The organism is Psychrobacter sp. M4 (assembly GCF_055699795.1).
In genome coordinates this window covers 1,211,104-1,672,476 of the sequence record NZ_CM146740.1, presented here as the reverse complement: position 1 = coordinate 1,672,476, position 461,373 = coordinate 1,211,104, and the positions used below count along the sequence as shown (strand labels likewise).

The 461,373-nt window shown below is 43.0% G+C and carries 358 protein-coding genes, 2 other RNA genes, 2 pseudogenes and 1 riboswitch (2 of these 363 cut by a window edge); of the genes and pseudogenes, 179 read left to right on the top strand and 183 right to left on the bottom strand.

Annotated elements, in window-relative coordinates; genetic code table 11:
* Both ppc and ACR63N_RS06915 read left to right on the top strand, forming a co-directional pair.
* Positions 1-2,010: the 3' portion of a phosphoenolpyruvate carboxylase gene (gene ppc, locus ACR63N_RS06920; RefSeq protein WP_472782660.1), read on the top strand. Its footprint begins 771 nt before the window's first position; 2,010 of the gene's 2,781 nt are visible here — the last part of the coding sequence; its start codon lies beyond the left edge, outside the window; the stop codon is at positions 2,008-2,010.
* A gap of 472 nt (positions 2,011-2,482) precedes the next feature.
* Positions 2,483-2,878, top strand: coding sequence for an ACT domain-containing protein (locus ACR63N_RS06915; protein ID WP_367105943.1), 396 nt, complete (start codon positions 2,483-2,485; stop codon positions 2,876-2,878).
* A 120-nt stretch (positions 2,879-2,998) separates the two neighbouring features.
* Here ACR63N_RS06915 and ACR63N_RS06910 read toward each other — a convergent pair whose 3' ends face one another.
* Together ACR63N_RS06910 and ACR63N_RS06905 are read right to left on the bottom strand one after the other, a co-directional pair.
* Positions 2,999-4,048 (bottom strand): zinc-binding alcohol dehydrogenase family protein, encoded by a 1,050-nt coding sequence (locus tag ACR63N_RS06910; protein WP_367106193.1) that lies wholly within the window; start codon positions 4,046-4,048, stop codon positions 2,999-3,001.
* 103 nt (positions 4,049-4,151) lie between these two features.
* On the bottom strand, positions 4,152-5,000 hold the full coding sequence (locus ACR63N_RS06905; protein WP_367105944.1) for an SDR family NAD(P)-dependent oxidoreductase: 849 nt from the start codon (positions 4,998-5,000) through the stop codon (positions 4,152-4,154).
* 279 nt (positions 5,001-5,279) lie between these two features.
* On the opposite strand from ACR63N_RS06905, the gene ACR63N_RS06900 reads away from it, so the two are divergent.
* The 6 genes from ACR63N_RS06900 to ACR63N_RS06875 all read left to right on the top strand — a co-directional run bounded on the left by ACR63N_RS06900 (position 5,280) and on the right by ACR63N_RS06875 (position 9,103).
* Entirely contained in the window at positions 5,280-5,642 is a 363-nt protein-coding gene (locus ACR63N_RS06900) for a LysR family transcriptional regulator (RefSeq protein WP_367105945.1), read from the top strand.
* The gene (locus tag ACR63N_RS06895) at positions 5,621-6,181 is read left to right on the top strand and encodes a substrate binding domain-containing protein (RefSeq protein WP_472782659.1); all 561 of its coding nucleotides are present in this window, start codon (positions 5,621-5,623) and stop codon (positions 6,179-6,181) included. Before ACR63N_RS06900 ends, ACR63N_RS06895 begins: the two co-directional genes overlap by 22 nt.
* A gap of 62 nt (positions 6,182-6,243) precedes the next feature.
* Positions 6,244-6,708 (top strand): MarR family winged helix-turn-helix transcriptional regulator, encoded by a 465-nt coding sequence (locus ACR63N_RS06890; RefSeq protein ID WP_367105947.1) that lies wholly within the window; start codon positions 6,244-6,246, stop codon positions 6,706-6,708.
* Positions 6,709-6,725: 17 nt separating this feature from the next.
* A complete protein-coding gene (locus ACR63N_RS06885) occupies positions 6,726-7,532 on the top strand; it encodes a siderophore-interacting protein (protein ID WP_367105948.1) in 807 nt (268 codons plus the stop codon).
* Positions 7,533-7,813: 281 nt separating this feature from the next.
* Positions 7,814-8,368: a carboxymuconolactone decarboxylase family protein gene (locus ACR63N_RS06880; protein WP_472782658.1), complete on the top strand. Its 555-nt coding sequence runs from the start codon at positions 7,814-7,816 to the stop codon at positions 8,366-8,368.
* Between the two features lie 66 nt (positions 8,369-8,434).
* Entirely contained in the window at positions 8,435-9,103 is a 669-nt protein-coding gene (locus tag ACR63N_RS06875) for a DsbA family oxidoreductase (RefSeq protein ID WP_472782657.1), read from the top strand.
* Between the two features lie 100 nt (positions 9,104-9,203).
* Here ACR63N_RS06875 and ACR63N_RS06870 read toward each other — a convergent pair whose 3' ends face one another.
* Complete coding sequence (locus tag ACR63N_RS06870; RefSeq protein ID WP_472782656.1) at positions 9,204-9,812, bottom strand: TetR/AcrR family transcriptional regulator; 609 nt, start codon at positions 9,810-9,812, stop codon at positions 9,204-9,206.
* Between the two features lie 161 nt (positions 9,813-9,973).
* Here ACR63N_RS06870 and ACR63N_RS06865 point away from each other — a divergent pair, with 161 nt between their 5' ends.
* On the top strand, positions 9,974-10,669 hold the full coding sequence (locus tag ACR63N_RS06865; protein ID WP_472782655.1) for a haloacid dehalogenase type II: 696 nt from the start codon (positions 9,974-9,976) through the stop codon (positions 10,667-10,669).
* Between the two features lie 122 nt (positions 10,670-10,791).
* On the top strand, positions 10,792-11,331 hold the full coding sequence (locus tag ACR63N_RS06860; protein WP_472782654.1) for a peroxiredoxin-like family protein: 540 nt from the start codon (positions 10,792-10,794) through the stop codon (positions 11,329-11,331).
* Between the two features lie 322 nt (positions 11,332-11,653).
* Here ACR63N_RS06860 and ACR63N_RS06855 read toward each other — a convergent pair whose 3' ends face one another.
* The gene (locus tag ACR63N_RS06855) at positions 11,654-20,872 is read right to left on the bottom strand and encodes a ribosomal protein L7/L12 (RefSeq protein ID WP_472782653.1); all 9,219 of its coding nucleotides are present in this window, start codon (positions 20,870-20,872) and stop codon (positions 11,654-11,656) included.
* Positions 20,873-20,950: 78 nt separating this feature from the next.
* Entirely contained in the window at positions 20,951-28,048 is a 7,098-nt protein-coding gene (locus ACR63N_RS06850; RefSeq protein ID WP_472782652.1) for a SpvB/TcaC N-terminal domain-containing protein, read from the bottom strand.
* A 614-nt stretch (positions 28,049-28,662) separates the two neighbouring features.
* Here ACR63N_RS06850 and ACR63N_RS06845 point away from each other — a divergent pair.
* From ACR63N_RS06845 to ACR63N_RS06810, 8 genes are all read left to right on the top strand, one after another.
* Positions 28,663-29,655: a phosphotransferase family protein gene (locus ACR63N_RS06845; RefSeq protein WP_472782651.1), complete on the top strand. Its 993-nt coding sequence runs from the start codon at positions 28,663-28,665 to the stop codon at positions 29,653-29,655.
* Positions 29,652-29,993, top strand: a complete 342-nt coding sequence (locus tag ACR63N_RS06840; protein WP_472782650.1) for a hypothetical protein — start codon at positions 29,652-29,654, stop codon at positions 29,991-29,993. The genes ACR63N_RS06845 and ACR63N_RS06840 overlap by 4 nt, the downstream gene beginning before the upstream one ends.
* On the top strand, positions 29,986-30,696 hold the full coding sequence (locus ACR63N_RS06835; RefSeq protein ID WP_472782649.1) for a histidine phosphatase family protein: 711 nt from the start codon (positions 29,986-29,988) through the stop codon (positions 30,694-30,696). Before ACR63N_RS06840 ends, ACR63N_RS06835 begins: the two co-directional genes overlap by 8 nt.
* A gap of 4 nt (positions 30,697-30,700) precedes the next feature.
* On the top strand, positions 30,701-31,861 hold the full coding sequence (locus ACR63N_RS06830; RefSeq protein ID WP_472782648.1) for an acyl-CoA dehydrogenase family protein: 1,161 nt from the start codon (positions 30,701-30,703) through the stop codon (positions 31,859-31,861).
* Between the two features lie 10 nt (positions 31,862-31,871).
* Positions 31,872-32,639 (top strand): SDR family NAD(P)-dependent oxidoreductase, encoded by a 768-nt coding sequence (locus tag ACR63N_RS06825; RefSeq protein ID WP_472782647.1) that lies wholly within the window; start codon positions 31,872-31,874, stop codon positions 32,637-32,639.
* A gap of 23 nt (positions 32,640-32,662) precedes the next feature.
* Positions 32,663-34,567: a sigma 54-interacting transcriptional regulator gene (locus ACR63N_RS06820; protein WP_472782646.1), complete on the top strand. Its 1,905-nt coding sequence runs from the start codon at positions 32,663-32,665 to the stop codon at positions 34,565-34,567.
* Between the two features lie 115 nt (positions 34,568-34,682).
* Positions 34,683-36,314, top strand: a complete 1,632-nt coding sequence (locus ACR63N_RS06815) for an AMP-binding protein (protein ID WP_472782645.1) — start codon at positions 34,683-34,685, stop codon at positions 36,312-36,314.
* Positions 36,315-36,466: 152 nt separating this feature from the next.
* Positions 36,467-37,807 carry a short-chain fatty acid transporter gene (locus tag ACR63N_RS06810; RefSeq protein ID WP_472782644.1) on the top strand — a complete coding sequence of 447 codons (1,341 nt, stop codon included), beginning with the start codon at positions 36,467-36,469 and terminating at the stop codon, positions 37,805-37,807.
* A 200-nt stretch (positions 37,808-38,007) separates the two neighbouring features.
* Here the strand turns inward: ACR63N_RS06810 and ACR63N_RS06805 are convergent, their stop codons facing one another.
* Both ACR63N_RS06805 and ACR63N_RS06800 read right to left on the bottom strand, forming a co-directional pair.
* Positions 38,008-39,147 (bottom strand): M14 family metallopeptidase, encoded by a 1,140-nt coding sequence (locus ACR63N_RS06805; protein WP_472782643.1) that lies wholly within the window; start codon positions 39,145-39,147, stop codon positions 38,008-38,010.
* 114 nt (positions 39,148-39,261) lie between these two features.
* The gene (locus tag ACR63N_RS06800) at positions 39,262-40,668 is read right to left on the bottom strand and encodes an aminotransferase-like domain-containing protein (protein ID WP_367111797.1); all 1,407 of its coding nucleotides are present in this window, start codon (positions 40,666-40,668) and stop codon (positions 39,262-39,264) included.
* 194 nt (positions 40,669-40,862) lie between these two features.
* Between ACR63N_RS06800 and ACR63N_RS06795 the strand changes: the two genes are divergently transcribed.
* Both ACR63N_RS06795 and ACR63N_RS06790 read left to right on the top strand, forming a co-directional pair.
* A complete protein-coding gene (locus tag ACR63N_RS06795) occupies positions 40,863-41,537 on the top strand; it encodes a LysE family translocator (protein WP_472782642.1) in 675 nt (224 codons plus the stop codon).
* Positions 41,538-41,604: 67 nt separating this feature from the next.
* Complete coding sequence (locus ACR63N_RS06790; protein WP_367103221.1) at positions 41,605-42,573, top strand: EamA family transporter; 969 nt, start codon at positions 41,605-41,607, stop codon at positions 42,571-42,573.
* A 42-nt stretch (positions 42,574-42,615) separates the two neighbouring features.
* On the opposite strand, the gene ACR63N_RS06785 is transcribed toward ACR63N_RS06790, so the two are convergent.
* Positions 42,616-43,017 carry a DUF6559 family protein gene (locus tag ACR63N_RS06785; RefSeq protein ID WP_367108753.1) on the bottom strand — a complete coding sequence of 134 codons (402 nt, stop codon included), beginning with the start codon at positions 43,015-43,017 and terminating at the stop codon, positions 42,616-42,618.
* A 710-nt stretch (positions 43,018-43,727) separates the two neighbouring features.
* Between ACR63N_RS06785 and ACR63N_RS06780 the strand changes: the two genes are divergently transcribed.
* The 7 genes from ACR63N_RS06780 (at position 43,728) to ACR63N_RS06750 (ending at position 50,455) form a co-directional block, all read left to right on the top strand.
* On the top strand, positions 43,728-45,197 hold the full coding sequence (locus ACR63N_RS06780) for an aldehyde dehydrogenase family protein (RefSeq protein ID WP_472782641.1): 1,470 nt from the start codon (positions 43,728-43,730) through the stop codon (positions 45,195-45,197).
* 101 nt (positions 45,198-45,298) lie between these two features.
* On the top strand, positions 45,299-46,909 hold the full coding sequence (gene mdlC / locus ACR63N_RS06775; RefSeq protein ID WP_472782640.1) for a benzoylformate decarboxylase: 1,611 nt from the start codon (positions 45,299-45,301) through the stop codon (positions 46,907-46,909).
* A 68-nt stretch (positions 46,910-46,977) separates the two neighbouring features.
* Positions 46,978-47,373, top strand: a complete 396-nt coding sequence (locus tag ACR63N_RS06770) for a MarC family protein (protein WP_367103223.1) — start codon at positions 46,978-46,980, stop codon at positions 47,371-47,373.
* Positions 47,336-47,452, top strand: a complete 117-nt coding sequence (locus tag ACR63N_RS06765; RefSeq protein WP_472782639.1) for a hypothetical protein — start codon at positions 47,336-47,338, stop codon at positions 47,450-47,452. Before ACR63N_RS06770 ends, ACR63N_RS06765 begins: the two co-directional genes overlap by 38 nt.
* A gap of 494 nt (positions 47,453-47,946) precedes the next feature.
* Positions 47,947-48,990 (top strand): cupin domain-containing protein, encoded by a 1,044-nt coding sequence (locus ACR63N_RS06760; RefSeq protein WP_367103224.1) that lies wholly within the window; start codon positions 47,947-47,949, stop codon positions 48,988-48,990.
* A gap of 76 nt (positions 48,991-49,066) precedes the next feature.
* Positions 49,067-49,705, top strand: a complete 639-nt coding sequence (gene maiA / locus ACR63N_RS06755) for a maleylacetoacetate isomerase (protein ID WP_367103773.1) — start codon at positions 49,067-49,069, stop codon at positions 49,703-49,705.
* 45 nt (positions 49,706-49,750) lie between these two features.
* Positions 49,751-50,455, top strand: a complete 705-nt coding sequence (locus tag ACR63N_RS06750; protein WP_367103225.1) for a fumarylacetoacetate hydrolase family protein — start codon at positions 49,751-49,753, stop codon at positions 50,453-50,455.
* Between the two features lie 95 nt (positions 50,456-50,550).
* Here the strand turns inward: ACR63N_RS06750 and ACR63N_RS06745 are convergent, their stop codons facing one another.
* Positions 50,551-51,408, bottom strand: a complete 858-nt coding sequence (locus ACR63N_RS06745; RefSeq protein ID WP_367103226.1) for an IclR family transcriptional regulator — start codon at positions 51,406-51,408, stop codon at positions 50,551-50,553.
* A gap of 347 nt (positions 51,409-51,755) precedes the next feature.
* On the opposite strand from ACR63N_RS06745, the gene ACR63N_RS06740 reads away from it, so the two are divergent.
* Positions 51,756-52,790: a TRAP transporter substrate-binding protein gene (locus ACR63N_RS06740; protein ID WP_472782638.1), complete on the top strand. Its 1,035-nt coding sequence runs from the start codon at positions 51,756-51,758 to the stop codon at positions 52,788-52,790.
* Positions 52,791-52,810: 20 nt separating this feature from the next.
* On the opposite strand, the gene ACR63N_RS06735 is transcribed toward ACR63N_RS06740, so the two are convergent.
* Entirely contained in the window at positions 52,811-54,010 is a 1,200-nt protein-coding gene (locus tag ACR63N_RS06735; protein ID WP_367103228.1) for an iron-containing alcohol dehydrogenase, read from the bottom strand.
* Positions 54,011-54,228: 218 nt separating this feature from the next.
* On the opposite strand from ACR63N_RS06735, the gene ACR63N_RS06730 reads away from it, so the two are divergent.
* Positions 54,229-54,885 (top strand): hypothetical protein, encoded by a 657-nt coding sequence (locus ACR63N_RS06730; protein ID WP_367103229.1) that lies wholly within the window; start codon positions 54,229-54,231, stop codon positions 54,883-54,885.
* 166 nt (positions 54,886-55,051) lie between these two features.
* Here the strand turns inward: ACR63N_RS06730 and ACR63N_RS06725 are convergent, their stop codons facing one another.
* Entirely contained in the window at positions 55,052-56,209 is a 1,158-nt protein-coding gene (locus ACR63N_RS06725) for an NAD(P)-dependent alcohol dehydrogenase (protein ID WP_472782637.1), read from the bottom strand.
* Positions 56,210-56,454: 245 nt separating this feature from the next.
* On the opposite strand from ACR63N_RS06725, the gene ggt reads away from it, so the two are divergent.
* The 4 genes from ggt (at position 56,455) to glcF (ending at position 62,264) form a co-directional block, all read left to right on the top strand.
* Positions 56,455-58,422, top strand: a complete 1,968-nt coding sequence (ggt, locus tag ACR63N_RS06720) for a gamma-glutamyltransferase (protein ID WP_472782636.1) — start codon at positions 56,455-56,457, stop codon at positions 58,420-58,422.
* Between the two features lie 61 nt (positions 58,423-58,483).
* Positions 58,484-59,965, top strand: coding sequence for an FAD-linked oxidase C-terminal domain-containing protein (locus ACR63N_RS06715; protein ID WP_472782635.1), 1,482 nt, complete (start codon positions 58,484-58,486; stop codon positions 59,963-59,965).
* A complete protein-coding gene (gene glcE / locus ACR63N_RS06710) occupies positions 59,962-61,020 on the top strand; it encodes a glycolate oxidase subunit GlcE (RefSeq protein ID WP_472782634.1) in 1,059 nt (352 codons plus the stop codon). Before ACR63N_RS06715 ends, glcE begins: the two co-directional genes overlap by 4 nt.
* Before the next feature lie 32 nt (positions 61,021-61,052).
* Positions 61,053-62,264 (top strand): glycolate oxidase subunit GlcF, encoded by a 1,212-nt coding sequence (glcF, locus tag ACR63N_RS06705; protein WP_367103234.1) that lies wholly within the window; start codon positions 61,053-61,055, stop codon positions 62,262-62,264.
* A 33-nt stretch (positions 62,265-62,297) separates the two neighbouring features.
* On the opposite strand, the gene ACR63N_RS06700 is transcribed toward glcF, so the two are convergent.
* The gene (locus tag ACR63N_RS06700; protein ID WP_472782633.1) at positions 62,298-63,098 is read right to left on the bottom strand and encodes an AraC family transcriptional regulator; all 801 of its coding nucleotides are present in this window, start codon (positions 63,096-63,098) and stop codon (positions 62,298-62,300) included.
* A 400-nt stretch (positions 63,099-63,498) separates the two neighbouring features.
* Between ACR63N_RS06700 and ACR63N_RS06695 the strand changes: the two genes are divergently transcribed.
* The 10 genes from ACR63N_RS06695 (at position 63,499) to ACR63N_RS06650 (ending at position 77,032) form a co-directional block, all read left to right on the top strand.
* Positions 63,499-64,482: a proline racemase family protein gene (locus tag ACR63N_RS06695; protein ID WP_472782632.1), complete on the top strand. Its 984-nt coding sequence runs from the start codon at positions 63,499-63,501 to the stop codon at positions 64,480-64,482.
* Between the two features lie 81 nt (positions 64,483-64,563).
* Entirely contained in the window at positions 64,564-65,823 is a 1,260-nt protein-coding gene (locus tag ACR63N_RS06690; RefSeq protein WP_472782631.1) for an NAD(P)/FAD-dependent oxidoreductase, read from the top strand.
* A gap of 74 nt (positions 65,824-65,897) precedes the next feature.
* The gene (gene dapA, locus ACR63N_RS06685) at positions 65,898-66,779 is read left to right on the top strand and encodes a 4-hydroxy-tetrahydrodipicolinate synthase (RefSeq protein ID WP_472782630.1); all 882 of its coding nucleotides are present in this window, start codon (positions 65,898-65,900) and stop codon (positions 66,777-66,779) included.
* Positions 66,780-66,839: 60 nt separating this feature from the next.
* Complete coding sequence (locus ACR63N_RS06680) at positions 66,840-68,354, top strand: aldehyde dehydrogenase (protein WP_472782629.1); 1,515 nt, start codon at positions 66,840-66,842, stop codon at positions 68,352-68,354.
* Positions 68,355-68,484: 130 nt separating this feature from the next.
* The gene (locus tag ACR63N_RS06675; protein ID WP_367110242.1) at positions 68,485-69,933 is read left to right on the top strand and encodes an alanine/glycine:cation symporter family protein; all 1,449 of its coding nucleotides are present in this window, start codon (positions 68,485-68,487) and stop codon (positions 69,931-69,933) included.
* Positions 69,934-70,229: 296 nt separating this feature from the next.
* On the top strand, positions 70,230-73,928 hold the full coding sequence (dnaE, locus tag ACR63N_RS06670) for a DNA polymerase III subunit alpha (RefSeq protein ID WP_472782628.1): 3,699 nt from the start codon (positions 70,230-70,232) through the stop codon (positions 73,926-73,928).
* Positions 73,929-74,023: 95 nt separating this feature from the next.
* Positions 74,024-74,413: an Hpt domain-containing protein gene (locus ACR63N_RS06665; protein WP_367103242.1), complete on the top strand. Its 390-nt coding sequence runs from the start codon at positions 74,024-74,026 to the stop codon at positions 74,411-74,413.
* Between the two features lie 2 nt (positions 74,414-74,415).
* Complete coding sequence (locus ACR63N_RS06660; protein ID WP_472782627.1) at positions 74,416-75,315, top strand: RNA methyltransferase; 900 nt, start codon at positions 74,416-74,418, stop codon at positions 75,313-75,315.
* Between the two features lie 254 nt (positions 75,316-75,569).
* The gene (gene cysE, locus ACR63N_RS06655) at positions 75,570-76,484 is read left to right on the top strand and encodes a serine O-acetyltransferase (protein ID WP_472782626.1); all 915 of its coding nucleotides are present in this window, start codon (positions 75,570-75,572) and stop codon (positions 76,482-76,484) included.
* 110 nt (positions 76,485-76,594) lie between these two features.
* On the top strand, positions 76,595-77,032 hold the full coding sequence (locus ACR63N_RS06650) for a PACE efflux transporter (protein WP_367105982.1): 438 nt from the start codon (positions 76,595-76,597) through the stop codon (positions 77,030-77,032).
* Positions 77,033-77,075: 43 nt separating this feature from the next.
* Here ACR63N_RS06650 and ACR63N_RS06645 read toward each other — a convergent pair whose 3' ends face one another.
* Positions 77,076-77,615 carry a DUF924 family protein gene (locus tag ACR63N_RS06645; protein ID WP_367105983.1) on the bottom strand — a complete coding sequence of 180 codons (540 nt, stop codon included), beginning with the start codon at positions 77,613-77,615 and terminating at the stop codon, positions 77,076-77,078.
* 199 nt (positions 77,616-77,814) lie between these two features.
* Here ACR63N_RS06645 and ACR63N_RS06640 point away from each other — a divergent pair, with 199 nt between their 5' ends.
* Both ACR63N_RS06640 and ACR63N_RS06635 read left to right on the top strand, forming a co-directional pair.
* Positions 77,815-78,549: a glucose 1-dehydrogenase gene (locus ACR63N_RS06640; RefSeq protein WP_367105984.1), complete on the top strand. Its 735-nt coding sequence runs from the start codon at positions 77,815-77,817 to the stop codon at positions 78,547-78,549.
* Positions 78,550-79,042: 493 nt separating this feature from the next.
* Positions 79,043-79,414, top strand: coding sequence for a hypothetical protein (locus ACR63N_RS06635; RefSeq protein ID WP_367103247.1), 372 nt, complete (start codon positions 79,043-79,045; stop codon positions 79,412-79,414).
* Between the two features lie 174 nt (positions 79,415-79,588).
* Here ACR63N_RS06635 and ACR63N_RS06630 read toward each other — a convergent pair whose 3' ends face one another.
* From ACR63N_RS06630 to pheA, 6 genes are all read right to left on the bottom strand, one after another.
* Positions 79,589-80,131 (bottom strand): 2-amino-4-hydroxy-6-hydroxymethyldihydropteridine diphosphokinase, encoded by a 543-nt coding sequence (locus tag ACR63N_RS06630; RefSeq protein ID WP_472782625.1) that lies wholly within the window; start codon positions 80,129-80,131, stop codon positions 79,589-79,591.
* Positions 80,132-80,346: 215 nt separating this feature from the next.
* Complete coding sequence (gene folB / locus ACR63N_RS06625) at positions 80,347-80,712, bottom strand: dihydroneopterin aldolase (protein ID WP_367103249.1); 366 nt, start codon at positions 80,710-80,712, stop codon at positions 80,347-80,349.
* Between the two features lie 62 nt (positions 80,713-80,774).
* On the bottom strand, positions 80,775-81,725 hold the full coding sequence (gene rarD / locus ACR63N_RS06620; RefSeq protein ID WP_367103250.1) for an EamA family transporter RarD: 951 nt from the start codon (positions 81,723-81,725) through the stop codon (positions 80,775-80,777).
* A 143-nt stretch (positions 81,726-81,868) separates the two neighbouring features.
* Complete coding sequence (locus tag ACR63N_RS06615; protein ID WP_472782624.1) at positions 81,869-84,280, bottom strand: bifunctional prephenate dehydrogenase/3-phosphoshikimate 1-carboxyvinyltransferase; 2,412 nt, start codon at positions 84,278-84,280, stop codon at positions 81,869-81,871.
* Positions 84,281-84,310: 30 nt separating this feature from the next.
* On the bottom strand, positions 84,311-85,444 hold the full coding sequence (gene hisC / locus ACR63N_RS06610) for a histidinol-phosphate transaminase (protein WP_472782623.1): 1,134 nt from the start codon (positions 85,442-85,444) through the stop codon (positions 84,311-84,313).
* A 102-nt stretch (positions 85,445-85,546) separates the two neighbouring features.
* Entirely contained in the window at positions 85,547-86,728 is a 1,182-nt protein-coding gene (pheA, locus tag ACR63N_RS06605) for a prephenate dehydratase (RefSeq protein WP_367103251.1), read from the bottom strand.
* Between the two features lie 266 nt (positions 86,729-86,994).
* Here pheA and ACR63N_RS06600 point away from each other — a divergent pair, with 266 nt between their 5' ends.
* Positions 86,995-87,936 (top strand): transaldolase, encoded by a 942-nt coding sequence (locus ACR63N_RS06600; RefSeq protein WP_367103252.1) that lies wholly within the window; start codon positions 86,995-86,997, stop codon positions 87,934-87,936.
* 101 nt (positions 87,937-88,037) lie between these two features.
* Here the strand turns inward: ACR63N_RS06600 and copM are convergent, their stop codons facing one another.
* Positions 88,038-88,799, bottom strand: coding sequence for a CopM family metallochaperone (gene copM / locus ACR63N_RS06595; protein ID WP_367103253.1), 762 nt, complete (start codon positions 88,797-88,799; stop codon positions 88,038-88,040).
* A 93-nt stretch (positions 88,800-88,892) separates the two neighbouring features.
* A complete protein-coding gene (locus ACR63N_RS06590; RefSeq protein WP_367106198.1) occupies positions 88,893-89,405 on the bottom strand; it encodes an adenine phosphoribosyltransferase in 513 nt (170 codons plus the stop codon).
* Positions 89,406-89,770: 365 nt separating this feature from the next.
* On the opposite strand from ACR63N_RS06590, the gene ACR63N_RS06585 reads away from it, so the two are divergent.
* Positions 89,771-89,935, top strand: a complete 165-nt coding sequence (locus ACR63N_RS06585; RefSeq protein WP_367103254.1) for a rubredoxin — start codon at positions 89,771-89,773, stop codon at positions 89,933-89,935.
* A 28-nt stretch (positions 89,936-89,963) separates the two neighbouring features.
* Positions 89,964-91,058, top strand: coding sequence for an alpha/beta fold hydrolase (locus ACR63N_RS06580; RefSeq protein ID WP_367103255.1), 1,095 nt, complete (start codon positions 89,964-89,966; stop codon positions 91,056-91,058).
* Between the two features lie 77 nt (positions 91,059-91,135).
* Here ACR63N_RS06580 and ACR63N_RS06575 read toward each other — a convergent pair whose 3' ends face one another.
* A complete protein-coding gene (locus tag ACR63N_RS06575) occupies positions 91,136-92,191 on the bottom strand; it encodes a WG repeat-containing protein (protein WP_472782622.1) in 1,056 nt (351 codons plus the stop codon).
* Positions 92,192-92,469: 278 nt separating this feature from the next.
* Between ACR63N_RS06575 and ACR63N_RS06570 the strand changes: the two genes are divergently transcribed.
* Positions 92,470-93,402: a DMT family transporter gene (locus ACR63N_RS06570; RefSeq protein WP_472782621.1), complete on the top strand. Its 933-nt coding sequence runs from the start codon at positions 92,470-92,472 to the stop codon at positions 93,400-93,402.
* Positions 93,403-93,488: 86 nt separating this feature from the next.
* Here ACR63N_RS06570 and ACR63N_RS06565 read toward each other — a convergent pair whose 3' ends face one another.
* Positions 93,489-94,886, bottom strand: coding sequence for a solute carrier family 23 protein (locus tag ACR63N_RS06565; RefSeq protein WP_472782620.1), 1,398 nt, complete (start codon positions 94,884-94,886; stop codon positions 93,489-93,491).
* Between the two features lie 334 nt (positions 94,887-95,220).
* Here ACR63N_RS06565 and ACR63N_RS06560 point away from each other — a divergent pair, with 334 nt between their 5' ends.
* The gene (locus tag ACR63N_RS06560) at positions 95,221-96,654 is read left to right on the top strand and encodes an L-serine ammonia-lyase (protein WP_472782619.1); all 1,434 of its coding nucleotides are present in this window, start codon (positions 95,221-95,223) and stop codon (positions 96,652-96,654) included.
* A 154-nt stretch (positions 96,655-96,808) separates the two neighbouring features.
* On the opposite strand, the gene ACR63N_RS06555 is transcribed toward ACR63N_RS06560, so the two are convergent.
* The 3 genes from ACR63N_RS06555 to xthA form a co-directional block, all read right to left on the bottom strand.
* Positions 96,809-97,207, bottom strand: a complete 399-nt coding sequence (locus ACR63N_RS06555; protein ID WP_367103260.1) for a DUF4377 domain-containing protein — start codon at positions 97,205-97,207, stop codon at positions 96,809-96,811.
* A gap of 262 nt (positions 97,208-97,469) precedes the next feature.
* On the bottom strand, positions 97,470-98,693 hold the full coding sequence (gene argJ, locus ACR63N_RS06550) for a bifunctional glutamate N-acetyltransferase/amino-acid acetyltransferase ArgJ (protein ID WP_472782618.1): 1,224 nt from the start codon (positions 98,691-98,693) through the stop codon (positions 97,470-97,472).
* A 117-nt stretch (positions 98,694-98,810) separates the two neighbouring features.
* The gene (gene xthA, locus ACR63N_RS06545; protein ID WP_367105989.1) at positions 98,811-99,632 is read right to left on the bottom strand and encodes an exodeoxyribonuclease III; all 822 of its coding nucleotides are present in this window, start codon (positions 99,630-99,632) and stop codon (positions 98,811-98,813) included.
* Between the two features lie 204 nt (positions 99,633-99,836).
* Between xthA and ACR63N_RS06540 the strand changes: the two genes are divergently transcribed.
* Positions 99,837-100,412 carry a hotdog domain-containing protein gene (locus ACR63N_RS06540; RefSeq protein ID WP_472782617.1) on the top strand — a complete coding sequence of 192 codons (576 nt, stop codon included), beginning with the start codon at positions 99,837-99,839 and terminating at the stop codon, positions 100,410-100,412.
* A gap of 486 nt (positions 100,413-100,898) precedes the next feature.
* The gene (locus ACR63N_RS06535; protein ID WP_472782616.1) at positions 100,899-102,590 is read left to right on the top strand and encodes an AMP-binding protein; all 1,692 of its coding nucleotides are present in this window, start codon (positions 100,899-100,901) and stop codon (positions 102,588-102,590) included.
* A gap of 126 nt (positions 102,591-102,716) precedes the next feature.
* Here ACR63N_RS06535 and ACR63N_RS06530 read toward each other — a convergent pair whose 3' ends face one another.
* From ACR63N_RS06530 to sohB, 5 genes are all read right to left on the bottom strand, one after another.
* Positions 102,717-103,418, bottom strand: a complete 702-nt coding sequence (locus ACR63N_RS06530; protein WP_472782722.1) for an SDR family oxidoreductase — start codon at positions 103,416-103,418, stop codon at positions 102,717-102,719.
* A gap of 380 nt (positions 103,419-103,798) precedes the next feature.
* Positions 103,799-104,551: a histidine phosphatase family protein gene (locus tag ACR63N_RS06525; RefSeq protein ID WP_472782615.1), complete on the bottom strand. Its 753-nt coding sequence runs from the start codon at positions 104,549-104,551 to the stop codon at positions 103,799-103,801.
* A 27-nt stretch (positions 104,552-104,578) separates the two neighbouring features.
* Positions 104,579-105,841, bottom strand: coding sequence for a phosphotransferase family protein (locus tag ACR63N_RS06520; RefSeq protein WP_472782614.1), 1,263 nt, complete (start codon positions 105,839-105,841; stop codon positions 104,579-104,581).
* Between the two features lie 81 nt (positions 105,842-105,922).
* Positions 105,923-107,173, bottom strand: coding sequence for an acyl-CoA dehydrogenase family protein (locus ACR63N_RS06515; RefSeq protein WP_367103778.1), 1,251 nt, complete (start codon positions 107,171-107,173; stop codon positions 105,923-105,925).
* A 215-nt stretch (positions 107,174-107,388) separates the two neighbouring features.
* Positions 107,389-108,351, bottom strand: a complete 963-nt coding sequence (gene sohB / locus ACR63N_RS06510; RefSeq protein WP_367103268.1) for a protease SohB — start codon at positions 108,349-108,351, stop codon at positions 107,389-107,391.
* Between the two features lie 392 nt (positions 108,352-108,743).
* On the opposite strand from sohB, the gene aspS reads away from it, so the two are divergent.
* The 6 genes from aspS (at position 108,744) to ACR63N_RS06480 (ending at position 115,940) form a co-directional block, all read left to right on the top strand.
* Complete coding sequence (aspS, locus tag ACR63N_RS06505) at positions 108,744-110,588, top strand: aspartate--tRNA ligase (protein WP_367105994.1); 1,845 nt, start codon at positions 108,744-108,746, stop codon at positions 110,586-110,588.
* A gap of 88 nt (positions 110,589-110,676) precedes the next feature.
* Entirely contained in the window at positions 110,677-111,627 is a 951-nt protein-coding gene (locus tag ACR63N_RS06500; RefSeq protein ID WP_367103270.1) for a lysophospholipid acyltransferase family protein, read from the top strand.
* 105 nt (positions 111,628-111,732) lie between these two features.
* Positions 111,733-112,533, top strand: a complete 801-nt coding sequence (locus tag ACR63N_RS06495; protein ID WP_367103271.1) for a glycosyltransferase — start codon at positions 111,733-111,735, stop codon at positions 112,531-112,533.
* Between the two features lie 15 nt (positions 112,534-112,548).
* Entirely contained in the window at positions 112,549-113,574 is a 1,026-nt protein-coding gene (locus tag ACR63N_RS06490) for a capsular polysaccharide biosynthesis protein (protein ID WP_367103272.1), read from the top strand.
* A 64-nt stretch (positions 113,575-113,638) separates the two neighbouring features.
* Entirely contained in the window at positions 113,639-114,649 is a 1,011-nt protein-coding gene (locus tag ACR63N_RS06485) for an NAD-dependent epimerase (RefSeq protein WP_367103273.1), read from the top strand.
* A gap of 70 nt (positions 114,650-114,719) precedes the next feature.
* Entirely contained in the window at positions 114,720-115,940 is a 1,221-nt protein-coding gene (locus ACR63N_RS06480) for a glycosyltransferase family protein (RefSeq protein WP_367103274.1), read from the top strand.
* 71 nt (positions 115,941-116,011) lie between these two features.
* Here the strand turns inward: ACR63N_RS06480 and murB are convergent, their stop codons facing one another.
* The 6 genes from murB to glnE all read right to left on the bottom strand — a co-directional run bounded on the left by murB (position 116,012) and on the right by glnE (position 124,549).
* Positions 116,012-116,956, bottom strand: coding sequence for a UDP-N-acetylmuramate dehydrogenase (gene murB / locus ACR63N_RS06475; protein WP_367103275.1), 945 nt, complete (start codon positions 116,954-116,956; stop codon positions 116,012-116,014).
* A 6-nt stretch (positions 116,957-116,962) separates the two neighbouring features.
* Complete coding sequence (locus tag ACR63N_RS06470; RefSeq protein ID WP_367103276.1) at positions 116,963-118,225, bottom strand: UDP-N-acetylglucosamine 1-carboxyvinyltransferase; 1,263 nt, start codon at positions 118,223-118,225, stop codon at positions 116,963-116,965.
* Positions 118,226-118,330: 105 nt separating this feature from the next.
* A complete protein-coding gene (locus ACR63N_RS06465) occupies positions 118,331-119,413 on the bottom strand; it encodes a glycosyltransferase (RefSeq protein ID WP_367103277.1) in 1,083 nt (360 codons plus the stop codon).
* A 57-nt stretch (positions 119,414-119,470) separates the two neighbouring features.
* Positions 119,471-120,301, bottom strand: coding sequence for a glycosyl transferase (locus ACR63N_RS06460; protein WP_367103278.1), 831 nt, complete (start codon positions 120,299-120,301; stop codon positions 119,471-119,473).
* A 163-nt stretch (positions 120,302-120,464) separates the two neighbouring features.
* Positions 120,465-121,394: a branched-chain amino acid transaminase gene (locus ACR63N_RS06455; RefSeq protein WP_367103279.1), complete on the bottom strand. Its 930-nt coding sequence runs from the start codon at positions 121,392-121,394 to the stop codon at positions 120,465-120,467.
* A gap of 302 nt (positions 121,395-121,696) precedes the next feature.
* A complete protein-coding gene (gene glnE, locus ACR63N_RS06450) occupies positions 121,697-124,549 on the bottom strand; it encodes a bifunctional [glutamate--ammonia ligase]-adenylyl-L-tyrosine phosphorylase/[glutamate--ammonia-ligase] adenylyltransferase (RefSeq protein WP_472782613.1) in 2,853 nt (950 codons plus the stop codon).
* 261 nt (positions 124,550-124,810) lie between these two features.
* Here glnE and ACR63N_RS06445 point away from each other — a divergent pair, with 261 nt between their 5' ends.
* From ACR63N_RS06445 to ACR63N_RS06415, 7 genes are all read left to right on the top strand, one after another.
* A complete protein-coding gene (locus tag ACR63N_RS06445; RefSeq protein ID WP_472782612.1) occupies positions 124,811-125,479 on the top strand; it encodes an amidohydrolase family protein in 669 nt (222 codons plus the stop codon).
* Between the two features lie 22 nt (positions 125,480-125,501).
* Complete coding sequence (locus ACR63N_RS06440) at positions 125,502-126,110, top strand: amidohydrolase family protein (RefSeq protein ID WP_472782611.1); 609 nt, start codon at positions 125,502-125,504, stop codon at positions 126,108-126,110.
* A 61-nt stretch (positions 126,111-126,171) separates the two neighbouring features.
* Positions 126,172-127,242, top strand: coding sequence for an NADP-dependent oxidoreductase (locus ACR63N_RS06435; RefSeq protein WP_472782610.1), 1,071 nt, complete (start codon positions 126,172-126,174; stop codon positions 127,240-127,242).
* 135 nt (positions 127,243-127,377) lie between these two features.
* Entirely contained in the window at positions 127,378-127,821 is a 444-nt protein-coding gene (tusD, locus tag ACR63N_RS06430) for a sulfurtransferase complex subunit TusD (RefSeq protein WP_472782609.1), read from the top strand.
* Between the two features lie 44 nt (positions 127,822-127,865).
* Positions 127,866-128,189, top strand: coding sequence for a hypothetical protein (locus ACR63N_RS06425; RefSeq protein WP_367108781.1), 324 nt, complete (start codon positions 127,866-127,868; stop codon positions 128,187-128,189).
* A 47-nt stretch (positions 128,190-128,236) separates the two neighbouring features.
* Positions 128,237-128,575, top strand: a complete 339-nt coding sequence (locus ACR63N_RS06420) for a hypothetical protein (protein ID WP_367105999.1) — start codon at positions 128,237-128,239, stop codon at positions 128,573-128,575.
* A gap of 10 nt (positions 128,576-128,585) precedes the next feature.
* Positions 128,586-128,921 (top strand): TusE/DsrC/DsvC family sulfur relay protein, encoded by a 336-nt coding sequence (locus ACR63N_RS06415; protein ID WP_472782608.1) that lies wholly within the window; start codon positions 128,586-128,588, stop codon positions 128,919-128,921.
* Between the two features lie 10 nt (positions 128,922-128,931).
* Here the strand turns inward: ACR63N_RS06415 and ACR63N_RS06410 are convergent, their stop codons facing one another.
* Entirely contained in the window at positions 128,932-129,495 is a 564-nt protein-coding gene (locus ACR63N_RS06410; protein ID WP_472782607.1) for a tRNA (cytidine(34)-2'-O)-methyltransferase, read from the bottom strand.
* Positions 129,496-129,856: 361 nt separating this feature from the next.
* Here ACR63N_RS06410 and ACR63N_RS06405 point away from each other — a divergent pair, with 361 nt between their 5' ends.
* Together ACR63N_RS06405 and ACR63N_RS06400 are read left to right on the top strand one after the other, a co-directional pair.
* Positions 129,857-129,997, top strand: a complete 141-nt coding sequence (locus tag ACR63N_RS06405) for an entericidin A/B family lipoprotein (protein WP_367103287.1) — start codon at positions 129,857-129,859, stop codon at positions 129,995-129,997.
* 35 nt (positions 129,998-130,032) lie between these two features.
* On the top strand, positions 130,033-130,173 hold the full coding sequence (locus ACR63N_RS06400; RefSeq protein WP_367103288.1) for an entericidin A/B family lipoprotein: 141 nt from the start codon (positions 130,033-130,035) through the stop codon (positions 130,171-130,173).
* A 64-nt stretch (positions 130,174-130,237) separates the two neighbouring features.
* On the opposite strand, the gene hemW is transcribed toward ACR63N_RS06400, so the two are convergent.
* Complete coding sequence (gene hemW / locus ACR63N_RS06395; protein WP_367103289.1) at positions 130,238-131,530, bottom strand: radical SAM family heme chaperone HemW; 1,293 nt, start codon at positions 131,528-131,530, stop codon at positions 130,238-130,240.
* 221 nt (positions 131,531-131,751) lie between these two features.
* Here hemW and ACR63N_RS06390 point away from each other — a divergent pair, with 221 nt between their 5' ends.
* The 5 genes from ACR63N_RS06390 to accC all read left to right on the top strand — a co-directional run bounded on the left by ACR63N_RS06390 (position 131,752) and on the right by accC (position 137,301).
* The gene (locus ACR63N_RS06390; protein WP_367103290.1) at positions 131,752-132,246 is read left to right on the top strand and encodes an EVE domain-containing protein; all 495 of its coding nucleotides are present in this window, start codon (positions 131,752-131,754) and stop codon (positions 132,244-132,246) included.
* A 171-nt stretch (positions 132,247-132,417) separates the two neighbouring features.
* On the top strand, positions 132,418-133,629 hold the full coding sequence (locus ACR63N_RS06385) for a nucleotide sugar dehydrogenase (RefSeq protein WP_367103291.1): 1,212 nt from the start codon (positions 132,418-132,420) through the stop codon (positions 133,627-133,629).
* A gap of 163 nt (positions 133,630-133,792) precedes the next feature.
* The gene (locus ACR63N_RS06380) at positions 133,793-135,160 is read left to right on the top strand and encodes an MATE family efflux transporter (RefSeq protein ID WP_367103292.1); all 1,368 of its coding nucleotides are present in this window, start codon (positions 133,793-133,795) and stop codon (positions 135,158-135,160) included.
* Between the two features lie 307 nt (positions 135,161-135,467).
* Positions 135,468-135,896 (top strand): acetyl-CoA carboxylase biotin carboxyl carrier protein, encoded by a 429-nt coding sequence (gene accB / locus ACR63N_RS06375; protein ID WP_367103293.1) that lies wholly within the window; start codon positions 135,468-135,470, stop codon positions 135,894-135,896.
* 43 nt (positions 135,897-135,939) lie between these two features.
* Positions 135,940-137,301 carry an acetyl-CoA carboxylase biotin carboxylase subunit gene (gene accC / locus ACR63N_RS06370; RefSeq protein WP_367103294.1) on the top strand — a complete coding sequence of 454 codons (1,362 nt, stop codon included), beginning with the start codon at positions 135,940-135,942 and terminating at the stop codon, positions 137,299-137,301.
* A gap of 96 nt (positions 137,302-137,397) precedes the next feature.
* Here accC and ACR63N_RS06365 read toward each other — a convergent pair whose 3' ends face one another.
* Entirely contained in the window at positions 137,398-138,036 is a 639-nt protein-coding gene (locus ACR63N_RS06365; RefSeq protein WP_367103295.1) for a hypothetical protein, read from the bottom strand.
* 253 nt (positions 138,037-138,289) lie between these two features.
* Positions 138,290-140,071: a 2-isopropylmalate synthase gene (leuA, locus tag ACR63N_RS06360; protein WP_367103296.1), complete on the bottom strand. Its 1,782-nt coding sequence runs from the start codon at positions 140,069-140,071 to the stop codon at positions 138,290-138,292.
* Between the two features lie 233 nt (positions 140,072-140,304).
* Here leuA and ACR63N_RS06355 point away from each other — a divergent pair, with 233 nt between their 5' ends.
* Entirely contained in the window at positions 140,305-140,793 is a 489-nt protein-coding gene (locus ACR63N_RS06355; protein WP_367103297.1) for an Lrp/AsnC family transcriptional regulator, read from the top strand.
* Positions 140,794-140,823: 30 nt separating this feature from the next.
* Here the strand turns inward: ACR63N_RS06355 and ACR63N_RS06350 are convergent, their stop codons facing one another.
* The 5 genes from ACR63N_RS06350 to ACR63N_RS06330 all read right to left on the bottom strand — a co-directional run bounded on the left by ACR63N_RS06350 (position 140,824) and on the right by ACR63N_RS06330 (position 147,203).
* Positions 140,824-142,086: a YbfB/YjiJ family MFS transporter gene (locus tag ACR63N_RS06350; protein ID WP_472782606.1), complete on the bottom strand. Its 1,263-nt coding sequence runs from the start codon at positions 142,084-142,086 to the stop codon at positions 140,824-140,826.
* A 172-nt stretch (positions 142,087-142,258) separates the two neighbouring features.
* Positions 142,259-143,608 (bottom strand): ABC1 kinase family protein, encoded by a 1,350-nt coding sequence (locus ACR63N_RS06345; RefSeq protein WP_367110274.1) that lies wholly within the window; start codon positions 143,606-143,608, stop codon positions 142,259-142,261.
* 97 nt (positions 143,609-143,705) lie between these two features.
* On the bottom strand, positions 143,706-144,494 hold the full coding sequence (locus tag ACR63N_RS06340) for a HesA/MoeB/ThiF family protein (protein WP_472782605.1): 789 nt from the start codon (positions 144,492-144,494) through the stop codon (positions 143,706-143,708).
* A 13-nt stretch (positions 144,495-144,507) separates the two neighbouring features.
* Positions 144,508-145,515 (bottom strand): peptide chain release factor N(5)-glutamine methyltransferase, encoded by a 1,008-nt coding sequence (gene prmC / locus ACR63N_RS06335; RefSeq protein ID WP_472782604.1) that lies wholly within the window; start codon positions 145,513-145,515, stop codon positions 144,508-144,510.
* Positions 145,516-145,550: 35 nt separating this feature from the next.
* On the bottom strand, positions 145,551-147,203 hold the full coding sequence (locus tag ACR63N_RS06330) for an AmpG family muropeptide MFS transporter (RefSeq protein WP_367106004.1): 1,653 nt from the start codon (positions 147,201-147,203) through the stop codon (positions 145,551-145,553).
* A 528-nt stretch (positions 147,204-147,731) separates the two neighbouring features.
* On the opposite strand from ACR63N_RS06330, the gene katG reads away from it, so the two are divergent.
* From katG to ACR63N_RS06310, 4 genes are all read left to right on the top strand, one after another.
* The gene (katG, locus tag ACR63N_RS06325) at positions 147,732-149,933 is read left to right on the top strand and encodes a catalase/peroxidase HPI (protein WP_367106199.1); all 2,202 of its coding nucleotides are present in this window, start codon (positions 147,732-147,734) and stop codon (positions 149,931-149,933) included.
* 251 nt (positions 149,934-150,184) lie between these two features.
* Complete coding sequence (locus tag ACR63N_RS06320; RefSeq protein ID WP_367103303.1) at positions 150,185-151,114, top strand: LysR substrate-binding domain-containing protein; 930 nt, start codon at positions 150,185-150,187, stop codon at positions 151,112-151,114.
* A gap of 192 nt (positions 151,115-151,306) precedes the next feature.
* Positions 151,307-152,326, top strand: a complete 1,020-nt coding sequence (locus ACR63N_RS06315) for an LLM class flavin-dependent oxidoreductase (RefSeq protein WP_367108785.1) — start codon at positions 151,307-151,309, stop codon at positions 152,324-152,326.
* A 30-nt stretch (positions 152,327-152,356) separates the two neighbouring features.
* Positions 152,357-152,503, top strand: coding sequence for a hypothetical protein (locus ACR63N_RS06310; RefSeq protein ID WP_367103305.1), 147 nt, complete (start codon positions 152,357-152,359; stop codon positions 152,501-152,503).
* A gap of 157 nt (positions 152,504-152,660) precedes the next feature.
* Here the strand turns inward: ACR63N_RS06310 and ACR63N_RS06305 are convergent, their stop codons facing one another.
* The 7 genes from ACR63N_RS06305 to ispF form a co-directional block, all read right to left on the bottom strand.
* Positions 152,661-153,677 (bottom strand): ornithine cyclodeaminase family protein, encoded by a 1,017-nt coding sequence (locus ACR63N_RS06305; protein WP_472782603.1) that lies wholly within the window; start codon positions 153,675-153,677, stop codon positions 152,661-152,663.
* A 150-nt stretch (positions 153,678-153,827) separates the two neighbouring features.
* Entirely contained in the window at positions 153,828-154,037 is a 210-nt protein-coding gene (locus ACR63N_RS06300; protein WP_367103307.1) for a ChaB family protein, read from the bottom strand.
* 196 nt (positions 154,038-154,233) lie between these two features.
* Positions 154,234-155,193, bottom strand: coding sequence for an AEC family transporter (locus ACR63N_RS06295; protein WP_367108787.1), 960 nt, complete (start codon positions 155,191-155,193; stop codon positions 154,234-154,236).
* A gap of 104 nt (positions 155,194-155,297) precedes the next feature.
* Positions 155,298-157,190, bottom strand: coding sequence for a tRNA uridine-5-carboxymethylaminomethyl(34) synthesis enzyme MnmG (mnmG, locus tag ACR63N_RS06290; protein WP_367103309.1), 1,893 nt, complete (start codon positions 157,188-157,190; stop codon positions 155,298-155,300).
* A gap of 84 nt (positions 157,191-157,274) precedes the next feature.
* Positions 157,275-157,886: a hypothetical protein gene (locus ACR63N_RS06285; RefSeq protein WP_472782602.1), complete on the bottom strand. Its 612-nt coding sequence runs from the start codon at positions 157,884-157,886 to the stop codon at positions 157,275-157,277.
* 161 nt (positions 157,887-158,047) lie between these two features.
* Entirely contained in the window at positions 158,048-158,398 is a 351-nt protein-coding gene (gene grxD, locus ACR63N_RS06280; RefSeq protein WP_367103310.1) for a Grx4 family monothiol glutaredoxin, read from the bottom strand.
* A gap of 138 nt (positions 158,399-158,536) precedes the next feature.
* The gene (gene ispF / locus ACR63N_RS06275; RefSeq protein ID WP_367103311.1) at positions 158,537-159,037 is read right to left on the bottom strand and encodes a 2-C-methyl-D-erythritol 2,4-cyclodiphosphate synthase; all 501 of its coding nucleotides are present in this window, start codon (positions 159,035-159,037) and stop codon (positions 158,537-158,539) included.
* Positions 159,038-159,225: 188 nt separating this feature from the next.
* On the opposite strand from ispF, the gene mnmA reads away from it, so the two are divergent.
* On the top strand, positions 159,226-160,446 hold the full coding sequence (gene mnmA, locus ACR63N_RS06270) for a tRNA 2-thiouridine(34) synthase MnmA (RefSeq protein ID WP_367103781.1): 1,221 nt from the start codon (positions 159,226-159,228) through the stop codon (positions 160,444-160,446).
* A gap of 61 nt (positions 160,447-160,507) precedes the next feature.
* Here mnmA and ACR63N_RS06265 read toward each other — a convergent pair whose 3' ends face one another.
* Both ACR63N_RS06265 and ACR63N_RS06260 read right to left on the bottom strand, forming a co-directional pair.
* Positions 160,508-161,356, bottom strand: a complete 849-nt coding sequence (locus ACR63N_RS06265) for a hypothetical protein (RefSeq protein ID WP_472782601.1) — start codon at positions 161,354-161,356, stop codon at positions 160,508-160,510.
* 141 nt (positions 161,357-161,497) lie between these two features.
* Entirely contained in the window at positions 161,498-161,833 is a 336-nt protein-coding gene (locus ACR63N_RS06260; protein ID WP_367103313.1) for a hypothetical protein, read from the bottom strand.
* A 249-nt stretch (positions 161,834-162,082) separates the two neighbouring features.
* Between ACR63N_RS06260 and purB the strand changes: the two genes are divergently transcribed.
* Complete coding sequence (purB, locus tag ACR63N_RS06255) at positions 162,083-163,474, top strand: adenylosuccinate lyase (protein WP_472782600.1); 1,392 nt, start codon at positions 162,083-162,085, stop codon at positions 163,472-163,474.
* Positions 163,475-163,502: 28 nt separating this feature from the next.
* Positions 163,503-164,138 (top strand): DUF2238 domain-containing protein, encoded by a 636-nt coding sequence (locus ACR63N_RS06250; RefSeq protein WP_472782599.1) that lies wholly within the window; start codon positions 163,503-163,505, stop codon positions 164,136-164,138.
* Here the strand turns inward: ACR63N_RS06250 and ACR63N_RS06245 are convergent.
* On the bottom strand, positions 164,135-164,314 hold the full coding sequence (locus tag ACR63N_RS06245) for an NF038104 family lipoprotein (protein WP_367103316.1): 180 nt from the start codon (positions 164,312-164,314) through the stop codon (positions 164,135-164,137). The two genes, ACR63N_RS06250 and ACR63N_RS06245, sit on opposite strands and share 4 nt — an antisense overlap.
* A 230-nt stretch (positions 164,315-164,544) precedes the next feature.
* Here ACR63N_RS06245 and ACR63N_RS06240 point away from each other — a divergent pair, with 230 nt between their 5' ends.
* Entirely contained in the window at positions 164,545-165,717 is a 1,173-nt protein-coding gene (locus ACR63N_RS06240; protein ID WP_472782598.1) for a JmjC domain-containing protein, read from the top strand.
* Positions 165,718-165,831: 114 nt separating this feature from the next.
* Here the strand turns inward: ACR63N_RS06240 and ACR63N_RS06235 are convergent, their stop codons facing one another.
* Complete coding sequence (locus tag ACR63N_RS06235; RefSeq protein WP_472782597.1) at positions 165,832-167,253, bottom strand: SLC13 family permease; 1,422 nt, start codon at positions 167,251-167,253, stop codon at positions 165,832-165,834.
* Between the two features lie 304 nt (positions 167,254-167,557).
* Between ACR63N_RS06235 and ACR63N_RS06230 the strand changes: the two genes are divergently transcribed.
* Positions 167,558-167,722, top strand: coding sequence for a hypothetical protein (locus ACR63N_RS06230; protein ID WP_367103319.1), 165 nt, complete (start codon positions 167,558-167,560; stop codon positions 167,720-167,722).
* 102 nt (positions 167,723-167,824) lie between these two features.
* On the opposite strand, the gene ACR63N_RS06225 is transcribed toward ACR63N_RS06230, so the two are convergent.
* Together ACR63N_RS06225 and ACR63N_RS06220 are read right to left on the bottom strand one after the other, a co-directional pair.
* The gene (locus ACR63N_RS06225) at positions 167,825-168,511 is read right to left on the bottom strand and encodes a YoaK family protein (protein ID WP_367106009.1); all 687 of its coding nucleotides are present in this window, start codon (positions 168,509-168,511) and stop codon (positions 167,825-167,827) included.
* Positions 168,512-168,649: 138 nt separating this feature from the next.
* Positions 168,650-169,459, bottom strand: a complete 810-nt coding sequence (locus ACR63N_RS06220) for an enoyl-ACP reductase FabI (protein WP_367103321.1) — start codon at positions 169,457-169,459, stop codon at positions 168,650-168,652.
* 398 nt (positions 169,460-169,857) lie between these two features.
* Between ACR63N_RS06220 and folE the strand changes: the two genes are divergently transcribed.
* Positions 169,858-170,454: a GTP cyclohydrolase I FolE gene (folE, locus tag ACR63N_RS06215; protein WP_367103322.1), complete on the top strand. Its 597-nt coding sequence runs from the start codon at positions 169,858-169,860 to the stop codon at positions 170,452-170,454.
* A gap of 122 nt (positions 170,455-170,576) precedes the next feature.
* Here the strand turns inward: folE and msrB are convergent, their stop codons facing one another.
* From msrB to ffs, 11 genes are all read right to left on the bottom strand, one after another.
* Positions 170,577-171,833, bottom strand: coding sequence for a peptide-methionine (R)-S-oxide reductase MsrB (gene msrB / locus ACR63N_RS06210; protein WP_367106010.1), 1,257 nt, complete (start codon positions 171,831-171,833; stop codon positions 170,577-170,579).
* 152 nt (positions 171,834-171,985) lie between these two features.
* Positions 171,986-173,299: an iron-containing alcohol dehydrogenase gene (locus tag ACR63N_RS06205; RefSeq protein ID WP_367106011.1), complete on the bottom strand. Its 1,314-nt coding sequence runs from the start codon at positions 173,297-173,299 to the stop codon at positions 171,986-171,988.
* 190 nt (positions 173,300-173,489) lie between these two features.
* Positions 173,490-174,704, bottom strand: coding sequence for a low temperature requirement protein A (locus ACR63N_RS06200; RefSeq protein ID WP_367103325.1), 1,215 nt, complete (start codon positions 174,702-174,704; stop codon positions 173,490-173,492).
* Positions 174,705-174,773: 69 nt separating this feature from the next.
* Positions 174,774-176,441 carry an ABC transporter ATP-binding protein gene (locus ACR63N_RS06195; protein ID WP_367103326.1) on the bottom strand — a complete coding sequence of 556 codons (1,668 nt, stop codon included), beginning with the start codon at positions 176,439-176,441 and terminating at the stop codon, positions 174,774-174,776.
* Position 176,442: 1 nt separating this feature from the next.
* The gene (locus ACR63N_RS06190) at positions 176,443-177,534 is read right to left on the bottom strand and encodes an ABC transporter permease (RefSeq protein ID WP_367103327.1); all 1,092 of its coding nucleotides are present in this window, start codon (positions 177,532-177,534) and stop codon (positions 176,443-176,445) included.
* Positions 177,534-178,604: a microcin C ABC transporter permease YejB gene (gene yejB, locus ACR63N_RS06185; protein ID WP_367103328.1), complete on the bottom strand. Its 1,071-nt coding sequence runs from the start codon at positions 178,602-178,604 to the stop codon at positions 177,534-177,536. The genes ACR63N_RS06190 and yejB overlap by 1 nt, the downstream gene beginning before the upstream one ends.
* 51 nt (positions 178,605-178,655) lie before the next feature.
* Positions 178,656-179,435, bottom strand: a complete 780-nt coding sequence (gene gloB / locus ACR63N_RS06180; RefSeq protein WP_367103329.1) for a hydroxyacylglutathione hydrolase — start codon at positions 179,433-179,435, stop codon at positions 178,656-178,658.
* A gap of 63 nt (positions 179,436-179,498) precedes the next feature.
* Positions 179,499-181,331 (bottom strand): extracellular solute-binding protein, encoded by a 1,833-nt coding sequence (locus tag ACR63N_RS06175; RefSeq protein WP_367106012.1) that lies wholly within the window; start codon positions 181,329-181,331, stop codon positions 179,499-179,501.
* Between the two features lie 235 nt (positions 181,332-181,566).
* Positions 181,567-182,712, bottom strand: coding sequence for a 3-phosphoserine/phosphohydroxythreonine transaminase (gene serC / locus ACR63N_RS06170; RefSeq protein ID WP_472782596.1), 1,146 nt, complete (start codon positions 182,710-182,712; stop codon positions 181,567-181,569).
* Positions 182,713-182,782: 70 nt separating this feature from the next.
* The gene (locus ACR63N_RS06165; protein WP_367103331.1) at positions 182,783-183,574 is read right to left on the bottom strand and encodes a DNA polymerase III subunit psi; all 792 of its coding nucleotides are present in this window, start codon (positions 183,572-183,574) and stop codon (positions 182,783-182,785) included.
* Between the two features lie 242 nt (positions 183,575-183,816).
* Positions 183,817-183,913: signal recognition particle sRNA small type (gene ffs / locus ACR63N_RS06160), an RNA gene on the bottom strand.
* Between the two features lie 141 nt (positions 183,914-184,054).
* Here ffs and ACR63N_RS06155 point away from each other — a divergent pair.
* Complete coding sequence (locus ACR63N_RS06155; RefSeq protein ID WP_367103332.1) at positions 184,055-184,771, top strand: SIMPL domain-containing protein; 717 nt, start codon at positions 184,055-184,057, stop codon at positions 184,769-184,771.
* Between the two features lie 150 nt (positions 184,772-184,921).
* On the opposite strand, the gene icmH is transcribed toward ACR63N_RS06155, so the two are convergent.
* From icmH to ACR63N_RS06135, 4 genes are all read right to left on the bottom strand, one after another.
* Positions 184,922-185,734: a type IVB secretion system protein IcmH/DotU gene (gene icmH / locus ACR63N_RS06150; RefSeq protein ID WP_367103333.1), complete on the bottom strand. Its 813-nt coding sequence runs from the start codon at positions 185,732-185,734 to the stop codon at positions 184,922-184,924.
* Positions 185,735-185,846: 112 nt separating this feature from the next.
* Positions 185,847-187,193, bottom strand: coding sequence for a type VI secretion system baseplate subunit TssK (gene tssK / locus ACR63N_RS06145; RefSeq protein ID WP_367103334.1), 1,347 nt, complete (start codon positions 187,191-187,193; stop codon positions 185,847-185,849).
* 9 nt (positions 187,194-187,202) lie between these two features.
* Positions 187,203-187,958, bottom strand: a complete 756-nt coding sequence (locus tag ACR63N_RS06140; protein ID WP_367106013.1) for a hypothetical protein — start codon at positions 187,956-187,958, stop codon at positions 187,203-187,205.
* Positions 187,959-188,013: 55 nt separating this feature from the next.
* Entirely contained in the window at positions 188,014-189,111 is a 1,098-nt protein-coding gene (locus ACR63N_RS06135; RefSeq protein WP_367103336.1) for a M15 family metallopeptidase, read from the bottom strand.
* Between the two features lie 367 nt (positions 189,112-189,478).
* Here ACR63N_RS06135 and ACR63N_RS06130 point away from each other — a divergent pair, with 367 nt between their 5' ends.
* The 7 genes from ACR63N_RS06130 (at position 189,479) to ACR63N_RS06100 (ending at position 201,862) form a co-directional block, all read left to right on the top strand.
* Positions 189,479-191,104 (top strand): hypothetical protein, encoded by a 1,626-nt coding sequence (locus ACR63N_RS06130; RefSeq protein ID WP_367103337.1) that lies wholly within the window; start codon positions 189,479-189,481, stop codon positions 191,102-191,104.
* An 80-nt stretch (positions 191,105-191,184) separates the two neighbouring features.
* Positions 191,185-195,141, top strand: a complete 3,957-nt coding sequence (tssM, locus tag ACR63N_RS06125) for a type VI secretion system membrane subunit TssM (protein ID WP_367110288.1) — start codon at positions 191,185-191,187, stop codon at positions 195,139-195,141.
* Positions 195,138-196,115 (top strand): type VI secretion system-associated protein TagF, encoded by a 978-nt coding sequence (gene tagF / locus ACR63N_RS06120; RefSeq protein WP_367103339.1) that lies wholly within the window; start codon positions 195,138-195,140, stop codon positions 196,113-196,115. Before tssM ends, tagF begins: the two co-directional genes overlap by 4 nt.
* Positions 196,116-196,163: 48 nt before the next feature.
* A complete protein-coding gene (locus ACR63N_RS06115) occupies positions 196,164-197,003 on the top strand; it encodes an OmpA family protein (RefSeq protein WP_367103340.1) in 840 nt (279 codons plus the stop codon).
* Between the two features lie 21 nt (positions 197,004-197,024).
* Complete coding sequence (locus ACR63N_RS06110; RefSeq protein WP_367106016.1) at positions 197,025-199,661, top strand: DUF2345 domain-containing protein; 2,637 nt, start codon at positions 197,025-197,027, stop codon at positions 199,659-199,661.
* A 9-nt stretch (positions 199,662-199,670) separates the two neighbouring features.
* Positions 199,671-200,657, top strand: coding sequence for a DUF2515 family protein (locus ACR63N_RS06105; protein ID WP_367106017.1), 987 nt, complete (start codon positions 199,671-199,673; stop codon positions 200,655-200,657).
* A gap of 14 nt (positions 200,658-200,671) precedes the next feature.
* Positions 200,672-201,862 carry a hypothetical protein gene (locus tag ACR63N_RS06100; RefSeq protein WP_367103343.1) on the top strand — a complete coding sequence of 397 codons (1,191 nt, stop codon included), beginning with the start codon at positions 200,672-200,674 and terminating at the stop codon, positions 201,860-201,862.
* 247 nt (positions 201,863-202,109) lie between these two features.
* Here ACR63N_RS06100 and tssA read toward each other — a convergent pair whose 3' ends face one another.
* From tssA to ACR63N_RS05980, 24 genes are all read right to left on the bottom strand, one after another.
* Positions 202,110-203,264, bottom strand: a complete 1,155-nt coding sequence (gene tssA, locus ACR63N_RS06095; RefSeq protein WP_367103344.1) for a type VI secretion system protein TssA — start codon at positions 203,262-203,264, stop codon at positions 202,110-202,112.
* Positions 203,264-206,248 carry a type VI secretion system ATPase TssH gene (tssH, locus tag ACR63N_RS06090; protein ID WP_472782595.1) on the bottom strand — a complete coding sequence of 995 codons (2,985 nt, stop codon included), beginning with the start codon at positions 206,246-206,248 and terminating at the stop codon, positions 203,264-203,266. The genes tssA and tssH overlap by 1 nt, the downstream gene beginning before the upstream one ends.
* An 88-nt stretch (positions 206,249-206,336) precedes the next feature.
* Positions 206,337-207,332 carry a type VI secretion system baseplate subunit TssG gene (tssG, locus tag ACR63N_RS06085; protein WP_367103346.1) on the bottom strand — a complete coding sequence of 332 codons (996 nt, stop codon included), beginning with the start codon at positions 207,330-207,332 and terminating at the stop codon, positions 206,337-206,339.
* A complete protein-coding gene (tssF, locus tag ACR63N_RS06080) occupies positions 207,296-209,119 on the bottom strand; it encodes a type VI secretion system baseplate subunit TssF (protein ID WP_472782594.1) in 1,824 nt (607 codons plus the stop codon). Before tssF ends, tssG begins: the two co-directional genes overlap by 37 nt.
* A gap of 66 nt (positions 209,120-209,185) precedes the next feature.
* On the bottom strand, positions 209,186-209,665 hold the full coding sequence (gene tssE / locus ACR63N_RS06075) for a type VI secretion system baseplate subunit TssE (RefSeq protein ID WP_367103348.1): 480 nt from the start codon (positions 209,663-209,665) through the stop codon (positions 209,186-209,188).
* 134 nt (positions 209,666-209,799) lie between these two features.
* Positions 209,800-210,303, bottom strand: a complete 504-nt coding sequence (locus ACR63N_RS06070) for an Hcp family type VI secretion system effector (protein WP_367103349.1) — start codon at positions 210,301-210,303, stop codon at positions 209,800-209,802.
* Between the two features lie 53 nt (positions 210,304-210,356).
* The gene (gene tssC, locus ACR63N_RS06065; protein ID WP_367111753.1) at positions 210,357-211,847 is read right to left on the bottom strand and encodes a type VI secretion system contractile sheath large subunit; all 1,491 of its coding nucleotides are present in this window, start codon (positions 211,845-211,847) and stop codon (positions 210,357-210,359) included.
* A gap of 3 nt (positions 211,848-211,850) precedes the next feature.
* Positions 211,851-212,363, bottom strand: a complete 513-nt coding sequence (gene tssB / locus ACR63N_RS06060) for a type VI secretion system contractile sheath small subunit (protein ID WP_367103351.1) — start codon at positions 212,361-212,363, stop codon at positions 211,851-211,853.
* Positions 212,364-212,406: 43 nt separating this feature from the next.
* On the bottom strand, positions 212,407-213,060 hold the full coding sequence (locus tag ACR63N_RS06055) for a hypothetical protein (RefSeq protein ID WP_367103352.1): 654 nt from the start codon (positions 213,058-213,060) through the stop codon (positions 212,407-212,409).
* A gap of 205 nt (positions 213,061-213,265) precedes the next feature.
* Positions 213,266-213,754, bottom strand: a complete 489-nt coding sequence (locus tag ACR63N_RS06050) for a hypothetical protein (protein WP_472782593.1) — start codon at positions 213,752-213,754, stop codon at positions 213,266-213,268.
* Between the two features lie 751 nt (positions 213,755-214,505).
* Entirely contained in the window at positions 214,506-217,034 is a 2,529-nt protein-coding gene (locus tag ACR63N_RS06045) for a DUF3141 domain-containing protein (protein WP_367103354.1), read from the bottom strand.
* Between the two features lie 244 nt (positions 217,035-217,278).
* Entirely contained in the window at positions 217,279-219,411 is a 2,133-nt protein-coding gene (gene phaC / locus ACR63N_RS06040; RefSeq protein ID WP_367103355.1) for a class I poly(R)-hydroxyalkanoic acid synthase, read from the bottom strand.
* 205 nt (positions 219,412-219,616) lie between these two features.
* Positions 219,617-220,213, bottom strand: coding sequence for a phasin family protein (locus ACR63N_RS06035; RefSeq protein WP_367103356.1), 597 nt, complete (start codon positions 220,211-220,213; stop codon positions 219,617-219,619).
* A gap of 119 nt (positions 220,214-220,332) precedes the next feature.
* The gene (gene phbB, locus ACR63N_RS06030) at positions 220,333-221,088 is read right to left on the bottom strand and encodes an acetoacetyl-CoA reductase (protein ID WP_367103357.1); all 756 of its coding nucleotides are present in this window, start codon (positions 221,086-221,088) and stop codon (positions 220,333-220,335) included.
* Positions 221,089-221,721: 633 nt separating this feature from the next.
* Complete coding sequence (hrpA, locus tag ACR63N_RS06025; protein ID WP_472782592.1) at positions 221,722-226,002, bottom strand: ATP-dependent RNA helicase HrpA; 4,281 nt, start codon at positions 226,000-226,002, stop codon at positions 221,722-221,724.
* Between the two features lie 210 nt (positions 226,003-226,212).
* Entirely contained in the window at positions 226,213-226,530 is a 318-nt protein-coding gene (locus ACR63N_RS06020; RefSeq protein WP_367103359.1) for a hypothetical protein, read from the bottom strand.
* A gap of 1 nt (position 226,531) precedes the next feature.
* Complete coding sequence (locus tag ACR63N_RS06015; protein WP_367103360.1) at positions 226,532-227,131, bottom strand: DUF1543 domain-containing protein; 600 nt, start codon at positions 227,129-227,131, stop codon at positions 226,532-226,534.
* Positions 227,132-227,166: 35 nt separating this feature from the next.
* Positions 227,167-228,630: a guanine deaminase gene (gene guaD / locus ACR63N_RS06010; RefSeq protein WP_472782591.1), complete on the bottom strand. Its 1,464-nt coding sequence runs from the start codon at positions 228,628-228,630 to the stop codon at positions 227,167-227,169.
* A 177-nt stretch (positions 228,631-228,807) separates the two neighbouring features.
* Positions 228,808-229,926 (bottom strand): XdhC family protein, encoded by a 1,119-nt coding sequence (locus ACR63N_RS06005; protein ID WP_472782590.1) that lies wholly within the window; start codon positions 229,924-229,926, stop codon positions 228,808-228,810.
* Between the two features lie 13 nt (positions 229,927-229,939).
* Entirely contained in the window at positions 229,940-232,540 is a 2,601-nt protein-coding gene (gene xdhB / locus ACR63N_RS06000) for a xanthine dehydrogenase molybdopterin binding subunit (RefSeq protein WP_472782589.1), read from the bottom strand.
* Entirely contained in the window at positions 232,537-234,270 is a 1,734-nt protein-coding gene (locus tag ACR63N_RS05995; RefSeq protein ID WP_472782588.1) for a xanthine dehydrogenase small subunit, read from the bottom strand. Before ACR63N_RS05995 ends, xdhB begins: the two co-directional genes overlap by 4 nt.
* A 647-nt stretch (positions 234,271-234,917) precedes the next feature.
* Entirely contained in the window at positions 234,918-235,607 is a 690-nt protein-coding gene (locus tag ACR63N_RS05990) for an aldehyde dehydrogenase family protein (RefSeq protein ID WP_367103365.1), read from the bottom strand.
* A 16-nt stretch (positions 235,608-235,623) separates the two neighbouring features.
* The gene (gene putA, locus ACR63N_RS05985; protein ID WP_367108813.1) at positions 235,624-238,914 is read right to left on the bottom strand and encodes a bifunctional proline dehydrogenase/L-glutamate gamma-semialdehyde dehydrogenase PutA; all 3,291 of its coding nucleotides are present in this window, start codon (positions 238,912-238,914) and stop codon (positions 235,624-235,626) included.
* 552 nt (positions 238,915-239,466) lie between these two features.
* Entirely contained in the window at positions 239,467-240,762 is a 1,296-nt protein-coding gene (locus tag ACR63N_RS05980) for an NCS2 family permease (protein WP_367103367.1), read from the bottom strand.
* A gap of 526 nt (positions 240,763-241,288) precedes the next feature.
* Here ACR63N_RS05980 and tolQ point away from each other — a divergent pair.
* The 4 genes from tolQ (at position 241,289) to ACR63N_RS05960 (ending at position 244,983) form a co-directional block, all read left to right on the top strand.
* Positions 241,289-242,038 (top strand): protein TolQ, encoded by a 750-nt coding sequence (gene tolQ / locus ACR63N_RS05975; protein WP_367103368.1) that lies wholly within the window; start codon positions 241,289-241,291, stop codon positions 242,036-242,038.
* A complete protein-coding gene (gene tolR, locus ACR63N_RS05970) occupies positions 242,035-242,493 on the top strand; it encodes a protein TolR (RefSeq protein ID WP_367103369.1) in 459 nt (152 codons plus the stop codon). The genes tolQ and tolR overlap by 4 nt, the downstream gene beginning before the upstream one ends.
* A gap of 87 nt (positions 242,494-242,580) precedes the next feature.
* On the top strand, positions 242,581-243,561 hold the full coding sequence (locus ACR63N_RS05965; RefSeq protein WP_367108814.1) for a TonB C-terminal domain-containing protein: 981 nt from the start codon (positions 242,581-242,583) through the stop codon (positions 243,559-243,561).
* Between the two features lie 129 nt (positions 243,562-243,690).
* Complete coding sequence (locus tag ACR63N_RS05960) at positions 243,691-244,983, top strand: translocation protein TolB (RefSeq protein WP_367108815.1); 1,293 nt, start codon at positions 243,691-243,693, stop codon at positions 244,981-244,983.
* Between the two features lie 98 nt (positions 244,984-245,081).
* Here the strand turns inward: ACR63N_RS05960 and ACR63N_RS05955 are convergent, their stop codons facing one another.
* The 4 genes from ACR63N_RS05955 to ACR63N_RS05940 form a co-directional block, all read right to left on the bottom strand.
* Positions 245,082-245,729 carry a c-type cytochrome gene (locus ACR63N_RS05955; RefSeq protein ID WP_367103372.1) on the bottom strand — a complete coding sequence of 216 codons (648 nt, stop codon included), beginning with the start codon at positions 245,727-245,729 and terminating at the stop codon, positions 245,082-245,084.
* Positions 245,730-245,764: 35 nt separating this feature from the next.
* Positions 245,765-247,363, bottom strand: coding sequence for an NAD(P)/FAD-dependent oxidoreductase (locus tag ACR63N_RS05950; protein WP_367103373.1), 1,599 nt, complete (start codon positions 247,361-247,363; stop codon positions 245,765-245,767).
* Between the two features lie 150 nt (positions 247,364-247,513).
* On the bottom strand, positions 247,514-248,935 hold the full coding sequence (locus ACR63N_RS05945) for a cytochrome c (protein WP_367106031.1): 1,422 nt from the start codon (positions 248,933-248,935) through the stop codon (positions 247,514-247,516).
* Between the two features lie 984 nt (positions 248,936-249,919).
* Positions 249,920-250,537, bottom strand: a complete 618-nt coding sequence (locus ACR63N_RS05940) for a flavodoxin family protein (RefSeq protein WP_367106032.1) — start codon at positions 250,535-250,537, stop codon at positions 249,920-249,922.
* Positions 250,538-250,929: 392 nt separating this feature from the next.
* Here ACR63N_RS05940 and ACR63N_RS05935 point away from each other — a divergent pair, with 392 nt between their 5' ends.
* Positions 250,930-252,180 (top strand): YeeE/YedE family protein, encoded by a 1,251-nt coding sequence (locus ACR63N_RS05935; RefSeq protein WP_367110336.1) that lies wholly within the window; start codon positions 250,930-250,932, stop codon positions 252,178-252,180.
* A 94-nt stretch (positions 252,181-252,274) separates the two neighbouring features.
* On the opposite strand, the gene ACR63N_RS05930 is transcribed toward ACR63N_RS05935, so the two are convergent.
* Positions 252,275-253,264 carry a purine nucleoside phosphorylase YfiH/LACC1 family protein gene (locus tag ACR63N_RS05930; protein WP_367110298.1) on the bottom strand — a complete coding sequence of 330 codons (990 nt, stop codon included), beginning with the start codon at positions 253,262-253,264 and terminating at the stop codon, positions 252,275-252,277.
* A 14-nt stretch (positions 253,265-253,278) separates the two neighbouring features.
* A complete protein-coding gene (locus ACR63N_RS05925) occupies positions 253,279-254,487 on the bottom strand; it encodes an RluA family pseudouridine synthase (RefSeq protein WP_367106035.1) in 1,209 nt (402 codons plus the stop codon).
* A gap of 597 nt (positions 254,488-255,084) precedes the next feature.
* Between ACR63N_RS05925 and ACR63N_RS05920 the strand changes: the two genes are divergently transcribed.
* The 13 genes from ACR63N_RS05920 to yfaE all read left to right on the top strand — a co-directional run bounded on the left by ACR63N_RS05920 (position 255,085) and on the right by yfaE (position 270,776).
* The gene (locus ACR63N_RS05920; protein WP_367106036.1) at positions 255,085-256,299 is read left to right on the top strand and encodes an outer membrane protein assembly factor BamD; all 1,215 of its coding nucleotides are present in this window, start codon (positions 255,085-255,087) and stop codon (positions 256,297-256,299) included.
* A gap of 168 nt (positions 256,300-256,467) precedes the next feature.
* Positions 256,468-258,573 carry a DNA primase gene (locus ACR63N_RS05915; RefSeq protein ID WP_367110299.1) on the top strand — a complete coding sequence of 702 codons (2,106 nt, stop codon included), beginning with the start codon at positions 256,468-256,470 and terminating at the stop codon, positions 258,571-258,573.
* 418 nt (positions 258,574-258,991) lie between these two features.
* Positions 258,992-260,917, top strand: a complete 1,926-nt coding sequence (gene rpoD / locus ACR63N_RS05910) for an RNA polymerase sigma factor RpoD (protein WP_367103380.1) — start codon at positions 258,992-258,994, stop codon at positions 260,915-260,917.
* Between the two features lie 234 nt (positions 260,918-261,151).
* A riboswitch (TPP riboswitch) is annotated at positions 261,152-261,268 on the top strand.
* A gap of 147 nt (positions 261,269-261,415) precedes the next feature.
* A complete protein-coding gene (gene tenA, locus ACR63N_RS05905; protein WP_367103381.1) occupies positions 261,416-262,063 on the top strand; it encodes a thiaminase II in 648 nt (215 codons plus the stop codon).
* Between the two features lie 59 nt (positions 262,064-262,122).
* Entirely contained in the window at positions 262,123-262,821 is a 699-nt protein-coding gene (locus ACR63N_RS05900) for a class I SAM-dependent DNA methyltransferase (protein ID WP_367103382.1), read from the top strand.
* 211 nt (positions 262,822-263,032) lie between these two features.
* Complete coding sequence (locus ACR63N_RS05895) at positions 263,033-263,413, top strand: YbeD family protein (RefSeq protein WP_367103383.1); 381 nt, start codon at positions 263,033-263,035, stop codon at positions 263,411-263,413.
* Between the two features lie 552 nt (positions 263,414-263,965).
* The gene (gene nrdA / locus ACR63N_RS05890; RefSeq protein ID WP_472782587.1) at positions 263,966-266,242 is read left to right on the top strand and encodes a class 1a ribonucleoside-diphosphate reductase subunit alpha; all 2,277 of its coding nucleotides are present in this window, start codon (positions 263,966-263,968) and stop codon (positions 266,240-266,242) included.
* Between the two features lie 93 nt (positions 266,243-266,335).
* Positions 266,336-267,775 carry a P-loop ATPase, Sll1717 family gene (locus ACR63N_RS05885; RefSeq protein ID WP_472782586.1) on the top strand — a complete coding sequence of 480 codons (1,440 nt, stop codon included), beginning with the start codon at positions 266,336-266,338 and terminating at the stop codon, positions 267,773-267,775.
* Between the two features lie 555 nt (positions 267,776-268,330).
* On the top strand, positions 268,331-268,582 hold the full coding sequence (locus ACR63N_RS05880) for a type II toxin-antitoxin system Phd/YefM family antitoxin (protein ID WP_367103389.1): 252 nt from the start codon (positions 268,331-268,333) through the stop codon (positions 268,580-268,582).
* Positions 268,572-268,859 (top strand): type II toxin-antitoxin system RelE family toxin, encoded by a 288-nt coding sequence (locus tag ACR63N_RS05875; RefSeq protein WP_472782585.1) that lies wholly within the window; start codon positions 268,572-268,574, stop codon positions 268,857-268,859. The genes ACR63N_RS05880 and ACR63N_RS05875 overlap by 11 nt, the downstream gene beginning before the upstream one ends.
* Positions 268,860-268,899: 40 nt before the next feature.
* Positions 268,900-269,250: a hypothetical protein gene (locus ACR63N_RS05870; protein WP_472782584.1), complete on the top strand. Its 351-nt coding sequence runs from the start codon at positions 268,900-268,902 to the stop codon at positions 269,248-269,250.
* Between the two features lie 49 nt (positions 269,251-269,299).
* Entirely contained in the window at positions 269,300-270,433 is a 1,134-nt protein-coding gene (nrdB, locus tag ACR63N_RS05865) for a class Ia ribonucleoside-diphosphate reductase subunit beta (RefSeq protein WP_472782583.1), read from the top strand.
* Positions 270,434-270,509: 76 nt separating this feature from the next.
* Positions 270,510-270,776, top strand: coding sequence for a class I ribonucleotide reductase maintenance protein YfaE (gene yfaE / locus ACR63N_RS05860; RefSeq protein WP_367103393.1), 267 nt, complete (start codon positions 270,510-270,512; stop codon positions 270,774-270,776).
* 75 nt (positions 270,777-270,851) lie between these two features.
* On the opposite strand, the gene ACR63N_RS05855 is transcribed toward yfaE, so the two are convergent.
* Complete coding sequence (locus tag ACR63N_RS05855) at positions 270,852-272,177, bottom strand: S1C family serine protease (protein WP_367103394.1); 1,326 nt, start codon at positions 272,175-272,177, stop codon at positions 270,852-270,854.
* A gap of 298 nt (positions 272,178-272,475) precedes the next feature.
* On the opposite strand from ACR63N_RS05855, the gene ACR63N_RS05850 reads away from it, so the two are divergent.
* Positions 272,476-273,306, top strand: coding sequence for a Nif3-like dinuclear metal center hexameric protein (locus tag ACR63N_RS05850; RefSeq protein ID WP_367103784.1), 831 nt, complete (start codon positions 272,476-272,478; stop codon positions 273,304-273,306).
* Positions 273,307-274,135: 829 nt separating this feature from the next.
* Complete coding sequence (locus ACR63N_RS05845; protein ID WP_367108827.1) at positions 274,136-275,386, top strand: MltF family protein; 1,251 nt, start codon at positions 274,136-274,138, stop codon at positions 275,384-275,386.
* Between the two features lie 137 nt (positions 275,387-275,523).
* Here the strand turns inward: ACR63N_RS05845 and ACR63N_RS05840 are convergent, their stop codons facing one another.
* The 3 genes from ACR63N_RS05840 to ACR63N_RS05830 form a co-directional block, all read right to left on the bottom strand.
* Positions 275,524-278,508, bottom strand: a complete 2,985-nt coding sequence (locus tag ACR63N_RS05840; protein ID WP_472782582.1) for a LysM peptidoglycan-binding domain-containing protein — start codon at positions 278,506-278,508, stop codon at positions 275,524-275,526.
* Between the two features lie 145 nt (positions 278,509-278,653).
* On the bottom strand, positions 278,654-279,148 hold the full coding sequence (locus ACR63N_RS05835; RefSeq protein ID WP_367103397.1) for a hypothetical protein: 495 nt from the start codon (positions 279,146-279,148) through the stop codon (positions 278,654-278,656).
* A 259-nt stretch (positions 279,149-279,407) separates the two neighbouring features.
* Positions 279,408-280,559: a CNNM domain-containing protein gene (locus ACR63N_RS05830; RefSeq protein ID WP_472782721.1), complete on the bottom strand. Its 1,152-nt coding sequence runs from the start codon at positions 280,557-280,559 to the stop codon at positions 279,408-279,410.
* 766 nt (positions 280,560-281,325) lie between these two features.
* On the opposite strand from ACR63N_RS05830, the gene yajC reads away from it, so the two are divergent.
* The 6 genes from yajC to ACR63N_RS05800 all read left to right on the top strand — a co-directional run bounded on the left by yajC (position 281,326) and on the right by ACR63N_RS05800 (position 287,715).
* Entirely contained in the window at positions 281,326-281,658 is a 333-nt protein-coding gene (gene yajC / locus ACR63N_RS05825) for a preprotein translocase subunit YajC (protein WP_367103398.1), read from the top strand.
* A gap of 225 nt (positions 281,659-281,883) precedes the next feature.
* Positions 281,884-283,761, top strand: coding sequence for a protein translocase subunit SecD (gene secD, locus ACR63N_RS05820; protein WP_367108566.1), 1,878 nt, complete (start codon positions 281,884-281,886; stop codon positions 283,759-283,761).
* A gap of 9 nt (positions 283,762-283,770) precedes the next feature.
* Positions 283,771-285,054, top strand: a complete 1,284-nt coding sequence (gene secF / locus ACR63N_RS05815) for a protein translocase subunit SecF (RefSeq protein ID WP_367106047.1) — start codon at positions 283,771-283,773, stop codon at positions 285,052-285,054.
* A gap of 126 nt (positions 285,055-285,180) precedes the next feature.
* A complete protein-coding gene (locus ACR63N_RS05810) occupies positions 285,181-286,581 on the top strand; it encodes an MATE family efflux transporter (RefSeq protein ID WP_472782581.1) in 1,401 nt (466 codons plus the stop codon).
* Between the two features lie 140 nt (positions 286,582-286,721).
* Entirely contained in the window at positions 286,722-287,366 is a 645-nt protein-coding gene (locus ACR63N_RS05805; protein WP_367106203.1) for an AzlC family ABC transporter permease, read from the top strand.
* A complete protein-coding gene (locus ACR63N_RS05800) occupies positions 287,356-287,715 on the top strand; it encodes an AzlD domain-containing protein (RefSeq protein ID WP_367106049.1) in 360 nt (119 codons plus the stop codon). The genes ACR63N_RS05805 and ACR63N_RS05800 overlap by 11 nt, the downstream gene beginning before the upstream one ends.
* A gap of 102 nt (positions 287,716-287,817) precedes the next feature.
* Here ACR63N_RS05800 and purF read toward each other — a convergent pair whose 3' ends face one another.
* From purF to ACR63N_RS05745, 11 genes are all read right to left on the bottom strand, one after another.
* Positions 287,818-289,353 carry an amidophosphoribosyltransferase gene (gene purF / locus ACR63N_RS05795; RefSeq protein ID WP_472782580.1) on the bottom strand — a complete coding sequence of 512 codons (1,536 nt, stop codon included), beginning with the start codon at positions 289,351-289,353 and terminating at the stop codon, positions 287,818-287,820.
* Between the two features lie 182 nt (positions 289,354-289,535).
* Complete coding sequence (locus ACR63N_RS05790; RefSeq protein ID WP_367106051.1) at positions 289,536-290,033, bottom strand: CvpA family protein; 498 nt, start codon at positions 290,031-290,033, stop codon at positions 289,536-289,538.
* Positions 290,034-290,130: 97 nt separating this feature from the next.
* Positions 290,131-291,171 carry a quinone-dependent dihydroorotate dehydrogenase gene (locus ACR63N_RS05785; RefSeq protein ID WP_367106052.1) on the bottom strand — a complete coding sequence of 347 codons (1,041 nt, stop codon included), beginning with the start codon at positions 291,169-291,171 and terminating at the stop codon, positions 290,131-290,133.
* A 158-nt stretch (positions 291,172-291,329) separates the two neighbouring features.
* A complete protein-coding gene (locus ACR63N_RS05780; RefSeq protein ID WP_367103406.1) occupies positions 291,330-291,869 on the bottom strand; it encodes a DUF4870 family protein in 540 nt (179 codons plus the stop codon).
* Between the two features lie 124 nt (positions 291,870-291,993).
* Positions 291,994-292,536: a type II secretion system protein GspM gene (gene gspM, locus ACR63N_RS05775; protein WP_367103407.1), complete on the bottom strand. Its 543-nt coding sequence runs from the start codon at positions 292,534-292,536 to the stop codon at positions 291,994-291,996.
* 114 nt (positions 292,537-292,650) lie between these two features.
* Positions 292,651-293,967 (bottom strand): type II secretion system protein GspL, encoded by a 1,317-nt coding sequence (gene gspL / locus ACR63N_RS05770; protein ID WP_472782579.1) that lies wholly within the window; start codon positions 293,965-293,967, stop codon positions 292,651-292,653.
* Between the two features lie 218 nt (positions 293,968-294,185).
* Positions 294,186-294,644: a phosphohistidine phosphatase SixA gene (gene sixA / locus ACR63N_RS05765; protein WP_367103409.1), complete on the bottom strand. Its 459-nt coding sequence runs from the start codon at positions 294,642-294,644 to the stop codon at positions 294,186-294,188.
* Between the two features lie 32 nt (positions 294,645-294,676).
* Positions 294,677-296,020, bottom strand: a complete 1,344-nt coding sequence (locus tag ACR63N_RS05760; protein ID WP_472782578.1) for an NAD(P)H-dependent glycerol-3-phosphate dehydrogenase — start codon at positions 296,018-296,020, stop codon at positions 294,677-294,679.
* Positions 296,021-296,041: 21 nt separating this feature from the next.
* Positions 296,042-296,692 (bottom strand): nitroreductase family protein, encoded by a 651-nt coding sequence (locus ACR63N_RS05755; RefSeq protein WP_367110310.1) that lies wholly within the window; start codon positions 296,690-296,692, stop codon positions 296,042-296,044.
* Positions 296,693-296,726: 34 nt separating this feature from the next.
* Positions 296,727-297,833, bottom strand: a complete 1,107-nt coding sequence (zapE, locus tag ACR63N_RS05750; protein WP_367103412.1) for a cell division protein ZapE — start codon at positions 297,831-297,833, stop codon at positions 296,727-296,729.
* Positions 297,834-298,111: 278 nt separating this feature from the next.
* Positions 298,112-298,759, bottom strand: a complete 648-nt coding sequence (locus ACR63N_RS05745; protein WP_367106058.1) for an alpha/beta hydrolase — start codon at positions 298,757-298,759, stop codon at positions 298,112-298,114.
* A 323-nt stretch (positions 298,760-299,082) separates the two neighbouring features.
* Here ACR63N_RS05745 and ACR63N_RS05740 point away from each other — a divergent pair, with 323 nt between their 5' ends.
* From ACR63N_RS05740 to xseB, 3 genes are all read left to right on the top strand, one after another.
* Positions 299,083-299,454, top strand: a complete 372-nt coding sequence (locus ACR63N_RS05740) for a hypothetical protein (RefSeq protein WP_367103414.1) — start codon at positions 299,083-299,085, stop codon at positions 299,452-299,454.
* A 189-nt stretch (positions 299,455-299,643) separates the two neighbouring features.
* Positions 299,644-301,188: an exodeoxyribonuclease VII large subunit gene (gene xseA / locus ACR63N_RS05735; RefSeq protein ID WP_367106059.1), complete on the top strand. Its 1,545-nt coding sequence runs from the start codon at positions 299,644-299,646 to the stop codon at positions 301,186-301,188.
* A gap of 57 nt (positions 301,189-301,245) precedes the next feature.
* On the top strand, positions 301,246-301,491 hold the full coding sequence (xseB, locus tag ACR63N_RS05730) for an exodeoxyribonuclease VII small subunit (protein ID WP_367103416.1): 246 nt from the start codon (positions 301,246-301,248) through the stop codon (positions 301,489-301,491).
* A gap of 54 nt (positions 301,492-301,545) precedes the next feature.
* Here xseB and pncB read toward each other — a convergent pair whose 3' ends face one another.
* The 5 genes from pncB to ACR63N_RS05705 all read right to left on the bottom strand — a co-directional run bounded on the left by pncB (position 301,546) and on the right by ACR63N_RS05705 (position 309,546).
* The gene (gene pncB, locus ACR63N_RS05725; RefSeq protein WP_367106060.1) at positions 301,546-302,763 is read right to left on the bottom strand and encodes a nicotinate phosphoribosyltransferase; all 1,218 of its coding nucleotides are present in this window, start codon (positions 302,761-302,763) and stop codon (positions 301,546-301,548) included.
* A gap of 197 nt (positions 302,764-302,960) precedes the next feature.
* Entirely contained in the window at positions 302,961-304,787 is a 1,827-nt protein-coding gene (msrAB, locus tag ACR63N_RS05720) for a bifunctional peptide-methionine (S)-S-oxide reductase MsrA/peptide-methionine (R)-S-oxide reductase MsrB (RefSeq protein WP_367106061.1), read from the bottom strand.
* 170 nt (positions 304,788-304,957) lie between these two features.
* Positions 304,958-305,872, bottom strand: a complete 915-nt coding sequence (locus ACR63N_RS05715; RefSeq protein ID WP_367106062.1) for an ATP-binding cassette domain-containing protein — start codon at positions 305,870-305,872, stop codon at positions 304,958-304,960.
* A gap of 66 nt (positions 305,873-305,938) precedes the next feature.
* Positions 305,939-307,903, bottom strand: coding sequence for a glycine betaine ABC transporter substrate-binding protein (locus ACR63N_RS05710; protein ID WP_472782577.1), 1,965 nt, complete (start codon positions 307,901-307,903; stop codon positions 305,939-305,941).
* Between the two features lie 263 nt (positions 307,904-308,166).
* On the bottom strand, positions 308,167-309,546 hold the full coding sequence (locus ACR63N_RS05705) for a coniferyl aldehyde dehydrogenase (protein WP_367106204.1): 1,380 nt from the start codon (positions 309,544-309,546) through the stop codon (positions 308,167-308,169).
* Positions 309,547-309,933: 387 nt separating this feature from the next.
* On the opposite strand from ACR63N_RS05705, the gene lipB reads away from it, so the two are divergent.
* The 4 genes from lipB to ACR63N_RS05685 all read left to right on the top strand — a co-directional run bounded on the left by lipB (position 309,934) and on the right by ACR63N_RS05685 (position 312,663).
* Entirely contained in the window at positions 309,934-310,893 is a 960-nt protein-coding gene (gene lipB, locus ACR63N_RS05700) for a lipoyl(octanoyl) transferase LipB (protein ID WP_472782576.1), read from the top strand.
* 121 nt (positions 310,894-311,014) lie between these two features.
* Positions 311,015-311,545, top strand: a complete 531-nt coding sequence (locus tag ACR63N_RS05695; RefSeq protein ID WP_367103421.1) for an inorganic diphosphatase — start codon at positions 311,015-311,017, stop codon at positions 311,543-311,545.
* Positions 311,546-311,763: 218 nt separating this feature from the next.
* Positions 311,764-312,231 carry a hypothetical protein gene (locus tag ACR63N_RS05690; RefSeq protein ID WP_367103422.1) on the top strand — a complete coding sequence of 156 codons (468 nt, stop codon included), beginning with the start codon at positions 311,764-311,766 and terminating at the stop codon, positions 312,229-312,231.
* A gap of 39 nt (positions 312,232-312,270) precedes the next feature.
* Positions 312,271-312,663, top strand: coding sequence for a DUF1622 domain-containing protein (locus tag ACR63N_RS05685; RefSeq protein WP_367103423.1), 393 nt, complete (start codon positions 312,271-312,273; stop codon positions 312,661-312,663).
* 39 nt (positions 312,664-312,702) lie between these two features.
* On the opposite strand, the gene dusB is transcribed toward ACR63N_RS05685, so the two are convergent.
* The 3 genes from dusB to ACR63N_RS05670 all read right to left on the bottom strand — a co-directional run bounded on the left by dusB (position 312,703) and on the right by ACR63N_RS05670 (position 316,644).
* On the bottom strand, positions 312,703-313,749 hold the full coding sequence (gene dusB, locus ACR63N_RS05680) for a tRNA dihydrouridine synthase DusB (protein WP_472782575.1): 1,047 nt from the start codon (positions 313,747-313,749) through the stop codon (positions 312,703-312,705).
* 99 nt (positions 313,750-313,848) lie between these two features.
* On the bottom strand, positions 313,849-315,894 hold the full coding sequence (locus ACR63N_RS05675) for a BCCT family transporter (RefSeq protein WP_367103424.1): 2,046 nt from the start codon (positions 315,892-315,894) through the stop codon (positions 313,849-313,851).
* A gap of 312 nt (positions 315,895-316,206) precedes the next feature.
* On the bottom strand, positions 316,207-316,644 hold the full coding sequence (locus ACR63N_RS05670; protein ID WP_367103425.1) for an HIT family protein: 438 nt from the start codon (positions 316,642-316,644) through the stop codon (positions 316,207-316,209).
* A gap of 211 nt (positions 316,645-316,855) precedes the next feature.
* Between ACR63N_RS05670 and ACR63N_RS05665 the strand changes: the two genes are divergently transcribed.
* The 3 genes from ACR63N_RS05665 (at position 316,856) to ACR63N_RS05655 (ending at position 321,210) form a co-directional block, all read left to right on the top strand.
* Positions 316,856-317,611: a hypothetical protein gene (locus ACR63N_RS05665; protein WP_472782574.1), complete on the top strand. Its 756-nt coding sequence runs from the start codon at positions 316,856-316,858 to the stop codon at positions 317,609-317,611.
* Between the two features lie 227 nt (positions 317,612-317,838).
* Positions 317,839-319,749, top strand: coding sequence for a dihydroxy-acid dehydratase (gene ilvD / locus ACR63N_RS05660; RefSeq protein WP_472782573.1), 1,911 nt, complete (start codon positions 317,839-317,841; stop codon positions 319,747-319,749).
* Positions 319,750-320,031: 282 nt separating this feature from the next.
* Positions 320,032-321,210, top strand: a complete 1,179-nt coding sequence (locus ACR63N_RS05655; protein ID WP_472782572.1) for a cation:proton antiporter — start codon at positions 320,032-320,034, stop codon at positions 321,208-321,210.
* A gap of 86 nt (positions 321,211-321,296) precedes the next feature.
* Here ACR63N_RS05655 and ACR63N_RS05650 read toward each other — a convergent pair whose 3' ends face one another.
* Positions 321,297-322,676 carry a serine hydrolase domain-containing protein gene (locus tag ACR63N_RS05650; protein WP_472782571.1) on the bottom strand — a complete coding sequence of 460 codons (1,380 nt, stop codon included), beginning with the start codon at positions 322,674-322,676 and terminating at the stop codon, positions 321,297-321,299.
* A gap of 147 nt (positions 322,677-322,823) precedes the next feature.
* Between ACR63N_RS05650 and ACR63N_RS05645 the strand changes: the two genes are divergently transcribed.
* Complete coding sequence (locus tag ACR63N_RS05645; protein ID WP_472782570.1) at positions 322,824-324,473, top strand: phosphatase PAP2 family protein; 1,650 nt, start codon at positions 322,824-322,826, stop codon at positions 324,471-324,473.
* Positions 324,470-325,357, top strand: coding sequence for a phosphatidate cytidylyltransferase (locus tag ACR63N_RS05640; protein ID WP_472782569.1), 888 nt, complete (start codon positions 324,470-324,472; stop codon positions 325,355-325,357). The genes ACR63N_RS05645 and ACR63N_RS05640 overlap by 4 nt, the downstream gene beginning before the upstream one ends.
* Here ACR63N_RS05640 and ACR63N_RS05635 read toward each other — a convergent pair.
* From ACR63N_RS05635 to ACR63N_RS05590, 10 genes are all read right to left on the bottom strand, one after another.
* The gene (locus tag ACR63N_RS05635; RefSeq protein ID WP_367106067.1) at positions 325,339-326,199 is read right to left on the bottom strand and encodes an SDR family NAD(P)-dependent oxidoreductase; all 861 of its coding nucleotides are present in this window, start codon (positions 326,197-326,199) and stop codon (positions 325,339-325,341) included. The genes ACR63N_RS05640 and ACR63N_RS05635 overlap by 19 nt on opposite strands.
* Positions 326,200-326,223: 24 nt before the next feature.
* Positions 326,224-327,411, bottom strand: a complete 1,188-nt coding sequence (locus ACR63N_RS05630; RefSeq protein WP_367106068.1) for a patatin-like phospholipase family protein — start codon at positions 327,409-327,411, stop codon at positions 326,224-326,226.
* A gap of 38 nt (positions 327,412-327,449) precedes the next feature.
* Positions 327,450-330,194: an alpha/beta fold hydrolase gene (locus tag ACR63N_RS05625; RefSeq protein WP_472782568.1), complete on the bottom strand. Its 2,745-nt coding sequence runs from the start codon at positions 330,192-330,194 to the stop codon at positions 327,450-327,452.
* 112 nt (positions 330,195-330,306) lie between these two features.
* Positions 330,307-331,320 (bottom strand): CobW family GTP-binding protein, encoded by a 1,014-nt coding sequence (locus ACR63N_RS05620; protein WP_367106071.1) that lies wholly within the window; start codon positions 331,318-331,320, stop codon positions 330,307-330,309.
* Complete coding sequence (locus ACR63N_RS05615) at positions 331,317-331,613, bottom strand: hypothetical protein (protein ID WP_367103435.1); 297 nt, start codon at positions 331,611-331,613, stop codon at positions 331,317-331,319. Before ACR63N_RS05615 ends, ACR63N_RS05620 begins: the two co-directional genes overlap by 4 nt.
* Positions 331,614-331,679: 66 nt before the next feature.
* The gene (locus ACR63N_RS05610; protein WP_367103436.1) at positions 331,680-332,585 is read right to left on the bottom strand and encodes a polysaccharide deacetylase family protein; all 906 of its coding nucleotides are present in this window, start codon (positions 332,583-332,585) and stop codon (positions 331,680-331,682) included.
* A 102-nt stretch (positions 332,586-332,687) separates the two neighbouring features.
* A complete protein-coding gene (locus ACR63N_RS05605; protein WP_367103437.1) occupies positions 332,688-334,061 on the bottom strand; it encodes an amidase family protein in 1,374 nt (457 codons plus the stop codon).
* A gap of 205 nt (positions 334,062-334,266) precedes the next feature.
* Positions 334,267-334,782: a protein tyrosine phosphatase family protein gene (locus ACR63N_RS05600; RefSeq protein ID WP_367103438.1), complete on the bottom strand. Its 516-nt coding sequence runs from the start codon at positions 334,780-334,782 to the stop codon at positions 334,267-334,269.
* Between the two features lie 54 nt (positions 334,783-334,836).
* Entirely contained in the window at positions 334,837-335,757 is a 921-nt protein-coding gene (locus ACR63N_RS05595) for a MaoC family dehydratase (protein ID WP_367103439.1), read from the bottom strand.
* 317 nt (positions 335,758-336,074) lie between these two features.
* On the bottom strand, positions 336,075-337,475 hold the full coding sequence (locus ACR63N_RS05590; RefSeq protein ID WP_472782567.1) for a 3-oxoacyl-ACP reductase: 1,401 nt from the start codon (positions 337,473-337,475) through the stop codon (positions 336,075-336,077).
* A 1,133-nt stretch (positions 337,476-338,608) separates the two neighbouring features.
* Between ACR63N_RS05590 and ACR63N_RS05585 the strand changes: the two genes are divergently transcribed.
* Positions 338,609-339,853, top strand: a complete 1,245-nt coding sequence (locus ACR63N_RS05585; protein WP_472782720.1) for an acetyl-CoA C-acetyltransferase — start codon at positions 338,609-338,611, stop codon at positions 339,851-339,853.
* Between the two features lie 250 nt (positions 339,854-340,103).
* Entirely contained in the window at positions 340,104-341,117 is a 1,014-nt protein-coding gene (gene ppk2, locus ACR63N_RS05580; RefSeq protein ID WP_367103442.1) for a polyphosphate kinase 2, read from the top strand.
* Between the two features lie 114 nt (positions 341,118-341,231).
* Here ppk2 and ACR63N_RS05575 read toward each other — a convergent pair whose 3' ends face one another.
* The 10 genes from ACR63N_RS05575 to rsmG all read right to left on the bottom strand — a co-directional run bounded on the left by ACR63N_RS05575 (position 341,232) and on the right by rsmG (position 351,107).
* Positions 341,232-341,579, bottom strand: coding sequence for a PilZ domain-containing protein (locus ACR63N_RS05575; RefSeq protein ID WP_367106077.1), 348 nt, complete (start codon positions 341,577-341,579; stop codon positions 341,232-341,234).
* A gap of 136 nt (positions 341,580-341,715) precedes the next feature.
* Positions 341,716-342,792, bottom strand: coding sequence for a DNA polymerase III subunit delta' (locus ACR63N_RS05570; RefSeq protein WP_367106207.1), 1,077 nt, complete (start codon positions 342,790-342,792; stop codon positions 341,716-341,718).
* Between the two features lie 267 nt (positions 342,793-343,059).
* Positions 343,060-343,890, bottom strand: a complete 831-nt coding sequence (gene kdsB, locus ACR63N_RS05565) for a 3-deoxy-manno-octulosonate cytidylyltransferase (RefSeq protein ID WP_367106078.1) — start codon at positions 343,888-343,890, stop codon at positions 343,060-343,062.
* Positions 343,891-343,959: 69 nt separating this feature from the next.
* Positions 343,960-345,081: a tetraacyldisaccharide 4'-kinase gene (gene lpxK / locus ACR63N_RS05560; protein WP_367103446.1), complete on the bottom strand. Its 1,122-nt coding sequence runs from the start codon at positions 345,079-345,081 to the stop codon at positions 343,960-343,962.
* A gap of 13 nt (positions 345,082-345,094) precedes the next feature.
* Complete coding sequence (gene msbA / locus ACR63N_RS05555; protein ID WP_367103447.1) at positions 345,095-346,873, bottom strand: lipid A export permease/ATP-binding protein MsbA; 1,779 nt, start codon at positions 346,871-346,873, stop codon at positions 345,095-345,097.
* A 155-nt stretch (positions 346,874-347,028) separates the two neighbouring features.
* Positions 347,029-347,460, bottom strand: coding sequence for an ExbD/TolR family protein (locus tag ACR63N_RS05550; RefSeq protein WP_367103448.1), 432 nt, complete (start codon positions 347,458-347,460; stop codon positions 347,029-347,031).
* Between the two features lie 18 nt (positions 347,461-347,478).
* Entirely contained in the window at positions 347,479-348,237 is a 759-nt protein-coding gene (locus ACR63N_RS05545) for a MotA/TolQ/ExbB proton channel family protein (protein ID WP_472782566.1), read from the bottom strand.
* 100 nt (positions 348,238-348,337) lie between these two features.
* Positions 348,338-349,456, bottom strand: coding sequence for a ParB/RepB/Spo0J family partition protein (locus ACR63N_RS05540; RefSeq protein ID WP_472782565.1), 1,119 nt, complete (start codon positions 349,454-349,456; stop codon positions 348,338-348,340).
* Positions 349,457-349,575: 119 nt separating this feature from the next.
* Positions 349,576-350,343: a ParA family protein gene (locus ACR63N_RS05535; protein WP_367106079.1), complete on the bottom strand. Its 768-nt coding sequence runs from the start codon at positions 350,341-350,343 to the stop codon at positions 349,576-349,578.
* A 74-nt stretch (positions 350,344-350,417) separates the two neighbouring features.
* Positions 350,418-351,107: a 16S rRNA (guanine(527)-N(7))-methyltransferase RsmG gene (rsmG, locus tag ACR63N_RS05530; RefSeq protein WP_367108693.1), complete on the bottom strand. Its 690-nt coding sequence runs from the start codon at positions 351,105-351,107 to the stop codon at positions 350,418-350,420.
* Between the two features lie 426 nt (positions 351,108-351,533).
* Between rsmG and ACR63N_RS05525 the strand changes: the two genes are divergently transcribed.
* The 3 genes from ACR63N_RS05525 to ACR63N_RS05515 all read left to right on the top strand — a co-directional run bounded on the left by ACR63N_RS05525 (position 351,534) and on the right by ACR63N_RS05515 (position 356,243).
* Positions 351,534-354,215, top strand: a complete 2,682-nt coding sequence (locus ACR63N_RS05525; RefSeq protein WP_472782564.1) for a Lon protease family protein — start codon at positions 351,534-351,536, stop codon at positions 354,213-354,215.
* Between the two features lie 145 nt (positions 354,216-354,360).
* Positions 354,361-355,497 (top strand): helix-turn-helix transcriptional regulator, encoded by a 1,137-nt coding sequence (locus ACR63N_RS05520; RefSeq protein WP_367103453.1) that lies wholly within the window; start codon positions 354,361-354,363, stop codon positions 355,495-355,497.
* Between the two features lie 83 nt (positions 355,498-355,580).
* Positions 355,581-356,243 carry a TerD family protein gene (locus ACR63N_RS05515; protein ID WP_367111084.1) on the top strand — a complete coding sequence of 221 codons (663 nt, stop codon included), beginning with the start codon at positions 355,581-355,583 and terminating at the stop codon, positions 356,241-356,243.
* Positions 356,244-356,315: 72 nt separating this feature from the next.
* Here the strand turns inward: ACR63N_RS05515 and ACR63N_RS05510 are convergent, their stop codons facing one another.
* On the bottom strand, positions 356,316-357,296 hold the full coding sequence (locus ACR63N_RS05510) for an ion transporter (protein WP_367103455.1): 981 nt from the start codon (positions 357,294-357,296) through the stop codon (positions 356,316-356,318).
* Between the two features lie 691 nt (positions 357,297-357,987).
* Between ACR63N_RS05510 and ACR63N_RS05505 the strand changes: the two genes are divergently transcribed.
* Complete coding sequence (locus tag ACR63N_RS05505) at positions 357,988-358,626, top strand: OmpW/AlkL family protein (RefSeq protein ID WP_367103456.1); 639 nt, start codon at positions 357,988-357,990, stop codon at positions 358,624-358,626.
* Between the two features lie 155 nt (positions 358,627-358,781).
* On the opposite strand, the gene ACR63N_RS05500 is transcribed toward ACR63N_RS05505, so the two are convergent.
* Positions 358,782-360,557 carry a 2-oxo acid dehydrogenase subunit E2 gene (locus ACR63N_RS05500; RefSeq protein ID WP_367111083.1) on the bottom strand — a complete coding sequence of 592 codons (1,776 nt, stop codon included), beginning with the start codon at positions 360,555-360,557 and terminating at the stop codon, positions 358,782-358,784.
* A 45-nt stretch (positions 360,558-360,602) separates the two neighbouring features.
* On the bottom strand, positions 360,603-363,425 hold the full coding sequence (gene aceE, locus ACR63N_RS05495; protein ID WP_367111082.1) for a pyruvate dehydrogenase (acetyl-transferring), homodimeric type: 2,823 nt from the start codon (positions 363,423-363,425) through the stop codon (positions 360,603-360,605).
* Positions 363,426-364,017: 592 nt separating this feature from the next.
* Here aceE and ACR63N_RS05490 point away from each other — a divergent pair.
* The 7 genes from ACR63N_RS05490 (at position 364,018) to ACR63N_RS05460 (ending at position 379,931) form a co-directional block, all read left to right on the top strand.
* Positions 364,018-365,916 carry a hypothetical protein gene (locus ACR63N_RS05490; protein WP_367106085.1) on the top strand — a complete coding sequence of 633 codons (1,899 nt, stop codon included), beginning with the start codon at positions 364,018-364,020 and terminating at the stop codon, positions 365,914-365,916.
* 61 nt (positions 365,917-365,977) lie between these two features.
* Positions 365,978-367,990, top strand: coding sequence for a hypothetical protein (locus tag ACR63N_RS05485; RefSeq protein ID WP_472782563.1), 2,013 nt, complete (start codon positions 365,978-365,980; stop codon positions 367,988-367,990).
* 352 nt (positions 367,991-368,342) lie between these two features.
* Complete coding sequence (locus tag ACR63N_RS05480) at positions 368,343-370,388, top strand: hypothetical protein (protein ID WP_472782562.1); 2,046 nt, start codon at positions 368,343-368,345, stop codon at positions 370,386-370,388.
* 533 nt (positions 370,389-370,921) lie between these two features.
* A complete protein-coding gene (locus tag ACR63N_RS05475; RefSeq protein ID WP_472782561.1) occupies positions 370,922-371,386 on the top strand; it encodes a hypothetical protein in 465 nt (154 codons plus the stop codon).
* A gap of 52 nt (positions 371,387-371,438) precedes the next feature.
* Complete coding sequence (locus ACR63N_RS05470; protein WP_472782560.1) at positions 371,439-373,541, top strand: hypothetical protein; 2,103 nt, start codon at positions 371,439-371,441, stop codon at positions 373,539-373,541.
* 157 nt (positions 373,542-373,698) lie between these two features.
* Positions 373,699-378,984 carry a hypothetical protein gene (locus ACR63N_RS05465; RefSeq protein ID WP_472782559.1) on the top strand — a complete coding sequence of 1,762 codons (5,286 nt, stop codon included), beginning with the start codon at positions 373,699-373,701 and terminating at the stop codon, positions 378,982-378,984.
* A gap of 32 nt (positions 378,985-379,016) precedes the next feature.
* Positions 379,017-379,931: a hypothetical protein gene (locus tag ACR63N_RS05460; RefSeq protein ID WP_472782558.1), complete on the top strand. Its 915-nt coding sequence runs from the start codon at positions 379,017-379,019 to the stop codon at positions 379,929-379,931.
* Between the two features lie 117 nt (positions 379,932-380,048).
* Here the strand turns inward: ACR63N_RS05460 and ACR63N_RS05455 are convergent, their stop codons facing one another.
* From ACR63N_RS05455 to glpK, 4 genes are all read right to left on the bottom strand, one after another.
* Positions 380,049-380,741: a TetR/AcrR family transcriptional regulator gene (locus ACR63N_RS05455; RefSeq protein ID WP_367106091.1), complete on the bottom strand. Its 693-nt coding sequence runs from the start codon at positions 380,739-380,741 to the stop codon at positions 380,049-380,051.
* Between the two features lie 218 nt (positions 380,742-380,959).
* Complete coding sequence (locus tag ACR63N_RS05450) at positions 380,960-381,988, bottom strand: endonuclease/exonuclease/phosphatase family protein (protein ID WP_367103467.1); 1,029 nt, start codon at positions 381,986-381,988, stop codon at positions 380,960-380,962.
* A gap of 307 nt (positions 381,989-382,295) precedes the next feature.
* Positions 382,296-382,847: a hypothetical protein gene (locus tag ACR63N_RS05445; RefSeq protein WP_367106209.1), complete on the bottom strand. Its 552-nt coding sequence runs from the start codon at positions 382,845-382,847 to the stop codon at positions 382,296-382,298.
* Positions 382,848-383,397: 550 nt separating this feature from the next.
* A complete protein-coding gene (gene glpK, locus ACR63N_RS05440) occupies positions 383,398-384,960 on the bottom strand; it encodes a glycerol kinase GlpK (RefSeq protein WP_367106092.1) in 1,563 nt (520 codons plus the stop codon).
* A gap of 278 nt (positions 384,961-385,238) precedes the next feature.
* Here glpK and ACR63N_RS05435 point away from each other — a divergent pair, with 278 nt between their 5' ends.
* The 5 genes from ACR63N_RS05435 (at position 385,239) to ACR63N_RS05415 (ending at position 391,770) form a co-directional block, all read left to right on the top strand.
* The gene (locus tag ACR63N_RS05435) at positions 385,239-386,966 is read left to right on the top strand and encodes a TolC family protein (protein ID WP_367106093.1); all 1,728 of its coding nucleotides are present in this window, start codon (positions 385,239-385,241) and stop codon (positions 386,964-386,966) included.
* A gap of 193 nt (positions 386,967-387,159) precedes the next feature.
* Entirely contained in the window at positions 387,160-388,023 is an 864-nt protein-coding gene (locus tag ACR63N_RS05430; protein WP_367103470.1) for a YihY/virulence factor BrkB family protein, read from the top strand.
* A 79-nt stretch (positions 388,024-388,102) separates the two neighbouring features.
* Entirely contained in the window at positions 388,103-389,284 is a 1,182-nt protein-coding gene (locus ACR63N_RS05425; protein WP_367106094.1) for an HlyD family secretion protein, read from the top strand.
* A gap of 3 nt (positions 389,285-389,287) precedes the next feature.
* Positions 389,288-390,625, top strand: coding sequence for an ABC transporter permease (locus ACR63N_RS05420; protein WP_367106095.1), 1,338 nt, complete (start codon positions 389,288-389,290; stop codon positions 390,623-390,625).
* Positions 390,625-391,770: an ABC transporter permease gene (locus tag ACR63N_RS05415; protein ID WP_367103473.1), complete on the top strand. Its 1,146-nt coding sequence runs from the start codon at positions 390,625-390,627 to the stop codon at positions 391,768-391,770. The genes ACR63N_RS05420 and ACR63N_RS05415 overlap by 1 nt, the downstream gene beginning before the upstream one ends.
* 86 nt (positions 391,771-391,856) lie before the next feature.
* On the opposite strand, the gene sthA is transcribed toward ACR63N_RS05415, so the two are convergent.
* From sthA to ACR63N_RS05400, 3 genes are all read right to left on the bottom strand, one after another.
* Positions 391,857-393,506 (bottom strand): Si-specific NAD(P)(+) transhydrogenase, encoded by a 1,650-nt coding sequence (gene sthA / locus ACR63N_RS05410; protein WP_367103793.1) that lies wholly within the window; start codon positions 393,504-393,506, stop codon positions 391,857-391,859.
* An 85-nt stretch (positions 393,507-393,591) separates the two neighbouring features.
* A complete protein-coding gene (locus ACR63N_RS05405) occupies positions 393,592-393,990 on the bottom strand; it encodes a DUF4377 domain-containing protein (RefSeq protein ID WP_367106096.1) in 399 nt (132 codons plus the stop codon).
* Positions 393,991-394,125: 135 nt separating this feature from the next.
* Positions 394,126-395,022, bottom strand: a complete 897-nt coding sequence (locus ACR63N_RS05400; RefSeq protein ID WP_367103475.1) for a pyruvate, water dikinase regulatory protein — start codon at positions 395,020-395,022, stop codon at positions 394,126-394,128.
* Positions 395,023-395,471: 449 nt separating this feature from the next.
* On the opposite strand from ACR63N_RS05400, the gene ppsA reads away from it, so the two are divergent.
* The 6 genes from ppsA to ACR63N_RS05370 all read left to right on the top strand — a co-directional run bounded on the left by ppsA (position 395,472) and on the right by ACR63N_RS05370 (position 401,983).
* Positions 395,472-397,856, top strand: a complete 2,385-nt coding sequence (gene ppsA / locus ACR63N_RS05395; RefSeq protein ID WP_367106097.1) for a phosphoenolpyruvate synthase — start codon at positions 395,472-395,474, stop codon at positions 397,854-397,856.
* Positions 397,857-398,025: 169 nt separating this feature from the next.
* Positions 398,026-399,027 (top strand): RDD family protein, encoded by a 1,002-nt coding sequence (locus ACR63N_RS05390; RefSeq protein ID WP_367106098.1) that lies wholly within the window; start codon positions 398,026-398,028, stop codon positions 399,025-399,027.
* Between the two features lie 303 nt (positions 399,028-399,330).
* Positions 399,331-399,735: a 30S ribosomal protein S6 gene (gene rpsF / locus ACR63N_RS05385; protein ID WP_367103478.1), complete on the top strand. Its 405-nt coding sequence runs from the start codon at positions 399,331-399,333 to the stop codon at positions 399,733-399,735.
* A 16-nt stretch (positions 399,736-399,751) separates the two neighbouring features.
* Entirely contained in the window at positions 399,752-399,982 is a 231-nt protein-coding gene (gene rpsR, locus ACR63N_RS05380) for a 30S ribosomal protein S18 (protein ID WP_010198808.1), read from the top strand.
* Positions 399,983-400,002: 20 nt separating this feature from the next.
* Positions 400,003-400,515 carry a 50S ribosomal protein L9 gene (rplI, locus tag ACR63N_RS05375; RefSeq protein WP_367106099.1) on the top strand — a complete coding sequence of 171 codons (513 nt, stop codon included), beginning with the start codon at positions 400,003-400,005 and terminating at the stop codon, positions 400,513-400,515.
* Between the two features lie 193 nt (positions 400,516-400,708).
* On the top strand, positions 400,709-401,983 hold the full coding sequence (locus ACR63N_RS05370) for a questin oxidase family protein (RefSeq protein WP_367108610.1): 1,275 nt from the start codon (positions 400,709-400,711) through the stop codon (positions 401,981-401,983).
* A gap of 89 nt (positions 401,984-402,072) precedes the next feature.
* Here ACR63N_RS05370 and ssrA read toward each other — a convergent pair.
* Positions 402,073-402,431: a transfer-messenger RNA gene (gene ssrA / locus ACR63N_RS05365) on the bottom strand.
* Positions 402,432-402,606: 175 nt separating this feature from the next.
* Positions 402,607-403,278 carry an alpha/beta hydrolase gene (locus ACR63N_RS05360; RefSeq protein ID WP_472782557.1) on the bottom strand — a complete coding sequence of 224 codons (672 nt, stop codon included), beginning with the start codon at positions 403,276-403,278 and terminating at the stop codon, positions 402,607-402,609.
* A gap of 212 nt (positions 403,279-403,490) precedes the next feature.
* On the opposite strand from ACR63N_RS05360, the gene ACR63N_RS05355 reads away from it, so the two are divergent.
* From ACR63N_RS05355 to ACR63N_RS05345, 3 genes are all read left to right on the top strand, one after another.
* Positions 403,491-404,264: a winged helix-turn-helix domain-containing protein gene (locus ACR63N_RS05355; protein WP_472782556.1), complete on the top strand. Its 774-nt coding sequence runs from the start codon at positions 403,491-403,493 to the stop codon at positions 404,262-404,264.
* A 57-nt stretch (positions 404,265-404,321) separates the two neighbouring features.
* Positions 404,322-406,115, top strand: a complete 1,794-nt coding sequence (gene creC, locus ACR63N_RS05350) for a two-component system sensor histidine kinase CreC (protein WP_472782555.1) — start codon at positions 404,322-404,324, stop codon at positions 406,113-406,115.
* A 120-nt stretch (positions 406,116-406,235) separates the two neighbouring features.
* Positions 406,236-406,448, top strand: coding sequence for a hypothetical protein (locus ACR63N_RS05345; protein ID WP_367103484.1), 213 nt, complete (start codon positions 406,236-406,238; stop codon positions 406,446-406,448).
* Positions 406,449-406,546: 98 nt separating this feature from the next.
* Here ACR63N_RS05345 and aroC read toward each other — a convergent pair whose 3' ends face one another.
* Entirely contained in the window at positions 406,547-407,650 is a 1,104-nt protein-coding gene (gene aroC, locus ACR63N_RS05340) for a chorismate synthase (RefSeq protein WP_367103485.1), read from the bottom strand.
* Between the two features lie 73 nt (positions 407,651-407,723).
* Positions 407,724-408,884, bottom strand: coding sequence for a 50S ribosomal protein L3 N(5)-glutamine methyltransferase (gene prmB, locus ACR63N_RS05335; protein WP_472782719.1), 1,161 nt, complete (start codon positions 408,882-408,884; stop codon positions 407,724-407,726).
* A 382-nt stretch (positions 408,885-409,266) separates the two neighbouring features.
* Between prmB and ACR63N_RS05330 the strand changes: the two genes are divergently transcribed.
* The gene (locus ACR63N_RS05330) at positions 409,267-410,748 is read left to right on the top strand and encodes a L,D-transpeptidase family protein (RefSeq protein WP_367106103.1); all 1,482 of its coding nucleotides are present in this window, start codon (positions 409,267-409,269) and stop codon (positions 410,746-410,748) included.
* Between the two features lie 195 nt (positions 410,749-410,943).
* On the opposite strand, the gene ACR63N_RS05325 is transcribed toward ACR63N_RS05330, so the two are convergent.
* A complete protein-coding gene (locus ACR63N_RS05325) occupies positions 410,944-411,162 on the bottom strand; it encodes a hypothetical protein (RefSeq protein ID WP_367103488.1) in 219 nt (72 codons plus the stop codon).
* A gap of 423 nt (positions 411,163-411,585) precedes the next feature.
* Here ACR63N_RS05325 and ACR63N_RS05320 point away from each other — a divergent pair, with 423 nt between their 5' ends.
* From ACR63N_RS05320 to ACR63N_RS05300, 5 genes and pseudogenes are all read left to right on the top strand, one after another.
* The gene (locus ACR63N_RS05320; RefSeq protein WP_367111073.1) at positions 411,586-413,265 is read left to right on the top strand and encodes a TIGR00341 family protein; all 1,680 of its coding nucleotides are present in this window, start codon (positions 411,586-411,588) and stop codon (positions 413,263-413,265) included.
* A 165-nt stretch (positions 413,266-413,430) separates the two neighbouring features.
* Entirely contained in the window at positions 413,431-416,103 is a 2,673-nt protein-coding gene (gene alaS / locus ACR63N_RS05315; RefSeq protein ID WP_367106105.1) for an alanine--tRNA ligase, read from the top strand.
* Positions 416,104-416,364: 261 nt separating this feature from the next.
* Positions 416,365-417,651: an aspartate kinase gene (locus ACR63N_RS05310; protein WP_367103491.1), complete on the top strand. Its 1,287-nt coding sequence runs from the start codon at positions 416,365-416,367 to the stop codon at positions 417,649-417,651.
* Between the two features lie 391 nt (positions 417,652-418,042).
* Positions 418,043-418,210: pseudogene (csrA, locus tag ACR63N_RS05305) on the top strand (carbon storage regulator CsrA); the annotation flags it as partial.
* A gap of 105 nt (positions 418,211-418,315) precedes the next feature.
* A complete protein-coding gene (locus ACR63N_RS05300) occupies positions 418,316-418,690 on the top strand; it encodes a HopJ type III effector protein (RefSeq protein ID WP_367103492.1) in 375 nt (124 codons plus the stop codon).
* Positions 418,691-418,777: 87 nt separating this feature from the next.
* Here the strand turns inward: ACR63N_RS05300 and ACR63N_RS05295 are convergent, their stop codons facing one another.
* Both ACR63N_RS05295 and ACR63N_RS05290 read right to left on the bottom strand, forming a co-directional pair.
* Positions 418,778-419,089, bottom strand: coding sequence for a YeaC family protein (locus tag ACR63N_RS05295; protein ID WP_367106106.1), 312 nt, complete (start codon positions 419,087-419,089; stop codon positions 418,778-418,780).
* Between the two features lie 48 nt (positions 419,090-419,137).
* Positions 419,138-420,046 (bottom strand): NAD(+) kinase, encoded by a 909-nt coding sequence (locus ACR63N_RS05290; protein ID WP_472782718.1) that lies wholly within the window; start codon positions 420,044-420,046, stop codon positions 419,138-419,140.
* Positions 420,047-420,501: 455 nt separating this feature from the next.
* Between ACR63N_RS05290 and ACR63N_RS05285 the strand changes: the two genes are divergently transcribed.
* The gene (locus ACR63N_RS05285; RefSeq protein ID WP_472782554.1) at positions 420,502-421,221 is read left to right on the top strand and encodes a Bax inhibitor-1/YccA family protein; all 720 of its coding nucleotides are present in this window, start codon (positions 420,502-420,504) and stop codon (positions 421,219-421,221) included.
* Positions 421,222-421,321: 100 nt separating this feature from the next.
* Here ACR63N_RS05285 and ACR63N_RS05280 read toward each other — a convergent pair whose 3' ends face one another.
* Positions 421,322-424,096: a heavy metal translocating P-type ATPase gene (locus ACR63N_RS05280; RefSeq protein WP_472782553.1), complete on the bottom strand. Its 2,775-nt coding sequence runs from the start codon at positions 424,094-424,096 to the stop codon at positions 421,322-421,324.
* Positions 424,097-424,448: 352 nt separating this feature from the next.
* Here ACR63N_RS05280 and mrcB point away from each other — a divergent pair, with 352 nt between their 5' ends.
* From mrcB to purH, 7 genes and pseudogenes are all read left to right on the top strand, one after another.
* On the top strand, positions 424,449-426,914 hold the full coding sequence (gene mrcB / locus ACR63N_RS05275) for a penicillin-binding protein 1B (RefSeq protein WP_472782552.1): 2,466 nt from the start codon (positions 424,449-424,451) through the stop codon (positions 426,912-426,914).
* A gap of 97 nt (positions 426,915-427,011) precedes the next feature.
* On the top strand, positions 427,012-427,935 hold the full coding sequence (locus ACR63N_RS05270; RefSeq protein WP_472782551.1) for a tetratricopeptide repeat protein: 924 nt from the start codon (positions 427,012-427,014) through the stop codon (positions 427,933-427,935).
* A gap of 87 nt (positions 427,936-428,022) precedes the next feature.
* Positions 428,023-428,949, top strand: coding sequence for a 50S ribosomal protein L11 methyltransferase (gene prmA, locus ACR63N_RS05265; RefSeq protein ID WP_367103499.1), 927 nt, complete (start codon positions 428,023-428,025; stop codon positions 428,947-428,949).
* A 193-nt stretch (positions 428,950-429,142) separates the two neighbouring features.
* Positions 429,143-429,211: pseudogene (locus ACR63N_RS05260) on the top strand (hypothetical protein); the annotation flags it as partial.
* An 84-nt stretch (positions 429,212-429,295) separates the two neighbouring features.
* On the top strand, positions 429,296-430,399 hold the full coding sequence (locus tag ACR63N_RS05255; RefSeq protein ID WP_367103794.1) for a DUF3426 domain-containing protein: 1,104 nt from the start codon (positions 429,296-429,298) through the stop codon (positions 430,397-430,399).
* 333 nt (positions 430,400-430,732) lie between these two features.
* Positions 430,733-430,969: a DNA-binding transcriptional regulator Fis gene (gene fis, locus ACR63N_RS05250; protein ID WP_367103795.1), complete on the top strand. Its 237-nt coding sequence runs from the start codon at positions 430,733-430,735 to the stop codon at positions 430,967-430,969.
* Between the two features lie 338 nt (positions 430,970-431,307).
* On the top strand, positions 431,308-432,888 hold the full coding sequence (gene purH / locus ACR63N_RS05245; RefSeq protein WP_367103500.1) for a bifunctional phosphoribosylaminoimidazolecarboxamide formyltransferase/IMP cyclohydrolase: 1,581 nt from the start codon (positions 431,308-431,310) through the stop codon (positions 432,886-432,888).
* A gap of 119 nt (positions 432,889-433,007) precedes the next feature.
* Here purH and ACR63N_RS05240 read toward each other — a convergent pair whose 3' ends face one another.
* Complete coding sequence (locus ACR63N_RS05240; RefSeq protein WP_367103501.1) at positions 433,008-434,882, bottom strand: SurA N-terminal domain-containing protein; 1,875 nt, start codon at positions 434,880-434,882, stop codon at positions 433,008-433,010.
* A 294-nt stretch (positions 434,883-435,176) separates the two neighbouring features.
* Entirely contained in the window at positions 435,177-435,449 is a 273-nt protein-coding gene (locus tag ACR63N_RS05235; RefSeq protein WP_367103502.1) for an HU family DNA-binding protein, read from the bottom strand.
* A gap of 571 nt (positions 435,450-436,020) precedes the next feature.
* On the opposite strand from ACR63N_RS05235, the gene ACR63N_RS05230 reads away from it, so the two are divergent.
* The 8 genes from ACR63N_RS05230 (at position 436,021) to fdx (ending at position 442,959) form a co-directional block, all read left to right on the top strand.
* Positions 436,021-436,665: a hypothetical protein gene (locus ACR63N_RS05230; protein WP_367109985.1), complete on the top strand. Its 645-nt coding sequence runs from the start codon at positions 436,021-436,023 to the stop codon at positions 436,663-436,665.
* A 413-nt stretch (positions 436,666-437,078) separates the two neighbouring features.
* Positions 437,079-437,576, top strand: a complete 498-nt coding sequence (locus ACR63N_RS05225; protein WP_367103504.1) for an Rrf2 family transcriptional regulator — start codon at positions 437,079-437,081, stop codon at positions 437,574-437,576.
* Positions 437,573-438,793 carry an IscS subfamily cysteine desulfurase gene (locus ACR63N_RS05220; RefSeq protein ID WP_367103505.1) on the top strand — a complete coding sequence of 407 codons (1,221 nt, stop codon included), beginning with the start codon at positions 437,573-437,575 and terminating at the stop codon, positions 438,791-438,793. The genes ACR63N_RS05225 and ACR63N_RS05220 overlap by 4 nt, the downstream gene beginning before the upstream one ends.
* Before the next feature lie 160 nt (positions 438,794-438,953).
* Entirely contained in the window at positions 438,954-439,367 is a 414-nt protein-coding gene (gene iscU, locus ACR63N_RS05215) for a Fe-S cluster assembly scaffold IscU (protein ID WP_367103506.1), read from the top strand.
* 153 nt (positions 439,368-439,520) lie between these two features.
* Positions 439,521-439,841, top strand: coding sequence for an iron-sulfur cluster assembly protein IscA (iscA, locus tag ACR63N_RS05210; RefSeq protein WP_367106111.1), 321 nt, complete (start codon positions 439,521-439,523; stop codon positions 439,839-439,841).
* Between the two features lie 70 nt (positions 439,842-439,911).
* On the top strand, positions 439,912-440,493 hold the full coding sequence (gene hscB, locus ACR63N_RS05205) for a Fe-S protein assembly co-chaperone HscB (RefSeq protein ID WP_367103508.1): 582 nt from the start codon (positions 439,912-439,914) through the stop codon (positions 440,491-440,493).
* A gap of 77 nt (positions 440,494-440,570) precedes the next feature.
* On the top strand, positions 440,571-442,463 hold the full coding sequence (gene hscA / locus ACR63N_RS05200; RefSeq protein WP_472782550.1) for a Fe-S protein assembly chaperone HscA: 1,893 nt from the start codon (positions 440,571-440,573) through the stop codon (positions 442,461-442,463).
* Positions 442,464-442,620: 157 nt separating this feature from the next.
* Positions 442,621-442,959: an ISC system 2Fe-2S type ferredoxin gene (fdx, locus tag ACR63N_RS05195; RefSeq protein ID WP_367106113.1), complete on the top strand. Its 339-nt coding sequence runs from the start codon at positions 442,621-442,623 to the stop codon at positions 442,957-442,959.
* 135 nt (positions 442,960-443,094) lie between these two features.
* Here fdx and ACR63N_RS05190 read toward each other — a convergent pair whose 3' ends face one another.
* The 5 genes from ACR63N_RS05190 to ACR63N_RS05170 all read right to left on the bottom strand — a co-directional run bounded on the left by ACR63N_RS05190 (position 443,095) and on the right by ACR63N_RS05170 (position 450,759).
* Complete coding sequence (locus tag ACR63N_RS05190) at positions 443,095-444,495, bottom strand: adenylate/guanylate cyclase domain-containing protein (RefSeq protein ID WP_472782549.1); 1,401 nt, start codon at positions 444,493-444,495, stop codon at positions 443,095-443,097.
* Positions 444,496-444,798: 303 nt separating this feature from the next.
* Entirely contained in the window at positions 444,799-445,230 is a 432-nt protein-coding gene (locus tag ACR63N_RS05185; protein WP_367103512.1) for an HIT domain-containing protein, read from the bottom strand.
* Positions 445,231-445,396: 166 nt separating this feature from the next.
* Positions 445,397-449,101, bottom strand: a complete 3,705-nt coding sequence (mfd, locus tag ACR63N_RS05180; protein WP_472782548.1) for a transcription-repair coupling factor — start codon at positions 449,099-449,101, stop codon at positions 445,397-445,399.
* Between the two features lie 285 nt (positions 449,102-449,386).
* Complete coding sequence (gene rraA / locus ACR63N_RS05175; RefSeq protein ID WP_367106211.1) at positions 449,387-449,905, bottom strand: ribonuclease E activity regulator RraA; 519 nt, start codon at positions 449,903-449,905, stop codon at positions 449,387-449,389.
* A gap of 152 nt (positions 449,906-450,057) precedes the next feature.
* The gene (locus tag ACR63N_RS05170; RefSeq protein WP_367106116.1) at positions 450,058-450,759 is read right to left on the bottom strand and encodes an NAD-dependent epimerase/dehydratase family protein; all 702 of its coding nucleotides are present in this window, start codon (positions 450,757-450,759) and stop codon (positions 450,058-450,060) included.
* A gap of 457 nt (positions 450,760-451,216) precedes the next feature.
* Between ACR63N_RS05170 and rpsT the strand changes: the two genes are divergently transcribed.
* Positions 451,217-451,483 carry a 30S ribosomal protein S20 gene (rpsT, locus tag ACR63N_RS05165; protein WP_367103515.1) on the top strand — a complete coding sequence of 89 codons (267 nt, stop codon included), beginning with the start codon at positions 451,217-451,219 and terminating at the stop codon, positions 451,481-451,483.
* Between the two features lie 127 nt (positions 451,484-451,610).
* Here rpsT and ACR63N_RS05160 read toward each other — a convergent pair whose 3' ends face one another.
* The 10 genes from ACR63N_RS05160 to ACR63N_RS05115 all read right to left on the bottom strand — a co-directional run.
* A complete protein-coding gene (locus ACR63N_RS05160; RefSeq protein WP_472782547.1) occupies positions 451,611-452,441 on the bottom strand; it encodes a histidine phosphatase family protein in 831 nt (276 codons plus the stop codon).
* A 51-nt stretch (positions 452,442-452,492) separates the two neighbouring features.
* On the bottom strand, positions 452,493-453,290 hold the full coding sequence (locus ACR63N_RS05155) for a metallophosphoesterase (protein WP_367106117.1): 798 nt from the start codon (positions 453,288-453,290) through the stop codon (positions 452,493-452,495).
* Between the two features lie 176 nt (positions 453,291-453,466).
* Positions 453,467-454,177: an orotidine-5'-phosphate decarboxylase gene (gene pyrF / locus ACR63N_RS05150; protein WP_367106118.1), complete on the bottom strand. Its 711-nt coding sequence runs from the start codon at positions 454,175-454,177 to the stop codon at positions 453,467-453,469.
* A gap of 92 nt (positions 454,178-454,269) precedes the next feature.
* Positions 454,270-454,677, bottom strand: a complete 408-nt coding sequence (locus ACR63N_RS05145) for a lipopolysaccharide assembly protein LapA domain-containing protein (RefSeq protein ID WP_367103518.1) — start codon at positions 454,675-454,677, stop codon at positions 454,270-454,272.
* Between the two features lie 106 nt (positions 454,678-454,783).
* Complete coding sequence (locus tag ACR63N_RS05140) at positions 454,784-455,086, bottom strand: integration host factor subunit beta (protein WP_367103519.1); 303 nt, start codon at positions 455,084-455,086, stop codon at positions 454,784-454,786.
* A 319-nt stretch (positions 455,087-455,405) separates the two neighbouring features.
* Positions 455,406-457,097, bottom strand: coding sequence for a 30S ribosomal protein S1 (rpsA, locus tag ACR63N_RS05135; protein ID WP_472782717.1), 1,692 nt, complete (start codon positions 457,095-457,097; stop codon positions 455,406-455,408).
* 256 nt (positions 457,098-457,353) lie between these two features.
* Entirely contained in the window at positions 457,354-458,103 is a 750-nt protein-coding gene (cmk, locus tag ACR63N_RS05130) for a (d)CMP kinase (RefSeq protein ID WP_367103799.1), read from the bottom strand.
* A 128-nt stretch (positions 458,104-458,231) separates the two neighbouring features.
* Positions 458,232-458,840, bottom strand: a complete 609-nt coding sequence (gene tadA, locus ACR63N_RS05125; RefSeq protein WP_367108629.1) for a tRNA adenosine(34) deaminase TadA — start codon at positions 458,838-458,840, stop codon at positions 458,232-458,234.
* A gap of 16 nt (positions 458,841-458,856) precedes the next feature.
* Complete coding sequence (locus ACR63N_RS05120; protein WP_367103521.1) at positions 458,857-459,594, bottom strand: uracil-DNA glycosylase; 738 nt, start codon at positions 459,592-459,594, stop codon at positions 458,857-458,859.
* A 198-nt stretch (positions 459,595-459,792) separates the two neighbouring features.
* A protein-coding gene (locus ACR63N_RS05115; RefSeq protein ID WP_472782546.1) for an AAA family ATPase crosses the window boundary here: on the bottom strand, positions 459,793-461,373 show its 3' portion. Its footprint extends 984 nt past the window's final position; the window shows 1,581 of its 2,565 coding nt (coding positions 985-2,565); the start codon falls outside the window, past its right edge — the gene reads right to left on this strand; it ends in the stop codon at positions 459,793-459,795.

Here is a 461,373-nt window from a genome sequence, read left to right as displayed (position 1 = left end):
GATAGAGATGGCAATCCATTCGTGACTTTTGAGACCACCGAGCTTGCCGTACTAATGCATGCGGATACCGTGCTACGTCACTATCAAGTACTGCTCAAAAAACTGCGCCGCCAGCTCATTCATAGCGATACAATTGTGACGGTGTCAGCTGAGGTCTATGCCAAAATCAAAAGTTATGATGAGCTCGACAGACGAGTCTTTGATTACAATCTCGATGATTATGGCAATGAGCCTTATCGTAGATTACTCTCCTTAATCCTTACTAAAGTTAACGCTACTAATCGCCTTATTCAAAGTAAAGGCAGTGATAGTGACGCTAAAAAAGATGCCTATGCCGACCCACAAGAGTTGTTAGAAGACTTACGCATCATTCGTCAGAGTGTGAATGGCCATGACACTGCTCATAGCGATGGGTTATTGCTCGATATGATTCGTCTGGTAAAAACTTCCGGCTTTCATTTAGCCGCGCTCGATATCCGTCAAGAGTCGTCTTATCATAGTGAGGTGATTGCCGATATTTTTGCCAGTGCCTCTAATCTGCCAGATTATCAAACCTTGAGTGAAAGTGAGCGCCAAGAGTGGCTGACCCGTTTGCTTGCAAAGCCTGGTACACCGCTCATCTATACCGATAACTTGACTGATAAAACACGTGAACAGTTGGCACTGATGAACTCAGTGGCGACATTACGTAAGCTGGTCGGACAAGAGACTTTTGGCAGTTATGTTATTTCGATGACTAATAACGCCAGTCAATTATTGGAAGTACTGCTATTAATGCGGTTTGCAGGCTTGTGCAGGGTTGATGAGGCAGGACAGTTATCCGCTGATTTACCAGTTGCGCCCTTGTTTGAGACGATTGAAGATCTTAAAAATATTGACAAGATATTACCTGCCGTATTGGATAATCCGCTCTATCGAGGACTGCTTCAGCACTCAGATAACACTCAAGAAATCATGCTTGGCTATTCAGATTCATCAAAAGATGGCGGCATCATTACCTCTGCATGGCAGCTTTATAGTGCGCAGCAAACTATCAATCGTATCGCTGAGGAATACGGTATCAAAACGCGCTTGTTCCATGGGCGTGGTGGTTCGGTGAGTCGGGGCGGTGGTTCGACGCATAACGCGATCGCCGCACAACCAGCAGGTACATTGCATGGAGAAATTAAAGTAACTGAGCAAGGCGAAGTACTCTATGCCAAGTATGCCAACACCGATACCGCTGTATTTGAGCTGACCATGGCCATCACTGGTACATTGAAAGCCTGCTCTACCAGATTCGTTGTGCAACCCGCTGAGCTGTCAGATTATGAAGCGCTGTTTGCGCGTTTGGCAGATGCTGGTGAGCAGCGTTATCGTAAACTGACTGATCATACTGAAGGGTTTTATAAATTCTACTCACAGGTGACCCCTGTGCAAGAAATCTCTTTATTAAATATTGGCTCACGTCCAGCGCATCGTAAAAAAGGCTTGCCTAGCAAAACCACTTTACGGGCCATTCCTTGGGTATTTGGTTGGTCATTAGCGCGTTTTACCTTACCTGCTTGGTATGGCGTCGGCAGTGCGTTACAGAGCGTCAAAGAGGAAGAAGAGTTGATGCAGGAGATGAATAATCGCTGGCCATTTTTTAGCGTATTTATTAGTAATATCGAGATGGCTTTTACCAAGTCTGAGATGAATATTGCTCATGCCTATAGTGAGTTATGTGAAGATGAGACTTTGCGCGAACAGATTATGAAAGCGGTCATCGATGAGCACAATCTGACCTATTCTGGTTTAAACTCTTTGCTTAATCAAACGTCTTTATTATCTAATCAGCAAAATCTTGCTGCTTCACTACAATGGCGAAACGCTTATCTAGATCCAATTAACTATATACAAATCGAGTTGTTAAAACGTGCCAGACAAAAAGACGTTGCAGGCGCCGTCGATCATGGTGAGCTTGAGGTTGAGGATCCACTAATCCGTAGTATTAATGCTTTGGCAGCAGGTTTACGCAATACGGGTTAATTACTAAAGTAAACTTACCTCCGATATAGTTGGAACGGTTCAGCTGCTTCAACCAGCACACTCTTTAATCTTAGGGGTGTCATTTCGTGTTTTTATTATCGTATTCTTTCATATTGCTGAGTCTCCGACAATAATTGGGCGGTTCAATGTTTTTTGATAGCTGTCTTAAATGATCTATTAAACTGATTGAATTGACTATCTTGCCTATTGTATCTATCTTATCCTCAAATTTGACATATGAATTAAACTAGCATAAAAATGATTGAATTATTATATATTGTGAAGGTATTTAAAATTATCTAAGCTAGTTTAAAAATATGAATTGGTTTAAAAATAATAATGATATCTGGTATCAATAATTTCTCTACTAGATATAGGAAGTTTGAGGTATCCAACTTTTCTACCCTAATTTATAAAGAAGATTGTTTTTTTGTCGGCATGTTTAGCTTAGAGTACAAATAAGGAAAACTCCATGTCAGGAATCAAAGAATTAGATCAGCTACTTGCTTCGATGAAGCCTGAACTTACTCAAGACAAATTCGTGTTTTGTACGGTTTCAGGAGAGCTGTCTGAATATATAGAGTTAAAGCCGATTGCCACGTTTTTAGAATCAGAGGGCTTAACTTTGGTACTAACCAGGGATCAGGCTGATAAAGCAGGTCTGAAATACGAAAGCATTTTTCGAAAAATAACCTTAATGATTCATTCAAGCCTTGAAGCTGTAGGTTTGACGGCAGCTGTATCAACCGTACTGACCACAAAAGGTATTAGCGCCAATGTGATCGCTGCCTATTACCATGACCATATTTTTGTATCAGCTGAAAAAGCAGAGCAGGCTTTATTAGCCCTAAAAGAGCTCAGTCAATAATACTTAAAAACATAAAACTTCGCCTACAAAACCTGAATCAAGCTTGTCCGAGTAAACTTTGTAGGCAAAGATCAACCTGCTAGAGACTCCACAGTACTAAAAGCCATATAACTTAACGCTTTACACAGGCCAGCCTTCTAATACCACTTTACCATGTGCTTGACGATTCTCTAACATCTGATGCGCACTGCGTAAATGTTCGGCTGTGATAATGCCAAGATTATGAGCAACTGTGGTTTTAATCTCGCCGGCATCAATCAATTTTGCCACAGCATTCAATAAATGGTGCTGTTCAATCATGTCTGGCGTATTAAACATTGAGCGGGCAAACATAAATTCCCAATGTAGGCTTAAGCTTTTGGTTTTAAGCGGTATGACATCTAATGCTGCTGGATCATCAATAAGTCCAAGCTTACCTTGGGGCTTTAAGCATTTAATAATTTCTTCATAATGCTCTTCGGTGTTATTGAGACTCACGACATAGTCTACTTCAGTAATGCCCGTTTTTTGCAGCTCATCAGACAAAGGATTGCGGTGGTTAATGACATGATCCGCGCCCAAATCTTTGAGCCACTGTACACTCTCATCTCTTGAAGCAGTACCAATAATGGTGGCTGTTGTTTGAGATTTTAATAGTTGGGTTAATATTGATCCTACCCCACCCGCTGCGCCAATCACTAATACTGAAACGTCATTAGTATTCTCATCATTACCGTTTTCATCCGTCGAACTATCAGAAACAGGCACTTGCAAGCGGTCAAACAACATCTCCCAAGCAGTGATAGTAGTCAGTGGTAAGGCAGCCGCCTCAGCGAATGATAACGATGTCGGCATGTGTCCAACGATACGCTCATCGACGAGCTGATACTCAGCATTGCTGCCTGAACGAGTCAAATCCCCAGCGTAATAAACGTTATCTCCTACTGAGAACAGACTGACTTCTTCACCGATAGCCGTTACGATACCAGCAGCATCCCAACCAATAACAGCATACTCACCCTCTGGTGCAGGACGCGATGCACGGATTTTATAATCTACTGGATTGACGGATATTGCTTTAACTTCAACCAATATGTCGTGGCCTGAAGCAGTAGGTTTATTAAGAGTGATATCTTGTAGTGCTTGTTCGTTATCGATAGGTAAATTGTCTTGATAGCCAATGGCTTTTATAGTTTGCATCGTTTTTATTCCTGATGATAAATGGATTGAATGTGGTAATGCTTAGAGTAAAATTATTTTTAGGATGACGTTACTGGTGCAGCTTTTGTCGCTATTATGAAATAGACTGCAATACTGTCTGAGTTTGACGTTCAAGCTCTGCAATGGCTTCTTTATTTAGAGCGTCTGCATGCGGTTGTCCGAACGCCCCTCTTGCGTCACCATGGACGCCATCTTTAATATCATTATCAAAATATTTACCAGTATCGTCAGCGAACTCATCTGAGATGGCAAGTTCAGTTAGGATATTTGCCCCTTTATCTGCTGATGACCAATGTTGCCCATAAGCTTCATCAACCATTTTTGTATTCAATAGCGAGCCTGGATTGACAGCGATTACATTGATGTCATCTGCCGCAACTGTGTCGGCTAAATCCATACTCCACATCGTTAGTGCCAGCTTACTTTGAGCGTAGGCATCTTTATCAGCGAGACTGTCTTGTCCTGCAAATGCCTTATATGATATGGGAGCTTGAGCCGCTGAGCTTAGATTTACGATACGAGCTTTATCAGACTTTTTAAGCAGTGGTAATAAGGCGTTGGTTAACTCGTAAGGCGCTAGATAATTGACCACGAAGCGTACGTCCAATCCGTCTTTGGTCGTTGGCGATGCGGTTGTATAAATCCCTGCGTTGTTTATGAGTACATCAAGCTTTGGCAGCTTTTCGTTCACTTCTGCTGCCATCTTGAGTACATCGGTTAGATCAGAAAAATCAGCCACAAACCCGTCGATATTATCTACTGCTGCGTCTGTCGCTACCGCTTTGACTTCTGCAATGACACTGGCAAGTTTGTCGGCATTTCTACCATGCAAGTACACTTGATGCCCAGCTTCTGCCAGTTTTAAAGCCGTCAATTTGCCAATGCCATCAGTGCTGCCAGTAATTAAAATAGTCTTAGTCATGAGCTGTCCTTATTGTTTGAGTTGTTAGTTAAGCTACTGTTTAAATTTTGGATGTGTGTTCTATTTTATCCATCGTAATAGCGCCCATTGTAATGAAAGTGTTGTGATTCAAACAGTGGCTATACCCGAAAACACTTTCAATATTATTTTGAAAGTGGCTGATTTTTAAACGGTCATTTAAGCTATTATTTGTTATATTTAAGACAATAAAATAACCAACCAAGCCATTCTATTTAGTTTTAGATATTCCCATTTTAAATATCTCAACAAGATGAAATCATGAAAAACCTACAAGATTTACGTATTTTTATAGAGACAGCACGGATGGGCAGCTTGTCTGCATGTGCGCGTCATATGGACCTCTCGCCAGCAGTAGTAAGTGCCTCTATTAAACGCTTAGAAAATGATATCGATACCGTATTATTTATTCGCTCGACACGCAAGCTACGCTTAACCAGCAAGGGTGAACAGTTTTTGCAACACTGTAAGGATGCGCTGGGAATTTTGGATAATGCTTATGCGGGACTGCATGATAATAATGCTGAGCTAACCGGTACGATAAGGTTGTCAGCGCCTTCAGATTTAGGGCGCAACTGGGTGCTACCTTGCTTGATACGTTTATGGATACTCATCCTAAAGTGAGTTTGCAGTTGCATGTCTCTGATGGTCATGTGGATTTATATGGACAGCAGATTGACTTGGCACTGCGTTATGGAATCCCGAAAGACTCTTCATTGGTAGCATTGCCCATCGTTTTGGACAATCGTCCCGTGCTTTGTGCCGCGCCAGAATATTTAGCTCAATATGGCGAACCAAAGACACCAAAAGATTTGACTGAGCATAATTGTCTCTGTCTTGGCCACAATGATAAATACTTTAGCGATTGGACGTTTGAGCGAGAAAGTAAGCAAATCAATGTTGCAGTATCGGGCAATCGACGTAGCAAAGATGGTGATGTAGTCAGACGCTGGGCAATATTGGGGCATGGCTTAGCGCTAAAGTCACGGTTAGATGTCGCAGCTGATATAAAAACAGGCCGACTGCTTGAGATTGAGTTAGATGGCTGGCAAGTTGCCCCCTATCCGCTCTATTTGATTTGTCCTGAAAGACGGTTAATTGATCCACTATTTAACGCAGTAAAGGAATATTTAATCGAATGTGTACAGAGTATTTCACATTAAAGGTTGACACTATCAACCTTATTTAATATAGTTGCTAATATCAACTATATTAAGGAGCTTTTATGCTCGAGCCTGACACCTCCCTTAGTGAAACCTTACATCAATTAATGCATACCTATACTAATCTACTGCTCGAAGGCATTCGCCAGCAAAAGCTTGATTTATCCGTGACTCACATTAGAACTCTAAAAGGTGTGTGTCATGATTCAAAGAGTACAGCACACTCTATTGCTCAACGCATGCAGCGTGATAAAGCCCAAATTACGCGGGCGTTGAATGACTTGGTCACAGCAGAACTCATTTTTAAGACAGACAATCCGCTTGATGGTCGTAGTCAACTACTACAGCCCACTACCAAAGGTAAGCAAGCGATGGTCAAGCTTCAGGCAGCAGAGAGATGGGTCGTAGATCAGTTTACTCAAAATGTAGACAGTGATGACCTAGCATTATTTTTGAATATTAGTCGTAATATGATAAAAAGTGCAGCACTCTCTGATGACACAACAGATGGCGCTAGCCGCCACTAAATTAAAGAATAACAGGTATGAACGACCTTACAATCGACACAATCAGTCCAAGACCAGTACGAGAAGTAATGACCGTTACAGATAAACAGATCATTACCCCGCACTACATCCGTATTTATCTATCAGGGCAGCCAGATACCATCGATAACATTGCTACTATGACTGTTGGCGCAAACAATAAAATACTAATACCGAAAGATAAAACCCAACCACTTGATATAGATGACGTTGAAAACCTTACTAAGCGTACCTATACCCACCGCGGCGTAGATGTTGAAAAACAACATATCTGGATTGATTTTGTCGCACATGGTGATGAGGCTCCCGCCTCAAACTGGGTGTCTCATGCTCAAGTTGGTGATGAACTCGCTGTGCTAATGGCACCGAAAAACAAACCGCTCTATCCTGCAGCAGATCACTTTTTATTGGTTGGCGATGCGACTGCTATACCTGTGCTTGGCGCCATACTGGAAAGTTTGCCTGACACCGCTACAGGTCAATGTATCATCGAAGTTCATGATAAAGAAGACCAGCAAGACTTACTAACCTCAGCCAATATCAAGATGATGTGGCTACACAATCCTGATCCTATTCAAGGCAGTCAGTTAGCCAATAGCGTCAAATCCCTTACCCTACCAACGATAGAACAAAGACGTTTTGCTTTTGTTGCTGGTGAGTTCTCATCAGTTAAAGCCATCCGTCACTATTTAAAAAAAGAGCTCGACTGGTCAAAAGATGAGCTATACGCTTTTTCTTATTGGAAATCAGGTATTGCTGAAGACAAATCTGCTAAAGACCGCTTGGCAGAAAAAAATACTGAATAGAAAAGCACTCAATAGAAAGGTACTCAATAGAAAAGTACTGGGTTCATAAGCTAATTGATTCGTCACTTAATTGATTTGTAACTATAATTGAGCAATCACTCATTTAAGTTTGAACGTTCGCTCAAAATCATTTATAGTAGTTGCAGTTGATTTACGTAGGCAAGCATCATCTATAAATTTGAGCAATCGCTCAAATATAATATTATGTCTATAGTAGATTGGGCTAGCTTACTTTAATAACCATTAAATAATTAACTAACAACCATAATAAGGGTTTTTACATGACTGAATTTACTTTACATGACAAACAGAGCGCACCAGCAGATAGCAAAGAGCTGCTTGATATTTCTATCAATGCTTTCGGCATGGTTCCAAATCTACATGCGGTAATGGCCGAAGCACCGGGCTTACTTGAAGGTTATCAACGTCTACATCAATTGTTTTTAGACAGTAGCTTCGATGATGAAGAAGTTACCGTTGTATGGCAAACCATCAACGTTGAGCACGCTTGTCATTACTGCGTGCCTGCGCATACTGGCATTGCCAAAAGTATGAAAGTAGATGACGCGATTACCGAAGCGTTACGTAATGAGACCCCACTACCGACTGATAAGTTAGAAGCGCTACGTGACTTTACGCTTTCTGTCGTCCGTAATCGTGGTAACGTTAATGATGACGCCGTACAAACATTTTTGGATGCAGGCTTCACCAAGCGCCAGATTTTAGAAGTCGTCCTTGCTGCCGCGCAAAAAGTGATGAGTAACTACACCAACCATTTGGCCAACACGCCAATCGATAAGCCTTTCCAAAAGTTCGAATGGCACAAGGCTGACTAATTACCTAGGCTAACACGCAGAAGTTTTGTGAGTTAAAATTATAAACAATAGCTAACGAGAGGTCATATGGAACATTTAAAGCAGTTATCATCAGAGCAGCCACTGCGCATAGATATTGTATCGGACGTGGTCTGCCCTTGGTGTGTCATCGGCTATCGCCAACTGGCACAAGCGCTTGAGCAAACCAATACCAAGCATGAAATTCACTGGCATCCGTTTGAGTTAAATCCTGATATGCCAAGCGAAGGTCAGAACTTGCGTGAGCATATCACTGAGAAGTACGGCTCAAGCAGAGAAGAATCTGATGCTAGCCGTACAAGAATGACTGAGGCTGGTCGCGAGGTTGGCTTTGATTTTAATTTCACCGAAGAGACTCGCACCTATAATACCTTTGATTTGCATCAGCTGCTGCACTGGGCAGATCAGCAAGGTCGCATGCACGACCTAAAGCAAGCCTTGTTCGCCGCTCACTTTACTAATGGTCGTAATATCTCTGATAAAGAAGTGCTGGCAGATATTGCAGCAGAGATTGGGCTAGATCGTAGCGAAGCGGTAGCAGTATTAAAGGATCAGCGCTTTGCAGAAGAAGTACGTCAAGCCCAACAACAGTGGCGTCAGCAAGGTATTCAAAGCGTGCCCTCTGTTATCTTTAACCAAAAACACATGGTTAGTGGTGCACAAGGGGTTGAGAACTTCAAAAGTATCTTGCAGCAATTAGCAGATATGCCGAAATAAAGCTTTAGTCCATAATACGAATAAGTTTCTGTATTGATATAAGCGTTAATATTCATGGTTCTAGCCAAATACTCACAAGGCGCGCTTATTAAGACTACGCTTAGTTAACGGACTCATTATTACGTAAGCTCTCTATCGATAACGCCATGTCCTCTGCCAGCTGATGCACCGTTTGGCTTTCGACATCACGCTGAGCAAAAGCACGCAAACCCATGACCTCTGCCTGCAAGCGACGTGCCAGCCTGTTCGCGTCAAGCGTATCGTCCAGCTCACCTAGACGCTGCGCCTCTATAAAACATTCGGCAAAACGCGCCTCCATGCTAGCCAATAGTTTTTCGACTTTATCTAAGGCTAATTGTTCACGTGCGCCAAGCTCAAGTAAGCTTTTGACCAGCATACAAGCTTGACTAGGCAAGTCTTTATCGCGGATACCGCCAAGCTGGCGTATAAAAGCGGCTAATCCCAATAATGGCGACTGATGATTGGACAGTATACGTTCAAGCTCAGTTAAAGAGGATTGTGCGTAATAATCCAGTGCTTCTTGAAACAAGCCATCTTTACTACCGAATGCGGCATAAATGCTACCTGGACGCATGTCGAGTGCTTTTTCTAAATCTTTTAAAGACGTTGCATGAAAACCCTTTTGCCAAAAAAGCTGTAAAGCTCGTTCTAAAGATTCTTGTCGGTTGTAAAGTGCGGTGCGTGACATGTCTAATCCTAATACTCAGTATGTGCAGAGCTGCTATTAAATACAGCAAAATTTAGAAAATAAAATTAATTTGAGTGATTGCTCAATTTTATCTTGTACAACCTTTCAAGTCTAGTTAAAGTTAGACTGTACTAATAGCAACAACTAAAAAAGGATCTTTTATGTCTTCTAACCAATCACCCTCAATTATCGTCTTTGATGTCAATGAGACGCTACTCGACATTACCACTCTTGAACCATTATTTGCTCGCCTGTTCGGTGACAAGCACATGTTAAGGGAATGGTTTGCTCAATTGGTGCTTTACTCGCAGACCATGACTTTGTCAGGACTTTATACGCCTTTTGGTGAGCTTGGCGTCGGTGCGTTACAGATGACAGCTGATATCCATGAAGTAACGCTGACAGATGACGATATCGATGAGTTAAAAGAGCGCATGAGCAAAATGCCTGCTCATCCTGATGCAATACCAGCCTTGACCAAACTACGTGACGCAGGGTTTCGACTGGTGACGCTGACCAACTCAGCACCCAGCGCCGCCCCTACACCGCTAGAGAAGGCTGGCTTAAGCGCATTTTTTGAGCAGTCTTTTAGCGTTGAGCAGGTTGCAAAGTTCAAACCTGCGCCTGAGACGTATCAGATGGTAGCTAATGAGCTGGCTGTTGAAATGTCAGATTTGTGCCTAGTGGCTTGTCATCTTTGGGATACGATTGGCGCGCAAGCTGCTGGCTGCCAAGGGGCATTTCTCAAGCGTCCTTATAATGCTATGTTGCCCGCCTCCAACGTACCAACACCAGACTTTATGGCCTCAGATCTGGTTACGCTGAGCGATAAGATTATTGACAAGTATCAAAACTAATAGGGACTTACGGCAAATTTATTCGCTAAAAATACTCGTTATTTTACCAAGCGTTAAAACTTAATTTAATCATTAGGTCTTTAACGTAAATCACTTCAACACAAACTTCAAAGGATAGAACTATGCAATCAAATAACCCTCAAAAACTTAAGGCCGGCAGTCAATTCCCTGACATGCAAGTACAAATGCTTGGTGGCGAAATGACAACCTTAGGCAAACCTGAAAACGACCATGATTGGAAATTGGTAGTGGTTTATCGCGGTAAGCATTGCCCGATCTGTACTAAATACCTCAATCAGTTAGAAAAAGTTAAATCCTCATTTGCTGATGCAGGCGTAGATATCCTAGCTATATCAGGCGATAGCAAACAGCAGTTGCAAGAGCATTTAAAAGAGCTAGAGGATATCAACTTCCCGATGGCTTATGGCTTAACCGTTGAGCAGATGAATGAGCTTGGGCTGTATATCTCTAACCCACGTTCAGAAAAAGAGACCGATCATCCTTTTGCAGAGCCTGGGGTATTCATTATTAACGCTAAAGGCGAGATTCAAATCATTGATATCTCAAACGCTCCATTTGCTAGACCTGAGCTTGAAATGCTTGCCAACGGTTTATCATTTATTCGAGAAAATGATTATCCTATTCGTGGTACGCATGGTTAAATATTGTTTTATTTAATATAAAACTTCATGGATACAGGTAGTTAGATGTACACATTTAAAAAATAATATTATTATGAATAAAAGGGGTTTTAGATACCCTTATTGAGATACGTGCTCAACTACCTGACTTAAGATTGACATTTGAAAACGCTCAGAACCTTTGACTCGCATGTGGCTAGCCTACTTAGTATGATTTTGCTTCACATTATCTAATAGCTAACGATAGCGAAAAGGGCGAATTGAGCATGCACTACCTCAACAAAAGCTTAAGGAATGCTAATACTGTATTGCCGCTCCATAGAAAACCTTTTCTGAAGCTATATTACACGAGGTAATTAGGTAGCTCACCCTCACAAGTTAAAACCAGCAAAATATCAATAATTTTCTCATCTTCAAATAGCTGCTTAACAATGGATTCATTAGGAAATTCCAATGTCCATTTCCCTTCTGGTACTCTACCACCTATTGAAATCCAGCCTCCTCCATTACGAATCACTCCATCAGTCGGTAATGCAGCTACACCTCCTGAGGTATTGCCATCTTGGATGAAATCGAGCTTAGCTTTATCGAATTTAGCGGGTAGGTCATCTTCAGCAATAATATACATCAATACATTAGTAATACTTAACTCTTTAACGTTAGAGGGAAAATCAGCCAATGTGGTTTCAAAACTCACGATCATTGGCGTATCAGTCTGTTCTGGGTTATGCAGATCATACCATGCATCGGAGAATTCCTGACGGAAGCTAAAAGCTCTATCGAAGCTAATGTATGGGTCAAGCTCTCGTTGTACTTGTTGCTGGTAGTTTCTATCATGCAAAGCAGTATATTCAACAGTGAATAACACATCAGCAATGGTATTGAAGTCCATTGGGTTGGAGGCTTTTGGTAAGCGGAATTCCCATCTAGTATCCACACCGTTGCCTTCAAAGGGAAATAGCATTTCAGGATTGGGATTTAATTCAAAGACACCTGATGCACCAATAGGGTTGGTAAAGGCTATCGACTCAGGATCACGGCGAATAGCAACAGTCTGGAATACATCGCCTGCTATCACTACGCGAGATATTCCACTAGAAGTCAAGGTAGCACTGATCCCTTGCACAGGAGGAACTAGCGCAACTACTGATACTCTAACTTGTTTGATCAGACGTAGATACTGCCCAGGAAAACGTCGGTCAAAAACTTTACCTGATGTATCAAAATTTAAGATACCCGTTTGTTTAAACTGCTGGAAGGCAAAAGGGTCAATTTGTGATAATGAAAAACTAATACTGAGTTGTTGTTTGCGCTGGTCTGTGGTAAAAGCATATTGATCAAGCTTGGTAATGTCTCTCAATAATCTTGCCGAACCTGTCAGCCCTCGTCTATCAGCCGTAGCAGAGTCACCGCTTGCCGAATCATTACTATCATAATTGGGCAATTCATAATAGTCGTCTTTAATAACACCGAATAAAGGCTCTTGCCTTTCAAATGCCAGCTGTATTTCAGCTAGCTTTGACATAGCAGCCGCCTGCTGCAGATAGTAGCGGAAGATACTCTGTAATACACCGCTCATCCAGTTATAAAGTTCTACATTAGCGAATTTCTCTTGTAAGAAAACAACGGTATCGCTGGCTTGTTCCGACTGAATTTCGGCTATAGCTTGCTCTTGTTCGGTAATCTGAACACGGTCATTGGCTAGTTTAATTTGTTGATTACCTATCTCTAAATCTTGTTCTGCCAGTTGATGCTGTAGTTGGTATTCGCGATTGCGTAGTGCAATACTGATTGATTGTGAAAGTGTGTTTATTTTAAATTGGCTTGTTGCTAGCACGCTTTGGCTAACCGTTTCAGCATATATTGGAATGATAGCCGCAGCAGCTGCTGCTGAGGCAGGGACACCTCCTGTTGCACCACCTGCAGCAGCGGTAACAGCAAGACCAGCTATATGTGATGCATAATTTGCAAAGGCAGAAAGGATTTGCGCATCCTGATGAAACTTATACTGATCGAGTAGTTGCTTTTCCAAATCAAGCATATCTTCGCTCGACCATTCAGCATACGTTTCAGATAAAATAGAAGTCCGCTCTAGCTGCAACTCAGCCAAGCCAAGACCATTCTCTGACTCACGCACACGTAATTTTTGTAATTTTACGCCTTCTTTTGATAACTCGACATCCTGCCGCGCTTTAATTAAAGTGTATTTTTCTTGGTCTAGTGATTGCAGAGTACTAAAGAATGAAGATTCCGTCTGCTGTGCTAAGTGAGTCAATTGCTTTGCACGATCAACCAGTACTGGATAACGGTATTGTGTTGGTCTGATTCTCGTCACGCCTGCCAGATTTATCTGCCCTCCAGCCCCCATACTTGGCAATGCACTCTCTACGTCTATCGGCGCTGAGTATGGCTCAAGCTCACGCTGCATTCCCGCAATATTCATACAATTACGGATTTTAAATAAATTAAGCTTGGCTCTTAGCAAGAGAAATTTAACTGTTGGGTTATTAGGGATGCAGAACTCATAAGATAAGCGCGGGGAATATCCTATTACTATTTCGCTAAAATCAGCTATCTCAACCGTTTCATCTCCAGCACTATCGTTATCTGTTATATTTGAGTTTGAGCTGGCTAATCTTGACAGTAAGCGTCCAGTGTTAGCTAAGCTAGTCGACAACCTCAAATTAGAAAGTAGTGTTTGGCTAAAATTTTGTTTGGTTAGCAAAGACTTAGTTATAATCTCTGTGGCAGTTAAGGATGCTTTTCGCTCGCCCAACGCCATTTGTATGACCTCTAAAGCATTAGCCAATCTTTTTTCTTCAGAGAAGTTGCTGTTTAGCTTATTACGCACTTCTACCAATGTGTTTTTTAATACCTGTGTTGAATTAAGCTCGCCCAGCCTTGATTTAAGATACTCGTAATAAGGCTGCAAAGTTGTATCTTCGGCCGTATATTTGAGCGATTCAATTAATGCTAAGCAATTATTTTCAGGCTGAACAGGCAGTTCTGACTCGATTAATTCTAATGCAGTATTATAGAGGTTTCTAGCTCGCGCTACGCTTTCGCTGGTATCATAGGTAAACTCAGCGTCTGCATAATCAAGCAAGCAGCGGATAATATTTTGGATAGTAAACAACGTATATTTATTAGTACGATATATACTATGTGGGTTGAGAGGGTCTTTAAACCAGTCTTCAGGTTGTCCATAGCTTGATACTGAAAAAGCTTCGTTACTTAAAATGTAAGTGAGCCTTCGCTCGCGTCCAGACAGCTGGAAGTCAAACACAGACCGAAACCATAGTAAAGATTCTAAATAAAGCTGTTTTTCGTATAATGATAAAGCTATTTGCAGAGGCAAAAAGAAGTAGGCTTCTTTCAAATAGTTATTATATCGACCATGACTCGTAATATCATGAGATGAATGTGTGACTTCTGGGTTGTTTCGATGAAAACTTTCAATATAGTAGATTCTGGTTAAGTCCTCCATTTTATCCCTACTAACGATTTCAGGCAAATCCTTAGGATCACCCCTCAAACTAATTAGACGTGTAGCGGTTTCATCCAGATCTTGACTGCTTCCTCTACTAAAATCTATATGAAAATTTCCGGTATATGCGCTATGGTTAGGCGTTTTAATCTCAATTGAAGAGTAAGCTAGAGTTGTAAGATCATATATTGAATAAGGATTAGCAATTGCGAAATGAATATTTTCTCCTAAACGTTTGAGAACTTCCGATTTGCGTGTTTCGAAGCGATAAGTTCTCGAGTCAAACTCTACGGTGACAAGGGTTGAGCTATCGCCTATTTTAAATATGGTAAGTACAAATGTATATCTTGAAGAATTTTTTTCTTGATTTTTGACGAATGAGCATACGGGGATATTTTTTCCACTATTCCTGTTTATATGATGAGGAATTGAAGAATAAAAACAGTAAAAGTTGGTTCCCTCTCTTGCCACTGAGTCCAAAACAAATTGTATGCTGTAATACTCCCCCTCATTATTGGAAACAAGGATATTTATTCGCTCTTGTATCGAAGTTCTTTTAATGACTTGTGCTGAATATAGATCAATAAAGGCAGGAAAAAACGTGAGTTGAGAACTAGCAGAAGGTCTACTATGTATCTTTGGAGTATCCTGTGTAAGAGCACCAAATGAGTCTATTCCCTGTACTTGTTTTAACTCTTGATGAGACCATTGTTTTCCACGTAAACTGGAAAGATACAATCTAAACTTGCTTTTTATTATCAATGTGGGCTTTGAGCCATCATCTTGTACAAGGATAACTGAATCATAGTTTTTTTCTGGAAATTCAATTGAACTTGCCTCGGATAAAAACCTGTAGTTATCTGCATCAAAGGTAAGATAAATAATTTTCTTAATATCAGAATCTTGTTCGTAAGCTTCAAAAAATACATAAACATCACGAGTAACCGCCGTTCTACTAGCATATAACGAAGATGCACCAATTAACTTAACGATATTAATATTTTCAGGAATGGGAATCGTGTGCCAAAAAGATTGGGTATGATTATTTACTTCATATTTATTCAACGATGACCAGTAATATTTTTTTGTATGACCGCCTTGAGCAAAAACGAAAAATAATTTACTAATCTTACCTTGTTTGTCACTACATTTATCTTCGTCAGATTCTCTTACCATCGCATCACAAGTAGCGAGTGGTTTTATAGAAACCAAATCCTTAATATAGTCTGAATAAGCCGTAGTTTGATTGCAAATATTTTCAGAAGAAACATCTGATTTTAGACTTTCCGTTATACTGCTAAATAAAGGCGTTTTATCGCGTCGTAACGACGGATACAAAATCTGCTCAGGATAAAGAAACACACCCATAGACGCTTTCCATGTGGCATAAGAACCCATCCATTTCCATTCTTGTTCAAACTGCTTTGAGCTTAGTTTCAGCTCAACATCCGTGATATCAATCTTGCCTGACCTAATTGAGAATACTAAGGTTTGCAAGACTTCCAGCGCCATGCTGACACGGGTGGTCATCTGGCAGCCACTTTGTTGCAAGTCTATAAGAAAGCGCTTGGTGAGCTTTTCTGCTTTAATATTAAATGCATCATTGCTGTCATCGACAATCTCAATTAAGGCATCTCTTAATGCAGGAAGCGTTTGTTCTTCTACCTCAGAAACCATAGACTTAAGACTAGATGCAAGCACCTCTTGTTGATCAATCCTTGCTTTTAGCGTTCTATACCACTCGCGTTGTCTACGTGTATCAATACGCCATTTTTGTGCCTCTTGTTGCGTTGTGAATGTAGGACGCTGGGTAGTATATTTAAAAAACTCAGGGCTCAGTGACAGTTTATTACTCTCTTCTTCTCTCCATGTGGCAAACTGTTTTATTTTCCAGATTTGCAAAAGAATGGCATACATATTTTCACGTGTACCAGCTAATACTTTAAATCCTTTTTCTACACGTTTAGCAATATCTAGTAGAAACAAGTAAGCCTCTCTTGCCAGCGCTATTTGCTGTAGCCGGCTTGTGATAGAAACTCCTTTTTCTTCGAGTTGACTAAGTGCTATCAGGTCTTGATGAGAGATACCTAAATATTTTTCTTCACTAAATAAATCTTCTATAGCATCTGGCTTAATGACATCATCGGTAACATTGCCGCCTTGTTCTATACTGTCACGGATAGTATTTAGTTCTATATCAATTAGCTTTGTACGTGAGCGCCAAGTATCATAAGCAAAGTTGCCAATGACAGGCTTAAGTAACACATCACCAGAGATCACATCAGGGTCAATTAATGGCGGCGTACTCGCCTGCTTTAATGTTTGTTGCCATTGCTGTCTTTGTGTCTGGCTTGCCCGCCATCTTGGTAAGCGCGCTTTGAGCAATTGCCAATATGGCAAGCTGGCTTCTTCTAGCAGCCAATCACTATATAAGAAATTAAACTTATAGGCGGAAACTAGAGCGGCAGATAGATTACTTTGAATCGTATCTGACAATGCTTGATCTGTATCATTCAAAATCAAACTGGCAGACACTAATGATACAAAGCTTTCTTGATTTAGATTTAACGCTAAAATTTCTGCTTTTGCATCTGCCTGTTCAGTTTGATCCAGACTGTTCAGTTTGGTATTGATGTCTTCAATATCAGGTACTGAACCAAAGGCATCACTCATAATGGTGTCTAATCGATCTACCATTTTTGATTTTAAAATATCAGCGTATTCTTTTTGTTTCTGATTTAATTGTATTCGGCGCTCATCCCATAATGCGCGTGCAGTGAGACCAAACTTGTCGTCTGGCAGCTGTTTTGGTTCAATGTTTTCAGGGTCGAGCAGTGGTTTTTCACTTTCCAAAAATAGCGACCATTCACCTTCTTGCGGTTCCGTCAAAGAAGGCCAAAATGTCGTCATACTCAAGCTTATATTAGCCTCTTCTAACATCCAGCTATTATAAGCGGCTCTTTTTACACTCTTAACAATTATATTGGTAGCACTGGTTGAATAGGTTTGCCATTCTTCCTCATTGTATTCTTTACCTGCTTTTACATCGGTTGCGAATCTTGCCAGCTCAGTTAACGCCTCAACGCTTAAATGTCTTTCGCTGAGCCATTGAATAAACGTTGTATTTTCGATAATTTTTGCGTCGTTTGCCAATAGCGCTTGCTGAGCAATCAAATCATCAAGCGTCGTGGACATAGCAATTTCTGCAATAGCAGTCGCTAGACCATTGGGTTTATTGGAATCAGAAATAACCTTGCCATGAATACGGGCGATCTGTTCATCAAGCCACTCACGCCTCGTTTTCCAAAGCTTAAAAGCAGTATTTAGCTCGTCAGGATGACGAAAATCATCAGGCCCAATCACATCAGGATCAATAATCGGTGTGTGTTGTGACAACGGACTTTCAGGAAAATCCATTTCTTTCCATTGTTTTTTTAGATGCTCTAATCGCCAGTCATAAAGCTCGGGGCGTTTTTGCTTGGCTTTTAAAAATCTTAATGGATCAAGTAAGCGTACCCGTGGAATATCTATATCAATGTATGTTTCCATATAAGCTGGCAAACCAAAAATCCGCTCTAAATTATGCTCTGATAACGCATTAGCTAAAATTTGGTGGGCACCCGATTGCAGCTGTAATTCTTGCACATACTTAGAGTCAATACCTAGACGATTGGCAATGGCTTCGATATCGGCATCTGATGATGCTCTATCAAGGTCAAACTGGGAAGTACCTATAGCTCTAAGCAGCGACTGGTAGGCTGCTTGACGATATCTGGCAACGCGTTCGTCTGTAATCACAAAATTCAATTGAGAGGTATCTATAGCAGCAAGGAGTACTTCGCAAGCAATTCTAACTTGTCTTAACTGGGTTTTTGTTGCTGCACAATTGATTGGCAGCTTGGATAGAGGTTGATGAAAGTTATCCACCAAAAAGTCAAGCGTAATGGCAGTGCCGCTTGCTTGCGTGACGTTCGAAGTTACATAGCCTATCAAATCAGTTAGATATGCACCTGGACTTAGTGCCGATACGCAGTCTTCACATTGGCAGCTTAAGGCTGAATCTGGTTGAAGCTCTTCTGAGTTATTCGTACCAGCTGTTTTAATATCAAGGTAGAGGTTATTCAATTGAAAACTTAGATAGCTTGCTTGTGCATGCTGTATCTCAGGCGGGACAAAACTTTCTTCACCTATTACTGATACGAACTGCTCTACAGGGGTATCGGCAATGGTAATAAAATGCGTAAAGCCTTTTTGAATCAAAAACTGGTTTTGTTGAATCTGTTCTGCAGGCTTTAAGTCAGTAGAGAGCAAAGACAAATCAACCTGTGCTTGTAGTTGTTTGACCTCGTCACTTGCACGCAGTGTTTCTGGTAATTCTTTTAAATTTTCAAGATTCCCAAGCTTACGCAGCTCAGCGATATTGGTCAGATTGTTTTTTTTCAAAAAGATAGTTAAGTCATTGGAAAACGTTATGGGTAATGCCGTTAGCTGTAGCGCTTCGCCGGGCTCTGCTGGAATAGGTACGGTTATTTTTATTGTGATAGCTTCTTTTTGCTCTACTGTCAAGCTTACTTCTTGCTTATCAAGCTCATCACCATTAGAGGCTTCAATATTTAAAACCAATGAAAGCGTTGAAAGTGTTGACTCTGGAGGCAATGCATAAGTGAGGATGAACTCACCCTGCCCATTAGTGATGCTGCCTTGCAAATTCAGCGAGCGGTCTTCGTCAAGAGGTTGAGCATTTATTAAAAAACCTACCAGTGGTTCAGCGCTTATTGCATCTATTAACACTCCTTTTACTTCATGTGGTAGCCAATGGTCTTTTTCTTGTTGTGTTTTTTCGTCACGTAAACGTTGCAGTTGACTTAATATTAAGTCAATTTGCTCTGCTAACCATGCTGGAATAATAATTTTTGCTATTGCCTGCTTTAATGCCTCTATTAGATATTTATCAGATTGTTCCAGTAACGTATCTAAATTTAAAGTTGGCTGTTCAGTAGTCTCGTCGCGCACAAGCCCAAACTCCATACGCGCCCAGCCATAAAAGGCAGCTGCAGGTATATTCGTTTCGTGAGATAGCTTTGCACTCTGGACTATAAAGTGAATGCTATTAGAACCAGTAGGAAACTCATCTAAGAATTCATTTATTTCCGTTTCATTAATCAAAAAGCTAATATCTTGCAAAGATAGATCTGCTAGTATTGCACCATCTAAGGCAGGGCTTAAAAATACTTCAAGACGCTCATACTCTGAGGCTTTAACAGCTGCCGATTCTTCTATCTGTAGGTCAATATCCATCTTTTTAGGACTATTAAAGAAGATATCTGGTTCATCTTTTGTTTTTAGAGCTAGCTCTACACCGACTTCGTTAAACACTCGTAACAATAGATCGGCATTGTTTTTTTCACTACGAGAAAATTGCTCTTGTGTGTAAGTAATTGCGTATTCACCATTTGCCAAGGTGGAGGCTTCCCCTAGATATTGCTCACTGCGCAAGTCCTTATCGTAGGCTTGAACTAGCACGCCGCTGGCAGGCTCTCCATTAGCAAGACTGACTTTACCTGTTACCAAGTAATTATCATCTTTGGCGGGTTTAGGTTTCTTAGGGTCTTCACCATTGTCAGAGCCTGACATAGCTTCAATAACCACGGTAGCGCCGACACTGGACAGCTTTTGATGGACTTCAGCGGCAGATAGTTTATCTAAATTTTCTTTGACGACGCCGTTGTTCTCAACCAGTGCTTTGACTTCTTTTAAGCCCAGTCCAGTAATATCTCTGACTTGTTTTATGACTTGTAGTTTTTGCTCACCAAAAGAAATCAAACGAACCCTGAATAATTCTAGGATTGTATTGCTAAGCTCTATAGAAACAGTTGCTCCTGCTTCACGTAACTTAGTGGCAAATACATCGGCCGCCTGTTCGTTTAAGCCACCTAAGACAAAGCCACCCTCATCTAGTAGTTGACCGACCTTATTAGCAGAGTCTGGTCCCAGCATCACCTTTAAAACGTCGGTGACAGGTTTTTGTGCCAGTAATGACACTCGATTGATAGATACATCAAATAAATTAGCCATAGTCCCAATCCTTTGGTTATGTTTAATTACATTTGTTGACTTCCATTGCTTCTTGTTTATTATCAATTATGATTTTTACTACTGTGCTGGCATTGGAGGAAGCATCATTGTTTTATTTTCAGCATCACTTTTGAGGTCTTCTGTAGTTATAGGAGTCTTAAATTTATCTTTAACCCTTACTGAAGTTATTTTATTTTTAGCACGTTCATCATTTTTATTTACTGCTTTTTTATCAATAGTTAATATTTGTTTAATCCCTCCATCATCCTCTATTGTTAACTTAACATTGACCTTATACCCTTCTACCTCAACACCATTTGCTCCAAAAAATTTTCCAATAGCATAAAGAAACTTTCCTTTGGTTATTTTCCCAGTCTCGCAAGAATGAACGTTTATCTTTGATTTTTTGTCAATTTTTTTTGATAAATCTCTTTTCGTCTTTGATGATAGTTTGTTGTGATATATTGCTTCCAATTTTTCACCTGTGAGTTGTAATTTGTTCACACTATCTTGATTCTGGCTACTGTCAAACTCTATTCCATCTCCGAACCCATGTGCATAAACTAATATTTCTCCCACTTTATCATTTTTGTCCAGATTATTTAGTATCTCCTTAGGTACATCATCAAAACTATCAACTTCTATAACTATATGACTTTTAACCTCAGCTTTAATTTTATCAACATCTTTATCTTTTTCATGAATAACTAAAAAGTTCTTCCTTTCATTATTTTTTTTTGATGATTTTTCATCTTGCATTCCGTTTTCATCAACACGTCCAGTAGGATTACAACTTGCATAAGAAAACAGATTAACCCCACCCTCAATCCCAATAGGATCACAAGAAATCCACTTGACGGTTAAAATTGAATAATACCTTGCACTATGATAATTTAAGCCACTCTCCTCATCCCGCTCTTTACCTGTAAACCGATAGCGTTTCCTAGCAAAACTCCCAAAGCTCGTTTCTCCATAAGGATAATGCTCTTCCCTATTCATGAGTCCTCCAGCATCATCCAGTACTAGATTACTACTTCCCAAATGATCGCCAAGATGAAATTGCACGGCTGGCCCAGCGTCGTTTTGATGTGCATCACCTCTCCTTACCAATGCAATCCGCTGTTGATTATCCATGACATGCAAGACATTATTCTCTTTTGGGCTAGCGCCTGAATTATCCCAGCGAAAATGCTCAAACAGCTCACCGATGTATACTCGGCTTTCCCATCCCCCACCTTGTTTGCGTACCAGTTTCATCACACGCAGCCCTGAAGCATCATATAAATACTGGGCATAAACGCTAGGTTCACTATTGCCTGTTTGGGTTCTAAACACTATCAGCTGATCACTATGATTCCATTCAAAATGACGAGCTAATCCTTCGCTTATCATATTGCCATTATCATCATAAACATAAGAAAATTCCGTTCCGCTAAAACTAACTTGCTCAAGTCGGTTATTATTCGCTTCAACAGTAAAGTCTCTGTTGCTAACTACATTTCCTCTATTAGTGACATGAGTATGCTTAAGCAATTGCATATTGCCCATTTTGTCATACTGATAGCTTTGGGTATAAGCACGCGTCTTTGTAACGTCATTATGGTGGGGTAATTCAGGGCCATCTGGGGTAGATAATGACCTGTCACTTTCTCTACCCGTCGCAGAGGTTAGTCTTGATAATGGATCATATTGAAAGAGTCTATCGAGCTCGTCGATGTTTAGTGCTGGATTATGTACGCCACATTCAGGTGAGCGATCTGCTATTTTTAGAATATTGCCATTGAGGTCATATTGGTAAGCAAAGTCTTGTAGCACTTTACCTGTTGGTTTATAGGCTGAGGAGTTTGATGCATGAATATTTACATCGAAGTGCTCTGTGCGTAAACGATTTAAGCGAAAAGTATTATCATCATAGCTATAGCGGGTTAGAGCGCCATTACCATAGGCAATCAAAATTCTCTGCCCTTTGGCATTGTAGGCAATGCGTTCTACATAAGTCCCATTATCTAGCGCCACACTTTCTAGGGCGCCTGAGCGATTGTAATATGGGATTAGTTTGGCGCGTTTGCCTGTCACATCTTCTGGATAGACAATCTCTGTTGCACGGTTGAGCGCATCAAAACGTGAGCTACTGGTGTATTGAAAGGGGTTTAATAGACTGTTTGTGTGATCCTCTTCACTAATGCCTGCTGGTGCTTGCCAATTTACCTGAAAGGGCTTTATGTCCCAGTTATTATTGGCAGCGTTATCATAAGGGCTTAGCAGATGCTGTTCAGCAATGACTTGTCGGGTGTTATCTAGCGGATTACCTTTAAAGTCAAAACCTGACGTACTCACGCTACCGGCTTCATCATAGTGTTTGGTTAATTGCCCTAAAGTATTACTTATCTTAGCGACATCAAAATCAGCTACGTTATCATCCCCATAGTGAGTACGCTGGCGCAGGGTAATATCTCCTTGCTCGGTATTACGCGCCCAGAAGTATTTCGGACGCAGCAGCAGATCGTAACTTTGTAAGACCAGTGCGCCTTTGCTATCTCTACGTTCAACTTCTTGCCCTACGGCGTCGGTGATTATTTGACGTATTCCCGCATCGATACTGTCGATACGCAGCGGCGACGATTCTGGTATCAGTGAATAGCTGTATTTGAATGCAATACGACCCAATGCATCGGTCACTTCCAGTAGATTGCCCAGAATATCGTAACGCGATTTTGTAACTATCCAATCAACTGGGTCATTACTACTTTTTAATCGTTCTACTACTTTGATGGTTCTGCCTAAGGCATCTCGTTCAATATGTGCTGGCGTATCCCAGTGGTTTTGATAGTTCTGACTTTCGTTAAAATGGGTTCGCCCTGCATTATCATTGGCATAATAAGTATAAGCTTGCCAAGGGCTGGGAATGAAGTCTTCCGGACTGTCTAATCGTTTAGGGATACCGTAAATCACTCGTTGTTCTGAGCCATTTGGATTGAGGGTGCGAATCACTTGACCTCTAGGGTCATAGAACATTTTGGCGGCTTTGCCGTGTTTGTCATTTTGAGCTTGATGCTCGTTTCTATCTAAATAATCCCAACCTACATGATAAAAAGGTTCGTATTGCTCTACTACACTGCCTTTATTATTAAAGGTTTGCCAGCCACTAACAATGACATTAGGTTGTGATTTGGCTCTATTTACTGTGCCCGTTACTATCTGCTTTGTTATTTGTTCATCGGATTGATTGGCAGGTAATCCGCTATGACCGAAATTATTATCGCCAAAACGAGTTTCGGCCGCTTGTACACGTGTTTGTATCTGTCTACCAAAACCATCACTATACTCACGTATTTGTATAAAGCGTTCGGGGTATTTATCTTCTTCGTTATCGAAAAAATCAGTGATTTCTGATTCTGTCATTTCTGCTAGATTTGCTGCCGCTCTTTTGTCGTTCTCTTCATCAATTAACTGCCATGCATGTTCAGTCCGCTGCAGGGTGTGCACATACACTGGCTGGGGGTTTTGTCCCTGTTTTTGACTATCAACAAAAGCATTAAAATCATATCGATACCGTATGCTAGGTTGTTCTACTCGGTCGCCGATATTTTCCCCTGCTTTAGCGTTAACTTGTATGCTTTGTAACATTCCCAACGGTGAATAGCTTGCTTGGCTTTGATTACCATTGACATCAATCATTAAGGCAATTTGCAAAATACGGTAATCATACTCCGCCTGAATAGTAAGTCCTCTAGGGTTAATTGCCTTGATAGGAAGAAAGTCATATTGATCATATTCAATATACGATTCACTCCCAAAAGGATTAATACTAGTGGTCACCATGCCACGGGCGTTTATTTCTTGACGCTGCCCAGCTGCGTAGTAACCATGGGTATAGGGTGGCGTTAATCCATCGGCAAAGCCATATGCAAGCGGTGTAATAGCTAGGTCTGGACGTGTCACATCACGAGAGCTATCCACAGGTAGGCTATCGATAAATGGTTGCGGATATTCACTAGACCAATTGGGCTGTCCATTTTTGGCAAAAACATCGGGTATCTGATTATTATAAATATGATTAAGAATCTCTTGCGTTAACACCAAGGATTCACTACGTGAAAGGACGCCATGTTCACCGATCTCCCCCAATGCCAAGCCAGTATATTTATTACCATCATAAAAGTTAAGAGAATGGCCGATTAGCTGTTTATTAATTTGTTCGTTTTCAACGGCTTGTTTGATCTGGAGAAGGGTCTGCGGCTTTGGTATTATTAACTCATAACGTTTAGATTCAGCGAGTCGGTCTACGATATAAACATGCTCGTCATCACGTTGTGCAAAAGAGCTTTGAGCAAAGGTAGCAAGGTAATTTTCTGTCTGACTGAACTTATCTATCCAGCCTTTTGGACAGGCAACTTGCCAGCTTCTTTGCGGTTGACCATAATCATCGTAATTGCTAGTGAAACTAAACTGGGTCATCGGCTCATTACCGCGTTCCCACTGTGTGGTTCGACTGGCTACAGAGAAAGGAAAATATATGCTTTGTCTATTGGACTCAACTTGGGTAGGAACCGCTATTTCTTTAAGCTCAAAGGCAGATTCTGAAACGGTGTAAGGAATGGCCTCTCTTACGCTGCCATCCAGTGCATAAATCTCTGAGCGCAGTAAAGTCCCTCTCAGGGTGCGTATGGCATCACGTCTGTCTTGCAGTTGTAACGTTTTTAAAAAGCTTTTTTGATCGTATAGTCCGTCTAGTTGCCCAGGATCTCCTGCCCAATATTCGTGTCTAAAATCAGAGCTACTCCAGTGTCCCTCTTTTTTACGCACAGGGCCTTGGTGAAACCAGCTACGTATTTCTGTGGGTGCTGAAAAATAGCTGTAATCAATATCAAGAAAAGCTAATTCACTGTCGCTTGTGTATTTGTGATAATTATCAAAACTTTCGGTATCCCGTTGGTCAACACGCCCAAAGCCACGGAACTCTCTCTCTTTACCATCCCAATATCCATGATGATAACTGTATTCAGTGGTCAGTTTACCTTGGGAGATAAGATCAATTGATTCTACCTTACTCACCACCTGAACAGGGAACGGTAAGGTGCTTTGCCAACGGGTATTAGAGCTTTTTTCATCTGCAAGATAGAATCGAATAGAAGACTCATAGTACACACGGGTTAAGGCACCGAGCCGATTATCCATCTCATTGAGTAGATAAGGCTTTACACCGCCCGTGAAGTCAAGAAAATAATAATGATGGCGTGCTCCGCTTTTGTTATCTGTCCACAATAGCCCGCTCACACCACTCCCATACAAATCAACTAATCTAATTGCTGCAGGATTAGTGACAGGTGGCGTGCCATTAATGACTATTGGTTCACTCCAACCTTTTCCCGCCTGATTAAGCCAAAGTGTTACTTTACTATGATCTATATAAATTAGATCTGCATTACCACTACCGTCAATGTCGCCAAGATAGAGTCGTTGCGAATCGTAACCATAGGGCAACCGAGGGCTGTTATGCATATGTACACGCCTGCCCCATTTCCCATAACCTTGGTATGGCCAGTATTCGATATTGCCATCATGAACCATCACAATATCGGTTAATCCATCACCAGACATATCAGCCCACTTAATGCGCGGGTCTGTGAAACTGACATTCGGGAAATATTTTAGCGCTTTGCGCGAAACTTGCTGAGTGCTTGACCAGCCTTTATCAGAATCGTTATAGAACAGCTCAAAACGACTGCCGCTTCGCAGGGCATCGGTAATGCCATCGCCATTCAGGTCAATCAGTTTTACTTGCGGATCTTGTAAGCTAAAAGAAGGGGCTGTGCGATAGGGTTGGAACGAGCGACGATCCCATAATGCACCGGCTTCACTAGAGAAATAGCCATTCATTCGGTTATTACAGACCATCAAATCAGGTCTACCGTCACCATTAGCATCCAACACCTGAACACCCGCAGTAGAAAGGCTTAGGGCGGTAGGGGCTTCTTTCATTTGGCGTGGCATATCAAAGTTGCCATTGCCTAGATTACGCCAATAACGGATTACCCCTTTTGTTTCAAGTATATCCGGTAAGCCATTGCCAAACAGATCGATCAACTCTAGATCAGGATCAGTCAAAGACTGTGTGGGAAGGTTCTTGCTATCTAACGGACTAAACTTGCGCTGTTCAGGATCAAAAGTGCTGTAACTAAATTGAGGTGCAGGTAAGGTTTCTGTTTTACCATTGTCATGACCTACGACTTCGATTTGATGAAGGTAAGAAAGACCATTTTGAGGTGATTTTATATTTAAGACTTGTCGTTGTTCTAAACTTAACTGATCTATGTACTTGAGATGGTAACTTCGGGTGAGTTGGCTTGTTGTGAGCTTATCTTGAGGTAGGGCATCGGGATTGCTGTAAATTTCTATCGAAGAGCAGCGTTTAGCGGTGCGAACCTCAAAGCCTGCCCGGTGGTCTGATAAGGGATAAATGCTTTTTTGTTCTGGCAAATCTTCATAATTGAAACGAATGGTTAGGAGAAATGCTGGATTGTTATCATTAAGGTCTTCCCCATAATTTAGGTAAAGAATCTCATGTAAGTAGCTTTGAGTATAGTCTTCATCAGAGTCATCAAAATACTTATAGCGTATTTGATTACCAAATGTGTCTTCAGTCTTGGCTAACTTCCATATAAAGACATTATCGTTATTTTTTGGATCTGCAATAGTCGCGGCATCAGATTTTCTAGATTTTTGATTTCCGTAATAACTGGTTAACCCTTCTTTACTTCGTACTTGCCAGTAATCATTGTTAGCATCTAAATGTCTAAATATTTTGGCGAATAGCCCTTCAGTACGAGGTCTATATTGAGTAATGCCCTTATCTTTTTGAATGGCAACAAGGTCTTCAGCACCTGAGAGAATGAAAGTATCTTCACCCAAATAACGAGGAATCCCTTTGCTCGTTTTTCTACTAACACCTGGAATAGTAAGCTGCCATCCTAAGCCAAAGGGACTGATACCATCATTACCAGTGCTGTAAACTAGGCTTAGCTGAGGCCGAAAACCATTTCGGCCCGGAGGAACGTCGATGGGTACTGAGAAGTTACCCGTTCCGGTAAAAAGATCTGGTGAGAAGGTCTCCCCTAAGCCAGCTATAGCGCCTCCACCTTTTGGCAACGATATGTTTGAACTTATATCAGACATTATTAACTCCCCACTAAATCAGAGATTAATCTATCTTATATGTCCAATATACCTTATTTACTGTTGCTTATGTAACAATTTAGCATAACTACTTATTTACTGTATCTTTAAGCTATTCTAACTGTCCAAATATAACTAACTACTACAAGCGAAACATTCTTAATCACAGTATACTCGTACCAACATTAATGCCTAATACCTTGTGGTTATAGTTGCACAGTTTTGATAAAGACTTCACAAAATGAAATTTAATTCATCGCTTCACTATCTAGATAAGAGTATGACACTCCATATAAGTGACTCCCTATTGCCTCCTGCACAATACGTTATAAGAAATGGATTAGCACTCTGAACCTATTTTGCAGAAAGTGGAAAGTGGAAAGTGGAAAGTGGCCAATATTACAGCACACACATAATAACTGCACATTCAAAATCGAATCATTAGATTTCAATCAAAATCGTTATCATGGTAAGTCATTTCTAAAATTCATATATGAATAGCTTGATTTCAGTTTTGAAACATTAATAAAACCTAAGTCATTGATTTATATGGATAATAATACTGGCATGCAACTTGCTGAACAATAAATAGTCGATTTAATACAAGGATAGTTATGGACACTTATAGGATCAATCAATTAAAAGCACTCCTTGAACAGCAGCTGAACTTAAAGGTAACGGACCGCTTAAAAGTTGTAAAAATGAGTGGTGGCGCTATCCAAGAAAACTGGCTGATTCAAGATGACAGCTTTGCATTGGTTTTACGAAAAAACTCAGAAGCCAGTGTTTCGGTCAGCTCTGACCGTGAACAGGAGTATCGACTACTTTTACGTTTACACCAATTAGGAATTAAGGTTCCTGAACCCATCTATTTTGACAAAGCCCCAAATTTTTTGAATAGTGACTTTTTTATTATGCAAAAAGTCAATGGCACAGCTGAAGGTCATAAATTGGTTCGTCTGGCTGATGTCAACATCCGCAAAAATATCACACAAGATATTGGTAGGTCTCTAGCCTCTATTCATAAAGTATCATCTGATGATGAATTAACGGCGTTTTTACCCAAACCCAACCAAGACAATTATCTTGCAGATAAAATTCAGTCTTTCAAAGAACATCTGGATTCGCTACAAGCGACTAACCCGATTTTAGAATATGCAATTGGTTGGATGGCCGATAACTTACCTAGCATTGATGAGCTAGTACTGGTACATGGAGATTTCCGTACTGGCAATATCATGATTGAAAACGACCGCGTTTCAGGCATTCTTGATTGGGAATTTACTCAATGGGGTGATCGCCGTGAAGACATTGGCTGGTTTACGGCCAAGTGCTGGCGTTTTGGTCAAGATAAAAATGTCGCTGGTGGCATCGGCTCTTATGAAGACTTTGCACAAGCCTATACAGATGTTTGTGATGCCCATGTGCCAGAAGCTGAGTTGACGTTTTGGCATGTATTGTCTCACGTGCGCTGGGCTATTATCGCTATACAGCAGTCAAAACGTAATGATGATATGGAAATACCTTCTTTGGAGCTCGCATTAACTGAGTTTATGGTGCCTAAGCTAGAAAAAAACATATTAGATATTTTGGGGAGTGAAGTATGAAACAGCAAACGTTCATTGACTTAATCGAAACCAGTCAAACGCTTATCAAAAACGAGCTCTTGCCTAAAGCTAGCAATAAATACAACTTATTAATGCTTATGAAAAGCTTTGAGTTACTCAAAAATTATATTGTAGAACAAGAACACTATGCTGAAAACGTCAATAAGATATTGCAACCTGCATTGGATATGCCCGTTGTGGACGACCAAAAAGCCTTAGCATTATTAAGCCAAAACATTCGAGAGGGTAAGCAAATCCCTAACCTCTTTTCTATTTTGGAGTCGTTAAATGATGAGGCGTTAAAAATCACTGACCCTAAGGCGGCAAAGCATGACTGATTTTTGGCTACGTATCTTCTTAATACGACATGGACATGTGGCTTATTTCGATGAAGATAACAAGCCTGTAAATCCAAAATATGCTCAATTGTCGCTACAGGGTATTGAGCAAATCAGATTGCTTGCTGACAACTTAAAAGACACCTCTTTTGATAGGGTTTATTCATCTACCATGCCCCGCTCTATCCAAACGGCAGAGATATTGACTCAGTACCATTCTTCAAAACAGGTATTGACCGTAGATGCTATTAGAGAAATCAAATCAGGAAGACTCAGAGATTTGACTGAAGATAAGTCTGCAACAGAATTAAAAGAAGCGTATTTACTACAAACCAATCAGCTTGAGCACTTTTTACAAGGTGAAAAATGGCAGGATTTTAGTCATCGAGTACTTGGTTGGTTTGAGAAGGTTATCTTGTCCGCACCCAAGCAGCAAAATATCTTGATATCGTCTCACGATGCCGTCAACCGAGTGATAATAAACTGGATGTACGACCAGCCTTTAGCAGACATTTATACCCAAGAGCAAGATTATGGGTGTTTAAATATTTTAGACATCCATGTTAAAAACAATCAACTTCTTCACAAACGCATAAAACTTCAAAACTTCACTATTTATAATCCGCTTAAAAATGGATTATTCAATAGTGCCATGGACGATGTTTATAACATGTATGTCGATAACAACGGATTTAAGGAATAAAGATATGATTACATTATCAGACGATTTATTAGCGTTACAACAACAAGTAAAAGATTTCATTGCCAAAGAGATCATTCCTTTTGAGCGTGATCCTAGGCAAGATAGCCATGGTCCAAGTAATGAGCTGCGTGACGATCTTGTTAGCCGTGCTAAATCTGCAAAACTGCTCACACCGCATGCCAGTACCCAGATGGGCGGCTTGGGTTGGTCACATATGCAAAAGGCCATTGCGTTTGAACAAGCGGGCTACTCTTCCTTGGGCCCTATCGCCATGAATATTCATGCCCCAGACGAAGGTAACATTCATCTATTGGACCTAGTCGCCAATGACGCGCAAAAAGAGCGCTGGTTACGAGACATGGTGAATGGCAAGACTCGTTCTTGTTTTGCCATGACAGAGCCTAGTCCAGGTGCAGGTTCAGACCCTTCTATGCTGCAAACTACCGCGGTGTTAGACGGTGATGACTACATCATCAATGGGCGTAAATGGTACATTACCGGTGCTGATGGTGCTGCATTTGCTATTATTATGGCAAAAATGGAAGATGGCAGTGCGTCTATGTTTTTGACAGATACCGACGTATCAGGATTTATTTTAGAAAGAAACATGAATGCCATGGATTCTTGTTTTGCAGGCGGTCACGGTGTCTTAACGTTTGACAACTTACGAATTCCAAAAGAAAACGTGCTGGGCGAGATAGGTAAAGGCTTTAAATATGCGCAAGTTCGATTAGCGCCTGCACGCCTCACCCATTGTATGCGCTGGCTTGGACAAGCGCAGCGCGCTCACGATATAGCCACGCAATATGCCAGAGAGCGTCAGTCTTTTGGGAAGAGACTGGGCGATCATCAAGGCGTTGGTTTTATGCTAGCAGACAATGAGATGGATTTGTTGAACACTAGATTAGCGGTCCATTATTGTGCTCAAGTATTAGACGCCGGGGAACGGGGTAACTATGAGTCAAGCTTAGTGAAAGTTATCAGCTCTGAAGGTATTTGGCGCGTTATTGATAGAAGTGCCCAGATTCTTGGCGGACAAGCGATGACAGATGAGTCTATCGTCTGCAAAATCTTTCAAGATGCGCGTGGATTTAGAATCTATGATGGCGCAAACGAAGTGCATAGAATGAGTGTTGCCAGAAAACTACTAGGGAAAAAGGACTAAGGAGATCATAATGAGTTTATTTGATGTTAATAATAAAAATGTTCTTATTACAGGCGCTTCTGGCGGCTTAGGAAAACATATTGCTACCTTGTTTGCTCAAAAAGGTGCAAATGTTATTATCTGTGCCAGAAGTGCTGACAAATTAGAACATCTCAAAGCAAGCCTTGAGCAAGACTTTGCTATCAATGTTCATAGCTTCGTACTAGATGTCAATGACCGTCAGGCATTTAAACAAATGATAAACTCATTAGAAGGCAGTGGCATCAGTGTAGATGTACTTATTAATAATGCAGGCGTCAGTGATACCAAAAGCTTTTTGAATTATGATGATGACGATTGGGATAAAATTGTTAATACGAATCTAAAAGCCCCATGGCAGTGCTCACAAGAAATTGCTCAGCACATGATTAGCTCAGATAATAAAGGAAGTATCATCAACGTTACGTCTATTTTGTCCGAGTCGGTCAACTTGGGCGTTAGTCCGTACTGTACGTCTAAAGCTGGCTTGCGTCATCTAACACAAGTTATGGCCGTTGAGCTGGCTCGATTTGGTATTAATGTCAATGCCGTTGCTCCTGGATACATGATTACTGATATCAATAAAGAATACCTAACTAGCGATTTGGGGCAACAGCTACTAAAACGCATTCCAAGCCGTAAATTTGTTGATTTTGAAGAATTAGACGGTGTGCTATTATTGCTTGCTTCACAAGCAGGTAAAGGCATCACTGGCGTAGAGATTAAGGTAGATGGTGGGCATAGCTGCACCCCTATATAAAATGACTTTATAAGGTTTAAAGAATGTCCGATAACAAACCCATTAATATTTTAGTTACTTATATTCATACCCCAAATATTAATGGGATTCGCTCTTTGGTCGAACAAGCAATATCAGAAATTGATTCACAGCATATCGGTTTTGTTGAATGTCATATTTCTGATGTTGAAGCCGTAGCGCAGCAACTGACTGTCAATGGTTGCCAGATTATTTTGTGTACAGGCGCGACGGCCAGTTATCTACAGAAAATATTAAGTATTGAGATTCAGGTCATCAGAACAGGTATGTTTGATGTTATCCAGGCCATCTCTAATTTAAAGCAATACAAACGTATTGCTTTACTTGGAAAATCTACTACCACAGTCAGTCTCGAGAATTATTCAGAGATATTTTTATTAGATATTGAACAGTTCACGTATGACTCTTACGCTGATGCTAAAAGAACGATTCAACAGATTAAAAGTGAGAAATTTGATGCGGTTATTGGCTCGCCTATTTCAGTAGAGTTGGCAGTTAATGAAGGTCTAGTCGGACAATTGACTATGACGGTTGCATCACTTAAAGATTTACTCACAAATGCCTTGCGAAGTTTAGAGAAAATAAGGAGAGAACAATCTACAATTATTCGCCTTACTGAAATCTTTAACCACTTGAACGAAGGCGTTTGTTTTATTACTAAAAATAAAACAATCTCTTTTATAAACACCTCAATGGCGCAGTTACTCAAAAAGTCGCCCTCTGACGTATTAAATAAGTCTACTGCAGATATCTTTGGTAATTTAGACTTGGATATGAGGCACCAAAATCCACGCCAATTACTTGATATAGAAAACGACCAATTAGCGGTTCATATCTTAGAGATGAACAATGATTATATTAATGGCTATATTTTAAGCGCCCAAGAGCTCAATGCATTAGAGTATTCTAGCAGCGAATTTAGAAAAGTATCTTCTAGAGATTTTAATACCCGTTACCAATTTGACCAACTCTCTACTCGAAATGCCATTTTTAAGACCACTTTAAGCTTAGCAAAAGCTTATGCCAAGACTGACAGTACCGTCCTTATTACGGGTGAGAGCGGAACAGGTAAAGAGGTCTTAGCGCAAAGTATTCATAATTATAGTAGCCGTAGCAAAGCGCCCTTTGTTGCTATCAACTGCGCCTCTTTTCCAGAGAGTTTGTTGGAAAGTGAGTTATTTGGTTACGCTGAAGGTGCATTTACTGGTGCCAAAAAAAATGGACGTATTGGACTGATCGAATCTGCGCATAATGGCACGTTGTTTTTAGATGAGATTGGTGACATGCCTCTACATTTACAGACAAGGTTTTTAAGAGTACTACAAGAAAGACAAATTACTCGCCTAGGGTCAACGGTTAGCCATCATCTTAATATTCGTGTTATTGCCGCCACACATGCTGACTTAGAGGGTTTGGTCGCCAATGACAAATTTAGGGCGGATTTGTACTATCGACTCAATATTCTTCGGTTATCAATACCACCTTTGAGAAACCGACCAGAAGACATACTGACGTTAGCTGACACCTTCTTAAAAAAGTATAAAAAATCGATCAAAGACTTACCAGATACCCTGCCCCACTTGTTAAAAAAGTATAATTGGCCCGGCAATATCCGTGAGTTAGAAAATATTATAGAAAGGATACAGGTACTATTTTATTTTGATAAAAGCCATACTCAACCAAGTTTTTTATCTCTGCATTTGCCGGAACTTTTTTCATCTACTCAAAAAGTAGACCATACTTCTGTGTTAAAAGAAGCCAAGATAAATCAAGAGTCGCTACTAATAGAGCAGACGCTCCAAGAGGTTGACGGCAATTTAGAATTGGCTGCCAAAAATTTAGGCATTAGCCGTACAACGCTATGGCGTAAAATGAAAGTCATGGAGAGTAAAGTTTCAAATTTGAAATGATTTTTCAAAATAAAAACAATTCAAGTTTTCTAAGTATCTGATATTTATAATAAATTTATTTGGCATTATAGTTGCATTATCATTATTACTAACCATCTTAACTAAGGACGGGAAGATGATTAACGGAATGATGATGCACTGTAATTTAAATATTACTTCTATCATGCAACACGCTTTGGCACTTTATGCTGAGCAGAAAATCGTTACTCTCAAATCAGATGGTATGACTACGCATGAGTATACCTATAAAGATGCCTTTGCTCGTGCTGCGCAGTTTGCCAATAGCTTAGACCGACTGCAAGTTAGTAAGGATGCTAAAGTCGGCACAATAGCTTGGAACACCTATCAGCATTTTGAGCTTCATTATGCCATTCCTTGTTCACAGCGTATCTATCACACTATCAATCCCAAGTTACCACATGAGCAATTGCTACAAATTATCGCATCTGCACAAAACGAAGTCATTATTGTGGAGCAAGATTGTTTGCACATTGTCGAGGCTCTTTATGAACACCTTCAGCCCTTTGTCAAACATGTGATTGTACTCGGCGATACAGATAAAACGTTAAAATCGCCTCTTGAATTTATGTTCTATGAAGAACTTATTGCTATAGAATCTACAACTTATGATTGGCCTGATATTCCGGAACAAACGGCAAGTGGTCTTTGTTATACATCAGGTACGACAGGTACTCCAAAAGGTGTATTGTATTCCCATCGTAGTACGGTTTTACATGCGCTAACTTTAAGTATGGCTACTGTAGTGGGATTAGACGAAAACAGCTGCATTATGCCGCTTGTGCCCTTGTATCACATCAGTGCTTGGGGCATACCTTTCAATGCTGTGCTATGTGGTGCAAAAATTGTATGGCCCAACTCATTTGCTGGCCAAATTGAAAAAGTCTATCAATTGATTCAAACCGAGTCGGTAGATGTCTCTATGGCAGTGCCTACGATTTGGACAGCGCTCAAAAACCATCTTCAAGAAAACAACATCACTGAAACTACCTTAAAACGAGCAATCTCGGGTGGTTCTGCGGCCTCTTATTCTCTCATTGAAAGTCTAAGCCGTTATGGCATAGCACTTGAAAATGCGTGGGGTATGACTGAAACCAGCTCTTTAGGTACCTGTAATCGAATAAATAATTTAACAAACCTACCAAAAACCCAAGTGCTCAAATGTGGTAGGCCCATCTTTGGTATGCAAATGAGGCTAAAAGGCAAAAACGATGAACTTCTTCCTCATAACGGTATATCTGAAGGCACGTTAGAAATTAGAGGACATAATGTTGCCAGAGACTATAACAACAATAGTGACAACCAAACGACTAATAATATAACTGATAACTCAAAGGTTTGGTTTGATACAGGAGATATAGCAACGATTGATGCACGTGGCTACCTGAACATTACTGACCGTGCAAAAGACATGATTAAGACTGGTGGTGAATGGGTCAGTAGTGTCGAAATTGAAAATGCCATGTTGGGTCATGAGAAAGTGGTCGAAGCTGCAGTCATTGCTGCGAATCACCCAAAATGGGGAGAAAGACCTCTACTAATTTTAGTAGCGAAACCTACCACCCATATCGAACATGTAGAAATAGAAACATATTTAGCTCATAAGTTACATAAGTGGTCGATCCCCTCTGCGACTATTTTAATCAGTGAAATGCCTTATACAGGTACAGGAAAAATTAGTAAAAAAACTTTAAGAGAAAAATACTACAATTATTTTATGAAAAACTAATAAAAACAGTATATCAAAAGGAGTTTGATATAAACGTAAGACAACCGATCAAAGAGAGGTTGAATAGAACACTCGACTTATCACTTAGATAAGTTTCGCCCTTTATAACTCAAAGTATCAAAGTCGCTATCAATACCACAAGGATGTTTGCTATGTTAGCTGTGATAACCAATGCCAGTGTAAAACTGGTCAATCGTTACCTGCCCTCGTCGTTCGTTTTTTCCATTATTCTTACTCTTATTGCCTTTGCAGCCGGTCTTATCTTAACCGGTCAAGACATATTAGCCATGGCAGGCCATTGGGGCAATGGTCTATGGTCATTACATGGTTTTGCCATGCAGATGGCGCTGATCTTAATCACCGGCTATGCCCTCGCCAATGCTCCCTTTATTCAGCGTTTTTTGGACGCGATGGCAAGCAGAATACATTCGCCAAAAGCCGCTATTATCATCGTCACGCTAGTTGCTATGGCAGGCGCTTTGATTAACTGGGGTTTTGGTTTGGTCATTAGCGCGGTCTTTGCCCGATCGCTTGCCAAAAAAGTCACAAGCGTTGATTATCCCTTACTGGTCGCTGCGGCTTATTCTGGATTTTTGGTTTGGCATTCAGGACTATCAGGGTCAATCCCACTAGCCTTAAGTAGTGGTGGCGATACCCTACAACAGCTGTCAGGTAACGTACTAACAGAAGCCATTCCTCTATCACAAACTATATTTGCGCCTTACAACTTAGCTATCTTAGTCACCTTGATTGTTGTTATACCTGTACTGAATAGCTTTATGCATCCCAAAAATCCAACGCTGGTCGATCCCAGTATTCTTAAAGGTAAGGTCTACCAAGCGCCCGAACATGATACACCCGCAAAAAAACTGGATGACAGTCGTCTTGTGGCCCTTGTCTTAATAGTACTTGCTGTCATGTATTATGTGAATGAATTTACGAATAATGGCTTTAGCTTAGGGTTTAATATCGTCATTGGTCTATTCTTGTTTATGGGCCTGCTAGCACATGGTACGCTTGAGCGCTACTACTTGGCCGTAAACTCAGGTATCAGTAGCATCACTGGCATTGTACTCCTATACCCCTTCTATGGTGGCATTATGGGTATCATGACAGGGGCAAATCTCAATGGGGTCTCTATTAGTACTGAGGTTACTGAGTTTTTTATTAATAATGCCTCAGCAGACAGCTTTCCTGTGTTTGCGTTTTTAAGCGCCGGTATTGTCAATGTTTTTGTGCCCTCAGGTGGTGGACAGTTCGCTGTGCAGGGACCGGTTATGATACCGGCTGGGACAGCGCTTGGGGTGAGTCCTAGCGTGACGGCTATGGCCATTGCATGGGGCGATGCTTGGACGAATATGATACAGCCGTTTTGGGCGCTGCCATTGTTAGGGATTGCCGGTCTTGATGCTAGAGCCATTATGGGCTACTGCTTGATTGTATTGGCGGTATCAGGTGTCATCATCATGGGCGGGCTTTTGTTCTTGGTCTAAAAAGACACGAGTTAGCTTACGCTTACAATGACTACTAAAACTCACGCTATAGTGAGTTCAGTATAAAAAGACACCACATTAAATGCGGTGTCTTTTTTCATTTCGTTACTTACTAAAACTTTGCTAATTAGCCGTCCTATACAGTTATTAGAATCTTTCTACGACCTCAAACCTATGCTTGCAAAACTAATTTATAATAATTAACGCAAATCATCAACGACCGCCGACATAGCAATCAGCGACGCCTCCCCTAACTTAATAGAACGTTCTGGTGACCAACCTGTATCTGCGTCGGGTACATTATCGTTGTCTTTAAATGGCATCTCTAAGGTATTGGCAAGACAGTCAAATCGCTCCGCTACCCAGTTGGTTGCCAAAGTCATATTTGCCTCACCTGGCGCATCAATATCATAGCCATATTCGGACTGAAAGTCGGCACTGGCCAACTTTAACACCTCTGAGAATCTATCACGCAAGCTTGCGAGGCGCTCGTTGTAACTTGGCACGCCTTGAGAGCCGGCAAGAAACACGTAAGGCAATGCTTCATCGCCGTGCACGTCATAAAATAGATCCACACCTGTCGCCTCCATTTTATTGATTACATGAAATACCTCAGGGCTTTTCTCCAAACTTGAATCTGACCATGCTCGGTTTAAATTTGTGCCAGCTGCGTTGGTACGCAGATGTCCACGTACGCTGCCGTCGGGATTCATGTTGGGCACAATATAAAAATTTGCTTTGTCTAATAGCAACTTGGCATTCGCATTATCTTCATCCAATAAGCTATATAGTAGGCCCTCAACCAACCATTCTGCCATCGTCTCACCCGGATGCTGACGCGCAGTAATCCAAATGTTGCGTTTATTTACCTCATTACTGCTATCTTCATTACCGATTTTAACCAACGTTAAGTCGCGCTTATCAAGCGTTTCACCTAAATGCTCTAGTGTCACTAATGGATGCACTTGCACGGCAGCTAGTAGATCTTGATGACGCTCATAGCTATAAGGAGCGAAATAAGCAATTTGAATGGTGTCACACTCCAAATCAGCCACCATGGTTAACTTGCCGTCTTTATAAGTGGTAGGCAGACGGAACCAATACTCCCGATCGTAGGAAGCCACTGCTTGGTAGTTCTCCCAGCCTTTAAGGTAGGATGCCTCCCCTGCATTGACAATATTGAGGGTATACTGCTCACCGATCACGCCTGATAAACGAAAGTTAAACCACTGAAAAAACTCATCACCGACATCCGGACGAATAGCCAGTTGAATATCGTTTTTATTCTCTAGGCTTATGATGTCGATGTTACCAGCATCGAAATTAGCTGTAATATGCATAATTTTTCCTTAATTAATAATTAGTTTTTTAGGGTTTTAAATAGTAGCAGGTATAGCTATTAACCTCTATTTTTGCACATATAATATTTATTACTGATAATAAATGAAACACACTTATATATTTCTGCCCAAATACCTCCCCAACCACCCCAAAAACTCATCGCTCGTCGTCGATACATTAAGACGTAGATGCGTTGAAGCGCTGACATCTGGATAAAACAATTGCCCCGGCGCAACCAACCACCCCTCTTTATAAGCATCTAGCGCCAGCTGACTGGTGTCCTGTCCTGTATCTACCCAAACGAACAGTCCTGCCTGCGTATGCTCAGGATAACTAAGTCCTATCTTTGGTAGCGCGTCCCGCATGCTTTCGTGCGCGTCATATAGACGCTGGTGCACCTTTTTAATTTGCCGCCGATATTCGCCATGCGTCCATAAATGATGAATAACGCGCTCCCCAAACTCCGGCGTATTCAAATTAGTCAAGGTTTTAATACGCAATACGTCATCGATATAGTTATCCGGGCAAACCAGCATACCGACACGCCAGCCGGACGCCATCGACTTTGAAAATCCAGTCGCATAAAACACCCGCTCGAACTGGTCGAGAGTCGCGTAACGTAGCACTTGCCCTCCCGGCACAAAGGCGGCGTATAAATCATCTTCAAAAATATAAGCGTCGTACTCATGGATAAGATTAATGACTTGGTGCGCGCGGGCAGGATGCAAGTTATAAGAGGTCGGATTATGCAATACGCTATTAGTCAAATAAAGCTTGGGACGATGGGCAGCAAAGAGCTTTTGCATGTGCCGGGTATTAGGCCCTTGATGGTCACGCTCAACAGAGACGACGTTTAGGCCTTGTTGTTGCAGGCAGCTTGATAGCCAATACCAGCCTGGCCCGTCAACGACTACCGTATCACCAGCTTGAGTAAGCAATTGTGCGACCATAGTTACGGCTTGCGACACGCCAGCGGTAGTCACAATATTATCAGTATGGGTCTGCATACCAAGCGTATGCAGATGCTGAACCAGCTGTTGACGTAGCGGCAAATAGCCTTGCACATCGCCATAATCATAGACAAAACTATCGGCTTGCTGGGTGACTTGCCGTATCGCCCATTCCATCTTGTCGTTACGCACCCAGTCTCTGGGCAAAGTGCCAACCCCCGGCGAGCGCTGATGCGGAATATCACTAAAGACTTGCTGCACCAGCCAGCGCGTATCTATCACAGGGTACTTAACGACTGCTTTTTTATCATTATTTGGCTGAGCTAATTTCGCCTGCACATTGACATAGTAGCCTGAGCTGGGCCTCGCGATTAATACATTAGTCGCCACCAGTTGCTCATAAGCTTGTACCACCGTAAAGCTTGAGATATTAAGCAGCTTTGCCAACTTTCGTACCGAAGGCACGCGCTGATTGGGTAGGTAGATTTGCCAATCAATACGCTGCTGAAGCCATTCTGCGACGGCAGCGGTCTTGGTTAAATTGGGATTGAGGGTATAGGTTTCGACCATAACGCCTGCGCTGTCTTTGAGAATTAATGAGTGGATAAATAAACTGTAACGTTAAAAGCAACTATACACTTTGTTCCCCATTCGTGAAACTGTAGCGGGTCTGTTATGGGTAATTAAACTATAGTTGGTCTTGTCGATTACATTTAGCAATCACGTTTAGCATCCATATTTAACCTTGTAAAATGAGACAGCAAATGAGTATAACCGCGAGCTTTACCGGCAGTATAACGGCATTAGCGGTATTTATGTTCGTTAACTCCATAACACCAGGTCCCAATAATTTGATGTTACTACACGGCAGCATTAAACGCGGATTTTGGGCGTGCCGGTTTCATATGCTCGGGATTTGTGTCGGCGTCACCGTTATGCTCTGGCTCAGCTATTGGGGCATGGCAGCGTTAGTCGTCAGCTTCCCGTCCATTATGCTGATTATAAAAATACTGGGCACGCTATATCTGTTATGGCTCACCTATCAGATGGCAAAAACTGACTTTGTCGCTATCATTAATGACGCTATAAAACATGAACAATACAAGCAAGCGAATGCAGCCGTTATCGAGGCCAAAAAACGCTTCGGTGAATTGCCGCTAAGCTTTGGGCAAGCGCTGCTGTTTCAATGGCTCAATCCTAAAGCATGGACAATGACGGTGGTCGCTCCAAGCCTAGCGATGTTTCATGCTGGCAGGCCATGGCTGGATAACTATTCCCTACTTGCCATGTGCGCCCTTATAAACATTTTATCCATCAGCTGCTGGGCGGTAGGAGGTCATTGGCTACGAAAACTGGTGCATCTGCCGCGAATGATGAAGGTGATTCATGCGGTCATTGTGCTGATGACACTGTACTGCGCCATAACGCTTTGGCTATAGATAAAAGCTAGCAAAAAAACTTAAGCATGACTAAAAATAACTAAAAACCATTATCTAGGATAATCCTATGACCCCAATCCACATTGCTTTAGCCGTATTGGTTGCCTTTATTTGGGGCGTGAATTTCACCTTTATTGCATGGGCGCTTGAGAGCTTTCCGCCCCTGATGCTGACCGCCATGCGTTTTTTCTTTACTGCCGTGCCGCTAGTTTTATTTCTTAAACCACCTACATTTAACCGTACGCTATTTATTTACGCCATCGGTACTTTTGTCTTGCAGTATGCCTTTGTATTTACCGCCATGCACTTGGGCGCGTCCGCAGGATTGACGGCGCTACTATTGCAAATGCAGATTTTTATCACTGTACTGTTAGCCTATGTTTTATTGGGCGAGACGGTAAGTCACAAGCAGATTATCGGTATGGTGATTGGCGTGCTAGGACTGGGGGTGATTGCGCTAAATCTCGGCGGTGATATGCCGTTGGTTGGCTTTATTTGTATCTTGATTGCCGCGATAGGCTGGAGCTTTGGCAACATTGCCTCAAAACAGGTCTCAAAACAGGTCTCAAAGCCATCCAATATAAACACCACGCAGCAGGACGCTGGTGCAACTCCTGTCTCGTCTGCTCATAGCAAGAATAAAACAGCAGCACTGTCGGCGCTAGCATTGGTGGTATGGGGCGGGCTAATCGCTTGTGTGATTTTGACGCTTTCTTCTTTGATATTTGAGACCGATGCTTGGCAGCTTACGACCTTTACTGAGGCATCCCTCAAGTCTTGTCTATCGCTTGGATTTATCGTTTACATCTCAACCTTGATTGGCTTTGGACTCTGGGCGCACTTGCTTGCGCAAAATACCGCTTCCAAGGTGATGCCCTTTGCCTTACTGGTGCCGATCTTTGGTATGGCGACCTCAGTGCTGCTCACAGGAGAGGTAGTAACGTGGTGGAAGCTGCTGGCAATGGTGCTTATCTTATCGGGACTGATATTAGCAAATGTGAAGATAGGATTTAGGAGAAAGGCTGTTCATACCTAATAACGAATAATTTTACTAGATCAGTATTGGCTGTAGGTAGCTTTAATCACCGCCGCCGCCATCAGAAGAACCACTATCAGAGGAACAACCAGAGGAGCTACTACTATTGCAAGCATCAGAGACACTATAGACATCTGCAACGCTAAAAGAGATGTAGCCACGAAAATGTAAACGGGCTATTTTGGCACGTATCTCATCATAAACCCATGGCGCGTCAGCGGTCTGATAATACCTCTCAAAAGCGTCTCTATCACAAAACATAGCGACGGCATAAGACTTGTAATCTTGCGGTAGTGTCGAGATCTCAATGCTTTTTATTACTTGTTCTGGCGTATACCTCTCAGATCGATCATAGTTTGCAGACAACATAGTAGGCAGTCTTACCATATAAGCGTGGATAGCACAGTCTTTTTTAAAATTGGCATAACTGGCAAAAAGCTTCATAGATTTGCCTTAATTATTAATATCTTATAGTTTTGACACTGCCTTTTATTCATGCTTGCCTTGCGACATGCATAGTCAAATCTTTCCCACGTCATTGGTGAGGATATCCTTAGTAGGTGATACTTACGTAATCAAATAATGCTTACGTGATTAATAGAAAAGGTCTAGGATTTGTTCCAGTACCACTTGGCAAAGAATATGCCAACTTTAATAAACGTATTTTCATCTGGTTTTAGCTACACGCAAGTTGTATTTACAAATAAAATTATTAAATTAAACTTAATAAAATTTTCTACGAGTTAACTAAAATTACAATAAATAAAAAGACTTTTCTCAGGTAGGAGTAAGATAATGAATCTTACATAAAAGCAGTACAACTTGTGATGGATAATTACAATAATAAAAAGTAGACCTTTTCTTTAGAAGAACAAGACAAGGAGGCAGAATGTGACAATGGCAGTTATTGGACTTGGCACTATCGGTCATAAAGTGTCACACCTGCTAATATAAGGCGCTGAGGACGTAGTAATCGCTACTTGCCACTTTGATGAGGCTAAAGACGCTTTAGTATAAACATTCACCAAAAGCAAAATCATAAAGGTTTCGCTTTTCCACTTTATCATAACAATGCCCTACTACTGTTGGAGCTTGGACTATCAATTCTAATTTATAGTGAGAATAAAGCTAGGGTAAATATAGGATTATTAATTATGACTACTAATAGCGATACAAACAACCACGCGAAACATTATATCAACGGCGAATGGATCGATAGTGGCGAAAAAAAAGAGACGATCAACCCTTCGACAGGGGAAGTTATAGGCACTTACGTTGAAGGTGGCAAGTCTGAGATGCAAGATGCTATCAAAGCGGCCAAAGATACCTTTAAAAATACTGATTGGAAGACCAATCGCGAACTACGCTACAAAGTATTGACTAAGCTTGCGGATGCCTTTGAAGCGCGCCAAGATGAGCTTGCCACTATGATCGCGACTGAAAACGGTAAATTGCTCGGTGAAGCGCAATTTGAAGCGTCTTTTGTTATGCCTAATATTCGTTTTGCAGCTTCCAAAATATACACTGAGTTTGGTCGTACGGCAGAATGGTCAGCGGGTAAATACTCAATTTTGATTAAAGAAGCGGTTGGTGTAGCCGGTATCAGTACTCCTTGGAACTCTCCTGCTGCGCTCCTGATACGCTCTTTAGCGCCTGCTTTAGCTGCTGGTTGTACTACTGTTCTTAAAATGCCTGGGCAAACGGCCTTGAGTAATACGCTTATCATGGAGATTATCGCCAGCGTAGAGGAGTTGCCCAAAGGCGTGGTCAATATGATCATAGGGGAGCGTGACGCACTCGAGACTCTAGTCGAGCATCCTGATGTGCCTACTATCAGCTTCACAGGTAGCACCTCAACAGGGCGCGCGCTGATGAAAGAAGGCGCAGATGAGCTCAAGCTATTTGGTTTAGAGCTTGGTGGTAAAACGCCGCATATCATCTTCCCAGATACTGATATCGATGCCTGTCTACCAGTGGTCGAAAAATCCTTGACCGTGTTTACAGGACAGTTTTGTATGACCGGTAGCCGTATCTTAGTGCATAAAGACATCGCTGATGAAGTACGCGACAAGCTATCAAAACGTCTTGAGAATGTCAAAGTTGGTAACGCTCTGGATAGCAATAACGATATGGGTGCAATGATTGACCAAAGCAACGTCGAGCGCGTGGACAAAATGGTGCAAGACGCTATTAATAAAGGTGCAAAAGTATTGGTGCGTGGTGGTCCAATAAATGAGGGCGAGCAATTCAAAGGCGCGTTTTATCAGCCAACCTTACTGGAAGTTGATGACAGTCAAGCCGATATCGTGCAACAAGAAGTGTTCGGTCCGGTGCTAGCGCTGCAAGTTTTTGAGACCGAACGCGAAGCGATTGAGATGGCGAATGCTACCGAATACGGCTTATCGGCTTGCGTGTGGACGCAAGATCTAGATCGTTCATTCCGTGTTGCTCGTGAAGTTGAAGCAGGTACCATTTGGTTTAACGATTGGGCGGTGATGCGTGACGAGTTTGAAGAAGGCGGCTACAAGCAAAGCGGTGTTGGTCGTTTGCGTGGTCAATCAACACTTGAGGACTTTATTGAGGTCAAGCACATCGTTCTACAGCCTGGAGTGGTTGGCAAATAGATACTTAGCTACTCTATAAGTTAGAGCTGTCTTAGATAAAAAACGAAACTATCTGACACAGCTTTTCTTTCTTAAACTAGTAAATGATAAGGAAGCTTGCTATGTCTAATAATGATCAATCAAATGCTTCAAAAACTGTTCACGATGTCGTCTATGACCTAATGCGTAAGCTTGGCATGACCAAAGTGTTTGGTAATCCGGGCTCAACTGAGCTGAACTTTTTGACCAATTTTCCTGAAGACTTCGAGTATGTATTGGCTCTGCAAGAAGCCTCTGCTGTCGCTATGGCAGATGGTTATGCGCAAGCGACAGGTAATGCCGCTTTTATTAATTTACACTCAGCTGCAGGGGTTGGCAATGGGCTAGGTAATGTCTTTACAGCCTACCGCAATCATACGCCGCTAGTAATTACCGCTGGACAACAAGCGCGCAGTATCTTGGAGCTTGATCCCTACTTGGCGGCTATGGACGCTGCAGAATTTCCTAAGCCTTATGTCAAATGGAGCATTGAGCCTGCCAGTGCAGAGGAGGTACCACGAGCAATTGCTAAGGCCTATGAGATCGCCATGCAACATCCGCGCGGACCTACTTTTGTCTCTATTCCGTCAGACGATTGGGACAAACCTGCTGTTATGCCCGCCTACTCAAAAGTTATTGGCGGTAGCATACCTAGTCCCGATGCTATGGACCAATTGGTACAATCAATAAAAGACAGTCAAAACTTTGCTTTAGTAGTCGGCTCAGATATTGACCGTCAAGGGGCTTTTAATTTGGCTGTAGATCTTGCTGAACGTATGCAAGCGCCTGTGTATGAAGCACCGAACTCTAGCCGTGCCAGCTTCCCAGAAGACCATCCGCTGTTTGCAGGATTTTTACCCGCTTTGCCTGACAAGCTCTCGGATAAGCTGGCTGACTATGACGTTGTCTTGGTTATTGGTGCTCCCGTATTCACCATCCATATCGAAGGCGATATGCCTTTATATGATTCGGATACTAAGCTCTATCAGATCACCGCTGACCCTATGTATGCCGCCAGCGCCTCAAATACGACAACCCTGATAGGTACTATAGCCGAGAGTATAACTGCCCTACTGGAAAAGCTTCCTAAAAGTGACTTAAACCCGGTTACCGAGCCGATGCGTCCTGCTGCGCCTGAGGTAGAAGCAGTCACGCCGATATCTATCAACTATGCGCTAAAGGTGCTTAGTGAGGAGCGCACAAAGGACAGTATTATCACGGAAGAGGCGCCCTCACATCGCCCCGCTATCCAGCGCTATTTGCCGATTACACAACCCAATGGTTTTTATACAATGGCAAGCGGCGGTCTAGGTTATAGCTTACCCGCCTCAGTTGGGGTCGCTTTGGCTACTGATAAGCGCGTGATTTGCGTCATCGGTGATGGCTCATCAATGTACTCAATCCAAGCGATCTGGACTGCGGTGCGCCACAACTTACCAATTACTATAGTTGTACTTAATAACTTCGGTTATGGCGCGATGCGCGACTTTAGCAAAATCCTAGGTAGTCAAGCCGTACCTGGACTAGATATTAAAGGCATTGATTACGTGCAATTGGCTCAGAGTATGGGCGCGGACGGTGTACGTATCGATAACCATGAGAAGCTTGCTGAGGCCTATCAAACTGCAATGACCAAAGAAGGCTGTTACCTGATAGATGTGGTTATTGACCCAGATTCTGGCGCTATTTACTAAGAGTTTTCTAAAAGGCTTGTCACTTGGCAGGCCTTTTTTAAAGCTAAGAACTTCAAAAGGAGTATTAAGTGAATAGTGATATGATTCAATTCGCCTTGCAAGTATTCGTAACCTTGACGGCTATTATAAATTCTATTGCCAAGACCACGATCTTTATGAGTGTGGTCGGTGATAAATACGGCGAAGAACAAAAACACATTGCACTCAAATCGTGCCTCGTCGGTACGATTATCTTATTAGGCTTCGTTTTACTCGGTAAATACATCTTTCAGATGTTCTCAATTACCATCTCTGCTTTTCAGATCACAGGAGGTCTACTGATTTTTTACATTGGTTTTAACATGCTAATGTCAAAAAGTGGTAGTCCTACCGGGGATAGTGACAGTGATAACTGTAAAAAAGCTAACAATAATAAACAACAGGCTAGTGGCTTTTTTGGGTCAAAATCTGATCACTGTATTTAGTAAGCTTATGGGCTTTATTCTAGCTATTATGGGTACAAGCTTAGTACTGGCTGGTATTCATAGCTCCTTTGGTATTTAAAATAATAAGTTTTTGTATTTAAATGAGGATTTTATCTATGGCTCAACGAATAAATACGACTAATCAATCATGGCTAACACTATAAAGCTGATAAATAGCAGACCTTAAAAGAGTAAACACGTTGTTAAAAAATGTAATTAAAGGTAAACAAACGTAGTTTTCGTAGAAGAAACTATTTTGTATTATGTAATTTAACATACTTATATTCTCTAAAGTATTTTGTCATAAAGAGCTGTCTTAAATTGCTTTTTCTTATCCAGTAGCGATTAATTTTAGTTAGTCATAAATAATATATAACTAAGGTATTATGCATTACATAATTGTATTTAGCTAAAAGAACTGTTTGAGGTAAAGTTGCTTTTAAGACTGTTTTTGTTTGCTACCTTCACAAGCGTTCACTGACGTTTTATACTAAAATTCAATGCTTATGCTTAAACAAGAAAGTTAATGCATAAGATCATTTAAGTATACTTATCAAATATCTGGAGTCAATCATGGAACGACTTGCTACTTTAGAAGACCTCCCTACAGAATATGTTGAGGCGCTCACAGCAAAAAACTTAGTCCCCCTATGGCCAAGTCTGCGTGATGTCCTACCCCCTTACACTCCAAAACCTAGAACCCAAGCCACCGCTTGGAAGTATCAAGACATACGTCCCCTACTTATGCAAGCAGGCGAGCTGACCCCGATTGAAAAAGCCGAACGCCGCGTGCTGGTATTGGCCAACCCGGGACATACGCTGGATAACATGCGTGCTACTTCTATCATGTATCTAGGCATGCAGCTGTTGCTGCCCGGCGAATGGGCACCAAGTCATCGTCATGTCCCCAATGCTGTCCGTCTAATCGTTGAAGGCAATGGCGCTTATACCAGTGTCGATGGCGAAAAGTGCGAGATGGAAAGAGGCGATTTGATTCTGACTCCGAGTGGTATGTGGCACGAGCATTCGCATGACGGAGATTCAGAAGTGGTTTGGCTTGATGTGCTGGATCTGCCTTTAGTCTATTATTCAGAAACCAGCTATGTTGAAGAGGGCGAAAAGGTAAAAGGCGAGCATGAGTCCAATCCCAAAATCTATGGTCCTGGGCTTGTCGCTACCGAAAACTTTCAGCGTAATGATACTATTGAATATCCTATCCTGCGCTACCCTTGGGTAGATACCAAAAAATCGCTTGAGTCCATCGCTGCAGGTAAGGATGTAGACATGGTGCAAGTGACTTATGTCAACCCAGAGACCGGACAAGACGCGCAAAAAATCATTGGTTTTAGCGCCATTATGCTACGCCCCAACGAAGTGCTACGTCTGCCTAGACGCTCGTGTGCTATCATCTTTCATATTATAGAAGGTGATGTCGTTGTTGATGCCGACGATGTCAGACATGAGCTGATCGCTTCTGATACCAGCTGCGCGCCTTGTTTTGCCAATATTACTTTGACCAATCAAAATGACACGCCAGCTTTTATCTTTGTGGCCGACGAATCACCTTTTCAAAAGAAATTAGGGCTTTATTCTGAACGTCCAAGAACCGATGTGTAAACTTAATTATAGTTAGGTCAATATGAAAAAGATATCAACGACAATTAAACTTAAATAAGAATAAGGGATTATTATGATGAAACTTTATGGCTACTTTCGTAGTGGCACCTCGCACCGTGTCCGTATAGCGCTCAACTTAAAAGAATTGGATTACGAGTCCATCTCGGTTGATTTATCAAAGGACGAGCAGCTAGAGTCCGAGTTTAAAGCCATCAACCCACAAGGGCTGGTACCTGTCTTGCAAACTGACGATTTACAACTGTTTCAAAGTCCAGCTATTTTGGAGTGGTTAGAGGAAAATTATCCTGATACGCCGCTACTTCCCAAAGACAGCGCCGGACGTATGCGCGTAAGAGCACTCAGTGCTATGGTAGGCTGTGATATTCATCCGATTAATAATAGGCGTATATTACAGTATCTGCGTCATGAGCTGTCTGTGGAAGAAGAAGGGGTAAAAGCATGGTGTCAACGCTGGATAAACGACGGGTTTACGGCTTTGGAGAAATTACTCGAAGAGGATAAACAGCGTGGTAATTTCTGTTATGGCAATAGTCCCACTTTGGCAGACTGTTATCTGATTCCGCAAGTTTATTCAGCGCGCCGTTTTGAAGTAGATATGAGCGCTTATCCAAACATTGAGGCTATTGATAAGCATTGCCATACGCTACAAGCTTTTATCGATGCAGAGCCTAGTAATCAAGAAGATGCTTTTTGATACCATCATTTTAAATTTAAATAAATATCAACAAAGGAGTGTATTATGTCATATGTGATTGAACCTTTTAAGCAAGTTGGTTTGAATGTTGAGGGGACAGAGGATAAGTTCCCAGTGCGCCGAGTATACTGCGTTGGTCGTAACTATGCTGCTCATGCGCGCGAGATGGGTTTTGATCCTGATCGTAACCCGCCATTTTTCTTTTGTAAGCCCAATGATCCTGAATCTGTGGTACCCGTAGCCAAAGACGGTACGATTGATCTGCCCTACCCACCGCTTACTGAAAACTATCATTATGAAGTCGAATTGGTAGTCGCTATTGGTAAAGACGCTAAAGACATCTCGGTTGAAGATGCTAAAAACGTTATATTTGGCTATGCTGTAGGCTTGGATATGACGCGCCGTGACTTGCAAATGGAGATGCGTGAACAAGGTCGTCCGTGGGAAGTCGGTAAAGCATTTGACTATTCAGCGCCTATTGGTGAGCTAACGCCTATTGACGGCACCAACGAGTTGACCAATGGTAATATTGAGCTGACGGTTAATGGTGAAACCAAGCAGCAGAGCAATATTACTCATCTGATTTGGAAGACGGCGGAGGTTATCTCGCGTCTGTCTGAGCTGTTTGAATTAAAGGCAGGTGATTTGATTATGACCGGTACGCCAGAAGGGGTTGGTCCTGTAGTCAAAGGTGATACTATGGTAGCTCGCGTTGAAGGCCTTGGCAGTATTACAGTCAACGTTAAATAGGTGCTAGATGCTCCTTAAAAAGATGTTTTTAAAAAATTAGCAACCTTACCGAGTTTGTTGGATTTATCCCGGCAAACTCGCTATCTTAAAAAGGCCTATTGATTTCTGTGACGTTTCGATATGGTAAGCATTTTATTAATGATTCTTTTTTTCTGACTATAAGGCAGTTGTTCTGCCGTACCGATTACGGTAATCGAATGTCCTAAACGTCTACTCATAGACACTACGATAGAATCCACATCGCTTGACGCGCACTCCATATCAATAGGTATACTAAAAGCATTGACGCCCTTCATCATATCGCCTGTAGCACACGCATAACCCTGCTCTCTTATCTCAAGCAATGATTTCTCAAAATACTGCCACTGCTCTATGACGTCCTCTTTGTCATCGGTTTTACAAACTTCGTCTTCAACAAACAATGAAGAGGTTGCATGCTGAGTTTTATCCTGTTGTAGCTCTACTAAAACTAGAGGCTTGATAACACTAATGGGCTGATAACTTGCCAATAGTTTGCCGGTTGCCGATGAAACCAATGGCATACGCGAGCCAACACGAGTAATAATACTGATCGGCGTATTGGGCTCGACAGATTTAATAACGATAGGGCCTTCATTAAACCATCTGGCTATTTGTACCCCACAATTTAAGCTATTTTTAATATCGACAGCGATCTTAGTGAGCCGCTCCATGACGTTATTTTGATCAAGCCCGGCTTGCCCTAGATCGTCTACTCGAGCACCTAAGGTATAACTACTATCATCGAGTTGCTCGACATAGTTTTTTAGGATTAAACTGACTAAATAGCGATGTATTTTAGCAGGATGCATCTGCATGGCTGATGAGATGTCTTTGAGCTTCATCGGCGCTCTTTGATCTATCAATATATCTAATATCGATAGGCCGATTTCAATTGATTTAACTCCGTTACGACTTTTATCAATCTCTGACATTATTCACCTCTTAAGATCCTCAAATACCACTCTTTGTTACTTTTTGTAAAAAATTAATCAACATTTTAGAATGGTAATTTTATGTCTTTATGTAATAAGGAATCATCTTTTAGTTATTCCTTTGATTATGATAAGAAACTCAATAAGCCTGTGTTTTTTATTTACTTTAGCAGTTAGCTCTTAGCTTTACTTAATTATAGAGTAATTGATTACGCATTACATAATATTTATTAATAATATGCCAACTTTAGTAAATATTTTACGGATTTCACAATTGCTCTCCTTCGATATATACTAAAAATTATCTCATAAATAATCTTCATTACTCTCCAAGGAAGGATTCTATAATGAACAAAAAACTACCTCTGGCTGCGGCATTAGCAAGTGTATTAACTTTGACAAGCTGCTCTAATCAAGAAGCGACAACTGGCACTGATGAAGTCATCACCCTTAGATTCTCGCACTTTATGACCCTTAACGACTCTATGAATAAGGAAGTTTTTGAGCCTTGGGCGCGGCAAGTTGAAGAGGACTCTAATGGCCGAATAAAGGTTGAGATCTTCCCTTCAGCTACTCTTAGCAAACCTGATGTGACCTATGACGCTGCCGCCAAAGGCACCATCGATATCGGCGTGCAACCGCAGGGCTATACCAGTGGCCGCTTCCCCGTGACCCAAATTGCTGAGTTGCCGGGCGTCTCTGAGTCAGGCGAACAGCTGGGCTGCGTGCTGCATACGCTCTATGATGACGGAGTGATCTCAAACGAGTACGAAGACACGCATTTGCTTTACATGATGGGTTCAGGACCTCACGGTCTTCATACCGTTGATACGCCTATCCGTACGCCATCGGATTTAAACGGTATGCGCATTCGGCGTACGTCTTCGGTCGCCGCCGATATGCTTGAATCAGTCGGGGCAACCACCATTGGCATGCCAGCGAGTGACACTTATACTTCATTGCAGCGCGGCGTCATTGATGGCGTGAGCCTACCATGGCAGCCCATTCAAGCGTTTCGTTTGGACGAGCTGGTCGATGCACATACTTATGTGCCATTTTATAATGCCGCCTTTGTGGTCACTATGAATAAAGATAAGTATGAGAGCTTGCCTGATGATCTAAAACAAGTCATTGATGATAATTCAGGAGCGCAAATGGGCATTAAAGGCTCGAAAGTCTTTGATCGGGTCAATGCTGAGGTCAGGCAGGCGGCAGTCGATAAAGGTGATACGATGATTGAGATACCAGATCCGCTCAACGATCCAGCTTGGAGCGCCCCGCTTGCAGCTGGCGTGCAAAAGTATCTTAATAGCGTAGAAGGCGTGGACGCGCAGGAAGTCTACGAAAAAGCCAAAGCGGCAGGGGTCGCCTGTAAAGCGTAAAGGTAATATCAGCTAAACCGTTATAAAGCATGAGCTGAGATCTCACTACTATCGTCATCATTTCGCCATAGCAGGGTATACAGCTCAACCATCTCCTCAAGATTAGGTATACGCGGATTATTGTTGGGAGAACCTGAGGCAAAGGCTTGCTCGCACATAGTCTCTACAAGATCATCGAAGTCAGCTCTTTGCACCCCAAATTGTGCTAGCGTAGGCACTTGCAGCTCTTTATTCAACTGTTTTAAGTGCTTAACTAGCTTTATATTAGCCTGTGCATCGGTATCGCTATGCTCAGCAGCGCCTAAAGCACGAGCGCAGTCTGCATAGCGATCAGATGCACTAGATATACCAAACTCGGTGATAGTAGGCAGTAGCATAGCGTTTGATAGACCATGCGGTACATGAAAAAAAGCGCCAATGGGTCGACTCATACCATGCACTAAGGCCACCGAAGAATTACAAAAGGCAATGCCTGCTAAGGTGGCGCCCAACATCATGGCCGCGCGTGCACTCTCATCTTTACCATCATGATAAGCCTTTTGTATATTGGGTCCCATCAAGCGCAGTGCCGCCAAAGCTTGCTGGTCGCTATAGGCGTTGCGCTTGGGGCTAATATAAGCTTCAATAGCATGAGTTATGGCGTCAATACCAGTATCGGCAGTGGTTCGAGGCGGTACACTTATAGTAAGGCTGTAATCAATAATGGCGGCTATGGGCATAAACCCTGTGCCAACACATAATAGTTTCTCATTATTGCCCTCGTCGGTAATGATAGTAAACTTTGTCACCTCTGACCCTGTGCCTGCCGTAGTCGGTATCGCAATAATAGGCAAGCCCGTTTCATCGACTTGACGCGGAAATTTATAATCACGAATAACCCCACCAAACCGTCCTAAGATCGAGATTGCTTTGGCGCTATCGATAGGACTACCGCCGCCTAATGCGATCAGACTATCGTAGTTTTTGGCCTGAACTTGCGCCACTCCAGCCTTAATAGAGCTTTGGGTCGGCTCTGGTACCGTATCTGAAAACACCTCAGCGCTAACTCCCGCCTCACCTAAAATATCTTGTAATTTATCGACGTAGCCCAGGTTTACCATCATATTATCGGTAATAATAAGCGGTTTTTCTACGCCTAAACTGGCTAATATCGCCGGTAGCTTCTGGCAGGCATCACGTCCAATCTCTATCATCCTTGGTAGCAGAATACTATGTGACATGGTTATCTATCCTTGTATAAATCACTATGATTGTAATTTTTAGGTGTCTTGACTATATCTGTTAGACTAGTCTTAACCCTTAAAGAGCTGAGGCAAAATCAAATTGCAAAACGCTAGAAATGCTAGTATAAAGTGTTTGAATATATCAGACATAAACTCCTTGAAAGTTGTCATCCAAGACTCATAAAGTAATGATACTAAAAATTTAGGTACATATTGTGAAAACTATTTTACTAATAGCTGGCCTTAGTACGACGATCTCCATATCTGCTTATGCAGCAGACTACCAAAGTTTTATTGCTCCAAGCTCTTTAGGCAAAAATATAACCGCTCTTAATAAGCAATATAAACTAGAACTAAAAGAGCGCAACACAGGACTCTATAATAATGGCAATTCTGCCACTTGTAACCTTGTTGTAAGGACAGATAAAGAAGACCGAGTCAATTATATTAAGATAATAAATAATAAAAACTGTTTTTATAACACCAAGTCAAATGTAAACTATAATGGTAAGTCTACTAAAACTAAAGATGTGCTTGGTCAAGTTAATATTGAGAACATAAAATTTATTCCAGGATGTTTTAACTGCGCATCAAAGAAAAACCCTACCGATAGTTTGGTGATTAATCGGGCAGAAGATAAATATTACACTGAGTTTGAAATTAAAGAATACAACAAGGATTATATAGAGTACATCGCCAAAGACCTATTCGGTGATTTTTCAAACGATGAGTATGACTCGGTTATGAATAAGCTTGAACTAAGAGCGGCTGAAGAACCAGAGTTATATGATCGCAATGAATTTAAACTTCATGCTATAGACACTTATGACCTACAAAGCAGACCTTTGAGCTACACTATTGCTTTAAAATAAGTTGCTTTAAAGTAAATGGTTTTAGCTGAGCTGCACGTATGCATTGTTTTTCGTTAAACAAAACGGTTTATAGTCAAAAACTATAAACCGTTTTGTTATGTAACTTAGTACTTTTAAATTAAATAACAATTATAAATTTCTAAATTAGGTACTTAATCTAATCTTATTAATCTGATATTTTTATAATGGGTTTTAGTGTCGTACCGTTTTCGCTATCTTTTACCGCTTGATTGATATCGTCAAACTTATAATACTTTACCAATTTATCAAACGGAAACTGACCTTTTAAGTAAAGATCGACCAGTTCAGGGATAAATATTTTCGGACGACTGTTGCCCTCAACTACCCCAACAATGCTTTTACCACTGATAAGTAAGTCATTAACATCAAAGTTGGCTGGTGTTTCTAAAGCGGGCGCGCCTACTACCGCCATTTTCCCTAAAATACCTAATGCCTCTACCCCCTGAGTTAGAATATCAGGCACACCCGTAGACTCTAAAGCGAAGTCAGCACCACCACCGGTGATCTCTTTAACCGCTTCAACAGCGTCTTGCTCCTTACTATTAATGGTATGGGTTGCGCCAAGCTCTTTGGCAAGCTGCAATCGCGAGTCGACGATATCGACGGCAATAATGGTGGCCGCGCCGCAGATTTTGGCAGCCATGACACCACTTAAGCCCACTGCCCCTGCACCCCAGATAACAAAGGTACTGGCAGGCGTGACCTTTAGAACATTGATAACCGCGCCAGCCCCTGTTTGGACCCCGCAGCCAAGTGGTCCTAATAGCTCTATTGGTGCGTCCTTAGTTACTTTGATCGCGTTATTCTCTTGGCTCAAAGCTAGGGTAGCGAACGAGGACTGGGCAAAGAAGTGATCGTGTATGCTTTGATCATCGGACGTACAAATGGCATTATTGCCGTGAGTGTCACTACCGCCAAAGTTACGTTCAAAGAATTCAGCACAGTAAGCAGGCTGACCGCTATAGCACTGTTTGCAATGTCCACAGTGACCATAACTTAATACCACATGATCGCCTACTTCTAGCGTTTTTACATTGTCGCCGATCGCTTGTACGATACCAGCGCCTTCATGTCCGAGCACTAGCGGCAAGGGCACAGGGTAGAGCTGATCACGTACGATCAAGTCAGTATGGCACATCCCTGTCGCCACTACTTTTACCAGTACCTCATCCCCTTGAGGTTGACGTATTTTTAACGATTGCAGCTCAAAATCAGCGCCCTCTTTGGGTGTTACTGCTGCGGTAATGTCTAGTAAGTCGCCATCTTGCGTGTCATTTATTTGGGAATTATTGGTATCTGTCATCACTAATACTCCTGTATTTGATAAATAAGCGCTGTAACTTTTACAGCACTAAAATAAGACTCTAGTTACAATTTACGCCCTCGCTGTTCTTACGTCAAATATTACCTTAATCACATATACTTGCACTTACAATGTTACGATAGTTTGTCACTAGCTATGCACGAATTGCAATATTCGCTATGATTTACCTATGGTGTTATTTCTATCAGCCTGATTATCATTTTATTCATAGAAAGGACTTCGTGATGTCATATCCATTCTCTCGTACGCGCCAATCCGTATCATTTAAGCAACAATCTAACCAGCAAAAACTCAAATCTGTAAAACGTAAAAGCTTGCTAAAAACTGTGATAACTATTGTTAGTAGCTCATTGTTGTTATCCGTATCGGCTCATGCTTTAACGCCTGATAACACGACTATAAACAATACTTCAATCAATACCAGCGCCATTAATCTGGCAATCATGACCGAGAGTCCTACGGTAATATCTGAAACTCGGCGTATTACCCCAGCTTCTGCTAGTAGCGTGATAGCGACGAGTACCAGTACCGCTACCACCGATCAAGCCATCTATTCAGAAGATGCTATCCATCATCCGGTCTGGGCGAAGAACGGTATGGTCGCGACTCAAGAAGCGCTGGCCTCCGATATCGGCTTGCAGATACTAGAGGATGGCGGTAATGCGGTTGATGCCGGCGTAGCGGTTGGTTTTGCCTTGGCGGTGACGTTGCCGCGCGCAGGTAATATCGGCGGCGGCGGTTTTATGATGATTTATGATGCCGAGCAAGGTAAAACGATCGCCCTTGATTACCGTGAAAAAGCGCCAAGTAGCGCCTCGCGTGATATGTATCTTGATGAAAAAGGCAACGCGGTCAGTGATTTATCGCGTTATCATGGCCTAGCCGTCGGCGTACCGGGGACAGTAGCCGGACTGCTCAAAGCTTTGGAGGATCATGGCACCATGAGCCGCGAGCAAGTTATGGCGCCAGCGATTGCCTTGGCTGAGAATGGTATCGAAGTGACTGCTGGCTTGTCTGAGTCGCTTGAGGCTTTAAGCGACCGCCTGCAAAAGTGGCCCAGCACACAAAAAATATTCTTCAAACCTGATGGCAGTGCTTATCAGCCCGGTGAGCTATTACGTCAGCCAGAACTCGCTCGTTCTCTTAAACTAATAGCCGCTGAGGGCGCTGATGGGTTTTATAAAGGCGAAACCGCTAGTAAACTGGTTCAAGCCATCAATGATGCTGGTAGCACGATGAGCCTACAGGATTTGGCAAATTATGAAGCGATTGCTCGTGAGCCGGTCAAAGGCGATTACCGTGGCTACGAGATCGTCTCTATGCCACCGCCCTCCTCTGGCGGTATTCATATCGTGCAGATTTTAAACATCTTAGAGGGCTATCCACTAAAAGACTATGGTCATAATAGCGCGCAGACCATTCATTTAATGAGTGAGGCGATGCAGCTGGCTTATGCTGATCGCGCTGAATATTTAGGGGATTCGGACTTCATTGATGTGCCGACCAGTGGTTTAACCTCACAAGCTTACGCCGATCAGCTGCGTACCTCTATTGATCCTAATAAAGCCACACCAGCAGCAACTATTAAAGCCAATAATCCGCTACCTTACGAGAGTGATCAAACCACGCATTTCTCTATTGTCGACAAAGACGGTAATGCCATAGCTAATACTTATACGCTAAACTTCTCTTATGGTACCGGTCTTGTCGCTGAGGGAACAGGCATACTGCTTAATAATGAGATGGACGACTTCTCTGCCAAGCCCGGCACACCCAATGCCTATGGATTACTTGGCGGTGAAGCGAACGCGGTTGAGGCCAATAAACGTCCACTATCCTCTATGAGCCCCACTTTAGTGTTTAAAGACAGTAAGCCCTATATCGTTACCGGCAGCCCGGGCGGTAGCCGTATTATTACCACAGTCACCCAAATTATCTCCAACGTCATCGATCATGATATGAATATCGCCGAGGCCACACATGCGCCGCGAATTCATGATCAGTGGCTACCCGATGAGATTCGCATCGAAAAAGCGCTTAATGTCGATACCGTTAAAAAACTCGAAGACATGGGACATACGGTAAGTCCGCAAGCCACCATGGGTTCGACGCAGTCCATTATGCTGACCCCAAATGGCGTCTATGGTTCATCGGATCCGCGTATTGTCGATGCAGCAGTGGTCGGGTATTAATTAGGTGCCATATTAAGTAACAATGAGATATTAAATCATTCATTCAGCCAAGGAGAGCGGTATGACTGAGAACAAAAAACTGGATAAAGCGGCGCTGGTGAGTATGTTTCGCGCCTTTATTGAGCCTGAATACGTCATCAGCGACGAGGAAACCCAAAAGCCTTTTGAATGTGATGGTTTGTCTGTCTATTGCGACATGCCATTGCTCGTGGTCTTACCAAACACAGTCGCACAAATACAAGAAGTGATGCGTATCTGTCATCGTTATCAGATTCCGGTGGTCGCTCGCGGAGCGGGAACTGGTCTTTGTGCCGGAGCCATGCCCCATCCTGATGGCGTACTACTAGTACTATCGCGTTTTAAGCATATTCTTGACATAGATCCTCTAGCACGTACAGCGCGTTTGCAGCCCGGCGTGCGTAACTTAGCCATCAGTGAGGCGGCCGCTGCATATGGCTTATATTATGGCCCCGACCCCTCCTCGCAAATTGCTTGCACCATAGGCGGCAACGTCGCTGAAAACTCCGGCGGTGTCCACTGCCTCAAGTACGGACTGACCACTCATAACCTATTAAAAGTCGAGATGGTCACGGTTGAAGGCGAGCTGATTAGCATTGGTAGCGAGGGACTTGACAGCAGCGGTTTCGATCTACTGGCGTTGATCACTGGGTCCGAGGGTTTGCTTGGCATAGTAACCGAGGTCACTGTTAAATTATTGCCTCGACCTGAAAAAGCGCAAGTCGTTATGGCCGCTTTTGATAACGTACAGACAGCAGGAGATGCAGTAGGCGCTATTATTGCTAAAGGCATTATTCCAGCAGGTCTTGAGATGATGGATAGCTACGCTATTATAGCGGCCGAAGCCTTTGCCCATGCTGGTTACCCTACCGATGCTAAAGCCCTATTATTATGTGAATTAGATGGCACAATTGTTGAGGTGCAAGAGCAGATCCTCGAAGTTGAACAGCTTTTTATCCAATTAGGTGCCACTGCAACTCGCGTCTCACAAAGCGAGGCGGAGCGCACTTTACTATGGAAAGGTCGTAAGTCCGCTTTCCCAGCGGTAGGCCGATTCTCGCCCGATTATTATTGCATGGACGGCACTATTCCTCGCAGTCAGTTAGCTTATGTCTTGACTGAGATGCAAAAACTATCCGAGTACTATGACTTGCGTGTGGCTAACGTCTTTCATGCTGGGGACGGTAATTTGCATCCGCTAATTTTATTTGATGCCAATATACCAGGTCAGCTGGAGAAAACTGAAGAATTTGGCGCTAGTATTTTGGAGCTTTGTGTCAAAGTAGGCGGCTGTATCACAGGCGAGCACGGCGTTGGTATAGAGAAAATCCGGCAAATGACAGTGCAATTTAATGATCAAGAATTAGGTCAATTTCATGCGATCAAATCAGCTTTTGATCCTGCTGGTACACTTAATCCGGGTAAAGGCATCCCAGTATTAAAAAACTGTCAGGAATATCGGGCGCTGAATAAGGTAATGGACGATTCAGTAGGTCAGCCGCCAACGCGGGGAGCACCAGCATGAAAGATATTAGTGCCGAGTTGATCGAGCAGGTTAAACAGGCAGGTATTGATGGTCGCAAATTACAAATCGTTGGCGGTGGTAGCAAAGACTTTATGGGCCGTACGCCTACAGGCAATCCGCTTAATCTGGCTGAGCACAGCGGTATTGTCAGTTATGAGCCAATTGAGCTGGTACTGACCGCAAGAGCGGGCACATCATTGACTGAGATTAACACCGCTTTGGGCGAGCACAACCAAAGACTGGCATTTGAGCCACCATTATTCAATGGACAGGCGACCTTAGGCGGTACGCTAGCTTGCCACTTATCGGGTCCAGGGCGTCCTTGGAATGGCTCAATCCGGGATCATGTCCTCGGTATTCGCCTGATTAATGGTCGAGGTGAACACCTGCGCTTTGGCGGACAAGTGATGAAAAACGTCGCAGGCTATGATGTTTCAAGAATGCAGGCTGGAGCTATGGGGACTTTAGGGGTCATCAGTGAAATCAGTCTCAAAGTCATGCCCAAACCTGCTGCTACGGTTACTTTAAAATATAATATGGATGCAACGCAGGCTATAAAAGAGATGAACCGCTTAGCCGGATTACCAAATCCACTGACAGCAGCTTGTTGGTTTAATGATCAGCTTTATCTGCGTTTGGCAGGCGCGCGTAGTGCCGTTGATAGCACCGTTAAACAGTGGCAAGGCGAGGTGCTAGAAGACGGTGATAGCCTATGGACGCAGCTACGCGAGCAACAGTTAGACTACTTTGCTACTCAAGTACCGTTATGGCGATTTTCAGTCAACAGCCGCGCTGAGCATCTATGGCCAGATGAGAATTGGCTGCTGGATTGGGGCGGTAGCCTACGCTGGCTACGCGGCGATTTTGACGTTGAGACATTAGAGGCCCTAGCCAAGAGCATGGGCGGTCAAGTAAGCTGCTATCGCGGTGGTGACCGAACGCAAGAGGTGTTTTATACCCAGCCCAAAGTGCTGCGCGAGCTGCATCAGCGCCTCAAACAAGCTTTTGATCCAATGAATATTTTTAATCCCGGTCGTCTTTATAGCTGGATGTGATATAGGACTGGCTAAACAGTGCAGAGAACATTATGCGTACTCAAATCAATGTAAAATATATAGATCATATAGAAATCAAAGAAGCCGATGCTATTTTGCGTAGCTGCGTACACTGCGGATTTTGTAATGCTACCTGCCCTACTTATCAAGAACTGGGTGATGAAAGAGATGGCCCGCGCGGACGTATTTATTTAGTCAAACAGCTACTTGAGAGCGGTGAAGTTAGCGAAAAAACGCAAACGCACCTAGACCGCTGCTTGACTTGCCGCAGCTGTGAGACTACCTGCCCCTCCGGTGTGAAATATGGCCGCTTGGCTGAAATAGGTCGCGGCATTATGGAGGAACAACTCGAGCGACCGCTTCAGCAAAAGCTACTGCGCTGGCTGATTCGTAAGGTACTGCCCTACTCGCGCCGCTTTGGGTTTTTATTACGCCTAGGGCAATCAGTACGGCCTGTGTTGCCAAGCGGCCTGAAAGCTACGGTACCAGCGAGACAAACCAGACTTTCTATGCCTACTCAAAAGCATGTACGCCGCATGCTAGTATTAGCTGGGTGCGCGCAGCCATCAGCGACTCCAAATACTAACATTGCGGCCGCGCGCGTACTCGATAAATTAGGTATTAGCTTATTTACCGCGTCCGATGCAGGGTGCTGCGGCGCGGTTAGCTACCATATGCCCGCTCATGAAGAAGGGCTGATGTTTATGCGCCGCAATATCGATGCTTGGTGGCCTTATATTGAAGACGGTATAGAAGCCATTGTTATCAGCGCCTCAGGCTGCGGCTCGATGGTCAAGGATTACGGCGAAAAACTACGCCATGATCCACGCTACGCTGCCAAAGCCAAGCGGGTTAGCGAGCTTGCTCGTGATTTGGGCGAGGTGTTGATTAAAGAGGATTTAAGCCAACTACAGCTGCAAAATAAAGCGCGCAAAACAGCGGTACATTGTCCTTGCTCCTTGCAACACGCCCAGCAGCTTGGCGGCCTAGTTGAACAGATTTTACTACAGGCTGGTGTTAAGCTGACCCCTACTAAAGATAAGCATCTATGCTGCGGCTCGGCCGGAACTTATTCGTTACTGCAACCAAAACTTAGTCAGCAGCTATTAACCAATAAGCTTGCAGATTTGACAATTGGTGATCCAGAACAGATCGTGACTGCCAATATAGGGTGCCAGCTGCATTTAGGTAGCCGATCAAGCATACCGGTGAAGCACTGGATTGAATTGTTGGATCCACAGTAGTTAGATCCAACATACTCAACTATTAAACTCACTTTATGATGCTAGATGATGTTGACGAAACTGGGTGGGCGCCATGCCCGTAAACTGTTTGAACTGACGGCTAAAAGCACTATGATCACTATAGCCGCAGTTTAGCGATATTTGAGTTATGGACAACTCAGGCTGTGCTAGCAGTTTAATAGCTTGCTCAAATCTAAGCTTCTGTACAAACTGGGAGGGCGACATATTGAGCACTTCTTTAAAAGTGCGATCCAGCTGCGATACACTCAAATTAGCCAAGTCAGCCAACTGTACTATATTGATTCTTTGATCAAGACGGGCGCGTACAAACTGCGCGACTTTAGCTAGGCGCGCATGTTTACGTAAAATACGCTCGTTATCTTCATCAATATCGACCGATATCCCTACCATAGCTACTACCTGCTGACTATGGTCGCAGATGGGCAACTTATTGGTAATGCACCACCCTAGCTGACCCGAAGCATAACTGTGCAGCTCTAAGTTATCAATGATTGATTTCCCTTCTTTTAATACCTTCATATCTTGCAAAATATAATCTTTACTTTGCCGATGAGAAAACACCTCCTCTGTAGTAAATCCTACAATGTCTTCATGTTTATCAAGCTTACAACGTTTGATCAGCGTTTTGTTTGCCAGCTGGTAACGTGCTTGCTCGTCCTTTACAAAAAATACCACATTGGTCAAAGTGTCAAGCAGTGGCAGTAATAAAGAGACGTTACCGATAAACGCAGCGCCATTTTCTGGATGATAATCAGCTATATGTTGTTGTAGCGATTCTGAGAATTGAGGATTTTCAATATCTAAAGTAGGCATATGGCTCTCCTTATTCATCCTTTAATTTATTAGTTTTTTACACCACTTTATCTATGATATTTCCTCTGCTCATTCTGCTAAATAGTCTTTCTTAGCCTTGAGACTGTTTAAACAGAACATTAAACGGTATGTTACTAAAATACTGTTCCATCATTTTAGCAAACATTACTTTAGTATAACTTGCCTTACTATGCAGAAATGCGCATATTTTGATTAGGAAAACAGCAAGACGAAGCCTGCAAAAAAGTCCACTCTATAAATAGATATTGATAAGGGCTAACCAGTTAGTCGCTATTAGACTTAATTAACCATTTGTGTTGGTTCAATAACTTAGGTTTTGTAAACCACAATAGAATGTAAATTTTTCACGGATGCTCGCAAATAAACAAGGACGCCCGTCATGACTTCTGCATTATTTAATTTCAAAATCATTGATTCGCATACCGGCGGCGAGCCTACGCGGATGGTTTATGACGGTTTTCCTAACCTTGTCGGTGATAGTGTTCAAGACAAATTGCAAGACTTTAAACAAAACTACGATCATCTGCGCCAAAGTATTATCTTAGAGCCGCGCGGCAACGAGGTTCTGGTCGGTGCGCTCCTCCTCCCTGCTACTGACCCTAAAGCTGCCGCAGGTGTTATTTTTTTTAATAATGCCGGTTATCTAGGCATGTGTGGTCACGGCACCATCGGCGTTATTATCTCTTTAGCTTATCAAAAAAAGATATCGGCAGGCACGCATTGGCTGGAGACGCCAGTAGGGTTAGTCAAAGCCACCTTGCATACCGATGGCAGCTGTAGTGTACAAAACGTGCCCTCTTATCGTTATCAAAAACAAGTCGCCGTGAAAGTGCCAGAATTAGGCCTTATCCATGGCGATATCGCTTGGGGCGGCAATTGGTTCTTTTTGGTAAGTGAGCATGGGCAGGATATTCAAGCAAGCAATGTTAAAAAATTGACGCAAGTTACCATGCAAATTAAACAAGCCTTAGCAGCTGCCAATATTACCGGCGAAAATGACGGCGAGATTGACCACATTGAGCTGTTCGCTGCTAGCGATGATGAAAAGTCCAATAGCAAAAACTTTGTCTTATGTCCGGGCGCCGCTTATGATCGCTCCCCTTGCGGCACCGGCACTAGCGCCAAACTTGCCTGCCTAGCTGCTGACAATCTGTTAGCATCTGAGCAATTATGGCAGCAGCAAAGCGTAGTCGGTAGTGTCTTTACGGGTAGTTATCAATGGGCAACTAATACTGGTAGCGCTGGTATAGATTATCCTGAGCAAACCATCATTCCAACGATCTGTGGGCGCGCTTATGTTTGCGCCGAAACTACGCTCATTGTGCAAGAAAACGACCCTTTTAAATGGGGCATACCTTCTTAAAGGTATGAGTTTATATTTGCAAACTTAAGCTGATTTATAAGCCAACTTTATCAAGTGGTCGCGGACGTATAGAGAATACTTATGGATATGCCAAACTCTGATTTATACGATATACATATTATTGGCGGTGGCATTATTGGCCTTACGACTGCGGTGATTCTGCAATCTCGCGGTATCAAAGTGGCGCTGCTAGATGCCAATAAAGTCGGACAAGGGGCGTCAATAGGTAACGCGGGCCATATCGCCACCGAACAGGTCTTTCCCATTGCTGATGCTAGCATGCTGCGTCATGTTCCGGCGATGCTCCTTAATCCCACAGGGCCACTACGCTTAGATTGGCGTTACCTGCCGCGTCTGCTGCCATGGGCCGTGCAGCTTTTGCTCAATATGCGTCCTGAACCATTTGCCCGTATTCATCAAGCGCTATTGAATCTCAATCAGCACAGTCTACAGGCATGGCAAGATTTTGCGGCGCAGTGGCAGCTAGGCGCTTGGATTGAGGTCAAAGGCTCATTATTAACGACTGAAAAGCTTGTCAATCTTAAGGTATTAGCAGCGCATGGTCAGCGTCTTAACGATATTGGCGTGGTTAATGAGCAGCTCACAAAAGAAGAGCTGTTAGCGCGCGAACCGGCCTTACAAGACAATCAATTAGGCGCGCTATTTTTTCCAAATACTGGACATATTACCAATTTAAAAGCGGTGATCAATCAGCTTAACCACACCTTTAGAGAATTGGGCGGACACGTTATTGAACAGTGCCGCGTCCTTCAAGCTGTCACCGGTGCCGATGGTATTCAACTAAATACCAATCAAGGGGATATAACCGCTGCCAAAGTAATGCTATCGGCAGGCGCGCACTCTAAGCTACTAGCCAAACAGCTAACTGGCATCAATGTGCCGCTAGATACTGAGCGCGGTTATCACTTAATGCTGCCGCATGAAAGTACACGTTTGCAGATTCCGGTATCGAGTATGGATCGGCGCTTTGTCATGACGCCGATGCAAGAAGGGCTACGGTTGGCAGGGACGGTGGAATATGCCGGACTTGACGCGCCTGCCAATATGCAGCGCGCGCAAATACTTTTGCAGCACGCCCAGCCCATGCTTAAAGCGCCATTAGATTCAACTGATAGCGTGTCATGGATGGGATTTCGTCCCTCAACCGCAGACTCTCTACCCGTCATCGATAGAGTTGAGCGCGTGTTTTTAAACTTCGGTCATCAGCATTTAGGATTAACGCAGGCAGTCGTTAGTGCGCAAATGATTGCCAAATACTATTTTGATGAAGAGCATGCTATCGATCCAGCCCCTTATCGATTAGCACGCTTTAGTAAATAAACATTTTAACCTCGCATCTTCTATAAAAGTCGATGTCTTTACTGATTCACAAACCAACCCATAAGGATCGTCTCATGAATATAAATGGAATCTTAGTCCCCATCGTTACTCCTTTTGATGATAACGACAACGTTGATACCGATAAGTTAACTACGCTAGTTGAAGCCTTTATAGATAAGGGCGTGTCAGGCATCGTCGCTTGCGGCACCACGGGCGAATACTATACCTTTTCAGCCGAAGAGCGCGAGCTGGTATTAACCACTATTGCTAAAGCTGCCAAAGGTAAAGACACTGCAAAGAAAATTACTCTCATCGCTGGTATCAATAGCTTATCGACCGATCATTCCATCGAGCTTGCCAAACAAGCCAAAGATTTAGGTTATGACGGTCTTATGCTCTCAGCCACCCCCTATAGCTTACCGGAACAAGATGGCGTCATTGCTCATTTTGAAAAAGTCGCTGATGTAAGTGAGCTACCGATCATCATGTACAACTTCCCCGCTCGCGTTGGCGTGGCTATTGAGTTTGATACCGTTGCTCATTTAGCCAAGCACCCGAATATCGTTGGCGTCAAAGAAAGTAGCGGCGACTTTAGCCATGCCCTACGTATGCTACAAGCTAATTTTGACAACTTTGAGGTGGTTTGCGGCTGTGATGATCAGCCCGTTGATTTCTTCTTTTGGGGCGCAAAAAGCTGGATTGCTGGCGCGGCAAACGTGTTCCCAGAAGAGCAAGTCGCGCTATTTGATGCCACCCAGCAAGGCGACTGGGATAAAGCCAAGCAAATCATGAGCAAGATTTATCCAGCTATTCATTCTATGGAGTCAGGCAATTATAACCAAAAGGCCAAAGCAGGCTGCTTGAAAGGCACTATGGATGTCGGTTCAGTACGGGTGCCCTTGACAGATATGCCAGCAGATGAAAAAACAGAGTTTTTAGCCCTACTGTCTTCATAAAAACTGATAAACGTATCAGCTTTTACGATAAGGATTGACACCTCTACAAGGATTAGAAAAATGACTACGACTAAAGAGCGAGCCACTAAAAAACCGATCACCAAAGAACAAGTATTCGAGCAGGCCAAGCAGCGACAGCTGTGGGCAGGTCACTTAATCGCCGATGATAATTTATCAGAAGCGACTATAGATAACTATACGCCTATCGATAACAGCGTTATTGGTCAAATAGCTTCTGGTAATGCAAGCGATGTAGACGTGGCAGTAAAAGTGGCGCGTGATAGCTTTGAGCACGGTGAATGGCGACGTCTCGCGCCAGCTGAGCGCAAAGCCATTATGCAGCGCTGGTGCGCCTTGATGCATGAGCATTTTGAGGAGCTAGCGGCGCTTGACTGCGTGGATGCTGGCAAACCCATTACTGAGTGCTTAGAGACTGACATGCCAGCGACGATCGAAACCTTTGAGTGGTACGCTGAAGCCGCTGACAAAGTCTTTGGTAAAGTTGCACCGACAGGCAGCAATGCTTTAGGGCTGATCGTGCAAGAGCCGATCGGAGTCGTGGGCGCGGTACTACCATGGAACTTCCCCGCGCAAATGTACGCCTGGAAAGTCGCCCCTGCGCTTATTATGGGCAACTCTGTCATCGTTAAACCTGCGGAGCTGACCTCTTTATCAGCCTACCGTTTGACCGAGCTTGCCTATGAAGCAGGCGTACCCAAAGCAGCGCTACAAATGGTTTGCGGCCTTGGCGAAAATGTCGGTGCTGCACTCGGCCAGCATATGGATGTCGATATGGTGTCATTCACTGGTTCAACCGAGGTCGGTCGTCTGTTTTTACAGTACTCTGCGCAAAGCAATCTAAAAGAGATCGTCTTAGAGTGCGGCGGCAAAAGCCCGCAAATTATCTTTGATGACGCGGTACTCAATGACTCAGCAATTAACGATATCTTGTCAGCGGCGTTTTGGAATATGAGTGAGAACTGTAGCTGCGGCTCACGATTACTCGTGCATAGTAGCCAAAAACAGGCACTCCTAAAACAGCTACAAGACGGTCTAAAAGACTGGAAGGTCGGTTCGCCCTACGATCCTGATACGGCCATTGGCCCTATGATTGAACAAGCACATTTCGATAAAGTTTCGCACTATCTTACCACGGCAAAAGAGGAAGGCGCGACGATCATTGCAGGTGGCGATATTCATAAAGACTTAGGCAGTGGCTGGTATATCGAACCGACGATTTTTGACGATGTTAGCAGCGATATGACTTTGTTCAAAGAAGAGGTCTTCGGCCCTTTGCTAGCGGTGACAACTTTTGAGACTGAAGAGGAAGCTATTCAATTAGCCAATCAAACCAGCTATGGCTTAGCGGCCTCTTTTTATACCCAAAACATTAAACGCGCTTATCGCGTGGCTTCAGCAATCAAAGCCGGTACGGTCTCAATTAACGGATTTTCAGAAGGTGATATCACTACCCCATTTGGCGGTTATAAACAATCAGGGTTCGGCGGGCGTGACAATGGCTTAGAGGCCTTGGCACAGTATGCACAAACCAAGACCGTTTGGTTGGTTAATTAGGCTGTATTAGATGCACTTTTTGAAAAGGTTTTGTTTAAAACCACTTGTTGAAAGCCACTTTTTGAGAAACACTTTTTAAAACTACTTTTTAGAGTGACCCCTTTAATAACACTTACAAGGAAGTAAGGCTATGGAAGCGATTATTAATACCATTGTTGGTTATATATGGAGCGATGCACTAGTTTATTTGGCGCTTGGTGTCGGTATTTATTTTACTGTGATGACACGCGGTGTCCAGTTTCGCTATCTCAAAGAGATGGTTCGGCTGCTGTTTGACAAACAAACTTCTAGCGAGGGTATTAGCTCATTTCAAGCCTTTAGCATGGCGCTATCAGGCCGCATCGGGGTGGGCAATATCGCTGGGGTCGCCACAGCAATTGCCGCTGGCGGTCCAGGCGCGGTATTTTGGATGATCGTCATGGGACTGCTTGGCGGCGCGAGTGCCTTTATCGAGTCCACATTGGCACAGGTTTTCAAACATACTGTTGATGATCAATATCGTGGCGGCTCGCCATTCTACATCGAGCGTGGCCTAAAGATGAAGCCGTTTGCGCTACTAGTTGCAGCAGTGACTTGTTTGTCTTACGGCGTTTTGGTGCCGGGCGTACAAGCTAATACTATCGCCGACTCGTTTAATACCGCCTTTGGTATTACGCCTATGATAACCGGTATTATTATCGTTGCGCTCTTAGCCTTTATTATCTTTGGCGGGGTCAAACGTATTGCTCGCTTTGCTGGTACCGTGGTTCCCTTTATGGCAGTTGGCTATATCTTATTAATGATTATCGTTTTAGCCTTTAATGCCTCCAACTTGCCTGCCATGTTCGCTCTTATCTTCAAAAGCGCCTTTGGTATGGATGCCGTCTTTGGCGGTATTGTCGGTACAGCTATATCTTGGGGCGTACGCCGTGCGGTGTTCTCAAACGTGGCGGGTGCTGGTGAAGCGACCTTTAGCTCAGCCGCTGCAGAAGTCTCTCATCCGGCCAAGCAAGGTTTGGTGCAAAGCTTTTCTATCTATATCGATACCGTTCTGGTTTGTACCGCCACCGCGCTGATGATTCTATCTACCGGCATGTACAATGTCATCCCAGCAGAAGGGGTGGTTTTAGTTGAGAATATGCCCGGCATTGCAGCAGGAACAGCCTTTACGCAAGCTGCGGTATCGACGGTATTTAGCGACTACGGTAGCGGTTTTGTGGCTATTGCTATCTTCTTATTTGCCTTCACGTGTTTGATTGCCTATTACTATATCGCTGAAACTACCCTAGTCTATTTGGATAGTAAACTGCGCTATCCTGTGTTGAAACCTATTTTAAAGATTGTGTTTTTGATTATTTGCTTCACTGGTAGTATGCAGTCTGTCGGCGTCATGTGGGCGCTTGGTGATATCGGTTTCGGTAGCATGTGTTATCTCAACTTTATCGCTATCGTACTGCTTAGCAAAACCGCTCTAAAAGTGCTCAAAGACTATGATGAGCAAATGAAGCTGGGTCTTGATCCTATCTTTGATCCTAGAAAAGCAGGGATTGAAAATGCCGATTTTTGGATAGCTTATAGCGATAAACATGACAAGCGTTAAATCCTCACCAAACTCACTTTAGTTATTTTATGATAAAAGCTCTTTATGCCTTTATAGGTGTAGAGAGCTTTTGCTTTGATTGAATTATTTTTGTCCTAGCCCATTTAGATTAGGACTATCGAATAAGTGGCTGAATACGCTAAATAATGCTATTATTACTGGCTAAGCTTAAAAGATATGAGTTGGAAAATTACTCATTTATTTATATATAAAGCACTGATAATAAAGACTTTATTAATTTAATACCACTTTTAATAAGCTTCTCTCCTTTGTAATTGCACCAGTAAGAGTCCTCTATGGCATTTGTACACCTTGGCATCCACAGCGAATATTCTATTACCGATTCTATTGTACGTATCAAACCGCTGATCAAAGCTGCTAGCGCAGATAATCAGCGTGCGCTAGCTTTGACTGATTTATCTAACCTGTATGCTACGGTCAAGTTTTACCGTGCCTGCTTAGGCGCTGGTGTTAAGCCTATCATCGGCAGCGAAGTCATTGTGGATAATGAGGACACGCGTCTGGTACTGCTTGCTATGAATAACGAAGGCTATCAAAATATCACGCGCATCGTCTCGCTGGGCTTTACAGAAGGAAGAGTTGATCCGGCTAATCACGGCACGCCCATTATTAAGCGCCAACATATCTTAGATCATGCTGCTGGCGTTATCGTACTGTTTACTGAAAAATCAGATGTTGGCCAAGCATTAGTGGGCTCTATGCCTGAAAGAGCTGATGAGCTAATTTCAGAGTGGCAACAGCAGTTTGCTGATCGTTTGTATTTCGCTATTAAGCGTACCAATCGCGCTGGTGAAGACGCTTTTATCGAAGCCGCTATTCAGGCAGGCGCGCGGCATAATATCGCTATCGTAGCGCACAACGATGTGCGGTTTTTGGAGCAAGAGGACTTTGATGCGCACGAAGCCAGAGTTTGTATTGCCGGCTCTTATGTACTCGCCGATCCCAATCGTCCCCGGCTATATTCAGACGAGCAGTATCTTAAGACGCAAGAAGAGATGCAAGCGCTATTTGCCGATATTCCACAAGTGGTTGCCAATACAGCACTGCTAGCAAAGCGCTGTAATGTAACTTTAACCTTGGGTATCAATGTGCTGCCGGAGTTCCCAGTGCCTGAGGGCGAAACCATTGAATCGTTCTTTCGCGCCGAATCAAAGCGCGGCCTTGAGAATCGTTTAGAAAAACTATTTCCGCTAGAGACTCGGGGTGATAACTGGCCTGATATTCGCAAGGAATACGATGAACGCCTTGAGTATGAGCTTAATATTATCCTATCTATGGGCTTCCCGGGCTACTTTCTGATTGTAATGGACTTTATTCGCTGGGCAAAAGCCAATGGCGTACCGGTCGGCCCAGGTCGTGGTTCTGGCGCTGGCTCATTGGTCGCTTATGCGCTGAACATTACTGACCTTGACCCTATTCATTATGATTTATTGTTCGAGCGCTTTTTAAACCCTGAGCGGGTCTCCATGCCCGATTTTGATATCGATTTTTGTATTGAAGGCCGCGATAGGGTTATCGATTATGTGGCGCAAACCTACGGTCGTGAAGCGGTCTCACAGATTATCACCTTTGGTACTATGGCGGCAAAAGCCGTAGTACGCGATGTGGCGCGCGTACAGAGTAAATCGTATTTCCTTGCTAATAAAATATCGAAACTTATTCCCAAAACGCCTGGAATGACCCTTAGCCAAGCGCTTGAGCAAGAACCACAGCTCAAAGACTTAATCTCTAATCCCGACAATATGGATTATGAAGATGCCATTGAGGTTTGGGAGATGGCAGTCAAGTTAGAGGGCGTGTGCCGAAACGTGGGTAAACATGCTGGCGGGGTGTTGATCGCTCCTAACAAAATCACTGATTTTAGTGCCATTTACTGCGATGATGAAGGTCATCGTGTTAGCCAATTCGACAAGGACGATGTTGAGGATGTCGGTCTGGTTAAATTTGACTTTTTGGGTCTACGTAATTTAACGGTGATAGATGCGGCTGTTAAGAATATCAATCAGCGCCGCGCTCGTGAGGGCAAAGCAGCCCTGGTATTAGAAGACCTGCCATTAGACGACGCCAAGGCCTATAAGCTATTACAAGACGCCAAAACCACTGCCGTTTTTCAGTTAGAGAGCATGGGTATGAAAAAATACCTTGCCAAGCTGCAACCGACCAATATCGAGGACGTTATCGCTATGTGCGCGCTGTATCGTCCAGGACCACTCGATGCGGGTATGGTTGAGATGTATATTGATCGCAAACACGGCCGTGAAGAGGTCATCTATGATCATCCTCATCTTGAGCCTATTTTAGAGAACACCAACGGCGTTATTGTCTATCAAGAACAGGTGATGCAAATCTCACAGGTGATGGCTGGCTATAGCCTCGGCGGCGCTGATATGCTACGCCGCGCTATGGGTAAGAAGAAGCCGGAGGAGATGGCCAAGCAGCGCGATATCTTTGTCAGCGGTGCCACGGCTCAAGGGATCGATGAGGTGACCTCAGGCGGGGTATTTGATTTGATGGAGAAGTTTGCCGGCTACGGTTTTAATAGATCACACTCAGCCGCTTATGGGGTACTCGCCTATCAGACCGCCTATCTTAAGCGCTATTACCCAAGTGAGTTCATGGCGGCGGTACTGACCTCTGATATGAACAATACTGATAACGTAGTGTTCTTTATTAATGATTGCCGTGAGAATTTTGACTTAACTGTCGCCAATCCTTCTGTCAATCGTAGTGAATGGCACTTTGTTGCCGATACCCCGACCAATATCATTTACGGGCTTGGCGCGATTAAAGGCGTTGGTGAAGGCGCAGTTGAATCTATTGTAGAGGCGCGTCGCCGCGATGGGCCTTATAAAGACTTGTATGACTTTTGCCGCAGAGTAGATATCAAAAAGGTCAACAAACGCACACTTGAGGCTTTGATCAGTGCCGGCTGCTTTGATGATTTTGCTGCAACCTTGCGTCCTGATTTGTCAGCGGAGGAAGCGTACGAGATTCGCGGGGCGCTCATGAGTCAGCTGCCAAGTGCAGTGCAAGCGGCTGAGCAAGACCGAAAGAACGGCGAGCTTGGCATGATGGATTTATTTGGCGAGATGGATGGTGTAGTTGCTGCGCCGCCGCTAAAAATGACTGCCGATTTGATCTGGGGCGATAAACATCGGCTCAAAGCTGAGAAAAACACCTTAGGGCTGTACCTAACTGGGCATCCTATCAATGAGTATTTGGATGAGTTAAAACGCTACACTTCAGGGGCGCGTCTTGATAGTCTTACGGACACCGGTTATAACGGCAGTTGCTACTTTGCTGGGCTTATCATTGATATAGCAAACTTTGGCAATCGTAACGTTATTACTTTAGACGATGGTACCTCGCGGCTGGAGGTCAGCTGCTACGCAGAGCGCTTCAACCGCGTCAAAGATCAGCTAAAGGTCGATGAGGTGGTTATTATTAAAGGCAGTATTCGTGAGCGCGAGGGACGTCTATTCGCTCGCCTCGATAACGCCTTGACCATAGTAGATGCCCGTTTGCGCTGGCTTAAAAAGATAAGCATTAAAGTTCATGGTAGCGATATCGATCTACTACAGCGCCTGCAACCTTTGCTCAAATCAGCACAAGCTCATATCATCCCGCCGCCGCGCTTGTCCTATAAAGAAGAAGACAATCAAGACAGCGCTTCTAATGACTATTATAACGATGCAGGCGGCAGTTTATATGACGAAGAAGGCAACGATTTACTGGCTTTAGCACAAGATACTGATCAAAACAATTTGAATCCTGTACTTAGCAACCCTGTACTCAATAATATGGATGACTCGATTAATGACAACTGTACCCCACTTGGCTTAAGCGTCTACGAGGATTATGGTATTGCTAATGTGGCACTGTCCGAGCATTGGCGTCTCTACCCTAATGATGACAACATACAAGAGCTTAAAAGTATAATTAATGAAGACAACTTATATTTTCACTACAGCTAATAGTCTACTATAGTTAGGTTTTTTGTTTATTATAGCCAGTAACTTTGGTATATTTGTTGTACCCTTTACTTTTTACTGAAACGGAATACCTGCCCATGGTCGAAACTCAATATAACAACCGATGTATAAATAATGAAACCGATAATAAAATTATCGATACTGAACAATTTGAAGAGATGCGCGACTTATTGGAAGAAGATTTTGTAGATTTAATTCAAACCTATATCATTGACAGCAAGCAGCGTATTGTGCTGATGCAATCTGCTCAAAAAACCAATGACAATGCCAATGGCTTTGAAGCCGCTCATGCTTTAAAAGGAGCTAGTATCAATTTAGGTGCGACTCAATTAGTACAGCTTAGTGAACAATTACAAGAAGCTTGTCGCAATCGACAAATTGATCAACAAGCAGCGCTTATTGGGCGAATATCAGCCGCGCTGGAACATACCGAATACGAGATCAATCAGCGCCTAGGACAATTATAATAATGAGCCGCTCTCCCTTGCCATCTGTAGCACAAAACTCTACTCCTCAAGCTCCTTATACCATTAGCGATTATTTATCTTGCTTAAAAATAGTGATGGTTAATACCACCTTACCTGCTAATATCGGCTCAGCGGCGCGAGCCATGCACACTATGGGTTTGTCGCGATTAACTGTCGTCGATCCCAAACATCCAGTAGATGAGACCAGTATCTCTCATGCTGCAGGTGGTAATGATGTATTATCAGCCACTACCATTGTGCCCAATTTGGCAGACGCTATTAGCAACTGTCAACTGGTTTTTGCAGCCAGTAGTCGCAGTCGCCATTTGCCGCGTCCAGTAGTGACGCCTACTCAAGCAGCAAAAATCATGTTTTCTTTTATTGACCAACAAAATGCTACTTTTCTAAATACCAGTAAACCTGATTCTAACTTATCAGTTATTAACAAACCTAACATCGCTATCTTGTTTGGCCGTGAAGATCGTGGCCTTACCAATGAAGAATTGGCCTATGCTGATTATCATATCCAAATCGATGCCAACCCCGCCTATCCTGTGCTTAATGTGGCATCAGCCATCCAAGTTATCGCTAGCTTTATTTTTGCTTATGCTCAGACTCACGTCAATATGAGTAACAACAACCAGAACAAGAGTGATTTCGCATCAACGCCAATGCTAGACACGTTTATGCGTCAACAATGGGATGAACCCGCCATCACTCAGCAGCAGTTGCAGCAGCTTACCCAGCGTATAACTACACTGATGATAGATCGCGGTATCGCCGACGCTGATCATCTAAAATCTCTGCCATCACGACTGTCTCGTTTGGGATCTAGAGTCCAGCTTGATCAAAAAGAATACCAGCTATTAAGTGCGCTCATTGCTAAACTCTTAAAAGAGTAATATTTAATCGTGTATTTAAATACCATAAATAAGCTAACATTAATTTGTTAGTTTTCTTGTATTTTATGGTTAATGACTATATTTTGTTGTGCAAACCTGCTATAACCTTGCAATACTTACTATAAACTCGTTTGAGCGCATATTATTGAATCAGTTTATTAACATTATCTTTTTATAAATGTATACTAATAACATAGGTAAGACTATCTTACTTTTACAAATATTATTTCATTAAATAGCAGACAGGGTGCCCTATGTCATTGCCAACCACTTTATTCAAATCTCTTGTCCGCATCAAAAAAGACTTAACCGAAGATATCGATGCGGTATTTAACCGTGATCCCGCTGCCCGTAATAGCCTAGAAGTCATTTTGACTTATCCTGGCATACATGCCCTCATTTTGCATCGCGGCGCCCACTACTTATGGAATCGTGAGCACAAACTTGCCGCTCGCGTTATATCCTATGGATCTCGCATCATCACCAGCATTGAGATTCACCCGGCTGCCAAAATTGGCAAGCGCTTTTTTATCGATCATGGTGTCGGTGTCGTTATTGGCGAGACCGCTGAGATTGGCGACGATGTAACCTTGTATCATGGCGTGACCTTGGGCGGGGTTTCACAAGATGATGGCAAACGCCACCCAACATTAGAAGATGGTGTGATTGTGGGCGCTGGCGCTAAAGTTTTGGGACCATTTACCGTGGGCAAAAATGCTAAGATCGGCTCCAATGCCGTCGTCGTCAAACCTGTACCCGCATTCGCTACGATGGTAGGTAGCTCAGCGCGTATGATCTCTGATTATCATGATGAAAAAGGTAATCCGGTTCCATCTAAGATAGCTACTAGTAAGTCCAAGAGCGCTTTGCAAACTAATCAAAAAGACAACGACAAGATTGAGTCTCAGTCTACAGAACAAAACTCTAAACGCACTACTACCTTTCAAGCTTATGGTATTGATCCTTACTCGCAAGATCCTGTTGCTGAGGCTTTTGCGAAAATGCTCGAGCACATTCAACAGTCCGAAAACCGTTTGGATCAATTGCAAGCGGCTATGCAAAAGCTTGATCCTAAATTCTCCAAAGAAGAATATGATAAGTTGTGCTTGAAAGATTTAGATGTGATTGGTCAAGAGGATATGGACAATGTAGATGCTGAGCAAAAGTAGTCCAAACCAACGGCCTAAGCTTTACTTTTTGTACTTCGTAATCAATAACTGTTTTTAATTTAAAATCCACTATCATATATTAGGCTATGAGCGGCTCATTGGAGTTTTAATTGATCACACTGAGCCCTATTAAGCGCCGCGTTTTATACGTTACACTTTTTGAGATATTCGCGGTCATGCTCACCACCTTTATTCTAGTGGGATTAAGCGGTGGTGACACCCAGCAATCATTGATACTGGCCATTATTATTGCCAGTACCGCTATTGTATGGAACTTTATCTATAATACGCTTTTTGAATATTGGGAGAAGCGTAATCAAATTAACAAGCGTACTTTTATCATCCGTAGCCTTCATGCAATAGGTTTTGAGGGTGGACTGACTTTGGTTTGTATGCCTCTTTATATGATTTGGTATGGCGTTGGGATTTGGATGGCGCTGACGATGGAGATATCACTTACTCTTGCTTTTTTGGTCTATACCTATTTATTTACTCTAGGTTTTGATACTGTTTTTACCCTACCGCAGCAAGCGGATAGTGCTGTTTAGAATCTATTGCTTTTTTCAGTTGATGAAACTTAAAAAAAAGACCCTAAAAAGATGAACCCGGCTCTTTTAAAAACACCAGCTCTTCAGGCGTAGACACCCTTCCCAAAGTCTCATTACGATGCGGATAACGCCCAAAGCGGTCTATGATGACTTTATGTCTGATCTCAAAGCCGTATACCTCATCATTGGTATACTGTTTAAACAGCTTTTCAGCCTCATGATGAATCAGCTTTGACTCACTATGCATATAAGGCATAAGAAGAAACCTACGCTCTTCAAAATTCAGCTTTTCTAATAAACCAGCTGCTACCGCTTCTTGCGCTAAAGTCAGCGCCATAGGGTCCTGCGAAAAAGCAGTTGGCGTATCGCGATAAATGTTACGCGAAAACTGGTCTAGTATAATAATCTCAGCCAAACGACCTTGGGGACTAGTGCGCCAAGTATAAAACTCTGCCATAGCGGCCTTTTCAAGTACCGTAGTAAAGCGTTCTGTTAACAAGCGATCAAATTCCAAGTCTTTCTCAAAAAACTTTTGGCTACCCGCTTCATTAAAACAAAAATCTAATATCTTTTTATACATCAATAGCTCCTTTTAAATATTCAAATAGCTTTCTCATTCTATTACTGAGTATACGCTTATTGAACGTGTTTAATAACTTTACCTATCTAAGACAAGACCTTAAGCTTCATTACCTAAATGCTAGTGGTTATGACCTATAATTGTTGGTCAATAATAGTCTTAATGACAATTGCAGCAAACCCTAAAAGAATAAGGAAGTATTATGGCTCGTCTACAAGACAAAGTTATCATCATTACTGGCGCAGCTCAGGGCATGGGCGAGACCCATGCGCGTTTATGTATAGAGGAAGGTGCGAAGGTAGTCTTGACCGATATCAATAGTGAAAAAGGTGACGCGCTTGCAAAAGAGCTGGGCGACAACGCCCTATTTGTTAAGCAAGATGTCACAAGCGAACAAGATTGGGACAAGGTGGTCAAACAAACCAAAGACAAATTTGGTCAAATTGATGTACTGGTTAATAATGCTGGTATCACTACCCACAAATCGATTTTAGATACCTCGGTAGAGGACTACCGCAAAATACTTGAGATTAACCAAGTATCGGTATTCTTAGGCATGAAAGCGGTCATTCCGACTATGAAAGCAGCCAAGCAAGGCTCTATCATTAACGTCTCATCGATTAACGGTTTGGTCGGCGGCGCTATCGGCTATACCGATTCCAAATTTGCTGTGCGCGGCATGACCAAAGCAGCCGCCTTAGAGTGCGCGCCGCACGGCATTCGCGTCAACTCCATCCACCCCGGCGTCATCGCCACCCCCATGATAACCCAAGGCGATACCAAAGATGCCGTAGACGCTTTTGCCAAAACCATCCCAATGAAACGAGTGGCAGAAGCCAAAGAAGTCAGTGGCATGGTACTATTCCTAGCCTCCGATGACTCGAGCTATTCAACGGGTTCTGAGTTTGTGGTTGATGGTGGTTTGACCGCGCAGTAGCTTACTGGCAAAAGAACATCGAATTTCGCGTAGGGTGGGTTAGTTTTATCAAACTCTCGAAGAGAGTGCTGATGAAACGTAACCCACCATTTAAAACTAAATTATCGGTCTTATTCAATATCACCCAGCCTTATATCATTCATCGAAAACAAAAAATCAAAAGCAAAAAGATAAAAAACTTAGCCTCGAGATTGGAGTTCTTTAAAAGGGAGAAATTATGCGTCTCATAGCTCGGGGTTCTTTAAGGACTATACTCTCGCCTTCACTCAAGCACAGCTTTCGTCTTGCGCTCGGGTACAGCAGTGCTTCATTATATCCTCATTTACCCTCGGCAACAGTAAGACTTCTTTGCTTAACATTCGCTTCTTCTGAGATATACTATTAGGTATTGTAAGCTTCAACTGGCCTATAAGCTGGTTTAACTAAGTTTGTTTCAAATTTGGATGGCATCAAAAATATTCGAAATCTGAAGAAGCAAAAGGAATAAGCGTTAATGTTAAATAATAATGATAAAAATTTAATGTCTAGTATAGACTTTAATAATCTTCGTAAATTAGTCAATGATTTTATTAGGTTAAAAGAAATTAAGGACTTAGACTCTCTTGATGCAGATTACAGTTTTGACTGGCAAGAAGACGCTAATGAAATGATTGACGATATTAACAACTATGTAAGACAAGCATTAACAGCCTTAGAAAATGAAGATTTTAGTCAAGCGCTATATAACTCTGTTTCTTTACGCATTCAAGTCCAAGCTTTAAGTAACACATTAGCAGGTATAACTAACGATTTAATTTTATTACACCGCGATGACGAAAATCATACTTGGCCAATAATACCGGAAGATTACCTACTCCCTAAATAAGTTCAATAAGGAGACTTGTAGCACGTAGTGTGCGCTCACGCTGCCAATGCTCCAGATTAGATGATAAAGTGTAGCAAGCTTCGATGATTTTATCATCTAGTCGAGATACAAGGGTGCGCCCAGCGCACCGATAAGAAACTTATATCATGGTATTGGTGCGCTAGGCGCACCTTACTACCTATCATTGTTGGTTTTTCTAGTTAAAGCCAACTCCTCTATCCCTACAACCTCATGCGCCTTAAACGGATAACGGTCAGCCATAATTATCCACTCTCGTGTATCTTTGTGCTTGCAATTGCTTTCCAAATTTTTGCTTAGGCTATTTTTAGCTATACTTGGTTTGATAAGCAGGATATCGATATCCATGGTAACTATTTTTATCGATTTTTTTGTTAGCTTTGATGAACGCTGTCTATTGCAATCATTTTCAAACTGTTTAAGAATTTGTTGCAGCTGCTTTAGAGTCATGCTTTGAGCTAGCGATAGGTAAACACATTGATTGGTGTAGTCAGGTTTTGGCTGCTCAAAGGTGGCGGTAAAGTCAGGGTTTTGAAAAGGGGTAGAAAGCTGTATTTGCCCTAGTGCTGCTAGCTTTTTGCGCACTTGCGGCAAATAGTAATCGGCTTGGTAATTACTGCCCAAAGCTAATAATACCGCCGCTATCGCTTGCTGCTGTAACGATTCAGGTGAGCATTTCTTTAGGGCTTTAAGGTTCAAATTAACCAGCCTTATCTAGTTAAGAAATTTTGAGATAAGTATAGTACTGCTGGTATTAATTTTCCTTGCGTGCTGTGCCGTTGCTGCCAGAGGCTGCGCAAAATTAATACCAGCAGTACGTAACGTAGAGTCTGTCAATATTACCTAGAATTAACTATAAATAATTAGAATGGTTATTGATAAGTGACAAGCTCTTAATCTTTGCTTTCATTATTCTAAGCATAACGCGTAATCTGCACCCCTACGCTATCTGCAGGCTTGATAGCAGTAGGTTTGGCCAGACTTAAGGTAACTTTTTGGCAGGGATATTTGGATAGTAATTTATCAGCGATTTGCTCGGCTAGATGCTCAAGCAGCTTAGCCTTTATGGTTTTGCACCAGTTATCAACATCATCGCAGACATCTTTATAGCTTAAGGCATCTTTTACATTGTCTGATGTGGCCGCTTTGCTAATATCCGTTTCAAGCACAATATCGATAAGTATAGGTTGAGTAATCGCGCGCTCCCAGTCATAAACGCCAATCACAGCTTCAACTTTTAATCCTTTTACAAATACCACGTCAGCTTTGGTATCAAACATGCTTTACTCCTTTTTTATTGTGCTTTGTAAGCCAAACGCTTTAAATTCACATAGACTCTAACTTATAACTGATTTTGCTGAGGTGTCGGCGCTTTTAAGTTTTTACTAGGACGGTGACGCCATAAATCAATACTGAACAGCAATAGCGCAAACCAAATCAAGCCAAATACAGCGAGGCGCTCTATATCAAAAGGTTCATTGTAATAAAACACCGCTAAGAAGAAGATAAAGGTCGGCGTCAGATAAGTCATAAAACTTAAAATACTATAGGCCACCAGCTTAGTAGATTTATTAAACAATAGTAATGGAATTAAAGTTACCGGACCTGCCAGCATGAGTAGCCAGATATTAGAAGTGAACCAAAAACTAATCTGGCTACTGACCACGTCGGCCTGCCAGAACCACCAAACACATATCGGTACCAGCATTGTGGTTTCAACAAACATAGCATCAATAGCAGTTAGCGGTGTTTGGCGCTGAATGGTACCATAAGTGCTAAAGCTAAAAGCTAATATTAGTGATATCCATGGCAGACTACGCAGCATCACTACTTGAATGATCACGGATAATAAAGCAAAACCAATAGCTACCCATTGCAGAGTGCGCAAGCGCTCTTTAAACAAAATCATCGATAGCGCCACGCCGACTAAAGGTCCAATAAAGTAGCCTAAACTAGCCTCCAAAATACGGTCGCTATTGACTGCCCATACATAAGTGAGCCAATTGGTCGCGATAATGAGACCGGATAAAAAGGAGTATGCTATCCATTTAGGATTTTGCTTAAGCGTCTCTATCCACTGCCAACGCTTGGTAACTATCAGCACTATGAGCAGACATATAAAGGTCCAAATGATACGATGACCAATGATTTCAACCGGATCATATGCCGCCAACTGCTTAAAGTATAACGGAAATGCACCCCATATCAAAAAAGCTATAAGCGCCGTTAAGATACCACGCCTAGTAGTTTTGACAGTAGATATGGGTTGTTTAGTAGTATTTTTAGTAGTCATAAGACAAGACAACTCATTAACGCTTATAGCATAAAATAGAAAAGCAACGGGTTCATATCAAAGGATGAAACCCATTGCTAAAAAGTGCGTTAATCTCGATCTTTAGTTTAATAATATTTAAGATGAAATTTAACTTGATTTGTTTATGAAACCTGACTAACTTCAATCGCCATACCGACCTGATTGGCAAGCTCAGCAAAGCCAGGGAAGCTGGTATTGACCGTTTCAACGCCTTCGATAGTGATTTGCTCGGAGGCACGTAAACTGGCAACCGCAAAGCTCATAGCAATACGGTGGTCGTGATGCGATTTAATGTGACCACCGCCAAAGACAGGCTGGTCGTTATTAGTTTTAGCTTCAGTATTAATATTAGTCTCAGCATTATCTTTGTCGGCACAGCCTTGACCCTCAATGCCCTTTCCTTCAATGATCAGACCATCGTCAGTAACGGTGCACTCAATGCCAAGGGTTTGTAGCCCATCTGCCATCACCGCGATACGATCAGATTCTTTGACCCGTAGTTCTTTGGCACCGGTCAATACCGTACGACCTTTTGCACAGCTGGCGGCGATAAACAACACTGGAAACTCATCGATGGCGAGTGGTACCAAGTGCTCTGGTATTTCAATACCTCGTAGGTTTGAGGAGCGAATCTTAATATCAGCCACCGGTTCGCCGCCAACATGAGTTTCATTGCTTAGGCTAATATCAGCATTCATTAGTTTTAAAATATCGATAATACCGGTACGCGTCGGATTAATACCGACTTGGGTTAGAGTCAGCTCACTATCTTGGCTGATAACAGCCGCTACCATAAAAAACGCTGCTGAGGAGATATCGGCAGGCACGGCGATATCTCCACCCGTAAGCTTGCCACCCCCTTCGACGCTGATATGACTGCCCTCTACCTTAACCTCATAACCAAAGGCGGACAGCATACGCTCGGTATGGTCACGGCTAATCTCAGGCTGGATAACCGTGGTGGTGCCCTCAGCCCATAATCCTGCTAGTAATAAGCAAGATTTCACCTGCGCAGAAGCCACCGGCATATCGTAATCAATACCTTGTAATGGCTGACCCACCTTATCACGACCAGTAATACTAAGCGGCGCAGTACCACTGTGACCGGTGCTTTGAATCTTGGCGCCCATCTCTCGTAGCGGCGCGGCAATACGCTCCATAGGACGTTTATTTAAACTGGTATCTCCGGTCAAGACACTATCGAATTTTTGCGCGGCCAAAATACCTGATAGCAGGCGCATACTGGTACCCGAATTACCCATATAAAGTGGCGTTTTACTTGGTTTTAGGCCATGCATACCGACACCATGAATAATCACTTCGCCCTTATCAGGCCCTTCAATGGTTACGCCCATATCTCGAAATGCTTGCAAAGTAGCCAAGGCATCCTCTCCTTCCAAGAACCCTGTGACGTGAGTAACGCCCTCAGCAATACTACCAAGCATAATACTGCGATGCGAAATAGACTTGTCACCCGGAATAGCTATAGTGCCAGTGACTGCATTATGGTTGTTGGTTTTAGGTGAGATAATATAAGAAGCTGACATAGCAGAGGTATCCGTATAAGGAGTGGAAGCTAACATATGACCAAAATGTCGCCGAGCGGCTTGCGCGCGGCCCAAAAGTCCCATGAGGGCGGTTGAATCGTTATCAATAATAAGCTGACGCATCTCTTGTAAGTAGGCGCTGTACTCATCAAGGGCGCTGACAATCGCGTTTTGATTAGCAAAAAATATATCATGCCACATCTTAGGGTCACTCGCTGCGATACGGGTAAAGTCCCGAAATCCGCCAGCAGCATAGCAAAATATTTCTAAATTATCATCGTGGCTGGCTAATTGCTCAACGAGGTTGAAGGCTAGCAGATGCGGCAAATGGCTGGTATGCGCCAGTATGGCATCGTGATGCTCAGCGGTCATGGTTATAACTGACGCCCCCACTGCTTCCCAAAGCTGACGCAACCTAGCAATGGCGACAAGCTCAGTGCTGGGCAGCTCGCAGATAATGACGCTATGATTGACAAACAAATCAGCACGGCGAGCATGATAACCTGAATGCTCAGCACCAGCAATTGGATGTGCAGGGACAAAGCCCACAGGAAGAGCGTCAGAAAAATCATGGGGTGAAGTTGAAAACACGGTTTTAGCGGCCTCAATGATATTCACCTTGGTGCTACAGACATCAGTAATGACGCAATCAGCTGTAATTTTCCCTGCGTCCATCGCCTTTTTTATATCGCCAAACACCGCTTGTACCGCTTGTACAGGGACAGCAATAACGATTAAATCACTACCCGATACCACTTCATTTAAAACCGCGCTACCTGCATCAAGAAGCCCTTGCTCGATAGCTTCATGGATACTGGGCTGATGATTATCGACTGCGACTAAGCGCGCGCTTAGATTATCGTCTTTGATGGCTTGCGCAAGACTAGCACCAATCAGTCCTAGACCAATGATACATACTTGGTTAAATAAAGGCGTCTGCTTGTTGGCGGTTAAATGCTTAGAATTATTATTTTTAGGCAGGCTCACAGCTTTTCTCGTTGAATAAATTAGATAAAATCAGTCATCATTTAAAATAGAATGCAAAGTATCAATCAAGCGCAGATTGTCTTCAGCCACGCCTACCGTGACTCGTAGCCAATCACTCAGCCCATATCCTGCCAGTGGACGCACGATAACACCTTGCTCGAGTAGCGCCTGATTAATGGCCACCGCATCTTCTATCTCGACCATAATAAAGTTGGCATGTGACTTGATAAAAGCCAATCCTAGAGCATCAAACTGTTTCTCAAGCCAGCGCATTTGCTCTAAATTTGACACACGCGTTTTTTCGATAAAGTCTTGGTCAGTCAGTGCCGCCTCAGCCGCAGCTAGAGCGATTCTACTGACATTAAAGGGCTGACGAATACGGTTTAATAAGTCTGCCACTGCAGGCGAGCTTAGCGCGTAGCCGACCCGCAAACCCGCCAAGCCATAAGCTTTGGAGAAGGTGCGTACTATAACCACATTATCAAACTCATCTAATAAGGCGCGGTTATTACTCTCAGGGCTATATTCGATATAAGCCTCATCGAGTACAACTAATACCGATGCTGGCATGCTGGCGACAAACTCGCGTAGCGCTTTATGCTCAAGCATGGTGCCAGTTGGGTTATTTGGATTGGCAATAAATACCATCTTGGTCTTAGGATTATCCTCGACCGCTTGTCGCATAGCAGCTAAGTCATGACCAAAACGCTGCGTAGGTACTTCAATATCGGTTGCACCCTGCATTTTGGCTAGCATTGAATACACAATAAAAGCATATTGGCTATAGACAATAACATCATCGCTGCCTACAAAACTACGCGCCAAAATATCAAGTAAATCATCAGAGCCATTACCTAAAGTAATACATTTTGCGCTGATATTATTAAAGTCAGCCAAGGCTTGCTTGAGATAATAACCATTACCATCAGGATAACGCGCTAGTTGTCCTAGCTGCTCAGTAATTGCCAAAGTCACATGAGGTGAGCAACCTAACGGATTCTCATTACTAGCCAATTTGACCACATCTGATACGCCATACTCGCGCTTTAGTTCTTCGACAGGCTTACCCGTTTGATACGGTGCCAGCTCTAAAATACTGTCGTAAGCAGGAGTTAGAGGGGATAGCATTTGCTCTATAACTTGCGATGAATGAGTCGAGGGCATGATTTATCCTTAATGCAGCTGATTCAAAAGCGTCAGCCTACAATATTTTCATTTAAGAGCTGTATAGCATGCAGCCCCTAGTTAAAAGTTTTAATCCATTAGCTACAACACCGCTTTGGGATAAGAACCAAGTACGCGTAAATCTTTGACCAGTGGACGGATATCTTCAATAGCTGCGCTGACGTTCGAGTCTTGGATGTGACCAGCCATATCGATAAAGAATACATAGGCCCACTTGTTCGGACGCTCAGGACGGGTTTCAATACTGGTCATTGATACGCCATGATACGACAGCGGTTTTAGTATCTCAATCAGCGCCCCTGCTTTGTCATGAGCAGATACCACAATAGAGGTTTTATCTTGCCCTGAGGGAGCTACAGCTTCATGACCGATAATTAAAAAGCGCGTAGTATTGTTTGGATTGTCTTCGATGTTGGTATAAAGCTTATGCAAATCATATTCAGCTGCCGCCACATCGCCTGCAATAGCGGCTGAATGCCATTCATTTTTGAGGCGACGAGCAGCCTCGCCATTACTCGATACGGCTACGCGCTCTACATTAGGAAAATTCACGTCGAGCCAATGACGGCACTGGGCAAGCGACTGCTGATGCGAGTAGATACGACTTATATCATCAACTTTAGTATGCTCAGCGACTAAGAAGTTTTGATGAATGGGCAGCTCAACCTCACCAATAATCTTTAAGCTAGAGGATAAAAATCCATCTAGCGTATGATTGACCACGCCCTCAGAAGAGTTCTCTACTGGCACCACCCCATACATTGCCGTACCCGCTTCAACTTCACGAAACACGTCAGTAATAGTACTAAGCGGCATAGTATCAGCGGCTTTACCAAAATGCTTAAGAGCAGCGGCATGAGTAAAGGTGCCTACAGGGCCTAAGAACGCAATCCGCTGCGGCGCTTCTAGATCCAAGCACACTGACATGATTTCACGAAACAAACGCGCCATTTTTTCGTCGCTGATAGGCCCGGTATTACGAGCCATCACCGCTTTTAGTACTTGCGCTTCGCGCTCAGGACGATAAAAAACAGGGTCGCGTTTAGAGGGCTCATTGCTTTTAGCGACATGGTCTTTTTTAACCGTTGCCACTTGCTGCGCCAACTTGGCACGGTTATTAATCAACGTCTGAATCTCAGAATCTACTTCGTCAATATTTTGGCGCAGACGGCTTAAGAATTCTTGGTCGGTTGAGGACTGACTTACGCCTGCATCGACTGGCTTGCTGCTATTAGAATTTTGCTCTGATGACTGCTCACTCATACCGTCTGTCCTTTTTGACTGTTATTAATGTGTTGATGGTAAAGTATAAAGTTGATAGACCATCTAGTAAACGCCCTACTATAGCAAAAACTACTTGCAGTGCCCATGCAAATAGGGATAAATGTTTGCAATGATTTGATATTAGCCTATTTATATTAACGTATAAATCCCATCACCATATAAATATTACGCCAAACTGTGCTACAGTTTAAGGTTATATACTAGTTTACCATTGGCTTTACTATTTATCGATTGAAGGACAAAAGATGAGCGCATTACAACAACTTCGTACCATGACTACTATTGTCGCAGATACTGGCGATTTGGCCGCTATTGATCGGCTAAGACCTATCGATGCGACTACCAACCCAAGTCTGATTACCAAAGCGCTTATTCATCCAGACAATCAGTCAATGCTCGCTGAGACTATGAGCCGCTACCAAGGCAATGTCGATGCGGTTATTGACGCGCTAACTATCAAAATTGGTTGTAATATCTTAGAGTTAATCGAAGGCCGAGTGTCTACCGAAGTCGATGCGCGTTTGTCTTATGATACTCAGGCGACGATCGATAAGGCGCTGGAATTCATAGATGCTTATCAAAAGGCAGGCGTTGATTCAGAGCGGGTTCTTATCAAAATGGCAGCGACTTGGCAAGGGATAGAGGCTGCGCGTTATTTAGAAACGCAAAATATTCACTGCAATTTAACCTTGTTATTTGGTCAGCATCAAGCCATTGCCTGCGCTGATGCAGGCGTGACCCTTATCTCGCCTTTCGTTGGACGAATTTTAGACTGGCAAAAACGCCAACAAAACCGCCAAAACGTCCCAGTCGCTGACGATATGGGCGTGCAATCAGTCAAACTTATTTATCAATACTACAAACAGCACGGCTATGATACGCAGGTCATGGGAGCAAGCTTTCGCTCGGTGGAACAAATACTGGCGCTAGCTGGCTGTGATTTATTAACTATCTCTCCTGATTTGATTGATGAGTTGGCGGCGATGGATGTAGAATTTACGCGCCAGCTCTCGCCAGAAATGGCAATGGATTTAGATGATATGCAAAAGGTGAGTTTAACCGAAGAAGAGTTTAGCGCCGCCTATCAAGAGGATAAGGTTACACAGAATTTACTACCCAAAGGCATTGATGGCTTTATTGGCGCGCGTGATGAGTTGGCAAAAGCGCTTGCGGCTATGCGCGGTTAAGCGACATAAAAAAGCGTCCTGGCTATAAATCAGGACGCTTCTTCTTAAACATCGTTTCTAAAACCAGTATTTTAAAAAGCTAAACTTTCAAAAAGCCAAAACTAAGCGCTAGGTAACGTGCCGCCATGTGCAGTAATCCAATTACGCATCTGCTCAATCTCCGCTTGCTGGGCATCGATAACCTGTTGTGCCAACTCACGCATCTCTGCATCTTTGCCATATTTGAGCTGCGCCTCTGCCATATCTACCGCGCCCACATGATGCGGGAGCATACCACGAGCAAAGGCCATATCTGGATCAGGATCAGCGATACCTAGCATCATCTCCCCATGCATAGCGTCCATACCGCCAGAATAAGCTTGCTGCATAGCTTTAGTATCAGCGCTAGGCTCCGCAGCATCAGGATTATTATCAAGCCAGCCTTGCATCTGCTCAATCTCGCTTTGCTGAGCATCGATAATCTCTTGCGCCAATTGACGCATCTCTGCATCGGTGCCATATTTTAGTTGAATCTTAGCCATATCAACCGCGCCTACATGATGACCGAGCATTCCGTGCGCAAAGGCGACATCAGGATCGTTATAATTCATACCCACCATCATCTCGTCATGCATTGTGGTCATAGAATCATTGTACTCTTTATACACGTCGCTCATCGCTACCCCGTTCTCGGTCATCGTGCTACCTGTCATATCATGACCAGCATGTGGATCATCTATTACGGTAATATCAGTATCGATTGGCGTGCTCTCTTCTGTGGTAGCTTCAATAGTATCGTTAGTAGGTTGACAAGCACTAAGTATGAGAGCAGCACTTATAGCGGCTCCTAGCATAGTAAGACGCGGAAGATGAATAGTAGTCATGTTATATCCTTAATTGTCATATAAAAAAATACTGGCAAACCTGTTAAGATTTGCCAGTGCAAATATGCTTTTTTAATAAATTAAATTGAAAAACTAAGCTTTCAATACGCTATAAACGGGTACTGGAAAATCATTATGCAAATCAATCAAGTCAAGCAATACCAGTGCGCCTACTACCGTATGCTCAGCGGACTTACAAAGCTCATAAGCCGTGGTTAATGTGCCGCCAGTTGCTAGGATATCATCAACTAATAAAACGCGTTCAGGGGGCAAATTATTTTGCATCTCAAGGGTATCTTTACCGTACTCTAGCGCATAAGCTTTATTGGCAACTGGCGGCGGTAGTTTTCCTGGCTTACGCAGCAAGATCATACCTTTACCTAAGCGTCCTGACAGCAGACTTGCAAACACAAAACCACGCGCTTCCACCGCACCCAAGCAGTCAACACTATCCATTAAGCCCTCAGGCAACGCCTCTAGCAGGGCATCAATAACCTCATTAATGTGACTGCGTAGTAATGGTGTAATATCATAAAAATCGATGCCGGGCTTTGGGAAGTTGGGAACAGTACGAATCACTTGCCAAAAAGGATGCTCAGTATTCATACTAGTAGACCGTTCTGATGTGGTGCTCACCGGTTGAGTAGTAGCGCTGATGCTCATGATAACCCTTAATTTAAACGACTTTAATAGTAAAAAGATAGTAATAAATATAGTAGTTGCAACAGAAAGTTTGCAGCAGATATGATAGCACAGCTGACTTTATAATAATGTTTTGGCAAGCGATAAGACACCATTTGGACAACATAAATCATCGTTATTAACTTGATAAGCGCACATTTATCTCAATATACAAGTGTAAACTTAACTACGTAAACAACGCTTATGTGTTAGACTACCTGCGTTTTTATAGCTCCGATATGAGCTATAAGGACGCGTTGTAAAATTGATATTGATCGATAGGACTATCTATGAAACGCTATGAATGTATTGTCTGTGGCTGGATTTATGATGAAGAGCTTGGCTGCCCTGAAGAAGGTATCGCTCCTGGTACCGCATGGGAAGATATCCCTGATGATTGGATGTGCCCTGAGTGCGGTGCTGGTAAGCTGGATTTTGAGATGATGGAGATTTAGACAAAAGAAACTCTAATTAGGATATCTCATGACAAATTCGAATAACAATGATCACTCACAGCGTTTAAGTCGAACAGATCCAGTAGCTATCGAAGCATTAAATAAAGCCGATCGCGCAGCATCGTTAGAACTAGCTGACACTCAAACTCCTAACTATCCTACAGCTGACTGGGAAAAATTCGGTGAGCACGATTGGCGAGCGTCAGATCTAAGCGACCACCTTTATCAAGCCATGCTCGATATTGGCGACGGTATCAAGTTGTGTATTGAGGCAGGCGGTAACCCTAACCATCCCCCGCTTTTGATGGTGATGGGACTGGGCTCACAGATGATATTTTGGCCAGACGACTTTATTAAGCGCTTAATTGATGCTGGATTTTTTGTGATTCGCTTTGATAATCGTGATATTGGCTTATCCTCCAAAGTACAAATAGAAGGCTTACCGCGCGTGAGTCAACTTAAAATGATGCTGCGCCTGCAAACAGGCTTATCCAATAAAAGCCAACAAGTAGCTTACAATTTAACGGATATGGCGGAAGATACCGCACGGCTGATAAAAGCTTTGCATCTTGGTAGTACCCATCTACTTGGCGCTTCAATGGGCGGGATGATTGCGCAAATAGTTGCCGCGCGTTATCCAAGCTTGGTGCAGCGTATGGTACTGATGTTTACGACGACCAATCGCGCCTTTTTAAAGCCGCCCAAGCCTAAGCAGTTATATACTCTAATCAATCGTCCAGAGAGTCATTCTGAGCGTGATATTGTACGCCACAGTGTCTGGTTTATGAAAACCGTTGGCACGCCAGGTCACGTTAATGTGCGTACCGTACGCGAGATTGCCAAACTACGCTACCAGCGTAATTTTCATCCTTTAGGTACCGTGCAGCAGCTCAATGCTATTTTAGCGTCAGGGTCTATCAGCCGCTTTAGTAAACAAGTTAAAGCGCCTACTATTGTCATTCATGGCAGCGCCGATGGTTTATTGCCAGCTTCACAAGGACGCGTAGTTGCCAAAACCATCCCCAATGCCAAATTTCATTTAATTGAAGGTATGGCACATGATATTCCGGCCTACTATCAGCCTTATCTAGTCGATTTGATTCGCAGCCATCTTTTAAATTAGCTAAAAATATTCAGTCAAAAAAAGATAAAGCTTATAAGTCATCTATAGGCTTTATCTTCTTTTTATATCCAGCTACTCTAGTCACAGCTTACGTTCGTACCTTCTTTATCAATACATAATTTACTACCGTCTTGAAGACTACCAACCCAAGCTTTGCCTTCTTTAAATACAAATGCGGTTGCATTGTTATCACTATTATCCTTAGACAAACCGTTATCGTCAAAACGAAATGGAATTGTCAGCTCGCCGCCTAGATTTACAAAACCCCATTTGTCCTCTAGACGTACAGCAGCTAAACCTTCAGAAAACGGTTTTACTTCATCAAATGAATAAGTAATCATAGTGACGTTGTTATCGTCAACAAAACCCCAACGGCCATCTTGTTGATCTGGCTGCAAAGTGGTAAATGGCATTTTGGCTGGCAAGTTTGCTGGTTTTGCTGTATTAGCAGAGGTATTATTTGCAGCGCTTAGGGCGTCATTGTCGCTATTATCATTGGGGTCACGAGCTGTTTTACCATCTCGATCGAGCCAGCCAATAGACTGATTTCTGCTTACGCGTGCCACGCCGCCTCGATAATCATCTATGTCTTTGATCACTGATGAGAACGGCACGATCGTTTGGTTAGATGTCGTAATAACACCGTAGTCGCCATTCATCTGCACGATGATACGTCCCTCAGACGCTGGACGCGCCCAGCCTTGATTGCCTTTGAGCATACCATAAATAGCTGGCACCACTTCGCGGCCCTCCATATTGACATAACCAACACGGCCATTACGCAATACTGGCAGTAGGCCCTCTGACATTTTATTAGCGTCAACTTTTTGATAACGTGACAGATCAATCACTCTTTTACCCTTGCTATCAATCAAAGCTACGGGGGCATCGCCAAAATCTTTTGTCGCCAAAAAATAACCGCGAGCAGAGGTACAAGCCACGTTTTTATAGTAGCTTTTAGGAATTTTACAGCTAGCAGCTTGAGCATTAGGCATCACAAGCATAGGGCTTAGTAATGCTGCACACATTAGATAAAGGCGCGGCTTTTTTAATAGTAATTGAGCCGACCATGATAGCGAGTATCGTCGTTTTGAGAATTGTTCTGCCGTTAATGATAAAGATCGTTGAGACATAGTCGAACCTAAGCTAAAAATATAAACACTTACAGATATAAAACCCATAAGCACAACGTTAAACATTTGTCATATATTACATTTTATGGATTCAGTAAGCAAACTTAATAGTATTGGGCTTTTAAATTAAAACGTTTACACTGATATGTTATCGATGTTACGTTGTCAATTTATTTGTGGCGCACATGAGCTTTGGTTCGATAATAAGTTTTATAACTGCCATAAACGCAACCTAGATTTTATTTTTTCACTGTACAATCGCGACATAAGGACAACTTATGGCTGAGACTTCTTCACGTTCGGCATCCATCGGTATGACTATCGGCTGTATTATTTTTGGTTTAGGCAGCTTGATCGTCGCTCATGTCGATATCGGTGGTTGGGCGATGTCGTTTTGGCGACTGGCGGTCTCAGGCATTATATTTGCACTACTAGCCAAACTAACCGGACAAAGATTTCCACGCTCAAAGCGTGCTATCGTTTTTGGCTTATTATCAGGTGTGTTCTTAGGTTTGGACTTGGCACTATGGCATGAGAGCATTTATGCAGTTGGGCCTGGTATCTCGACGCTACTCAATAGCTTACAAATTTTCTTTTTAGCAGCTATCGGGTTTTTATACTTTAATGAACGTCAATCTATTTTGCAACTGCTCAGCTTATGCTTAGCAATGCTGGGTGTGGCGATGATCGGTAGCCCTGAATTTGCTCATAACTCTGAGGCTACTTGGGGCTTTGTGGCTGGCATCGTATCCGGCGCTATGCTAGCAGCGTCTATGACTTTTATCCGCAAAACTCATGATACTGAGCCCACGCCGATATTTGTGCTGATGCAGCTGGTTAGTATCGGCGGTGTACTGGCGATGATAGTACCAATGTTCCTCTTTGATAGCGGTCATATTATGCCTACTACTTTATCGGAGCTTGGTTGGATTTTGGTTTACGGCGCTATCATGCAGTGTCTAGCTTGGGGACTGATCGCCTACTCTATCCCGAAGCTATCACTGGCACTCACAGGGCTGCTCCTACTAACCGAACCTATTGCCGCTTTACTCATCGATTATAGCTGGCTTGATAAACCTATTAATACTTTGCAGTGGAGCGGTGCGCTACTTACGATGTTTGCTATTTATTTGGGATCACTTAAACCTAAGCCGCGTGCGCTCAGACGTTATCGGTTCTTTGCACGGTTTTATAAACGTAAATATAAGTAAGACGGTTCTACCTCTCCATAAGGAATAATAAATGGAGACGACAGTTAGACAAAATACGAGACTATCGACTCTATTAATTTATTGTATTAGTGTTTTTGACTATTAAACAACGCATTAAGCACAATAGCCGTTAAGGTTGCGGTACCGATACCACCCAAATCAAAACCACCTAGATGCAGACTGAAATTACCGGTACCCATAATGACCGTAACAGCAGCGATGATTAAGTTGCTGTTTTTGGTAAAATCAACATGACTGTCGATCCAGATTTTTGCACCTGCAATAGCAATCAGGCCGAACACCACGATGGAGGCGCCGCCTAGTAATGCTGGAGGAATGGTTTGAATGATAGCGCCAAATTTGGGTGACAATCCAAGCATAATAGCAACCAGACCTGCTATCACAAAAATAGTAGTGCTATAGACTTTAGTGACTGCCATTACCCCGATGTTTTCAGCGTAAGTGGTAACCCCAGTACCGCCAAACCCTGCTGAAAAAGTCGTTGCTAGACCATCAGCGAAAAATGCTCGACCCATATAAGGGGTCACCCGAGCTTTGGTCATACCCTCGACAGCCTTGAAATGGCCAAGATTTTCGGCAACCAGAATAAAAGCTATGGGTGCAATTAATACAATCGCACTCAGCTCAAAGCGCGGCGTATGCAGACTAGGTAAACCAAACCACGAGGCGACAGACACACTACTAAAATCAATGGGCGTGCCAAAACCCAAAACGTTAGTTGTAATATAATAGATGATATAAGACAGTACCAAACCAGCCAGTAGTAACAAGCGTCTAAGCATACCGCGAGTAAATACGGCGACGCTACTGATCAACAGAACCGTCAAGGTCGCCATCCAAGCATCAAACTGATTGGCAGATATGCCTTGGATAGTGACTGGCGCTAAATTAAGGCCAATGATCATCACAATAGCGCCCGTTACAACAGGAGGCATTAAACGCTCAATCCAGCCAGTACCCGTCTTCATAACCAGCAAACCTACTAGCGCATAAATGATACCACAGGCCATAATGCCGCCCAAGGCAATATCTAGATTACTGTTAAAACCAACGCCAGTATAAGCTGTAACTGCAATGACAGGGCCGATAAAAGCAAAACTTGAACCTAAATAACTGGGCATCCTTCCGCCAGTTATGACGAAAAACATGACCGTACAAATACCTGACATCAAGATAGCCAGATTGGGATCAAAACCCATCAGTAATGGGGCAAGCACCGTGGCGCCAAACATAGCAAAGGTATGCTGCACTCCGAGCAATAAGCTTTTAGTTGGCGGTAAATATTCATTAATACCAACAGGATCTCGATCAAGATTGCCTTGGTATGATCGCCACGTCGGGAACCAGCGTCCATTCTCAAAATCTGGATTATCGGTAAGACTCATCGTTGCTGCATTATTATCAAAAGATTTAGCTTGTAGAGTGTCTGAGCATTGAGAATTATGCTCTTTAGGTGTGGTCATGCGCGCTTTTCCTATATGACTTTACGAAATAACGTAGCTTGCGCTAAAAGTATTGAGTAATGATTGGTGATACTTGATTTAGGTTGCTCGCATTTCAATATATAATAGAAGGAACAATAGTAAATGTAGGCGCTATTAAATTACAGGATGTTACATAACTAACAGTGCCGTGCATCATAACGGAATTTAGCGATAAAAAAAAGTGATTCTTGAGGTATTATTCGTTACTGTTAGAACCTCATGCCCTTCATTACTGTCTGTCTAGTCCTCATCTTCTATGTCTTTTATTTTGTAGTCCTACTATAAAATTTTCTAATTTTTTTGGTAATTTATCATGATTAGTGTATTTGATTTATTTAAAATTGGCGTTGGCCCTTCAAGCTCACATACTGTAGGCCCAATGGTAGCCGCCAACTTATTTTTGGCGTCATTACAGCAGCAGTCTCAATTGACTGATGTTAAAGGTCTGGAGATTGAGCTTTACGGCTCGCTTGCTGCTACTGGTAAAGGTCATGCCACTGACACCGCCATACTGTTAGGTCTGCTAGGTCATACCCCCAGCACTATCGATACACGCTTAACCGATCAATATCTGGCACCTATTTTTTCTGATCAAAAGCTTAATATTGCCAATGAGCATAGCATTGGTTTTGATGCTGAGCGCGATATTCATTGGTATGGGGATACGGTACTACCCTATCATCCTAATGCCTTGACGATCCGTGCTCTATTGATAGATGATAGCTTTTATCAGCAAACCTATTATTCAGTGGGTGGCGGGTTTGTCATCAATGAAGAGGATGCTACCAATCCTGATGAGGATCATGCTACCCCTAATATCCACGGCATCCCTTATCCCTTTAACACCGCAGCTGAACTGCTTACTCAGTGTCAGCAGCATCATTTGAGCATCAGTGAGCTAATATTGGCAAACGAGCGTCATATTCGCGATGACGAAGAGATTTTCGCTTATTTAGATGCCATTTGGGAAGTAATGCAAAAATGCGTGGAGCAAGGCTGTCAAAACAGCGGTACGTTGCCTGGTGGTTTAGAAGTTAGACGCCGCGCCCAAGCCCTACACCTACAGCTTATTGCCGAACAAGACCAGCCTATCGCTCAAACAGACAAGCTGGCGGCCATGGACTGGGTCGATTTATATGCTCTTGCTGTCAATGAAGAAAACGCCAACGGCGGCAATGTAGTCACCGCGCCAACCAATGGCGCTGCAGGTATTATTCCAGCAGTCATGCATTACTATCGCGACTTTTTGGCCAATTATAACCTTGATGGTGCACGCCGTTTTTTACTCAACGCTACGGCTATAGGTAGTTTAATTAAGCAAAATGCCTCAATCTCTGGCGCTGAGGTAGGCTGTCAAGGCGAGGTTGGATCGGCCTGCGCAATGGCCGCCTCTGCGCTAGCGGAGATCATGGGCGGTGATCCGGCGAAATGTCTTAATGCTGCCGAGATCGGTATTGAGCACAATTTGGGTCTGACTTGTGATCCGGTTGGCGGCTTGGTGCAAGTACCTTGTATTGAGCGCAACGCTATGGGCGCGGTCAAAGCCATCAATGCGGCGCGTCTTGCTTGCCGCGGCAATGGGCAACATTTTGTCTCGTTAGATAAAGCCATTGAAACTATGAAACAGACCGGCGCTGACATGTCGGATAAATATAAAGAGACGGCGCGTGGTGGTCTTGCTGTTTATGCAGACAACCGCATCCCTACCGCTACTCGCGGTGTCAGTGTGAATTACAGTCAATGCTAAATCAGTTAATAATCAGCTTATAACTTATCATTCATAGCGACAGTCAAAATAAATCAATTGGCCAATAAAAAGAGCCTCTAACAGATTAGAGGCTCCTTTGTGTTAATACTATTAGTTCATCATGAACACTGTCATAAAACAGCGATTAACTTTATTATTCAGGTGTTTTTGAGATAACTTCGTTCAAGATCCAAACCGGTCTAACCACGCCAGCTTCAGTATCAGCAACTGCTTCTTGACGTACATCTAGTACATAGCGGTAGTTTGGCTCATAAGTAAACCCTTGAATATCACCGTTTAGCGTATTGAAGTTTTTCTGATAGCTTTGACGATACTGTAAGCACTCAGTTTCAACCATCTCACCTGCCGTGTTTACACGCTCACAAATAGCTTTACGGGGTGCAACTTCTACTTCAAAGCTTGAGATATTCACAACTTTAACATCAAGTTTTTGACCGTCAACAACCATGGTACGTTGGTCGTTTAGATCCATACTAGAACAACCTGCTAGTGCAAAAGTAGCTGCGAATGCGGCGATTGCTAATTTTTTCATTACATAGTCCTCAGTTAATTTATCAAAACATAATAATCGATGCCAATAGATCAGAATATCGTATCCTATAATCTTACAAGCATAAATATTTATTATCGTACCCCGAAGATTATAAGAGATTTAAAACCCTAGCCTCTATGACTGCTTTGTAACGTAACGTCAATGTTTGCAACCAATGTTTACGAGCCATATTATAAGAGCTTTAGTTTCTAAACGTTTGTAACTACAATATTTAGTCTTAAATTTTAAGATATATATGCTTTTAACTGCGGTAGTCAGCATTTATCTTCACATAGTCATAAGATAAATCACAAGTATAAACCGTATCAGCAGCGTCGCCGCGTGCTAAGTCAATTTGAATAGTAATCTCAGGACGGCTCATAACTTCTTTACCAGCAGCTTCGGTATAATCAGGTGCTACACCGCCATTTTGACAAATCATAACTTCATCTAACCACACATCAACCTGTTCAGTATCTAAATCTTCAATACCTGCATAACCGACTGCGGCCAAAATTCGCCCCCAATTGGCGTCGCTGGCAAAAAAAGCAGTTTTGACTAGCGGCGAGTGCGCGACCGCATAAGCCACATCACAGCATTCCTGCGTGGTTTTGCCGCCAGTAACCTTTACGGTCATAAACTTAGTAGCGCCTTCACCATCACGCACGATTAATTGTGCCAAACGTACAAATACCGCGCTTAGAGCAGCAAATAGCGGCTGATAATGAGGATGCTCAGTGCTATCAATGACATCGGTACTAGCCGTACCTGTAGCAATTAATACACAGCAGTCATTGGTTGAGGTATCACCATCGACGGTGATACGGTTAAAGGACTGCTCATTGATAGCAGTCAACATCTCTTGCAGTAAGTCAGCAGCGATATGAGCATCGGTCGCCACATAGCCAAGCATGGTAGCCATATTAGGCCGTATCATACCCGAGCCTTTAGAGATGCCAGTAATATGGTAGTTTATGCCACCGATCTCAACTTTTTGGCTAGCAACCTTAGGCACGGTGTCCGTAGTACGGATACCGTTAGCAGCTGCAAGCCAATTATCTGGTGCTAGATTGGCAAGTGCAGCATCTAGACCTGCTATCACCGCATCACTGTTTAAAGGCTCACCAATAACGCCTGTTGAGAACGGCAATACGGCACTGCTATCTACACCAGCTTTACTAGCCAAAGTAGCGCAGATCTCTTGAGCACGGCGTTTGCCATCAGCCCCTGTTCCAGCATTGGCATTGCCAGTATTGGTCACCAAATAGCGGGGGCTGGTTTTGGCAAAATGCTCACGAAGCACCCGTACCGGAGCGGCGCAAAAGGTATTTTTGGTAGTGACAACCGCAGTAGTTGCCGTATCATTAATCTCCATCACGACTAAATCATCGCGATCCTTGTAGCGCACGCCTGCCGCTGTAGCGCTAAGCCTAATGCCATCAATAGAATAAATAGTATCGGGTACTGCCGTATTGCCAACAGCCATATTAAAATCCTTCTTGATAAGGGTTTAGTTTTGAGTACTGATTTTTAAGTACTAAGTTTTAGGTACTAAAGATAAAACATCTAAATATAATTGGGAGACAAACCTTTTTTACTTATATCAGATATTAAAATCAAATGCTGACCAAATAGGCGCATGATCAGAGGGTTTCTCCATAGCTCGCAGCTCATAGCTGATTCCAGCAGCCACGCACTGGTGTTTCAAATCAGCGCTGCAAAGAATATGATCGATACGTAGACCGCGCTTAGGATCATCATCAAAGCCGCGACTACGATAGTCAAACCAGCTGTACAGCTCCGTACTCTCTGGATAATGCAAACGATAGGTATCTGTCAGCTCACGCGCCATCAACTCACTATACCATTCGCGCTCCTCAGGTAAGAATGAGGTTTTTCTATTTTTAAGCCAGCGTTTGGCGTTGGCCTCGCCAATCCCGACATCAATATCCTCAGGTGCAATATTCATATCACCCATAATAATAAGTGAGCGTCCTTCTGCTTTTAGAGTATCGATATAGGCGATCAAATCAGCATAATAAGCGCGTTTCATCGGAAATTTAATAGGATGATCTTCGCTTTCACCCTGCGGAAAATAACCATTTAACACATCAACCTCGCGCCCTTGTAATTCATAGCGCGCATGAATAAAACGCTTTTGCGCGTCATCATCTTCCCAAGGGAAGCCTTTTTGTACAAATATAGGAGCAGCTTTAGATAATAGCGCTACACCATAATGTGCTTTTTGACCGAAATACTCGACATGATAACCTAAACTCTCAACTTTTTTGAGCGGAAACTGTTCGTCATGAACCTTAGTTTCTTGTAGTCCCATGACCTCAGGAGCGATGACATCTCGTATTGCCTCCAGCTGATGCTGACGAGCGCGAATACCATTGATATTAAAACTGACAAAACGGGTCATGCGATATCCTATATAAATAATTACAATTTCTGAGCAAGCTTATTTAGAGCAAATTAAAACGGTTATGATAACAGACTTGCAGTGCGCTAAGTATTGCGTGGACACTTATCTTAAGTTAAAGTAGAAAATTTATTTTATATACAGAACAAATATTGTCTTGCCATTTACTAGACACTTCTCACTAGATACTCTACGAGTCCAATTATGACTACCTCAACATCAAACGCTCCTACCTCACCATTATTTGCTACCGACTATCGTATCTATATCAATCATACCGACGCAGGCGGTATAGTCTACCATGCCAATCATTTGGTATTCTTTGAAAACTGCCGCCGCGACTGGTTTACTAAGCTTGGCTTAAACGGTTACTTTTTGCACGATGATGATGGTCAGATTCAGCACTTTGTAGTCAGTCAAATCGACCTTAAATATCGTAAAGCTATTCTTTTAGATGAAATCATCGAGGTACAAATTGATAAGGTTGAACTAAAACCTGCCAGCATTATATTTTATCAAAGCATTCATCGTGGTTTGTCAGCACAAGAAGAGACACAAAATCCTAACGCTAAAAGTTTAGATACCTTGCTCAGTAGTGCCAAAATTGTAATTGCTTGTGTCCAAAATCAAGCCAAGCCTGAATCATCGCCCTCAACAGATGCTCACTCCTCAAGCTTAGCTACTACTACTAATAACTCACCAATACGGCCAATACGAGTACCCAAGAAGCTGCAAGAGGTTATTCAACAAGCGGTCAGTACCCACAACAAAACACAATGATTTTGTGAGTGTTTGCTTTACTTCTCCATAATCCTGATGATAATCGATAACCTGTGAGAATTTATAGGTGATTGGTCAGGCTTATGTTGACTCATTTATATAGTCAATTGTCTACTATTTTTTATAAACTATTCAGTTTATGTGATGGAATATAATATTAAGTTACGTACATGTTACTATTTAGTAAGAATACAATATGATCTTTATTATTATCTAGTAGCTATTTCGTAGACTAAACTTAATATAGTAGCCTAATGCAATCTTATAACTGATAAGCGCTTATATTAGATGAAAAGTAAGATATCGATCTATATGATGTCAACTACTAGTGAATAAGTATGTCATAGCGTATTGATGGACAAGGATGTTGGTTCATTGTGTAAGCTAATCGTTTAAATTAGTAGATGTTTTAGCAAATACAACTATTCAATGAACGTCTTCTTGTCAGCCCTTTTATAGCTATCATTATACTTAAGGACTATGACAATGAATATGGACAAACCGTGGTTGAATCAATACCCCTCTAATGTACCTAAGAGTATTAATCCTAATCAATATAGTAGCTTGATAGAGCTATACGGCGAATGCTTTAACCGCTTTCGGATGCATCCGATGAGTATTTGTATGGGCGTCACCCATACTTATGGTGATGTCGATGAAGCATCCTTAGCAGTTGCCGCATGGCTACAAGCACAAAATTTGCCTACAGGTAGTGTTGTAGCCTTGATGATGCCGAATGTTCCGCAGTATCTACCTACTATGATAGGTATACTACGTGCAGGTTTTATTTGTACCCCTATCAATCCTCTATATACGGGACGCGAGCTGCGTCATCAGTTAAATGATTCTGGCGCGAAAGTAATATTCATCGTTGATAATTTTGCCCAAGCGCTCGAACAAGTAGTCGATGAAACAGCTATCGAGCGTATCGTCCTCTCCAAAATGGGCGATATGATGGGATTCAAAGGTGTTTTGGTCAATACGATCATTCGCCAAGTCAAACGTTTGGTTCCTAAATACAAACTCAACGACCCCAAACATGAAGTGACTAAGTTCCCTGAAGTACTCAAACAGGGTAAAAATTTACCTTTTGAGCCCCCAAAGACGACGTTAGAGCAGACTGCTTTTTTGCAATATACTGGCGGTACTACTGGACTATCAAAAGGTGCCCTACTGTCTCAGAGTAATGTTGTCGCAGCAGCTTTACAGTCGGAAGCTTGGACTCGTCCTATCACTACAGAGTTTGCAGACGCCTATATTAATATGGTCATGGCGCTGCCGCTGTATCATATTTTTGCCTTTATGCTTAGCTTACTCGGTATGCGTTCAGGCTACACTTTTATACTCGTACCCAATCCTCGTGATATGCCAGGGTTTGTCAAAACATTATCTAAGCAGCCTTTTCACATCTTTCCTGGTGTCAACACGCTATTTAAAGGCTTGCTAGCTCAGCCAAACTTCAAATATCTAGATTTTAGCTCACTACGTATCTCATTAGCAGGCGGGATGGCGGCAACTAAGCAGACAGCAGAGCAATGGCTAGACGTTACTGGCTGTCCTATGATCGAAGGTTGGGGTATGACAGAATGCGTCGCAGTAGGCACCTCCAATATTATTACAGATGATAAATTCAACGGTACTATTGGCATTCCAGGAGCCAGTATAGATATCATTATTATTGATGAACACGACGAGCCGGTCAGTACCCATCAGGCTGGTGAGATGTGTATCAAAGGCCCAAATGTTACCTCAGGTTATTTTAATCATAATAATCAGGATGTTTTTACTAAAGACGGCTACTTTCGTACTGGCGATATTGTGAGTATGGATGAAAAAGGCTATTTGACTTTACTCGATCGCAAAAAAGATATGATTTTGGTGTCAGGATTCAACGTCTATCCAAACGAGCTTGAATCAGTTATGCTCGACTGTGATGGCATTGTTGACTGCGCGGTAATCGGTATTCCTGATGAGCGTCAAGGGGAAGCTATTAAATTATATGTAATACCAGCAGACAACAATGTCACTAAAGAGATTATCAAGGACTTTGCGCTAGATAATCTTACGGGCTATAAATGCCCACAGCATATTGAATTTGTCAGTGAGCTGCCAAAATCTAATGTTGGCAAAGTATTGCGGCAACAATTACGTGAGCACCATCTGGCGAACTATGCGTAAAACATTAGGCTTAACACACTATGCTTAACACAAAAGACATTACTCTATTTTGGAGTCAGGCATAAAACTAAAAAAGACCCTTTAAATATTTAAAGGGTCTTTTTACTACCAGTTAGGTTTAGTGAATTAACTTATTTTATTGACTACGTTAAGGGGTAAATGTTTCATAGCGTGACCTACGATAGACCAAGGCAAACTGGGTACGCAGGCTTCCGTGACTTCATGTTCAATCGCTGCAACTATAGCCCGCGTGCCTTTGTCAGCGTTTACCTCAAACGGTAACGGCTTGGCATTGGTATTGATCTCGGTACGAATATAACCGGGATAAATAGTAGATACTTTTATAGGCAGCTTATCAAGTAGCATATCAGCACGGATGCCTTCTGCCAAATGAGCTAGACCTGCTTTACTGGCACCGTATGTAGTCATATGTTTAGGTAAACCGCGCATAGCTGACATACTTGATATCACTACTAGATGACCACTGTTTTGATCGCGAAATATTTTCATCGCCGCTTCACACTGCGCTAGTGCCGATATAAAGTTAATCTCAGCAGTACGGCGATTGGTCTCAAAACGACCCTTACCAATACGGCGGCTCTCGCCAACACCTGCATTAACAATCACACGATCAATATGACTAAAGTCTTTTGCAAAAGCGTTGAACACCTCAAATATGGCATCATAGTCGGCGACATCTAATACTCGATACTCAATACGAATTTGAGGATATTGTTCCATCAGCTCTGCTTTTAATTGTTCTAAGCGTTCGCTACGACGTGCACAGATAGCCAAATTGTAACCCAGTTTTGCAAACAATCTTGCCATACCCTCGCCAAGACCTGAGCTGGCACCTGTGATCAATACGGTTTTGCCCTGTCCCACTTGCTGCTTGGTTAGACCTTTTAAATAGCGTGCTGGTTGTAAAGCACTCGACACCTGATCTTTGCCATTTTTGACCGTTTGCGTCATCAAGTTCTTAAGCTTATGTTGCATAGACCATCCTTTGGATATTTTTGTACAGTACTACAATAAAATGTACGCTATCAGAAAAGTATTAGAAAATAAAAGAGTATTATAATGTCTATCTTTGAGTATAAGGATAGTGGTTGTGTATCAAAACTATTCTTACACCGAAGTATTTATAATACACTCACAACCATAGCTAGCATGTCTGTAAACTATGCTGTTATTAGTTAATATATTCATTAGCGCCAAGTTACAAAACGCTCACCTTTATCGAACAAGTGACTGTATTCATTCAAAGATAACAGATTTGGGGTTTGATTAGGTAACATGATGGAGGTTACCCCAGTGTTGACCAGGCTTCTATTAATTTGATAAGCCGTTTGACTACCTTGATGGAGCAATTTAGCAGTAATCGCAGCAATAACGCCGCCTGAAGTAAATACCAGCACGGTACTATTATGCTGTAGATGATTCATTTGCGCTACTCGATTTTGCACTTGCTCAAGAGCTTTTTGGGCGCGGTTACTAAACTGTGGCCAACTCTCAATATAATCTGTATCACTATCGCCTGCGTGCCAGCGCTGCATAGCCAAATGAAACAACTCGCCTAAACGATCTTTGGGCGCGTCCGCTTTGGCAAGCTCTGCATCTATAGCAGCCTGACTGGTAAAAGCAGGGTTTGATTTGACAAAAACGTCTTTGTGATTAAATTCAGCAAACTCGTCAATCACATAACTCTCAGGAGCTGATAAGTCCAATATAGGCTCATTTGAGCTGGCAGTTACTGAGTGCTGATAGGCTTCCCAAAAGTGACGCGCAGAGTCGCGTTGCCGAACTAAGTTGCCACTAAATACGGCGTCAATACGGCGCTGAGTATTGGCGTAATGTTGACCGAGCAAGCTTGCTTGGGTGCAGCCAAGCTTTGAGAGCTGATCGTAGTTTTGTTGTCCAAATGAGGCCTGGCCATGCCTTGCCAACAAAATAGTTGTCATAATTAAGATGATCCCTAGTCTTACATTTTATAAGTTATCGAAATAGCTTTTTGGCAAAATACTCTTGACGATCGATTGTACAGGGCTTGGCAGCTGATTAATCATATCAGCATCTACGCCCCTATCCTGCAAGTGCGGCTGTACATGACTGGTAAATAAAGCCGCGCCTTCATATTGAGCAATTAGTTTAAGACACTTAGCATGTAATACATGATTAATAATCCAAAAGTTTTTAAAAGCAGGGTTTTGGGTCTGCTTATGGTAATAACGATAATAAATCTGCTGCACAATACCGGCTAAGCGAAACAGTCCAAAGACTTCATAGAACGTCCAATTGTCAACTTGTAGTCCTGTCCTGTCAAGATAGTAAGCGACGACCTCATCACGAGTCATCATGCCATCCAAATGGGTGGGCTGCCGCCGTGATTGCTGCATAACTAAATTATCATCAGCCTCAATCCAGTACGCAAGAGCGCTACCTAAGTCCATTAATGGATCGCCTAAGGTTGCCATCTCCCAATCAAGTACGCCAATTACCTCAGTGGGATCATTGGCATCTAATATTACATTATCAAAACGCCAGTCATTATGAATAACGCAGGTTTTGCTATCTGCTGGCGTGTGCTTAGTGAGCCACTGCCGCACTAGGGCGTAGCTTGGCACATTGGGCGTCTTGGCCTTGACGTAACGTTTGTTCCAGCCACTCACTTGACGCTCGCAGTAACCCTCACCGCGGCCAAGTGCTACTAGATCAGGATGATCTTGATAGTCGACTTCATGCAGCTCAATCAAAGCATCAATGACATTGGTACATAATTCACGTGTTTGCTGAGTAGAAAGATTGACTCCTTTTGGCAAATTAGCCCGAGGAATGATACCCTCCATCCGCTCCATAATATAAAAATCAGCACCTATAACACTTTCATCAGTACACAGAGCGATCATTTTGGGTACATACGGATAAGCATCTTTTAGAGCTTTTTGTACGGTATATTCGCGTACCATATCATGAGCGGATTTAGCCTTAGTCCCTTTGGGCGGACGACGCAAAATCAAATCTTGGTTGTCATACTCCAAACGATAAGTCCAGTTGGACGCGCCGCCTGAGAATTGTGTCACTTTAGGCTCGCCACTAACGTCGATGTCTTGTGCTCGTAACCAGTTACTAACCGCTTCGGCATCAAGCTCCTCGCCACTACGAATATCGCCACCTTTATCTAATACTTTCTCATTTATCGGGTCATCGTTAGCAGAATTAGTTTTGTTATCACTGTTACTTTGATTTGCCATTCGACAGTCCTTATCACCTGATTGTTTTATATTAATTTGGTTATACTTACTTAAGCTATTTTAGAAAATCCACAACTATAACTAAGATTTGCTAGATTGAGATTTGCGGCGAAAGCCATGACGTTTAAGCTCTAATTTAGCAATCATGGTTTTGTGCACCTCATCTGGGCCATCAGCTAAGCGTAACGCGCGTGCCTGCGCATAAAAAGCAGGCAACATAGTATCTTGGCAAACGCCCATACCGCCATGGATTTGTATCGCCATATCGACCACTTCTTGTAGCACGGTTGGCGCTACTACCTTGATCGCTGATATTTCAGTCAATGCCGCTTTTGTACCCTGACTATCCATCTTTTGTGCAGCATATAGCGTCAATAAGCGTGCTTGATCAATTTTAATACGAGCCTCAGCGATGCGCTCTAAATTTCCGCCCAGTTGCAATAAAGGTTTGCCAAAAGCAGTACGTTTCATACCGCGATGTACCGCAAGCTCCAGCGACTTCTCGGCTGCGCCAATACAGCGCATACAGTGGTGAATACGACCAGGTCCTAGGCGGCCTTGGGCAATCTCAAAGCCCATACCAGGCCCGCCGATAAAGCTATCAGCAGGGACGCGGACATTGTCAAAGCTGACTTCACCATGACCGTGCGGCGCATCATAATCGCCGAATACTTTGAGCATACGCTCAATTTTGACGCCAGCGGTTTTGACAGGTACGAGTACCATAGAGTGCTGCTGATGACGATCTTTACTCTCATCAGGCGTATAAGCCATGACGATCAATAGATCAACCGCTGGATCGCCAAGACCCGATGACCACCATTTGCTACCGTTGATGACGATCTCATCGCCTTCAACCACTGCTGTGGCCTGCATATTGGTGGCATCACTTGAGGCCACATCAGGCTCGGTCATACAAAACACTGAGCGCGTCTTACCCGCGAGCAGAGGCGTCAACCATCGATCTTGCTGCTCTTCACTACCATAGCGCCATAACAGCTCCATATTACCGCTATCAGGAGCGTTACAGTTAAAGATATGCGGCGCTAATATACTACGTCCGGTCAACTCGGCGATAGGAGCGTAGTCAGTGACAGACAAGCCTGCGCCTAGGGTCTCGTCGGGAAGAAACAAATTCCAAAGACCTGCTTTGCGTGCCTGCTGGCGTAGAGCTTCATAAGCTTCAGGCCAGCGCCAGTTCTCCCAATTACCATCAGGGTTTAGCTCATGGCAATCTTGCCAAAACTGTGCCTCCATTGGTTCAATCTGCGTTTCGATGAACTCTTTAACTTTTGTGTGCATGGTTTGACCATGTTCTGTAGTGGTAAACATTAAGGTATTGTTAGTCATAGTTATTCTCTTCCTTGTTTGACATTGATATTACACTTATAAGTATTTGTAAGCGTTGATAGCAGCACGGTGTACGGACGTTTACTGTTTTTCATATGCTACATTTATAACACAGCCCTCGTGAATAAACAGCAAAAAAGGCGTAACCTGCTGGGTCACGCCTTTAGTATAGCTACATGAATACTATCTGCTGTTTATTATTTTAAAATATTCAAACGACTAGCAAGGTCAAACCGCAGCATCGCCTCTGGCAGCTTATCAATAGCCATATTAAGTGTCGCTTCTGCTGCTTGCGAAAATCCCAGCTTTTCGGCAAGGGTTGGTTTTTGACGAGAATGCACAGCATAAACTTGATTGTCATCCATCAACTCTAAAATATAACTGTCTGAGGTTTGCAGATGATCGACAAGATTAAGATGCACAGCGTCTTCGCCGTACCAATGCTCACCTGTAGCGACTTTGTCCAAATCAAGCATAGCGCGGTAGCGATTGACAAAGTGCTTAAATAGCTCGTGCGTTTGTTCGAGCTCCTCTTGATATTTAGCGCGATCTTCGTCGTCATTTTCACCGAATAAAGTTACGGTACGCTTATAATCGCCGGCGGTGAACATCTCATAATCAACATCGTGATTTTTGAGCCACTTATGAAAGTTTGGTAGCTGCGAGACCACACCGATTGAACCAATAACAGCAAAAGGCGCTGCTATAATATTATCTGCAACGCAGGCCATCATATAACCACCGCTAGCAGCCACTTTATCCACGCAGACTGTTAGCTTGAGACCGGCATCTTTTAAGCGTGCCAACTGCGCTGCTGCTAGGCCATAACCGTGTACTAATCCTCCCGCTGATTCGAGACGAATGACTACTTCATCACCCTTATTAGCGGTGCTAATTAAGGTACTAATCTCCTCACGCAAATGCTTGACTGCAGAGGCTTTAATATCACCATCAAAGTCAAGTACAAAGACCTGTTTACTCTCGCCCTTGGCTTTATCTTTCGATAACTTTTTAGCTTTTTTTGCCATGCTCTTTTTAAAATGCTTTAGCGCAGATTTACCTTGGGTAGCCTCTAACAAGTCTTCTTGACGCTGCTGCTGGGTTTTGTTGAGATGACGTACTTTGAGCTCGACAGGATTTTTTGATGGATTAAATAGCATAAATGATTTTCCTTGAGTAATAGCTTAAGTAAAAGCCTGGCTGGTTTATATTATAAATTGTTCTTAAAATGATATGCGCGCGCGACCGCTCATTTTCAAGCAAGTCGATGAGATTTGTAGCGGTTTGATGGTACTCGGCTCTATAGTACAGCCATACCTCTATACTTATACTATAACTACAAACTATACGTTTGTGCTCATATTGGATTACGTGACAGAGTTGTATAACAAAGGCACATTAGGCATAATATGCGTCTATATAAAATTCTCTACAGCTATCGTAACGATGATTAATATTAATCACGTTTTGTAAGCTGTTTTTTGTCGTTAATTTTGATTTATGGCGGCAGTAATACTCTTTGAATTAAGCAAACAACTGGACAACAAATATTATGACGCAAAGTGAAATGACCACACACAGTAAATACCGAGATGAGTATTGCGGCGCTGTAACCGAGAACTTACTTGAACAAACCATCTCTATCGTCGGCTGGGTACATCGTCGCCGCGATCATGGTGGGGTTATTTTCTTAGATATGCGCGACCGTGCAGGTATTCTGCAAGTCGTCGTTGATCCCGATACTCCTGAGGCTTTTGCTACTGCCGATGCGGTACGCCCTGAGTATGTACTCAAAATTACAGGACGAGTGCGCCGCCGCTACGAAGGTACCGAAAATCCAAATATGACCAGTGGTCAAGTCGAGCTATTGGGTAAAGAGATTGAAGTATTAGCCAAATCTGATACCCCGCCATTTCCATTAAATGATGAGAACATGACCGTATCAGAGGACTTGCGCTTAAAGTATCGCTATCTCGATATGCGTCGCCCGCAGATGCAAGAACGTATGGTGTTTCGCGCCAAAGCCACCTCTACCATTCGTCGTTATTTAGATGATCATGGCTTTTTGGATGTTGAAACCCCTATCTTGACTCGTGCCACTCCAGAGGGCGCACGTGATTATCTAGTGCCATCACGTACACGTCCGGGCAATTTCTTCGCGCTGCCGCAGTCGCCGCAGCTGTTTAAGCAGCTCCTGATGGTGTCAGGCTTTGATCGCTATTACCAGATCGCTAAGTGCTTTCGTGATGAAGACTTGCGTGCTGATCGTCAGCCTGAATTTACCCAAGTCGATATTGAGACCTCATTCTTAGATGAAGAAGAGATCATGAATATCAACGAAGGTCTGATCAAAAACTTATTCAAAACTATGCTGGGTGTAGAGCTGGCTGACTTTCCACGTATGACTTATTTTGAGGCCATGCGTGATTATGCCTCCGACAAGCCTGATCTGCGCATTCCACTAAAACTAGTGGACGTTGCAGACCTGATGCAAGACGTTGATTTTAAAGTATTTGCCGGTCCTGCTAATGACGCTAAAGGTCGCGTAGCGGCACTGCGTATCCCAAATGGTGCCTCTTTGAGTCGTAAGCAAATCGACGAATATACCAAGTTCGTCGGTATTTATGGCGCACGCGGTTTAGCTTATATTAAAGTTAATGATGTAAGCTTGATCAATAATGGCGTCGATAAAGAGTCAGGACTACAGTCGCCTATTATCAAAAATATGACCGATGAAGTTCTTGCTAGCCTCATAGAACGTACCGGTGCCCAAGATGGCGATATCATCTTCTTTGGGGCAGATAAAGCTAGCGTTGTAAACGATGCGATGGGCGCACTGCGTCAAAAGATCGGTTTGGATCTGGAGATGAAAACCTGCGAGTGGGCGCCGCTCTGGGTTACTGATTTTCCCATGTTTGAAGAAACTGACGATGGTAAATGGACGTCAATGCACCATCCGTTTACCAAACCTAAAGGCTCGGTAGAAGAGCTAAAAAACAATCCTGCAACCGCGCTTTCTATCGCCTATGATATGGTGCTAAATGGCACTGAGATCGGCGGTGGTAGTTTACGTATCAATACGCTTGAGATGCAACAAGCGGTATTTGAAGCACTAGGTATTGATGCAGCTGAGGCTGAAGAGAAGTTTAGCTTCTTACTAGATGCGCTCAAATTTGGCGCGCCGCCGCACGGAGGTTTGGCGTTTGGTTTGGATCGTCTGATTATGCTTATGGTAGGTGCAAGCTCTATTCGTGATGTCATTGCCTTTCCAAAAACTAAGACCGCTGAGGACCCATTGACTCAAGCACCTGCTCCTGTCGATAGCAAGCAGCTACGTGAGCTTGGTATTCGTATGCGTGAAAAGGTGCAAGTAGATACCAGTAATCCTGCTCAATAAATGATCTGAAAATGGATGGTTATTTCATGCGATATTATTTTTTGCAGTACGCCTGTTCACACCATGATTTTTTAGTATGTGAGTGGTTGTGAATCCATACCAAATATTCAAATACGTGCCATTATCTGTGCTGCAGATACTGGCACGTTTTGTTGCTTGGATTATCGTATGGTTGCCAAATTCAAGCTTAGTAGGCACTATCAAAATAAATATGAGGCTGGTTATCCCTGCTTTGTCTGATAACCACAAGCCGTCTTTAATTAGGGATATTGTTCGTAATCAAAGCTTAAGTAGTGTCGAATCTATTAAAAGCTGGGCTATGTCGCCTGAATGGAGCATCGCGCAAATTCGCGAAGTTTACGACAAAGACCTTTTACTAGAGGGTCTTGCCAGTCCCAATGGTATGCTAGCTATCGTACCGCATCTAGGAACATGGGAGATGATGAATGCTTGGCTAAATCAATTTGGCGCGCCTACCATCATGTATAAACCGGTCAAAAATAAACTCGCAAATGACTTTATTTTGCAAGGCCGTGCCCGTCTTAATGCCACTTTGGTACCGACAGATGGTAGCGGTGTTAAAGAAATATTTAAAACGCTTAAACGAGGCGGTTTTAGTATCATATTACCCGATCATGTTCCTGATCCTTCAGGAGGAGTGATCGTGCCGTTTTTTGGGATTAAAACCCTGACCAGCACTCTTGCTCCTAAACTTGCTAATAAAACTAAATGTGCACTAGTTGGTCTCTCCTGTATTCGGCGAGATGATAAAGATGGTTTTGATATCTATTGTTACAAGCTTGATGACCCAGCACTATATGATCGGGATGTCTCAGTTGCTACGCATGCCTTGAATCAAGCTATGGAACGTATGATTAAAGCACATTTTAGTCACTATATGTGGAGTTATCGGCGCTTTAAACGTGTGCCTCTATTGGGTAATCCCTACCGCGCTGATGAGACTGCTTTAGCAGATTTTATTTGCAATAACTACTCTGCAAATAGCAATGCAACTACAGATAATAGTAAAGATACCTGAACACAGTTATAGAATCATATAAATAACGTTGTTCTTATTTATATGATTCTACTGAGGTTAATAGGTAGACGTTTTATCTTTTTTCAATATTAATATGAGTCTATTATGGTCTTCAATACCGCTGATTCCCCATCTACTATTCAAGCGAACACAGACGCCAGCTCGTCCGAGCAACGTTATATTGTCTGTATGAAATGGGGGAATAAGTACGGAGCTGAATATGTGAATCGTTTGTACAATATGGTTAGCCGGCATTTGACATTGGACTTTCAGATGGTTTGCTTGACTGATGATAGCACGGGGATTGATCCTGCCGTACACTGCTACCCTATCCCTGAGCTTGATCTGCCAGCAGGTCCTGAGCGCGGCTGGAAGAAGCTTACCACCTTTAAACCTAAACTCTACGATCTAAAAGGGGTTGCGCTTTTTTTAGATATCGATATTGTCATTGTTGATAACATTGATGCCTTTTTTACCTACGAAGCTGAGCACGATGACAGCGTCGTGATTATTCGCGATTGGAAAAAACCTTGGCGCATGATCGGTAATAGCTCAGTGTATCGCTTCAAAATAGGCAAGAACACCTACCCGGAGCTTTTAGAAAATTTTGAGCGTCACTTCGATACTATTCGTACGCAAGTACGTCACGAACAAGCTTATTTATCTGACTATTTGCGTGAGCACCATCATTTAGAGTATTGGCCAAAGGAATGGTGCGTAAGCTTCAAATACCAGTGTATTGCCCCTATTCCGTTTAATTTAGTACGCGCCCCAAAGCTACCTGCTGGTGCAAAGATTGTGATTTTTCATGGTGAGATTAATCCGCCCGATGCCATTAATGGCGGCGGTGGTAAATGGTATCGCCATGTCAAACCAAGTCCTTGGCTCAAGCAGTACTGGCAATAAGCAAGAGAGTAAGCTGTGAACCAATTTAGTCAAAATAAGTATAATCGAGATGAGCTAGACATCGTCATCGCTTGGGTAGATGGCGCTGATCCTGTACTCAAACAAAAAAGAGCACATTATCAAGCAGAGAAATCCGTAGCCTCAGAAGCTACAACTGCAACGCGTTTCGCCAGCGACGATGAGATATATTACAATATCGCCTCCATCATCAAATACGTACCTTTTTGCCGTCACATATATATTGTCACTGACGAGCAGCAGCCAGCGTTTATCCATGAGTTTGACGACCAAGGTATTTGCGCGCCAGATAAAGTACGTATTATCGATCACAAAGATATTTTTAGAGGATACGAGCAGTTTTTACCAACCTTTAATACCCGCTCGATTGAGACCATGCTATGGAACATTGCAGGATTGTCCGATCATTTTATTTACATGAATGATGATTTCTTTTTTAATCAGCCCGTAACTCTTAATGACTTTTTAGAAGATAAAGAGATCATCATTCATGGTCATTGGCGCAAAAGCGGAGCCATACAAGCCAAGATTAGTTATCGTAAATCTTTACAAAAGCTATTTGGTACCCCAGTACAACCAAGGCATACCGTAGCACAAATGTTAAGCGCAAAAATACTAGGTATGAATAAGTTCTTTGAGATCCCTCATTATCCGCATGTTGTTGATAAGCATATTTTAAAAGACTATCTGTTGAGCCATCCAAAGCTATTAGAGCAGCAAATTAAATATAAATTTAGAGATGTCGCTCAGGTTAATCCGATAACGCTTATGAATCACTTGAAAATTCGAAACAATGAAGCCCGTCTAAAGCCTGATATCGCTATCAACTATCTAAAGAATAAAAATACCGTTGATACATTTATAAATAATTTACACAATAAATCCATTAAGTATGGTTGTATTCAAAGCTTAGATCAACTTGAAGCAGAGTCTTATCAAAGCGTAAGGGCTGCTATGATCCAGAAATTATCAGACTTTCTGCCCACTTCTGTGGCTTTTGTGCAGCCTAGTAATAGTAAGTAATATTAGGCTGCTAACCTTCTTCAAGCATTTATAAAAACAGCGAACAAACAACTGGGAGCGATTGATGAGAATTTTAGTCACGGGAGCGGCAGGTTTTATCGGTTTTCATTTAATCAAAGCCCTATTGCAAACGAGCTCGTCAGATAAAGAGTACGCTATCGTTGGTATTGATAATATCAACGATTACTACGACGTCGCTTTAAAAAATGATCGATTAGAAATACTAAGCAAACACGCATTAGAGCATACCTTTACCTTTATTAAGTTAGACCTTGCTGATCGTGAAGCCATGTCGACGCTTTTTGCTGATAATAAATTCGATGTCGTTATCAATCTTGCCGCGCAAGCAGGCGTGCGTTACTCACTTGATAACCCAGACGCTTATATCGACTCTAACGTAGTAGGCTTTTTAAACGTGCTAGAAGGCTGCCGCCGGAACCACGTTAAGCACTTGCTTTATGCTAGCTCAAGCTCAGTCTATGGTATGAATGTAAAGCAGCCCTTTAGCACCGAGGACAACGTTGACTTTCCGATTAGCTTATATGCCGCTACCAAAAAATCTAATGAGCTGATGGCGCATAGCTACAGTCATTTGTATAATATACCTACGACAGGACTGCGCTTTTTTACCGTTTATGGCCCTTATGGTCGACCGGATATGGCCTATTTTTCTTTTACTAAAAAAATACTAAACGGTGATACTATTGATGTCTTTAATAATGGGGAGTTGCAGCGCGACTTTACTTATATTGATGATGTCATAGCAGGTATCATACGTATTGTCGATAAAACCCCCAGCCCACAGCAATCTGAAATCACAACGGCAACAGCGCCCTATAAAATATACAATATCGGTAATAATCGACCCGTAACTTTGCGCCGTTTTATCAGCGCTATTGAGACCGCTTGTGGCAAAAAAGCTAAAGAGAACTTGCTACCGATGCAGCCAGGCGATGTGCCTATTACTTACGCTGATATTAGTGAACTACAAGAAGATATAGGCTTTATGCCAAAAACTACTATTGAAGAGGGTATCGAGAAATTTGTAGCATGGTATAAAGATTATTATTTATGATCATTGTTCATACCTAAGTTTAAAGAAAGCCTACTATTGACATAACTATTGATTATCAAGGATATAAGGTATGGTCTTGTTTTTAATCTCAAACTATGAAGGTTTTAATACAGGTCATGGTGGTCATTATTATTCTTTACGACAAATGGCAGAATCTATAGCTAAATACGAAAAGGTAGTTACTATCGTACTTGGTACCGAAATGCCAATAGTGTTAGCAGATATGAAGGATGCTCACCATGTACCTACAAAACTACACTTACAAAAAAAAGCGTTAAAAGATGCTATTAACAAATTAAAAGCTCTTGAGCTCTTGTCTAGATTATCAGTCGTTCATGCTTATGATGCAAAGTCCGTATACGTGGGTAGTTATATCGCAAAAATAATAAAAATCCCGTTTATACTCACTAAGTGTGGTGGAAAAGCACCTAAAAAGTTTTATCCTAAGGTGAGTTCTTTAATCGTTTTTCACAAGACAGACTACGATCACTTTGATAATTATAAAAAAGGTTACAACAATCTCTACCTAATCCCTAATAGAGTCAAACCAACCCGTTTTTGTGAACAAAGAAAAAATCAAATAGACAGTATAAGCGATGAAAATGTTTTCAATATCATCAAAATAGGTAGAATAGGTACTTATTATCATAAGACATTAACAAGTGCAATCAAATTTTGTGCTGAGGTTCAAAGCCCAGCCTATCCTATTAAACTTACATTCATTGGTTATCAAGAATCAGCTGATATTGCTAATGAATTACATCTACTTTCGAAAAAGCTTAATGTAAATTTGAGCATTCACTCTGAGAGTAGTTATACTTCAAATGCATCCGAGTTGATTTGGGCTTGCGATGCGTCAATTGGCACCGGTAGAGGCGCTATGGAGGCTCTATCAGCAGGGAAAATACTTCTATTTCCTGTCGCTAATTTCGACTATCCATGTCTGTTTAATGAACAAACAGCACCTTTTGCAATACGTGATAATTTTTCAGAAAGAGTAAAATTACCCGAAGAGCTCAGTAATTATTGTAATCCCAAACATTTAATGAGCTTATTATCTAATAATAATTATAAAGATGATCTTAGAAAATTTGGGACTAATTTTTTTAATTTATACTTCAATGTAGATGTAGGCGCTGAAAAAATAATTGATATATATAATAACAGTCAAGACATAGCGCCAATCTCTAGATGGTATTTACTTTATTTACGTTTCTACAATGCAAAACTATACTTCAAATACCGATCAAAGCCTTTTAGACATCAATTCATGAAAGCGTTACGACTATAGATAGGATCGAAATAGTACATAAAATACGCTATATTGTGTTATATAGTGAACAGTATTTAATTCAATTAAAGCTAAAGACTTATTATATCTCCACAGGAAGTAACAAACTTTGCTTCGACAATCATTTGATATCCTGTTTTCTTATAAACGGTCTCTTTTATAATATTAATTAAATACAAAATATCGTTAGCTTGAGCCCTACCCGTATTTACAATAAAATTAGCGTGTAATTTTGATATTTGAGCATCCCCTCTACTCAAACCCTTCAGCCCACATCCTTCAATAATTTTTCCTGGTGGCCCATAATCCTCATACATATCAAGATTACTAATAAATGTAGATCCACAGTTTGGTTGTTTCTGTGGAAATTTTTTTCGCCGCGACTTTAGAATACGTAGCATTTCTCGACGTATATCATTCTTATCTTGATTGGTATCAAGGATTAATCCAACTTCTACAATAACGTCGTCTTTATTCTGAAAAATAGAATTACGATAAGAAAAGTCGCACTCCTTATTAGTATAACGCTTTATTTTGCCTTTATTATCGACAATTTCTACATATCTTACGACACTACTTATACTCTGCCTCTGACTGCCACCATTCATGACAATGAGGCCGCCAAGGGAACCTGGAATACCACAGGTATGTTCAAGACCCGATAAACCTGCTTGCATAGCTACTCTAGCTAAACTTGGTATCCATATACCAGACTCAGCAATAAGTTCTACACCGTCTATCTTTAATCCAGAGAAGTTAGAGCCTATTTGTATAACAACAACATGTAAGCCCTCATCAGAAAACAATAAATTTGTCGTATTTCCTATGATTACTGATTTTAAATCATTCGAGTATAGCCATTGTCGTATTTTAATCAATTCTTTTTTGCTTCTCGGACGAACCACAACTTCCGCTTTTCCGCCTATCCGCCACTGACTTAACTGTGATAATGGCACATCATATTCTGTAATCTGTGGAAAAAGAGCATAAATTTTTTTCTTATAAAAGAGATCCATACATGTTTATCCAATACTACCACTACAGTTTGCCCCCAAAGCTTTTAGCTTTGGTATAAGATCAACATATCCACGCCCAATTTGCCAAGCATCAGTAATCACAGTTTCGCCTTCAGCAGCCAAACCACAGAGTGTTAAAGCAATACCAGCGCGTAAATCTAAAGCCTTAACTTCAGTACCTATCAATCCTCCATTATTACCCATTACTTTGAGCATATCGCCAGATATCCCATACTGAACGCCCATACGAGCCATCTCTTTTGCATACCCGTAACGACCAGGAAAACGTAGGTCTATTATACGCGACTCGCCTTGCGCTTGCGCGGCCCACGCAGCTAAAATAGGTTGTACGTCTGAGTTGATACCGGGATGTGGACCAGTACTCACTTCAATTGGGTAGCAACAACCACCTCGTACAATGAGTGAGTTTTCACCTTTATAAAGCTTTGCTCCTGCCGCTTTTAGGTGAGTAAGAACAACTTCTAAATCTCGATAAGGAAAATCATGAATCTCTATATCACCTTTTGTAATAACGGCAGCAGCTAACCATGTAATAGCTTCCATGCTGTCAGCAATAACTTTATGTCTAACGCCCTTTAGTTGTTCGACACCAGTAATTTCTATATGCTCTTGGCCAAAAACCTTGATATGAGCACCCATGTCATTTAACATCGTAATTAAATCTAGTATTTCTGGACGAATATGAGGATTCCAAATACGCGTAACCCCTTTTGCAAGCGATCCTGCTAAAATTGCATTTTCTGTAGCACCAGTTGAACGCATAGGTAGATGTATGTCCGTACCTAACAGTCTATCTTTAACCTTTGAACACAAGTAATCATCTTCTTCCCATACCCTTGCACCTAGAGCTTCAAGTACCATAACATGCAAGTCATACTTACGTTCACCAAGCTTGCAACCGCCTGGCAATGGCACTCTTGCTTCTCCAAAACGCGCAGTCAACGCACCTAATATAAGCAAAGTATTTCTAATAGAACGATCTTCCCAAGTCAGATTTGTTTTTAGATTACTAGATTCTTTAATCAAAATAGTGTCAGCTGATATAAGCATTGTCTCCTTACCTAAAGCATGTAGCATATCAACGTGTATCTGAGCATCTAGAAGTTGAGATGGGTAATTTTCTAGTACAATATTATCTTCAGATAAGATGCTAGCCGCTAATAATTTTAGCGCTGAATTCTTAGCTCCTGATAGCTCTATTTGTCCCTCTAATCTACTCTTTGACACTACCAGAACATTACTAGTCATTCTAAAATCTCGTTTTATAAAATCTTCTAACTGTTATTAAAGGACAGATTTAACTGCTGTTTAAGTAAAACTAACACATTTCAAAAAACAGACAAACTAATCCTGCTAAGAATCTAGATAATCAACATATTGCTGAGCAATCTTCTTAGGTAAAAATCTTTCATCAAAATCCACTTTAAAACTTTGTGGATCCACCATTAGTTTTGTCATTTTACTTGCCAAAGCAGCCACATCATCTACAGAAACAAGATTATTAGCAGGTAATATCTCATTTGGTCCCGACTGACAATCAGTACTTACTACTGGAGTATTTAAAGCAAGTGCTTCTGGAATAACTCTAACAAAACCTTCAGAGCGGGAAGACAATACAAACCCTCTAGCATGTTTCATAAAAGGATAAGGATTTTTGTTAAACTCTAAAAAGACAATTTTATCCTCTAATCCTAAATCTTTAGCCAATAATTTAGTTTGATTGAGCATCTTACCTTTTCCCAATAATACGAGAGGGTATGCCATCGATGAATTAGCATAAGCCTTAAGTAAAACATCATGAGCTTTTTCAGGTTTGAAACTACCGACATGTAACAAATACTGATTTGTTTTAAGTGCATTATGGATATAACTAAATGGTTCATTAGCAAGTTGTTCAATTGACACTTTATCAAACGCGTTATAGATTGTAGTACTTGTAATACAAGAACCTAGGGTGGCTTGTAAGTCGCTTTCAACCCCCTTCGAAACACAAACACATGGTTTACTCTCATAAATTTGTCTTAGTTTTTTGACAACTTGTTCTGTTTTATGGTTGTCAGTTAAGTTAAATTTATTAGATATTGTATTTCTAATGACATATATCAGATTAGGTAGTTTGCTGTAAGCCATAATTCTATCTGCTGCAAACAAATTTGATATGACAATATCGGGTTGGCCAATCCTATCTAATACGTATTTATCAACCATACGGGCGAATAGTGGATAACGAAGTTGAGAAGCGGGTATCAGTTTATAGGGTTTAAAATTTATAACGTGATAGTTAATATTTGGATTAAAATCATACTCCGCTAAAGACTTGAATCTTAAAATATGAACATCGTAGCCAAGTTCGTAAAACCCTTGACCTAATGTCAATACAGAACGTTCTGCACCTCCACCCTGAAGACAGTTAATCACAAGTAACACTGTTTTCATGTGTCGCTCCATAGCCTCTGATGAAATAGTAAAATGTTGTTAACTTTACGCAAAAACCTATTCTCTCCAATATTCCTCAATCCAATCTACGGGTAATATAAAATGACGCAGATGGCGTATAGGACTTTTTATATTTTTGGGTTCGATAATTCTCTTTAAATGATCTTTGGCATTATTAGCGGCATTTTTGTTATATTTTCCTTCCAAAGCATGGCTAGGGTACAAATCGCCCGGAAAGATAATAATACGCGAGCCCTTTGGTATCTTTGGTTTTTTAAAGTAGTTAAGTGGAAAAGGCTGACGACTTTTACGTCTAAAGTGCGCCACCCATGCCTTTGGAAATATTTTCACCCCGCCTGGTACATTACGAGTCACAAAGCGCTGCTCAAAACGATATTTGTCAGCAATGCCTTGCGGATCGGCTTTGAACTTTTCTTGTAAGGATACTAGCGAGCCGACTTGAAACCGAAAGCACGACGTTTGCCCTAAACGCTCTAGTGGATTACTTGGATTATAAGATAAAACGACATCATCAGGCTTACCATATTCAAAAAAAGGATCAAGGCTATCGACGATAATCACATCCAAATCTAAGAATAAAACAATACCCGTTAAGTCGCCAAGTTTTTCGCCCCAAAGCCGGGACTTTGGCCATTTACCTAGGGTATTAGTCGGCATAGTAACATCTAAAGGCGGCAATTCTTGGCACTCAATCTCCGGACGGACATCGGTGGTATCATCAGTAAAACAGACAAAACGAAACGGCGGGGTAATATTGCGCGATACCATACCATAAAGTTTATTGGCATAATCGGCACCGTATTTAGTACCCCATTTGATACAGATGATTTGTTTGATGTTGTTGTCATCTTGGGCTTTTTTAAACATGAAAAGGGCTCACTATGGTTTTGGGTAAATATTCCATTCTCTAATTTGAGAGTCAGAAGTAAATATAGTGCTCAGTATATTAGCATAAAAAAAAGCCAAGACCATTTAATGTCTTAGCACTTTTATTTCAACTGAATCTATTAAAGTAAGTTGATGACGATAATCAATCAATAAAACTTAACCAGTCCATATACTGCTCATTGCGGCCATGGACCACATCAAAGTATAACGTTTGCAGCTTTTCGGTGATTTCACCGCGCCCACCGTTACCAATAGTACGATCATCGTATTCACGAATTGGCGTGACTTCGGCGGCAGTGCCAGTCATAAAAATCTCATCTGCTAAATAAAACTCATCACGCGTAATACGGCGCTCTGTGACCTTGATCCCTAAGTCAGCAGCGAACTGAATGATAGTCCGGCGCGTAATACCGTCAAGCGCTCCGCCCGCTAGATCTGGTGTATGTAGCTCACCGTTTTTGACTAAGAATAAATTCTCACCTGAGCCTTGGCAAACATAGCCCTGTGAATCCATTAATATCGCTTCATCATAGCCATTACGCGTCACTTCACGATTCGCCATGATAGATACTGGATAGTTGCTGGCGGCTTTAGCTTTACACATGGTGACGTTAGGCAAGTGATGAGTATACGATGAGGTTTTGACGCGAATACCGTTTTGAATGCCCTCTTCGCCTAGATAAGCCCCCCAATGCCAAGCGGCTACCATCGCGTTAACGCTATTATTGTGAGCAGACAATCCTAGTTTCTCCGCGCCAACCCAAATTAGCGGACGAATATAAGCCTCTGCTAAATTATTCTGCTTGACCACATCTTTATGAGCTTGCTCCAAAGTAGCCGCGTCAAAAGGCACTTGCAACTGAAAGATTTTTGCAGAACCTAATAGCCGCTCAGTATGCTCTTTTAGACGAAAGACGGCGGTACGTTTGTCATCGGTTTGATAAGCACGCACCCCTTCAAATACAGCGATACCATAATGCAAGCTGTGAGTAAGCACATGGACTTTGGCATCAGGTTGATTGATAATCTCACCGTTCATCCAAAGCTTGCCTTCTTGTGTTGCCATGTTCATTCGATAATCCTTATGCTAGCGCTGGCGACTAACCTTTTTTGTTAAGTTTTAAGTTGATATTTTAGTAAACAGGTATTTTATAAAAACGCTCTGTAAACACTAAACCTATCAGTGTACAAAAGATTATATCACTGGCGAGCTTTGTATTTGCAACATTTTAGTTAGGAGCTAGATAGCTTTTATTTGTGTTGATTTAGACTCAGCTGATTAGTGTTTTGATATTTAGTATTTTTAGGTATAGTTAACATACTTTAAAACAGGCACATCGCTGTCAGTATTATTTAGGATTGACTATATAAAGACTACTTTTCTTCCGTAGAGGTTACGCCCATAAGATGCTGCCACTGGTTTTGTACCAGCGCGCGCGTCTCAACCCATAGCGACTCATCAACCGACGAGGACTGCTCGGCCAATGCCAATTGATGGGTCGCTGCGCGAATACGCAGATAGGCATCGGTTAAGTTTTGACAAACCTCCTCTTCCCAAATACCAAGCTGCGCTACCTCCTCAAAGATGCGTACATTGTCGCTCCACTTGGTCAAGCTTGGATACTCGTGCGAATAAGCTAGCACAGCAAACTGCGCTAAAAACTCAATGTCAATGATACCGCCGGCGTCTTGTTTGAGATGGAACTTGCCTGCCCGTTGATCTTTACGGCTAGTACCTAAATGCTTTTGCATCTTGATACGCATAGCCGTTACCTCAACACGTACCTCGTCAAGTGTGCGCGGTAATGACAATACCGTACGGCGAATATCATGAAAGCGAGCCGTTACCCTTTTATCGCCACAAATGGCACGCGCCCTCACCAAGGCTTGATGCTCCCAAGACCAAGCTTTATCAAGCTGGTAAGTCTCAAAAGCGTGGCAGGATACCACCATCATGCCAGCGTTACCTGATGGCCGCAAGCGCATATCAACTTCATAAGCGCGGCCATCACGGGTTTGGGTATTGAGATAAGTCATCAGCTTTTGTGCCAGGCGCGCGGCAAACTTCATACCGCTAACAGAATTCTCACCTGTGGTCATACCTTGCTCTTTTATTTTGTGTAAAAACACTAAGTCCAAGTCAGATGAGTAGGATAATTCAAGTCCGCCAAGCTTGCCATAACCTATGATAGCAAAACCGCAGTCAGCCTCGGTGACCGGATCGCCATCTTGAGCAATAGGATAGCCATAGCGCTTGACCAGCTCAGCAAAAGCGCGCTCAAGTGCCGCCTCTAGTACCACCGCTGCGATGTAAGTGAGCGAATCAGATACTTTCATAATCGGACGCTCTGCTAAAACGTCGCTTGCCGCTACCGCCAATACTTGATTCTTTTTAAAGAGGCGCAGTACGCTAAGCAGCTCCTCTTCATCATCAGGCTCTACTCGCAGTAAACGCTGACGCAAGATATCGCGTAGCTCAGGTTTGTCCGGCAAATGACGATAACGCTGCTGTAAAAAGCTATCGAGCAGTACAGGATAACGCGCCAGCTCATTAGCGATCCAAGGGCTAGCGGACAACATCGGTATTAATGCGGTCGTAGCATTAGGATTCTCGGCAAGCATCACTAAATAAATTGAGCGTCGACAAATCGCCTCCAGTAAAGTAATCAATCGAGGTAGCGCAGTATTGGCAAGATGCTGCTCTTGATGCGCTAGTAGCGCATGGACAATAACCGGATAAGCTGCGTTTAAACGTGCTCTAGCTTCATCGCTCAGATTGGTCACCATCTTTGAATCCCAAAACCTTTGCAGCTGCGCCCGGTTCTCTTCATTGAGAATCGCATCAAGCTGAGCAATTTGCTCATTAATATCAGCAGGCTCAAGCGTAGTATCTTCTTGTGCGGGCACTTGCCGCTCAGTCACCATGCGCTCAAAGGGTACATTGACGTTATGACGATGATCATTAAGCTTAGTAAGCAGACCATTCCAATCTTCAAACCCAAGCGTCATCGCTAAATTATGCTGCCAATGAGGATCATGAGGTAGACGCTGCGTTTGTTGATCATTGATGGCTTGTATCGCGTGCTCAAGACGGCGCAAAAACCGATAAGCAGCTTGTAGTTGCTCATAAGTGATTCGTTCTAAATAGTTCAGCTCATACAAAGCTTGCAGTGCTTGCAGACAAGCTTTGACCTGTAGCTGCGGATATCGGCCACCATAGATCAATTGATAAGCTTGTACGACAAACTCAATATCACGAATGCCGCCTGCCCCAAGCTTGATATTATCCAAGTCCTCGCGCTGGGCTACTTGATTTTGAATCAAGGACTTCATCTCACGCAGCGCTGAAAATGCACTATAATCGACATAGTAGCGAAAGACAAACGGCTTGATCAGCGCTTGCAGCTCACTATAAAATACTGGCGTAATCTGTCCAACCACGCGCGCCTTGAGCCAAGCAAAGCGCTCCCAAGCGCGGCCATGCTGGGTAAAGTATTTCTCCAAAGCTGAGAGATGAATAGCCAAATCACTACCATCACCCCACGGACGCAGGCGCATATCAACACGAAACACAAACCCATCGGCGGTACAATTATCCAGCAGTTTAATGATACCTTGACCCAAGCGCGTCATAAAGCGCTTATTATCAATACTACGCGTCCCTTTTGATTTGTCACCATCAGTCTCACCGCGCGCTTGATGGACAAAGATCAGATCAATATCACTGGATAAATTTAGCTCATGCGCGCCAAGCTTACCCATAGCCATAATCGCCATATCGTCGATTTGTCTTTTACCTTTAACATCGATAAAGGTCGGCTGACCATATTTGGTGATCAGATGCTGATAGGTATAATCTTTGGCAAATAAAATACAACCATCGGCAAATTCTGAAAGCTCATCGGTCAATTGTTCAAGCTTGATAACCCCTAATGCATCTTGCCAGATCCAGCGCATCATCAGTAGCATCCGTAGATGGCGCAGACCACTCATTACCTGAGCTTCGTCAGCAAGTTGATAGTTGTCATCCAAAGTATAATCTTGAATAAGATCATCAATTTGCTGACGTGTTAAGGTCTGGTTTAAAGGATAACTACGTAAAAACGTCTGGCAGGAGATCGTTCGGCTCTCCCAAATCTGATAAGCAAATTCGCTTGCTGTTTGTAACACTTGTAGTTGAGCGGCGGTGGGCTGATAGTCTGAAGCGATAGGGGTGGCTGGAAACATAGTGACAAAAACTCCTTGCAGCGTAGATGAAATAGACTACCTGAACCAAATAAGATTGTTCATAATTTTTTCTTACGAGACGGTCACAACAAGTAGTATTACTATTTGCCAATAATTAGCATCTTTATTTAGCATAAAGTTACTTTTAACAACGTTGCTACCCTTCGATCTGGTTGTCATTATGGTAGCATGAATAGCTTAAACATGGACGAGATTGCTCTATCTTAAAGAGCACTGTTAAAAGTTATTAAAGGACATGGTATGAATATAACTGAGCAAAGTATTCACAATAATAGCTCTAAGATTAAACGCAGTGATCAAGAGTTTGTGCTTAGCAATGTCCGTTTAGAAACTGGATTTGTATATGATAACAATGAGCAAATTATTGCTACCAAGACAGCCTTTTTCGATCTTTTGATCTCTAACGGTAAAATTGAAGCCATTACTGAGTACAATCAAACCAAAGAAGCCCAGAATAAAATAGAGCAAGCATACTTTACAGATTTAGTAATCATCGATGCCGATAGGCTGTTAATGCTACCCACTTTGCAAGATATGCATATTCATATCGATAAAACCTACTACGGTACAGGCTGGCAGGCAGCGCCTTGGAACGGTAGCATCAAAGATATGATTGATTTTGAAAAAACATTGATCCCAAAACTGTTGCCTAACTCGCAGCAACGCGCTGAAAAATGCATAGAGCTGATGCAAAGCTATGGCTCTACTTTCGCCCGCTGTCACGCCAATGTTGACCCGGTAAGTGGCCTCAAAAGCCTAGAGCACCTGCTTTTAGCCTTAGACAATTACAAAGACAGCTTTGACTGGCAAATTGCCGCTTTTCCGCAGCACGGCATTCTTTATTCGCAGTCTGAGAGCTTATTACGCGAAGCGGCGCAAATGGATATTGATTTTATTGGGGGGGCTTGATCCCACTGTCGTTGACGGGGATATGGAGAAATCTTTGGATATCATGTTTGGTGTTGTTTTAGATTATAACAAAGGCATTGATATTCATTTGCATGAAGACCTGCCCTCAGGCAAAGCGGTGATGGAGCACATGATCAAAAGGGTCAAAGAAAACCCAGTACTACAAGGTAAAACCTTTATTACTCATGCCTATGCCTTGGCAATGCTACCGTCGCAAGAGCTAAAAAATATAGCCGATCAATTTGCCAAATACGGTATTGGTATCATCTCAAGCGTACCGATTGGCAAGCAAGTTATGCCTTTACCGACATTAATAGAACACGGCGTCAAAGTTTTAACCGGTACTGATAATCTTATGGATAATTTCTCGCCCTTTGGCACAGGCGACATGCTACAAAAAGCTAATCTATGCGCGCAGCTGTATGACTGGACAGATGAATACCGTTTAAATCGCGCCTTAAAAATGGTAACTCAACATCTGCTACCTTTAGATGATGAGGGCAAGCAAGTTTGGCCGTTTGTAGGTGCTGACGCTGATTTTATATTACTCAATGCTTCTTGTTCAGCTGAGGCTGTAGCACGTCTGCCCAAGCGCGAAGCAGTTTACTATAAAGGCAAAGCTATTACTTAATAATTACTAATCGGTAATAAGTAAATAAAAAAGTAAAATCATAAAACATAAGGATAATAAAATGAGCGAGTCTAATAAAAAAGAGCAAAACCAAGAAATCGTTTTAGCTGAGCATCCTTCAGGCGTTCCTACCAAAGATACATTTAGGATTAATGATATCGATATGCCAACAGCGGACACCCTTAGGGACAATGAGGTGCTAATAAAAAGCCTTTACGTCTCGGTCGATCCGGGCATGCGCGGCTTTATGGATAAAGGTAAGGACGATGCTGCGGGCAATAAGTATGAGCTAAATGAGCCTATTACCAGTAGAAGCGTGGCCCAGATTATGGCTACTGGTAGCGATAGTAGCAACGGCGATAACTCGTTCAAAAAGGGCGATATCGTCCATGGCCGCTTTGCATGGCAAAAGTATCAAGCTGTTGACGTAGAAGATATTGAAAAGGTTGACCCTGATCTTGCGCCTATCTCCACCGCCGTCAGTATGCTTGGCGTACCTGGACTTGCTGCTTACTTTGGTATGCTAAAAATCGCTAACCCTCAAGAGGGCGAGACGGTAGTGGTATCTGGTGCAGCAGGCTCAGTTGGTAGTATGGCGGCGCAGTTCGCCAAGATAAAAGGCTGCAAAGTCGTCGGTATCGCCGGCTCTTCTGAAAAGATTGATTATTTAGAGAATGAGCTAGGACTAGATAAAGGCATTAATTATAAACAAACTGATGATATGCAGGCAGCAATAAAAGAGGCTTGTCCGGACGGCGTTGATGTATTCTTTGATAATGTTGGCGGAGAATTATTCGATGCGGTTTTTGCTAATATTAACCGCCATGGTCGTATCGCTATTTGTGGTCAGATCGCTGAATATAATGCAGATAATCCACCTAAAGGCCCAAGACCTATGCACACTTTGATCAAAAAAAGCGCACGCATGGAAGGTTTTGTAGTCTTTGACTTTAGTGATGAGTTTGAGGATGCCAAAAAGCAAATCGCTAAGTGGTATAATGACGATGAGCTAATATACAGAGAAAACCTTATCGAAGGGTTTGAAAATATTCCATCTGCCTTTATTGGTCTTTTCGAAGGAGAAAATATCGGTAAGCAAATGGTTAAAGTTAGTGAGGTTAATGAAACCTAGCAGCACTAATATATTCATCTCAACTATCGCATTTATTAATGTAGGCTATGGCTTTAACTCATCACTTTGATTTTGAAAATTTTTAAGCTAAGTTAAGGATATATCCTACTATAATTCTAACAAGTTAAAATACCTATGAGCCAAACTCTATTACTGTTAATCACCAAAGACCCAAGTCATCCGCTTGCGCATTTAGCGCTGCGATACGCGCGTACTTTTTTAGAAGCAAAACTTAAGGTTAATGCTACTGACCGCAAAAATGAAACTGATGACTCTGAAAACGATAATCAGCTGTTAAAGCTGTTTTTTTATGCTGATGCGACAAATATTGCCAATCGCTTGCGCTGGCAGTCGGCCGATCAGGTCAATTTAACAAAAGAGTGGCAGATACTTGCCGAGCAATATCAGCTTGCATTGCCCGTTTGCGTCAGTACTGCGCTAAGCCGCGGTATCAGCGATCCTGATAATAGCGCACGGCATCAACTGCAGGGCGATAATCTTGCTGAAAGTTTTGAATTGGTAGGGCTTAGTGAGCTGGCGCTCATGATGCAAAGCGACTGCCGAGTGCTGCAGTTTTAAGTGTTAGTAAGCATATATAACGAATAAGGGATGAAAAACCAACCATGAAGTTACTCATTCAGCTACGCACGGCGACAGAGATAGCAAGTTATGAAGGCTGCGCGCTTGCTCTAACACTGGCAACCTTTGGTCATGAGGTCCAGCTGTATTTGGACGCGCCCGTGTTTGGCTTACTTATGCAGCCTAAATCTCGTCTGCATGGTATGATTCAATCGCTTGAATTGTATGATATACCACCTGCTTGGCTACCTGATGATGTGTTTAGTGGCTGGGTCACTGGTATGTTGCCCAGCGATTTAGCCGCTCAGCTGATGCTCATCCCCGAAGTTATTGACTCACGGGATTTCGCCCAGATTTTAACCTTTTAAGGGTAATTACTGGTATTTGAAACTAAACAGACAAACCGGACATCATTATGGCAACCCTTTACCAATTACATAGCACCATGGATAAGCTTAGAAGCAGCACCACAGAGCTGGCACTGACATGGCGTGCTGGCGACAGCATTATCTTATTAGGAGCGACAGCCGCTTATATAGACTGGTTCAATGCTTATCTAAGCGATAATGACCTCTCCGGTATAGAAGGGATCGCTGGTATCTATGCCTTGGTAGACGATGTGGCGCAGCTTAGTGACAACACCCAAGCCAAATTAGATCTATCTACCAAGCTCACCGATATTTTAACCAACGAGGAATGGGTAACTATGACTCAAGAAGATTATTTTGACAAAGTAGTGACCATTGCTTTATGAGTATCGCTTTATGACTATAACTTCAACGACCAATAAGATTGCCTTAGACCAAGATGGTCACCTTTGTGACCATACCATTTGGACGCCAGAGATTGCCCAGCAGCTCGCTGATACACTGGATGTACAGCTAGATGCTGAGCATTTGCAAATCTTGCAGCAAGTACGCGCGTTTTTTGATAAATTCAATCACCCGCCGGCTACCCGTCCGCTTATCAAATGGCTACAAAAGACCTTACCTGAGCACGATATTAGCAATCAAAAGTTGCAGCAGATCTTTAAGACTGGCCTGGTCGCTCGTCACGTCAATCGCTTAGCGGGCTTGCCGAAACCGCCAAATTGCTTGTAGCTATTTTAGATTAAAGCTCCTTTGCATCATAAACCGTCAAAGTCTCATAACCAACACTACGCCCCGTATCCCCATCAAAGCCTTGCTGACGCCATACCTCATAAAGACATATCGCCACACTATTGGACAGATTTAAACTACGCGAATCAGGTAGCATCGGCAGACGCAGCCAATTGTCCGCACCAATGTCAGCGCGTATATCATCTGCTAGCCCCGCGGTTTCAGAACCAAAAACCAATGCTACGTGAGCAGCTTTATCAGACACTGCAGCAATACTTTTTTGCTTGGTAAAATCATAATCGTAAAAAGGCTCGCTAAGTTTCGTGGTCAACGCCGTGACGATATCACAGCCTGCCATTTCCAAAGCGCGTCTTGCTGCTATCCAGCTCTCATGTACCTGCAAGTTGGCATACTCGTGATAGTCAAGTCCAGCCCGGCGCAGCTTCTTGTCTTCAAGATCAAACCCTAATGGCTCAACTAAATGCAACTGCGCGCCAGTATTAGCACACAAGCGAATAATATTACCAGTATTACTAGGCATTTTGGGCGCAACAAGTACGATATGAATAGTCATAAAACTCCATAGATAGACAATTATAAAACTTTATAAATAGTTAAAATCACTCATTAAGCTGAGTCATATTCTTGGACATTAATAAAAAATAGCCACAAACCACTCAAGTGGTTAGTAATTAAAAGTTACAGTTTATTAGCAATAATTACATTTTGATACTGTGCACCGTTTTTAACTTTCTCTATCATAGCCGTAACGGATATCAACACGATTTAGTGATATTAGGGCGACATCTAAATGATGTTTATCTGAGATTACGATCTTGCATTTTTATCTTAATAATTAACGAACGACACTTAAATAGATTACCTAATAGGGTTGTCTTTATTTGTCCCATTCACTTTTTCTTGAGGGATTTAATATGAAAAAAGTAATTATCGCATCTTTGACCGCTATGTTTGTATTAACTGGTTGCAATACTTTTAAAGGTTTTGGTCAAGACGTAGAAAGCGCTGGTGAAGGCATTACTGATGGCGCTCAAAACGTTCAAGAGAAAATCTAAGAGTTGTAAATTAGTCTTTTTATAAGGAGTTTACTATGAAGAAAGTAATTATTGCATCTTTAACTGCTATGTTTGTGTTGACTGGTTGCAACACCTTTAAAGGTCTTGGCGAAGACGTATCAAGTGCAGGTAATGCTGTTACTGGCGGCGCAGCAAGTGTACAAGATAAAATCTAAATTTTAGAAGTTAGGTTTTTTAAAAGGCTTACCGTTTGGTAAGTCTTTTTTTGTATTCAAAACCCTATAAGAATTCTCGTAATACTTGATTAAGATACCGTCTTCCTAACGCTGTAGGCTCTAATTTATCTTTGCTATCAATCAGTAAGCCTTTATCCACCAGATGTTTTATCTGCATTGCAATATGACTATAACTCAACCCTGTTCGCGCTGTAAATAGTGACCACTCTACCCCCTTATACAAACGTAAGACGTTGAGCATAAACTCGCTTACCAGCTCATCAGTAGCAATAGCTTGCCAATTTACCATTTTAGGCAAATCATGGATGCTTGAATCTGAATTTTTATAATTCGTATAGTCTTTAGGCAAGCGCGATTTACTAAAGCGGTAAATATCATTATCTAAGGTTAAATCGTGATTGATTAAGACACTTGACCCTTTCTCATCAAGGTTTGCAATATCTATACTGACTTTGCCATGAGCGCCTGCACCAATTGCTAAATAATCTCCAAATTGCCAATAATTAACATTGTGACGACAGGGCGAATCTGACGCGCCTACCCACGCCGATACCTCGTAATTGTTATAGCCCAAGTGTTGCAACAATGCCTGACCTGCCTCTTCGATATCAGCCAAACTATCTTCATCGGGCAATAGGGGCTGGCTACGATAAAACACCGTATTAGGCTCAATGGTAAGCTGATACCAAGAGATATGAGTCGCGCCCGCATCGTGTGCGGTTTGTATATCGTATAATGCTTCGGTTAAAGTTTGCTTTGGCAGACCGTGCATTAAGTCGACGTTTACCCGCTCAAAACCGGCCTTACGTGCCGCTTTAATTGCAGATAAAGCTTGTTTGGGATCATGAATACGTCCAAGGGTGTCAAGCTTATCAGCAGCAAAGCTTTGTACGCCAATAGATAAGCGGTTGATGCCGACTTGTATATACTGGGCAAACGGCGCGTGCTCAAGGGTGCCTGGATTGGCCTCCATAGTAATTTCAATATCTTCAGCAAATTTAAAACACGATCGCAGGCCTGCAAATAAGCGCTGATATTGGGCAATAGGCAATAATGAGGGCGTACCGCCGCCGATAAATATTGAGCTGATTTCACGCCCTTGTGTCAATAACTGCTGCAATGTCGCATCATCGAGTAGAGCATCGACATAATCGTCGTACATTGACAAGGGGTGATCTACTGACAACTCATGTGAGTTAAAATCGCAATAAGGACATTTTTTAACGCACCAAGGGATATGAATATATAGTGCTAAAGGAATACTGGATACCTCAATATTAGCAAGTGAGGCATTAGTACGGACAGGTGGAATATTATTGATTTTGGTTACAGACATAATAGGCTTATTTATAGATGATAGATTACATAGGTAGCGCTTGATAAAATGGCCAAATCAGCAGCCTGAATCTTATATATAGTTGGCTTTGAAAACTACAAGCGCTAAACACTACATTTGCGACAAAGCGCTATTAGATGATAACCAGTAAGCAAAATGCTGGGCTTTTGAATGCTATTTTAAAAACATATTATTATACGATAATCAGTAGGAAGAAGAATATGGCATATTGGCTAATGAAATCTAACCCAAAATACTTTGGTATACATGACCTAGAGCACTTAGGGACGGAGATGTGGGATGGCGTGCGTAATTACCGCGCGCGCAATTTTATGCGTGATGATATGCAAGTAGGTGATAAAGTTATTTTTTATCACTCAAGCGCCAACCCTTCAGGCGCGGCTGGCGTTATGACTATTAGCAAAGCAGGCTACCCTGATCCGACTCAGTTTCATCCTGAACACAAGCATTATGACCCGCTAGCAACCGAGGATGAGCCGCGCTGGTATCTGGTCGATGTCACTTTTGAGCTGGCTTTTAGCGAGACCCTACCGCTATCTGAGCTTAAATTTATTCCCGCGCTGGAGGACTCGCTACTCCTTAAAAAAGGCTGTCAGCAACTAACCGTCATTCCACTCGACTTTAAACACTGGCAGGCTATCATAGATATGGCAAATACGCTTGAATTATTACCAAACGACGCCGATACCTTTTGATAGTAAATAGTAGGAGCTGCTTGCTGTTTTTACACCAGCTTTAGCACTTGTTTTGAGCGGTTAAGTTTTAGAGCTTAGATATAAATTAGTGTATCATGGCTGCAAAATAATTCTATTGAGCAGTACTGTTCTGCTTATCATTTATGTATAACCGTTAAGAAACTTTTATTTATGTCCAATACTATTATTTCCAATACTATAAAAAATATTGTCGTTATTGGCGCAGGCTACGTTGGTCTATCTAACGCTATCTTGTTAGCTCAGCCTAAGCTTAATACTCAGGTTACCCTTTATGATATCGATAAAGAAAAGATCAGAAGTATTCAAAACTGGCAATCACCTTTGCAAGATATTGATATAGCTAATTTTTTAGCTAAGAAAGATCTTAATCTTACGGCAACCTATGATAGCGATGATCTATATAAAAAGACTGACATCGTTATCATTGCTACCCCAACTAACTATGATGTGGCAGCAAGCAAATTTGATACCACAACGGTCGAGGTGAGTATTCGCTCTATTCGTGAGCAAAACCAAGACGCTTTTATTGTCATTAAATCAACCGTGCCCATTAGTTTTACTGCGTCAATGCAGGCTCAGTTTGATGATAAGATCTTATTTATGCCTGAGTTTTTGCGTGAAGGGCAAGCACTTTTTGATAATCTGCACCCTTCTCGAATTATTGTCGGGGCAGCAGAGAGGTACCATACTGCCGCAGCGCAGCTAATAGCGCTTTACCAACAGGCAAGCTTTGAGAATAGTGCTGAGACCCTAATTATGCCTGCAACTGAAGCTGAGGCAGTAAAGTTATTTGCTAACAGCTATCTGGCGATGCGCATTGCTTTTTTTAATGAGCTTGATAGCTTCTCTGAAAAGCACCACTTGTCCAGCCAATCCATTATAAAGGGTATGGGACTTGATCCGCGCATTGGCGATCACTATAACAACCCTTCTTTCGGTTATGGCGGCTACTGCTTGCCAAAAGACACTCAGCAGCTAAAGGCTAACTATAATGATATTCCGGCCAATATTATTCATGCCGTAGTCGACTCCAACAATACCCGTAAACGCTTTATTGCGCGGCAAATTGTTGAGAAGCAGCCCAAAAGCGTGGGTATTTATCGCCTTAGCATGAAAAAGGACGCAGATAATTTTCGTGATTCTGCGATATTAGATATTATAGACATTTTATTACAGCATGGTTTAACGCTCACCATTTATGAGCCTTCTCTTAGTGAAGATACTTTTAAAAGCTGTCAGGTTATTAATGATCTACAGCAGTTTATACAACAAAATGATCTGATCGTAGCCAACCGCTGGAGCGATGAATTATCAGCAGTGGCAGACAAGATTTATACTAGAGACGTCTTTGGTTATAGTTAAACTCTATCTGGGGAACAAGAAGCTAGCTAAAAGTTGACATCAGCGTAAAGCTTCTTTACCATCATCTCTACTTTTGGCCTGTCTATTCAATTTGAATGGGCAGGTTATTTTTGTTTTAGTCCTCTAAACCATAATAGATTTAGATAATAACAAGTTGCTGATCATGGCATTGCCGATATCCTTCACCGATTTTAAAAGCTATAGCCTGCGTTTAGGCGTGCTAGCACTACCTATCTTAATCACTCAATTCTCTCAAGCTGCGCTTGGTGTCGTCGATGCTATCATGGCAGGTGCGGTTTCCGCCCTTGATTTAGCTGCGGTTGCAGTTGGTTCTGGCATCTGGCTACCCCTCTATTTATTGGCAACCGGTATCTTAATCGCCACTACTCCGCTCATTGGTGAGGCGATAGGCCAAAATAGACATGACCAAGTTCCTCATATCACTCAGCAGTCAATATGGACAGCAGGGGTTATTGGTATTATTGGGTTTATCATTGTCAGTTTAATGCCCAATATACTCAATATAATGGGCGTTCCTGCGAACATCCAACCTATAGCGGCTCAGTACTTACGCGGCGTAGCTTTTGGTTTCCCTGCTATGGCAGTATACGCTGTGCTGCGTAGTTATTGCGAAGCGCTAGGACGACCAGAGCCAGTAACCGTCATTAGTATTATCGGTCTGTTAGCAGATATTCCTTTAAACTATATTTTTATCCACGGTTTGTTTGGTATGCCAGAGCTTGGTGGTGCAGGCTGCGGCGTGGCAACAGCACTAGTACTGTGGATTAATGTCCTGCTATTAGGTGCATATACTACCTTTACTAAGCGCCAACAGTTTGCCAGTACGCGCTTTTTTTATAGCTTCACTAGGCCCAATCGAGCACAAATCACTAAACTGCTCACACTTGGTATCCCTATTGGTATCTCTATCTTTTTTGAAGCCAGTTTATTTAGCTTGGGTGCGTTGGTCATCAGTCCACTAGGTGAGCTTGCTACCGCATCACATCAAGTGGCGCTAGCTGTGACCTCACAGCTCTTTATGATACCGATATCGGTCGCTATGGCACTGACTATTATGATATCTAATCGCTTTGGTGAAAAGAATCTGCTCACACTACAACATGTGCAAACGACTGGTCTTATTTGGACCGTGTTGATTGCTATTACTTGTATGCTGGGTATTTGGCTATTTAGACCACAAGTGGCGGCCGCTTTTACTGATAACCTAGAAGTGCGCGCCCAAGCCATGCATTTATTAATTTTTGCGCTGGCTTATCAGCTGTTTGATGGTTGGCAAGTTAACGTAGCTGGTATATTGCGCGGTATGCAGGACACTACCGTACCGATGTGGGTCACTCTGTTTTGTTATTGGATCGTCGCGTTGCCGCTTGGTATTTATTTGGTGCGCTTTACCGATATTGGCGCTCAAGGGTTTTGGATGGCACTGATTACCGGTTTGATACTAGCCTCTATTTTGTTGACCTTGCGACTACGCTATCAGCAAAGACGTTTAACGATGCTGTGGACCTAGTGGTTCGTCACTACTTTTATTAATATTATAAAGCGCTGAGCTTGAACTTAACTTTGAACTTAGTATCGTAGCTTCTAGTAACTGACTCTAACTAAACCTAGCGCTCTCTATAGACATAGACTATGATAAATCATCAGTTAAGTCTTACCGATGATCGTTTTGATGTCAAAAATATGTAAAAATTTCAGTTAACAGATGTACATTGATTGCTCATTGCGCTGAATATAGGTATCATTAGTAATCAATTACCCAATATTTTGTTACACTATTTCTTTCCTTAATTCTAGAAAAAGGTCTTATAAAAATCATGGATATCGAAAAAATACGCACGCTAATCGCTCTCATGGAAGAAAAGGATTTGGTCAATCTAGAGGTCAGCTCAAAAAATGAGCATGTTAGTTTGACTAGACATTATGATGCTCCTGCACCAACGATGATGGCCGCTCCTGCTGCCGGCAGCGCACCTGTCGCTACCGAAGCTAAAGCTACGACGAAGCCTGGTAGTGTTGAGACCTCACCTATGGTTGGTGTATTCTACGCAGCTCCAAGCCCCAATGATCCACCATTTGTAAAAGTGGGACAAAAAGTTCAAGCAGGAGACACATTAGGTATTATTGAAGCCATGAAGATTATGAACCCACTTGAGGCCACCCAAAGCGGTATCATTGATGAGATCTTAGTCAACAACTCTGAAGTTGTACAGTTTGGCCAGCCCGTTGTGCGCTACAAAGCCTAACGGTATTTGTCACACTCTACATTACTTTGACAAGGATGACTTCATGATAAAAAAACTGCTTATTGCCAATCGTGGCGAGATTGCCCTACGTATCGTACGTGCCTGTAAAGCGCTCGGTATTGAGACCGTAGGTGTCTACTCTACCGCCGATGAAAACCTTATGCATCTGCGTTTTGTGGATGAGGCTATCTGTATCGGTATGCCTAATGCCAATCAAAGCTATTTAAACATCAGTACTATTTTGACTGCTGCTGAGATTACTGGTGCTGACGCCATTCATCCAGGTTATGGTTTTTTGGCAGAAAATGCTGAGTTTGCTGAACGGGTTGAGGAAGCAGGATTGACCTTTGTCGGTCCCAATGCTGATCATATTCGCTTGATGGGTAACAAAGTCTCCGCCATCAACGCTATGAAAAAAGCGGGCGTGCCTACGGTGCCAGGCTCTGTGGGCGCAGTTACGCTACATAACGCTGAGGAACAAGCGCGCAATATCGGTTTCCCGCTCCTCATCAAAGCGGCCTCTGGCGGCGGCGGGCGCGGTATGCGCGTGGTGGAGCGTTTTGATGAGCTGATCGGTCAGTTCCAGTCCGCCAAACAAGAAGCTGAGCTTTGGTTTGGCGACGATACCGTCTATATGGAGCGCTACCTACAAAACCCGCGCCATGTTGAGATTCAAGTATTAGGCGACGGTAACGGCAACGCCATCCATCTGTATGACCGCGACTGCTCACTTCAGCGTCGGCATCAAAAGGTGTTAGAGGAAGCTCCTGCTCCTGATATACCCGACGATGTACGTGAACCTATTTTAAAAGCTTGCGTTAAAGCTTGCGAGCTTGTGCAGTATCGCGGCGCTGGTACCTTTGAGTTTTTATTTGAAAACGATGAATTTTTCTTTATCGAGATGAACACACGTATACAGGTTGAACATCCCGTCACTGAGATGATTACTGGTATCGACGTCGTCGTTGAACAGTTAAAAATTGCTGCAGGTTATGGATTATCTTACCGTCAAAGCGATATTGAGATTCAGGGTCACGCCATTGAGTGCCGTATTAATGCTGAAGATCCAGCGACTTTTATGCCCTCCCCTGGTAAAGTGACTCAATTATATGCGCCAAGTGGTGCCGGCGTTCGCTTTGACTCGCATCTATACCCTGGATATGATATCCCCAGCTACTACGACTCACTTATCGGTAAGCTGATTTGTCATGGACAGACGCGCCAGCAAGCTATTGCAAAAACAGTGCATGCGCTTGACGAGCTTATCATTGAAGGTATCAAAACCAATATTCCGATGCACCGTGATGTTATTTTGGCAGATGAAAACTTCGTTAATGAAGCACAAAATATTCATTATCTAGAAGAAGAGCTGCTTAAGTCTCAAAAGACTAAAACGGCAACTTAATTACAACTGTGTTTCAGTTCAATACAATTTTATGCACGAAAAAAACCGCCATCAGCTCTGATAGCGGTTTTGCTTGTAAATGCTAATAACTGCGCGTTACGGTAATACCCTACGAAATCTCATAAAGCATTCTCTACCATCAGGGTCAGCGCACCACTGCATCTGATCGCCATCATGATCCAAAAACGCAATTAAGGCCTCATCAGTCTGGTCGATCTGGTTACCTGAACAGTCTACTTCATTGTTATCAAAGACTGTCTTGATCGCAATAATGGGTAAACCTTCTTCACGATGAGTGACTAAGTAACGACCATAAGTCCACTCTTTACCACTGACTGTCCACACCTCGTTGTCAGAACCAAAGTTGTATAGCTCTCGGCACTGAGCAGGTTTTTTGGTAGCGACATTGGTATTTACTGACGTACTAGGTGCTATGCTAGGATTTACTTTAAAGGTACGACGCTCATTTTGTGCTAAAACCCCACCTGTTGTTTCTGGCTCTCCTAGTGATACACTAGGCTCCTCATTTACTACGGGTGCTGTAGGCAGCTCAGTAGGTAACACTGCATTATCATTCATGGTAGGCGTATAATCTAGATCTATCTCCCACTGCCCTGCAATAGCTGGTCTGATATGCGTCGTGATTACCGATTGACTAATCGGCTCACCACCGTTGGCAGGTAAGCCTGCTAAAACTGCGGCTAGCGTAAATGAAGCAAATGAGAGAGGTTCCATAATTAACCTTTTATTTGTAGCGATTGATTTATAATATTCAGTTACATATGTATGCTAGTTTAAGTCCTAGATAGCAATCATACAAGTAACTTTATGCTTCTATGCTTTCGTCGTAAGTGTTCACATATTGTACCCATGCAGCTCAATGGACGTTTTTATAAATTGCAACCTATCTTGAATAAAAAAGTACCGCCATACCCTCTAGAACGATATGGCGGTACGGTAACACGAAACGGTTTACGCTAATCTAGGATTAAGCAGCTGTGGTACTTGGCGCTTGAGCAAAGGCCGACAACGCGCCTTTTAGCATGGCAGATACTGTGCTACTACAAGTCCCAATACCAGAGTAGATCTCACCATCGACATTGAGCTGAATGTAAGCGACTGCATTAGCATCAGTCTTATTGTCTTTACTACTATCATCATCAATACCATCAACCTGATTATGCTGCGGATTAATCGCATGTTCAGCATAGTTAATGATATGTAGCGATTTGCCGGTATGCTGAGCTAGACCGTTAATGAATGAAGATAAAGGACCGTTACCTTTACCATCAATGGTAATGGTGTCACCATTCATTTGTACTTGACCATTAAAGAACACCTCACCGCCCTTATTATTGACACTATAGTCTAATAGCTCAAAGTTGCCTTGCTGCAAGTAAGTGTCTTCAAAGGTCTGTAATATCTCATCATTTTGCAATTCACGTTCAGCAGTTTCTGCTTGCTTTTGTACCACGCCGCTAAAGTCAATTTGCATCCAGCGCGGCAAGTTAAAGCCGTAGTTGCGCTGTAAGATATAAGCAACGCCGCCTTTGCCTGACTGACTATTGATACGTACCACGTCTTGATAGCTACGACCAATATGCGAAGGATCGATGGGCAGGTAAGCCACATCCCAAACATTTTCAGTGGTCTCTTTATGCTGCTCATTATAATCAAGCGACTTTTTGATCGCATCTTGATGCGAGCCACTAAAGGCGGTGAATACTAGCTCACCGACGTAAGGATGGCGCGGATGCACAGGCAGATTGTTACACTCGCTGACTACCTGTACAATTTCACTCATATTACTAAAATCAAGCTCAGGATCGATGCCTTGGCTAAATAAGTTCATCGCCATCACCATCACATCCATGTTACCAGTACGCTCACCATTGCCAAGTAGCGTACCCTCAATACGATCGGCGCCTGCAAGCATGCCAAGCTCGGAGGCAGCTACCGCGCAGCCGCGGTCATTGTGAGTATGCAAGCTAACCGTTACATGCTCACGCTGGGCAAGATTACGACAGAAATACTCAACCTGATCGGCAAATATATTAGGCATAGCGGCCTCAACCGTTGCTGGCAAGTTGATGATAACCTCCTGTCCTTGCTCTGGCTGCCAAACCGCGCAGACCGCGTCGCAGACTTCTACTGCATACTCGGTTTCCGTTTGGCTAAAGCTCTCAGGAGAGTACTGAAACACCCACTCGGTCTCGGGATATTTGGCGGCGTACTCTACCAACAGCTTGGCGCCTTCGATAGCAATCTCTTTGATTTGCGCTTTATCTTTGCCGTAAACCTTTTCACGTTGTACGCGGCTGGTTGAATTGTAGACATGAACGATGGCTCGCTTCGCGCCTTTCAATGACTCAAAGGTACGGGCAATTAAATGCTCACGTGCTTGTACCAACACTTGCAAAGTAACATCTTTAGGAACTAGGTTTTCTTCGATTAACTTACGGGCAAAGTCAAACTCAACTTGCGCCGCTGATGGAAAACCAATCTCGATCTCTTTAAATCCCACTTCCACTAAAGTCTTAAAAAACCGTGTTTTTTGTTCAATGGTCATCGGATCAATCAAAGCTTGGTTGCCATCACGCAGATCAACGCTCGCCCATATCGGCGCTTTTTCAATGGTTTTGCTCGGCCAAGTGCGGTCAGGTAGCGATGGCGTAAAAGCGAAGGGACGGTACTTGGTATAATCAAAAGCCGCGTGTTTGGGGGTAACTCTTGCGTGGTTTATAGTAGCGGAGTGCGTAGTGTTAGACATAATCAATCCTTAGATGACGTAGAGGGTTAAATTTACAACTATCCGCAACTATCAGATTGTATTCAACATACTCTGATAAATTTCGTACAAGACAGCCAAAGTTTATAGAGTTATGATAACAAAGTTTGGAAAGTGAAAAACTGCTTTGTTCAATAAAATTTAAGAATATATTAGTGATTAATATACGTTTTATAGTTATTATTAGCTTAAATCTCTAACGTTAGAGCTACACTATGACAGAAAACAAATCTACCTCCACTTTAATTCACGAGATTGATGCTATTGACCAGCGTTTATTACGTTTATTACAGACTGATGCACGTATGAGTATCACTGAGCTTGCCGAACGTGTGAATTTATCAGCGACCCCTTGTGCACGCCGCATCAAGCGTCTAGAAGAGAGCGGCATTATCACCGGTTATCATACTCAAATTGACCCGCAAAAGCTTGGTTATCCGCTGGCAGTTTTTATCGCTATTAGTATGGATCGCCACACCGCTGAGCGTTTCGAGCAGTTCGAGCGCAAAGTACAGAGCTTCGATGAAGTGCTGAGCTGTAGTATTGTCACTGGCCGCAGTGAAGATTATCTTATCAAAGTACGCGTGCGCGATATGGCGCATTATGAGGAGTTTTTATTGCATAGGCTCAACCGCATTGAAGGGGTGGCACAAGTGCATACCAGCTTTGAGCTACGAGAAGTGTTTCAGCGCAGTGTGGTTTAAAGGCTAAGTTTAAAACCATTGAATCTGCAATTACTCTATAGGATGCCAATGTTTGCGAAACTGCACTAGCAAACCTACGCTTAATAAAAGCCCTATACCAGCGACCAGCAATCCGGCGTTAAAATTATCATTCGGTCCTGCCAGCGCAACTGTCACAAGCGGACCAATAAACTGTCCTAAAGCATAAGCTAGCGTTGCCAATCCTATTAATAAATTGGAGTAATCCGGATTCATATTCTTAACAATATTAAGGGTCATCGATACCATGCCAGCAAAGGTTAAACCGACAATAACCGCGTTCACATATAACCCCGGTATGCCAGTAAGCCAAGTCGGCGCAAACATACCCAGCGCTTGTACAATCGTTAAACCTATCAAGGTATTCAGCTCGCCAATACGTTTGGAGAGCAGTCCCCATACTGGATTAGAGAACACTATACAAATACCCACTACCAGCCAAATTCGCAAACCAATATAAGACTGCCCGGTTAACTGCTGCTCTGCCATAACGGGCAAAAAAGTCGTGGAGGTGATATAGCCAAAACCAGCTAATATATAGCTTGCGCTTAACAGCGCTATAGCTTTACCCTGTGCACTAATAGCCTCATAAAGTGCGCGTTTAAAATGCTTATATATCTGGTTAATAGTAGGCTGGCTTTTAACCTTTGTTGCCAGCGTTTTCTGATATTTTTTATTATTCAAAGGCCTTATAGCATACAGCAGCCATAAAAGTGGCAAGCTGCTCACGCCAGCTACTAACCAAATAGTATCGAAATGCAGATCTAGGTTTAATAGCCACCAAGTTACGATAGCTGAGGCGCTAATACCTACCCCAATACCCGCATAATGAATGGTTGAGAGAATGGATCGCCGCGCGAGACTGAAACGCTGAATAATAAAAGAGGTGCTAAGAATCATCACCAAACCGCTTGCGATCCCTGCTAACAACCGAATCACATACCATAGACTCATCGGTAACTGCGGTATAAATAATAAAAGTGTCGTCGCGACACTAATGATAGCACCGAGCATCAAGGTCTGCCAGGTCAGACGCTGCGGTATAAACATGGAGACCAGTGATCCAATAAAATAACCAATGTAATTGACAGAGGCCAGCCAGCCTGCAACCAAAGTCGTCAGCGGCAGCTGCACCATAATATCAGGTAAGGTAGCTGTAAATAAAAAACGCCCATAACCCATGGCTACCGCTATAGAATAAAGCCCAATAAAGGCAATAGCGGTTTCATTAGTAATTATAGGATTTGAGCGTCTACGGCTCTTGGAGACAGTCATTATGACACAGCCAATCTGCAGGGTTGATTTAAAACAATCAGCGCACAATCCTTTGTGCTGGTAGAGGATATTGAAAGATTTTAATAACACCTAATAGTAGCACTAAAACTCCTGTGAGAAGTATTAGTGCTACTATTACGTTATAACAGATAGATTGTCGTTTTATATTAACTTAAGCTTTCGATATCAAATTAGGTTCCGAGACATGAGTAGACTCGCCTAGTATAGCAACGCGGCTGTCGCTAAACATATCCATATCAGGGGCAAGCGTACGCATAAAGCGATCAAAATATAATAGCTGTTTAGTCAATAAGGCAAAATCGCGTGGGAAATGAATACCATGGCGCTTGCCCACATCGACGATCTCTAGCATCATCTTATTAAGCTCATCAGCTTGCTCTTTATTATTAAAAGGCACACCGCTGGTAAAAGCTATGTCTTCTGCCATAATTGTCTGCATCATGCGCTGCAAATCATCTGCTAGTGCAGCTATGTCTACCTGACTGCGACCATGGGTCATCTCCATATCGACCATGTAATGCGCCATAGCTTGGTAATCATTATCTTGCAAAGCTTGCATCATGCCCATACAAGCGCGCCAGCTCTCCGCTTTGAGTTTGCCGACAATGCCAAAATCGATAAAGCCGATGCGGCCATCAGTCAGTAGCATCAAATTGCCCGCATGCAAGTCAGCGTGAAAGCTATTGCACAGCATCAGGCTTGCAAACCAAGTGTTTAGCGTATCAGCCATTACTTGCGCAGGATCAGTGCAATATTGGCGCATAGCGTTCTCATCGATCATCGACACGCCATGTAAGCGGCTCATGGTCAAAACTCGTTTGGTGGTTAAGTCGTCATAGACCTTTGGCGCTACCACTCGGGCGTTGTCAGTCATGGCCAAAAACTGCTGAAAATCACGAATATTCTGCGCTTCTGCAACAAAATCAGTTTCGGCTAGCATCCGCAGACGAATCTCATCAATAATGGGTGCAATGCTAGCAAACTTCATCGACGGCATGAGCAGCTCAAGCAATTTGGTGACCCCATGCAAAACCCCTAAATCAGTCTGCATAATAGTCTCAACGTTAGGTTTTTGTACCTTTAATACTACCTCATCGCCATTATGCAGACGCGCGGCATGAACCTGCGCAATAGATGCCGATGCTAGAGGCTGCGGATCTATATGAGCGAATTTATCTGTCAATGTGTGACCATCAACCGCCAGTTCTGCTTGCAAAACTTGTTCGATATACTTATAAGACAATGGCGTGGTTTGATCCAAAAAGCCTTGGAAGGCTTCGACATACTCACGCGGAAATAAGGAGGGCGTACTGGCGATAAACTGTCCAATCTTGATATAAGTGGTACCCAGTTGCTCAAAAGTCTCTTTTAATAAGTTGGCATCCGGCTTCTCACCTTTGGCAACGCGCAGTGCTGATAGACCAGCAATACTCGCCGTTTGGCGCACACGGTTGACGACGTTAAGCGAATGTTTTAGTAAATGCGGACGATGTATTTTCATAAGTGGTCACTGTTTTTATATATTTTATATAAAGATAAGAATAGTAATAGATAATTAGTCGTAGGGTGCTAAGAGGGATCAGTATTAGTTAAGCTCGTTAAGCCCTAGTGCAAACCGGACAATGCGGATCTTGCCGATAACCCATCAAGCGCTGCTGCATCTGGCGACCATCCCATAACAATAATTTACCAGCTATTGGATTTTTATGACGTCCTAAATATTGCAAAGCGGCATTGGCTTGCAAATTGCCCATGATACCGGTAGTGCTAGCAAGTACTCCAGAATTAGCGCAAGTACGCTCATCAGTACTGCTATCAAGCTCACCAAATACGCAATGATAACAGCCTGTGTGTAGCGACGGCTCAAACAATGCCAACTGCCCTTGCATCGCAATGGCCGATGCTGTCAATAGCGGAATCTGATAGTGCACGCTGATGCGATTAACCAACGCTCGCGTGGCAAAATTATCGGTGCAATCAAGTATCAAGTCAGGTGTGCCCGCTGTCATCTCTAGCAGCTCATAAGCATTAGCATCGCTCAGACGTGCCACTGTTGCTTGCGTCTGCACCAAAGGATTAATTTTTTGTAGCGTTTGCGCGGCGGTTTGTGCTTTGGGTTTACCAATGTCCTCTGGTAAAAATAGCGTTTGGCGCTGCAAATTACTGGCTTCAATAACATCATCATCGATAAGTAGCAGCTGTCCAAGACCTGCGCGCACCAAGATCTCAGACGCCGGACAGCCAAGGCCACCTGCGCCAACCATGACGATACGGGACGACTTTAAGCGTAGCTGTGCCTCAATATCCCAGCCCTCAAGCAGTACTTGGCGCGCATAGCGTAGTAGCTCGTCATCGTTTAGCATCTGATGGTCTAAAGGTATCGTCATAATTTTATAATGTTTAATTTTTTAATGGCTTTTGACCCAGTGTGATCCGATCATTACCGCCATAGTCTTTTATGGTTTGTACGAACTCAAAGCCGCTTGCTAAAAACAGCTCACGAACCGCTAACCCTTGATCGTAGCCGTGTTCAAGCGCTAATAAACCGCCTATTTGCAAATATTCGGGCGCATTTCTTACGATGAACTCTATATCGGCTAGTCCGTGATTTGACGCACTGAGCGCGCTAATCGGTTCGGCTTGCAAACGCGTCAAATGCTCTTCAGTCTCATCAATATAAGGCGGGTTGGAGACGATCACATCAAACAGCTTGGAGGCATCAGTAGATAAAGCCTCATACCAACTGCTTTGGATAAATTTAACTTCGACATTATTAGCCACTGCATTGTGTTTAGCTACTTTTAGCGCCTCTGCTGAGATATCAACAGCCACCACTTGCCAGCGCTCTTGTCCAGTATATTTCAAACTTTGTTTTTGCAAATTATCTTTAAGCTCATAGGCAAGGCTAATTGCAATACAACCAGAACCCGTGCCCAAATCTAGCAAACGCCTACTATCTAAGCGCTTGGCATCTAAGCACTTGGTATCTGTATGTTCTATGGCGGCGATATTTGCTTTATCAAGGTGGCGATCAGAATTGCTCTTATTAACATTATAGCTATCTTGCGCCCTTATCCACTGTAATACCTGCTCAACCAACACTTCGGTATCGGGTCTGGGAATGAGTGTATGCTCGTTAACGCAAAAATCAAGCGACCAAAATTCTTGATGACCAGTCAGATAGGCCAGTGGCACGCCCTGCTGCATTTTAATGACACCTGCATTAAACTCTTCAAGCTCACTATCGGTTAGCTCATAATCGTCGTCGGTGATGAGAAATAGTGCTGGCTTATCAATAACATGTAACAGCCAATCGGTAAGCCAAAATGTAGGCAGATTATTAGTTGATTTGGTATTAGCCAACTGTGCTATTTGCTGCTTTACTTGACGAATACTAAGCGTTGTCATAACTCTTTAATAACCCCTTTCTACTTATACCACTATTACTCTGGAGCGCGTGGTGGCTCTTTGGTATCTGTCAAATTAGGATTGACTTTAGTCAACTTATTACCACCTGTATCGCCGCCCCCTTGGTCATCATCGCCGTAAATATCATCATTATCACCGATGACGATATGTTTATCGACCAAGTAAATTAGTAGCAAAATCGGTAAACCAATCGCAAAAGTGAAGATAAAGAAAAACGGGTAGCTGGTGTTGTCAACGATAGTACCAGAATAACCCCCTAACACTTTAGGGAACAAGGTCATTAACGACGAAAATATCGCGTACTGTACGGCGGTAAATCGAATCGATGTCAATGCCGATAAAAAGGCAATAAACACGGCACTAGCCAAACCTGCAGCAAGATTATCGAAAATCACCGCCATGTACATATATGGCAGACTACCTGGATGATAAGTTAAGACCACAAACAATAAATTGGTAACACAAGCTAATATAGCTCCGACCATCATCGCCTGCATCATACGCAGCTTTTGCGCCAAAATCCCGCCCAAAAAGCCCCCAGCAATAACCATGACAACGCCAACTAGCTTTACGGCATTGGCAATGTCGGTTTTGCTAAAGCCCATATCTTGATAAAAGACGTTGGAGATAATTCCAGCGACAATATCAGATATACGATACAAACCAATTAATGCGAGTAATAATAGTGCTTTTTTGCCATAGCGGCGGAAAAAGTCCGCAATAGGTTCAATCCATGTCGTTTTAGCGACCTGCTGCTCTACAAGGTTTGCTTTGACTAGCGCATATCCAACTGCTATGGCGGCAATGAGGCTCAGTACCATGCGTACCGTTTCAATTAGAAAGTCAAATAGCACACTGTCAGTTTCTGGCAGTAATGGTCCTACATTAGCAAACACCAACACAAAACCGACAACCGAGATTGCAAAAACCAATACCAATCGCGCATAGTCTGAGGTTTTGCGCTCGATGCGTACTTGACTACTAATAGGCTCATGAATAACTAGCGTTGTCATTACGCCAATGCCCATAACGCCTGCCATTATCCAATAAGTGTTACGCCATGCCTCATAGCTATAAAGTGCTTCGGTTGAACCAAAATAATCGGCCAGATACAGGGCCCCTGCCCCCGCAACTATCATACCTAAGCGGTAGCCTGCGGTATACATAGCAGACAGCACTGATTGCAAGCTTGGCGGGGCAAGCTCAATCCGGTAAGCATCAATAACGATGTCTTGGGTAGCGGATGAAAACCCAAGCAATACGGCCCCAATCGCCATATAAACTAGACTACCTTCATTGGTTGGGTTGACACTCGCCATCAAGCAGATGGACGATATAATCAGTAGCTGGGCGACTAATATCCAACTGCGCCTACGCCCTAATAGTCTTGTTAAAATAGGCAAAGGCACGGCATCAACCAACGGTGCCCAAATAAATTTAAATGAATAACCTAGCGCCGCCCAGCTAAACATGGTCACAACGCTGCGGTCGATACCCGCTTCCCGCAGCCATAATGATAAACTTGAAAAGATAAGCAGGATGGGAATACCAGCGACAAAACCCAAAAACAGCATAATAATGGCGCGGCGATCAAGATAGGCTTTTGCCGCCTCTCCCCACGACTTTTTAGCAGGAGGGTTAGGCGGTATAGATTGGGCAGCAGACATATAAACTCACCAAAACTTAAAACAAAAATAACTGCACACAATTTTTATTGCTCCTTCATATCTAAGAGTAATAAAAACAGTTTGACGTTATAAAAATAAATCCAGACTTGCAGCAAAATTGAATTATGGTACTTGAGATCACTACCCTTGACTAGATATTTTTTTACTTACTTATCTTCAGACCATTTTTTAGATCCTTACTTTGCTGTTATTACTAGTATCATCAATAGATACAGACTGTTTTATAATAAGAATTTTAAATCTTAACGTTTTTATATTTTAGCTCCTTTGATAATTAAAAAAGTTATATGATAAAGATATAAGCAAAGAGAGTGGCTGAGTGCTATACATTCTTTGTGTGGTAGTCAACTGAGTAAAACATCAACGATAAGGAAGATTGTTATGTCAAATTCAACCCCTAAAGACGTCCCTACTAATACCGCCTATGATAAAGGTGACGGTCATGGCCCTACTATTCATAGTGAAAACGCTGATGAATCACATGCGCCGCAGCGTCCAGATATGGGCATGGGCGGCTGTCCTGTCATGCACCAAGCGCACACGACTCAAGCCTCCGCTGCAACGGATTGGTGGCCAAATGCGTTAAATTTAGATATTTTGCACCAGCAGGATCAAAAGACCGACCCTATGGGCGCAGATTTTGACTATGCTGAAGCCTTTAAGCAATTGGATTTAGAAGCGGTTAAACAAGATCTCAAAGATCTGATGACCGACTCACAAGAGTGGTGGCCAGCAGATTGGGGTCATTACGGCGGCCTGATGATTCGTATGGCTTGGCATTCGGCTGGTACTTATCGTAATGCTGATGGGCGTGGCGGCTCTAATACTGGCAACCAGCGCTTTGCGCCTTTGAACAGCTGGCCGGATAACGTCAATCTAGATAAAGCGCGGCGCCTACTATGGCCCGTCAAAAAGAAGTACGGTAATAAATTATCGTGGGCTGATCTAATTATCCTAGCTGGTAATATGGCTTATGAATCGATGGGCTTTAAAACCTTAGGTTTCGCTGGCGGCCGCGCTGATATTTGGCATCCAGAAAAAGACATCTACTGGGGTTCTGAGCGCGAATGGCTTGCTGCCACCAAGAACCGCTATGAGGATGACAACACGCGCGAATCGCTTGAGAATCCACTGGCAGCGGTACAGATGGGCTTGATCTATGTCAATCCAGAGGGCGTCGATGGTAATCCTGATCCTCTAAAAACGGCGCAGGATTTACGGACGACTTTTGGCCGAATGTCAATGAACGATGAAGAAACAGTAGCGCTAACTGCAGGCGGCCATACGGTTGGTAAAACGCATGGTAACGGTGATTCCTCGTTAATAGAAGATGAGCCAGAAGGCGCTGACCTCAAAGAGCAAGGTTTAGGCTGGCGTAATCCAAAAGGTAGCGGTAAAGGAGCAGATACCGTCTCAAGTGGACTTGAGGGCGCTTGGACGACGCATCCAACGCGCTGGGATTCAGGATACTATGATATTCTATTTGGTCACGAGTGGGAGCTTACCAAAAGCCCAGCTGGTGCGTGGCAGTGGGAACCTACCGATATTAAAGAAGAAGATCGTCCTCTAGACGCTCATATCCCAGATGTCCGCCGCAACCCGATGATGACCGATGCCGATATGGCAATGATCAAAGACCCTGACTATCGCAAAATCTCAGAGAGATTCCATCAAGATCAGGCGTACTTTGAAGAAGTATTTGCCAAAACATGGTTTAAACTGACTCACCGTGATTTAGGGCCAAAATCTCGCTATTTAGGACCGGATGTACCAGAAGAGGATTTTATTTGGCAAGATCCAATTCCAGAGGGTAATGCTGATCTAAGTGCTGATGATATTACCGCTTTAAAGAAGAAAATCTTAGATAGTGGTATCGATCAGCGCGAATTGATCGTCACTGCATGGGATAGCGCGCGCACCTTTAGAGGCTCGGACTATCGCGGCGGTGCTAATGGTGCACGTATTCGACTCGCTCCGCAAAAGGACTGGACGGGCAATGAGCCTGAACAGTTAGCGCGTGTCCTTGATGCTCTGACTCAAATACAAAAAGATTTCGATAAGGAGGTCAGTATCGCCGACTTGATTGTTCTTGCAGGTAATGCAGCAATCGAGCAAGCAGCGGCAGCGGCTGGCGTTGAGATTAACGTACCATTCAACGCAGGACGCGGCGATGCAACCGATGAGATGACCGATGTCCAAAGCTTCTCTGATCTTGAGCCACGCCATGATGGCTATCGTAACTGGGTAAAAGACACTTATGCGGTGTCGCCTGAAGAGATGCTGCTTGATCGTACCCAGCTTATGGGACTGACTGCACCTGAGATGACGGTACTTATCGGCGGTATGCGCGTGCTTGATACCAACTATGGTCAGAGCAAGCATGGTGTCTTTACCGACCGTGCAGGGACGCTGAGCAACGATTTCTTTGTCAATTTGACCGATATGAATAACACTTGGCATCCTATTGAAAAAGGTGACAATAATGCCCCAGAGTTTTATGAAGTACGCGAGCGCTCGACTGGCAATGTCAAATGGCAAGCGAGCCGTGTGGACTTAGTATTTGGCTCTAATTCTATACTGCGTGCTTATGCTGAGCTGTATGCGCAAGATGATAATTTAGAGAAGTTTGTCCACGACTTTGTCAAAGCATGGAATAAAGTTATGGAAGCAGATCGTTATGATCTTACTCAGTCAGCATCGAGCGTCTAAAGTTTTTATTACTACTACCGTATTTTCCAAAGAACAGTCATTTAGAAATGGCTGTTTTTTTATTCCCGCTACGGTTTAAAATTAGTAGATAATAAAGAGATTTACTCATTATTCCAATAAATCATAATTAGATAACAATTTATTATATACAAGAATAATGACTTTGTTTTACACTAGCTTTTTGCAGCATGCCTGCACGTTTTAATTTATATACAGGCAAGGTTTGTATATTTAGACAATAGGATTTAATTATGGCAATGGACATGGTAGTGAACCAGCGGCATCTACAGATTCAGCTTAAACAGCTAGAAACCGTATGGCACACCGTAATTAATGGCTATAATCTCAGCCAAGCGGCAACAGTACTGCACACCAGTCAATCCAGCTTATCAAAACATATTGCGGCGCTTGAGAATCAGCTCAAAACTGAGGTTTTTGTACGTCAAGGTAAACGCTTGACCGGCTTGACCGCTATGGGTACAGCGCTCATGCCGCATATTGAGTCCATCTTTGCTGAGATTCGTACTATTGAAAATCTAAGCCTTGATTTTAATAATCCCAATACCGGCACACTGACTATTGCTACCACACATACTCAAGCACGTTATGTATTGCCAAAAGTCGTCAAAGAGTTTAAAGAGCGCTTTCCTAAGGTAAACTTAATCTTGCAGCAAGCCGATCCTGAAACTATCGCCCAGATGGTCATTCGCGGTCAGGCTGACATTGGCGTTGCTACCGAGTCCTTGCTGCACAATGATTATCTGCGTTGTTATCGCTACTATGACTGGACACATCGGATTATTGTGCCAAAAGACCATGAGCTTGCAGGTTTAGAGACTGTTGACTTACCTACTCTTGCCAGCTATCCCATCGTCACTTATCATGGCGGGTTTACTGGCCGCAGTGCTATTGACAAAACCTTTAGCGACGCAGGTTTAGAGCCTGATATTGTCCTTGCCGCACTTGATGCCGATGTTATTAGCACTTATGTAGGATTAGGACTCGGTATTGGTATTATCGCTGAGATGGCGTTTGAGCCTAGCCACTACCAAAACTTAGTAGCTATACCAGTGGATCATTTTGGCCGTTTTACCAGTTGGATGGCGGTACGCGATGATGCTGAGATTCGTCAATATGGCCGCGCCTTTATGGAGCTTTGTCAGCAGCAGTTTAGTCAGTAGCATCGAATAAATTAAGACAATGCATTATTAAGATTTGTTATCGCTACTCATGTTGACCTTTATATTTATCATAAGTACCCCATTATATTAGTTATTGAGCATTTTGCTCCATTTTAACTTTTAGTCATATCTTTGCTATTGAAAATTATAAAAATCCTATCTTTGATATGACGTCATAATAATAGGTGACTTATGAGTAATACTATTCCTTTATCTTTTTTAGACCTAGCTCCTGTTCCTACCGGAAAAGCCATCGCTGACGGTATTGCACAAACAGTTGAGATTGCACAAAAAGCAGAAGAGATCGGCCTTGACCGTTACTGGATGGCAGAGCACCATAATATGCCGGGTATTGCTAGTGCCGCGACCTCAGTCTTACTATCGCATATTGGTAGTCAAACTGAGCGTATTCGTATTGGTGCTGGCGGTATTATGCTACCCAACCATGCGCCATTAGTAGTTGCCGAGCAGTTTGGTACGCTACAAGCCCTATATGGCGATCGCGTTGATCTAGGTTTGGGTCGTGCTCCGGGTACTGATGGCGCAACCTTTCAAGCCCTACGTCGCCAAATGAAAGACGCTGAGCGTTTCCCGCAAGATGTGCAAGAGCTACTGTATTTATTAGGTAATGGTACGGATAATAGTCCGGTGCAGGCCTTTCCAGGAGCCAATTCTAACGTACCGATTTGGATATTAGGTTCCTCATTATTTGGGGCAACACTGGCGGCGCATTTAGGACTGCCGTATGTCTTTGCCTCACATTTCGCGCCGCAAATGTTAGGTCAGGCGATCGCTACCTATCGTGAACAGTTTAAGCCTTCAAAATACCTTGCTAAGCCTTACGTGATGCTGGCAGCCAACTTACTGCTCGCTGATGATGATGAAACAGCACATTACCATTTTACCTCAGCGCAGCAAAGCTTTGTACGCCTGCGTCGAGGCGAGCGCGGACAGATGCCAAAACCAACCCATGATATGGATAGCATTTGGAGTGCAAGCGAGAAGATGATGGTTGATAATGCTTTATCAGTATCATTTATCGGTTCAGTTGAGAGTGTAGAGCCAAAACTTGCTGCATTTATTGCTCAATATCAGCCTGACGAATTGATCGTTACTGCCAACGTTTATGATCAAGCCGCACGTCTACGCTCGCTTGAGCTGGTGCCTCAGTTAAATTTGTTTACTTTACAAGCTGATGCTGCCATTGCATAATTATTAATACATATCAATGGAATAATAATTATGGAAACTTCTACTTTTATCGGCTCATCAATATTTTTGTACATAGTAGCGTTTATCATTGTTATGATTATTGGTGGTTATTTGACTTATCGCACTAGTCCAAAACGTAAAGCGCGACGTGAAGAGAAGCGTAATAATCGTCGATAGTAGAAAGCACTTAATGTAAAAAGCGCATAACATAGGCGTCAAAGACAAACGAATAAAAAAACTCCTACTTATATTATGAGTAGGAGTTTTTTTATGGGTAGACTTATTATTAGCATATGTTATTAATAGCAGCGTGCAACTGTGTATCAAACGATGATTACCAAGACACACTTTCGCCAAGATTATCTTGGTCAGCAAGTTTTGCAACATGTAGCGCCACTGCCGCATCAAAACTTGCAGCTCCTACTGATTTAAATAAAGTGATTCCTTGCTCTGACTGGGTAACTTTGCCGGTTACCAGTCCTTGTAAGTCCCCACTAACTTTGTCCCAAGTCCATGAACTCTCAGAGCTATCATGAGCCTGAATTAAATCACCAGCCTCATGACGACTACCCGCCATATCATCGACCACAATTAAGCTGCTCTTCTCTATAACCTCATTACCAATCTCTTTCATGGAGGCCTGATAAGCGCCTACCGCATTGATATGAGCGTCTGCTTTTATCTGCTCAAGGCTAAATAAACCTTCGGTGGCACGGGTCGCTACATTGATAATATCAGCCTCTTTAAGAGCGTCTTCGATTTGCTCGCAAACGATTAGCTCCACGTCCCACTGTGCATAGTCACGAGCAAAGTTTTCTTTAAACTGCTCAGCACCATTAAGGCTTCTATTCCATAAATAAACGGTTTTGATCTCAGGACGAACCGTCAATACCGCATTTAATTGCTCATACGCCATACCGCCACAACCCACCACAGCGACACCTTGACAGTTATCCTTTGCCATATACTTAGTTGCAATGCCAGATAGCGCAGCTGTCCGTACTTGGGTGATATAAATGCCGTCCATTACCGCTAATATTTTCCCAGTCTCGTTGTTAGATACGGTAATAATTGCAGTAGTTGTAGGCATGTTACGACTAGGATTATCCGGACAAATAGTCACCAGCTTAACGGTAGCATACTCCTCACTACCATCATAGATAACTGCTGGCATTGACAAATGCGAACCTGAGCTTCGCTTATCCTCACTAAAGGTCTCAATCACCAAGCGCTCAGGCGATTTAACCCAATTAGGATGCTCAGCTTGCCTACGCAGCAGCTCTTCGATAGCATCAATCGCTGCTGACATATTTAGATATTCAGTCACTACTGCCCGATTTAACAACTGCATTCTAGATGTTCCTTATCTGTAGATTATTTATCAATTATCAAAAAAATAACGTTTAACGCTCAAAAAGCTAGCTTCATCTAACTTAATCTTTTTGAAACCAAGCAGTGATAGCATATCATGTTAGCTCTAGTGATAAGCAATACACTAGGATTATTTATGGTCGGGCTTTTTAACCCATTTGCCATCACTATTTTTCTCATAAACGTTTTCGACGGCTGCCCAAGCGGTAGCAAACCAGCGTGATTCGTCTTTATATTGTTCACTAGCACTATTAAAAGCGGCTCGAAAAATCTCTTGAGCATGTTTTGGCAAGTTGTCTTTTACGCTATCAGGCAGGTCTGATAATTTATCATAAGGCATAAGAGAACTCCTTAGCTATCATTGATATATAGTATTATCTGTCTTTATGCACCTTTCATTGACCGTATTTTTACATATCAATCACCCTCAAAATACGAGGGCTACGTGACAGGCTGTTCTAAAAATGTTAACAGTAAAAACCAATATTGCTATTATAAAAGTATTGATTTTTTTAGCGTATTTAACCAGCGCAACCTTACATCAGTCCTAGTAATCGTAGTACAGCTGCCCCAGTCGCCATACCAAACATACCCACCACAGTAGTAAAGGCTAAAATATTCGCCGCTAAGATATCATTACCCCCCATCGCTTTGGCCATGACGTAGCTCGCGGCGGCCGTAGGCGATGCCACCATCAAAAACAGCACCCCCATATGCACGCCTGATAGCCCAAAGCTTAATCCAACGGCGATAGCTATTATTGGTGCGATGACAATTCGGCCAATACTAGCTTGCATGGACAACCCTGAAGGGCTGAGCATCGACTTTAAATCAATACTAGCCCCCGCACAAATGAGTGCTAGCGGCAATGCCACCGCAGCCAATAAATCCCCAGTAGTATGAATCACCCCAGTGATCGGCGGCAGCGGTAGTGCCTTGTAAGCAAAGGCGGCAAGCAAAGCAAGAATAAGCGGATTAGTAAATAGCTTTTTGACAATCATAAAAATGCGGCCAAACCAAGTATCATCAATGCTTTTGGAGACACGGCTTAAAGTAATAACTGCTAGAATATTAAATAATATAGTCACGATACCCATGTAGACCGCACCAATACTCAAGCCTTGCTCACCATAGGCATTGGCGACAGTAGCAAGGCCAATAATGGCCATATTGCTACGAAATACTCCTTGTACGAATACGCCTTGATCAGCAGGTTTGCTCACAAAACGCTTAGCGTAGATCTCAGACCCTATAAACAAAATAAAAGTGACGATAATCCCAGCTACTATTAGAGTAATTTGCTTGGCATAATCAACCTCACTATCAACGACACTAAAAAATAGCAAGGCGGGCAAGCAATAATTAAAAACAAAATAGGAGGCCTGATCGATAAAGGCTTGACTAGCCTCGCCGCGCCTTTGCATAAAAAAACCCAACCCCATCAAAAAAAGGTTGGGCAATACAATAGTAATCGCAAAGATAATAGCAGCGGTCATAGTTGGCTCAAGTCAGTTAAAAGATAGGTCGATATCAGCGGTCTACTCATAAAAAGAGCCCATAACGAGAGATCGCTATGAGCTCTTTTATAGGTCATATACTATTAATTCAAAGCGGCCTTAGCTTTTTCTTGTTTTTTGACTGCCATAGCTAACTGTTGCACAGCCGCTGGGGTTACGCCACTGATACGTCCTGCCTGCGCAAGCGTTGCTGGACGTACTTGGTTCAGTTTTTGTAGTACTTCATTAGATAAACCTGACACTATACCATAGTCAAAATCAGTAGGCAGAGCTGTGTTCTCAAGACGCTTCATCTGCTCAATCTCATCTTGCTGACGATCAATGTAGCCAGCATATTTAACCGAAATCTCTATCTGCTCGCCGACTTGTGTGTCCACTTTTGAGTCAGTGATAGCTGCAATATCAGAGAAATGTATCTGTGGGCGCTTGAGTAAATCATAAGCAGTAGACTCTTTTGACAGTACCTCACCGGTTTGCGTAGCAACCTGCTTACCTAATTCGTTTGTAGGGGTTGCCCACATGTCTTTTAGGCGTGCAGACTCTGTAGTAATGGCTTCCATCTTTTGCTCATAAGCTTGCCAGCGGGCATCATCAACCAACCCAAGCTTGCGACCAGTTTCCGTCAAGCGCTGATCGGCATTGTCTTCTCGCAGCAGTAGACGATATTCAGCACGACTGGTAAACATGCGATATGGCTCGGTCGTACCATGAGTGATCAGATCATCAACGAGTACGCCCAAGTAAGCTTGATCGCGGCGCGGTGTCCATGTTTCATAATCCTTATTATTGCTAGTGACTAATGCTGCATTAGTACCCGCTAGCAAACCTTGCACGCCCGCCTCTTCATAACCCGTCGTTCCATTGATTTGACCAGCAAAATACAGCCGATCAATAGATTTGGTTTCAAGGGTAGGCTTTAAGTTTTGCGGGTCAAAGTAATCGTATTCGATCGCATAACCCGGACGCGTCACATGCGCGTTCTCAAGTCCCTTCATACTATGAATAAACTCAAGCTGTACATCAAACGGCAAGCTGGTCGAGATACCATTGGGATACAGCTCATGAGTCGTCAAACCTTCGGGTTCAATAAATATTTGATGACTGTCTTTGTCGGCAAAACGGTGGATCTTGTCTTCGATAGAGGGACAATAGCGTGGGCCTACCCCTTCAATTTTGCCAGAAAATAGCGGTGAGCGATCTAGATTGTCACGGATAATGTCATGCGTACGCGCGTTAGTATGAGTGATATAGCAGTTGACTTGCTCTGGATGCATAGACGTATCACCCAAAAAGCTCATCACCGGTAGCGGCGTATCGCCTGGCTGCACACTCATCACACTAAAGTCCACACTGCGCGCATCAATACGCGCCGGCGTGCCGGTTTTTAGGCGCCCAACAGGCAGCTTTAGCTCACGCAAACGATCGGCAAGCTTGATGGAGGGCTGATCCCCTGCGCGCCCGCCTTTTGAGTTCTCAAGGCCAATATGGATGACACCGCCTAAAAACGTCCCCGACGTCAAAATCACCGTTTCCGTTTTAAACACAATACCCGTTGAGGTGACCACCGCAGTAGCGCGGCCGTTTTCGACCAATATATCATCAGCGCCTTGCTGGAACAGATCCAGATTAGCCTGATTCTCAAGCGTTTGGCGAATAGCCGCTTTATAAAGGATACGATCAGCCTGCGCGCGCGTGGCACGCACCGCTGCACCTTTCCGGCTATTTAAAACCCGAAATTGAATCCCCGCTTTATCAGTTGCTAATGCCATAGCACCGCCCAGTGCATCAATTTCACGCACCAGATGCGACTTGCCAATACCGCCGATTGCTGGATTACAACTCATTTGTCCCAGCGTCTCAATGTTGTGAGTCAACAGCAAGGTTTGAGCGCCCATCCGAGCAGACGCCAATGCAGCCTCTGTGCCTGCATGGCCGCCGCCTATTACTACTACATCGTAAGTTTTTGGGTACTGCATGTTCGCCTCGCTTGACTGGTAACGTCGATATCAAAATCTGAATAAATAGCCGCTAATTATAGCAATTATTGGTCTTTATTAACATTAGTCGTTGTTAATATTGCTTGCAGGGCTTAGCGGTACGATACGATCTGCCTGACCACTAGCAAGCATATGCTGGCTGCCATAACCTTCAGGGTTGATTTGTAGATAAGCATTCATCTGCCCAATGGCCTCACCGTCATTACTAGCTACAATTCTCTCTTTGATGACATCAACCGGCGGTAATGGTAGGTTTTTGAGCAGCGCTAAAAGCTGAGCATTATCACCTTTCTTAACTACCAGCTCGATAAGCTGGCGCGCATCAATAGGTAGATCTGGGGTATTTTGCGCCAGTAAAGCCAGATGATAAGCACCGACTGGATCTTGATCAGCAACAACGCGCTGCTCAATAGCCACATAAGTAGGCTCTGTGGCTCCGCCCGCTACGCTGAGCTGATGGATACATTTCAGCGCTGAATTTGCCTCGTTATTAGCGATATCAATAATGCGTGTGGATTCGTTTTTTAAATGCTCACGGCGCTTTTCAAGAGCGGCCTGCTCAGTATCCACCTCAGCGTCTATTGACTCAACATTATTCTGAGTAAGCCCTTCTTTAGCTACTGGTTGCTCCATATCTTGTTCGTTGATTTTATTATTGTTTAATGATTGGTTCATAACGCTTCCTTATTATTAAGGCTAAGTTTATCTTGGATTATAAATGGGGATAAAATCCATAAAGACAACCGATTAAAGATAGCAAAAGCCCAAGCAGTCTTTCGATGTCTGCTTGGGCTATAGTACTAAATGTTTGGACTTAATATGATGAAAATCAGTTACTAAGCAGCAGGGCTATTGGCTTCAACCAGCGGCTTGAGCTCACCTGATTGATACATTTGCAAAATAATATCTGAACCGCCCATAAGTTCACCATCGATCCATAATTGCGGAAAAGTTGGCCAGTTACCCACTTTTGGTAAAGTAGCTCGGATCTCTGGGTTTTCCAAGATATTTACAAAAGCAAAAGGACGACCAATTTGCGTCAACACTTCGATAGAACGTGCTGAAAAGCCACACTGCGGAAATTGCGGCGTACCTTTCATATAAAGAATAACTTTATTGTCGCGGATTTGATCACGAATCAGTTGTTCAACATCATTTGCACCAGTATTGGGGGTTTGCTCGCTCATAACAGCTCCTATTTATTATATGATTGACTAAATATTTATATTGGCATGTACTAAAATTGCATGTCAGTTTACGTAGGTTATATGATATATGGGGTAAATGCTTTTAAATTACAAGCATAGCCTTGATAGCTTATAGCTTTAGACATCAGATTGATCGGCGGTTAATAATACCACAGCGCTTGCCATAATACCCTCTTGGCGACCAGTAAACCCAAGCTTTTCAGTGGTTGTGGCTTTTACGCTGATCTTGTCGATATCTACCTGTAAATCACTGGCGATATTCTCTCGCATCGCTTGATTATGTGGTGCTAGTTTAGGACGCTCACACATCACGGTGATATCGGCATTACCAAGCTTGTAACCCGCTTTTTTGATTTTATCATAGACATGACGCAGCAGTATTCGTGAGTCCAAGCCTTTATGCGCGGCATCGGTATCAGGAAAATGCTGGCCAATATCACCAAGCGCCAAGGCTCCAAGCAGAGCATCGGCTAGTGCATGCAGTACTACATCGCCGTCAGAATGCGCAAGCAAACTATGAGTATGCTCTATAGGCACCCCTGCAAGCACCACATATTGCTGCTGATCACCATTATTATGAAAAGCATGTACGTCGATACCTTGACCGATTTTTATCATTGTATTTCCAAAAAATATAAAGGTTGATTCAAAATCTATAAAGCAGTTATCAAAATAACTAACTGATTTTCAAGCTATAAAAAAAGCATGGTACGGCACTCATTTTAATTAACTGCTATAATATAGCGCCTATATTATCACAAGTTGTTGAGCGCTTTTTTATGTCAGTTATATCAGATACTTTAGCTATGCCAGTTGCGCCAGTTGCCAAGCCTTTTCAAGCTTATCGTCCGCTAACGCTTAGCGATATTGACAATCCTGCGGATACGCGCGTCATCGTCGGTATGTCAGGCGGCGTTGACTCTTCGGTATCAGCCGTCTTGCTGCAACAAGCAGGCTTCATGGTTGAAGGGCTGTTTATGAAAAACTGGGAAGAAGATGACGGCACCGAATACTGTACAGCAATGGACGACTTAGCGGACGCGCAAGCGGTATGTGACAAAATCGGTATCAAGCTGCACACGGCCAACTTCGCGATGGAATATTGGGATCGGGTCTTTGAGCATTTCTTAGCAGAATACAAAGCCGGACGTACGCCTAATCCCGATATTTTATGCAACAAAGAGATTAAATTTAAAGCATTTCTGGACTACGCCTCTGATCCAAAATTTGGGCTTGGCGCTGACTATATCGCTACTGGTCACTATACGCGCCGTAGTATTAATTATGAAAATAATGATGGCGAAACTGTGGCTCAGCTATTACGCGGCCTTGATAACAATAAAGATCAAAGTTATTTCTTACATGCGGTCGGCGGCGATAAAATTGCTAAAACGCTGTTCCCCATTGGCGAGCTTGAAAAGCCAGTAGTGCGCCAAATCGCTGAAGAGCATGATTTAGTAACGGCAAAGAAAAAGGATTCGACCGGTATTTGCTTTATCGGTGAGCGCCGATTCAAAGACTTTTTGCAGCAATACTTGCCCGCGCAAAAAGGTGATATCGTTACCGACGATAATCAGATAATCGGTCAGCATGATGGACTCATGTATTACACCCTAGGTCAGCGCGGCGGTATCGGTATTGGCGGCGTCAAAGATCGTCCCGAGGAGCCATGGTTTGTGTTGGCAAAAGACTTGGAGAACAACCGTTTGATCGTGGGACAAGGTCATGAGCATCCGATGCTAATGAGCAATGAGCTGCACGCCTATAAGCTCGACTGGGTGAATGAGCTACCTCCTCAAGACATTTTTAGCGAAACAGGTTTACGCTGTATGGCAAAGTCGCGTTATCGGCAGCCCGATCAAAGTTGCTCTGTGTTTGCCACCAATGAAGACGGCAGCGCGGTGCGCGTGATATTCGATGAACCCCAACGTGCGCTAACGCCGGGTCAATCGGCAGTATTTTATATCGATGAGGTGTGCCTCGGCGGCGGCGTGATTGAATCTATTGACGCGCCTTGCAGTATTTAAAGCACTTATAGTTTTCAATTGAAACAATTGTTAGTTGCTGTGGTTTCAGCTGTCTTAATCTCTAATTACTGTTTCTAGTTGCTGTCGCATTAACGATATTACCTGCCTTGCTCCTGCCCTGTTCAGAGCCTTCAACTGTATAGATATTATAAGTAAGCTGTGCGACAGGTTGCAGCTCTGAGGTAAATTGATAAAACCGGATGTCGTAACTGCCCGGCTCCCAACCCTCGTAAGGACTAAAGCTGACCCAATTCTGATTGCGACTGGCGACAATATCTTTTTTCTCAAATAGTAAGACTTGTCCGGTTTGGTTATTCACCCATTTTACAAAGACAAAGGGGCTACTAGGCACTTTTCCAGCGGTATCCAAATGCGCAAATAGCTTGGCATTTTTATTTAGTGTTGAGGTGTCCACCGATGTGGTAGGCATGACCGGATTCAATGATAGTTTAACGGTGCCTGCCAACGGCTGATTGTCATTTGATTTATACAGCTCCTCCACGGCCCGCTCGGCAAAGCGCCTTTTGTCAGCAATAACTTCACTAGCGCCTCTTGCCATAAATTTGTCAACGTACTGGCTCAGTACATAGTCTGGCATGTTGTTAACCAGAGCCAATGCTTGCTCTTGTGAATAGTCGTTCACAGAAGGCGTGTCTGACTGCTGCAGATTAGAGATAACTTGCGCTGCCGAGTCATTTTTTTGATTTTGAGTATTAACCGCTTGCGACGATAAGTTGTCTGCTAGATTAACGGTATTTTGGTCATTATTAGACATAGATGATACAGGCGAGTGCTGCTTTGCCTGCATGATTTGATCCATTTGTTTTTTGGTCATCAGCAAATAAGTCGTTAAACTACCAAAGATAAAAGCAACCAATACGGATGAAATGAATAAGGTTTTGTCTTTCATATATTAACTACCTGCCTAAATACTTTTTATATATTTTATATAAAGCTACTGACTAATTAGATAACCAATAGCTTTTTTATAAATAGCTGATCACTGTTCTATTGATAAAGGACCAATAAAGTATTACGACTAAAAGCTAGATCAAGAACACTGGATACTATAGCCACCAATATTTGTACTATTAGAGATAAAAGTAGTATTAGAAAGAGTAATCCCACCGATAGTACCATCTACTACAAGAGCAGTACTTGTACAGGTAATTTGTGCATCAGTGTTTTCAGCTGTAAATTGGCAATCACTATTAGCGACGCCTGTTACAGTGTTACCAACGACATCACAAGTATTTTGACCATTATCAGGAGTTGTAGGTGTCGTATCTTTACCACTATAATTACTACCACTACTATCAGAGTCACCGCCACAAGCCGTTAGACTTAAAGCCGTTCCTAATAAAAATACGCCCATTAATTTATTCATTATTCATCCTCAATTGATTGTTTTACAAATATACAGTTCACCTCAAATAACTAACTTTAATCGACTAAAGCTAATTGTGTCTAAATATATCAACAATGTTAATTTAAGTAAATATATTTTCTAATTTATATCTATTAATTTTTGTCCTAAACTTGAATACAATCAAGGTATAATTGGGCGACCTGATTTTCCTGACGTTCCCACTATGTTGGGGACTAATTAACTAACGAAACTACTTAAGGTATTGTTATGACTCCACTAACCGCCCTTTCTCCCATCGATGGTCGTTATGCATCCAAAGCCGACAGCTTGCGTCCTTATTTGTCTGAATTCGGCCTGATTAAAGCTCGCGTGACCGTTGAAATCCGCTGGTTACAATCATTGGCTGACAACAGTACTATTGAAGAGTTAGCGGCATTTGATGATAAGACCAATACCTTTTTAAATAGTATCGTTGATGACTTTAGTGAAGAGGACGCTGGAGCGATCAAAGATATCGAAGCGACGACCAATCACGATGTAAAAGCCGTTGAATATTTTATTAAAGACAAATTTCGTGGTCAGGATGCGCTAATTGATTCGCTAGAGTTTATTCATTTTGCTTGTACCAGTGAAGATATCAATAATTTATCTTATGCATTGATGCTTAAAGATAGCCGCAAGATTGTGGTCGATAAAATGCAGCAAGTCACCGATAGTATTGTCGATTTAGCACTGACTCATGCCGAGCAGCCCATGCTTTCACGTACACACGGTCAGACGGCAAGCCCGACTACTTTAGGTAAAGAGATGGCCAATGTCGCTTACCGTCTAGCGCGTCAAATTAAACAAATGAGTCAAGTGGAGCTATTGGGTAAAATTAATGGCGCAGTGGGTAACTATAATGCGCATTTTTCAGCCTATCCTGATGTCGATTGGCAAGCGCATGCTGAGCATTTTATCGATAAGCGTCTTGGTCTAAGCTTTAATCCTTATACCACGCAAATTGAGCCGCATGACTATATTGCAGAGCTATTCGATGTAGTAAAACGTTTCAATACGATTTTGATCGATTTTAACCGCGATATTTGGCAATATATTAGCTTAGGCTATTTTAAACAGCGTCTAAAAGAGGGCGAAGTCGGCTCCTCAACCATGCCGCATAAAGTTAATCCGATTGATTTTGAAAACTCAGAGGGCAATTTGGGCGTGGCTAATGCAATGCTGGCCCATTTAGGCGAAAAGCTACCTATCTCGCGGATGCAGCGTGATTTATCAGACTCAACGGTACTGCGTAATATCGGTGTGGGTCTTGCGCAAAGTATGATTGCGTATGATGCTTGTTTAAAAGGGGTTGGCAAACTTGAAGTGAATCCTGAACGCTTGAATAACGATCTTGAGCAAGCGCAGGAAGTACTAGCCGAACCAATTCAAACCGTGATGCGCCGCTACCGTGTGGAGAATCCTTATGAGAAACTCAAAGCCTTAACGCGCGGCAATGCTATGACCCGCGAAGCGATGCTAACTTTCGTTGATAGCGATGAGCTTGACGAGGTAAGTGATGCCGATAAACAGCGTTTGCGCGACCTGACACCTGCTACTTATATCGGCAATGCTGCCAAGCAGGCACACACGATTAAAGAGTGGATTGAGAAGCTTTAGTAGATGATTGAAAAAGTTAACTTAAAAAATGAGCAAATTCTCTAAGCCAGTCTTTGCTAGCACAATAACGGTTATAATCGTGATGGTGCTAGCAAGCATTGAGCCTATGGAGTGGGCAAGCTACCTATTGCATCAATTAGGTACGCTGCTGTTTTTGGCTTTTATGCTGCTCACCTATTTTCGTCGCTATATTAGCTCACACGCTTATGTTTTAGCGGCTCTATTTTTAATTATTCATATCGTTGGGGCACGCTATTTATACTCTTTTGTACCCTATGACAACTGGACACAGCAGCTATTTGGTCTACGTTTAAGTGAGGTTTTTGGCTGGCAGCGTAATATGTACGACCGTCTGGTGCATTTTAGCTATGGGTTATTATTGTTCCAAGCCATGCTTGAGATAGCAAAAGCTATTTTTAAGCTTCAGTCCATAAAACTACTGATAACTATCGTTTTGATGATTAATATGTCGACCAGCTTACTTTATGAATTGTTCGAATGGATGCTGGCTCTAACCATGTCACCGAAAGCCGCTGAGGCCTACAACGGTCAACAAGGTGATATTTGGGACGCCCACCAAGACATGATGTGGGCACTTCTTGGTGGGCTTATTGGGGCAGGAACCTTTTTTTTAAAAATTCGTAAAAACCAACTCAAGTTTTAATCATCTTTATCATCGCTATCGCCGGGTATAATGGCTCTACCGACAGCGGCTGTACCTTTGACTACGCCTTTGGTGGTTTTATAAGCAACTTTGGTAGGTACCGTCACGATTTTATGCACACAGGCTTGCAAGAAAAGCGCACCAACAATTAAAGCTATAAAGTGTAACTTTTTCATAAATATCCTATAATTGATCAGCTCAGTATAAGTTAGGTTACAAATGACTGAGAGTAACTGAATTTCATTTAAAACGCTGCTAATAATAAACGATTATCTTCTGTTTCTAAAGTAAACCTTAAATATATTTGCATCCTCAACCATTCAAAATGTTAATTCTACTTACTTCTTGTCCCTGACCTAATAGCGACTTAGACCATTTACAACCCTTTTACAACACGGATTTATCGATGACTGCTATTCCTCTATGCCTCCCTGACGATATTACTGCTGAACAATTCTTAAAAGAATACTGGCAAAAAAAGCCATTACTCATCAAGCAAGGACTACCACAGCTTATCGGTATGTTTGAGCCTGACGATATGCTCGGCCTTGCTTTGGAAGAAGACGCCTCAGCACGCTTATTGACTCAAGCGGCTACTAAAAAAGATAATGAACCACAGTGGCAACTTAAAAAAAGCCCGCTAACCGAAGCCGATTTTGCCAACCTGCCAGCACAGTGGACGGTACTGGTACAGAATTTAGAACAATGGTCGCCTGAGCTGGGACAATTGTGGCAAGCTTTTGACTTTATTCCGCAGTGGCAGCGTGACGATATTATGGTCTCCTACGCACCAAAAGGCGGCTCGGTTGGCAAGCACTATGATGATTATGACGTGTTTTTGGCGCAAGGCTATGGATCACGGCGTTGGCAGCTGGGCATGTTTTGTGACGAGACTACTGAATTTGTAGCAGATGAGCCCATTCGCATCTTTGATGATATGGGCGATATTATATTTGATCAGGTTTTAGAAGCGGGTGATGTGCTTTATGTCCCGCCAAAGTTAGCGCATTTTGGGGTGGCGACAGATGACTGTCTCACCTTCTCGTTCGGCTGTCGCCGGCCCAATCTTATGCAAATTATCGATAGTATGGCCGATGTGGCAACCAATAATAGCGGTTTATTTGTGCCCATGCTACTACCGCAAACATTGCAGTCCTCTGGTGAGCTGCACCTGGATAGTATCGAAGCTATCAAGAAGCAACTGTTACAAATGCTGGAATCTAAGCGCGGTGATGACATTATTCGCCAAGCGGTAAGTGAGGTCGTAAGCAAGCGTCAATATGATGCGCTGGTACCTGAAGAGACGATAAGCACTGACGAGCTAATGCAAGCTTTGTCTGAGGGCGCAGTGCTACAAGCGGACTATAGCAATCGTCTGCTTTATACTCAGACTAACGATGATATAATTCTATACGCGAACGGGCAACGCCTTGATGGACTTGATGAGGCAGCGACTGCCCTACTGATGCGCTTGGCTGATGGCGAGTCCCTAAAGCTAGACGATGTAGTAGATATTGACCCTTATGAGGTGATGGAATGGCTGGAAAATGGCTGGGTATGGATGAATTATGGTGCATAGTGATTATTCATAAGTTTGCAGCTATGTTTTACCAAAAACCGATATCTAGCAAATGGCTAAATATCGGTTTTTGGTTTGAACCAGTTGGCTTGTAAAATATTTACTTACAACGCTCTATAGCAAAAAGATATATGCCCATAAGCCAACGACAAATGTAGCAATGATATTAAGCACGACCCCAGTGCGTACCATCTCTGTTTGTTTAATCAAACCGGTGCCAAAGACAATCGCGTTTGGCGGCGTGGCAACTGGTAACATAAAGGCACATGAGGCACCAATACCGATAATCAATACCAGTACTTCTGTCAGTATACCCATCTGCTCAGCAATAGCGGCAAACACGGGTACCAGTAGCGCAGCAGACGCCGTATTGGAGGCAAACTCGGTTAAGAATATAATAAATGCCGATATAGCGATCATGACCACAATAATAGGTGCTACTGATAAAGCATTGGCAACTGTTTGACCTAATATTAAAGAAGCACCTGATACTTTTAATACCGTAGACAGCGCTATACCGCCGCCAAAGAGCATGAGTACGCCCCAATCCGTATTATCGGAGACCTGTTTCCATGATACCAATCCCAAGCCTACCACAGCAACAGCGGCTGATAGTGCAATCACCGCATCAGTATCTTCAAGACCTAAAGCTGCCCCTATTTGCTTTGATAATATCCAGCTAAGCGCCGTTATAATAAAGACTATAATCGTGAGAATGCGCGATGTTGTCCAAGCAATAGGATCATCTTGATCAAGCGTAACTTTACGGTTGAGATTGGGCTTTAGTACAAAGTACATGGCCCCCAACAACAGCGGCAACAGTACTAACATTATAGGAATACCAAATTTCATCCAATCGACAAAAGCGATATTGAGCGCTTTTGCAGCAATGGCATTGGGCGGTGAACCTACGATAGTACCTAGACCACCTAAGCTTGCTGAGTAGGCAATACCTAACAACACAAACACAAAAGTACCACGATCTTTTTCGCGATCCACTTGCGTTAAGATACCCAGTGCTAGTGGTAGCATCATAGCAGCAGTAGCTGTATTTGATATCCACATCGATAAAAATGCGGTGACTCCAAATATTAGAAACACCGCTGTACCTAGCTTGCCACCTGATAAAGATAGGATCTTTAGCGCAATTTTCCTATCAAGCTGCTGCACATGTAGCGCGGCGGCTAAAGCAAAGCCACCAAAAAATAGATAAATAATGGGATTGGCAAAGCTTTGCAGGCCAATCTCAGCATTAAACTCCGGTATGCTAATCAGGGTCCCTACTACAACTACTAAGATCGCGGTGATCGTAACATGTAAAGCTTCTGTCAACCAAAGAGCGCCAATAAAGAACAATAAAGCTAAGCCTTTGTTGGCATTAATATCAAACGGTAATACGTTATAAATAATCACACTAATAATAGCAGCAATTGCCACAATGATCAGTCCTTTACCCGTTCCTTTTGGAAAAGTATCGGTAAATAAATACTCATTGCCATCATCGGGGATATGGCTATCTAACCTTTTCTCTGACATAAAGCGTCCTTATTGATTAACATAGATTGTTATACGTAACGGTATGGAATCCTTGCCCATAGTATGACTTTATTAAGAAATTGACTATCTTTAATATTACTTTTAATCGTCATTATCAAACACCTTCTTTGCACAAGCAGTTACATCGTTACATACAGTCACTAAATTGCGCCTATTGTCTCTATACAAGGGTAAGCGCTTGACTCATACTTAGTATATTAACTTATAAGCTCTGACTTATAAGTTGTTATATAGCTGAATGTTACAGAGCTAAAATAAGCTAGGCAGATAATAGGAGCATTGTATGTCACGTAATAAGATCGACTCAACCACTAAGATGGCACCAAAAGATATTAATCAAGACGGTCTGGCTAAAGAAGACCAGCAGCGTACTGATGATTGTGCTCTTGATATGATGCAAGGGTTGCACGAGCATGAAGATCACGAAGAAGAAGAAGATAAACAATAGCTAGCCTATTACTTCAGCTTCGATGAAAGTTGATCCATGAAGCCACTAGTCTATAAATATATTCTTAACTACGCAGACGCTTATCTAATTGATAGGCGTCTTTTATATTTCATTTTTGGGCTGCATCTTTTCAGGTAAATGGTTTGAAGCGTAATTATAGATAAACGCAGCCACTAGTACGATAGTAATAGGTACAAATAATGCGGCATAGCCTACTCTCACATACAAAAAAGCACCCACTGCGCCGCCGCCGAAAAAGCAATACCAAATAATCGTTTGAAAAGCGAGTGTTGGCTTACTGATGGGTCGTCCTGCCAACCAATTTCCGATAGCTGCGCCCATATCTGAGGTCAATCCGGTCAGGTGAGTGGTACGGATAACCGCTCCGCTATAAGTGGCTACCATTGCGTTTTGTAGACCGCACGCCATCGCAGCGGCCAGTTGCCCCAAGTAATCGTGCTGTTGATAGAGCCAGTAGCTTATCAATAATAATACCGCTTCTATATATAGTGCATTGCCATAGCGTCTACCCAGTCTTAGGGAGGTTTGTCCAATCACTACCCCGCTCAAGATTGCGCCTGCCAAAAAAGATAGCAATGAGGCGCCAATAAAAAGGATACTACTGATATCAAAACGAGCTACTGCCGCCGAAAAAAAGCTAACATTACCCGTAACATGTGACACAGATAGGTTAGTAAAACCAATCAAAGCGGCTGTATTGACGCATCCGGCGCTAAATGCCAACACCGCCCCGCCCCATAATATCCATTTTGGAAGTTTGGTTATCATATCTATCGCCTAAAGATCTTTGGCTAAAAAGCGATTAGTATAACTAAAAAAGGTAGCCTTTTGGCTACCTTCATATTCTTAGAGGGGTATATAAAATTATATGCAATCTTTCACACCATAATAGGTTATTAAATGTGCTTATTTCTCTGGTTCATCAAGCATCATTAACTGCTCACTGATCGCAACCGTATTAAAACCTGCATCAACGAACATGATCTCGCCAGTAATACCCGATGCCCATGGTGACAATAAAAATAACGCAGCATTACCAACTTCCATTTGACTAATATTACGCTGTAGCGGGGCTATTTTTTCGCTGATATCAAGCATTTTACGAAAGGATTTGATACCACTGGCTGCAAGCGTACGAATAGGACCGGCTGAGATCGCATTAACACGAATACCTTCGCCGCCCATAGAAGTAGCTAAGTAACGGACGCTGGCCTCTAAACTTGCTTTAGCCATACCCATAACGTTATAGTTTGGCAAAACTGAGATACTACCTTCATACGTTAGAGTCAGCATTGAGCCTTTGCGCATTGCCAGCAGCTCACGCCCCGCTTTTGCAAGAGCAACAAAGCTGTAGCTTGAGATATCATGTGCAATATGGCTACCCTCGCGCGTGGTTGCATTAACAAAATCACCATCGAGCTGCTCCATGGGTGCAAAACCGATCGCGTGAACTACGCCATCGATACCATCACCCCAGTGCGCTTTCACTTGCTCAAAGCACTTGGCGATAGACTCATCGGAGGCCACATCACACTCAAGTACCATATCAGCTTCAAAGGCTTCAGCTGCCATATCTACCCGCTTTTTAATCTTATCATTTGGATAGGTGAGAATCAGCGAGGCGCCTTCACGATGTAGAGCCTCAGCTATGGCCCAAGCAATGGAGAGTTTGCTGGCGATACCAGTAACGACGAAGCGTTGTCCTTGCAATAGCATAATGTATCCTTATTAATAGGTTAGATGACTGATATTAAATGATTGATGTTAAGTAATTGATATCAAATAACTAAGATTGATAGCTTGTATTAAATCACTAGAAAATGATTTGATTCACGCATAACTTATCATGACAAGCGAGAATAATGAATTACCAAATTTATCTCATTATACATGAATCATATTAAGTAAACAGTCGTAAACTATTAGTATTGCATAGAGACTATAAAACATTAAACGTCGCTGAACAGAGCGCAGCGGTATGAAGTTAAGTCCATTTCAAGTATAATCACCGCACTTCCAAGCTTGCATATTTTAATAGAGTCCTTACCAATTATCTTCGGTAAAATGGGATTTAGCATTGAGCATTACCTACATTTTGGATGGCTGCCAAACCTATGAGTAATACCCCAGTAATAACATCAGACTATAAACAAAGTATTGAGTCCTATCGCCAATTGATTATCTCCACTGGTGAAGACTTAAAGCGTCCAGGGTTAGAAGATACACCGATGCGCGCCGCGAAAGCCTTTGCTCATCTAACCGAGGGCTACCAGCAAAGCTTAGACGAGGTCGTCAACGAGGCCATATTTCCCTCGACCAACCGTGAGCTGGTACTGGTACAAAATATAGAGTTTTACTCTTTATGCGAGCATCACATGCTACCCTTTCATGGTATTGCGCACATTGGTTATTTGCCAAACGGTCATGTGTTGGGCTTATCAAAATTTGCCCGTATCGTTGATATGTTCGCCCGTCGCCTGCAAATTCAGGAGAATCTGAGTGAGCAAGTAGCGCAGGCTATTATGGATGCGACCGGTTGTCGCGGTGTAGCCGTGGTAATGGACGCCTCGCATATGTGTATGATGATGCGCGGGGTCAGTAAGCAGCATTCAACCACGCGCAGCACTGCGATGCTTGGCGAGTACAAGCATGATAATCAAGCGCGTAATGAGTTTTTGGGGGCGATACCTACGCGCGCGCCAGCTTTTTAGGCGGTTTAGGCGGTTTTAGTAATTTAAAGTTGTCAAGATTTAAAGTTAAAAAAAAAGGATGCTTATAGGCATCCTTTTTATTCTATATACTTTTTGTTCTAGAAGCTTTGTTGAAACAAGGGCTAACCCACTACTTTTACCTCATCTATCCACTTACCATAGCCCTCTGCTTCCATCTGAGCTAGCGGAATAAAGCGCATTGCTGCCGAGTTCATACAATAGCGCAGACCTGTTGGCGCAGGGCCATCATTGAACACATGACCGACGTGTGAGTCAGCGTAACGGCTACGAATCTCCGTACGAGTAGTAAAAAAGCCTTTGTCTTCTTTTTCAACGACCATATTATCGTTCAATGGTCGCGTAAAGCTTGGCCAGCCTGTACCAGACTTGTACTGATCACGCGAAGAATAGAGCGGCTCGCCTGATACCACATCGACATAAATACCCGGCTCTTTGTTGTCCCAATACTCATTTTTAAAGGCGCGCTCGGTACCATCTTGCTGCGTAACCTTGTATTGGATCTCACTAAGCTTACTTTTTAATTCCTCTTGGCTTGGCTTGACAAAAGTATCTGGATTAAAGCCTGAGCTTGTGACGACTTTAGAGGTTGTAGTAGTCTCTGTCACTGCCGGTTTCGCGCTGTCAGTGTTAACATTTGCGCTATTAGCATCTACACTGCTCGCAGTAGGCTTAAACTGACTAAAATCCAGCTCATAGTCTTTACCGTAGACGCTTTCAATGAACTGATAACGACCGGAGTTAAAAGTATAGGCTTTATAACGTAGCGGATTCTTTTTATAGTAATCTTGATGATAATCTTCGGCTGGATAAAAATCGCCCGCAGGAACGATTTCAATGACTACTGGTTTATCGTATACTCCAGACGCTTGCAGCTCTTGCTTAGCATCCTCAGCTATCTGCTTTTCTTGCTGATTATGATAAAAAATAGCGGGACGATACTGGGTACCGCGATCGACAAATTGACCTTGATCATCAGTAGGATCGGCAATTCGCCACAACGCTTGCACTAGGCCGTTATAAGTTATTTTCTGTGGATCGTAGTAAATTTGCGCCGCTTCTGTATGACCAGTACCCCCTGCCGATACCGCCTCATAAGTTGGGTTTGGCGTTTCACCGCCAGCATAACCCGACACCACTTCTACTACCCCAGGAATTTTTTCGTACCCGGCCTCAACACACCAAAAACAGCCACCAGCTACCGTAGCTACCGCTAAATTGGGATCGGTAGGTGCGTAAGGGTTCTCTGCGTTAGGTTTTTTTACTGTGGTACTATTTTCAGCAGCAGTACAGCCTGCATATAGAGCGCTACTTGCTACTATAGCCATACCGATAATTTTGGCTTGAGATATGAATTTCATAAAGAAAATCCTAGGGTAAGGTAATATTTATAGCAATCATTTGTTAGTACCGAGAAATAACCGATGCTAAAAGATTTCTATAAGAATATATATGAAGTATTTTTAAGCTTTTTCAACCCATCAAAAGCAACCTTATATCCTTTATAAACACTCTAGGCAACTCTCGTATTTATTGAACGGCCATTAATACGCTCATCACTTGCTAGCTTAATTTTCTTTAAAATATCTTTTATCTTTGACGCTGACATATAGGTCGGCACAGCATAAGTGTCGCTAACTTCTTTGGCCGCTGCTTTAGCAATCGTCTTAAAGTCGCTCTCTTGCATACCTTTTACCACAGGATCGATACCTACCGTCGCAAGCAACTCCCTGACTTTGGCGATCAAGTGATCGGCCAGCTCGCCATCACTACTGTCCACTTGATCGTTATCTATAAGATTGATCTTTCTTGCCAGTGTGGCCAGTCTTTTTTCACTTGCCTTACGGTTTAAATCAAGAATGTAAGGCAGTACGATAGCATTAGCACGACCATGCGGAATATGATAATAAGCGCCTAGCTGGTGCGCGATAGCATGGACGTAGCCAAGCCCCGCTTTATTAAAGGCAATACCACCATAATGCGCGGCAACGCCCATCTCTTCTCTTGCCTTAAGATCATTGCCATCTGTATAAGCACGCGGCAAATATTGCATCACCGCTTTAGCAGCAGAGGCTGCGTAATAATCAGTCTCGGCGCTAGCATTAACACTCATCCATGCTTCTAGCGCATGCGTAAGGACATCAATGCCAGTATCAGCGGTGATATGCGCTGGCATTCCTTGCATAATAGTCGGGTCAATAGCTGCGGCTAGTGGCACCATCTTTGGGTCGATGGCAATCTGTTTTTGATGAGTCTTATCTTCTGATACCACCGCGCCAAGTGTCGCCTCGGAGCCTGTACCGGCGGTAGTGGGCACGCAGTACAATGGCAAGCTAGGCTTTTTGGCCTTAAACAGTCCGATGAGTGCTTTGGGCGAGCAGTTATTACCCTGCGCCATCGCCATCATCTTAGCGGCATCAATGACGGAGCCGCCACCAATGGCAACGATTGCATCACAGCCAGTATCGATAGATTGCTGTAGCCCCTCTTCAACTACTACGAAAGTAGGGTCTGGGGTGATCCCATCATAAATATGATAGCTAGTATTATTCTTTTCTAAATAATCGGTCACTTTTGACAGCACGCCCAATTTATTGAGCACCGCATCAGTTACGATAAAGACGTTGGTCGCGCCTTCATTGATGAGCATAGCGCACAGCTCATCGCAAGCCCTCTCGCCTACAAACAACATCGGTCTTGGTATAGGCAGCACTAGCGAAAACGCTTTAAGCGCCTTGGCGCGCATTTTTGCAACTGTGAGGTAGCCAGCATGATGCAAGGTTTCATGAGTCATTAATTTGGCGAGGTTTGGTTTTGTTGCAGACATAAAAAATCCTTTTTAACAGTATTTCAACTTAAGAGCATTTCGACCCTATAAATATTGTTTATATATTTATAACGCACCTAAAATAGAATATTGTTCTTTATTATTGTGCCACTATCTTTTTTAGGATGTCGCAGTTATTGTGAACGCTAGTGTTCTCATTGTAGATCATAAAAATCATCCTAGATTTTCTCTATGGCGAATCGCTTTTGTTAGCCAACCATTGCTTGTTATCCTCATTAAAACAAACAATCATTATCATAGGCGCAAGGATGCTGAGCCAAATGCCGTAAGTGATGGGTACGCCTTGCATGACGACAATATAGCTTAACCCTATAATTAATAGCGCCAGTAAAATAGCGACGATATTACGACTGGATTTATTGCAGATAGTCGCTCGCAAAATCGTTAGCGTTAGCAAAAAGGTAAACAGCATTGCCATTAATATACCCATCGCATAAGGCGGTAAAACAGCATATTGGCTGTTGTCGTTGGCCACAGCAGCATCCGTAACTAGGTTGAGCGCGCTTCCTAAACCTGCTATGGCAACAAATACAAAAAAGTGACCATAACCGAATAAGAACAAGTCAAAACGCTCGCGCTCTTTTTTTAAGATGTTATCAAAAGGAATAATAAAGTAGAGCCACCATAGGGTAAACACCAGCGATACCAAGCTTAGCCCTAGTACAATAATAACGCTGGCAGGAGATTCTGAGTTGACCATAAAATACTTGATGCTATTACTGACCCCAACTATGCCTTCACCTAGAACGATGATGGTTAACAGGCCATAGCGCTCGGCAAGATGCTCAGGATTCCAGTTATTAAATTGCTCTGAGCGTGCCCATAATGGCATCAGCAGCTCGGCTAAGATAAATACGAACAATGCTGGCGTCTGTAATGAGGAGGGCAGAAACAACCAAACGATCCATACTGCCTGCAAGGTTGATAAACCAACAATACTACGCCAAGCGACTTTTTGATGACCAGGTACTTGCTGATATACTCGCCACCACTGACTACAAAGTGCAAGGCGCATAATGGCATAACCGGCCACTCCAATCCACGTTAGACCTTGCTCAAAAAACTGATTAATATTAGCGGCAATCATCAAAGAGCCAAACATCTGTAGCATCACGGACAAGCGATAGTACAGATCATCAGGATCATAACCTGAGGCAAACCAAGTAAAGCTGGTCCAAGCATTCCACAAGATAAAAAACGCCACCACAAAGGTTAAAAACCCTGAAAAATCCTTCTCACCCAAACGCTCATAAAAACCGCTGGCAGCAGCAGAAACGGCAATGACGTATACTAAATCAAATAATAGCTCAAGCGTGGTTGAGGTGCGATTTGTCTCGTTAGGATCGCGGGCACGGATGGTTTTTATGGCAAGTGAGCCATGCATATAGATGCTCCAATTTTTGAGAAAAATACGATGGCTAAATGACAAGAGCTTAGGCTATTGATTATTTCGTTACAAAATACTCGCCTGCAATAACCGCTTGGCATAAGGGTGCTCTGGATGATTAAAAACCTTTTCAGTAGCTCCTGACTCAATACAGACGCCCTCTTTGAGTACCATCAAATACTGACACAAGGCGCGCACAACTTTTAAATCATGGCTAATAAAAATATAGCTAATATGCGTTTTTTGTTGAATCTCACGCAGCAAGTTCACGACAGTAATTTGTGTGGTGCTATCAAGCGCAGAGGTAGGCTCATCGAGTATAATGAGTTTTGGCTGCATCACTAGCGCCCGTGCTAGCGCTACCCGTTGACGCTGACCACCCGATAGCTCATGCGGATAGCGATGGGCAAAGTCGCTAGGTAGATGTACTGTCTCTAAACTATCGAGCACCGCTTGCTGGCGAGCTACCTTATCAACGCCTTGTACCAGTAGCCCCTCCTCAATAATTTGCATGACGGTCATACGCGGATTGATACTAGCAAAAGGATCTTGAAAGACCATTTGAATTTGCGAGCGGAACTTGCGTAGCTCCTGTTTAGATAACGCTAACAAATCTTCTCCATTAACTATTACCTCGCCGCTTACCTTAGCTTGATTGGTTAGCAGTTTAGTCAATGCCAGCGCAATAGTCGTCTTACCAGAGCCAGACTCGCCGACGATACCTAGCGCTTGACCTGATTGCAGACTCATATCGGTATCTTTTACCGCCTCAAACCAGCGCTTGGTGCCGCCAAATAGACTTTTCTCAATAGGAAACTGCACTTGTAAATGGTTAACAGTTAGCGCCGGGGTTTGACGGCCAGTTTTGTCTGCAATGACAAGCGCTTGCCCAAAATCTTGCTGCATAAGGGTGCGCGTATAATCGGCCTTAGGCTGAGCAAAAATACCTGCCGTTTTGCCTTGCTCAACGGTCTGTCCTTGACGCATAACAATAATATTTTCGCTATAACGCCTAACTAAATTAAGATCATGGCTAATCAATATCATCGCCATATTGCGCTCCGCCTTAAGATCATTTAATAATGCCAAAATCTCATGTTGCAAAGTCACATCAAGCGCCGTTGTTGGCTCATCAGCGATCAAAATATCAGGCTGCTGCGCCAGCGCCATGGCGATCATTACCCGCTGACGCTGTCCTCCGGATAATTCATGCGGATAGCGATTAAGCTTATCGGCTGGGTCTGTAATATTGACGTCATTTAATAAAGCGATACTTTGCTTGTGCCATCGCGCCTTAGGTACGCCGCTTAAACGTAGTGATTCGGCGAGCTGCTTGGCGACGGTATGCAACGGATTGAGGGCGGTCATCGGTTCTTGGAAAATCATACCGATACGCTGTCCGCGAATAGCTTTCAAAACACTGTTGTTATTATCGACACTATCGACAGCCAGCTTGCCAATATCTTTTAAGACAACATTACCACCTATGCTTAGGCTATTTGGTAATAGTCCTAACAAGGCCAAACTTGCAATCGATTTACCAGAACCCGATTCACCAACGATGGCCAGCGTTTGACCTTGATACAACTCATAAGATAAATTATCGACCAAAGCTACGTTTGAGCGTGTATGAATGCTTAGCTTATCTACTATAAGGACAGGCTCGTTAATAGAGGGGCCGTCATTATGCAGGTCGTTATGTACGGTAGCAGCAGTTTTATGGTTTATATTCATACTATGAGCGCCTTGGGTCAAAGGCATCACGTAGCGCCTCACCAATAAAGATCAACAAAGACAGTATAAAGGTCAAACTAAAAAATCCTGATAAAGCCAACCATGGGGCATCAAGGTTGTTTTTACCCTGTACCATAAGCTCTCCAAGTGAAGGCGATCCGGGTGGTAGACCATACCCTAAAAAGTCCAAAGCGGTTAAAGCGATAATATTAGCCGTGAGGATAAATGGCAATTGCGATAAGCTCGATGCCAAGGCATTGGGCAGTATGTGCTTGAGCATAATTTGACTATCGGGTACGCCCAAATTGCGCGCAGCACGTACATAATCAAAGTTACGCGCGCGCAGAAACTCAGCTCTTACCAAACCGACCAGTCCCATCCAGCCAAACAGCAGCATCAGGGCAAAAAGTATAGTAATACTGGGGCTAAATAAGCTGACTAAAATAATAATCATAAATAGCTGCGGCAACCCGCCCCAGACCTCCATAAAGCGCTGTCCTGCCAAATCAACCCAGCCGCCATAATAGCCTTGGATAGCACCCACAATAATACCAATTAAAGCGCCTGCAAGTGTTAAAGCCAAACCAAACAATAACGATACACGCATACCATAAAGAATGCGCGCCAACACATCACGGCCCAAATCATCGGTTCCTAACCAGTTTTGGCTATTAGGCGGTGCCGGATAAGGAACGCCCAGCTCCACATTCGGTGTCTGATCAGCGAAAGGAATAACTGGCATCACCAGATAGCCTTTATCATCGATAAGCTGTTGTACTGCAGGGTCTTTATAGTTGGCTTCGGTCTCAAAAATACCGCCAAAAGTGGTTTCAGGATAAGCTTTTAAAACAGGAAAATAGTAATCTCCATCATACTGCACGAGTAAAGGTTTATCGTTAGCGATCACATTAGCCGCCATGCAAATAACAAAGATAATGCTGAAAACAATTAGTGATATGACGCCTAAGCGATTATGGCGAAAACGATCAAGCCGAGCTTGCCAAATGGGATTTAGGCGAGACTTTTTAGCTTTGGATAAAGGCGTAGCTGCGGTAGTAGGCTGGTTACTTGATATAGGATGGTTGCTTGGCATCAGCGTCCCTCAAAATCAATACGCGGATCAATCAAGTGATAACTTAAATCGCTAATAAGCTGTAATAGTAGACCGACTAAAGTAAAAATAAATAACGTCCCAAATATCACCGGATAATCACGCTGCTGAATAGCCTCAAACCCAAGCAGCCCTAAACCGTCAAGTTTAAAGATAATCTCTATAAGAAAATTACTAGCAAAGAAAATACCAACGATAGCGGCTGGGATACCGGCGATAATAATGAGCATAGCATTACGAAACACGTGACCATAGAGCACTTGCCGCTCGCCTAAGCCTTTGGCGCGTGCGGTAAGCACATACTGCTTACCCAGCTCCTCTAAAAAGCTAAATTTAGTCAAATATGTCAAGCCTGCAAAGCCGCCAACCGTACTTGCCAGCAGCGGTAGTGCTAAGTGCCAAAAGTAATCTTTGATTTTACCAAGCAAGGAGAGCTCTTCAAAATTCTCTGATGTCAACCCTTGTAGCGGAAAAATATTCCAATAACTGCCACCAGCAAAAAATACTAATAAGATCACCGCAAATACAAATACGGGTATCGCATGTCCAATCGCAAGGAGCATAGCCGTCGCTTTGTCTACCGCAGAACCATGATGCATGGCTTTGTAAATACCTAAGGGAATGGCAATCATATAAATGAGCAGGGTACTCCAAAGCCCAAGCGATATCGAGACGGGTAATTTTTCTATGATCAAGTCAGTGACTGTCTGTCCCTTAAAAAACGATTCACCAAAATCCAGCTGCGCGTAGTTTTTGAGCATCAGCCAAAAGCGCTCAGGGGCTGATTTATCAAAACCATATTGCGCCTTTATAGCAGCAACCATATCATCCGATAGTCCGCGTGTGCCTTGATAGGTGCTGTCATTACCGCCTGCACTACCCGCACCAACATTGCCACTTAGCGCATTGTCTTTGGCGCCCTGTTCAATAAGTGCCATCTGCTGCTCAACCGGACCGCCCGGAGCCGCTTGCACAATGACGAAGTTGGCCAGCAAGATTAAAAATAACGTCGGTAGTATGAGTAGCAGTCTTTTGAGGATATAACGACCCATAACGACTTCCTAAATAAAATAACAGCGGCTAATAGTAGAGACTAAAAGCGCTTAAAAATTATCTTTTAGCTCACGCAGGGCAGCAAATACCGCTAAAGGCTTATCACTATCGACATTAGCCTTAGCCTCAACCCCTGCTATAACGCTAGGTTCTTTGATACGTAAAAATACATTGACCGCACGTTCATGCGCCAAGGTTACCGGCAATGTGGGCACGTCTGCTGCCATTTTTTCTTCTGCTTGCGCCAAAGCCTCTTGCATCGCTGCATTGTCAGGCTCAATTGTCAAACCAAAGCGCAAATTATTGGCGGTATATTCATGAGCCGGATACAACAGCGTATCAGCAGGTAACTCATTCAAACGCTTAAAGCTGTCATAGAGCTGCTCAATGGTGCCAGTAAAAACACGGCCACAGCCCGCGCTAAATAGAGTGTCACCGCAAAAGCAGTGCTTGTGACCATCAACATCTAAGATATAAGCCATATGAGTCGCAGTATGACCGGATATATCCCATATTTGTGCTGAGCAGCCCCACGCGCTAACCGTGCTACCATCTTTGATGGTTTGATCTTCTTCTACACCATGCTCGCTATGAGCGACGATATGAGTCATCGGGAAATACTCTTGCAACTCCATAACCCCGCCAACATGATCATAGTGATGATGCGTCGTCCAAATCGAAGTCAGATCCAAGCCATGCTCTTGCATATAAGCGACTACCGGCGCAGACTGGCCCGGATCAATGACAATAGCTTGTTTGTTATTTTTATTAATTAGTGTCCAAATATAATTGTCAGTAAATGCTTTGATCGGATGAATTTGAATACTCATGTGAAATCCTTATAGTTAACTTACAACTGGTAGTTTATAACTAAGTTATGATTAAAATTTTTACTACCGTTTTAAATAGCTGTTTACGCGCGCTTCCGCCTCTTTATCTACCCACCAGTAATCAATGCCAATGGCATTAGTAGGTAGTTTGTCAACATGACGATACTGATCCCAGTAAGCCACATTGGTTTCAGATTTACCATAGAGTGGTACTAGATAGTGACCCGCGCGCAGCAAACGATCAAGCACCTTAGTATACAATACAATCTCTTCACGGTTCTTAGCATCACCAAGTCTCTCTATTACTTGATCAATCGCCGCGTTTTTAATACCAATCGTATTATGATTACCCGCCTCATCAGCTGCGCTACTGCCCCAAAACCCTGTTTGCTCAGCGCCTGGTGATAAGCTTTGCGCAAAGACATCGACAGCCATGTCATAATCGAAACGCCGCATACGCTCATAATACTGTGGCCCATCGACTTGACGTAAGGTAGCATCAAACCCTAGGCGTTTCAAATTACGAATATAAGGCAGCAAAACCCGTCCCATAGTCTCGCCTGTCATCAGCATCTCAATCTGCGCCGGTGTGCCATCAGGCTGATACAGCTGCATATCATCGTAATAAAAACCAGCATCTAGTAACAGTTGCCGTGCTTTTAGCAATCCTTGACGATTAAAGCCGCTACCATCGCTAGTCGGCACTTGCCACTTCTTTAATACCCCTTGACGCTGAATCGGTTCAAGCTTGGCAAGCAGCGATTTTAATACTTGTCTCTCAGTTTCTGAGGGTGTACCTGTTGCCGCCAGCTCCGAGCCATGAAAAAAGCTTTGCAAACGCTCATATTGATTATGAAACAAGGTCTTATTCATCCACTCAAAATCATAAGCGTGGCTGAGTGCTTGACGAACGCGAATGTCTTGAAACAAAGGCCGGCGCATGTTCATAATCAGCCCTTGCATGGGTACTGGATTTTGATTTTTTATCGACTCTTTTACAATAAGACCCGCTTTTGCTGCTGGAAAGTTATAGCCTGTTGCCCAGTTCGAGGCTTTATTTTCAGGACGAAAGCGATATTGACCGGATTTGAAACCTTCAAAGGCGATCTCATCGCTTTGATAATAGACAAACTTAATCATATCAAAATTATAGCGACCACGATTGACCATCAAATCACGGCCCCAATAATTAGGATCACGCACATAGCTGACTGAGCGCCCCGCTTCGATACGTCCAAGCTTATAAGGACCACTACCCATAAGCGGGGTCAAACTAATTTTTTCAAAATCAGTGTCAATGGAGGAGCTTGCAAAAATAGGAAACTGACCAACCGTTAATAAAATCTCCTTATTATCAGCTGAGGCAAACACAAACTTAACTTGCTGCTCATCAGTGATTTGTACTTCTTTTATATCACCAAGATAGCTACGAATGTACATAGGCCCTTTGGTTAAGAGCGCATCAAAAGTAGCTTTGACATCGCTGCTTGTCACTGGCGTACCATCCCAAAACCGCGCCGCTGGATTTAAATGATAAATGATCCAGCTCGTATCTTCTGGATCATAGGTGACGTGACTTGCCAGTTGCGGGTACATGGTAAAGGCTTCATTTAATGAGCCCGTCATCAACGTATCATAAAGATAATCAGTACCAATCACCGGTACACCCGTCGTCATCCATTTATTAGTGCTATTGAAAGTACCACTTGCTTGTAAAGATAACGTCCCGCCTGTTGGGGCATCGGGATTGGCATAAGGTAAAAACGGCGCATTGACATATTCAGCCGTACTATTATGTGCCAGCGCTTGCGCCTTAATAGGTGTAGCATTAGCGATTAATATCGGGCTGGTGGCAGTTATTAGTATAACCGCTGCAATAAAGAGGTTTTTTAACATAGGATTTTTATCATAATAAAAGCTAGTAAAGCCATGTCGATGCTCTATTTTGCTAAACTGAGAATTTTCATCATAACAAATTTCGCTTTTTTAACCTAATGGTTTGCAGTTACAAGTAAAGTAAAAATGGCATGCCTCACAGGATCTAAACGCCCAACAAAAAAGGCACAACCGTTGTTAGCTGTACCCTATGTATTCAAATAGCAAACGTTAACATAAGCTCATAAGCTACTATCTAACCATGCTTTTGCTCAAAATCTTGCATAAAATCAACTAGCTGCTGCACCCAATCAAGTGATACCGCATTATAGATACTGGCGCGCATGCCACCAACATCACGATGACCTTTTAGGCCTAAGAATCCTGCTTTTTCAGCTTCTTCCAAAAACACTTTATCAAGGCTACTGTCAGCTAAAGTAAAAGGGACGTTCATAATGGAGCGATATTTAAGCGCCACTGGATTATTATAAAAAGCGCTATCGTCGATGGTTTTATAAAGTAGATCCGCCTTTTGCTGATTGATTTTATAAATAGCCTCAACTCCGCCCTGTCCCTCTAACCACTCGAATACCAACCCTGCCAAATACCAAGAGTACGTCGCTGGTGTATTGGACATGGATTCTTTTTCGGCTTGATGTTCGTAGTTCATTAGTAGCGGGCACCATTCGCTGGCCTTACCTAATAAGTCTTCACGAATAATGACAATTACTAACCCTGCAGGACCGATATTTTTTTGTGCGCCAGCATAAATCATCCCAAACTTTGATACATCCACAGGATGCGACAGGATAGACGATGACATATCCACCACGAGCGGCGCGTCAACTTGTGGCGGCTCAAATATCTGCAGACCATGAATAGTTTCATTCGCACAGTAGTGAAAATAAGCAGCATCCTGACTGGTATCCCAAGTGCTAGGATCCGGCACATCAGTAAAATTACTGTCTTTGCCGCTAGCGACCACATTCACCTCGCCCAAACCAAGCTTGGCATAACGCTGAGCTTCTTTAATTGCTTTGCCTGACCAAGCACCGGTGGTTAAATAATCAGCGCGGCCACCATTTAGTAAATTTAGCGGAATGGCTGAAAATTGCAAACTTGCACCGCCTTGCAAAAATAGTACTTTATAATTATCAGGAATAGCCATCAACGAGCGCAGCTTAGCCTCAGCTTTTTCGGTGACCGCCATATAGTCTTTACTACGGTGACTCATCTCCATTACCGATACACCGCGACCTTGCCAGTCGAGCAGCTCTTGTTGCGCGCGCTGCAGCACCTCAGTCGGTATCGTTGCAGGTCCAGCGCTAAAGTTAGGCAGGCGATGCGGCATGGACTTACTATTAGTGTTATTCATAGCAGTATCGGTAGCGTTGGTCATCATTACAGTCCTATGTGGGATAAAAGGTAGGTAAAAAGAACTAGAAAACATTGTATAACAGCTATTTATAGGTTTATTGAGATATTTGTTGCCACAAATTACGCTTAAGAGTGCTATCGGTAAGCATCTGATCTAAGCTCGGTACGTCTATAAGATTAGGATGGGTCAATCCGTCCGGCAACTTAGTTAATGCTGCCACCTTGATATCTTCGCTTCTACCAATCTTAAACAGGTATCCGGCCAGGCTGGCATTGGCAAGCTCAGTGGTATCCATTCCTGCACAAATAGGAAAAGATGTGGTCTCACAGTTCAATGATAACGCTTGGGTGATATTTTGCCAGAGCTTTTGGCTATCATTGTTGAGGGCTTGGATATCGACCATCAGCACCCAATCGCCATAGCGTGCTCCTTGCAAGTCAAAGGGCGCGACCTTATCAAAACTGGCCTCATTTTGATTATCATCAGAGATTACCTCTAAACTCTCATTTTTAACAGGCGCTGTAGCTTTGTTTATCAGTGGTTCAACAGCTTGCTCGACATCTTCTGGCGTTACTATAGACATGCTTTTAAAGTCTACACTGTCTACTTCTGCAACCTCAACAGCCGTATTGTTAAACGTAGGACTATTCTCCTCATCAGTGATAGAAGCGTTATCATCATTGTCTTCAAACTCAGTCTGGAAAGCTGCAGGTTGATATGAGGTTAGTTGTTGAGTTGCTAACTCCTGCTCTACGGATGCTGAGATCTCATCTATCACTAGCGTTGGTGAGTCTGCTTGCACCCACTGCCCTATCCCCATCATCGCCAGGATTTGACGCTGCTGTATTTGACGTTGTTTTAAGATAAGGTTTTGAGTATCGCTCATGGGTTGGTTATTTTCCTACTGACTTAGAAATAGGGTTACAGACTTATTGTTATCGTAGCGTCTAACCTGCTGTTATGCAATATGTTGGCTGGAGTCCATGACGATTATAAGCTATTTGGTCACAATAGTAATAAGTAGTAAGAGATAAAAATTTAACCAAAAAAAACCCTCTATCTGTAAAAGTAAGGGCTTAAGGGTTGTGTATTAAATAACTTTGACAAATTTTAGGCAAAAAAAAGCGACTCCATCAGCACATCCTCGGCACACATTGAATCTACTACCGTTGCTACCTTCCGGTCCTGGCGGGATTCATAGAACAATGTTGCGAGGCTACCAATGGAGCCACCAGTTGCAGATTATACAAGATTTCTATGCTAATACAACCCCTGAAGCAAAATTATTACGCCAAAGCAAACAAAAACTGGTAATCTACTATAGTGACTTACCCAATTACTTTTGTATATTTTTTAGGAGAAAGTTATGAAGACCATAGTAATAAAAAAAATAGCGCTTGCTTCTAGTAGCGTTTGTTTACTGGCAGCAATGACAACTAGTGTTTATGCTGAACCTACAGGCTATAACCAAATTAGCTTTCAAACCGAGGTAAAAGAAGAGATTGCTAATGATGAGATAAACGCTAGTATGTACAAAAAGGCACAAGCAGCGGATGCAAAGTCATTAGCGAGAACTTTAAATACTTCCATCAATAATGCTTTGAGAATAGCCAAACGCTACCCTAGTGTCACCATCAGTACCGGACAACAAAACACTTATCCTCGTTATGACAAAAATGACAAAATTATTGGCTGGACAGGACAGGTAAATATTGATCTAAAAAGTACGGATTTTGCCGCAACTAGCCAACTGATAGCTGATTTGCAAGAAACCTTAGTCATGAACAATTTGAATTTCGGGGTATCAGAGGCTAAAAAAGACGCGCTTGAGCGAAAGCTTATGACTGATGCCTCACGCGCCTTTCAGCAACAAGCCAAAAACCTAACTCGCGCATGGGATGCTAGCGGCTACCGCGTCATTAATGTCAGTCTCAATACGGGTAACAACTATCCGCGCCCTATGTACAGTATGGCAAGTGCTAGATCAGAGATGGCTGATGCACCAGTACCTAGCCAAAATTTTGAGTCCGGTAATAGTACCATCTCAGTCACGGCTAATGGCACTATTGAGCTGGCTAAATAGTTTAAAAAAAGTAGCATATAACAGTCAAAACTATAGCAGTATTTGACCCTCAACCCTACATAAAATCCCCTTTTGGGGATTTTTTCTTGCGACTTTAAAACTACATTGTACTGAAAAGACATACTGCATAGCTTTAATAGAACCATTTATTTAGGGTAAAAATATGGAAATATGCGCCTGCTCTTTATTCTCCTGAATCACGCTACTATAGGCTGAGAGCTGATCATCAGAAAAGCTATTGGTAAACTGCCACATGGCGGCAAATATCACGCTTAACAATACCGCCATTACCGCTAGAATAACCCAAAGCGGCGTCTCGCTAGTCAAGGTATGTTTGATTTGATCAGGAATAGCCCAAAACGGTGAAAATTCATTTTTGTTACCGCGCAGATGCTCAATCTCATCGCCCAAGCGCGAGATAAGGTAGCGAATCTTTTCAGGCGCTTCTAAGCGATACTTGCCCTGAAAGCCAAGCAGCATCGCATAGTGATAAACCTCCAAAGCTGGCAGACGCTTTTCGCCTTGTTCACGCAAAGTATCCAAGCGCTCAAAGAACTCATTGCCAGCAACCTGAGAGCCGAACAAATCCAGCTGTAAAGGATTAAGCTCCCACGCATCTTTGAGCGTCTGAAATTCTGGCTCTTGTGAGGTCATAATGGTCTCATCAATGAGCGCACAATAAGCGTACTTGGCTTCATAAATGTCTTCTGACAAAAAGCCTTTTTTGCGCGCATTGGCCTCAAACTTATCCAAAAAGTCGTATATCTTTTGGCGAAACTGACGCGGCTCGGTACTAAAATAATGGTTACGCAGTAAAAAAACCAGATAAAAGCCGTCATACATAATATCAACAAGTGATTGACTGCTGATACGTCTATCAAGCCCCTCTGCCGAAACTTTGGAGGCGACTTCACCTGAATCTAGTAGTGAAGGCGCAGAACTTATTGAATTATTGCCAGTCATGAGTGTTCCTACTGCTTATTATTTTAAAGGTATATATCGATGCATCGCCTCTTTACTATATACAGAGAGATGCTTATTAAAAGTTATTCAGCAAAAATGTTATTCAACAAAGCTACTGCACGATAGCCATCAGCTCAATTTTCAGATCATCAAAACCATTTGGTACATAAATACAGATAGATTCAGATTTTATCATCTCATCGTACAGCTCCCCTATCGGCTCGATAGTAAAGTAGCTAAATCCAGGTCTTACTGGAATCGCGCTAGGGACTTGAGTGACATGTGAGATCGGAGTGCCGGGTAGCGCTGACAACACGCGCTTCTCTACCGCATCAGGCGTGGCTATCTTGAAACGACGTGGTACGATATCGATCAGCTCATGCATCGGTTGCGATGAGCTGACAGATAGATACAACTGTGTGCTTCTCGTAATCTTATCGCTACTAAGCTCTCCTGTGTAGTAAGACGGCTTGCTTTGACGTAATGGAATAGAGATAAAGTTGCTGGCAATCACGGTGTTTAGCAGCTCACGGATAATCATAATGATACTAATAAAAGACTCATTGGCATTATCGTGATAATAGGCTGGCAAATCACCCACCTTGTACAAGGAGCTAAACGTAGCCAATTGACTAGCGACATTCAATAACGCTTCATAAAGTCGTTCTGGATGTAACTTGGCATGATTGTACAAATGACTGAGCTGCGAGTAAGCCGTATTTAGGGTATGTAGCAACCAAAAAGAGGCGATATCTGAGGAGCGGAATTCTAATAAATCATTGTTAGACTGACGATGATGATCGTATAAGGAGCTAGATTTGGTGTTGATCATGGTCATCAAACGGTAGACTTGACTGACCAGCGCAGGGTTGCTCGCGATATGAACACTAGGGACGATATAATCTTCATCAACTTGATAGATACCTTGAGTGGTGCGATTCAATTTGGCGATAAGTAAAGACACGGTATCTTGACTGAGCGCCTGTGCAGAATGACTCAGCTGCAAGCTTGGTGACAGTTTTATAACGTCAATGACGGCTTCGGCAGCTTCGCTATATAAGTCTTGCGCCTCAATAGCGCCGCGTACATAGCGCGCTGGATTGTCACTGTGCGGGCTTTGTATATTATTGCCACCACTATGCACAATCTCTAAGCTTAAAAACACAAACACCTCATCGCCATTATCTTGCGTATCAAGGGTAATGGCTTTAGGAAGTGCATCAGTGCGCGGTGCTTGGTATATCGTACCATCTGGCAATATACCGTAGAGGCTTTGCACGCTTAACAAATTACTCTCTAAAAGCTGCTGATCGATCTGCACATCGGCTATGCCATAAGCATAAGGATGCATCAGCTTCATACCAAGCGCTCGCTGCGAGTCATGATGATTGTCTTGAATCTGGAAATGCTGCGGCCGCAAAAACAGCCCCTCTCCCCATAATACTCTGTGTTTACTCAAAGCAATCTCCTACAAGCAACTGACTAGTGGCTGCTGGTAATGTTTAAGTTTGATGGTGAATGTAGGTGCTAATTCTGGATTGACCCCCTCAACGAGGGTCACATCACAGGCGCCTACATTGATGATAAGTGGCGTATCAAAGTCGATACTACTGATCGGTATCAGCAGCTGCGAGCGCTTTTTGGTGTATCTTAGACCCACTTTAATAGCGATGAAATTGGCTTCTTGCGGAACCGTAAGGGTCAAACTGCTATCGCGATTGGGAATAATACTAACTTCTTTAAAGGCCAGCTCTTCAAGCTGTGTAAACTGACCTTCTTCTTCTAAAAACGCAATATAAGCCGTACTGGCTGTGCCTTGTTTACTGCGCCCAGCATTGGCGTTGATGGTGGGTTTGATAGTCAGGGTGAGCTGTTGGCGTTTTAGTTGTTCTTGCAAGATTTGCTGTTCTGCGCTCATAGCTTCGAGTTGTTGCTGCTGCTGCGCAAGCTGGACTTTGAGATCTTGTAAATCATCGTCAGCGTAACTTAAGTGACTTGCGCTATTGATGCTCTCTTTATCGTTAATAATGGCGTTTTTTATCCTATCAGAAGTCGGTAATTTATCAGTTAGCACTGATGATTTGCTAAGAGATGCTTGGTTATTTAACTGGCTGGCTTGACTGCCTATCTGGCTACTTGTTTGACTGAGCGGATTGCTACTACAGCCGGCTAACAGAGCGCTAATCACCCAACTGACTGCTATTATTTTTATTGATAATGACATACATCTGTCCGTATTTTTAAGTGGCTATTTTAAATTCATTCAATGCTCTATTTTGTTATTGACTGGTTAAAAGCTCCGCCATCTCTGGGCGTCCAAGCACGCCTTTTTTGCGCAGCTCAACATGACCAAGATCCATCATTCGCCAGTCACCTCCCCACACAAGTCCGGCCGATTTAGCTACTTTACCATATAACTTATATCCTTGCATCGCCCAAGGATCTTTTTCGCTAATCACAATTTTGCCATTTCTAATAAAGGCACTATCCCCAGCAAGACCGAACTGATGATAGCTTTTATACGAGCCAGCTTTGGTCACTTGAGACCCTTTTTTGAGAAGTCGAGCTTGTCTTTCAGGGCTGCGATAGCCCTCTAGTAGCACCATGTCATAACCGTACTGATCACTCATTACTTTATATACAGTCAATAGTCGTTGGACGAATTCAGAGTTCATCTTTTTCCAATTGCGATCAGCGTTTTTGATATTGATGTGACCATTATTTATATGTGATGTCAGGATGTCACCAGAGTAACCGCTGGTATGATCTTGAACGTTTAGATCAGATAAATCAGGTTCAGGCAATATAAGCGCTCGCCCAGCTTGCGGCGCCTCAGTAGTATCAGGCCAATACCCTTCCTCAATTTGCGTGGCTTGATAACTTGCAAGCTCAGCTTCAAGCTCAGCAAACAGCTCCTCTGGTGGTGGTGGCGGTGGACGCAAGCGCTCCCCCATTAATAGCTGATTGATTTGTGAGTTGGCGGTACTAACTTTGGAATCTTGAACGTGGTACACCTCAAGAGCGTTGTTCGAGATAAGGGCATAGCACAGCCCCGCTGTCGCCGCGATAATGAGCACAGACAGTGCAGAGATAACAGAAACTTTAGAAAAATCAGTACGAGATAAGCGGTTAAGCGTTTTCTTAAAACGAGGCAACATCCCTATCACCACTAATTTTATTGACGATCCTTTAAATTTATTTGTAGCTAAACGCTTAACAGCTTCTTTTGCCTGATTATTTTTTAATTTATCGAAGAGTCGTGCACAAAGTTGCCGATCAAAAAGCATGACGATGACGACAACAGAGATCAAGGTAAAGACAAAAATGGCTAGATAAATCATAAAGTAAGTGACGACTACATTTACTAAAGCTGACATAATTGTACTATTTTGTTCAGTCATAATATATAGTCAGTCGTAATTATTATTAGAACATTATTTCTAACGATACCTTAACCCTTATTACACATAAGTTTTATTGAATAAATAATCTAAACGAAATCTGCCACTTAGTTTCTAAATCGAAAATCTATTGATTTTACTATGCCTAAATAGTGAACTTAAGTAGAAAATATAATTAAAATACTCTAGAATAGATAGTCTTATACTATGCAACTTTGTTGATCTTTATAAAACTGCAGGAGTAAATCAACAGAGCAGTAGCTAAGTACATAAGTCAAATAAGAAAAGGGGATTTGCACCAGTGGCTGCAACAAGAATAATAAGGTATGGTCGCTTAATCTTTATGATGCTGTTAGCTGTCTACCTTATATTGGCCTGGATGTACTTTAAGGACAATGCTGAGCAACTTAATTCTTCTGGTTTGTTGTTGTGGTTTATGGTCATTCCACTGCTGTTTATTGGCGCTATCGTAGCGACAAAATGGTGGCAAAAAAGAATAGATCACAAAGAAAGTGATGAGCCTAAAGCTGCTCATGAAAAGACAAGCGTGCAGACGCATGATACTTATAAGCTATTTATACACAGTAGTGTTAGTCTGCCTGAAGGCAGCTCTTGGTCTGAAGTCATTAACAATCAAGAAGATCTTACCTCACTAAGTGATACGCTAACTGATTTTGATGGCCTGCCGCTACTCACAAAACCTATTGCAGGTTTAACAGAGCCAGAACCACTGCCCTATTATGATACATATAATGAAGAGACAACAGATACAGATATTAGTCCGTTGACCTTACGCTTATACGCTTTACTTGATGAGCAGCTCTCCTTAAATGCAGGTCTATTATCAAGGCTGGCCCAATACTTTGCTGCTTATCAGCCCCCTGCTAATGAACCTAATTCTGCTGTCCATATCCACCCTGAGTGGCAGCAGCGTTACTTGATTAGTGCTGATTTCAGCGCTCATGAAAGTGATGCCGATAATACCTTATTTAATACTACAAACATAGCACCTGCGAAACTGTCTATCTATTTGGTTCTACCTGCTAGCGCTGATGCCACGCTACTAAGCATGGCTATAGAAGAACAAATGCTGGCACACGGTATTCCTAAAGCACGATTCTTTATTACTCCTGTTACTACTGATATTACTGATGAGCCAGATGCAATAGCGTCGACTACTCTACAAACCCCTATCGATTTTATCAATGCCCATTTGCTGCTCTTATCACAATCTACCGATCCTGAGATTTGCTTGTTACTTATTGCTGACTCGCAAATTAATGAAGCATGGCTGGAAGAGCAGTTGACGGCTACTGATTTTTCAAACGCTACCGATTCAGCCAATCCCTCTAGCCTTGTTCCCACTGAAGCTGGCGCGTTATTAACGTTTTATAATCAAGCAGCTCAAGACGTGCTCAACATTGATAGTAGCACCGCCTTTTTATTCACCAAGGTTAATGAATCTAACGATACGACTAAAAATGGTACAGCGAATACTAATAGCTTTATTACTCAGCGTCTAAGCTACTCTAGGCATCTAAACATTGTAAGAGATTTACTCGTTGATCATTCGTTCTCCTTAACCCCAACAAACATAGCGGAGTCAAAAACGACTGATTTCTCCATAATAAATAATAAAAAAATAACGGATAAGGATAACAAAACTAAAGTTCTCTTTTATGAAAGTAATATTACCGCTATATCTGATATCAATCCAGAAGTGCAACCTTATGATACGTCCGTATTCTCAAACTTTACCGAAGCCTTCATTGAGCATGGCGCGCTCATAAATACCTATCATTTAGGCTCATACATGACAGCAAATGTTTGGTTAAAATCGTTCATTAGTCTGTCATTATTTGTTAGCCTAGTTTATGATGACCAACAAGAGTCCGAAGAAATATTTTTAATTACCCAGCATCAGCATTCTTGCTTGCTATGGACAGTAGACGCTAAACCGACAATTTAAATGCAGCTATTGATAGCGTAGCGACACTTTATTTTTATAAAAACTCATTATTTATCTTAAGATCAGATTAGGTAGCAAGTATGTTTTCAAGGTTTTTTCATCTTATCTACAATCCAAGAGTGTTGCTGGTCTTGGGAATCATAGTTGCTCTAGTTTTGCTGTATGACTACGTGACCATCGAAACCTTTTTTACTATCGTTGGCATACTGGTAGCGGCCGTAGTGCTGGGAGGGATTGGCTACTATTTTTGGCAAAAGCGTAAAAAAGCCTCAGAGGATCTAGCCAATTTAGTAGAAGATAATGCTGATGAAGATCGAAGTGACAAACCAGATGCTGCCAAAGATGAAAACGCGCAAGAAGTACAAGCGCTGCGCCAGCAAATGCAAGACGCTATCAAAACCATTCGTAAATCAAAGATCGGTGATCAAACCGGTAAAGCGGCCCTATATGAGCTGCCATGGTATATGGTCATTGGTAATCCAGCAGCAGGTAAAAGCTCAGCGGTACTGCATTCTGGACTTAAGTTTCCGTTTATGGAGAAAACCAACACCCTATCAGTAAAAGGAGTTGGCGGTACGCGTAACTGTGATTGGTTCTTTTCTACCGAAGGTATTTTGCTCGATACTGCGGGTCGCTACTCAGTCTATGAGGAAGATCGCTCAGAGTGGTTGTCCTTCTTAAATTTGCTTAAAAAGAACCGTCCTAAAGCACCCATTAATGGCATTATTATCGCCGTTAGTATCGCTGAGCTGACTAAAAACGATCCCAGCTACGCGCTAGATTTGGCAAAAAACCTACGTAGCCGCGTACAAGACTTGACTGAGCAATTAGAAGTTTATGCGCCCGTCTATGTGGTCTTTACCAAAATGGATCTGATCTCAGGCTTTCGTGACTTTTTCCATGACTATGAGCAAGAGGATCGCGAGCAAGTCTGGGGCGCTACCATCCCCTATCCGGATGATCCTGAGAGTATTAACATCACTGATATCTTTGAAGAGCATTTTGGCATCTTGGTCAATGGTCTCAAAGATTTAAGCACCACTAAGCTGTCCCTACGTCATCAGCGTACCGTATCGCCAAGCCTAATGACTTTCCCCATGGAGTTTCAATCCCTGCGTCCAATGATCAGAACGCTGATGCATGCCTTGTTTGAGGACAACCCTTTTCAGTTCAAGCCTATACTGCGCGGATTTTATTTCACCAGTGCTCTGCAAGAAGGGCAAGTTAGCAGTCAGATGACGCTGCAAATGGTACAAAACTATGACCTAAAGCCGCCAGCGGTGCCTTTGGGTGCTCAACATGAAGCGCTGGACAAGCCGTACTTTTTACAAGATTTGTTCTCTAAAGTGATCTTAAAAGATAAACATCTGGTCAAGCAGTACAAAAACCGTAACAAGCGTAGTTATCGCGCCCTTGCCACCCTTGCCGCTGTGACTGCTTTGTGCGCCGCCGTGGGGTTATGGACTTGGTCATATACCAACAATAAGCAATTGACTGAACGCGTGGTAGCTGACCTGCAGCAAGTGGCGCAGCTGCAACAAGACGCTAATGGCGATCTGCAGTCTCAGCTTGAGTCGCTTAACATCTTACAAAGCCGGATAGAGCAGCTTGAGGGCTATGAGGAGGATCGACCGCTGGCGCTTGGTTTTGGTTTGTATCAAGGCGATAAGCTCAAACAAAAGCTACTGAGCGAGTACTATAACGGTGTAGGCATCATTGTGCTAACGCCAACCAAACAAAACATCGAGCGCTTCTTGACAGAAGTCAGTGCTAATGCGGCACAGTTAAAACGCCAAGAAGCGACGCCAGTGGACGCCACTGAAGTGACAGCAGGTGACACCTATATTCAATCCAACCCAACCGATATAGAAGATGCTTACAATGCACTCAAAGCTTATCTAATGCTAGGCAGTCATGATCATTTAGAGACCAGCCATTTAAGCGATCAGATGACGCGCTTTTGGCGCACTTGGCTTGATGCCAATCGTGCGGATATGCCGCGTGAACAGATGATCCGGCAAGCTGAGCGTATTTTGACCTTTACGATGGCACATGCTGATGACCCTGCTTTCCCGATTATCCAAAACGATTTGGGACTGGTGGATAAAACCCGCAGCACCTTGTCTGCTGCGAGCAAAGGCCAGCCTGCTCGCGAGCGCGTTTACTCTGAGATCAAAATGCGAGCGTCAGCGCGCTTCCCTGCAGTCACGGTCGCCCAAATTATCCAAGATAATGATAACGAAGCCCTACTTGGCGGTTACGCGGTCTCAGGCACTTTTACCAAACCCGCGTGGGACGATTTTATTAGTGATGAGATTGATAAAGCGGCCACAACCAGAGTAGTAGCCGATGACTGGGTGCTCGCCACTAGTAGTCAAGATGACCTTACGCTAACCGGTAGCCCTGAGCAAATTCGTCAATATTTGGTTAACCGCTATAAGCAAGAGTATATCGGCGAGTGGAAACGTTTTTTATCGCAAGTTTATATCCGTGATAGTGAAGACTTTGAGGATCATGCGATGTTATTAAATCAGCTGTCCAATAGCGCAGAATCCCCGCTAAAAACCTTGTATGAAACAGTCGATCGCCAAACCCAATGGGACAATCAAGCTGCCCTGTCTGCAACTAGTGGCGCAGGATCGCGGCGCTCCTTTGTCAATTGGTTTAAGCAAACCATACTGCGTCAAAGCCCAGCGGAGCTGCGTCAAGCCGAAGCGGCGCTCAATAATGGTAGCTCTAATGAAGAAGCATCTGCTGCGCCAGCAAGCTCAGGAGTTATCGCTCAAGAGTTCTCCTCTATTCATGCTTTGGTAACGCCAAGAGAGGACAATCAGGATTTATCCTTATTAGATAACTATCTTGCCAGCTTGGGTAATATCAGAACGCGCTTTAACAATATCGCCCGTAGCGGTGATATCGGCCCTGACGCCCTATTGTTCGCTTCACAAACCCTAAGCCCTGATGGCTCTGAGCTGACTAAATCCCTGCAAATTTTAGATGAGCAAATCTTAAGCCAAGCCAACTCTGAGATCAAACAATTGGTACGACCGCTACTGAGCGAACCGCTCACCCGCTCGTTTAATATGTTACTCACGCCAACCAAGGCTGAGATCAACAAAGTCTGGCAAGCACAAGTACATAAGCCTTTCCTTGATAACTTAGCCGGTAAGTACCCCTTTACCGCCAACGCTAATTTGGAGGCCACGCCTGCTGAGATTGGTCAATTCTTTGGTGAAGACGGCTATGTAGCAAAGTTCGTTAATGAGACTTTATCGCCCTTTATCATTCGCCGCGGTGATCAGATCTCAAGTAAGATCTGGAACGGCGCAGGATTAGGACTTAACCCGAAGTTTGTCGCTGATTTTGGTCGCTACTTTGTTAATTATACAGGCAGCAATAGTGCGGGCGGTTCAGGCGCTGCTAGCACGCCTAATCAAACCACTTTTCAGATTATGCCACTGCCAGTAAGCGGTCTGACCGAATACACCATCGTCGTCGATGGTCAGCAGCTACGGTACCGGATGGGCACACAAGCTTGGACGACCTTTGTCTGGCCCAATCCAAGTAGTCAGCCGGGCGCGAGTATCAGAGCCAAAGACTATGATGGCAAAGACTATACGGTCTTTGAGGAAGCCGGTAGCTTTGGGGTTGAGCGCCTTATCAATAGCGCGCGCCGTACTGAGCTTGGTGATGATATCTTTGAGATGGCGTGGACAGGTGATGGGATCACCGTTCCTGTACGCTTTAGAATCATTAGCGGTAGCAGCAATACCGCCACTCAAGGCCGCTCTAACAACCCGTTTACTGGTATGAAACTGCCCGCTGAGATTATCGCCCTTGGGGTTACGCGCACTGCCAAACCAATTGTTGACAATAGTAGCGACAGCAATACCGCTACTGTTAATAGTAACAATAACGATGGCAATAATGAGCCTGCACCTAACTCAACTGAGCAAAATGCCGCGCAAGCCAATATAGATAGCAATACGGACGCTGCCACTCCTGTTACCTCTCAAACACAGGAGCCAGCGCAATGACTTCTGATACCCTACCTCTAGTTTATTTTGGCAAACTGCCAGCTCGCGGCGATTTCGTCCGCGCGCGCACGCATATTAGTGAAACCAACCTTATTGACCAGTGGGTAAGCCAAGCATTGACAAGCGCTGGCGCTATATTGGATGAGACTGTAATAAATGATATAGCACAGCAGCAAGCCTACTTAAACTTTAGCCATGCTGATACCGCCTCCAATCAGGTCATCACCGGAGTGCTCGTTCCCAGTCATGATAGCAGTCATAGAAAATACCCACTTATCGGCTTTGCTCTTATGCATTTGGATAAACCCAAGAGTTGGATGAACTACCTACCTATTAAATCATCAAATTTGTGGGATGATATTGAGACGGCTTTAAGCACTGCTAAGAGACAAACCGATGATAATCTAGCAACCGAGAATTTAAACCACTGTAAGCTCAGTGTTGACCCAAATGCCAGCACCTATTATTACGATTTTATCAATACCACGACCTTACAAGATATGACGGTACTCATGAATATCAGTAAAGCTCAGCTTATTCAGCAAATTATCGCTACCGGGTTACTGTTCTTACCGACCTATACCAAAGGTTTTCATGGTCTTAATAAGTCTATTTGCTGGACCCTGAGTACTGACAAAGCCAGCGCTATACAACTGGCGAGCTTTTGGCATGATTTGATCAGCGGATTTTATCAGCCGCATCAGATATATCTCAATACTTATCTGTACCGCAGCGCTGATCATTATCGTTTACTACTTAATTTTAGTAAGCCTGATGGTTATGTACTATGCCAGCTATCGAGCCCCAAAAGTGCTTATCCTGATGATTGGGTGGTGATTGCGCATAGCGACTGGACACAAGGCTATATCGATGACGATATCGGTCTGACACGCTTTAATAAAATATTATTACAAGACGATATGTATCTTTATGATGCCAGACAACTGTTTAAAAAGACATTCTTGGCGCAGTAGCTGGCTCACGGCAGCAAATAAACAATAGCAAGATTAAAAAGGTATTTTATGCAAGCCTACTCAATGATCGCCGATAAACTAACAGGCCATTTAGGATATAAAAAAGGTCTGCTCTTGGCTATAACGGCATTGTCAATCAGTGCCGCTGTGTTTGCTGATCATAATGCAGAGCACACAGCTAGTAGCAATGAAGACATACCAGTTGTTATCAAAGGCGTGGTCGCTACCAGCTCAGACAAGCAGCAACTGCTCGATAAGCTCAAAACACAATACCCAAACAAACCAATTAGAGATGAGATTGAAGTACGCTCCAACATCAGCTTGCCCAACAATTGGCAACAAATCGCGACCGCGATTATCGACAGCGACATCTCAAACATTCGTCAAGGCCGTATCGACATTCATGGCACTACCATCGGCCTGCATGGCAAAGTCAGTAGCCTTGAGCAAAAGCAAGCCATTCAAAACCGTATTCATAGTCGTTTAACCGACCTCTATCAGCTCGACAATCAACTAGTGGTTACCGCAGGCGAGCAAAGCCTCATCGATGACACCCTTGCCAACCGTATCGTTGAGTTTGAATCCGGCAGTGCTACCTTGACCCCAAGAGGTTTAGGGATATTAGATGACATGGCAGGGGTGATCCAAAGCATTGGTGACAAACCCGTCCTTATCACCGGACATACCGATAATGTTGGCAACCCAGCCGCCAATCTGGTGCTATCAAACGAGCGCGCCGAAGCGGTCAAGCAGTACCTTATTGGCCGTAACATAGACGCCGCTCGTCTGAGTACCACGGGCAAAGGTGATGCTGATCCGATTGCCAGTAACGACACCCCCGAGGGGCGCACTCGTAACCGCCGCATCGAATTTATCCTTGGCGAATAATATAAAAAAGAGGCAACCGTTATGCTCCGTATAACCAATACCCCCCTGCCCATGATCGCTGACAGACTCTACGGTGCTGAGAGCAGCACCCAAGCGCTAACGCCAAGCATGCGCCAAGATATCGGTCATCATCAAGTGTGGCTCAACTGTTTGCTGGATGCTACTGATGAAAGTGAGCTGATTACTACAATCAGGCACCGTAATCAGCAGCACGGCATCGATACCTACGTGCTACAGGTCTATATCCATGAGCGTCACCTACCCGCCTTTGCGACACTAACCTCTCTACTGGGTAACGCACTGACCTTAAGCTTTGATGTCCCCAGTGGCATGGCTTATCGTCATCTGTATATTATCAATGGTCAGCAGATTGATGTTGATGGCAGCTATGGCTATTACCGTCTTATTGCCCAGCCCAGCACCTATCAATTGCACCAATACACGCGTAATCAGATAGACACCAAGATACCGGTACAAGCGATGGTCGCTGAGCGCAGTGCGCCCTTTGAGATTGACGTAGTGGATGACAGTGGCAGTGTTGCCAGTAATAATAGTACCAGCTGGACACCAGTGCGTATGACTCAGTGGCAGATGAGCGACTGGAGTCACATTTGCGAGCGTCTCTCGCGTCAAGGACTCACCGCTTATCTAAAGCACAGTCAAACAAAGCAGCATACCCCGCCTAAGCTTATCATTACCTCTGCCTACCCCAGCACTGAGGACGGCATTAGCTCCAACATTGGCGCATTGCGTTTCGGTCAAGTATTGCATGACCGTGTGGACGCGCCTATTATCGCTATTAGCGAGCAGTATGCGGCCCAGCCAAGTCACGTGAGTGTACAGCGCTTTAACAGTCTTGCAGTCTCCCACCCCGCGCAGTCAGCGGATGTGGCGAACCAAACTAGCCCCTCGGCCCTAACCTTTGACACCCCAGCCGCCTTTGCGCCCGTCACTGATACCGAAACCATAGATGAAGCCAGCATAATAGCAAATCAACATCATAGCCGTTACCGCATCTATAAAGCCCTTACTACCGCCACTGACCTAAACATCGCCGATACCTTTATCTTAACCGATCACAGCTCATTGAATCATCATTACCGCGCCACACAAATCTTGCATTTAGCGCGTAATAGCCTGAGCCATGTCACTGGACTCACCAATAGCCGTCGCCACCAGCAGCGTCATGCCTCAACCTTAGACGCTGGCAGTCATTTGACTCAGCTGACCTTAATCAGTGCTGATACCCCATGGGTCGGTCAGCTGTATAGCAGAAATGTACTGCCACCGATGACGGGTATTACCGGTATGCAAAGCGATGGTGACAGCCGCAATCATATGACGCCAACCCATAGCTACTTATTAGACAACCTGGCACAAGCTATCAATAGAATAGAAGCACAAGCGGGTAGCAACTACGGCAATCACTTCACCCACAGATTTGATGATCAAACCCTTATACAGTCTATCGGTGATAGCGAGCATCTGATTAATACCGGTAGCCTCCTCACCCAAACTCGCCCTAGCCTGTTTGCTACAACTGACGAACAAGCGGTCGAGAGCGGTTATCGCCATACCGATAGCAACCTTGCTGAATGGATCAGCGATCATAGAGAGGACAACGCCTACTCACAGTTTAATGTTAGAGACGGACAAGTGAGTGCCACCTTAAAGATGGGTGTGATTAATCCAGCAGAGACACCCAAACAAGGCATCAGCGCCGCAACCAACGCGCAGATCAATATCAAGTCAGGTGAAGCTTTAGTCCTCTCCACCCAAGCCCAGACCCACGCGCAAGCCCAAGAGCATAATTATCAACAGCATACCCCGACCCTGACTCAAACGAGTCTCGGTGGTCAGTATTTAGTAGAACGCCTTACCCAACTAGCAACAGGACTCGGTCGCAATGTGAACGATCATAAAGCGATTAAAACTCAATTAGAGACTATCGCCAAAGAACAACAAACCAACACCCATCAAACGACGCCTTTTACCCTGATCGATAGTAACGCGGATATTAGCTATGTCAGCGCAGATACGATTATTCATAGAACTATGGGTGAGATGATCAGCACCACTCAGCAAGACCTAAATATTAGCAGTGGTGATACTCATAGCCAAATTAGTAGTGAAGCGCTCAACATCGTAGCCGACGGTCAAGTGAGCTTCACTAACGCCAAAGACAACATCACCCTGTCCGCGCATACAGGGAAAATGGAAGCCACGGCTAAGCAAGATGTGAACATCACCTCCTCTACCAAAGAGGTTGAGGTTGTTGCAACCAATAAGATTACGATAACGGCAGGGGGCGCGAGCATTACCCTCGATGGGTCTAATATTACTATCGCTGCTAAAGAGGTGACGGAGAAAGGCGGTAAGCATTCTAAGGCGGTGGGCGCGGTTGATAGTAGTTATTTATCGCGCTTACCTTTCGATAAGCTGCTAGAAAAAGAGTTCTTTGATGAGCAGGTGCAGTTAGTTGATCCGATGGGTAATCCACTACCAAATATGAAATACCTATTAACGGGAAAGAATGTCAATATAAAGTCAGAATCAGATGTTGAAGGTAAAACGCCTCGTATCGATTCTGGAGATAAAGAAGACGAGATAAAAATGCAGTTAGTCTGGTCTACATTCAATAACAGAAATAATAAGTAGGATAAATAAATGGTTATAAAAGTAAAGACTAAGACGAATACTACTGTAAATAGCTGTACGCCAGTGAGTTGTACTTGTGAGGAGTTATGGTCTGTTTCTCAACAGTTTTGCCTAAAACGTTTAAGCGAAGAAGTGTCTGCAAACTCTTACAACTTTGTAGACAGCTATAGCGTAAGAGCCAGACGGATCGCAGGCACCTATGCACGATTTTATTTGGAAACTGAAGAAAATGGTGATCAGAGTAAAAAAGGTCGCTTTTACTGGATGGCACTTGGAGCCTTTGCGAGTAAGACTGTAGCTTGTACGCTAGAGCATTGGACACTGACATCAACTAAGCATGGCATTGTAGTTACTGCTAGTGATTGGTTTGGCCAAGGTAACTTTTGGCTGTTCCAAGATATCGCAGGGTGGCATCATTATTACAGTAAGTTTGGGTCTGAAGTTTTTTTCAATTGCATGAGTAAGCGAAACACTAATACACTTGTTCCTGAGATAAAATCAGCTATCTATAAAGCAGACTGGGCAAAAGATTCATTATCCAAAATCAATAATCTCAGAAGCAACGAATTTATAAAAAAAGGCTTTGATGAAGTTAAGAAGTTCGAGAATGCTCGTCTCAAAAACAATAAACTAAAAGCTCAATACCAAAATTTATTAATTATAGCTGAACATGAACAAGGTGAGATTTTACAGCCTCTAATATACGAAGGCTGGAGAAACAGGCGTGAAATCGATTCAATGGGACTGTTTAGTTGGCTTGCACCTAATGTTGCCTTGTTTTTTACTAGTGATTGCTCTACTAACACTGAAAGATATATCTCACATGCGCCTGAGGGTACTGTAGTTTATGATTATGACAGTCGTATGACATGGATCAATCAGGTTGCTAAAAAATTTCATGGCTTGATGCAAACTGAAACTACCTATATGGAGACACAGCTGCGAACCATGGCAGGCTGGTACAACAAGGCAGACCGTTGGGTCAATTTTAATTAGATAAGTAGATGAGTATGTTTAAACAATTAACTTATTTTATTTTTTATATCTCCATTATTTTAACGGCTACTTCTTGCCAAGCCGAACCAGAGGTCACTATGCCTGATAAACCGTTAGAGATTGTTTTAAATACAACTGCAAAAGCATTGTATGAGAGCAATCCTGAATATACAGCGTTTCAAGAAAACGATGCTCAGCCTATGGGAGTTACGTTTCAAGGCTATAACTTTCCTACTTCTAACATGGCAACCACCACCTTTATTTATCCTAATGGGCAAATAACTTTAAATAATGTCGTTACGGTTATGGGGTTAGATAACCTCAAAGATAATGACCGTTCTTTAGAGTTTCTTTCCATATCTTTTTTTCTTCGTGATGAAAGTAATAATATTACTGACGAAAAAGCCTACGATCAAACTATGACTTTATTTGATGAGCTTGAGAATAAAGGATGGGTTTTTAATTATAGTATTGGATCTCCACGTCTTTTTAAACAAGACAGCTTTGATTTTACAATTGCGGATCATACAAGCGATTTAAATTTAGACTTTACTTACCCTCTCACCTTTGAAGAATGGATGCAACTAGATGATATACATACATGGCAACTACGCCATGGTACAGATGTTTTTATGGATATACGTTACAACAGGCAAACCGACCCTGCCACAAACAACCGATATTATTTGATGGACTTAGATATTCTTAGTGAAAAAGAGTTAGTGCAACAGATGGTAGACTCCGTAAACAGAAATAGTTGGGATCAATACTATCCAGAAGAATACAAGGATTTACCGCTAGCAAGATTACAATCAGAGACCCAAGCATTAGAGATGGGCTTAAACATCCAACAAGATCAGCCCGACTACACCCTACCCCTTGTACTAGAGAAGACAGGTATTGATACCAGTAAGTTTGTATCCATTGATCCCTATAAAATAACCTACGATGAATTTATGGGGCGTCAAGAGGCTGGCGAAGACATGACGCCTTACTACGAAAACCAGCCTACCGCTAAATCTGAGATCACCAGTCAAGCCAAAGGACGTTGTCCAGCAAATCAGCCTTGCCCCAAACCAGGCTACTGGTTCACTTTAGCTAAAGAGAACAGCCGAGCTTACTTTAAGCAAGGTGACATTATGCCAGATTACCCTAACAATGATTGGGGCGAGGTGATTTGGCAGTTTGAGGGTGAGAAAGGATAATTTATTATTATTTCTACTTAACAGCCTTCGGGTGGTTTTTATCATAATTTAGCATACAAACTCTAATCACGACCACTATCTGCAAAAAATAGATGCCACCGCTAGCCCTGAGTGTAGCAGATATACTTGCTTGACTACTAGATTGCGGTGACTTAGCTAGGAGTGTTATCGAGATAACAGGAACGCTACTGGCTAATAGTCACCGCTCTAGTGGACAAGCAAGATAGCAGCGAAAAGCAGGAGTGACTCAATACTCCTCTTCAGATGACTCACGCTTAGGCTTGATACCTATCATGTCAGAAAGCATCGCCAGCTGATCTTCGCTTTTTATGATATGAGCGAGCCATTGATCAAGGGGCATATCAGCCCAATCGATGGCGCGACCAAGCAAGAAGGTTACGGGACTGTGCGGCTCGTTGGTAGCAAAGTAGTCCTGAATTTGGCCTAATAGTTTAAGCGCTTGGCGACGATTGCTTTGATGATCGCGGCTTTTAGGATTAAAGCCAGTAGGTATTGAGTTTGCTAGAACTTGATCACTATGGTCTACAGCTGCCCTGTCGTCTGTTTGATGATCAGTGTTACTGTCTTCAAGATCTGCATTCTCAAATGTCTCAGGGAGCAAAGGCGTTAGGTGCTGAGTAAGCGCTGTCAATAGATCGGTTACGGGTGCAAAGACTGGCGCGTCCATACCCATCAGATCGTTGAGCTGATCAGTCAGTTCCTGCCACTGCGCCGTAATAGTGCTAAGCTCAATCATAAGCGTTTGCTGCCAGTGCTCACTGCTGCTTTTTATTGCTTGATTATAGTCGCTAAGTGTAAACTCGCTACTGATTTCACTCTCTGGGTTTTGCTGGCGCTGCTTGTCGTGATCCCGAGCGGTTAAGTAGTAGTTATAGTTGTAATTGCCCGTTTTATTATCAGAGAGCGGTAGCTGCTTTAGATCATCAGTTAGCGTTTTCACGAACCAAGACAGCAGCCCTGCCCTAATATCCATGCTGTCATCTTCGCCATCTAGCGAGGGATACATGGTCAACCAATACTCGTCATTGAGCGCTTGTAGCAGACTTAGTCCATGACTGATACCAGCCAGATGATCAGTGTGACTGAGCGCATCGACGTACCATAATGCCAGCTTGATGTCTTTACTGGTATGGCTTAGTAAGTCTGCACATTGGTTTTTGACAAAGTCCCAATCAGCGACTTTGAGCTCAGTGACCCAGTTGCCTTGCGCTAAGAGTGGATCGTCCTCTTTACGAGCAGCGATAATGGCATCCATGCGAGGATCAAAGGTTAAATCCTCGCCCACGCCATGATGACTATCGGCAATAGGAGTTATTAGTGTGTCTATGCTACTAAATGAGCTACTAAGTGAGCCAGTAAACGATGCATGATCAGCACTCATTATAATACCTCCTTATTGCTAAACTTTTTTGTAGTGGCTTTAGCAGCTGGCTTTTTTGTCGTCGTTTTCGCTATACTCGTTTTCTCTTTGGTGTTTTTTTTAGTCGCCGTAGACTTCGTTGTTTCTTTCTTTACAACTGATTTTTTGGCCGCTGTGTTAGCTGCTTTATTTTTAGTGGTGTCCTCAGCTTCATCATTAGACTCACTAGACTGGGCCATTTGGTTGAGCGCGACGATAGGGTCGCACTCTAGGCGATAAGCAAACTCGTCCTCGTCATTGACGAATACGGTAATCTTTTTGAGCTTACTTTGACTGTCATCATGCGCCAAAAGCTTACCTGCCAGCTGCGGCAGTAAGGTATGACTGATAATCGCATCGGCATTACGGGCGCCAGAGTCGACCTCACAACAACGCGATAAAATCAGCTCAATGACCTCAGGATCGATATCACAAGGCACATCATAATTATCACGAATACGGCTGGTGATCTTATCAAGCTTGAGACGAATAATTTCAGCCAGCGCGTCGTCAGTTAGTGGATAATAAGGGATAGTGGTGAGACGACCCAAAAACGCCGGTTTAAACGCTTTATATAGCTGCGGATTAATAGCTTGTTTGAGCGTCTCACTATCTGGCAGGCTAAAGTCAGTATTGTTGGGATCAGTATTGATACACTGTTGCATAATAGCCGATGAGCCCACATTGCTGGTCAATAAGATCAGGGTGTTTTTAAAATCAATCAGTCGCCCTTCACTATCTTCCATAACCCCTTTATCAAACACTTGATAAAATAAATCTAGAACATCAGGATGCGCCTTTTCGACTTCGTCCAGCAATAACACGCTATAAGGACGGCGTCTAATGGCTTCTGTTAATACCCCGCCTTCCCCATAACCTACATAGCCTGGGGGCGATCCTTTTAATGAAGCTACGCTATGGGCTTCTTGATATTCTGATAAATTAATGGTGATCAAATTGCGCTCGCCGCCGTATAACACCTCAGACAATGCCAAAGCAGTTTCGGTCTTACCCACGCCGCTTGGCCCTACCAGCATAAATACCCCTTGCGGACGATTAGGATCATCGAGGCGTGCTTTGGCGGTATGGATACGTTTGACGATGGCTTTGATGGCGTGATCTTGACCTATGACCCGGCTTTGCAGGGTGTCAGCTAAGCTTAAGATATGGTTTTTTTCATTGCCTGCCATGTCGTTGAGGGGGATACCCGTCCAGTCCGAAATAATCTGTTTAATCACTTGCCGATCAAGCACGGCATGAACCAGACGATGCGCTTCTTGCGCTTGTTTTAGGGCCTGCTCGGTCGCTTGATATTCAGCTTGTTTCTCTAAGCGCTCTTTTGCAGTCAGCTCATGGCTCTTTTCAGTATTCGCTGTGAGCTGCTGATTAATCGCATCGAGTTTATCAGTCAGCGCTTTTTGTGCTTGCCAGCCTGTGGTCATATCAGTAATTTTTTGCTGGTTGCTTTGACGCTGCGCGTCTAGTAGTGCTATTTGTTGACTGATCTTTTCTTTGTCATCAACGCTACCGATACGCTCAAGCTGCTGACTAAGCGTGTTGATATGCTGCTTAAGCTGTTTATCGGTTGCATGCAATCGATCAAGCTGATTGGGCATAGCCGTTTTTGATAGGCTCACGCGCGCAGCGGCGGTATCGAGCACGCTTACCGCTTTATCAGGCAGCTGTCTATCACTGATATAACGTGCTGAGAGCTCGGCCGCTGCTTGTAGGGCATCGTCATCGATTAAGATATTAAAATGATCTTGCATCTTGGCACTAAGACCACGGATCATCGCCACAGCGGTATTAATATCTGGCTCGTCGACCTTAACGACTTGGAAGCGGCGCGATAAGGCGGCGTCCTTTTCAAAGTACTTTTTATACTCCGACCAAGTAGTGGCAGCAATGGTTCTAAGCTCACCGCGCGCTAGTGCTGGTTTGAGCAGATTAGCCGCATCGTTTTGACCCGCTTGCCCGCCTGCCCCTATAAGCGTATGCGCCTCATCAATGAATAAGACAATCGGCTTTGTCGATGCTTGCACCTCTTCAATGACTTGTTTTAAGCGATTCTCAAACTCACCTTTCACGCTGGCGCCCGCTTGTAGCAAGCCCATATCTAAGCTGTGTATAGCCACCTCTGTTAACTGATCAGGCACCTGACCTTCAACGATCTTTTGCGCCAAGCCTTCAACCACTGCCGTTTTACCCACGCCGGCCTCACCCGTCAAGATAGGATTATTCTGCCGGCGGCGGATCAAGATATCGATCAGCTGATGAATCTCAAACTCGCGGCCAATAACAGGATCAATGTGCTCAGCACGAGCTTTGGCAGTTAAATCATACGTATATTTATCTAGTGCTGGCGTCAGCTGATCAGTCGATTCATCAGGCGCTGTGCTCTCAACCTCTGCTTGCCGCCCGCTTCCTTCATCCGCCTTAGCTTTGCTGCTTGTAGTCGCTCCACTGCCTTCGGTACTACCCGCACATTGACGCTCGTAATCATCTTTTAGGGTAAAGCGATCGATATATTGTAGCTGTTCAGGAAGCGTCTTAAGGAGCGACTGATAGCGCTCATGCGTCAATAGCGTGAGCAAAATATGACCTGAACGTATCTCAAGCCCACTACTGTGAGTACCACTATGCTGACTGCTATATTGACTACTTGCCAGCTCCCATGAGTCCTCAAGCAGTGCTATCAAACGCTGACTAAACACAGGGGTAATACCTGTAGCAAGGCTAAAGGTTTCAAGCAAGTCTGCTAAAGAAAGTAACAACGACTGGGGACTGATCTTATTGAACTTTAGTATCTGATCTACATCATTATGCGGCGTTGCAATCAACTCATGCAGTAGATGCATGATATCGACTTCACGATGACCTTTATCGATGCACAATCTAGCCGCCTGCTGCAAACATTGGCGACAGCTGGGACTTAAACGGGTGATAACGGCTTTTAACTGACTCATAAGTGGCTTCCTCTACTATTCTCTTAAATGTTCGTTATAAATTTATTGCGGCTCGTTAATGGCTTTTATCGCTGAGCTAAAACTTTTATCACTGAATAGGCAGCACATAACGTGTCTCATCATGATCGGAGCTGGCAGGTTTACTTACCAAAAACCCACCGCGCCCTAAGCCGCCAAAACCATCTTCTGCTAGTGATAAAGGCTTGATATAATGCTTATCAAGCTCCAGTTGCATCTCGACTGCTAAGCAGACGCCGCACCACTTGCGAATAAAATCAACGATAACTTGGTACATATCACCTGCCGGCAACAGTCTCAGATAGCGCTTGGCCTCAAGTTTATGAAATACCACTCGTATCTTGCTATCAAACTGTACTGCGCGCGCGCCGCAAAAGGCGGACACGCCAAGCTCTGCATACTGACTGCCAAGCGCGGTTTGCTCGCTAGCTGGCAAATCAAACCATTCGGGGACAAACTGCTGTACACTCACCTCGCTGTCTAAAAAGTGTGATAGTACGTGCGCCAGTTGATCCGCGGTCAGGCGTCCTGGCGCTATCATGCCAGCGTAAGCGATCAAGCTGTCAATAGTGGTCAATTTTTTAGGCTGGCGCGCCAATGCTCGTAGGCTCAGTAAATAGCTGTCTTTTTTATTATTAATCTCGTACTGTAACGGTAAGTTATAAAACCAGCTGGCCTGTACATACAAGTCAGTTAAACGGTGATTAAATAAATCCAAAAATGCCGACGCTGCTTTATCTTTGCTGTGGTTAACACGCGCAGCTATTTGATCGGTATACATCGCTGGCAAAGCAGATAATGGCCCTGTCAATCCAATGACAGTAGGATAAATCTCCAGTTGTTTGACACCACTATCCATACTATCTTGGGCAACCAGCGCCATTGACTCAATCTCAGCCAGTGGATAAGCCAATGATAAAGAGGCTCGAAAGCGCACTTCGATAGGCGTATGACCAAGGCTTGCCTCATGAGAGATTAGCCGCAGCGCTTGCAACAGCTCGTAGCTTTGCGGCGCGGCAACCAGCTCAGTTAGATAAGAGGACTGAGACCACTGCGGGGCTGACATCTGTATATCTCCTCTTTAGTTACGGCATTGCTAATAGCGACTTCAACGAAACTGTTTAGACTGGCATGATAGCCAAATACATGAGCCAGCAGATGCGCAAACTGACGAATACTTACGCTGGCAAAATGCTTTTGGTTAATACGAATATCAATCACTGTCCCGCGCACAAACCCTGGCTGCGGCAAGCGCTGAATACGCTGGGCTTTGATACTGGTTGTGACCGACACAATCCCTTCAATCAGCTGCTTGTTTGCTGCAGACTGCGTAATATCGTATAGTGACAAATACTCTTTCATCAGCTCAGCATCTTGAGCTGCTAATGATAAAAAGTTCAGGCTAATCAAGGAGATTAGACGCCAACGCTCCTCACCGGTATACTCAAAACGCGCGGTTCTGGTGGGCTGTTTAAGCAGTGATAAACTACTAAAACCAGTCATTCCTTCACTGAATAAATCACCGCGGCTTTGACCAAAAGCTATTTGGGCAGGCAAATCTCTGTTAGTACACAGCAAAGAAGCACTCATGCTAGCGGCACCTGCTAGATCTTCGCGCTGCTTTTCGACAAACATAATCTGATATTCAAAGCCTTGCTTAAACTCTGCCATGTCCTTATCACGCTTGATATGGTAATAACGCCCCTCATCGTGCTGCTCATAATGATTTAGAGCATAAAAAGGATGATATTCACGCTGCAATAAACGGTTATTCACCTGCTTTGACTCAATGACCTTGGTCACCTCATAGATCTCATGCTGAATCAGCGCGCGAGTATCAGGCACTAAATCATAATAAACAGAGCGATGCGTCACTTGAATAGGCTTGGCGGCGGTTTTAAATAAATTGACTACCGGCGTACAAAATAGCTTGATACTACTGGCACTAAGTTGTTGCAGGTTTTTTAGGCGAATGGTGTTTTTCTTATCGATTTTAAAATAACAGCGAATCTCAAAGCCATTATTATCAATCTTTAGCGTAGGACAGCTTTGAGCGAAGTTTAAGCGCAAAAAATTAAACTTCTCTGGACAATAAAAATACTCTTTTAATAAGGCAGAAGCGGCGTTGCTGACTCGGTGACTGGGCAGGATCTGCTGCTCAGGATCAAAACCTGTGATCTCAAAAGGACTACCCTTAATTTTATGAACCTGCCGGCCATGAATATGGCTTTGTTTGACATCGCACCATAAAATATCCCAAAGACTGGTGCCTTGACTGGCATCTTCATCAATATAAACCTCAATAGCATGTTGCAATAAGGCCTGATAGTCAAAGCTTGAACCTAGTCCTTTAAACTTAATACTGATACAACCGTTGAGCAGTCCGTGCTGATCGTCATAAACCTCTTGGTGGGTTTCAAAGCTGACTCTATCGATCTGTAGCGGTAATAAAGTAACATCTTGAGTGGACTGAAACTGACAAGACGTGCCACTGACTTTTTGGGTCAAAAAAGAAGTCCCTTTAGCAACTTGTACAGCCTCAGTCATGGCAGTGCCTTGCACTCCTAGATTAAACTGGGCAATAGAGACAGAAGGGAAAGGCTTGAGATAATCGGGATAGACAACTTCTAATAAGGATTCGGTAAAGTCAGCATAGGAGTCGTCTAGTTTTTTATTAATGCGGGCACTAATGAGTGAAAACGCTTGTATCAGCCGTTCAATATGCGGATCATCTACCGTATCTTGCCCCATTAATAAGCGGTTGGCTATTTTTGGATATTTTTTAGCAAACTCTTTTGACTGCTTATTAAATAAGCTAAGCTCATGCTCAAAATAAGGAAGTAGACTGTCCATAATACCTCAGTAGTTGTTAATTGCTGCCATATATAGATATGGCGACAAGTATGAACGAAATATGAATTATTTAACTTGGTAACGCTGTGAGCTTGGTTCAAAAAACGCATCGAAACTGACCAGCTCTTGGGCCGGATAAACTTTGAGCAATGCTTCAATAGAAAAGCACAGCTGATTGACATCAATAGCCCCAATATCTAGTGATACCCTGACATTTTTAAGACGAGTGTCTTGTTGCTCTACCGTTTGCGCGATCTGCCTGCAAATATAATCACAGTCAGCAGGGTTGGCGCTGCTTAATCCTACAAAGTCTAAAATACCAAAGTTTAATATTGATGAGCGCACGTATTGATAATCTTGCAGCTGATCTGACACCACACAGCGGGTGTTTAATAAAGACTCTAGATCCTGTGCCACAGAAGACTTTAGCTCATCAATATTCAGACGCCGTACTACCAACTCTTGAGTCATTTGCCGCGGATTGTCATCAAATAACTGCTCAAATAAGTTGGGGCGAAAGCCAATTCCTTTCGTACCATATTTCATTGTTACTACCACTATTTTTTATTATTACTATTAATCAAAGGTATGAAGCAAAAAAAGAAAGGCCTACATCTAAACCTTTCTTTTTAATTACAACAAATACATCACGATAAAAACTGCCTAAAATTTATTGGTTATTAAGCAGTATAAGTAGCGGTATTGTTCGCTAGTGACCACTTCTTAGTTACCGCACCTTTTGCCGTACCATCAATATCTTGCTGTGTATAAGTCCACTCAACTGCTGCATATTTGATGCCTACTTTTTCAATTGGCACCCCTTCTGCACGTACAGTAGGCTCAACACTAGCAATAAGGGCATGCTTAAGCTTAACTTCCAAATATTTAACTCGTTTGTCGCCATTGGCACGGTAAAAATCAACTTGAATTTCATCAAAAGTGTAACCCGCTGAACAAGCTTCCCATAACTTAGGACTGGTCGAATCCAGATCTTTCATGAACGTCATATCAGAGTGTTCACAGCGCTCAGAGGTATGTCCACCAACGCTGCTGGCAGTCGCTGACTTAGGTTGACGAATCAGGTGATCCCAAGTGTTTACCTCAAGCCAGCCTTTATGCTCGCTATCACGTGACTCGCCATCAATCTTGTACTTGCCACGAAACTGAATATAAATATCTTTCATATTACGTACCTCAATTTAAAAGTTAACATTTAACTTTGGATTTTAATAGACGATTAGCTGTTACTGGCTTGCGGTAGCTGTGTGACCAAACGCAAAGAAACAGATAATTCGTCAAGCTGAAAATGTGGTCTCAAAAAGACCACTGACTTGTAGACACCAGGCTTGCCTGGTACTTCCACAACTTGTACAGAAGCTTCGCGCAGCGGGTACTGAGCTTTGGCTTCTTGTGAGGCACCGTCGTCTAATAAGACATAACGTGATATCCAATCATTCAAAAAAGACTCGACATTACCGGGGGCTAAAAAGCTGCCGACTTTATCGCGCATCATCGCCTTTAGATAGTGAGCGATACGGGATACCGCCATAATGTACTGGAGCTGAGTCGACAATACGGCATTGGCATTAGCGTCATCGTTCTGATAAGTTTTGGCTTTTTGTACGGATTGGGCACCAAAAAAGGCAGCATAGTTGGTGTTTTTGCAGTGAACTAGAGGAATAAACCCTAAATCACTGAGCTCTTTTTCGCGGCGATCAGTGATCGATATCTCGGTTGGACATTTGAGCGCTAAATCACCCTCATCAGTCTTAAAGGTATGTACAGGTAAACCTTCAACTAAGCCACCACCTTCTACGCCGCGAATAGCCGCGCACCAGCGGTAGTCTGAGAAAGCTGAGGTTAAGCGTGAAGCAAAAGCGTACGCGGCATTGACCCATAGATAGTCACTATGATCGTTGCCTGAAACTTCCTCAACGAAGTTAAAGCCTTCAACCACCGTACCGTCTTTTGGATTGTACGGTAGGCGACCTAAGAAACTAGGTACCGTAAGCGCTACGTAGCGAGCATCTTCAGATTGTCTAAAAGCGCGCCAACGTATGTATTCTGCGGTCTCAAATATCTTTGATAAATCGCGCGGACGACCAATATCAGTAAAGGAGTCCAGTCCAAACATCTCAGCTGAAGCAGCGGACACAAATGGTGCATGGGCAGCAGCGGCTACATGCGATAACTGCTCGAGTAGGTACATATCAGCATTTTGACGCGTAAATTCAAAGTCGCCAACGATAGCGGCATACGGCTCGCCACCAAAACTACCAAATTCTTCTTCATATATCTTTTTAAATAAGGTACTTTGATCAAAATCGATTGAAGACTGGAAATCTTTGGTTAGCTCACGTTTAGTCGTATTAAGCATGCGGATCTTAAGCATTGATTCAGACGGCGTTTGACTGCATAAGTAGTGCAAACCGCGCCAGCTAGATTCTAGTTTTTGAAACTCAGGCGCATGCATCACTGTCGTTAACTGTTTAGAGATCAGCGCATCAATCTGGGCAATACGTGCATCGATTGAGGCGGCTAGGTTGTCTGACAACGTCACTGTGCCTTGCATGACTTCGTTGGCCAGCTCAGCGATTTGCGATTTAGCGCGGTTTTTTTCATCGTCTGATTTGGCAATATTACTTTTATCAACGATCTGTTCGAGCAAATCAAAATTTTCGTTATCTGCAGTATCTGCTACCGCATTGTGTTGGGCTTGAGCGCTCATCCTTTATACCTCACTATCAGTTTGGTTTTGTTCAGCCATCTTTTTGACTTGCTCAGTGTTTTTTAAAACATCATCTAATAAATCTTCAAGCTTCTCATTAGCTGATATTTTGTTACGCAAATCTGCTAGGCGATCGCGTGCTTGTACCAACTGCTTTAAAGGCTCAATCTGGTTAGCCACAGATTCAGGACGAAAGTCATCGATACTGTTAAAAGCTAAATCAACGGCAAACTCGCCACCTTTATCACTTAAATCATTGTTAACGCGGAAGGTAGCACGCGGAGCAAGTCCTGCCATTACCTCATCAAAGGTATCTAGATCGACTTCGACAAACTTTTTGTCTTTTAAGCGCGGCTGCTCAAGCTTAGAATCACCTGAGAATTCTCCTAACACCCCGACTACAAATGGAATCTCTTTTGATTCTATTGAGTCACCAACCTCGACGTCATAAGTAAGATGCACCCTTGGGGCGCGAACTTTTGCCAGTTTTTTTTGTACGCTATCTTGCTTTGCCATAAAATTTACCTCAATAATTGCTATTTTTTACGCGATATGGAAATTAGCGCAATATGCTGAACGGATCAGTAGCTTTGGAATTGCTATTTTTAGAAGGAGTTGGTTTCTTGATAGGTGATGCTTTTGGTGTAGCTTTTGGTTTTACTGCTGCCTTTTTCTTAACAGGAGCAGATCGTGCCTTTTTCTTTACTGGCGTACGACGATGAGCACTTATTTTACTCTTCGTCTTAACAGCTTTAGGTTTGACAATAGGCGCTGGCGGCTTTGGTAATGACTCATCGTAATTAAAGCCATAAACCTCACCGTATATTTTGCTGAGTGCATACTGATAGTCTTTTAAAAATTCGGCATCGACATCATCGGTTAAGTACTCAGCCTCTAATTGACTCTCTGAGACAATCGCACTGCTATTTAGCAATATTTTTTTAAGCTTAGGCGTGCTCTGACCTAAATCTACTGCTTCGCTTGCTGCGTAAACGGCGTAAGCGTAATAGCCATTGTTATAATAGATTTGTGCCAGAATCTCCCATGCTAGGGAGTCTTTTGGATTAAGGGCGATTCTCTGGTTTAGATCAGTAATAAGTGCATGAAGTTTAGGAGATTTCGCATCAGTATTTTTAAGCGCTGCATACTGATTGACAATACTCGATTTTGGGTCTTTTTCCTGAATGGACAGCTCACTATGTGCCGTATTCATAGCTACCCCCATAGTAACTAGCCCTGTCAAAATAGCTGTAGATGGTTTGATAATGCTTCTAATATTTTTTTTAATAAAGTTCATCACAAATCGTTGCTCACTATTGGTTGAATATTGATGATAGTGGATCAATGTTTTTGCTCACTCAAAGATGCTACTGTTTTGAAACTGCTTTACTTTAAAATAGCTTCATTTCAAAAATGAGCTAGTCATCTGAAGCATTAACTAAAGTTGTCATGCTAGTTAATGAACTTTTAAACCTATCTTTGTCACTATTACTCATCAGTGTATTGTCATGGTAGGAGTCAATACTATTTTCAGTCACCTTAACTGCTGATAGCATAGCGAGCTGACGTGCTGCTACAAGCTTGTTATCCACACTTAGAGCTTCGTTAGCAGCTCTGAGTGCTCGCGCGTAGTGTTTTGATTGGAAATTGTCTTTTGCTATGGTTAGCCATGCTTCTGATGAGAGTAGCCTAGTGTTACCTACCTTTGTTGAGTCAACAAGATATGCAAATGAAGGTTCATCAAGCTGACTTTTAGTAATAACTGTATTTGTCACAACAGATTTACTGAGTACTGGTTTAGCATCTTTTTTCGCTGCTGATCCGCAAGCTATTAAAAATGAAGAGGTACTCAGCATTATCACAAGCGAGCTTATAGTACGGAGCTTGACGTAGTTAATATAGTTCATAAGGGGCACATTATTATTCACTAAGGAAAAAATAGAATAGTTAATCAGCAAAGTAGTCATACAAAGCGATAAGATAAAAATAAACAAATATCAGTTATTTTATAGATAGATTATACATAAAGTTGACAATATTTCAATAAAATATTTTTTTAGGGATTAATATTGTAAGAATCATCCATTAAAATATTATAATCCCTATACTCTTTATGTGAAGGCATCTTTCATGACTCCTTACTTACAGACGGTTAATTATAAATAACTAACTTTTACTTACTTTTTCTGTACTTTTTTTAATACTATGTTAGTTAAATACTGTAAGTTAGAATATAATCACTAATAAACTACTGTTTATTAGTGATTATATTATTATGGACGTAAGTTGAATTTTATTAAGTATTACGTACGAATACTGGTGAGACTAGATGAACTTTCACAGTAGATTAAGGCAAAGAAAAGTCTAGTAGTGAAAAAGGGTTAAAAGAGGGTTCGGACGCGCACGGATACACGGTCAGATGAGCATGATTGATGACAGAGGCAGAGGCAGAGGCGATAAAGTATTGGCAGCATTAGGGGAAGAAGTTATTAGTAGTGATAGTTTTTACTGAACCAACAAAAAGCGAATGTAACCAAAAGCATAAACTTAATAGCTGTTTATACGCTTGGTCACATTCGCCTTCATTTTTATTGCGTCGGTTCTATCTATAACTTTGTGTCGATGCTTAGATCTGTGCTCAAACTTCCTATTGAAGGTTTAAGGTTTGATATCAGCATCTTTTAAGTCTAGTGCAGCTTTAATACGTTGAATGATAGATAAGGTAGCAGGATTGCGGTCTTCTGCTTTATTACCCACCACGTAACGCACTAATTTAAGAGCTTTGATACGCTCAGATTTGTCTTTTATTAAAGTGCTCAATGCATGTATAGACTCATCTTCAGCAAAGCGCACGATAAGCGTCTGAGTATGTATCATGGCGGCCAGTTCAGCTGGTAATAAGTCAGTAAAGGGTTCTTGTTCAGTCAACACTTCCGTCAAACGCATAAGCTGATCACGGTCTATGTTGTTGTCAGCCACGATGTTGCTCAAAATTAGCATACGTACTACCGCTTGGCTAAAACCACCTTCGGCAATCTTAGTCAGTGCCTTCTCAACCTTTGGCAACTCGCGTAGGTCGTCTTTGTCCAAGAGACGACGTGAGCCTACTGATTGACCATATTGACGAAACCATGGCATCGTCCAAATTCCAAAGAATAGACTCTCTGTACATCTACCTTGCCAATCTCGCCAAAAGTCGAGGGTCATTCTGACACTATCCATAAACATCTTCTCTACTTGCAAGAACAGATTATCTTGCTGCAAAGACTCGATAGCTGGTAATTTTATTTGTGCATAAACATCAGAGGGACGATGGGTTTCTTCAGTTTTTTGGGTAGGGACAAAGTCTTGATTCTGTTTTACACCGACTGTATTGGTGACTACCTTGTTCAAATTACTGGTCGCTACGGCTAGCGGATTCTTACTACTCCATAAACTTCTTTGTAGTCTCAGTGGATGCATGCTACGTAACAGTTGAGCAGAAGTTTCATTGCTCATAGCTTTCACTAGTGGACGCAAGTTATGCTCATAAGCTTGGGCTTGCGACATAGAGTAGCGATGCACCGCCTTAAAGGCTTCTTCATCCGTGCGATTTTCTCCTATCGCTTGACTTAAGTCTTCAAAAGTACGACGTTTTAAATCAACGGTAAAAGTCTTCTCTTGTCCTTTTCCTTCAATATGATCAATGTCTAATTCATACAGACCGGGTGGCAGCACTTCAATCATATCCATAATTGAGGCAATACCGGTATGCTCACGATTGGCTATATTTGAGCTGACAAAGATACCCAAGTGACCCACTTGTTCGTGAATCATATAGATAATACGTTGACCACAAACCTCAACATCTCTCTCATCACTGTAAGCGTCTAAGATCCATGACAATGCTTGCTGCGGCGGAGTAATATCATCACCGCGTGAGGCAAAAGCAATAATTGGGGCTTTTATATTGCGCAGATCAATATTCACCCCTTTTTCTAACTGTCCAGTATTGCGTGCAAGGCGATTACCGATAAAGATATTTTCTACGATCCATTCGATCTCTTTATCATTCATCAAAAAGAAACCACCCCACCAGCGCTCAAAATCAAGAAAACGCTTACGGTTGGCTTGTGGGTTTTTATATAGATCGTAATACTTGCCCACATAATTACGATAAGGGGTCATTTTTTCAAAATTATCAACCAGTGCCGCTCCATCAAATACGCCATTATTCAGATCAGCGCTAAGCATAGATAGCCAAGTACCACCATTGACACCAGCTTTGTAGCGCATAGGATTAATCCCAACCTCTCCGCTCCAAGCTGAAACAGGCGCGCCATTCATCACAATAGGACCGGTAATATTTGGATTGGTTGCCGCTAAAATGAGCGCAGCCCAGCCGCCTTGACAGTTACCAATAATGACCGGCTCTTCTGCATTTGGGTGTCTTTTCTCTACTTCACGAACAAACCTACCCTCAGCATAAGTGATATCAGCAATAGTTTGTGTGGGCTCTGGCAGACGTTTAAATGCTACAAAGTAGACCGGATGCCCTTGATTAAGAGCGACCCCGACTTGGCTTTCGTGTTTAAAGCCGCCGATACCAGCGCCGTGCCCCGCTCTAGGATCGATAATAATATAAGGACGATTATTGTCATCGGTAACAATACCTTCAGGTGGTTCTATTCTTAGTAAAACATAGTTACAGGGGCGTTCAAAGTTGCTGGCATCCATGATAACTTGATAATCATAATCCAAGACCGGCGGCGCGCCTGCTAATTCATGTTCTATAAAAATATCACCACGCTCTTTGAGCACATCAGCGGTTTGTAGTAAGCGTTTACTACTATCGGCACTATAGCTTAGCCATTCTTGCCATAGTCTCTTTGGGGTATAAGTCTTTTGCCAACTGTTTGTGATGGCGTCAATATCATTATTTAGTATCTGTACATTTTTTTGAATCTGTTGATGATTTTGTTGTAAATGCTTTGAGGTCACATCTATTAATAAATTGGCACTTTCTGCTTTATAGGAACTTTGGCGGGTAAACTCTTCTATAGTACTTTCACTTTTACGAAATTGATTAGTGATTAGATCCTGAAAGTTTGGTGTAGAACCTGTAATTGTCCGATGCGGATTGTCACGGCTGAGCCATACTTCAGCTTTGTTTGGGTTTCCAATATTTTCTTTGATGGTATCTGACATAGATATTTCCGGTTTCAATTTAAGAATTGTAGCTTTCACATATTATATACACTTGATTACTTTTTAACCAGTGTTTAAATAATAAGCTTATATGTTAGATATTGTATATAGTTTGTAGCCTACGTCAAGATTGATAATAACATTATAAAACAATAAGTAAGAAAATAGCATATATGTGACAGCAAAGAAAAGAGGCTGTATAGGATACTATACAGCCTCTTTTTGGTTAAAGAATAATTCGAAACTATATATCCACTGCACCTAAGGCTTCATCCGCCCTGACACGTACATATTTGCCTGGAGCATTACCCAGTACTTGCCACTCTTTACCTGTATGCTTGATACCAGGCTGTCTACTATCTACTTTGCCTGCACTATGCTTTTCGATCCAGTCGCTCCAATGCAGCCACCAGCTCTCATCCTGTTTTTCTGCTTTTTCATACCATTCATCAGGATCTGCAACATAATCCTCGTGGGTATAAAAGCCATATTTACCTGTTGGCGGGTTAATAATACCAGCAATATGTCCTGACTCACCAAGTACAAAAGTGACATCACTACCGAGCACTTGTGTCGCCTCGTAACTGCCTTTCCATTTAGCGATATGATCTTGCAGCGTTGCTACAACGTAGGTTGGCGTAGTCACTTTTGAGAGATCAATTTTTGCCCCGTCAAAGTTGAGCTCGCCTTTTTTAATCATCTTATTGCCCACGTATAACTCACGCAATATGAAGCTATGCAAAGCGGCGGTGACGTTGGTGCAATCAGAGTTCCAATATAAAAGATCGAAAGGTACAGGGCGCTCGCCTTTTAGATAGTTTTGTACATAGTAATTCCAATATAAGCTGTTCTCTCGCAGTAAACTAAAAGCAAGACCCATTTTACGACCATCAAACACACCTTGTTGATCCTCTTCTTGCTCAAGAGCCTTGATCGTACGCTCATCGATGAATACGCCTAAATCGCCAGGATCACTAAAATCAAATATCGTCGCCCAAAAGGTTGCACTAGCGATACGATCAGCTTGCTTATTCTCAGTCAACCAAGATAAAGTCAATGCCAATAGCATACCACCGATGCAATAACCGATGACATTAGCGTCTGGCTCGCCAGTGATTTCTTGCACCACGTCTAAAGCTGCTAGTAAACCCTCGTGCATATAGGTTTCCATTCCAACATCTTTGTATGCTGGAGTTGGATTGGCCCAAGAGATGACAAATACACTGTGACCTTCATTTAATGCCCAGCGGATATATGAGTTCTCCTCTCTTAAATCCATGATATAAAACTTATTGATCCATGGCGGTATAATCACTAAAGGACGTTTGTTAACTTCAGCGGTAGTCGGTGTATATTGAATCAACTCAAACATACGATTGCGAAAAACCACTTTACCGGGTGTGGTAGCGATGTTTTCGCCAAGCTGAAAAGCGTCACTATCAGTCATACTGATACTAAGCATCTGTGAGCTTTTTTCCATATCTTCTGTGAGCTGCTCAAATCCTTTTATCAGGTTTTGTCCGCCTGACTCCATAGTCAGTCGTAGTACCTCAGGATTGCTCCATAAGAAGTTACTAGGCGCAATAGCATTTAGCCACTGACGAGTAAAAAACGACAAACGCTGACGGTTTTTATCATCAATACCTTCAGTGTTATCAATACTCTCCATAACACTATTAACCATGAGCAGATAACTTTGTTTCAAAAAATCAAACATAGGATTGTCTGACCAATCCTCATCTTTGAAGCGTTTATCCCCTTTCTCAGGGCGGACAAGAGGTTCTGTTTGATGGCCTGATATATTCATTAAAGTGTTTTGATACAGCTGAAACTGCTCTTGCCACAGATTCATTTGTTGCTCTACTAACGCAGTAGGCCTTTTATCAGTCACGCCCGTAGTAAAATGTTGCCAACCATCTATAAGATTAAACATAATGGATTGACTGATACTATAATCGTGACCAACGTGTTTTAATGTCTCGCTAATAAACTTTTGAGTCAACTCGTTAATAGCTTCTATATGGATGCCAACGTTTTGGTCAGTACTATTTAGGTTCTGCCATGGGTTTGATTGCTGAGAGGTAGGGTCCTCAGCACTATTAGGCATCATAAGTTGACTAAAATTATTTACTGAATCTTGCCATAGCTTCATATTGGCTTCGAACGGATTTGAAGTTTGGCTAGGCTGATTGAATAAAGACTGATTGAATTGATTGATTTGGTTTAACTGATCTAAATACTGTTGGCCAAAACTTCTAAAGATATTGTTGAAGTCGTCTTGGTTATTTTGGTAGTCTTGAGTATTTGACTCGGTCGACGACTTATCCGCTTGATCATCAAATTTTTGATTGTCCTTATCAGACCGTTGATTGCTCATATTAGTATCCCTATCAATATCTAGTTTTTACAAAGGTACAAGTTTATAAACACTACTATTACAACGAAAAAAGGTGGGAGAACATTTTCTACCCCACCTTTTAAGTGTTTCGACGCTTACATAATATTACACTGGTGACAATCAATAAGAAAATTAAAAAATAATTAATCAGATGATAAGTCACTATCAATTATCATAATTACAGCTACTTACTGGTTGATTTACTAGTAGTGTTGCTATCAGTGTTAGATGACTTGCTAGCGTTAGTAGAACTGTTGTTTTTGCTAGTAGCATAACTTGCTGCTTTTGAAGCTTGTCCAGCAGCCTTTGAAACCTGCTCGGTTGCCTTTTCAGCCATTTTGCTTACATTTGCAGTATATTCTTGAGCCGTTTTAGAAGCTTGATCAGCAGTTTTCTGCATATTGGCTTGGATCTGCTCATTAGTTTCGCCGTAAACTTCACCCATAACGCGCATAACTTCGTCATGCATGTTAGTACCAAGCTCTGTCATACGCTGAGCGTCTGCTAACATTTGCTGGCTAATAGCATTAAGCATTTCTGCTTGATTGGCTTTAAAATTTTCAGCAGATTCTGGAGAATCAATATCAGAAACTTGACGCATGTTTTTCAGGCCGATCTCTGAATAAGATTTGATAGTGTTAAGTGAAAACTCAGTCATCATTTCAGCATTTTTTAAAAACGCCTGATTCAACTTTGTCCAAGGCTCAAACATTTTTTGAGCATTACCGTTGAATTGATTCATATAATTTTTCATTTGTTCTTGAGGTGATGGTTGTGACATATTATTTCTCCATATGAGTGTGATTAGTATATGTGTAATTACGAAGCAGATATTATAAAGTTATCCGTCTCATAATGATACTTAGTAATGTAACAAATAAAACTTAATTAATACTTAAGTTAAGACATATATTGGCCGCCATTAACTGATATAGTTTCTCCTGTGACAAATATAGCATCATCACTAATAAGATACATACAAGCGGCAGCAATTTCTCTAGCACTAGCTAAACGATTCATCGGAATAGTTTCTTTAATTTTCGCCATAATATGCTCAGGTACAGTTTCTACCATAGGAGTATAGGTATAACCAGGTGCGACGACGTTGGCATTGATTGATGAAGGAGCACCCTCATATGCTAGAGCCTTGGTAAAACCAATAATACCTGCTTTAGCGGCCGAGTAATTAGTCTGACCATACTGACCACGCAGTCCATTTATCGAGCTGATATTAACAATACGGCCTTCTTTTTGCTCTAGCATTTTTACAAAGACCGGGTGGACGATGGTATAAAGAGAAGTTAAGTTAGTGTCAATCACTTGCTTCCACTGCTCGAAACTCATCTTTTTAAAGCTACTATCACGGGTGATACCAGCACCGTTTATAAGAGCATAAATACTATCGTACTTGTCAATAGTTTGCTGGATTGTTGCCATTGCTACTTCATGGTTACTTAGATCAACAGCTACAAACTCAAAACTCTCAGCGTCAAAACCATTATCATCACACCATTTTTTTGTACGTTCTGGATCATCCTTGCTCAAAGTTGCAATAACATAATAATTATCCGCTAGTAGTTTTTCACAAATAGCCGTACCAATACCTCCAAGAGCCCCTGTTACTAACGCGACTTTCTTACCTGATGGTTGTGGCATAAAAACCTCCTTGTTTATAACTTTTAGATTTGAACTACATTTATACTATAACATCATTATACAACATGACCATATCGTATTGGTAATAACTCACTAGTATTTGTATGGATTTAGTCAAACAATTAATAATTATTTTATGCTTGGTAGTTTAATATATAGTTAAATCAAATCCTGATCTATGGAATTTACTTTTTATAAGATATAGCCATAATACAAACAGTTGTTGATATATAAAAATAACAGCATAAAAGTAAGCATTATAAATTTTGTAGAATAACTTTTTAATTTGACTACTCAAACAATTAATATTTTATATAAAAAATATCGTCTCATTTTATATGTTCTTTATTAAAACTAAATCAATTTAATTTTTGTTGATAAATTAAAAAGTATAATTTTATTCTAAAAAGATACGATGAGGTTAGAATGTAGAGATTAATAGATTATATGCACACTATTTACCAACCTTATAAATATAAAAGATCTACTCTAGTCCATATTCATAAAAAGCTTCCTTCTGAGCTGATCTCATAGGAAGCATGTTTACGATCGTAAGCTACGAAAGAACGAGAAGTATAGGAAAGCTTTATTTTAATATAAGGGCAAACCTATGGCTTTTTAGTACGTAGCTTTTTAATTCATTCTATCCCACATTTTATTCAAACGCTTAGGCGATACCGCCATGCGGGTTTTCATCGGCTGGGCGAACAGTTGAATACGATACTCTTCAACCATCCAGCGATATTCGCTAATAGCGGCGTCGCTTGCACGATTGACCAAGCGCTCCATATGTACATCCAGTGCGTAAACGCCTTCAATATCTGATTCTAGATTATGCTCAAGGCGTTCAATACGAACCTCTAATGCCTCCAAGTAGCGAGGATACTGCTGCCAATGACTATAATCCATACGGTAGATAAAATCCGCTAAATATAAATCCGAAAGCTGGTCTTCGATATCATCGATAGACTCGCCAAATATCTCGCGATCAAGCATAAGCAGACTTTGGCGAATACGTTGCCAGCGCGTATAGACCTCTTTGAGAGTTTTGATGACTTTTTGACCGGTTAATAAAAAATTACTGACAACAACTTCTTGAGTTTTTCTATATTCTTCGAAAGTAAAAGGCAGCTCCTCGCTTAGTTCAACAGCAGCACTATCCGCACTTTCAGGCAAGTCAGTGCTGTGGTCAAACAACACATAATGCTCCTCTAAAGTCGCATCTAAAGTGGCATCAATGACAATGGTTTTGAGCTTTTCCATATCGCCAAGGGGTGCAAAGGCCAGTTTAAATATCTTGTCGATTTGGCTGGTAAGCTGTTTTTTCTTCGCACCAAGCTTACCTTTGATTAAGGTTAAAACACCAGTGCGATGCGCTTTTAAGGCGGCATTGACATCCGTATAATGATGAATCGATACCGCATCCCCAGCCTCATCAGCAACCAGAGCGGAGAACTGCTTCATCACTACGCCGGCACTATGGCGGTTTTTACTAAAATTATAGTGCTCAGGGAAGTCAGTATGCACGCCTTGCTGTTCATTCACCGCTTGACTGGTCTCACTGGCATGGCGAATTTGTAAAGTTTGCAGGTCACGACCTTTTTCAATGACGCGGTTTTTGTCATCGACTACAGAGATTTGTGGCTGCAAATAACGGTCAATACTGGACGGGTCAAAGTCATCAGGGGTCACTGACATGATGCCACGACGAGCCAGCGCGTGGCACAGTTGCTTGAGCAAACCTTGCTCGGCTTCTATTTGTAACTCATCAAACAAGCTATCGGCAGTATCCGGTATCGGTACAATTTGACGACGAATGTCTTTGGGTAATGACCTAAGTAACTGCAATACCAACTCATAACGCCAGCCTGGCACGCCCCATAACAGCTCAATAGCATCCAGCTGTGGCAAAGCAGCAAGAGGCACGCGAATGGTCACGCCATCATCGTCGCTGGCTGGATCAAAAACGTAGCGTAGCGGCAATCGTAAATCGCCTAACTGCCATACCTCAGGAAAGTCACCAGTGGTTGGCGCTTGACTATTAAGTACGTCCTCATCAGTGAAGAATAGATATTTGTTATTGCTCTTCTCCACCTCAGCGCGCCAATCTTCAAAGGCTTTACGGCTAGCAACATGCTCGGGGATTTTTTTATCGTAAAACTGATATAGCGCCTCCTCATCGACCAACAAATCACGGCGACGCAGCTTATCCTCAATACGCTCAACGTAGGCAATTTTATCCATATTATGCTGCAAGAATGGCGCTTGTCGACCTAAGTTACCCGTGACTAGACCATCACGGATAAAAATTTCTCGTGACTCGCTCAAATTGACTTGCTCATAATTTGTCAGCTGCTTACTGACAATTATTAAGCCAAATAGGCTAATCTGGGCATAGGCTTTGACCCGTCCCGTTTTCTTCGACCAATGCGGCTCAAAGTAATGGTATTTGAGCAAGTCGCCCGCCGCCGAGATAATCCATTCCGGCTCTATTTTGGCGACATTACGCATAAACACTTGCGAGGTCTCCACCATCTGAAACGCCATCACCCAAGGCGGTGTTTGTTTAAATACTGTACTTGAGGGGAAAATTTTGGCCTTTTGCTGACGCGCGGCCAGATACTCACCGCGATTTTCAGTCTTATGGGCAATAGTGGATAATAACCCAGTCATCAAAGCACGATGCAAATGCGCATAACGTACTGCCTTAATTTCCTCATCGTCAACACTGGTAGGATCGTTGTTAAGCGCATCCTTACCGTTGCCTTTGTCAGCAATTAGCTTAAGCTCGGTGACCATTTGTAGCAGCTGGCGATGAGTTTGATGCCATTCACGCACGCGCGGGAAGCTTAAATAATGCTTTTTGGCAAACTGGCGGCGCTGATTGTTGGACAGTTTATTGCCGTCCTCGTCTTTTTCAAACAGCGCTTTCCAAAGGCTTAAATAGAACAAAAAGTCGGAGTCATCTTGACGAAATAGCGCATGCTTTTGATCTGCTTGTTGGCGTTTGTTGGCTGGACGTTCACGCGGATCTTGCACCGCTAGAGCGGCAACCACAATTAGCATCTCACGCATACAATCAAAGTCGCTACCGCCGACCAGCATCCGCGCCAACCTCGGATCAATGGGCATTCGCGCCATCTGCTGACCAGTGCGAGTCAGACGCAGATGGTCGAGACCTGATTTACGTTTTGACTTAGCGCTTTGATTCGAAGAAGCCTGTTCACTTTTAGAGGGAATTGCGCCCAGCTCATCAAGCAGTTTGTGACCGTCTGTTACTAAACGGCTATCAGGCGGCTCAATAAAATCAAAATCATCAACACTGCCTAAACGCAAATTAGCCATTTGTAGGATGACCGACGCCAAGTTGGTACGCAGAATTTCAGGCTCGGTAAATTCAGGACGGCTGGTAAAGTCCTCCTCAGAATACAGACGGATACAAACGCCCGGTGCAATCCGGCCACAGCGACCTTTACGCTGATTGGCAGCGGCTTGCGAGATAGCTTCAATCGGCAAGCGCTGCACGCGCGAGCGATACGAGTAGCGCGATATCCGCGCAAATCCTAAGTCAATCACATAGCGGATACCGGGCACGGTCAATGCAGTCTCGGCAACGTTGGTGGCGATAACGATGCGCCGACCCCGACCTGAGGGCTGGAAGATACGCTGCTGCTCTTCATAAGTCTGCCGCGCAAATAACGGCAACACTTCGGTGTGCTTGGGCCCATGCTGCTCAAGTACGTCTTGTAGCTCACGAATCTCCGCTTCGGTGGCGGCAAATATCAAGATATCTGCTTGATCGGCATGACCTTTATCTTGTGCATCACTGAAACACTCCTCGACCGCCGCGACCACAGCACGCGGCAGGTTCTCTTCAAAATCATCGTAGCTGTCTTCATCAGAGCTGGTCACTGGCTCATCGGTGAGCGGACGATAGCGCACTTCGACCGGGAAACTGCGCCCTTCGACATTAAAGATGGGCGCAGGTACGTTGCGTTTAAGCTTGTTATCATAATAGCTAAAGTATTCACTAAAGCGCTTGGTATCAAGGGTTGCCGAGGTGATAATCACTTTTAAATCAGGACGCTTAGGTAGTAGCTTTTTTAAATAGCCCATAATAAAGTCGATATTGAGGCTACGCTCATGCGCCTCATCGATGATGATGGTGTCGTATTTGTTTAAAAACCTATCGTGACCCAATTCGGCGAGCAAAATACCATCGGTCATCAGCTTGACCACCGACTGAGCCGTACCTTGCTCGTTAAAGCGAATTTTAAAGCTAACGGTATTACCTAATTGCTCGCCCAGCTCTTCAGCGATACGGTTGGCAACACTTCTGGCCGCTAGTCGTCTGGGCTGCGTGTGCCCAATTTGCCCCGTGATACCGCGCCCTGCCATCATAGCCAGCTTAGGCAATTGGGTGGTCTTACCGGAACCTGTCTCCCCTGCCACGATAATGACTTGGTTATCAATAATCGCTTGCACCAAATCATCAGCGCGTTGGCTGACCGGCAAATCAAGGTTTAGTCTATCAGGCAAATTCTCAGGAATACTATCGATACGCGCCTGTACCGCTTGCTGTGAACGGGTTTTTATCTTGTCATATTGGGCGCGTTTTTTGGCGAGTTCTTTTTCAAGTTTCTCTTGCTTATCATCGACAGCATTATCATCGTTACTCGCGCTGTTATTGGCATTTTTATTAGATGCTTGGTTTTTAGATGCTTTATTTTTTGAAACAGCGGCGCGTGCCAGTTCACGCTCAAGACGGCTGAGATAGTGCTGGTCTTTGACGAGTACAGGCAAGCTTTCAAAGTCGTTGTTTTCAAAGTCGCTGTTAGAGCTGCTGGCGAAATTACTATCGGAGTTTTTTGAATTTTTCTCGTTATGAGGCATTGCTATTGAAGTATCAGACATATTTTGCTTAGGCTATTTATTGTTTGGAAGTGCTTAGATTATGGGGCTAATTGGAGCTTGCTTCAAGGTGCTTATGATGTGTAGTTGGCAACTATAAACGCATCACCAATTGTTAAAACGCTCGGTTAGAAGCTCTTCAATGTCATCAGTCATAAGCTCAAACTTAAAATGATCTAGCTCTATCTAAGCGATCAGAGCATACTGATTTTTTCAGTCACTACTCGTATAAATTACCTGTTGCTTACTAGCCGCCTCAGTAAAGAAAGTCTGCACCTTGTGCAGTGGTACCCTAGGAAAAGGCAAACGCAGCGAGAGTATTAAGCGCTCAAACGCGACCATCTCATCGGCTAGTTCTTGCGCAATATCAGGCTCGATCTGTGGATTGTCATAAAGATTGTCAATCAGCCACGTTAATTGTGGAAAATCTGCATTATCATGAATCTGATAAAGGGTGGGTACTAAATCATCAGGGATTCGGCAGCGCGTTTTGCGAATCATACCGTTTTTAAAGTACATATTTAAAGCCATATTATTTCAACTTTTTTAAGTTTTTAATGCTTAGATAGCCGACATATTCCTTATCATCAGCGTTTATAAGTTCATAATTATCTTGAGCAATAGGTTCAATTAATAGCTGGACGTTTGAGATAAGGTCATTAACGTTGTAAATATCATCGATATCAACTTCAAACTTATCGTCGATGTGGGAAGCGGCATTAAAAGGTGAGTCTTTATTTTTAAAAGTGAACGCTTTATAAAACTCACTTTGTTTAGCTTGTTTAATAGCTTCGGCTTGACTGGTCGCTACAATAAGTAATTTAAAATGAAACTCTTCAAAACTGCCATGCTGATAGCCGCCTAAATTGATGAAGAACAATTTTAGACCGTTATCGTCTTTTTCTGAATGATTTGATTCGTTGGTTTCGACCAATTTGATACTATAATCATCAACTTTGGTGATAGCACGATACGAATCAATGTGCCATTTATTTTTAACCTCAGGCCAATGACTATTGATATCTGATATCAATTCATTAACATGATTGGCGACTCCAAAGAACATATCGTGCTGCTCAACCAAACGACCTTTAGGACGACCGCCAAGTTGTATCATAAATAGTTTTAGCATAAAAAATGACCTTGCAAAACTTTAATTTTAGTAACTTATGACGAACCCCGACGATAACGACTCAACCCAGCAACAACCGTCTCATTAACGACTCTATCAACACCGAGCATCATCAGCACAAATAAGCGCTCTTCAAGCGTTTTGGTTTGCGCCATACGCCGCTCTAACAAAGGCGTCGCTGCCATATCTAGCACCACAAAATCCGCTTCCTTATTCGGCATAAAACTGCCAATTTTATCATCCAGTAGTAACGACTGCGCATTGCCTAAAGTAATCTGATATAAGCCTTGATGGGCGGAGAGTTGATTGTTTTGTAATTGCTGAACTTTGTAAGCTTCATTTAAAGTCTCCAGCATCGATAAACTGGTGCCCGCGCCCACATCGGTAGCGATACTGACGCCGGTATAACTCAACGTTTTAGGCAAATCAAATAGCCCACTACCCAAAAACAAATTGGACGTTGGGCAATGCGCTATTTGCGTACCCGTCGCGCGCAGCCTCTCATATTCTGAAGTTTCAAGATAAATACCATGTGCTAAAGTACTATAACGACCCAGCAATCCCATATCTTCATAAACATCCAAATAGCCTTTATGATGAGGATAGAGTTTACGCACGAGTGCCACTTCATCACGATTTTCGGCCAAATGCGTTTGTAGATAAACGTTATCAAAACTAGCATACAGCTCGCCGGCCATCTTTAGCTGCTTTGGCGTTGAAGTAATGGCAAATCTTGGGGTAATGGCAAAATGTTGACGACCGCGCCCATGCCATTTATCAATCAAATCTTGCGCATCTTTTATACTTTGTTCGGCGGCCACGCACAGATGCGCCGGCGCGTTTTGGTCCATGAGCACATTACCGGTAATCATGCGCGTATTTAAGCGCTGACTTTCGGTAAAAAAGGCTTCTGCGGACTCAGGGTGACTGGTGGAGAATACCAAAGCACTGGTGGTGCCATTAGCCAGTAGCTGCTTTAAAAAGAACTGCGCCGTATCATGGGCGACCTCTGGATTAGCAAAATTGGCCTCGGTCACAAAGGTATAATTATTAAGCCAGTCCAAAAGCTGCTCACCATAAGCGGCAATCATGTCTATCTGCGGATAATGCACGTGAGTATCGATAAAGCCCGGCATAATCAGCTTATCCTGATAGTCGTGAATCTCTACTGGCTCGCCGCTGTGTTTATCATCGCTATTAATATTACTGGCATATTCAGCCAATATCGTCTCACTGCGACCATAATCTACCATCAAACCCGTCGTATCATCGACAACCAATGCCCCATCAGCGATATATTCAGGATAAACGTTCACCCCTGCGATAACTGGCATAAGAGCAGCGCTTTTATCGACACTATTTTTATCAATGCTGGTTTTATCAACAGTAGCTGTTTCAGACTGGGTAGCAGCAGTATTAGACACAGTTTCTGAGCGTTTAGCCACATCGTCTTCAGTAAGGTAATGCAGCAGCTGCGCTTGGTAGATATGTAGGGTCATTTATAGGTCTCGTAGGGCATAGTGCTTCTAATAGGTAAGAAGTAAATTAATACATTAATATCAACGTGCTACTGGTATAGATTTTACTTGCGTGCTGTGCCTTCGCAGACAGAGGCTGCGTAAAATCTATACCAACAGCACTGTAACCCTTCTAGAGTCAATCAATTATATGGTCAATTAACCTTGATGATAATGCTGCAAAATCTGGGCAGCGATAGATACCGCAACCGCCATCGGCTCTTTACCGCCAATTGGTAGCCCAATGGGCATGGTTAATTTATCCACCAGTTGCTGACTATAACCGCGCTGTAGTAAGCGGTCTTTAAAACGTTTGGCTTTGGTCGCTGAGCCAATACAACCGACATAAGGAGTTTTGGAGGTTTTTGCAGATTCATTATTGGTTTTAGCATTATCTATAGTGTTTTCTGCATCCGCAATGACATCTAAAGCCGCACGTGCCAGCTCAAAATCGAGGTTATGGTCGTGAGTCATAATAAGGATAAAACGCTGACCGCCTTGCTTAGATAAAGGTTTAAATGCAGGCTCAATAAAGGGGCGGATAAAGTCTACCGGTTCTTCATCAATATGCGCACGGATATGCGCAGGAAGCTGGTAACGGGGGGACGGATTTGCAGTAGAATCTTCATTGTCTAAGTCAGTGTGGTTAGTTTTATTATTAAAAGAGCTAGATTGCTGCGATGAATTAGCGCTGTCTGAGTTGCCCAGTAAATAAGGTTCAAACCGCTCCGCACGGCTATCTACCCAGTCCACTTGGCAAGGTAATTCTGCCAATACCCTCATCAAAGCCGCGGCCACGTGACCGGCGCCAAAGACCAAAATCGATAAAGGCGGCGTCACGTTAAAACACTCAAACATCACGGTGACGCTACCACCGCAGCACTGCGCCAATTTTGCCCCCAACGGATAGTGCTTGGTGTAAACGTTATCACGGCGTACGGCTTTGGGGTTTTCAAAGTCGGTATGGCTATCGATATTAGTCTTAGTATCGTCAGAATCAACGTTTCCAAGTTTTTTACTTCTGGAAATGCTTTTTTTAGGTTGATTACTATCTATCTCCCCTTTAAGTAATTGCCTTGCCGTGATCACTACGTCATGCTCAAGACCACCGCCGCCAAGTGTATCGCAGCAAGCATCAATGGTGATAATCATCTTAGCTTGTAGCTCGCGCGGCGCTGAACCGTTGACTGCAATGACAGTTGCCAAAACATGCGCGGCTCCCGTCTGCTGATAATGCGCCAAAGCCTCATACCAGCGCGCCAGTATAGGCTGCGTCATCGTTGACCCAAAATTATTCACTGTGCGCTGGGCCTCGAGCCGTTGATACCTTAGGATTTTCTACCGCGTCCGGCTGCTCATCAACCAATTTACCTATCGATTCGGGCGGGTTGGTATCTTTGGCATGAGGCACTTGCTGCGGCTTCATGTCATTATCCTTGTCTACATGACCATCCGCGCTATATTCATCGTCATTATTAAGACTGTCGATAGTATCAATAGTGTCAACCGTATCTTGGTCTGCTGCCGACGCTAGCTCCCACGCCTCGCCTTGCATACGCATCACCGCTTTTAATACCGCCTCGGACGTAGCGGGCATGGTCAGCTCTGGATTTTTCTTATAGTCGCCCAAGCTGGCAATAGCATTATTAATGGCGCACCACACGCTGGCCGCTAGCATAAAGGGCGGCTCGCCTACCGCTTTGGAATTATAAATGGTCTGCTCGCTGTTTTTGCGGTCAAACAATTTAACCTGCCACTGTTTGGGCAAATCATGCGAGGTCGGGATTTTATAATTGGCAGGGCTGTTAGAAGCCAGATTGCCCTTTTTATCCCAAGTCAGCTCCTCAGTGGTCAGCCAGCCCATCCCTTGTATAAAGCCGCCTTCAATCTGACCAATATCGATAGCCGGATTAATCGACTGCCCAACATCGTGCAAGATATCGCAGCGCAGCACTTTATATTCGCCGGTTAAGGTATCAATTTCAACTTCAGAACACGCTGCGCCTAAGGCAAAATAAAAGAAGGGTCGACCCCACGCTTTGGAGCGATCATAAAATATTTTCGGGGTTTTATAATAGCCGGTAGAGGATAAGCTGATACGGTGCTGATACGCCAGTAACACCAATGCGGCAAAGCTCAGATTTTCTTTATCAGCGATTTGTACGTGGTTACGCTCAAACTTGATGGCGTCCGCTGCCACTTTAAAATGCTCAGCGGCAAAAGCAAGCAAGCGCTCTTTGATAGTGATACAAGCGTTTTGTGCCGCTTTACCGTTGATATCAGTACCTGATGATGCCGCTGTTGGCGAGGTATTTGGCACTTTATCAGTACGAGTCGCGGTAACTTTTACCGTATCCAAATCAACCTCGAACTCATTGGCGACGATTTGAGCGATTTTAATATAGAGCCCCTGCCCCATCTCAGTACCGCCATGATTGACCTGAATAGTGCCATCGGTATAGACATGCACCAAAGCGCCAGCTTGGTTTAAAGTCTGTACGGTAAAGGAGATACCGAACTTGACTGGTGTTAGTGCTATCCCCAAACGCTTATCGCTAGCGTCTTTTTCGGCTTGTTTATTCGCATCTATAATGTGCTGACGACGCTTAGCATAATCACAGTCTTTTGCTAAATTATCCATAAGCGCTGCTAAATCAAAATGCTCAATTGGCTGCCCATAATGGGTGCTTTGACCGTTTTGATAAAGATTGGTCAGGCGCACTTGCAAAGGGTCTTTACCCAGAGTATAGGCGATATCATCCATCATATATTCAGCGGTCATCAGACCCTGTGGCCCGCCAAAGCCGCGATAAGCGGTGTTTGATACCGTGTGGGTTTTGCAGCGATGACCAGCTATTTGTGCCGCTGGATAATAATAAGCGTTATCACTATGGAACATTGCTCTATCAACAATAGCATCGGATAAATCTGCCGAATAACCGCACAGCGCCGAGAGCTGCATATCAACACCGAGCACTTTACCCGACTCATCAAAGCCAACCTCGTAACGATTGGAGAACTCATGACGTTTACCGGTCACCACCATGTCATCTTGACGGTCTAAACGCATGCTCACCGGTACATTATGGCGCTTGGCTACGATAGCGCTCAGGCACGCCCACGCTGCGGCCTGCGTCTCTTTGCCGCCAAAGCCGCCGCCCATTCTACGCACGATACTACTGACCGCGTGAAAAGGTAGGTCGGTAACCTCGGCTACCAGCTGCTGCACCTCGCTGGGGTGCTGCGATGAGGTATACACCTCAAGCCCGCCATCATCCGTGGGCACGACGTAACATACTTGCCCTTCTAAATAAAAATGCTCTTGGCCTAGCATATGAATGTGCCCTTGAATACGCTGAGGGGCATTACCCAAAGCGCTTTTAGCATCGCCACGCTGCATAAAGTGGCTTGGGCGTACAAACTGCTCTTGCTTTAAGGCTTCATCGATAGTGAGTAGCGCCGGCAGTGCTTCGTATTCTACCACCGCTTTTAGCACCGCCTGTTTTGCCACTCGGTGGCTGGTTGCAGCCACCGCAAATAAAGTCTGACCTACGTATTCGGTGACCTTATCCACCATTAAAGGCTCACCGTCAAACACCGCACCAATATCGGTTTGCGCAGTCAAATCTTTAAAAGTGATAACGTCCACTACCCCATCAGCCGCTTTGACCGCGCTTAAGTCCATACTTAGTACGCGCGCATGAGCATGGGTACTTTTACCTACGGCCAGATGCAAAGTGCCTTCTGGTTTTAAAATATCATCCACATAAGTCGCCGTACCCATCACGTGGCTAATGGCGCTATCGTGTTTGGCGGAGGTGCCGATTTTATTTTTCGGCGGGCGCACGCGGCGGATACTGTCGCTGTCAAAAAGGCTAGAATGATGGCTCATGAGGGTTCTCTCTGTGCTAATCTTGCCGCTATTAATTGCTTGCCGCACTTGATTAATAAGCGCTGCACCACGTGCATCCGATATTCGCGGCTGGCTCTGACATCCGTCATTGGCGTGACATCTTTTGGCAGTGCTTGTGCGGCCATCGCAAAGCTTGCTATATCTAAAGGCTGTCCAGCCAAGGCTTGCTGGCAGTTTTCAGCTAATAACGGAATCGCTGCCATACCGCCTAGGCCGATTTTTGCTTGCGTAATCGTTGCATTATCCGCTGCTAAATCAATTCTTGCCGCCAATAAACAAGCCGAGATATCATCTTCATAACGCTTACTGATTTTATGAATAAATAAATGCTGGTTATCCTGCATTAGCGGTATATGCACCGCGACAACATAGCTTCCTGCGCGTAATTTGGTCTTTTTATAGTCTAAGAAAAAGTCCGCTAACGGGATGATTTCATCGCAAACCTGAACCTCATCATTATTTTCATCAGTAAAGCCACAATGACGCAGATGGATACGCGCCTCTAGGGCTAATAATACTGGCGGTAAATCGCCGATTGGAGAGGCATTGGCGACGTTGCCACCCAGCGTACCCATATTACGAATTTGTGGAGAGGCCGTTCTGGCAAATAAGTCCGCAAAAGCAGGGAAATGGTGCTCGAGTATCGGCAGCATCTGCTGATAAGTCATACCCGCGCCAAAGGTGAGCTCTTGAGTTATAGCTTGCGCTGCTATTTTATTATCATTCGAACTATACGTTAGATTATCCGTTTCAGCATTATTTGACTCAGACAACGACCATACTTTTAGCTCATTAACCGCTGACAGCTGAATAATGGTCTCATGGTCAAGCAAACGCTGGGTAATACTTAGTCCTAAATCGGTACCTCCTGCCCAAAGTATTGCTTCTGGATATAGCGCTACTAACTGATTAAGCTCGTCAATCGACTGGGGTATAAACAGCTGCCGCGTACCATAGCTAAGGGCAGGCTTAATGGTTGTCGTTTGCACGGTTGATTCAGTACTGTTGTCAACTTCAGCCCGTGTGGTTTTGTTTCCCATTGCATCTATAGCATTGACAGCTAGACTATTGGTCGTTAAGTCTTGTACTTTAGCTTGAGCAGCCACTTCTCGCTCTTGACCGATTTTCTCCATCGTCAGACCGGCATCAATAATTGGTCGATAACCGGTACAGCGGCATAAATTACCCGATATCGAGGCGACTATCTCATCATAGCTAAATTCCGTATTGCTATTGTTCCTAGCATTTTGACTTAGAGTCTTTTGACTTTGAGACTTTTTTTGCAAACGTTTATTTTCGTATAAACTTGCCAGCGACATCACAAACCCAGGCGTACAAAAGCCGCACTGCGACCCATGACAGTCCACCATAGCTTGTTGAGCGGGATGTAATAGCGCGCGCTCTGGATGATGTTCAGGGTTATCGGCTAAATAGGAGGCGGTAATAAGATGCTGACCATCCATTAGGGATAGCAAAGTAATGCAGGAATTAAAGGTATAAAAAGGCGTATCAGTATTATTTCTGCTATCTTTGCTATTTTGAGTCGGCAAACGCTGCGCCATAATAGTACAAGCGCCGCAATCACCACTACCGCAGCCTTCTTTGACATCGGTTTGCCGTGCGTGTAAACGCAGATACTCTAGCACCGTGGTGTTAGGATTAAGGTGGTTTATTTCGTGGTACTTTCCGTTAAGATAAAAACGAATCATGGCGTTGCTCGGCTGTCAGAATTAAAATATAGAAGATTAATTTTTACTTCTTATTAAAAAATAATGTTAATAAAGTATAAAAGTCATCTATTAAAGTGCAGTTGTCTACATAAGATGACACTGTCTCTCAGTAGTATTTGACTCTTTTTCTATCTAGCAAATTTTATATCTTAGAAATCATCACATCTAAATCAATACGGACATTTATAGGTGTAATGAATAAGCTGACTGCCATCTGACTTGCGCAAGCTTAAACGAATGATGAAAAGTGCTACAATTATGGTCTAAATAACCAAAAGCAGCGGCATAGGTTGAAGTGAAGACTCTATAGTTAACATAAAGTTAAGTAGTATTCTTTGTTAGGGTCTGTTGAATAACTGACCACTTAGTTAACTTATATCATATTATCACTATATTTATTTATCTTACAACTTAAAAAATAGTATTTTCGCTACGATATAATTGGCTATTTAAAGGGTTTTCTTTACCAATTTTCATTCGTAAAGCTATACTTATTAATAGCTATCCATAAACAAAAAACGGCCAGTATCTAATTAGCTTATAATTAGATACTGGCCGTAGCTTTCGAGTTGTTTCGATTACTTTGGCTATTTTAATAAGTTAAGTTGTTTCATAGCTTAATAACATTAAGTCCCAAGCTCAAGCAAACTAGCATTACCACCAATAGCGGTGGTATTGATGGTTCTGACCCGTTCAGTGACAAAACGGTACAGATAATCGGACGTCAGCATGTCTGCCAAGGCTTCCATATCCGTCACTGCAATCACTTGCGTTAAGATACCATCAGTATTAGCGAGCTCTTGGCTAATAGCTTGCACCTCAGCCGCATTGCCTGCTACCGCCACTTGCGCTAAGCGCTCCATATGTAGCAAAGTAACCGTTTGTGAATCATTAGCCACGCTTAATACATCATCGCTGATACCAGACTCATAAAGCACTTTGGCGGCTTCGGTACACATCTCGCTTTGCTCTGGAAAATGCAATATTACCTCATTGCCGGTTAGTAGTGCAGCGATAAGCTGACCCAGTACAGCCATAGTTTTGGCCGATTCGCTACCAATGACCATCGTTTTGCCGCGCGCGGTGAGATATAGCTCATTGGATTCGCCCGTAGCACCGCTCATAAGCTCTACCTCATCAAGCTTGGGCGCAAAGCTCAATAGGTGATTAAACAAGCGTTTTGCTTTATTGGCATCACCTGTCAGCAATGCCAATTTTGGAATAGCCGCTTGCAGATAAGCGGCGCGATTGATAGCGCCCAGTAGTCGCCACCCTTCACAAATCTGCGCATGATTTTTTTTAAATTCGGTCGCCATGTTGCTACTCCTTTTCTTATGTTAGTGCAAGCGCTGTAGGGGCTGGTTGAGTATTGTGTTCAGTGGTAGTCATCGTATCTAGTGATTCAGCAGTTGTTGCTTCTTTTGTTGAGGTAAAGCTTGGCTGTTCTGAGACCAGCTTCATAAGCCGCGCGACATAATGCGGCCCACCAGCTTTGGGACCAGTACCTGATAGTCCGTAGCCACCAAAAGGCTGCTCGCCTACTACTGCACCAATTTGATTACGATTGATATAGGTATTACCAACAACAGCTCGGCGCTCAATATGCTCAGCGACATTTTCTATACGGCTATGGATACCCAAGGTCAGACCAAAACCTGTGGCATTAATAGCATCAATAAGCTTATCCAAATCGCGCGCTTCATAACGCAACACGTGAAGTATCGGACCGAAATGCTCACCGCCAATCACATCAATACTTTGCACTTCAATCGCTGTTGGCAGCACAAAGGTAGATTGCTCTTGGCTTACCACTGAGCTGGCACTCATTGGCGTCTGACCTAAGATTGTAGCTGTCGGCTCAGCACTCATGCGCTCAATATGCGCTTCGAGGTTTTGCTTGGCATCGGCATCAATAACCGGTCCTACATCGGTTGAGACATAAGTCGGATTACCAACTACCAGCTCTGCCATGTGTCCTTGTAGCAGCTCAATCAAATCATCGGCTACATCTTCTTGCACACACATAATACGGCAAGCTGAGCAGCGCTGACCGGCTGAGCCAAAGGCGGAAAGCACCGCATCTCTAACCACTTGTTCAGGCAGTGCAGTTGAGTCGGCAATCATAGCGTTTTGACCGCCAGTCTCGGCAATCAATACTGGTAGCTCACCACTAGTTTGTGGCTTTTGATTGAGACTCTGATTGATACGCTGCGCGGTTTGGGTTGAGCCGGTAAAGATAACACCTGCTATGTTGTCAGCAGCTGTGAGGGCACCGCCGACCTCTCCTGAACCGATAACGAATTGGAGCGCTGTAGCCGGTACGCCCGCCTGATACATCAGTTGCACGCCAAAATGGGCAATCAAGCTGGTTTGCTCAGCGGGTTTGGCGACAACGGTATTACCCGCCGCGAGTGCCGCAACGATTTGACCGGTATAAATAGCCAATGGGAAATTCCAAGGGCTAATACACACAAAAGTGCCACGCGCTTTATAAACTTGCCGCATTGGCTTGCCCGATAAATCGGTAAACTCATGGGTAGTTTCACTTAGACGCTCAGCTTCATCAGCATAGAAGCGACAAAAGTCAACCGCTTCTTTAATCTCATCGATGCTGTCTTGCATGGTCTTACCCGCCTCGACTTGGCATAATGCCATCAGCTCAGCGTAGTTTTCTTCGTACAAGTCGGCAATTTTGCGAATGATACTAGCGCGCCTAAAAGCTGGCGTAGCTTGCCACTCTTGTTGACCCGCGGTAGCAGCATCAATCGCTTGACGCGCGACAGTAGCATCAGCATAAGTTACCTCACCGGCAATGACCTCATGATTCCAAGGGGCACACACGCTATGAGACTCTAGACTGCTGTTGGAATCTTGCCCTGCATCAACTGCCTGCCCATTAACAATAGGCGTTGCTGTCCATGTCTTTTGCAGCTGCTTCTCAATAGCTGCTTTAAAAGGTAACCACTGCGACTCTATAAAGATATTGGGGCCAAAGCTGGCGCGGCGTGTGCCATAGATATCTAACGGTAAGGGAATATCTGGGTTATACAGCTTATCATTTGCCAGCAATTTGTCATAAGGATGCACCGTCAGCTTATCGATAGGATAAGACTTATCTAATAGCTGATGCACAAACGAGCTATTCGCTCCGTTCTCAAGTAGGCGCCGGACCAAATACGGTAGTAAGTCTTTGTGAGCGCCTACTGGAGCATAGATACGTACTGGAATTTTGTAAGTTTGCAAAATATGGTCATATAGCGCATCTCCCATACCATGCAGACGCTGAAACTCAAAGTCTTTGTGCGTACTCATGGTCATAACCGAAGCTAGCGTATGGGCATTATGAGTGGCAAACTGTGGCCAAATAAGACCGCGCAGATGCTCTGATAATAAGAAGCGCGCACAAGCCAAGTAAGCAGTATCCGTGCCCTCTTTACGCGTCCACACCGGATATCCGGACAAGCCCTTTTGCTGCGCCAGTTTAATCTCCGTATCCCAATACGCGCCCTTGACTAGACGCAGCGGAATACGGTCACCGACTTCGGTTGCCAGGCGAGCCAGCCAAGCGAAGATAGCAATAGCGCGCTTAGAATACCCCTGCACCACCAAACCTAAACCGTCCCAACCTTGGGTTAGCGTGTCGCGGTATAGCGACTCAAATAGTTTTAGGGAAATCTCTAAACGGTCGGCTTCTTCAGCATCAATACTAATATCGACATTGACCTCACGCGCCGCTTCGATAAGCAGCAGGCAGCGCTGACGCAGCAGCCCCATTACTTGCGCTTCTTGGGTAGCTTCGTAGCGCGGATGCAGCGCAGATAATTTGATAGACACTGACGGCTTAGGCATACCCTCGGCTACTTTGATGCTGGCCGTCGTTTTAATCGCATGTAGATAGTCATTGAAGTACTTTTCAGCATCGCGGTTGGTAATCGCTGCCTCGCCGAGCATATCAAATGAGTAGGTATAACCTTTATTGCGATAAGACTGGCTGTTTTTATTGGCATCCTCAATGGTTTCGCCCAACACAAACTGATGCCCCATAATGCGCATAGCTTTTTGCATCGCTGCGCGAATCATCGGCTCGCCCATCTTTTTGGTCATACGGTCCAAAAATCCAGAGGCGGTAGTACTATTATCAATACTAACCACGCGGCCAGTCATCATCATACCCCACGTTGAGGCGTTGACTATAAAACCATTATCGTCTTTGAGATGCTTTTTCCAGTCGGCAACACTCATCTTATCGCGGATAAGCGCATCAGCAGTATAGCTGTCCGGTACTCGAATCAAGGCCTCAGCTAAGCTCATCAGCAGCACGCCTTCTTGGGTATCAAGGCTGTATTCAAGCAGTAGGGAATCTACCATCTTCACCGCTTTATTGTCGCTACGAACATACTCTACCAGCTTGCGCGTCTGCTCGCTTGCAGCAGTGCGCTCCTCATCGGTGGGTTTTGCAAGCGGAAGTAATTTGGTGAGCCAGCGCTCCTCATCAGCGCTATATAAAGGCGAGATACGCTGATATAACTCATCGCTTGACTGAGTGATATATTGAGGATTTAATAAATCAGTAGGGTCAAATAAAATAGGCTCTTCTGGGGTAAACTGCTCAATCGGGTTCATACCAACTCCATAACTATCGTTTAAAATCTAATAGATGATGCGGATGAGTTTTAAATCAGGGCGCACCACCACAAACGAGTAAATCCAGCATAAGCTAGATATCATTAATTAATTATTAATCAATCGTTGAGTGCTAAACGAGCTACATTAACAAATAAAAGGCAACAACGAAAAGCTAAGCGGCATTAGTGCCTTCTTCTTGTCGGTAGTGAAAGGAGAATAACGCAAGTTCACTGTAAGAAAAACCTCTACGGCGTTGATTGAGGTGATGCGCTTAACCTATTCATATTATCATGAAAAATGCTTTCAAACTAACGATATCGTCTGGCAATACGCAAAAATATCTTATTCAAAAACATATAGATAGTTGATACAAATGGCCGGACTAAATTTCGCGTTAGAATTGGGTTACTATTTATTCATAACCCCAAATTAACGGTTATCAAGACTAAACTTTAAGAAAAAAACCTCTTTACCATTTAAGGTAAAAAGGTTATAAAAATACTTTTTAATAAAAACCAGCTAATGAACAATTACTGAATAAGCAACCAATTATAAAAACACAATCTTTGCGAGTAAAATAATCGTCAATACCCACACTGCAACTGAGACTTGAGAGTATTTACCAGTGATAACCTTTAAAGCAGTAAAGGTAATAAAGCCAAGGGCGATACCGTCGGCAATAGAATAAGTCAAAGGTGTAAATAACAGCACCACCGTAACCGGCGCCGCTTCGGTCAAGTCGTACCAATCAATATCCTTGAGTACCCCTAGCATTAAAACTGCGACATAAAAGATAGCGCCAGCAGTAGCATAAGCGGGAATCATGCCAGCAAGAGGCGCAAAGAACATACTGAGCAAAAATAGCACGCCAACGGTCACCGCCATTAGTCCCGTACGTCCGCCAGCGGCGATACCAGATACACTCTCTACATAGCTGGTTGTCGATGAAGTTCCCAATAATGAACCTGCAACCGTCGCTGTCGAATCCGCTAGTAGCGCCTGTCCTATATTAGGAATATTACCGTCTTTATCGACCAGTTTGGCTTGACTGGTGGTCGCAAGCAAAGTGCCCGTCGTATCAAATAAATCAACGAACAAAAAGGCAAAGATAACACTGACCATACCGATATCAAACGCGCCTGCGATATCAAGCTGCATTAGCGTTGGCGCGATGGCAGGCGGCGTAGATACGATACCCGTAAACTGAGTCTGACCTGCTATCAGGCTGATAATAGCGATAAGCAAAATCCCAATCGTCACCGCGCCTGTAACTTTTTTATAGGCAAGGCCGGTGATAACAATAAATCCTAAAGCCGCCATCGCAGGTGAAAACGTCTTCATGTCCCCAAGGGCTACCAACGTAGCATCTTGTCCGACGATAACCCCTGAGCTTTGCAGCGCAATAAAGGCCAAAAAAGCACCAATACCTGCGACTACCCCTTGCTTTAGACTCATGGGAATAGCATTGATAATCCATTCTCGAATCTTAAATAAGCTTAAAAGGACGAAAATACAACCTGATAAAAATACTGCACCAAGCGCGGCTTGCCACGTATAACCCATCCCAAGTACAACGCCATAAGTAAAAAAGGCATTGAGTCCCATGCCGGGAGCTAGTGCTACTGGCAGACGGGCATAGATACCCATGATAAAACAGCCGAGTGCGGCGGCGAGACAAGTCGCCACAAATACCGCGCCTTTATCCATTCCTGCATCTGCCAACACATTGGGGTTGACAAAGATGATATAAGCCATCGTTAGGAAGGTGGTTAAACCTGCTAAAAGTTCTATTTTTATGGTGGTGTTTTGACCATCAATCCCAAAATAGCGTTCAATTGCATTCATAAGCGGCGCATCCGACTGGCAAATAAATATCTACAACTACTAAAGCGTGCAGCTGGCTTCAATAGCAGATTAGACGTGAATAGTAGCGTTATACTAGAAAGCCAAAGTTAGAAAGCTGAGACTAACAGTCGTAAGTCATGGAGGGTAACATTCTAAAGAAGTTAACTTATGAATTCAATTATTAACCTTTTTTACTACTTGTTCTACTCTTTTCTAGCTACAATACTTTGCAGAGCTTGTTATATTAACGAGTTTATCAAAAATCTACCTTTTAATATCAAAGAGTTCGGTATACTCAATCCTTCTATACTAAATGTTGCTTTTATGTAACATTGAATGCTAATATGCTGCCAATCATGGGACATGGCACGATATCTTCATAAACATTTTGAGAAATAGTTTTAGCAAAAGATGTTCGTGTATAAGTCTAAATATTACAGTGTAAACCCTATTACCTCTTTGTTTAAGTTGCTCCAATCTATAATCAACTAAACAGATTATTGTTAATCTTCAGTGAGCCTGCTCCATGCCTGAATCTTTAAATATTCTTGACCTTATTCTTGAGGCCAGCCTACTGGTACAAATCGTGATGGCTTTACTACTATTGGCCTCATTGGTCAGTTGGGTTATTATTTTTCGTCTAAGCGCACGTTTAGGTACCGCCAAAAATTTTGATGAGCAGTTTGAGACTTGGTTTTGGTCGGGCGAGGATTTAGCCAAGCTCTATCAAGGTATTCAAGGCTCACCTGAGCGTCAAGGACTTGAGCAAATCTTTTATGTGGGATTCTCTGAATACTTGCGCATGCATAAAAAACGCCAACCTAAAGACGATATTATAGACGGCGTTGAGCGTAAACTACGCGTGGGTCTGGGTCGCCAGCAGCAACTTCTTGAATCTGGTATTTCCACCTTAGCCAGCATAGGATCAGTTGCGCCTTACGTAGGTTTATTTGGTACAGTTTGGGGTATTATGAATGCCTTTTTAGGCTTATCGCAGACTGAACAGGCGACACTTGCCTCTGTTGCTCCTGGTATTGCTGAGGCTCTAATCGCTACTGCTATGGGATTGTTTGCCGCTATTCCTGCAGTGTTGGCTTATAACCATTTCACCTCTAAATCAGGGCGGCTTTATGAGTCGCGCGCGCTGTTTTGTGATGAGATGACTGGTATGCTGCAGCGTGAGACCAGCACCCAAATCGCAGTAGATGCAGAGAGCAGACGAGAGAGTAAAATTGCTGAGAGCAAAGCGGCGCAAAATCAGGCGACAAAGCCATGAGACCTAGTCCTTATCGGCGCGAGAAAAAAGCGCTCAATAGCGATATGAACGTCGTGCCTTACATAGACGTCATGCTAGTACTGTTAGTGATATTTATGGTGACCGCGCCTATGCTAACGACGGGAGTCGATGTTGATTTGCCAAAAGAGCAAACCAATACTATGAGCCAAAATCAGCTTCCTGTTATTGTCTCATTGACCGATAATGGCGAGATCTTTATCAGCTACGAGAACAACGTCGATATGCCTATTAGTGAACCCGAATTAATCGATACCCTATCAAACTTGCAGGCTCAAGGTAGCGCTGAAGGTCAACCCCCGCTACAGGTCATGATTAATGCCGATCAAAATAATCAATATGGCGCTATTATGTCCTTGATGGCAAACTTGCAACAGGCTGGTATCGAGAAGGTAGGTTTATTAACTGGCACACCTCTACCTACGCCACAGTTGTAATATCTCGCCCTTTATCTCCGAAAAAACCATATAATTAACCAGTATTTAATGTTCAATTCATCAATGACGCTCCTGAGTGACTAAGCAATGAAACACGCACCTGCCGTCTATGTTCCTACTGAGCCAGAAGGTAATGGGCTTACCCTGCCCTTGCTACTGAGCTTGTTGGCGCACGGTATTGTGATAGGCATTTTAATCTATACCTATCAGCAGCCAGAGCTGGAGACAGTGGGGAGTATTGAGACCACCATGGTTACCCCAGGTGAGCTGGCTGAAATGCAGTCTCAAATATTGGCCAATCGCGCTGCTACGCAAGCCGAAGCCGCTAATAACAATGCAGGTTCAGCTACTGCCAAAGCGTCAAGTACAAATAGCAATACAGCACCAAGCATTTCTGAATCACGTTCAACCTCAGTATTTACGCGCTCCAATGAACCTGCTGATCAGTCTGTGCTCATGACTCAAAATCATCGCCAGCGCTTGCTTGAGCAATCACAAGAATATGATCGTAATATGGCTGAGCTTGCCGCGCAGTTAGATGAGTCGGCTTTAGCAGAGCTTGATCAAGTTCAGCAACAAAAGCAAAATGAGCTTGACGAAGAGCAAGAAACCCTACGCTCGTTTCGTACCAAACAAAACCCCGTACCTAGAATCAATCGGCCTACTAAAGATGATAATAATATAAATATTGAAACGAGCAGTTCTGATAAAACGCTGAGCCTATCAGATGGCAAATCGACAGTGTCTAATGATACCGTAACCTCTAGTCCAACTACTGGTAGCGGACGCTCTGCAGGTGCTAGTCGCGGCGCTAGTAATAGCGAGATCGTGCGCTTAATTAAAAACAACTATAATCCGCCCGTTGCCGCCAAAGGATCAGTGCAACAGACTACCTTGACGATTAGCGTAAATGCCAATGGTGAGGTGACCAAAGTGACAGCCTCTGGTCCTGATGAGGCGGTGAACGAAGCGGCACGGCAGGCGGTGCTCAGCACGCGCACCTTACCTATTGATACTGATGACCCCAAGTATCCAACCTTTACTCTAAGATTTAGAGGCAGTAATTAATTATCAGTATTTTTACTCACTATTTGTTTTATTTTAAACAATTAGCATGGTTTAATATACGGTCTTAGCATAATAAATAAAGCATGTAGAAAAACAACTACTCTACTATTTTAGGAGCTCAATTCAATCATGCATACTCATAAAAAACTACTGACCACCTTACTCGTTAGTGCTGCAAGTTTACTTGTTGCTCCTAACTTATCGGCAGCGCCTGTAGTATTAGAACTAGATTATGAGATTCCTGTACAACAAAACCAAGTCGCTTTCGTTCCCTTCGCTGGGGATTCTGTGTTGTCACCGATAATCTTAAATGATTTAAATAATACTGAGCTTAATGTCACAAGCAAAGACTTACCGCAGCAGCCGCGTAGTAGTAGCGAGCTGACAGGGACACTACCCGTTTGGCAACAGCTGGGTATTCCTTATCTGGTCGTTGGCAGCACCCGTAGTGATCGCGGCAAAGTCATTACAGATTATGAAGTTATTGAAGTAAAATCCGGCCGAGTCATTGGCGGCAAGCAAAGCTTAAGCGCTGATACTGACCAATCAAGTATGCGCTACGCCGGCCACGTTATCGCTGATAAAGTTTACGAGCTAATCACAGGTACGCCGGGTGATTTCTCCGGTCGTATCGCCTACGTTGAGGAGACGGGACGCGGTAGAGATAAAATCTCGCGCCTCAAGGTTATGGATGCTGACGGCGAGAATGCTAAGACCATAACAGAGGTCAATGGCTCTATTTTCTCGCCAGCTTGGTCGCCTGATGGTAATCGTATCGCTTATACTGTACAGCGCGAGCAATCCTACCCTATCATTTATGTGCAAAACGTTAATGGTGGCGGCGCTAATGTGATTACCCCCTATAAAGGTAGCAATCTTAGCCCGTCTTTTTCACCTGATGGTAGCAAAATACTATTCTCCAGCAGCTTTGAGGGCAGTGCTAATATTTATGAGATCAGTGCCAATGGCGGTAATTTGAGAAAAATTATTGACTGGCCAAGCAGCGAGGTACAACCAAGCTACGCTCCAGACGGTAAATCATTTATCTTTGTCTCAGACAGAGCAGGATTTAATAAGCCAAGCATTTATCGTTACGAATTTGGCTCAGGACGTACCAGCCAAGTATCAAGAGGTGGTTATGCCACCAGTCCGCAGTTTAGTAGTGATGGCTCGCAAATTGCGTTTTTGAGTGGCCGTAGCGCCGCTATTATGAATACTAATGGCGCAGTCACCGCCAATATTGGTAATACAGGCATTGATGAAGCGCCAAGCTTCTCTCCTAATGGTAAGCGTGTGGTTTATGCCTCAACTCAAGGTGGCAAAGGTGTATTGACTATTAAATCCTTAGAGGGAGGTAAAGCCTTTGGTAAGTCAGCGCAAGGTATTATCCGCTCACCAGTATGGTCGTCAAATCCTAATTGATGAAATAAATATAAAATAGACATTTGTTAAAGTGTTAAATAAAAAAGCGCCTGATAATCCTATTGGGCGCTTTTTATTTTAATATTTGCTGACTACCTTTATTCGTAAGGATCATATCCTGGTGCATAATCGTGTCTGATCTGCGCCACATCTTCTGCAGTCACAGTTGCATCGAGGCCATTTAGATCCGTCATAATATACTGCGTTACCGCCGCCATCTGCTCATCATTCATCATTAAGTGGAATGAAGGCATACCACGCAGACCATTAATCAAGATACCTAGCGTATAGAATTTGGATTCCATTTTGCTGTTATTAGCAAGCGGTGGATAATAACCTGCGCCTTGAGCCCCTAAGCCGTCGTGCATATGACAACCCGCACAGGAGCGATGATAAAGCTCAGCACCGTCTGTACTGTGATAAGCGTTACCCTCGCCGAATACCTGATTCCACTTTTGCACCTCAGCGTCTTCTGCCATAGGCGGTATACCCGCGTAACTGACGATATCCACTTGTGGTCCTGCAAGCTCTTCACGCGTCATATAGACTGCTCCCCAAGAGCCGTTGTTACGACCAGCAGCAAAATCATAGTCATCGTTTTCGTTACCATTGGCATCTGTCGTTTGTACAGTAGGTTCTGCTATAGTTGGTGCATCAGCATCTTGGGTTGAACAACCACTCAGTAGCACTATACCAAAACTAGCACTTGCAATAGCGGTCATCAGTGGATATTTAGAATTATTCATAGTCGTCTCTTTATCTTTTAATCTATGACAAGTGGCTATACAGATTTTACTCTCTTGTGTAATCGATTAGCAGTATCTAATCCCGACAAAATCGCGCCCTCTTGCCATGCTGGAATATTTGAACAATGCTCGCCTGCCAATACAATACGATTGTCAATTTGACAAAGGGTATCGTAATACTGCTCACGACTTGGTTCACTCCAAATACCGTAGCAGCCAAGTGTCCAAGGAATACGGTGCCATACTACCGAAGTACCCGTACGGAATTCTTCTGGATACTGTGGATGGATATGCTTACCATAAGCAAGAGCAGCATCAATACGCTGCTGCGGCGTCAATGCATTAAACTTATACGAAGTCGGACCGTAGCCGTACCCTCCTAGTAACACCCCTGTACCTGTTTTGAACATGTCCTCTGATGGATAAGCAATTTGAATATTAGGCATGTCAGTATAAGTAACACCGCCATAAATCCATTCATCCTCTTCCCAAAAGCGGCGTTTAAACTCTAGACCGACTTTGAAAGCAGTGTCATACGGAACCGCAGACATCGCCTGTTTCATAGGTTTTGAAACATTAATATCCATCTGAGTTAATACTGTTAGAGGTATAGTACAAATACACCAATCTGCTCGCTCTGTTTTGGTTGGGCCATTGGGGTTGTTACTATCAACATAATCGACAGTTACGCCAGTATCGTCTTGGTGAATGCGAGTCACTTTAGCATTTAAGGTAATCATATCTTGACACTCACGCGTGAACGCATCACCAATTTTACCCATACCGCCTACAGGCTGGAACATCGTAGGATGATGCACATATACATCGAAGTTGGCGTATAAATCAGACCAAACCCCTGATTGCAATAGCTCGCTCATTGGCAAGACTTTGGACGGCTCAGGGTTTGGCATCAAACCACCGCCTGGATAAACACTATAGCCGCGCATCTTACTGGTCTCATGACTGGTTACATAACGATAATCTTTGTTAAGTACGCCCCAGCCCTTGAGACCTTCTAATAGTTTTTCTTTATCCTCAGTATTCACTGAACGATCAAGCCCACCAACATTAACTGACTTAGCCAGTAGCTCTGATACATGTCCGCGTACATCGCTCCTGACATCACCCAATCGCTGCGGCACTCCGTTAAAGTGGTTAACACGATGTAGATAAGCTCGGTTATTGGTCTGAATGAATGGCTGCATCTCAACACCAAACTTTTTGCAATAGTGGAATACAGCATAGTGATGGCTTGGCAAGCGCCATGGCCCGCCATTAAAATAATTGCCTTCTTCAAAGTCGCAAGTGACCTCTTCGCCGCCAAGCTCGGTATATTTGTCACCACTGTGAAGCGTCCAGCTGCGTCCGCCGCCACGATTTTGATACTCTAATACCTTAACCTGATAGCCTGCTTTACGTAGCTCATAAGCAGCAGTAAGTCCTGCAAGACCAGCTCCAAGAATAATAATACTCGAACCTGGAGGCGCGCCTGTTAAATTCATTTCTTCTTTAAAAGTAGATTCTGAGGCGAACCCCAAAGTGGTCATCGCCTGATACATGGCTGTGGCACCAGCGGTCTTACCGATCATAGAGAGCAGTTGGCGCCGCGTAGGTGATTGAAGCATATCTTTCATGTTATTGTCCTTTTGGTATGACAGTTGTGCTGCTTAATACCGCATACCTTGTCATAAACCTTAATTTTATTAAAAATATTTGTTAGCATTTTATCAATAAGCTTTATAAAGTATTAATTATTCTGCGCGTTGACTCTACCACCGTCTAGATTAGTGGTGACGTCTTTTGCGCATCATATTCCAAATGATAAAGCCGATAAGTGCGAGTACAGCAATAATACCAAGTATAGCTAGTACCCCTGCATACTTAATCAAAAAAGGGCGCTGATCTACACCTGCTGCCACATTATCAATATAGTCGGCACTCACATCGCTGCTAGCCACACCGCCAAAGCTTGTACGCACATAATTAGTGATATCAGCAATTTGCTGACTGCTCAGCTCATCAGCAAAGCCTGGCATATTAGGTCGAGTGTTGGTGGCCCCATGAGCACCGTGGAGAATAACGTTGACCAAGGTATTTGGTTCATCACGGCGTAGACTGGTGAGACCGACAATAGGCGCATAACCGGCATCGGGTTGACCATAACCATTCACCCCATGGCAACTGCCACAAACATCAAGATATAAACCTTCAGGCGAGCTGGCATCAACGCCAGCTTTGGCTTGAGTTAAATAATCATCTTGGGCGAGCAAATCATGGGTAATAGATTCGTTGATAGGAAGCGGAAGACGTGAAGTGTCGACTGGCTGCACTTTGTTTTCAGTGGCAACGGCAGGGACTACTTTTAGATAAGCGGCAATCGCGCCTAAGTCCTCATCAGTTAAATAACGCGTACTATGGGCGACCACTTCTCCCATCGGTCCACCAGCATACACGCGCTGATCAAGCTCGCCACTACGCAAGTAAGTGACGATATCTTGCTCGCTCCAGCTGCCAATACCGCTTGCCTCATCAGGCGTGATATTGGGCGCATACCAGTTGCCCAGCTGGGCACCAGCTAGGTACTTGCTATTATCAGCGCCCATAGTGCCATCACGCGGCGTATGGCAAGTACCGCAGTGTTCCAAATTATTGGTCAGATATTCACCGCGTTGTTGGACTTCGGTGAGACCCTCACGGTTCTCATAAGAAGGTACATTTAGAATGTTCCAAAAAAACATGAGGCTACGGATATTAAAAGGAAACGGTAAATCAGTCTCGTTTTCAGGTTCCTCGTCCACTGCTGGTACGGTTTGCAAATAAGCAAATAGCGCACTGATATCTTCATCCTTCATACCATGATAAGAAGGATAAGGCATAGCAGGATAGATCATATGATCAGGAGCACGGCCTTTTTGTAAGGCTTTTTTGAGGTCGGCTTCAGTATAATTACCGATACCATAGCGCTTTGATGGCGTGATATTGGTGGCATAAATATCACCCATCGGGGTCTCAATAGCAACGCCGCCCGTATAGTCTTCTCTGTGGCATGCCACACAGTCGGCAGCACGGGCAATATAGGCACCGCGATTGACTAGATCACTATTAGCTGGGCTAACATTGGGGAGGCTGCTCGCACCTTCAGCCATCGCGGCGCTGGAGGTGATACCAATGGCAAGCATTGATAGCATCATAGAAAATGGCTTCATAATATCCTCATATAGCTGGCATATAATAGTAGCAAAGACTAGGCATTCATTAGCTCAAGATCTAAGTCAGATCTTAAACCACGACTTTTAAAATTGCTTTTAGTAAAAACACGGGAAACAGTAGAAGGGTATGCTTCTTGATACACTGTCCCTAGCGTAAAAAGTATAATCATGAGATAGCCATTCTGATTATTGTTGATTTACTATTTTACTAACACATGCTTAATGTATGCCTAGCATCTTGGCTTTTGCTGGGTTATGTTCTTTAGTTGTTGGCTACTAACCAACGAATCACTTATCTCTAAAAACTCTATTATCTAAAAATTGACTCTGAATAGTATCTAGCAGTTTTAAGTTATATCCAGTTCTAATTACCTCTTACTGTCAGATAACTCACTGTTTGATTCTGTGTAAGATAAAACTATTTCGCTAGTATTTCTTCTATCTTTACTCATTCGTCCTATTTGTTTACAAAAATAAAAAAACATCATAAGTAAACGGCAGCTAGCAGTTATGATGAAGCAGCTAAGAATATATCCAAATTTTGAGCTATTGAAAGTGGTAAATATAGCTAGACACATACATTTTTCTTTGAATTTCATACTTAACAAACTATTATGAAAAGCTATCGTTTCTTGTTTAATCTGAGTTAGGCTATAAAGTTGGTATACACAACATATACACAACTTTCATGCATATTTTTTATCAAAGGTTATTAACCATAAATAGATAGATAATACAATATAAATATAGCTATTTAGATTAGGTTGAAAAGCTTAAAGTCGTAGCTTCAAATTACGCTACATCCTACCCTATGAATGGAATTAAAATGATAAGAACTGCTGTGAAAATATTCCTTCTTTGTAATTTGATGGTGTCAACCATATTACTTAGTGGCTGTCAATCGTTTCAGTTTGTCGATAGTCCCATACCAGTAACCTCTAGCTTAAAAGCAACTAATGTTTAAAATAAACCCACTAGTCTTTAATTTGAGCTTGTTGGCTGATGTTTAATAATAGTTTTCGCCAAATGGTTACCAAACCAGATCGCAGTATCAATGTCACCTTTACCCGGGGTTTCCTCTGGCGGCGCGTTTAGCGACTGCGTCATTAGACCCAAAAAGCTTGATAGCCGGTTTAAGTCATCATCGGCATGACCTGTTGGCATTAACGGCAAACCGATCCAATTCATACCGTGCTGCATAGCATATAAGCAAATCTGCTGTAATGCGGCAAGCTTATCACCGCTCAGTCCCCCAGAGTTGGCAAAAGCGGCAGCCCACTTCCCCTCCCATTTGCGGTGATACCAACGCTTTGAGGTCTCATCCATAAAGGTTTTAAATTCAGCCGTCACGCTACCCATATAGACGGCACTACCAAAAACTAGTAGATCTGCTTGATCTACAAAATCCCAATCCACATCATGAACATCAATTGCTCTAGCCTGCGTTTCTGGTAGCTGTTGACGCGCGCCAGCAACAACCGCTTCGGCAACTCGCTTAGTATGGCCGTAATTACTATGGTAAATAACTGCAATAGATACAGTAGGGGTTTGATTATTGATAGTATTAACGGGTACCTCTGATGCACTAGATGGATTCATATTGACTCTAATAATGAATGATAAATAATTGATCTACAGGGTTTAATTAGTCAGATATTAACGTATGTCGCTGCATGATAGTCAGTCTTAAATACGAAAAGTTTTCTGGCTGTTGTAGATAGATACAAGACTGCTAAGAACAGTAGCTAGTATTAGTAGCGCTACTGTAGCGTGATTTGACAAATTATCAACTAACTTATGTAAATAAGCATTATTTGCCTACCTTTAAGAACTAGTATTGGCAGTATGCTATATGTTCATATGCTAATTCTTATTTCTTCTATTGTTGCGCCTTTATTTTCATAAAAATGACATTATGATGTGGCGATCCTATATCAATATTTTATACCTATCAAATTTACACCTATAAAAGAGGAGCTACGATTTTGACGATGACGAGAGTTCAACCTGTAAATGATACTAAGGATCCTGTAGTAACACAGGATCTTGCCTTGAATGCACCGCAAAAACCTCTGATAGCAGCAGGCGCTATTGTAGGCATACTACTACTAACTTATTTACTCAATACACAAGATATCTCTCAATCTTTGCTACTCGGCATCGGCTTGCTACTTGGTTACACTCTTTTTCATGCCCGCTTCGGATTTACCTCTGCGTTTAGACGTATGATGGCAGTAGGTAATGGGCAGGCTATGCGCGCTCATATGCTTATGCTCGCAGTCGCTGTAACTTTGTTTGCACCTATATTGGCTTTTGGTACGAGCTTATTTGGCGAGCCGGTCGCAGGCTACGTAGCGCCATTAGGCGTCAGCTTAGTGGTAGGGTCTTTTTTGTTTGGCATTGGTATGCAGCTTGGCGGCGGCTGTGCTTCTGGTACGCTCTATGCGGTAGGCGGCGGACGCTCTGTCATGTTTATAACTTTTATCTTTTTTATTATTGGTGCTACGTTTGGTGCTTACCATTTGCCGTTTTGGACAGAAGAGATGCCCGCCTATGAAGCTTTTTCATTGGCTACCTCTACTGGTCTTGGTTACACCGGGGCTTGGCTGGTATCACTTGCGCTGTTTGGTTTGATTGCGTGGGCTACGCTCGTTATTGAGAAAAAAAGACACGCCCCAAAGATGGCGCCTGTGCCTTCTGCAAGTGGATGGATACGAATTTTTCGAGGTTCGTGGCCTCTGTTTGCAGCAGCAGTAGTCTTAGCCGTCCTTAATGCCTTGACATTGATAACCCGTGGTCAGCCTTGGGGTATTACGTCAGCATTTACTTTATGGGGTTCTAAGATCGCCAGCACTCTGGGCGTCGACGTCGCAAGCTGGGGATATTGGCAAGGCGCAAGTGCCGCGGCTCTTGATGCATCCATCTTTGCAGACTCCACTACGGTATTAAATATTGGCATCATTATTGGTGCTTTTGTCGCCTCGGCAGCGGGTGGTTTGTTCAAATTCACTCAGATCACTGTTGGTAATTTTGCCGCTTCGGTTATCGGTGGATTGCTGATGGGTTATGGTGCTCGGCTTGCGTTTGGCTGTAATATCGGTGCCTATTTTGGCGGCATTGCTTCTTTTAGCTTACACGGCTACATTTGGGGCATACTTGCTATGGCAGGAACCTTTTTAGCATTGTACTTGCGTCCTTTATTTGGACTGTCAGTACCAAAGTCCAGTGATTCTGTATGCTAATAACACATACTATCAAAACTGTAAAACCTACCTAAACAAAAAACAGCAGACCAAGACCTGCTGTTTTTTATGGTTAGAAGCTATTTATCAAAAACTACTTGTCTTCAGTCACACTATTAATAGGTAAGCTGTGAGCAATGATCAGTGCCATACGCCCTGTCGCAGGCTGTTGCAAATGTGTTTGGCGTCGATAAGAATAGTAACGTGTATCAGCATAACTACAAGTGTCAGCCTTATTCTTTACTTCAATACCAGCATGTTGCAATTGATAGGCAGCAAGTTTAGGTAAATCTAGTTTGATTTTAGGGTTGTTGGCTAAAGTCGTTTTTACCTGCTCTGGATTAGGTTTCGCCTCACTATCTGTTGATATCGAAAACAATGTATCGAAATTATCAATCTGTACCGTTGATAGCAACTGGTTCTCTAGACAGCCTGCTCGTAATTTATCGCGAACCTCGCTACCTACTTCGTAGTGATGTTGGCTGATACTAACGCCAATCCAAGCCATGATTTGTCCCGGTAGGGTAAAAGTCTGTGCAGTAGCTTGGATAACACCATAAGCTAAACCCTGCCAGCCTGCATGAATCGCCGCTATTTGTCCTGATAACGGTTGATACAATACAATAGGCACGCAGTCAGCTGTCATGATGGCAAGACCTAGCTGGGTTTGCTGGCTGATCATCGCATCGGCATCTATTGGGCACATACTAACAGTATGGTTATCGACATCGTAAACTTGCCTGCCATGCACTTGATTAACCCAGTGCAAACGCTTGATAGGTAAGTTTTGTCTCAATGCTAAGTGCTCATTAATCGCGGACAAAAGACGCATACGATTGGCTAATACTTTTGTTGGATCGTCATTGACATGCAGTCCAAGATTAAACTCACCAAAGCTTGCCTGACCCATTTGTAGCAGATAAGGATCGCTTTGAGCACTCGTTGCCGACTCAGACACCCTCTGTTCAAAAACGGTATCTTGAGAAACAGCGCTTTGAGAAACCGTGTTTCGAAAGGCGGCGGTTTGAAAAATAGTGACATCATCAAGCTGCGCCAGTATATTGATCGGAAGTTTATCTATCATAATCTGTTATTGTCTTATTCATCATAGTCATCGCTTAACACAGCGATCAGCTGCTGCATATCCTCAGGAATAGGCGCACTCACTTCAATATCTTCATCAGTTACCGGATGAACAAACCCTAATTCATAAGCATGTAAAGCCTGACGCGGGAAATTAGTAATCACTTGACGCTGCTTCTCTGTCAAGCCAGCTCGCAATTGACGGCGACCACCATAGACCCGATCGCCCACTATTGGATAACCAATATGACTAAGATGCACTCGAATCTGATGGGTACGTCCCGTCTCAAGACCCACATCCAATAAACAGTAGTTTTCATTAAGCGCTGTAATGTCCAATAGATGAGTCACTGCCTCACGTCCAGCTGTCATCACTGTCATTTTGGTGCGCTGATTACGGTGGCGTCCAATTGGCGCATCGATCCTTTGATGGCGCTTAAGACTTGCTACGTCCCCTGCGACCACACACTGATAATGACGGTAAACTGTCTTGTCTTTAAGCTGTGCCATTAGTGCCATTTGTGCAGGTTTAGTTTTACCAATAAGCAATAACCCCGAGGTATCTTTATCAATTCGGTGCACCAGACCTGCACGTGGTAGATGGTGCTGCTGTGGATAATGATATAGCAGGGCATTGACGAGGGTACCAGTTTGATTGCCTGCACCTGGATGTACCACCATACCCACAGGCTTATTAATGACCAGCACAGTCTCATCTTCATAAACGACATCGATAGTGATATTTTCAGGCAAATCTTCGCTATGCTGCTGCAAAGTTGTAGACAAGTGCATAATATCGCCCGCTTTAACGCGATATTTGGGCTTTTGCACGCTACCATTGCACAACAAACTACCATCACTGAGCCAGCCTTGTAGCTCTACTCGTGAGAAGTCAGTAAAAACTTGCGAGGCAAGCTTATCGATACGCAGGCCCGCTTCTTTGTCTGTGACCGTATGGCTAACATCAATAACTTGTGCTACAGCCTGCCCAGCTACTGGCGCGTTGTCATCATAGTCATGATCATTATCGTAGTCATGGTCATTATCATCGTCATGATCAATACCTTCATCACCCGGCAAGCTATCACCAATCTCTATCTCATCGGTAGCAGCTGTTTTGGTAACAAAATCGCTACTATCATTTAAAGAATCCTCGTGAGGGGATGAATATTGTGCTGACATCTCGCTATCAGGGGTTTGGTTTTTGGACGCATTTATGGTCATAGCATTGCTGTTCATGGTAGATGATTGTTAGTGATAAATTATATAGTGCCATAGTGTACCACGCCCAGTGCCAAGGCCCTACCGCTACTAGTATTTATCTGCTATTTTTAGCCAGCTTTTTTGAGTTGACGGTTAGGTTTACAACTCACTGTAATATGACATTGCCGTAATTTACTGTATATTTGCCTCTAATGACTATATTTGTCATCGCCCATGAAAGGCGCTCATGCTAAACTAGGCAAAATTTATCGTTTAAGGCTTTATCTAGTCTATTAGTTTATTGACCTATTTATTAGCCCAGCTTTGTACTGATTAGCTGATCTATATAGCAATAAATATAGAGGCTTAACCCTAATCTTAGAGTTGACTGACCGCTTTTTAATTGCAAATTAGCATAGGCAGGCATAGACGAAGCAGGCGTAATTCTATAAAGTAGGCAAGATTTTGCTGTATGCTACCTTGCAACCCCGCTTGATACTGGGCGAATAGTTGTCTTTTTAGTCGGTTGGTTGTTCTTAACCTTGTTATTTATCATTAACCTTGTCGTATAGTATAATAGCGCCACCGTTATTGTGCGTCTTGTGTCGGAGAAGAAGTATGCGCCCTGTTGGCAACACATTTGTTAAATTATCATCAGTAACTTTACTGGCCCTGAGTGTCAGTTTGGTAGGCTGCCAGACTTTCAAGAATTTGACTGGCAAGGATGTCGATGCTGTCGAAACCGCTGAGAAATCAGCACAAGGTTACTATGTTGATGCCATTACTGAGATCGATAAAGGCCGCTATAATCGGGCCATTGAAGATCTGACTAACCTGCGCACTTTTTATCCTACTAGTGAATATGCAGAGCAAGCGCTGCTTGATATGATGTATGCTGAATACGCCGGCGGCAATTATGAAACTGCTGCTGCAAGTGCCGAACGCTTTATTAATCTCTACCCCTCTAATCCGCAAATAAGCTATGCTTACTATGTGCGCGGTGTGGCCAATATGGAAGGCTCGTCTGATGGCCTCAAAATATTTAAGCTTAACCAATCAGAACGTGATACCGCCTTTTTGCGTATCGCTTTTGCTAATTTTCAAGAGCTAATTAATAAATACCCTAACAGCCCTTATGCGCCAGATGCTGCGCAGCGCATGATTTTTATCTACAACCAGTTTGCTCAAAGCGAGCTGACAGCAGCCAACTGGTATGTTGAGCGTGAAGCTTATGTAGCGGCGGTGAATCGAGCTAAATGGGTGTTCCAGTATTATCCGCTCAGTGAGGCGGTACCAGAAGCTCTCGCGGTTCTTGCCTATAGTCATCAGCAGCTAGGTTTGACAGATCTGGCCCGGGAGTATAAAACGCTACTGCAAATCAACTATCCTGAGTGGTTAACCTCCGATGGACGCGTCAAGCTGTCCACCAAAAGCGATCGTTCATGGCTTAATAAACTCACCTTTGGGCAGCTGGGACGTGCAAGCTTGAGAGACGCTGCGTTTACTCAAGGTCAATATACAGGCGCAACCAAGACGCAGGTGGTACAAGCGGCTTCTCAGCTGCAACTGCCTACTGATAACGCTGCAGCTTTGCCAAATAATCTTGCCGAAGCAGATGCTGGTGGTATTAATATTGGTTTAGGTCTTCCTGAAGGGGCGGCTGGTCGAGTTACTGATCCGGCCAGTACTGGTGCTACGGCTCGCGAGGCTAGTATCCTCCCGCAGCTTGCCACCCCTGATCCTATCAATACCCCTCCTAATTATAACGGTGATAGTACGCCAGCGCCTTTTGATACTGACGCGCCGCTTGCAGATCCTATAGACAATAGATAACCCTTGAGTTGACTAGATCATCCATATCTATTTGAGCAGGTCAACTATAAAGTTGGCCTTGTTTTTTATACTGATTTATCAAGGTTTTTGATGTTTATTTTTAGTACTCTGCTGCCAAAGCAAAAATGTGAATAACGAGCATTTATCTTGTGGTAAACTGTTTTTCTCATGAGCATTCCAAGTCATATTCTCGATCAATTAAATAGCCAAGCTGATCTGATCAGTATCATTGGGCGCTATACGACACTCAAGCGCGCAGGCACCGAGTATAAAGGCTGCTGCCCGTTTCATGGCGAAAAATCGCCCTCATTTTATGTCAATCCACAAAAAAACATCTATCACTGCTTTGGCTGTAGCGTTGGTGGTAATGCTATTAGTTTTTTGCGCGATTATGAAAACCTTACCTTCATTGAGGCGGTAAACGAACTCTCTAAACAAACCGGCATCGAAGTTCCAAAAGATGAGCAACAAAACGTCAGCTACCAGCGTAATAATCCCAAACCAAACCATCCATCATCGCAACAAACGTCATCGAACCCCTCAAGCTTGCACCCGACGATAGAGTCGACTGGACAATCACTAGTCGATACCTCAATTAATGTACCCCACTCATCTGATCACCATCATGTTGATAATAACCATTTTAACGACTATGTAAGTCATACCGATTATAGTGACAGTAACGCCTACGCTGATTACCCGCCTGCCTGGATGGACGATGCCTCCCTAGCAGCGATATCATTAGAAGATAATAATGCAGGTGATCAAGACGGTAATTTGTATGATCTACTTAGCCAAATCCAAGCCTTTTATCAGCACAATCTGAAGACTCATCCCCATGCCAAGCAGTATTTTACCGCGCGCGGTATCACTGAGGACACTTTTGAGACTTTTGGTTTGGGCTACGCACCTTTTGGTTGGCAGCATCTTGAACATCAGTTTCCGCAAGATATCGAGGGTCTTAAAGCCCTGGGTTTGGTGCGCCAATCAGAGTCAGGACGTGATTATGACTTGCTACGCGATCGGGTAATTTTCCCGATTCGGGACAATCAAGGGCGCACCATTGGTTTTGGGGGCCGAGCGCTTGATGATGAGGTTAAACCCAAATACATTAACTCCTCAGACTCACCTGTCTTTCATAAGCAGCACGTCCTTTACGGCTATTATGAATCACGTCAGCAGCGCGCTGAGCGCTGGCTAGTGGTCGAAGGCTATATGGATGTGATCGCCCTATATCAAGCCGGTATTTATGGCGCGGTGGCCTCTATGGGTACGGCAATTAATGAGAGTCAAATCTCACGCCTATTGACGCTAAACCCTACCCTTACCTTGAGCTTCGATGGTGATAGCGCTGGACAAAAAGCTGCTTGGCGGACGCTTGAGGTTGCGCTGCCTGTCTTTAGTGATGATAAAGAACTGCGGTTTTTAACGTTGCCCAACAACCACGATCCTGACACCTTTATTAAAACTCAGGGCGCAGCGGCCATGCGCGAGCAAATCGATCAAGCGATGCCGTTATCGCAGTATATCTTTGCCTATCTAAGCGAGCGTTTTGATTTAAGCTTGGCAGAGGGCAAAGCTAAGCTGATGTCACAAGTACGCACTTTGACTAACTTATTACCCAAAGGCAGTAGTTTTCGTTATCTGCTTAACAATGATATCTACCAAAAACTTGGCGGCAAGCGCAGTCAAAACAGTGAAGCCAAAGACGCATTATTAGATTTTGATGGCGACATGACCATCAGCCAGCAGCTGCAATTGTGTTTTTTGTTCCAGCCGCGTGCTCTGACAGAGGATCCCCTTACCGCTATCTGGCAACAAGCTGGTATTGATAACTTAAACCTGCCGGCACATATCAAACAAAAAGCCTCCTCCGATGCTTTTAGAGCGCTGGCATGGGAAGATCTACAGGATGCAGCACTACTCGACATCGTAACGACGATAAAACGTTGTTTATTGTATTTGCCAACAGACGTCAATGCGGCCGCTCATTTTATTTTATCGAACCTTGAGCCTGCCAATCAGTCCATTTTGAGTCGAAGCTGGGGCGGGTTTTATAAGACGCTTACTGCACGTAATATATTAAGCGTTGATGAATTGATTGAAAACTTAGTCAGTCAACTAATAGAACGCCATATGAAAAAAGAAAGACAACAGCTGATCAACAATCCAGATCATATTAAGCTTGCTATTTTGAGTATGCAAGCGCAGTACTTGAGTAAATGGCGGCGCGCGCAGCAAGCAGAACAATCCGCCTTAATGACGGGCATCTAGAGCGAATTTTTTGCTTATTAGGTACCGTCAGAAGATCGCCCTTTAAAACACTAGCTATTGCCCCCATCATCTATGGATATAGCGAGCAGGCATTTAACGAGATAGTCATACGTAAGATAGTTATAAACAGTAGTGCCACTAATTAATGCAACGTGCTGGTAAGTGGTAGTCTGTGTTAAACTACGCCGCTGTTTATGATGGCTATTATTTTATTAGCTATAACTATATATTTTTAAGTTTTTGTTAGGTTTATATTTAGCGTTTTATTGATGTTTTTTGAGCCTTTATTCACATTAATTCATTTTTGTGATTTTTGACACATCATATGCTGTTAGCCGATCAATCTATCGATTAGATCAGCGCAGCAAATAAGCAGTAGTTGTCACATCATAAAAGTGCCCGATGCAAGCGAGTATTTATGAACGATAAGTCAGTTTCTAAGTCCACCTCTCAACTGGCCACCTTAATTCAAATGGGTAAAGAGCAAGGGTATCTTACTTATGCTGAGGTAAATGATCAGCTACCCGACTCTATTACCGAAAGCGATCAGATCGAAGATATCATCCAGATGTTGACGGACGTTGGTATTAAAATATTTGAATCCGCGCCAGATGCTGACGACATCTTGATGAACGATGATTCAAGCGATGACGATATGGCAGCCGATGAGGCAGCGGCGGTGCTTGCCTCTGTTGAGACTGAGCCTGGTCGCACTACCGACCCTGTACGTATGTATATGCGCGAGATGGGTACGGTTGATCTGCTCACTCGTGAAGGCGAGATTGCTATTGCCAAGCGTATCGAAGAAGGCATTCGTGATGTTCAATACGCTATGGCACACTGGCCGGGTACTGTGCAGTTCGTCCTTGATGAATACCAGCGCGTATTAGAGGGTGAGAAAAAACTCTCTGATGTGATTACAGGATTCTTAGACCCTGAAACAGAAGAGGATAGAATAGCAGCAAAAGAGGAAAAAGAGAGAGAAAAAGAAGAGCGCGAAAGAATAAAAGAAGAAAAAGAAAAAGCGCCTGTTATTAAAGCAAAAGCGAATGCTAAAGTCGATGACGACGATGATGAGGACGACGACGATATAGAAGCTGCTGATGATGAGGTTGAAGAAGAAACCACAGGTATTGATCCTGAAGAAGTTCGTCTACGCTTAGAGGAGATTGAGAACTTATTTATTATCGCCAAACAAGCTCTACTTGATTATGGCCGCGGTAGCACACAAGCTGTCGAAGCTTATGAGCAGCTTGCTAATCGCTTTATGATGCTCAAACTCAATAACCGTATGTCTGATCAAGTCATGGCAATCATGCATGATGTCTACGATGATGTGCGCAAACACGAACGTCAAATTATGCGTCTGGTCATCCGCCGTGGCCGTATGCCGCGTGCTGAGTTTCGTAAGACCTTTCCAAGCAACGAGACCAACGTCGATTGGCTCACTGAACGCTTAAAAGGTAGCCCAGCCTTTAGCGAAACCCTAGAAAAAGTCGTTGATGATGTGATCTTATTACAGCGCAAAATCCTTGATTATGAGCAAAAGCTCGACATGGAAATCCATGATATGAAGGATGTTGCCCGCGGTATGGCTATTGGTGAAGCTAAAGCGCGCCGCGCCAAAAAAGAGATGGTCGAAGCTAACTTGCGTCTGGTGATCTCTATTGCTAAAAAATATACCAATCGTGGTTTGCAGTTCTTGGATCTGATTCAAGAAGGTAACATTGGTCTTATGAAAGCGGTCGATAAGTTTGAGTATCGCCGGGGTTATAAGTTCTCAACCTATGCTACGTGGTGGATTCGTCAGGCCATTACTCGCTCTATCGCGGATCAGGCACGCACCATTCGTATACCGGTGCATATGATTGAGACTATTAACAAAATTAATCGGGTATCACGCCAGCTGCTACAAGAGATGGGACGCGAGCCAACTCCTGAGGAATTAGGCGAGCGTTTAGAGATGGATGAAGTCAAGGTACGTAAAGTGCTCAAGATTGCCAAAGAACCGATCTCTATGGAGACCCCTATCGGCGATGATGAAGATTCGCATTTGGGCGATTTTATTGAAGACTCAACCATCTCAAGTCCAGTTGATGATGCGACCTCAGCAGGTCTACGCGAGGCCACTCGCGATGTACTAGGCAATCTGACTGAGCGCGAAGCACGAGTCCTCAAAATGCGCTTTGGTATCGATATGCCAACCGATCATACCCTTGAAGAAGTCGGTAAGCAGTTCGATGTCACTCGTGAGCGTATTCGTCAGATCGAAGCCAAAGCACTACGTAAACTGCGCCACCCGTCACGCTCTGAGCATCTGCGCTCTTTTTTAGAGAATGATTAATAAATAACTAGATTAATTGTAAAAGCATAAAAGCTGAGCGTGTCTCAGCTTTTTTTATGCCTAGTTTTAAATCAGGTTATAACCCCTGTTGCCCTTCTGTCTATTATTGCTTTTGGCTTCTTGCTTTTGGCTCCTGACTCTTCTCTTCTTGCTAATTATAGCTAGATTCGTTTATCATAGCTTTACGATAAACGTCTTAAACTTAGTTGTTCAGCTTTTATCAAAAATTCTTAAAAAACCTTGTCGGGGTGCTTTGATTTTAGAGTTTAGCAATATCTAAAATCATCGCTGAGAAATACCCGCGAACCTGATGCAGTTAGCACTGACGTAGGAAACAAGCGTGAATCTTTATTACTCAGCACATAACGATGCCTTGCCAGTTTATATAAGCTTTTCCAGTTTATATAATATAAACCGGCAAGGCTTTTTTTGTGCGTGCTTGTTTATTGTTTCCCGCTATTTGCTTACTCAATATTTTTATCAAAGTAAGTGAGCACTATGGACTATCAAACGTTACGCCGTAATTGTCCTATATGGAATGATTACATTCATCATAACTTCGTCAATCAGCTAGCGACAGGCACGCTTGCTCCAGACAGCTTTCGCCACTATTTAAAGCAAGATTACTTATACCTGCTCCACTACACTCGAGTGATGGCTTTGAGTGTTTATAAAAGTGATACTTTGGCACAAATGCGTCTGGGCCAAGCCGGTATCAATGCCATGCTTGATCTAGAAATTGGCATGTATTTGGACTTTTGTCGTCAGTGGGGTATGAGTCTTGAAGAGGTAGAGAATACCCCTGAATCTGCGGCAACCATCGCTTATAGCCGCTATCTTCTAGATGCAGCTATGTCAGGCTCTCTTATTGAACTTTATGCCGCTATTGCCCCTTGTTTGATGGGTTATGGCGAGATTGGCGAACGCCTCAAGGCCCAAGGTTTCATGGCTGATAACCCTTATCAGCCATGGATCGATGTCTTTGCTAGTGATGAGTTTCAAGCCATCACAGTACAAAATGAAGCTCAGATTAATGAGCTCTTGACACAAGCTGTCCCCTCTCAAGTCAACAAGTTGCAGCAGTTATTTAATACCGCTTGTCGTATGGAAGTTAATTTCTGGCAGATGGCTTTAGAGCTGTCTTAAATTAGCAGTTGTTAGAGAAAATTACGATCACTTAACACCCAAACCTGAGGAGAAATCTTATGGCTGTATTTGATGAACACGCAAACGCTTATGACAGCTGGTTCTTAAATAACCAAAACTTACTTGCCAGTGAGCTAAAACTGGTCGCCTACTTTTTAGACAAGGATAGTGAAATACTATCTATAGGCTGTGGTAGCGGGCTCTTTGAGATGCTATTAGCAAAGGATTTTGATATCTCTATCAAGTATGGGGTCGAACCTTCAAAGGATATGGCAGCGATCGCTGAAAAACGTGGCTTGCAAGTTGATATCAGTCCTGCTGAAGCGTGCGTCATCGAACCTAGTAAATTTGATACTATCTTGTTTAATGGCAGTGTCAGTTATATCAGCGATTTGGATCTATGTATTAACAAGGCGTTTGCTGCCCTAAAGACTGGCGGCAAATTAATACTCATTGATGTGCCAAAAGAGAGCGGTTTTGCCACTCTTTACAATCTAGCGGCCTCTTTAGATACTTGGACGCATCCGCTACTTGCGCATATCACCCCTAATGACCCTTATCCCATTGAACTGGTAAAATCGGCAAACTGGCGCACCTCTGAGGAGAAAATCAGGGCCATGCAGGCCAGTGGGTTTACAGGTTTTGAATACGCGCAAACATTGTTGACGCATCCTATGTATGCCAATGATAACGTGCAAGAAGTGATCGAAGGTTATCAGCGCGGCGACTATGTAGCCATTTGTGGCTATAAAAAATAGCTTACCAATTTGGCCTTATAGTCTGCGGCCTATACTGTGAACAAAAAAGCATTTTATAAAATGTTATTGGTAAAAAAATTAGAGCATCTACTATAGCTCACACCTATCGTAGCACTTGAATAATGACCACACCATCATCATAAATAGTCAATACACTAGATAACATTATTAACCCGAAAGCTATCATTTCAATAAAAACAAGGTAACTACTATGAGTGATGATCCAAAAAACAACACCAATCAAGACCAAGAGACTAAAAGAGAAGTTAAAGTAACCGAATTGGTCGCCAACGATGGTGTTTTAAAAGGTAAAAAAACCGATATTCAAAACCCTGAGCTGTGGGAGTTCCCCATGGACTATCCTATGAGTATTATCGGTCACGAAGGCGAGCACGAAACGCTATTAAATGAGGTCAAACTCATCCTTGGTAGCCAGTTCCCAGAGTTCGACTTGGCGTCTATCGAGGTTAAACCTTCTAAAACAGGCCGCTTTCACTCAGCACGAGTCAATCTGTATCTGACCACCGCCGAGCAAGTCAATACGCTTTACGCTGCTCTTGATGAGGCCAAAACGGTACGTATGGTTGTATAAAACGTAGCGTTGTAAAAGTAAGTGCTAGGACTAGAAAACCACTGCGATATTTTAAGTAAGTAAGTTTATAAATACCACAATCGTCACTTATAAAGGTGGCGATTTTTTATGCGCTCCTGTAAAATCAGCAGCGTTGTTGCAGCCATCTTGTATTCGCATTTTGTCTACTACTAATAACCAATTATTTGTCGATAAATAAAAAGAAAACGATAACGACTTCTTTACAAATTATTTTAAGATTTAACACAACCGCGCTAACCCTTATCCTGCCGTCCTTTGCCAAAATTTTGGCTCGCTATCACCTCATGGCAACATATATTCACGCTAAAATCAATATAGCATTTTCAAAATTTTCCCGCTATATTGTGCCTATCTACTAAAAAACACGCTATATCTAGTGCTCAGTGATTTTCTTTGTCACTATGAGCTGCGCTGATGCTTTGCTTAAAAAAACTTAGCCAGCTAGCTTTGTAATAGACTATGACGTGCTAAAAATATAAGACTGGTTTTACTTACCACGTAGATCTTAGCAATCAACTTTACGAGGACAACATGACACATATCGATAATATTCAAGTGACCAAACGCGATGGACGATTAGAGCCTATTGATTTAGACAAAATTCATAAGGTAATCGCATGGGCCGCGGACGGTTTAGAAAATGTATCAGTCTCACAAGTTGAGCTTAAATCACATATTCAGTTCTACGAAGGCATCAAAACCCGCGATATTCACGAAACTATTATCAAATCAGCCGCTGATCTGATCTCAGAAGACACTCCTGATTACCAGTATCTAGCCGCTCGCCTCGCCATTTTTCACCTGCGCAAAATTGCCTATAACCAGTTTGAGCCGCCTACCCTTTTTGACCACGTTACCAAACTTACCAACGCTGGCAAATACGATGAGCATATACTGCAAGACTATAGCCGTAGCGAGTTTGATGAATTAAACGAGTATATGGATCATTGGCGCGATATGAATCTTGCTTATGCGGCAGTGGAGCAAATGGCAGGCAAGTATCTAGTGCAAGATCGCGTCTCTAAAACCGTTTTTGAGAGCCCGCAGTTTTTATATATGCTGGTCGGTATGTGTCTGTTTGCTAATTATGACCCAGCTGAGCGTATGAATTATGTCAAACGCTTTTATGATGCCACCTCAGAATTCAAAATCTCTTTGCCAACGCCAATTATGTCTGGTGTGCGTACCCCATCGCGCCAGTTTAGCTCATGCGTACTCATTGAATGCGGCGACAGCCTTGACTCTATTAATGCCACTACCAGCGCCATTGTGCGCTATGTGTCGCAGCGCGCAGGCATCGGTATCAATGCAGGGCGTATTCGCGCCCTTGGTAGCCCGATTCGCGGCGGTGAAGCGCAGCATACTGGCTGTGTGCCGTTCTATAAACTATTCCAAACGGCGGTTAAATGCTGCTCACAAGGTGGCGTTCGTGGCGGCGCGGCAACTCTATTTTATCCGCTATGGCATTTAGAAGTTGAGTCGTTATTGGTCTTAAAAAATAACCGCGGCGTGGAAGATAACCGTGTCCGTCACATGGACTACGGCGTGCAAATTAATAAGACCCTTTATACACGTCTGATTAAAGGGCAAAACATTACCTTATTCTCGCCTGATGATACGCCCGGTCTGTATGATGCGTTCTTTGAAGATCAAGATAAGTTTGAAGAGCTGTACACCAAATATGAAGGCGATGAATCTATTCGTCAGCGCCAAGTCCCCGCAGCGGATCTATTTAGCTTGATGATGCAAGAGCGCGCCAGCACGGGCCGTATCTATATTCAAAACGTCGACCATTGCAACACCCATAGTCCGTTTGACGCCACCGTTGCGCCGATTCGCCAATCCAATCTGTGTATGGAGATCGCCCTACCGACGAAGCCTCTTGATAACATCAACGATGAAACTGGCGAGATTGCCCTATGTACGCTATCAGCGGTGAACCTAGGCAAAGTTGACAACGTTAGCGACATCGAAGAGCCGGCCGAGCTGATCGTGCGCGCACTTGATGCCCTACTCGACTATCAAGACTATCCCGTCAAAGCCGCTGAAAATGGCAGTATGCGCCGCCGTACTTTAGGTGTGGGCGTGATCAACTACGCTTATTACTTAGCTAAGAACGGCGTGCGCTATTCAGACGACTCAGCATTGGGTCTGACTCATCAGACTTTTGAAGCGCTACAATATTATCTTTTGAAAGCCTCAAATAAACTGGCTAAAGAGCAAGGCGCGTGCCCGGCCTTCAACGAGACGACTTATTCGCAAGGTATCCTGCCGATTGATACTTATAAAAAGGACTTGGATCAAATTTGCCAAGAGCCGTTACATCTTGATTGGGAAAGCTTGCGTACAGATATTACCGAACACGGTCTGCGCAACTCTACTCTAACCGCGCTAATGCCGTCTGAGACTTCAAGCCAGATTGCCAACGCTACTAACGGTATCGAGCCGCCACGCGGTCTGGTATCTATCAAAGCGTCAAAGGACGGTATCCTTAAGCAAGTCGTGCCTGAGATTAATAAGCTACGCGGTCAATACGAGCTACTGTGGCAAATGCCGAATAATGATGGCTATTTGAAATTGGTCGCGATCATGCAAAAGTTCGTCGATCAAAGCATCTCGGCCAACACCAATTATGACCCTGTTCGTTATGAAGGCGGCCGTGTGCCGATGAAGATATTGCTTAAGGATCTACTAAACGCGTATAAGCTTGGCGTAAAGACCTTGTATTATCACAATACCCGTGATGGTGCGAATGATGCGCAAGCGGATATGGAAGATGATTGTGCTGGCGGGGCTTGTAAGATTTAGGTTTGATGGCGGGTTTGACTCTTTGGTTGGGCTCGCTGTTTGTTACTTTAAGAACAAAGTAAATCCTTACTAGTTATACCTATGGAGATAGTTATGTCTGATAAAAGAAGAGAAGCTTTTAAAGAAGTAGCTAGTTGGAGAATTGATGCAAACTTAGAAAATAACGAAAGGTACTTCTATAAAACATTTGAAGTAGATATGCTTCTTAGAGGTGATAAGTCTTACGTTATAGGTAGAAAAGGAACAGGCAAAACTGCTATAGCTAACTTTCTACAATCTCAGACATCTTATAATCATTTTGCGTCAAACCTATCCCTTAAAAACTTTCCGTTCAATACCTTATACTCTTTAAAAGATGAGAGTTATACAAATCCGAATGGATATATAACTATTTGGAAATATATTATTTATATTGATATTTTATATTTGATGCAAAACAATCAGTCCATAGATGATAGAGTAAAAAAAGATATTAAAGCAATTTTACCTAAGAAACCTATTAAAGGTTTATCTAGACGAGTCAAGGAAATTACTTCAAAAGAGTTCAAGTTTGATATAAAAGCATTATCTTTCTGTTATGGAACATCTGATATAAAGGATGAACTTAACTGGATAGAAAAGGTAGAGTTTTTAGAGGAGCTTATTTTTGAAAATATTGATAATTCTAATTACTTTGTAATATTTGATGAGTTAGATGAGGACTATAAATATCAATCAGTTTTAGAACCTGATGGTCAGTATTTAAATCTTATAGCTGGATTATTTAAAGCTATTCAGCACATCAAATCTTTATCTTTTGATAATAAGTTAAACATTAATCCAGTAATTTTTTTGCGAGATGATATCTATGATTTAATTCAGGATCACGACAAGAATAAATGGAGCGATTTATCAATATCTCTAACGTGGACAAAATATACTATACAGTCGCTTATAGCATATAGACTTTCTAGAGCTAAACATTTGCGTAGTGACATTGAAAATTTTGGAAAAATTTGGAATTACTTCTTCTCTAATGAACCTATTTATTATGGTGGCAACAGAGATAAAACGATGACTATGTATGACTGGATTACTAAGGAAACACTACACAGACCTAGAGATTATATAAAATATGTACAGCTATGTGCTAAGAAAATTTATGAGTCTAACCATTCAAGAATTTTTCCAGCTACTGTAACAACTCAAGACATAACTTACTCTAGTTATTTTAGAAGTGAATTGGTAGATGAAATCCATAGTATAATTCCTGATATTGATAGAGTACTTGATATATTCTCTAAAATTGGGAAAGCTCATTTAAATATAGATGAATTTACGATGCTTTATGATTCTCATTACTCTAAAGGATTACTATCAAACAAAGATTCTAATTTTATTTTACAAGTATTGTTCAATTTCAGCGTTATTGGTAATCATAATAATGAAACTAATAAACTGGTTTTTAGATATATAAATAGAGAAGCAAACCTAAATTTTGATCATGCTATAACAGTGCATAGAGGATTGTATAAGTCTTTGCAATTATACTAGCGAGCATAGGCTGGGTTTTCGACCCAACATTGTAATTTTACAAAATCTTGAGCTGGGCTAAAGCCACAGCCTACGCAAAAACACATTCAACTTTATAGCTTATGTTGGCTCGTGATGTAGGGTGCGCCTCGCGCACCAATAGTTTGAGAGTTAAGTTTAACGGTGCTTAAAAAGCACCCTACAAATTACGCTCAAATAAAAAGTTTGATAAGAATAGGAAGGACTCCCGAACAAGGCTTTTAGCCTGAGCGAGGAAATAACGAAGCACTGCTTCGTCCGAGTGCAAGGGAATTTGCATTCTCGCAAATTCCTTAGCTGTATCCTGCCAACGTAGATGAAGATGCATATTCAGTCTGGACATCATGCTTAAAGAGTATCGAAGCAACAGGAATGCGACCAGACACAGTAGACGGCACGCCAGCGGCTAGGTAGATACAAGCGGTAGGCGGGATTGGCTACCCAAAATATTTAATTTAATACAACAACAAATAAGACCTAATTTTCGTGCTAAAATTAGCCCTATATTTAGAGCTTAATATTAGTGGAGAATGAATTATGCAACCGATATTTGCGACACAGACAGCCAGTATCTCAGAGTTAAAGACCAACCCTTCGGCACTGATTAAACAGTCGGATGGTGAATCCATTGCTATTTTAAATCATAACAAACCTGTGGCTTACTTAGTTTCAACAGATATGTATGAGCGCATGATGGAAGCGATGGACGATATGGCATTGAGCCAAACCGTTGACGCACGAATGAATGACGGGCAAGTACCTGTAAAGGTAACGTTGGATGACTTATAATCTTGAGTTTCATCCTTTAGCATTAAAAGAATGGAAAAAGTTAGCGCCCAGTATTCAGCAGCAATTTAAGAAAAAATTACAGCAGCGATTAGTAAGCCCTCGTGTTTCTGCATCGAAACTCTCAGGACATACAGACGCCTATAAAATCAAACTACGCACCATAGGCTATCGTCTGGTTTATACCGTCAAAGATGATGTAGTGGTAGTTTATGTATTAGCCGTAGGCAAAAGAGAAAATAACAGAGTATACGAAAGCCTTGGGTCGCGCCAACCATAACTGAAACACAAAAAAATAAAAACAAACGGAGGTCATAAACATGCAATATACCGCAATCATTAAAGACGGTGGATTGTTTATCCCGAACGTATTTGCAGACCTAAACGATGGTGGCTCGCATATCGTACAAGTAGAGATAGATCTCGAAGATGTACGTCAGCAATTAAGCGCAAATAATGCATCCAAAGAGACGAAAGCGCTGAAAAAGCCACCAAAGAGACAAGCGCAAAAAGCAGTATCGAAACCATCGCCAGACGCTGATGCAAATGCGCTTGGTAAAAGTGATGTCGGCGAGCTAGAAGGACTCAATGATATGGAGCTGAGCGAGATCATCAAGGCTTATATGAATGATGAATCCGCGTCGTCGCAGATATCTTTAGAGAATTTATAACGTATCGCAATTAAACTTTAACAACCGCATAACCACTAAAGGCAGTACCATGACTTACTCAATTTTTTCCCAAACGCCGAATAATGCCCTTAAAGAGCCGATGTTCTTTGGTCAACCCGTCAACGTCGCGCGATACGACCAACAAAAGCATCCGATTTTTGAGCAGCTGATCGAAAAGCAGCTATCGTTCTTTTGGCGTCCCGAAGAAGTTGACGTGTCACGCGACCGCATCGACTATGGTAATTTGTCCTCGCATGAGCAGCATATTTTTATCAGTAACCTCAAGTACCAGACCCTACTCGACTCCATCCAAGGTCGCAGCCCCAACATTGTCCTGTTGCCGCTAGTATCGATCCCAGAGCTTGAGACATGGATTGAAACTTGGTCATTTAGTGAAACCATTCACTCACGTAGCTATACCCATATCATTCGTAATATCGTCAACGATCCTAGCATCGTCTTTGATGACATTATGCAGAACCAGCATATCTTGGAGCGCGCCTCTGATATTGCGCAGTATTATGACGAGCTGTATCGCAACTCGCAGCTATATAGCTTATACGGTGCTGGCACGCATAATGTTAATGGTGAAGAGATTACTGTCGATCTGCGCTTATTAAAGAAGCAGCTGTATCTGTGCATTATGGCGGTCAATGTACTTGAGGCCATTCGCTTTTATGTGTCCTTCGCCTGCTCGTTCGCTTTTGCTGAGCGCAAACTGATGGAAGGTAATGCCAAGATTATTAAACTCATTGCGCGTGATGAAGCGCTGCATCTGACTGGCACGCAGCATATGCTCAACCTTATGCGTAATGGTAAAGACGATCCAGAGATGGTGGAGATCGCCAAAGAGTGCCATGAACAAGGTATCGAGATTTTCCGTAAAGCGGCTGAGCAAGAAAAAGAGTGGGCAGGATATTTGTTTAAAGACGGCTCGATGATTGGACTGAATAAAGACATTCTTTGCCAATACATAGAATATATTACTAATTTGCGTATGGAAGCGGTTGGTTTGCCCTCGGCCTTTCCAAATTCTAAATCCAATCCGATTCCTTGGATCAATACATGGCTGTCTTCTGACAACGTACAAGTCGCGCCGCAAGAGACAGAGATCAGCTCGTATCTGGTCGGTCAGATTGATTCAGATTTATCAGAAAGCGATTTTGATGACTTTGAGCTTTAACGGTTTTGAGCTTTACTAATTTCAGCTTTATTTATTAAATAGTTTTGACGTTATAAAAAGATTGATAGGATTTATTATGACGTGGGTAATGACCAGCAAAAAGCAGTTTTATTTGCACGACGATGAGAGCTTGCTCGATGGCTTGCTGCGTACTGGACACGAGGTTAATTTTCAGTGCCGTGAGGGTTATTGTGGCAGCTGCCGCGTGCAGTGGATTGCCAGCTCGCATCCCATCGACTACCCTTTTGCACCGCTAGCTATGGTTGAGGAGGATGAGATACTGCCTTGCTGCTGCCGTGTCCAAGGCGTTATCTATATTAATCATGAACCAGTAAGAGACTAATGGCTAAAAATATTTGAACCATAAAAAGCGCGTTATCCTAACTGTAGGACAACGCGCTTTTTTTGACTCATGTACCTACTGCGTTGGCGCTTCTTCCTCAAATAGCTTTAGCAGCTCCTCACGCATACGATCACGCTCAGCCTCTGACATCATTGGTGTCTCGCCATCACCTTCAAAACCAGGTTGATTGCGACCACCGAGGCTTTCATCATAGATCACTCGTGGCGGCTCAACTGCTTCTTGCGCAGGACGCTCTTCAAGTGTGATCAGGGCTTGCTCGTTTTTGCCGTTACGTAGTATTTGCGCTTCTAGTACAGTATCGGGCGACTTACGGGCGACGTATTGGATCAGCTTATTGGCATCAGTCATCTCCACCCCATCAATGGTCAAGATGATATCGCCCACTTGTAAACCGCTCTTAGCCGAAGGACCTCCTGGCACCACGTTTAATACTTCTACGCCTGTCGAGGTTTCAAGCTGGGTGGGATCGCGCAGCTGCGATTGAATCTCAATGCCGAGCCAGCCGCGGCTTACGCGCCCATCTTTAATTAGTGCATTCATCACTTGTTCAACTAGCGCAGTTGGAATAGCAAAACCGATACCCATTGAGCCGCCTGAGCGCGAAAAAATAACCGTGTTAATACCGACCAACTCGCCATTGGCATCAACCAAAGCCCCACCTGAGTTACCCGGATTGATAGCCGCATCCGTTTGGATAAAGTCCTCAAACTTATTGACGCCAAGTCCAGTACGGCCTGTCGCTGAGATAATACCTTGCGTAACTGTCTGCCCTACACCGAAGGGATTACCAATAGCCAATGCTAAATCACCTACGCGGCTAGGCGCTTCACGAAAAGCCAGCGGCGTAAGGCCAGTCATATCCACTCTAATAACCGCCAAATCGCTATCAGGATCAGTACCTATCACCTGGGCACGACTTTTGCGACCGTCATTAAAAGCTACCGTAATCTCATCAGCTTTTTCTACTACGTGCGCGTTGGTCACAATATAACCATCTTCTGAGACGATTACACCAGAGCCTAAGTTGGTAGGCCCCTGCCCTTGCGGCGTATCCCCATGAAACTCAAAAAAGCGGCGCAGCACCGGATCATCCATGTAAGGATGCTCTGCCATAGCTTGGGTAGTATAAATATTAACGACCGACTGTGAGGCACGAGCAACAGCATCGTGATAAGAAGCCATAGGTAGAGGGGCGTCTGAGTTTGGCATTTGTGTCTGACTAGCTTCAGTTCTAGGCGGCTCCCACACCGTCTCCGATGATGGCGTCCTCATACTCATATACAACCAGACAAACGCTGCAATTACTATCAGCAATAAAATCCAAGGTAGCCACTTAAAAAGCGACGACTTGGTCTTACGGGTGTTTGGAGATGACGACATATAAGAACCTCTATAATTTTTATATTAGAAAAAGCTATATACAACGAAGGGGATACTATAGAAATGCTACATGACAAGATGGATAAATGAGCACTTTAGCGTATGCAGATTATAGCGAGAGTGTACAAAAACATCCGTAAAAATAGTAACGTATCGTGTACCTTTTCAGTTATTGTGCTTAACTGAGATTTTGCAACACTATGCTAAGATAAATATTATATAAATCTATTACTAAATAAAATTAGATTAGGAAGCTACTATGTCAGATAACACTACTTTGCCTCAAGGAGCAGATCCTATGGTGCAAAAAGCAAATGCTACGATTACCGCGCAAACATTAACCAAGTTTTGTGACGATTACCTAGAGGCCAACGCTTTTAAAGACTATTCTCCTAATGGTTTGCAAGTAGATGGCGGGCAACCTATTAGGCGTATCGTTACTGGCGTGACAGCGTGCGAGGCGTTGATTGATGCGGCAATCGCAATTGAGGCTGACGCTATTATGGTACATCATGGTTACTTTTGGAAAGGTGAGCCTGCACCTATCACTGGTATGAAGGGACAGCGTGTTCGTAAACTTATGCAGCATGGGATCTCGTTGATAGCTTATCATTTGCCGCTAGACGCTCATCCTATTATCGGCAATAACGCCAAACTTGCAGAAGCTTTAGGATTAACCATTACCGGCGCGCTCTATCCTCATGAGTCGCATCCAGTTGGCAACATTGCTACCTGCCAGCCGCAAAATACAGATGCTTTAATAGCGACGATTACGCAAGCGTTGCATCGTGTACCTTTGCATATTCCAGCTCATTATAGTGACTCCAATCTTAGCGCTGAAGATTCTAAGCAGCTAAACCATGCCGGATCTAAGCTTATTGAACGCGTAGGTATCTGCACAGGCGGCGCGCAAGATATGATTGAACAAGCCGCTGCCATGGGCTGTGATGCCTATATATCAGGCGAGATATCAGAGCGTACCACTCATAGTGCCCGCGAGCTTGGCATTGACTACTTCGCTTGTGGTCATCATGCGACAGAACGCGACGGTATCAAAGCTTTGGGCGAGCTGATTGCAGAGCATTTTAGTGTACCGGTTAGTTTTATTGATATTGACAACCCAGCGTAACCATGTCTAACCTTATCAGCATAAAAGCTATTTGAGTTTTACATAACAATAGTTTACGAGCAAAGCCTATTAAATGATCTTCAATTCTTGATTTCTTTTTACAAATGTAGTTATATATTCATCTACATAAATATTGTGCTATTCATAACCGTCTATACGCTAATTGTTAAGTTTTATCACTCTTTTATTAACTTAACTTGAATAATGCAATAGTTAACTGCATAAAGTTAGCTTGTAGTAAGATGTTTTGTCATGAGACTTTTCATTTATTAAGACCTCCGGTTATAACGTTAGATACAGAGTAACTGTGCTCAACGTTGCGATAATTGCTCATACTGACGTGCATTGTCTTATTTGTACATTTATACATAAGTTATTTACCTATAGCCACTTACAAACCCTTACTTATAAAAAGTGGGTTTAATGATAAGTAATTTTGTTACTGGTATTATAAAACTTTAGTACGCAATGCCTTATGTCGTTTGCCAATATTGCTCGATGGTAATAATATAGTAGTGCTTTTGGTAGTGGTTGATTCATAGCCTTAACAGCTCATCTATATGTAATGCAGCAAACAACCATAGCTGATACCAATCGTCTGGTTTCAAATAGCTATTACTGCTTGCGTTATTGTCGCAATAACTTATTCATGACCTTACCTGTTCGATATGACGGATTCTCATATTGACTATAAGTAATATCGTGCTTGTATTAATGACAAGCTGACTATTATTTAGGCTGTTGCTCAATAGTTGTCTATTATTCAGACGGCTATACGTATGAGTTACAGCTCAGCGGTAAGTAGGATGGTCGACAATAGGAGACATTCATGCAGCGTATTACTTATCGTGTCAAGGTATCTGCGCAAGGTGCCAAACGCCGTATCTCTTACTTACTGCGTCCTACCAAGCGCGGCTCTCGCACTAAAAGTAACCTCGTTCCTTGTAATTCCTTTGCTTCTGGCAACTCTTCTGTTCACTCAGTACCGCTGCCCCGTTTTACCAAGACCAAAAGAGCGATACAAGTATCAAGTATTGCCCTTCTCTCCCTACCCGCCGAAAGCTTTACGACGATGGGTACAAAGCATCTAGCTTATGATATACCAGCCTATGATCATGTGATGTTAGATAAAACGCTAACCATTGCCGCTGTCCCAGGAGATAGTACTTATTTTGCTACCGATGGCTTCCAACATGGCTTTGGCTATGATTTGGTACGCAGCTATGCCGATGAGCTTGGCGTAGATGTTGAGCTCAAGGCTTACGCTAATGAAGAGATGGCGCTAAAAGCTTTGCAGTCAGGGCGTGCTGATATGGCTTTGACCACTGCTAGCACTCAGCTCAAAAGTCAGCTTAACCTACCTTCTGTCAATGTCAGCTGCGGCTATGATACCAGTTTAACTAAAAATGGCTTGCACCCAAAAGTCAGCTGGACATTTAAGCAAGCTGATGATCCTTTATCTAAAAAGGCCAGTAATTTCTTATGTGACAGTATTAAGGTTAATAGTACGCAAAAACTAGCGGCCTTTTATAATCAAAACCTATTAAAAGACGCTTATAGTCAAAACCACTTTAAGCAAACCCTCACTGAGAAGTTGCCTGATTACCAGTCTTCTTTTCAAGAGCAAGCCCGTAACTACAATCATGATTGGCAGCTGCTAGTAGCGATGGGCTACCAAGAATCGCATCTTGATGCCAATGCGGTCTCGCCCACAGGGGTACGTGGCCTTATGATGCTGACTAACAGTACCGCAAAAGCTATGGGGGTCTCTGATCGCGTTGATCCTTATCAAAGTATTGGCGGCGGCGCACGCTACCTAGAAGAGATGAAAGCCAGCTTTGACGACGTACCCAAAACTGATAGGATTTGGTTCGCTTTAGCCGCTTACAACATGGGTCCCAATGCCATTAAGCGTATCCAGCGCGAACTTGATGCGGATGGTATTGACGATAAAAGCTGGGCGAACGTTTATGCTTATTTAGCAGAAAATAAAGCTGCCAACAGCCGCTACGTGCAGTGTATGCACTACGTTAGCAATATTAGAAGTTATCTTGAGACTATTAAAACCCAGACAGTTTAAAAACACAACCTGCTGATAATTTAGACAATAACTAAAAAAGCTGCCCTTTTATAAGAGCAGCTTTTTTAGTTTCTATGGATCTTATTACAAAGCATATTTTAAAAATTCAATCAATGAACAAAATATACTATTAGCACTTAGCGGTTGGGAACGGTGAGACGTTGACCCCGTTGCAGCATAGTGCTGGCTGCAATATCATTCATATCAGCGAGCTCTTGCGTAGATACCCCATATTTGCGCGCAAGACCAATTAAGCTATCACCTGAACCAACAGTATAGCTTACCGTAGCTTTAGGCACTTTTATTCTCTGACCGCGCTGCAATTGCGCATTGGTTGCAAGATTGTTGGTAGCTGCTAGATCCTCTACCGAGACGCCAAAACGGCGCGCTAGAGCAATCAGGCCATCGCCCGATTGTACTCTATAGTTCTCCGTGTTACTAAGCGTTTTGCCACTGCTAGCTGAAGCACTCAAGCCACTTGAGCTACTAGCTGTACCACTATTACTAGGAACACTGCCACTTGCAGGAATAGTAAGCGTACGACCACGAATTAGGTTTGCTGTAGTACTTAACCCATTGGCTGATGCTAGGGTACTAACACCGACGTTATAACGTCTGGCAACACCGATCAAGCTATCACCAGATTGTACTTTATAACTTATGGGCTGATCATTAAGTTGACGATCTACTTGGGCTTTAGACGCCGGCACTTTGATGGTTTGACCACGCTGCAAACGTGCTCTGGCATCAAAATTAGGATTAACCGCAGCCAACTCCTCTGGGCTTACACCAATGCTTCTAGCGATACCAATCAAGGTTTCACCTGATTTGACCTTATAGCGACTGGTCGGGGTTGAGCTATCGGTTGAACTACTAGTATTGTTGGCAGTAGTAATGTCTACGCTAGCAGGTACTTTTAGCGTCTGACCTACATACAACGAGTCAGTGGTACGAATACCGTTCAGGCTGGCAAGCGTGGTTGTTGGCACATTGAATCGACGCGCAAGCGCAATGAGTCCATCGCCAGGTTTTACTCTATAGCTTTGAGTGTCTGTACTAGATTTAGAAGATGAAGCAGCGGGTGTACTAGCAGAAGTTTTTACTTTGCCTGGCACTAACCACAGTTTTTGACCTCTTAGTAAATCTGCACGGCTACTCAAATTATTGTAGCTTGCCAGCTCGGTTACTGATAAGTCAAAACGATTTGCAGTCCCAATAAGCGTATCGCCTGCTTGTACTGTATAGCTCTCTGGCTGATTGTCCGCTACCGTGCTGGCACTGCTTAAAGGCTCGATCTTTTTGGCATCATACAGGTACAAGGTGTTGCCGGAGAGCAGTTTTGCATTGGCATCGATTTGGTTCCACTCAGCGATATCGCGCCAGCTTACGCCTGCCCGGCTAGCAATATTCGACAGCGTATCACCGCGTTTTACGGTATAAGTGGTTCGGGTACCTTTTGGCTTGGGTTTGCTCGCTGCTGTATTAGCAAAGCTTAGCTTTTTCTCCTCACCCCTAGCTTCTAAGATTGACTGCTGCGTCTGTACCGCTGACAATTTAATATTACCATCAACCGAGCTTACCGCTTGACTGACCTCAGGGGTTTGCGTCTGAATCTGTTGAGCGATAAAGTTAAGCTCTTCTTTACTGAGCGGCGGCTCTTGAACAATAGTATTGTTTGAAGTAATTTGCGCTGATGTGGTGGGCAGGTTATTACTGCTCTTTAGCTCAGCATTAATTTTACTCATCTCTGCACTGGTAACAGGTGGCTCGCTACGAGCCGGAGTATTACTACTATAGTTTGACCCCCCCGTTGGTGAGATATAACTGGTGGTTTGCTGTGGTACGCGTGCACTAGCCGCGTATTCAGCGAGCTGATCACCATCAGATGGCAGCGATGAGCTGGTGTAGGGCTGATTGTTATAGCTTGGCGATGCACTTGCGCCACTACTAGGCGCAGATGCTATAAAAGCACCGCCCGTACCATTACCTCTCAAAGCGCTTAGCTTGGCGTCCACATTAGTATCCACGTCATTAGGGATAACCACGCGCTGCGGGCCTGAGGCGTCAATACGGCCTGATATCAACGCCGTATTTAGTCTTTCAAGTTCGTCATAGCTGACGCCTGTTGTCTGAGCGACCTCAGCTAAACTGACGCCGTAGTTGACGGGCACACTACGAAAATGCTGACGGTTGGCAATCGCTGGTAGATAAACGCCGTATTGTTCAGGTTTAGATACAATATCGGCGACCGCCAAAAAGCGCGGCACGTAGTTCATGGTTTCAGTCGGTAGTCTTAGTGACCAAAAGTCAGTTGGCAACCCTTGCGCAGCATTGGCATCGATGGCTCTTTGAATACGCCCAGGACCGGCGTTATAGGAGGCAAGTGCTAGCTCCCAGCTGCCAAACTGATTGTATAAAGCGGTCAAAAAATCATAGGCGGCGCGCGTTGATTCAATAACATCGCGGCGACCATCATAGGTGCTGCTTTGATTGAGACCATAAATACGGCCGGTACTTGGAATGAACTGCCACAGACCTGCAGCAGCGGCACTACTGGTTGCGCTTGGATCATAGGAGCTCTCAATCACCGGCAGTAGCGCAAGCTCAGTTGGAATATTGCGGCGCTCCGCTTCACGAACCGTATGGTATAAATAACGGCTCGAACGCGCCGCTAAGCGGTTTAGATAATCTTGACGACTGATAAACCAGTTTTTCTGGCCTTCAATACGCTGATTATAAGTCTGCTGACTGGTATCCATGCGGTAACCAGCGCGCAGACGATTCCATAGATCCCCGTACTGCTGAATGGCCAGTTTATTGTCCTCGACCATAGTCATGTCTGTCGCTTCTAACAAATCTGCCAATTCGTCCAAACTCTCTGCATCCAAATAAGCTGTAGAATAACCATCACTTGCTGTCGGACGAGCGCTAGCAGACGACGTAGCTTGAGCAGGGCGTTTACTAGTGGCTACAGGAGCACGTTTGACCACAGAGGATTGATTAGTCATCCCTGTGTTTTTCACTGCTGATGTATTACTACAAGCGCTAATTAATAAAGTTGACACGGCAAGGGTCAAGGGTAGAGCGATAAATGAGCGAGAATATGCAGACACAGTAGACATGATAATAACAGTTTCCTAACGATAAAATGATGAGAATAAAATATATTGGCTGATAGTATAATAGACAGAGCGAAGACTATACCTATGCGACAGACAGTATAGGAAATTTAAATATCTTATATGACTAATAGACGTGCGACAACCATCAATCAATAGTTATTTGCGAGACAGCCCGCAGCAACACTGCATTGTTATCAGTCAAAGTAAGCGTTACTCTTGAGGTGGTCACATACTGCACGTTTTTGCCGTTTTTAACCCAGCTCTCTACAGTTTTTATATTGGCTTTAGCCTGTGACCCGGTAGTGACTATATTGTCGACACTAATATCATAACGATAGTTCGAAGTTTCATTCCAGCTCTCTTGAAGCAGCTTTAGATAAGCATTTTTATCAAGGCTGGTTGATTTACCTTTTCTAGATAAGGAGATAAGAGCGTCGTCAGAGACCAAAGCTGCCACTTGACTTACGTTTTTGTTATTCGCCGCTGACTTCATAGCAGAGGCATAATTTTGTACTGCCGACTCAGTCATAGTTGCTGCTTGCGCACTGATACTTACGGTACTAGCAAGAGCTAGTATTGTCGTAACACTGGCACTTTTAATCAGTAGCGCCAATAGTCCTGTATTCCATAATTTTTTCATTATAATCCTTAATATTTATTATTTTACTAAGTTTTACATAGTAAATAACTTTTATTTGTATTTTTGCTTATTTATACAGGGATGTTGATAATTTAACATCACTTGCTGTACTTTTACAGCTAGCGGCAACGATGCTCACTACATTAAAATACTTATCTACTTTTCACTATTACTCTAATAAAATTATTGCTCTAATAAAGTAGCTCTAGCCTAGCACTAAACCTTTTCAGCTATGTAACACCCTGTGCAATTATGGCAACTATTGTGCAGACTTGACATTGTCGTCTATATTTTGCTCATCATCATCAAGCTTCATACCCAAACGCTCAACTCGTCTATCCATCATTTGCCGTGCCAGCGCTTGCATATCCTCTACGCGGTCTATTTCATCTACAATCTCCAGACCCAATAAGGTTTCAAAGACATCCTCTAGCGTAACCAAACCTTTGACTTCACCATATTCACCGACAGTAATGGCAATATGAATGCGGTTTTTTAACATTAATTCTAACAAATCAAATAGCTTCATCTTTGAGAATACAAAAGTGATGTCGCGCTGAAATTGAGTCAAAGGCTTGTGCATCGCATGATTCACCTTTGCCAGTAGCATATCTGTTTTTAGTACAAAACCGGTAATATTATCTAAATCACCATCGTAGATAGGCAGGCGAGAAAAGGTTAGTTTTGGTCGATCGATTAACACCTCAGCCACTGTTTTGTTTTGCTCAAATGCTAGCATCACCGAGCGCGGCGTCATAATATCTTCAACTTTAATCGCCCCAAATGCTAGCAAGTTGCGAATAATGCGCGACTCAAGCGGATCTATCTGACCCGCTTCTTCACCAATGCTGGCAAGGGCTGCAAACTCACGGCGACTAAATCCATGCGTCTCTTTACCGCGTATTAACAGTTTAGTCAAACGCTCAGACAACCAAATAATAGGGTATAAGATAATAATAATGACACGTACAAAATAAGCTACAGGTCCGCTAAGCTGCCGCCAATACACGGTTCCTAACGTTTTGGGAATAATCTCTGAAAAGGTTAAAATAGCCAGAGTCATCAAAGCTGAAAATAGTCCAAACCACGCACTACCAAATACAATCGTCGCTTGTGCACCTGCGCCAATAGAGCCTAGCGTGTTGGCAATAGTATTTAAGGTTAGGATCGCTGCTAGTGATTGATCAACGCTATCTTGCTTTAAGCGCTTGAGCATACCTGCTTTTTTGGGGTTGCTCTCTTGCACATCAGCAATATATGAGGGCGTCATGCTCAGTAGTACCGACTCTGCCATGGAACAGACAAAAGACAGACCGATGGCCATACTAACAAAACCTATCAGCATCAGTACATTAGCCGTGGTCGGCTGCTCAATCGAAGTAGCCGCCAAAGCTGAATGCGGCAATGACATCAGTAATAAAACCATCAAAGCTGGCAGCATAGGCAACGACTGAGTACCGAAACGGGAGTAATGAAACCGTGCCGGCGGAGGTTTAGAAGGCGCTTCTTTTTGACAAGCGCAAGGACGAGAGGATCGAGGTATAGACAAAACAGTGGTGGACAAGTTAAATAACCTAGACAAAAAAAGAATGGAGAAATAAAATTTATCATTGTTGACAATGATATTAGTACTTATTATAAAGCTTCTTGTTAGCAATAAACGCACAAACTAATCGTTGTACTTATATCAATACAACTCATCTAAAATCTACGCAGTAATCGTTATTGGTAGCAAAACTTATTAGGCTAGATCTAAGTCATTGATGGTAGCACCGATGCTATTATTTAACAATATTTCGTCTTACTAGGTATTTCACTAAATAATATAGACTTTTATAATAGTATTGATAGTAAATATATATACATAATTTTATATTACTAGCACAGTAGTATCTGTCGTTTTGCGTTTATGTGTTCATGGCGCTACAAACTCATAAATTCAAGAGCAAACCGTTAATACGTCTGATACCTTGAACGACTATTTAGCTAAAATGATTGTCGTAATAGATATCGACTGCTAGTATGCTGATATGTCTAGAAAAACATCTGCATCCTATGATTAACTAATGCCAAGTCTAGGAATTTTTGTTACTATGCGTCTAAATTATTATTGCTGCATCTAAATTGTCATTGCTGTATCTAATTTTATCATTATCTGCGACTTATTGAGAGAAACTATGAGCTTTTTTATACAATCTGCCTATGCCGCCGAAGCAGGTGCTGGTACTGGTGCTTCCCTATTTGGTCAGATCTTATTACCTGTAGCGTTTTTTGCGATTTTTTACTTTTTAGTTATCCGTCCGCAGTCTAAGCGTACCAAAGAGCACCGTGCTATGGTCAACGCTTTAACCGTGGGTAGCGAAATTATTTTTGCAGGCGGGCTGATGGGGCGTATCAAAGCGCTTGAAGGGGATTATGCTGTGGTAAGTTTAAACAGCAATACTGATGTTAAAATACAACGTGCTTCTGTACTCTCAGTGCTACCTGCTGGCACTATCGAGAGCGTATAGATGTCAGTAACAAAGCCTTGCATTTAACCTTTATTATCATGTATTCATTATCGTAATATTGATAGCAACTTTTAGAAGATGACCGTCGCATATTTACGGTCATCTTCTGCTATTAGCTGGTCAGATTAATATAATCGTTTATTGGTATCTTATATAATCAAGATTGTTTTATCTACTGACCTACGACCTGCGTTGCCAGTATCTTATCAACTTAAAGAAGTGATTATGCAATATCCTGCTTGGAAATACTTACTCATTACCGTCGTGCTGATCATCGCCGGTTTATATGCAGCTCCTAACCTCTACCCTGATGAGCCTGCAGTGCAGATTACCAGTGCCGCAGCCGGAACCCAGTTATCAGAGGGTATCTTAACTGAGTCACAAAGCTTACTAGAAGAAGCTGGTATCAACTCCCACGATGGCACTTTTGAGGGTAATAGTGCGTTGGTACGCCTCAATAACCCGACCGCTCAATTAAAAGCGCAGGAAGTCTTGCGTCAAAACTTAGGCGAAGATTATGTGGTGGCGCTGAATCTGGCACAAACCACGCCGCAGTGGCTACGTGATATCGGCGCCAAGCCCATGAAGCTAGGTCTAGATCTGCGCGGCGGGGTACGTTTCGTGCTTGAAGTGGATATGGACAAAGCACTGGAGCAGCGCTTAACCAGTGCCAGCCGTGATGTTCGCCGGGATCTGCGGGCCGAGCGTATCGCGGTGACAGGTATAAAGACTGAAGATCAAAGTATCGTACTGCATTTTGCTGATACTGATGCGCGCAACCGTGCGCAAAACGTTTTACAAAGCTCCATGGGGCTTAATTTCACTTTGCAGTCCTCTATTGATGAGCAAGGTCCTGCACTTATTATGACCTACAATGACGCCACTTTAGATGAGATCAACAGCTATGCGGTCAACCAAAATTTAACAACGCTACGCAATCGTATCAGCGAGCTTGGCGTAGCTGAAGCATTGGTCCAATCACAAGGTGCCAATCGTATCGTTGTAGAATTACCCGGCGTACAAGATACCGCTGAGGCCAAACGAGTCCTTGGCCGTACCGCCAATCTTGAATTTCGTTTGGTTGCCCAAGACAGTGAAAACTTTATGGGCGGCATCCCGCCTGCTGGTACCGAAGCGTTTCCATTTAAAACCCTCGATGGTCCCCCAGTATTGCTTGAGCGCCAAGCTATTGTCACCGGTGATAAAGTGACTAATGCCCAGACCAGCCTTGATGAAAACGGCCGTCCTGAGGTAAATATCACTCTAGACAGCGCTGGTGGTAAGCTTATGCAAAATGCTACGCGTACCGCTGTAGGCGATCAGATGGCAGTGTTGTTTATTGAAAACAAACAAAGAATCGCTTACGAAGAAGATCCAGAGACTGGTGAGACCATTGAAGTACGTACCCCTTATGCAGAAACCAAGGTCATCAATCGTGCTAATATTCAAGCAGTGCTTGGTTCATCGTTTCGTATCACAGGACTCGATAGTAATGCAGAAGCGGCTGAGCTAGCACTTTTGCTACGCTCAGGAGCGCTTGCCGCGCCTATGTATTTCGTTGAGGAGCGCACTATTGGTCCCTCATTAGGGCAAGAAAACATCGATAAAGGTTTGTTTTCAACCCAAGTTGGTTATTTGCTAGTTTTTGTCTTTATGATTGTGTTTTATCGTCTCTTTGGCGTGATTGCCAATATAGCGCTGGCAATTAACGTTATTATTATTATTGCTATTATGTCGATTCTAGGCTCATCATTAACTTTGCCAGGTATTGCTGGTATTGTCTTGACCATTGGTATGGCCGTTGATGCCAACGTCCTAATCTTTGAGCGTATACGTGAGGAGCTGGCAAACGGAGTACGGCCAAAATCCGCCGTTGTGGCGGGATTTGATCGCGCCTTTAGCAGTATTTTTGATGCCAACATTACGACATTATTGGTAGCCTTTATCTTGTTTGCCATTGGTACCGGTCCGATTAAGGGTTTTGCAATCACTTTAGCTATTGGTATCGTCAGCTCGCTCTTTACCGCAATTTTGGTGACCCGCGCCTTGGTACAAATCGCTTATGGTAAGCGCAAATCTATCAAACGTTTGAGCATTGGCTAGGAGAAACACATGGCGACTAAGAATACACCCCCAGAGCACAACAATACGCCGACATCTAGCAGCTCAGGTGACGGCACAAGTAATAACCCTGATAGTAATAACAGACGTCGTAGCCGTAATAAGCCGCGCCGTGATGGCAAGGGTAGCAACACACAAACCAATAAATCTGGTCCTTCTAAGACTAGTAAAGGCAACTCTCGGCGCGGCGGTAAAGGTAGTCAGGCACTGACCACTCAAGATACTATTATTGGTCAAGATACAAGTGCTGGCATTAATCCTAATGAATCAGTTGATAGCGCTGCCGATGATGCCGCTTTAGCTGAAGGCGGTATTAAAGCCATTGGTGATCAGCGTATTATTCCCTTTATGAAGATAGAAAAACCGATGGCTATCTTATCGGTACTATTGATTATCGGTAGTATTATTGCGATCGCGGTTAATGGTCTTAATCTCGGTCTTGACTTTACTGGAGGGGTTTCAGCGGATGTCAGTTATGAGCAGCCCGCCGAACAAGTCGAGGTGGTACAAGCACTGGCTGATAATGGTTTTGACGATGCTGTGGTGCAGTATCTGGGTACCCGGCAAGAGCTATTAGTACGCTTGCCGCCACAATCAGATAATATTGATGGCTTAAGTGCTTCGCTAAATCAAGCGTTGGAGCTGCCCAACAATCAGGTCGAGATTAGCAACGTTAATATCATTGGTAGTCAAGTCGGTAATGAGGTCTATCTTAACTCTGTGATGGCTATAGCATTGGCGCTAGCCTGTATGCTAGGCTATGTAGCACTGCGCTTCCAGTTTAAGCTTGCCATAGGAGCAGTGATGGCTTTATTTCACGATGCTATTGTGACCGTTGGGGTATTTGCTCTCTTTGGTTTCCCCTTTGATTTAACGGTACTAGCTGCGGTACTTGCGCTAATCGGTTATTCGCTTAATGACACTATCGTCGTCTACGACCGTATCCGTGAAAACTTTCGCCGCGTTCGTGGTATTACGCCGCGCCAAACCATCGATTTGTCACTAACAGAGACTTTGCGCCGTACTATTATGACTATCTCAACGGTACTACTGGTAGTATTGGCAATGATGTTTTTGGGTGGTGATGGCTTGTATTGGTTCTCAGTTGCACTATTTATTGGTCTTATTGCAGGTACCTATTCATCCATCTATATCTCAAGCTCTATTCCGCTTCGAATGGGACTATCGCGTGACGATTTCGTAGTTAAAGTGAAGCCTGAATTTGAAGAAGAAATCGTCACCTTCAATGATCCAAAGATGTTTGAGCAAGACTAAGATATGGATAGTAAAGTGGCATTGATAATAAAGTATTGAGTACAGCGTCCTTATCTTTATCTATAAGCACCTATCTATTAGGTGCTTTATTTTGTATGACTAGCAATACATATAAGTGATCATATTATGTCAACTGCTCAATCGCCGCAGGCCAGACCACCTATTGACACTCGCTACGCGCACATCATTGCCATAGCGATTCCAGTGCTGCTTGCAAATTTAGCCATGCCGCTACAAAGTGTCATCGATACGGCGGTCGTAGGTAATATGAATGAGGCGTCAAAGCTTGCTGGTATGGGGCTTGCTATACAACTATTGTCTTTACTACTGGTTAGTTTTAACTTTTTGCAGTACGCCTCCTCAGGATTATCAGCGCAAGCATTAGGGCAACTTGCTGATAACGCCGAATCAACAACTAATCAGCAAAAGCTAGCGCCGCTATTACCTATTTTACAGCGTGCCTTGTTATTAGCCGTTGGCATCGGACTGGTACTACTGCTTGCTAAACCATGGTTGATCGATTTTGGTCTGCAAGCTTTATCTGCTAACCCTGCCAGCTCCGTCGCAGCAAAAACCTATCTAGACGTACGTTTTTGGGGCGTCGTTGCTGAGCTGATGAACTTTGCCTTTATTGGCTGGTTTGCCGGACAAGGTAAGACCCGCTATATGCTCTACCAACAAGGGTTTATTGCCCTACTTAACATCGTGCTGACTTTATTTTTTGTTTATGGTATGCAGCTAGATTTAGTAGGCGTGGCGCTAGGTACGACAATCGCCTTTTGGTCAGGGGTAGTATTGGCATTGTGGCTTAGTCGTCGTCATTTACAGTTGAGCTGGTCAAGCCTGTTTACCGCTGATTCGAAAGACTTCGCTAAACATAAAATGCTTAGGCTATTTTCTTTGAATAAAGATATTTTTGTGCGTACGCTTATTTTGACGTTAAGCTTTGCATGGATTACCCGCTTGTCCGCGCAAAGCGGTGATCTGATTCTAGCTGCTAATGCTATTTTATTACAAGTTCTTAGCATCTCAGCTTTTGCTCTTGATGGCGTAGCAGTATCAGCTGAAACTCTAAGTGGTCAAGCAGCAGGGCGGCGTGATTGGGTACGCTTTCGCATTATCGTTAAACGTACTGGTATAGTTAGCTACGCTCTTGCTATTATACTCAGCGCTATATGGTGGGTCGCTATGCCAACTTATCTACAGCTGGTGACTAATATTGATAGTGTTTTTGCTTTGGCCGACGCTTATAAAGGCTACGCTATACTTCTGCCTCTAGTAGGTGTAGGTGCTTATTGGCTTGATGGTATATTCTTTGGGTTAACCGCAGGACATATTATTCGTAATGCAGCTTTGATACTGGCAGTGCTCTTTTTTCCGCTCAGTTGGCTGCTGTTTCAACAATATGATATGACCGGTATTTGGCTTGGAGTTTGGTGTTTATTGCTTCTGCGTATGCTGATTCTTAGCGCCTTTTTATACCGTGCTCAGATGACCGGTAGCTACGAAAAACTACAGCCGAGTTGATAGGTTACAAAAACAGGCTAATCAAAAACTTTAGTATAGATTAGACAATCGCAGGATATCACGTGGACACTTATTCCAATCAAAGAAAAAGCACTACCTACCTATGGTCTGAGGGTTTCAAAAAAAGCCTGCCAGTAGCGATGGGCTATCTGCCTGCAGGTATTGCTTTTGGAGTTTTAGCCCAAGTCGCAGGGGTGCCTATTTGGGCGACAATTATGCTAAGTATTGTATTGTATGCAGGCGCCGCTCAGTATGCCTGCTTGCCCATGCTTAGCGCCGGTTTACCTATTGGTAGCATAGCAACTAACATTGCCGCTATTAATTTGCGTCATGTGTTCTACGGGGTGCCTCTACTGCAGTATCTACCCACCCAAAAGCTGGCGAAAACTTATTGTCTTTTTGCCCTCACTGACGAAACTTTTTCTGTAATGACTAGCTTGCCTCTTGATGCCAGACAAAAGCTAATATTACCAATTAGCTTATTCAATCAAAGTTGGTGGGTACTGGCATCCGCTATTGGGGTAATGATCGGCAGCGCGCTGAATGATTTGGTGCCCCATTTGGATTTTGCACTGGTTTGTTTGTTTGCTATTTTGGCTTATGAGCAGTTTCAAAGTATCAAACGCTACTTCCCTATTGGTATTGCGGCTGTGGCCTTAATCATAGCGTCATTCTTTACCAGTAACTGGTTGTTATTGATGGCTATCACCCTCTGTATGCTCCTGATCTTAGCACGCGGCTTTTGGCTACAGCGCCGAATAACAGGAGAGACTCATGACCAGTAGTTATTTAATTATTGCAACATTCGCTATGGCAGGAGTCACCTTTATTACTCGTGCTATTCCCGCTTTAATACCTAAAAAGCTACTGGATACGCCTTGGCTACATAGGCTTAATGAGAGCTTACCATTATCGGTTATGGTATTACTGATTTTAACTAGCCTATCTTATCAAGACCTATCCGTTAGTACCGGACTTAGTAGCGCGGAGCTACATTTATTGCTAGCACAGATTGGCGCATTAGCCCTAGTATTATTTATTTATCATTTTAGTCGTCAGTTGTTAGTTAGTATGATTGTTGGCATAGCCGCTATTAATGGCTTGCTATGGACCTTTAGTTCTTTATTAAATTGAAAAACTTCAATTAAAGATTTAATAAATAAAAACCAAACAAAAAAGCTGAACTCTATAAAGAATTCAGCTTTTTTATAATATTATTGTATGATTTTACATGGCTTACATCTCTTCTACGCCCATCATATCAACTGGGGTATCGGCAACAATTTGTACACCCTTTTTACCCACTTTAGCGATATCATTGCGCTGCGCTTGCAGATGATCAAAATAAGCTTCGTTGATTTGACCCGTAATATAACAGCCATTAAATACTGCACAATCAAAGCCTTCAACGCGGCTATGTTTGGTATCCTTTACCGCCTCAATTAGATCATCCAAGTCTTGGAAAATCAGACGATCAGCACCGATTATTTTGCGCACCTCTTCTACGCTGTGGCCTGAGGCAATCAGCTCACTACGCACCGGCATATCGATACCATAAACATTAGGGTATTTGACCGGCGGCGCCGCGCTAGCAAAAAACACCTTTTTAGCACCAGCATCACGAGCCATTTGAATGATTTCATGGCAAGTAGTACCGCGCACGATAGAGTCATCAACCAACAACACGTTTTTGTCCTTGAACTCTAAAGGTACGGCGCTCAGCTTTTGACGCACCGACTTTTTGCGCTGCTGCTGCCCTGGCATAATGAAGGTGCGGCCGATGTAGCGGTTTTTCATAAAGCCTTCGCGGTACTTAATATTCATCTTAAGCGCCAGCTCCATCGCTGAGGTACGTGAAGTATCTGGAATCGGAATCACCACATCTATGTCGTGATCATCACCCCATTCATCAAGAATTTTTTGTCCCAGCTTCTCGCCCATACGCAGACGTGATTTATAAACCGAGATATTGTCCATAATCGAATCAGGACGCGCAAAGTACACATATTCAAAAATACAAGGCGTATATTCTTTCTGCTCAACACACTGATAAGTATGCAACTGATGATGCATGTCAATAAAGATTGCCTCACCAGGTTTGACATCACGAACAATATTAAAGCCACAACCCGTCAAAGCGACCGACTCTGAGGCTACCATGTATTCTGTACCGCCATTAGCCGCCAAGCGCTCACCAAAGATGAGCGGACGAATACCATTCGGATCACGAAACGCTAATAAGCCATGACCGGTAATCATCGCCACAACCCCATAAGCGCCCTCGCAGCGCGCATAAACTGCTTTTACCGCCTCAAAGATATCATCAGGCGTAGGATGAGTCTTGCCTAAATCCTGCATCTCATGGGCTAACACATTAAGTAGTACTTCAGAGTCAGAGTCAGTATTGAGATGACGACGATCGTCTTGATAAAGCGCTTTGGCAAGGCTCTCTGCATTGGTCAGATTACCGTTGTGCGCTAAAGTAATACCATAAGGCGAGTTGACATAAAATGGCTGCGCCTCAGCGCTACTTGAGGTGCCGGCGGTAGGATAACGTACGTGACCGATACCAAATTGTCCGATAAGCTTTACCATATGACGGTTCATAAAGACATCGCGCACCATACCGTTCTCTTTACGCAGGTATAAACGCCCATCTTGCAAAGTAACAATACCCGCAGCATCTTGCCCACGATGCTGTAACATCGTTAAAGCATCATAAAGAATTTGGTTGACTGGCTCATGAGCTGCAACCCCGACGACTCCACACATAGTTATGTCCTATTTTGAACCGAGATTTGGTATTATGATGATAATTTAATCTTAATAATACTGTAGATTATTAAATAATACCTTAGAAGTACTGGTTGTTGTCCAACTACTTATTGTAAATACTGATTTAGAAAATATAAATGATAAAAGCTAAACTAAAAACTTGTAGGATAATGGTTTGGTTATGACTGATTGACTTGATCCCAAGCAGCGCCTAGCACATTTGATGCTAATTCTTGACCCATAGGAGCATAAGGAAGCAGCTCAGGCGCAAGTATAGAGGTTTGCCACTGCGGCAGTTGCACTAATAATGGCGCGCTGATGCTCATAATCACTAATACGACTAGAACGTTTTTGGCCGCGCCCAATACGCCGCCGGCCATTTTATCTAATGCGCCTAGACGCAGAGTTCTAAGTACCTCTGCAAATACGAACGCTACCAGATGCATCACGGTCAAAATTACCACGACTACTAGTAGAAATGCCAAAGCCAGTTGTAATACTGGATTTTGTACTACGCCTGAGAGCTGCGGAGCAACTGCGCTAGCTAACCGCGTAGCCGCAATGAGGGCGATAAACCAGCCTGCTAACCCTACTGCAGTCTTAATTAATCCTACTTGAAAGCCGCGCCACAGGCCAATAAGAACAACAACGGCAATCACGATATCTAAACCACTCATATTTACCGCCTTTATCCTAGTAAGCTTTTCTGGTCAACCCGTAAGCCTTACAATCGCCCTATGAACTTTTATAAAAAGCTTATTTTGCTTAACTCTCTTATACATCACTATCTTGAGAATCATAGTAACCGCCAATAGCTTGAATACAAGACTGCACCAGACCTGGTCCACGATAAATGAGGCCAGTATAAAGTTGTACCATATCTGCACCCGCTACGATCTTTTTGACTGCTTTTTCGCCGCTATCAATACCGCCAACCCCTATCAACGCAACCTTGTCATCTAGCTGATCAGAGAATTGTTGCAAAACCTGCGTACTAATATGACTAACTGGACGACCTGATAAACCACCACTTTGGTCGCCATCGGCCAAATCCTCAACGCCTACTCGGCTCAATGTGGTATTGGTCGCAATCAGCCCATCAATCTCAAAGTCGAGCAGCTGCTGGGAGATATAATCAACCTGTAAAGGTTCTAAATCTGGAGCTACTTTTAGCACTAGCGGCACATAGAATCCGTATTCGGTTGCCAACTGGCTATGACGGTTTTTGATAGTATCTAAAAGCTGAGTTAAGGCCTCACCGCTTTGTAGGTCACGTAAATTCTTAGTATTTGGTGAGGAGATATTCACCGTAATATAGGAGGCATGCGGATAAACACGTTCTAGACAATAGACATAATCATCTGCCGCTTGCTCAACAGGAGTACTCGCGTTTTTGCCGATATTGATACCGATATTGCCTTTATACTTGCAGCGTTTGACATTATCGATTAAATAATCAACGCCTTGATTGTTAAAGCCCATACGGTTGATGATGGCATCCGCTTGCTTGAGTCTAAACAAACGCGGCTTATCATTACCGATTTGCGGTTTTGGGGTGACTGTACCCACCTCAATAAAACCAAAACCTAACTCGGCAAGCGCATCAATATAATCACCGTTTTTATCCAAACCTGCAGCCAGACCAACTGGATTTGAAAATTGCAGTCCCATACAGTCTGTAGGCTGCATAAATTGACCATAAACCAAACCTAGAGCGCGAGCTTTGTGAGCCTTTTCTAGTAAAGATAAAGTCATATCATGAGCGTGCTCAGGATCCATCTTAAATAAAAATGGACGAAGTAAAGCATAAGACATAATGGCAATTAACCTGGTTTAGATAAAGGAGCAGATAGAAAATAAAGCTATCATAAACAAGCTGGCAATAGTAATAAAATGCTATGTATGTATTATATCAGCTTAAGAAAAACAAGACTAAAGCTTTGTTCTCTAATTCATAGTCGAGAAAAGCCTAATCAAGGTACGGGACGATTATCAGTAAGTGCCACCCAGCCGCGTACGATACGGTACAGATGCCAAATAAACGTAAACGCCATAATAAGTAGACCAAGACCGGTCAGCAAAATCGAGCTAAGCGCTAAGCTACCACTATCTGCAAAAACACTTACCCCAAGACCACCAAGCGCAAAGGTTATTATAATCATGCCAATAGCAAACAACACGATACTATACCAAAAAGTTTTAATCTGCCAATCAAAATGGGTGGCAAGCCAAGTATTATCGGCATCACGGCGCTTAGCATAATTCATCACTATTGGCACGATCCATAGTAGACCTGCGGTAAAATAGCTGAGGACATATAATAAGTAAGTTATATGATTATAAAGAGTAAGAGAGCGCTGTTCACTTGTAGTTAGCAGATGGCCTCCTTGCTGGGTAAGTTTATATGTCTGTGATTCAATACCAAGATCATTATAACCTGTAGAGTTAGTCTCGGTCATTTGAGTTTGACGTTGCAAGCGTTCTTTAGAATTGGAGTCAGGAGCATTATTCATAATAAGTATCTCCATCTGGCAGGCAGTCGACCATAATGTACAACCAATGTTATCTTTAAGCATTTCATTGTGCCGGATAACATACTTTTCAAGATAGTAAATAAATGCAAGTTGATAAATACAACTAAAAATCAGCTACTCCTTGTACCTCAATAACCTTGGACGTTGGATCTTGCTGCATTGACAATTGAGTAAGCTGCCAACCTTGCCGTTCAAGGTTACCCAAAACGTTACTCACTACAGCCTGACTGGGATGACTAAAGCTTAGTTGTACCGCCTCCCCTGTAGCGACTACTTGTGCGTTATCGATACCTGATTCATTAAGCAAAGCATTGACACGGTTGGCTGGAGGCTGCGCATCTGCGCCTTCTTGCACTGTCCCAGCATTTAGCGCAGTAGAACTGAGGTTACTAGCCTGCGCGCGTAGCCAAAAATAATCAGCAATCTGCTCTTGATAGCGTGCTTTACTGTCTTTGGCAGCTTGATGCATACTATAACCACCGTAGCCCCCAACAAACAGTAGTAAAAATACTACTAACACACCTAATGCCAACTGATCTCGCGGCGCTAACGCTTGCCAGCGTGCCCATAGCGCGTCCTGACGACGATTTATACGCTCTGACAGTGCTGAAGGAGTACGCTGAGCACGGCGCTGCAATATATTCATTACCTGACCTTGAGGATGATGTATTAATGGAAACTATGGTTAATAAACATGATTATTTAGTTAATCAAAACGGTTATTGTATTAGCCGTCCGTGATAACAGTCACAGCAGTTATTTAAGACTGAACAGTATCGTTAGCCGCACTGGTATCGTCTGCAATATCTACGGTAATCTGTCCACTGAACTGCCCTTGCTCGTTACTATTAACGCGCTCTAAAGTCGCCGCTATACCTTGGGTCGTCAAAGTATTAGCAAACTGATCCAAGCTATCACGATCGGGCGCTATTAACGTAAAACTTAGTGACGAAGGCTCCATAGCTAACGCTTGGGCATGTAAAGAGGACTGCTTGATAAGCGGTGATATTCGCGCCAGTATGGCTAGGTGTGAAGCTGACTCTTGACTGTCGCTACGCAGCTTGGGTTGCATTTGCACTTGCAGTTTGGTGCGGCTAGTATTTAAACGCTCATCAGGAAACCAAGACTGATATTGAGTAGCCACTGCTGTTTGCGTCACCGCTGCTGCAGCATTATAGCGATAGACTTGTAAGGCATCAGCTGCAATCTGTAGCGTCAATGCTGAGAGCGCAACCATCATAGCCAAACGCAAATAAGGCGACAACTTTGAGTCTGATACTTTAACAAAAAAGTTAAGACCATGTCGTTCAGGGGTATCAATCGGCGTAGGAGCTACAGTTAACGGCGTTAACACTATTTGTAGATCAGCTAGTAACTCAGCTGTCTGCGCTGCAATATCAGTTTGTGAAGCTGGCACGTGCTCTGCTACTGGCTTTTGTAAGCTGATATCCGCAGCTGCCTCATTAAAACTATTGACTGTAGCGCTCGTATCGCTGTCATTAGCAGACGATATAGGCGGAAGCAGGCGAACCTCACTCAAATGCGGTAAACGCTCAACGATTAAGGGTAAGTAGCTGACTGCTAGCCCTTGATGCTGTGATTGTCGTAGCAGTGCAGTATATTCATCTTGATAAATAACTACTTGCTGTCCTGCGCCCTCCTCCGGCACTGGTAATAGCATAAAATCAGGCAATAATGCGCGAATACTCATGCCCGCTAAGGTAGCGCTTTGCTCCCATATTGCAATGTCATGCTCCGCTACAGCATATAAATGATGGACACTTGCATGACCAATTTGCCGAATAGCCAGTTGCTCAACAGGCGCTAAGGACGTCTCTTCAAATAAATACTGCTTGCCAGTACTACCTAATTGCTTGAGCTGAGCGGCATTGAGTTCAGTATCTACTTGTAACAAATGACTTGAAGGGAAATACAAACACAGCGTACTATCAGCATTTTTGCCTTTATAATAAGTATCATAGAGCTGCTGCCAGCTACTAACAGGTTGCCAGTGTTCTGTATCTGCATGCCAAACTGCTAATGGGCTATGCTGTGCTCTTAACCAAACTTGCAACACTAAGCGTGTCCTTATCTGTCAAATCAATCGTTAAAGGGACTAAAATAAAAGGGCTAAAATCTGCACAGTATATATCATAATTATCATAAAACTATGCCAAAAACTGTGCAAATTATAAGCCACTTAACCTAAAAAACGGCTACTTATTGTAGCAATAACAATCCAGTTTATAACGCTACGGTTAGATCAACATGATGAGACCAAACCAACAGTTAGTCTTAACTTGGCTGCTTAGGTACAAAGCGATCTTTTTCGGTCGCCATTCCTGACATAAAAAACTCTGTCTCAAGCACTCGTGCTTCTGCTAAAGCAAAAGATTCAGGACTGTCGCCTGTAAGAAGACCAGCAAGATTGGCCACGATAGACATATGGCAGACGACCACCAAACACTTAGCTTCTACCTTCGCCAGCTCTGCTAACGCTTCGCGAGCATTGTCAGATGGGGTGATATTGTCTTGTACCCTGACCGGTACTTGCGGTGCAAGCACTTGAAGTTCCGCTAAACTCTGCTGCGCTCTATCATAGGGACTAACTATGAATTGATCGGGCGTATAGTGCTGCATAATGTAATCTGCAGTTTGCGCTGCCTGCTGGTGACCAAAATCAGTCAATTGACGCGCGCTGTCAGGACGCGTCTCATCCTCAGCTTGTCCATGACGCATTAATATTATTTTCATAGCTCTCCCTAACTTTTAACCTACCATTAAGCTTATTTATCGTCTTCAGCTTTGTGCTTATTTGTAGATGCCTGATCAGACGGTTTACTCGGTGCCTGCATATGTGCGCTAAGCATATCATTACTGTGATCGTGAGGCATCACAAACTCAACGTCACTGCGAAATCCTGCTTCCATCAGGTTCAGTGCCACTCCAAGTGCTGCTTTATCTTCATAAATTACCGCATGTAGCGCATGGGTAATTGGCATATAAATGCCTTCTTGACTAGCTTTTTCATGAACTTGCTGAATGGTATTGACCCCCTCAGCAGTCTGACCTAACTTTTTGACCGCCGCATCAATAGTCATACCGCGGCCCAACATATTGCCAATCTGATAATTACGGCTCAGCTCTGAGCTACAAGTGGCATATAAATCGCCCACTCCAGACAACCCTAAAAAGGTCAACGGATTAGCGCCCGCTGCTAAGCCAAAACGGCTCATCTCAGCCAAAGCACGCGTGAGTAACATAGCTTTGGTGTTTTCGCCCACTTTGTAAGCGGCTGCCATACCCATAGCAATGGCATAGATGTTTTTAAGCGCTCCGCCAAGCTCAACGCCGTGAATATCATCACTGGCAAACACCCGAAAAAAAGCACTGTGTAGCGCGGCTTGTACCGCATGACGTAGCGGCTCTGAATCACTAGCAATAACTGTCGCTGACGGCATGTTTTTCATAATTTCTATAGCAAGGTTTGGTCCTGACATTACACCAAAATTCACCTCAGGTAATTCATCTTCGATGATATCACTCATGAGTGCAAAGGTATCCTTTTCCATACCTTTGGTTAAAGACACTACCGATTGGCCAGTAATAAATGGCGCAATATTTTTGAGAGTCTCACGAAAAGCTGAGCTTGGCACGGCCAAAAAGATAATATCTTTATCGGTAACTGCTGCCTCTAGATCATGACTGTACTTAAGACGATCATCAAGCTTATAATCTGGCAGATACTTTTTATTAACTTGCGTCTTTACCATTGATTTGACAGTACGTTTATTACGCACCCAAAGCGTGGTATCGCAGCCATTGCGCGCCGCCAAGTTGGCCATAGCTGTACCAAAACTACCACCACCCAAAAAAGCGAGACGCAGCTTAGTAGGATTTTTATGAATTTGATCCATGTTTTTGGCTACAGCCGCCTCAACAGAGCTTGGCGCAAACTTTTTACGATTGAAACCTGATCGGGTAGCGCGCTCAATGATACTGGCTAACAAACCGCCTTGTTTTTCATCATGACTGTCGTTGGTAGCATCGATATCGTTATCTATATTAGTATCGGCGTCAATATCTTGATCATTATGTTGGTCATCAGGCTTATCGGTAGGGCTAATCATATCTAATTATCCGTGTTGAGGTTAAGACTCAAAGCGTAGTAAAGGTTCAATATCAATGGGTTTACGTGCCGGAGTAGCTTTAGGGCTGGTGCCAGTATAAACAAAAGCGGTAACATAATCATCAACGCCAACGCCAAAATATTCTTTTACCGCAGGCTCATTACATAGCAAACCGGTACGCCATACCGTACTAAACCCTTGCGCTTTTAGAGCCAAAATAAGGTTTTGTACCGCAGAGCCTGCGCTCAGCATTTGCTCAAAAGGCGGTACTTTTTTGTGCTGCTGCATATGCGTGATTACGGTAATGATAACGGGCGCCCGCATGGGCAGATTGTAGGTTTTTTGGCGGGTTTTCTCAGATAAGTCCTCGCCTTCTCGCGCCGCTTTTGCTTCAGCCGCAGTTAAAAGGGCTTGACCAAATTGCTGACGAGCATTGCCTTCGGTAACAATAAAACGCCATGGACGCAGTTTTTTATGATCAGGGGCTGTTGCCGCGCAGCTTATCGCATCTTTTATCTGAGCGTGTGTAGGTGCAGGAGTATCAAGATTGCCCATACTGCGTCTTGATTTGATCCAGTCAATTAGCTGCTCATCAGTAGCTTCAAGAGGGTCTGAATTAGTCTCTATCATCTTTTTTATCTCTTTGTTGTTTTTATTTTCGTTTTTACTCATCGCTAATCCTTGTTATTTTTAGTACTTGTTATCATTATGCAGCATCAGCATCTTCAACGCGGTGTTTCATTTTCAAGTAATCTTCTGATTGCATCTCAAGCAGCCGCGAGCGCGTACGCTCAATCTCAAAAGCTAATTTTTTACCTTGGTACAGCTCAAGAATGGACTGCTGAGCGCGCACTAGTAGTTTAACTCTGCGATCATAGAACTCATCAACCATATAAATGAATCGGCGCGTCGGGTCGCGTAGCTCATCATCTAAAGCGGGCACGGCATTAACCAAGACCGTGTTGAACTGTTTGGCAATTTCGATGAAGTCAGCCGCTGAACGAGGTTCCATACACAAATGACGAAAATCGCAGAACAAAATGTCTTCGGTACGAGCATTGATTTTGATCTCGCGGCCATTGATAACGATAGGCTCATAGCTAATCTTAAGATTGTTTGAAAGACTGGCAAAACGGTTAGCTAGCCAGTTGTGATTGGCTCGAGTCATCGGTGATTTATATAGCTCAGCTTGCTGCAATACCCGTAAACGATAATCGATACCAGAGTCGATATTCATAACGGTCGTATGGCGCTCTACCTCTGCAATAGCGGGCAAAAAACGATCACGATGCAAACCATCTTTATACAGCCCAGAGGGTTCGATGTTTGAAGTGGCGACCAAAGTGACGCCCCGATTGAATAGCATGGTAAACAAATCCCCTAAAATCATGGCATCAGACACGTTGGAGACAAAAAACTCATCAAAACAGATGATGACTGCTTCTTCATAAATAATATCAGCAACCTTTTCAAGAGGGTTACTCTGTCCTTGTAAGGCATTGAGCTCACGATGTACACGCTGCATAAAATGGTGAAAATGCTGACGCATTTTACGCTCTATCGTCAGCGAGTCAAAAAACATATCCATCATCCAGGTCTTACCACGGCCAACGCCGCCCCACATATACAGACCTTTTGGTGCCTCAGGTTTGGACTTTAAAAAGCTAAAGAAGCCCTTCTTTTGTTCCGTCGTCTCATTAAGCTGATGATACAGATTATCAAGATAACTCATGGCTTCGTACTGCTGCTCGTCCCGAGTGAATTCCTCAGTACTAACCGCTTGCTCATAGCGCTGCAATGGAGATAATGGCATAATATAACTCGTTTTTATAAAGATAGATAAAGTGTTAACACCGTCAACAGCTACTAAATTATGCTGTCTACACTGAGATAGTAGAAGCTGATTTATTAAATGGCTCATTACGTCCATCTTTTATCGCTAACACCGCTTAATACAATATTGGTAATGAGATAATAATAACCCATAAAACAAGAACTTAAACTAAAATAATGAGCTAAAATACTAAAGTTAGCCTTCAACTTAAGAGCAGTGTTTTATTAATGACAATGTTTTAAAGCCAATATTAAACCTTAAAAGCTATGCTGTTCTAACAACTGTTTAAGCTCGGATAAGCGCCCGTGGAAAAAATGTCCAGCACCATCAACAATGCTCGTTGCAATGCCCTGCTGCTCGGCAAAAGCTTGCATACTAGCAGGATCAATGACTTTATCAGCATTGCCGTAGATCTCAAAAGTCTTATCTATTGGCAATTGCAGATCACTAGTATCGTTTTTTTCAACCGATGGCGAGATGAGCGCTACGTTTGCTATCTCAAAGTCGCTTAAACCCCAGACATGCGGAGCGCTTAGCATTTGTTCGGCAACTCGCGCCGTCACGTAGCCGCCAAAAGAGAAGCCACCAAGCCATAGTTTGCGAGCTGTCGTCTGGCTGCTGATCCATTGTAACACGGTCATGGCATCGACGACTTCACCTTCAGCATAATCGTGTTCGCCTGTTGATTGTCCCACACCGCGAAAATTAAAACGCACCGCATGCATACCGTTATCGCGAGCAAAACGGTACATAGTCGTCACCACTTTGTTATTCATCGTTCCTTCATACAAAGGGTTGGGATGACAAAGTAGTGCTACTGTATCGGTATTTGGATCATTGGGGTTGTCTTGTTGCCATAGCGCGTCAACTTCAAGCACGCCGGCAGGAGCAGGAATTAATGACATAATATAGAGTACTGGTTACAATAATTGTCTCAATTATCCTAGATACAGTTTATATTACAAGTGCTTTGCTATTTATATCATTAATAGCTGTAAATAAAAATATCAAAGGTAGGACAATCAAAATCCAAGGTAGAGTAACTAAAAAGGTTTATAATCAAAAATAAGTTTGGTGATTTAAGACTTATTCAGGCAGTATAGCAAAGAGGTAGTATCTCAGCTTGTCCCTATATGAACATTTAGCATAAACGTTTAGCTGTTGAATAAGTTGACTCTACATCAATCTTTATTGTTTTGAACTTTGCACTATTTCATAGGATAAATTTATGACTACTTTTACTAAAACGCTGACTTTGACGGCAACTTTAGCCGCAGCATTGACTTTAGGCGCTTGTCAAAGCACCCCTACCTCCTCGCCGGTTATTCAGCGCGCTAATGCTACTTATGAAACCACAGGCATTGGCCCTACAAAGATACAAGCCCAGCAAAACGCTATTGATAGTGCCAAAAAAACCTGCCGTAGTAAGCAAGTCATCGTCCTTAATGATAAAACGACATTCAATGGTATTTTAAATGAGCGTACAGGTCGTATGGTTGGACAAATGGGTGCGATAGTCGGTTCTGTGTTAGGTACAGACTCACCAGAGCTAGCACGTGATGATGATTATGAATATACTATCAATTTTCGTTGTCAATAATGTAATACTAGCGCGAGCTATTCACTTATAAATAGCAATTTGTCTGTCAAAAAAGGCTTATTGGCTTTACTTTTTGGGCGTAAATATTTAGGCTAAAGGGTTCTATTTAGCTTTGATGTTATTAAGATGAATATTTTCCAGCTCTTTTATAACTCCTTTTCAATTTTATATCGTCCTTGGTTTGATACTATGCGTAGACCTAATCTCTCAAATTCTAACTCTGCCAAAGTGTTAGTCCCTGCCAAAGATTTGGCGACACTTGAGGCTGAGCTGGCAGAACAAAACAGTAGCTTAGAGAGCGATTTGGAAGATACGTTGCTACGTTTGAGTGATTATTTGTCCGCCGTTGAAATGGTAGTCAAGCAAACTTTTAACCATCGCGTTTGGGTTAAAGCTGAGATTCGCAATCTATCAAGTAAAGGCGGTCATTATTACTTTGAGCTGGCCGAAAAAGATGACGCGGGCAAAGTTGTCGCCAGCTGCCGCGGTAATTTATGGCGGTTCAAAGCGGCACAAGTACTTGCTAAGTTCGAGCGTGCAACTGGCATGGCTTTGGATCGTGATTTAACGGTACTACTTAAGGTATCGGCAAACTTTCATGCGCAGTATGGCTTTTCTTTAACTATAGAGGATATTGATCCCAGTTATACGTTAGGGGATTTGGCACGTCAGTACGCCCAGATGGTAGATCGCTTAAGTGGTGAGGGTCTTATTCATCTTAACAGACAGTTGCCTGCGCCCTTTGATATTGAGCATGTTTTAGTCATTGCCCCTGAAAAAGCCGCTGGACTGGGCGATTTTCAAGCCGATGCCGATAGACTTGCCAGTACTGGCGCTTGTCAGTTTCACTATCATAGCGCTACTTTTCAGGGCAATCATGCGCCAAATGAGATTCGCCAAGCGATCGTTGATGCTCAGCAGCAGTTTTTCGATGATTATGAGCGCCTGCCAGATTTGTTAGTTATTATCCGCGGCGGCGGCGCAGTCGGTGATCTAGCTTATCTTAATGACTATGAGCTCGCTGCCTTGGTAGCTGAGCAGCCTATACCTGTTTGGGTCGGCATCGGTCATGAACGCGATAAAGTCATATTAGATGAAGTGGCACATACCAGTTTTGATACTCCCTCAAAAGTCATTGTTGCTATCAGCAGTCATTTAGCCAAACTGGTCACGCAAACTTTGCATTATCGAGCGCAGATTAAACAAGCGGCTCTAAGCCAATTGAAAACAGCAGAGCAGCAGACTACGCGCCAGTTAAGCCAAGTACAATCGCAAACTATTGGGCAGTTAACAGCGCTACAAAAAGATAGTGACTTTGCTTGGCAGAGTATCCAGCAAAGCGCGCAGCGGCAAGTTAAACAAGTATCAAGGCTGACCTTCGAGCTGATCAAACAAACACAAACCAACGCGTGTCAGCAGCTGCGCAGCGCCCATGAACATGTTGAAAGCTATCAGCAAACGATACAACACAGCGCGCAGCAACAAGTCGTGCAAGCTGAGCGTGATAGCGCCTATCTACGCGATATTGTCCTTTTGCATAAACCTGAGCGGGTGCTTAAACAGGGCTATGCTATGCTCACTGAAGATGGGCTCGTTGAAGACAAGGGACTTGTTAAAAACAAAGCTAAACAAATTCTGACCAGTAGTACTCAGCTTTACGCCGAGCAAACTATCAAAATTGTTCTAAAAGATGGGCAAGCTCGCGCGCGTATTATAGAGGTCAAAAGTAATTAGACTAATCCCTTAACAATCATAAAACACTTAGCAAACATAAAAACTGAAGGAAACCTTATGACCACCCCTACTCGCAAACGCAAAAAAGCCGCGCCAAAAACTTTTAAAGCGGCTTATGATATTTTAAAAACCAACGCCGCTGAGCTCCAGCAACAAGACGAGCCTGATATTGATAATTTAATGACCACGGTAGAAGAGTCTATCGCCGCTTACCGGGTATGCGAGACTCGTATTAACGCTGTGCAGCAAGCATTAGACGCCGCCTTTGCCGAAGAAGAGACGACTAAAAGTACTGAAAGCTAATATCCGGTTTTAGGGTTCAACAAACCCTAAGCGATCAAGGTTTGTGCTGATCCGCTATTCAACATCATCCACGTCAAATACTTGGCGCAGATAAGCCAAATAAGTATCGTTATTAATCATAGTTTTGCCCGGGCTATCAGAGAGCTTAGCAACGGGCTGACCGTTACACTCAACAAGCTTGAGAACGATATTTATCTGCGTCAAACCAGTATCATTAGTTAAATTGGTGCCGATACCAAAGCTGGTCTTGATCTGGTCTTTAAAGTACTGGTGTAGCTCCCATGCTTTATTAATATCCAGACCATCGCTAAACGTCAGTATTTTAGTTTTAGGGTCTATTTTTAACTTTTTATAGTGAGCAATTGCTTTATCACCCCACGTATAAGGGTCACCGCTATCATGGCGTAGGCCATCAAAGAGCTTGGCAAAATACAAATCAAAATCTCGTAAAAACGCATCCATACCGACAACATCAGTTAGTGCAATTCCCAAGTCGCCACGGTACTCGTGTACCCATGCCTCAAGAGCGGCTTTTTGCGAATCACGCAAACGTACATCCAATGCTTGAAACGCTTGCATAAACTCATGTGCCATGGTGCCTATCGGGGTCATACCTAAAGTTTTAGCCAAATAAACGTTGGATGTGCCACTAACCACTTTTGGTTCCGCTTTGTGCAGAGTTTCGACCACATGCGCCTGCCAGTTTTTACTAAAACGCCTACGCGTACCAAAGTCTGCGATAATAAAGGGAGGATCTTCCGGTTTTTGCTGCTGAGCATACTGCTTCAATAGCTTGACTTTGGCATCCAAACGCCGCTGCGCCTCTTCTATAACGCTAGGGGTTGATAAGGCATTGAAGTAAAGCTCGTTGACAATTGCCAGTACAAAAACCTCAAAGAACATCGCTTGAATCATCGGTCCTTCAATATCGATAAATAGCCGACCTTTACTGTCCGTGCTTACTTTAATAAAGCGACGTTTAAGCTGAAACAGCTCTAAATAATCTACAAAATCTGAGCGCATAAAACGTAAGCTGCGCAAATACTCAAGCTCATCGGGTAAGAACCGCAGTTCACACAGACTATCTAGCTGTAACTCCAAAGACTCTTTGATGGTTGCCAATGGATAAGCCGTATCATTATTATTACGGCAGCGGAAGCGGTAAACGCCGTGCGTTTGGGGAAATTGATGCAGCATAGCTTGTAGCATCGTAAATTTGTACAAATCGTTATCAAGCAAAGAGGTAATGATAGGATCATGAATAACGGTCATGCGATAACCTTTAATAAAAAACAGAAACAATGTAAAAGAAAGAATACTGCCAAACATTGATGAAACATCGATAATCATTAATAACTATTAATAATTAGGCTAAGTAACAACCTATTTATACTCGTTCAGAGTATAGCGATATTCACATCTTTTTGCATGACTCACGATCAATTAAAGCAAAATTACTATAATTTGCACTAGGACTTGATCAATTTTACCAGTGGCGCATAACCCGATTGCGGCATCGCACTCACTGGAATGAACTGCAGTGCCCCGCCGTTAATACAGTAACGTAGACCACCGCGATCTTTAGGGCCATCAGGGAAGACGTGACCTAGATGGGAGTCGGCAACTCTTGAGCGCACCTCAGTACGCACCATGTTAAAAGCAGTATCTTGATGCTGAGTGATGACCTGCATGTCGATAGGCTTGGTAAAGCTTGGCCAGCCGCAGCCGGACTGATACTTATCAGTCGATAAAAACAGCGGCTCACCACTGACCACATCAACGTAAATACCTGGCGCAAACAGATTATCATATTCATGACTAAAGGCGCGCTCGGTGCCCGCCTTTTGCGTGATATCATATTGAGCCTGAGTAAGCGTGTTTTTAAGTGCATTTTTGTCAAAATTGGCATAGCGTTTAGGGTCTAAGGCCTCAGCTACAGTGTTAGCTGGCGCAAGTTCGATTCGCGCTGTTTCTTCTGGCTCATCGTCGGCGAGGCTTAGATCAATATGACAATAACCGTTTGGATTTTTAGCCAGATAATCTTGGTGATACATCTCAGCCAAATAGAAGTTATCTAGTGCTTCGTTTTCAACAACGATCGGCTGAGCATATTTACTCCCAAGCTGTTTAATAGCGGCATCAACCACTGCTTTATCGTCTTGATCGGTATAGTAGACACCCGTACGGTATTGGACGCCGCGATCATTGCCCTGCTTATTGAGGCTAGTTGGGTCAATCACTCGGAAGTAATACTTGAGAATGGTTTCAAGGTCGGTTTTATCAGCGTCGTAAGTGACTTTTACCGTTTCAGCATGACCTGAACCACCGATTACCTGCTCATAACTTGGGTTAGCAGTATCGCCATTAGCATAGCCTGATACAGCGTCGACCACTCCATCGATTCGCTCCATATACGCTTCAACACCCCAAAAACAACCACCCGCTAGATAGATTGAACGTGTATTAATGGGCTGACCTTGATCGTTATAATAGATACCATCTTTTTGTTTGATAGTTTCAATTTTATTATTATTGTCCAGTGCTTGTACGTTAGCAGGCTTAGCGTTACCGCTATTAAGCTCAGCGAAACCGTTACCCGCGTTCTCGGCTAAAGCATAAGCCTGCTCAGCTGAGATATTACCTTTTACCAAATGCAGAAGATTGCCATTTTTATCCAATATCGCCCAGCTAGGATAAACCTGTACGCCAAGCTGATTGATCAAATCACCAGAAGTATCTATCAATACTGGTAAATCAGGATAATCAGCTTGTACGCCTGCATACCAAGTCTTAAATTCACTCGTCTCTTTTTCATTAAGATGTCCGGGACTAGCAACGGTCACTACATTTAGCTCAGCAAATGCAGAATCCATACGCCACGCTTCGGTCTCCTCTAGCGTGCCTAAACATAGCGGACACCAGCTCGCCCAAAATTTCACTAGGGTTGGCTTATTAGGATCGATCACCTCTACACCAGTACTACCAAGACCTTCAGTTAACTGCGGCAGGCTCTGCATCTGTTTTAGCGTCTCAGCTGGCAGCATATCACGTGAGCGAGTGACTCCGTTATTTTGGTTACTTGACTGCATAACTGACTTAGTACTACTACTAATATTATTCTCAGCTCCGCTCATCTGTCCACAAGCGAGTAATAGTCCTGCACTTAATACGGTCGTTACGCTAAAGGTGCTGATATTTTTTAGCCAATGTGAACGTTGGCCTGGCACATCTATCAAAGGTTTATTCTGATATAGAAGTTCATTTTTATAGTTGTCATGAGAATTTTTATCAGGCATAGCATGTCCTTTTCGTGCAGGGTTGCAAATTTAATAGGTATTATAAGGTTTGCATAGAACTTCGTAGACTAATATTATGAGCAGAACTAGACAGAAAAATACAGTAATTCTAACGATCTCTATCAAGAATTCATTTTTCTAAACGATTTGCAGCGAAAACAAAACATACTTTAAGCTTTGGCGTTCATAAACTGAGCTACGTAATCATCAGCAGGATTGTTACGTAGCTCATTTGGTGTACCAGTTTGTACTAAACGGCCCCCATTTAAGATGCTAATGCGCTGACCTACTTTGACCGCTTCATCTATATCATGGGTAATAAAGACAATAGTTTTGTTCAAGCGCGCTTGTAGCTCCAGCAGCTGATCTTGCAGTTGCGCGCGAATAAGCGGGTCGAGAGCTGAGAAGGCCTCGTCCATAAGCAAAATAGGATTGTCTGTTGCCAGTGCCCGTGCCAGACCCACTCGCTGCTGCATACCGCCCGATAGCTCATCAGGATAATTGTTCTCTAAGTTTGGCAGACCTACTTCGTTAAGCCAATGTCGAGCAACGTCATGACGCTCGGTCGTATCCATCTCACGTACGCGTAGCCCATAAGCGACATTTTGTATGACTGTCATATGCGGCATCAGACCGAAATGCTGAAACACCATACTGACTGTATCCTGACGATACTGCTGTAGTGCTTTAGGATTTAATTCCAGAATATTGATGGCATTATCAGGCTTTGTATTGTCCATAGCAGCTTTATCTACCTTCGCGCTACTAGTAGCTCTATTATTAGCTTGCTGCACATCTTTTGCATTAATAGACGTATCGACCCATATTTTGCCACCTGTCGGATCAATCAAGCGGTTAAGATGGCGTATCAAGGTAGATTTACCTGAACCGGATAGACCCATAATACAGTGTAGCTCGCCTGCTTTTATAGCTAGATTAATGTCGTAAAGCCCTACCGAATAGCCGGTTTGCTGCTTGACTGCGACACTATCCATACCCTCTGCTAACAGAGTTAGCGCCGCTTGGGCTTGGCTGCTGTTTGCGTTGTAAATCTTACTAATATTCTCTAATTGGATGTGGTTCATAGCTACCCTTTACTACTCTTATTGGTCAAATTTTACAAGCGGGTGTTGATTAAACGTCAAAAACGCTTAACCAATATTATGGCGTCTATTGTCTTCAATCGTTTTTTGCCGCGCACGCTTACCTTGGCCAAAGGCTTGGCTGATCCGATCGATAATGATCGCGACAATAACGATTGCCGTACCTGCTTGCAAGCCTTGACCGATATTGAGCGTTTGGATAGATTGCAGCACATCTTCGCCAAGACCTGGCGCGCCAATCATAGAGGCCAGTACCACCATAGCAAGCGACATCATCACCGCTTGATTGATCCCTGCCATAATACTAGGCAGCGCTTGCGGCAATTTAATCCAGATCAGTAATTGCCAGTGCGTGCTGCCAAATGAGCGCCCAGCTTCAAGCATCTCATGATTAACTTGAGTGATTCCTAATGTTGTCAGACGAATGAGCGGCGGTAAGGCGTAGATAATGGTGGCAAATAAAGCTGGCACTTTGCCAATACCAAACAACATAAGCACTGGTATCAGATAGACAAAGCTTGGCATAGTCTGCATGACGTCGAGTATCGGGGTGATAATTTTGCGAAGCACTTTACTGCTTGACATGGCGATACCAATTGGAATACCGATGACAACAGTTACCAATACTGACACAATTAACAGCGCAAAAGTATCAATCAGCGCCTCCCACAAGCCAAAAGCGCCAATTAAAAACAGTCCCACTCCGCAGGCAACGGCAAACCATATTTTACGCACGCCAAACCACGCCAGCACAGTCACTAGCGCAATGATTAACCAAGGCGGAGTAATCGTAAGCAGACGTTCAATAGGCAATAGTAAATAAGTCAAAGTTACGCTACTAATACCACGAAAGACGTCACCGAAATCTCTGACCACCGTTGCCAGTGTGTCGTTTAACGGTGTTTCAAGCGACCATGAAGGAAAGCTGGATGAAAAACCTAGAAAATTGTCAGTCTCTGTACTGGTGTTGAGCGGTGTATTAATATCAGTATTGCCTGCGCTACCTGACGTCAGACTAATACCAATGGTACTGGCAAGTTTATTAGCGGCCTCCTCAGATAGCCAGTCTTGCCAAACCTCTGGATTTTCACGCAAAAACACCAATGCTTGCTCATCGCCACTGCGTTTATTTTCACTCATCTCTAAAATAGCACCATTTAACTGCTCGGGCGTAAATTGTACTTTTTCAAAGACCTCAGCAATGGTAGGGTTGTTCTCCACGAAGGGGGTAGAGACAGCAATAGCAAGAGGTGATACCGGGAAGCCTGATACGCAGTCGGAGGTCCCATCAGCGCGTAATAAATCTTGCCAGCAAGCGTCCTCATGAGGAGGGAAATCTAGCGCAGCAAAGTCGTATTTGGCTATCAAACCAGTAGGCTGCCAGTAGTAAAATAGTAAGGGCTTACGCTGCTCAAAAGCAGATGCAATCTCAGCATCGAGCGCAGCGCCGGTACCGGGGTGCGCATTATTATAAAGACTATCTAAACCTGTGTTTTCAAGCAAGCGGGTATTAAAAACTTCACACGCCCAACCAGAAGGACAGTTCATAAAACGCGCTTTACTAGGATTTTCGGGATCTTGAAATAGCTCAGTATAATCTGGTAAATCCTGATAGCTTCGTAGACCAGGATTGTCATCCATGACGTACTGCGGAACGTACCAGCCTTGAGTCGCTCCGCCCTCTAGGGTATCGCCAATAACCATAACTTTATTGTCATTGATAGCCTGCTCCATAATGGGCGAGCGTCCTATCCACTGCTCGCCTATCACTTGAATGTCATTTTGCGACAGCGCAGTCTCTAAAGCAGGCCCCGCTCCGGGCACCTCCTCTATTGTACAATCATAACCACTCTCAGTAATATATTTGAGAACACCTGTTGTAAACTGGCCACTCTCCCATGTCAAAGAGCCAAACTTGATCGGCGTCTCACAAGCAGGCGATACAGCAGACGCTGGCAGTGACAACAATAGTGAGCTTAAAATTAATAAACTTAATGCAATCCATTGGCGCATGCTTGATCCTATTTATGCTTATCGTTTGGTTTATTATTACGACTGTTATTTATCGTTTATAAGCGACTGCTTTATAAAATTTGGCCCTAATAATTATCACAATAAATCTTTATTAATTGTCATTAGATAGTACTTTGAATAAATAGTCTGTATAAAGTTTTTGTCATTAACAAAATGTTTTGTAAAAAATAGCACTTATAAAAATAAGTGCTATTGAATTGAGGCATTATTAAGATAAATAAGTTTTTAAAGAGTTAGTGCGGTTACTTTAACAACAGCGCCATACCTTTTTTAAACAGCTCCCCGTAAGGTGGCAATAAAAAATTCATTCCATTAAATTTGGCTTGCACGAACACCGGCTTCATATGGCTAAAACGCTCAAACCCAGCTTTGCCGTGATAAGCCCCAATTCCTGAATGCCCTACACCGCCAAAAGGCAGATCATGCTGAGCCACGTGTAAGATGACCTCGTTAATACAAACCCCGCCTGATACCGTATAGGTGCGTACCTTGTCGATATCGCGATTGTTACTACCAAACACATACAGTGCCAGCGGGCGCGGGCGCGCGTTGATAAAGTCAATAGCGTCATCAAGCGTATCATAGTGCATCAGTGGCAACACTGGCGCAAAAATCTCGTTTTGCATGACTTCACTATCAGGATCAGGATTAGCTACAAAGACGGGCGGCATCAAGCGCGTTTGGGCATCAGCATCAGCTTTGGTCAGCGGCTGCAGCTGATCTGCTGGCAGCTGTTGTAGATAGCCTTGGACGCGTTTGAACTGAGCATCATTAATGATATGACTATAGTCTTGGTTGTTCTCGATATTAGGATAATGCTTTTGCATCCATTCTTTAGCAAGCTCGACAAAACGCTCGTGATACTGACGCTGAATCAACACGTAATCAGGCGCGATACAAGTTTGACCGGCATTAAGGGTTTTACCCATCATAACCCGATTGACCGCAGCTTCCAAATTGGCGTCATCAAGGACAATCACCGGCGATTTACCGCCCAGCTCCAGCGTTACTGGAGTTAGATTCGGCGCGGCGGCTGCCATGATCTTTTTGCCCACTGCCGTTGAACCGGTATACAGTAGATGATCAAAGGGTAGTTTGCTAAAAGCTTCGGCGATATCGACTTCACCGAGCACCACACTGACCATATCTGGCGAAAAATAGTGCGCGACCGCTTTGGCAAAGGCTTTGGCAAATTTGGGAGCCGCCTCACTCATCTTAACCATGACCCGATTTCCGGCGGTTAAGGCATCAATCATCGGCCCTATTGCTAAATATAGGGGATAGTTCCACGGCACCATAATACCAACGACGCCTAAAGGCTGTGGCTGGATCTCGTTATGAGCTGGCATGTACAATGCCGAGATTGAGGCGCGGCGCGTCTTCATCCAAGACTTACCATGTTTTTTGGCGTGGCTAATACCCGTAAAGCTTGGAAACAGCTCGGCGAACTGAGTCTCTGACTCGCTACGATAGCCAAAATCGCTACTAATGGCTTTAGCAAGGCTATGTTGACTGTCGCTAAGCATGGTCTCCAAATTGTCTAATTGCTCAGCGCGAGTAGCCCAGTCTACTATAGGTTGGGTGCGACTCAGCCTTTGCAATCGCGAAAACTGCGCTTGCATCTGATCGGTAGTCGTTATAATACTAAGTGATTGCTGATTGTCGTTTGCTGCTGGCTTATGCTCGCCAGCGTAATTATTGGTTTGCTCATCGAGATGAGGTTTGGTTTGACTGTCATTCTTCATGGATCATCCTTGTTATAGATAGTAAAAGCTTGCTAAAGCAGATGATATATTTATAAGCGCTAACTAATTATAAGCTTTAGCCGATTGCCATTTAATGTAGCGTATTGATTGATGAATGAAAAGTGCGATTCAGATACTGGTAGGTTTGCATTAATCTATCTTTGTCTGAAAACATGGTTATTTATGTTTGGGTGTGCCTGACAAAAACTGCTAAAATTAGTGTCATGTTTAGCGTGTAAACAACTAGTATAAGAGGCTACCTTGATGCAAAAACAAACTTTACAAAAGCCCGTATCAATACCCAAACTGAAACAAACTCCCTCAGCAAATCTTCTGCAAGAACGTCAGCCTACACAAAAGATAACCGATACCCTCATCGCCAAGTCCTTAACCGCTGCTGACTACACCCCTACTCATGATGCCATGCTAGCACGTACCCTTGAGCGTATTGCCTTAAAAAAGGATGGGCTGCATAGCCCTGACGAGCTATGGATCGTTGATCATAACGACGTCTACACTTTAGGACAAGCGGGTAAAGAGGAGCATATCTTGCAGCATACCAATACCCCTATTATCAAAACCGATCGCGGTGGTCAGGTCACATGGCATGGTCATGGACAACTGGTGGTTTATTTCTTATTTGATCTGCATAGCTTGGGCTGGAGCGTGCGTAATCTGGTCTCGCATGTCGAGCAAGCTATAACTGATGTGGTTAATGAGTGTTTGCACAGTCATTCATTATCCACTGATAGCAATATTCGCGCTTATGCACGCCGTGATGCGCCTGGCGTCTATTTGTATAGTAGCTTAGACGCTGATACTGATACTGAAAATAGTAATAAGCATCTGCCAACAGAAAATGCCATTATGCTTGGTAAAATTGCCTCACTGGGTTTTAAGATTAAACACGGTTTTAGCTATCACGGTCTGGCTCTTAATATCAATTGCGACCTATCAGCATTTAACACCATCAATCCATGTGGCTACGCGGGTATGCAAATGCTGCGTCTAGCTGACTTTGTTGCCATGTCCCAACCAACCAACCAGCAAATAGGCGTACAAAATAGCAACTTGTCATATAAACCATTAAGCTATGAGCAAGTTACCCAAAAGCTGATTAATAATATCGCTCAGCGCCATGCCGGATTGATTGAGCTACATCCATTAGCCGCAGTAAAAACCTCTATACCCGTCTCAATAACCGAAAAACCGTCCAAATCATAGTTTGCATAACCTTTTGCCGGCTTGGACTTAAGGCGAGCGAGAAAATTTATATTAAAGTTGTTATACTCGCAAGCGCTATTCATTTTGTAATTCTTTATAACTCATTAAACAGGAGTCCTTTATGGCTGATTTTAATAAAATTTTAGATGCAGGTGATGTCGACGGCGGCATTATCAACGTAGTGGTTGAAATTCCTACTGGCAGCAGTCATAAGATTGAGTGGAATCGTGAGCTGGCGGTGTTTGAGCTGGATCGCGTTGATCCACAAATTTTTGCCAAACCCTGCAACTATGGTTTTATTCCGCAAACCTTAGATGAAGATGGCGATGAGCTTGATGCGTTGATTATCACTGAGCAACCTCTGCCTACAGGTGTTTTCCTAAAAGCTAAAGTTATTGGGGTCATGAAGTTTGTGGATGATGGCGAAGTCGATGACAAAATCGTCGTGGTTCCTGCTGATGATCGCGATACTGGCAATGCTTATAACAGTTTAGAAGATCTGCCCAAACAGTTAATCAATCAGTTAAACTTCCACTTTAGTCATTATAAAGACCTTAAAAAAGCAGGCACTACTGTGGTTGAGTCATGGGGCGACGTATCTGAGGCCAAAGCGGTGATTAAGGAATCTATCCAGCGCTGGAAAGACCTATAAGTCGTTAATATTAGAATAAAAGCGCATGGCTGTTACAAATACCGTAATTATAAAGATGATTACGGTATTTTTTTGCGGCTTTAATCGGTTTAGGGGTACGTTTCGATCTGTGACACAAATGATGTTTATAGAGTTGTTACAATAACACTGTTACAAATAGGGCTGGCTTATAATGCTAGTTTATAACGCAGATAATAAAACAACTGTGAGGGACGACTATGTTTAACCCCAATTCCAGCTCAAGATCTGTCAGTAAAAAATTACCAAAGACTGTGGCTATGATGATTGAAAAAGGTAATTTAGTCATGGCCATAAAAACCCTAGCCGCTGATGAAAACATCAGCATGGAAGCGGCCAAAGCACGAATTGATGCCTATGAGAACGAGCTTAAATTCAAACAACATCAAAACCTTACCACTATTGCTAGTAAGCAAGGTATTCCTAATGAAGCGATTAGTTTTGATAGAGAGCCTGAGGTAGAGGAGCCGGCTGACGAGCTAATTAAACATCGCGCTAAAACGACTCAGCCCGAACGCAGTTTTAAAAGCTTGCAAGAGGGCGTTGATAATAAGCTTGGCGATTTGGGATACAAAAAACCGCTGCTTTCTCATCGGCTTAAGCGGCTACTGGTCATTACCATTATCATGATTGGACTGTTTTTGATACTGTGGCGGGTTTTTGGTTAGATAATTTTAAGGATCAACTAGACTATAGGAGAATACATCTTGATAGAAGTTTTAGCGCATTACATTGATTTAATTGCCAAAGTGGTCGAGGTTATCGGCGTGCTGATTATGTTCTTTGGCTTATTTTACGCTTTTTTTCGAGCTTTTCGTGTGACTGGTGGTTTTAATCACGACAGTTATGTCGAGATCAGACAAACCGTTGGTAAGTCTATTTTATTAGGACTTGAGGTGCTCATCGCTGCTGATATTATGGCAACGGTGGTGACCGAGCCGACACTACGCGGCGTTATGGTACTAGGTATTATCGTCCTCATCCGTACTTTTTTGAGCTTATCTTTGCAAGTTGAGCTTGAAGGCCGATTCCCTTGGCAAAAAAAGAATGAAGAGACACCCAAACAAAAAACACTGGCAGAGACAAGCGAACAACCTTAAAAAGTATCGCTCGCTGCGGTTGCCGACTTACCTAATATTTTATTCATCATGAGAATGAATAGTCAAAAAATTATGGACCGCTTTAAACTGTCCGGCGGTACTCTCCTCGCCATACATTGCTTGACGAAAAGCGTTAGAGTTCGGAATACCGCTGGTGTACCATGCGATATGCTTGCGGGCGATGCGGCATCCTGAATACTCACCGTAAAAGGCATATAGCTCTTGCAAGTGGGTCAGTACAATTTCTTTAATTTCGCTAACACTTGGTGCAGATAGACTCTCACCAGTACGCAAATAATGCTCAATATCGCGAAATAACCAAGGCTGACCTTGTGCGGCGCGTCCTATCATTACCGCATCACAGCCTGTTAACTTATAAACCTGCTGTGCTTTTTGCGCACTATCAATGTCACCGTTGGCGATAACGGGAATGCTGATGCTTTCTTTGACTTCGCGTATCAGCTCATAACGTGCTTCACCTGTATACATATCTTCGCGCGTACGTCCATGAATAGCAATGGCAGCAATGCCCGCTTGCTCTGCTCGCTTTGCCACGCGCAAGATATTCTCGCGTCCATTCTCAAACCCTAAGCGCGTTTTTAACGTTACAGGCGCATCAACAGCATTAACTGCAGCGTCGAGCAGGCGGGCAACCAAATCTTCATCTTGTAGCAGCGCTGAACCTGCCAGCTTACGACAAACCTTTTTGGCCGGACAGCCCATATTGATATCGATAATCTGCGCGCCATTATCAATCTGATAACGTGCCGCCTCGCTAAGTTTATCAGGTTCTGCCCCTGCGATTTGTGCTGATATCGGCGCAATCTCGCCATTGAAGTTAGCGCGGTACAAGGATTTTTTGCGCGCATAAAGGGCGGTATCAGCGATGATCATCTCGCTCACCGCGTGTCCTGCGCCAAAAGATTTGCACAACCTGCGAAAAGGATTATCCGTGACCCCCGCCATCGGCGCAACCATCAGACGGTTCTCTATCGTCAAGCCACCAATCATCAAAGGCTGCAACAATGGATGGTCATTGGCAACAGGAGCTTGCATATTAGTATAAGATGAAGTATTCGTAGGCATAAAAAACGACTTGAGTCTTTTGAGAAACAAGCCGTTATTCTAAGGGTTAATGACAGTATTGCAAGTGCTAAACAGCATTAGCTGCGTTAAACACTCAGTCTATTTATCTAAGACACTACCCTGCTCTAAAGTAATATTGTCATCATGTTCCTGCATTCGCCACGGCAGACTATTAGGAGATTCATTCAAGAAGTGTAGGTATTTTTCAAAATGATCAATAATGTCGTTGATCACTGACTCTGATTGATAGCCATACAAATCATAAGTTTGGGCACCGCGGCGCAGATAAACCTGTGCTCGATAAAAATGCTCGTGCGATGAATCAGTGCTCATATCCTCGGTATAGTAGTCAGGCTTATTATGATGGGACAAGCGCACTTCATACCAAAACTCCACGTCGTCACCGCGCTGTAGCTCTAATACTGCCCGATTATTGGTCTCATCATAATTGACTTCAGGTATCCAGCCCGTCTCTTTAAACTTTTCTGCCACCTCCTCCATTGATGACATGACCGTAGTTTTAATATAGCTTAGCACTTCTTCACGGCTGGGCTGATCAGTAATATAATCGATGCGGTCGCGCCATGATTCAAGTTTAAGCAAGTGCGGCGGTAGATGATTATCGGTCGCCAGACTTGCATTACGATGACCCTCAATACGCAGTGCTCGCCACATACCAAACATCGCAATCAAGATAATCATCGTGAACGGCAAGGCGCTGACAATAGCAGCCGTTTGCAGTGCTTGTAATCCCCCTGCAAGCAAAAGTACCGAGGCTACAATACCCAATATCACCACCCAAAATGTGCGTTGCCACGCGGGCGTATCACTGCGACCCCCTGCTGCGAGAGAGTCAATCACTAAAGAGCCTGAATCAGACGAGGTAATAAAGAAGGTGATGATGAGCACAACCGCTAGAGCGGAAACTATCTGGGTAAGAGGAAGGTTCTCAAGCAGCTTAAATAAGGCAATAGCTTGATTATCTTGGACTTCACTGATTAAGGATTCATAACCTTGCACCATAATCATATTGAGCGCGGTATCACCAAATACAGCAAACCAAAAGAAAGTAAAGATGGTCGGTACCAGCATGACACCTGCGATAAACTCACGAATAGTACGGCCTCGGCTAATCTTGGCAATAAAGATACCAACAAACGGCGACCACGAAATCGTCCATGCAAAAATAAACAACGTCCAACTGGTAATCCAATCCCCTTGCTGATAGGCCTGCAAGCTAAAGGTACGCTCAACGATATTGCCTAAATAACTACCTGTATTCTCCATAAAGGCATTTAGGATAAATATTGAAGGGCCGACGATAAACACAAATAGCATCAAAGAAGTCGCCAATATCATATTTAAGATAGACAGACGTTTGACCCCTTTATCCATCCCTGCAAGCACTGATATCAATGCCAAACCCGTAATAGCTGCAATAGCAATGACCTGAACTGTAGTATTGACCGGAATGCTAGGAACTAAATAGTTCAACCCTGTATTAATCTGCGAGACTGAAATTCCTAAACTAGTTGCCAGACCAAACAAAGTCCCCAAGATAGCGAATACATCAACCGCATGGCCGATAGGACCGTATATCTTTTCGCCGATAATTGGGTAAAGCGTTGAGCGCATTGATAAAGGCAGCCCTTGACGAAAAGCAAAATAAGCTAGCGTCAAAGCGACAACCCCGTTGATCGCCCAAATATGAAAACCCCAGTGAAAATAAGCAATCTGCATAGCCTCTTTGGCTGCAGCCACTGTCTCCGGCTCTGATAGCGGCGGCGTGGCAAAATGTAGTACTGGTTCAGCGACACCATAAAATAGTAAAGCAATACCGTATCCTGCTGAAAACAGCATGGATATCCATTCAATAAAGTTGTACTGCGCCACCCCATGATCTGGACCAAGCTTAATACTACCGTAAGGAGAAAACGCCAGCACCACTATAAACATCAAAAACAGCGCTGTTGCCAGCATATAAAACCAACCGAAAGTCTCAGTAGTAAAACTAAGCACTTGCTCAAATAGAGCGCTGGCCAGTTGCGGATTGACCGAAGTGCCGATCACCAGCAACATCATGACAATCGCTGTCGGTATAAATACAGGCATTAAAATAGTAGAGCTAAACGTTTTACTCTGCATAGTACTAGTCTCTAAAGTTAGGTTTATCGAATTGACTCTTAAAACAAACTGGTCATCGAAAAACCAACAAAAATGTCAAATTTTAAAAGTTTTAAAAATAATTGGCACTGTTTATAACACAGACGTCTTGCAAATTCCAAAATAATTGTAAATTCACTGGTTGATTTTTGGCATTTTCTTTAGCTATGACTAAGCCATAAAAAAGGCAACTCGTAAGTTGCCCTGTCTGCTCTAATGTAGCTAAAAGTCAATGATCGTCTTTTTGTGAACCATTATATTTAAACCATATCTAAACTAGGATAGCTTTTGTAGTTAAGCACCAATCGCCGCTGACAACTGCTGAGCTATATCGGCAAGCTCGTCGCTATCGGCTTGCTTAGCCGCATGAATACCCAGCTCGTGGATACTACCCGGAATCAGATGCACATGATAATGAAAAACGCTCTGACCCGCCTGTGCACCATTGAGCTGCATCTGAATGATACCTTCACGCTCAAATACTTGCCGCTGCGCTGCCATTACCTTCTTTGAAGTCATCAATACCGCTGCCGCATACTCAGGCTCAAGGTCAGCTAAATCAACCGCTTTTTGCTTAGGGATAATTAATACATGACCCTTTGCCTGCGGCATAATATCCATAAAGGCAAGGGTTTTGTCATCCTCATAAACTTTGTGATAAGGAATATCACCGCTTAGCATTTTGGCAAAGATGTTGTTGTCATCGTATTTAATTTGATTATTTTGACTCATTATTTTATTCCTTTAGTTGTTAACTAACTTTAAATTGATACTACAATATAGTGGACGAAATACGATTAATAAACAAGTTACTACTTAGCTGATAAAATAACTACTTCATTGGATTGAGCCTTTAAGCCAACTAATTTATTGGCGAGGTGGGTGCTATAAATGTTATATTGGTAACTCAATTTATAACAATATATTTATGGATGTGTCTACCTTGCCCACTAAATTATCCAGCGATGCTGACATTTATACAGAGCCATACGATGGCGCTGTAGCTGATACGGTAACTAACAATGATATGATGGACGTACCTGCAGCGGCGGCTGACAGTAAAAAGATTGATCCAAATACGATTATTCTGGCACAAGCGCTGACCGATACAGCTATTAGTTGGCGTATTCATAATTGCAAAGTCAGTAAAAAGACGGTAACGCAAGATAAACCGCTACCGTTCTTATATCATTACGACAGTTTAAGTGATGTCGTTAAAGAGGCAAATCCGTTAACGCCTAAGCTTTTGGCGCAGTTTAATACGCCGATGTCAGCAGATGAGGCCGCCAAGCTCATCGGTATCGATGCAAGTTTAATAACCAGTCCTTGGCATGTCAAAGTTGTAGGCTCATTGGTGGTATTTAGCGAGGCTTTGCAATTGGCTACTCGATTGCATTGGACTAACACCGCGAAAGATACCCAGCAAATTTATACGCAAAAATCAGAGGACGCTACTGTTGCTGCTTTTAAAGACTGGCAGTTTTTTGGCCGCGTGGATGTGCTCTATAAGAACGACAAGCAAGCGCTTATTAGTATTGATGAACAGGGCGAAAGTGAAGAGCCGATACTCAACATTGATGCCAGCAGCGACTATCAGCTATTGCCTGCGACTCATGCTTTAACTATTATAGCCAAAATTGAAGCCGATAAAGAGCAGCTGCCTTGGTTTGAAGCGGCTATTTTGGAGCGGATTGAGTAATATTAATGTTGATAATCAACCGTTAAGGTAGTTACTACTGAAGCGTATTGCCCAGTCCTTTTAAGTAGCTTATAGCTAATGGTATGGTCATCCTTTAATATTATTCACTAGTATTCACTTTGCATAAAACGCAAACTATTCATATAAAACGATCAATATCGGAAAAACCTATACTCAAACTATAAGTCATTTTTTAAACAACCTCGCCTATCTGTAAGGATTCTCACATGGATTATCGCTCAAAAACCTCTACCGGTGGTCGTAATATGGCAGGCGCGCGTGCACTTTGGCGCGCAACTGGCATGACCGATAGCGATTTTGGCAAGCCCATTATCGCCATCGCTAACTCCTTTACTCAGTTCGTCCCCGGTCACGTGCATCTAAAAGACTTAGGGCAATTGGTCGCGCGCGAGATTGAACGCGCAGGCGGTGTGGCCAAAGAGTTCAATACCATTGCGGTTGATGACGGTATTGCCATGGGTCATAGCGGGATGCTCTACTCCTTGCCCAGCCGCGACTTAATTGCTGATTCCGTTGAGTACATGGTCAATGCCCACTGCGCTGATGCGCTGGTGTGTATTTCCAACTGCGACAAGATTACCCCGGGTATGCTTATGGCTGCTATGCGTCTGAATATTCCTGTCGTGTTCGTGTCCGGCGGCCCAATGGAAGCGGGTAAAGTTATCGCCAGTACTGTCGCACATAGCCACAATAATGATGGTCAAAGCGACGCGCAAGGGGTTGATAGCAAAGGCAATGCCATTCGTAAGCTGGACCTCGTTGATGCGATGATGGACGCCGCTGACGATACCATTAGCGATGAAGATGTCTTAGCGATTGAGGTCTCCGCCTGCCCTACTTGCGGTTCGTGTTCAGGGATGTTTACTGCCAACTCAATGAACTGCTTGACCGAAGCCTTAGGACTGTCCTTGCCCGGTAATGGTTCATTGCTTGCCACGCATGCATTGCGCCGTGAGCTGTTTTTAGAGGCCGGTCGCACTATTGTTGATCTGGCTAAGCGTCGTTACGAGCAAGATGATGATTCGGTACTGCCGCGCTCCATTGCTAGCAAAGCGGCCTTTGAAAATGCTATGAGCCTCGATATCGCTATGGGCGGCTCGACCAATACGATTTTGCATCTATTAGCCGCTGCTAACGAAGCTGAGCTTGATTTTAAAATGGCCGATATCGATAGACTCAGCCGCCATGTGCCTTGTCTGTCAAAAGTCGCTCCCGCCACGCAAAAATACCATATGGAAGATGTGCATCGGGCAGGCGGCGTGATGGCACTACTCGCTGAGCTTGACCGCGCAGGACTGCTCAAGACCGATGTTCCAACGATTCATAGTCCCTCTATGCGCGCCGCTATCGATAAATGGGATATCATGAATCCAGATAATATCGAGGCACGTGCGCGCTATATCGCCGCGCCGGGTGGTGTCCGCACCACCGAAGCTTTCTCGCAAAATAAAGAATGGCCAAACCTTGATGTCAATCGCGAGTCTGGCTGTATCCGCAGTGCCAAGCATGCTTATTCAACCGATGGCGGCCTTGCGGTACTCTATGGCAATATTGCCGAGCGTGGCTGCGTGGTCAAAACCGCAGGCGTTGATGAAAGCAATCTAACCTTTACCGGACGTGCACGTATCTTTGAGTCACAAGACGCGGCGGTCGAGGCGGTATTGGGTGATAAAATCGTCGCAGGTGATGTGGTGATTATCCGTTATGAAGGGCCAAAAGGCGGCCCGGGTATGCAAGAGATGCTCTATCCAACCACCTATCTAAAATCCAAAGGTCTAGGTAAACAGTGCGCGCTACTTACTGATGGTCGCTTCTCTGGGGGTACCTCAGGATTATCCATTGGTCATGCCAGCCCAGAGGCGGCTGAAGGCGGCGCGATTGGTTTGGTTGAAGAAGGTGATATCATCAATATCGACATTCCTAATCGTACTATTAACATGGAGGTAAGCGAGGCTGATTTAGCAGCGCGCCGTGAGGCTATGGAGGCCCGCGAGCGCAATGCATGGAAGCCTGTTGGCCGCGAACGTCATGTATCCCCTGCTCTGCGTGCTTATGCCGCGATGACCACTAGTGCTGATACCGGCGCGGTACGTGATGTCAGCCAAGTCGAGCGTTAATTTGATAGAATAAAGTACTGTTTTTACTACTAAGCCAGCTTCGAGCTGGCTTTTTTGTGTCAAAAAACTACTAAAAAACAACGTGATAGTCATTCTGATAACGTTTTTTTGCGCAATTAAAAGCTGTTTGCATTCATTATAAGTGACTTTTTATTATTTTGTCATAACTTAACTATAAAACTTAAAAACTTATTAGTGTACGTAAATCTCATGCTTGAAAATTATAATTTACTCTTATTAAGTAGTGGCATAACGTTTTTATTAGGAGCGTTGTTCCCACTAATGTTTAAACGCAGTCCTATCTCTTTGCCAATGATGCAAATAAGCTTTGGGATCATGCTGGGCTACTGGTGGACCAGTTTGCTATTTTTACGGCCGCTAGATGATGGTCTAATCATTGAAAAGCTTACTGAGATTTTAGTACTGATATCATTAGTTAGTGCTGGTATTAAGATTGATACGCCTTGGTCTTGGCAGTTGTGGCGGCCTACAGCGCGTCTACTGCTAATCACTATGCCTGTCTGCATTTTTGCAATGGCAGTTTTGGGTTACTATACTTTTAGTCTCACCGTGGGCGCAGCAGTGCTACTTGGCGCTATACTTGCGCCGACTGATCCGGTCTTAGCAGCTAGCGTGCAGGTAGGGCCACCTAACACCGGTGGTGAAGATACCACACGGTTAACGCTGACCTCAGAGGCTGGTCTTAACGATGGTTTGGCGTTTCCTTTTGTCTATCTGGCTATCAAGATCGCCGAGGCTCATAGCGAAGGTAATCGTTTCACCGGTGAGCTACTCTGGTCGTGGTTTACTCACGATGTATTATGGCAAATTGGTGCCGGCGTAATCGTAGGCGTAGTTGTGGGTAAGCTTTTGGCACAAGTAGTATTTTCAAAACGGGGCGCTGATTCCACCATCTCGCAAGGGTATATGGTCATTGCCTTAACTTTAATTACTTATGGGGCAGCTGAATACATACAAAGCTATGGCTTTATCGCCGTCTTTGTCGCAGCTTTCGTGTTTCGCCGTTCAGAATTTGACCATGACTACCATAAAAAGCTACACAATTTTGCTGAGCAGTCAGAAGGGCTGATGATGTCGTTTATGATTGTGACTCTCGGTATACTTCTTGGACAAGAGCTACGAATAGGAGTTGAGATACCTTGGCAGGTCTATATGGTGAGCTTCATCTTCTTACTACTTATAAGACCAATTGGTGGCCTCATCGCTTTATCAGGTCTCGATATGCAGCGTACTGAAAAATACGCAGTTTCTGCACTCGGCATTCGCGGTATTGGTACCTTGTATTATTTATCTTATGCGCTTAATCAAGGCTATTTCAATGATGAAGACGCTACTAAATTGTGGATTGTAGCCTCTATCATCATCTTAGTCTCTATTTTCGTTCACGGTCTTAGCGCACCGTGGCTATTAAATATGACACCGGATAAATCAGATAAATAATATCGATGTTTTAGTTTCTTGTACTGCTAACTAAGTATAAAAAGGAACTAACGCCTAAAAGTTAATTCCTTTTAAATAAACTACTTTTAGCCGTCTATTTTATTGACCATCTCTAATAGCGACTCTGTCAAGGCAAACTGGCGAATATCATTCAGCATGGTCACATCAAAGTTATGCACAAAGGCAAAGGATAACTGACGCGTCGGCTCACACCAAGCAACCGAGCCGTTATAGCCCATATGCCCAAAGCCTGCATCTACGCTATTACAAACACTAAATAAACGATGATAACCCAAGCGCCAGTTCATACTAACGGGCATCACAGCATCCATCCCGCTCACTTGCGGTTTAGATAATTCAGTAAAGGTTTTACTATCAATTAGCGTTTTGCCTTGCCACGTACCGCCGTTAGCCAGCATGGCATAAATAATGGCGAGCGCTTTGGCAGAAGCAACCCCATTGGCGGCGGGAATAATCGCTTGCATGGTTTGACTATTATGATAATCAATAGGCTGCCTATTGGCCGGTACTAGCGCCGCTCGATAGTTGCTGGCATTGACAGCACGATGATCAAAGTAGAGCTGATTAATTTGTGTCGTCGCCAGTTTTTTATCTGCTAGATCAGTACTTTTTTTAGCTGCTTGTTGTTGCCAGCATTCATAGCTTGGCAAACTGGCATAAGTATTTAGCGTCTGTTTAGAGTCGGGCTTTAGTGTCGGTTTATGGCGTTTGCTGCCAAGCTTTGAGTCTTGATCCGCTTTTTTATCAGCGTTATCATCAGCAGTCTCAAAGTCTTTCACCAATTTAGCCACACTATCTACTTTGGCAGCAGGTACCCCAAAATAGCAGCTATCAGCGATACCCAGCGGCTCGGTCAAATAATAACGCAGTGCTTTCGAAAGCGTCATATCCGTCGCTATCTCTATCAAAGCGCCCAATATCCAGCCATACACCAGTGCGCTATAGGCAGACTCGTAGTTCTCGTATTGGTCAGGCTGAGTCGGCGACATCAAAGCGACTTTCTCTTTCATCGCTTGCCAATCAAGTAGCGTCTCACTATCAGCATCAATAGAATTAATAGCAAATAAATCGGCTTGATGCAGCATCAGTGCGCGCAAAGTAATATCCGCCTTACCGTTGACCGCAAACTCAGGCCAATAACGCGCAATGGGTGTATCATAATCTAGCAATTGCTCTGACACTAGCACATGAGTGAGCGTCGCCAGCACACCTTTGCCTGTCGAGAAGTTCAGCGACAAGGTGTCTGGTTGCCACTCTTTATCTGCTTGCGCCATACCGACGCTGGCCTGTACGATACACTTGCCTGCTTGATAAACCACAAGCGAGCCACCCGCTGGCGCGTCATCTAACTGTAAGTTGGTTAACAATTGCTGTAATTGTGGCGCGATTTTAGCATTGCTATTGTTACTGTCTCTATCGTTGTTGGTTTGGCTATTACTGATCATTATGCCTCCGTTTTATTATTAGTATTTTGAATTAGTAGTACTTAAAGCTTTACGCCATTAATCATAGTTGAGGACAGTGTATTTATCAAAGCCAAAACGGTTACATAGGATAGCCCATTTAATAACTAGCCAGCCATCAGGTAGAGTATGACTGAAAAGCCAGCCTTATCTATGACGTCACGAATATCAAGATTAGCCATAGCTTTAGGGTTATTTGCTCTGCTGTATTCGCTGACCAATACCTATGCTGAAAAGATATTTCTTGGCAAGCAGATAGATGGCTTTAATACATCTAGTCACCTGCCGCAGGTGAATCTTTATGTATTAGCCACTGCAATAGATGCTAATATCTCTTTTATCGCCAGCATGATTGTGCCTTATAGCTGGTCAATTATTCTATTTTGCGTCAGCTTTTTTATGGTAAAGACCTCGCGCCAGCTGTCTTTATTGACGCAAAGACTGGTTTTAGCAACCCTTTTTGCTTGCCTTATCTTTTATCTATTTCCAGCTAGATTTAGCTTTGTGCGTCCTTCTATCGATAACTGGACTCAGCTTGGCTATCAATTTTTAGCGGCTACGGACAAACCTTTTAATCAATTCCCCTTTTTACATGTCACTTACGCCTTATTGCTTGGCATCACATTATGGCAACCTATTAAAGTAGATAACTGGCATTTGACGTTATTGTACCGCCTACTCTTGGTTGGTATTTGCAGCTTAATCATCGTCTCTACCGTATTTACTTATCAGCATCATCTGCTAGACGTGATTGGCGGTTTTGTACTGGCCGCGCTCGTTTTAATCATGGTCAATCAATTACGTAGCTATTTGGTCGTTAAATATATAACGCTAGCTATCACAGGGTTTTTGCTCATTGCCATAGCTGGCTTTTTTCTAAGCTTATCGTTTGCAACCTCAAATTTTTCACACTTATATTCTTTAAACATATCTTTTAGCTTGGTCATTGAAGGGCTTTTTTTTGTTTTGGCCTTATATTGGTCAATTAGCTTTTTGGCAGTAGCTTGGCTTTATCAATACCCGAGTCAAATGCGGAATAAAAATTGCTTTAAAAAAGATACGCAAGGTCGTTTGAGCTTAGCGACTTGGGTTAAATTTGCGCCGTTATTGTTGAGTTATCGTTTGATGTCGTCTTTGGGACAAGGTTATGAGTTACGCTGGTTAAATAAAGGTGATGGCAAGCTGAGAACTGATAAAGCTCCCAGTTTATACCGTTTTATTTATAATCCAAAAGCTTACCATCTTGCTAATGGCATTTATGCTGTAGCTACGCCGCGCTTGGCAAAGGCAACTATGTTAAACGGCTTAGCGACAATGAACGCTCATACTGACAATTATCATATTATTATCGTCGACCTTACCGCAGAAGTATCCAGTCATTTTTCGACTTTAAAAATGGCTATAAAAGACAGTTCAGATATGTCAATGACGCTAGATTATCTGTATTTACCATTGTTAGATTTGCAGTCTTTAGGTGAGATAAACCTTAAAGACATAGTGCACTTGTTTGAGCAATTAGATGAACTATTGCTTACTAAAGATGCAAGGAAAAGCGAAATACTTATCAATTTTCACTGCGTCATGGGACTGTCCCGTAGCGTGGCGCTACACGTTTTGTATTTGGCTTATCTTGGCAAATCAACGACTGATTTAACGACCGACAACTATTTATCATGGATAAACGAGCATTATCCAAACGCGCACATCAACGCTGAGTATTTGCCAAAAGCTATCGTAGAGCATATGGCTATTGCAAAAACCGACAAGAAGACGTTATGACTCTTACCACAGATCAGTTATTCATCGCTTTTATCGTGACCATAAATACTTTGGTGTGGGCATTATTTTTTGTACCGCAAAATCGTCGTAAGCATCCTAAGATCTATTTGATTGCGCGCTCATGGTGGTGGATGCTGGCATTATTGTTCTCAAGCTACTTACTGAGCGTTTATTCCCTCTTTTGGTGGCTATTGGAGGTACTATTGGTAGTGATTGGTCTACGCGGCTGCTATGAGATCGCAAGGCTGCTACGTCATAACAGCAAAATTAAATTTATTGCTAAGTTAAGGCGGCAGCAGGACAAAGAGACGCAAGAGAGCAATACTCAAATCACTGCAATTCTCGTAACCAATGCCACTATTCCTACGCCGCGCTTTAAAAGGGTTAGCTTATTAGATATTGGTTTTTCGATAGCATTTATCGGTTTAATCATTAGTTTTATAATGCTCAGCCGATTAACTATCATCCGAGAACAGCCAGGCGTATTACTATTTGTGTTATTTGCCAGTCAATTTAATGATATTGCTCAGTATCTATGCGGCCGCTGGATGGGCAATCGCTTATTTAAACGTAAGCTTGCCCCTATTGTCAGTCCTAATAAAACCATTGAAGGGGCATTGTTGGGCAGTTTATTGTCGGCCAGTTTAGCGACAGTGTTAGGATTGTGGCTCACCTCATTTTCAGCGTTGGTGTGTTTCGGTATCGCTTACTTTTTAGCCGTTAGCGGTATCGCGGGTGATTTATTTGAGTCAGCTTTTAAGCGCCGCCATGGCATCAAAGACACTGGAACCATACTGGCAGGACATGGCGGTATTTTGGACCGCGTGGATAGTTTATTGATTGGCGTGCCTGTTTTTACGGTGGTTTATTGGTTGGTATGGTGAGGCGTTTTATCTAATTTTCTTCGTATTATCCAATAAAGAACGCGTTTAGGTGCTTTATCTAAAGCTTGCGTAAGATAAAGCATTAGTTTTGGAAAAACGGCTAGCTCAACGTTATCTGTTATAGCCTTCATAATATGCTCTACCGCTTTTGCTTGTGTCATGATAAAAGGTTTATGACTGGCATCACCATGGTTAAGATCGCGTAGAGTTTGGGTGTCGACATAACCTAGAGCGATACAATTAACGTTGATGTTAAAGGGTTTTAGCCCCAAGCGATACGCACTAGCAGTGGCAATCATTGCGCGTTTGCATTTGGCATAGAGACTGGCGTACGGATAACTCATGATGCCGGCAATAGAGGACAGACAGACTAATGCTGGATTGTGATCGTTGGCATTTAAGTCTGCTTTGCCATGATGGTTATTGATTTTTAATTGCTCGCTTGCCCAGTCAAATACCGCTTGAAACGCTTGCAAATTAACCGCTAGCATACGCGCGCTGTCTTGTTGGTTTAAACTAAAAACTCGCTCGTTTAGATACCAACCGGCACAGTAAATAAAACGCTTAAAGTTATGCCTCTCTAGCTGCTCAAATAACTGTCTTCGCTCGTTAATATCCGTTATATCACATTGGAAAGTTAAAATATGCGGCTGCTCGTTATTAAGCCGCTGAATTTTGTCTCTACTTTTGCCCACCACCACGACGTGCCAGCCTAGTTTAAAATGCCTGTTTGCCAAGGCTAAACCTATGCCACTAGTGCCGCCAATAATGATGACACAAGGTTTAAACGGCTTATTGAGCGATTGATAAAATAATCGCTCGTCTATATTAGCAGGCTGCATAATACTCCTTTTCTGACCCATCAATTATAACGATGCTAAATACTGCTGCGTACGCTGATAGCCATAATCCCACTGCGCCTGCATTTGCGCCACAAAACCTGCATAATCGGCGTGAATAAGCGCTACGTTGCCTTGTCTTAAGTTAAGACGCTTACGAATGTGCATTTTAGCCAGTCGTTTGCCATTATCAGCAAAGGGTAGCCAGTGAATAGTTGACTTTTGAGGTTCTGATAAATCTTGAGGCGGTTGTTGAGCGTGTAAAAAATCATGAACGACTTGCAAACGACTATTAGGATCAAACCCAAATACGCGCTTAATAGCAGGGGCGGCAAGCTTGGTGTCGTAGCCTGCTTTGGTTTCGGCAAATACCGTAGCCCCCAGTTGGCTCGCCAGCTCAATAGGGGTTAAATCAATGACCCCGCCCAAACACCAGCCCAATTTGGCTACCTGAATTGGCGTTAGATAGTACATATCCGCCATCGACGCTCGCACCGCTTGCTCGATACCTGCATCGGTTATATTACTTATGAAAATATCAGGAAGTAGCCGATTGGGTGCATAGCGGTGCGTTGGGCAATTTAGTCCAGTGCTTTGCTGTGACACTTGATTGGTATAATTCATAACTTTTGAGGAGGCAAATAGCACTTCTTGTAGCTGCACTGATTTAGAGTCAGTCTGACTCTCTTTTACTATTAGACGGCTGGCAATAATAGCTATGTCAGGTGCACTATTTTCTTTCGCACGGTTTTGACTGATTTTACTTTCAGCTTTTTGTTTTAAATCCATCAGTTCGTTTAACCACTGGTTTTCATTACTGACTTCAAACATCGCCAAATGTTGCAGCTCTGCCAGTAGCTGATCATGCATTTCTAACGTTTGCAGCTCAGCTAGCTTTTTAGGACGATTAAATAAATACCAGCGCCTAATAGCATTTTGGAAAAAGTTAGGCCTAGTGCTTTTTGATGATGCAAGGGATACGGCTTGAATGGCTTGTAGCACGTGATAAAGCTCATAGCTCTGTGCCAGCTGTTTTAGCTGATGAGGCTCGGGCGCTATCTCTACCAACAAGGCCGATAAACTGCCGCCGCAGGTTGCCATAATCAAATCTGGTTTTAGATCTTGCTCACACAAAGCGGCATAACTGCCCAAATAGTAGCCAAAACGCGAGCCACCACCAGAGAACAGCTGAACGCGATCATAAATAGGACTCATAATGTTGTCAGCCTTATAGCTATTCAAAACGCCTTATCTTAAGTTTCAACTATAGAAGGCTTAGCCCAGTCTTTATTTGCAGTTATATCTTTATCTGCCTGTGTATCATTGATTGACTCTTTAGCGTCAGGCGATTTTATAGCCAATGAGACCGTAAATATGCCAAAACGATCAATACGCATATCCACCTTTTTAAATCCTGCCTGCGTTACCAATTGATCCATCTCAGCTTGCGAGCGGCAGCGCATCACCCAGTTAGTGCCGCGATGATTGTTCAAAGTTTTACTGATAAATTCTTGCTCAGGATGCCAAGGCTGATTGGTATAAATGAAATAGCCATTCGTATCTAAACTGTCATAAATTCCTTTAATGGCAGTGCTTACCAAATTATTATCTGAAAATAGCTCAAATACTCCCGAGGCGATAGCAATATCAAAGTGCTCAGCGGCTTTTGAAGCGTTATTTGCAATAGCATAACTATTACTATCAAAAGCGTCTTTTTCTAATACCGTGACTCTGTTGCTAATCTCAAGCTGCCCCGCCTTATCAGTCATTACCGTGACATTATGCGTATCATAGTCGCGCAGCTCCGCTTGCAATGTCGCAAACTCAGTTAATAAATCAAACGCATAATAGCCATTGCCGCTAGCGATATCGAGTAGCTTAATTTTGGTATTATCTGTGCTATCGCTAAGTTGACGATTATTAATAGCGAGACGCGCAAGCTCGAGTAAATGCTCACGACGGATACGAATCCCTTGCCAGCCGATATTGCTCAGATAAAACTTATCTACCGCCTTGCCAAAGCCATTTGTACCTGCTGGCTGATTTCTATATACCTTATCAAGCGAGCTACCCGAATCAAAGCCATGCTCAAGCCCTGTGGCAATCGCATCACTCACATGACCGAATTTTTGCATGGCAAAGCGGGTTACGGCAAAGCTTGGATTAAACGGCTTAATAGCTAGACGATCCACCCTATCTTTGCTAGCGCTACTGATATGAGCCTGGGTTAAATCAACGCTTTGTATAGGGGTATCAAATAAACTATCGGCAAAGTCAATACAATCGCTGATCACATCAGCTTTATTGGTCTCATGAAATATGGCATGAAAGCTATCCGGATACAGCTGCCAGTGTTTAGTAGGCGCAGCAAGCTTTTCATAAAACTCACGCTCAGCTTGTTTATCAACCACGTAGTCTTTGCCCGCACATAGGATAAAAGTCGGTACAGTTATCGCGCTGGCATCATCTAGCAAGCGCTGTCCGGTCGCATGAGTATCGATCAATAAATCGCTAGATATGGAGCTAGAGATAAGCGGATCCTCATTGTAGGTTTGCTGCGCGTCTTTATCATGAGTCAATACCTGCGCTTTGACATAACTTGAGACCCGTGACATCAGACCAAATTTGCGCGCAATCTTGAGCGCAGGAATCGCCAGTGGAATATAAAGGCGGATACTAATAGCAGGCGTGCCCAGTATCATCCCGCGAATACTCGGGGCATAATCATGTACCCACGCTGCTGCTAGTACTGCGCCAATACTGCTGGCGACAATAACCGTATCTTCAATACCAATGCCAGTTTGTGCGATCACCAATTGTACAAAATCATTTAAATCGCGCTCAAGCTGGGTCACGCTATCAGCATGGTCTTTTACGCCCCCTGAGCGGCCATTGCCGCGCGCATCCCAAGCAAACACTTGGTATCCTGCTAGCGCATAACGCTCACCAAGCTCATCTAAACGCCCGGAATGCTCATGCCCACGGTGCAATAAAATAACTTGTTTTTGCTGGATAGACGAACTAGGAGCGCTGGACTGCACTAAAATCTTATTTAGCGGCTGGGTTAGCCAATAACGATAATAAATCGCTGTGCCATCATAAGCATTAAAACAGCTTTGCTTGCTAATGATCTCAAAAGGCTTGGATGATGAAAAATCCGCTGACGAATGATTTAAGTTATTTTTATTATCGTGAAGCTCATCATTTTTAACTTCTTCATTATGCGTCTTAGCCATGGAAATTCCTTTTATAGTATTGGTGTAAGTCAGCGAGCGACTGTCTCGTAGTTGCGGAGCAGGATGTGATAATTCAAAATAACGCTTGAGCATAAAAGCTAAGCGATTAAAGCTGGTTTTTAGCAGTAATAACTGATTGATGAGTAATAAAGGCTGAACGAAGCGGCTCAGAGGAACACCAAGCGCTGCCAACGTACCTATGATACCTAACTCTAGCGCTCTATCACTTTTACCTAGTGGCCCTTGGTTGGCACGTTCATGAGTTGTAACTAGAGAGAATATAGCGATAAGCTCAGTTATAGTGCTTAAAATATTGACAGCATTAAGAGAAGTATTAGAACTTTTAAAAAGGTACTCTGGTTGATGGGCAGTGATTTGAGCAGTAGATGTTTTGTTAATATGCGGATGCAAACTGGCAATCAATAGCGTATCAGCAATGATATCGCCCGCTTCGTTAAGCACCGCGCCCAGTTTTGATGCTTGTCCATGCTCACGTGCCATCATACCGTCGATAGCATTTAACGCCATACGGCAGAACAGAGTAACGGGTAATATAAGCCAAGTGGTTTTATTTGAATGGAGTTTATTTTTATTATCAGAATGCTTGCAACCATCGATAGTAGCGATAATATAAGCCGTACCCGCGCTTATTAGAACCGCAATGACAGTGACCTGATTGGCAGTGACACCCCATTTGACCAATTCATTGCTGATAGGCCGAATCTGATTTTGAAATTGGGATTTGAGTTGGTACAGGGACATATCTTTATGCACTAAAGTAGGCTACTGAGAAGTATAACAGGATATTGTAAGGGTATAGCAAACTATATGCCAAAAATTAGTTTGTAGTTGTCCTATTTTTCTATAGCTATTTTTACACCTCTGCATCTTTGCCAAGAAAGATAAGCATAGAAGTACGCAGAGCCTCTTGCTCCATACCCTCCCCTATAAAGACAATGTCTCCGGCAGTCACATTACTTTGCTTAGAAGGTAAAATCTCTGGTTGCTGCATCACTTTGCGCACCGATTGTAATAACAGCAAACCCTCATCAGTATCTAAAACACCTTTAACGCGCAGTATCGTATCGCCTCTAGCATGCAGCAGTGCTGATAACCAAACGGTAAACTCCACCCAATCAATATCTTTAGGAATGGCCAAGGAAGCCACCATTACTGGCGCACCAGTATGAGCTAAAGTAGACTCGTAAGTCTCAGTAGGTGCTGGTAGAGACGGAACAGAGCTTTCAACCCCGAAGGAAGATAAAGAGACTGGAGCGGCGGGGTTAATCTGAGTAATTGTCGCTACCAGGTTGGCTAACGACTGAGCGGGAGTTTCTTCTGCCTTAGCGATAACGATTCGATCAGCCGCTAGGAGTTGCTGCTGGCATAAAGGATCATTTTTTAGTGCCTCAGAAAAATGCAGTGCATCAACCATGATGATGGTTTCTCTAAGTGCAAAATGATAAATTAAAATCGGATGCTCTTTAATAGCGACAATAATGTCAGCAGGGTCAGCGAGACCGCTGGTTTCTATGATTAGAGTATCTGGTATCAAAGTATCTGGTATAAGCGTATCTGACTGAGTGTCAGTTTGAGCTGTCCCTTTTACTTGTCCGCTGGTGCGAGATTCTGCTACTTCTAGTAGCGCAGCGATCATCTCTTCTTTGCCTTTTGGCGTACCTGCTGTCCCTGTCAGCACTTTGACGCTCATGGCCTCGCCCAACAGCAAATCATCAACAGCTTGCTTAGCGGCTTCTTGAGTAAATACTTGCGCGTTGCCATACGCTTTAGTAAATAGCGCATGACGCAGCCAAGTGGTCTTACCTGAACCCAGATAGCCACTTAGCAGAACGATATCAAGCCTATTGTCTTGCAAGCTTGGTCTCATGATATTGTAGACGTCGGCGTAAGGTTTAAAGGATCGATAGCAAAACCTTGGCGTCTTTCTACCTCAGCCCAAAGCTCAGTTAGGTTGCCCACCATCACTCTCGCGCCGCCCGGACATATCAGCTGCAACTGCGGGATCACCCCATCGGCATAAACTGAAAACCCATATGGTTTTAGCACGCGCTTTAAGATAGACATCCGCTGAAACGTCGCTCTGATACGCATGCCTCCTGTTTGTGCGCCCGCTTCTGTCCAGTGTCCCGGCGCTGCTGGATTACCACAAGCATTACACATAGATCCTCTCCTTATAATTGATTTTGGCAGTATTCAAGACAAAGAATACTACCAAAGCCATTATGATTAAATAACCTCCGGTCGTTTGCCGCCCTCAAACGGGAAGCGCTGACGAAAATCAGCAGCGATATCTTCAAATGGCATCCACACCACCCCTTCATGGCTATTGATATAGTCAATCAAACGCTCAAGCATCATTAGCACCTGCGGACGTCCAGAGACATCCGGATGAATGGTAAAGGGATAGACCGCGTAGTCCATATGACGATACACCCAGTCGAATTGGTCACGCCACATCTCTTCGATATCACGCGGATTGACAAAGCCATGACTGTTTGGCACGTTTTTCATAAACATCATTGGCGGCAGATCGTCCATATACCAATTGGCCGCGATCTCAACCAAGTCAATCTCGTCACCGTGAGTCATAGGATGCATCCACTCCTCCGCGGTTTTGGAGTAGTCAATCAAATTCCATTGATCACCGACTCGCGCATAAAAAGGCTGAAAATCGCGATAACCTTGGCTATGGTCGTATTTGAAATCATATTTAGCTAAGATTTCAGGAGTCGCAGCCGACATCTCCCACCACGGCGCGACATAGCCACGCGGGCTTTGTCCCGTTAGCTTAGTGATCAGCTCGACTGATCTTTCCATGACCGCTTCTTCTTGCGCGCGCGTCATGGCGATTGGATTTTCGTGCAAGTAGCCATGAGCGCCCACTTCGTGACCGTGATCGACGATCATCTTAGCAATATCAGGGAAGGTTTCAATACTATGACCGGGGATAAAAAACGAGGTACGTAGATCGTATTTTTTAAACAGCTTGAGCAAGCGCGGTACGCCGACCTCGGATGCCCAAACCCCGCGCTGAATATCTGAGGGGCTCTCGCCGCCGCCGTAGGAGCCGATTTGTCCGGCTACTGAATCGACGTCGGTACCAAAGCCGCATATAATGGTTTTTTTACTCATGTCGCTCTCCTTGGATGATTGTAATACCTTTAAAGTAGGTATCATTCCTTTGTTAATCTTATTTTAGCGCTTTATGGCTCATAGCTTTTTATACAAATAGCTTCAACTTCTAGACAAGATGTTTTCAATGGTAATTGTAGCTGATAGCAAATCACTTTCGCGACCACCAGGCATAGATAATAAAATACTGGTTGGCAGCTGATTTTGATCCACGCCATTTGGCAAGGCAATACCGCACCAGTCCAAAAAATTACCCAGTGCCGTATTGCGCAGCATCAATTGATTAGTGCGCTGGTATAGCTCATCGTCGTCTTCTAGCGGTTTAAGCTTGGGCGCGGTAATAGCAGTAGTGGGAAACAACATAATCTGGTCGCCTTGAGCTTGACGATTTTGTATTATTAGCTTTGCTCTTTCTCTTCTAATTACAATAAGGTCGCGCGCGCTCATCTCACCTGCACTAAGAATGCGCTCAACAATTCGTGGGTCCATTTGCGCGGCGTCTGCAGAATGCACTAAATCCCAATGTACGTCTAATGCTTCAGGCCCTACTAGATAGCCGTGCTCAGCCGAAAGCGCTCTAATTTGGTCAAACTCGCGACATACTCCGCGTACTACCGTCGCCCCTGCCATCTGTAGTGCGCGCACGCTAGCTTCGAAATTCTCCACTACCGCCTGTTCAGCATGGTTAAAAACTACGTTAGTAGGAACAAAAAATTTTAGTTTGTGTATAGGAGTGGGTTTAGGAATACTGATAGCGCGTCCGTTTAGAATATCCGCCGCCCCAATACAGCTTTTAAGATCAGCAGCGAGCGGCCCAAAGGTATCAAGGGTCACAGATAAAGGATAGGTGCCGCCCTTTGGAAACGCTTTGCTCGAGCCTTTGTAGCCAACTACGCCGTTTAGCGCTGCTGGGATACGTACCGAGCCGCCGGTATCGCTACCGATAGCTAATGGCACGAGGCCGCGCGCGACAGCGACACCGCACCCTGAGGACGAGCCGCCAGGAATGCGCTCAACATTAGTACCATAAGGGTTTTTGGGAGTGCCGTAATGCGGATTAAGACCAAGGCCTGAATAGGCAAACTCGGTCATGTTAAGACAGCCAACAGATACTAGGCCAGCTTGAGCGGCATTGGTAACCATAGTAGCGTCATGAGCAGCAGGCACATTTGACTTGAGGACAACTGAGCCTGCCGTAGTCACTCGATCTTTTATATCAAAAAGATCTTTCCACGCAACAGGAATACCATCCCATGGACTAAAGGGCTTACCTTGTTGACGACGCTGTCTTGAAGCCTGCGCTTCTTGTAGTGCACGTTCTTCCAATAACTCGGTAAAGATAGCAGGATCACAGGATTTGATATGAGCAAATGTCGCTTGGATTAATTCAACCGGACAAAGACTCCCGTCTGCAAGTTGAGTTGCCATATCTAGGGCCGATACAGGTGCTTTGCCAATCTTATCCATTACGCTCATAAACTGCTCCCTATAAAAACCTTACTAAAAGTAATGTATTAACCATAAGGCAAAAGGTAGGTAGAGTCAATTTACTTTATTTATCTACAGTCCTTCTTTAGATAATAAAAAGACAATAAAAAAAACGACCAACGCATTGATCGCCTTTTAAAATATGTTACTTAGCTTGTGCATGGCTTCATGCACTGCCGTGCTTATTAAAGCTTTAGCGCGGTACCAATAATCGGTTATGCACCTCATCTGCAAGATTGGTGAGTCCATGACTGTAACCTCGTTCCATTGCGGTATCCATTTTACGGCCACGCAGCCAACCAGCGCGCAGTGCAGTTGCTGCACCCACTCGATTGCCAGACCCGCAGTGCATCGCTATTTTTTTGCCATGATGCTGACGCAATATATTATCAAATGCCAATATATTAAGCTGTTTTAAATCATCAGGGCCATTTATAGACAGATGCTCGTAAGTCATTCCTGCTCGCTCAACCGCTTCTACCTCATTGAATGCCAGCTCCTCATCAGGCTGCAAATTAATCACTACCTCAACGCCAGCCTCGGCTAGTGCCTGTACTTTATTTTCATCGAGCGCCCCGCAAACGATAGTTTTTTTATCAGGACGAAAATAGGGTTCTAAAGCACTATTAAGATCAATGTTATTGTCAGCTGCAAAAGCACTTACATCGTTTGCGTCTTTAGTAGGTGTAGTATCGGAGTGTACCGTCATAATTAAGAATTTTTCAATTAAATAGTTATATTTTAAATAATGAATCTTTTACCTCTAAGACTGATCTTCATTCACCAGCTTTATTACACCGATAAGATGAGGTTTGTCGTTCTTAGCGCTATATAAACCAAAAATACAGTTATCCTCAACATTTTCAAGCTTGGATGTAGGCTCACCAATCAATTCTACCTCCGATGGCAAGAATATAGGCAGCTTGAATGACACCTCGGTTGTATAAGCTTCTGGCAAATCATCCATTAAAGCCAAGCATTTGGCTTTGGACCACATACCATGCGCGATAGCTTTAGGAAATCCAAAGGCACGCGCTGATAAGGGATGCAGATGAATCAAGTTAAAATCTCCTGAAACAAAAGCGTAACGACGACCAATATCTTCTGGCACTTCAAATACGGTATGTACTCCGGCCTCATCAACCATAGGCTTGGCCGTTACTGGACGCACTTTACTTTTATCATTAGCATGACTGTCAGGATTTTTGCCACGCGCCAAATAGGTGGATATGCCTTCCCAAATAACATTATCTTGCGATTTGACTGTAGTTACAAAATCAAACTGCTGACCTTGAGCATGATCGCGCAGGTTAGCAAAAGTTACTGACATAGCCACGGTTTCACGCTCACCAATAGAACGATACTGTGTCACTTTATTATCCACATGCACCAGACCTAACATGGCAAAAGGAAACGGCTCTTTGACCATCATATTCATCTGCAGCGATTGTGACAGTACGGCAAAATAGGTAATCGGAACCTTTCCATTATCAGCAAAACCACAAATCTTACGATAATCTTTTAAGTTATCCTGATCAATATGTAGATCGTCCACATAGTAGGTCGCTTGCGGTAACTCATCTTTGCCGACTTTACGGTTGTCACCAATAGGCAATAGGCTTTTGATGATATTAGCATAAGTGGTATGCGTTTTTGGCAACGTATCGTAGTGTTGATCTGACATAAACTAATCCTAAGTGAGGCCTGGGGAAAGTATTAAAGATAGCAAGTAAAGACGACAGATATCTGATAAACGACATCATTTTACAGTATTTTGCTATATTTTTCATAAAACAAGCTAATAAACCATAGATCAAATTAGTTACAAAATATCCAGTCATTTAACAGTATAAGAAATGACGCTTTTGTTAAGGTATATTATCAATATAGCCAGCTCATTTTATTGTTGTACACTTTTATCATAATAAAGCCGCCCAAAGGCAGCTTTATTATTGTGTATGAGTAAATTTTTGCTAGTTATATGTTTACAACTAATACTAGTTAAGCACCAAGTAAGCTTTGACCACAGACACGTACGGTATTACCGTTTAGACCACCAGAGGCAGGGGAAGCCAGCCAAGCAATAGTTTCGGCAACATCAACAGGCAGTCCGCCTTGACTCATCGAGTTCATGCGGCGGCCCGCCTCACGAATAGCAAAAGGAATCGCTTCGGTCATCTGCGTCTCAATAAAACCTGGAGCGACGGCATTAATAGTCATGCCTTTATCATTATCAGCCAGCTGCTTGGCAGTAGCATTAACCAGACCAATGACGCCGGCTTTAGAAGTGGCATAGTTGCTTTGACCCAAGTTGCCTGCGATACCTGATATTGAAGAGACACAAACGATACGTGCATTGTCTTTGAACGCCTCATGATCAAGTAAGTAGCGATTGAGCTTGACGATACTGGCAAGGTTAATATTAATAACCATGTCCCATTTTTCTTCATCCATCTTAGCCAGTGTCTTATCACGGGTCACGCCAGCATTGTGAATGATCGCATCAAGACCACCGCGTTTTTGTGCGGCCTCAGCAATCTCTTTGCCAGCCTCGTCGCTGGTGATATCGACCATGATGGTTGAGCCACTAATCTCGCTTGCGACCTTTTGCAAATCGCTCTGCTGCTGCGGTACATCAAGACAGATCACATGTGCCCCTTCACGTGCCAAAACGCGCGCGATTGCCTCACCAATGCCGCGGCTAGCACCCGTGACGAGCATGGTTTTGCCACCTAATGGCTGGGTCCAATCGACATCGACAGCATTGCCTTGACTGACTCGTACCACTTGCCCTGATACATATGCCGAACGCGCTGAGGTAAAGAATCGTAGCGTTGAATCTAGATGTTGCTCTGCCCCTTTAGCCACATAGATGAGCTGTGCGGTAACCCCGCGTTTAAACTCTTTACCTACAGACTTGACAAAGCCCTCAAGCGCACGCTGCGCCAGTGCCGTCTCAACGTCATCGATAGCTTCTGGTGGACGACCGATCACGATAACGCGGCCTGACTTCTCGATGCGGCGTGCTACAAAGTGAAAGAACTCGTAAACTTGTTTAAGCTCATCGGCATTGCTGATGTTGCTGGCATCAAATAGCAATACCTTGAATTTTTCATCACCGCCAGTATTGGCTTTAGCATCGATACCTGCATCGGCAAGCGCATCTTTAATATCATCACGACTGTTGACATAAATCTCAGCGTGCAGCTCTGACAAAATACGTGCCACCGCGGCACTAACACTCATATCACCACCATCAGCACGTCCTACCAAAACGCTACCGCGTACCAAACGCTGACCGCTCTCAAAGCGATCAAGACTCTCAGGTAGCGGTAAACCCAAATTTTTGGCAACCTTTTTACCAATTGTAGATTGAACAAAATCACCATAACGATCTGACATATAACACTCCTTTTTAAAATTAACTTTATTATAAACCTACTGCTCATAAAGACTTATCACAATATGCTAGTCTTTTATAAATAGTTCTAAATTCGACACAACTATACACGCCCAGTATACACAAGTCCAAAATTCAACATACGGCCGCTTGCATGACGCTTGCGCTTAAAAAGATGAAACGGTACGGTTACTTTCTAATCATTTAAAAAGCAGAGACCTATGTTAATATTAAATCTAGTTAAGATTGAACCTAAGTTGAAACTAGATTCAATATCAAGACTTATTCATCTGCTGACAACAATATATTACTAAATAGACAGCTAAACAATGGCTATAAGCAGCACTTACTAGTCTATATATTTATAGTCGATTAGTATTTAAAATTGAATATCGCTTACTTGGTTTGCCAAAGGCATACGGTAACAAGATAAAAATTATTACGATAAATCGCCAATATCTTATATATATTAACGATTTACTATGACCATTTTTATCATAATTGTAGTTACCAGATAAGCCTATTGCTATTTTTAGCTCAATAACTAGCAGTATCTTAGTAGTTTGTAATTACTATTTATGCATTCACTTATTTTAAGGATTATTTCATGAGTAACGAGAAAAACAGCCCTGTTGTTGAAAGCACTGTCGTTAAAGGTAGTAGCAAGATAAACGACAATGACCCCAAAGGCACCGATACTTCAAATAAAAATGAAGCCAATGACACTACCAAAAACACTGCTCATTATGATTCAATCGCTGAGCTGAAAAAGGCTACCGAGATTGTTGATGCTGATGGCAATCCTATAAGTGATAACGATGAGCAAACTGAGGAACAGCAGAAAAAAGCTAAGATCAAAGAGGATTTAAAACAAGAGTCCAATCTTGATGACACGGCATACCCTTCTGATGATCTTAATCCTCTTGCGCAATCAGATGCTGCTGAAACGTCTGCGCAAAGCGAAGAGAACCATAAAGGAAGCAGCGCAGAGAGTACGAGCAAAAAAGACAGCGCTCAAGATGATAAAGAGGCTGATGATAATACAGTCGATAAAGCACAAACCAAACCTAAACAAACCAGTCAAACCAAGCTCAGTCCCAACCAGCATCGCGTTGCTGTTTTAGGCGGCAACCGTATTCCCTTTGCTCGCTCAAATGGCCCTTACTCCGATGCCAGCAATATAGATATGCTTACCGCTGCTCTCAACGGTCTTATTGAGCGCTATGACTTGCAAGGTGAGCGCGTAGGTGAAGTGGTCGCAGGTGCGGTACTCAAACTAAGCCGCGATTTGAGTTTGACTCGCGAATCAGCCCTCAATACCGCTTTAGATCCACACACTCCAGCTTATGATATCTCGCAGGCTTGCGGTACGGGCTTGCAAGCGACCTTTGCCTCAGCAAACAAAATCGCTTTAGGTATTATTGATTCAGCCATTACCGGTGGTGTTGATACCACCTCGGATGCACCGATCTCTTTAGGCGATGGCCTGCGTCATGCTCTCATTAAATTAGGTGCAGCTAGAAATAATAAAGATCGTTTAAAAGCATTATTAAGTATTAACCCAAAAGATTTGATTGATTCACCGCAAAATGGCGAGCCGCGTACCGGTCTTTCTATGGGCGAGCATCAGGCAATCACCACGCTTGAATGGAACATTAGTCGTGAAGATCAAGATGAGCTGGCCTTTAATAGCCATAAAAACCTAGCGCGTGCTTATGATGAGGGTTTCTTCGATGATCTGATTACTCCTTATAAAGGTCTGACGCGCGATAACAATTTGCGTCCCGATACTACTTTAGAGAAACTGAGTAATCTAAAGCCCGTATTCGGTAAAAAGAACGCCAATCCAACGATGACCGCGGCCAACTCTACTCCGCTTACCGATGGTGCTTCTTGTGTACTATTAGGTAATGATGAATGGGCTGAGGCGCATGGCCTAAAACCTTTAGCTTATATCGTCCATCAAGAAACAGCAGCTGTAGACTTTATTGGCAAATCTGGCAATAAAGAAGGTTTGCTTATGGCACCTGCCTATGCCGTACCGCGTATGCTTGAGCGCGCCGGATTAAGCTTACAGGACTTTGATTTTTATGAGATCCATGAAGCCTTTGCCGCGCAAGTTCTATCGACGCTTGCTGCGTGGGAAGATGAGACTTTCTGTAAAGAGCGCTTAGGTTTAGATGCGCCACTGGGTTCAATTGATCGTAGCAAACTTAACGTCAACGGCTCCTCTCTTGCAGCAGGTCACCCTTTTGCCGCAACTGGTGGTCGTATTTTAGCGACAGCAGCCAAACTGCTTGATCAAAAAGGATCGGGCCGTGCACTGATCTCTATTTGTGCCGCTAGTGGTCAAGGCGTTACCTGTATCTTAGAGAAATAGCGCGCTTTAGGCTTTTATATTATTAAAGGCCAATCTTATTAGTCGTTAGATATACCCTTTAATCAATGGATTAGAGGGTATTTTTTTGCTGACGAATATGAATATGATAGATAGGATAATTGATAACCCTATAACGAAAACCCTTAGCTCTATTATAGATATGATACCTGACTATGATAAAGTGATAACCAACAATAGAGTCAGAGTGTTTAGCTAACACCGTTTAATAACAAAACGATAGGAGCCTTATATGGGCAAGATACCTTCAGCGATCGATCCACAGTCTTTAACCCCGCAAGAACGTAGCGAGCTAAGCGCGCCTGAGCAAGGCAATTTTGTTGAGCGTATGGATAAAGAGATATTTAACGACGAGCTGCGGCGCAAGATGCATCTGGATCTGATTGATACTTACGATGAAGAGCTTGAGAATGAGATAGATGATTATGTCCGCGATTTTCGTTTTGATGGCCGCGAAATGAGCGAACAAGAAAGACTTGATCGCCGTACTTATTTTCAAGAGTTGGTACGCTTGCAACGTGAACTGATTAAACTACAGGACTGGGTCGTTGAATACGGCGAGCGTATTGTAGTAATATTTGAAGGCCGCGACTCAGCGGGCAAAGGCGGTGCAATTAAGCGCATCACCCAGCGCTTAAATCCACGAGTTTGTAGAGTGGCCGCGCTACCTGCGCCAACGGAGCGCGAGCAGTCCCAGTGGTATTTTCAGCGCTATGTAGCCCACTTGCCAGCAGCAGGAGAGATCGTTTTATTCGATCGCAGCTGGTATAACCGCGTCGGTGTCGAGCGCGTCATGGGATTTTGTACTGATGATCAGTATGAAGAGTTTTTCCAGTCGGTACCCGAGTTTGAGCGCATGCTGGTACGCTCTGGTATTCGCTTGGTGAAATACTGGTTTTCAATTACTGACGATGAGCAGCATTCGCGCTTTATGAGCCGTATTCATGACCCACTAAAACAGTGGAAACTATCACCAATGGACTTAGAGTCAAGGCGACGCTGGGAGGATTATACCAAGGCTAAAGAAACTATGTTTGAGCGCACCCACATTCCAGAAGCCCCGTGGTGGGTGGTTGAGGGCAATAACAAAAAGCGCGCGCGGCTAAACTGTATCGCTCATCTACTCGATCAGATACCTTATAAAGAAGTACCGCGTGAGGAGGTAGAATTGCCTGAACGTAAGCGCGATGATGAATATTATCGCGAGCCTATTCCAGATGATATGAATGTACCATCACGCTACTAATAGTCTAATTTGATAAAAGCTCTTAACCTATCGTCTAAATAGTGTTTCTCTAAAATATTTTTTTATAGACTACATAGCATTAAACTATATAGCTCTAAACTACATAGTAATAAACTACATAGTATAAGTCGCTTGCTGACTGTCGATTTTTCCTGCCAGCAGGCGCTCAACTTCATTTTTTATCTTTTGTCCGGCGACATCAGTGCCAATCTGTACAGCAAAACCTGCTGGACGATTGCCCTGTGCCTTATTATTGATCCAAACCACTTTGCCATTCATAGGTAAGCGCTCACTTGAATTAGGTAAGGTGATAGCGATGAAAACCTCATCGCCTAGCTCTTGGGATCGGTTGGTCGGCACAAACAAAGCGCCATTATCCACAAAGGATAAGTAGCTTGCGTATAATTTTTCGACGTCTTCAATATGACAGGTAATAATTCCGCCTCGTCCTGGCATCGCCATAATAGGCTCCTTATATAGACAAATTTAAATTAGGGCGCTGAGCTTATCTGCTTTTGTTAAGCTTGTTTAACTTTTTAGGAGAAAGGTTACGATCGAAGCTTTCATACGATAAGTTAAGTGTTTATAAAATAATCATTTATAAAGATGCCAAATCTTGCATCAGCTTATCGTAAGCAAACTTTTCTTGCACATTTTGTTCCAATGCGCGTTTGGTTTGCTGTAATTGATTAGCTAGTGTTTCAAGTGCCCTATCCATAGGCAAGTATTGTTCTAACGCCACTGACAAACCAATATCTTGTTGTTTGCTTTGTAAACCAAGACCAATACGGCGAATATCGACTAGCATTAGCTCGGTCAGCTTAATAAAATCTAGTAAGCTAAGCTCGTTTTGCCAATAGGTGCTAGCCGCTATACTGCTACGTTTACCGCTACGCAGTGCTTGCCAAGTCGTTAGCCATAATGCCCGTTTGCTATACCACACGGCCTTTGCCAAATCTACCGCCGCAAGCGGTGCCCCATTTGCCAGCTGTAGCAGCTGTTCAATGTGTAGCGGACTTACGGCTTCACGATTGACTACGCCGCCAAGCTCATGGGTGACATAATTACGGGCAACCTCAGGTTCAATGGCCTGCATGGGAAGCTGCTGTACCCGGCTCTTAATAGTCGGCAGTAACTTCGCTGGCATATCACTGACTAAAAACAGATGAACTTGCGCTTGCGGTTCCTCTAAAGTTTTGAGCAGGGCGTTGGCAGCAGCGATGGTCATTTGCTCAGCGTGATCTAAGACGCAAATACGCATACCCTGCCCGCCTTGATAGATAAAGGGCTGCAGCGCACGAATGTCATCTATCTTTATCGTTTGCGCCGCCTTGCTCGCTGCTTTTGCAGTTTTTTGGTCTGCTAGCTTTTTTTTACTGGTGCTACCCAAGCTCTCGCTACTATTATCACTGTTATTTTGATCAGCGCTAGTAGGCATACTAGTTATCGGCAGCACTTGTAAACTAGGATGCGTACCAGATTTAAGCCACTGACAACTTTCACAGTGGCCACAAGCACCAAGCGGATACTGGGATTGGTTGCGGCATAGTAGCCAAGCGACCAAACGCCAAACGAACGCGCGTTTACCCATACCCGCCATACCAGCAGCTAATAGAGCATGCGGTAAGTTATGAGGCGGCGTCGATACTCTGTTGGTAAGCTGCGTCCATAACATCTCTTGCCAAGGTAATAGCGGCGCAAAATAAATATTATCGGTTGTGTCTGTCGTATTATTCACGTCGCCTTCCCTATAAGCTTTTGCAATGGGGTGAATTTGATATCTATCTTGTAAGTGTATTCTTAGGAACCTAGCTGGATCAAGTGCTTAGGCTATTTTTAGAATATTGCTTTACTAGATAGGGTTTTACTAAATATCGCTTTTGTTAACGTGATTGTTATTAATGACATTGTAAAACTTGGGGCCAAAGCTTTTCGCTACAGACTACTTATAAAAATCATTAATACTCATGGCGTTTAAACGCTCTAAATCTTCTTGGGTATCAACGCCCGCTGGCAGCTGTAGTGTCGCTTTAGCAATAGCAATATGGCCACCGTTTTCTAAAACCCGCAGCTGCTCTAAACTCTCAAGCGTCTCAAGAGGTGCTTGCGGCCAATGCACAAACTGCTGTAATAAACTGACGCGATAAGCGTATAACCCTAGATGCCGATAAGCATTTTTTGGTGGTAGTCGCTCAGTGTTAGTGACATCCATGGTATTTAGGTTTTCAGTAGCGAGAGCGATGTCACGATCACAAGGAATGGGCGCGCGGCTAAAATACAGCGCGCGCTGCTTATTATCAACTGTGGCACTTACCACTTTTACCACCGATGTTCTGGTAAAGGTATAATAATCATCGATAGGCTCATACAACGTTGCCATCACGCTCTCGCTATCAGCCACCAGAAGCGTTTTAACCTGCTTTAGTAGTAGCGGCGGTACCAGCGGTTCATCGCCTTGCATATTGATAATAATGTCATGAGCCGACCAGCCTTTTATCGTTGCCACCTCCGCCAAGCGATCCGTACCAGAAGCGTGATCGGCGCTCGTCATCACCACCTCATATCCTGCATCCATGCAAACTTTGGCGATACGTTCATCGTCGGTCGCAATACACATATCATCAGCAAAATGCGCCGCTTTGGCTTTTTCAGCAACCCATAGGATCATGGGCTTGCCATGAATATTTAACAGGGGTTTACCAGGCAAGCGCGTGCTTTTAAAACGTGCCGGAATCACAATATGAGTTTTAGCAGAAGCTGATGCGGTTGACATAATTTATTCCTAAAGCATGCGTTATAAAGCATTAATTATAAAATATCGGCAAATAGAGTGTATTACTAATTATCGTCTCTCAAGCAACTCAATATCTAAATCTTTGAGCTGCTGCTCTAATGTCTGATAGCAGTTAGCAGATAAGACTGCGGTTACTGGTAACACCCAGAGTCTATTTAACAGCGCTTTATGATCAGCGATAGATGGCTTAGCGCCTTTATTACTCGCCTCTTTTTTAGCGCGCATAAATAAGTGGCGAATCTTTACCGCATCTTTACTGGTAACGATAATGGGATACTGATCATACTGACGCAAATCATTCAGGTCGAAATCATGATGATCAGGATAAGAATGAGGTATGACTTCAAACCCAAGGGAGCCTAGCGTAGTGAAAAAACGCTGCGGATAACCAATACCGCTTACGCCGTGGACTTTGTCACCAGACTTTGGCAACATTTCGCTCGCTTCTGTGTCATCTAGTTCAGATTGATCAGAGATAGCAAACAAAGGCTGTAGACTATCTGGTTGCAGCTGCATCGTTAAGCGCGCAGTTGGTAGTTTGTTATCAGAATCAGTGTTGGCTTTTTCATGATGAATAACGGTAGCGTTATCTAAGCGCGTCAGCGGCTCTCGTAAAAACCCTGTTGGTAGCAGCTGCTTGTTGCCAAAACCGCGCGCCACGTCTACCACAATCCATTCAATATCACGCTGTAGCGCATAGTGCTGCAACCCATCATCAGCAATAATGAGCTGCAAGTTAGGGTTTGCGGCCAATAAGGTGGCAATAGCCAGTTCGCGGTTCGGGCATACTGCCATTGGTACGGCGGTCATGCCGACAATAAGGCAAGGCTCATCACCTACCACGCTTGGCAAACTAGTCTCAGTGACCAAGGCTGGCATCTGAGTACTATCACCGCCGTAACCGCGGCTGATAACGCCGACTTGAACATTACGCTGCTGCAAATAATCCACTAAAGTGATGATGAGTGGCGTTTTACCACTGCCGCCTACAGTGATGTTACCGATGACCATAACCGGTACGGGGGCTTGATAACTTTTAAAAAGCCCTACTTTATAAGCTTGACGACGCAGGATACTGATCAGAGCATACAGCCAGCTGAGCGGCAATAGAAGCCATAGCCAAATAGCGCGTCGTTGCCACGCATCAGTGATGGCAGTCTCAATGCTCATGAATCACGCCAATTCACGTAAAATCTCGAGCATACATCTGCGCGTAGTGTCCCTGCTTTTGCATCAGCTCATCATGAGTACCAAGCTCAATAATCTCTCCATGATCGAGCACTGCGATACGATCAGCAGACTCAATAGTGGTCAATCGGTGCGCAATAACTAAGGTAGTACGATCTTTCATTACATTATCTAAAGCTTGCTGAATGTAGTACTCCGACTCATTATCAAGCGCACTGGTAGCTTCATCCAATATTAGAATTGGGGCGTCTTTCAATAGCGCGCGCGCAATGGATAAGCGTTGACGTTGACCACCAGAGAGCTGTAAACCCTCGGCACCGATGTGACTCTCATAACCTTGCGGCATACTCATAATAAAGTCATGGGCAAAGGCGTCTTTTGCTGCCCTCTCGACCTCAGCTTGGGTTTTGGTTGCTAAACTACCATAAGCAATATTATTAAAAATAGTGGTGTTAAATAGGACGACTTGCTGATCCACCATTGCAATCTGAGCGCGTAGACTCTCTAACGCAATATCTTCAATAGGAATGTCATCTATAGTAATTTGCCCCGATGAATTAGGTAAAGTACGCGTTAATAGATTCACCAGAGATGATTTGCCAGCGCCGCTACGCCCTACTAAAGCTACTGTCTCACCTGCCTGTATGTTCAAGCTAAAATCACGCAGTGCTACTGTTGAATCAGGATATACCAAGCCCACATTATCTAAGCATATATTGCCTGATAAGGTAGGACTAAGCGTACCACTGTCTTGCTCTTCAGGCTCATCAAGTAGTGCAAATATAGATTCGCCAGCTGCGATACCCTTTTGCAATTTTTGGTTGACATCGGTCAATGAACGCACAGGTTTACTAAGCAGCCCCGCTGCCGCGATGTAGGAGATAAATTCGCCAGCAGTAATATTATCAATTACTGATGGACGCAGGGCAAGCCAAACGACCACGGCCATAGCGACTGCCATGAGCAGCTGTACGGCTGGTGTATTGATACTATTAGTGACTACCACCTTCATACCTTGGCGTAAGTTCTTTTTTGAGATGGCATTAAACCGCTGCGCTTCATAAGCCTGTCCGCCATAGTTTTTAACCACTTGGTAGCCACCGATGACTTCGTTAGTCACATGACTAACATCGCCCATGGTTTTTTGAATGCCTTTGGAGAGGCGCAGATAACGCTTGGAGGCAAAACGTACCAGCCATAGTATCGGCGGTAGTACCAAAAATAGAATCAAAGTTAAGCGCCAATTGCTATAAAGCAGAAACCCAATCAAAGCGACGACTGTTAAACCATCACGCAGTAAAGTTTTCATCGAGTCGGTGCTTGCCGCGGTGACCTGCTCTACATCAAAAATAAGCTTGGATGAGATGGTTCCTGCTGGATTGAGCAAATAAAAAGAGCTTGGCAGACGTAAAAGCTTGTTAAATACCTGTACCCGTAGCTCGTAGACTAAATTACGCGATACTAGCGCTGTATAATAATTACCCAAAAAACTACCAACACCGCGTACAAAAAACAGCATAATAATCAACACCGGAAACCAGTTTTGTTTGGCTTGGTCATTTTGATTAATAGCATCGGTAATGTACTGTAGAAGCTTGGCAATCCAAATCTCGGTAGCAGCGTTGATTGCAAACCCTACAACCGTTAGTAACAGCGCCCACCAATAAGGTTTTAGATAGCTTAGCAGACGTAATAATGTTCTGCGTTTAGCGACAGTAGGTAATGGCGCAAGCTTCTTGTCGTCCAGATTTTGAGTTGCGTCAGATTGGCTCATGAAAGCCTCAGGTCAGATTTGAATAGATGGATTTGCTAAACAGACAGCGCTAGTATAAAAACATAACGCTGTTATAGTTAAGATACTTTAAAAACCGTAGCATACAATGCTGCTATTATAAGATAGCTGTTATAAAATAATGAACGGCTGAAAAACTACTGCGGTAGCGTCTGTCCAAGTGGTACCACCGTACTAATATTTAAATTTAAAAAGCCAAGTTTACCAGCAATGTCCATCACACGCACTACCGATTGATGCGTAGCATTGGCGTCAGCGGCGATCACAAATAGCATGTCACGCTTATCTCCTGCCTCTTGCTTGAGCATGTTGGTCAGCTCAGCTTCACTACTACTAGCAAGGCCAATGCCATTAACTAGATAACTACCATCCTCTTGCACAGCGACTTCAATGCTGCTAGTTTGCTCGGCAGAGACCACGCCCTCAGCTTCAGGCAATATAATATTTAAGCGGCTAAAATGATTAAAGGAAGTAGCTAACAACAAAAACACGATCAAAAATAGCAAACAATCAATCATCGGCGTTAAATTGATCTCAAGCGGCTCAACAGTAGGTTTTCTAAAACGCATAGTAATTCCCCTGTCGACCTAAGACGCTGCAATAATGTTTTTTTGCGCCACTTGCGCTGTACTTCCAGTCTCAGCAGCCAAATTATCACTTAAATACTCAGCATCTGTAACTGCATTTTTTTTGAGCGCTGGCGTCTGTCTTTTAGATGGCAAATGCGCATCTGCGAGCAGCTGATAGTCATATAGCTCTTGAATCATAAGCCCCGCTTCAGTCTCAAACTTAGCATTGACATCTACAATGCGGCGCTGAAAATAACGATAAGCGACGAGCGCTGGTATAGCAACGACCATACCCGCAGCTGTAGTGATCAATGCTTGCGACACCCCTGCTGCCAGCAATGTCGGATCTTGCATAGCGCCATCAGTAATCGCCAAAAACGAAGAGATAATACCCAGTACCGTACCCAATAAACCGAGCAGCGGCGCGATTGCTCCTATAGTACCAAGCATATTGATGTTTTTTTCTAGTCGATGTACCTGCACGCTGGCGCGGTTTTGCATATGCATGGTCATAGAATCTAAACCATACTGTCGATAAAGCAAACCAGTCGCCAAGATATCACCCAGCGGCGTCTTGTCCTTAACATTTAATAGCTGCGTACGGCCAATATCACCATTCTCACGCAAACGTGTTATTAGCTGTTCACGCAGTCTTTTGGGCACAATCTTATCAAACTGTAGCGTACTACTACGCTCAATAATAATAATAAGCGCCACTACCGAGCATACAACGATAGGCATCATCAGCCAACCACCAGCCTTTACTAACTCCCACATAACTACTCTCTTATAAGACGTTCAAATAATTCAAAGGCAAAGGCTAACTAAGTGTATGATTTTTAGTATTTATAAAGATTGATACCTATTAAATCTTGTACTATTTCTGTGCTTCTAACTGCTCAATTAAGACGGCGAGCTCATCATGGTTATGAAAGAATATCTCTACGCTACCCTGACCATCTTTTTTGTGCTTAAGCTTGACCTCAGCGCCTAATTTTTCAGTTAGACGCTGCGTCAAACGCTCAACATCATAAGGCTGCGCCGCCTCGTTACATTCAGATTTATGCACAGGATTCAATATTGATTTGACCAGTTTTTCAGCTTCTCGTACCGTCATCCCCCCATCAATTATTTTTTGGGCGATGATAGGTTGCTGCTTAGATGAAAGGGCTAGTAGCGTACGGGCATGACCCATATCTAAAGCATTATTCGCCAAATGATCTTTCACCGTATCATGCAGCTGATTTAATCGTAGTAAATTTGACACGGTAGTGCGCGCTTTGCCAACGACATCTGCAATCATTGCATGACTCATGCCAAACTCAGTATGAAAGCGTTGCAGAGCAGCAGCTTGTTCAATGACTGACAAATCTTCACGTTGAATGTTCTCAATCAGTGCCAGTGCAATTGCCAGCTCATCTGATAAGGCACGCTCAATAGCCGGAATAAGTGACTTGCCTGCCATCTTTGCGGCCCGCCAGCGCCTCTCACCTGCGATGATCTCATGAGTCACCTCGGCAGTGCTTTTATCTTCGTTTGCAAGCAGTGGCCGGATAACGATAGGCTGCATAACGCCATGCTGCTCAATAGAGGATGCCAGCTCTTCCAATGCCGTCTCACTCATATCACGGCGCGGTTGATATTTGCCCGCTTGCAGCTGGCTTACCGCAATTTGTACTAAACTGATTTGATCTTCAGCACTATGACTATCAGCGCCACCTTTAGGGTGTTTTTTAACGTTTTGACTTGTTTTTGTATGACTAGGCGCAGAACGCGCGGCTCGACTACTGGCAGTAGCTTTACTGCTAGCTTTAACAGGATGGGTTATCGCAGCTACTGCTGACGTTTCGTCAGATTCGGCATCAGCTTTTGCATCAAGATCAGGCGCAGCTGTATCGTCTTGTAAAGCAGAGGCGGTAATTTGCTTCTCTTTTTTAATCGATCCTAACAAGGCATCTAAACCTCGATTGGCAGCCAATCCTCGTTTTTTCGCCATGATTACCTATCCTCTAACGCTAAAATAAAAGCTGAATGATTGTTAATGTGTGTTCAATAGTTAGTATAATAAATGCTTAGCACTTCGCAGTTCAACTCGTTGCTAGCGTTTATCGATCGCTAGCGGCTTTGTTTGATCACCTCAGCGGCCAGTTTTTGATAAGCGCGCGATCCTTTTGACCATCGCTCATAAGCAATGATAGGTAGGCCATGGGCCGGCGCCTCTGCTAAACGCACATTTCTTGGAATGTGCGTTTTATACATAGTATCACCAAAATACGCTTCTAATTCAGCTGATACATCACGAGCTAGGGTGTTACGCGCATCGAATAAAGTTCTTACCACCCCGCGAATATGCAGCTTAGGGTTGAGCTCAGTTAAGCGCTCAATGGTTTGTGATAAGTCTGCTAAACCTTCTAGAGCATAGTATTCACATTGCATAGGAATAATAACATCATCGGTTGCTACCAAAGCGTTAATCGTAAGCAAATTTAAACTAGGGGCACAGTCCATAATGACATAGTCATAAGGCTTTTTTTGCTCAGCTATGAGATCAGTCATGGCTTTTTTTAGCAGCTCATGGCTGTCAGTTTGTCCCATCAACGTAACGTCCATACCTGCCAGTTCACGATTAGCGCCAATAACGTCAAAACCTGCTGGACTTCTTACGGTTGCAGCAGATAAGGATACGCCATCGAGTAGTACATCCGCCATCGTCAGCGCAAGCTCATTTTTATCAAGTCCGGTACCACTAGTCGCATTACCCTGAGGGTCTAAGTCAATCAGTAGTACATGTTTGCGTTTGGCCGCCAAGCTGGCGGTCAAATTTACTGCCGTCGTGGTTTTACCAACGCCGCCTTTTTGATTCGCAATTGCTATGATTTCCATACACTCACTCAATTTAATTAGGGTCTAATATTTTAACTGTTTTTATTTAATGGTATAGATAAGGTGCTCATAGCTTAGACATTTTTAGCAGATAATTCAATCAAATGACGGCTCTCTTCTAAACGTGGCACGTCAAGCTTGATGGTGTTAATCTGCCACTTTTGATCTAACGCCTGCCATTCATCATCCGCAGGTGCTTTACCTTTCATAGCACACAAACGACCATCATCTATTAAACACGGCTGCGCTACGGCTACAAAATCTGTCAAGCTAGCAAAAGCTCTTGAGGTTACGACCTCGTAGCTGCCCTCATGCGCCTCAATACGGACAGCAATAGGCTCTACGTTGTCCAAACCAAGCTGGCTACTAATTTGCCTGATAAAACGTATTTTTTTCTGATTGCTATCGAGTGCGGTGCAATGACGCTCAGGCTGACAAATTGCAATAATAACTGCTGGCAGTCCTGCGCCAGTACCGATATCAAGCAGTGATCCTGACGGTAAATGCGGTATAATAGCCAAGCAATCGAGCACGTGTTTGATCAGCGCCTCGATCGGATCAGTAATGGCGGTCAGATTATACGCTTTATTCCACAATAAAAGCTGGTCTAAGTATAATAATAATGCACGCTGTTGTTTAGCAGTCAAAGAAAGACCCAATGTCTGTGATGCCTCTTTTAAAATATCAGCTAACATAGGCAGCTGCGCAGTAATTTTTGTAAACCCTGTAGGATCTATAATGCTCATGTGATTGGAATCATCCATGCTAGCGGCAGAACCATTAATAGAAGAGTTAGCAGACGAATTAGCAGAAGCAGACATACAACGAGTTATCCAGTTTTGGTTTGTGAACCGTCTATATTATCATGCAGTCTACTGATTGAATAGTTGCAGATTGCGCCAATCTTTAGCATCTTATACTATCTATGCTGACCCTGACTATATTGGCACTGCATCTCTACTTTAATATCATTGAGGTCTCTACTTTAGTATCATTGGGACATTATTTTTCTTTATACTTCAGCTAAACCATTCTCTTAATCTTATGTGCTATAGTCAATCCTAACTAAAACTAGCACACCTTTATACCAGCGACACTGTACTTGTTTTACAGTACCTTAACTATATTTGTTGGTTCTCTACGACTTTTAATGTCTTAAACTTTTTATCAAAACGATCGACTATACGCCTATGACCGAACAACCATCAACTTTTATCGGAACTTCAAATCCGACTGTATGCTCCCATTCTACTTTGGGTACGAATGTCGCCTCTGATCACAGCGATATACAGACAGATAACTATGATCGACATAAAAATAATAAACAAGCTGCCAATGAACAAGCTACTTTAAAACCTCATCCTATATTTACAACGACCGCTCAGCGTTGTCTTATTAGTGCTGATCAATTAAAACGCTACACTGATACCAGCCATTTACCTATCGACACTCGCACTGCACCCAGTTTAGACGTCGGCTTTGGTCAAGCACGAGCTCTCAAAGCTTTGCATACAGCGCTTGATATAAAAGCCAGTGGCTACCATGTATTCGCCGCTGGAGAAAACGGGCTTGGTAAGCGTACTGTTATCAGCCGTCTGTTGCAGCGTATTGCTACCGAGGCACCAACACCTGATGATTGGGTTTATGTGCACAACTTTACCGATCCGCGTACGCCCATAGCCTTAAATATGCCCGCGGGACAAGGTTTATTATTGCAGCAGCAAATCAATGAATTATGGATACAGGCCAAAAGACGACTGAGCCAGCGCTTTCGTAGCGACTCTTATCAAAGCAAAATTGAGGCCATCAAAAACGTAGCACATCAACAAGAAAGCGATGCTTACGATGAGCTAAATGCCGAGGGTAAACAGTACGATTTAGCGCTCACTTTTCGTCCCTTTGATAACAAAGCGGTTTTTGTGCACCCAAGCCAGCTGCTACAAGATAAAAACGAGACTAATAAGAATAACGAGACGGTAAATGCTGCTATAAATCCTGGTGAGCCCGCTAAATCTGTGAGCGAAAACAACCGTTTTACCCAAAAAAACCACATGCAAAAGCGCTTTAACCAGTTGACCATTGTATTAGAGCAATTAGAAGACGATGCTAACGATGCGATAGAAACCCTGCATCGTGATATTGCTAAGCGCACACTACAGCCTTTATTTAAACCTATTAAAGAGCAGTTTGCTAAGCTACCAGCGGTAACCACTTATTTGCAAGCAATGCTTGATGATATGATCGCGCACGTCGAGCGTATCGTCAACGGTGATGATGATGAGTTTGTCACCGCCATACTAACAACCACGCCAAGCCGCTACGCTGTCAACGTCTTAGTTAGTCATGCCCCTAAAAGCGGTGCCCCTGTAGTATTTGAAGATTTGCCCACGCATCTTAATCTGCTCGGCCATGTTGAACAAATTACCCAACTTGGCACAGTGACTACCGATGTCAGTATGATTCGTGCCGGCGCGCTCCACCGTGCTAATGGCGGTTATTTATTGTTAGAGGCCAGCCATGTCCTCGAGCATCCTTATGCCTGGCAGGGCCTAAAACGCGCGCTGCAATCTCGTAAAATTAAGCTATCCAGTCTTGAGCAAATGCTAACCTTAACTGGTAGTTTATCGCTAGCGCCTGCGCCTATCGACCTTGATGTCAAGGTGATTTTGCTTGGGGAGGCGGATTTATACTATGAGCTTTTAGAGCTTGAACCTGAGTTTGATGCGGTGTTTAAAATTCGAGCTGATTTTCACGATGATGTGACACGTACCAGCACTCATGAGTTAGCGCTGGTTGCCAAAATGGCTGATATTATTGATTATGCTAGCCTTTATCCTTTCGATAATAGTGCACAAGCGGCTTTGCTTGAGCATTTAAGCTTACAAGCTGAAGATCAAGACCGGTTAAGTTTGCATAGTGATCGCTTGATTAAACTGCTGCATGAGTCTAATCGTCATGCCCGGCTCGATGGTGAAAGTATCGTTGATGCCACGCACGTCACCCAAGCCATTAATGATATGGATGAGCGCTCAGGGTACTTGCGCGATCTGTACTGGGATGAGCTCAAAAACGGTCAGCAATTGATTAATACCCAAGGCGTTGCTGTCGGCCAAGTCAATGCCCTTACCGTCGTCAGCTACGCTGATAGCGAGTTTGGTATGCCCGCGCGCCTTACTGCTGTGATTCAGCCCAATACGGGCGCTGGTGATATCTTAGATATAGAGCGCGATGTTGATCTAGGTGGCAGCCTGCACGCTAAGGGTATGTTGATTATGACTAGCTACTTGCGCGCTTTATTTAGCGAGCACCATGCGCTCAACTTTAGTGCCTCTTTAGCTTTTGAACAAAGCTACGCGCACATTGATGGCGATAGTGCTACAGTTAGCGAAGCCTGCGCGCTATTGTCCGCTTTAGCTGATGCCCCTATCAATCAAGCCCTTGCCATTACCGGTTCTATGAATCAGCTGGGTGAAGTGCAAGCGGTTGGCGGTATCAATGCCAAAATCGCCGGTTTTTTTGATGCGTGCCGCGAGCAAGAGCTCACTGGGGAGCAAGGCGTAGTTATCCCCATAGCTAATGTCAAGCAGCTTATGCTGCGCGACGATATTATTGAGGCAGTCGAATCTAATAAATTTCATATTTATGGCGTGCGTACTTTGAGCGAAGCTTTGACTTTAATGACTGGTCTACCTGTCGACACGCTGAACAAAAAGAAGCTGTATCATAAAGATACTCTATTTGGCAAGGTTCTACGCCGCTTAGCCTCGTGGGATGATCATCAAGACAGCATTGAAGCCGATGAAAAACAGTCGAAAAACAAAGGTAAGAACAAGACAAAGGGCAAGCAAAAAGGTAAGAACAAAAAAGACTAAGTCGCTGAATAAAACACCTGTAAAATACTATAGCAAAGCAGAAAAACGATCACTCCTAGACGTCATCGTTGTTTTCTGCGATGATAAAATAGTAAAAATTAAAGTGTTTCTGATAAATTGATTTACTTATATAGGTTATTTTTGCATGACTGTACAAACAATAGATAACCCTGATGCTAAAAGTCAGCAGGCTGATAGCGAATCATCATCTGCATTAGATAATAAAACGAAAGCCGACAACCCCAAGACCGAAGCTAGCGAGAGCGCAGCCAGTCGTCACGGTGCGGCGACAACAGCGCGTCAGTGGCAAGTACTCTCACAGCTGCAGCGCAACCGCTGGGTAGGTACCACTCATATCTATGAGCAGCTACAACTAGCAGGTTTTGATATCAGTCTACGTACCGTACAAAGGGATCTAAACGCTTTAGCCAAACGCTTCCCTATCGAAAAAAACAATGCCAATCCGCAAGGTTGGCGCTGGCGCGATGATGCGCCGTTACAAAGTCTGCCGCATATGAATTTATCTCAAGCCGTTGCGTTTAACATGGTGGAGGCCAATCTGACTCAGCTATTACCGCCAGCTATTTTAGATGAGCTCTTCCCATGGTTTGATCTGGCGCGCCGACAACTAAAAAACAGCAAGGTCACTCATTCGTGGATTGATCGGGTGCGTATTGAGACGGCAACCCAGCCTTTGATCGCGCCGCATATTGACTTGGATAGTAAAGACAATATTTATCATGCTCTGTTTTATCAGCTTCAAATCAAAGCCTGCTATACGCGCAGCAATAAATCAGAAGCTAGCGAATATACGTTAAACCCAATCGCTATTATCCAGCGCGGGGTTATTATCTACTTGCTCGCCACCCGTACTGACGACCCAGAAGCTATTATTCGTACCTTTGCGCTGCACCGCTTTGCAAGCGTTGAGATTCTCGATAGTCCTGCACAGACACCTGATGACTTCCACTTAGACAGTTATCTGGATGCTGGTAGCATGGGATTCACTCATCCTCTACTAAGTCAATTGCCGGATCATGGCAAAGATACGCCAATCGAGCTAAAATTTACCCAGAGGGCAGGTAAGAGCCTGACAGAGAGTAAGCTTAGCGAGGATCAAACCGTTACTATCAACGATGATGATACCATGACAGTTAAAGCAACGGTAAATTTGACTTCACAGCTGGTCTGGTGGCTACGCGGTTTTGGCACTGGTTTGTTAGCAGCCAAACCTTCATTACTGTATGACGTAGTGTCAAATAAAAACAGCAATGATAAATAGATAAAAAGACCTATAAAAAGAGCCGATCTTGATCATAAACCTTATATAAAACTAACAAATTTAAAATAATGAAAAGGACTACCATGCCAACTTCAACCCCTGCACCGCTACTCTCAGATAGCTTGATTGCTCTTGGTCTTACTGCCAGAACATTATTTTTTGCGTTAAATTTTGATTTTACACCGCCCGAGCCCGATAAAAAAAGTAAGCTACAACGTCTAAAGAAAAATCAAGGCACCATTGATATCGACATCGCTTGCGTCCTATACGATGATAGCTGCACAATTCAGGATATAGTATGGTTTAAAAAGTTGCGTGACAAGGCTGAGTCAGTATGCCACCAAGGCGATAGCCTTAACGGTAAAGATCGGGGCAATGAGGCCATGTATCTAGCGCCGCTAGATCAAGAACAAATTCGCTTATATTTAGATAAGATACCAGCACATATTACCCAGATCGGTTTACTTGCCAGCTCGTATTATGGACAGCCTTTTGGCAAAGTAGTTGCTGGTGAGGTGCATCTGAGTGATGATGAAGGCAACCGCGCTTTTGAGGTCAATTTAAAGCAATTACCGCGCGATTGTAATGCGATTTGGGTAGCAAGCCTACGCCGCGAGATTGATGATTGGTATCTGACGCTGCAAAACCTGCCACTGCCCGATACCGACTTACAAAAGGCGGCTCAGCAGGTGGCGCACGAATTAGCGCGCACTCTGCCCCTCTCACAAACAGTAATGCAAAGCTAATTTAACCGTCTTATTGGGCATAAAAAAGGCGCTAGGTAGATAATCTATCTAGCGCCTTTTGCTATTAACATCCTAGTCTAACGGCTCACCGCAGTGCGGACAAAAATTCTTTTTGCGCACCTCTTTTTCACGGCGTGCAAGCTCTTGCTCGCGCAGTACTTGTAGCACGATATCTTGCGCCTGCTCTTTGTCAAGTCCCAGCTCGCGGCGAATTTTATCGATCATAGCCTGATTTTGTACCAAATCAAAGTCGCCATCGACTAGCTGTTCTCGAAAACCTTGCTCAATCTCGTCGCGGCGCTGTTCAAGCTCATTAGCCAAACCTGTAGCCAAAATACCCGCAGGCAATGCCGCCAAACCCACACCTAGTATAGTAATAACCGCGCCCAATATTTTACCGGCGGTAGTGATTGGCGTCACGTCACCGTAACCCACGGTTGTAAGGGTAACGACCGCCCACCACATGGCCTTGGGTATCGACTCAAACTCCTCTGGCTGCGCATGGTTCTCTACTAAATAAATACCACTCGATGCGGTCACAATCATGATGATTAAAATAAAAATCACCGCTTGAAACGAGCCTTTTTCTTTGCTGATAACCACCAGTAGAATGCGTAAGGAAGCAAAATAACGCGTGAGCTTTAAGATTCTAAACAGCCGTAAAATACGCAGAAAACGCAGATCAATACTGACAAAGAAGTTTAAGAAGGCTGGTACGATAGCCACCAGATCAATTAAGGCTGATGGACTCTTTAACCACTCCCAGCGCTGCCGCCAGATAGTATCATCTGGTTTCGCCTCAGCCACACTCCATAACCGTAGCAAATACTCGATAGAAAACACCACAATAGAGAAGTTTTCAAACAGGGTGAAATATTCTTGGTAAGGGTAATACCATTGATCAACTGACTCAGCAATGACTGCAGCGACGTTGGTCATAATTAAGAAAATTAGAAAGTAATCAACACAACGACTAAACAAGGTATCGTGAGCATCGTTTTGTAGAATATTATAAACAAAGTGACGCAGGCGCCGTATAGATTGGAATAGCATGCCGTCCCTATGCGGTATAACACCGTGGTTAAATGATTGCAATAAGCTTTAAGAGCGCCAGAAGCAGCACGGTCTTATCACTTAAAACATTTGAGAGTGGGAGTTATTATACAAAATTTGCGTAAGAGATGTAGATTAAAGCCAATAGTAACAGCACCACGATGCCAAGGCTAGAATGCAAAAAGCGTAACTCCGTGCGGGAGCTTTTACTTAAGCTTGCCGAAGATACTAGCGACAGTCCGCATTTAGGACAATAATTGTCAGCTTGGTTGAGTAAGTGCATAGAACGTGCATTGGCGCAGCGCATAGGTGAATTACTGCAATAGCCCGTCATGATAATCCTTTATATTGATCCTATATTTATACACAGTATCTGGTAAACCTCTTCTATGATATATTTACCTCAATATCTTCGCTAGTTATAATAATTTTTAGTATTGAATCAATAGCCTACATTTTTTGCAAAAAATGCTTAAATTATATGATGCTAACGTCATTGTTCTGTTTTAAGCATTACGCTATTTATATTACTGATCAGTATCTAATTTACTACCATTGATAAAGAATATATACTACAATATATAAATGAGTTACAAATTATTTCACAAAAGTAACTATAATTATAGATATTTAGTGCCACTTTTTACTAAATATTTAATTTTCACCATTTATTATATTAAGGAATTACTTGATGAAACTAAAATCCCTAGTTTTAGCAACCGCTGTCGCACTTACTATGACCTCTGCTTTTGCTGTCCCTGCAGGTACTTGGACTGTCGCTGCTGGCGCCCATATGGTTGATCCTAAAAACGATAACGGAGATGTATCCACCGCTTTAGGTAACTTGTCAGTTGATGTTGACGACGATATTCGTCCAACCCTTAGTGGCGAATACTTCGTCGCTGATAACGTCGGTATTGAGTTGTTAGCTGCGATCCCGTTTCATCATGATATTACCTTAACGACAGCTGATGGTGCTGAAGTAGATGCTAAGACTCAACATCTTCCCCCTACGCTATCACTACAGTATCACTTCGATGGTTACAATATGCCTATGAATGTGAAGCCTTTCGTGGGTGTTGGTGTTAACTATACTACGTTTTTTAAAGAAAGAATCTACCTTGGTAATGGTAATGATTTAGAGCTTGACGATAGTGTTGGCGTTGCTGGCCACATCGGTCTTGATATTCCTTTCTCTCCACGTGATGCTTTCCGTATTGATGCACGCTACATGGACATTAAAACAGATGCCAGCTTAAACGGTGATGATATCGGTGAAGTTGATATTAGCCCTTGGGTATACGGTGTCGCTTTTGTCAAAAGCTTCTAATATAGATGAGCTATAACCTAACTTAAAGTTGCTACGAGAAAAAGCCAATATCACTATTGGCTTTTTTATGCCTACTCCATAAATTAACCCCCATAAATTTATCCAACTTATGGGGGTCAGTTTACAGCCAGTATTTTTGATCCAAAGCCGAATATTTAGAGCAAAATACGGCGTGGATCAGCAAGCAAGCTTGCCACATAGCGCGTAAATACAGCAGCATCAGCACCATTAATAACCCTATGATCATAAGACAATGACAAAGGCAACATGAGGCGCGGCTCAAAGCTTTGCTTGTCTTTATTCCAGTGCGGCTGTATGGTCGCCTCAGAAGCTCCTAAGATACCCACTTGCGGCCAGTTTACCAGCGGCGTAAAGGCAGTACCACCGAGATTACCTTGACTTGAGATAGTAAAGCTTGCGCCCTGCAAATCTTTAGTGCCTAGCTTTTTATCGCGCGCTTTTGCTGCCAGCTCGCCAATCTCGATAGCAATCTGCTTGATACCTTTATCTTGTGCATCTTTAATGACGGGTACGATTAGACCGTCATCGGTAGCCACGGCAATACCCATATTCACCGTTTTGCGTAAGATAACTTGCGTATTATCATCATTTAAATGACTGTTAAAACGAGGATGCTGAGTCAAAGCATAAGCCGTCGCTTTGACGATAAAAGCCAAAATAGTCAGGCCAATGCCTTCGGCTTTCATACCGCCTTTGAGCTCACCGCGTAGCTTTTCAGTATCAGTAATATCCGCCATATCAAACTGGGTGACCTGTGGTAGATAAGTATTTAAGTTAAGCTGCGGGATGGACACTTTTTGCAAGCGGCTTAAGTCTTGTACCTCGGTTTCACCCCAAATCTCAACGTTATTCATGTCAGGCAGAGTTGGCAGACCCGAACCTACACTGCCACCAGCTGGAGCGGCTTGCCCAGTTGTCCCAGTCGTCATGCGATCTTTAACATGAGCAAACAGATCCTCTTTTAAGATACGATCATTAAGCGCTGAGCCATTGACCTGGGTAATATCGACACCCAATTGACGAGCAAGTTTACGCACCGCAGGTCCTGCATAAACCTCAGTTAGCTTTTTATTGACTTCGTCTTCTGTCAGTTTATTGTTAGTCGTGGGTTGCGATTGACTACTAGCAGTACTAGACGACTCAACCGGTGCTTGTTTAGGCTCACCGGTCGTTTGCGATCCTGCTTTTTTATCTTTGCTGTCTTGGGTTTGCTCGTCTTGAGTTTGCGTTTCAGTAGCCTCAGTGTCATCAGGTTGCGATTGATCGTCGTCAGCTGTATCTGCGCCGCTGCCAACGATAACCACAAAGTCCTGACCATTTGCAACGGTATCGCCAGCTTCAACTAAGATTTTCTCAATGGTACCGGCTTCTGGCGCAGGCACCTCAACGGAGGCTTTATCAGATTCAACCAACATAATTGATTGATCAGCGCTAACTGTGTCACCAACACTAACCATAATCTCAGCCACTTGCGCTTCATCAACGCCTAAGTCTGGTAGCGCATGGGTAGTCGCTTTACCAGCTTTGGGCGCAGAGTCAGCACTCGACTTACTCACTTTAGCTTGATCTTTATCCTCAGCTTCTTCTTTGTCAGCTTCAGACTCCTCTTTCACTTCTTCGTCAGAACTTGATTGCTCACTAGCTGTAGCCTTATCCTCATCGCTATCAGCTTCATCACTGTTATCGTCGCTATCGAGTTCAAGAAGTACCGTACCTTCTTTTACCTCATCACCGACGGCCACGTTGATTTTGGTGATCTTACCAGCAGCTGAGCTGGGTACCTCAACTGAGGCTTTATCAGATTCTAACAAGATAATGTTGTCGTCTTTAGCAATGACATCACCAACTTCTACCATTATTTCACTAACTTCAGCGCTTTCAACACCTAAGTCGGGGGCCTTAATATCCATCTTTTTCTCCTTGTCTTATGATTGCCATGTCTTATATTTATTTGATTATTTTTCTTCGACATCGCTATCATTAAGCAAATTAGCATCGGCTTCATCTTCTGCGCGGCCTTCACTGCTGATCTCATCGTCATCTTCGTCGACAAACTCAGGGACAGGTGACGGCTTAATATTGTCAGAGTCTGGTGCTGGTGCGTCTGGGAAGTGATCATAATAGGGCTGCTGCTGCCATGCAGGGGGCTGATCGGCATCAATACCGAAACTTGAAATAGCGTCTTTTACCAAACGCATCTCAACCTCACCTTCATCTGCCAAGCGTTTAAGCGTAGCTACCACAATGTGAGCGGCATCAACATGGAAGAAACTGCGTAGCTTTTCACGCGTATCTGAGCGGCCATAACCATCTGTACCAAGCGTCGTATAAGGACGATTGTCAGGCAACCAAGCTCGGATTTGCTCAGAATAATTACGCATATAATCGGTTGCGGCAACCACCACCCCTTCATGCGGCGCTAGCAATTCAGTGACCCAAGGCACCTTTTCTTCTTCCATGGGATGCAAGCGGTTATAATCATCGCAAGCCATACCATCGCGGGTCAGCTCGTTAAAGCTAGTCACGCTCCAGACGTTGGCAATGATGTTGAACTCATCTTTTAAAATTTGAGCCGCTTTTTGTACTTCGCGCAGGATTACTCCTGAGCCTAATAACTGAACTTGGCTTGAGCCATTATCTTCAATCAGGTACATACCGCGCTTAATACCCTCTTCAACGCCTTCTGGCATCGCAGGTTGCTCGTAGTTTTCGTTCATGAGCGTTAAGTAGTAATAAATGCGCTCGCCATCTGCATACATCCGGCGTAGACCATCATGCATAATGACGGCCAGCTCATAACCAAAACAAGGATCATAGCTGACGCAGTTAGGGATAGAGTTGAACAAGATTTGTGAATGACCATCTTGATGCTGTAAGCCCTCACCATTTAGCGTGGTACGCCCCGCTGTACCGCCTAATAAGAAGCCTTGCGCTTGACAGTCACCTGCCGCCCATGCCAGATCGCCAACACGCTGAAAACCAAACATAGAGTAATAAATGTATAAAGGAATCATGGGCAGAGCATTAATCGAATAGCTAGTTGCGAGCGCAATCCAAGTACTCATTGCACCGGCCTCATTAATGCCCTCTTCCAACATATGACCGTCTTGGGCTTCTTTATAACCCATGAGCGCCTCACTATCTTCTGGTGTATATTTCTGACCAGAAGCGGAGTAAATACCGAGCTGACGGAACATACCCTCTAGACCAAAGGTACGCGCCTCATCCGGTACGATAGGTACAACGCGGTCTTGGATGTCCTTGTTTTTTAGCATGGCGGATAATAAACGCACGAACACCATAGTGGTCGATTGCTCTTTGCCATTGCTGCCTTTGAGCACGCGATCAAAGATAGATAAATCAGGAATAGGGAGCGGAATATGACCACTACGGCGATTAGGCAGATGACCGCCAAGTGCCTCACGGCGACCTTTTAGATACTTCATCTCAGCCGAATCTTCTTTGGGACGATAGAACGGCAAAGTCTCTAATTGCTCATCAGTAAAGGGCAGATCAAAACGATCGCGGAAGTAAACCAGCGATTCTTGATCAAGTTTTTTGATTTGGTGGGCTTTATTGACCGCTTGGGTTTGGGTAGATAAACCATAACCTTTAACGGTTTTGACCAACACAACGGTCGGTTGACCTTTGGTTTTCATCGCTTCACTAAAAGCGGCGTAAACTTTCGTAGGATCATGACCGCCACGATCTAGACGTGAGATATCTTCATCCGATAGCTCATCTGCCATCTCTTTTAGTTCTGGATATTTATTGAAGAAATGCTCACGAGTAAAGTCAGGGGTACGCGCTTCATACAACTGGTACTCCCCATCAACCGTTTCTTCCATCCGATGCTTAAGCACGCCAGTTTCATCTTTATCGAGCAGCGTATCCCAATTACCACCCCAAATTACCTTGATCACTCGCCAGCCGGCACCGCGAAATACTGATTCAAGCTCTTGAATAATTTTACCATTACCGCGTACTGGACCATCAAGACGCTGCAAGTTACAGTTGATCACCCAAATAAGATTATCTAGCTTTTCACGGCCAGCAAGTGAGATGGCACCTAAAGTTTCTGGCTCATCCGTCTCACCATCACCGATAAACGTCCAGATTTTGCGATCTTCTCTTTCAAGCAGGCCGCGGTTTTCTAAGTAGCGATGCACGTGGGCATGATAAATAGACATAATCGGGCCAAGACCCATAGATACCGTTGGGAACTGCCAATAATCTGGCATCAAGTAAGGGTGCGGGTAGCTTGATAACCCTTTACCGCCAATTTCACGGCGGAAGTTTTCTAACTGCTCTTCATCCAAGCGGCCCTCTAAATAAGAGCGAGCGTAGATACCTGGTGCTGAGTGACCTTGGTAGTAAACCATATCGCCGCCAAAGTTGTCATTTGCTGCACGGAAAAAGTGATTAAAACCAGTCTCATATAAAGTAGCACTTGAGGCAAATGTTGCCAAGTGCCCACCCAAATCATCGTCATTTTGATTGGCGCGCATTACCATAGCTAAAGCGTTGTAGCGAATCAAAGCACGAATTTTGCGCTCGATAGTTAAATCGCCAGGATACATAGGCTCGTCTTCAACCGCAATAGTATTAATATATGCAGTATCTAGGCGATTGAATGGCAGCCCTTCTTGTACGGCCATATTGTATAGCGCTTTTAGCAAGAACTGCGCGCGATCCTTATCTGCATGCTTGATGACCGACTCAAAAGCATCGAGCCATTCTTGAGTCTCTAAGTTATCAGCATCCTTATAGTAATTCATTGTTGTCTATCCTTCTTTTATATTAGTCGTTCCTGAATAGTAGCAGGCGGTTGTGAAATAGGATGAAGAGAAAACAGTTTGCTTTGCAACTTCCATATTTTGCTTGAGTATTCCGTTATCTAAATTTAAGTTAAAAACAACTACTAATCTGGATAATCATATCAGCAGCTATATCTTTATGATTAAAATTAAACGATTACAGTAGCTTATTATAGTCCCTTATTGTGTAGATGTTTATGGCTGTAAAAAAATGACCATATGGTAAGTATTTTTTAAGTAAATAATGATTAGTAATCAAATAAATAATTACTAAAATAAAGTACAGTTGTTAACTTACTTTATATAGTAAAACATAGCTACCACTTTAATGACTTAAAGCTAAAAACCCACTATTAGGAAACCTACAAATATTGTCTTCAGCCTTACTATGATCTAAGTTCAAGTCATTTATCATAATAATATAATAGACCTTATGATAGAAGTTGGAACTATTCTTGCTGTGTTTTACTAAAATCTGTGTTTTGTCGAAAGCTATTTTCTTGTAAATAGTGCTATTGATTGTCTGCTTTAACATCTACAACTAGGACGACCTATGGCTTCACGCCCTACACTTACCTCTGTAATTACGCCTACAAATATAATAACAGCACACCGCATCTGTGTCAGGCCTGTTTTAGCTTTGCTATTTTTTATCATGCCCTTAATAGCGCAGGCCATACCAGCGAATATGGGTACCTTTACTCTGTCTACGTCTACCACTTCAAGTAACGGTAGTGCCTCTGGTTCTTATACCACGTCTGCGGGTGCTACGGGCACTTTTACTATTGTTCGTAAAGAGATGAGCGGCTATCAAAGCAATGCTATTTTCACGCCTGGCAACAATGGCATTATGATTCAAAATCAAAGTAATACCACCAGCGATAGAGACAAATTTAGCTATACCATTACTATTACGCCTACAGATAAAAACTCTATTCACACGATCAAGATTGGACAGACTAGCTATAACACAGGAGGAAATTCGGAAGTAGCACGCCAGAGCCTAAGTTATACAGACTTTGCTACCAATGAACAATTCACTTTTCCAGCTAGAGCGACTGTTTTAGAAAATCCAAGCGTTAACTACTTTTTTGGCGCTATGGGTGATTATTTTATGGGTCAAAAACTCAGCGGTAATAGTTTTAGCTCCAACAACTCGACTGTCTCTCCCCAACTACGCGTCGATGATCCAAACAGAAATGATCTATATTATTATAGTCTTACCGCGCTTAACGGTAACGGCAATAGCAGCTCTTTTACGCCTACGCTTACCAATGGAAATGTCACGTTTGCAGCTGGTCAAAAAAGAGGCACATTACCCGCGCCAGCTACCTTTGAGAACATTTTAAAGTCCACGTCTACCAGCCCCAATAACCAGACTACCTACTCTGCTCTTAGTACTAATACTCCCATTAGTAATGGCGGCAGTTATGTTAGCTACGGCATTGCAAACAGCGATAGCAACTACGTGATGGCAGTACAAAATGCCAAAAGTGTTACTTTAACCTATGAAGGCATAATGAAAGGTAATAGTGCTATTGAAGCGGACGTCGTGGGTGAGACTTACAATGAATGGATAAGTTTTGGGGTTGAAAGTAAGCCTATTTATGTTTTTTCAGGTTCGGTATTTAATGATAATGGCGGTATTACAGCTAGCCCTGCTACCCGACTTGATACTTCTGCTACCTTTACTGGCAACAGAGGCTACTTCAATGGTGTACGCGAGGACAACGAGTCAGAAATTACTGACCCTAACTTGCAAGTACGGCTAACCGACTGTAATAGTGGTAACGACATCACTGGTACAACGCCTCAAACACTCTCCAGTACTGGCAAGTATCGTTTTAACGTATTGCCAAATACGCTAACAGTAGGTCAAAATGTTTGTTTGGTGGAAGTTGAGCCAAGTAGCTGGGACTATAATATCGATACCACTGCTAACAAAAAGCAAATTACGATCACTCGCGGTGATTATAATTATTCAAACATTGATTTTGGTGAAGTGAAAGCCGAAAACGCTGCACTAGTGCTTAAAAAATATCAATATGTACAAGACTGCAATGACAATCTCAACTACACCTCTATCAATCAAAGTACAACTAATCCAAGTACTGGCTTTAGTATGAATCCTGCACGCAATGTCGAACCTGGCAAATGCATCGCCTATAAAATTGAAGCCTATAATCGCGGCAATACTGACTTGTCTGAAGTACAAATCACAGACGTATTACAAAAAATTCCTACTCAATCTAAATTTCATTTGCCATTACCAGAAGGCAATCCTGCGCAAGTTTTTAGTAATAATAACTCAGTGACCTTGGATGCAAATGGTAAAATCGTCTCAAATGACCGTGTTGTCTCAAACGCGTTCAGTTTAGCAAAAGTATCAGGAAGTCCGACTTTAGCCACTTTGTATTTCAATACTAAGTACGATACAACGGTTAGTAATTAGTATAATTCATTATTAAAGACGTTCTGACTTAGAAACCTTTAACAGACCGTAAGGGTATTAAATGCAAAATAATATAAACATAAAAGAGTGTATAAGACGTCGGTTTGTAGTGTCTAAACCCTTACAATGTATAGTAGCAGCTTTGTTGATTACCGCATTTAGTAGTGGTGTTAATAGTGCTCATGCCAGCTTTGAATCTACTGACACCTCCACTGTTGGTACTTGTCCCGCTGGTCATAAAATGTACTATGTTGGTGCCAATCCTCCGGCGTCTACTCAAGCAGCGCCTGTAATCTCTCAAGCTCTCAGCTGGACTTCTGGAAACACTACTAAAGCTTTTACGTTTACAGAACCTTCTGGTAACAAAGTATTCAACTTTAGGTTTTCATCAGTAGTAGATCTTAATAGTACTTTTGCTAACAATAGTACACCGCCTTTCTTTGGTAGTTTAAATGGTGCGACTACCAATGCCATCAACCTACTTCATGATTCTCCTGCTGCCAAGACAAATCATGTTTTAGATGTCAGTGTGAACCGGCCAGTAAGTAAAGTCGGCTACAAAATACAAGATTTGGACTCGACTGGTAGTAGCGGACAAGTACCTTATATTGAAGAAGTTGACGTTTCTACTAGCAAAGGTCAACTGACATTTAATAATACTTTTCATACCAGAAACGCAGCTCAAAATATTGTAACGGCTCGTGAAGGACAAAACTGCGGTGCTGGAGGATGCAACATTGATGCAACTTGGAACTACAACCTTGCCGATGTTTTACTAAATTTAAAACATAAAAATATACTTTCTCAAAGAAATAGTCCTCACGCTATAGGTTATTCCGACTTTTACTTTTGTCTTGCTCCGCCCAAATTAATCGTAGAAAAAAGACTTAACGGTACGCGAGTAGCAAGTAGCGATCAATTTCAAATTCAGGTCACCGGTGGCACCATAGTAACTAATAGTTTTACCACTACAGGAACTGGTTCGGCAATAAGTAATGGCAGTAACAATCCTGCGTTGAAGCTGGCCGAGAACACTACCTATACAGTTACTGAGCGCGTGATCAATGGTGACATGGGCAACTATAGCGCCAATTACAGTTGTAGTAATGCGACTACTGGCAGCACTACAGTTATGCCAAGCGGTGCAACCGTTTATAATGCGGCAGCAGGTACTCGCTCATTTACGTTGGCTAATACCAATTATGGAGATGAGATCACCTGTACTCTTACTAATAGCCCAAACTATATTTTTTCAGGTACTGTATTCAACGATAATGGCGGTATCTCTGATGCTCAGGCCAATGATAGAAATGCAGTTATAGATAGCGGGGCTTATAATAATACCAACTATTTCAATGGCGTATTTAACCCATCTGTTGAAACTGGTATAGCAGCTAGTACAGTAAGTTTAGTTAATTGCGCCAATCCCAGCAGCGTTTATGCTACACAAACTGTGGAAGCTACTGGTAGCAGTATAGGAAGATATCAGATCATAGTAGCCAGCTCTGCTTTGGCAGGTAATAACTCTGTCTGTCTTATTGAAACCAACAGCAATGTAAGTCCCACTTACCCTATCCGCACTACTCCCGATAGGCAAGTCGTTGCGCTAACCGCCAATAGATATAGTTATCTGAACAACGACTTTGGCCGAGTTATCGCCAAGAACGTCGCTCTAGTACTAGAAAAAGAACAGGCAGCAAATAACTGCAGATTCACCGATTTTACTCGTCTAAATTATAGCAAAGAGGCTCTTTCTAGCTCGACCACTGGAGCAGGCGCTGATATTAGACCGGGTCAATGTATTGCCTACAAGATCACAGCGACTAACCGTGCAAATGTTAGTGTCGATGATTTTGTTATGCAAGATACGCTACAGAAAAAGAACCCTGCCGATCCTAGTGCACCTAAGGTCACCTCTGTATTAGCAGATCCTGTACGTGTAGCTGGTGATTTTAATGATGGTCTTGTAAAAGGTCAAAACGGGACTATTAGAACTATATCTTTAACGCTGCCTAAAAGAAGTAAACGCTCTTTTTACTTCAATACCCAATACGGCTCGACACAGTCAAACTAATATCTATTCTTCTTTATCAGCTTGATAGGCTTTTGACGCTATCAAGCTGTCCTATATCTGTACATCTTCTATCAGCTCTATACCTTACTTTTCTTTGAGCCGCTTGCAACTTTTATTAGTATAACGCTTTATTTTCTCTTATTACCGCTCAACTATTCTATCTATCCATCTATCTGACTTTAGCAGCAATAGTCTTATCTTCTCTATATATTGATAATAAATAATATACAAATAGTTATATTTCAACAATGTTCTACTTATTGTAGATACAGTGTAAGTAATTTACTTGTTTGTAAAAATATCAAATTTAGCCCTTTGATCATTTATGTCATGTCTTGAGGAGAACCATCTTATGAAGCCAAATTTATTTAAATACTCAGTATTAACTACCGGTATAGTAGCTGCGATGAGTGTGTCTAACGTCAATGCCGCTGAGGTAACTTATAGCGCTGAAGATGCTTTTATGGTTAAAAACAAAGCTACTGCTACCTATACTGTCGCTAACAATACAACTGAGCAAAGAGCCGAATCAAACGAGGTGACCGTCAGCGTCACTGAAACCGGAGCCTTTAGTTTAATAGCTACTAGCGCCGATGATGTACCTAATGATGATGCCAATAAAGATAGACCTATTAATCCGCAAGCAGGTTCTAGTGTAGATTTTACCCATAGACTGACTAACGATGGTAATGTCACTGACACCTATACTATTATGCTAGCCAATCCATCAAATAGTGTGCCGGCTAGCGCTGCTATTAAATATCAAATAAAAGATTCTAGTGGTGCCAATGTAGGTAGTCTTGAAACAGTGAATATTGGAGGTACGATAACCTTAAAGGCAACCCAAAGCGCTGATATTATTATCACTGCTACTACGAATGTCGATCGTTTTGTTAATGCTAATACCTCTTTTACTGTGTCAGCAACCAGTGCCTATTTAACAGCAAAAGGACAAACGGGAGAAAATAGAAGAGCGGTCAACACTAATAACGCTATTACTATCACGCCCGTTTATGCCATTACTAAATCGGCTACCACTAACCTTGGTAACAAAACATTCGATGTTAATAACGCCAATGCTTATGTCGATTATACGGTTACTGTAAAAAACGAAGGTAATAGCGCTGGCACTGCAGTAAGCATTACTGATACCTTGCCAGTAGGCTTGATTGCTATACGCCCTTCAGAATCTAACTATAAAGCACCTACAGTGAGTGCTACTAGCGGCAGTAGCGCTCAAACTGCTGTTATCTCAACCAATGGTAAAGACATTACGGTAACGAATCAGAACATCAAAATGGGCGAAACCATTACCGTAACCTTTCGTGCCAAAAAAGACGCAACGACGCCTGCTAGTGGTACCAATATTACTAACTATGCTGTCATAAAAGATAGTACCAAGGACAACGGGACTTTTGATCTTATCGATAGCTCAGGCGATGGTGCTGGCGGCGTTACTGAAAAAAATTACGAAGATCCTGCCAATCCTGCAGTGGGTAAAGATGATAATACCCAAGCTACCATTACTACCAGTAATCAATCGCGAGCTTTAGCTATCAGCCCTGGCACTAATAAGGAAGTAGCCCTACAAAGCACTGGCAATACATACCTCTACACGATTACCAATAATGGTACAGATATTGTAGAAGCGGCCACTACTAATGCAGTTAAGCTATCAATAAAACCAACAGCCTCTAGCAATAACAGTAATCCTGATGATCCCAATATCAAAATCACTCGTGTGTTCGTAGATGCAAATAACGATGGTATCTTTAATACTGGCGAGACAATCTTAACGTCAGATTCTGATAGTAGCTATGATTTAAACGCTGCACGAGCTACAGGCATAGCGCCTGGTGCTTTTGTCAAAATTGGCGTAGAAGTGGCAACTACTGGTTCAGGTAGTAATCTTGCAGGTAATACTAATAATCTTGGTAACTTTGAGACTATGACGGTCAGCGTACTACCGCAAGGCCCTGTATCTGGCACTCCTGCGCCAGCTAGTGTCAATACGACCTCTACCACGACTATGCAAGGTATCAATTTACAAAAATTTCAAACTGTGGCGGATTGTACAACTGCGATAACAAGCATTCCTAACAACGATAGTCGCTGGTCACAAACCAACGTTACTGCCACCGCCGGTCAGTGTGTCTTCTATAAACTTGCTGCAAAGAACACCTTCTCAGCAGGTAGTGGCATTAATATTAGCGCTTTACAGATCTCAGATAATATTGATGCCAGAGCAACCTATCGTAATGACTTTGTAGCAACGCCGACCTCAGCCACTAACGACACAACTGGATCTACAGTTAAAGGCATCTTCGCTACGTTAGCGCCGCAAGAATCGGGAACCATCAAATTCTCAACTAAGATATCTCAAACTGGCATCAATTAATTCTGCTTAGAGCTTTTCGATCGGATCTTATCTGTATAAAGCTTTCTTGGTCGTGAATTAAGAAAGCTTCTATTTTTATCTTTACCTCAAAAATCAGTTCTCTAGCCGTCATCTCAAATTTATATAACAGTAAAAACAATTCATTTATATAGTTATAAAGTCCAACTTTGCTAGTCCACAAATAAATCTATAAGTTACTTTATTACTACATTTGTATTTTTAGGCATGCATATTGCAACAAATATATTGTGTTTAGCGAATCTTATATCGACGAGCCATACAGTATGGGTTTAATTACTGATTAATAAGGCTTTAAAAGACACGAGTAGCAAATTAATTTGATGAAATCTTACATCCGTTAACTGACTTATAAGCACCACTTATCTGCTTTTTACTGATTTATTGTAGACATTTTGTAATAATAAATAATCAATTTATGTTTAATTTTATTAACAAGCTCTCAGTAGTATTTAGTCCTATATAGCAAGTAAAAAAGCAGTGTAAGTAAAACCTATTCACTCAAGGAAACTCTCATGAAACCTTTTAAATTTTTACGCCATGCTCTTATAGCTTTCACTGTATCTGCGTCCTTGATGAATGTCTCTTATGCAGCAGACGCTCTAAAAATGGAGCTACAGGCCAATAAAGTTGTAAAGACGGCTGACGGCAAGATTAGCTACATCCCAGCATCAAATGCTCAAAAAGGAGAAACCGTACAGTACCGTGCTATCTACACTAACATCATCGATCAGCCTATCAGTGATGTCGCAGTAACCCTTCCTATACCTGCCAACATGATCTTTACAGGTGAAGCCAAACCAAGCAGTGCACAAGCCACTATTGATGGCAAAAATTATGCTGACATGCCGTTGGTACGCAAGGTAGATGGCAAGGTAGTCGCTATTCCCTTATCAGAATACAAGGCACTACGCTGGAATATTAAATGGCTGCCAGCAAACAAACTAGCTGACGTATCACTAAACACTATTGTCAATTAATTCATTAATCAATTCTTATAAACTTTTGTTCTTTAATTAGGAGATTCCCTGGATGAAATCCAGTACCTTTAAATATTCAATGTTAACTGTTGGTATTGCAGCTTCTCTTGGTATAGTCAGTACTGCAAATGCTGCTGAATCTGCAGCTGCCTCAACCCCTACTATTGATAACGTAGCTACCGCTACCTACAAAATAGGCGCTATTGCACAAACTCCGGTTCAATCTAATAAGGTCACCGTCAATATTACGCAAAGTGCAGCGTTTAGTTTGACTGCTAAAAATGACGACGGCAACGCTACCGATGATTATAATCGTTCAGCTATTGTCACTCCTAAAGGACGCGTGGCTTTTAACCATACCTTAACCAACTCAGGTAACGTCGAGGATACTTATACTCTCAGCTTAGCTCAAGGAGGTACTATCCCAGGTAGTACTCAGGATGCAAGCTCTTATGATTTGGCAGCTACTAACGTTACTTATACTGTTTACAACGCCGATGGCACCGTAAAAAAAGCTACCACGGTTACTGGTACTGATTTTCAAAATACCAATATTGTCCTTAAACCTAATGAGCATGCTGATATCTTAATCTCAGCAAAAACAGTAGGAAACGTTGGTGGTAACTCGCAAAACCTAACGTTATCAGCTGCTAGTACTTTCTTTACCAATAGTGATACTACCAAAGCTACTTTGACTAATATCAACAACAGTATCACTAAAGTGCCTGTGTTCAAGATTACTAGTAAGGTGAGCAGTACGCTAAACCTCAATGACCCAAGCTCAAAAGTCACCTATACCATCAAGGTTCGTAACGATGAGACAGCCTCTTACGCTGCTAATGCTAACAACATTATAGTTTTTGATGGTTTACCAGAAGGCCTGCGCTTAGCTGATCAGCCTAATCTTAGTGTAAGCAACAATGCCACTATCGTACCTGGTAATGAGGGTAAGGGCAGCAGCAGCGCAGACGATAGCGTTAGAGTGACTTTGTTAAATTTAGAGCCTGGTCAAGAAGCAACTATCACATTTGATGTACAAAAGGATCAAAACGAAACCCTTACCAATCCTAAAAATGTCATCAACCATGCTTCTGTAAGCTTAGATCTTGGTGAAAATCAGGTTATTTATGATAGTACTGACGGAACCGATCCCAAGCAAAATACCAACGTGTTTTATCCAGCTGGTGATGACAGTGAAGTGACTGATGGTACTACTAACACGACGACAGGTAGTGATTCAGCAGCGCCCTTGGTTGCTAATCAGCGTGCACTTAGTATTGTGTCGCCTACCAAAAAAGAGATTCCTACCAGTACTACAGAAAGCACGCAGGTCACTCATTCTGTAATCCTTAGCAATACGGGTAAAGAAGTAGAAGGCGACAAGCCGGGCGAAGTGAAGTTTACTATTACTCCTAATGCTAATAATAAAGTAACAGTGGTTACTGGATCAGTTGAGCTGATCTATGACGCTGATAACAATCCCAATACTCCTAACGCTGTTTATACCATAACGCGTGATGTCAATGGTGATAATGATCTAAGCACTGCTGTACCTAAAAATGGTGCACCGCCTTGGACAGGTATGGCGCCAAATTCAATAGTAACGATTACCTATAAAGTAGAGTCAGATAAAGCCATTATCGATACTACTGAAACAACTACAGTCACACTAGTGCTTGGCGGACAAGATGTACCGACTTTGGGGGAACGCATCGCCAAAAATACGACAACAGTAAAAGGGCTCAAGCTACTTAAAGAGCAGGCACTAAATGAGACTTGTGCAGCTAGTACGTCTCTTACGTTTACACAAGCCGATGTCGCCGCTTCACCTGGAAATTGTATCGTCTATAAGATCACCGCTTTTAATAATTTTTCGAACGCAGATGCTCGCTTTACTTTCAACGATCTTGTTATAAGCGATACGACGGCACGCTTTAATAATAAAGCGCAAGTACTGACAACAAGCACCTCTCCTGCTTTTACTATTAGGCTTGCTGAGGTTGCTGATGCCAACGTACTACCTACTGACAATACTTACGGAGCCACGGCTAGCTCTACTGCTGTTAGCGGTACTGTTAACAGTCTTGCCCCACAAAAATATGCCGCTATGGTGTTTGCAGTAAAAATCAATCCAGATGGCACCACAACCCCTTAATTTAGTATGAGAAGTACTAAATAAATAGCTTACTTTTGTACGGCGTTATTTGTAATCAGAGTTACGAATAACGTCACAATTATCTTTACTTGGATTAACTAGATTCATTTGTAAGCCAGGATCACTACTGTATTTTTTGATTGGATAATTACATAATATGACATTTCATGGTATAGCTCAGTCTACTCGTCTATCAGTCAAGGCAGCGAAGTTATCTGCATTAACTGCAGCTATGCTAGTCATGCAATCAAACTCTGCTACAGCAGCTCCTTCTACTGTACTAAATATTATTGACAATATTGCCAATGCGCAGTTTTATATCAATAATAATAAAGGTCTACTATTTTCTAGCAATTCAAATAAAGTACAGGTGCAAGCCTCGTCGTTAAACGAATACGACCTGTTGTTAAGCCAACCTGCTATCCAAACAGTAACCCCTAATAGCACTATTACTTGGCAAAATATACTAACGAATAACAGCTACAGCGATGAAACTGTTACTTTAAGCTACGATTATTCAAGTAGTTTGTCTAATTTTAAAGTCTATCAAGATATCAATGAAAACGGTTTGATCGATAAAGATGATGTTCTAGTCACTGATAATAGAATAATCAACCTCAATCAAGGTCAAAGCATTCAGCTTATTGTGCAAGCTACCACTGATGTTAATGTAAAAGATGGTGATACCGCTAGTATTAAAATTAACGCGGTTGTGGTCGAAGATGAATCAGTAGCCGCGGTAGCGACTGATAGACTGATTATCGTTGAGCCTGGTATTGATTTTACTACTTTTGACTTTAATGGCAGTAGAGTTAGCTCGCAAGTTGGCGAAGACGTCTATATAGAAGCCAGTTACGCGCAGTGTAATTTACAGTCTGATAAGCTCGATCAAGTATGGGTTACGGTTACCTCACCCATGACCGGGGATACTTATTCATTAAAAGCGCTAGAAACTGGCGATAATACCGCTAAGTATCGTCTATCGGTACCTACACAAAACAACGCCAACGCAATTGGTGACGATATTATCCAAACCTTAAAAGGTGATACCCTAACTGCTACTTTAGACGCCTGTATCGCCCCTACTGTCGGTTTAGAGCAAGAGCCTACTCGCTCAGATTTAAGCTATATCAATCAGCAGATTAGTAGCGAAATTACTATTGTCAATGAGCTTCCCAACCTACAAGTGATTAAAGAAGGCGACGTTAAAACGGCTGAGCTTGGCGACTATGTCAACTATAGCATCACCGTCAAAAACGATGGAGCAGCGACCGCTTACGATGTGCAATTAAAAGACGCGTTGCCACGAGGATTTGCTTATGTTGGGGATAGTGTTCGCATTGATAAAGCTCAAACCACTGAATTTAAGGCAGAAGGTAAGTACCAAGTCTTAGGCCTCGGTGATATGGCAATTGGCGAGAGCAAAAATATTACTTATCGTGTGCTGGTTGGCGCTTCAGCTTTAGGCGGTGACGGTATTAACCGCGCCACTGCACAAGGCACTGATGAGCGCAATAAGACTTTGATCTCAAGAGAAGCGCAGTGGAAAATTGATGTCAGCCGCGGGGTTATGAATACCGATGGTATCATCGTTGGTAAAATCTACCACGATATCAACCGTGATGGTATCCAGCAAAAAGAAGATGGTGAGCTTGGCGTGGCTGGCGCGCGTATCTACATGGAAAATGGCAACTTCGTAGTCACAGACCCCGAGGGTAAATACAACTTTTATGGTATCAATGCCAAAACTCATGTATTAAAAGTAGATCGTACTACCCTGCCTACTGACACTGTGCTGGTCATTCAAAGCAACCGTAACGCAGGCGACGCCGGTAGCCGCTTTATTGATTTAAAATATGGCGAACTACATCGTGCCGATTTTGCCATTGTTAGTAATGTAGACGACAGTACCGAGCGTTTAAATCAGGAGCTTAGCGCACGCAGTAAGAACATCAGCGCTAAAAACAACGCTCTTGAACAAGCCGTCAAAAGTGAGCTGACCCTAGAGCCTAATTATGATCATAATAATGTCGACAATATCGACGCCAGCGGCTGCAAATCAAATGACGAATTAGACCGCGGTATCCAGTGTGATTCAGCGATCGTTGCTGATATGAGTGGTACTGAGGGTAAGCATATTGATCTCACTATTAATACTATTGCGCCTCCCAAAGAAAAAGAGTTAGAAGAATACCTAAAAGAAGTTGCCAACAACGAGGTAGCTTTTATTAACTTAAGTACCGGTCAGCAGCTCAATTCATACAAGCAGCTGGTACAAGTACAAGCTCCTTTAGGTACAAGCTTTACCCTGTATGCCAATGGCAGAGCGGTATCAGAGCAGCAAATCGGAAAAACAGCCGAACAAGAGCAACAAAACGTCATGGCCTTTGACTACTACGCTGTCAATTTTCAGCGTGGACGCAATACTCTACGCGGTGTTGCCACAGATACAGCGGGTAAAGTTGTTTCCGAACAAACTATTGAAATCATGGCACCTGATAGTCTGCAAGCTATTAACTATCGCACTCAAGAGCATTTGGTTGAGGCTGACGGCGTCAGCGAATATCAAGTGGTCATCAGCCTAAAAGATCGCGATAACCGACCTTATATTCCATCAACGCCTATTACTATTGATACCAATATCGGCCGCATCAATCTCAAAGATAGCAATAAAGATCAAGCCGGCGTGCAAGCTACAGTCGATGGTGGTGAGTTATTAATCCCAATTATCGCACCAAACGCCGCTGGCAAAGGCGAGCTTATTATTGATACTGGTAGTAGCAAACAAGTTATTCCAGTGCAGTTCACCGCTAAACTACGTCCCCTGATTGCCGTGGGTATCGTTGAGGGTGCCATATCCTTAAAAGATTTCGATGGTAGTCAAATCAGCGATGCCCAAGGCGCGTTTGAAAAAGAGCTGCATGAGTTTGCCGGCAGTGACGACTATGCAGCATCTGGACGCGCGGCGATGTTTTTAAAAGGTAAAGTACGCGGCGATTACCTGCTAACTCTAGCCTATGATAGTGACAAAAAGGGCGAGCGTTTGTTTCGTGATATCGAGCCTGGCGAATACTATCCAGTCTATGGCGATTCATCAGCTAAAGGCTTTGATGCGCAGTCTACTAGCAAGCTTTATATTCGCCTTGATAAAGGCCGCTCATTTGCTATGTATGGTGATCTAAAAACTCAGATAAATAACGATGAAGGCATCAAACTTGGTCAATACAACCGTACTTTAACGGGGGTAAAAGGCCAATTCGAAGACGGCAATACGCGTATCACAACCTTTGCAGCTGAAACCAGCTCATCACAGCGGGTTAATGAGACCCGTGGCCTTGGCATCTCAGGCCCTTACCCACTTGCAGGTGACTTTGACGCGGTGCTTGAGAACTCTGAAACCATTGAAGTCATTACTCGCGATGCTGATAACCCAGGCCTTATCGTTCGCCGTGAGACGCTAACGCGCTTTGCAGATTATGAGATCGACCCTATTAGTCGCAGCTTGTATCTCAAAGCCCCTATCGCCAGCCAAGATATCGATGGCAACCCTATCTACTTGCGCGTCACTGTTGAGGTGGACGAAGGCGGCGACAACTATTGGGTTGGCGGCGTAGCAGCCAAACAACAATTGACCGATAAAGTAGCTATTGGTGGCAGCTACATTAATAGTGATGATCCGCTCAACAAAGAAGAGCTTAGCAGCGTTAACAGTGTTATCAAATTTAACAATAAATTAAAACTGGTCGCTGAATATGCAAAGAATAAAGCTGAAAATCCTAATTATGAGCCTAGCAACCAAATCAATGCTGCTCTATTAGCAGGTAATCGTGAAGCGGGTGATGCGCTACGTGTAGAGCTTGACTACGATGATAAAAAACGCACCCGCGCTAAGGCTTATTATAATAAAGCCGATGAAGGTTTTGTTACTGGTGCCTCACCATTAACAGCGGGTCGTACTGAATCGGGTATCAACCTTACTCATAAATTGGCTAATAAAAAGACAGCAGTGAAGTTTGAAGGCGTACGCACAACCGATCATACTACTGAGGCCAGCCGTGAAGGCGTACAAGCTAGTATTGAGCAGCGCCTTAGCCAAAATATCGTTGGCGAGGTCGGTCTGCGTTACTATAAGCAGGATGCTACTGCCGCCTCGCGTAATACCCAAGCGGCAACCGATGTGATAGATATCACAGAAGATACCATATTTAACGATGACATCATTAATCAGTCAGCGCTCAATGGGGTCAATACTTTAGAAAAAGACATAGAAGGCATGACCGCTCGTGCCCGTGTCACAGCTCGCCTGCCTAAGCTTAATAAAGCTTTAGTTTTCGCTGAATACGAACAAGATATCGATCATAGCGCACGCAATGCTACCTCTATTGGCGGCGAGACGCCACTAGGTAATTTAGGCCGTCTCTACGCGCGTCATGATCTTATCAATAGCTTATCAGGCAGTTATGGCCTTGATGATACCGATGAGCGTCAGCGTACTGTGATTGGTTTTGATGCCGCTTATATGAAAGATGGCAAGGTCTATAGCGAATACCGTATGCGCGATGCGATCAGTGCTCGTGAAGCGGAAGCTGCTATTGGTCTTAAAAACAAATGGTATGTACAGCAAGGTTTGACGCTGAATACTTTGTTTGAACGTGTAGAGTCCTTAGAAGGTGAAGCGGACAGTACGGCAACGGCTGCTGGTTTTGGGGTTGAATATTTAGCCCAAGAAAATTATAAAGCCTCTGCTCGTCTAGAAAAACGCTGGGGTGAAACCAGTGATACTTTACTTGGTAGTGCGGGTATTGCCTATCGCTATACTGCTGAGGTGACTTTGCTCGCCAAAGACATCTACTCACAGGTCGATTATGATGACGGTCATCGTACGGTGAATCGTTTTCAGCTTGGCGCCGCCTATCGCGATTACGATAGCAATCAGCTAGACATGCTTGCCAAACTTGAGTACCGCTTAGATGATAACGCTACAGGTACTGACCCTTATCAAAAAGATACGCTAGTATGGTCATGGAGTGGTAACTATCATCCAACGCGTCCGTTGACTTTGTCAGGGCGTTACGCTGGCAAATACAATCAATATGAAGCTAATGATATCGCAAGCGACAATACTGCTCACGCCGCCTACGTGCGCGGGCTTTATGATCTCAGCGAGCGTTGGGATATGGGACTACAAGCAGGTAGCTACTGGAACAATGAAGCTAGCGACTTATCGTATATGCTAGGTGTCGAAGTAGGCTACAGCCCTATTACCAACTTATGGTTGTCACTTGGCTATAACTTTATGGGCTTTGAAGATGAAGACATCGCTTACGATGACAGCACGCAAGAAGGTGCCTACTTTAGAATGCGCTTTAAGTTTGATGAAGAGCTATTTAAACGCAATAATGTGCGCAAAGATAAGCGCTTAATTGATGATTCTGCACTATAATTTGTAGATCATCAATTAACAAGGTTTGTGCTATGCTTAGTTTTTTAACGACTACTTATGAACAGATAACTTATAAAAAAACAAAGCCCGTATACAAAAAGCCGCTACATAGTATGCTGTCGGCACTAACCATTGTAATGTTCTCACAGCCTGTATCAGCAGTAACAGACACTCATAATAGTAAGCCTGCACCAAAAACTGCTACTAGCCAAGTTGGCTATTGTTATAGCGAAGATAGAAACCAGTATTCTTTCTCAAAGCAAAACAGCGAAGATCAGCATACTATCGATTGTATGCAAACCCAGCTCAGCTTTTATCAACAAAAAGATTTGAGCGCGCGCCAACAGTATTTTGCTGACAAAGCTCAAGCTTGGCTTGATTACGCTGCTTATAAAGATAGCATCGGTAGTAAAACGGCGGCTAGTAGTCATGCCTTAGCCATCAGCAGCATGATCTTACAAGCGCTACAAACTAATAATGAGCAGTCTTTAAGTCTAGTGACTGCTATTCCGTCATTTTCTGCTTTAATGCGTCCTGATTTATGGGCAATTATCAGTGCCCTGAAACACAGCGCCCTAAAAGACGATAATGGTATTATCACTGCACCATATGAGCTGGCTTTTAGTGAAGTAGCTTTGATTCGAGCAGCAGCTGATCAGTGCCAATATGGTGTACGTCAGTCTGGCACTCATTTTCGTATGGCAGAGCGCTGGTTGGAACAAGCACGTGAGGCTTATGTAAATGCTCATGATGATCAAACCAACATGGCTCTTGAGAACTTAGTTGTTGATTATTATCAACAGTACGCACCACTTGATCCCCAAGATGATACTTGCCGTGGTCAATCACTAGCCTCTATCACTCAAACCCCTACTAGCGAAAGTAAAAATAGTGCCCCTTTTACCTCAACTATCACCATACCGACGTTAGTATCGACCGCTACTTAGCGCATTGTTTACTAAACCATCAGTTAAACAAGCACAAAAAAGCTGGCATTACACCAGCTCCTTATATCACTATAATAAATCGTCATCTTATTAAGTACTATCTTACTTTGCTAACGTTTAACGATCTTTGCGTGGTAGCTTCTCTGGTAGATAGCAGCGCAAATAAGCGATAGAAGCCGTAGTCGCCTCTTGCAAATAGTTATCAGTAATACCCTGATGACGACGATAAGATAAGGTAAATATACCGTTAATAATACTATAAGTTACCAGCAAGACGTCTTGAATATCTTCAAATTTTGGCATCTCATAGCGCTCTGACAAGCGCTTATAGACCAGCTCAACCACTTGATGATCCATATCTTCACCAAAGCCATCACCTTCAAAATCTGGAGTATTGGTATCATAAATTAGTTTAGCTTTGGTTTGGTCATCATGAAAGATATTCACACAGCGCTGAATAAGCGCCGTTAAATAACCTTGCCATCTGTCATAGTTGTCCGTCTCAACCGTCTCTAGTATCTCTAATATCTCTATAGCGTTCAAAAAACGCAGTGCCAAAAATATGGCTTCGATATTAGGAAAAAAGTGATAAGCAGAAGCTCTTGGAATACCCGCCTCTTCACATACAGCTGCTAGAGTAATGTCGTTAACCGATTGCGTTTCGCTCAACTTTTTAGCGCCCATCAATAATTTTTGACGGCGTACGCGACCTTGTTGGCTGGTAAACTTAAACTTGTTCGGTACCAGCTTTTTTGCCAATTCAGAATCAACTAGTATGTCTTCTATCTTATCGTCTTTATGATCACTCATTGTATACCTCTTAGTGTTACGCCCTATTATGTATGGATAATAATCTTCATGGGACTATTTTAGCATTAAATTGGTCTACTCTTGACAGCTTATCAGAAATATTAACACAACCGAATTTAAAGACTCATCATAAACACTTGTATGCTATCAAGCAAGAGCCAAGGAAGGATTAAAACGATAATGTACTAGCTATTACTACCTATGTAACGTAATCGTAACTAAGTGTAAATTTTCATCTTAGCTCTGATAATACCATGATCAATCACTCTATCAGTATAGTCCCACTTTAAATGATCGTTGAAGTAATCTACTCGCTCAACATGACCAAGCGCAAACTTACTATCAGGTAAAAACTCTTCTGAGACGAACAACTGATCAATAACCTCAGGCATACCTTGGTAAATATGCGTATAGGCGACATCTTTCATCCAACCATAACGCGCTTGAATACGAGCTGCGTCGAACAATGCTACATCACGCATGCTTTTGTCATAATTCACCTCACCAGTCTCAGTCATAAGCTGTGTGGTTACACTACCGGTAACATCATTCATGTCACCTAGTAAAATCAGGGGCTCGCGAGTATACTGCAAGCGCTCAATAATAGACATACGTATTGACGCCGCCTCTGATGCACGCATGCACAAACTACGTAGCTTAGCGCGAATACGAATATTAGGATCGTCCATATCTTCTAATAAGTTGCCCGCCTCATCACGCAAGAAAAATGCACGTTTGCTTTTGAGATGAGCGGTAATGATAGTTATTGGTTGTCCATAAGCATCCACACGTAGCAGTAAAGGTGGACGATTGAACTGATGATAAGGCCCTACATCCGGAACATCAATGATCGCTTCAGCTCCAATATCTTTTAATAATGTCGTCTCTAGGGGAGCGAAACGACTGATAAACCCAACAGCAGGTGTTTTTTGAGCACCATGTCCTTGAGTGTAAGGACTATCATGATCATTACTAGCCAGTGGAATAATGGCTTGCTCCGGCTCAAAACCTAGTGCCACGGCTAAAGCCTTAAGCGCGTCACTATCCCATACCTCTTGCACTGCAATAATATCAGCATGGGCTTTAGCTAATAGTTCGGTAATTCCAATCAGTTTATGCTGATATTCTTTCTTAGTATAAGCTGGTGCGTTTTCATAATAAATCCGGTTAGGATTGGCGAAATTTAATAAATTAGCAGTAGCTATATAAAACTGCTTTGACTTGTCGACGTTGTTTTGATGATTCATGGTTTACCTAATGTTGTTATATTGTTGTTTTTATAGTGTAGCTCAAATTTGTATGACTCAAATGTTCTGTAGCACTACTTTGTTTTAATTTAGGTTCATTTCTCGATAGAAAGTCAATAAAAAAGCCCTCAGAGATAACTCTGAAGGCTTTAACATAGCATAGATTACAGTTATAAATACTATTGATCAGCTATAATTTATTAAGTTTACAGCTTGCTTGGCATAAGCGCATTTTTGTAATTATTTTCTATAAACTTTTATAACTAATGCTTAATAAATACTCAAAACAATCAATAGCAGCTATTAATTATCTAGAAACGCGGTTCCAAGCGTCACGTGATGCAAGACGGGCATCATCCCAAGCCAAACGTGACTCACCCTTTACCTCTTCCCATGAGCGGCGCAGATCTTCTTCATGATCTTCAAAACGTGCGTCTGCTGGATAGCGCCCGCGGTTGGCATAACCTACTGCATAGGCAGGATGCAAATCACGGTCAAAGTCGTGACCTTCTCTGTAATAATCGACATTGGCATGTTCAGCGCGCCAGTAAGCTTCTTCGTGGGTTGGATTGATAGCTTCAGCTGAGGCATGACCTGCACCGCCGCCAGCTACTGCACCAATCGCACCGCCAATTAGAGTACCTAGTGGACCTGCCATTGAACCAATAGCTGCACCCGCTACTGCACCACCTACGCCGCCAACACCAGTACCAACAGGATGCGAACCTGGCTCACCAGTAATCATATCAGCATTTAGATCGTCTTTGGTCGCATCCGACATATTTTTGACTTCATGGCGATCAATATTATCATGATCTCTAACTACTCTGTCATCGCGTACATTGTCACGATCAGTCATCGTTGCATCGCGTGTGGCTCTTACATGCGTGGTATCATCAGCACCCGCTTCCCGGCGAGCATTATCATCTATTATGCGTGTTTTATCACCGACTTCGAGATAATCAGGATCACGTGCCATATGCTCTTCAGCTATGCGATCGTTTTCATCTATCACACGTTTATCAATAACGCGCTCATCTAAACGGTCATTTTTATTTATATCATTGTCTCGGTTATTCATAATACTATCCTTAAATTATTTATCATATATTTATTAGTTGTTAGATACAGTGAACGCTAACTAACCCCTTTTATAATCAATCGTCTTTATCCAACCGATTGATTTATAGTGTAGAGGACTATTGGTATCGACAATAGTCCGTTTATGTAAATTTTGTCGCCATCACGAACGTCTTACGTTACAACATGTATATCTTTCATAGTCGAACATATTTGCAATTTAGAGTATTTAATGTCCATATAACGACTATAGACTTTCGAAAGACAATTGTTTGAAAAATAGTTTTTATCATATTAGTAATATACAGGAAAAACTTCAAATCCCATTTTTAGATATCTACAAGCGCTCTAGTTATCGTCTGTTGCCATTTTTCTAAGTGCTCTTCGCGTCTATCATCTGATAGGCTGGGCTCAAAGATATGATCTCCTTGCCATGATTCTTCTATAATACTCTCATCATACAATCCACTTTTCAAACCAGCTAGCAGTGCTGAGCCTTTGGCAGTAATCTCAGTATCTTTAGGTCGCAATACTGGTACGCCAAGCAGATCGGCTTGAAACTGCATAAGCAAGTCATTATTAGCAGCACCGCCATCAACCCGCAGCTCTGTAAGCGGATACGGACTGTCTTTTTGCATGGCAATTAAGACGTCATAAGTCTGAAAAGCAATAGACTCCAAAGCAGCGCGGGCTATATGGGCTTTGGTTGTACCGCGGCTCATACCAACAATGCTAGCATTAATATCAGAGCGCCAGTGCGGAGCGCCAAGGCCTGTAAACGCAGGTAGCAGCACTACCTCTTCGCTACTCTCTACCTGCCGCGCTAGATCTTCAATATCACAGCTTTGCTTGATCATGCCAAGATTGTCACGCAGCCACTGCACGATAGCACCTGCCATAAATACACTACCTTCAAGTGCGTAAGTCACCTCCTTTTTAGGTGGTTGTAACATACGTTTGCCAGACTGCACGATCTGACCTATAGACAAATTATCTATGCGTTTTATCGATGCGCTGCGCTGCCAAGCTATCGTAGTTAGCAGCTGATGTTCACTAAGCTTCGCATCTTGTCCAATATTCATCAGCATAAAACAACCTGTGCCGTAGGTATTTTTAGCCATACCAGCTTTCATACAGCCTTGACCAAAAAGCGCAGCTTGCTGATCGCCTAATACGGCATGGATAGGTATTTGCTTAGCAAATAAGCCTTTTTTGGTTCTGCCGAAGTCGCCATCAGAGGGTAACACTTTGGGCAGTATCGCCATTGGGATATCAAAGCGCGCGCAAAGTGTCTCTGACCACTCTAATTTGTGAATATCATACAATAGAGTACGTGAAGCATTAGTGACATCAATGACATGCTCACCGCCCGTCAGCTGATAAATTAGCCAGCTATCAACAGTGCCTACTGCTATCTGACCGCTGCTAATACGAGCTTTGATATTAGGATTATACTTAAGCAGCCAAGCAATTTTGCTGGCACTAAAATAAGGATCTAAACGCAGTCCTGTAATTTGCTGTACTTGCTGCGCTATAGTTTGATTAGCCGCCAGCTCATCACAGTAGCTCGCTGTGCGCCGATCTTGCCAAATAATAGCAGGCGCTAGCGCTTGACCTGTTTGTTTGTCCCACAGCACAATAGATTCGCGCTGATTAGTGATAGCGATGCTAGTAACGTCGGTGGCGAGAAGTCCTGCTCGATTGATGACATCATGGGCGCAGCTGATTTGAGTTTGCCAGATTTGGCGCGCATCTTGTTCTACGTAACTCGCTTTTGGTGTTTGCAGCTTAGTTGGTTTTTGTACGGTTTTAATAGGCCGGGCTTGATCATCGTATAAGATAGCTCGACTTGAGGTGGTACCTTGATCCAAGGCTAGTATATATCCTGCCATATTTAATCCTTGATATGCCCTATGCAACGTCTTAGTATTTGCGTTATTTATTAAACCGTCTATAGCTCACACTCTATTTATAAATAAAGCATACCTTATTTTTGTTATAAAAATAACACTATAAGCTATGCTAAAAGTTATGCCACTGCTTTTGCAAACTGACTGGCTAATCTATAGTAGATGCACAATGACTATTGACCGGCCACGATTAGCGCTCTAGAGTGTAGCCTCTATATTTAGTACTACCTTTTATTTTCTGATTCATGGTTTATTTTCTTATGAAATTTGCTATCTCGTCTTTGACTGGTGCTGTTGCTATTATCATAGCTTCCTCGAATGCCTTAGCGAGCAGTACTGATATCAATCATGATAATCAATTTGCAAATAATACGCTAACTCCCGTCGCTATTACGCCTATTGAAAATACGCAAGCCAAACCGCTTAATCCTAGCGCCAATAGGACTGCTGCTATAAATAACAATAGGCCAGTCGTATCCGCTGTTAGCTTGCCTGAATCTGCTTTGACCCATTCTACTTTAACCCAACCAATAAGCAGCTCTAACTTAGATACCCTTATTGATCCTATCACTCACAAAAGTATCGATAACAGTTACCCGTTGGAAGTTTCTAGCTTTTTAAGTCTTGAACAGGCACAAGATATTCTATTACAAGTGTCCCCAAAATTGGCAGCCAATCAAGCAGCTATTGCCGCCAGCGAGTATCAAACCGATGCGCTTGCAACGATAGACAATCCTTTTGTGTTTGCACAAGCCTCAGCAAGTACTTATCAAATACAAGAAGATATTGATCTATCGTCACTAAGAAACGAGATTATCACTGGTGTCAACAATGCTGGTTCTGATAGTGGAGATTTGACGCCCCCTGTGCCTCCCGTCGCGCCGCTACCTAATTTTGGTGAGATGATTGGCGAACGTATTCCTGACTCTTATGATTTTAAGCGCTCAGGTTCAAGGACAGGCGCAGGCTTGGGTGTGGTCTGGCCAATTTATACTGCTGGGCGCACAACAGCATTAACGGGCGCCTCAAAAGCCCGTACTCAAGAGGCGGTCGCAGATAGTATCTTAGATAAAAATGATCTTTATAATACCTTGACTGAGCGTTATTTTCAGGCGCAGTTGGCTATCATCGCCGCTTATCTGCGCGAAGACGCTTATAACACCTTACAGCAAATCGATCATCAGGTAGAGCGGCTATTTGAAGAAGGGTTTGTCTCGCGTGTTGAGCGCCTAGAAGCTCAATCTGCCCTTGCTGATGCAAAGAGCGAATCTATCAAAGCCAACAATGATGCACGCCTAGCCATGATTGGATTGCAGCGCTTACTACGCACCGACTATCGCATCAAGCCCACCACACCGCTATTTGTCTCAAGCCAGCCTCTGCCAGATATCGAGTACTTTCAGAACTTGGCACTGACTAATAATCCGGGCCTACAAAAGGTTGCAGCCAAACGCGCACAAGCTGAGCAGCTGCGCGATCTATCGGATACCGGTTATAAACCCACTGTTATGCTCTATGGTTATGGTCAAGTTGAAAAAGACCCAAGCTGGATTGCGGGGGTCTCTGCCAGCTGGAAGCTATGGGGCGGCTTGGATAAAAGCGCCTCTATCGCTTCGAGCAACGCCCAAATACGTCAAGCCGATCTCTCTGAGATTGAGGTCAGCGATAATTTATTGCTGCTCGTTGAGAAAAACTGGAACGATGTGAATAATGCGCAAGCGCGCTATCAGGCACTGCAAAGTAACGTTGACTTGGCAGCAGAAGTGTTGCGTCTGCGTCGTCTTGGGTTACAAGAAGGAGTGAATACTACCGTCGATGTGGTGCAGGCTCAGACGCAAGCGCTAAAAGCGCGCACCGAGCAAGCGCAAGCGGCAAATGATTATGTACAAGCACTAGCGGCTTTAATGGAGAGCTGCGGCACGCCACTTGCCTTTAATGCTTATCTTAATGCCGCTGATATCCGCCTACCAACTTTATACAAAGAATAATGGGGAAATTGTAAATCATTAACAAATCATAAGTTATAGTCAAATATTTTGGTATAGACTCAATGGTTTGCAAAAATTTAAATAACGCTAATCTTTAACAGTCTAATTACAAAGCTAAATACATAAATTATAACCATCATATCACCATTGTTAATTATTCTACTGCATTGTCGATACTGGAGATGTCCATACTATGAAAACCGAACAGAGCCAAAGAAAAAAATGGCAGCAACTGATCTTGCAAACTTGGCGCACAGCTAATAAGTCTAATGTTTGGGCGCACTGTGCCAGCGTAGGTTTTTTTGGTTTTCTATCTATCTTTCCAGTGATGGCCGTATTTGTACTGATTTACGGTCTCGTCTTTTCGCCTGCTGAGATGCAAGAACAAATCTCAATCTTACGCCCATTTATACCTGCAAATGTGTATGATGTTCTCGATGGCCGCTTGAGTGAGCTGGTCTCTAATACCGCCTCACGTCTTACTTTTAGTCTGCTTCTCTCAACGCTCTTAGCGCTTTATTCAGGCTCTAAGGGTATCAAATATTTGATTATTCTTGTAAACCTAGCTTTTCATATTACCCAAGAGCGTAATTTTATACAAAGAACCATTCGAGCCATTGGTTTGACTTTTGGTGCCCTATTAGTTTTGATTATAGCAATCTCCTCTATTGCTGTTATTCCTTTAGTCGCGAACTATTTTCCCTTCCCTCAAATAGCTAAAACCATTGCGCTTTGGAGCCGATGGCCTATATTGGCTGGTATTATATTTTTAAGCTTTTTAAGTATTTACCGTTTTGCGCCAAATCATGACCCTATGCCGCTAAAAAAACTCATGCCAGGAGCTGCTCTTGCCACCGTTCTATGGATTTTATTGTCTGTGCTGTTTTCGATTTATGTACAAAACTTTAATAACTATAGCGCTGAGTTTGGCGCGCTTTCAGCAGCGGTAGTCATTATGCTATGGCTTTATTATTCAGCATTTATCGTAGCCTTTGGGGCCATGTTTAATTTCGAAGCCATAGAATCCTCTAAACCTTATGCTATTCGCGTGTACTAGTAGAACATATTAAACAATCCTTTTACTTTTGTAATAAACGCTTTATTTTCAATCCTACTGTTTTAGGAATATTACTTTCATGACTGAACATCGCGACGATTTGGGTGACGAAAATACCTCTACTGAACCTACAGCGGATCTAAAAGCTGAGCCTACTGAACACTCTACAGATGGATATCAGCGCGCACATTTAAAAAGCAAAAACGCTAAGAAAAAGGCGCTGATTAAAAAAGTAGGGATTGCTTTGGCCGTTGTCGTTGTGCTTGGTGTCATCGCCTATGGGTTATTCAAAAGCAATCAACATAGCGAGCCGCAAGTCACCACTTTTCAAGGGCAGATGCAGATGCAGCAAACTTCCATTGCCGCAAAAGTGCCTGGGCGTATTGCCAAGATCTTTGTCACTGAAGGCGATGTGATTGAGGCAGGAGATCAGCTTATTGAGATGGACTCCCCTGAGATTAATGCCAAAGTCAATCAAGCACGCGCCGCGAAGCAAGCCGCGCAAAGCCAGCTTGAAAAGGCAGAAAATGGCGCGCGTCCGCAAGAGATTGCGCAAGCAAGAGCGGCCTGGCAAGCCAATAAAGCGGCGGCTGACTTGGCGGCCAGTACTTATGAGCGTGTAAATCGTCTTTATCAAGAGGGACTCATGACCCAGCAAAGGCGCGATGAAGCTTATACTAAATACCTTGCTACTCAGGACGAAACCGAAGCGGCACGTTTACAATATGATCTGGCGCTAGAGGGTACTCGCAGCGAAGATGAATCAGCGGCAGCCGCGCAAGTGTCACAAGCCGATGCTGCGCTTGAAGAGGCACTGGCGGCCAAAGATGAGGCCAATCTTGTCAGTCCCATCTCCGGTATCGTTGATGACGTTATTGTCAATGTTGGCGAGGTCGTCGGTCAAGGAGTGCCTTTATTAACCTTGGTCGATAATGATGATCAATGGGTAGTACTAAACGTCACTGAGGACTATTTAAACTATTTCACTATTGGTCAAGAGTTTACTGGGACTATACCGGCGCTAACCTCGCCTTCATCCGAGCAGCCCTATACTATGCAGTTTAGAGTCTACACTTCATCCGTGCTATCTGATTTTGCTACTTGGCGACCGACTAATAATGATGATGGCTTCGATGTGCGCACTTTTGAGATCAAAGCCCGACCTACCAATCCAGATTCGCGCGTGCGCTCAGGCATGAGTGTGCTGATAAAAATGGATACGACTCAATCTACCTCCCAGCTTACCAAGTCGACTGAGTAAACCATGTCCTTGATGAGAGCATTTTTGCGCAGCGCCGCTTATGAGCGACGCTTTTTAGCCAAGAATCCTTGGGATCTGGCGATGATCGTTTGGATCCCGCTGCTAGCTGTATTAATGATTTGGTGGGTATTTTCCCAAACTAAGATCACTGATTTGCCTATCGGCGTGATCGATAATGATCATAGCCCTACTGCGTATACTTTAGTGCGTTATTTAGAAGCCACTCCCGACATCACAGTTGCCAACACCTATCGCTCGCAAGCGGCAGCAGAAGCAGCTATTTTGCGACGTGACATTTACGGCGTAGTGACGATACCCAATGACTTTGAGCGCAATATTTTATCCGGTAAGCCCTCTCCAGTAGTTCTGCAAGTCAATGCGCAATACGGTACTCACTCGGGTATCGTGCAAAAAAGTGTACAATCGGTGGTAGCAACCTTATCAGCAGGAGTTGAGATACAACGTTTAGTCAAGCAAGGGGTAGCGCCTTCACAAGCAACTATCGCCGCCTCTCCTATCTCGATTCAGCGCATTAGTTTATTCAATGCTGCAACCGATTATCAGCAGTTTTTGGCCTCAACGATTATTCCGGCGCTGCTACATATTCTAGCCATGGTCGTTGGCGCGACCACTATTGGCCGCGAGCTACGCGATAAGCAAATTGGACGCTGGTACCATTTTATTGCTACGGGTAGCCCTGATTTAACTTTGCTTAATAAAACCAGTATCGATGAAACCAAGTCTGCAAACAGACTTGACGAAAACAGTGTTAATAAAGACAGACTTGATGCAAAAAAGTCAGATGCTAGTACGCCGCCTAAACTGCGAGCACCCAATCAAGTTAGTATGTTGGTAGTACTTTTTGGATTAACAGGAAAGTATTTTTGGCCCATATTAGCTTATAGCCTTTGGTCAATATTAGCCATATGGCTTGCTACTCAGCAGCACTCTATTGTGCTCTCATCCATAATAATCACTTATATTAGCTTGGTTATTTTAATGGTACTATCGTTTTGGCTCGGAGCTATTTTTACTCTGACCTCGTTTTCACTACGTGCAGGGTTATCAGCGGCTGGTTTTATCTCAGCGCCCTCTTATGCCTTTGCCGGAGTTACCTACCCCTACATCGCTATCAAAGACAGCGCCAAGTATTGGGCAGACGCGCTACCATTAACCCATTATCTCAAACTACATATTGCTCAGCTACAGATGAAAGCACCGGTCATGGTATCACTGCCCATTATGTATGGGCTTATGCTAGCGGTTGTCATAGCTGGCCTCGTTACTGTCCTGTTAATCAAACGTGCGCTTGCACATCCTGAACGCTGGGGAGCACGCTGATGGCACCGATATCGACCTTTTTTGGTAGTTTACTACAAACCTTTAAAGACATCTTTACCGACAGCGGTGTGGTGCTCATGCTGATTATCGCTCCTGTTATTTATGGTTTTTTTTATCCTTGGCCCTACTCTTCTGAGATAGTTAATCATGTGCCAGTCGGTATTGTGGATCATGACAATAGCGATCTATCCCGTACTATCGTTCGCTATGCTACCGCTACCCCTGATCTTGATACTGAGCGTTTTACCGATGAGCAATCAGCCAAAGAAGCGGTATGGTCAAACCAAATTGCTGGTTATATGGTAATTCCAAGCGGTCTTGAGCAGCGAGTGTTGTCTGGAAAACAGGCGAGCGTTAGTATACTGGCCAATGGCAGCTATCTTATTCTAAACCGAAGTGTGCAGACCGGGTTTTTGCAAGCTGTTAGTACCGTATCTGCTGGAATTAAGATTCAAAAAAGCGTCGCCCAAGGCGCTTATAAACCTATTGCGGAGCAAAGCACGCAAGCGGTACCGCTACAGATTATCCCTTTATACAATCAAACCGAAGGCTACGGCTCCTACGTGGTGCCAGCTGTATCCATTATTATCTTGCAGCAGACTTTGCTTATGGCAACCGCCATGCTCATCGGTACTTGGTACGAGCAGCGCCGACACATGACTACGATACGCGGCTGGCTGGGACGCATTACAGCACTTGCCTCGATAAACTTTGTCATTGGCTGCTTCTTTTATGGCTGGGTGTTTGAGATACAAAGCTATCCACGGGGACAAAACATGCTTGGAAGTTTGCTATTTTTGCTGCTGTTTTGCCCAACAGTCGCCACTCTGGGCTGCGTGTTTGGTTTGTTGTTTCGTCAGCGCGAGCGCAGCTTGCAAATTCTTATTTTTAGCTCACTGCCTATACTCTTTATCAGTGGCTATCCTTGGCCTGCCAATCAGTTGCCACAAACGCTACAAATTGTACGCTGGCTGGCACCTACTACTCCAGGCATTAATACCTCGGTACAAATGAATCAGATGGGCGCGTCAATAGCACAAGTGGCTACCGGATTTTATGCTCTAGCTGGCCTACTGGTATTTTATTTTATCTTATTGTTACTCATGCGCTGGCAGGCAACACAAAAAAAAGCGCCTACCTTTTAATATGGTAGACGCTTTTTAGTGTAGTAGATGCTTTCTCGTTGATGTAGCCTAATAGATTTTGTGTGTTTTAGTCTGGCAAAAAAATTTTAAAATACTCGGTTTAGACCGTTCAATGCTGCTACTCGGTATGCTTCTGCCATTGTTGGATAGTTAAAAGTGGTATTGACAAAATATTCAAGGGTATTGTTAGACTTCATCACTGCTTGCCCAATATGAATAATCTCTGAAGCATGGTTACCGTAGCAATGAATACCTAAGATCTCCAGCGTCTCGCGGTGGAATAGTATTTTGAGTACCCCGGTACGTTCACCAATAATCTGCGCACGCGCTAGATGTTTGAAAAAAGCTTGACCCACTTCATAAGGAACTTTCTCATCAGTCAGCTCTTGCTCAGTCTTGCCGATACTTGAGATCTCAGGAATGGTATAGATGCCGGTAGGCACGCTAGAGACTGGTTCAGCGTCTCTATCTCCTACCATAAAGGCGGCAGCACAGCGGCCTTGATCATAAGCTGCCGACGCCAAAGATGGCCAACCAATTACATCACCTGCAGCATAAATATTTTCTATTTCAGTACGATAGTTGTCATCGACTTTGAGCTGACCACGACTATTGGCTTCTAGTCCGATCGATTCAAGACCTAGACCTTCGGTGTTCCCTGAGCGACCGTTTGACCAAAGAATAGCATCAGATTTAATTTTTTTACCACTCTTTAGATGTAGAATAACGCAATCATCGCGAGTTTCTAGATGATCAATCTCTTCATTGTTACGGATCAGAACTCCAAATTGTCTAAAGTCATGGGCAAGAGCATCACTGATCTCACTATCAAGATAGCTAAGTAGCTTTCCTTGATTATTAATTAAATCAACTTTATAACCAAGGCCGGTGAAGATAGAAGCATACTCACAACCAATCACGCCTGCCCCATAAATGATAATTTTTTTAACGATATAATCCATTTGTAGGATCTTGTCAGAATCAAAAACGCGGGGGTGATCAAAGTCTAAAATCTCCGGACGATAAGGACGACTACCAACCGTAATGATAGCCTTATTAAAGGTAAGCGTTTCAAAAACGTTTTCATCCGTCTCCACACGCAGCGTATGACTATCTACGAAACTTGCCCAACCTTGGATAACCTCAATGCGGTTGCGTTCATAAAAACGAGTATGGGTGCTGACCTGACTGCGTATCACTCGCCGCGCATTAGCTAGCACCTTGTTTAGCGGCACCTGCTCATATTCTAGCGCTTTGGTAAACATAGGATCACGACGAAAGTTAATCAGGTTAAATACCGATTGGCGCAGTGCTTTACTCGGAATTGTCCCTACGTGCGTAGAGTTACCACCTAATTGATCACGCGGATCGATGACCGCTACTTTCTTACCGGACTTGGAGAGCTTCATCGCCGCAGCCTCGCCAGCAGGCCCTGCTCCTAGAACCACAGCATCATATTCATAATCATGTTTGTCGCTTTTGATGCGTCGAGAATCTTTGGTAAAGCCTGATTTTATATCGATACGGGTTTCATCTAGAGGGTTTACAAGATCAGGATGATGCATAATGTCATCATTCACTTGCTCATGAGTCTGCTCAATTTGTTCTTTTTTATCCGCATCTTTGGTATTTTCAGGACTGGTTACTGGAGCTGGACCACTGTCTTTGTTTGAAACCTCAGTTTGTGTGTCTTCATTAACATCGTTAGTGGCATCATCTTTGCGTTTTTTTCCCATCATATCCTCTTTATTAATTTGTCTGTTTACAACTCAATAACTGGTAGTTAATAAGTTAGTCAAGCAGTATGCCTAAGCAGTGTATTTAAAGGGTACCGACCATACGCTGTGACAAGATGTTTTGCAATGTCCAATATCCATTGGGGCTTTGCTTGTTTTCATCAATCTGCGGACGAGCAGTGATTACATACTCTGTACCGAGTTTTGGCTCAAAATCATCAATCCAATAGTAAGGAATCTGAAATACAGAACCATCTTTATTAGATTTAGCGAGTAGGCACTGCATAGGTAATGTTGATTCACAAGCCACGCGAGTTGGCAAGATAGTTAAAGTTTGCGCCTCACCCAATACAATAGTAGGAATATAACGTGGTTCGGGAACGGGCTTGCGAGAAAAGGGCGAGGTTTGACAGGCGCTAAGTAGGGTGACACTGCATAGCAAAGCTGTTAGTGATAAGGAAGACATTTTGTACGATAAGCTCATAACACTCTCTATATGACATAAATAATAGTGATTATTCTAATAGTTAGGTAGCAGTACTTGTTCAGCACTTAACTGTTAATACTGTTAATACTTTGATAGATGCTTGAATATAGATCATTAAAACCTGCTACTACATCAGCCAATACGGCGTTTCAGTCCAGTTAGTTGTATGATACGAGTTGCAATCTCTTCAACAGACATCTCTGACACATCAAGGCTTGGAATACCTTGCGAGGTATAAATACCTTGTATAGCACGCTGTTCTTGTTGTACTTGCTGATAGCTTGAGTAGCGACTGCCAGCGCGGCGTTCTTGACGAATTTTTACCAAGCGATCGGTATCAATCATCAATCCAAAGAGCTTATCTTTATGTTCGCGTAGTGCTTTTGGCAACTGATTGTCGTACAAATCATCTTCGGTTAGCGGATAGTTGGCCGCACGGATGCCAAATTGTAAAGCCAGATATAATGAGGTCGGCGTCTTACCTGAGCGCGAAACGCCAATCAAAATAATGTCTGCCATACTGTAATGACGCGTGCGAGCGCCATCATCATTGTCTAGCGCAAAATGCACCGCATCAATGCGCTCTTTATAGGTTTCAGAATCGACATTATCATGAGCATGACCGGAGTGACCATCAGGTTCAATCCCTGTCTCTTCTGCAATCCTTCCGATTAAGCCCTCATACATATCTAGATTGCAGCTGTGAGCAGAATTAATCTTTTCACGAATCTCAGGACTAACAATAGTATCAAACACTAAAGGCAACAGACCATCACGCTGATAAGCCATGTTAATTTGCTGAACAGCGTCCTCTGCTCGCTCTAAGCTATCGACGTATGGTAGGACTCGGGTCTCAAAAGGTACTGAGGCAAACTGGCTTAATATAGAGCGGCCTAAGGTTTCAGCGGTAATAGCCGTACCATCCGAAACAAAAAAAGCACTTCTTATAGTCTGGGAGTTGTCTAAGCTTAGGGCATGGCGATTTTGAATAATAGGTTTATCTTGCTCGGATGGATTGTTTGAGTACATAACTTAAAAACCTCGGTATAAACCTTACTTGGTGTAAACATTGTTTAGTTAGCTACTGGTCAGGGGGTCGATATTTATGTTGTCCATTATACTCATAATAAGTCCTCAATAGAAATCAATGTTAGCACAACTACTAAACTGCAATACTGGCTTTTTGCTCTGCTTCTCCAAACAATTTTTCGTCCTAAAAATTAGTATATATTGCTCACATAGTTACAATTTATAGCACTGTTTATCGTCATTTGCTCATTTTATGTGCGAATACTAGCTGTTTTATATTCGGATAAATGAGATAATGCCCCAACTAATTGTTGGCGAATTATTGCTAAACGCTATGTTTTTTGCTTTTTTACTCGGTTTTTCAATTTAACTACTCGAAATTATCTAAATATAGCGGTATAATTTGGCGTTATAATCTTTACTAAATAACCTTATTTTCTGGAGTTATCATGGCAGCTCAATCTACAGCACTTGTAATCAATCTTGATCAGTTAGGAAAAAATGATGTTGATATAGTCGGCGGTAAGAATTCTTCGCTTGGCGAGATGATCAGTCATTTGTCTAGTTTGGGTGTGAGTGTTCCAGGTGGTTTTGCTACTACCTCCAATGCTTTTAATCGTTTCTTAACAGAAACTGGTCTACTTGACAAAATCAACAGTGAACTTAAAGCTTTAGACGTCAACGATGTTAGCAAACTTGCGACTACTGGTAAAAAAATTCGTAACTGGATTATCGAACAAAAACTACCAGAAGATCTTGAAAAAGAGGTGCGTCAAGCTTTTGAAGAGATGAGCGGCGGCGAAGATATCGCAGTTGCTGTACGCTCTTCTGCCACGGCTGAGGATTTACCGGATGCTTCCTTTGCAGGTCAGCAAGAGACTTATCTGAACATTCGCGGTATTGATAATGTGCTTATCGCTATCAAAGAAGTGTTTGCCTCATTATACAATGACCGCGCTATCTCCTATCGCGTGCATAAAGGTTTTGAGCACGAAGGCGTGGCTTTATCTGCTGGTATTCAGCGTATGGTACGCTCAGAGACGGGTGCCGCCGGCGTTATGTTTACCCTTGATACTGAAAGCGGTTTTGATCAAGTGGTATTTATCACCTCAAGCTACGGTTTGGGTGAGATGGTCGTACAAGGCGCGGTAAACCCTGATGAGTTTTACCTATCAAAACGTCTACTGGCTGATGGTAAGCCCTCAGTTATCCGCCGTAACTTAGGTAGCAAGCACCAAAAAATGGTTTATGGTGATGAAGGTAGCACTACTAAATCTGTCAAAACGGTCGATGTCGAAAAAGAAGAACGTATGCAGTTCTCTTTATCAACGGACGAATTAACTGAGCTTGCCAAACAAGCCATGACTATTGAGAAGCATTACGGTCAAGCCATGGATATTGAGTGGGCAAAAGATGGCGATACTGGAGAGATCTTTATCGTGCAAGCTCGTCCTGAAACCGTCAAGAGCCGTCAAGACAGCAACGTCATGGAGCGCTATGTCATCAATACTGGTGATGCTAAAGTGCTATGTGAAGGTCGTTCAATCGGTCAACGCGTTGGCGCTGGCAAGGTGCGTATCGTTGATAACTTGAATGAGATGGATAAAGTTGAGGACGGTGACATACTGGTGTCAGATATGACTGATCCGGATTGGGAACCAGTTATGAAACGTGCCTCTGCCATTATTACTAACCGCGGTGGTCGTACCTGTCACGCGGCTATTATCGCGCGTGAGCTTGGCGTGCCAGCTATCGTTGGTTGTGGTAATGCCACCGAGCTATTGGTTGATGGTCAAGAGGTGACTGCGTCTTGTGCTGAAGGTGATACAGGCTTTATCTACGAGGGACTGCTTGATTTTGATGTGCAGACCAACTCTATTGAATCCATGCCAGAGCTGGCTTTTAAAGTGATGATGAACGTGGGTAACCCTGATCGCGCTTTCTCATTCACGCAAATGCCAAACGAAGGTATTGGTCTTGCGCGTCTTGAATTCATTATTAACCGTATGATTGGCGTGCATCCCAAAGCGCTACTCAACATGAATAGCCTACCACGCGAAGTTGCGCAAGCGATTAACGAGCGTATTGCTGGTTATGCTTCCCCTGTTGATTTTTATGTCGATAAACTGGTTGAGGGCATCTCAACGCTGGCAGTTGCCTTTATGGATCAGCCCGTTATCGTACGTATGTCAGATTTTAAATCTAATGAGTACGCCAACCTGCTTGGCGGTAAGCTGTACGAGCCCTCAGAAGAGAACCCAATGCTAGGCTTCCGCGGTGCTAGTCGCTACGTCTCTGATAATTTCCGCGATTGTTTTGAGCTTGAATGTAAAGCCCTTAAACGGGTCCGTGATGAGATGGGTCTGACTAACGTTGAGATTATGATTCCATTTGTGCGTACTGTCGATGAAGCAGCGCAAGTGATTGAACTGCTTGAGAAAAACGGTCTAAAACGCGGTGAAAATGGTCTACGCGTCATTATGATGTGTGAGCTACCAACCAACGCCTTACTAGCAGAAGAGTTCTTAGAGCACTTTGATGGTTTCTCTATTGGTTCCAACGATTTAACTCAGCTAACCCTCGGTCTTGATCGTGATTCGGGGATTATCTCGCATCTGTTTGATGAGCGTGATCCTGCGGTCAAAAAACTGTTATCAATGGCTATTGAGGCTTGCCGCAAGCAAGATAAATATATCGGTATCTGTGGTCAGGGACCATCTGATCATCCCGATTTAGCTTATTGGCTTATGGAGCAAGGTATCAGCTCAGTATCACTTAACCCTGATTCGGTACTCGATACTTGGTTCTTCTTAGCTGATGAAGAAGTAGAATAAGCTGCTACAGTAAGTCACCGCTATAATTGGTATAATCATTAAAGACGTAATTATTAGGGTCTATCTGGTTATTAAAAGCTGTCTGTTGTTTTTATAAAAGCTTAAATGACAATATGTGTTTAAAAAAGTCAGATAGTCCCTAATATAATGATTTAAGATATGACTAACTATGCAGGCAACTATGCAGATTTTCCTCGCTCGAAACAATGTACAGGCTGGTCCCTATAATCTGGATCAGCTCAATATTATGCTTACCTCCGGTGAGGTAGTGTTAGATGATTTGATGTGGCATGAGGGTTTAGAAAAGTGGCATCGTGTTGGGGATTTGACAGGTAACCAATATGCGTATCGTCCCAGCCCAACTGTGACAGCTACCGATGCAGTCGTTAATGATTCAATTATCAATAATGTTACTATTTTTCCAGAAGATACTGGTTCTAGTAAAAAAGATAATAAGAATATCTCTATTGACAGGTTGTACGGTAAACCTGAGCGCAAAAAGGTCAACACTAGCAAAAGTGGTGGTATGACGGGCAATCGTCAGCATACTCCATCTAATGATTTATCTTTAAACAAGTCACGTAGCACCAAATCAGTTGCTAGTACAGACAAAGTACTTGGCGATGTGGTACTGGCGCCTATTATGTCGCGGATATTAGCAACAGTGCTCAATGGTTTATTGTATCTACTGGCTATTTTCCCTTTGGTATTAGCGCTGACCAATATGGACATCGATTATAGTCAGTTTCAAAATATTCAAAATATGGACGCTGCCTATCAATATTCGATGAGTTTGATGGAAAGCCTTCCTGACAGCACGCTAATGATGTCGCAGGTGATGATATTTGGCTTATTTATATTACAATTGGCCTTTATTACTTTGCGCGGACAATCACTTGGTAAACTAATCATTGGTATTCGAGTGGTAGATCAAACTACGCATCGTTTGCCCTCATTTACCAAGCTTATCGGCATGCGTACCTTACTACTATTTATTGTTTATAATTTACTGTTCTCTTTTACTAGCTTTTTGGGTTTTATAGTGGTTGCGGCTCACTATTATATGGCCTCCAAAAGTCCTGAGAATATCGGCTGGCATGATAAGTTAGCTAAAACCTTAGTAGTAAAAGCCGATAGTAAACAGCTGATTAAACCAGCAAAAATTAAATAGTTGGCTAAGCTGACTACAACGCAGTATAGAATTACTTGATAGATAAATCCTTACAAACTTACTCTAAAAGTAGCGCTTAGGCGCTACTTTTTTATTGCTAGCAATAAAAAACTGTCTTTGATTTCTTCATAAATACTTGTTTATAAGTCTTTGTGTTCATAGCTAGTAACTGTTATAATACGGCGCTTTATATCCTAAGCCCCTTGATGATAGTTTTATCATTTATCAAAAGGATAGGCTTACCTTATAAATCTCCTTGCTATTGACATAGGGTTAATAGCTACTAATCCGTAAGGAGTCCAAATGCGACATTACGAAGTGGTGTTAATTGTACACCCAGACCAAAGCGACCAAGTGGTTGGCATGGTTGAACGCTATATCAAGTTAGTTCAAGACAATGGCGGTGTTATCCATCGTTTAGAAGATTGGGGCCGTCGTCAATTGGCTTATCCAATCAATAAGATTCACAAAGCTCATTACGTTCTTTTCAATATTGAAACTGACGGTGAAACTTTAGCTGAGCTAGAAGAATTATTCCGTTATAACGACGCGATCATTCGTAGTCTAGTTATGCGCCGTGACGAAGCTGTCACTGAAGAGTCGCAGTTAGCCAAGAATGCCGATGAAAAACGCGCACGCAAAGCAACTACTCGTCGTCCAGACAGTCGTGAAAACGATAATGACGACAACGACAACAGTGAAGACTAATTAAAGGAGAATACTCATGGCACGTTTCTATCGCCGTCGCAAATTCTGCCGTTTCACTGCTGAAGGCATCACTCACATCGATTATAAAGATGTTGAATTGCTAAAACAGTATATCAGTGATAATGGTAAAATCGTACCAAGCCGCATTACCGGTACTTCTACTAAATATCAGCGTCAGCTAGCTACTGCTATCAAGCAGGCTCGTTATCTTTCGCTACTTCCGTATACTGACAACCATCAGGGTTAACCGTTAACTAGGAGTGACTCATGCAAATTATTTTGTTACAGCGTATCGTCAACCTCGGTAAACTCGGTGAAACTGTCGATGTAAAACCAGGTTACGGACGTAACTTTCTTATCCCGCAAGGTAAAGCATTACCTGCGACCAAAGCTAATATTGAAAAGTTTGAAGCTCGCCGTGCTGAGCTTGAAGCTGAAGAAGCAAAAGAAGTCGCTACAGCTCAAGAGCGTGCTGATGCGTTAACTGATGTTAATGTAATCATGCGCGCCAAATCTGGTGACGAAGGTAAACTATTTGGCTCTATCGGTACTCGTGATATCGCTGAAGCCTTAACCAATTCTGGTTTAGAAGTTGACCGCTCTGAAGTTAAACTTCCAGAAGGCACTCTTCGCCAGATCGGTGAATACAGTGTTGATATTCAGCTTCATCATGACGTTACTGCCACTATTCAGGTGACTATTTTGTCAGAAGATGGTGATGACGAAGATCAAGATACTGAAGAAGCAACTGATGATAACGAAGAGACTACTGAAGAGTAATTTTCAGTCGATCTAGTTTAAATCTACAAAAGCCAGTGACTTTAAGTTACTGGCTTTTTTTATGTTATGTAGCGTTTAAAATGTTATATTTTATAATAAGTTACGTTTCTTAAATGCTTGTAAAATAGTGCTATTGGTTCAACGAAAAATACAGTACGGCTAGAATAATCTCTTGCAACCTTGGAGAATTGATATGACATTTTACTCAGCTCCCAACTATTCCAAACATTTGCATGATTGGCTCAAGCGTGGCAGAGAGTGGCACATTGAATATGACGACTATCTATCCAATCACCTTACCCATAACTGGATCGTGTTAGATGCCGCTGGCGCAGATGACGAGAAAATACAGTGGTGGCAAGAGGTTTATACCAGCAATCACTCTCTTAGCCCTGCAGAACCGCAAAAAATGTTAGCAGCACCTTGGAATAAGACGATTGACTATACCAAGATTACCGATGCCAACTGGTTGAATAACTTGCAATCTATTCGGATTGCTTTTGGTTTGTATCGTGATTTTTTCGATAAAAAAATAGCTGATCTGGGTTTGAGCGCCTGCCTTAAGCGCTACTACCCTGCTCTATCAGAAGGGATGGCAGGAGCCGCATTTCATCCTGTGATTCATACTGGCTGGGCCGTTGATGTCGACTCTGAAGATATGGCAAGCGAGGGCTTAGCCTATATGGCGACTGCTTTTCAGCCTCTAGCTACTGGTCCAAATCATAGCAAATATCAGCTTTGGTCTCCTGATGCGCCAAGCATTATTGAAGCATTCAAGCAGATTTTTACTGACAATGATATAACAGAGCTGGCCAAAAAAGCCCATTTGTTAAGCAAAACAGAGGATTATACCGATCTTAATAAAGGCGGTTTTCAGCAGCGTCTTATTACTTTTGATAATCCCGAGCAGCCGATGGCGCAGTTTCTTAATGAGATGGTAACCCTTAAATTACCTGATATTGGTGGTGATTTAACGTCTTCAATAGAAGAGCTAACCGTCGTTGCTACAAGCGCTCTACAAGGCAGCGATAATGAGTTTTTCATAGTGCATGGATTGACAAGCCTACATGGGGTTCTTTGCGTACTACCACATCTTGACGAGATAGCGCAGCGCAATGCTTTAGCCTACTGGTTTAGAGCACTAGTGAGTACTATTATTGTTCAAGGTAGTCCTGGTTTAGCAAATACTATCACTTTGCTAGAACAATGGAGTGCAGACAAAGACGAAAATAAATCCGGCCACTATCCGCTTACTGATGAGCAAAAAGCGTGGTGGATGAAAACTCTGCAGTCGACCACAGACAGCCTTGATGAGCATGTGCCAAAAGCCGTTTATGTGCTGAAGCGCTGGGCAGAATGGCAGTCATTCTCGAAAGCTGCGCATGAAGTCTATGTTAAAGCAGCTCGCAATATAGCTACGCCTAATGTCAGGGGTAGGCTTGAAGATAATTTGTGGTTTAGTCAGTGACTACTGAAAATATCTTAGAAAGCAACTGCAAAAAATAAGAGTGTTCATAAAAAAATCCGACCACATTGTGTGATCGGATTTTTAGTATTTGGTGGAGATGGCGGGAGTTGAACCCGCGTCCGCCAGCATTACGCTCATGACTCTACATGTTTAGATTCTGTCTTTAGTTTTAGTCCGCACCGATCCGACAGGCAGGATGGATTGGACGATTCTCTACTTTTGAACCCAAGCGATTGAGACAATCCCTTGTGGCGAACCTATATGCGTACGCTTCGACTTAGTTAACCAACTATAGGCAATCAGCAACTAAGTAAGCAGGGTTTAAGCTGCTAGAGCGTAAGTTTCGTCGTTTGCGACTATAACAATATATGTTTGATTTACGAGAGGACATACACTCTCGACATGCATCATTGAGTTTCATCACCAGCGTCGAAGCCAGAACATCCCCAATAAGACTGCGTATTATACAACAAGCAAACTATTTAAGCAACTACAACCGTATTACATTATAGCAAACACAGATAGTTTAGAAAATTATACTTATTATTTAATGCTCATTACTATATAGGGCTACCTGCCAGCTTTTCAAGTATTACTTCTCAGTTCTACCCGATCGCCCATAACTATTTTAGTACTTTGTTCAACCACTGACCAATATTTTTGATCTGCGGCATACAAACTTGATGCGCCATCGGATAGCTATGGTATTCAACGTTGTAGCCTTTATTTTCTAAAAACTGCTGAGCTTGCTCACCCAAAACTACTGGAACGACAGGATCATGAGTACCATGCTCAATTAATATCGGTATATCCTTATTAGCGCTGTGGTAATGAATATCGTCATTGGTTGCAAAATAAGTGGATAGCGCCATTAGACCTGCTAAACGTTGCTCGTAGCCTAGAGCAACATGATAAGCCACTGCTCCGCCTTGCGAGAAACCAGCGATCACGATATGTTCAGGTTTGACACCGCGCTCTATCTCACGAGTGATCAGATCACGAATTTGCTGGGAGGATTGCTCAATCTGCGCAGTATCTACTTTACGCTCAAGACTCATCTCTAAGATATCGTACCACGCTGGCATAACCATGCCGCCATTGATAGTCACGGGACGGTTTGGGGCGTGCGGAAAAATAAAACGTACACCCATACTATCACTCAAACCAAGCTGCGGTACTACTGGTTCAAAATCATGACCGCTAGCGCCTAGACCATGCAACCATATCACAGCGCGATCGATCTGTTTCTGTTCTGGATTGTGCTCAACAATGACGGCGTCTAGATATTGACTCATGTTATTTTCCTTGTATTTTTTGATCGTTATCTTAAAATTGTGGCGCTTAGTATACTATAGCTGCCTAAAATCTTATATCTAGAACTACATAGCGATTATTCATTAATTTTTCACAACCTTTGATGACAGATAGCACAACTTAACCAGACTTTCATGCTAGGATAATTCTATAAAAATTATTCCATGCTATTTTGAAAGATAATATAAAACCTATGACTCATATTTTATTAGTAGAAGATGATCCTGCGATTGCTATGTCGCTCAAAATGACAGCTAAGCGCGAAGGTTGGCACATGACTTGGCTGGACAACGCCAATAGTGTACTCCCTATGCTGCGTAGTAATAAAAATGACCAACCATTAAACCTTTCCGCTATCATTTTAGATGTGGGATTGCCGGACGGTGATGGTTTGAGCTTGTGCCAACAAATCCGGCATAGCACTGATATTGGATCGCTAAAAGATATTCCTATCGTGTTTTTGACTGCCCGTAGTGAGGAGGTAGATCGTATTTTAGGACTTGAGATGGGCGGCGATGACTACTGCGCCAAGCCTTTTAGTCCTCGCGAGCTAGTCGCTCGTTTAAAAGCAATATGGCGGCGCGAACAGCTGTTTCATGAGCAGTCTAATCATCATGATTCAGCAAAAAGCTCTGATGAGACAGTATCAGCTCAGGTTCTAACTTTTGAATGTCAATCAGGCAGCTGGCACTACCAACCGCTAAATTACTCATTAAGCTGGCAAGATCAAAAGCTTGATTTGAGTAATACCGAACGTAAAATTCTGCTTGCTTTATTAAAAGCGCCCAATCAAGTCTTTAGCCGCGAACAACTACTAAATGCCGTCAGCGACTATCCCGATCACCGCTTGGCACGCACGATAGACAGCCATGTCAAATCCATTCGCAAGCATCTAGCGACAGTCGATTCTAGTATTGACGTGATTCACACACATCGCGGTCTTGGATATGCCCTATGTTCGGCTTAGTGCTCAACTTAAATTTTGAGCGCTATTCATTCAAACTCGCTCTATTTAGAATGATAAATGACATCTTCTAACTCCAATAATAGCTCTGATAGTCATCCTCACAACTTGGCTATTAACCCTACTAAAAAAGCTAGTAGTAGCGACAAATATGGCCAAAAAAACTGGTATGCTAAATTGCATCCTATCGGTGTCGCTGACCTGCAAAATAATGCGCCTAAACGTACGCTTAATCTAAGTATCTTTTTTAGAATCTGGCTGGCTGTGGCTTTGGTACTCATTGTCTGTGGTCTGGCGGCATTTACACAGCTATTTGGTTATGTCAAACCGACCGTACAGCAGGTTATTGAAGACACCTTATTAGATACTAGCAAGCTACTGGCAGTGAGTCTACAGCTGCCATTACAGTCAGGACAATTGTATGAAGAGACTTATCAGCGCCAGCTTGACAGCGCGTTTATTGGTATGCCTGCACTGACTAACCCTTCATCAAAAAGCAATAGCATAGAGCCTCAATATCGCATAAAAACTTACAGTAGCTTTCGAGTATACGTGACAGACCGACTTGGTATCGTTGTTTACGATTCACTCCCTACTTCTAACAATGCTGAAGGTAAAGATTATAGCAGCTGGAACGATGTTTACTTGACCTTGAAAGGACAATATGGCGCGCGTAGCACTGTAAACAGCGATAACCAGCATAGCAATTCTATAAGTAGTGACTCTCTAAGTAGCAACCCTATTATGTATGTCGCTCAGCCTATAAACGATGAAACGGGTACCCTTATAGGTGTTGTCAGTGTCGGTAAACCAGTCGCTAGCGTCCTACCCTACCTAAATGATACGCGCAATCGAATGCTGATCACAGCTCTGCTCATGACTCTTGCTGCTCTTATATTAGCTGGCCTTGTAGCATGGTGGCTCAAACAAAGTATTAGCCTCGTCACTCAATATACTAAAGCGCTAGCAGAAGATACTAAAAAACCTTACTTCTACTTAGGTCATGAATTAAATAGCTTAACTGACACGATCGAAACTATGAAGCACCGCTTAGAAAATAAAGCATATGTCAGTGATTACGTGCATACCTTGACTCATGAGCTTAAAAGTCCGTTAACCGCGATTCGTGCTAGCAGTGAGCTGTTAGAAGATGACAAGCATCATAATGGACTTGATAATGATGGTTTCGACAATGATAGCCTCGATGAAGAGGATCGGCGTATACTTATTCAAACCATTGGCGAGCAAAGCATTAAAATACAACAGCTCATCGATCGATTACTACTACTAGCTAAAGTTGAGCAGCCTACTTTTAAATTAAACTGTCAGGTAATCAGTCTATTACCTATGCTAAAAAGCTTAGCGCAAGATAACAACTCTAAATTACAGCAGCAGCATCTGCCACTTATTGAATTTTATATCGATGAGCAGCCACTAGCAGACGTATCTAGCACTGTCGTTGAGCGGCTCTGCGTTTACGCTGATAAGTTTTGGTTAGTACAGGCGCTGCAAAATATACTGGATAATGCTATTTATTTTGCTGAAAATGCAATCGTTATTTATATTCATAGTACTGAACAAAGCGTGACGGTTAGTACCTTTAACGATGGTAAATTATTACCTGATTACGCCATTACTAAAGTTTTTGATCGCTATTTTAGCTTATCTCATCAGCATTATAGGCCTAACATTACGCCAAAAAAGGGCACGGGGCTGGGTTTAACCTTAGTCAAACAAGTCATAGAGCATCACGGTGGCAGCGTGAGCTTAAAGAACATTACAGCCGTTACTAACGATCAGCAGCTCACTGGCGTACAAGTAAGCCTCACCCTGCCTTTGACGAAAATTCATTAAATTTCCATTGCTCTTACACATGTTTTATATCGCTTTGTTTTACAATAGTTTTGCTTGAAAAATAATTTCGTTTAGAGTCATTATCAAAACAGCAATCATTAGAGCAAAGGATATAGCTTTATGAAAAGCACTTTTACTGAAAATAAACTTATCGACAGCTTTGCTAAACAGTTACTAGGACATAGTCGCCACGATTGTACTCAACTCTTAGCAGACTCAGGCGTTAACAGCATCAGCTTTGCGCATTGGTTAGCTATTCCAAACCAGCAATTGTTATTAGTATTCAGACATCAACAATGTGTGGCTATCGATTACTATAAGATTGCCGCTTAGAGCTGATTTATAACTAGCCACAAAAAAGCCCTTTGTATTTTTTATGCAAACCAGACATAAATACAAAGGGCACATTATTTTGTTATAGCGATAAGCTGTTAAGTAATGGACTCAACTGGCGGCTCAACGTCCCCGTTTTGACCACGGTGGCGCAAGTAATGATCAAGTAGCACAATGGCTAGCATCGCCTCAGCGATAGGCGTTGCACGCACACCAACACAGGGGTCGTGACGACCTTTAGTTAGCATATCAATGGGCTCACCTTGGGTGTTAATACTCTTGCCAGCGGTAGTAATACTAGAGGTTGGTTTGAGAGCGATACCGACGCGAATGTCTTGCCCTGAGGAGATACCGCCCAAAATACCACCAGCATGATTGGCCGTAAAACCATCAGGGGTCAGCTCATCCCGAGACTTGTGCCCAAACTGTCCGGCAACTGCCATACCATCGCCAATCTCAACGCCTTTGACCGCGTTGATGCTCATCATTGCATAAGCAATTTCAGCATCTAAGCGATCAAATACTGGCTCACCAAGCCCTACAGGGACACCGCTTGCAATAATCTCAAGACGCGCGCCGCAGCTGGTGCCTTCGCGGCGCAGACGATCGATCAAAGCCTCAAAGCGCTCTACTGCCTCAGAATCAGCACTAAAAAACGGATTGCTATTAACAAAGTCCCAGTCGATCTGGCTTGGATCTAATACTTCGCTATATTCATTACCGATTTGAGTGACATGGCCATGAATTTGTACGCCCAATCGATCTTGCAAGTACTTCTTAGCGATTGCGCCAGCTGCCACGCGCATAGCAGTTTCGCGAGCTGAGGAACGTCCGCCGCCGCGATAGTCGCGAAAACCATATTTCATACTATAAGTATAGTCAGCGTGCCCTGGGCGAAAAGTATCCTTGATATCGCTATAGTCTTTGGATTTTTGATTGGTATTGCGAATCAAGAGGCCGATGGACGTTCCTGTGGTTCGACCTTCAAATACTCCAGATATAATCTCAACCTCATCAGACTCACGGCGCTGAGTGGCATATTTAGAAGTACCGGGCTTACGGCGGTCTAAGTCAACTTGCAAATCAGCTTCAGATAATTCTAACCCTGGCGGTACGCCATCGACGATTGCCATCAGACCAGCGCCATGCGACTCACCGCACGTAGTCACGCAAAAAAGCTTTCCTATACTGTTGCCTGCCATATCTTCCCTTGAATAGTTTAAATCTGTTATTGGAGGTTTATTTATCGCTACTGTTTATCACTACGCCTTATCTCTACTGACCATCATCTAGTAGTTCTACATAACGAGCAAACAGCGCTCGATGCTCCATGAGCTCATCATAAGTAATAGCAAAAACCCCATGACCACCATGGGCAAATCTTAACCAATCAAATTGTATATCAGGATAAGCTTGGTTGAGCGCCCATTCACTATCGCCCACTTCGCAAACTAGTAAACCTTCAGGACTAAGATAATCCGGTGCTTCAAATAAGATGCGATGTACCAAATCTAGTCCATCTTGACCAGCTGCGAGTGCTTGCTCAGGCTCATACAAGAATTCAGGCGGCAAGTCGGCCATAATCGCCGCATCGACATAGGGCGGATTGGTAACGATCAGCTCGTATTGATGATCCGCTGGTATTTTTGCAAATAAATCGGACTCAATCACATTGACTTGATGACTTAGATCATGATGATCGACGTTGACCATAGCAACTTCCAGCGCGCCTTTATCAATATCAGCGGCATCAACTAGCGCATCGACAAAGCGCGTAGCAAGAGCAATAGCAATACAGCCCGAACCGGTACACAAATCTAAAATGCGCTCGGGCTGCGACAGCTGCTTTACCTCAAGACCATGGTCATAAAATACGGCTGGCTGCTCATTTGCCATAGCCGCATTCATTACAGTCCCAAGCGGTTTAGCAAGCTCATTGACCTCAAAATAAGGATAAAACTGTTGGCGGATCAATTCAGCAACTGGCGAGCGCGGAATTAGGACGCGCTCATCAACATAAAACGGCAAATCACAAAAATAAGCTAGATTAATCAGGTAGCTCAAAGGCTTACGATCTGTGATACGTGCTTCTAGTAAGCTTAGTACCATTTGCTTCTCTGAATTAGTCAGACGGCAATCAAGTATCTGCTCGTTTGCCGCCCAATCTAAAGATAAAGAATGCAAAACGATAGCAGATGCCTCAGCAAACTCATCAGTCGTACCTTGCGCGACAACCACATCGTAGTTACGCAACTGCGTCACAGCAAAACGAATAAAATCGCGAATACTAAATAACTGTTCATGTGCTTCTACAAGCTCACTGTGCAAAGCGGCAAACTCACTATCCTGTGAATCTAATTCCGAATTTTCAAAATCGTCTTCATCAAAGTACTCGTTGTGGTCAAGCTGTTGATTTTGAAAATCTTCTGCGCTCATTACTTGGTCTTCTGACATATCGCACCTTTGATTAAAAACTTGTGACTTGAATGAAAAACTGCTTAGCATTATAGACGCAAACGTTATAGAGCGCCAATGGCTATCACCAATTAATGGTTGCTTATTATTGTGAACTTTATATGCGTTAGTACCTTACTATAGCCTTGCTATACGAATAATTCACGCAATATAGTAGTGATACTATTAGCCAAGTCTCACTTGTTTGTAGTCAATACGTCAGCATCTGACGCTTAGTATTTCAGTACTACAAAAAGATGTGTCAAAAGTTTGCGTAGCATCCAAATTATGCGCATAATAGCCCCATTATAATTATCAGATGTGATTAGATATGATGAAAACAAAGTTCAAAATAAGACCACTTATGACTGCTATGTCTATCGCTGTCCTCGGCGCTAGCCTAAATATCAGCGTCTTCGCTGCGTCTAATGATACTAGCACTGCTTATAAAGACGCTGCTACGACCAATAATAACACACGTGCTCTACCAGTACGCACAACTAAAAAACTACCTAGTATGGCTGTGCTAGCGAGCCTTGATGTGCAGGAAAGTCGTAGTACCTCAATCGATACGGATAGGTCAATTGATACGCCTACCTTAGATGATAATAACCCTTTTAATACTAACGAACCTGTTACGATGCCCAAGATCAAACCTCAATCTACGGATCGTATGGGTCAATTGATTGACAACAAGCGTGAGCAAAGATCAGCTTCTGAGGCGGTGATCGTCGACAACATGAGTGCTGAGGAGCTGACACGTAAAGATGAATATGCTGAGCGCACTGATGACATCAGCGAAGGCCAAGCGGTCGCTAATCCTAGCGGCGCCTTGTCTGATAGTGCTGCAGATTCATTGACATTTGAAGCACCTATTAACGTACAGCGCCAAGACATTAACGATGACTCATCAATCAAAAGTATCGTGGATAAAGACGGCAAAACTTATACTACTCTTGATTTGTCAAGTTACGCGCAGCAAGTAAACAATGCTACGTGGTCACCAAATATGAATGTCAATTCAGCAATGACTATCAAGATGCAAGCTTTGCTCGATTGGAACCACGCATCGCCGGGCCCTGTTGATGGCGGCTGGGGTATGAATAGTAAAAAAGCGTTAACTAATTTCCAAACGATGAAAGGTCTGCCAGCTAATGGTAAGCTTGACCAAAAAACTTGGAATGCCTTAACCAAAAATATTCCTGCCAATAAACCAGTACTGGTCACTTATACCTTGACTGATGAGGATATTAATACCAATTTTGCAACGACGCCTTCAGGTTCAGAGGCCAAGTCAAAAATGAAAGGCCTATATTATCAAGACATCAAAGAGATGCTCGCTGAGCGTTTCCATATGGATGTACGCTACCTCGATAAGCTAAATAAAAACAAAAAGTACGAAGCTGGGGAGACGATTACGGTCTTAAATACGCGTACGCCGCTCAATGAGCGCATTAACCGCGTCGTGGCTGACAAGGCAAGTAAGACCCTTTATGCTTATAACGGTGATAAACTCGTAGCCACTTATCCTACCACGATCGGTAGTGATGCCACCCCTTCGCCGCAGGGTACTTTTAAAATCATCAATAGAGTCAAAATGCCTTGGTATAAGGCCACCGTTGGTGAAGGCAGCGACAAGAAAGTACACATGTTACCACCAGGACCGAATAATCCAGTGGGCGTGGTGTGGATGGGGTTATCAAAACCTTCTTATGGTATTCACGGCTCGCCCAAACCTGAAGGCATTAGCCGCCAAGCATCAGCAGGCTGTGTTCGTCTGACTAACTGGGACGTGCTTGAGGTCTATGCTAATATTGAAAACGGTGCTAAAGTTGAACTAAGATAATTAAGTGCTCCTCAAAAATAAGCTTGTCTTATAGCACTATTATTATAAATAAAATTAAAAGACCTTTTTATGAAGGTCTTTTTTATTGCTTAAAGGTTATTCATCTTAACATCCATTAAAAAAGCAGCTTCTAACGGTCTGCTTTAAAGAGTAACAATTCTTCAATTATCACAAGTGCTGATTGCTATAAACGTATTATACTCGGTGGCCGTTTTCTTCTTCGTCACCAGTAATGTTAGCAATTTTTTTAGTAAAGAATAATCCCGCTGGAATAGAGACCAAAAGTCCAACGACTACTGCAATTTGAATATGGGGAATCTCATTGAATCCAGTAACTAAAGCAGTAATGATAAGCAAACCAACGATAACGGTCGCTGCCATAGAATAAATCATCGAAAATAGAGGCCAGTTCATAGTTTAAACCTTATAATTTATGTGGGTATACCTATAGTTATACACTAAATCCACATAGAAAGTAAGCTATTGACCTTGACTTGCAAGCTATTAATACTCTATCACTTGTCTATAAAACCATGTTATTATTAGGGACTTATCTGTTAGTAATTTTTAGATTCCTAGCTACTGTTAACTAGCTACTGGCAAACAGTAAATAACTTAGCAACCCATCAATTCTATATTCATTTTTAATCGTTGATACTATCTCCTGTTTTTTCCTCTTTATAAAGTCTACTACCCTTACTTTTAATATCTTCTGCATTTAAGTCTTAATCTCTCCATACCTCCAGCAACATTATTCAGTCATAAAAAAAGCTACACTTTTGTCACTCTTCTATTACAATAATTATTCTCTTTGTTCTCTACGAAAGTGCTGTTGCCATGACTCTATCCAGCCACAATTCCTCTCCATTTTTATCTACTGCCGAATCCTTACTAGATGACGATCACGCTACCGATATAGACGGTCATAGGGATGAAGTATTAAAAACTAGTGTAGATAATGACGCGCAATTGGCTCGCCAACCTTTGATTGACCATATTGATAACTCAGATGCTCAGCATGAGGACGTAGGAGAAACAGAAGCGGAACAGGATAGCGAAGTAGTAACCGAAGATGCCAAAGCGCCCGAGTCACAAATAACTATGACCTCACCCAGTCCCGATGTAGTTATTGCTACTGTAGAGACCCCAGAAATTGAGGAAAAATTTGATGAAGCTGTAGAGACTCAAAGACAAGCTGGAGCTAAAGCAGTAAAAAATAATGCTGATGAACAAAACTCTAACGACAACAATAGTGAGGCTGCGATCAGTGCGGAGCCTATTAATGAAGATAGTATTAGTGAGGACAGCATTGGTAAAAGTGGCGCTGCTGAAAATAGCCTTGATAATAAAAATCCAGCCAGTCAAAAGCAGCTTGATTCAGAAGCCTACCCAACCGAAGAGGAGAAACAAGAAGCTGTTGAAAAAGAAAAGGAATCCAAACTTGAGTCTTATAAACAGTTTATTGCTGAGCAATTTAGCAATCAAAAAGTAGATTACCCCGAGGTGCGGGTCAAAATTGAAGCCAATGCTTTGCCAAGCAAAATGTACTTCATTATGAATGTGCTGTCCGCTATCATCGCCAGCTACGGATTGGTAGCCAATTCAGCGGCTGTAGTTATCGGTGCGATGCTAGTAGCTATGATGCTTGGGCCTATCACTGGTATAGCACTAGCTATCATTGACCACCGTATGCCTTTACTGCGTAAATCGTTGTTTACCGTGACAGCTGGCGTGTCTTTAGTGGTATTGGTAGGCTTTATAGTAGGCTGGCTGCATAACGAGCAGCCACTGACCGCCGAGATACTATCACGTACTCAGCCCACCTCTATGGATTTGATGATTGCTCTAGCAGGCGGTACTGCTGGTGCTTATGCGATGGTATCACCGCACTTGTCTGTTGCTGTCGTTGGCGTCGCGGTCGCAACCGCTTTGGTGCCACCGCTAGCTGCTAGCGGAATACTATTTGCTAATGGCGAGATGCAGCTAGGACTTGGCGCACTACTTTTGGCCATCACCAATATTATTGCCATTCAATTTACCAATGCTTTGGTGTTATGGTTATTGGGCTTTCGCCGCTTGGTCGATGATGATTATAAAACTCATACTTTTTATACTTTTTGTCGGCGTAATGCAGTAACCTTGTTACTATTGGCGGGGTTGGGTACTTACTTAACCATTAACTTAAATAAAAATGCCAATCAACAAACCTTTGAGAACAATGTCAAAACAGCGATTAACAATCATTTTATCAATAAAGGTAATGTGCTGACCAATACCCAGTTTGACAATACGGGTGAACGTTTAACCATTCGTGCCGTTATTCGCGGCGAGACTACGCCAAGCTCTTACGATGTACGCCAGATTGAGGCTTTAATTGTACAAGATATGGCTGATAACTTTTCTAATGACTCCCCTATCAAATTGCAATTGCGTTATGTACCAGTACAGGTCATTGAATCCAATCCCCTTATTGCAGATAAGCTTGATAAAACTGATGCGGCGATTTTGACCAATTGATGGCTTATACTCATTGATTTTACATAGTTACTCAAGGCTGCAACTATATCTCCTATATCAACAACCTCGGCGTTTATGCTAAAATCGCTGGCAAAATTATTTAATTTATTTCTATTATTATTTCAATTACATATTATTTTAATCCTACTGCACTAAGGAGCCGCTGTGAGCCAGCCCTTTCGCTCAGCCGATATTCGTAAAGCTTTTATTGATTTTTTTATAAGCAAACAGCATACCCCTGTTGCCTCATCAAGTCTGATTCCGCATAACGACCCGACGTTGCTATTTACCAATGCCGGTATGAACCAGTTCAAAGAGACTTTTTTGGGTATGGAGACGCGTGACTATACGCGCGCGGTCACCTCACAAAAATGCGTGCGCGCCGGCGGCAAACACAACGATTTAGACAATGTCGGCTACACGGCTCGTCACCATACGTTTTTTGAGATGCTCGGCAACTTCTCCTTTGGCGATTATTTTAAAGAAGCAGGTATTGCTTATATTTGGGAGTTTTTAACCGCTGATGAGTGGTTGGCGCTTGATCAAGACCGTCTTTATGTCACCATTTATGAGACCGATGACGAGGCCTTTGATATTTGGCATAAAAAGATCGGTTTGCCGGCGGAGCGTATCATTCGTATCGGTGATAATAAAGGCGCGCCTTATGCCTCTGATAACTTTTGGACGATGGGTGATACTGGACCTTGTGGCCCTTGTACCGAAGTCTTTTATGATCATGGGCCTGAAGTTGAGGGTGGTCTACCGGGTACACCGGAAGAAGATGGCGATCGTTATATTGAGATTTGGAACTGCGTGTTTATGCAGTTTAATCGCCAAAAAGATGGCAGTATGACCCCGCTCCCTGCACCTAGTGTCGATACTGGCATGGGACTTGAGCGCCTGAGTGCCATTATGCAAGGCGTGCATAGTAATTACGAAATCGATTTATTCGTCCATTTAATGGATGCTGCTGCCCAAATTCTAGAGGTTGAAAACCAGCAACAGGCCTCCCTAAAAGTCATTGCTGATCACATTCGTGCCGTAGCATTTTTGATTGCTGATGGTGTTATGCCTAGTAATGAAGGGCGCGGTTATGTGCTACGCCGTATTATTCGCCGCGCCGTGCGTCACGGTAATAAGCTTGGCGCAGAGAGTGATTTCTTTTATAAAATGGTGGCGCCTTTGGCTCAGGAGATGGGCGACGCTTACCCTGAGCTTAAGAATAAGCAAAGCATGATTGAAAATGCTATTCAAAAAGAAGAAGCACAATTTGCCAAGACACTCGCGCAAGGACTACGCTTGCTATCAAGCGAGCTTGAAGATTTGCAAGAGGGTGATATTCTCTCCGGCGCAGCAGCCTTTAAGCTCTATGATACTTACGGTTTTCCGCTAGATTTGACTGCTGATATCACCCGCGAGCGCGGTATTGCTATTAACGAAGAAGAATTTGATGAACACATGCAAGCACAGCGCGAACGCGCGCGCGATGCAGGCAAATTTGACGTCGATTATAGCAGTGTGATTCAAGTAGACAATCCTACTGAGTTCATTGGTTATCAGCAATTAGAAGAAAATAACGTTAGTCTGATTGCTCTATATCAAGACGGTCAGACGGCTGATAGCTTAGCAGAAGGAGACGAGGGAGTTATTGTCCTGGACCGTACTCCATTTTATGCTGAGGGCGGCGGACAAGTGGGCGAGCTTGGTGAGATTCGTACGGCTTCCGGTGTTTTCGAGGTACAAAACACCAAAAAATCCGGTCAAGCGATTATCCATTATGGTGTCGTCAGTATGGGCACCATCAGTACCAATCAAACTGCAGAGGCACAGGTACTCTCTAGTATACGTGCCGCTAGCGCTAAAAACCATTCAGCGACGCACCTGCTTCATGCCGCCCTACGTGAAGTCTTAGGCGATAGCGTCTCACAAAAAGGCTCGTTGGTATCAAGTGACGTACTGCGCTTTGACTTTGCTTATGATAAACCAGTAACGCCTGCCCAGATTATCCGTATCGAGCGTTTAGTCAATGAGCAGATCCAAGCCAACACCCCAGCACGTATCGAAAATATGTCTATCGATGAAGCCATGGATAAAGGCGCAGTCGCCCTATTTGGCGAAAAATATGGTGATGAGGTACGTGTGTTAACGATGGGCACAGAAGATATCGTTGATGGCAAACGTCACCCTTTCTCTATTGAGCTGTGCGGCGGGCTACATGTTGAGCGTACTGGCGATATTGGGCTATTTAAAATAACTAGTGAGGCTAGTATTGCTGCCGGTATCCGCCGTGTTGAGGCTGTCACGGGTATGGGCGCTATTAAATATATTCAGCAAAATGATGCGCAGCTAAGTACTTTAGCAGGACAACTAAAAGTTAAACGTCCGGAGGTTGCCACACGTGTGCAAGTGATGAGCGATAATCAGCGCAAGCTTGAAAAAGAGCTTGAGCGTTTGCAGCAAAAAATAGCCAGTGCACAAGCCACTAATTTACTCGATGAGGTGCAAACCATCGCTGGTACACCTGTGCTGATCAGCACTTTATCCGGTATTGACGGCAAGTCCATTCGCCCCCTTATGGATGATGTCAAATCGAAACTGCCTGATAGCGTCATTGTACTGATTGGTGATAAAGACGATCAATTAGCGCTAGCGGCAAGCGTGGCTAAATCGGTCACCTCGCGTATTAAAGCGGGCGACATTATCCGTCATTTAGCAAGCGAGCTTGGCGGTAAAGGTGGCGGCAAGCCTGATTACGCTCAGGGCGGCGCGCCTAAGGCAGATAACACTAAGACAGTTATCGATGCTCTGCCAAATTGGCTGGCGGCGCAGCTTAGCTAACTAGTATTTAAACTGCTCAAATTTAGTCAAATATTTCGGTTAACGGTGCGATTGGTTATAACCCTTATAACCAATCGCCATATATCTAAATGCAGTTACGACTTAAATTTGTCGAATTTATATGATATAACAGTGCCCACTCAAACTTATATCTAGCTATAACATCAAGAGATATGATCAAGTTGAGGCATAATTCTTATCTACCCGTTCTAATCAACACTAAGTGATAGACGACCACCAACAAAAACAGGTAACCATCCTATGGCGTTAATAGTACAAAAATATGGCGGCACCTCAATGGGCAGTATTGATCGCATAAAAAACGTCGCCAAACGAGTTAAACGTTGGCACGATAATGGTCATCAAATCATTGTTGTGGTCTCTGCTATGAGTGGTGAAACCAATCGCCTAATTGATTTAGCGCGTCAGATTAGCACGCAGCCCGATCCTCGTGAATACGATCAAATGGTCTCAACAGGTGAACAGGTATCTATCTCCTTACTAGCGATGGCTATCAAAGAGCTTGGCATTGGTGCGCGCTCGTTTACAGGTCGTCAGGTCGCCATCAAAACCGATGCGGCGCATAATAAAGCCCGCATTGAAAGTATTGATGATAAAAATATTCGTCAGCAATTGGATGCTGGTAATATTGTCATTGTCGCAGGCTTTCAAGGTATTGATAATGAGGACAATATTACTACTTTAGGACGCGGTGGCTCTGACACTACCGGCGTGGCTATTGCCGCAGCACTAGGCGCGGATGAATGTCAGATTTATACCGACGTTGATGGCGTCTATACTACCGATCCACGCGTCACCTCAAAAGCTAAAAAACTTGAAAAGATCACCTTTGAAGAGATGCTAGAGATGGCAAGCCTTGGCTCAAAGATCTTGCAAATTCGTTCAGTAGAGTTTGCTGGCAAGTATGGTGTACCGCTGCGGGTTTTATCAAGCTTTGATGAAAACAACGATGGTAGCTTTGATGATGATTTCAAGAACAACGTGGGCACTTTAATTACAATAGACGAAGGGGACAGTATGGAACAAGCAGTTATCTCAGGTATCGCCTTTAATCGCGATGAAGCAAAAATCGTGGTGCGCGGTGTCCCTGATCACCCTGGTATTGCCTCAGCTATCTTGACCCCAATTGGCCGCGCTAATATCGAAATCGATATGATCGTCCAAAATGTATCTACCCACGGTACTACTGACTTTAGCTTTACCGTCAACCGTAGCGATATGGACAAGGCACTAAAGGTGCTCAACGATGAAGTAAAAGATGAGATTGGCGCCAAAGAGGTCACCGGTAATAGCGAAGTCGTCAAAGTCTCTTTGGTTGGCGTTGGTATGCGCTCTCATGCAGGTGTTGCCAGCCTCATGTTCCAAACCTTAGCTGAAAACAACATAAACATTCAAATGATATCGACCAGCGAGATTAAAGTATCGGTTCTTATTCAAGAACAGTATCTAGAAAAAGCTGTTAAATCACTCCATACTGCTTTCGGTCTTGATCGTACAGAAGGGGATAGTAAAGTAGCTGGTCAATAAACATATCGACGACTTATCACTACAAAGTTAAGTCCTGTTACTTATTTACTAATATGGTCTATCACGATTCTGTGTTTGTTATCGGGATGGACTATTTACCCAACAGTTTTGTTAAAAGTCGTGACACTGTTTGCTTGGGTACTTATAATGGACTGTTCATTTGGGCTAAATGAACTTACCTATTATCACAGACTTAACTATTCTTGTTGTTTGCAGTGTTTTGGATCATATCTCTATTTTATTATAATGAATTAAGATAAGACGCTTTATTATAAAAATAGAACGATTCAATATAACAAACATCATATAGTAGCTAGCCTAGTGATATTCTGAAATTGAGATACAATATAATGAGTAACTATTTTTTATTGCGACATAAGGAGTGTGACGCATGCTAATTTTAACCCGCCGCGTAGGCGAAACCTTGATGATTGGCGACGAAGTCAGTGTAACCGTTCTAGGGGTTAAAGGTAATCAGGTACGTATCGGTGTTAATGCACCTAAAGATATTGCTGTGCACCGCGAAGAGATCTATCAACGTATTCAACAAGAGCGTTCTGCGCAGTCGCAGCTGCAGCATCTTGAGCAAGGTAGCTTTGCGCCTTCATTCGATGACGAAGACTATTTTAATCGCTAATTTAATCTGCTTTGAGGTTATTGAATTATGAGTATCCGCCGATCAGACGTATCAGCATTACTTAATGGTTTGAATAAAAAGGCCATTGGGTTCAATGATGTTATCAGCTTTATCGATGACTTTTATCGTTATTCGCCTGCACCATTTGTAAATGGCATGGTGCACAATGCAGCAGGTGAGAGTGAAGGCAGTGCCAAGATTTTCGGTTTTGCAAAGCATCACAATCTAAATCAACTAGATACGCTCACCTTGTTTGGTGAACATTACGAAAAGGTAAGAGCGACTCCTAATGGTACCGATCATGCCAACATACGTAACTTTTTGCATTGGGGCTGGCAAGGGTTTTTGATGGAAAAGAACCCTTTAACTTTACGTCCAGATGTTGATACTACGAGCGTGTAGTTATGATCTGTCACTAGTAAAAAGGCCCCACTAGCAAATCATAGTGTGGCCTTTTTATTATGAGCAACTTTCTTTATTCATCATGCTTTATTTATCACGAAACTTGACAGGTTGAATGGCACCTGTAGGATTGGGCAAATTAGGATAATGCTGCTCATGTTCAACATCACAGTCAGCGCCGACTACGCTGCCATCTTCTTTTACAGGTTTATGAATAAAGCCTGTGCGCTCGCTTGGGGGCAGATGCTCGTGCTCCCAAATCATGACCGCCTGCATACAAGTTTCGCGCTGCTCTGCGGTTAACTTACGACCGTCCGGCCACTTACCAAGCTCAATAGCTTCACGAAATTTATCGACTATCTCAGGCGTTAGGCTGCTTAATATTGTCTGTTTGTCCATACTACCTACTCTCCTTTCGCTATTTATATTCAGTTTATAGTATGTCTATTATTCATCATCCATAATATCATCATCAACATCTAGACTGAACTCCTCAGCATGGACGTTCCAGTGCAGCTTAGTACGACAAGCCTCATAAAACTCAAAGCCTGGTGGGTGTAGCAAAGTAAGTTTGTCAGGGTGTTTTCGAATATATAGACGCTGGTTTTGCTCTAGAGGCACGCTGGCTTTGCCATCAGCGCTAACCATTGGTTGAGTACGGTTGTCTTCATGAATACGAATACAAACCTCACTGTTGCCGCTCACCACAATTGGTCTGCTTGATAAAGTGTGAGGATGCATAGGTACTAAACAAATAGCATCCATACTAGGATGAATAATAGGACCGCCGCCTGAGAGCGCATAAGCGGTAGACCCCGTTGGTGTCGCTGCGATCAAACCATCACTGTGTTGGCGATAGACGTCTTGGCCGTCTATTTTCATCTGAAAATCGATCATATGTACCGATTTACCAGCATGCAACACTACGTCATTAAGAGCCATATCTTCATGAATAATGTCGCGCCCTTCACGTATCTCCATGGTCAATAAAAACCGGTGATCTAATTGATAATCGCCCATCAAGACTTGCCGCAGCTTAAAAGCAACCTCGTTTGGCTTGACATCTGCCAAGAACCCAAGGCGACCACGATTAACTCCCAATACTGGCACGCGATAACGGGCCAATGCTTCAGCGGCATGAAGGATTGAGCCGTCACCCCCTACTACAATAACCAAATCGCAAATCTCGCCAATCAAACTACGTTTAACTATTTTGACCTTTTCGATATTGCTAAGGTCTAAAGTAGGTAGGTTAGCTGTTTTCATATCCATGACTAAAGTCAGACCCATCTCATTGACGGTCTGAGATACCTGAAGAAGGCTTTTGATTACGCTACGCTTGCCAGCACGGCCCATAAGACCAATACGGCGAAACGCAGGGTTCTTGATAGCGTGAAACAACTCTGATTCATGTAAGTGCGGCAATCTTGCTGACTGCGCTGAGTTTTCCATAAAACGACTCGGCATAACTTTAGAATAAATGACAAAAAACACAAAGTGACGTTAAAAATGTTAAATAAGCAATAATAGCGATAATTGAGCCGTTAAACTAGCATGTTTTATCAATTATCGTTGTTAACTGTCGTAATCAGCCCCATATATAAATCATCATTCGCATCTTTTATGTCTATTCAGCTTTGGATGGATTGATAGTGCGGAGCTTTGCTACTTGGTATGGCTATAGATCAGCTTTTATGAGCTGATAAACAATAGCGCTGAACCTTGACTATTGTCACGTAAACACAGTTGACAATAATAGCAGTTTTGCTAAAGTAGCTTACATTTATTTCATTTTTATCGAGGACTTATATATGGCAAATCCTATTGTCAGTCGCGCTGAACTTGCGGTCGGTGGTGAGCCGATGACCGTTAAAGGCGTGGTACAAAAAACGACCATGCTTTTAGGCTTGTCAGCACTCTCTGGTTTAGGCTTTTTCTTTTATGCCATTGCTGCTGGTTTGTCTAGCAATTTTATTTATATGACAGCGATTATCAGCATGTTTGCTGGTGTTGGTCTAGCGTTTTTTATGATTTTTAAGCCACATATGGCAAAAAAGTTAGCTGTTCCCTACGCTTTGTTAGAAGGTTTATTTTTGGGCGGCATCTCCATGATCTTTATGAGTATGTACCCAAGCGTGCCTTTAACAGCACTATGTGCAACCTTTGTCACAGCGGCAGTAATGCTAGGGTTATATCGCTCAGGTTTGGTCAAAGTTACTGATAAATTCCGCTCTATCATGATGTCAGCTGTATTTGCCATTATGATTTTGTATGTGGTGCAGTGGGGCTTTATTTTGTTTGGCTCAAGCTTACCGTTCTTATTTGATGGCGGCATGATCGCTATTGGCTTTAGCTTATTTGTCATTGTCATCGCCTCATTTAGCTTATTGCTTGATTTTGATAATATCGAGCGCGGCGTAGCAGCTGGTGTCTCTGAAGATTATGAATGGATATTTAGTGTCGGTATCGTAGCGACTCTAGTGTGGATGTACATTGAGTTCCTGCGTCTGCTAAGCTATCTACAAGACTAATTAGCTAAAATAATACGACTTAAACCAAAACGGCCTGTTATTCATAATAGGCCGTTTTTTATAGGCAAAGATTTTAGATTATAGCTTTTAGATCATATCTTTAAGCACGTTTTAAACGTAGTGCATTGAGCACTACCAGTAGCGAGCTTAGTGACATACCAATAGCGGCAAGCCAAGGCGGCACATAACCAAAGACGGCTGGCAGCAACACGATACCGTTATAGCCAAGCGCCCAGCGAAAGTTTTGTCTAATGATGCGCTCTGTTTTATCCGCGATGCGTTTGGCGGCGGTAATTGCCTCAATCTGACCGTTTAAAATGATACTGTCGCTTGAAACCTGTGCTAGATCTGCGGCGCCAGCAATAGAGGTTGACACGTCTGCAGCAGCCAATACTGGCGCATCATTGATACCATCTCCTACCATCAATACCACTGCATTTTTTGCTTGCAAGTTTTTAATATGATCGACCTTGTCCATCGGCGACAGGCCGTTATAAGCTGATTGCATACCCAAAGATTCAGCCATAGCTAGCGCTTGCGGGCTTGGATCGCCTGTAAGCATCACTGACTCAATGTCTAAAGCTTTGAGCTTATCGAGCGTCGACTTAGCCGTATCACGTACCTTATCATTGAAATAAAAACAGGCTAGCGCTTGCCACTGCTCAGACTTATAACAAGACAACACCACTGCTGAGCTGGCACGATGGGCTTTTAAATCAATGGTAACATCATCAAGAGTATTCTTATTAGCAGTGTTCCCAGTTGTTCCATCTATCGTTACAGCTTTTGTTCTAGCCTTTATTTTGTCTAGGGCAAAATCAATATGACCGATACGGTATAGCTCGTCATCGATAACCGCTTCCACGCCACCTGCTGGATAATGCGTCAAGTCTTGTGTGGCTGGTAGATGTATTTTATAAGCAGCGGTTAGTAGCGCGTGCGCAATAGGATGACGACTACCCACTTCTAAGGCAGCTGCTATCGATAACAGCTGGTCTTGTCTTGATTCGTCTGATTGATGGTTTTTATACTTTGTCGTTGTCGCTAAAGAATCACTCGAGGCTATTAATTCAATAGTTAATAAATTGGGCTTACCATAAGTTAGAGTGCCAGTTTTATCAAAAGCAACATGGGTAATCTCAGCCAAGGTTTGTAGCGTATGACCACGCGTAGTCAAAAAGCCATAGCTTGCCAATCGGTTGGTTGCGACCGTAAGCGCAATGGGCGTTGCCAAAGATAAAGCGCAAGGACAAGTGGCAACCAATACTGCCACCGTTGCCCAGATCGCTTGGCTGGGATCAACAACATACCAACCGATAAACACCAATACGGATAACACCAAAATACGAGCTACAAACCAACGTGCTAGCTTATCGGCCTGCTGCGCAAGCTTTGGTTTTTCGCTCATCGCCCGATTCATCAGCCTATCAATTAGTCCCATCTGACTGTCTTGTGGCAGTGCCGTAACTAGCATTATGAACGGTTGACTGTCATTTTGCGCGCCGCCCACAATATAGTCGCCTGCATGCTTGGTAATAAGATCGCCCTCACCCGTCAGTAAGCTTTGCGATACCGTAGCTATGTCACTCAGTAAAACACCATCACTAATAATTTCAGCACCAGCCTCAATCATGATAATATCGCCAACCTGAAGACTTTGCGCCGTCACCATCTCTTTTTCTTCTAAAACACGCTCTTGAGCTACAGCCTGTGTCTCTAAAGTCTGCTGACGACTTTTTTGCCAGTGAGTAGCGATCTGCTTAGTAATAGCCTGTATATCGGCATCAATATCTTGCATAAAACTGGGCGTAGCATCAGACACCAAACTTGGCTGTGCTAAGATATGCTCAGCGGCGGCTTTATCTTCATCAATTTTTTGCACTAGCGTCGGCTCAATTACCACCAAATCATTGGCCATAGTCGCCGCTTTTAAGCGCGCATTGTGTTCAATATAGCGCCCCGCTAGCAAAAAGAAAATAAACATACTAACTGAGTCATAATACGTCTCGCCCTGCCCTGTAACTGTGGCATAAAGGCTGGCGAAAAAAGTCACTACCAAAGCAACACTAACTGGCACATCCATATTTACTTGACGGGCGCGGATGGCTGACCATGCTGAGGTAAAAAACGGTAAGCCTGCGTAAAAGAACACCGGCGTGCTGACAAATAAAGACACCCAGCGCAAAAAATCACGCTGAAATATCAGCATATCGCTGTACTCACCGAAATAGATAGCGACCGCGTACATCATCGCCTGCATAGCACCGAGAGCTGCGATACCAAGACGCAGAAGCATCTGATTGTTGTGCCGTGCTAGCATCGCCTCATGCGTGTCTTGTCGATAAGGCTTGGCGTCATAGCCAATCTCGTTGATAACCGCTAAAATACGACTAATAGGCAGTTTAGCCTCGTCCCAGATCACGCGCATACGCTGATTGGTTAGATTGACTTGGCATTTACTAATACCGTCAATCTCATAGAGCCGCGACTCAATTAGCCAAGTACATGCCGCGCAGCGCAAGTTATTAACCGACAACTCAGCGACTGAAAAGCCACCTTGCGCGTATACAAACTGCGCTTTGATCTCGTCGTGATCGTAAGCTTCAAGGCGCGTCAGTTGGGTTGGCAAACTTGCTGTACGATTAATCTCCGAGCGATCCAGATAATATTGCTCCAGTCCCGCCTCAACGATACTTTGCGAGGCAAGCTGGCAGCCCATACAGCACATCGCGCGTGCCTGCCCTAGCACCTCTGTATAAAAAGGCGGCTGCGGCACTGGATCACCACAGTGAAAACAGTGGCCCTCAAGGGGCAACACTAAACCTTGGGTAATAGAGTTATCATAGTGAGACGCTGGTGGCGAGGCAATGGACATAGTCGCGATTACTTCCTTTAGACCGATTTGGCTGACGATTATCTTAAACTAACCACTAACTTCTTTGTTTAAGTATCAATGCTTATAATAATAATGCTGATACTGGGGCTAACAGCAACATAGCGCGCATTAATTCATACAAAAAACATCGTTTTGCTGCGTATAGATTGTTATCTTATATGGCATTCAAGGTTCAAATTAAAAGCCAATTGCAGTCTAATCTGATCGATAGTTACGATAGTCCGTTAAACTCAAAACTAATAAATGCCTAAGTCTATGATGATAGATTGAAAATTTTGTCAATTTGCGTCATTATGAGGCAGTTTTTTAATCTCAACACGGTACTCTATAAGTGCAAAAACCCCATTCTACTCTATCAAATTCGCCTAAGTCTGTCATAAATACGCCGCCCTCGCAGCAACGTGGCTTGGTATTTAGCAGCCTTTTATTGATTATTATCATCGTTGGTATGGTGCTATTGGCGCTATACTTAGTCAAGCTCGATCGTACGATTACCCATAAGTTTGAGGGTAAACGCTGGGATATTCCTGCCAAAGTATATTCACAGCCCCTTGAGTTATATCAAGGTGCAGCTGTTGATAAAAACACTATCGAGACTTGGCTTGAGCTGCTCAATTACAGCAACAACAAAGCTTATGACCGCACGGGTAGTTTTTATAAGTCAGGCAGTGACTATTTTATCCATACGCGCGGTTTTACTTATAGCGCCAACGACATCGATAAAGAACAAGTCATTAAAATGACGATCTCAAATAATAAAATTCAGTCCATCCAAAGTACCGAACCCAACAAAATGGGGATTTTACGCCTTGAGCCGGTAAATATTGGCGGTATTTATCCTGATAGTAATGAGGATCGCTTGGTTGTTTCTTTAGACGAGGTACCGCAGCCGCTGATTGATGCTTTGATTGCGACCGAAGATCGCGGGTTTTATGAGCATAAAGGGGTCTCTATCCGCGGTATCGCGCGCGCGGTACTCAATAATTTCTCTGGCGGCTCTATGCAGGGCGGCTCAACCATCACCCAGCAGCTCATCAAAAACTTCTATCTAAATTCTGATCGCACCCTAAAGCGTAAAGCCAATGAAGCACTCATGGCGGTGCTACTAGAGCTGCATTATAGTAAAGATGAGATATTGCAGACCTATTTAAATGAGATTTACTTAGGTCAAAACGGTAATCGTTCCATCAATGGTTTTGGCCTAGCTTCACAGTTTTATTTTAATCAGCCACTAAGTGAGCTGCGTACCGATCAGCAGGCTTTATTGGTCGGTATGGCTAAAGGCCCCAGTGTCTATAACCCGCGCCGCCATCCTAACGACTCTAAAGCGCGTCGCGATACCGTGCTAAATAACATGCTTACCCTTGGCATGCTCACCCAAGCTGAGTACGACAAAGCTATCGAGCAGCCTTTGGGTGTGGTTGATAAACCTGTTGAAGGTAAGAGCCTTTTCCCTGATTTCTTAGATATAGTCAAGCGTGAGCTCAATGACGTTTATTACGCTGATGACCTAAAAAACGAGGGATTGACGATCATTAGCACCCTAAACCCTATCACTCAGCTTGCCGCAGATAAAGCGGTTGAGCAAAAACTTGGTGAGCTGCGCCGTGGTAGCAGTCAAGCCAAGGATCTGGAGGGCGCTTTAGTTAGTGCTAACCCTGAGACTGGAGAGCTGGTAGCTGTGGTGGGTAGTGGTAGTGAGTTTACCGGCTTTAATCGTGCTGTTGATGCCAAGCGTCAAGTCGGCTCACTACTAAAACCAGTCATTTATATGACTGCCCTTGAAAGTGGTCGTTACAATTTAGCAAGCTCAGTAGATGATTCCCCTATTACCGTTAATCTAAGCGATGGCGGTAAATGGAACCCTAAGAACTACAATAACCGTGACCATGGTTATGTGGCTTTGACTACCGCACTGGCCCAATCTTACAATCAAAGCGCGGTTCGGTTGGGCATGGAGTTTGGCGTTGACACCTTTGTTAGACAACTGCGCCGCTTAGGTATTGAAGAGAAGGTTCCTACCTATCCGTCAGTATTGTTAGGCTCAGTGAATCTAAGCCCGATGGATATGTTAGGGGTTTACCAAGTCTTTGCTACGGGCGGCTTTCGCACTCCTATTCACAGTATCCGTAGCGTGGTTGATAATCGCGGTAGTATACTGCAGCGTACTGGTCTTAGCACCGAGCGTAGTATTCCGCCGGAGACTAACTATCTGACCAACTATGCGCTCCAGCAAGTAGTCAAAAATGGTACTGCTAAGCGCGCGCAGTCTTTGGGGAGCGAGCTGAATATTGCCGGTAAGACTGGTACTACCAACGACTACCGTGATGCTTGGTTTGCAGGTTATAGTGGCAACTACGTCAGCGTCGTTTGGGTAGGCCGCGATGACAATAAACCCATTGGGCTTAGTGGCGGTACCGGCGCGCTACCAGTATGGGTTGATTACATGAAGCGCTTAAAGCTAACACCAGTAGCTACCCCAGAACCAGAAGGTATTGAATGGTTATGGCTTGAAAATAATTCAGGCAAACTATCTAACGAGCGCTGTGAAGGGGCGCGCTATCTGCCAGTCATGTCAGCACATCTACCAGAAGAAGCCAGTAGCTGCGCGATGGCGCTGTATCAGCAAGATCAAGCACGGGGTCAAATACAATGGCAGAATGAGCAAGGAGCTATCAATCAGCAGCGCCTCGAAGAAGGACTGCCTATTCCAGATGGCCAAGCGATTGATGAGCAAGAAGATGACAATACGAGACGAGCTGACACCTGGTACGATCGCGCGCTAGAATGGTTTTGATTATTCAACAACTCAGTCGATGAGACCGAATGAAAGTAGCTAAACATACATTACCAGCTTATATTATTATTTAAATGAGATAAAGAAGAGGTTTGATATGGCACTATCTATGCAGCCTATACTGCAGCAAAACTCGATAACGATAAAAAAGCGTTTAGGATTATCTAGACTCTTGTTAGCTACTAGTACGCTTATAGGTATGCTGACATTGAGTGCTTGTCAGACTACACCAACTTCAGTATCTAGAACTGTATCTAGTCCTGATAGTACAGCGCCGACCTCCTCTACCGTCGTCCAATTGCCTGAAAACACAAGACTCAACAATAGAGTCCTTGAAAATAGAACTCCTGAGAACAGAATCCCTGTGACTCAAGCACCTACTTACGGTAGCAATGAGCGCCCTAACACCGATATAGCCCCTTCTACACCTCCTAAAGCCACACAGACCTACCCATCTTACCCTGAACCATCTAAGCGCCAAATAACACCTAATTCTAAGGATAGTAGAGGTATCACTAATCCTATTACTCAGCCCACGCAGATTATAGAGCCGCCGGAAACCATATTCAATGAGCCTACTGTCATAATACCTTCGCGCGATGATTATGTTGTCATACCGCCGTCCACGCCATCACCGCGCAATGCTTTGTTGGAGCGGGCGCGTCAAAACTCGCAACAACAAAGCGCCCGAACCTCTACCGATCAGAGCGATTTGCCTGCATTTCGCAATCTAATACAAGTAGGTATCAATGAGCTTCGGTCTAATAATCTAACCGCCGCCGAAAGTAGTTTTACCCGTGCGCAGCGTCTTGCCCCTAGATCCTCAGCTGTGTATTTTTATTTATCGCAAGTGGCTTTAAAAAAGAATCAGCCTCGTAAAGCAGAAGCTATGGCTCGTCGTGGTCTGACGGTCTCACAAGATAGCGAACGCCGACGCGCACTCTGGCAGCTTATTTTGCAATCAGGTCAACAGCAAAACAATTCGCGTGTCATTCGCGAGGCGCAACAAGCACTCAGATAATGTATTGATAATCAACTGGTAAAAATTTTAATGGTTTTTATTTGAGTTAACAAACACAATCTAACAAATACAATCAAGGTTATTTTTATGGCATGGCAACAATTGCACTTACAGTGTGAAAAAGCGAACGTTGAGTTAGCAGAGACCCTGCTATTAGAAGCAGACGCCCTCTCAATTGCACTAGACGATGCTGGGGATCAACCTTTGTTTGAGCCGCTACCAGGAGAGGCACCGCTTTGGGATGAGGTCATACTCACAGGGCTTTTTGACGCTACTACTGCAGCTGGTAGTCGGCAATCTCTCGAGCAGCTTGGTCATGAAATTGCCGCTCAAGTACACGCCAGTCGTATTTGGCTGACATCAGTTGACGACAAAGACTGGGAACGTGAATGGATGGTTCATTATCACCCCATAGAATGTGCTAACGGCTTGTGGATTGTTCCCAACTGGCTGACACCGCCTGACCCTAGTGCTACTAATATAATTATGGATCCAGGCCTTGCCTTTGGTACCGGCTATCATGCTACTACGCGTTTATGTTTGGACTGGCTAACTGAACAAGACTTAAGCGATAAAGTAGTTATTGATTATGGCTGTGGCTCAGGTATTTTGGGTATTGGCGCTTTATTGTTGGGCGCCGAACACGTTTATGCTGTTGATATTGACCCGCAAGCTGTGCTGGCTACTAAGCAGAATGCGGCACGCAATGGTGTTGACAGTCGTCTACAAGCTTTTTTACCTGAAGAGTTTACAGCTTATTGTGAGCAACATGAAGTTATACCTGTAGACGTTATTGTTGCCAATATATTAGCCAAGCCTCTCATCAGCTTAGCGCCCTATTTTGCAACACTCATCGCTACAAAAGGCAAAATCGTTTTGGCAGGTTTGATCGAATCACAGACTGAGCAAGTTGCTGAAGCTTATAAACCGTACTTCGCTCTTGATCCCAAACATGCCTTTAGCGCTCAAGAGGATCAACATTGGCAGCGTTTATCGGGTACGTTTACACGATAGCAATAGGCATGATTTAAATTTACACACTAGCAACAATATATTACATATGTTACGATAGGTAGTCAGTTGGTCTTTATATGATTAATGCCACTCTCCTATTATTGATATACAGATGTTTAATAATAAATAGGACATAAGATAATTATGATGAGTGGAATGGCAGTTATTGCCGCTCTTTTTTGGACGCCGCCCTATGCAAACGCTCATCAAAACCAAATGTCCTTCCTGCAAAACTTATCTTAGTGTCCCGCAATCACATCTAAATGAGCGAGATGCAAAGGTGCGCTGTGAGCGCTGCCAGCAAATATATTTAGTTAACAATAATATTGTAGTTTCCAGCGATACTATGTCAACTGTTAGCAGTTCTAAGACCAATACTGCTAAACAAAAATTTAATCGGGTCACTAAAACAGAGGCTTCTTCAAAAGATCAAAGTGACTCTTTATATAATGATGATCTTATCTATGATGATATGCCTATTGATGAGTCAGATCATACCGATACAAAATATGACTTATCAGATGATATGGAGCCTTGGTTCTCACTGTTAGATGCCATGCCTTCATCCTCATCGAAGAGTAATAAGCAGCCGAATATGGTAGCTAACAAAGAGTCCATCGCAAATAACGAGTTAGATAGTTTGGTTGTTAGGAGTGATTACATTGCTAAGACTAGCTTTCAGTCTACTATGAGCTCAGCGGCTGCAAACGATATCAACGCCTCTGTAAGCACTACTAACCATCGTAGTGATAACGATAATGGTTGGCTTGAGAAGCTCTTAGAAGAACAAGATGATAGTGATAATACGCGTATAGATAACCCAAAATCTACGACTGACTTATCAAAGCTATTGGCTAGTATGGGTGTGCCGCCCAACGATCAAAAACACCTGAACCGTCATGCAAACCTTAATGACTTAAATATTTATAGGCAAACTCATAAGCGTCCTACGCGTAGCTATCCTGCGCAGAACCGTATGCAGGCTTCTGCTGCATCAGTGCTGTGGCTGGCTGGCTGCTTGGTATTAGTAATGCTATTGTTTGCACAATATGTTATTTTTAATCTTGATCATTTAGTTAAGAATCCTGCACACGCCGCCCGTTTGCAAGCTGTTTGTGCTATTGCAGTTTGTAGCTTACCAAGCGCTGATCTAACGGCTTTTGATGTAACCGATCTTGTGCATAGACCTAGTGAGATAAAATCCGCTAATGGTTTTAGCGATATTAGTGCTATCTTAGCCAATCAAAGCACACAGGCCCAGTTGCTACCAACGCTTAAAGTAGGTATGTATAGTGATGAGGTTTTAGTTGGAGAGTTTATTGCATTGCCAGAAGATTATCTAGTAAGCAAGCAGTATAAACTACCTGCAGAACAACACAAATCTTTGATGTTCACTGTACCAATTGCAGATAATCAGATTAGCCAAATTACCATCGATCCTATTTATTGATAATCTTTTTTATTGATGATCTAGTGCTAATACACGTTCGATGCGGGTTTAATCATAGCTTAATAATTACTATCATTAGCTTATATATATTTTTAGGGACATTACCTTATGGCACACTCTGCGCAACCTTCTGCTAGTCATCCTAGTCAAAGCGATGACAATCTTTTTGATCGTGATGATATGAAGCTACCTACTAGCGATGTAGACAGCCATTTAGGTGACTATCGTTCTAGTAATTATCGTTCAAGCAATCATGGTTTAAGTGACTCTTATTTAAGTAACTCTTATCTAAATGGCCATACCAACGAGCAAACACTTGATAACCCTACCTCTATTTCGCTAAATGCACCTTTACGAGTGCACGTTGAGCGTGTGGTACGTGAGTATTTCGCAGCTTTAGATGATGAGATGCCTACAGACTTCTATAATTTAATTTTAAAGGAAGTAGAGCTGCCTTTACTGACCGTGGTCCTTGAACAAACTCGCGGCAACCAAACTAAATGCGCGCAAATATTAGGGCTTAATCGTGGCACGCTGCGCAAAAAACTCAAAACATATGGTCTAATGTAGCGCTTAATTTAATGTAAGAATCAAAGCTACCTTTATATATTCAATATATTCACTTTTTTGTTTAATTTTTGATTAAAGGTGCTTTTGCGTTTTGTATTAATAGATCAGATGTTTTATCATAAGCGTCGCTTATGTTCTCAAAGTGGCTGGTACTGACCCTTCAAGCTATCTCTTAGATATTGAGCTCTTAGATATCAAACTATACGTATTACTCCCAAAACGCTAGCTTTTATTATTACTACATACGACAACTCATAGATTGAACCTTATGGTATATATGATTGTCATAACTAATTTGCCAGACAACCTTGTCAGGCTTTTTTTATGGAACGGTTATTATGGCTACAAAACCGCTTGCTCTACTCTCAGTCTCAAACAAATCCAACATCGTAGAATTCGCTCAAGCACTTATCCAATCAGGTTTTGGTTTATTGTCAACAGGTGGTACTTATCGTCTGCTCAAAGAGCAAGATGTAGCGGTCACTGAAGTGTCAGATTATACTGGCTTTCCTGAGATGATGGATGGCCGCGTGAAAACTCTGCACCCCAAAATCCATGGTGGTATTTTAGGTCGCCGCGGTACTGATGATGACATTATGAGCGAGCATAAGATTGATCGTATCGATCTAGTAGTGGTGAACTTATACCCATTTGCACAAACTATAGCTCGTACTGATGTAACTATGGACGAGGCTATTGAAAATATCGATATTGGTGGGCCTACTATGGTACGCGCAGCTGCTAAAAACTATGCGCATGTCGGCATTGTTACTGACCCAAATGATTATGATCGTGTGATTACCGCTTTAGAAGGTAGCACCAAGCTGAGCGCTACCCTACGTTATGACTTAGCAGTAAAAGCTTTCGAGCATACCGCACAGTATGACGGTATAATTGCTAACTTTTTGGGAAGCCGTGTCAATGATACGCAAGAACCAGAGGCTTTTGCTCGTACACTTAATCTGCAACTGGATAAAGCACAGGATTTACGCTACGGAGAGAATCCACATCAAAAAGCGGCATTTTATGTTGAAGGCACCTTTACTGAGAGCCCGCAAGCCTCTATTGCTACGGCTCAGCAATTACAAGGCAAAGCTTTGTCTTATAACAATATAGCCGATACCGATGCTGCTCTTGAATGCGTAAAGGCCTTTACAGCACCGGCTTGTGTCATCGTCAAACATGCTAATCCTTGCGGTGTTGCTATTGATAATGATCAAGTAGCAGCCTACCGTACAGCTTTTAGTACTGATCCTGAATCTTCGTTTGGCGGTATTATTGCTTTTAACCGTCAGCTTACCGTAGCCGCTGCCAAAGCTATTATTGACAATCAATTTGTGGAAGTGATTATCGCGCCGAGTCTTGAAGAAGGTGTATTGCAAGCGACTGCTAGTAAGAAAAACGTACGCGTACTGGTTTGCGGTGAGCTTACCTCTCCAAAGGATCTGTTAGCGCAGCTGGATTATAAGCGCGTCAACGGCGGACTTTTAGTACAAGAACAAGATTTAAATATCATTACGGCTAATGATTTGCAAATCGTGACTGACGTTCAACCCACAGAGAGCCAGATTAGCGATTTATTATTTACGTGGGCGGTGGCCAAGTATGTCAAATCAAACGCTATTGTCTATGGCAAGAATCAGCGTACTGTTGGTATCGGTGCGGGTCAAATGAGCCGTGTCAATTCAGCACGTATTGCTGCCATCAAAGCTGAACACGCAGGTTTGACTACTGAAGGAGCGGTAATGGCATCTGACGCCTTCTTCCCCTTCCGTGATGGTATCGATAATGCAGCAGATGTTGGTATCTCAGCTATCATTCAGCCTGGTGGTTCTATGCGCGATAATGAAACCATTGCTGCTGCTAACGAACACGGCATTGCTATGGTCTTCACCGGAGTACGTCATTTCCGCCATTAACGCTCTTGCACAAGAGTTATTGTACAAAAGCTAAGTCATAAAAAAAGCCACTATACCTAATATAGTGGCTTTTTTATAGCTTGTTCATTGTGTTATCAATGCAGACACTAATAGTCCCATTACTGAACTTGTGCTCCTGCCATATTAGCTTCGTTAATCTCAACCTTATAAACTAAGCGCAGATAATCTAAGTAGTCTTGCAGTTGATCCTGACCTAAATTATCGCGGATAATTGCTGCTGTTTGTGCTTTTTCATTATCAGAGAGTTGTGATTGGCGTGCAGTCTCAATGCGATCACCAACCAACACGCTAGCGCCTATCTCCGTCTCACTTGCTAAGGCTACAACACCATCTTCAGGTGCTTGCTTGCTAAAAGCCAAGCTACGCTCTTTATCTGTTAACAGTGTAGTTTGACGACTCACTTCACCCAAAGCTTGAAAATCTACAGGTTGTTTAGCGATATCAGCAACTGTTTTGATATTTGCTGCTATCTGCTTAGCGTCTTTTAGAGCAAGTGCACTGGCTTTTTGCTTGAGTAAAGTTTGAGTAATAACGGGCGTTGCTGCTGCGAGCGTTAGCGTTTGAGTCGGACGGTAATTGCTTGGCTGCGCCCAGACTGTACCTAAGCCTACTTCAATGCCCGACGTTACAGCTTGATCTTGGATGGTAAACTCATCAAAAGCTTGTTTGATGACTGAGGGCTGGGATAGCACTGAGGTATTATTGTCTTTACGGTAGTCTTCGATACGCTTTAGAGCAACGTTTTCTTGTTGAGCAATATCTTCTATACTAAAACCGTCAGCCGCCAGATCATTAATGGCTGTTACTTTATCAGCGTATATGGTTTGTCGTTTATACTCTTTTGCCTGAGCTGTTAGCTCCTCACGCATGCTATCCATACTTGGAATCTGGCTACCATTATCTTCGGTTATCATAAATATCTGATAACCAAAATTAGTTTTGATGGGCGCAGTAACCTCACCGACACTCAGACCTTGTAGCGCCGTCTCAATAGCGGTAGCATCACTACCAAAGACTGAAGGATTAAAACGTCCAATATCACCACCACTAGCGCCAGATGGATCATCTGACTCTTTTTTAGCCAGTGCCGCAAATGACTCTCCTTGATCAAGACGTGCTTTGATACTATCAGCACGAGCTTTGGCGTCATCACCGGTCACCAATATTTGGCTAAGCTTACGCTCATCGACGACAGCAAGTCCTTGCTTATAAGCTTCATATTGCTGCTGTAATTCCTCTTCTGTCACCTCATCGATCTGAATAGTTGCAGGACTCAGTTGAATATAAGCCAAATCTACCATAGCATCGCTTTTTAGCTTGTCTTGGTTGGCATCGTAATAAGCTTGGATATCAGCTGGTGTCACTGTAACTTGCGATTCATAATCTTGCCAATTAAAACGGTGAAGCCAAATATCACGAGACTCTAATTGCAAGTCGATCAACTGATTAACCGCTTTCATAGGATAAATAGCCGTACCAACAATGCTGGCATTAAGCTGATCTAGGCTCAACTGATTACGAAATTCAGCAAATAATTGCTCTTTATTCATACCGCGTTGACGCAAAAAGTTTGCAAACTGCACGTTTGAGAACTCACCATTGGCATCTTGAAAAATCTGCTCACGGCGCAGCAGACGGTTAATGGTGTCATCAGATACCGTCATGCCCAACTTGCCAGCCTGCTGCTCAAGTAAAGTGCGATCAATCAAGCCTTTTAGTACCTGCGTATGTAGCACGTCTTCATTCAACAGGCTAGCATCATCGAGCTGCTCTAAGATCTCCGAACGCCGGCTGTTCACGGCTGTTTGGTATTCTGACAGCCCTACGCTCGCCTCGCCTACTTGAGCAATTTGATTGGGATCGGTTGAACCTCCAAAGTAACTTTCAACACCTAACAGTGCCAATGGTGACAAGCACAGTACCAATAAAATGCGACCAGGCCAGCTTTTTAGAAAATCGCGCAATTTATCCATAATAATTTCTGCTTTATTAACCTATAGTGAAAAAACGGTTGCTATGCCCTTAATATATTGGGTACCTTTAATATATTGGGTGACAATAGCAAATTAGCAAATTGAAAAAGTATTAGATACAGACAAGCGCTCTATGATACGTGAATTTTAGCCTAGACTCAAAATATTCACGCTATCTTAAATAAAAACTTCAACAAGAAATTTTAGCTAAAAAAAAGCACCTTGATTAAGGTGCTTTTTTAAATATTCTTATAGTTTACTATGCTTTTGACCAAACAGCATTTAAAATACGGCTTAATTTAAACGCTCTTTTAGATTTTTGCCTGCCTTAAAACTAGGTACCTTACTTGCTGGAATGCTAAGCTCTTCACCTGTCTTAGGGTTGCGGCCCGTACGAGCCTTACGATCTTTTACACTAAAAGTGCCAAAGCCTACTAGTGAGATACTATCACCAGCTTCTAAAGCTGAGCCGATACTTTCCATAACTGCGTTTAATGCATCACCAGCTTGGGTTTTATTCAGACCGCTTTTTTCTGCGATGCTATCAATTAGTTCTGACTTATTCATAAAATTTCCTTCAAGTTTAAGGGCTATAATAAACGCTAGCGTCAGGCATTGTATCGTCCTCATCTGATTTAATCAATAAAAACAATTTCCGACGCTTATATTTACAGGTTGCGCGCTATCATCGTCTTTATAGCAAGGCTGCATAAGGAGCGCAAGCGATTTTACGTTTTTTTGGTTACTAAACTACGTATTAGACACTTAACGTTACGCAAAACACCTGTATGTTAGTCGTTATTTTGAAATTTGCACAAAAAATATGCAAAAACAAGTTGACTATTAAATGTTGTCAACCATCTAAGCACATGACATGATATAAGTTATTAAACAAACAACAATTTGCTAACTGACACACACCTATATTACTTTTTATGATGAGAACGCTGCGATAACGATAGATACAATCAGTCATCAACAACTACCCTATTAAATGCAGGTACTATAGTAAATTTGTTAGATTGACATTACTATGCTTGTGGTTCACAAGTTAGCCTCAGCACTATACTGACTTTAATTATTGTATCTGATGTTATCTACTTTTCATTGATCAAATAAAATAAAACGGACTATTTACATGAAGCGTTCTACGTTGTCTCACTCTCTTCTTAATATTATCTTAGTGTTCATTGAATCAGCTTTGACTTTACTGCTGCGCTTAGATCCTGAACTTCGTAAAGCGGCTTATCCTCTAGCTAAGCAAGGTAGCGTTGTTTGTCTGCGTCTATATCTGCCCCATGTAGAAGTTTTTGCCACTTTTAGTTATAAAGGAGTGCTTCTAGATACTCATCTTCCTGCAGATCGCAGTGAGCCTGATGTCATCATCAACGCTTATAGCATTCAAGTGCTCAAAGCCATCACTTCTCACGATAGTGAAGCGACTGATAAACTTCAGATACGTGGTGAGGCTACTCAGGCGCAACTGGTTAAAAGCTTCATTACCCAACTGGGCCTTGGTAGCTTAATTCAAAGTTTGATGAAACGATTCAAAGCTGGTAGCGATAAGCAAAAACCTAGTGCTAATGAAGAAGAAGAAAAAAGAGATAATTATAAGTTACGTATTGCTGAACAACAGACTCAAATCAATACGTTAACGATAAAAAATCGCGAGCTTGAAACTACCGTAAAAGAGCTACAAAGTAAGCAAAAAGCGTTGACTATAACTGCTATAGTCATGGCGGTTATCGCTATTGGCGCCATTATTGGCTGGATCATGAATTAAATATCAAATTTAATAGTTTAAACAGTACTGGGAAGCTCAACCATACAAATAATGCTCAATGATATAGATAGATAATCATTGAGCATTTCATAATGTTTATTATTACAATCTTTTTCTAGGTTTTAGCTTGTATATTTATAGGTTAAAACAAATATTATCGACAGTCTTATCAGTTCTCTTATCATTACCTTTACTAATAATAGTGATAGATAATAATAACTAACTCACGACATTTTAATCTTGACTAAATTACTCGGGATTAAGTATAATGGCTATATCGCAACATGTATTGGTTTATTTGCTATTACAGTTTTGCGACAGCGTTTGGCTTAGTAGCGTTAATACTCAAAACAATTACGATACCAAGATCATCGTTGACCTTAGTTTATTAATTATGATTTTGGAGACAACTTATGCGCTTAACTACCCGAGGTAGATATGCAGTGACTGCTTTATTGGATTTAGCTTTGCAAGCTGAACAACAGGACAGTGCAGTTTCTTTATCCGATATTGCTAAGCGACAATCAATTTCTATCTCCTACCTTGAACAATTATTTTCTAAACTGCGCAAGCAAGGCTTAGTAACTAGTATTCGCGGTGCAGCAGGGGGCTACTATTTAGCAAAACCGCTTAATGAGATTGATGTAATGAGCATTATTACTGCTGTTGATGAATCCGTTAATGCTATGCAGTGCGGAGGACAAGGAGACTGTCAAGGTGGCAGTATGTGTTTAACCCATGACTTATGGTGTGCTTTATCTAATCATATCGAACAGTACTTGAAAGATATTACATTGGCACAATTATTAGACATGAAGAACGTAAAATCTATATCAGAACGTCAAAATCTAAACTTTATAAAAGATATTACAACTATTAATTTATCGACCAGCGAGGCAAATCCAGCATGAGTAACAACCTTATATATCTAGACTATGCCGCCACTACGCCAGTTGCTAGACCAGTTGCTGCGAAAATGAGCGAATATTTGACGGTAGACGGTGTCTTTGGTAATCCAGCGTCACGTTCACATGGTTACGGCTGGCAAGCTGAAGAAGCAGTAGAAACGGCGCGTCAGCAAGTGGCTGAGGTTATTAATGCTGACCCTCGCGAAATCGTCTTTACCTCAGGTGCGACAGAGTCTGACAACTTAGCTATCAAAGGCGCGGCTCATTTTTATCATTCGCGTGGTAAGCACATTATCACTAGTAAGATTGAGCATAAAGCAGTGCTTGATACTTGCCGTGAGCTTGAGCAAGAAGGTTTTGAGATCACTTATTTAGAGCCTCAAAAGGGTACTGGTTTGATTCTACCAGAGCAAGTTAAAGAAGCCTTACGCGAAGATACTATCTTAGTATCACTAATGTTTGTAAATAATGAGCTTGGCACTATTACTGATATTGGCGCTATCGGAGAGATTACTCGTGAAGCAGGAGTTATCTTTCATGTTGATGCGGCGCAAGCAGTTGGTAAAGTTTTAATAGATGTACAAGCTAGTAAAGTTGATTTAATGAGCTTTTCAGGTCATAAAGCTTATGGTCCAAAAGGTATTGGTGCTCTGTTTGTCAGCCGAAAACCACGCGTTCGTCTAAAAGCTGAGCAACACGGCGGAGGCCATGAACGTGGCATGCGTTCAGGTACGCTACCAACACACCAAATTGTTGGTTTAGGGGCAGCCTTTAGTTTGGCTAATGAGCGCTATGAAGAAGATTATGCTCATGCCAAAAAACTACGTCAAAAGCTATGGGATGGTTTACAAGACATTGAAGAGATTTATCTAAACGGTGATCTTGAACATAGTGTCCCTAATATTGTAAATATAAGCTTTAACTTTGTTGAAGGCGAATCTTTAATGATGTCTTTGAAAGATTTAGCGGTATCCTCGGGTTCAGCTTGTACCTCAGCGACCCTTGAGCCATCATATGTACTGCGTGCTATTGGCCGCTCTGATGAATTAGCTCATAGTTCTATCCGTTTTAGCTTTGGCCGCTATACTACTGAAGAAGATATTGATACCGTAATTACTCAGATGCATAGCGCTGTTGATAAACTGCGTGCTTTATCACCACTTTGGGATATGTATCAAGAAGGTGTTGATTTAGATTCAGTTGAATGGGCTGAGCACTAAAGATTATAGTAATAAATTTAGTAATATCGATGTGGCTGTAAATATGCCATTAAGACCGTAATCAAACTATTAGAAACTAAGCGTTTGACCCCAATTATCGATGAGTGCAATTAGCATTAAATACATAAATAAATACTCATCATCTACTAGGAGAAAACTCATGGCTTACAGTGACCAAGTTATTGATCATTATGAAAACCCACGCAATGTTGGCAATCTTGATAAAGAGGCTACAAACGTTGGTACCGGTATGGTTGGCGCTCCAGCTTGCGGCGATGTAATGCGCTTGCAAATTCAGGTCGACGATAATGGTATTATTGAAGATGCCCGTTTCAAAACTTACGGCTGTGGTTCAGCTATTGCTTCAAGCTCACTAGTAACTGAGTGGCTAAAAGGTAAAAGTCTGGATCAAGCTGGCGAGATTAAGAATAATGACATTGCTCAAGAGCTTGCACTACCACCAGTAAAAGTGCATTGCTCAGTACTTGCAGAAGACGCTATTAAAGCAGCTATTAGTGATTATAAAGGTAAGCACAATACTGCTGATACCACAAAAGAAGAAGCAACTAGCTAAAATCTTTTAGCGTAATCACTGTGCTACTGTAGCTAAAGGCTACTAGCATTTAAAGGGTGACAATAACGCTTATGTAATTGTCGCCTTTTATCATCTGGTTTGTTAGATATTTAATTGAAGTGTAATTATTGTTGATAGTTAATAGGAGTTGGCATGATTGAGATGACAGAACGCGCCGCTCAGCATGTTCGAGAGTTCTTGGATAATCGCGGCACTGGTGAAGGCATTCGAGTAGGTATTCGTACAGCAGGCTGTTCGGGCCTAGCCTACGTTTTAGAGTTCGTTGATACTCCTGACGAGAATGATACTCGTTTTGAGAGTCGCGACGTGAGTATTTTTATTGATCCTAAAAGCCTAGTATACTTAGACGGTTTGTTGATGGACTACGAAAGAGAAGGTTTAAACGAAGGTTTCAAATTTACCAATCCCAACCAAAAAGGCGAATGTGGTTGTGGTGAATCTTTTACTGTTTAAAGTCTTTGATCTATGATCACATCAAAACTTACAATCTTTTAAAAGTAAATAAAAAAGCAAGGCTTATAATATGACCGAGGTTACTCCAGAAGCTCAATTTGATAACTTCTTTGCTTTATTTGAACAACCTGTACAATTTGAAGTAGAGCAACACAGCTTAGATCAACATCTGCGTCAATTACAAAAGCGTTATCACCCTGATAATGTCGCTAAAAATACGACAAATATTGCTCAGGCTCAGCAGCAGTCTGAGCAAGCTTCAGCACTTATTAATCAGGCGTATCAAACATTGAGTGCCCCTGATAGCCGAGCTGGCTACTTACTTGATATGCAAGGTCAGGCGCAAACTCTAGAGCAATCTATAGCAGATTTAGACTTTTTAGATGACGCTATGCAGATGCGTATCGATCTAGATGAAGCTATAGAAGCCAAAGATAAACAAGCACTAGAGCAATTGCATCCACAAATAACTGAGCGTCTGGATAAGCAGTCTGAGCGTTTTAGTCAAGCCTACCAAAAACAAGATTGGCAAACAGCGATTGATGCTACGCAAAAACTAAAATTTTTAGTTAAGCTCAACGCTGATATTACTGCAGGTCTTGATGATGTGGCAAATACTGCGCATTCAGATGATGATGATTTATACGTATAATCTCTTTAAAATATAGCAGCCTTTTTATTGGCCTTGTTTGATTCTTTACCCCTCTTATATCTGATCTGAGTTGTCTTATGTCTCTATTGCAAATTGCTGAACCCAATCAAAGCGCCCAACCCCATCAACACCGTTTTGGCCTTGGTATTGATCTTGGTACCACTCGTTCACTGGTTGCGGTAGTCCGTTCAGGCAAGGCGCAAGTGTTAAAAGCAAAGACCAGTTCAGACACTCTACTGCCCTCAGTAGTTTATTATCCAAGTACAGGTACGCCTTTGGTTGGCTATGATGCCTTGGCACATTTGCCTGATGACCCTAAAAATACAATTATTTCTGCCAAACGCTTTATGGGTCGTAGTCAAGCAGATATTAAATTTTCTCACCCATATGAGTTAAGCGGTAGCGAAGACGCTATGCCGGCGTTTGTGACGGCTCAAGGAGAGGTATCTCCTGTGGAGGTCTCTGCGCGTATTCTAGCAGCGCTTGAACAACGAGCTACGAGCGCTCTACCTGTAGATAGTATTGAAGGCGCGGTTATTACTGTCCCAGCTTATTTTGACGAGGCACAACGTCAAGCGACAAAAGATGCTGCTCAAGCCGCTGGTATTAATGTACTGCGTCTATTGAATGAGCCAACTGCTGCGGCAGTAGCGTATGGCCTTGATAAACCAAATCAAGATAGTGCTGATCAAGAGACTACTGAAAATTATTACCTTATTTATGATTTGGGCGGCGGCACTTTTGACGTCTCTATTTTAAAGATGACCGATGGCGTCTTTGAAGTTTTAGCAACGGGCGGTAATAGTGCGCTTGGTGGTGATGATATTGATCGCTTGTTAACCAATTGGCTTATTAAACAATTAAACATTGATCCAGCAGAAGTTAGTCGTCATGATAAATCAGTACTGGCACAACAAGCTAAAGCTTATAAACAAGCATTAACGGATACTGAACAGGTTGACATTAACATTGTAGTTAATGAGCAGTCCTATCAAGGTGTATTGCAGCGTAAAGATTTATTGACTATTGCAAAACCAGTTAGCAGTCGTACCCTTAGTGTGTGTGAGCAAGTATTACGTGACGCAAAACTCTCCATCTCAGATTTGGATGAAGTTATCTTAGTTGGTGGCTCGACACGTATGCCTGCGGTGCAGCAAATCGTTACTGATTTCTTTGCAAAAGAGCCGCTTTGCCGACTTGATCCCGATGAAGTTGTTGCATTAGGGGCAGCACAAACTGCTCATCAGTTGGTGAATGGTGATAGTGACAACAATTTATTATTACTGGATGTCACGCCGCTATCACTTGGTCTTGAGACTATGGGCGGCTTGGTTGAAGTACTCATTCCCCGCAATACACCTATTCCGGTCAAGAAGCGGCAAGTCTTTACTACTTATCAAGATGGGCAAACCGGCATGGTCATCCATGTAGTACAAGGCGAGCGCGAAACAGTAGAGAACTGCCGCTCGCTTGGACGCTTTGAGCTATATGGTATTCCGCCTATGAAAGCTGGGTTCGCACGCATCGAGGTTACTTTTAGTATTGATGCTAATGGACAACTGACGGTAAGTGCGCAGGAGACAACGACTGGTACTGAAAGCAAAATTGAGATTGTACCGTCTTATGGCTTATCTGATGAGCAAAAAGAGCAATTGCTGGTTGCAGGGTTCAAGCACGCTGAAGAAGATAAAAACGCACGCTCGTTGATTGAAACCAAAGTAGAAGCTGAGCGTGAATTACTAGCACTACAATCGGCCTTGACTGAATTTTCTGCATTACTTGATACTGATGAGCAGCAGTCGCTCACCTTACAGATGCAAGAGATGCAGGCTGCTTTGAGTACGGAAGATATAGTACTGATTGAAACGCAGCAAGCCAAGCTTAAGCCGCATAGCGATGCTTTTGCTGCTCGTATTATGAATCAGAGTGTTAAGAGTAGTATGGCTGGTACTAGTACTAAAGATTGGTAGTACTCAGTCTAAAGTGTAAGCATTATGTTTATTTTAATAAATATCTAATCTCATAATATGTCCATTCTAATAATACACCGATTCTAATAATAAAATGGTCATTGTTTATTTTGAATTGATTTTACTTTTAAATTAATAAATACTGGATAGATTACCTATGCCAAAAATTACTATACTGCCCCATTTTGAGATTTGTCCTGAAGGAGCCGAGGTTGAGCTTGAAACTGGTGACAATCTATGTAAAGGCTTGTTGAAAGAGGGCGTTAAAATTGAACATGCCTGTGAGATGTCTAAAGCCTGTACTACTTGTCATGTTGTAGTGCGTAAAGGTTTCAATAGTTTAGATGAGATGGACGATATCGAAGCCGATTTACTAGACCGCGCTTGGGGCTTAGAACCAGATTCACGCCTGTCTTGTCAGGTGATGATTGAGGACAAAGATTTAACTATTGAGATTCCTAAATATACGCTTAATCACGCCAAAGAGAATCATTAAGTCACTACTAAAATTCTTATACCTTAGTACTTATAGAAAAAGCCAGCTGTCATAAAAACAGCTGGCTTTTTGTCATTAGTTAGCATGAAAAATTATTAGTTGATATGAAAATGAAAAGCTGAACTACTGAAGCATTTATCCGCCTTTGGTCTCTTTATCAGGTAGTGACTTTTTCTCCTCTTTTTCAATATGTTCAAGCGCGAAATTCAGCTTATTTTTGATCTCTTGATAATCATAGTTTTGGATGTCTTTAAAATTTAGATGCAAATTAAACCCTGGTAGCGTATGATCTACCCATTTTGATAAATGCCCTTTATTAATATCAGGATCAAGAACTTGCCATGCTTTTATGGTGTCATCAAAACCTTTCAATTGATAAGTGCCTGCATATTTGCAGTCATAATCATGACATATATAATCGTAAGTTTTTTGACTGATAAGAATCTCCCCCTTGCCTGCTATAGCTTCAAGACGAGCAGCAAGATTGGCCTCTTTACCAATAATAGTATAGCTAAGACGGTTATTACTGCCAAAATTACCAACATGACAGTAGCCGGTAGTAATGCCAACACGTACATAAAGACCCTCAAAGCCCAGCAACCGCCACTTTTGCCTGAGATTGCGCATCTCACGGCGCATATCAATCGCCATTGCTACGCAATCTAGGGCATCTTGACGAGCGCCTCGACTATGGGGCTCGCCAAAGAAGCATACCATACCATCGCCAATGAATTTATCGAGTACACCGCCATGTTTGTTGGCAATCGTAGTCATGCACTGCATATAGGTATTTAAGATATCGGCTAAATTGTCCGAGCTTAAATGGTCAGATAATTCTGTAAAACCAGCTATATCTGAAAACATAATGGTAAGCTTGGCGCGTTTATTGGTAACTTCTACACTATTATTTAGCTTTACGATAGGCTGCCAAACTTGAGGCGGTAAAAAGCGAGTTAGCTTATTAATCACGGTTACCATCGTATTTAAACGCTGTCTTGATTGCTTTATTGTTTGATCATGGCTGCTGTATTTATAATAAATATTTGCAAACTGCCATAATATAGTGACGATACTAGCAAGCAGTACAGCTATGGGTAAAAACCCTTCATTACAATTTAGCTCAGTACCATTCAAAATCGTACTGACATAATAAAACATGCCTATATTTACTATAGCTACAATAATGAGTTTGAGACGGTTTTCAGAAGCGCTAACAATAATACGGTAGCCTATTAACAAAGCCAGACTCAGTGACAATACCGGACACAGCTGCATGCTACCAATCACTGTCGACAATAGGATAACGACAATATTAGACGACCAAAAACTGGCAGGACGACTATAGTTATAAATTAAAATCATCAAGCTTGGTAAGCAGATGATTACTAACAAGGTGATAGACGTAGGATTGAACTCAAAGTGTAGAGCAATAAGTAAGGTTGTGAGTAACAACACAAAGACTTCTGGATAATCGAAATGATAATCCTTATTATCTTTAAATAAGCTTATCGTTCTTAATTTATTTAAGGCAGACATGCTTAATAACCGCTTGTGCAAGTGCTGACAAAAATAGCTAATAAGCAGTAAGTCATCAGGTAGCTATTGCAGTAGGCACGCGGTAAAAAAATAGGAATCTTTTGATTATAGTAGGAATACTGTGACACTACTGTAGGTTGATCATCGTAAAAAAGCACTGTTTATCATTCATCCTTGTTCATTGAAGCAATATTGACTCCCAATATCTTATATGGCATATAGTAAGAATAGCATTAAGGTAGTTAGACAAAGTAGCAGATAGTTTAACAACACAATAGGCAATTTACTGCAAATAAACCTTAGTTACATCTGCCAATCAAATGGCATTTGATGATGTCCACGTAGCGCCATCATTAATGTTTGCTGCATCTGCGCTAATATCTCTTTGGTATAAGGTACAGCTGGTACACCCCATATAGGATTTGGCCATTGCATGTCGTTTTGATAGCGAACAATATGATGAAAATGCAGTTGCGGAACTTGATTACCAAGAGCGGCTACATTCATTTTATCGGCTTGGAAAGTCTTAGCCAGTTGGCTTGAGAGCCAGCTTGATTCACGTAAAAACTGCGTCTGATCAGTTTCTGATAATTCATACAGCTCTTTAACCCCTGCTACTCGCGGTACTAAAATTAACCATGGGAATTGGCAGTCATTAATCAAGCGGCACGTCGATAATGGAAAATCGCCCACTAAAAAACTATCGGCAGCAAGTTTAGGATGCAGTTGGAACATAATGACGGTTTCTCTTATGTAAAAGTTTATAAAATGCCAATAAAAAGCTATGGTCATATAATGTCGCTATTTTATCAGGTATCCGGTTGATAAAATAGCAACATTCATACTTGACTATACAAACGCTCCAGATTTGAACCAAGATTTAAATTGAAACTAATCAAAGTTAAGCGGGCTCTGCTACTACATGATTATTAAAATAGTGTAGTAATTCCTGTACAGTGTCCACGCGCTGCTGCGCAGTCGCCAATTTAGTAGTATTACTATAGCGAATACCTGAGGCCCCATTCATACGATAATGCTGACCATCTGACTGGATAAGTTTAATAATAGCTAGCGCCTCTACTGGCGTATCAGGGGCAAAATCTAGTGTCACGCTGGTACTACTGGCATCTATTTTGTTGATATTTAAAGGTTCTGCCTGTATACGTAAACTATGCACAGCAAAGAGCTGTTTGGTTTGGTCCGGCAAAGTACCAAAGCGATCAATCATTTCAGTACGGATGTCGATAAGTGCTTCTTTATCATCGGCATTACTAATACGTTTATAAAATAATAAACGCTGGTGCACATCATGCAAATACTCCTCCGGTATCAGTGCTGAGGCATGCAAGTTAATCTCACTAGTTAGTGATAATGGGGTACTTAGATCCGGCTCTTTACCTGCTTTGATAGCTTTTGTGGCGCGCTCAAGCATATCCATATATAGGCTAAAACCGATAGCCTGCATATTGCCGCTTTGCTGCTTCCCTAATATCTCACCTGCTCCGCGAATCTCTAAATCTTCGCTTGCCAGCATAAAACCTGCACCTAAGGCATTAGCACGTTCAATAGCATGTAGCCGGCGTTTAGCATCACCTTTTAGACCTTTTAAAGAGGGCACTAGTAGATAGCAATAAGCCTGATGATGGCTACGACCCACGCGCCCTCGCAGTTGATGCAGCTGCGCGAGACCAAACTTATCAGCACGTTCAATGATAATAGTATTGGCATTAGGCACATCTATGCCGGTTTCGATAATGGTAGAGCAAATCAGCACATTGAACTTTTTGTGATAAAACTGCTGCATGATTTGTTCAAGTTGACGCTCTTGCATCTGACCGTGTGCTACCCCTACCCTTGCCTCGGGGACTAATTCACGAACCGTTTCTGCCATGCGCTCAATACTAGCTACGTCATTATGCAATAGATAAACTTGTCCACCGCGGAGCAGCTCACGTAGTATCGCCTCCTTCATGAGCGCTTCTGTCTTTTGCATGACAAAAGTTTTGATGGACAGCCGACGCGCAGGCGGCGTTGCAATAATGGACATATCACGCATTCCTGATAATGCCATATTAAGCGTGCGCGGAATAGGCGTAGCAGTCATTGACATGCTATCTACGTCGGTCTGAATGGCTTTGATACGCTCCTTGTGGCGTACCCCGAAGCGATGCTCTTCATCCACAATCATCAAACCTAAAATGGCAAACTTCACATCGGGTTGTAATAGTTTGTGCGTACCGATGACAATATCTACTTTGCCAGCGGCTAAGTCGGTTAATACACTTTGCTGGTGCTTTTTGCCACCAAAGCGCGATAAGCTTTCAATACGAACTGGCCAATCAGCAAAGCGGTCGCGAAAATTATCTTCATGCTGTCCTGCCAGCAAGGTTGTCGGCACCAAAACCGCCACTTGATAGCCTGCACTGACGGCAATAAAGGCGGCACGCATCGCCACCTCCGTTTTCCCAAAACCCACATCGCCGCAAATCAGACGATCCATAGGCTGGTTTTGCTTCATATCATGTATCACTGCTTGAATAGCGTTGGCCTGATCCGGGGTTTCTTCGAACTCAAACTGGCTGGCAAACAGCTCATATTGCGAGATGTCTATTTTGAAATGAATACCGACTTTAGCTTCGCGCCGTGCTTGCATATTGAGTAGCTCAGCTGCAACGTCATGAATCTGCTCTAGCGCCTTTTGTTTGGCACGATCCCATTTACCGCTACCAATCTTATGCAGCGGCGCCAGCGCTGGATCTCCGCCACTATAGCGGCTAATCATTTGCAAATTAGCTACTGGCACATAAATACTAGCATCATCAGCATACTTTAGATGAATAAACTCCTGCTCACCTTCACCTACATCTAAAGTGATCAGGCCATTGTAGCGACCAATACCGTGCTCTATATGCACGATAGGACTGCCTTCAGTCAGCTCAGTGATGCTTTTAACCAAGAACTCCTCTGACACCCCACTTTGACGACGACGGCGCGTCTGTAGGACTTGTCTGCCAAATAGCTGAGTCTCACTAATTATTACCAAGCGCTTAGGGATATACACTCCGCGTTCAATAGGGGCAACGGTTAGACCAACTTGCGGACGTTTGTTTAAATCATTAGTAGCTGCTGAATTAGCGCTTTTTTTGTTAGTAGCTAAGAAATCCTTAAAGCTATCATAGGCTTGTATGTCAATCTTACCTTTGAATAGCTCAATTAAGATCTCGCGGCGTCCAGCCGTTTCAGCAACCACTAGTACTGGCGTATTTGACTGGGCTTCATTATTTAAAAACTCTAATAGCTCAGCTAATGGTTCTGCCTTTTGATGGTTGATAGGCAGTTGCGGCGGTGCTTGCGCGCTCAGCATTACCGTGCCTTTTGGCTGATTGATCGCTTTATTTGTTGTTTCAATTGTGGCTACCTCGGTCATAGTAGCCAGCTCATCACGCGCGCTCAAAACCACCCTTGGATAATGATTGAGATGTTCATTAAGCGTGTTAGACAATAGGTAGAGTAATTCAGGGGCAACAATAGGTTTGTCAATATCGTGGCGACGCTCTTCATAGCGGCGCTGAATCTGCGACCAATAATCTACTTGCCGCTCGCTTATAAGCTCATCGGTAATAAACAGCGCATCATCAGGAAAGTAGGCAAACAAACTACTCTCTTGTTGCCAGTTTTGTAAATCAAAGAACAGCGGCTGATAGTATTCTAAACCGCTGCTAGCAATACCGGCCATGACGTCTTTATGCAGCTCAGATTTACGACTGCTAGTATTAGGGAACATCGCGGCAAAATTCGTACGAAAGGTTTCGCGACCTTCATCAAGCGGGAATTCTTTAGCCGGTAGAATTTGGAATTTTTTAATAGGTTTAGAGATATCGGGTAGTTTATGTAGTAGCGACAATGACTCTTGTCCCATACTACTGTCATTACCTGATAGCATGGCTTTTAGATCATCATCAGTCAGTGTGCGCTGGGTTTGTGGATGGAAAAAGCGAATGGTCTCAATCTCATCATCAAACAAATCAAGGCGTAGTGGAAATGGTTGTCCCATGGCAAAGATGTCAATAATACTACCGCGTACAGCAAACTCCCCGGGCTCAAAAACATTATCAACCGCGCGGTAACCTGCCTTGGTAAGTATCTCGCGCTGGGTATTAATGTCAAACCGATCACCAACCCCCAGATCAAAGTGCTGCCCAATGAGCCAGCTTGGCGGTGCCACGCGATGCATAAGCGTCTGTACTGAGATGAGTAGTACGCCTGTCGTTGGCATAGCCGTCAGTAAATTAATACGCTCACTAACGATGTCTTGATGCGGTGATAGCTCATCATAAGTTAACGTCTCCCAATCAGGAAACACATAAGCGTCAACACCGCAAAATGCCAGCTCAGTTTCTATCTGATTAAGCTGATTTTGATCGCGCGTCACTACAACCTTAAGACGGTCTGCTACTTGCCATATTGAAGCTTTAACCAAACTTGCCAGCCACAAACTACTAACTGCCCCATGAACAGGCGCAAGCCAACGCCGTTCGGTATCTTTGATAGGAAACAGTTGCTTGTTGATCGGAGAAAATGCGTCAGTTAAAGCAGTGATAGGCATAGTAAATAAAATCAAAGTTGAGAGTCAGAAGACTATTATACGAACATTTTAGGGTTTGACCAAAACTAATTTATGCCGTAACGGTTTGTCATTAATTGATAAAGTTGAATGACTTATTAACATAGTACAGTTTTTAGGAATTTATAGATTGGATTGCAAGACGTTTAAGAAGTACATAAATAGACGAAGTGGAGTCAAAAGAGTATTAACCAACTACACTTTAGATAAACACGAGAATCTCAGTTGTCATCCAAAACTGAGATTCTCGTTAGTGATAGACGCCGTTTAAACCAATAAAGACTGATGGCTTGCAATCATGCCATTATTATCAGCATAAATAAACATGCCAGAATTAAGTGTTAAATCACCAAAGCTAATCTCAATATCCGTTTGACCTTCATCACGGCGTGTGGATTTGCGCGGAATACAGCCAAGCGCCATCACGCCAATGTCCATCTGCGCCATATCATCGACATCACGCACACAGCCGTAAACCACTATTCCTGCCCAACCATTATCGATTGCCGATTGAGCAATCATATCTCCGAGCAAAGCACAGCGCATAGAACCGCCGCCATCAACGACTAACACCTTGCCGTCACCCTTACTATCTTTGCCATCACTATTTAATAACGCTTTGACTCGGCTATTATCCTCAAAGCATTTTACCGTCACGATCTCTCCACAAAACTTATCTTTACCGCCAAAACTATAAAATGACTTACCTTCAATATTCGGCAAACACACTTGTGATTCAGGATTGGCATCCAATAAATCACAGGTTACAAAATTCTCTTTACTCATAGTTGCAGACTCCGACATAACTTCGCTCCTTGTTTGTAGTTTTGTATTATCTCTTTTTAGATTTACTGTTCTACTTAGGCTATTTATTAGAATACAAGTAGAGGGTAGATTCTTGCATTGCAACTTTCTATCTTAGCTTTTTTTATTTTAGCTTAACGCTTGACTCGAGTCATAGCTAGCATCTGTTTATTTTCTATGATAGTAGTGGTTGCAGAAACCTGCTTAGTAAGGTATTTATGGCGCTCATAAATGTTATGCGCACACATTGCCATAGCATTAGCAACACGCTTGGCTGAGATTGGATGCATCGGTAATGCTTCTGAAACCAAAGGAGAGATGAGCTGAAACGCTTTTTGACTAATGCTCTCTAAAGGACGACCTTTATGTCTACCAAGTAATAACGAAGGACGAAAAATCACTAATTGTGCAAATCCCAATTCTTTAATGGACTGTTCAGTTTCTGCTTTGACTCGGTTATACAAAAACCGACTGTCAAGATCAGCATTCATTGAGGATAACAAAAAGAAATTTTCAACGCCTTTATCTCGGCATAATTTAGCAAAACTGACGTTATAATCATGATCAACTTTACGAAAAGCCTCGTCACTACCAGCTTGTTTTTTAGTAGTGCCAAGACAACTAAAAGCATCAGTGGTATGGTTTACGCCTACACTAGTGAATACTTCAGCTAAATTATCAAAATCATTAAGCTGATAAAAACGCATACTGGCATTAATATAGCGTGGCGGGCGTCGTGCAATTACGATTAAAGTGTCATAAAGCTCACTCAACTGTTTGGCAAGATATTGTCCCACTAATCCTGTGGCACCAATTATAATCGCTTTTCGCTGCATAGCTTATCCGTGGTTTTATAATTATTTATTGAGATGGTTGGGAGCAAATGTCGTTTTATCTATAAGCCTTATATTCAAAATACCTGATAACGAGTGTCATTGCTCATTATTTATTGTAAGAGATTTTATCATAAAAGCAGTAGTCAACTGCCGAACCAGATTTTGTAATCTAACGCCTTATATGATGAATGGCAAGTGCTATGACTTATTTACGCCTTTTTGTACCGTAGCAATCAAATACATTGTTCTGAGTGCAATAATTTGCTAAGATAACCGCCTTTACAAGTTAAGACTGTTTAATTATTCCAAATAGACTTAATACTTGCGATAATTTGCCTATACTTGGTATCGATATCATATTTGGCGGGACGGCTGCTCGTCACTTATGATCGTTACACTCATTGTTTTATTGTAATTAACATTCATATTTTATCTGTCTTTTATAAAGGAGATACGCGTGGCTAATACTGCACAAGCTCGTAAACGCGCTCGTCAAAACACCAAACGTCGTCAGAATTCTGCTTCACAGCGCTCAATGGTCCGTACTTATTTAAAGCGTGTTGACGCTGCTATTGAGTCTAAAGATTATGACGCAGCTACTGAAGCTTACAAAAAAGCGGTACCTGTGCTTGATCGTATGGCTGACAAAGGCATTATTCACAAAAATAAAGCGGCTCGTCGCAAAAGCCGCTTGAATAAAGCAATCAAAGGCCTACAAGCTTAATCATTGCTCTGCCTAAGTTAGGTGATTCAATAAAAACCTTGCCCTAGTGGCAAGGTTTTTTTATGCTCAGTTTTATATGCTCGTCATCGATAAGTAGTAGTGGTGCTAACATCGATAATACCAAAAATTATGTCCACTTTACTTCAGGCGGTAGGAGTAATTTGCTAGGATGAAAGCCTGCCGCACGATAACTCTCTAATAAGGAATTCACTGGACGAGTATAAACCATGCCGCGCCATACAAAATGAGCATTTGCTTGCTCAAATGGCTGGTCATCAAACCATAAAAACACACCTTCCATCATCTTTGGCCAGTCGTTCCAATCGATCTCTGTTCTGTCAAACATTACTGCCAAAAATGCAGAGAGTAGCGTATCATGGCTGACAGCTAGCATGAGATGACCTGGATCAGGTTGATGCTGATAAAACAACGATAAGATATCAAGACCACCTTGATAGGCGTTTTTAGTCCCCTCAAGATTGCCTTGCAAAAAACGATTGATAAAGTTCAGTACACCGACCTCTTTAAATACTACGCTTGCAATCTCAGGTTCAGTCACCAAGCTGCCAGGCTCGACTAAAAGCGATTGATCAATAATACTACGCTGCAGACCAGCGCCTTCTTGCATCAGCTGTGCGGTGTTGATACAGCGCCCTATGGGACTCGATATACTGTCTACATCCATCGAGTACGGCAAATGATTGGCAAGCCAGCGTCCCCAAGATTTGGCCAATATACGGCCTTTGGGAGTAAGTGGTAACTGGTAGCTTGCAAAGCCATTACCATCAGAGCGCTCACGCAAAGAATGTCTGGTAAACAAAATCAAACGTCTGTTTTCAGGCAATAAATCAACCGAAGCTATCATACTGTCTGGCAGATGCGCAGGCGCCGGTATACTATGGTGACGTATGAAAGTATCGGACTGCTTAAGAATAGGAGAATCAGGGAATTTACTCATGGTGATCAGCGTAGCAGATTTTTTGTCTTGAGTGAATAAAATATAGAGTGGTTATTCAATATCAACCACTCTATCCCATGCAAACTCTAGTGCCGTACTACTCACCTCATTAGGATAAGCACGGGGATTGACAATCACTCGAGTATTATTAACCCGATAGTCAAAAGCTTCATGCGTATGCCCATGTACCCATAACGAAGGCGCCCAAGGTTCATGCATCCACGCAGATAAATCACTCACAAAAGCGGCATTACTGGGCAGAGTAGCAAATTTTTCAGAAACCGATAATGGACTGATACTATGATGGCTCATCACCACTACTTTTTTGTTCAGCTCTTTAGCCGTTACCAAGGCCTGCTTGAGCCACGCACGATGTTTTGCATGTATCTGCATCGATGCCTCTGGTGAAAACAACTCACTGCCTGCGTAAATTTGTTTGTAATCTCGCATAAAACGTTTGGCAACCACCATCGTATCTTCATCAGCTTGATACTGATAATCTGTCCATAGCGTACAACCTAAAATACGGATGTTACCAATATCAATGTGCTGACATTGAAGAACCCGCATCCCTCGAGCAAGCGTCTCATTATAGTTATCCCAAGTAGCCAGTTTTTTGTCAAAGTGCAAAACATCTTCATTGAAGTATTCATGATTGCCAGCAATAGTAATAAGAGGGACTTGCAGACGTGCTGCTTGCTCTTGTAGCCATGGCATACCTGTATCACTGTTAGCAGTATCCCCTGCTACTAATATCACGTCAGCATCTGTTTTAGGAATATGGCCAAGGGGGTGCGATTGACGAGCGTAGCTGTCGATGTGTAAATCACTCAATATCTGTAATTTCATACGATCCAAGGTCAGTTATAGAGGTAAATTGATTGGGCTAGAATATATTTATATGCTGTCATAAAGTAGAAAAGACAACCGCTACGTTGTCTTTTCTACTTTTATATAAGATATTAATTTAATACCTTATATAAGGTAGGATTATAAGGCACTAAGGCGCGTTAAATATTGGTATCTTAAATACCTTGTAAAATGGTTTGTAGCTTCGCTGAGGGATTTATTGCTTGCGTAATCGAACGACCAATAACTAAGTAATCTGCGCCAGCACTCAAGGCTTGTTTAGGGGTACAAACTCGGTGCTGATCGTCTGTACTGTCTTCTGGCAAGCGAATACCTGGGGTAACCAGTTTAAAATCAGGGCCACACAGCGCTTTGAGATCTTTGGCTTCTTGAGCTGAACATACTACGCCATCAAGACCTGCTTGCTGCGTCAACTTTGCCAAACGATTCACTTGATCGTCAAGCTTGTCATTGATACCAACCTGCACTAAGTTCTCTGCACTCATGGAGGTCAGAATGGTTACCGCTATTAGTAAAGTATCATAACTGCCAGCTATCAAACGCTCTTTTGCAAGTGACATTGCTGCGAAACCTGAGCTGGCATGGACATTAACCATCCATACCCCAAGCTCAGCGGCAGCTAATACGGCTTGAGCAGTAGTATTAGGAATGTCATGGAACTTTAGATCTAAAAATATCTCAAACTGGCGTTGATGCAAAGTTTTTATAATAGCAGGGCCACAGCGAGTGAACAGCTCTTTACCTACCTTTAGACGACATAAAGTAGGATCTAATTGATCAGCTAACGCTAGAGCTGAATCTACAGTCATGTTATCTAAAGCAACAATGACAGGCGAGATTGTTGAGGTTGTTGTCGTATTACTCATAGTGCTACCACTTTATATCGAAGTTGACAAAGCATTATAGGAGTAAGCAGATTAATAATAACCCACTCACTAAAGACTAATAATGAATAAAATTAATCTCGTTTGCGCTTGGTCAGCTCTGAAGCATTATCGACAGTTGCTAGTGTTTCGTCTTGTACAGGAACGCCCGTTGTTCCATACACGGCCTCTTCTACTGTTGGTGCGTTTGCTTGTCGATCTATTACGACGTTTGCTTGAGTTAGTTGTTGTTGTAAGTTTTGATTCGCCTTTTGCAAACGAGAAATCTCCCATTTGGTTTGAAATACACGAAACAACAGTAATGCCAGGAGCATACCAATGACGATACCTAGAATTAAGCAGATTATAAGCAGTAATCCTAAATTCATCGCAGGAGCCTGCGAGAACAATAGATTTACCCCGATATCTGTGTTATTGGCCAATACTAAACCTAAAGCATAAGCAAAGCTTAAAAACAGTAAAACGAACAATAAAAAACGCATGATCTTAGACCTCAGCTGTAGGTAGGAGTAGTAAGTAATCGTAATAAGTTGGAAACTAGGATTATTTTACACCTATTTGAAGCGCTACTCTATTGGTTCCTATTATCTATAATGCCGCTTTATTGTTAACCGCTTCGCGTAGCGCTTTTCCTGGCTTAAAATGCGGAATAGCTTTGGCAGGTACAGAGACACTTTCACCCGTTTTAGGATTACGTCCGGTACGAGCACGGCGATGATGCAAGCAAAAACTACCGAAACCGCGAACTTCAACACGGCCGTCATTCGCTAAAGTATCTATCATCAAATTTAGTATTTCGCGTACAGCATCATCAACGACTACCTCAGTCATTGAATCACAATTTACGCTTAAATTACTAATAAAGTCGGACTTATTGATCGCTTGTTGCATGGTTAAACTGGCCTTATTGATTTATGTTTCTCATCTTGAGGAGTATTTATATCTTCACTATCGAAGATGAATAACCCTACTATCGACTGAACCATTATACTAATATTAAATGAACTTCTTTTACTAAGCTAAAATATTAAAACATTTCAAACACTTGATGTAGTTTACATTTCGTTACTCAAGGTTGCAAATGATAGCGGAATTTATCGCCATTGGAAATAAGTTTTTTTTGATTTGGATACGTACTATAAATTTTAGGCAATAAAAAAAGCGACCGGAGTCGCTTTTTTTATTGTCATAACTATTAAAAACAGGCAATTTACTGCATTTGCTCTTTGATCAAATCACCAATAGTTTTTGGCTGAGCATCAGAGCCTGGCGTAGCTGTAGTATTGGTAGTGCCAAGATCTTTTATTGCTTGACGCTCTTCTGCCTCGTCTTTCGCTTTGATTGACAAGCTAATATTGCGAGTTTTACGATCAACGCTAATAATTTTAGCTTCAACGTCATCACCAATGCTTAGATGCTTAGTCGCATCTTCAACACGGTCGCGTTGAATCTCAGAGGCACGTAGATAGCCTTCAACTTCGTCAGCAAGCTCAATAGTTGCGCCTTTAGCGTCAACTTCTTTAACTTTACCATTAACGATAGCACCGCGATCATTACCTACTAGGTATTCGTTAAATGGATCAGAGCTCAACTGCTTGATACCTAAACTAATACGATTGGCTTCTGCATCTACAGACAATACCATTGCTTCTACAGTATCACCTTTATTGTAGTTGCGAATAGCTTCTTCACCTGTCTCATTCCAAGAGATATCAGATAGATGTACTAAACCGTCGATACCGCCATCTAGGCCGATAAAGATACCAAAATCAGTGATTGATTTGATCGTACCAGTGATTTTATCACCGCGCTCATGCTTCTTATCAAACTCATCCCAAGGATTGGCTAGAGTCTGCTTAATACCTAGACTTATACGACGACGCTCTTCATCGATATCAAGGATCATCACATTGATCTCATCACCTACTTGTACTACTTTTGAAGGATGAATGTTTTTATTGGTATGATCCATCTCCGATACGTGTACTAAACCCTCAATACCTTCAGAGATTTCAGCAAAACAGCCATAATCCGTTAAGTTGGTAACGCGTGCTTTAACGATACTGCCTACAGGATATTCTGCAGCAACTTCATCCCAAGGATCGGTACCTAACTGCTTTAGACCTAAGCTTACACGGTTACGTTCACGGTCAAACTTCAATACTTTAACTTTTAGGTCTTGACCCACTTCAACTACTTCAGATGGGTGCTTAATACGGCGCCATGCCATATCAGTGATATGTAGTAAGCCATCAATACCACCAAGATCTACGAACGCACCATAATCAGTCAGATTCTTTACGATACCTTCGATCTCAATGCCTTCTTCAAGCTTGTTTAATAGCTCTTCGCGCTCAGCTGAATTCTCAGCTTCCATAACCGCACGGCGGCTAACTACGACGTTATTACGTTTTTGATCGAGCTTAATGACTTTGAATTCTAGCTCTTTGCCTTCAAGATGCGTAGTATCACGGATAGGACGAACATCAACCAATGAGCCTGGTAAGAACGCACGTACTGAACCGATATCTACAGTAAAACCACCTTTAACTTTGCTTGAAATGATACCTTTTACGATTTCATCATTATCAGCGATTTTTTCTAGGAAATTCCAAGTTTCGACACGCTTAGCTTTTTCGCGTGATAGTAAGGTTTGACCCATACCGTTGTCGACTGCTTCGACCACTACATCAACACTATCGCCAACTTCAACTTCAATCTCGCCTTCTTCGCTTAAAAACTCTTCACGAGCGACGATACCTTCAGATTTTAGACCAGTATCTACAGTGATCCAGTCATTATCAATGGCCACAACAGTACCTGTGATGACCGAGCCACGCTCGATATCCAGACCCGTCTCTTCGATGCTCGCTTCAAATAGTTCAGCAAATGATTCCATTATATCTACCTTTGTATAGCCGTATCCTGTCCAGCACAGTACGGATCAAATTTATGACTTTATAAAATGAAATACTGGTTTTATATCTTATATAGTCATATAAAAAAACGTTTGTTATTAATACACTCAAATACAAAGATTACTAATAACAACTGTCTTTTTCTAAAAGAATTCTTGTTATAAAAACTATTTTATCAACTACAATCTTATACTAAAAACCACACTCATGGGTGATTTTTTAGTACTTACTATGTTGTTTTTATTCATTTTTAATAAAAATACCTTGCGACTGACAATACTCTTTAACCTGTTCATAAACCGTATCAGCATCTAATTCTGAGCTATCAATAAGTAAAGCATCTTTTGCAGGTTTTGAAGGCGCGACATCACGATTTTCGTCACGTTCATCACGCGCCTTAATCGTTGCCAAAATTGCCTCATAATCGGCTCGTTGTCCAGCATAAGTAAGCTGAGTAACACGGCGCTTAGCTCTTGCTTTAGCACTAGCCGTCAAAAACACTTTAACATCAGCGTTTGGAAAAACTACCGTACCCATATCACGACCATCAGCAACCAATCCTGAATGAGTCGCCATATCTCGTTGCAATTTGAGCAAAGCTGCACGTACTTTTGCAAACACTGCTACCTGTGATGCATAACCACCCACAGTTTCATTACGCACTTGCTCACCTACTGCCTCACCATTAACGATAATATCAACGCGTCCAGACTCATTATTAGGCACAAATACAATTTGCAAATTCTGCGTTAAACTCAGCAGTGCCTCTTCATCGATAGGTTTGTTAGTAACAAGCAAACCTGCTTCAAATGCCTTTAGCCCAACTATACGGTACAAGGCACCGGAGTCCAACAGCTGATAATCCAGCGTCTGTGCTAAACGCCAAGCTACCGTACCCTTGCCTGCACCACTTGGTCCATCGATACAAATAACGGGATAGCGGGGCGATTTGGTGCCATGATCGTCATTATTAGATGCTGATACGGTTATAGCTGATACAGTCATAATAATCACTTAATAATAGACGCGTGAGTAGCACTCATTTTGACTATACATAACATATTGTTTAGTAGCTTCTTATCCGTGATGTTACGGGTTCATAGCCAAATAGGGCAATATTATAGCAAAAAAACCTTGTCATCACTAGCGTCAACAGTAGTATCTTGTTCTTTATTTATATCACCTTTACGCTTTTTCATCATTTGTCGGCGCTGACGAAAAAACGTCTTAAGCATCTGTCCACTAGGTTCACTACACAAACCCTTATCTACTTGGATATTATGATTATAAAAGGACTGTAAAAGCAGGTTCATCTGACTACCCACCATACCTGCTCTAGGCTCACTTGCAGCATATACTAATCTATCAACGCGAGCATGAATCAGCGCGCCCACACACATAGTACAAGGCTCTAAAGTTACATATAGAGTCGTTTGCGCTGGCAGGCGATAGTTCTTAAGATTTTTACAAGCATCTCTTAGGGCTATTATCTCAGCATGTGCGGTTGCATCACAGCTGCTAATGGGCTGATTAAACCCCTGCCCGATAAGCTGCCGATTATGTACCAAGACTGCGCCTACTGGCACCTCTTGACGGTTAGCACCTTGCTGCGCTAGCGCTAATGCATAGTACATCCACCTGACATCTTCAATTGACCAAAATTGGCTGGTCATAATCTGATCGCTTGACCAGTGATGTGGTTGTAGATCAATCAGTTGTTTATTCATTATAAATTGAGGTCATTTATTGGGGCAGTTGCCAATCAATTGGTTTTTGGCCATGCTGCACCAGATAATCATTGGTTTTAGAAAAAGGCTTTGAGCCAAAAAAACCGCCGCGATTGGCTGCTAGCGGCGAAGGATGTACAGCGGTCAAAATAAGATGCTTATCGGTATTAATATACTTACCCTTTTTTTGGGCCTTACTGCCCCACAAAATAAACACTGTATGCTCTGTTTGTTCATTGACCACATCAATGACGGCATCAGTAAATTGCTCCCAGCCTTTATTTTGATGGCTGTTGGGCTCGCCTTGCTTAACCGTAAGGGAGCTGTTTAGCAATAAAACACCTTGCTGCGCCCAGTGGGTTAAATCACCATGTGCTGAATAGCTGGTACCAATGTCATCTGCCATCTCTTTAAGAACATTATTTAGCGAGGGCGGTTTAGGAATAGTTTTAGGCACTGAAAAAGATAAACCCATCGCTTGTCCTGGACCGTGATAAGGGTCTTGACCTAAGATAACGACCTTAACCTCTGATAGTGGCGTCAAATTTAGGGCATTAAACATTAAAGGTGCAGGCGGATAAATATTCTCGTTTGATTGATAGGCTTGTTTTAAAAATTCGCGCAAATTATCCATATTATCCGAAGTCAGCTCTTCTGCTAACGCTACTTTCCAGTCCTCTGGCAAACGTACATTATCTAAAATAGCTTGCTTTTGTGCTGCTGTTTTTGTGCTTTGCTCGTCGAATAACTCCATAATTCGTCCTTTTTTAGTTATTTTAAATCAGCTAAATATATAAGATGAATACTCAATAGTGTATCAATATCTATTTTAACGGCGATAGTAGCAAAAAATCATGTTTTCTTTCGTTATAAATTTTAGCCATAAAAAAACGGCTACTAATGATAGTAGCCGTTTTATATTAAACATCAAATGGATAAATAGTACAGACTATTAACTTGCCAATGATTCAGAATCTGAGTGTGGTTCGTGAGTCTCAACAACCGTTAAAATCACTCGACTATCTGCTGATCCTTTCTCACCTTTGGTATCTTTATCAGACGTTTTATCCAAATCTACTGATTTGTCTTCATCTGTAACATCTGTCTTTGAGGTTTCAGGCTCTAACGTTACATGTACTACGCCGCCGTTCACCAAGTCGCCAAATAAGATCATATTTGCCAGAGGCTTCTTGATCTCATCTTGAATCAAGCGTTGCATAGGACGCGCGCCCATCAAACGATCATAGCCTTTGTCAGCAAGATAATCACGAACATCATCATCAATCTCCAAGGTAACTTGTTTGTCATCAAGCTGAGCTTGTAGTTCAACCAAGAACTTATCGACAACTGATATCACTACCGATGGATCTAGCGCGTTGAACTGAATAATCGCATCTAAACGATTACGGAATTCAGGAGTAAATACGCGCTTGAGTGCTTCGGTATTATCGCGGCTATGGTCTTGCTGGGTAAAGCCCATAGAGGAGCGGCTAATACTATCGGCCCCAACGTTAGTAGTCATAATAATGATAACTTGCTTAAAGCTTGCAATACGACCATTATTGTCGGTCAACGTACCATGATCCATAACTTGCAATAGTAAGTTAAAGACATCTGGATGGGCTTTTTCAATCTCATCAAACAACACTACACAATGCGGATGCTGATTGATTTTCTCAGTAAGCAAGCCGCCTTGATCAAAACCAACATAACCTGGAGGCGCACCAATCAAGCGTGAAGCGGTATGAGCCTCCATGTACTCTGACATATCGAAGCGTACTAGCTCCACTCCTAACAAGTTTGCAAGCTGACGAGATACTTCTGTCTTACCTACCCCTGTAGGTCCTGCAAACATGAATGAACCAATGGGTTTCTCTGGCGCTTTAAGACCAGCACGCGAAAGCTTGATAGCATCAGCAAGCGTTGCAATCGCCTCGTCTTGACCAAATACCAAATGTTTAAGATCACGATCTAGATGCTCAAGGATACTCTTATCATCACTAGATACTGCCTTGGGAGGAATACGCGCAAGCTTCGCTACAATAGCTTCAATATCAGCCACATCAATTTTTATTGACGCTTTTTGATTATTAGCAGTTTGCAGATCATAGACCGTATCCATATTGTCTGCGTCTATCGATTCATCATTTGCTTTATTGTATCCACTGCCATCATCAGTATCAAAGCTAGTAGCATTATAGTCTTTACTGCTGTTTTCTTTTTCTATGTTGGCTACTAGATCGTTTTCTGCCTCAAGATCCTTGATATCAGGCGTAACTCCTAAACGCTTATAAGCGCCAGCTTCATCAATAACGTCAATCGCTTTGTCGGGCAAAAAACGCTCATGAATATGCTTGGAGGACAGCTGCACGGCCGTTACTAGTGCTTCATCGGTATATTCTACATTATGAAATTCTTCATAACGGGGTTTAAGACCACGCAGGATATCGATGCTGTCTTCAACGCTTGGCTCTCTTACATCGATTTTTTGGAAACGACGCGATAACGCATGGTCTTTTTCAAATACTTGCCG

What these genes read in the sequence shown, in the direction of transcription:
- ACR63N_RS06915 (WP_367105943.1), top strand. Translation starts at nt 2,483, where the DNA reads ATGTCAGGAATCAAAGAATTAGATCAGCTACTTGCTTCGATGAAGCCT.
- ACR63N_RS06905 (WP_367105944.1), bottom strand. Translation starts at nt 5,000, where the DNA reads ATGACTAAGACTATTTTAATTACTGGCAGCACTGATGGCATTGGCAAA.
- ACR63N_RS06900 (WP_367105945.1), top strand. Translation starts at nt 5,280, where the DNA reads ATGAAAAACCTACAAGATTTACGTATTTTTATAGAGACAGCACGGATG.
- ACR63N_RS06895 (WP_472782659.1), top strand. Translation starts at nt 5,621, where the DNA reads ATGGATACTCATCCTAAAGTGAGTTTGCAGTTGCATGTCTCTGATGGT.
- ACR63N_RS06890 (WP_367105947.1), top strand. Translation starts at nt 6,244, where the DNA reads ATGCTCGAGCCTGACACCTCCCTTAGTGAAACCTTACATCAATTAATG.
- ACR63N_RS06885 (WP_367105948.1), top strand. Translation starts at nt 6,726, where the DNA reads ATGAACGACCTTACAATCGACACAATCAGTCCAAGACCAGTACGAGAA.
- ACR63N_RS06880 (WP_472782658.1), top strand. Translation starts at nt 7,814, where the DNA reads ATGACTGAATTTACTTTACATGACAAACAGAGCGCACCAGCAGATAGC.
- ACR63N_RS06875 (WP_472782657.1), top strand. Translation starts at nt 8,435, where the DNA reads ATGGAACATTTAAAGCAGTTATCATCAGAGCAGCCACTGCGCATAGAT.
- ACR63N_RS06870 (WP_472782656.1), bottom strand. Translation starts at nt 9,812, where the DNA reads ATGTCACGCACCGCACTTTACAACCGACAAGAATCTTTAGAACGAGCT.
- ACR63N_RS06865 (WP_472782655.1), top strand. Translation starts at nt 9,974, where the DNA reads ATGTCTTCTAACCAATCACCCTCAATTATCGTCTTTGATGTCAATGAG.
- ACR63N_RS06860 (WP_472782654.1), top strand. Translation starts at nt 10,792, where the DNA reads ATGCAATCAAATAACCCTCAAAAACTTAAGGCCGGCAGTCAATTCCCT.
- ACR63N_RS06855 (WP_472782653.1), bottom strand. Translation starts at nt 20,872, where the DNA reads ATGGCTAATTTATTTGATGTATCTATCAATCGAGTGTCATTACTGGCA.
- ACR63N_RS06850 (WP_472782652.1), bottom strand. Translation starts at nt 28,048, where the DNA reads ATGTCTGATATAAGTTCAAACATATCGTTGCCAAAAGGTGGAGGCGCT.
- ACR63N_RS06845 (WP_472782651.1), top strand. Translation starts at nt 28,663, where the DNA reads ATGGACACTTATAGGATCAATCAATTAAAAGCACTCCTTGAACAGCAG.
- ACR63N_RS06840 (WP_472782650.1), top strand. Translation starts at nt 29,652, where the DNA reads ATGAAACAGCAAACGTTCATTGACTTAATCGAAACCAGTCAAACGCTT.
- ACR63N_RS06835 (WP_472782649.1), top strand. Translation starts at nt 29,986, where the DNA reads ATGACTGATTTTTGGCTACGTATCTTCTTAATACGACATGGACATGTG.
- ACR63N_RS06830 (WP_472782648.1), top strand. Translation starts at nt 30,701, where the DNA reads ATGATTACATTATCAGACGATTTATTAGCGTTACAACAACAAGTAAAA.
- ACR63N_RS06825 (WP_472782647.1), top strand. Translation starts at nt 31,872, where the DNA reads ATGAGTTTATTTGATGTTAATAATAAAAATGTTCTTATTACAGGCGCT.
- ACR63N_RS06820 (WP_472782646.1), top strand. Translation starts at nt 32,663, where the DNA reads ATGTCCGATAACAAACCCATTAATATTTTAGTTACTTATATTCATACC.
- ACR63N_RS06815 (WP_472782645.1), top strand. Translation starts at nt 34,683, where the DNA reads ATGATTAACGGAATGATGATGCACTGTAATTTAAATATTACTTCTATC.
- ACR63N_RS06810 (WP_472782644.1), top strand. Translation starts at nt 36,467, where the DNA reads ATGTTAGCTGTGATAACCAATGCCAGTGTAAAACTGGTCAATCGTTAC.
- ACR63N_RS06805 (WP_472782643.1), bottom strand. Translation starts at nt 39,147, where the DNA reads ATGCATATTACAGCTAATTTCGATGCTGGTAACATCGACATCATAAGC.
- ACR63N_RS06800 (WP_367111797.1), bottom strand. Translation starts at nt 40,668, where the DNA reads ATGGTCGAAACCTATACCCTCAATCCCAATTTAACCAAGACCGCTGCC.
- ACR63N_RS06795 (WP_472782642.1), top strand. Translation starts at nt 40,863, where the DNA reads ATGAGTATAACCGCGAGCTTTACCGGCAGTATAACGGCATTAGCGGTA.
- ACR63N_RS06790 (WP_367103221.1), top strand. Translation starts at nt 41,605, where the DNA reads ATGACCCCAATCCACATTGCTTTAGCCGTATTGGTTGCCTTTATTTGG.
- ACR63N_RS06785 (WP_367108753.1), bottom strand. Translation starts at nt 43,017, where the DNA reads ATGAAGCTTTTTGCCAGTTATGCCAATTTTAAAAAAGACTGTGCTATC.
- ACR63N_RS06780 (WP_472782641.1), top strand. Translation starts at nt 43,728, where the DNA reads ATGACTACTAATAGCGATACAAACAACCACGCGAAACATTATATCAAC.
- mdlC (WP_472782640.1), top strand. Translation starts at nt 45,299, where the DNA reads ATGTCTAATAATGATCAATCAAATGCTTCAAAAACTGTTCACGATGTC.
- ACR63N_RS06760 (WP_367103224.1), top strand. Translation starts at nt 47,947, where the DNA reads ATGGAACGACTTGCTACTTTAGAAGACCTCCCTACAGAATATGTTGAG.
- maiA (WP_367103773.1), top strand. Translation starts at nt 49,067, where the DNA reads ATGAAACTTTATGGCTACTTTCGTAGTGGCACCTCGCACCGTGTCCGT.
- ACR63N_RS06750 (WP_367103225.1), top strand. Translation starts at nt 49,751, where the DNA reads ATGTCATATGTGATTGAACCTTTTAAGCAAGTTGGTTTGAATGTTGAG.
- ACR63N_RS06745 (WP_367103226.1), bottom strand. Translation starts at nt 51,408, where the DNA reads ATGTCAGAGATTGATAAAAGTCGTAACGGAGTTAAATCAATTGAAATC.
- ACR63N_RS06740 (WP_472782638.1), top strand. Translation starts at nt 51,756, where the DNA reads ATGAACAAAAAACTACCTCTGGCTGCGGCATTAGCAAGTGTATTAACT.
- ACR63N_RS06735 (WP_367103228.1), bottom strand. Translation starts at nt 54,010, where the DNA reads ATGTCACATAGTATTCTGCTACCAAGGATGATAGAGATTGGACGTGAT.
- ACR63N_RS06725 (WP_472782637.1), bottom strand. Translation starts at nt 56,209, where the DNA reads ATGACAGATACCAATAATTCCCAAATAAATGACACGCAAGATGGCGAC.
- ggt (WP_472782636.1), top strand. Translation starts at nt 56,455, where the DNA reads ATGTCATATCCATTCTCTCGTACGCGCCAATCCGTATCATTTAAGCAA.
- ACR63N_RS06715 (WP_472782635.1), top strand. Translation starts at nt 58,484, where the DNA reads ATGACTGAGAACAAAAAACTGGATAAAGCGGCGCTGGTGAGTATGTTT.
- glcE (WP_472782634.1), top strand. Translation starts at nt 59,962, where the DNA reads ATGAAAGATATTAGTGCCGAGTTGATCGAGCAGGTTAAACAGGCAGGT.
- glcF (WP_367103234.1), top strand. Translation starts at nt 61,053, where the DNA reads ATGCGTACTCAAATCAATGTAAAATATATAGATCATATAGAAATCAAA.
- ACR63N_RS06700 (WP_472782633.1), bottom strand. Translation starts at nt 63,098, where the DNA reads ATGCCTACTTTAGATATTGAAAATCCTCAATTCTCAGAATCGCTACAA.
- ACR63N_RS06695 (WP_472782632.1), top strand. Translation starts at nt 63,499, where the DNA reads ATGACTTCTGCATTATTTAATTTCAAAATCATTGATTCGCATACCGGC.
- ACR63N_RS06690 (WP_472782631.1), top strand. Translation starts at nt 64,564, where the DNA reads ATGGATATGCCAAACTCTGATTTATACGATATACATATTATTGGCGGT.
- dapA (WP_472782630.1), top strand. Translation starts at nt 65,898, where the DNA reads ATGAATATAAATGGAATCTTAGTCCCCATCGTTACTCCTTTTGATGAT.
- ACR63N_RS06680 (WP_472782629.1), top strand. Translation starts at nt 66,840, where the DNA reads ATGACTACGACTAAAGAGCGAGCCACTAAAAAACCGATCACCAAAGAA.
- ACR63N_RS06675 (WP_367110242.1), top strand. Translation starts at nt 68,485, where the DNA reads ATGGAAGCGATTATTAATACCATTGTTGGTTATATATGGAGCGATGCA.
- dnaE (WP_472782628.1), top strand. Translation starts at nt 70,230, where the DNA reads ATGGCATTTGTACACCTTGGCATCCACAGCGAATATTCTATTACCGAT.
- ACR63N_RS06665 (WP_367103242.1), top strand. Translation starts at nt 74,024, where the DNA reads ATGGTCGAAACTCAATATAACAACCGATGTATAAATAATGAAACCGAT.
- ACR63N_RS06660 (WP_472782627.1), top strand. Translation starts at nt 74,416, where the DNA reads ATGAGCCGCTCTCCCTTGCCATCTGTAGCACAAAACTCTACTCCTCAA.
- cysE (WP_472782626.1), top strand. Translation starts at nt 75,570, where the DNA reads ATGTCATTGCCAACCACTTTATTCAAATCTCTTGTCCGCATCAAAAAA.
- ACR63N_RS06640 (WP_367105984.1), top strand. Translation starts at nt 77,815, where the DNA reads ATGGCTCGTCTACAAGACAAAGTTATCATCATTACTGGCGCAGCTCAG.
- ACR63N_RS06635 (WP_367103247.1), top strand. Translation starts at nt 79,043, where the DNA reads ATGTTAAATAATAATGATAAAAATTTAATGTCTAGTATAGACTTTAAT.
- folB (WP_367103249.1), bottom strand. Translation starts at nt 80,712, where the DNA reads ATGTTTGATACCAAAGCTGACGTGGTATTTGTAAAAGGATTAAAAGTT.
- rarD (WP_367103250.1), bottom strand. Translation starts at nt 81,725, where the DNA reads ATGACTACTAAAAATACTACTAAACAACCCATATCTACTGTCAAAACT.
- hisC (WP_472782623.1), bottom strand. Translation starts at nt 85,444, where the DNA reads ATGCCCTCGACTCATTCATCGCAAGTTATAGAGCAAATGCTATCCCCT.
- pheA (WP_367103251.1), bottom strand. Translation starts at nt 86,728, where the DNA reads ATGAGTGAGCAGTCATCAGAGCAAAATTCTAATAGCAGCAAGCCAGTC.
- ACR63N_RS06600 (WP_367103252.1), top strand. Translation starts at nt 86,995, where the DNA reads ATGAGCGCATTACAACAACTTCGTACCATGACTACTATTGTCGCAGAT.
- copM (WP_367103253.1), bottom strand. Translation starts at nt 88,799, where the DNA reads ATGACTACTATTCATCTTCCGCGTCTTACTATGCTAGGAGCCGCTATA.
- ACR63N_RS06590 (WP_367106198.1), bottom strand. Translation starts at nt 89,405, where the DNA reads ATGAATACTGAGCATCCTTTTTGGCAAGTGATTCGTACTGTTCCCAAC.
- ACR63N_RS06585 (WP_367103254.1), top strand. Translation starts at nt 89,771, where the DNA reads ATGAAACGCTATGAATGTATTGTCTGTGGCTGGATTTATGATGAAGAG.
- ACR63N_RS06580 (WP_367103255.1), top strand. Translation starts at nt 89,964, where the DNA reads ATGACAAATTCGAATAACAATGATCACTCACAGCGTTTAAGTCGAACA.
- ACR63N_RS06575 (WP_472782622.1), bottom strand. Translation starts at nt 92,191, where the DNA reads ATGTCTCAACGATCTTTATCATTAACGGCAGAACAATTCTCAAAACGA.
- ACR63N_RS06570 (WP_472782621.1), top strand. Translation starts at nt 92,470, where the DNA reads ATGGCTGAGACTTCTTCACGTTCGGCATCCATCGGTATGACTATCGGC.
- ACR63N_RS06565 (WP_472782620.1), bottom strand. Translation starts at nt 94,886, where the DNA reads ATGACCACACCTAAAGAGCATAATTCTCAATGCTCAGACACTCTACAA.
- ACR63N_RS06560 (WP_472782619.1), top strand. Translation starts at nt 95,221, where the DNA reads ATGATTAGTGTATTTGATTTATTTAAAATTGGCGTTGGCCCTTCAAGC.
- ACR63N_RS06555 (WP_367103260.1), bottom strand. Translation starts at nt 97,207, where the DNA reads ATGAAAAAATTAGCAATCGCCGCATTCGCAGCTACTTTTGCACTAGCA.
- argJ (WP_472782618.1), bottom strand. Translation starts at nt 98,693, where the DNA reads ATGGCTGTTGGCAATACGGCAGTACCCGATACTATTTATTCTATTGAT.
- xthA (WP_367105989.1), bottom strand. Translation starts at nt 99,632, where the DNA reads ATGACCCGTTTTGTCAGTTTTAATATCAATGGTATTCGCGCTCGTCAG.
- ACR63N_RS06540 (WP_472782617.1), top strand. Translation starts at nt 99,837, where the DNA reads ATGACTACCTCAACATCAAACGCTCCTACCTCACCATTATTTGCTACC.
- ACR63N_RS06535 (WP_472782616.1), top strand. Translation starts at nt 100,899, where the DNA reads ATGAATATGGACAAACCGTGGTTGAATCAATACCCCTCTAATGTACCT.
- ACR63N_RS06530 (WP_472782722.1), bottom strand. Translation starts at nt 103,418, where the DNA reads ATGGCAAGATTGTTTGCAAAACTGGGTTACAATTTGGCTATCTGTGCA.
- ACR63N_RS06525 (WP_472782615.1), bottom strand. Translation starts at nt 104,551, where the DNA reads ATGACAACTATTTTGTTGGCAAGGCATGGCCAGGCCTCATTTGGACAA.
- ACR63N_RS06520 (WP_472782614.1), bottom strand. Translation starts at nt 105,841, where the DNA reads ATGGCAAATCAAAGTAACAGTGATAACAAAACTAATTCTGCTAACGAT.
- ACR63N_RS06515 (WP_367103778.1), bottom strand. Translation starts at nt 107,173, where the DNA reads ATGTTTACCACTACAGAACATGGTCAAACCATGCACACAAAAGTTAAA.
- sohB (WP_367103268.1), bottom strand. Translation starts at nt 108,351, where the DNA reads ATGCTATTTAATCCATCAAAAAATCCTGTCGAGCTCAAAGTACGTCAT.
- aspS (WP_367105994.1), top strand. Translation starts at nt 108,744, where the DNA reads ATGACGCAAAGTGAAATGACCACACACAGTAAATACCGAGATGAGTAT.
- ACR63N_RS06495 (WP_367103271.1), top strand. Translation starts at nt 111,733, where the DNA reads ATGGTCTTCAATACCGCTGATTCCCCATCTACTATTCAAGCGAACACA.
- ACR63N_RS06485 (WP_367103273.1), top strand. Translation starts at nt 113,639, where the DNA reads ATGAGAATTTTAGTCACGGGAGCGGCAGGTTTTATCGGTTTTCATTTA.
- ACR63N_RS06480 (WP_367103274.1), top strand. Translation starts at nt 114,720, where the DNA reads ATGGTCTTGTTTTTAATCTCAAACTATGAAGGTTTTAATACAGGTCAT.
- murB (WP_367103275.1), bottom strand. Translation starts at nt 116,956, where the DNA reads ATGGATCTCTTTTATAAGAAAAAAATTTATGCTCTTTTTCCACAGATT.
- ACR63N_RS06470 (WP_367103276.1), bottom strand. Translation starts at nt 118,225, where the DNA reads ATGACTAGTAATGTTCTGGTAGTGTCAAAGAGTAGATTAGAGGGACAA.
- ACR63N_RS06465 (WP_367103277.1), bottom strand. Translation starts at nt 119,413, where the DNA reads ATGAAAACAGTGTTACTTGTGATTAACTGTCTTCAGGGTGGAGGTGCA.
- ACR63N_RS06460 (WP_367103278.1), bottom strand. Translation starts at nt 120,301, where the DNA reads ATGTTTAAAAAAGCCCAAGATGACAACAACATCAAACAAATCATCTGT.
- ACR63N_RS06455 (WP_367103279.1), bottom strand. Translation starts at nt 121,394, where the DNA reads ATGAACATGGCAACACAAGAAGGCAAGCTTTGGATGAACGGTGAGATT.
- glnE (WP_472782613.1), bottom strand. Translation starts at nt 124,549, where the DNA reads ATGTTTCCAGCCACCCCTATCGCTTCAGACTATCAGCCCACCGCCGCT.
- ACR63N_RS06445 (WP_472782612.1), top strand. Translation starts at nt 124,811, where the DNA reads ATGAATATAACTGAGCAAAGTATTCACAATAATAGCTCTAAGATTAAA.
- ACR63N_RS06440 (WP_472782611.1), top strand. Translation starts at nt 125,502, where the DNA reads ATGGAGAAATCTTTGGATATCATGTTTGGTGTTGTTTTAGATTATAAC.
- ACR63N_RS06435 (WP_472782610.1), top strand. Translation starts at nt 126,172, where the DNA reads ATGAGCGAGTCTAATAAAAAAGAGCAAAACCAAGAAATCGTTTTAGCT.
- tusD (WP_472782609.1), top strand. Translation starts at nt 127,378, where the DNA reads ATGAGCCAAACTCTATTACTGTTAATCACCAAAGACCCAAGTCATCCG.
- ACR63N_RS06425 (WP_367108781.1), top strand. Translation starts at nt 127,866, where the DNA reads ATGAAGTTACTCATTCAGCTACGCACGGCGACAGAGATAGCAAGTTAT.
- ACR63N_RS06420 (WP_367105999.1), top strand. Translation starts at nt 128,237, where the DNA reads ATGGCAACCCTTTACCAATTACATAGCACCATGGATAAGCTTAGAAGC.
- ACR63N_RS06415 (WP_472782608.1), top strand. Translation starts at nt 128,586, where the DNA reads ATGACTATAACTTCAACGACCAATAAGATTGCCTTAGACCAAGATGGT.
- ACR63N_RS06410 (WP_472782607.1), bottom strand. Translation starts at nt 129,495, where the DNA reads ATGACTATTCATATCGTACTTGTTGCGCCCAAAATGCCTAGTAATACT.
- ACR63N_RS06405 (WP_367103287.1), top strand. Translation starts at nt 129,857, where the DNA reads ATGAAAAAAGTAATTATCGCATCTTTGACCGCTATGTTTGTATTAACT.
- ACR63N_RS06400 (WP_367103288.1), top strand. Translation starts at nt 130,033, where the DNA reads ATGAAGAAAGTAATTATTGCATCTTTAACTGCTATGTTTGTGTTGACT.
- hemW (WP_367103289.1), bottom strand. Translation starts at nt 131,530, where the DNA reads ATGTCTGTAACCAAAATCAATAATATTCCACCTGTCCGTACTAATGCC.
- ACR63N_RS06390 (WP_367103290.1), top strand. Translation starts at nt 131,752, where the DNA reads ATGGCATATTGGCTAATGAAATCTAACCCAAAATACTTTGGTATACAT.
- ACR63N_RS06385 (WP_367103291.1), top strand. Translation starts at nt 132,418, where the DNA reads ATGTCCAATACTATTATTTCCAATACTATAAAAAATATTGTCGTTATT.
- ACR63N_RS06380 (WP_367103292.1), top strand. Translation starts at nt 133,793, where the DNA reads ATGGCATTGCCGATATCCTTCACCGATTTTAAAAGCTATAGCCTGCGT.
- accB (WP_367103293.1), top strand. Translation starts at nt 135,468, where the DNA reads ATGGATATCGAAAAAATACGCACGCTAATCGCTCTCATGGAAGAAAAG.
- accC (WP_367103294.1), top strand. Translation starts at nt 135,940, where the DNA reads ATGATAAAAAAACTGCTTATTGCCAATCGTGGCGAGATTGCCCTACGT.
- ACR63N_RS06365 (WP_367103295.1), bottom strand. Translation starts at nt 138,036, where the DNA reads ATGGAACCTCTCTCATTTGCTTCATTTACGCTAGCCGCAGTTTTAGCA.
- leuA (WP_367103296.1), bottom strand. Translation starts at nt 140,071, where the DNA reads ATGTCTAACACTACGCACTCCGCTACTATAAACCACGCAAGAGTTACC.
- ACR63N_RS06355 (WP_367103297.1), top strand. Translation starts at nt 140,305, where the DNA reads ATGACAGAAAACAAATCTACCTCCACTTTAATTCACGAGATTGATGCT.
- ACR63N_RS06350 (WP_472782606.1), bottom strand. Translation starts at nt 142,086, where the DNA reads ATGACTGTCTCCAAGAGCCGTAGACGCTCAAATCCTATAATTACTAAT.
- ACR63N_RS06345 (WP_367110274.1), bottom strand. Translation starts at nt 143,608, where the DNA reads ATGAAAATACATCGTCCGCATTTACTAAAACATTCGCTTAACGTCGTC.
- ACR63N_RS06340 (WP_472782605.1), bottom strand. Translation starts at nt 144,494, where the DNA reads ATGACGATACCTTTAGACCATCAGATGCTAAACGATGACGAGCTACTA.
- prmC (WP_472782604.1), bottom strand. Translation starts at nt 145,515, where the DNA reads ATGACAACGCTTAGTATTCGTCAAGTAAAGCAGCAAATAGCACAGTTG.
- ACR63N_RS06330 (WP_367106004.1), bottom strand. Translation starts at nt 147,203, where the DNA reads ATGTCTGCTGCCCAATCTATACCGCCTAACCCTCCTGCTAAAAAGTCG.
- katG (WP_367106199.1), top strand. Translation starts at nt 147,732, where the DNA reads ATGGGCGGCTGTCCTGTCATGCACCAAGCGCACACGACTCAAGCCTCC.
- ACR63N_RS06320 (WP_367103303.1), top strand. Translation starts at nt 150,185, where the DNA reads ATGGCAATGGACATGGTAGTGAACCAGCGGCATCTACAGATTCAGCTT.
- ACR63N_RS06315 (WP_367108785.1), top strand. Translation starts at nt 151,307, where the DNA reads ATGAGTAATACTATTCCTTTATCTTTTTTAGACCTAGCTCCTGTTCCT.
- ACR63N_RS06310 (WP_367103305.1), top strand. Translation starts at nt 152,357, where the DNA reads ATGGAAACTTCTACTTTTATCGGCTCATCAATATTTTTGTACATAGTA.
- ACR63N_RS06305 (WP_472782603.1), bottom strand. Translation starts at nt 153,677, where the DNA reads ATGCAGTTGTTAAATCGGGCAGTAGTGACTGAATATCTAAATATGTCA.
- ACR63N_RS06300 (WP_367103307.1), bottom strand. Translation starts at nt 154,037, where the DNA reads ATGCCTTATGATAAATTATCAGACCTGCCTGATAGCGTAAAAGACAAC.
- ACR63N_RS06295 (WP_367108787.1), bottom strand. Translation starts at nt 155,193, where the DNA reads ATGACCGCTGCTATTATCTTTGCGATTACTATTGTATTGCCCAACCTT.
- mnmG (WP_367103309.1), bottom strand. Translation starts at nt 157,190, where the DNA reads ATGCAGTACCCAAAAACTTACGATGTAGTAGTAATAGGCGGCGGCCAT.
- ACR63N_RS06285 (WP_472782602.1), bottom strand. Translation starts at nt 157,886, where the DNA reads ATGAACCAATCATTAAACAATAATAAAATCAACGAACAAGATATGGAG.
- grxD (WP_367103310.1), bottom strand. Translation starts at nt 158,398, where the DNA reads ATGAGCGAGCAAACCCCCAATACTGGTGCAAATGATGTTGAACAACTG.
- ispF (WP_367103311.1), bottom strand. Translation starts at nt 159,037, where the DNA reads ATGATAAAAATCGGTCAAGGTATCGACGTACATGCTTTTCATAATAAT.
- mnmA (WP_367103781.1), top strand. Translation starts at nt 159,226, where the DNA reads ATGCCAGTTGCGCCAGTTGCCAAGCCTTTTCAAGCTTATCGTCCGCTA.
- ACR63N_RS06265 (WP_472782601.1), bottom strand. Translation starts at nt 161,356, where the DNA reads ATGAAAGACAAAACCTTATTCATTTCATCCGTATTGGTTGCTTTTATC.
- ACR63N_RS06260 (WP_367103313.1), bottom strand. Translation starts at nt 161,833, where the DNA reads ATGAATAAATTAATGGGCGTATTTTTATTAGGAACGGCTTTAAGTCTA.
- purB (WP_472782600.1), top strand. Translation starts at nt 162,083, where the DNA reads ATGACTCCACTAACCGCCCTTTCTCCCATCGATGGTCGTTATGCATCC.
- ACR63N_RS06250 (WP_472782599.1), top strand. Translation starts at nt 163,503, where the DNA reads ATGAGCAAATTCTCTAAGCCAGTCTTTGCTAGCACAATAACGGTTATA.
- ACR63N_RS06245 (WP_367103316.1), bottom strand. Translation starts at nt 164,314, where the DNA reads ATGAAAAAGTTACACTTTATAGCTTTAATTGTTGGTGCGCTTTTCTTG.
- ACR63N_RS06240 (WP_472782598.1), top strand. Translation starts at nt 164,545, where the DNA reads ATGACTGCTATTCCTCTATGCCTCCCTGACGATATTACTGCTGAACAA.
- ACR63N_RS06235 (WP_472782597.1), bottom strand. Translation starts at nt 167,253, where the DNA reads ATGTCAGAGAAAAGGTTAGATAGCCATATCCCCGATGATGGCAATGAG.
- ACR63N_RS06230 (WP_367103319.1), top strand. Translation starts at nt 167,558, where the DNA reads ATGTCACGTAATAAGATCGACTCAACCACTAAGATGGCACCAAAAGAT.
- ACR63N_RS06225 (WP_367106009.1), bottom strand. Translation starts at nt 168,511, where the DNA reads ATGATAACCAAACTTCCAAAATGGATATTATGGGGCGGGGCGGTGTTG.
- ACR63N_RS06220 (WP_367103321.1), bottom strand. Translation starts at nt 169,459, where the DNA reads ATGCTATTGCAAGGACAACGCTTCGTCGTTACTGGTATCGCCAGCAAA.
- folE (WP_367103322.1), top strand. Translation starts at nt 169,858, where the DNA reads ATGAGTAATACCCCAGTAATAACATCAGACTATAAACAAAGTATTGAG.
- msrB (WP_367106010.1), bottom strand. Translation starts at nt 171,833, where the DNA reads ATGAAATTCATATCTCAAGCCAAAATTATCGGTATGGCTATAGTAGCA.
- ACR63N_RS06205 (WP_367106011.1), bottom strand. Translation starts at nt 173,299, where the DNA reads ATGTCTGCAACAAAACCAAACCTCGCCAAATTAATGACTCATGAAACC.
- ACR63N_RS06200 (WP_367103325.1), bottom strand. Translation starts at nt 174,704, where the DNA reads ATGCATGGCTCACTTGCCATAAAAACCATCCGTGCCCGCGATCCTAAC.
- ACR63N_RS06195 (WP_367103326.1), bottom strand. Translation starts at nt 176,441, where the DNA reads ATGAATATAAACCATAAAACTGCTGCTACCGTACATAACGACCTGCAT.
- ACR63N_RS06190 (WP_367103327.1), bottom strand. Translation starts at nt 177,534, where the DNA reads ATGCCAAGCAACCATCCTATATCAAGTAACCAGCCTACTACCGCAGCT.
- yejB (WP_367103328.1), bottom strand. Translation starts at nt 178,604, where the DNA reads ATGGGTCGTTATATCCTCAAAAGACTGCTACTCATACTACCGACGTTA.
- gloB (WP_367103329.1), bottom strand. Translation starts at nt 179,435, where the DNA reads ATGAGTATTCAAATTCATCCGATCAAAGCATTTACTGACAATTATATT.
- ACR63N_RS06175 (WP_367106012.1), bottom strand. Translation starts at nt 181,331, where the DNA reads ATGTTAAAAAACCTCTTTATTGCAGCGGTTATACTAATAACTGCCACC.
- serC (WP_472782596.1), bottom strand. Translation starts at nt 182,712, where the DNA reads ATGATGACCAACGCTACCGATACTGCTATGAATAACACTAATAGTAAG.
- ACR63N_RS06165 (WP_367103331.1), bottom strand. Translation starts at nt 183,574, where the DNA reads ATGAGCGATACTCAAAACCTTATCTTAAAACAACGTCAAATACAGCAG.
- ACR63N_RS06155 (WP_367103332.1), top strand. Translation starts at nt 184,055, where the DNA reads ATGAAGACCATAGTAATAAAAAAAATAGCGCTTGCTTCTAGTAGCGTT.
- icmH (WP_367103333.1), bottom strand. Translation starts at nt 185,734, where the DNA reads ATGACTGGCAATAATTCAATAAGTTCTGCGCCTTCACTACTAGATTCA.
- ACR63N_RS06140 (WP_367106013.1), bottom strand. Translation starts at nt 187,958, where the DNA reads ATGTCATTATCAATAAAAATAATAGCAGTCAGTTGGGTGATTAGCGCT.
- ACR63N_RS06135 (WP_367103336.1), bottom strand. Translation starts at nt 189,111, where the DNA reads ATGTCAGCTTTAGTAAATGTAGTCGTCACTTACTTTATGATTTATCTA.
- ACR63N_RS06130 (WP_367103337.1), top strand. Translation starts at nt 189,479, where the DNA reads ATGATGCTGTTAGCTGTCTACCTTATATTGGCCTGGATGTACTTTAAG.
- tssM (WP_367110288.1), top strand. Translation starts at nt 191,185, where the DNA reads ATGTTTTCAAGGTTTTTTCATCTTATCTACAATCCAAGAGTGTTGCTG.
- tagF (WP_367103339.1), top strand. Translation starts at nt 195,138, where the DNA reads ATGACTTCTGATACCCTACCTCTAGTTTATTTTGGCAAACTGCCAGCT.
- ACR63N_RS06115 (WP_367103340.1), top strand. Translation starts at nt 196,164, where the DNA reads ATGCAAGCCTACTCAATGATCGCCGATAAACTAACAGGCCATTTAGGA.
- ACR63N_RS06110 (WP_367106016.1), top strand. Translation starts at nt 197,025, where the DNA reads ATGCTCCGTATAACCAATACCCCCCTGCCCATGATCGCTGACAGACTC.
- ACR63N_RS06105 (WP_367106017.1), top strand. Translation starts at nt 199,671, where the DNA reads ATGGTTATAAAAGTAAAGACTAAGACGAATACTACTGTAAATAGCTGT.
- ACR63N_RS06100 (WP_367103343.1), top strand. Translation starts at nt 200,672, where the DNA reads ATGTTTAAACAATTAACTTATTTTATTTTTTATATCTCCATTATTTTA.
- tssA (WP_367103344.1), bottom strand. Translation starts at nt 203,264, where the DNA reads ATGAGTGCTGATCATGCATCGTTTACTGGCTCACTTAGTAGCTCATTT.
- tssH (WP_472782595.1), bottom strand. Translation starts at nt 206,248, where the DNA reads ATGAGTCAGTTAAAAGCCGTTATCACCCGTTTAAGTCCCAGCTGTCGC.
- tssG (WP_367103346.1), bottom strand. Translation starts at nt 207,332, where the DNA reads ATGTCAGCCCCGCAGTGGTCTCAGTCCTCTTATCTAACTGAGCTGGTT.
- tssF (WP_472782594.1), bottom strand. Translation starts at nt 209,119, where the DNA reads ATGGACAGTCTACTTCCTTATTTTGAGCATGAGCTTAGCTTATTTAAT.
- tssE (WP_367103348.1), bottom strand. Translation starts at nt 209,665, where the DNA reads ATGAAATATGGTACGAAAGGAATTGGCTTTCGCCCCAACTTATTTGAG.
- ACR63N_RS06070 (WP_367103349.1), bottom strand. Translation starts at nt 210,303, where the DNA reads ATGAAAGATATTTATATTCAGTTTCGTGGCAAGTACAAGATTGATGGC.
- tssC (WP_367111753.1), bottom strand. Translation starts at nt 211,847, where the DNA reads ATGAGCGCTCAAGCCCAACACAATGCGGTAGCAGATACTGCAGATAAC.
- tssB (WP_367103351.1), bottom strand. Translation starts at nt 212,363, where the DNA reads ATGGCAAAGCAAGATAGCGTACAAAAAAAACTGGCAAAAGTTCGCGCC.
- ACR63N_RS06055 (WP_367103352.1), bottom strand. Translation starts at nt 213,060, where the DNA reads ATGAATACGGCACATAGTGAGCTGTCCATTCAGGAAAAAGACCCAAAA.
- ACR63N_RS06050 (WP_472782593.1), bottom strand. Translation starts at nt 213,754, where the DNA reads ATGAACTATATTAACTACGTCAAGCTCCGTACTATAAGCTCGCTTGTG.
- ACR63N_RS06045 (WP_367103354.1), bottom strand. Translation starts at nt 217,034, where the DNA reads ATGTCAGATACCATCAAAGAAAATATTGGAAACCCAAACAAAGCTGAA.
- phaC (WP_367103355.1), bottom strand. Translation starts at nt 219,411, where the DNA reads ATGAGCAATCAACGGTCTGATAAGGACAATCAAAAATTTGATGATCAA.
- ACR63N_RS06035 (WP_367103356.1), bottom strand. Translation starts at nt 220,213, where the DNA reads ATGTCACAACCATCACCTCAAGAACAAATGAAAAATTATATGAATCAA.
- phbB (WP_367103357.1), bottom strand. Translation starts at nt 221,088, where the DNA reads ATGCCACAACCATCAGGTAAGAAAGTCGCGTTAGTAACAGGGGCTCTT.
- hrpA (WP_472782592.1), bottom strand. Translation starts at nt 226,002, where the DNA reads ATGTCTGATACTTCAATAGCAATGCCTCATAACGAGAAAAATTCAAAA.
- ACR63N_RS06020 (WP_367103359.1), bottom strand. Translation starts at nt 226,530, where the DNA reads ATGGCTTTAAATATGTACTTTAAAAACGGTATGATTCGCAAAACGCGC.
- ACR63N_RS06015 (WP_367103360.1), bottom strand. Translation starts at nt 227,131, where the DNA reads ATGCTAAAACTATTTATGATACAACTTGGCGGTCGTCCTAAAGGTCGT.
- guaD (WP_472782591.1), bottom strand. Translation starts at nt 228,630, where the DNA reads ATGACCCTACATATCTACCAAGCGCAGCTGCTGCATTACCTTACTGAA.
- ACR63N_RS06005 (WP_472782590.1), bottom strand. Translation starts at nt 229,926, where the DNA reads ATGACGCAGCCTATACTGGCGCGCTGGTATGAGGCTTTGGCGCATTAT.
- xdhB (WP_472782589.1), bottom strand. Translation starts at nt 232,540, where the DNA reads ATGAGCCATCATTCTAGCCTTTTTGACAGCGACAGTATCCGCCGCGTG.
- ACR63N_RS05995 (WP_472782588.1), bottom strand. Translation starts at nt 234,270, where the DNA reads ATGATTCGTTTTTATCTTAACGGAAAGTACCACGAAATAAACCACCTT.
- ACR63N_RS05990 (WP_367103365.1), bottom strand. Translation starts at nt 235,607, where the DNA reads ATGGCGACCGAATTTAAAAAAAATCATGCGCAGATTTGTGAAGGGTGG.
- putA (WP_367108813.1), bottom strand. Translation starts at nt 238,914, where the DNA reads ATGAACCCGATTGAGCAGTTTACCCCAGAAGAGCCTATTTTATTTGAC.
- ACR63N_RS05980 (WP_367103367.1), bottom strand. Translation starts at nt 240,762, where the DNA reads ATGAATGCAATTGAACGCTATTTTGGGATTGATGGTCAAAACACCACC.
- tolQ (WP_367103368.1), top strand. Translation starts at nt 241,289, where the DNA reads ATGCCTGAATCTTTAAATATTCTTGACCTTATTCTTGAGGCCAGCCTA.
- tolR (WP_367103369.1), top strand. Translation starts at nt 242,035, where the DNA reads ATGAGACCTAGTCCTTATCGGCGCGAGAAAAAAGCGCTCAATAGCGAT.
- ACR63N_RS05965 (WP_367108814.1), top strand. Translation starts at nt 242,581, where the DNA reads ATGAAACACGCACCTGCCGTCTATGTTCCTACTGAGCCAGAAGGTAAT.
- ACR63N_RS05960 (WP_367108815.1), top strand. Translation starts at nt 243,691, where the DNA reads ATGCATACTCATAAAAAACTACTGACCACCTTACTCGTTAGTGCTGCA.
- ACR63N_RS05955 (WP_367103372.1), bottom strand. Translation starts at nt 245,729, where the DNA reads ATGAATAATTCTAAATATCCACTGATGACCGCTATTGCAAGTGCTAGT.
- ACR63N_RS05950 (WP_367103373.1), bottom strand. Translation starts at nt 247,363, where the DNA reads ATGAAAGATATGCTTCAATCACCTACGCGGCGCCAACTGCTCTCTATG.
- ACR63N_RS05945 (WP_367106031.1), bottom strand. Translation starts at nt 248,935, where the DNA reads ATGAAGCCATTTTCTATGATGCTATCAATGCTTGCCATTGGTATCACC.
- ACR63N_RS05940 (WP_367106032.1), bottom strand. Translation starts at nt 250,537, where the DNA reads ATGAATCCATCTAGTGCATCAGAGGTACCCGTTAATACTATCAATAAT.
- ACR63N_RS05935 (WP_367110336.1), top strand. Translation starts at nt 250,930, where the DNA reads ATGACGAGAGTTCAACCTGTAAATGATACTAAGGATCCTGTAGTAACA.
- ACR63N_RS05930 (WP_367110298.1), bottom strand. Translation starts at nt 253,264, where the DNA reads ATGATAGATAAACTTCCGATCAATATACTGGCGCAGCTTGATGATGTC.
- ACR63N_RS05925 (WP_367106035.1), bottom strand. Translation starts at nt 254,487, where the DNA reads ATGACCATAAATGCGTCCAAAAACCAAACCCCTGATAGCGAGATGTCA.
- ACR63N_RS05920 (WP_367106036.1), top strand. Translation starts at nt 255,085, where the DNA reads ATGCGCCCTGTTGGCAACACATTTGTTAAATTATCATCAGTAACTTTA.
- ACR63N_RS05915 (WP_367110299.1), top strand. Translation starts at nt 256,468, where the DNA reads ATGAGCATTCCAAGTCATATTCTCGATCAATTAAATAGCCAAGCTGAT.
- rpoD (WP_367103380.1), top strand. Translation starts at nt 258,992, where the DNA reads ATGAACGATAAGTCAGTTTCTAAGTCCACCTCTCAACTGGCCACCTTA.
- tenA (WP_367103381.1), top strand. Translation starts at nt 261,416, where the DNA reads ATGGACTATCAAACGTTACGCCGTAATTGTCCTATATGGAATGATTAC.
- ACR63N_RS05900 (WP_367103382.1), top strand. Translation starts at nt 262,123, where the DNA reads ATGGCTGTATTTGATGAACACGCAAACGCTTATGACAGCTGGTTCTTA.
- ACR63N_RS05895 (WP_367103383.1), top strand. Translation starts at nt 263,033, where the DNA reads ATGAGTGATGATCCAAAAAACAACACCAATCAAGACCAAGAGACTAAA.
- nrdA (WP_472782587.1), top strand. Translation starts at nt 263,966, where the DNA reads ATGACACATATCGATAATATTCAAGTGACCAAACGCGATGGACGATTA.
- ACR63N_RS05885 (WP_472782586.1), top strand. Translation starts at nt 266,336, where the DNA reads ATGTCTGATAAAAGAAGAGAAGCTTTTAAAGAAGTAGCTAGTTGGAGA.
- ACR63N_RS05880 (WP_367103389.1), top strand. Translation starts at nt 268,331, where the DNA reads ATGCAACCGATATTTGCGACACAGACAGCCAGTATCTCAGAGTTAAAG.
- ACR63N_RS05875 (WP_472782585.1), top strand. Translation starts at nt 268,572, where the DNA reads ATGACTTATAATCTTGAGTTTCATCCTTTAGCATTAAAAGAATGGAAA.
- ACR63N_RS05870 (WP_472782584.1), top strand. Translation starts at nt 268,900, where the DNA reads ATGCAATATACCGCAATCATTAAAGACGGTGGATTGTTTATCCCGAAC.
- nrdB (WP_472782583.1), top strand. Translation starts at nt 269,300, where the DNA reads ATGACTTACTCAATTTTTTCCCAAACGCCGAATAATGCCCTTAAAGAG.
- yfaE (WP_367103393.1), top strand. Translation starts at nt 270,510, where the DNA reads ATGACGTGGGTAATGACCAGCAAAAAGCAGTTTTATTTGCACGACGAT.
- ACR63N_RS05855 (WP_367103394.1), bottom strand. Translation starts at nt 272,177, where the DNA reads ATGTCGTCATCTCCAAACACCCGTAAGACCAAGTCGTCGCTTTTTAAG.
- ACR63N_RS05850 (WP_367103784.1), top strand. Translation starts at nt 272,476, where the DNA reads ATGGTGCAAAAAGCAAATGCTACGATTACCGCGCAAACATTAACCAAG.
- ACR63N_RS05845 (WP_367108827.1), top strand. Translation starts at nt 274,136, where the DNA reads ATGCAGCGTATTACTTATCGTGTCAAGGTATCTGCGCAAGGTGCCAAA.
- ACR63N_RS05840 (WP_472782582.1), bottom strand. Translation starts at nt 278,508, where the DNA reads ATGTCTACTGTGTCTGCATATTCTCGCTCATTTATCGCTCTACCCTTG.
- ACR63N_RS05835 (WP_367103397.1), bottom strand. Translation starts at nt 279,148, where the DNA reads ATGAAAAAATTATGGAATACAGGACTATTGGCGCTACTGATTAAAAGT.
- ACR63N_RS05830 (WP_472782721.1), bottom strand. Translation starts at nt 280,559, where the DNA reads ATGTCATTGCCGCATTCAGCTTTGGCGGCTACTTCGATTGAGCAGCCG.
- yajC (WP_367103398.1), top strand. Translation starts at nt 281,326, where the DNA reads ATGAGCTTTTTTATACAATCTGCCTATGCCGCCGAAGCAGGTGCTGGT.
- secD (WP_367108566.1), top strand. Translation starts at nt 281,884, where the DNA reads ATGCAATATCCTGCTTGGAAATACTTACTCATTACCGTCGTGCTGATC.
- secF (WP_367106047.1), top strand. Translation starts at nt 283,771, where the DNA reads ATGGCGACTAAGAATACACCCCCAGAGCACAACAATACGCCGACATCT.
- ACR63N_RS05810 (WP_472782581.1), top strand. Translation starts at nt 285,181, where the DNA reads ATGTCAACTGCTCAATCGCCGCAGGCCAGACCACCTATTGACACTCGC.
- ACR63N_RS05805 (WP_367106203.1), top strand. Translation starts at nt 286,722, where the DNA reads ATGGGCTATCTGCCTGCAGGTATTGCTTTTGGAGTTTTAGCCCAAGTC.
- ACR63N_RS05800 (WP_367106049.1), top strand. Translation starts at nt 287,356, where the DNA reads ATGACCAGTAGTTATTTAATTATTGCAACATTCGCTATGGCAGGAGTC.
- purF (WP_472782580.1), bottom strand. Translation starts at nt 289,353, where the DNA reads ATGTGTGGAGTCGTCGGGGTTGCAGCTCATGAGCCAGTCAACCAAATT.
- ACR63N_RS05790 (WP_367106051.1), bottom strand. Translation starts at nt 290,033, where the DNA reads ATGAGTGGTTTAGATATCGTGATTGCCGTTGTTGTTCTTATTGGCCTG.
- ACR63N_RS05785 (WP_367106052.1), bottom strand. Translation starts at nt 291,171, where the DNA reads ATGTCTTATGCTTTACTTCGTCCATTTTTATTTAAGATGGATCCTGAG.
- ACR63N_RS05780 (WP_367103406.1), bottom strand. Translation starts at nt 291,869, where the DNA reads ATGAATAATGCTCCTGACTCCAATTCTAAAGAACGCTTGCAACGTCAA.
- gspM (WP_367103407.1), bottom strand. Translation starts at nt 292,536, where the DNA reads ATGAATATATTGCAGCGCCGTGCTCAGCGTACTCCTTCAGCACTGTCA.
- sixA (WP_367103409.1), bottom strand. Translation starts at nt 294,644, where the DNA reads ATGAAAATAATATTAATGCGTCATGGACAAGCTGAGGATGAGACGCGT.
- ACR63N_RS05760 (WP_472782578.1), bottom strand. Translation starts at nt 296,020, where the DNA reads ATGATTAGCCCTACCGATAAGCCTGATGACCAACATAATGATCAAGAT.
- ACR63N_RS05755 (WP_367110310.1), bottom strand. Translation starts at nt 296,692, where the DNA reads ATGAGTAAAAACGAAAATAAAAACAACAAAGAGATAAAAAAGATGATA.
- zapE (WP_367103412.1), bottom strand. Translation starts at nt 297,833, where the DNA reads ATGCCATTATCTCCATTGCAGCGCTATGAGCAAGCGGTTAGTACTGAG.
- ACR63N_RS05745 (WP_367106058.1), bottom strand. Translation starts at nt 298,759, where the DNA reads ATGTCATTAATTCCTGCTCCTGCCGGCGTGCTTGAAGTTGACGCGCTA.
- ACR63N_RS05740 (WP_367103414.1), top strand. Translation starts at nt 299,083, where the DNA reads ATGACTACTTTTACTAAAACGCTGACTTTGACGGCAACTTTAGCCGCA.
- xseA (WP_367106059.1), top strand. Translation starts at nt 299,644, where the DNA reads ATGCGTAGACCTAATCTCTCAAATTCTAACTCTGCCAAAGTGTTAGTC.
- xseB (WP_367103416.1), top strand. Translation starts at nt 301,246, where the DNA reads ATGACCACCCCTACTCGCAAACGCAAAAAAGCCGCGCCAAAAACTTTT.
- pncB (WP_367106060.1), bottom strand. Translation starts at nt 302,763, where the DNA reads ATGACCGTTATTCATGATCCTATCATTACCTCTTTGCTTGATAACGAT.
- msrAB (WP_367106061.1), bottom strand. Translation starts at nt 304,787, where the DNA reads ATGCCTGATAAAAATTCTCATGACAACTATAAAAATGAACTTCTATAT.
- ACR63N_RS05715 (WP_367106062.1), bottom strand. Translation starts at nt 305,872, where the DNA reads ATGAACCACATCCAATTAGAGAATATTAGTAAGATTTACAACGCAAAC.
- ACR63N_RS05710 (WP_472782577.1), bottom strand. Translation starts at nt 307,903, where the DNA reads ATGCGCCAATGGATTGCATTAAGTTTATTAATTTTAAGCTCACTATTG.
- ACR63N_RS05705 (WP_367106204.1), bottom strand. Translation starts at nt 309,546, where the DNA reads ATGCAAGCGCAGTTTTCGCGATTGCAAAGGCTGAGTCGCACCCAACCT.
- lipB (WP_472782576.1), top strand. Translation starts at nt 309,934, where the DNA reads ATGCAAAAACAAACTTTACAAAAGCCCGTATCAATACCCAAACTGAAA.
- ACR63N_RS05695 (WP_367103421.1), top strand. Translation starts at nt 311,015, where the DNA reads ATGGCTGATTTTAATAAAATTTTAGATGCAGGTGATGTCGACGGCGGC.
- ACR63N_RS05690 (WP_367103422.1), top strand. Translation starts at nt 311,764, where the DNA reads ATGTTTAACCCCAATTCCAGCTCAAGATCTGTCAGTAAAAAATTACCA.
- dusB (WP_472782575.1), bottom strand. Translation starts at nt 313,749, where the DNA reads ATGCCTACGAATACTTCATCTTATACTAATATGCAAGCTCCTGTTGCC.
- ACR63N_RS05675 (WP_367103424.1), bottom strand. Translation starts at nt 315,894, where the DNA reads ATGCAGAGTAAAACGTTTAGCTCTACTATTTTAATGCCTGTATTTATA.
- ACR63N_RS05670 (WP_367103425.1), bottom strand. Translation starts at nt 316,644, where the DNA reads ATGAGTCAAAATAATCAAATTAAATACGATGACAACAACATCTTTGCC.
- ilvD (WP_472782573.1), top strand. Translation starts at nt 317,839, where the DNA reads ATGGATTATCGCTCAAAAACCTCTACCGGTGGTCGTAATATGGCAGGC.
- ACR63N_RS05655 (WP_472782572.1), top strand. Translation starts at nt 320,032, where the DNA reads ATGTTTAAACGCAGTCCTATCTCTTTGCCAATGATGCAAATAAGCTTT.
- ACR63N_RS05650 (WP_472782571.1), bottom strand. Translation starts at nt 322,676, where the DNA reads ATGATCAGTAATAGCCAAACCAACAACGATAGAGACAGTAACAATAGC.
- ACR63N_RS05645 (WP_472782570.1), top strand. Translation starts at nt 322,824, where the DNA reads ATGACTGAAAAGCCAGCCTTATCTATGACGTCACGAATATCAAGATTA.
- ACR63N_RS05640 (WP_472782569.1), top strand. Translation starts at nt 324,470, where the DNA reads ATGACTCTTACCACAGATCAGTTATTCATCGCTTTTATCGTGACCATA.
- ACR63N_RS05635 (WP_367106067.1), bottom strand. Translation starts at nt 326,199, where the DNA reads ATGCAGCCTGCTAATATAGACGAGCGATTATTTTATCAATCGCTCAAT.
- ACR63N_RS05630 (WP_367106068.1), bottom strand. Translation starts at nt 327,411, where the DNA reads ATGAGTCCTATTTATGATCGCGTTCAGCTGTTCTCTGGTGGTGGCTCG.
- ACR63N_RS05625 (WP_472782568.1), bottom strand. Translation starts at nt 330,194, where the DNA reads ATGTCCCTGTACCAACTCAAATCCCAATTTCAAAATCAGATTCGGCCT.
- ACR63N_RS05620 (WP_367106071.1), bottom strand. Translation starts at nt 331,320, where the DNA reads ATGAGACCAAGCTTGCAAGACAATAGGCTTGATATCGTTCTGCTAAGT.
- ACR63N_RS05615 (WP_367103435.1), bottom strand. Translation starts at nt 331,613, where the DNA reads ATGTGTAATGCTTGTGGTAATCCAGCAGCGCCGGGACACTGGACAGAA.
- ACR63N_RS05610 (WP_367103436.1), bottom strand. Translation starts at nt 332,585, where the DNA reads ATGAGTAAAAAAACCATTATATGCGGCTTTGGTACCGACGTCGATTCA.
- ACR63N_RS05605 (WP_367103437.1), bottom strand. Translation starts at nt 334,061, where the DNA reads ATGAGCGTAATGGATAAGATTGGCAAAGCACCTGTATCGGCCCTAGAT.
- ACR63N_RS05600 (WP_367103438.1), bottom strand. Translation starts at nt 334,782, where the DNA reads ATGACGGTACACTCCGATACTACACCTACTAAAGACGCAAACGATGTA.
- ACR63N_RS05595 (WP_367103439.1), bottom strand. Translation starts at nt 335,757, where the DNA reads ATGTCAGATCAACACTACGATACGTTGCCAAAAACGCATACCACTTAT.
- ACR63N_RS05590 (WP_472782567.1), bottom strand. Translation starts at nt 337,475, where the DNA reads ATGTCAGATCGTTATGGTGATTTTGTTCAATCTACAATTGGTAAAAAG.
- ppk2 (WP_367103442.1), top strand. Translation starts at nt 340,104, where the DNA reads ATGGGCAAGATACCTTCAGCGATCGATCCACAGTCTTTAACCCCGCAA.
- ACR63N_RS05575 (WP_367106077.1), bottom strand. Translation starts at nt 341,579, where the DNA reads ATGGCGATGCCAGGACGAGGCGGAATTATTACCTGTCATATTGAAGAC.
- ACR63N_RS05570 (WP_367106207.1), bottom strand. Translation starts at nt 342,792, where the DNA reads ATGTTATGGACGCAGCTTACCAACAGAGTATCGACGCCGCCTCATAAC.
- kdsB (WP_367106078.1), bottom strand. Translation starts at nt 343,890, where the DNA reads ATGTCAACCGCATCAGCTTCTGCTAAAACTCATATTGTGATTCCGGCA.
- lpxK (WP_367103446.1), bottom strand. Translation starts at nt 345,081, where the DNA reads ATGAGCATTGAGACTGCCATCACTGATGCGTGGCAACGACGCGCTATT.
- msbA (WP_367103447.1), bottom strand. Translation starts at nt 346,873, where the DNA reads ATGAGCCAATCTGACGCAACTCAAAATCTGGACGACAAGAAGCTTGCG.
- ACR63N_RS05550 (WP_367103448.1), bottom strand. Translation starts at nt 347,460, where the DNA reads ATGCGTTTTAGAAAACCTACTGTTGAGCCGCTTGAGATCAATTTAACG.
- ACR63N_RS05545 (WP_472782566.1), bottom strand. Translation starts at nt 348,237, where the DNA reads ATGTGGGAGTTAGTAAAGGCTGGTGGTTGGCTGATGATGCCTATCGTT.
- ACR63N_RS05540 (WP_472782565.1), bottom strand. Translation starts at nt 349,456, where the DNA reads ATGGCGAAAAAACGAGGATTGGCTGCCAATCGAGGTTTAGATGCCTTG.
- ACR63N_RS05535 (WP_367106079.1), bottom strand. Translation starts at nt 350,343, where the DNA reads ATGGAAATCATAGCAATTGCGAATCAAAAAGGCGGCGTTGGTAAAACC.
- rsmG (WP_367108693.1), bottom strand. Translation starts at nt 351,107, where the DNA reads ATGGATGATTCCAATCACATGAGCATTATAGATCCTACAGGGTTTACA.
- ACR63N_RS05525 (WP_472782564.1), top strand. Translation starts at nt 351,534, where the DNA reads ATGACCGAACAACCATCAACTTTTATCGGAACTTCAAATCCGACTGTA.
- ACR63N_RS05520 (WP_367103453.1), top strand. Translation starts at nt 354,361, where the DNA reads ATGACTGTACAAACAATAGATAACCCTGATGCTAAAAGTCAGCAGGCT.
- ACR63N_RS05515 (WP_367111084.1), top strand. Translation starts at nt 355,581, where the DNA reads ATGCCAACTTCAACCCCTGCACCGCTACTCTCAGATAGCTTGATTGCT.
- ACR63N_RS05510 (WP_367103455.1), bottom strand. Translation starts at nt 357,296, where the DNA reads ATGCTATTCCAATCTATACGGCGCCTGCGTCACTTTGTTTATAATATT.
- ACR63N_RS05505 (WP_367103456.1), top strand. Translation starts at nt 357,988, where the DNA reads ATGAAACTAAAATCCCTAGTTTTAGCAACCGCTGTCGCACTTACTATG.
- ACR63N_RS05500 (WP_367111083.1), bottom strand. Translation starts at nt 360,557, where the DNA reads ATGGATATTAAGGCCCCCGACTTAGGTGTTGAAAGCGCTGAAGTTAGT.
- aceE (WP_367111082.1), bottom strand. Translation starts at nt 363,425, where the DNA reads ATGAATTACTATAAGGATGCTGATAACTTAGAGACTCAAGAATGGCTC.
- ACR63N_RS05490 (WP_367106085.1), top strand. Translation starts at nt 364,018, where the DNA reads ATGGCTTCACGCCCTACACTTACCTCTGTAATTACGCCTACAAATATA.
- ACR63N_RS05485 (WP_472782563.1), top strand. Translation starts at nt 365,978, where the DNA reads ATGCAAAATAATATAAACATAAAAGAGTGTATAAGACGTCGGTTTGTA.
- ACR63N_RS05480 (WP_472782562.1), top strand. Translation starts at nt 368,343, where the DNA reads ATGAAGCCAAATTTATTTAAATACTCAGTATTAACTACCGGTATAGTA.
- ACR63N_RS05475 (WP_472782561.1), top strand. Translation starts at nt 370,922, where the DNA reads ATGAAACCTTTTAAATTTTTACGCCATGCTCTTATAGCTTTCACTGTA.
- ACR63N_RS05470 (WP_472782560.1), top strand. Translation starts at nt 371,439, where the DNA reads ATGAAATCCAGTACCTTTAAATATTCAATGTTAACTGTTGGTATTGCA.
- ACR63N_RS05465 (WP_472782559.1), top strand. Translation starts at nt 373,699, where the DNA reads ATGACATTTCATGGTATAGCTCAGTCTACTCGTCTATCAGTCAAGGCA.
- ACR63N_RS05460 (WP_472782558.1), top strand. Translation starts at nt 379,017, where the DNA reads ATGCTTAGTTTTTTAACGACTACTTATGAACAGATAACTTATAAAAAA.
- ACR63N_RS05455 (WP_367106091.1), bottom strand. Translation starts at nt 380,741, where the DNA reads ATGAGTGATCATAAAGACGATAAGATAGAAGACATACTAGTTGATTCT.
- ACR63N_RS05450 (WP_367103467.1), bottom strand. Translation starts at nt 381,988, where the DNA reads ATGAATCATCAAAACAACGTCGACAAGTCAAAGCAGTTTTATATAGCT.
- ACR63N_RS05445 (WP_367106209.1), bottom strand. Translation starts at nt 382,847, where the DNA reads ATGACTGATCGTGACAATGTACGCGATGACAGAGTAGTTAGAGATCAT.
- glpK (WP_367106092.1), bottom strand. Translation starts at nt 384,960, where the DNA reads ATGGCAGGATATATACTAGCCTTGGATCAAGGTACCACCTCAAGTCGA.
- ACR63N_RS05435 (WP_367106093.1), top strand. Translation starts at nt 385,239, where the DNA reads ATGAAATTTGCTATCTCGTCTTTGACTGGTGCTGTTGCTATTATCATA.
- ACR63N_RS05430 (WP_367103470.1), top strand. Translation starts at nt 387,160, where the DNA reads ATGAAAACCGAACAGAGCCAAAGAAAAAAATGGCAGCAACTGATCTTG.
- ACR63N_RS05425 (WP_367106094.1), top strand. Translation starts at nt 388,103, where the DNA reads ATGACTGAACATCGCGACGATTTGGGTGACGAAAATACCTCTACTGAA.
- ACR63N_RS05420 (WP_367106095.1), top strand. Translation starts at nt 389,288, where the DNA reads ATGTCCTTGATGAGAGCATTTTTGCGCAGCGCCGCTTATGAGCGACGC.
- ACR63N_RS05415 (WP_367103473.1), top strand. Translation starts at nt 390,625, where the DNA reads ATGGCACCGATATCGACCTTTTTTGGTAGTTTACTACAAACCTTTAAA.
- sthA (WP_367103793.1), bottom strand. Translation starts at nt 393,506, where the DNA reads ATGGGAAAAAAACGCAAAGATGATGCCACTAACGATGTTAATGAAGAC.
- ACR63N_RS05405 (WP_367106096.1), bottom strand. Translation starts at nt 393,990, where the DNA reads ATGAGCTTATCGTACAAAATGTCTTCCTTATCACTAACAGCTTTGCTA.
- ACR63N_RS05400 (WP_367103475.1), bottom strand. Translation starts at nt 395,022, where the DNA reads ATGTACTCAAACAATCCATCCGAGCAAGATAAACCTATTATTCAAAAT.
- ppsA (WP_367106097.1), top strand. Translation starts at nt 395,472, where the DNA reads ATGGCAGCTCAATCTACAGCACTTGTAATCAATCTTGATCAGTTAGGA.
- ACR63N_RS05390 (WP_367106098.1), top strand. Translation starts at nt 398,026, where the DNA reads ATGCAGGCAACTATGCAGATTTTCCTCGCTCGAAACAATGTACAGGCT.
- rpsF (WP_367103478.1), top strand. Translation starts at nt 399,331, where the DNA reads ATGCGACATTACGAAGTGGTGTTAATTGTACACCCAGACCAAAGCGAC.
- rpsR (WP_010198808.1), top strand. Translation starts at nt 399,752, where the DNA reads ATGGCACGTTTCTATCGCCGTCGCAAATTCTGCCGTTTCACTGCTGAA.
- rplI (WP_367106099.1), top strand. Translation starts at nt 400,003, where the DNA reads ATGCAAATTATTTTGTTACAGCGTATCGTCAACCTCGGTAAACTCGGT.
- ACR63N_RS05370 (WP_367108610.1), top strand. Translation starts at nt 400,709, where the DNA reads ATGACATTTTACTCAGCTCCCAACTATTCCAAACATTTGCATGATTGG.
- ACR63N_RS05360 (WP_472782557.1), bottom strand. Translation starts at nt 403,278, where the DNA reads ATGAGTCAATATCTAGACGCCGTCATTGTTGAGCACAATCCAGAACAG.
- ACR63N_RS05355 (WP_472782556.1), top strand. Translation starts at nt 403,491, where the DNA reads ATGACTCATATTTTATTAGTAGAAGATGATCCTGCGATTGCTATGTCG.
- creC (WP_472782555.1), top strand. Translation starts at nt 404,322, where the DNA reads ATGACATCTTCTAACTCCAATAATAGCTCTGATAGTCATCCTCACAAC.
- ACR63N_RS05345 (WP_367103484.1), top strand. Translation starts at nt 406,236, where the DNA reads ATGAAAAGCACTTTTACTGAAAATAAACTTATCGACAGCTTTGCTAAA.
- aroC (WP_367103485.1), bottom strand. Translation starts at nt 407,650, where the DNA reads ATGGCAGGCAACAGTATAGGAAAGCTTTTTTGCGTGACTACGTGCGGT.
- prmB (WP_472782719.1), bottom strand. Translation starts at nt 408,884, where the DNA reads ATGAGCGCAGAAGATTTTCAAAATCAACAGCTTGACCACAACGAGTAC.
- ACR63N_RS05330 (WP_367106103.1), top strand. Translation starts at nt 409,267, where the DNA reads ATGACTGCTATGTCTATCGCTGTCCTCGGCGCTAGCCTAAATATCAGC.
- ACR63N_RS05325 (WP_367103488.1), bottom strand. Translation starts at nt 411,162, where the DNA reads ATGAACTGGCCTCTATTTTCGATGATTTATTCTATGGCAGCGACCGTT.
- ACR63N_RS05320 (WP_367111073.1), top strand. Translation starts at nt 411,586, where the DNA reads ATGACTCTATCCAGCCACAATTCCTCTCCATTTTTATCTACTGCCGAA.
- ACR63N_RS05310 (WP_367103491.1), top strand. Translation starts at nt 416,365, where the DNA reads ATGGCGTTAATAGTACAAAAATATGGCGGCACCTCAATGGGCAGTATT.
- ACR63N_RS05300 (WP_367103492.1), top strand. Translation starts at nt 418,316, where the DNA reads ATGAGTATCCGCCGATCAGACGTATCAGCATTACTTAATGGTTTGAAT.
- ACR63N_RS05295 (WP_367106106.1), bottom strand. Translation starts at nt 419,089, where the DNA reads ATGGACAAACAGACAATATTAAGCAGCCTAACGCCTGAGATAGTCGAT.
- ACR63N_RS05290 (WP_472782718.1), bottom strand. Translation starts at nt 420,046, where the DNA reads ATGGGCCGTGCTGGCAAGCGTAGCGTAATCAAAAGCCTTCTTCAGGTA.
- ACR63N_RS05285 (WP_472782554.1), top strand. Translation starts at nt 420,502, where the DNA reads ATGGCAAATCCTATTGTCAGTCGCGCTGAACTTGCGGTCGGTGGTGAG.
- ACR63N_RS05280 (WP_472782553.1), bottom strand. Translation starts at nt 424,096, where the DNA reads ATGTCCATTGCCTCGCCACCAGCGTCTCACTATGATAACTCTATTACC.
- ACR63N_RS05270 (WP_472782551.1), top strand. Translation starts at nt 427,012, where the DNA reads ATGGCACTATCTATGCAGCCTATACTGCAGCAAAACTCGATAACGATA.
- prmA (WP_367103499.1), top strand. Translation starts at nt 428,023, where the DNA reads ATGGCATGGCAACAATTGCACTTACAGTGTGAAAAAGCGAACGTTGAG.
- ACR63N_RS05255 (WP_367103794.1), top strand. Translation starts at nt 429,296, where the DNA reads ATGTCAACTGTTAGCAGTTCTAAGACCAATACTGCTAAACAAAAATTT.
- purH (WP_367103500.1), top strand. Translation starts at nt 431,308, where the DNA reads ATGGCTACAAAACCGCTTGCTCTACTCTCAGTCTCAAACAAATCCAAC.
- ACR63N_RS05240 (WP_367103501.1), bottom strand. Translation starts at nt 434,882, where the DNA reads ATGGATAAATTGCGCGATTTTCTAAAAAGCTGGCCTGGTCGCATTTTA.
- ACR63N_RS05235 (WP_367103502.1), bottom strand. Translation starts at nt 435,449, where the DNA reads ATGAATAAGTCAGAACTAATTGATAGCATCGCAGAAAAAAGCGGTCTG.
- ACR63N_RS05230 (WP_367109985.1), top strand. Translation starts at nt 436,021, where the DNA reads ATGAAGCGTTCTACGTTGTCTCACTCTCTTCTTAATATTATCTTAGTG.
- ACR63N_RS05225 (WP_367103504.1), top strand. Translation starts at nt 437,079, where the DNA reads ATGCGCTTAACTACCCGAGGTAGATATGCAGTGACTGCTTTATTGGAT.
- ACR63N_RS05220 (WP_367103505.1), top strand. Translation starts at nt 437,573, where the DNA reads ATGAGTAACAACCTTATATATCTAGACTATGCCGCCACTACGCCAGTT.
- iscU (WP_367103506.1), top strand. Translation starts at nt 438,954, where the DNA reads ATGGCTTACAGTGACCAAGTTATTGATCATTATGAAAACCCACGCAAT.
- iscA (WP_367106111.1), top strand. Translation starts at nt 439,521, where the DNA reads ATGATTGAGATGACAGAACGCGCCGCTCAGCATGTTCGAGAGTTCTTG.
- hscB (WP_367103508.1), top strand. Translation starts at nt 439,912, where the DNA reads ATGACCGAGGTTACTCCAGAAGCTCAATTTGATAACTTCTTTGCTTTA.
- hscA (WP_472782550.1), top strand. Translation starts at nt 440,571, where the DNA reads ATGTCTCTATTGCAAATTGCTGAACCCAATCAAAGCGCCCAACCCCAT.
- fdx (WP_367106113.1), top strand. Translation starts at nt 442,621, where the DNA reads ATGCCAAAAATTACTATACTGCCCCATTTTGAGATTTGTCCTGAAGGA.
- ACR63N_RS05190 (WP_472782549.1), bottom strand. Translation starts at nt 444,495, where the DNA reads ATGTCTGCCTTAAATAAATTAAGAACGATAAGCTTATTTAAAGATAAT.
- ACR63N_RS05185 (WP_367103512.1), bottom strand. Translation starts at nt 445,230, where the DNA reads ATGTTCCAACTGCATCCTAAACTTGCTGCCGATAGTTTTTTAGTGGGC.
- mfd (WP_472782548.1), bottom strand. Translation starts at nt 449,101, where the DNA reads ATGCCTATCACTGCTTTAACTGACGCATTTTCTCCGATCAACAAGCAA.
- rraA (WP_367106211.1), bottom strand. Translation starts at nt 449,905, where the DNA reads ATGAGTAAAGAGAATTTTGTAACCTGTGATTTATTGGATGCCAATCCT.
- ACR63N_RS05170 (WP_367106116.1), bottom strand. Translation starts at nt 450,759, where the DNA reads ATGCAGCGAAAAGCGATTATAATTGGTGCCACAGGATTAGTGGGACAA.
- ACR63N_RS05160 (WP_472782547.1), bottom strand. Translation starts at nt 452,441, where the DNA reads ATGAGTAAATTCCCTGATTCTCCTATTCTTAAGCAGTCCGATACTTTC.
- ACR63N_RS05155 (WP_367106117.1), bottom strand. Translation starts at nt 453,290, where the DNA reads ATGAAATTACAGATATTGAGTGATTTACACATCGACAGCTACGCTCGT.
- pyrF (WP_367106118.1), bottom strand. Translation starts at nt 454,177, where the DNA reads ATGAGTAATACGACAACAACCTCAACAATCTCGCCTGTCATTGTTGCT.
- ACR63N_RS05145 (WP_367103518.1), bottom strand. Translation starts at nt 454,677, where the DNA reads ATGCGTTTTTTATTGTTCGTTTTACTGTTTTTAAGCTTTGCTTATGCT.
- ACR63N_RS05140 (WP_367103519.1), bottom strand. Translation starts at nt 455,086, where the DNA reads ATGCAACAAGCGATCAATAAGTCCGACTTTATTAGTAATTTAAGCGTA.
- tadA (WP_367108629.1), bottom strand. Translation starts at nt 458,840, where the DNA reads ATGAATAAACAACTGATTGATCTACAACCACATCACTGGTCAAGCGAT.
- ACR63N_RS05120 (WP_367103521.1), bottom strand. Translation starts at nt 459,594, where the DNA reads ATGGAGTTATTCGACGAGCAAAGCACAAAAACAGCAGCACAAAAGCAA.